Source organism: Bacillus aerius, from assembly GCF_029894105.1.
In the GTDB taxonomy this organism is placed as follows: Bacteria; Bacillota; Bacilli; order Bacillales; family Bacillaceae; genus Bacillus; species Bacillus altitudinis.
This window is the reverse complement of record NZ_JARYHO010000001.1, coordinates 2,873,336-3,334,708: the sequence shown is the minus strand read 5'-3', so window position 1 is coordinate 3,334,708 and position 461,373 is coordinate 2,873,336. Positions and strand designations below refer to the sequence as shown.

Sequence of the window (461,373 nt, the reverse complement as noted above, 5' to 3'; positions counted from 1 at the left end):
TTTCATAAGCGGCTCTGTTTCATCCGTTAACGTCACATGGCTGAAAGTATTGAATGAATTTTTCCCTAGCAATTCAACGGTCATCCAAGGACTTAACAGGAAGGCAGGTGTGCCAATAAAGCTCACATCTTCTAAGAATGTTCCGTAAAAAGATGATTCGTGCCATTGGAAAAGCTGCCTCTTCATTTCATTTAGCGGTACAGGCTGTCCGTCCTCTGCTTGCGCTGAAATGGTGAAAGAGAAATCTTCGGTTTGTTCTGCATGAATGACAATTTGTTTATGGCGTGTCATCAATTAATTTTCCTTTCTTCATTTCCTCTTGGAACGCACGCAGCCGTTTTGTTGAATCTTGCAGCTGCTGTACATATCTTTCCCACACCGCGTTTTTTTTCGTTTTATGATAAAGCGTACGCAGTTTTTTGAGCATTTTCACAGATTCCCGGTAAGCACTTCGATTCTTTTGATCGAGAAGCAGTGAGATTTCCCGGTGGTACGAAGGAATGAGTGCTTCAGGCTCTTCCTTTGCAATCTGTTTGATCAGTTCTTTCTCCAATTCACTGATGGAGAAACCAACGAGGCTGTGTATTTCAATCCATTCTGCATAGCGTTCTTGTGCATATAAGAGCTGACTATATTCAGTAAATGCATAAGGCATACAGATTTGGAGATAGCGTTCATACAAGAAATGATCTTTCGTCTGTTTAAAGTACGCGTCTAAATAAAAGAAGAAATCGCTGACGGCTCCACGCAGTTCTCTATAAGATAGGTCAAGCTGGCAATATTCTTCTAATACATATGTGATCTCTTGATACCAAAGTTTGAGACGCTTCCAGTCCTTGCGGTTTGTGAGATCCTTTAGCCAATTGAGCACATTCGGCAGCATATTTGCATTGAGCAATTTTAATTGCTGGAAGAGTCTTTCGTCTTCTTTTAGCAAATAATCCATATGCATCAGCCCAATGGTGCGCTCAACCGTTTGCTCCTGCTGTTGGGCGCTCTTGAGTAATTCTGTTTCTTTTTTGACCCATTTCCCTCTATTTAATATAGTTCCCCAAATCTCCATAAAGACCGCAACTCGTTCATGCTGGAAAGGTCCGCTGATTTGAAGAAGTGTCCGAACGGCAGTTGGTGTGTTTTCAAGAAACGGATCGAGGGAAAAGGAAAGGGCGTATGTCCTCAAATGATCCACTGAATCAAAAATGGTGTTCATGAGCTGTTCTACATATGGATTCATCGAATAAAAGTCTTTTTCGGCATCAAGACGGCCGAGATCGATTAGCTCATGGAGCCTTAACCACACATCGATGGACGTATGAATCGCATACAAACTCTTGAATTCAGGTGAAGTGGGTGCGTGTTTTTTCAGGATCGATAAATAGCCGTAATACAAATGCTGTGGCGTTTGCTGGTGCTTCGGTGTCCGTTTCAGCCAGAGGTGAAATTCCTCCTGGAAAAAATTCAGCCAGCTCTGAAGTGATTGTTCATCTGGGCGCTTCACTTGGAAGTGCTGACGAATGAGTTCTTTGCTGCGCTGTAATTCATCCTTCTCTGACCAATTTTCTGTAAAGCCGGTCACACTCTCTACTTGAGCGTATAGCGAAAAGAAGACAGCGAGGATGTGTTTACATAGTCCATCAGCTGGACATGAGCAGCTGCTTCTCACTGGAAACAGCACATGAAGGTGGACTCTTGCTGCCACGACATCATGTACATAAGCTGACCATTCGGTATCAGACTCTTGCTTGAGCCGATATACGCTGTCCTGTCTATAAGTAATCAATGCTTTTTTAATGAGTTGCTTGTTTTCATCTGTTGAAGGAAGAAGTTCTTTGATCTGTTCGGCTGTTTGTTTGATTTCTTCTTCGTTGATGTTGTGCTGAAGCATTTGACCCGCTCCTAACCAAGTAAAAGATTCCAATTCTTTTATTATAGCTCAATGATGATTTATAAAAAAGTTTTTCATGAAAATGGTCATAAATTTCAAAAGCTGTCGAATGATGTATTAGAGTATTGCATAAACCAACCATACAGCATATAATAATGAAATTAGTGGAATCGAAAGGATACAGACATGGATAATAAGGGTTTAAATCAAGAAGAGTTTTTAAAGATTTTGATGTACGCTCATGATATTGGTGAAAATTCCAATGATGTCACAACAAAAGAAATGCTTGAAAATCTGATTGCTCATATTCGAAATGGCCTTGTTTCATAAAAGTAGCCCCCTGCTCTCTCAGCAGGGGGTTTTTGTATGCTTTTATGAATGGAACGAAAATTCCCGGCATACGATGACATTACAAGCATAAGGAGTATGGGGAGCTGATGTGTCATGAAGATTGCGATTGCAGGCTGTGGGTATGTAGGGCTTGTCACAGGGGTGTGTTTAGCAGAGGCGGGACATGATGTGACATGTATGGATATTGACCGGCGGAAGGTCATGCAGCTGAAGCAAGGGAATCCTCCGATGTACGAGCCGGGATTAAAAGAACTGCTCAAACGGAATATGGAGCAAGGACGCATTCGTTTTCACATCAATGGAGCGTCAGCCTATTCGCAGGCTGACGTGTTAATGATTGCTGTCGGTACTCCGCAGCAGGCAGACGGTCAAGCTGATTTGCAGTATGTCTTTCAAGCGGCAAAGGAGATGGGCTTACAAGCAAAGCCAGGCGCAGTGCTTGTCGTGAAAAGTACAGTGCCTGTCGGAACGGGCGATCAAATTGATCATTTGATTCATCACGTGTTAGGTCGTAAGGAGCCATTATCTATCGCATCGAATCCAGAATTTTTACGAGAAGGGTCTGCCATCTCAGATACGCTGCGAGCGGATCGGCTGGTGATTGGAGCCGAAACAAAGAACGGATTAGATCAGCTAGAGTCTATGTATGCGGACTTCCACATTCCATTCGTGAGAACAGATCGGAAAAGCGCAGAGATGATCAAATACGCATCAAATGCATTTCTTGCCACAAAAATCAGCTTCATGAATGAAATTGCTTCGATTTGTGGAAAAACGGGAGCTGATGTTGAGAGAGTTGCAGAGGGGATGGGACTCGATCAGCGGATTGGTGCTTCGTTTCTTAGGGCAGGCATTGGTTACGGAGGTTCCTGTTTTCCGAAGGATACTAATGCCCTTGTCCAAATTGCAGGGCATGTGTCCCATGATTTTGAGCTATTGAAGGCTGTCATCAAAGTCAACAATGAGCAGCGAGCAAGTTTTATTCGAAGTGTGAAGGAGCGGATGGGAGAAAACTTGGAAGGGAAGAGAATGGCTCTTCTTGGCCTTTCCTTTAAGCCGAATACAGATGATATGAGAGAGGCGCCGTCAATCCCGATCGCTCATCAGCTCCATCAATTAGGAGCGGAGATCGTAGCCTATGATCCTGCTGCCGCTCGCAATGCAGCTCAAGAACTGCCTGATCAAGTCCTTTTTGCTCAAACGATTGAAGAGGCGATCAAGGATGCTGATGCTGTCTGTATATTAACTGAGTGGGCGGATATTCAGTCCTTTCCACTTTCAGCTTATAAAGATTTCATGAGGCAGCCGATCATTTTTGATGGTCGGAATTGTCATACGCTTGAAGCGGCAGAAGTAGCTGGTGTCGAGTATCATTCTATTGGGCGCAGGCCTGTCTCTCCTATTTATATGTAATGAGAAAAACCGATAACTTCATGTGTTATCGGTTTTTGCGTTAATGCGGAAGAATGAATCCGCCATATAAAAATGCAGCCACAATCAGAAAGGCAGGGTGCAATTTGAATTTGGTCATAAAGAAAAATGAAATGGCGGCAATGGCGAGTGATTGCGTCCAGCCAATGGCTTTCACGGCATCTCCGCCAATTTCCCATGTTAATAAAAGCATCATCATCGCAATGACAGGCTGTACAGATAAGGTCATGCCTTTGACGACAGAAGATTGGCGAAAACGGTCAATGAGTTTTAGCAGTAAGATCAATCCGATAGCAGACGGCAGGACCGTCGCAAGCAGTGCAACGATAAAGCCTGGCCATCCCATGACATCATAGCCTACATAAGCCGCAATTTTCGTAGCGATTGGACCTGGAAGTGCGTTGGCTAATGCGAGCATATTGGAGAACCCTTCGTTCGTCATCCAATGAAAATGATTGACGATTTCTTCATAATTGAGCGGAATGGAGGCAGGTCCTCCGCCATACCCTAACAGATTGGATAAGAAGAATGCCCAGAATAAAAAGAGAATCAGCATCACGAAGACACTCCTTTCTCTTTATTTGTTCGAGTCCAGCGATCTTTCAGTTTGAAATGAAAGGCACCATAACATAAAAAGATGATGACAATGATTCCTGGATGAATCGAGAGTACTTGAAGACCGACAAATGCCAATAGGAATAGGACGATTCCGAAGATCATGCCGAAGCCCTTCAACGCTTTTTGTCCAAATTCATATGCCATCATTCCTAACAGAACGGCAATTACTGGTGTCACAGCACCGATCATATTTTGAATGATGACTGAAGAGCTTAAGACGCTGACAAGTGTAACAAGTGCCACCATAGCGAGACATGTCGGTAAAATATGTGCAGCTGTTGCAACAATGGCGCCAGATACACCTTTTAATCGATAGCCGAGGTATGCCGACATTTTCGTAGCAATCGGTCCGGGCAATGCGTTGGCGATGGCGAGTGTTTCTCCAAATTCGTCATCATTGATCCATTTGTATTTGACGACCGCTTCATGGCGAATGAGCGGGATCACAGAAGGTCCTCCGCCAAATCCCAGAATACCGGTTCGCACCATGGCGATCATGAGTTCAAGATATGATTGCAAGTGGTTCAACTCCTATCTACAATTTCATGCCCATTCGGCTTTTGTATCGTTTAATGAGCATTTGACAGTCAACACTGACGACGCCTTCAAGCGGGTACAGCTTCTTTGTCAGGAACGTCTCCATTTCCTGTTCATTTTGAAAAATGCCATGCATATGCAGCTTGCTTGGTCCTGTCATATGATAAAGGCTTGTGACGGCTGTTTCCTGCTCAAGCTGAAGGGCGACTGTTTCTAAACATTTCGGCTCAACCTCTACGTTAAAAAAGACAGAGACATGAATGCCGATCTTTGCTGGATTAATGACAGCGGTGAATCGTTCAATGACACCTGCTTCAATGAGCTGTTGAATACGGGCTTGTACAGCAACACGGGAAAGGCCGACTTGTTTCCCTAGATCCGTGTAGGACATACGCCCGTCCTCGTGTAATAAGGAAAGAATTTGTTTATCTCTTTCATCTAATGTTAAGTTTGGAATGCGATATTCATGTGCCACCGTATAACCACCTTTCTTCTGTTGATATTCTATCATATTTTATTACGAATAGAATGTTTGATTTTTAAATGAGTAACGAAATGAAATAATAAAAGAAGATAATATATCTTTTTGCATAAAAAACACCCCAGCATCACCGGGGTGTGTTCATTTTATTTTTCTGGGCTGCTTTCCGCACTGGCAATTTGCTGTGCAAGGTCAGCACGATCAATGTCTGCTTGGAAGAACTCCTGCGTATTTGGAAGGTGTAAATTCATGTGACGTTTTTGGGAAATTCGGATGGTCACTTGATCCACAGTGTAATCAAATACATGCCCGCCTACGCTTCGATCATCATCAATAAAGTGGAGATGATATCCGCTTACCGCAATGCCATGTGCGTACTGTGGTGTACGGAAGCCTGCGATCGTCCCGCGAATATTTTCAAAATCGAAAATAGGCTGTGACTTGACTGCCTCTACCATCGGAACGTAAGGTTTTTCCTGTTTTTCAACCGTACGGGTTTGAACCTTTTTGAATGACCCATCGATGCGGATCGCATAAAAGACATTCTTGCTCGGTAAGATTCGGTCGATTTCTTCCTCTAGCTCTTTGGACGTCATCGGTGCATCAATTCGATGAACGATGTCCGTTTCAAAGAATGCTAGAGAGCAAAATGGTGAATAATCTTGATCGGTTACTGGTGTGGCTGTTCCATCAGAGCGCAGTCGATAAAAAGCGCCATCAAAGCCGATTAGTTCCCCATCTAATTGATTGAATGTGCCAATGCCAAAATCACCATGCTCGGGAATATGTGATAGGGAGAAATCTCCATCGTATACGGCTTCCAGCAAGGAGGTCATGGTTGATACTTGATAGACCTCTTGCTTTTTGTCCTGCGGTATTGTGTTGTTTTGTTGATTCATTGGGTGCATCATACCCATGTCCGCTCACTCCTTTAACGTAATGTATCGAAGTCTTATCTGACGTTCGTTGTGTGTTTTTCACGAAAGACTTCTGGCCATTTTTGACTGGCGAGGTCTGGGTTGTCTTGATAGTCTATCGGAATATCAATAATAACGGGTCCTTCTATGTTTATACCCTTTTGAAGGACAGTTGAAAGCTCTTCAGGTGAGTTGACACGTAATCCAGTTGCTCCAAAGCTTTCTGCATATTTCACTAAGTCGATCTGACCGAACTCAACACAAGACGTACGGTCATACTTCATTTCCTGCTGGAATGCCACCATATCGTATGTGCTGTCGTTCCACACGAGATGAACGAGATTTGTTTTCATGCGCACGGCTGTTTCTAATTCCATGGCGGAGAAGAGAAAACCGCCATCACCTGAGACTGAAATGATCTTTTCATCTGGATTCAATATGGAGGCTGCAATCGCCCATGGTAATGCCACGCCAAGTGTTTGCATTCCGTTACTTACTAGGAACGTGTTCGGTTCATAAACACGGAAGTGGCGAGACATCCAAATGGCGTGCGATCCGATATCACATGTCACTTTCGTGTCATCTGGGATGATACGTCTCAACGTATGAATGACATCCAGCGGGTGTGATAAATGACTTTCTCTTTCTGGTGTTTTTTCGATATCACTTAACAGCTCTTGTAATTCTGTGACGAGATCTACGTTCTTTTTGCATAATGAAAGTGGAACGCTGTCGTGGGCTAGATGTTGCACTGTTTCAGATATATTGCCCACAAGCTCAAGCATCGGTTCATAGAAATGGTCAATATCTGCCTGCATGTCATCCACATGGATGATTTGACGCTGCTGCGGTTTCAAATTCCAATGCTTCGGATCGTATTCGATTGGATCAAAGCCAATAGTTAAAATCACATCCGCTTTCTCAATGAGAAGGTCGCCTGGCTGATTACGGAATAAGCCGATTCTGCCCACATATTGAGGCTCAAGCTCTCTTGAGAGAACGCCGGCTCCTTGGTACGTTTCGACAAATGGGATACCAAGTGTTTTTAATAATGTTCTTGTCGCATTTGCCGCAGCTGGACGGCTAGCTTTCATTCCCACAATTGCAACAGGTAAGTGCGCATTTTGAATTTTGGCGATGGCCGAACTGATGAGAGCATCCGGTGCAGGACCTAGTTCTGGAGAAGGGTGAGCAGACACTGGTGTTTGTGTGGTGTGTTCGGTCACGACATCTTGTGGAAAGCTGATAAATGCTGCTCCAGCTTGACCTCTTTGTGCCGCGCGAAAAGCATTTGTTAAGGCTTCTGGTATATTGTTTACGTCTTGTACTTCAACGCTATATTTTGTCACTGGTTTGAATAATGCCGCATTGTCGAGTGATTGATGTGTTCGTTTGAGTCGATCCGCACGGATGACGTTTCCAGCGATTGCAACAACAGGGTCACCTTCTGTATTGGCTGTTAATAGACCTGTCGCTAAATTGGATGCGCCAGGACCTGATGTGACGAGACAAACGCCTGGTTTGCCAGTTAAACGACCGACAGCTGCTGCCATGAATGCCGCATTTTGTTCGTGTCTGCATAGCACAAGCTCTGGACCTCTGTCTTTTAATACATCAAATACTGCATCAATTTTTGCACCTGGAATCGCAAAAACATGGGTCACACCTTGGGCAATGAGCGTATCGACAATCAACTCTGCTCCTCGTTTTGTTAGGGGTTGTGTTTGAGAATTCATTTACCCCGCACTCCTTTCGGCAAGTAAAATTTTTTATGAAAATATATTTTCATGATATGATTTACTATACATTTCACAAAATAAATTTTCCAATATATGTTTAACGTAGTTTTAATATGTTTCACGAATAAGTGTTTGAGGAGTGAAAGGATGGAACTGAGACATTTGCAGTATTTTGTCACAGTCGCGGAGGAGCTGCATTTCGGCAGAGCGGCCGCACGATTGAACATGACACAGCCTCCACTTAGTCAGCAAATTAAGCAGTTTGAGGAAGAATTGGGATTTCCTTTGTTTCACCGGTCTAAACGGGTGGTGGAGTTAACAGCTGCTGGAAAGGTTTTTTTACATGAGGTCCGGGGGGTGCTGCATCAGCTTGATAAAGCCGTTGATCATGCCCGGCATACGGCAAGAGGGGAGCTTGGGAAGATTATCATCGGATTCGTTGGTACAGCGACATATGATATTCTGCCGCCAGTTGTCCGTGAATTCAGAGAGCGGTACCCCTCTGTCAGTATTGAGCTGCAACAGCTCTCTGTCCCGCAGCAGCTTGAGGCGCTTTTGAATGGTGAGATTGATATTGGTTTTTTGCATCCTACATCACCGCAAGAAGAATTGGTCAGTCGTTTAATGAAGCAAAGTGAATGTATTTTTGCGATTCCGAAAAACCATCCGCTGGCGGAAAAAGAAGCGGTCACGATTGAAGATATTCGTGATGAGCCGATTATTTCTTTATCAAAGGAATCATGGCCGTCCCTTTATCAGCATATTGTCCTACTTTGTGAAAAGTACGGATTTTCACCCAATATCGTGCAGGAAGCAGCAGAATATCAAATGGTCATTGGGCTTGTCACAGCGGGAATCGGAATTGCTATCATTCCAACATCGGCCCGGCGTTTATTTAATTTAGATGTGGTGTATCGGTCAATTGAAGGTGAGCAGCTACTCGCGGAATGGACCATTTCTTATAGGCGAGAAAATCATAATCCGGCATTGTTTCATCTTGTCCATCATATTCTCCATCGCGGTGAGCCGGAGTAAGGGAAGAGAGAACGGGGTATGGTATGATGTCGTTACATACAAGAGGAGGCATGTCTGAAGTGATTACATTACAAATGGATCAGTTGTCACGAAAAGAAGCATATAAAGTATTATCTGGTTCCGTCGTTCCAAGACCCATTGCATTTATTACAAGCCTTTCTAAAGAAGAAGTCGTCAATGCTGCACCATTTAGTTTCTTTAATGTCATCAGTGGCCATCCTCCGCTGATCGCTGTTTCTATTGGACGTCGTCAAGGAGAGATGAAAGATACAGCAAAACATATCATCGACAGGGAAGAATTTGTTGTCCATGTGAGTGATGAAGCGATGATTGAAGATATTAATGAAACAGCTGCTACTTTGCCAGAGGAAGAGAGTGAGCTGACTCGTACCGGTCTTCATCAAGTGAAGAGCAGCGTGGTGTCAGTGCCAGGAATCAAGGAAGCACGCATTCGCTTTGAATGTCAGCTGGAAAGACATCTGACCTTTCAAAATGATGAAGGGGAGGTCACAGTCGATCATATCATTGGCCGGGTGGTGTGTGCGCATTTAGATGAGTCTGTCTATGATGCGGAAAAAGGATATATTTTTACGAATGAATTAAAGCCAGTCGCACGCCTAGCAGGGAATGATTATGCCCATTTAGGTACGCCTTTTGTACTGAAGAGACCGGAATAACATCTAAAACCCCCGAGGCTATCGGGGGTTTAGTGTTTATTTTTTTTGTTCTAGTTTCAATGGTGCGGCGATATTTTTTTCTACCTTTTTGCCTTTTAATACATCGTCAGCAGCGCCGACTGCCAGTTGACCGATCAGCTCTGGCTGCTGCGCGACTGTTGCAGATAGTTTTCCTGCTTTGATCGAGTTGAGTGCATCTTCATTACCGTCGAAACCGACGACAAGAATGTCTTTTCCAGAGCTTTGGATGGCCTCTAGTGCGCCAAGTGCCATTTCATCATTGTGGGCAAAAACGGCTTTGATGTCAGGGTTTCCTTGAAGAAGGTTTTCCATCACGTTGAGCCCTTTTGTCCGGTCGAAGTCAGCGGCTTGTTTTGCTGTGACATCTAATTTTTTGTCTGCAATTTGATGGAAACCTTTTCCTCGTTCACGGGTCGCAGAAGCACCTGGTACACCTTCTAGTTCAGCCACTTTTGCTCCTTTACCAACTTTGTCGATAATAAAGTTAGCTGCCATTTCGCCGCCTTTGATGTTATCGGAAGCAACGAGCGCTTCAACCTTTCCGCTTTCTGCCGAACGGTCTAATGTGATGACCGGTATGTCTGAAGCATTCGCAGATTCGACAGCCGTTGATATGGCAGAGGAATCGGCTGGGTTAATGAGTAATGCATCAACCCCTTGTTGAATTAAATCTTCTACATCACTTGTTTGTTTGGCTGAATCATTTTGTGCATCGGCAATGACAACTTCAATGCCAAGCTTTTTCGCTTCTTTTGTCACACCGTTTTTAAGAGAAACGAAGAATGGGTTATTTAAAGTCGAGATCGACAGTCCGATTTTCATGTCTTTTTTCTTGCCATCCTTTGTTGATTTGGCCCACTCTGTCGGTTCGAGCGAGCAGGCAGAAAGCATGAATAATGAGAGAGTCATGATCAGGATTACATATTTTTTCATAGCAGCTGCCTCCTTAAGCAGATTTCTTTCTGTCGAGTAGGACTGCAATCAAGATGACAATCCCTTTCACAACAGACTGATAGAATGATGAAACACCAAGTAAGTTCATACCATTGTTCAAGACCCCGATAATGAGTACCCCGATGAGTGTGCCGACAATTCGCCCTCTTCCGCCGGATAGGCTTGTCCCGCCAAGTACAACGGCAGCAATTGCATCAAGTTCATACGACGTACCAGCTGTTGGTTGGGCTGAGTTGAGACGAGATGTTAAGATCGCACCGGCTAAAGCAGACATAAAGCCGGCTAAGGAATAAATCATGATTTTGACGCGTGGTACTTTAATACCTGAGATGAGGGCTGCTTTTTCATTTCCGCCAATGGCATACGTTCTTCTGCCAAAAGGTGTTTTATGAAGCAAGACCCAAAGAACGATAAAGGTGAGAAGCATGGTGATCGCTGGAACAGGAATCCCTAAGAAATATCCACGGCCAAATAGCTGAAATGCATAGTTAGAGCCAAGCCCTGTAATTGGGTTTCCGTCTGTATAAACAAGCGTCAATCCTCTGAAAATCGTCATCGTCGCAAGTGTTGCGATAAAAGGAGCCATTTTTCCTTTTGTGATTAAAAGACCGTTGATCATTCCAAGGATGGCACCGATGATACATCCAACGATGATGGCGAGAATCGGGTCCAAACCAGATACAATAAAGCCGGCAGTCAGAGCACTAGACAGCGCTAGAATGGCACCGACAGACAAATCAATTCCTCCGGTTAAAATAACAAACGTCATGCCAAAGGCAATGAGGGCGTTAATGGAGATTTGTCTGAGTAAGTTTAAAATGTTTAATGGTTCTAAAAAGGCCGGATTTAAAATAGAAACAATGGCAACAAGGATGATGAGTCCTAAGAATGGCCCAAGCTTTTGCATGATATTGTCAAATCGTCCATTTGAAGTAAGTGGTTTCATGTTACTTCCCTCCTGTAGCTAGTGTCATAATTCGTTCTTGTGTAGCTTCTGTTTTACTTAATTCACCGCTGATGGTTCCTTCATGAATGACAAGCACTCGATCGCTCATCCCAAGAACTTCTGGGAGCTCAGAGGAGACCATCAAAATCGCAACGCCTCGATCCGTCAGCTCGTTCATCAGCTGATAAATTTCTCGTTTCGCCCCGACGTCGACGCCTCTTGTCGGTTCATCTAAAATCAGCACCTTCGGCTGAATGCCGATCCATTTGGCGATGACGACCTTTTGCTGATTTCCACCGGACAGGCTGCGTGCAGAGATTTCAGATGAAGCGGTTTTGATCGTGAGTCGTTTGATGAGCAGGTCAACAAAGTCCTGCTCGTTTTTCTTATCGATCAGCCCCTTTGGAGAGAAGCTATCTAAGTTAGGTAACCCGATGTTTTCCCGAATGGATGCATCCAGCATCAGTCCTTCATCTTTACGATCCTCCGTGATAAAACCGATGCCAAGTTTGACTGCATCACTTGGTTTTTTAATGACAGCCTTTTTCCCATGAACCCAAATTTCTCCTTGATCCAGGGGATCGAGTCCAAAGAGCGACCGCATCATTTCCGTCCGGCCAGCACCCATTAAGCCTGCAACACCGACAATTTCTCCAGCTTTGACGGAAAAACTGACATCTTGAAAGCGGCCTTTCCTCGTTGCTTGCTTCACTTCTAGGACGGTATCACCAGTAGAAGGTGTGCGTTCAGGGTAACGATCGGTTAATTCGCGGCCGACCATTTTTTTGACGACTTCATGGAAATTCGTGTCCGGTATCGCTTTCGTATCGACCGTTTTTCCGTCACGCATGATCGTAATCCGGTCACAAATGGAGAAGATTTCTTCCATCCGGTGAGAAATGTAGACGATGGAAACGCCTTCTTTTTTGAGTGATTCAATGACCTGAAATAGCTTTTCAATCTCACGGTCTGTGAGAGCAGCTGTTGGTTCATCCATAATAATGACCTTTGCATCGGTCATTAACGCTTTCGCAATCTCAATCATCTGCTTTTGGCCGACAGAACAGCTTCCTGCCTCTTGATCGAGCGAGAGGTTGACAGACAATCGGTCGAGCTGCGCTTGGGCGAGGGCTTTCATTTTCTTGGTGTCTAGGAGACCAAGTGTTGTATAGATTTCTTTCCCGATAAATAAATTCTCGAGTACCGTCATATCAGGCCATATATTCAGCTCCTGATGAATGAAGGCAATCCCGTTCTGCTCGGCTTCTTTCGGATTCTTGAAAGCGGTTTCTTTTCCGTCGATTTGAATCGTTCCTTGATCCAGGGAATAGAGTCCTGTCAGCAGATTCATTAACGTTGATTTTCCTGCCCCGTTTTCACCCATAAGTGCATGGACTTCACCTGTGACGAGGTCAAAGGAGACCCCGGCGAGAACGGTGTTTTTTCCAAAGGCCTTATGGATGTTATGCATTTCAATGTTCATAAGTGGCTCCTCCTTTTAAAAGATGACACCGGCATGAAGAATGCAGTTTGCGTATGGGGTGGCTTCACCCGTTCGAATCACTGCTTTTGCCTGTTTGGTCATGTCTTTGAACGTCTCGTGATCGACTTCATCTAACGGATGTGAGAACGCTTTCTTTAGAAATAAATGATCTCTCTCATTGGCTTCTTTGATTTCACTGGCGATCGTGATGTGTTCAACGGCCATTTCCTCAAGAAGGAGGGAAGTAACCTCCTGAAAGGACGGTGTGCCGATGGATAATGCAAGGTCGATCTTGACCGGTCCTTCTGGAATGGGCAGGCCGCAGTCTGCGATGACAATTGTATCTGTATGACCGAGGTCAGCAAGCACCTTGGCGATATGACTATTTAAAATACCATTTTTCTTCATTTCTTATTCTCCAATTCTTCTCTTACTGGCATGCCGCCTTGGGCACCAAATTTTGTGACTGAGATAGATGCGGCTAAGTTAGCAAAGGCAAGTGCGTCGTATAGGGATTTTCCTTCTGTTAGTGCTACAGCTAGAGCGCCGTTAAAAGTATCGCCAGCGCCTGTAGTGTCGACGGCTTTCACAGGATAGCCCGGTACCAACACTTCTTTTGATCCATCAAAGTAACGAACCCCATTTTTTCCTTCTGTAATGAGTAATTTGTTTGGATATTGGCGCAAAGCCTCTGCTATGGTGAGTCCATCAAACATAAGAGCTGCTTCGTGTTCGTTTGGCGTAATATAGGCAGCTTGATCTAATATTTGCTGAGAGACTTTGCGAGCTGGTGCGGGATTTAAGATGACTGGAATCTCTTTTTCGCTGCAAATGGCGCAGACGGCTTCGACTGTTTCTTCAGGAATTTCCTGCTGGATAAGGACGATTCCGATATCTTCAATAGAAGAAAGAGCATCTTTTACATAGTGAGGTGTTACCTCATTGTTTGCTCCTTTGACGACAACAATGCTGTTATCTCCTTCAGCTAAAATGATATGAGCTGTTCCGCTTTCCATTTCGGTAACCGGTTTCATATAAGTGGTGCGAACACCTTGTGTTTGCAAATTGCGCATAATGTCCTGACCATACGCGTCATCCCCAACCCGGCCAATCATATATACATCCGCACCGAGCCTTGCGCTGGCCACTGCTTGATTGGCTCCTTTTCCTCCAGGAACCGTTTTAAATGATTCGCCTAGGACGGTTTCTCCTGCATTTGGACGCTTATTCGATGTGACAACTAGATCCATGGAACAACTTCCTACGACAACTATTTGACTCATTGTGAATCCACCTTTCTTGTGGTCTCTCGTTCAATAAAAGAGACGGGCATTTGAATAACTGCTTGATCTATTGGCTGTTTTTGAATGGCTTTAATGATCAGCTTTGCGGCTTCTTTCCCCATATCATAGGCAGGCTGCCGAATCGTTGATAAAGAAGGGAAGAGCAGTTCGCTTTGCGGAATATCATCAAATCCAATGATTTGGACGTCTTTTGGAATGGCTTTTCCAATTCGAAGCGCTTCGTGTACGACGGCTGCTGCGACGATGTCATTGCTGGCAATGATGCCATCTGTTTCAGGGTACAGCTTGAAAAGAGCCTTGGCGCTTTTTCGGGCTTCCTGAAAAGAAAAAGAAGCGTTAGACATCACATGAAAGTTAACACCTTCTTCAGTCAGAACATCAAGTGCGCCTTTGAATCTTTGCCGCGCCGTTTGAAGATGAGCGGGCCCTTTTAGCAATGTGATCTGCTGACTGCCGCGTTTGATTAATTCCATTGCAGCCATTTTCCCGCCTGCCGTAGCATCTGCAAACACAGAAGGCGCATTTGGAACGGTGCGATCTAAGAAGACAACAGGCAGTTCATCATCATTGTACAAATCCGATTCAGGTTCGTTTGTGACAGCGATGACACCGACCACCTGGTTTTGCTTAAAGGTTTGTAAATAGGCCATTTCCTTCTCCCGATCTTCATCACTGTTTCCGAATAATAACCGAAAGCCGTGTGCATGAATCTCATCCTCAACGCCTCTAGCCAGCTGAGGGAAGAAGGGGTTTGTGATATCAGGTAAGATGAGACCAACTAATCTTGATTCTCTTTTAAAAAGGGATCGTGCCACTTCATTGGGGAAGTAGTTCAGCTCTTGCATCGCTTGTGTCACACGGGTTTTCGTATCAATATGGACGTATCCAGTATCGTTGAGCACGCGTGAAACAGTCGCAACAGATACTTGAGCAGCTTTTGCAACATCTTTAATTGTAGCCAATGGAGTGCCTCCCTTCGTCGATGTGTAACCGTTTACACAGATAGATTATCACGAAAGCATTGAAAAGACAATCTTAAAAAAATAAAAAAAGAAAAGAAAGATGACTTCTTCCTTTTCTTAACTAATAATGCCTGTTTGTGTAATGTTTACTTTGATTTTTGGAATGATTTTCACTTTTGGATAATCGGTGACCCAATTCATTTTCATATACTCATCATAATGTCTGACCCGGTATTTTCTGCCGAGGCTTAAGACGTCAGAATTTGCTTCTTGTAATGTAGCAACAATTTTTTCTGCTTCTTTTGTCAAGATGGTTGAAAGTCTTTTATTGAGCATTTCAATTTTTTTGTCTGTATCTAGATTATCTTTTGGGTACTCAAGGACAGAAGTATTAAATTCAAATTTGAGTGAGTATGTTAAGTTTCGATGATCAGGATTCAGAATCTCGATGTCTCTCTTCACATCAGTGACTTGGATGGTGATGTAATTGTTTTCTTTTGAATTCATGTCGCTTCTCACTTTTTTTGTGAAGTTGGCATACTTGCCCATTTTTCCGTCCATGACGGTGAGCAAGATCGCGTCTTGACCGTACAACTCGCCTTTCTTCTTCTCATTATCAAATAGAGCAACCCCTTTTACACTAATTAATTTCTTCGATTGATCAAAATAGATTAACGGTAGTGTGAAGTCCTCTCCAGTTTGAAGCATTTTAGATCGAATACTTTGAATGTTTTTAGGTGCTACTTGGGAGGAGCGTGATGCGGTTGTGATCAAGTTATTTAAATAGTCACTCACGATGAGTTTTTCCTTCAGCAGCGAGTTAATCACTTCTTCACAGGTCCCCCCTTGAACAACGGCAAGATTTGCGAGGAGGGGACTTTTTGGATCACGATAAAACATATCTAAGTAGGGCAGAAGACGATTTTGGGCAAATTCATCACCGATCAGCATCACCCGCATTTTCGACATGTCTATTTTTTGATCCACTATCCGGCTGAAGTTGGTTCTCGCTTTTCTTAAAGTAGGGGCTTCAGTTGTGAGAAGAGTGGTTAAAAAGCTACCTGTATTTCCTTGTTCCATACTTTGAGACTGCTGCACCTTTCGATAAGTAATCGAGTATCTTGCATTTTCATCCTCTCCCTGATCAACAGCGGAGGTTAACACAAGAGAGATGTTCTTTAATAAATTTTGATCCCAGCAGCCAGGCATGAATATGAGAGAAACACACATGAGCAACGTCAGTATGTACTTATGACGCATGTGATTTCACCTTCCCTTTGCGATGTTTGATAAAGATGATAATGGCCATAAAGATTGGGAGTGTGTAAATAAATGAATATTGAGCGATGGTGGTAAAGTCATTAAAGCGCTGTATTCTAAAATTATCAGTTGCAAGATAACAGCTAGCCGCATAAATCAAAATGGCAAAATATAAGACATATTTTTTGTGTTCTTTTTTCTTAAGAATACTTGCCACGCCATTCGCGCAAAAGTAAAGGTAATTGCTGAGTGTGGCAAGAATGATAAATACCCAGAAACTGAGAAAGATCAAGTCTGTTCGCTCAATCACACCGAACGAAATGGTTTTTAACAGATAAAGAACAGGGTTGGGAATGATATTGAGCTCAATCGGACTGAAGAACATAAAACAAATCAATGTAATAAATAGGTAGTAAAGCGTCGTGCATATATTGGCAATGGTCATGACTTTATATCGTTCCTTAATGGTTCCTTTCATCAATGGAGAGATAATGAGGATCATCTCGAACCCATTCATAGATAGAACGACGTCCTTTAATCCGAGTGAAACTTGAGAAACGTCCACTTGGAAAAAGGGCATGAGGTAGTCGATATTGGTTCCTTTTAATGAATAGAGCATTAAGAGAGACAGCATGAGCAAAAAGGGCGTCAAAATGAAGTTAAACCTGACAATCGCCGTAATTTGCTCCTTTGCAATGTAAATGATGGAGATCATCAGTAATAGATTAATGACCCAATTTGGTGTGAGCGGCAGCACCCAAATGCCAAGAATTCTTGTGAAAATGGATAAGACAACAATACAGACGGAGGCGAAGTATAACGTATAAAGTGCCACCAATGTCCGGCCGATCCATTTTCCGAACACTTCAATTAAGGCTTGGAAAAATGATGTATCAGGATACTTCTGAATGATGTAAATAAAAATGGTGTTAATGATTTGAATGAAAAAACAGGCTAAGATAATCGCCATCCACCCATCGTGTCCCATGTCTTTCATCAGCAAATGGGGGAGAGCTAAAATACCGACACCAATTTGAGATTGAATGATAAAAAAGACAGCTTGAGGTGGAGATATTTTATTTTTCATCTTTATTTTTCCATCCTCTCAAATTTTCAATTTGCTCTTTCTTTTTTGGATTTAAGTAAACAGGGCGCTTTTTGTACATCCACATCGGTAATCGAATCACAGTATCTTTTAAGTCCTGCCAGTTAAATGGAGCCACTGGTGATAAGTACGGGACACCTAGTGATTCGAGGCGGCATAAATTCATCAATACGATCGACAGGCCGAATGAAATGCCAATAAACCCAAACATCGATGCCATAAACATGAGAGGGAAACGAAGCATACGAATGGTGGACGTCATTTCAAAGGATGGGAGGACAAAGGATGCAACAGCTGTCACGGCAACAACAATGACAAGGACATTCGAAATGAGTCCAGCTTTTACCACAGCGTCTCCAATCACCAAACCGCCTACAATCCCAATCGTCTGACCAATTGGCTTTGGCAGTCGCACCCCTGCTTCTCGTATGAGCTCAATCGTAATTTCCATCAGCATTGCTTCAATTAACGGCGGAAAAGGAATGCCGATGATGGAATTTTTCATCGTAATCGCTAATTCATCCGGGACCACCTCATAATGAAAACCAATGACCGCAATATAAAAAGAAGGCAAAATCACTGCGATGATACAGGCAACATAGCGAAGAATACGAATAAATGTAGCCGGAATCCAGCGGCTATTATAGTCATCTGGTGATTGAAAGAAACTAAAGAACGTAATAGGCAGAATGATAGCCATTGGGCTGCCGTCCATTAAGACGACAATTCTTCCTTCAAGAATGGCGGATCTCACTTTGTCAGGTCGTTCTGTGTCAATAAGCTGCGGGAAGATGGAATACGAATCATCCTCAATCGCCTCTACAATAGAACCGGGGCTAAGCAGCGTGTCTACTTTAATAGAAGAAATTCGTTTGTTAACCTCATCTATCTTTTCTTGATTGGCAATATCAGAAATATAAACCGTCGCAACCTTTGTTTCAGATTTTGTACCGACCTTATGATACTGGATTGCAAGTTTTCGATCATTTAAGTGTGAACGTAGCAAATATAAATTGGTATCTAAACTCTCAACAAACCCATCATGTGCGCCTGCAATAATACTTTCAGAAGAAGGTTCAGAAATGGAACGCAGAGGCGGCTGTCCAACAGCAAATATTTTGATCTGTGCAGATTTTTCATCAAGGAAGGCAATACTTCCGGCAATAATGCTGTCGACAATCAGCGTCAAGTCACCTGTTTCGAGTGAACTAAGAGATTTTGCATAGTCCTGCTTTCCAGGAGGGCCAAGCAAGTTGCCAATAATGAAGTTGTTTAATTTACTTTCATCCACTCTTGTTTTAATAAAAAACAACACTGATTTCGTTTCATTCACCATCAATTCCCGGTATTCAAAATCAGCGCTTTGTTGAAATGCTTTTTTCATAATCCGAATCTTTTCCTCAAAAACGCCTGATAAAAAGTGTAAGCGTGTTTGCTCATTCGTATTTGGCACCTTTAGCCTCCTCTCACAGATTTTTTAACCATAGTGTAAGCCGAGAAGATGATTTTATGCGTCATCTTTGGGGAAAGCATGACACGCACCGACAACTTTCAACTAAAATCACATTAAAAATGTTAAGAAATGATGAATCTTGATAAAAAGAAATGAATAATGTTTCATTGTTTAGGTCATAAGGAGCGAATATCGTAAAGAGAGCCTATAACAAAATGATTAATTTTTGACATCTTATCCCAATTTTTGTGACCTAAAAATAAGCAGATGACTTGATTTTTTGATAGGTGACCTTTGTCATAGGTCAACACATAGCGTTCTGACCAATGAGGATGACTTTCTAACCTGTTCATTTAAAAATATAAAATATTCTAAAACACGCACTATTCATTTAAAGCGCTGATATGACTGATTTCGTAGAGATGAGAGGGCTTTAAAACATTGATTCAAAATACATCTTAATAATTGTCGAAAAATTTAGGGAGAAAAGGACAAAAGATTTTTCACTGTTTGATGGTAACGCTTTCTCTTGTTCTGAGCAGAAAATCAGGCGTCATTTTGTCCGTCTTTTGGCCTTTTCATTTGAGAGTGAGATAGGCAATTACGCCTTCTGTTTAGAGGAATTTGGCATACGAGGAAGTGAAAGATTATGTTACATAATACCGATTGTGATTTTATGCTGAACCTATATACTGTTGATTGAATTTACATATCACACTCATAAAAAAAGGAGATGTAGATAAGCGATGTGGTTAATCGTTATAGCCTGTGTCATCATGTTAGGGATTGGCTTTATTGAAAAGAAGCGTCATCAGAAAAATATCGATGCCCTGCCGGTACGCGTCAATATTAATGGTATACGCGGAAAGTCTACCGTTACAAGATTGACAACCGGTATCTTAATGGAGGCAGGTTATAAAACTGTCGGCAAAACAACAGGAACGGATGCAAGAATGATTTATTGGGATACGCCAGAAGAGAAACCGATTAAAAGGAAACCGCAAGGACCAAATATCGGAGAGCAGAAAGAAGTTATGAGAGAAACCGTTGAAAGAGGAGCAAATGCCATCGTCAGTGAATGTATGGCGGTGAATCCAGATTACCAAATTATCTTTCAGGAAGAGCTGCTTCAAGCGAATATTGGCGTGATCGTAAACGTTCTTGAAGATCATATGGATGTGATGGGGCCAACTCTTGATGAAATAGCTGAAGCCTTTACAGCGACAATTCCTTACAATGGGCACTTGGTTATTACGGATAGTGAATATACAGATTTCTTTAAAGAGATTGCGAAAAAACGCAATACTGAAGTGATTGTTGCAGATAATTCCAAGATTACCGATGAGTATTTACGGAAATTTGAGTATATGGTGTTCCCGGATAATGCTTCACTTGCACTTGGTGTTGCACAAGCATTGGGAATTGATGAAGATACGGCATTCAGAGGAATGTTAAATGCGCCGCCTGATCCAGGAGCGATGAGAATTCTTCCATTAATGGATGCAAAAACACCTGGACATTTTGTAAATGGATTTGCGGCTAATGACGCAGCATCTACATTGAACATTTGGAAGCGTGTGAAGGAAATTGGGTATCCAACAGATGAACCGATTATTATCATGAACTGTCGTGCGGATCGCGTAGATAGAACGATCCAGTTTGCGGAGGATGTACTTCCTTATATTGAAGCAAGTGATCTTGTCTTAATTGGTGAAACGACAGATCCAATTGTGAAGGCATTTGAGGATGGAAAAATTCCGGCTGACCACTTACACAACCTTGAATATCAATCTACAGAACAAATTATGAACATGCTTGAGAAAAAGCTTCATAATCGAGTGGTTTATGGAGTCGGCAATATTCACGGCGCCGCTGAACCTTTAATCGAAAAAATTCAAGAATACAAAATTAAGCAGCTTGTCAGCTAGGAGGAAATATAGAAAATGTTCGGATCAGATCTTTATATCTCGTTAATTTTAGGTGTTCTACTCAGTTTAATCTTTGCAGAAAAAACAGGAATCGTACCAGCTGGGTTGGTTGTTCCAGGTTATCTGGCACTCGTCTTTAACCAGCCAGTCTTCATTTTAGTTGTTTTATCTGTCAGCTTGCTGACATATGTGATCGTTCGTTTTGGACTATCGAAATTTATGATTTTGTACGGACGTAGAAAGTTTGCGGCGATGCTGATTACAGGGATTGCCTTAAAGCTCATATTTGATTTCTTCTATCCAGTAGTTCCGTTTGAAATAGCAGAATTCCGTGGAATCGGAATCATCGTGCCTGGATTGATTGCGAATACGATTCAAAAGCAAGGTCTTACGATTACCCTTGGAAGCACATTACTTCTAAGTGGTGCAACATTTGCCATCATGTATGTTTACTATCTATTTTAAGATAAGGTGTGTCCAATGATGAATAAAAAATTGAGCTTTCAGGAAAAGCTGCTGAAAATCACAAAGAACCAAAAGAAAAAGACGAATAAACACGTACTGATTGCTTTACCGATTGTCATTGCTTGTACATTTCTATTTACATTTATCGGGAAAGCACAAGTGCCAACTGTAGAAAAGAATCCAGAAAACATCCTGACCGCTTCGTTTGTCGGAGATATTATGTTTGGAAGAAATGTAGAGAAAGTAACAGATCGCTATGGAAAGCAGCACCTGTTCCGCTATGCGAAGCCGTATTTTGATGTTTCAGATTATGTAACAGGGAATTTTGAGCATCCAGTGGCTTCAGATAAGGAACAGGCAGCACAAAAGAATATTCATTTGAAAACAGATGAAGATTCTGTACAAGCGTTAAAGGATTTGAATTTCTCTGTACTAAACTTTGCGAATAACCATGCAGCAGACTACGGTGAAAAAGGCTTAAATAACACGATTGATGCCTTTGAAAAAGCTGACATGGATTATACAGGGGCAGGGCGCAACGTCAAAGATGCGAAGCAGAACATTTCATACAAAGAAGTGAATGGCGTTAAAATCGCTACCCTTGGTTTTACAGATGTATATGGAAAAGATTTTAAAGCAACAAATCGCAAGGCAGGTATTCTGCCAGCTGATCCATCTATCTTTATTCCGATGATTTCACAAGCTGCTGAAAAGGCAGATATCGTTGTTGTTCATGCGCACTGGGGACAGGAATATAACAATGAAGTAAACGACAGACAAAGAGAGCTGGCAAGAGCGATGTCAAAGGCTGGTGCTGATATCATTATCGGTGCACACCCGCACGTTCTTGAGCCGATGGAAGTCTATAACGGAACAGCGATCTTCTATAGCTTGGGGAACTTTATTTTTGACCAAGGCTGGTCAAGAACACGTGATTCTGCCATTGTTCAGTATCATCTGAATGAAGATGGAAAAGCGACATTTGAAGTGGTTCCAATGTACATCAAAGAAGCGACACCTGCTCCAGTCAAAGCAGGATCTCTTGAATCAAAATCGATTATCCGTATGCTGACAAATGGCACGAATGCGGATTGGAAAGAAAAAGACGGACATATTTTCTTTGAAGTCGATCATTCTGATAAAGTCCAAACATTAAAAGAAAACGAGGAGAAGGATAAAAAATGAAATTCCTTAAAGCAAGCTGGCCGTTTGTTGCGTTAATTTTAGTCTTTGTCTTTATGTCTGCTTTTAAATTTAGTGACAGCCTCACCGATCATGAGAAACAAAAGATCTCGGTTGAAATGCAGAAAATCGAACAGCAAAAGCAGTCAAAAGCAGAAGCAAGTAAATAAAGAAATGATGATGAAAAGAGCACGCGAGGCGTGCTCTTTTTTGACGGAAAAAGGTGTAAAATGAAAGGGGTCATGTCGAAACTATAAAAGAAAGGAGGTAGAGAGGATGAAATGGAAAGGAATACTACTTGGAGGATGTGCCATTGTAGGACTCATGTTTATGTCCCAAACAGAGGTGTCTGCTCAAACAACAGCTCCTTTAAAACAAGCGGAAACGCTGATAGGCACGCCTTATCATAAAGGAGGAATCAATCCGAAAACGGGCTTTGATGCTTCTGGCTTTATACAATATGTATACAAAACAACAGGTGCATTTGATTTGCCGCGAAAGGTGATTGATCAATACCAAATCGGTGAAAGCGTATCATGGGGAAAAGCGAAGCCCGGAGACCTTGTCTATTTTCGCAGTCTTGAAGAAACAAAAGACATCCCAACACATGTTGCTTTGTACGCTGGAAATGATCAGGTGATCCACATCACACTCAGTCAAGGGGTGGTGAAAACAGATGTCAGCAAAAGTAAATATTGGACCGATCGGTTCTATGCGGTCAAACGGCTGCCTGTCTCCCAAGAGATGTCGGATGATCAACTGGTGAAAGATGCGATGAAATATTTAGGAATCCCTTATGTATTCGGGGCATCAGATCCAAAAGTAGGATTCGATTGTTCAGGTTTTTTACAATATTTATTTGAAAAATCACTTGGGATTTATTTGCCAAGAAGTGCTGAGCAGCAATGGATGGTTGGAGAGAAAGTGGCACGAGACGATATTCGTCCTGGAGATTTTGTTTTTTTTAGCAACACGTATAAAAAAGGAATTTCACATGTAGGAATGTACATCGGAGGAGACCGCTTTATTCATGCGAGCCGTTCGGAAAGTGTGACGATTTCTTATTTGTCTGAATCGTATTGGCGTGAGAAATGGACAGGTGCGAAACGATTAACTGAGCTGAAACTAGCGAAAGAAGACCCAGTCGTATCAAAAGCCGCTACGTATATTGGAGAAGTACCTTATGTAAAAGGTGGTGCGAGCCCAAAGCAAGGCTTTGATACAGCAGGATTCACGCAGTATATCTATCAAGCAGTGCTTGGAATTGAGATGCCTCGCTATGCGCCGGGTCAAGTTAAAGCAGGTACACCTGTGAAACGATCGGAACTAAAGCCGGGAGATCTTGTCTTTTTTAAAGGGACTTCGTTGATGCCAGCCATTTATGCTGGTTCAAATCAAGTCATTCATGTGACGGTTTCAAATGGCGTTGTCATTACCAATATGAAAACAAGTACGTATTGGAAGGATAAATATGAGACGGCTGTTAGAATCAAAAAATAAAGAAAAAGCCCGATCAATGCTCGGATCGGACTTCTCGACTTCTCACTAGGCGCTGATCAGACAAGCGTCTTTTTTTCTTGAAATTGATTCTGCAAAAGCAGATCAATAAAATAGGCGACGCCATCTTCATGGTTGCCTTTTGTGATATAGGTGCTTTTTTCTTTAATGACATCCACCGCATTCCCCATCGCTATCCTGTGTCCTGCTTCATCGAACATGGATAGATCATTAGGGCTGTCACCGATCGCATAAATATCGGATCGGTCTACGCCATAATGGGCTGCAAGTTTTTTGAGGGCATGTCCTTTACCTGACTCTTTTGGCAGTACCTCAATGATATGTTCTCCAGATGAGGTCAAGGAGAGCTCAGGCATCTTAGAAAGAAGATCTCGTGCTTCTTGCAGCTTATTCATATCAAAGGAGAAGCATAGTAATTTATAGGTTGGTTCATTCGACTCAAAAATTTGACGGATGTCATCGACAGGTTTGATGCCAAACTGTTTAAATTGAGTCATCGCCCCTTCCCATAAATCAGCTACATCCTCGTTAGGATTGGCGCTTTTGATCATATCAAATTCAGCTTTGAGCTTTTCTTTTCCATCAAATGGGGAAAGGAGGGCATCGTCTGTATAGACCTCGAAATAAATGTTCCGTTCCACCAATTCCTTTGCAGCACGTCTTCCAGCTTCTTGATCAAGGGTGATTCTACTGAAGAGCTTGTACCCTTCTGTATGGACAGTTCCTCCGTTTGCCGCAATAATGGGAATGTCCAAATCCCCAAGAAGCTCTTTTACATCAAAAGTTGCGCGCCCTGTACAAATGGTCACAATATATCCAGCTTCCTTCGCACGAATCAATGCTTGCCCGTTTTGAGCGGATATTTCACTTTTCGTATTTAAGAGTGTACCGTCTAAATCAATCGCAATCATTTTTTTCATTGCTGTTATATCCTCCTTCATTCATGCAATAGCCTCTTCAAAGTATGTACGATTTCCTTCATTCTCATGAAAGAGTCGGATCGTGGATTCCTCTCTTTAAGGCTAAACAAAAATGGTCAATTGATCAAGGATATAAGAAAAAGCGCCCAAAAGGACGCTTTCAGCGTGTAGACAAACCCTCGCATTCTTTGTCAGTCCTGCGTGCTGGTGCTCACGAATGACAAATTCGCTCCGCGCCAGTACTCGTTCTTCCTAGGGCTGCAAAGGTTTTCTATCACGCTGAAAAGAAGACAAAGGGCTAAAATCAAGTTCATTTTAGCCCTTTGTCAACAATCTGAAAGCGCCCAAAAGGACGCTTTCTGTTTTTATGATAATTCAAGCTGTTTCTTCAATTCCGTTTTAACTTCGTTCAGTTGGTTTTGATCCAATTGGTAATAATAAACGCCATTTGGCTGGTAATCAGATCCTTTTAGTTGAATCGTATCAACAGATTTCAGTGAAGTGAGTAGTGGGAAAAGACCGACTAGTTCTTTCATTGACAGGTTAGTTGAGACGTTATCACCTAGAGTATCTATGATATTGTCATAAGACGGAATAGACGTTACTGATTTTGATTTATCGAAAATGGCTTTTAAAACTTCCATTTGACGCTGTCCGCGCATGAGATCACTGTCTGCTTTTCTTGTTCTCACATAAGCGAGAGCTTGATCACCATCTAGTGTGTGAGTACCCGTTTGCAGCTGAACTTTGCCCTTTGTATCTTTAAGAATCTGTTTCACAACATATTCATCTTTAATGTTAACGGAAACACCGTTTAATTCGTTCACAATTTCCTTAAATGCTTTGAAATTACTTTCAATCACAAAGTCGACAGGGATATCTAGTAAATTTTCAACTGTACTCACCGTGAGGTCTGCATCACCAAATGCGTGTGCATGTGTGATTTTGTCATAACCATGACCTGGAATATTAACATATGAGTCCCTTGGAATACTTAATAATTTCACGGTTTTATTCGTACGATTTACTGTCGCTAAAACCATTGCATCGCTTCGTGCTTGTTTGACTGTTTCGCCGGGTCTGCTGTCAATGCCAAGCAGCAAGACAGAAAAGCTGTCTTTCCCAGGATCAAATGCTTCAATCCGTTTGACAGATTGTGCACCGCGGTCTAGAGAGACTTGTGCTTTTTTCGCAGCCGATGTCACTTTATAGTAGGCATAGCCGGTGACAGAAGCGGTTGTCAGTAAAAGAATACCAAAAATAAAAAGAGTGACTTTCACCCATGGTTTTAAACGCTTTTTGCCTTTGCGTTTACTTCTTGTTTGATCCATATATTTAAACCCTCGCTATGATTTTATAGTAAAGATGTCCTTCTTCCTGCTTACAAACTAAAACAAATATACCTTAAAACGGGATATAGTGCGACATTTTTTTCACTAACGCTTAATTGACGTTTCCTTATCTAAAAAAGTTTCAATGATACGCAAATGAAATATATTTGTCATAAAACATCGAAATGTTTGAAATGACAGGAAGTGAGGAAAATGATTTTTCATAGAGAAACATCCAGTCATTACATAGATAAAAGAGGGGTTATGATCATGAAAAATCGGAATGGGTGGCTTTATTTCTTCGGCGCACTTGGCGGCGCCTTATATGGTTACGATACAGGTGTCATTTCTGGCGCTATCTTATTTATGAAAGAGGATTTAGGTTTAAATGCATTTACAGAGGGACTTGTGGTCAGCTCGATTTTAATCGGGGCGATGCTCGGGTCTTCTCTTTCTGGAAAACTGACAGATCAATTCGGACGGAAAAAAGCGATAATCGCCGCAGCCATTTTATTTATTATCGGCGGATTTGGAACAGCCCTTGCACCGAATACAGAGGTCATGGTCTTATTCCGAATCGTGCTAGGACTTGCTGTCGGATGCTCGACGACGATTGTTCCATTATATTTATCTGAACTTGCGCCAAAGGAATCAAGAGGGGCACTTTCCTCATTAAACCAACTCATGATCACATTTGGTATTCTTCTTGCCTATATTGTGAACTACGTTTTAGCGGATGCAGAGGCATGGCGTCTGATGCTTGGAATTGCCGTTGTTCCTTCTGTTCTTTTGTTATGTGGTATTTTGTTTATGCCAGAAAGTCCTCGCTGGCTGTTTGTCCAAGGACAGGCGGACCGGGCGAAAGAAATATTGTCAAAACTTAGACAAAGTAAGCAAGAAGTTGAAGACGAGATTGCGGATATTCAAAAAGCAGAAAGTGAAGAAAAGGGCGGTCTTAAGGAATTACTCGAACCATGGGTGCGCCCCGCTTTAATTGCTGGTGTCGGTTTAGCCTTTTTACAGCAGTTTATTGGGACAAATACGATCATTTATTATGCACCAAAAACATTCACAAGTGTCGGCTTTGGCGATTCAGCAGCCATTTTAGGAACTGTAGGAATTGGTGCAGTCAATGTTGTCATGACGTTTGTTGCGATTAAAATCATTGATCGTGTCGGGCGGAAAGCGTTACTCCTATTTGGAAATGTAGGGATGGTTCTTAGTTTGATTGTTCTAGCAGTGGTCAATCGTTTTTTCGAGGGATCAACAGCTGCAGGGTGGACGACGATTATATGTTTAGGACTTTTCATCGTCATTTTTGCTGTCAGCTGGGGTCCGGTCGTATGGGTGATGCTGCCGGAGCTGTTCCCAGTACATGTCCGGGGAATCGGTACGGGGGTATCGACCTTCCTACTGCATACAGGGAATTTGATCATCTCGCTCACATTCCCAACCTTATTAAGTGCAATCGGCATCAGTAACCTTTTCCTTATTTATGCAGCCATCGGCATAGGTGCCTTCTTATTTGTGAAATATTTAGTCACAGAAACGAAAGGAAAAAGTCTTGAAGAGATTGAAGAAGATTTAAAAAAGAGAAACCGTGCCGTCGTCAATGATGAAGGGGAAACGGTATGAAAAAAGACCAGCTGCATGAGGCAGCTGGTCTCAGCGTGTAGACAAACCCTCGCATTCTTTGTCAGTCCTGCGTGCTGGTGCTCACGAATGTCAAATTCATTCCCCACCGATACTCGTCCTTCCTAGACTGCAAATGTTTCTATCACGCTGAAAAGAAGACAAAGGGCTAAAAAATTCATTTTAGCCCTTTGTTAAACAAACGTTTAATCAAGAAAGGACAATCACTCATCTTCTGAACGTGCAGCCTATGACATACATATGGAACAGGCGGGCGAAAGGTGGAAATGAGATGAAAGGAAAAACGAGCATTGTGATGCTGACGTACAATGAACTGCACCTAACGAAAAAATGTATCGACAGTATCAAGAAGCATACTCGGCGTGATGAATATGAACTCATTATCGTGGATAATGCTTCATCAGACGGAACAAAGGAATATGTGAGACAACTGGAAGATGTCGTGTTGATTGACAACGAGAAGAATCAAGGCTTTGCCAAGGGCTGTAACCAAGGGGCGAAAAAAGCAACAGGAGATAGTCTTCTTTTTTTAAATAACGACACGATTGTGACCGAAAACTGGCTTTTGCCTTTAAGAGAAGCCCTTTTTGCATCAGATCGTATTGGCATGGTAGGCCCTGTCTCCAATTATGTGAGTGGTCCTCAGCTCGTTCAGCCATCTTACACAGATGTGAAGGAGCTTCCTGCCTTTGCGAAGGCATATACGGCTTCGAAAAAAGGTCAAAGAACATATGTGCATAGACTTGTTGGTTTTTGTCTGCTGGTCAAAAGAGAGCTGATCGAGGATGTAGGGTTATTTGATGAGCGATTTGTATATGGATCATTTGAGGATGATGACCTTTGTCTGCGTTCGTTGCTGAAGGGATACCAGCTGCAAATCGTCCATGATTCATTTGTACATCATCACGGTCATGCCACATTCAATTCCAATGAAGAAACGAATATCTCTACATTGTTTGCGGAGAACAGGCTTCGATTTTTAGATAAATGGGGTATTGATTTAAACCTCATCTCCCCCCATCCATATTTTGCAGCACTGCTCCCTGAGGATGCCAGATGTGTGCTGGATGTTGGCTGCGGTGCTGGGGCGACAGGGCTTGAACTGATCAACCGGCAGTCCGTTGACATGTACGGAGTAGAGGTGGATGCATTAAAAGCAGAGATGGCAAAGGCGTATTACAAAGAAGTGATTGAGACAAAAGCGGATGAGTATCCTTGGTCAGAGAAAGAAGCTTTTTTTGATGCTGTGATCTTTTCTGATGTGTTAGAGCATGTGTCAGATCCATGGCAGATGATTGCTCTAGCGCATGCGTCTTTAAAACCAGGTGGCGTCATTATTTGCTGCTTACCTAATATGATGCATGCGGAAGTACTGCTGCCTTTAATGGCAGGTGATTTTACGTATCAAGATGTGGGGATTTTAGATCGAACACATATGAGATTTTTCACACCAAATACAATGCGGGCGCTCTTTCCAGACCATTTATTTCATCGCATGATTGAACAGCCGATCAATGTGCCAATTGATCAAAACGTTCAATTGTTTTTTGACGAAGTGGCGAGAGTAGGAGAGTCACTTGGCTTTCAAACAAAAGCATTATCTGATCAAGTGACGCTCTATCAGCTTTTGATCGTTGCACGTAAAAAAGGCGGTTCCCCCTCCGGGTAATCCGCCTGCAAGCCCTCGCATTCTTTGTCAGTCCTGCGCGCCGGTGCTCGCGAATCCTTCATTCGCTCTGCTCCGGTACTCGTCCTTCCTAGACTGCAAAGGTTTTCTATCACGCTGAAAAGAAGACAAAGGGCTAAAACAAAGTTCATTTTAGCCCTTTGTCAACCATCTAAGGCGGTCATTCGCCTTCTGCACTACCATTTAAAGCTTTTCGTTGCCCCTTCTGCACCAAAGTTCAAGATGTTGACTTTCACATCGTAATGAATTTCAGCTTCTTGAAATAGGGTGTCCCATTCGTCACGATGCTTCTCCCAAAAGTCAGGATATTTGATGCGCACCTGATGATTTAAAAAGATCGGATCAACGCCAACTTCTTTTTGCATGTGGCGGACAGCTTTGTGAATCTGCTCATTGATTTTTTTTGAAAAGATGCGCTCATAACGCTTGATGTACTGTTCATCGAATGAGTTCTCAGAAGGATATTGATCTTCAGATAGTTTACCATTTGTTTTTATACTGACTTTAAAGGAAATCTTTCCATCTTCTAGATAAGGTTCGACCTTGGAAGCGGCTTTCTTGATTTCATACGTAATAGGAAAGCCTTTGTACGTTGCAGGAACTACTCCGCCTGAGATACGATTCATCATCCAATTTAAAGCTTGAACGTCATTTGCTGAAATAAACCCTATGAGTTTTCGTGTTTTTCCATGAATGATACCTGCTCCATCATAGACGAGCCCGTCATTAATGGCATCCACACTTTGAACAAGAAAGCTTACGCCCATCTGAAAGTAATCGGACGCTCTCCCAATACGTACCGGCAGTAAAATTTTTCCGTTATAGTCTCGGTTTTTTGATGTTTCAAAGATATGCTCAACTGGAACCTTTTGCTGCGAATTTAATTTTTGATTGAGCACTTTTGATGCATTATCACGAGTCACTAGTAGATAGCTACTTCTTCGAACCTCATCATCTCGTATAAAGTGATTGAGTGTTCCTTGAATATCGTGATGCTCTGCCTGACTTTTGCCGAACAAAAAGATTTTAAGATGATCACTGTAGATCGGCTGATCCTTTAAGGCGACATGACTGACAGCCTCTAGCACATTTTTCCCCTTCGATACAACATTGACATAGCCTGTTGAAGCAGCTTCTTTTGTTCCACCCATATTTGGTATAAGGTTTTGGTAAGTGAGCTTTACGCCTTGATCATCTGTTTCATCGATGCCAACGCCACGCACAAACGTTAATGTCTCAATGTCTTTTATGTCCCAGCACCCTGCAGTTAGAAGAAAAAGAAGACTGGACAAGCAGAATAAAAGTAAACGCCTTCGTCTCATGCAGAACCACCTCCCCATTTTTTACGTATCGTGAGCAGCAAAAATGTGATGAAGGGAATGGCTAAAATAATGAACAGAGCGTAGCCGAGTAAAGTGGAAAAATAAAAGACTTCATTAATATTTTTTGGGAAAAGAGATAGGGCAGAGGTTAAGAAAAACAACAGCCATAGCAACCTTGTTACATTGGTCGTTTTAAAGACTGTGTGACACCCTTTAATGGCAAATTGGAAAAAGCCAAGCATGCAAATAAACTGCTGGCATGTCCAAATCGTCAGTAAGAAAATATCAAAGCGTTCAATGAACACCCCTTCAAGTTCTAGCGCTTGAATGAGTGAGACGGTGGGCCATGTAAGTGACATCGTTTCTCCAACCGTCATGGAGCCAATCACAATAAAAAGCGTGAGAGAATACACAAGTGATGTAATTATGACCCCGATGGATGCGGCCCATTTGGCTTTCGGCCATTTGTCTTTATAAATGAGCGGTACGACAAACAAAATGACTTCAAAGCCTGTAAATTGAATGAAGGTTTGAGAGAATAGCTTACCAAAATCTTTAAAGCCATGCGCCATCACAGGGCGCAAATAATCAAAATCAAATATTTTCAGGCTAAACAGCATTAGCCCAATATAAATAACCATCGTAATTGGGTAAACATACGTCACCATTTTCACCACTGGAAAGATACCGCTTTTTAAATGATAGATCGCTACAAGTATAAAAATCATCACAATCACGGTCATAGGGGTCGATTGAAGAAGGAAAAACTGAACCACCTCGCCGAGTACACGCGCCTCAAAACCAACAATGGCTAGTAAATAAGCAATCATGATTAAATTAAAGATCGTGCCCAAGAAGGCACCAGCGCCTTTTTTATTTGACTCAAAAATGGTATCCGGCGCATTCTTCTCAGCAATCCAACCTAGCAAAAAAGCGACGAAAGCAAAGATGACTCCCTGTATTAATACAATGATCCAGCCATCAGGGAACCCTGAATTGGCAGAACTGCGAGGAATGGTTAAAATTCCAGCGCCTATCATTGTAGAACTGCACAGAATGGTGACTTGTAACAATGATAGCTTCTCAGCTCTGTACATCGTTTACTCTCCTTGTCTTTTGAGATTTTTTGTCTTGGCTGTTTTCGGTCTCGATTTAAATAGCCCTATTGGTAAACGAACGTACGTATCTTTTAAATCTGAAAACGGTGAAGACAAAACAGGTGTGAAATAGTCAAAACCAAAGGTCTTTAGCTGCATCAAGTGACAAAGTACAAATAAATAACACATGATTAAGCCATATAATCCAAACATGGCTGAACTGAAGATGGCCATAAACCGCAGGATGCGTAAGGGAAAGCTGAAATCATATGATGGAGCAGTGAAATCGGCTAGTGCCGTCAGAGACACAATAATGACCATTAAGGCACTGACAATATTCGCTTGGACAGCCGCCTGCCCAATAATGACGCCGCCGATCAGTCCAATCGTCTGCCCAATCGCCCTAGGAAGACGAAGCCCAGCTTCCCTCAGCAGTTCAATCGTAAAAGACATGAGAATGGCTTCAACTACAGGAGGAAACGGAACATTCTGCCTACTGCCTGCGATGGTGAGTGCCATCTGAGTCGGTAATAAACCTGGGTGATAGGAGACAAGGGCGATGTAGAGACCAGGTAAAAAAATAGTCAAAAGCACAGCGATATAACGAAGCAGACGTAAAAGGGTCGCGCTTGTCCACCTTTGATAATAATCCTCAGGTGATTGCATCAAGGCAGTGAGAGTCATCGGCATGATGAGGGCAAAAGGTGTGCCGTCTAGCAAAATGGAGACTTTGCCTTCAAGCACAGCAGCGATGACCCGGTCAGGTCGTTCTGTATTTTGTATCTGTGGAAAAATAGTGAGGTGGCTGTCCTCAATTAGCTGTTCAATATAGCCGGTTTCAGGAATATCATCCATCTTGATCTCTTTCATTCGTGAAACAACATCTTCCACAAGTGCTGGATCTGCTATATCTCGAACGTACACGAGAGCGGCAGACTTTTTATTCCGAGTACCCACATTGACTTTTTGTATCACTAGGTTCGGATCGTTTGCTCTTTCACGAAGCAATGCCGTGTTTTTTTCAAGATTTTCAATGAATCCAATCCGGGGTCCTCTTACAAGGACTTCTGATTGCGGCTCCTCAACTTCTCTAAATTGAAAGAGATTCGTATGGAGCGCAAGCGCTTGAGTGGCTCGATCCACAAATAAAATAGCCCTGCCGCTGTATAACTGCTCGATGGCAAGGTTCATATCTTCCAGCACATCATTTTGAATGCCAAAGAACGTTTTAGAAAGGGAAGAAAGTGTGGTGTGGTCGACCTCGGTGATGGTCAGTTCCTTTTGCATAGGTGAAATGATTTGTTTGGAAAGCATCTCAAATTCTGTGAGTCCTTCAACGTACACGAGACATGCAGAGACAGCGGAAGGACCAAATGAAAAAGAGTGGAACACGATATCATCACTTTTACCTGCAAAGCTTTTGACACGCTGAATGACGGACTCTATATCTTGTTCAATACGACTTTTCATAATACCTCACCCTCATGTCTTTTTTTATAGAGTGACTCGGAAGGAGAAGAATTATGCAAATAGAAAAAAGAGAATCCCCTAAAATAGGAATTCTCTTCACATGTTTATCTCGCCAGCCAGCCGCCATCTACGGCTAAAATATGACCGTTCATATAATCGGAGGCAGGGGAGCTGAGAAAGACGGCGGCACCTGCTAGATCTTCAGGCCGTCCCCAGCGTCCAGCGGGGATTCGTTTCAGAATCTCTTCATTCCGGTTCGCATCGTCACGAATGGCTTGCGTGTTATTGGTTGCAATATAACCAGGCGCGATCGCATTGACCTGAATATGCTGACTTGCCCATTCATTTGCAAATGCTTTCGTCAAACCTGCGACAGCATGCTTACTTGCTGTATAAGCGGGAACAAAGACACCGCCTTGAAATGATAGAAGGGAAGCGATATTGACAATTTTCCCTTGCCCTTTTTTCAGCATCTGCTGTCCGACCTTTTGCGTGAGGAAAAAGAGACTGTTAATATTCACATCCATCACAGTATGCCAGTTTTCCTCTGAATATTGAGCGGCCTCTTCTCTTTTAATGGTCCCAGCATTATTGATCAAAATATCAATTGTATGCTGCTTTAAAAGGGCATCAACATCCCGCTTTGCGGACTTAGGATCTGAAAAGTCTACTTGAATCGCATGAAATGATCTACCGGTCTGTTCGACAAGTTCTTTTGTTTCATCAAGCGGCGTATGGTGGTAGGTGCCGATGATATCTGCACCTGAACGGGCAAGCGCTACGGCAATACCTTGCCCAATACCAGTTCCAGGACCTGTGACAAGAGCTGCTTTGCCTTCGAGAGAAAAGAGGGACGCTACATATGATGTCGTCGTCATTTCATTACCTCAGCTGGTCCATCGGGACAAAGTCCATATCTTTAAACGTATAGTTTTCTCCCGCCATTGCCCAAATAAATGAATAATTTGCTGTACCTGAGCCTGAATGAATGGACCAGGCAGGTGAGATGACGGCTTCTTCATTTGCCACAACGAGATGTCTCGTTTCAGATGGCTCCCCCATAAAATGAAAGACACGTGCGTCTTCCTCTATATCAAGATATAAGTACACTTCCATCCGCCGGTCATGTATATGAGCAGGCATCGTGTTCCATGTGTTATTGGTTTCCAGCTGAGTGATACCCATCATAAGCTGGCAGCTTTGGATGCCATCTGCATGAATGACTTGATACAGATTCCGTACGTTTGAGGCGGATGCTTCCCCTAAATGATTCGGTGTTAATTCAGCGATCGCAGCCTTTTGTGTCGGATACGCTCTATGAGCTGTGGCTGACACAAGATAAAATTTGGCCTGCTCACCTGATGAACTAGCAAACTGTACATGTTCGTGTCCAAGTCCAATATATAAGAAATCTTTATGCTCCAGCGCAAATGACTCACCATCGACTGTGACCGTACCTTGGCCGCCGACATTCACAATGCCAATTTCCCGTCTTTCAAGGAAATATTCTGTACGTAAAAAGTCGCCGGCATCTAGCTTGATCGGTTCTGATGTCGGCATAACGCCACCAATCACCACACGGTCCTCATGCGAATAATACAGCTTCAATTCACCACTGACAAAAAGTGTCGGAATATGAAAATGACGACGAAGTTCCTCTGTTGTAAAACGCTTGACCTGTTCAGGATGTACAGCATAACGATTTTCCATTTGAGATAAGCCTCCCTTTCCATCTGAAACATATGATTGTTTTATTTGGTATCGGTTTCAAGGAAAATTCTAGAGGAAAAAGAGAGCGGCGTCAACCGTAAATTTGAAATCGCTTTCTTTATTTGTATAAAAGCTTTTTTTCTTAATGTTCATGAAAAAAATCTTCTGATACAGCTTAACTTGTGGTATGCTTTTTTTAAGTTTATTTGAAATCGGTTTCGAAACAAATGAGAAGATCGATCTTGGGAGTTTTTTGTATGAAAGAGAAAAAGCAAACGAAAGTCACCATTAACGAAGTTGCAGCATATGCAGGTGTCTCAAAATCAACGGTATCCAGATACATCAATGGCAGAACAAATGAAATTTCTCCTGAAAAGGTAAAAAAGATTAAAAAAGCCATTGAGGAGCTCCATTATCGTCCGAGTCAGCTTGCCCAAGGATTGAAAGTAAGAAAGAGCAAGGTCATTGGTTTTATTGTGGCTGATATTACGAACCCATTCTCTGTTGCGACACTTCGTGGTGTGGAAGAGATTTGTGATGAATATGGATACAGCATCATGGTGTGCAACACAGATAATCGTCCAGAAAAAGAACGAGAAATGCTACTGAAGCTGCATGCGCATTATATTGAAGGGCTGATCATCAATACGACCGGTCAAAACAATGACATTTTGCAAGACTTTAAGCAAAACGGTGTACCGATTGTTCTTGTTGACCGTAAGTTACCTGAACTCAAGGTCGATACCGTCACAACGAATAACCGTGACATCACGGCTCGTCTACTTCATCAAATGTATGAAAAAGGCTACGAACATATCGCTTTCTTTACTGAGCCTGTCGATGGGATTAGTCCTCGTGAAGAACGAAAAGAAGCCTATGAACAGACGGCCATGAGTCAACATAAGAAACCTATGATTGCAGAAATCAATTTGAAGCAAAAGGAACAAATGCGAGATGAGATTTGTTGTTTTTTACAATCAAACCATCAGAAAAAAGCGATTTTAGCAGGCAATGGATTACTCATGCTGAAACTCATCAGTGAACTCGTCGATCTTGGGGTGAAGATACCTGAGGAGATAGGCATTGCCGGATTTGATGATACAGAATGGTATAAGCTCATCGGGCCAGGCATCACTACGGTGGCGCAGCCATCTCATGAGATGGGGAGAGCGGCGATGCAAAAAATCAAGACGCGTCTTGAAGGGGATAAGAGTGCACCCCAGACCATTCAACTTGATGGAGAAATCATTGTGAGAAAATCTTTATAAACGTCAGGCAGAGAAGAGTATACATACGTGCATGCTCTCTCTTTTTCAACTGTTTTGAAACCGGTACCAAGAAAGGGGAGAAATGAGTGAAAGCATTGGATGTGATCACATTTGGGGAATCAATGGCGATGTTTTATGCAAAAGAAATTGGCGAGCTTCACCAAGTGCATACGTTTCAAAAAGCACTTGCTGGTGCAGAGAGTAATGTTGCGGTCGGCTTGGCAAGATTAGGCTTTAGCGTAGGCTGGATGAGCAAGGTCGGGGCTGACTCACTTGGTACATTTATTTTAGAAGAGCTTCAAAAAGAAGGGGTCGATACTGAGGCAGTGCTCCGTTCAAATGATGGGGCCAAAACAGGGATATTGCTTAAATCAAAAGTCATCGATGGAGACCCTGATGTGACGTACTACCGAAAAGGCTCTGCTGCGAGCACATTGAACGCAAGCGATTTCCCGTCCACTTATTTTCAGCAGGCAGGACATCTTCATATGACCGGAATCCCGCCTGCTGTGTCTAGTGAAATGAGAGCGTTTTCTTTTCATGCCCTTAAAGAAATGAAGAAAGCAGGAAAAACCATTTCCTTTGATCCGAACCTTAGACTTCAACTATGGGAAGAGGAAGAAGACATGATTCATACGGTGAACCAGATGGCTGCTCAAGTAGATTGGTTTTTCCCAGGGCTTGCAGAAGGTCAAAGACTCACAGGATGTCATGAGCCGGAAGCGATTGCGGATGTTTATTTACAAAAAGGTGTCAAGCTTGTGGTCATTAAACTGGGAGCAGAAGGAGCCTATTTCAAAAGTGCATCCGGCCAAGGTGTAGTGGCTGGTTTTCATGTGTCTCATGTCGTGGATACAGTCGGAGCTGGTGATGGATTTGCAGTGGGAGTGATGAGCGGTCTGCTGGACGGATTATCATATGAAAAATCGGTAGCAAGAGGCAATGCCATTGGAGCACTTGCAGTCATGTCCCCAGGAGATCACGAGGGACTGCCGACTCGGGAAGAGCTTCAGGCATTTATAAAAGAAGCCAAACGATATCAAAGGCGACACGATATGAAGGGAGCTGAGAGGTATGGGAAAGTCAGCAAGTATGAGCGTTAAAGAGAAGCTCGCAGCTTGTAAACTCATTGCGGTGGTCAGAGCAGGTAGTGAAGCAGAGGGGATAGAGATGATTGGTCGTTTAAAGAAAAAAGGGGTGCGGGCCATCGAAGTGACATATACTACGCCCAAAGCAGAGCGGATCATTGCATTTTACCAGCATGACCACGACTTGATTGTCGGAGCCGGAACGATTACAACGCTTGAGCAGGCACAATCAGCCATTGAAGCCGGCTCTCAATTTATCGTCAGCCCGGGATATCTTCCTATTATCGGAGAGCACCTATCTTTTCACGATACACTTTACGTTCCAGGTGTTTTGACCCCGAGTGAAATTATGCAGGCAAAAGCAAATGGATACAGCGTGTTAAAGCTTTTTCCGAGCGGCTCCTTCGGTTTGTCCTATATGAAAAATTTGCAAGGCCCGTTTCCAGAGATTGAGTTCATCCCAACAGGAGGCATTCATCCAGTCGATGTGCCAAAGTGGCTTGAAGCAGGAGCCGTGGCAGTAGGTGTCGGCAGCCAGCTTGAAAGCAGTACAGCAGAAGAATTACAGGCCGTTCTTTCTTCCACAATCATGTAGTTCACATAAACAACCGGCGGATGACTGCCGGTTGTTTGTTCGTTTATCTGACATAAAAGATGGGAAGGCGCTTCTTTTCACGTAAAATGAGCATAAAGGAGAGGTCGATATGTACATTCAACAAGATGAACTAAAAGATGGTCAAATTGAGCAATTGATTCAAGCTCATGTAGAAGAGATGAAAAAACATTCACCGCCAGAAAGCATTCATGCCCTTCCGTTAGACGATCTGAAAAAACAAGACGTCACAGTATGGAGTGCAAGGGATGGAGAGGCGCTTCTTGGCTGCGGAGCCATCAAGGAGCTATCAAGTGAACATGGTGAACTCAAATCGATGAGGACGGCAGCAGCCCATATGCGAAAAGGCGTGGCGAAGCATCTGTTGACTCACCTTCTCCAAGAGGCGAAGCGGCGGGGGTATAAAAGAGTCAGCCTTGAAACAGGTGCGATTGCTTTCTTTGAACCGGCAAGAAAATTATATGAAAGCTTTGGATTTCAATATTGTCCGCCTTTTGGTTCATACCAAGAAGATCCAAACAGTTTATTTATGACAAAGGAATTATAGAGGTCGAGAGAGTATGCTTTTATAAGCAGCTCTTTTTTTATGAGGCAACAATGGAAGGAGGGGAATGTGAATGAAATGGTCGAAGTTGTTCGGAATGGGCGCATTTCTCACATTTTGTGTCGTATCTGTTCTTTTTTTATCTATATTAGGTCAAGATTTAGTTAAAATTGAAAGCGCTTCCGATGAGGCGGTATCAACTTATCAATATCACTTTGTTCTTGTACCAGAGGAACTTGATAATGAATATTGGCAATTGGTGCAAAAGGGAGCTGCTGATGCGGCGGAAGTTCATCGGGTGTATCTTGAATACCTAGGTCCAAAGCAGGCTGATTTGGATGATCACCTGAAAACCATTGATATGGCGATTGCTGGTCATGTGGATGGCATTATGACGCAAGGGCTTGATGCAAAGAGATACAAACCGCTCTTTCAAAAAGCAAGAGAGAAAGGTATAGATGTCGTCACAGTCGATACCGATGCAGAGGGGAGCAAGCGTCAAGTGTATGTCGGAACAGATAACTATTATTCCGGCTTTATCGCCGGACAGGCACTCATCGCCGATACAAAAGGCGAACAGTATGTGGGCATTGTGACGGGACGTCTTGATGCGATTCACCAGAAGCTTCGCGTGAAGGGGTTTCGAGATGCCGTTTCTGGTGAGAAACGCATTCATATTGCTGGAATAGAAGAGTCGGCGATTACGAAATCAGGTGCTTCCGGTGCTGCGTATAAATTGTTAAATGATCATACGCAGCTCACCGCATTTTATGGAACAAGCGCATTAGACGGTGTCGGCATTATTCAAGCAACAGAGCAATATCATTCGTCTAAAGATGTTTATGTGCTCGCATTTGATACTCTGCCTGATACGATTCAAGCGCTGGATGATGGGAAAATTGATGCAGTGGTTGTACAGCACCCTTATGAAATGGGCTATCAAGCGGTTGAATCTCTTGTTCGTTTGCAACAAGGGGATAAACAAGAACCGCTTCAGTACACAGGGACGAGTGTGATTCGGCGAGGAGACCTGCCCCTTCATCAAACGAAAAGACCACAGGGGGTTCAGCCATGAGAAAAATACGAAGTAAATTATTATTGGCATTTTTAATTCTTGTGCTCCTTGGTAATGTGGCCGCTTTTTTTGTGTATTGGAGCAGTTCAAAAATCACATCAGAATATAGCAAGAGCTTTCGTTCCTTTCTCCTGCTGAATGATATTTCGACAGAGGCAAAAACGATGTATGAAAAGGTCAACGCCTTTGCCATCGAAAAGGATCAGGCGTTTGCCAAGGGGTATGCTGAATCAAAACAGAAAATGACATCATATGATCAAGCATTGCTCAAAGATGCAGGGCTTCATGCCGCCACCCCCTCCATTGAAAAATATCAATATATGATGCGGACGCTCATAAACGAAAGTGATGCGACAATGAATCATGTCAAAGAAGGGAAAATCAAAGAATATGCTGCAAGTGTGAAGGAAGTAAGAACCGTGTCCTCTTATATCCAAGAGCAGACAATGACTCTTTTGGATGATGAATTATCTGAGTATCAAGTACTCTACCAATCCCTTCAAAAAAGACATCAAACGTATGCGCTTTTTACTCTATGTCTGTTTACATTATCGATAGGCATCGCTTTATGGATGGCCTATATCATAGCGGGTGGAATTTCAAGACCGATCGTTCATCTGTCTCGAAGTGCCAAAGAAGTATCAGAAGGAAATTTTGATGGTCCGAATTTGCATGTGTCATCGAAGGACGAAATCTCTGTGTTAAATCATGCCTTTGAGCGAATGCGGCGAGAGATGAAGGTCATGATTGAAGAGATGAAACAAAAGGCCGCTTTAGATCAGAAAATTAAAGACATGAAGCTGAAAACACTACAAAACCAAATGAATCCACATTTTTTATTTAATACATTAAACATCGTTTCACGTATGGCGTACTTAGAATCAGCTGATGCGACATCGAAATTGATACAATCCGTTTCTACGCTGATGCGGTATTCGCTATCTCCTCTCAGCGCATCTGTTACGTTAGAACAAGAAGTGAAAGTGGTAAAAGAATATTTTCATATACAAGAAACAAGATTTTCCGATCGTATTACATGCAAAACGACCATAGATGAGTCGTGTCTATCTGTTCACATTCCGAGCCTTACATTGCAGCCGCTTGTCGAAAATGCCTTTATTCATGGGGTAGAACCAAAAGAGGAGGGGGGGCTTGTAGAGCTCTCTATTGATCGAGATGATGGCTTTGTCATGATTCGGATTCGGGATAATGGACTTGGCATCAGTGATCAAGAGAAAAAGAGGTTGCTATCGCAAGAGGAAGAAGATCATCCAGACACACGTAGTAAAGGTCACTCGACAGGAATTGGTCTTCGAAATGTGATGTCGAGGCTGCGTTTGTTTTATGGAGTGCAGGATGCCCTTCAAATTGATTCAAAGCCAAACGAAGGGACCACCATTCAATTGACAATACCAATCAAGGAGGAACGAGCATGCTGAACGTGCTGATTGTGGATGATGAAAAAATTGAACGAATGGCGATGCGTAAATTCATGACCGAATGGCTGCCAGACTGTCATATTGCAGGGGAAGCTGCGAATGGAAAAAAGGCGGTGGAATTGGCGCGGTCTAAGCCAATTGACCTTGTGCTCATGGATATTCAGATGCCAGGCATGGATGGACTCACAGCGATCAAACAGATCAAAGCAAGCTGTCCTCATACTAAATTTATTATGCTGACAGCCTACGATACATTTGATTATGCCAAGCAAGCCATGCAGGAAGGGGTCAAACAATACCTTGTCAAACCAGCTGATAAAGACGAAACCATTACAGCGATCCGTTCTGTTGCGGCAGAAATACAGCAGGAGGTCTCCCTGCGGCAGGCGGAGAAAGTCAATCAGCAGTCAAAATGGCTGGAAGCTCATGTGTTGAACGGTCAATCTTATTCCTCCACAGTGTTTGAGCGGCTGTTTCAGGATTTTCAAGCAGGTCTAGTGATCGCTGTTCAGCGGACAGGCGGGGATCAACTCCTGAATCATTTGCAGGAGTCTGCTCTTTTTCAAGCAGTGCCTATCAAAGTGAGCGGTGAGCTGTTTACATGCTTGATTTACAGCTGTCAATCACCTGGTCATCTAAAGGCGAATGTACTGCAAGCGATTCGCGCTGGCATGACAAGCGAGCAGCATTCCCCTGTCATTGTTGGCATGGGTCATCCTGTCTCAAATCCACTTCATCTTCAGAAAAGTGCGGCAGAAGCGAAGCTTTCCTATTATCAGCGAAAAAAAGATGACGGTGCGGTTCGTTATGGCTTTTACTATACAGATAGACAACCTTACGTATTGATCAACTTGCCTGAGCTTGCCGATGACATGATGCTGGCACTAGAAGAAGGGAGAAGAGATGATGCTCTTGCTTACTATGATGCCTTCCAATTAGAAGGGGCAACCATTTCTCATGTGAAAGAGCTGCTCATTTTACTCAAATCACGACTTCATGCAGATGTGCCGATTCTAGCTATCACCACAGAAACAGAATGCCGCCAATGCTGTGAACATTTATTTGATCTGTATGAAGCAAGAACCCAGACGGTGAATGATATAGAACGGGCGAAACGATACATTCAAACACATTTTTGCGAACATATCACGCTGGAGCAAACGGCCGCCTATGTTGATTTAAGCCCGACTTATTTCACCAAACGCTTTAAGGATGAGACAGGTCTGACGTTTAAAGAATATGTGACGACCTGTAGGATGGATAAAATGAAGAAGCTACTGAAAGAGAGTTCGCTTAGTTTAAAAGAAATCACCTATCAAGCAGGATATACTGATCCGAATTACGTCAGTCGTGTGTTTAAAAAAATGGTTGGCTGTTCACCGAAGGAATATCGAAAACAGGTCGTAAAAAAATGAAGAATTTCATAAAAAAGTGAAGAAGTTTGCCTGAAAAAAGGCAAGGATCTGCCAGTATACTTATTTTGATAACGCTTACAAAATAGGGATGGGGGATCCATGATGAAGTTTAAATTAGGCTTTACTTTATTGGCACTCTGTATGCTGGTCGTCTCTGCTTGCAGTTCATCGACGAACTCAGATGCAAAAAAAGAGGGCGGAGCGGAGAAGTTAGAAATTTTCTCTTGGTGGACTGGTGCAGGTGAGGAAGACGGACTGAAGGCACTCATTCAATTGTTTGAAGAGAAAAATAAAGACATTCCCATTGAAAATGCAGCTGTCGCTGGTGGCGCTGGTACGAATGCAAAGGCTGTTCTAACAAGCCGGATGCAAGGAGATGATCCGCCAGCTACTTTCCAAGTACACGGGGGAGCAGAGCTGAATGAGAGCTGGGTAGCCGCAGGTAAAATGGAGCCGCTGGATGACCTTTATGAGAAAGAAGGCTGGAAGGATAAATTTCCAGAATCACTGATTGACCTTGTGAGCAAAGACGGGAAAATCTATTCCGTTCCAGTGAATATTCACAGAGGCAATGTGCTTTGGTATAACAAAAAAGTATTTGAAGATCAGGGCTTAGAACCACCAACGACGTTTGATGAATTTTTCAAAACAGCCGATGCCTTAAAGAAAAAAGGGATTACTCCACTTGCGCTTGGGGATAAAGAACCTTGGGCGGCGACTCATTTGTTTGAGAGCGTTCTTCTAGGTGTACTAGGTGCAGATGACTATCAAAAACTTTGGGCGGGCGACTTAAAAATGGATGATGCAAAAGTGAAGGAAGCGGCAGACATCTTTGGACGTATGCTCGAATACGTCAACGACGATCATAGCTCGCGTAACTGGCAGGATGCCTCACAGCTCGTGGCAAAAGGGGAAGCTGCAATGAATGTCATGGGCGATTGGGCAAAAGGATACTTTGTGAATGATCTAGATTTGAAGGTGAATAAAGACTTTGGATACGTGGCTACTCCTGGTACGGAGGGCAGCTTTATGGTCATCACGGATACATTCGGACTGCCGAAGGGTGTCAAACAGCCAGAAAACGTGAAAAAATTCTTATCTGTCTTAGGATCTGTGGAAGGACAGGATGCGTTTAATCCGTTGAAAGGGTCAATACCGGCACGTGTGGATGCAGACGTATCAAAATATGATGAATACGGAAAATCAGCAATGAAGGCGTTTAAAGAGTCAAAGCTGGCACCGTCTCTTGCGCATGGCTCAGCTGCTGAAGAAGGTTTTGTCACGAAGGCGAACCAAGCCGTCAATATTTTCGTGACACAAAAAGACAGCAGTCAGTTCGTTTCTTCTTTAAAAGATTCAATGAAATAAAGATGAAAGAGGCGGCCGTTAGGCACCGCCTCTTTTTTAAAAAAAGGAGTGTAGCTTCATGCGCATGGACACATCGCCGACCACAAAAACACCAGCAGCAAAAGTGAAACGTGTTCGGAAAAAATGGAATGGAGACCAGCTGCTTGCCCTGCTATTTTTAGCACCGTCAGCTGTTTTATTATTCATTTTTGTTTACGGATTTATTGGCTGGACAGGATATGTTTCATTATCGAACTGGACATCGCTTGTTCCTGATTTTTCTTTCGCAGGTATGAAAAATTATGTCATGCTGTTTCAAGATTTTCGCTTTCAGTCAGATCTTCGAAACACGGTCTTTTTTACATTATTCTTTATTGGAGCAGTCATTGCTTCTGGGCTTGTACTGGCCATTTTACTAGACCAGAAGATCAAGGGGGAATCACTTTTTCGGAATCTCTTTTTCTTTCCGATGGCCCTTTCCTTTGTTGTCACAGGTGTTGTGTGGCAATGGATCCTAAATCCATCAACTGGGGTGAATCTGTTTTTAAAAACACTCGGCATCCAGCCCAAGTGGTACACGGATACGAACATTTTAGCTGGATTTGTCTGGGGAAAAATTGAGTTTGGTGTACCGGCAGCAATGATTGCAGTTGTCATCGCTGCTGTGTGGCAGATGACAGGATTTTCACTTGCGATGTATTTGGCTGGTCTTAGAGGAATTCCAGAGGAAGTGAGAGAGGCTGCTAGAATGGATGGCGCAACCGAGTGGCAAATCTACTGGAAAATCATTTTCCCGCTGTTAAAACCAATCACAGCGAGCGTCGTCATTATCATGGCACATATTTCTTTAAAGATCTTTGATTTGATTTACTCGATGACAGGACCAGGTGCAAACTTTGTCACCGATGTGCCAGGTGTTTATATGTTTGAAATGACCTTTAGAGGAAACCATTATGCAGGTGGTGCCGCCATTGCGATCGTCATGTTGATTTCTGTTGCGGTCTTTATCGTGCCGTATCTCCTGTCTAGTCGGAAGGGGGCTTCATCATGACCGCAAGAGGGTTTGTCCGTCCAGTTCTTTATGCTTTATTAATACTGTGCAGTTTGTTTTTTCTCATGCCTGTTTATGTCATGCTCGTCACAAGCTTAAAGCCATTAGGTGAAGTTACCCTTGAGCGAATGTGGGCGCTTCCATCAACACTTGATTTCTCAAGCTACAAAATCGCTTTTGAAAAGTTATCACCCAATTTAATGAATTCTCTTTATCTAGTCATTCCTGCTACCTTATTGTCAGCTGTATTAGGTGCGATGAATGGCTATGTGCTGTCTAAATGGCGCTTTAAAGGATCAGAAGTGGTGTTTACCTTCATGTTGTTCGGTATGTTTATTCCATATCAAAGTATCCTCATTCCACTCATTCAATTTTTGCGTGAAATCGACTTGTATAACTCCATTCCGGGACTTGTACTTGTCCATGTCGTATATGGCCTGCCAATCACAACACTCATGTTCCGCAATTTTTATGTGAGCATTCCTGATGAAATGATTGAATCAGCGAAGATGGATGGAGCTGGGTTTATCGGGATCTTCAGACATATGATTCTGCCGCTTTCCATCACAGGGTTTGTCGTGGTTGCCATTTGGCAGTTCACAAATGTGTGGAATGAGTTTCTATTTGCGGTTACTATGACCACGGCAGAGAATCAGCCGGTCATGGTTGCGTTGCAAAATTTATCAGGCAGTCAAATTGTGCAATGGAATGTTCAAATGGCAGGTGCCATCTTGGCTGCGCTGCCGACACTTTTGGTCTATATTATACTCGGAAAATACTTTGTGAAAGGGCTTCTTGCAGGCTCTGTCAAAGGGTAAATTGATTTTCTTGTTATCGTTTTCATTCGGTGTACTGAAAGGATTGACTTCTCTTTAGATAGCGTCATAATAAAAGTTGAGACTTGCTAGTTTTCATCATGCTAGGCAAGGATTATCAAAGGGTAGCAAAGGGAGGAGTCATCCTGAATGAAGCAGTCACCAATTTTTTTACTGCCTGAATTGAAGGAGAGAATATGGGGAGGTACAGCCTTAAGGGATCAATTTGGCTATGATATTCCTTCTGATCAAACGGGAGAATGCTGGGCAATTTCTGCTCATCCAAACGGACCAAGTGTCGTGCAAGACGGTCCATATAAAGGGAAAACGCTGATCGAACTATGGAACAATCACAGAGAATTGTTTGGGGGAATAGAAGGCGATCGATTCCCGCTCTTAACCAAAATTTTAGATGCAAACCAAGACTTATCCGTTCAAGTTCATCCAGATGATGATTATGCGGAAAGACATGAAAATGGCGAGCTTGGGAAAACAGAGTGCTGGTATATCATTGACTGCAAAGAAGGCGCAGAAATGATCTACGGTCATAATGCACGGACGAGAACTGAGCTTGTGACCATGATGAACAGCGGAGATTGGGAAGGCCTTTTGCGGCGAGTGAAAATTAAGCCGGGCGATTTTTATTATGTGCCAAGCGGTACCATTCATGCGCTATGTGAAGGCACACTGGTTCTTGAAACGCAGCAAAGTTCAGATACGACCTATCGGGTGTATGATTATGAACGAAAAGACCAAAATGGCCATGAACGTGAACTTCACTTCACGCAGGCCATTGATGTTACCACGGTTCCTCATGTAGACGGTTATGCAGATGAATCAGTAGAAACTCGTCCAGGGGTGACCATTAGAACATTTGTAGAAGCAGAATACTTCTCTGTGTATAAATGGGAAATTGATCAAAAAGTAGAGCTATCGCAAGATTATCCGTTTTTGCTGTGCAGCGTTATTAATGGGGAAGGGTCCTTAGAGCATAATGGACATACATATCCGCTGCCAAAAGGAGCCCATTTTATCCTGCCTGCTGAAACAGGGAACTTCACCATTGAAGGATCTTGTGAACTGATTGTGTCACATATATAAAGGTAAAGAGGACTTCGAGGGAGTCCTCTCAGCGTGTAGACAAACCCTCGCATTCTTTGTCAGTCCTGCGTGCCGGTGCTCACGAATGTCAAATTCGCTCCGCGCCAGTACTCGTCCTTCCTAGGGCTGCAAAGGTTTTCTATCACGCTGAAAAGAAGACAAAGGGGTAAAATAAAGTCATTTTACCCCTTTGTCAATTTTGAGAGGACTTCGGGAGTCCTCTATTTTTCTATTGCATAAAGGACTTGAAAGAGACTTGTTTTTGTCGATAAAGAGATTAGTAGACTATTATGCAAAGTTAAGAGAGGGACAGGGACCGTGAAAAAAACCATCAAGATTATGTTACTCGCAGCTGCCTTTGGTATGACATTACACACGGGCAAAGAAGTGCAAGCAGCCTCCTATGTCGATCAATCCATTTATACGATTAGCACCTCAAAAGTATTTACAACAGAAGCAGAAGTCAAAAAAGCGGTTGACACGTTGAAAAAGGATAAGAAGTGGACAGCCACGTATCAAACCTCAGGAAATACATCGACTTATCAACTGACTGCCTCAGGATATGACTCACAAGTAGCAGCGAGTGCAAGTGCCGCTGCATTAAAAAAAGAGTTAGGCATGAGCGGTACGGTGTCTCCAGTAGGTGACCGCCTTCCTTTACAGAAAATCGTATCTGATCCAATCAACGATGAAAGTCAGGCGAAAAAACTGACGCTCGAGCTGACGAAAACATCAGGACTCAATAGCACGTATGAAGCTATCAATCAAAGTAGCCCATCTTACCAGGTCATTTCAGGAGCCATTGATTCTGAAACGAAAGTCAAAAATATTCAAACCGAACTACAAAAACAGGCCGGAGTCACTAGTACATATCAAACCGAAAACAAAGCTGGCACCGTGTATCAGCTGATCTCAGGCAATATTGTCGGACAGAGTAAGGCAAATACCATCCTGCAAGGTTTTCAAAAGGAATCTGGTTTAAAAGCAGTACTCCAAACGGTAGCAGCAGGCAAACCGTATTACATCGTCACATCTGCTGCACAAACGAATCAGTCTAAAGCGCAAACCCTTCTGACCCAGCTGCAAAAAGAAGCGAAAATCAGCGGAAAGATTCAGAAGGCTGGAGCTGTTAAAAATGTATATAGCATGGAATCAGGCTATTTCAAAGACAATAAGCAAGCAGCCTCAGCGGCGGCTCAGATCAAAAAACAAGCTGGTGTGTCAGGGACTGTGCAGCGAGTAGGAAAAACGAAAAATTATATCGTAAAGCTTAATCAATTAAATGACACAACTTACGCAAAAACAGTTGCCTTTTTCAAGAAAAAGAAATGGCGCTATACATCTAAAAAGATCTCCTCTACACAGCCATATCAAGTAGTGACTGGGAATCTTTTGGGCGATGATCAAGCGAAAAAAGCAACGGCATTTTTCCAAAAGAAAAAAGTATCCGCCACAACGAAAAAAACAGGCAAAGCGTCTGACAGCACGTATCGACTTGTTGTGAATCAAGCAACAGATCAAACAAAAGTAAATAAAGGTGCTGCATACTTAAAAGCACAAAAGGTGACAAGCAACATCACAACAGGCAAGGGACAAGCCGTCAGTAAAGCATACAGCCTAATGACAGCTCCTGTATATGATCAAAGCAAAGTGAAGCAGGCACAAGAGATCATGAAAAAAAATGGAGTTGCCAGCAGTACAAAAACATTAACAGAAGCTGTTAAGCAATACCGTATTACGACAGAGGCAACTGTGAATCAGACAAAGCTGAATCAAGCCTTAAGTTATTTAACCAAACAAAAAATGAAAGCAGCCGCTCAAAAAACGGGAGCAACTGATTATGGTCAATATCAGATCAAAACAGGGGTCATTTCGACTGCTGCCTTAAGAGACCAAGGCATGACATTCTTCAAAAAACGAAATGAACCAGCTGCTTATACAACAACGACAAAACCGACATATAAAATCAACATCACACAGCAGTTTACAGGGTTACCAAATGCGAATGAGGCCATTGCTTTTGTGAAAAGCCAATACGGCTGGACAGCCACAGCGACAAAAATCAAAAATGGCCCAATGGTGATGCAGACGAATTATAACCTCACAGTCAATGAGATGGTAAACAAACAAATGAAGGTGTCGCCGCAGACAGATGGTGCAGCCTACGTCTATGCGACATATGTAGACCCAGCGACGTCCACAGTGAATACAGACGGGCTAAATGTACGTTCTACACCTGATTCAAGTTCGGCTAGCAACATCGTCGCACAGCTGAACAAAGGGACAAAAGTGAAGCAGCTTGGAAAAGAAGGCAACTGGATCAAGATCAGCCTCGGCTGGAGAAATGCGAGTTCAGCAGAAGTATTAAAATATGTAGACCCAGCGAATATCGCGGAGGGCACTCAATCTTATTTTCAATTTCTCAAACTCTCTGAAGCTGCAAATCTCAATCCGACTGAAGTGAATACGAAGATTTTAGCAGGGAAAGGCATTCTTGCCGGAAAAGGACAAGCCTTTATCACAGCAGCGAAAACGTATCATATTAACGAAATCTATCTCATTTCACATGCATTGCTTGAAACAGGCAACGGCAGTTCCATTTTAGCGAACGGTACGAAGTTTAATGATAGAATCGTGTACAACATGTATGGCATTGGTGCATATGACAGTAACCCGAATTACCTCGGTGCAAAGTATGCGTATGAACAGCAATGGTTCACACCAGAGGCAGCCATTATTGGCGGGGCAAAATTCATTGGCAACAGCTACATCAATAATGCCACATACAAACAAGATACCATTTACAAAATGCGTTGGTCTGCGACAGCCACTCACCAATATGCAACAGATATTGGCTGGGCTTCTAAACAGGTCACTCGTATGTATAGTTTGTATAACTTACTTGATAACTATACGCTGTATTATGATATCCCCGTGTATAACAAATAAAAAAACGTCCGTGCTTCTTAATGAGAAGCCGGACGTTTTTTGTGTAAGAGCTGATGTTCAATAAAGGAAAGAAGCTGCTGACTTGATTTCCCTTTTGAATATTGATTCCATTCCTCAGCAAAGGTTTTCAATAAGTCTTGATTGGCTGATTCGTTTAGCTGCTTAAGCTCCGTTAAGAGCATATCTTGAGTGACGCAAGCCTTTCCTGGAATGATGTCTTCATAACGTTCGACTAAGCCGCGTTTTGTGCGATAAGTCTCTAGATCGTAAGTGAAGAACAAAACAGGCTTTCGGAGCAGCGCATATTCAAACACAATGGACGAATAATCTGTAATCAGGACATCGCATACAGAGAGCAATGGAAAGAGCGGCTGATCGGACACATCAAAGATCCACTCACCATCTGTTTCTGCTTTGGCTAAATGTTTCACCGCAGGATGAAGCTTGACGAGCAGAATATAGTCGCCATTCAGCTCACTCTGCAATTGTTCTTTAGAAAAAGGTAAGACAAGACCGTCCATTGCAAAGTCCCGGTAGGTCGGCGCATACAGCAGCACTTTTTTGCCTTTTGGAAAAATATCCGTCTGAAAGGAAATAGGGCGCTCATCATAGTACGCATCTGTGAAGGGGACACCTGTTGGCAAAAAACGATCGTCGTTGACGCCAAATGAAGTTTTGAAAATCTCGCGCATGTGATCTGAGCCAGTAACGATATAATCGAAAGACGCATAGACCCGCTTGAAACGCTGCAGATCACGAGAACTCCGGTGATGATTTGAAGCATCTTCAAGACCGAACTTTTTCAAAGCACCATTGGCGTGCCACACTTGAATACAAGTGGTAGAAGGTCTATTTCTTAGCACACTTGTCATCAGAAAATAATTATCTGTGACGACGACTTTGCTTTTCAGCATCGTATAGATACATTGAATGAGATGGATGGGATTTTTTTCATGAAAATAGCGAAATGACACATGAGGCACGTCCTTTTCTATCACGGAAGCATGCTTCGTATAGAGGACAGTGAGCCTCATTGTCATATTCGCCTGTTGTTGATAAGTATCAATGAGAGCAGCTGCATTCTCTTGGAATGAAACAAGCAGCGTCACCTGATTGTCACGAGGTTTCACGCCGCTCATGAGCCATCCAGCAAAAGAAACAAAAGCTGCATAGCATGAGATGATCATTGAGCGTATATTCATCATGTATCAGTCTCTCACAGCTGCTTCGTCTGATCTTTTACTTGCTCAGGATAGTAGCGCTTTTTCCCTTTGTTTTCTTTTAATACGGCAAAAGCGTACTTTGGGATATTCAGCATTCGTTTCCATCTCCACGGATTGACAATGAGTCTGTACAGCCATTCCGTATTTGTTTTAATCATCCAGCGTGGTGCACGCTTCACCGTTCCGCTAAATACATCAAAGCTTCCGCCTAAACCGATGCAAACAGCTTGCGGGAACAAATGACGGTATTCATAAATAAAGTTCTCTTGGTTTGGATAACCTAAAGCAACAAACACCATATCTGCTTTTGAACGAGCAATTTGTTTTGCCACAAACCGTTTATCCGCTTGATAACCATCACAGCTGCCTGCAATCACCACATTCGGATATTCCGTATCAATTCGCTGTTTGACAGCCTCAAGCACTTCTTTTTTCGCACCATATAAAAAGATACTTTTAGATTGCTTGTTTGCGAGATCAAGCATAGACATGAAGACCTCAAAGCCTGCAATTCTTGATTTCAACGGATGGTTTATAAGACGTGACATCAAGACAACACCTACACCATCAGGTAAGACATAGTCTGCAGAAGAGATGACTTTATGATATGCATGATCCTTCATAGTTGCATAACCTATTTCTGGATTCACCGTTGCAATCATTGCGCCTCTTCGCTGAGAAATGTGGTGTTGGTTCATATAACTAATAAATTCGTCTAAGTCGCCATTTACATAAGAAAGGTTAGAGACCACTTCTGTTTCCACTGTATAAACCCCCTTTTTCTTTTTGTTATCTATTGTACGATCATTGTAAATTCATTCTTAACCTACAGATCATTTTATCACAGTTGCTCCATGAAATATTAACAATAACTTTACAATCCTTTTAATTTCATGACATTTTAATAAACAACTAGTCTCTAAAAACGTTGAAATACTGTATTGGTGCAGTTCCACTATTTCATCCATTAAATTGGAAATAGTTTGTCTTTACATTTTCTTAACGTTTTTTAGGCATTATGATATAATGAGGTTCCGAAGAGCGAAAAAACATGACCGATGAGAATAGGATTACGGATAAACATTACTGCTTGAAGCAGTCGAATAAGGATGAAGAAAGGAGTTTATGTTTGCAATGAAGAAAGTTATTACTTACGGTACATTTGATTTATTACACTGGGGGCATATCAAGCTGCTAGAGCGTGCAAAACAGCTTGGAGATTACTTAGTAGTGGCCATCTCTACAGATGAGTTTAATTTACAAAAATCAAAAAAGGCTTATCATAGCTACGAGCATCGCAAGCTGATTTTAGAAACCATTCGTTATGTAGATGAAGTCATTCCAGAGAACAGCTGGGATCAAAAAGTCCGAGACGTACAAGAACATGACATTGATGTGTTTGTTATGGGGGATGACTGGGAAGGTAAATTTGATTTCTTGAAAGAGCATTGCGAAGTCGTTTACTTGAAAAGAACAGAAGGTATTTCGACAACACAAATTAAGGAAGAAATTGCTGGACTATAATAGATTGAAAAAAAGTACTTCTTATCTTTTGGTGAGAAGTGCTTTTTCATGTAAAATACAATGAGCAAGTTATCATGATTTTTAAGGAGAGCTTCCTTTGTTTCAAAATTGGATGAAGAAAAAAGTTGAAGATACATTGGATCAACCTGAACAAAATGAAACGATGACTTTAGTTGAAATTCCTGATATGGACTACTACTTTATTGTAGGTGACGTACCAAATGAGGAAGACGGCTTAACGAAGTCTTTAAAAGCAAGAATAGAGCCATTGGCTGGGAAACATAAACGTACTGCGATGTTAACTTTGAATTTCGATGTAAATGTGAAGGAACGTATTCGCCGCTTGGAGGAGACCTTTCATCCTCAAATTGACATCCTGAATGTATTTGAACATTACATTCTGCCAGAGAGCGGAAGTAAAAGGCATTATTCGGAGTTTATTGCGGGTGAAGTACCTCAATCAATCAATGAAGCAGTTATCCCGGCAGATACATCGACCATTCAGGTGACGAGATATGAACTGCCTTCTTCCCCAATCTGTATGATTGATCGATATAATGAAGAGCAGCAATTAGTGAAGAGAGAAGAATACAATTGGCAGGGAGCTTTACGCAGAGTTCAAAGCTTTGTTCCTCATACAGGTGCTCTCTATTTAGAAGAATTGATCAAGGACGATGGCAGCATTTTTATGGAGATCATCTATGCTGGTGATGCAAAAAAGAATCCAGTCCGTCACATTAATTGGTATAAAAAAACAGGAATTCAAACATTCACAAAGAAGACGGATATAAAACAACAATGGCTATCCAGCATTCAATTACAAAATGACCGGTTAAAACTGATGGTCACAGAGGACCGGGACCAGGACCGCCACTTGTTTAAAATAGATCAACCGGAATCAACTTATTATGCTGCTTTTGTGCATGAAGCCCATTATGAGGAAAATCCGCACCATATCTATTCTCAATATGGAGAATTATTTAAACAAATAAGAAAACAGCAAGTGGATGCCGTCTTCTTTGGCGATACTAAGCATAAAGAAGATGTTGAGAAGGTTTTAGGAGAACAAACTTATTTCTACCATGTGCCTTCTGATGAAATGTCAGCTTGGAAAACAGTACTTCATCAGATGCTGGAAAACCGTATACGTAAAGATGAGCTGAGAAAGATCGTGGATCGCACGAAATGGGTGCTGCATGGTCTTAGCTCTGAACACCATGTTCTTCATCTTCAGCTTAAGATGACAGACGAAATGAGCCAAGCGGATCATGTGGAAATTGATTTTGCAGGATATGATCGAGTGAATGGAGCTGAAATCATTTCTCAAACAATTGATGAGAATGATCAAGTCAGTTTCCCAATTGGTCATTTTCAAACAAAGAAAAACATCGAAACAAACCAAACAAAATTTGTGGATTTTTACATCCGCTTTAAAACAGAAGAACTTCAAGAAGTTTTGCAACGTCTAGAAGTAGAGGGAGAGCTCCTTACCAATAAACCATCTTCAATTGATGGTTGGTCGTATCAAACGAAACAGGGGAACTATTCTTGGAAAGTAAAATAATGATACAAATAACGGTAAGATTTTTGAACAGAGGAGATTAACGATTAATGATTGAAGAGGGAATCCATAAGAAGAGTGTCGTTGAAGGTTTAAAAAATCATCATGAAAAATTGGAAATGCTCGTTCGCATTTACGATGACATGCCATTAGCAGATAGAGAGTTTTATCTGTTTATGAGGGAAAGGGTCTCAAAACAAGAACTATTCCTCCCGCTTGTTCATCAAGAAGAGAATCTATTCAAATTGGTACTGAGTGAAGCATCGCTTCCGCTTGCGTTAGAGCAAGGCCAGACATACAACTTATATGTCACGGACTATGTGAGCGCAAACAAAGAAGAGGACGAAGATGAGCTTGAAGACTCAGCTTATGATTCTGATTCGGAAGAAGAGGATGAAGACGCAAAAGAAGCGGATACCAGCGCAACTTCCGAAATAGAAGAAAAAACACCCTATTATAAACGTCGTTTGAAAATGGAAATTGAAACGCCAGAACTGACATTTTTAGAAAATAAAGAAGCGCTGTTGTATGTTATTCCATATCGTACAGACAAAGGCAATGCTTCATTGAAAATCAAACGGGAGCTCAAAGTTGTGAAATTCCATCACATCGAGCTCAACAAAGAATGCACGCTATCCTTATCTGGGTATGCAGGCGTTCTAAGTGCAGAGCATCCTTATCAGATCAAAGAAGTAAAGCTTCTATTGAAGAAAAATGGTGAGGAACCAGTTGAGCATCGTTTTCCTGTCAAGATGACACATAAAAAAGATGAAGTCATTCAATATCGTGACGACCATAAAACACCACAACTGTATCAATTTTCAGCAGAAGTTCCTTTAGAGGAGTTAACTTATTCCTTAAACAAACGGTTTGTCTATCGCTTCTATTTTGAGTTTATTTGCGATGTTAACGGAGTGGAAGAAACGTTAACAACAACTTCTTTAGTGCTTGGAGATCGTTCAAACAAACTCAAGGGACTTGTTCAAATTCATAAAAGAAACGATGTACCGATTCGATATGAAGTGTACAGAAAGAAAAAAAGACAAACTTTAGGCATCCGAATTAATGATTACACCATGAAGACACGTGCTAAGTACTACGTAAAAAGCAAGTGGAAGAAATTCAAGAAGCAAGTGGGTAAGATTAAAAAAGTTCGCAATCGCCTTGTGACAAGTACTTTCCAAACGACCTTTACACTGGCGAGTAAACTGTCTGTCAAAAAGAAAACCGTTATTTTTGAGAGCTTTAATGGGAAACAATTCAGCTGTAACCCGCGTGCTATTTATGAATATATGAAAGAAAATCACCCTGAATATAAACTGATCTGGAGTGTTAAAAAAGGTCATGAAGCACCATTTAAAGAAAAGGGCATCTACTATATCAATCGTCTATCATTGAAATGGATTTTTGCAATGGCAAGAGCTGAGTATTGGATCGTAAACAGCCGTTTGCCGCTATGGGTTCCAAAACCAGAACACACCACATACTTGCAAACGTGGCACGGTACGCCATTAAAACGACTGGCAATGGACATGGACGAAGTGCATATGCCTGGAACAAACACGAAGAAGTACAAAAGGAATTTCACGAAAGAAGCATCGAATTGGGATTATCTCATTTCTCCTAATGCATACTCGACCGAAATCTTTACCCGTGCGTTCCAATTCCAAAAGACCATGATTGAGTCAGGATATCCGAGAAATGATTTCCTTCACAATCAAAACAATGAAGAAACAATGAGAGCGCTCAAACAAAAAATGAACCTGCCGCTTGATAAAAAATTGATTTTATATGCACCGACATGGAGAGACGATCAATTTTATAAAAAAGGGCAGTACAAATTTGATTTAGACCTTGATCTGCATGAGCTACGAGCATCTATCGGAGAAGAATATATCATCATCCTTCGTATGCACTATTTAGTAGCGGAAAACTTTGATCTCGGACCATATGAAGGCTTTGCCTATGACTTCTCTCATTACGAAGACATTCGAGACCTTTATATGATTTCTGACCTACTCATTACAGATTACTCTTCCGTATTCTTTGATTATGCAAACCTTAAACGTCCGATGCTGTTCTATGTACCAGACATCGAAACATATCGTGACAAACTGAGAGGCTTCTATTTTGACTTTGAACAAGAAGCACCAGGGCCACTTGTAAAAGAAACATCACGCGTGATTGAATGGGTAAGAGAAACAGAACAGCCGACATTTACATTACCACCTTCATTTACGCCGTTTTATGAAAAATTCTGCTACCTAGAGGCCGGAGAGTCATCGAAGCGTGTGGTGGAAGTAGTGTTTTCTGAAAAATAGTAAAAAAAGTACCGTTCCTCTCATGTAGAACGGTACTTTTTTGGTTTTTTTATTCCATTGTACACATATTTAAAAGTAATGGTAAAAATAAAAAAACATAGAAATTTAACAGTAAACATGCTAAATTTAGATAAGATTATCCGGTATTGTAAATATGCTGAAAATAATATAGAGGTGCTTCAATGTACAAACTTTATCATAATTTTATAGAAATTCTAAATTTAGATGAACATAAGCTAGTAATATATATTGACGAAATAGAGAAGTTGTCCACTTTTGAATTTAAAGAGTTAAATGTAAACGATTCAAAGTGGATTTGTAAAATTGATGTAAAGGATCAAATGATTTTTGAATCCACAATAGATCATTCTAATGAAATGATTTATCTCTATGCTAAGGATCAAAATTTGTATATTTTGAAAGAAAGCTCTGACATGATTCAGCCAAAACAAATACATTCAATTGAAATTAACAATCAATTTGAAAAAATCTATGTTAAACAATTAGGATTAGACCGCTATGGCTTGTACAGTGGAGAAAAGGAACTGTTGTTATTCTCAGGGCTGCTAAATGTAGATGAGATCAATCAAAATTACAAAATGGATTTAGCCATTGATGGAGAAAAAAAAAGATTTGTGGACATCTCCTTTATCATATATGGTCTTTTCCACTTTGTCATTACGTACGATTGTCAAAATAAAGAACTAAATGTTAGAAAAATCTTGTTTGATGTGATGCAGGAACATAAAGAAATTGAAGTGACTGTAAATAACCGTAATCAAATCAAAATCCTAAATAAGGTTACTGAGCAAAAGAAAATCGTCAACTTTAGACTCGTTCCTAGATATCAGCCGCTTAAGATTTTCGGTAAAGATACATTAGAGCAATTCAAAGAAGATAACATTCTTAATATTCTAGTGATAAATAAACAAAGATATTACATATATGTAAGAACAAATGGTGTTTATTTAGTAAGAGGAAATCCATATCTTGTCACAAAACACACTTCTAGATTGCGTATTTTTAGTTTGTTTAATAGCTTCTATGTTTATGGAAGACTGACTCATTACGCATATAATTCAGACCAGAAGTATGAATATCTTTACATTAGAAACTCTGAGCACCAATTGGCGAAATTTACAAGACCATTTAGAAAGATCAAGCTTCTGAAAAGATATGGCTTCTTTAAAATTTCGTTAAATGATCTTGATTTAGATAGCAGAATCCACAATAACTTGTTCGTAGGAAATGATCACCGGATTATCCATAGTTTAAGATTGAAAAAAAGAGATAAAAAGGTTAAGACATATATCACGAAAAAGAATGGGGACAAGCTACAAGTACTAAGAACAAATCTTTTTGGAAATGTCACGTCAACTATTATTCCTTATTCTGAGGAATATTCTTTATTTAGTAAGGTCAAAATAAAAGTAGCAAGCATTTTATCATCGTTTTATAAAGACAAAAAATATGGTGTCAATTTGTTTTTTGAGAAAAAAAGTGACAAAGCAGATGAATCAGCTATTAGGGTTTATGACTATGTTCAAGAGAATTGTCAAACAGACTCAAAGAATTACTTTATTCTCAATAAGAAATCCAGTGCCTATCCAGCATTGAAAGCGAAATATGGAAAAGGAATCATTCCGAAATATAGTCTGAGACACTATTTAAGTATTTTTAATGCCAGCTATTTTATTTCAAGTGAGCTATCTAACCATGTTCTGAATGATAGACTATATATTGATCATCTTAGAGAGAGAATCATGAGTGTTCCGCTCGTATTTTTACAGCATGGCATTATGTTTGCTAAGCCAGTTGATAATCCAATGGCTTTTGGATTCCATAAAGACAAGAACCAATACAATATTTATAAATCAGTCATCAGCTCTGAATTAGAAGCCGGTGAATTTTATAAAATGAACTATGACCGTGATGATTTAATTTTGACCGGGCTCGCGACCTTTGACCATGCAAAGTTAGTAGAGGGTGCAGATAAAATTGCCTTCATGCCAACTTATCGATATTGGGAAGAGGGGCTTATTTATACGAATAGAATTGAGGAAACCTCTTATTATAGAGTTCTAATTAAAATCATCAAAAGCTTTGAAGAAGCAGGCTTGCTTGATCGTCTTTTAATTGTACCGCATAATAAATTTTCACAATATGTGTATCAGAATTTACCGCAGTATAAACATATTATTTCTGATAACCCTTCAGAAGCGCTAAAAGTGTCGAAAGTATTTATTACAGATTATTCTTCTGCTATATATGATGCGCAATATAGAGGAGCCTACCCGATCTTTTATTGGGAAGAGAAAGATTACTTAATTAGACAGTACAAGGCCATTCCGCCTGTGAACGAAGAGAATGCACCAGGTCCAATTGCATATAACACTCAAGACCTGATTCGTATTGTCAAACATGCAATCGATCATCAGTATGTGGTAGAAGATGAGTATAAAGAAAAATATTTGAAGATCAATAGCTTTAACGATAATCAAAATACAAAAAGAATTACTGATTTCTTAAAAGAGCATCAAATCATCTAACATCTGAGGGGCCCCCTGAATCTACGATCGCAAGGATTCAGGGGGATTTTTAGTTTCTAGAATAAATGATACGACTTTTGTTATAAGATGAAATGTGAATCGTTATCTGTTACAATTATGAGCGGTGCTTTTTAAAAAAGTGATCCCAAAAACTTATATCTAAGGAAGATTAGAATGAACGCAATGTTGACGATACTGAAGGAGCAAATCAGCTCATTTTCGCTGATTATGCGACTTGCTGTTTATGAAACAAAATCAAAATATCAGATGAATTATTTAGGTGTTTTATGGCAGTTTTTAAATCCATTGATTCAAATGCTGGCTTACTGGTTTGTTTTTGGTTTAGGCATTCGCGGAGGACAGCCAATTGTCATTGGAGGCATGGAGATTCCATTTATCATCTGGATGCTTGCTGGATTAATACCGTGGTTCTTCATTAGTCCGACGATCCTTGATGGATCAAACAGTGTGTTTAAACGCATTAATATGGTATCAAAAATGAATTTTCCGATTAGTGCGCTGCCGTCTGTGGTCATTATGTCCAACTTATTCAGCTATTTTGTCATGATGGGTGTCTATCTCATTGTGCTTATTTCTTATGGCATATATCCTGACGCGCATTGGCTACAATATATTTACTACCTTATATGTATGATCGCATTTATGTTTTCGTTTAGTTTGTTTAACTCAACAATTAGTGTACTCGTAAGAGACTATCAATTTCTATTACAATCAGTGACACGTTTACTTTTCTTTTTGCTGCCGATTTTTTGGAATATCTCAGAGAAGCTCACTGGAGACAAAGCATGGATAGGAGATATTTTAAGATTAAATCCTCTTTTCTACATTATTGATGGTTTCAGAAATAGCTTGTTAAAGGGAGAATGGTTCTTCCATGATGTGAAATATACGCTTTATTTCTGGCTGATTACGCTTCTTTTTTTAACAGTCGGTTCATTGCTTCATATGAAATTTAGGGATAAATTTGTCGATTTTCTTTAAAAAGTAAGGAGATTATACGATGAAACTAAAGGTTTCGTTTCGAAACGTATCCAAGCAATACGTCTTATATAAAAAGCAGTCTGACAAGATCAAAGGGCTGTTTTTTCCTAATAAAAATGAAAAAGGTTTCTTTGCCGTTCGTGATGTGTCGTTTGATGTCTATGAAGGAGAGACGATTGGTTTTGTAGGGATCAACGGTTCTGGGAAATCCACGATGTCGAACCTTCTAGCGAAAATCATTCCACCGACAAGCGGTGAGATTGATATGGACGGCCAGCCATCGTTAATTGCCATTGCGGCAGGGCTGAACAATCAGTTAAGTGGTAAAGACAACATTCGTTTAAAATGCTTAATGATGGGCCTGACAAATAAAGAAATTGATGATCTTTATGAAAAAATCGTAGAGTTTGCGGATATTGGAGACTTTATTGATCAGCCTGTAAAGAGCTATTCAAGCGGAATGAAATCCCGTCTTGGCTTTGCCATATCAGCACATATTGATCCAGATATCCTCATTATTGATGAGGCACTGTCTGTAGGAGACCAAACCTTCTATCAAAAATGTGTGGATCGTATCACCGAATTCAAAGAACAAGGAAAGACGATCTTTTTTGTCAGTCACTCCATTAGTCAAATCCAAAAAATCTGTGATCGTGTTGCTTGGATGCATTATGGTGAACTTCGTATGTTTGATGATACGAAAAAGGTTGTGAAAGAGTATAAGGAGTTTGTTGATTGGTTTAACAAGCTTTCCAAGAAAGAAAAAAAGGAATACCAATTGAAGCACAAAGAAGGTCGAAAAGGCGTACAAAAGACAGAGAAGGTGTCTCGTTATCATGAGAACGAGAAACGACGTTCATTTTTTGGACCGGCATTTCAAGTGACCATGATAGCTGTTTTAACCATCTTACTTGCCCTTTCTATGTTTTCGGATCGTCCGCTGCGTACACTGGCAACATTTGGTGCAATTCCTTCAGGTAAAACAGAGGCGCCCCAGTCAACGAACCATGAGACGAAAGGTGCCCCTAATGATATGAAAAAGATTGATCAACAGGCCATAGTTAAGGCAGATCCAATGACGGTTTATACAGACAGAGCCATGAAAAAAAAGGCAGACGTCACATTATCGTTTGGACAAGAAGTAAAGGCTGTGGCTAAAAATAAAAAAGCCGTTCAAATCAAAACAGCATCAGAGACGTATTATGTGAAACCTGATGCGCTACAAAGCGCAGATGAATTAAAGCCGTTATCCATCGGACCAGCACAGTTCAATTCCTACGTATCACCCGCATCTGCGGGTTCGTATGAGTACTTACTTTCTTTTCTTGGAAAAGAAGAGTCTGTGCTGAAGCAAAGAATGCAGACACTTAGCTCGGTCAAAAGTGAACAAGGCGATACCATTGAGCGGCTGACCACTGAGAAAACCGATTATGTGATTGAAAATGGCCAGGCAAATAAGATGGTGTTCCACGAGATCATGCCCATCTCTCCTTCAACAATTGGGCTGACAGAACAAAATGTCTGGATGAATGAAAAACAAACGAAATTCGCAGTAAAAGGCGAAAATCATCTATTTGTTATCGATAATGAACAGCATACGCTGACTGTTTCAGCGAGCAAATAAAAAGCTGCCGATGCCGGCAGCTTTTTTTAATTCACTTCTTCTTTTTCAAGTAGCTGTTTCATAAATGGAATGAGTTTTTTCTTTAGCTCTTCATCTTGAAGGGCAAACTCTAGCGTCGTTTCAATGAAACCTTGCTTCTCTCCGACATCATATCGTTTTCCTTCAAAATCATAGGCAAATACACGCTGGATGTCATTGAGCTTTTGGATGGCATCTGTCAGCTGAATTTCTCCGCCTGCACCAATTTCTTGTTGATCAAGGTACATAAAGATCTCTGGCGTGAAAATGTAGCGCCCTAAAATAGCTAAATTGGATGGTGCGGTTCCTTGCGGCGGCTTTTCAACAAAGTTTTTCACTTGATAGCGGCGGCCTTCTTGGGTAAGAGGATCAATGATCCCGTAGCGATGCGTATCGCTGTCTGCGACTTGCTGAACGCCGATCACGGACGAAAGGGTTTTTTCATATTCATCCATTAGCTGGCGAAGTCCAGGTGTTTCGGCTTGGACAATATCATCACCTAATAAAACAGCAAAGGGTTCATCACCGATAAAGTTGCGTGCGCACCAAACGGCATGTCCGAGTCCTTTAGGTTCCTTTTGGCGGATGTAATGAATATCAGCAATATTAGAGGATTTTCTCACTTTTTCTAAAAGTTCACTTTTTCCTTTTTCTTCAAGGTTGCGCTCAAGCTCTGGCGCAAAATCAAAATGATCCTCAATGGCTCTTTTCCCTTTTCCAGTGACAATAATAATGTCTTCAATTCCTGACTCAACAGCTTCTTCAATAATATATTGAATGGTTGGTTTATCAACGATTGGTAGCATTTCTTTAGGCATAGCCTTTGTGGCAGGGAGGAAACGTGTCCCGAGACCTGCAGCTGGTATAATGGCTTTACGTACTTTTTTCAATGAACTTTGCACCTTCCTTACATAGATAACCGATTTAATAATCAATGTTAGTTCTTGGTCGTCTTTATAAAGTGTAACTTACAAATCATAGGAAAGACAAATGATTTCACTAAAAATGATTTTTAGATAGTTTACATTTTATATGTTAAATGTAAAGGAGGGTGAATGATAACGTTAATTCAATGTAAATTTCTTTTTTATATCATTAAATTTATCCTCCAAATTGTGTATAATTGAAAGTATTATACTAGGAAAGAGGCATAAACAAGTGAAAAAACTAAATGTAATGACTATTTTCGGTACTAGGCCTGAAGCAATCAAAATGGCTCCACTTGTCCTTGAACTTAACAAACATCCACAAATAAATTCAATTGTCACTGTCACAGCTCAGCATAGAGAAATGCTAGATCAAGTTCTTGAGGCATTTTCTATTACGCCAGACCATGATCTAAACATCATGAAGCAGCGCCAAACATTATCTGAAATTACATCAAATGCATTGTTGAAACTAGATCAATTATTCCAAGAAGAAAAACCTGATATTGTGCTTGTTCATGGCGACACAACGACAACCTTTGCAGGAAGTTTGGCTGCGTTCTATCACCAAATTTCTGTCGGCCACGTCGAAGCTGGCTTAAGAACTCACAATAAATACTCACCGTTCCCTGAGGAATTGAACCGCCAAATGACAGGCACTATTGCTGACATTCATTTTGCCCCTACGGCTGAGGCGAAGCAGAATCTTTTAGTAGAAAATAAAAAAGAAGAGACCATCTGTGTGACAGGGAATACGGCCATTGACGCCCTGCAAACAACAGTCACAGAACACTATCAACATCCAATTCTAGAGAAGATCGGTTCAGATAAAATGATCTTATTAACGGCTCATCGCAGAGAAAATCTCGGTCAGCCGATGAAGAACATGTTTAGAGCGATTCGCCGTGTTGTCGAAGAATTTGAAGATGTTCAAGTCGTATACCCTGTCCATCTAAATCCTGCTGTTCGTGATGCGGCTCAGACAGAATTCAGTGATCTTGATCGTGTGCACTTAATTGAGCCGCTTGAAGTAGTTGATTTCCATAACTTCGCTGCTGCGTCGCACTTTATTTTAACGGATTCAGGCGGTGTGCAAGAGGAAGCTCCCTCTTTAGGAAAGCCAGTATTAGTGCTGCGTGATACAACAGAACGTCCTGAAGGTGTGAAAGCTGGTACGCTTAAGCTTGCAGGAACCGATGAGGAAACCATTTATCAGATGGCAAAAGAGCTGTTAGAAGACAAGCAAGAGTATGATAACATGTCGAAGGCTTCTAACCCTTATGGTGATGGACAAGCGTCGAAACGAATTGTCCAAGAACTCCTTCATCGTTTTGGTTTAAGTGATGAAAAACCAGCCCCATTTCAATCATAAAAAAAGAAGACTACATTCCTGTAGTCTTCTCAGCGTGTAGACAAACCCTCGCATTCTTTGTCAGTCCTGCGTGCTGGTGCTCACGAATGTCAAATTCGCTCCGCTCCAGTTCTCGTCCTTCCTAGACTTCAAGGGCTTTCTATCACGCTGAAAAGAAGACAAAGGGCTAAAATCAAGTTCATTTTAGCCCTTTGTCAACAATCGGAGAAGACTACATTCCTGTAGTCCTTTTTTACTGCTCCAAACTATCCTTCAATTCCTTCTTCACTTTCGCTAAACTGCTGTCATCAAGCTGATAGTAATAAATATTATTGATTCGTGCGCCTGTACCTTTCAGCTCGTGCTGTTTCACATTTTGTCTTGCATCACGATAATCATTCATCATCGTCCACATGTCGTCAAAGGACATATTCGTTTTCATGTTGTTTTCAACGACTTTAAACATATCGCCGAATTTCGTAATAGATGAAATGTTAGCGCCTTTTGCAATGATGCCTTCAATGACTTGACGCTGTCTTTGCTGACGGCCGAAATCACCTTTAGGATCTTGCTTTCTCATTCTTGTATAGGCAAGGGCTTGATCGCCGTTCAGGTTAATTTCTCCTGTACCAAATGAATGGCCATCATAGCTGAAAGCAAACGTGCTGTTCACCGTAATGCCGCCAAGTGTATCGACAATGTCTTTAAAACTTTCCATATTCACTTTCACAAAGTAATCCACAGGTACATCAAGCAGTTCCTCTACTGTATCTGCAACCATTTGTGTACCACCGAAAGCATAAGAGTGGTTGATTTTATCCATTGTGCCTTTTCCGACAATTTTTGTATACGTATCACGGGGGATACTCACCATTTCAGTTGTTTTCGTTTTCGGATTCACTGTCATGTATATTAATGTATCTGCACGGCCTCGGTCATTCTTTCTTTCATCGACACCCATGACTAAAATGGAGATCGGGTCTTTTTTACTTAAATCGACATCTTTGTCACGCTTATCTGACTTCTTTAAGTTCTCTTGAATGCCTGCGACAGTGGATGCGGCTGTATTCCAAAGATGATACGCGTATCCGCCAGTGGCTAATACGAATAAGCCAATAATCGATAAAACAATCCAAAGAACCTTCTTTTTCTTTCTTTTTCTCTCAGCTCTCATAATGTCCCTCACCTTTTCTATCATTCTTCCATGATTATAGGTTTACGAATCTTGATAAACAAGTTATTTTTTTACTCTGAACCTAGATATAGACGTTGTAACAAAAAAAAGGTTTCAAAAAACCTTAAATTTACCTTAAAATATTAAGTTATAAGACGATACAAAGACATGAGGTGAAAAAAATGAAGAAAATCGTCGTTTTACCGTTCTTAATACTACTACTAGGTATCGTGCTCACAGCATGTGGAACGGCTGAGCAATCCTCAGGAGAAAACAAGACAAGCAGTTCAACTCCTCAGGTGCTGGAAGAAAAAGCTGAATTTATTGGAATGGCTGATGCACATACAGTCGAAGTGAAAAAAGTGAATACGACCTTAAGCTATGAATTTACGGATAATTTTAAAGATGTATTAAATGAATTTAAACCAGGTGACAAAGTAGAAATCTCTTACTTTATCAATGACAGTGGTCAAAAAGAAATTCAGAAGATTGAAAAACAGAAGTAAAAAAAGATGGGCGGGATGAACAAAATTGAAGAAAACAGGCATTACACTTATCGTTCTCATGACACTGACACTACTAATTGCACCTTTTCAGTCTGCCATGGCCAGCTCGACAATTTCAGTAAAACTGTCTAACTATATCGGAAACAAAAACAGCATGGATTTCTCAACAACGGGGGAATACAAACTATCAGGATCAAATGTCGCTGTGACGAAAAGATACGACGGCAAAAATCGTTACGAAGTAGCCAATAGTATTGCTTCTGCAGGATGGAAAAATCCTTCAACCGTTGTGATTGTGAGCCGAGATGCTTTTGATCATGCCATTTCTGTATCGCCGTTAGCATACAAATTAGGCGCCCCAATTTTGTACACGAACATTGAAAAGCTAACGAAGACAACCGAAAATCAGTTGAAAAAGATGAATCCTGATAACATCTTAATTGTCGGGAATACGAAAAGTATTTCAACAGCTGCTGAGAAATCAATCAAAAAGTATGGAAAAGTGAGACGCATTAGTGGGAAAGACAAATTTGAAATTTCCCAAAAAATCGCCAAAGAAATGGGTAACTATAAGCAAGCAATTGTTGTCGGCGGGAACTCATTCATGAATGGGATTGCAATTGCATCCTATGCATCGAGAAAAGGATACCCAATCCTATTAACAAAAAAAGATTCCATTCCGTCTTATAAAATGCCAAGTAAAGTCATTATCATCGGCAGTACAAAAAGTACGGGACAAAAAGTAGAAAATCAAATCAAGAAAACCTCACAGGTGACACGAATCAGCGGTGCCAATCGCTATGAATTATCTGTGAATATCATTAAAAAATTAAACATTAATGCAGATAAAGTGTACTTGGCAAAAGCCTCTAGCTATATTTATGCAATGCCTTTGTCGCAATTGGCTGCAAAATCTAACAGTACCGTTGTGTATGTGAAGCCGGATTCTGTCACAGCGTCATTAAAAGCATTGCTGAAAGAAAAAGGTACATATGCTTACCATCTTGCTGGTAGCACAAGTGCGATTACAGATAGTTTAAAAAATTCTTTAGCCAAACAAGTCTATCTGAAAAAAAATCAAAACTACCAATTGAATATTTCTAACGGAAAAATTTCATTAAAAGGCATTAAGACGTATAACACATTAAGAGTTGTTCCTGAGAAATATTCAACCAAAAATGTCCTTCAAATCGCAGGGAAGCCTTACTTAGGTAACGTCAACTTTGCCATTGAATCAGGATATATCAGGCCGACTAATGAAAATATTCCATTTGAAGACTATCTAAAAGGTGTTGTGCCAAACGAAATGCCTGCGAGCTGGCATGTTGAGGCATTAAAAGCACAAGCTGTTGCCGCTAGAACGTATTCAGTGAAAAGTATTGGAAAAGTCGTACCTGATACAACAGCCTTCCAAGTATATGGAGGATATAACTGGTACACAAATTCGACAAAAGCTGTAGATGCCACAAAAGGCAAGGTTCTGAAATACAACAATCAACTTATTTCAGCCACCTATTATTCTAGTAATGGCGGATACACTGAGGCGAGTGAAGAAGTATGGGGGAATGCACTGCCATACTTAGTCGCCAAAAAAGACACAAAAGATCCTGTCAATGCGTGGACACTGAAGTTGTCTAAAAAGCAATTAGGCACTACGTTGACTGCAAGTACAGCAGCTTCTGAGTGGTCTAAGGCAAAAGAAGCCAATGCTGCCGACCTTGCTGGTCTAAAATCATGGCTGTTGAAAAATAAAGAAACAGCTGCATCTGACATGAGAATTGCATCTATTTCAAGCCTGACATTCTCAGGAAAAACAAAAGGTCAGCGTGCGAAGACCGTTTCAATCAAGCTGAATTACCATCTGAAAAACAAAACAGGTACGTATACAGTGAACAAAAGTACAACGGCAAGTATGAAAATGACAGAGTTTAGAACAGTCATGGGCGCAACAAAGGTGAAAAGTACGTTTGCGTCAGTAAAGAATAATACAAATGATTTCACGATTTCAGGAAAAGGCTATGGTCACGGCATTGGTATGAGTCAATACGGCGCCAAAGCTAGAGCTGAATCTGGAAACTCGTATTCTTCCATACTTTCGTTCTACTATCCAGGTACAAAACTAACAAACTATTAAGAATAAAAGGAGGACTTAGAAGATGCGCTCAATGATCAAAACAGCCATCCTCAGCCTCATCGCCATTTTCGTTATTGTTCCAACAGCTTCAGCAGATAACTCGGTCTCCCGAATTGATGGTGGGAGCCGGTATGCTGTAGCAGCAAACGTAGCGAAAAAAGGATGGGGAACAGCAAGTACAGTTGTTTTAGTGGGGAAAACTGCATATGCAGATGCAACAGCAGGAATTCCACTGGCACATCAAAAAAATGGACCAGTTCTTTACACAAATAGTACAAGCCTTTCTGGAGATACAAAAAAAGCCTTAACGGCTTTAAAAACGAAGACAGTTATTGTTTTAGGCAGCACATCAAGTGTGTCAAACAACGTGGTCAATCAAGTAAAGAAAATGGGCATCTCTACACAACGTATTTCAGGAAAAAACCGATATGAGCTATCGGCAAATATCGCGAAAAAAATGAAAACGCCAGCTGGCGTCGTTGTGGTTGAAGGGTCATTCTATGCACATGGAATTGCCATTGCACCTGTAGCGGCACAAAAAGGGTTCCCAATTCTATATACAGATAAAAAGGGCCTTCGTTCTGAAATCGCTTCTGTTGCAAAAGCAAGCAATGTGAAACAAACCATTGTCGTAGGCGGAGAGAATTACGTCACAAAAGCAGCTTATAATCAATTAAAATCTCCAACGCGAATCAAAGGCTCTACTCGTTATGACGTGGCTGCGAATATTGTGAAAAAATACAATATGAGCACAAATAATACCTATGTAGGAAGAGGGTTTGGCTATGCCACTTCATCTTCCGCGGCAGGAATTGCAGCAAAGCAAAACAAAGCATTGCTCCTAACGAATGAAAAGACGCTGCCAAAGGTAACAAGAGCGACGATTAGCAGCAAAAAAATCACCAAATTTACTGTCGTTGGCAGTACAAATACAGTGACACCAACTGTCGTGAATCAATTGAAAAATCCTGTCGTTGGCAAAAAAGTATTCATTGACCCAGGTCATGGCGCTCATGATTCAGGAGCGGTAGGCTACGGATTATATGAGAAGAACTTAAACTTAGATGTAGCCAAACGTCTAAATACAAAGTTAAACAACGCAGGTGCACTTGTGACGATGTCAAGAACATCAGACACATTCGACAGTCTTCAAACACGGGTGAGCAAAGGTGCGTCAGCAAATGCAGATATCTTCATCAGTGTCCATGCGAACTCAAATGATAACAGCAGTGCAAATGGAACTGAAACGTATTATGACAAAACATATGCGGCAACAAACAGCTTGAAGCTTGCGCAAAATATTCAGCCTAAAATGGTCAGTGCATTAGGCACAAGAGACCGTGGTGTGAAGACAGCTGGTTTCTATGTGATTAAATATTCTAAGATGCCAAGTGTTCTCTTAGAAACTGGTTTTGTTTCCAGTCCAGTTGATTCAAATATTTTGAAATCTGCTACTTATAAAGATCGATTAGCGTCAGGTATTTCAAGCGGTGTTTCAGGCTATTTTAGATAAGAAAACATACAGATGAGGGGTGCCTAAGATACACCTCTTAGGCTGCTCGAGAAACGACTCTCGGCAGCCTTTTTTCAAAAGTACATGAAGTGTTTCCGGGGTGAAGGGTTCAAAACCAAGGAGGTTGACTTCATGCGTTCTTATATCAAATGTTTTGTTTTAATTGTGGTTTCACTATGTTTATATGCACCATCAGCATTTGCGCAGCACAATGTATCGAAGATTGAGGGAAGTAATCGATATGAGGTGGCAGTTAACGCTGCAAAACGAGGCTGGTCGACAGCACCTACAGTTGTTTTAGTAGGCGGTGAAGCTTATGCAGATGCGCTAAGTGCTGTGCCGTATGCCTTTCAGCAAGGAGCCCCAGTGCTGTTAACGAATACTAGCAGTCTTTCAGGTGCAACTAAGTCAGGTCTTCAGCAGTTGAAAACGAAGCGTGTTATCATTCTTGGCGGAACCGCAAGCATTTCTCAAAAAGTCGTAGCGCAGCTAAAAGCAATGAATCTCTCCGTATCGCGAATACAAGGAAAGAATCGATATGAATTGGCGGCAAACGTTGCTAAGCAAATGAAGAGTGTTGATACAGCTGTGATTGTGAATGGTTCTGCTTATGCAGATGCTGTGGCGATTGCTCCGTATGCTGCAAAACAGGGTTTTCCTATTTTATTAACCGATGCAAAAGGACTGCGGCAGGAAACAGCCAATCTATTAAAAAGCAAAGCGGTGAAACGGACGATTGTGATTGGCGGGGAAACAAGTGTCAATCAAGCAGCCTATCAAAAGCTGCCATCACCCGTGAGAATCAGCGGAGCCAATCGGTATGAAGTGGCAGCCCGAATTGCGAAAACATACCCGATGAAGACAACCCAAACGTATATGAGTAACGGCTATGCATATGCCGATGCGGCAGCTGCGGCAAGTACGGCAGCCAAGCAAGGGCAAACCCTTCTTCTTACAGACGCTCAATCAGTGCCAGATGCGATTCGTCGTGTCATTGGGACTAAAAAGATTTCAACATTTACAGTGGTGGGCGGAACATCAACCATACGAACCAGTGTGATCACACAGCTGAAAAATCATGTGTTAGGTGAAACCATCTTTATTGACCCAGGTCATGGTGCGCAGGATGCTGGAGCGGTAGGAAATGGGCTGTTTGAAAAAAATATCAATCTGGATGTCGCGTTAAAACTGCAAGCAAGGCTCAAACAAGCGGGTGCGCTGACGGTCATGTCTAGAACATCTGATACATTTGATTCCTTGCAAACACGTGTAAGCAAAGGATCACAGGCTAGTGCGGATGTGTTCATCAGCATCCATGCCAATGCAAATGATAATAGCGGTGCAAATGGAACAGAAACGTATTATGATGCGACGTATGCTTCGGCCAATAGTTTAAAGCTGGCACAAAAGGTACAGCCCCAGATGGTGAAAGCCCTTGGCACAAGAGATCGCGGTGTGAAGACAGCAGGGTTCTACGTGATCAAGTATTCAAAAATGCCCAGCATCTTGCTTGAAACGGGGTTCGTAACCAGTCCGATTGATGCCAGTATATTAAAATCATCGACTGCCAAGGAGCGGCTGGCTTCAGGAATCGCAGCAGGTGTATCTCAATATTTTGAATAAAATAGATCGGATGAATGATATGTCAAGTTAAAAATACATTTCATTTCAGGTTATTTTTGTTATAATCGAAACATAGAGGGTGGATTTTTCACGTATTTACCTTCCAATGACAGCAAATCGACAAATCATGAAGAGGTGACGATCTTGAAAAAATTAATCACAATGCCGTTTTTAGTTTTACTTCTAGGAGTAATGCTCACAGCATGCGGCACATCAAATCAGTCTAACGATAACAATACGGATAACAGCAAAAAAGAAACAACTGAAGCAGCAGATCAAAAGAAAGAAAATGCAACAGATGAAAAGACGGAAGACAAGTCTGCAAGTGAAAAAGCAGATGATGAAAGCAAAGAAACAGCTGCTCAAACAGAAGACCAAGCAGGTCAATCTGATGAAGATGCAAAAGAAAGCTCAAGTAAGGAAATCACAAAAGAAGAAACGACAAACGATCAGTCAAAAGCTGAATCTAAAACAAAAAAAGAATCTACAACGAAGAAAAATGAAGTCACCAAAGAAGGCACATATGTCGGTTTGGCTGATGGACATACAATTGCTGTCAACATTGATGGAAAAGAAGTAGCCATTCAATTCGGAAATACATTTTCTAAACAAGTGAACAGCCTAAAAGAAGAGTCAAAAGTGAAAGTAACTTATACAAAAGATGCAAACGGAACGCTTAGACTGAAGACGATCGAATCCGTAAAGGCAAAATAAAAAAAGACACGTAGACCCGCAGAAATGCGGGTCTTTTTTACGTTTAAAAGGGCATAACTTGATATAAGGGCACATTCTTAACACACTTTTACAAGACTTAACAGCCCATTTACATTTGCTTAATGTTGCTCTGCTAAACTGACTTTCATAGAACATCTCTTTACACAACAACTACTTTGAATGGTGAGGTGCAGGTCAGTGAGCGCAGAGAAAGCGATGAACCTTTACAGAGAATATGAAGTGAGACGAAACCACTCTTTTGCTTTAACAGAACATATGGTTCGATATTTATTTGCAAAACGTTTCATAGATGTCGTGTTCTCGTTCATCGGATTGATGTTGAGTACGCCAATCATTTTACTGTTTGCCCTTTTAATTAAGCTAGAAACACCAGGGCCAGCCTTTTATATGCAGGAAAGGGTCGGAAAAGACGGTGTCTACTTTAAATTATGGAAGCTCAGATCGATGAGAACCAACGCAGAAAGCGGAGGAGCGAAATGGGCGCAAAAAAATGACCCTCGTATCACCAAAGTGGGGGCATTCATCAGAAAAACAAGAATTGATGAACTGCCGCAATTTATCAACGTGTTAAAAGGAGAAATGAGTATTGTAGGTCCACGTCCTGAAAGACCAATGTTTACTGCCGAATTTAATCGGACGATTCCAGGCTTTACAAAAAGACTGACAGTGAAGCCAGGGCTGACAGGTCTTGCTCAAGTAAATGGGGGATATGAAATGAGTCCAAGTGAAAAATTATCACATGACTTACAGTATATTCAAAACTTGACATTTTCTCTCGACACGAAGATTATGGTAAAAACGTTAAAAGTCATCGTGACTGGTGACGGAGCCAGATAAGTAAAGTAGGGAAGAGAAATGGCAAGTATGAAAAATCGCCTGCTGGGCGGAGCAAAATGGACAAGCTTGTCCGCATTGATCATTACCATCATCCAAATTGCACAGTTCGCCTTTTTAGGAAACGTAATGTCACTGAAAGAATTTGGACTCGTTGGCATGATCACAACGGTCACAATATTTACACAGATTTTACTTGATCTAGGCATCGGTGCTGCGATCATTCAAAAGGAACAAACGACGGAACGTCAATTATCTACATTATATTGGATCAACTTGCTGACGGGAATTCTCTTGTTTTGTGTATTGATCCTCGCAAGTCCCTTGATTGCTACCTTTTATGCCAGACCTGAGCTGGAAGGCTTGCTCAAGTTATTATCAATCATGTTTCTCATTGCACCAATTGGTCAGCAATACCAATACATGATGCAGAAAGATTTAGCCTTTAAAACCTTAAGTACGATTGAGACGATAGCGACGATCATTTCGCTGATTGTTCTACTTATCCTAGCCTTTTTTATCAATCCAATTGTGGCCTATGTGATCTCTCAAGTGCTGCTTCAATCAGGAAAAGGTCTCATGTATGCAGCGGCTTATTGGAAGAAGTGGCGCCCAGCACCCGTTTTCGCATTAGGGGAAGTGAAAGAGTTTTTCTCCTTCGGGGCTTTCCAGCTTGCGTCAAGACTCGTCAATCGGGCAGGCTCAAACATCGACATGATTTTAATAGGACGATTTCTTGGAGCAGAGGCATTAGGGATTTATAGCCTGGCTTATCAAATCGTCACAATCCCGGTGCTGAAAATTAACCCGATTGTGACGAGAGTGGCTTTCCCAGTTTTCGCAAAAAGTCAGCGTGATCACTCTAGGCTGCGTGAGGGCTTCCTCAGCATGACGAATATGCTTGCACTCATTAGTTTTCCACTACTCATCGGTCTTGCTGCCGTATCAGATAGCTTTATAGAAGTGGTGTTTGGAGAGAAATGGCTAGTGGCGGTCCCGGTTTTGAATATTTTGTGCATTGTCGGTCTACTCCGTGTGCTGATGAATCCAAATGGTTCCATCCTTCTTGCAAAAGGGAGAGCTGACTTAGCATTTTATTGGGATACAGGCATGCTCATCGTATATGGATGCGCCTTATATGCAGGAGTCCATACTGGCAGTCTATTGACTGTAGCTTGGGTCTACTCAGGGGTCAGCCTGCTGAACTTCATTGTCGGCAGGTGGCTGATGGCTTATGTCATTCAGCTAGATATGAAGGTGTATGTAAAATCACTCGTAAAGCCTGCTGTCATGACGCTGTTAATGGCCGCCTGCGCAGTGACTGTTCATCAAGGGATGAAGCTGACATCAGCGGATATACTGCTTCAATTACTACTGACGATTGGTTTAAGTGCGGCTTTATATAGCTTGCTACTTGTCAAAATGTATCCGCAGATGGCAGGGGAATTATGGAGAAGAGGTCGTTCGTCATGAAGGTGCTATGGCTGACAAGTGTATATCCTAGTGAAAAACATCCAAGTGAAGGCGTCTTCCATGAAACGCAAGTGCAGGAGCTGGTCAAACAGGGCGTAGAAGTGAGCGTGATTTGTCCTACTCCTGTCAATCCGCCCATCTTACGGATGCTTAAAGCTTCCTATCGTCAGAGAAAGGATCTTCCCCAGCAGGAAGTGAGGTGCGGCGTGCCGGTTTACAGACCGCCCTATACAGCGCTGCCTGGACAGCTAAAATGGGCTCAGCCGAGTAAACGAATCGCAGCTTCTGTCCTGCGCACAATGGAGCGTTATGAACTGTCACCGGATTTCATCCATGCGCACTTTGCCATGCCGTCTGGCGGCGCAGCAGCTGTGATCAAAAAGGAAGCAAACATCCCTTATCTTCTGACCTTACACGGCAGTGATGTGAACGTCTATCCAACCTATAGCCAAGGGGCGCATGCCGCCTTTAAAGCAGCAGTAAAACAGGCGTCTGCTGTTCTCACAGTGAGTGAAGAGCTGGCAAAGAAAACACATGACATGACAGAGGTGGATGCGCAATGCCTCCCGCTTGGAATTCCGCTCAAGTCATTTTCTAGAACACTGGGGGATCAAACAGCCATCAGAAAGCAGATTGGTTTACCGCTTCACGACAAGCTCGTCGTTTTTGTCGGCCGTTTAGTCAAAGAGAAAGGTTTGCTTGAATTAGCGGAAGCTGTCAGCGGGATGGAGGGTGTAAAAGCCGTCTTTGTCGGAAAAGGGCCCCTCGCAAAGGAGCTGGCCGAACGGGCGGGAGAAACCATTATACTCCCGGGGCAGGTGCCGAATGAACAAGTCAAACATTATTTAATGGCAGCTGACCTGTTTGTCCTTCCATCCTACAGTGAAGGAATGCCGACTGTCGTCCTTGAGGCGCTCGCTTTAAAACTGCCTGTCATCGCAACACGGGTTGGTGGTCTCCCATCACTATTTTCTACCTATCAACATCTGCTCATTGAACCTCGTTCAACGAGTCAGCTAAAAGAAGCGATTCACGCTTATCTTTATGAAAACAGATGGAACGAGCAAGTGAAGAACGATCTTCACCACATCGTCCATACAGATTATTCATCATCACATAATGCTACGCTTCTGATTCAGCAGCAATATGAAAAGGTGCTGAATCAATCAACTTCCACCGTTTAAACAGGATGAAATGTGCAAAGACTGATAGATAAACAGTTTGGAACGACCAATATGCTTTTACTGAGAGGATGAAACATGTTGAAGAAAATTGCTGTGATTGGAACAGGATATGTCGGGTTAGTATCGGGTACTTGTTTTGCTGATATCGGAAATCGCGTCATTTGTTGTGACATCGACGAATCAAAAATCAACAGCTTAAAAAGCGGTCTCGTTCCAATTTATGAACCGGGCTTAAAGGAATTGATTGAGAAGAATACAGAAGAGGGAAGATTGTGTTTTACAACCAATATTCCCGCTGCAATTCGAGAATCAGAGATTATTTATATTGCGGTAGGAACACCAATGACACCTCAGGGGGAAGCGGATTTAACATTCGTGAAAGCTGTGGCTCAAACGGTTGGGGAGCACCTGAATGGCTACAAAATCATCGTGAATAAGAGCACAGTGCCAGTTGGAACAGGACGTCTTGTTCAAGCCATTGTTCAAAAGGCTTCACGCAGTAAATATCCATTTGACGTCGTCTCCAATCCAGAGTTTCTGCGGGAAGGTTCAGCTATTCAAGATACGATGAATATGGAGAGGGCGGTCATTGGCTCAACAAGCGCACATGCATCCACGATCATTAAAAAATTGCATGATCCGTTTCAAACAGAAGTGGTTGAGACCAATCTAGAAAGTGCAGAAATGATTAAGTATGCGGCAAATGCCATGCTCGCCACAAAAATCTCATTCATCAATGACATTGCGAACATTTGCGAGAGAGTTGGTGCTGATGTGGAAAAAGTCAGCGAAGGCGTTGGGTTAGACAGCCGGATCGGGCATAAATTTTTAAAAGCAGGCATTGGATTTGGTGGCTCTTGTTTCCCAAAAGATACGATGGCTCTTCTCAAAATTGCCGAAACAGCTGGCTACCGGTTCAAGCTGATCGAATCTGTCATTGAAACAAACAACCACCAAAGAGCCCATCTTGTCAGCAAACTGATGAGTGTGTTCGGTGATATTAAAGGAAAAACGATTTCCGTTTTAGGGCTCGCATTTAAACCAAATACAAACGATATGCGTTCAGCGCCAGCACTAGATATTATCCCAATGCTGAGAGAGCTCGGAGCTTTTGTCAAAGCCTATGATCCAATTGCTTATGTAGAAGCAGAAAGAGAGCTTGGCCCGCAGGCGGTCTTCAGCAATGATCTCTATGAAACAGTGAAAGATACAGATGCTTGTCTCATCTTAACGGAATGGGATGACGTACAGAAGATGGATAAGGATCAGATCAAGCAGCTACTTCGTTCTCCCATTTTAATTGATGGAAGGAATTTGTTTGATCCAGCAGAAATGAAAGAGAGAGGATTTATTTACCAGTCCATCGGCCGCCCAGGCGTATGGGAAACAGAATTGGTATCGAAGGCACAATAATAGGGGGAACTTGGATGAAGAAAGTATTGGTCACTGGGGGAAGTGGATTTATAGGATCTCATACGGTAGAGGCTTTATTAGAGAAAGGTTATGAGCCCATCGTTCTTGATAACTTTTCAACTGGATCGAAGGAAAATATCGCTCATCTTTCCGTACAATGCATTGAAGCAGATGTCACAAAATCAGAAACGGTCGATTTAATCAAACACATTGCACCAGATTATATCATTCATCTTGCAGCGCAAGTGAGTGTAGCCGTTTCGGTTCAACATTTCGTCTACGACGAAGAGGTCAATATTAAAGGTTCGCTGCATGTGATCAAAGCAGCAGCTGAAGCCGGGGTGGAGAAAGTGGTGTTTGCCTCATCGGCAGCAGTCTATGGAGACCCAGTCTATCTGCCGGTCGACACAGCTCATCCACTGCAGCCTGGTTCACCTTATGGCTTGTCGAAACTGACAGTTGAACGATACTTAGAGATGGCGAAATCACTCTATGATGTGGACTATTGTATTATGCGGTACAGCAATGTATATGGTCCGCGCCAAGACGCACTTGGTGAAGGCGGTGTTGTCTCAATTTTTTCTGATAAGTTTGCAAAACAGGAGGCACCTTTCATCTTCGGAAACGGGGAACAAACAAGAGATTTCATCTATGTAGGCGATCTAGCCGCAGCGAATGTTGCAGCTTTAACAGCTCAATCAAACGTTTGTTTAAATATTTCATGTGGTCATTCCATCACGGTGAATGAGCTGTTTCAAACGATGAAGCGAGTCACGAGATCAGATCTTGAACCGATTTATAAGCCTCAGCGTGCAGGAGATATTGTGCATAGTACATTGGAAAATGAGGAAACGAAACAAGTCTTAACATGGGAGCCTGTTGTGACTTTACAAGAAGGTTTGGCTCGCACCATTTCCTACTATGAACAGGAAGTAAAGGCTTAATCCCTCAAATCGGATGGGTTGCTTAGGAGGAACATGGGTATGAGTGTGAAACAAACAGCATGGCAAATCATAATCGGATGTATTTTATTAGCAGCAGGTATCGGGCTTGTACAAATGGCATCCACGCAGCCTATCGGGTTAAAGAAGATGGTGGTCATTCCGGTTTTGATTGTGGTGCTCATAGCGGCTGCTATATGTATGAAGCTCTATATGAATGGTGAGCACATATTCATGTCAGCCATTTACCTTTTGATTGCATTAACATTTCTCAATAACGCTTTTTTCTCTATCAGTGCCGGATTCTTTAGTCTCTTTCTCTACCGCATCATGCTCTTGGCTGTCTTTGCTTTATTCATATGGCGGATGAGAGACAAAGGAACGTACATATCCCAGTGGCAGCAAATTCGCGTTAAAGGCATTCTTGGTTTTTTCGCTGCATGGTTTCTTTACGGACTCATCTCACTGCTTTGGGCTCATTCGGTCACAGACGGCCTGAAATATATGTCTCTTCTTGCGATGGGAATGGGTTTTGTCTTTCTTGTGGTCATGTACATTCAGCGAATGGATCAGATCGTGACTTTTTATAGTATTTGGCTAGTCATGACCGTATTTGTGATGGGAATCGGGTTCTATAATCACTTGACCTTGAATCATTTACCGAATACTTCATTGTATCTTGGACCAGCGTACAAACAGCACTATCCTACAGCTGTCTTCTTTAATCAAAATGACTTTGCGACGTTTTTATCTATTAGCTTTTTCTTATATGTGGCGTGCATGCGCCAAATGAAAAATGGTTATATCAAAGCGTTCGGATTATTAGGAGCCATCTTAGCGCTGTATCTCATTTTGTTAACAGAATCGCGCGCCAGCTTGCTTGGCATATTAGCCGGAGCGGCAATCTATGTATGGCTGTTGATGCCTCTCTTTTTAAAAAAGTGGTCCATCATGGCAGCTGGCGGGCTTGTTATCATCTGTATCGCCATTTTTTCAGCCAAAATCTATTCTGTCTTTTATGACTTGTTTCTCGCTTCTCAGGTCGCTCATTCTTTCAGCGAACCACTTCCGTCCAACATTGCCAGGGCGAATTTAATCAAAAACGCTTGGTATTTCTTTACGAATTCATACGGTTTCGGAGTCGGAGCGGGCAATGTGTCTTATTACTTAGCTCACTTTTCTATCTTTGATACAGATCAGGTCGTCGAAGTTCACAATTGGCTGCTAGAGGTGATGACGAATTTTGGGTTTGCCGTCATGCTAGGTTATATCTCAGTGTACGCCTATCTCATGTTCTCACTGTACAAACAATACCAATTGGCTGACACGAGATCAGCCAAGATGATCATTGAAGGTCTATTTGCTGCCATGCTGAGCTTTCTCGTCTCAAGTATCAGTCCGAGTTCGGTCTCGAATTTATATTTCCACTGGGTGTTTCTAGGTCTAGTGATCGCAGCGGTCAATATCATGAAAAATAAACAGCGCTTCAAGCCGTGGGCAAACGTGTGATGCTGAGTTTGTATGGCTACACTAGTGAAAAAGCAAATACGTCAATGTTGGGAGAATGAGCATGTCTGGTTTTATGTTAAGAATAGGGAAGCGAATGAAAAAATATATCGTCTGGCTTGTGCTGCTGCCCGTTGTATTGGCTGCTTTTGGTTTCTTTTTTGCCAAGGGGACAGTAGAACAGTCTAGTTACACAGCTGCTGTGACCTTGACGCTTGGGAAATATGACGACGGTGTGTATAACAATATGGAAGAAGTGACATCTCTATTAAAAAGTGATGCATTTCTGAATCAAGCACTCCGTGATGTAAAGGAAGAAGAAAGGCAGGATGTGAAAAATCGTTTGATTCTCACGAACCAGTCCGATACACAATTGCAGTTGTCGTTTACAGATGCTGATCAAGCTCGAGCTTTGGCGGTAGTGAAACAAGTGTCAGATACATTTTTAAAGCAGGACAAAGCCTTATTTACGAAAAGACAGCAAGTCATTGAAAGGAGACTATCCGCTCTTGAAGATGAATCTGTCAGCAATGACTCCAAGGTCGATAAAGAACGATTTTTATATGAATTGGAATCGACAAAGCTCGGGATGAAGCAGGCAAAGATTGTCGATCCTGCCCAAGTGCTTGATGAAGCAGGCAAAGGCATGTCAGCGAAAAAACGAGCACTGCTTGGACTTGTCATTGGCCTTAGCATCTCGCTTATGTTTGTGGTGTTACCTGAAGTGTTCAAAGAATCTTAATGATGAACTGGAGATGAGTCTTAGGTGAACAATCAACCGTTAGTATCAATTATTACACCGGCGTATAATGCGGAACGTTATTTAACGGATACAGTTCATTCCGTCCTTGCCCAAACCTATTCCAACTGGGAGCTGATCATTGCAGATGATTGCTCAACAGATGGCACAAGGAAGTTGTTAGGGGAATTAAGTCAGACGGACGACAGAATCAACGTCATTTATTTAGAGGAAAACGGGGGAGCCGCTATTGCTAGAAACACCGCCATCAAACAGGCGAAAGGCCGCTTTATCGCTTTTTTAGATAGCGATGATATGTGGAAACAGACAAAGCTCGAAAAGCAGGTCAAGTTTATGTTAGAAAATGATCATGCCTTTACTTTCACGGCATATGACATCATTTCAGAAAATGGAGAGCCGTTACAAAAAACCGTCACAGCGCCGGCTCAGTTGAACTACAATGAAGCTTTAAAAAATACGATTATCGGCTGTTTGACGGTGATGCTCGATCTTCAACAAGTAGGACACGTGGAAATGCCAAACATTCGAACAAGGCAGGACTTAGCCACATGGCTCTCTATTTTAAAAAAAGGATTTACTGCCTATGGAATGAGTGAGCCGCTCAGTGAATATCGCATCGTGGGAAACTCGATTTCTAGTAACAAGTGGAAAGCAGCGAAAAAAACATGGTTTGTCTACAGAGAAATTGAGCAGCTTCATTTTGTGAAAGCATCTTGGTGTTTTATGCACTATGCCACAAATGCTGTCAAAAAGCGCTTATAAATAGAAGGGAAAAAAGGTGATAAAGGTGAAAGCAGAGTCGATCATACATGTGATTGTCGCAACGGGAGAATGGGGACACGATGGCCTAAGGTACAGACGGCATCGACTGGCGGAATTTCTTGCATCTGATCCAGAAACGAAAGAGGTCATCTGGGTATGCCCATCTGCCACTCGTCATTCAGCTCCCTTTCAGCCTATAACGGATCGAATGAAGCAAATGACCATTCCTGATGTGCTCAAGAGCAAGTTTTTTCGCTTTGGCCGTTATCAAGATATGTTTTATTTTCATAAATTATCTCCTCTTCTTGAGCATTTGCGTCAAGAAGAAAAGCAGGGCATAGCCGTCTGTTTATGGTATACGTTTCCGGGATTTCCGCTCTTATCTTCTTTATTTGAATGGAAACATATTGTGTATGATTGCAGTGACCTGTGGGGAGAGCCCATCAGCGGAAAAAACAACATTCTCTCTTATATGAGACAGCGAGTCATTGTAAAAGCAGAAAACCGCATTATTAAATATGCACACAGCATTACATGCTCTTCACAATACTTACATGATCAAATCAAAAAAAGGCTCATGGGTGAACCGAAAGATGTCTTTACAGTGGAAAATGGCGTCGAGTATGATGTGTTTGCAAAAAGCCACCTCCCTAGCAGGGAAGATGTGCTAGAGGGAAGAGAGGGAACGGTTCTTGGCTTTATAGGTGGGATCAAGCCGAAACTCGATTTTGACATGATTGCTCAAGCTGCTCGCATGCAGCCAGATTGGACATTTTTATTTGTCGGTCCGGATGGAACGAATGGAGATCCATCTTTTCAGCATGCACTCAAACTGCCCAATGTCCTATGGACAGGAGCAGTCGCACCAGAAGAAGTGCCTGCTTATATGAAATTAATTGATGTAGGGATGATGCCATACAAACAGTCTCCTTACAATCAAGCGGTTTTTCCGCTCAAGCTGTATGAATTTTTAGCTGCCGGAATCCCTGTTGTTGGTTTAAATCTTCCATCAACGGAAAGGCTAAAAGAGAATGATGTGTATGAATATGTAGAGGGCGAAGATCCAGCTCTCTTCGTAGAAGCCTGCCAGAAAGTGATCAGTAAAAAAGATGACATGAAATGCAGACATCTAAGACAAAGCCGGGCAAAGAAAAAAGATTGGCACGCACTGTTCACAAACATGGTGGAATTAACGAATATTAAAGAAAACGCATAATTCATTCAGGATTGTGCGTTTTTATTTGTTTCTTCTTCTTAGGGGGAGCTTGTGATCATCCTATATTCAATTGTATAATGGAAAGAGCGGCCAATATACAAAATACAGATTTCAATTTAGAAGGAGACTGACCTATGGATTACGAACGCGCCTTATTAGCGTTTTTTGTCTCTCTGGCTACAGTTTTAATTGTGACACCAATCGTCAAAAAGTTTGCAATTAAGATTGGTGCAGTGGACCAGCCGAATAAACGAAAAGTTCATGATAGAGTAATGCCTCGAATGGGCGGTTTGGCGATTTTTATTGGGGTAGCGGCTGGAGCACTAGCAGGCGGGCTGTTTCTACATAATAAAATTACAGCTATATCAGTTGGCGCTGTACTCATCGTCATTTTAGGTATATTTGATGATAAATATAATTTAAGTGCAAAATTTAAATTTCTTGTGCAAGTTCTCGTTGCTTGCTTAATCGTGAGCACGGGCTTAAAAATGGACTTTTTCTCTGTTCCTTTCTTAACAGATCGACTGGAGTTAGGATGGATGGCGTATCCCCTGACTGTACTATGGATTGTTGGGATTACAAATGCGATCAATTTAATTGATGGATTAGATGGACTGGCTGCCGGAATTTCGGTTATCGGTTTAACCACGATTGCCGTCATGGCATTTTCTGCGGACAAGATCCTGATTCTTTCGTTATCTCTTGTCGTCATTGGCAGTACCATCGGTTTTCTTTTTTATAACTTCCATCCAGCAAAAATATTTATGGGTGATACAGGTTCGTTATTTTTAGGCTATATAATCTCGGTCCTGTCACTTTTAGGATTGTACAAAAGTGTTACTTTGTTTAGTGTTGTTGTCCCTGTAATTATTTTAGGTGTGCCTATTTTTGATACGACCTTTGCGATCATCAGACGAATATTGAATAAACAGCCTATCTCATCACCTGACAAATCACACATCCATCATCGACTGATGGCCTTTGGCTTATCACATCGAATGGCAGTGATTGTGATTTACATGATTGGCTTAGTCTTCAGCTTAAGCGCGATTTTGCTGACAAGTGCCACCATTTGGCTGTCATTGATCATCATCTTTTTACTGGTCATGTTTATGCAAGTTATCGCTGAAGTCACTGGTTTGGTGAACGAAGAGTTTAAACCATTTACGAAATTCTACAAACGAATGGTCAAAAGACAATAAAAAAACAGCCCGCTTCCAAGGAACGGGCTGTTTTCCTATTATTGTCCTGATGTGCTGGTCGAAGGGGCCTCGGTATCGGCTGACCCTGTTGTACCAGAAGATGAATCGGTTTGTGTATTTGTTTCAGTTGAGGACGATGACTCAGCAGGAAGCTTTAAATGTGTCCTTAACTCATTTTGCACCTCAGCCAAGTTGGTTTGATCTGGCTCAAAGAAGTATGTTCGATTTGGTCCTAAATAAAGGTCTGATCCTTTAATAGATAGTGTTTCAGTATCGTCTCCTTTAAAACCACTGTAAATTTGCTGTAGAGCAAGTCCTTCTGTGATGCGGAAGTTGGTTGTTATATGATCACTTACTTCTTTTGCGATATTATCCACGTTTGCAATGTTATGAGGTTTCGCCATTTGATCAATCATGGCACGTAAGATTTGTTTCTGACGATCGTTACGCCCGAAATCACCACGTGGATCTTGTTTTCTCATTCGCGCGTAAGCAAGTGCCTCTTCCCCGTTTAAATGCATATTCCCTTTTTTAAAGTAAATCTTTTTCGATTTTTTGACATCACTTTTTTCATTGAAGTCAAATGGAACGTCTATATCGATTCCCCCAACTTCATCAATGACATCCTTAAAACCGTCAAAGTCCACTGTTGCATATTTGTCAATTGGGATATGCAAGAATTGTTCGACAGTTTCAATCGTTTCGTCTTTACCGCCTTTAGCAAATGCCGCATTGATCTTTACTTTATTTCCCGTTGTGTCACTAGCAAGCTGTACTCGTGTGTCACGGGGGATACTGACCATTTTCATCGTTTTATCCTGAGGATTAATCGTTGCGACGATGAGTGAATCTGAACGGCCGTGATCACCATTTGTGGCGTAATCCTCTATACCAACAAATAGGACAGAGAAAGGTTTTTTCTTTATATCAATAACAGCATCACGGAGTTTCGATTTCTCCCCACGCTCTAATTCATCATAAGTTTTGTCAGCAGCCTGGAGTGTATTCACAATCTTATAAACTGCAAATCCGCCCATGCAGATGAAGAGAAGCAAAAATAAGACCAGAATCCGTTTGAAAATCTTTTTCTTCCTACTCTTTTTCTTTCGTACACGCACTTTTACTCGTTGTGCCATTCATCTGTCTCCTTTATCGGACCAACGTCCTTTTCTAAATAAATCAATTCGCCTTCTTTAGTAACACTCTTTCCATTAGTCAACTCAGTCATCCATTCAATAAACTGCTCTGTTTGTGTTTCTTCTACATACGTTTCAAAAATCACATCTTCTGCATAATGGATGTCTTTTAGCTGAAAAGATGAGGCTCTAAGCTCATTCTCTACCTTTCCAAGCCATGTATAATCTATTGTTGTGTGCATCGTACGCATTAAACAGCGTTCTACCATACCAACATGATTAATTGCTTCAGACACAGATTTTCCGTACGCACGAATTAATCCACCGGCACCTAGCTTAATACCGCCGAAATAACGAGTGACGACAACTACTGTATCTTTCAGCTTGCGTTTTTTTAGCACTTCAAGCATGGGTACACCTGCCGTACCGCTTGGTTCACCATCATCATTTGCTTTTTGAATCAGATCATGTTCACCGATCAAATAGGCGGAACAATTATGAGTGGCGTTCCAATGTTGTTTTTTTATGGATTGTATAAAGGCTTGTGCTTCTTCTTCTGAGACAGCACGTTGTATATGACAAATAAAACGTGATTTTTCAATGACGATCTCATGCTCGCCACGGCTTTTTACTGTGAGATAGCGGTTCAGCAAAAGACATACCCTCCTGACAAGCAAATTGTAAGGCTAGAGAAAATTTGCATTGGTTTTAGAATTTTACAGCGTATTTTGTTATGATGATAGGAGCGGAAAAAGGGTCGTCATAAAAATTTCATGATTTATACGCATTCTTTCATTATAATTCGACATAAAATGCAGATCAATGACATTTATAATAAAAAAAGATGACATCACTGTTACGGGAGGGAAAAGCCATGACAACACCTAAAATGGATCCGAAGTTATTGGATTCAATCATCATGAAAATGCTAAGTACAGTTGATGGCAGTAAGGACGAAGTATTTAGAATCGGCGAACAGTCCCGTCAACAATATGAAAGCCTAGTAGAAGAGCTCAAGCAAATTAAACAGCAAGTCAACGAAGTAATTGATTTTGGGGATAAACTAGAAGTACATACGAGACATGCTAGAAATCGATTATCTGAGGTCAGCAGAAACTTCAACAAATTCAGCGAAGAAGAAATACGAGAAGCCTATGAAAAAGCACATAACCTGCAAGTAGAATTGACCATGATCCAGCAGCGCGAAAAACAGCTGAGGGAAAGAAGAGATGATCTCGAAAGACGATTGTTAAGCTTACAAGATGTCATTGAACGTTCAGAAACGCTTGTGAGCCAGATCACGGTCGTCCTCAACTACTTGAACCAAGATTTACGTCAGGTCGGTGTTTTACTTGAAGATGCTCAGGCAAAACAAGATTTTGGACTAAGAATTATTGAAGCCCAGGAAGAAGAGCGCAAAAGGGTATCACGAGAAATCCATGATGGACCTGCTCAGATGCTGGCAAACGTGATGATGCGTTCAGAACTAATTGAACGGATTTTTAGAGACCGTGGAACAGAAGAAGGTTTTAAAGAAATTAGAAGTCTAAGACAGAATGTGCGAAATGCACTGTACGAAGTGAGAAGAATCATTTATGATTTAAGACCGATGGCTTTAGATGATTTGGGTCTCATTCCGACACTGCGAAAATACTTAAACACAATTGAAGAATATGATGGAAAAACCAAAATTACGTTCCAATGCCTAGGGGATACAGAAAATGAAAGAATTGCTTCTCAGTTCGAAGTGGCACTGTTTAGACTAGCCCAAGAAGCTGTCACAAATTCATTGAAGCATTCCGAAGCTGAAGAAATCTCTGTAAAAGTAGAAGTGACAAAAGACTTTGTCACGTTAATTATCAAAGACGATGGAAAAGGCTTTGATATGAAAGATGTGAAAACAAATAAAAACAAATCCTTTGGGTTACTTGGTATGAAAGAGCGCGTAGACTTACTAGAAGGTAAAATGACCATAGACTCAAAAATAGGTCTAGGGACATTCATCATGATTAGAGTACCGTTAACATTACAAAATAAAATTGTAAAATAGAGACAAAAGACATATTGACCATAAAGTTCAGGTGTAGAACAATAAACATGGGGAGGCGTAGCTTGTGACTAAAGTAAATATTGTAATTATCGATGACCACCAATTATTCCGTGAAGGTGTCAAACGGATTTTAGATTTTGAACCTACTTTTGAAGTAGTTGCAGAAGGAGACGACGGTGACGAAGCTGCACGTATCGTAGAACACTATCATCCGGATGTTGTCATTATGGACATTAATATGCCGAATGTAAATGGTGTGGAGGCTACAAAACAGCTAGTAGAGCTTTATCCCGAATCAAAAGTCATTATCCTATCTATTCATGACGATGAAAACTATGTGACACATGCATTAAAAACAGGAGCAAGAGGCTACTTGTTAAAAGAAATGGATGCAGATACCCTCATTGAAGCAGTAAAAGTAGTAGCTGACGGAGGCTCTTATTTACATCCGAAAGTCACTCATAACTTAGTAAATGAATTCCGACGCTTAGCAACAAGCGGCGTTTCAGCACATCCACAGCACGAGGTATATCCTGAAATTCGCAGACCACTTCATATCTTAACAAGACGTGAATGTGAAGTTCTTCAAATGTTAGCTGACGGAAAGAGCAACAGAGGTATTGGTGAGTCGCTCTTTATTAGTGAGAAAACAGTCAAAAACCACGTGAGTAACATCTTGCAAAAAATGAATGTAAACGACCGTACTCAAGCTGTTGTTGTAGCAATTAAAAACGGCTGGGTAGAAATGAGATAATGTTCCGGACAAGTACTCCTTTTTCGCCTGTTTTTAGTTCTCTCACATTCAAGTTAGAGAGCAATGATAGGCAGGTAAGGAGTCTTTTTCGGATATAGCGGGCTTGCCTATTGATTAGGCAAGCTTTTTTGATTAGTATTATAAATCTAGTGAAAAACAATGATCATTCTTTTTTAAAAAGCAACTTAACGGATAAGGAAGGTATTTAAGAATGAAAATAGCCGTTGTAACAGACAGTACTGCTTATATACCACAAGAACTACGTGATAAACATCATATTCATATGATCCCTCTGAATGTCATCTTTGGTACTGAATCATACCGTGAAGAAGTAGAAATGGATTGGAAGACATATTATGAAGAAGTCAAGAAACATAAAGATCTTCCAACAACCTCTCAGCCTGCTTTCGGTGAACTTATAGAATTATATGAAAAACTTAGCGAAACATATGATGCTGTGATTAGTATACATCTGTCAAGCGGAATTAGTGGAACATACAATAGTGCGGCCTCAGCGAATGAACTAGTTGACGGAATCGACATTTATCCGTTTGATACAGAGACTAGCTGTATGGCGCAAGGTTTTTATGTGTTAGAAGCTGCTGAAAAAATCCAAGGTGGTGCTTCTCCAGAAGAAGTGATTTCCCATCTCAATTATCTGAAAGAAAATCAAAGAGCTTATTTTATGGTAGACGATTTAACTCATTTACAACGTGGCGGCAGATTAAATGGTGCTCAGGCTTTTATTGGAAGCCTCTTAAAGGTAAAGCCTATCTTGCATTTTGACAACAAGCTAATTGTCCCTTTTGAGAAGATTCGTACACGCAAAAAAGCCATTTCACGTATTTTTGAATTATTTGATGAAGATGCATCACGTGGTGTTCCAATGAGAGCAACTCTGATACATGGTAATAGAGAAGAAGAAGCAGATGAATTAGTTGCGCACTTATTAGAAAAGTATCCTCATGTTGAATTTTATAAAAGCTACTTTGGTGCCGTGATTGGCACTCATCTAGGAGAAGGCTCTTTAGCACTTGGCTGGATCATCAGGTAGATATCAAAATCCCCTTTTCTCATGGAAAAGGGGATTTGTTTTTCTATTTTTACAATTAGACGAAAGGCCTTCTCTTTGTACATAATGGGTCAACATGAATGGAAAGGTAGTGCGTGAAATTGAATCTGGAAAAAGCAATGGAACTCAGTCACAAGCTACAATCAAGGCACCTTCTTTCTATTGAATGTCAATGTACACAGTCCGAATTGGAGTGGCTGGAGAATCAAGGATTCATCCATAGAACACCTGCTGTCGATAGGGTGTCGAGTGGTTTGATCTGCTGCCGGTGCGGTGTATCAAACAAGCGCTACTTTGCCCTCTCTCCGTGTGAAACATGTCAAAAAGACTGTGTATACTGTAGATCCTGCATCATGCTGGGAAAAGTAAGCGAATGTGGCTTTCTCTACGAATGGACGGGTCCACAAAAGAAAGAAACAAGACGAGTTGAATTAACATGGCAGGGAGAGCTTTCTAAAGGGCAAAAGAGAGCGTCCGATAGGCTAGTAGAAGCAATCCAAAACAAATTTGATCTGCTCGTTTGGGCTGTTTGTGGTGCGGGGAAAACGGAGGTGCTTTTTCATGGTATAAAATATGCGCTAAATAACGGAATGAGTGTTTGTATTGCGACGCCTAGAACCGATGTTGTACTTGAGCTCGAACCTCGAATGAGAAAGGCATTTCAAGGACTGAATATAGCTGCACTTTATGGCGGGAGTTCTCAAAGGTTTCAAATGGCACCGCTTATGATCGCTACAACCCATCAGCTAATGAGATATAAAAACGCCTTTGATGTCCTCATTGTAGACGAAGTCGATGCTTTTCCTTATTCAATGGATGAACGGCTTCAGTTTGCTGTTTTAAAATCAATGAAAAAAACAGGAGTTAGAATTTACTTAAGTGCCACACCATCTAAAAAAATGCAAAAGGATGTTGCTCATAGACAATTAGAAGCGATCAAAATTCCTCTGCGCTTCCACCAAAAACCGTTGCCTGTCCCAACATTTCAATGGGTTGGAGATTGGAAAAAGAAATTAAAAAGAAATCGGCTTCCAGCATCTACAATGAACTGGCTGCATGAACATATCACAAAGAAAAAAAGAGTGTTACTCTTTGTTCCTTCTATTTCTACTATGAAGAAGGTAACTCATATTCTTCAAGGTCAAGATGTAAATGTACAGGGTGTTTCTGCGGATGATCAAGAAAGGAAGCAAAAAGTCCAGCATTTCAGAGATCATAGATTCGATGTATTGGTTACAACAACTATTCTAGAAAGAGGTGTTACCATTCAAGATGTTCAGGTGGGCGTATTAGGTGCGGAATCTCCTATTTTTTCAGAAAGTGCACTTGTCCAAATTTCTGGTAGAGCAGGGAGACATCCAGATTTTTTTAACGGAGACGTGTACTTTTTTCATTTTGGTTTAACGAGAAGTATGAAACAAGCAAAGAAACATATCGTAAAAATGAATAATACAGCTGAAAAAGAGTTTTCTGAAAAATAGTGTGGGTTCAACTAAATCATGGTACATTATATTCACAAAACACAAATGGCAGGAGAGACAAAATATGCTACTCAACGCAAAAGAAATACTACTTAAAGAAATTCTCTATCAATATCTCAACCAATTAAACATGATTTGTCATTGTGAAAAATGTATAGAAGATGTATTAGCCATTTCTCTAAATCAAGTGAAACCGCAATATATAACAGATATCGATAAAATATCCTATAGTAAATCCGAGATGGTGGATAAACAGAAAAATACGGCGATGTTCGTTATTCTGACAGAAGCTGCTTCAACGGTCACTACATATCCAAGGTGCGAAAATCATTTGCCGTTGAACAAAGAAAAGCGTTGATTTGTCCAATTTGTGAGAGCCATTTTGTGGCTGCTTTTACATGGAAATCATTCCTACTATTAAATGAAGATCGTTTATGTGTAGCATGTAAGAACCACCTGATGAAGATTCAAGGTCCTACTTGTCCCAAATGCGGAAGAGCGCAATCAAATGATCAATTGTGTCAGGATTGTTCAAGGTGGGATAAACGACGGGATTTTGCTGAGATTCTTGTAATGAATCGGTCTGTTTATGCTTACAACGACTTTATGAAAGATATTCTAGCTCGATTTAAATTTCGAGGTGATACGGCTTTAGCTGATCTATTTAAAAAAGATGTACAGTCAGCGTTTAAACGTTCTTTTTCAATCAAAGAACCGGTCCTTGTCCCAATTCCTTTGAGTAAAGAGAGATTAAAGGAAAGAGGATTCAATCAGTCAATGATGCTTGCTTCCATGATTGGCGGACCTATATTGGAGCCACTTATAAAAGTACATCAAAGTAAGCAGTCTAAGAAAAGAAAAAATGAACGTTTACATCAACAGAATTTGTTCCAATTAAGGCAGTCAAACCCTATCGTTCTAAAGGATATCATATTAATCGATGATATTTATACAACTGGGGCGACAGTCTATCATGCAGCAAAAATTTTAAAAGACGCAGGTGCCAAAAGTGTTTCCTCTTTTACGTTGATTCGTAGTTAAAAATCATGACAATCAACCGATATTAAGAAAAGAAAATAACGTAAGGGGTTTTGGTTATGAATCAATTGGCAAACTGTCCACAATGTAATCAGTTATTTTTAAAAACCACCATCCAAACGGTTTGTAACAAATGCTTTGAAGAAGAAGAACGTTCTTTTGATATCGTTTATAAATTCTTGCGTAAGCAAAGTAATAGACAATCAACCATTGCTGAAATAGTAGACGCAACAGAAGTTGATGAAGAATTAATCCTGAAATTTATCCGTTTAAAAAGACTTCAAATTAGTCAATTTCCGAATATCAATTATCCTTGTGAAAGATGCGGCCAACCGATCAGAAAAAACAAGCTGTGTAGCCATTGTGAAAAGGATATAAAGACGCAAATCAGCCAAATGGACCAAGAAGAAGAGCGTAAAAGGGAGATTGAATCTAGGAAAAAAGACACCTATTATGCCATTAATCCTAAAAACGACTGATTCCCTAAACTAAGTTGCAGTTTGGTCGATAAAATGGATAGAATCAAGACAGACTGTAACGGAAAGCGAGAGGAATCCCGTGAAAATTAATCGATATGGAACACAACCAGTAAATCCTTACAAGAAAACATATGAGAAACAAACGTTGCAATCGAATCAAGCAAAATCAACTGACAAAGTCGAAATTTCTAAAAAGGCAATCGAAATGCAAAAGGTGCCGAATATCATGAAAGAACGTCAAGATAAAATAGACCAAATTAAAAAAAGCATTGAAGCCGGAACATATCAAGTAGATACAAAAGGCATTGCAGATAAAATGTTGAATTTTTATAAACAACAATAACAAAAGGGAGTAGCGTGAATGTCAGTAAAAATAATGATTGAAGAACTGCACCGTCTCTACGGATTACATGAACAGCTTCTAAAGCTGTCTAAGAATAAAACAGAAATGCTGAAAAATAATGAGATCGATGCTCTTTCAGAGGTTCTGAACCTTGAGCAAAAATATATTCAGGCCATTTCGCAATTAGAAGAAAAGCGGATTGAAGCAGCAGTTCAATTTTTACAAAGTGATCAATCGCCGACAATCACCGCATGCATCGAAAAAGCTACAGGAACGGATCAAGAAGAGCTTATTTCGTTATATGAGAAGCTGAATGACATCATGGTGGAACTGAAAGATGTAAACGAACTGAACAAACAGCTTATTCAGCAGTCACTTCAATTTATTTCACTGACATTCGATCTTGTGAATCCTAACAAAGAAAATATGAATTACGGACAAAATGGTCTTGAGAGTTCAAAGCCTAAACAGCATAGGGCTTTGTTTGATTCAAAAGCGTAAAAAAGGAGGATATCTATGGGTTCTACATTCATGGGACTAGAAACGGCAAAAAGAGGAATCACAGCCCAGCGTGCAGGGCTTTATGTCACATCAAACAACGTATCCAATGCAAATACTGATGGCTACTCAAGACAGAGAGTTACCTTTAAAGCAGAGAATCCTTACCCAGTGATTTCTGTTTATGATGGCAAGACATACGGCCAAATGGGGACAGGTGTCCAAGTTGGAACTGTTGAAAGAATTCGAGACAGCTTTTTAGATCTTCAGTATAGAGATCATAACAATAACTTGTCTTATTATGCGACGAAGTCTGATGCTCTTTCACAAATGGAAGGAGTGATGAATGATTTGACAGATGAAGGCTTGAATAGAGCCTTTGATAATCTCTGGAAATCATTACAAGTCTTATCGGAATCGAAAAATGCTGATACTGCTTCAGCTCGTACAGTTGTTAAGACAAGTGCTCAAGCTTTAGTAGATCAATTCCGTCTGCTAAATTCTTCTTTAACAACGATACAAAAGAATTTAAAAACTGAACTCGATTCAACGGCAAAAAATGTGAACACCCTATTAACTCAAATTGATGAAGTGAATAAACAGATTGCAACAGTTGAGCCAAATGGTTATCTTCCCAATGATCTTTATGATACGCGAGACGCTCTTATAGATCAGCTTTCCTCACTTGTTGATATTAAAGTGAGCTACAACCCTTCTGGAGGAAATGCTCTGGAAATTGCTGAAGGAACCGTTAACATCGATATTATCGGTGCTAATGGACAATCTGCTGGAACAATTTTAAATGGCATTACCAATGAAAAATCTGAATTGCAACTTTCCTATGATAATACGACAGGACTTGTTAACTCACTCGAATTTGGAACGACAACCATCGCAGCTGATCAATTACAAGTGAATGGTAAAGTAAAAGCACTTGTTGAGGCGTATGGCTACATGTCTAATGGAGCTGAAAAAGGCATGTACCCGGATATGCTTGCTGAGCTGGATGAAGTAGCAAAAGTATTTATGGATGCTTTTAACGATGTCCATAAGCAAGGGTACACGTTAAATGGCACAAGTGGACAAGACTTTTTCGATATTGAGAATAACAATGATTTGAATAAAGGCTTGGCAGCCCGTATCAAAGTGAGTGACGTGATTTTAGCATCGACAGATAACATTGCTGCATCTCTTAATCAAACGCAAGGTGATGGTTCGAATGCTACGAAATTAGCTAATATTCAAAACTTAAAGCTACCAATCGGCGGAAATACCACAACAATTCAGGATTACTATCAGAATGTCATTGCCGAAATGGGGATACAAGCTAAAAAGAACATGACCCTTGAAAGCAGTTCAGCAGCTCTTGTGAATTCAGCCAATGAACGCAGGATGTCAACTAGTGCTGTATCTATAGATGAAGAAATGACGAACATGATCCAATTTCAGCATGCGTATAATGCAGCAGCAAGAATTATGACGATGCAAGACGAAGTATTAGATAAAATAATAAACGGCATGGGAGTCGTAGGAAGGTAGGCTAACTGATGCGAGTCACGCAAAGTATGATTTCTCAAAATTCACTTCGAAATATTAGTAAAAGTTATGAAAAACTCTCTAAAATTAATGAGCAGGCACAGTCTGGAAAACGTTTCACAAAAACGTCTGATGATCCTGTTGCAGCAGTGAAAAGTCTTCAATATAGTACAGCCATGTTTCGAAATGAGCAATACCAAACTAATTTAAATGAGGCACGAAACTGGATTGATACATCTGAAACAAGTGTCACTGAAATAATTGATATCATGTCAAATATACGAGATAAAGTACTCGATGCGGCCAATGGAACAAAACAGCCAGAAGATTTAGCTGCTATCGGAGTGGAAATTGGTCAGATGAAGAATCAAATCATTGATGCAATGAACACGCAGATGTTAGGTAAGTTTGTTTTTAATGGGACAAATACAAATGTTAAACCAGTTGTAGAGAATGCAGATGGTACGTTTACATTTAACTTTGAAAACTATACAGATGCAAACGTGGTTCAGTCGAACATTTCTGATGGAATCACATTAAATGTGAATTCAAATCCTCTTTCAGCTTTTGGTGGACAATCTGCCAGTGGTCAAAATGTCATTGAAATGCTGACTGATTTAGAAAACTCATTAAAAAATGGAACGTTTACAAATTCTGATGATGCATTAGGAAATATCGATCAGTTTAAAGAAGTGATGAGTGCTGAGCGTTCAGATCTTGGGGCTAGATCCAATCGTATCGACTTAGTCGGGAGCCGTTTGACTTCGCAATTTGAAGTGCTGAAAAAGGCTAAATCAGATGCCGAAGATGTAGAAAGTGAGAAAGCCATTCTTGATCTTCTTCAACAAGAGACTGTAAATAGAGCTGCTTTAGCGACGACAGCTAAAGTGATTCAGCCATCCCTTGTCGATTTCTTAAGATAAGAAAAAGCATCCGTTGGGTGCTTTTTTGCATCATGGAGGTGAACCTATGCAAATCCCTAGATTGTTAATGGAGCAAACTTATGCAAAGCTGCAAATGTCGACTACCCCTTCCAGGCAAGAAGTAGAGCAGCCAAGAGCGGATCTTGACATTCAGCAGCCAAGAGCTGTCATGAATATCACAAGGACACCGTCGAAATTAACCATAGATCAAACCGAGGCATTTGCCGATATGGATATTAAGTCGATTTTTAGACGTTCAGAGGAATGGGCGGCTGAGGGGAAACGTGCGATTGGAGAAGGAATGGGACGTAGAGCGGAAGAAGGAAGTGAACTCATCAAGATCGAGAATGGTGGGAATGCGATTGCTGAGTTTGCGAAAATCAACGGCAGTCCTCCAGCAAAACAATTCAACATCGGTGTGATTCCTTCATTTTTTAGTGTGAAAATTCACTATCAGCCATCTGAACTTAAAATTGATGTGGAGCCGCAAAAAGCTATTATAGAGGCAACACCTCATAAACCAATTGTTAACTACCAGCCAGGTAAAGTTCATATTGATATGTTACAATACCCAGAATTAAAAATAGAAGTTGACGAAACAGGTCAAAATGGTGATAAGGTATAGTTAAGAAAAATGAAAAAGGTCGTGAATTATGATCATTCAAACAAAATACCATGGCAAAGTGACGATTAAAGAGGAGCAAATCATTCACTTCTCTAATGGGATACCAGGATTTCTGGATCAAAAACAATTTGTCATTTTACCTTTATCAGAAGAATCCCCATTTTTAGTTCTTCAATCTTTGAAAAATGCAGAACTAGGCTTTATTGTCAGCAGCCCATTTTTGTTCTTCAATCAATATGAATTTGACTTAGAAGAATCGGTTGTAGACATTCTTGGGGTAGAAGATGCCAATGATGTGGAAGTCATGGTTATTTTAACAATGGGATCTTCTATTGAAAAAACGACAGCCAATTTAAGAGCGCCTATTATTGTGAATCGGAAAAACATGAAAGCCAAGCAGGTCATTTTGCATGATTCAGTCTATCATACAAAACATTTGTTAGAGGTGGCTTCCTCATGTTAGTTCTATCTCGTAAATTAAATCAATCGATTCAAATAGGCGACGATATTGAAGTTAAAATTATTGCGATTGAAGGCGACCAAGTAAAAGTCGGAATTGAGGCTCCTAAGCATATTGATATTCACAGGAAGGAAGTATACCTATCTATTCAAGAAGAAAACAGCCGTGCTGCTAGCTTGTCCTTCGATCTACTTTCTCAATTATCCTCACAAAAAAAGTGAGGATTTTTTTATCCTATTTGTCTATCCTCCTCCGTGTGAAACCGTAGAAGTACACCATCTATATGAAACTTTAACAAATCGGTCCATCTATATTTAATTTAAAAATTCAAAGCCGATATAAAAGATAGATTAAAGCACAGGAGCTGAATAACTATGTCTGTTGGTAAGTTGACTTCGCTAGAGCCACTGATTGATGCATTTCAAACCCGTGTTACGAATCATCAAAATGACAATGCAAACACTGATTTACAAGCAAATGGAAAAGTCGTTTCAAAAGAAGAAATTGAGAAAACGCTTCAAGGAGCAAATAAGCTGATTGAACCTACTCAATTTCATCTTCAATTTGAATTACATGAAAAACTCAATGAATATTATGTCAAAGTCGTAGATAACCAAACCGAAGAAGTCATTAGAGAGATTCCTTCCAAAGAATGGCTTGATTTCTATGCGGCAATGACAGAGATTGTCGGTTTATTTGTCGATAAAAGAACGTAATTGAAGGGAGAACATAAACAATGGTTAATCGAATTACTGGATTTTCAAATGTATTTGATATTGACGAAATCGTCTCAAAGCTAATGAAAACTGAGCAAGCACCACTTGATAAAATGACACGTCAGAAACAAACACTTGAATGGCAAAGAGACAGCTACCGCGAGGTCAATTCAAAGGTCAAAGAATTAGATGATCTCATTGCCAAACTAAATTTAACATATCCGAGTACTTATGGCGCAAAAAAGGTTACAAGCTCCAATGAATCTGCTGTCACAGCAACTGGATCAACAAATGCTACCTCTGGCTCGATTAATGTGACCCAACTAGCGACAGCTTCCGTATTCAAATCTTCTGGTACATCTGGATTTACTGCTGCAAACGGTACGTTCACATTTGAGGTGACGACACCAGATTCTACGACACCCAAAACAGTGACCATTAATACGACTGATAAAGATACCCTTGATTCAATCGTGTCAAAATTGAACAACGCTCAACTAGGTGTCACGGCTTATAAAGGCCAAATCTTTGATGGGACCAACTACGTGGATACAATCGCTCTGACTTCCCGTACGACTGGAGAAGGTGTCAGTATTAAGGCAGCGGATGGTAATTCTGCTTCATTTTTAACGCAATTAGGATTCCAAGTGGATGGAGATAATAAATTAGTTGCGACTACTCAAGGGCAGAAAGCGCAATACGAAATTAATGGTCTCAAAATGGAAAATAACAATAATACCTTCACGCAGGCTGGTATCACATATGAACTTAAAGGAACAACAGATAAGCCTGTCAGTTTGAACGTTTCAACAGATGTCGATGCCATCTTTGATAAAATCAAACAATTCGTTGATAAATACAATGAACTTGTTGAAGAGATCAATGGTAAAGTCAATGAAAAAAGAAATAGAGACTATTATCCATTAACAGCAGAAGAGAAAAAAGCCATGTCTGACAAAGAAGTCGAGCTATGGGAAACGACTGCGAAGTCAGGCTTGCTGAGAAGTGATTCAATTTTACGATCTGGTGCATCTAAAATAAGAAGTGATTTTTATGTTGATATTACGACAAGTGATGGGAATAAAATTCACATGACACAAATCGGAATTGCCACTTCAGATAAATATAAAGATGGCGGAAAGCTTGTCATTGATGAACCGAAACTAAGAAAAGCCATTCAAGAAGACCCACAGAAGATTAGTCAAATATTTATGTCAGGTTCGCTAAATGTAGATTCAAAAGATAAAGATAAAGCGCAGCAGCAATATAAAGAACAAGGAATTATTCATCGTATCAAAAATTCCTTATCAGCCTTCTCAAAGAGCATTCAAACAAAGGCTGGTAGCACAACGATGGCATCAAAGGAATACGGACTTGGTAAGGACCTTGATTCTTTGACTCAACGAATGAGCACATTCCAAGATCGTTTAAAAATGGTGGAAGCTCGTTACTACAAAAAGTTTAACGCCATGGATAGTGCGATTCAAAAGCTAAACAACCAATCTGGCTATCTTTCTCAACTGCTTGGACAATAATTGGAGGTTTATAACATATGGCAATTCAGAACCCTTATGCCGCCTATCAGAAAAATTCTATTGAGACCGCAACACCGGCCGAGTTAACGCTTATGCTTTATGAAGGATGCTTAAAGTTTATTAGACTAGCAAAGCATGGCATTCAAAAAGAAGATGCTGAAATGAGAAACTTGAACCTGAAAAAGGCTCAAAACATCATCCAAGAATTAAATGTCACCTTAAATCGTACGTATGATGTATCAAAGAGCATGGCAAGTATGTATGACTACATCTATCGAAGACTGATTGAAGCCAATCTGCAAAATGATGAAGAGATCTTGAATGAAGTAGAGCAATATGTGACTGATTTCCGAGATGCTTGGAAGGAAGTCATTCAAACCGATCGAAAAGGGCGTCACCACTCTATTGGGGGATCTCTATGAGTATTGTGGACCAACTGCACGACCAAACGTTAAAAATGGCAGCGGAAATAGAGGCCAACCCGCAAAGCGAAACACTCGTTGAAGACTTTGATGCTTTTTTAGTTGAGAGAGACGAACTAATGAGAGATATTCAACATGAGCTTTCCGTTCAAGAAAAAGAGAAAATCAAAGAAATCATTCAAACAGATCAATTGATGGCCAAGCAATTAACGGAGATTCAAAATGGGATCAAGGCAGATATTCAAGCCATTCAACGTAAGAAAACAAAACAGCTGAATTATCAAAATCCGTATCAGCCCATGACAAGTGACGGCGTATACTACGATAAACGGAAATAAATAGGTGAGACCTGTGGCGTATCGTTCAGATGACTATATTTTATTAACCACATATTATGACCTTCTATATACGATAGAAGAGAGTCTAAAATATTTAGATGAAATTGAGAAGGATTTCGCTAAAACAGAAGGGGATCGGATCTTTAATGATCTGATCCATGCCTTCTTTCATCTAGAGACAACACACCCGCTTCTGCTTTCAATTATTGAAAATGAGCACTTTGCCAAGACGATTCGATCGTTTGACCAAATTTTTTTAAGTTTCGATATACTAGCTTTCTATACATTCCCTTCAAATCACTTCCAGTCATTCCTTACATCATATTTTATACCTGAATATAGAAAGTGGATGGATGAAATACATGCCTGTATGAGGCCGTATGTCATTCATTAATTTTTGTTCAATTCAGACCATTCGGAGGAATTTATGAGACTAAAAAATCAATTTTTATTTGGGCTTATTGTCATATGTGTATTGTTTGTCAGTATTTTGGGGTTTTCTAGTTTTATTTATTACAAAACAGATCAATCGTATAAAGCACTCCTCACCAAAGAAGTAAAGCTGTACCAAACCTCACTGGAATTAGAGGCACTGCTACAAAAGCAGGAAGCACAAATTAAAACGTATGTAGTTGTTCAAGATGCTGAAAATTTACAGAAGATTGAGCAAACATATGAAGAAATCAATAAGAAAACAGCTGAAGCATCAAAAATGAGCACCGTTAAACAAGCAAAAAATCTGTTAGATCAAATTTCGGAAAAAAATTATCTTTACTACACCTCAACAAATCGATTATTTAATTCATTGAATATGCAAAATCAAAAAGAATTCAACACCCGCCTCAGTCAAGAATTACAACCTATCGAACAAGAAATACATACCTTTACAAAAGAATTTGCTCAAACACAATTGAAACAGCGTGATCAAAAAATCAGTCAGCTCAATGAAGAAAGTAACCAATTATTGCTGACGCTTATTCTCGTTAGCGCGGCGATTATAGTCGGCTTTTTAGTCATTGGCACAAGGTTTGTTCATCGTATGACAAAACCGATTGTCTCTGTCACACATGCAGCAAGAAGAATGGCAGATGGTGACCTCACACTTGAAGAGATTGAAGTAACCTCTAAAAATGAAATTGGCCAGCTCGGTACGGCTTTTAACCAAATGACAGCTCATTTGCGTCAGCTCATCTTACAGGTGCAAAACGGGTCAAGGCAATTAGCTGATTCTGCTGCTCAATTTGAAGAAACCATCAGTCAAACCATTTCGGCTAGTGAACAGACGTCTAGCTCGATTGAACAGGTCAGTGAAGCTTCACGTGAACAATCGGATGCAGTAGGAAAAGTAGCTTCGGCGATTCAAGAAGTCTCGACTGGTATGCATAATGCCGCTGAACATACGTCTGATGTTTCGGGTCACTCAATTTCAGTGACTGAAAAGGCTGAAGAGGGCGCATCCCTCATTCAACAATTTGTGAAACAAATGAGTTCTATTAAGGAATCTGTGAATGAACATCATTCTACAATGGCCAATGTACAAGTACAGTTTACCGGCATTCAAGACCTGCTGGGGAATATTCATGCCATTGCAGATCAGACAAATTTACTTGCTTTAAACGCAGCCATTGAAGCAGCAAGGGCTGGGGAACATGGACGAGGTTTTGCGGTTGTTGCAGATGAAGTCAGAAAGCTGGCAGAAGAATCAAGTCAGCTGACTGATCAAATTAGTCAGCTACTCGCCAACGTGAACAAAGATACTGAAAGGTCGTCTCAATCTATGACGAAAGTGGAACGAGATGTAGCAGAAGGTGTGAAAGTATCGCAATTGTCTGAACAGAGCTTTCAAGAAATTCTGGAATCCATCCGTGATATTTCGATGAAAGCAAAGGAGCTTTCTGCCACGACAGAGCAAATCTCAGCTAGTACAGAAGAAATTTCTCAAACAGTTGGTGTGATAGAAGAAGGAGCCAAGCGAAATTCTGAGGAGACAGAGTACATGTCGGCGGCTGTTGAAGAATCACTAGCGGCGAATGAGGAAATGAAAGCAGCTGCGGAAGATTTAAAATCTTTGTCTCAATCACTGAAAACATCTATTTCATCTTTCAAGATTTAACAGTGCGATGGTCTTTTTCAAGAATCAAGCGAATATATATTCATCACCTATCAAGTAAAAGCTGAAGCACCGCAGGATTCGACAAATTTCAATAAAAATTCACATTTTTTTTACGTTTGAGCAGGAGAAAAGGAGGGGAAAGTAGAAATAAGTTTACATATCCTTAATTTTAAAGGAGGCGTTCTTTACATGAATTACAATGTCCGAGGAGAAAACATCGAAGTAACACCTGCACTAAGAGATCATGTCGAGAAAAAAATTGGAAAGCTGGAGCGTTATTTTGAGTCAGATGTTGATGCTTCAGTCAACGTGAACTTGAAATTTTACAACGATCAAGAATCTAAAGTTGAGGTTACCATTCCAATGACTGATCTTGCACTTCGAGCAGAGGTGCATAATGAGGATATGTACAATGCAGTAGACCTAGCAACCAGTAAATTAGAACGTCAAATTAGAAAACATAAAACGAAAGTGAACCGTAAATTCCGTGAGCAAGGTGCGAAAAAGCATTTATTTGCTGGAGGAAACGGTGCGTCCGAAGTAGCAGTTCAAGATGACGAAGAGATTGATGAAACAGAAATCGTCAGACAAAAACGCTTCAATTTAAAACCAATGGATAGCGAAGAGGCCATTCTCCAAATGAACATGTTAGGTCACAGTTTCTTTGTCTTCACAAATGCTGAGACAAATTTGACCAATGTGGTATACCGCCGAAATGACGGTAAATATGGACTCATTGAGCCGAACGCTTAATCATTCGTTCCTTTTGATCCAAAAATGACCTAAAAAAAGTAAACCCGCTCCCTTCATTAGGGGCGGGTTTTTTGTGCTAAATCATTGCAAATTCTTTGGAAATCAAGGAAGGTATGGTATGATAAATGCAGGTAAATATGGACCTGTCAAACTTTTGGACATGCCGAAAAATTGCATGAAATAGAGGAGCGTTATTATATGCTTGGAATCTTAAACAAAGTGTTTGATCCTACGAAACGTACGATCAGCCGATATGAAAAAAAGGCAAATGAAATCGAAGCTCTCGCTCAAGATTTTGAGAAATTATCTGACGAGGCTTTACGAAATAAAACGATCGAATTTAAAGAAAAACTTGAAAAAGGACAATCTGTAGACGACCTTTTGGTTGAAGCATTTGCAACGGTTCGCGAGGCATCACGCCGCGTGACAGGAATGTTCCCATTTAAGGTGCAGCTCATGGGGGGGATTGCCCTACATGAAGGGAATATCTCTGAGATGAAAACAGGTGAAGGTAAAACGTTGACATCAACGATGCCTGTTTATTTGAATGCTCTTTCTGGAAAAGGCGTCCACATTGTAACAGTCAACGAATATTTGGCAAGCCGTGATGCACAGGAAATGGGCAAGATTTTTGAATTTCTTGGATTAACGGTTGGCTTGAACTTAAACAGTTTAGACAAAGATGAAAAAAGAGAAGCGTATGCTGCTGATATCACGTATTCAACAAACAATGAGCTTGGCTTTGATTATTTACGAGATAACATGGTGCTGTATAAAGAGCAAATGGTTCAAAGACCACTTCATTATGCCGTCATCGATGAAGTTGACTCCATCTTAATTGATGAAGCGAGAACACCTCTTATTATTTCTGGACAAGCTGCAAAATCGACGAAACTTTACGTACAAGCAAATGCCTTTGTTCGTACGTTAAAAATAGAAGACGATTTCACTTATGATATTAAAACAAAAAGTGTACAGCTGACTGAAAGCGGAATGACGAAGGCGGAAAAAGCATTTGGTATCGAGAACTTGTTTGATGTCAAACATGTCGCTCTTAACCACCATATCGCGCAGGCTCTTAAGGCGCATGTTGCGATGCAAAAAGACGTTGATTATGTTGTGGAAGATGGTCAAGTCGTCATCGTTGACTCCTTCACAGGACGTTTAATGAAAGGACGTCGCTATAGTGAAGGTCTGCACCAAGCCATTGAAGCAAAAGAAGGTCTTGAAGTGCAGAATGAAAGCATGACACTTGCAACCATTACGTTCCAGAACTATTTCCGTATGTATGAAAAGCTATCTGGTATGACAGGTACAGCGAAAACGGAAGAAGAGGAATTCCGTAACATTTACAATATGCAAGTTGTCACAATCCCAACCAATAAACCGGTTGTGCGTGATGACAGACCAGATTTAATCTACCGTACAATGGATGGCAAATTTAAAGCAGTAGCTGAAGACGTCGCACAGCGTTATATGACAGGACAGCCGGTCCTTGTCGGAACTGTTGCGGTTGAGACATCTGAATTGATTTCAAAACTGCTTAAAAATAAAGGCATCCCTCATCAAGTGTTAAACGCGAAAAACCATGAGCGTGAAGCACAAATTATTGAGGAAGCTGGACAAAAAGGTGCCGTCACAATTGCGACAAACATGGCGGGACGTGGAACAGACATCAAGCTTGGCGAAGGTGTGAAAGAACTAGGCGGTCTTGCTGTTATTGGGACAGAGCGTCATGAATCACGCCGTATCGATAACCAGCTCCGTGGTCGTTCTGGTCGTCAAGGAGACCCAGGGATTACTCAATTCTATCTCTCAATGGAAGATGAATTGATGCGCCGATTTGGTGCAGAGCGGACAATGGCGATGCTTGATCGCTTCGGTATGGATGACTCTACTCCAATTCAAAGTAAAATGGTCTCAAAAGCTGTTGAATCTTCTCAAAAACGTGTTGAGGGGAATAACTTTGATTCCCGTAAGCAGCTTCTGCAATATGATGATGTTCTTCGTCAACAGCGTGAAGTCATTTACAAACAGCGTTTTGAAGTCATCGATTCTGATAACTTGAAATCGATTGTGATCAATATGATTCAATCGTCTATTGAGCGGGCTGTTGGCTCTTATACGCCGAAAGATGAGCTTCCAGAAGAATGGAAACTAGATGGTCTTGTTGAATTAATCAACACGAACTATTTAGATGAAGGTGCTATTTCGGTCAAAGATATCTTCGGTAAAGAAGCAGATGAGATCACGGAATTCATCATGGAGCGGATTAAAGAGAAATACGATGCAAAAGAAGAGACATTTGGCGATGAACAAATGCGTGAATTTGAAAAAGTCATCGTTCTTCGTGCAGTAGATTCGAAGTGGATGGATCATATCGATGCAATGGATCAGCTGCGTCAAGGAATCCATTTACGTGCATATGCACAAACCAATCCACTTCGTGAGTATCAAATGGAAGGATTTGCGATGTTTGAGCATATGGTCGCTTCAATTGAAGATGACGTCGCTAAATATGTGCTAAAATCAGAAATCCAAAACAACCTAGAACGTGAAGAAGTCGTTCAAGGACAAACAACTGCTCATCAGCCTCAAGAAGGCGATGAGGAGAAAACAGTGAAGAAAAAGCCGGTGCGTAAAGTGGTGGATATCGGAAGAAACTCGCCATGTCACTGCGGAAGCGGCAAGAAATATAAAAATTGTCATGGGAAGACAGAATAAGTAATGGAAAGAGGTGAAAACCTCTTTCTATTCATGTCAGCCCCCATACATCTATGAGGTGAAGGATATGGAATTAGTAGAAATTAGACAAGAGCTTGAAAATATGGCTAGCAGGCTAGCTGATTTTAGGGGGTCTCTTTGACCTAGAAACAAAAGAAGTCAAAATCGCAGAGCTTGAAGCGACGATGTCAGAGGCTGATTTTTGGAACGATCAGCAAAAGGCTCAAGGGGTAATCAATGAAGCCAATGCACTAAAGGATTCTGTGAACTCCTATCATGAACTCAGTGAATCGCATGAAGAACTACAAATGACACATGACTTATTAAAGGAAGATTATGACGAGGAGCTTCATGCAGAGCTTGAAAAAGAGCTGAAGAACTTAACGAAGCAGTTTAATGAATTTGAGCTACAGCTTCTTTTAAGCGAACCTTATGATAAAAACAATGCCATTCTTGAGCTTCACCCAGGTGCAGGTGGAACGGAATCACAGGACTGGGGATCGATGCTCCTCAGAATGTATACCCGCTGGGCAGAGCGCAGAGGCTTTAAGGTCGAAACACTTGATTACCTTCCTGGTGATGAAGCGGGAATTAAGTCTGTGACATTGCTGATTAAAGGACATAACGCTTACGGTTACTTAAAAGCAGAAAAAGGTGTCCATCGTTTAGTCCGTATTTCTCCATTTGATTCATCTGGCCGTAGACACACCTCTTTCGTTTCCTGTGATGTCATGCCAGAATTTAATGAAGAAATTGATATCGATATTCGTACAGAGGATATTAAGGTGGATACGTATCGTGCAAGTGGTGCAGGGGGTCAGCACGTCAATACGACGGACTCTGCGGTTCGTATCACACACATCCCAACAAATGTCGTCGTGACGTGCCAAACGGAAAGATCCCAAATCAAAAACAGAGAACGTGCAATGAAAATGCTGAAATCTAAGCTTTATCAAAAACGGATCGAAGAACAGCAGGCGGAATTGGATGAAATTAGAGGAGAACAGAAAGAAATTGGCTGGGGAAGCCAAATTCGCTCGTATGTTTTCCACCCATATTCTCTTGTGAAAGACCATCGTACCAACACGGAGATGGGAAATGTTCAAGCGGTGATGGATGGAGATTTAGATTCCTTTATCGATGCGTATTTACGTTCAAAATTATCATAAAAACTCGGCTTCTGGGACTGACCCCCGTTTTTGAGACAGGGATCAAAACACCTTTATACAGCCAATTGCCGATAGTTTATCGGTGATTGGTTGTTTAGTTTCGTTTGAATACGAATGTTGTTATAATAATAAATGTATTCTTTGACAGTGCGTTCTACGATGGTGGTCGTAGTGCGATCAATCCTGTTAAGATAGAACGTTTCAGACTTTAGTGAGGAATGAAACGATTCGATGGAGGCATTATCAGCGGGTGTCCCTTTACGGGACATGCTCATGGTAATGCCTTTTATATGAACAGCTTTCTGATACTCGTAAGATGTATACACAGAACCTTGATCGCTATGTAACACGCAATTCTCAGGCAGTGCTGGGAGCTGATTAAGTGTGTTTAAGATAAAGTCTGTGTCCTGCTTATCACCAATCGTAAAAGCAATCACTTCTCCATTATATAAATCCAATATACTGGAAAGGTACAATTGTTTCTGTCCATAAGGCAAATACGTGATGTCCGTGACTAGTTTTTCAAGAGGGCGATCAGACTGAAAATTCCGATCCAGTATATTACCGGCTACGGCATAAGGCTGCCCACTCTTCTTACGCTTTTTCATTTTAACCCGGCATTGCCACTGGTTTTTCTGCATGATACGTTGAACAGTTTTATGGTTAATACGCATTCTCATTTTTAGTATGGCTGTGATTTTCCGATAACCATATCGATATTTGTGCTTTCGGCACAACGTGCCGACCTGTTTCTCTAGTTGTCTTTTAGAATGAGTCTGAGTCAAATCCTTTTTCCATCTATAATACGAAGTACGTAAGATGCCTAAATGGACACAGATGTCCTGTACCGTCATCGTTTTGCACAATTCTTCTACCAGTTTGATTGACGTTTCCTTATCAACTTCCTTTCCAATTCGTTGTACTTTTTTAAAACTTCATTCTGTTGACTCAAATAGCGATTTTCTGCCCGCAGTCTCTCTAATTCGGAAGAGTACTCGGGGCCCTTTCCATAGGAATATTGTTTTCCAACAGGTTGTTCGAACCGGTGTGTATCCCCAGCTTTATGCCATCTCACCCATGTCTGAACCTGCGTCTTATTCTTGATATTCAATTCCTGCATGATCTCTTTCATAGGTACGCCTGCCAATCTCATTTCCACAGCCTTCTGTTTGACTTCAACCGGATAACTCACTCTTGTCCCCATAGAAAAAACACCTCCATGTTTTATTTCGGATCACAACGATCTGTTTTCAAACTTGAAGGTGTTTTTTATTTGTCTCATCTTAGGGGGTCAGTCCCTCTTGCCGGGTTTTTTTAATTGTGAGAAAATATAATGAATATAAAGGAATACATATGCCATACTGACTCTATATCCTTTGTATGATGAAATTAGCAATTAAAGGGGGAAATAATTTGGGATTAAAACCATTACAAGAGACGTGGGATTTAGATGCCTTTTTTAAAGGAGGCAGTTCTTCATCAGAATTTATCACATACTTAGAGCATATACAGCAGCTATTAGATGAGTTACGACAAAAGGTAGATGCCTTTTCAAAAGAAGATACACAAATTGAAAAAAAGTTAACAGCTGTCCTTGAAACGTATGAAATCACATATAAAAAACTAGCGCAAGCAGGTTCATTTGTATCCTGTCTACAATCTCAAAATACAAAGGATATGAAGGCGGGCAGTCTCCGAGGGTCTATTGCCAAGCTGGAAGCTGAATTAGGAACCATTCTAGCAGGGTTTGATCAATCACTTGCTGAGATTCCTACTAGCCAGTGGGAAGAATTAATGGATTCAGCCGCTTTTTCAGATGTTCGTTACATATTAAATGAACGAAGAGAACATGTGAAAGATCAGCTGCCTGTTGAACAGGAAACACTCATTCAAAAACTAGCAGTAGATGGGTATCATGCGTGGGATGAACTTTATTCTAGCTTGGTGAACAAAATTACCATTCCATTTGAGCAAAATGGTGAAACACAAATGATCTCTGTAGGCCAAGCAGAAAATGCGATGGATGATTCAGACCGTGAAGTGAGAAAAGCCGTGTATCATAATTTAGAACATGCATGGACACAGGATGAACATTTGTTTGCAAGCACACTCAATCACCTCGCTGGTTTTCGTTTACAAGTATATGAAGCAAGGGGATGGGATCATATATTAAAAGAGCCCCTTGATATTTGCCGGATGAAACAAGAGACGCTCGATACAATGTGGTCTGTCATTGATGAACATAAACAGCCATTCATTGATTATTTACAACGTAAAGCTGACATGCTTGGGGTTGATAAACTAAGCTGGTTTGATGTGGGAGCGCCTATTGGAAGTGAGACAAAAACCTATTCTTATCAAGATGCAGCCGCTTTTATTATCAAGCATTTCGCAGGGTTTGGAAAAGAGCTTGCTGCTTTTACTGAAAAAGCTTTTACTGAACGCTGGGTAGAAGCTGAGAATCGCCCAAACAAACGAGTGGGCGGTTTCTGTACGAATTTCCCTGATAGCGGAGAATCACGTATTTTTATGACCTTCTCAGGGACTCCATCCAATGTAGCGACACTAGCACATGAGCTTGGTCATTCGTTCCATCAGGAAGTCATGCAGGATGTTCGGATGTTGAATCGTAAATATGCGATGAATGTAGCTGAAACTGCGTCTACATTCGCAGAAATGATTGTGGCAGATGCTTCGTTAAAAGAGGCGGCCAATGAAGAAGAGCGTCTCAGTTTGTTAGAGGATAAGCTGCAGCGCAGTGTGGCATTCTTTATGAATATTCAATCACGCTTCTTATTTGAACAACGCTTTTATGAAGAGCGCAAACAAGGAGAAGTGCCAGCTGACCGCTTGAATGAGTTGATGGTAGAAGCACAGAAGGAAGCCTTTGGCGACTCTTTAGATGAATACCATCCGCATTTCTGGGCGTCTAAACTGCATTTCCATATTACAGGTGTCCCGTTTTATAACTTCCCTTACACCTTCGGATACATGTTCTCTCTAGGTATTTATGCAAAAGCATTGCAGGCTGGGGCATCATTTGAAGAGAAATATATTGCGCTATTAAAAGATACAGCGTCAATGACTGTAGAAGATTTGGCATATAAGCACCTAGGTGTCGACCTGACTCAAAAAGCATTTTGGGAAGAGGCCATTTCACTGGCTGTGGCAGATGCTGAAGAGTTTTTAGAAGCGACGAAGGCATAAAAAATGAAAAGCTCCCATTACGGGAGCTTCAGCGTGTAGACAAACCCTCGCATTCTGTGTCAGTCCTGTGCGCTGGTACTCACGAATGTCAAATTCGCTCCGTAAAAGAGCTGTCCTTCCTAGACTTCAAAGGTTTTCTATCACGCTGAAAAGAAGACAAAGGGCTAAAATCAAGTTCATTTTAGCCCTTTGTCATCAATCTTGCAGCTCCCATTACGGGAGCTTTTTTGCTGGTTTTAACCATTCCAGCATCGTCTGAACGATGTCTTTTTGTTGCGTGAGGACTAGAATGTCTGCAGGCTGATCCCCTTTTTGTTTGCCATACATGCCAAATTGAGCATGATTACCGCCTTTTATCTCATGGTACACCGTTTGAGAAGGTAGCTGCTTTTTCGATTTTTTGATTTTTTCTTGTGTCGCTAGCCCATCTTTTTCTCCTGAAATAGATAATACTTGCAAGGAAGCCTGTTTCAAATCATCTGATGCAGGATAGGAGGCAAGGAAAAAGAGGCCGTCCAGCTTGCTTTGATTTTTCTCTGCATACATAGCGGCAGCTGTCCCGCCTAGCGAATGTCCGCCAATGTACCAATGCTTGATGGCTTTATGACTTTTGAGGATATCCTCTGCCTTCTTCGTATTAAAAATCGCGAAGGAAAATGGCATGGCTGGGATAAAGACCGAATAGCCTTTCTTCATCAGCGCATTCCCTAGATAGGCATAAGCAAGAGGTTCAACTTTTGCCCCAGGATAGAGAATGATGCCAGTATCGCTTTTTGATGCTTCAAATGAATATACCCCATTTTTATGATCGACCTGCTCAATCTTCATCTGCTTTTTTAACGCTTCCGATGGTCCATATGTAAAGCGGCTCCATGTATAGAAAGCACCAAAAGCTAAGATGATGAGTGCAAGTAATGTAATACCGGTGATCTTCAGTATTTTCTTCATCGTATGTCCCTTCTTTCTCATGTACATATTAAATATACCATCATTTACTCTTCTGCCAAACGGCAAGTACGCTGATCCGGCTGTGTGATAAAGTATTAATCCATTAGCACTGCATTTGACTGTTATTTACAATCTGAATGAGAGGGCTTAAAATAGGTGTGCATTCAGAAGTAACGGAGGAAGAAAGACATGAAGCAGGAACATTCTCAACTTTGGATTGAAGTGAAAAATTATGTACTTATTTTAATAGGATCAGCCATCGTGGCGGTTGGCTTTAATACGTTATTATTACCAAATCAGATTGCTGCTGGCGGTGTGAGTGGAATCAGTACCATTATGCAGTCATTCGGTTTTGAAGCTGCATATGTACAATGGGGTCTCAATATTCCGCTCTTTATCGCAGGCTTTTATTTATTAGGTGGAACATTTGGGGTAAAAACGCTCGTTGGTTCTGTCTTTTTACCTTTAATGGTGTTCTTAACAAGACACATTGCTCCTGTCACCCATGAAGCACTGCTCGCCGCAATATTTGGCGGTGTAGTGATTGGGCTCGGAATTGGGCTCGTTTTCCTCGGCAATGGTTCAACGGGAGGAACGGCACTTGCGGCCAAAATCATCAATAAATATACAGGGCTGACGTTAGGTACTTGTTTAGCGATGATGGACGGTTTGATTGTTTTGGCGGCCATGACTGTTTTTGGGATTGAAGAAGGACTGTACGCTGTGATCGGAGTGTTCATTTCTAGTAAGACGATTGATGTGGTGCAGGCTGGCTTTAGTCACTCGAAGATGGCCATGATTATTACGGACCATGAGGATGAGGTCAGACAGGCGGTGTTTGATCAAATTGATCGTGGTGTAACGAAGATTTCAGCAGTAGGTGGGTACACCGACCATGACCGGCCTATTTTAATGTGTGTTGTAGGGCAGTCACAATTCACAAAGTTGAAACAAGTGGTAAAAGCGATCGATGCATCAGCGTTTGTCATCGTCATGGATGCAAAAGAGGTGCTTGGTGAGGGTTTTAAAAGGGCGTAAACAAGGATATAATAACGTTGACCAAATGATTGTAGGGGAGGGAAATACATGAAAAAGAGCGGATTAACGCTTCTTTTTGTCGCTATGCTTTTTGTACTTGCGGCCTGTGGAGGAAATTCAAGTAGCAGTGACAAAGAAGGCAGTAAAAGTGCTTCAAGTGTGAGCAGTGGTGAAGAGATTTATCAGCAAAACTGTATTGGCTGTCATGGAAAAGACTTATCTGGCGGAGGCGGCCCAAGCCTGAAAGAAGTCGGGAAAAAATATAATGAAAGCCAAATTGCAGATATTGCCCAGAACGGTAAAGGATCTATGCCAAGCGGAATGGTAGATGAAAAACAAGCAAAAGAAGTCGCCAAATGGCTTGCAGAGAAAAAATAAAACCTTTGTCTAATCGACAAGGTTTTTTTATTTTCTATTTGTAGAAAAAGACTTTTGGATAGTATGAAAACGTATTATATTAAATTTTATTTAAAAAATAAGGGTAAAAAGACATGTTTTTCGGTTTTGGTTGCTCTATTTACCTTTTATTTATAAGTTTTGAAATATAAATGTAATACCATTGCGTCGATTCATGACGTATAATTGGAGTTGTTGAAATTTAGACGATTCAATTTTTTCATCTTTTTGGATGAAAAGGACATAAATTGCTTGTGCGTATCGAAGGGTATGTGCGTGACCATACATAACGTTTTTTGACGAGAAGTGTCAGAACATCATGATAAGCTGTTTGACAGCGAATAAGAAAAGATTAGGTGATTACATGATTGAAATGAAGGAAGTCTATAAGATCTATCCTAATGGTGTAAAGGCGATCAATGGAATCAATGTCTCTATCCATCCAGGAGAGTTTGTGTATGTTGTTGGTCCCAGTGGCGCTGGTAAATCCACGTTCATTAAAATGATGTATCGTGAAGAGAAGCCAACAAAAGGGAAAATCTTAATTAATAACAAAGATTTAGGCTCGATGAAGGAAAAAGAAATTCCTTATGTGAGAAGAGAAATTGGCGTAGTATTCCAAGATTTCAAACTGCTTCCAAGTCTCACGGTCTTTGAGAACGTGGCATTTGCTCTTGAAGTCATTGGTGAACAGCCAAGTATTATTAAGAAAAAAGTGCTTGAGGTACTTGATTTGGTGCAATTAAAGCACAAAGCTCGTCAATTTCCAGATCAGCTTTCCGGCGGTGAACAGCAGCGTGTATCGATCGCTCGTTCGATCGTCAATCATCCTGAGGTTGTCATTGCAGACGAACCGACAGGAAACCTTGATCCAGATACTTCATGGGAAATCATGAAGACACTCGAAGAGATTAATAACCGCGGAACAACAGTCGTCATGGCGACACACAACAAAGAGATTGTAAACAGCATGAAGAAACGCGTCATCGCAATCGAAGATGGAATGATTGTGCGTGACGAAGCAAGAGGGGAGTACGGAATTTATGATTAAAACTCTCTCGCGGCATTTACGTGAGAGCTTCCGTTCACTTGGAAGAAACACGTGGATGACATTTGCATCAATTAGTGCGGTCACTGTCACATTGATTTTAGTTGGGGTTTTTCTTGTTATTATGCTCAACTTGAATAACATGGCATCGAACGCTGAGAAAGAAGTAGAAGTAAAAGTTCTCATCGATTTAACTGCGAATCAAAAGCAGCAGGATGAATTAAAAGCAGAAATTGAGAAGATTCCTGAAATCAGTGATGTGAAATACTCATCCAAGGATGATGAACTAAAAGCACTGATTAAAAGCTTTGGTGAAAATGGACAATCTATGGGACTGGTTGATCAAGAAAATCCATTAAATGATGCGTTTATTGTGAAAACAACAGATCCTCACGATACACCAAAAGTAGCGAAGAAATTAGAAAACCTAAAAGGGACGTATAAAGTCACTTATGGAAAAGAAGAGGTCAGCCGACTCTTTAATGTTGTCGGAGTGGCGCGTAATGTCGGCATCGCACTTATTATTGGGCTTTTATTTACAGCGATGTTCTTGATTTCCAATACGATCAAAATTACGATTTTTGCTAGACGTAAAGAAATTGAGATTATGAAACTAGTAGGTGCAACGAACTGGTTTATCCGCTGGCCGTTCTTCATCGAAGGATTACTACTTGGTGTATTTGGCTCGATTATACCAATCGCTGTATTGCTTGGCACGTATCAATATGCTGTCGGCTGGGTGGCGCCAAGGGTACAAGGTTCATTTATTTCAATGCTTCCATACAATCCGTTTGTCTATCAAGTATCACTGATCCTTCTATTGATCGGTGCCATTATCGGTGTGTGGGGAAGTTTAACGTCCATCCGTAAATTCTTGAAAGTATAAATCTATTTATATTGATGGCAGCACTCGAAGATTCTATAGAAGGTGTGACCGGTTGATCCAATTCATCCGGTCGACTCTTCATGCAGGCAGTTGTCATGGGAGGGGAATATCGTTTTGAAAAGAAAGCTGATAATGGCTGGAATGGCAGCGTTTATTGGAACAACGTGGCTATACATTCCAGGGAACGAAAATCGTGCATTCGCATACGAAGACCTAGATCAAAAACGTCAACAAATTGAAGAGAAAACATCGAAGACTGAATCAACCTTGAAGAAAAAGAAATCAGAACTGGCAAAGCTTGAAAAGAAAGAATCAAAGCTAAAGCAAGAAATTGAAAAAATTGACCAAAAAGTAAGTGCCGCAACTGAAAAAGTCGCAGAAAAAGAAAAAGAGGTCAAACAGACGAAACAAGAGATCAAAAAACTAAAAAAAGAGATTGAAGTCATCAACGAGCGAATTGAAAAGAGAAAAGCGATTTTCAAAGATCGAATTCGTTCTATGCAAAAAAGTGGCGGTACAATCAACTATTTAGATGTGCTGCTAGGTGCTCGTAGCTTTAGTGATTTTGTCAGTCGTGTGGGAGCTGTTACAACCATCGTCGAAGCAGATAAAGACATGATTACAGAACACGAAAATGATTTGGAGCTAGTAGAGCAAAAAGAAGCAGAGCTAAATAAACAGCTAAGTGGACTTGAAACATCTTTGAAAGAGCTTGAAACGTTGAAAAAGGACCTATCTAAACAGCAAAAAGAAAAAGGAAAAGTCCTTGGTCATGTAACGGAAGAAAAAGAACATGCACATGATGAACTAGGAAAGCTTGAAAATGAACAAGAAATTTTAGCGAATCAAAAAGCGGCGGTAAAGTCTGAAGAGGCACGTCGTCAAAAAGAAGAAGCGAAGAAAGCAGAACAAGCAGCTGCTGAAAAAAGTGCACCTGCACCAAGTGGAGGATCTGATCAAGTGTCAGATACACCAGCAAGTAGCTCAGGTTTCATTAAACCAGCTGCAGGCCGTTTCTCATCAGGCTTTGGCGGACGTTCTGGCGGACAGCATTACGGATTAGATATCGCTGCAAAAGGCACTGTATCTGTCGTTGCAGCCGCATCTGGAACAGTCACGAACTCAAGCTACTCGTCGAGTTATGGGAACGTGGTGTTCATTACACATAACATCAATGGCCAAACGTATCAAACGGTATACGCTCATCTTTCAACAAGAAGTGTGTCAACAGGTCAAAGAGTCGAGCAAGGTCAATTCCTTGGATATATGGGCAACACAGGTCAGTCTTATGGCCAGCATCTTCATTTTGAAATTCATAAAGGATTATGGAATGGCGCGAAATCAAATGCAGTCAATCCAGCGCAATATATCCGCTGACAAAAAGCCGATAACAGCATGTTATCGGCTTTTTTCAAGTAGATGAAGTTAAAATAACAGCAGTAATCCGGCAATAATAGGTGTTAAAAGCACAGCGGATTTTAAGAGAGGTTTCGGCGCAAGGCGTGTAAATTTTGCCCCAATAAAAGCTCCTAATACGGTACCGATTAAGATCTGAACGAGCAGGATAAAGTCAACATAGCCTTCTGAAATATAACCAATTCCACCGCCAATAGAGATTGGAATAATCACTAGCATCGTTGTGCCAACAGCTTGTCTAATAGACAGCTTCAGCAAAATCAAAAGCCCCACTTGAATAAATGGTGCTGATCCGATACCGAACATCCCTGAAAGCATCCCTGATACAAGGCCTAATATAATGCCCCTGATCAGCAATTGGCGTGAAGAAAGCGGCTGCTGCTCAGCATCTTCTTTTAGGACAAACAATTTGATCATCATAAAAGCAGCAGATAAAAAGAGCATACCAGCTGTTAAATAGTGCAAGCTATCCTCTGGAATAAAAGGAGCCACTTTTGCTCCGGCAAATGAAGCAATACAAGCTAGTGCACCGACAATCAAACCTGATTTGAGCTGGATATTTCCTTCCCGGTAGTGGCTGTATGCACCAGATAAAGTCGTAAATGCCATAGCAGCTAAAGATGTCCCAAGTGCAGTATGGATTGGTACATCAAAGATTAACGTCAGCAATGCGATGACAAAACCAGCCCCGCCAGCTCCTACAAACCCTAGTAAAATTCCTAATAAAAGCATCGTCAATATAATATACATAGCGAAGACTCCTTCTCGATCGTAACAAAATAAAAATTACACCTATTGAAATGATTAGTCAAGCCTCCTTAGGAGAATGTCTTTACATGAAATCCCTTCTTCTGGCATATAATAACTCAGGTCATCAGGAAGAGTTGAAGAAGGAGGCCAAATATGAAAAAACAAATCGCATCCATCATGGCAAGTGTCATTCTCATCATCAGTGCAGGGGTTATGACGCATAAAGAGGCGACTCAAGCGGAGTCACCGAAAGCGGCTGCTGCAGTGGCTGGACAAGCTCAATCAAGTGATCGAGCGAAGGAAAACGGAATGGAGAAAATTGAGAAAGCCTATGACCTCATTTCGAATGAATATGTAGAGGAAGTGGATCGTCAAAAGCTGCTTGAAGGTGCCATACAAGGAATGCTTTCAACCTTAAATGATCCGTATTCAGTATACATGGACAAGCAAACCGCAAAGCAATTTTCGGATTCACTTGATTCCTCATTTGAAGGAATTGGGACAGAAGTTGGAATGGATGAAGGAAAGATTATCATTGTCTCTGCCTTTAAAAAATCCCCTGCGGCTAAGGCGGGTCTGAAACCGAAAGATGAAATCATCAGCATTGACGGTGAGTCGATGAAAGAAAAAAGCCTAAACGATGCTGTACTGAAAATAAGAGGAAAAAAAGGAACGTCTGTCGCCTTGAAAATCAGACGAAATGGAATTGAAAAAGAGCTAACATTCCATATCAAACGAGAAGAAATCCCGCTTGAAACCGTAACGGCTTCAATGAAAGAGGTCAATGGTCATAAAACAGGCTATATTGCGATCTCTAGCTTCTCTGAAGATACGGCGAAGGATTTCACGGCAAGCTTGAATAAGCTCGAGAAAAAGGGCATGGAAGGCCTTGTGCTGGACGTGAGAGGAAATCCTGGCGGCTATCTACAAAGTGTGGAAGACATTTTGAAACATTTTATCACAAAGGATCAGCCATATATTCAAATTGCAGAACGGAATGGCGATCGAAAACGATATTTTTCAAAACGAAAAGAACAAAAACCATACCCGGTCAATGTCTTAATTGATAAAGGAAGTGCATCCGCTTCTGAAATTCTGGCTGGTGCCATGAAAGAAGCAGGGAAGTATGAAGTGGTAGGTGACGTTTCCTTTGGTAAAGGGACTGTGCAGCAGGCGGTACCAATGGGAGATGGGAGTAACATTAAATTAACGTTGTATAAGTGGCTGACACCGAAAGGGAATTGGATTCACAAAAAAGGTGTTGTGCCGACCATTGCGATTCATCAACCAGATTACTTCACCGTCGGCCCGCTCCAGCTGAAAGAACCGCTTCAGCTTGATATGAACAACGAAGAAGTCAGACAAGCACAGACATTGTTAAAAGGGTTATCATTTGACCCTGGCAGAGTAGATGGATATTTTGACGAAGAAACGAAAAAGGCTGTACTCGCATTTCAAAGCACATACAATCTCGAAAAATCAGGTGTGATTGATTTAAAGACAGCGAAAATGATGAACAAGATGGTAGATGAAGTGAAATCTTATGAAAAGAATGATCTTCAGCTACAAACTGCACTAAAAGCACTATATCTCAAAAAATAAAGAGGCGAATAAATGCCTCTTTTTTTTGGTTCATAAGTGTTACGAACATGTAATAATTTATTCTTAAAAATATATTATATCGAGAAATATATTCATTTATTTTACAAAAAACATAACATTCCTTCGAATTTACCCGATAACATATTTATATAAGAGACTTTCTGTTGATTTAAACATGTCATGAAAATGAAACTTTTGAAAGTTGTATGTTACATAAATAATTCTTACAATAAAAAGTAGCACTCATTTTAAATATTTTATTTTTTGCGGATATTCAGCTTAAGCATTAAGCTGTACCGAGGTTTGCGCTTTTCTTAAAAGAACTAGTAAATGGGGGTACACAATTGAAAAGGGCAAGTATTGTGAGAGAGAAAAAATATTACGAGTTGGTAGAGGAGCTTAAGAGTCGTACGAAAGATGTGACGTTTTCGGCTACAAAGGCATTAAGTCTACTCATGCTGTTAAGCAGGTACTTGGTCAATTACACAACGGTAGAATCAGTCGACGAGATCGATGAAGACTGTGCTGAGATATACTTCAATTATTTAATGGATAATCATAAGAGACTTGGTATAAACTTAACCGACATCAAGAGGTCCATGCAGCTTCTCGGCGGCATACTAGATGTAGATGTAAATCACTATTTAAAAGATTTTTCACTGTCGAATGTCACACTTTGGATGAATCAGGAGAAATAAACCTGATGTCAAGCATCGATTTATTTGATAGAATAAGAGAAAATGCTTGACTTGGGCGGTGAACGATAATGAGCTCGGAGTGGATGGGAGCCGGATTAAAAGCGGTCGGTCTGTTTTTAATCCATCCTCTTTTTTATTTTATGATATTAATCAGCCTATTATATGGCTACATCCGCGTAAAGCGGGAGAGAAAAGCGTTTCAAACAAGAATAGAAGATGTTTACGATGAACTGAAATTTACATATTCAAAGGGATGGGTTCCAGGAATTTGTCTATCGATCATATCTGTAGGCTTAGGGATTTCCCTTCCGCCTGGATTCATCGTGCTGATTGCAGCGATGACCATCGTTTTCTCTTTATTCTTTAAGGCGAGTGCGCTTTCGTCTGCATACACACTCGGTTTCAGTTTTATTGCGGCATTTGGACTGATGTCTGTTCAAGTGAGCCATTCTTGGCTGCCGCAGCTTTCAATGATGAATGCATCAGCCGTTGTGATCCTGTTAGGGCTACTGTTAATGACCGAAGGCATCTTAGCCTATCGAACGGCGCATTTACGTACATCGCCTGCAATGGTGATGAGTGCGAGAGGACTTTTGATCGGCCAGCAGCGAGCAAACCGTCTGTGGCTTCTACCACTTGTTTTGCTGATGCCGGCAGGTGAATGGACTTCTTCTCTGCCATGGTGGCCTGTGCTTCAAGTGCACGATCAAAGCTTTTCATTTATTGTGATCCCGTACATCATCGGCTTTGGCCAGCGTATTCAAGGATCGCTGCCAATTGTGAGTATTCAAATTACGTCACGCCGAATAATGATGCTCGGTCTAGTTGTTGCTGTAGTAGGTGCGGCCAGTATTTGGTTTGAGCCGATTGCGTGGGGAGCTGTTGTTCTAGCGATTGCAGGAAGAGCCTTTTTATCATGGAAGCAGAGGGCGAATGACAATGCTGCACCATTCTTTTTCTCTAAGCGGAATCAAGGGCTTATGGTGCTTGGTATCATTCCGAATACCCCTGCGGCTGATTTAAAGCTTGAGATCGGAGAAATTATTACAAAGGTCAATGGAATCGAGATCAAAACCGTTTCAGAATTTTATGAAGCACTACAAACCAATCGTGCTCTGACAAAGCTTGAGATCATTGGTCTCAATGGTCAGACAAGGTTTGAGAAACGCGCCTCTTACGAAGGGGAGCATCACCAGCTTGGTATCCTGTTTGTGAAGGACGATCCTCAGCAAGAGCCAACGGCGATTTCATCTTAAAAAAGCTGCTAGAGATGGCAGCTTTTTTCTTTTGGGCGCATTTCTCTCCCATAGGATTCGCCCCATTCACGCATGGCAAAGATAATGGGCTTTAACGTATTTCCAAGAGAAGTCAGTGAATACTCGACACGAGGAGGAACTTCCTCATAAACTTCACGGTGAACAATCCCGTCTTGTTCAAGTTCTCGTAATTGCAACGTCAGGACACGCTGCGAAATTCTTGGCAGAAGCCGGCGTATTTCGTTGTAACGCTTTGGACCGCAAGTCAAATGATAAAGGATGACGCCTTTCCATTTCCCTCCGATGACATTTGTAGTGATAGACACGGGACAGCCATGATTCACAATACTGACTGGATTGGATGGTGCACTCATCTCAACATTCCTTTCTTAAACGAAAATGGTCATAAACGAACATGTTTGTACCTAACGAACAAAAATGTGCGTACTTGAATCAATGAAAGCTTTTCTTTTACCATAGAGATAGACATCACACATTCGGGTTGTTTGTTTTCCTATCATAACAATTTCTATTAGGGAATGGAAAGAAATTGGATTGTGGGAACACACCTGTTCATTAGAAAGGATGAATAATATGCGAGACAAAGAGCTATTAAAAAAAGAAATCATTGAGGCGTATGAATTCCGTCATGCGACAAAAGAGTTTGACCCAGCGAAAAAGATTCCAGAGGATGATTTTGCATTTATTTTAGAAACAGGAAGACTTTCTCCAAGCTCTGTAGGGTTTGAGCCTTGGAAGTTCCTCGTTATTCAAAATGAAGCATTCAGAGAAAAATTAAAAGAGTATACATGGGGGGCGCAAAAGCAGCTTCCAACTGCCAGCCATTTTGTGATCATCTTGGCAAGAACAGATGCCCGCTATGATTCAGCATATGCAGAATACATCAACAAGCAAATCAAAGGAATGACAGACGAAACGTTTGAAATGGTCAAGGGGCGCTACAGAGAATTCCAAGAGAACGATCTTCATCTACTAGAAAATGACCGTACATTATTTGATTGGGCTTCAAAACAAACGTATATTGCCTTAGGTAACATGATGACAGCTGCGGCACAGATCGGCATTGATTCATGCCCAGTTGAAGGATTTAGCTACGATCACATCCATCGTATCTTAGAAGAAGAAGGGTTACTGGAGGATGGTCAATACGACATCTCTGTCATGGCAGCCTTCGGTTATCGTGTCACTGAGCCAAAACGCGGCAAAACACGTCGCCCGATGGATGAAGTAGCTGTTTGGATTCGTTAATCGCTGTTTGTCTGAAAAAGGCTGTTGACAATTGCGTGGTTAGTCAGTATATTTAAAAAATAAAATCTTTGACGAGTATACAAATTTGACTATAAACGCTTTGACTTGAGAATAGTAAATGAACATCCGTTTTTTAAGAGAGCTGCGGGTCGGTGCAACGCAGTAAAACGAATCATTGAACTCGCTCAAAGAGCGGTAAGACTGAATGAATAGTAAGTCTTTACGTGTGACCTCCGTTATCGGGTTTTAAGTTGGATTCAGCCATGGCTGAATCAATAAGAGTGGTAACGCGGTTGCAAGGTCAGTCGTCTCTTCCAGGAGATGGCTGGCCTTTTTATATGCTTTTATCTCATATTTGTCTGAAGATTCAAATTTAAAGGAGCTATAGAAAATGGAAAAGGAACATGTGCAGTTAAAACGAACAATGACATCAAGGCATATTATGATGCTTGCGCTTGGCGGTGCCATCGGTGCTGGTCTGTTTAAAGGAAGCAGTTCTGCCATTGATATTGCGGGTCCTGCTGTCATTTTGGCATACATGATTGGTGGTCTTATTTTATTATTTATTATGCAAGGACTTGCCGAAATGACCGTTGCACGACCTGGAGCAAGAACATTCCGTGACTTGATTGAACCTGTGTTAGGAAAGTATCCGGCCTATTTCTTAGACTGGATCTATTGGAAGATGTGGGTGCTGAACATTGCAGCAGAAGCGATTGTGTCGGCCATCTTTATTCAGTACTGGTTCCCACAAGTGCCAATCTGGATGCTTGTGTTAATCATTTCACTTGTAGTCACAATCATTAATGTTTGCTCAGTCAAAATGTTTGCTGAGACAGAGTATTGGTTGGCTTCTATTAAAATTGCTGTCATCATCTTATTTATTATCATTGGATTTACCATGCTATTTGTCTCATTCGGACAGCATGCAGCACCTGGATTGTCTAACTTAACGGATCACGGTGGATTTTTCCCAAATGGTACTGGCGGATTAATTGCAGCAATGCTGGTTGTCGTGTATTCATATGGTGGGACGGAGATGATTGGGGTCACTTTAGCAGAAACAAAAAACCCTGAAAAAGTCATCCCAAAGGCCATTCAAAGTACGTTTGTACGCATCATCGGTTTTTATGTACTACCGTTCTTTATCATTGTCAGCTTAATCCCTTGGAATCAAGTAAACAATGAGCAAGTAAGTCCATTTGTGACAGTGTTTGCAACAATCGGAGTACCGTATGCTAGTGACATCATGAATGGTATTATCTTACTAGCGATTTTGTCTTCTATGAACTCTGGCTTGTATGCTTCATCACGGGTGCTTTATACACAGGCAATGGATGGCCGTGTATGGAAAGGATTCTCCAAGCTGTCAAAACAGCAGGTGCCTGTTCGAGCCATCCTTGTATGTACATCTACCTTGTATGCAGCTGTATTGATTTCTCTTTTTGTAGGAAGTCAAACGTTTAATTACTTGATGGGCTCTTTAAGTTACACAGTTCTATTCATCTGGTTTATCATTGCCGTCGGTCATTTGAAATCTCGAAGCGTCGCACAGCCAGGCGGATATCGCGTGAAGCTGTATCCTTTCACAACGTGGTTTTCCGTTATTGCGATCATGGCCATTTTTGTCGGCGTTGTATTCAATACACCAATTGTTCAAACGCTGGTCACAATGGGCATTTATTTAATCATTACACTTTCTTTTTTTATTAACAGAAAACGGTTTGAAACAGCCGTCTAATTTATTAAAAAGCGTGCAGGACCTTCTGAAGGGTCTCGCACGCTTTTTTTAATGCTGTTTATATTGCTTAAAATGAACAGGGGATTGAACGGGATGTGGCTTTGCCTGAAGGCCATAGCTCTCCCTGACGATATAAAGCGGCCGGTCCTTGGCTTCATCGTAGATTCGGCCGATATACTCTCCGATCATGCCTAACATAAAGAGGATGATCCCGCTAAAGAATAGCTGAATGACAATTAATGAACTCCAGCCGGTGATGGTGCTGTTTGTAAAAAGCTTTAAATATAAAACTAGAAACATCGAAATGAAGCCAATAGCTGAAAGGGTAATACCTGCCACGCTGGCTAGCTTTAAAGGTTTGTAAGAAAAAGATGTGATCCCATCCATCGAGAGCTTGAGCATCTTTTTGAGAGGGTACTTTGTTTCTCCTGCCAACCGCTCATCCCGAACATATTCTACCGCAATCTGTTTGAAGCCAACCCAGCTCACTAATCCGCGGACAAATGGGTTTTTCTCGCGTATTTTTCTCATTTCATGACACACTTTACGATCCATCAATCTAAAGTCGCCGGTGTCGATAGGAATATCTACTTCGGTGATTTGACGTAGCACTCGGTAGAAAAGGGAAGCGGTGTACTTTTTGAAAGCTGTTTCGCCTTTTCGTTGCGTGCGGACCGCATATACGACCTCATAGCCTTCCTTCCATTTTTCAATCATGTCTAAAATCAATTCAGGTGGATCTTGTAAATCCGCATCAATCACTACGACAGCTTCTCCCTTTGCATAATCCATTCCCGCTGTAATGGCAATTTGATGCCCAAAGTTACGAGAAAAATCAATAAGTCTCACATGCGGATCGGTCTGGCAGTACCCTTTAATCAGTTCAGCTGTTCGATCCATACTGCCGTCATTGACGAAGAGAAGCTCATATGCTTCTCCCGTCGAATCCATGACGGTCTTGAGGCGCTGATACGATTCATGGATCACAAGTTCTTCATTATACACTGGGACTACAACAGAGTATTGTATGTTCTTTTCCATCAGTCATCGTTCCTCCCTTTTAATAGATGAATTAATCAACGGATAGTTCATAAAGAGTACCGCTCTCCATTCCGCCCATTCGTCCATTTGACTGATCATTTTGTTTTGATGGTTGGCTGTCTGTTTGCTGATTCGTTTTGGATGTAGAGCTGTTCTGCCATTTAGAAGCAGATACTTCTTTGCCATTTTTTTGAATCCAAGTGAGAATGTCAGAGCTGCCGCCTCTCATACCAGAAAGATAGAAGTATTTGATTTTGCCGTCTTTAACGAGCTGTTTGAATTCATTAAGCGTGAGAATGTTATCAGATCCACTAAATCCACCTAATGCCATAACAGCTTTTCCTGTTTTAATAATGTAAGGTGAAGCAGTGGTTGCATCTGTTGTCCCGAATAGGAATTCTTCTCCCGTATTGTTTTTCTCAAGATAGCTGATCAGCTTTTCATTGACTTGTGAACTCATGCTGCCACTTGAAGTTGCAAGCTGAGGACCAGCCTCTGGCAGCATACTGTTTCCTCCGTAAAGAAGAGGTGTGCTTGCCCAGTATAGGGGTGCGATCAGCATCCCAAGGATGGCAATGAGAGACATGAATTGTTTTAGTTTTTCTTTCCCTTTTATCAAAAGAAGAGAAAGGATCGTTCCAATACCAATGATACCGACTGCAATGCTTAATCCAAGACCGATTGTGCTTGTAAATGTGGATAGGATAAAGATTTCAAATGCGGTTGTGACGAATATCGCAATTGGCAGTAGCCATTTTTTAAAGCCAGTTCCCGTTTGAAACAATTGAGTCATAGACACCCATCCGGCTCCTGCTAATACAGCAATTGGCGGTGCCAGCATGATTAAATAATAGTGATGGAAAAATCCTGCTACACTGAAAAATGCAGCAACAGGTATAAGCCAAGCTAACCAAAATAGTGTTTCTTTTTGTTTTGTATTGAGACGTCTTCTTTCAAAGGCTGTCGAGAAGAAGAGACCAATCGCACCAAAGAGCGCAAATGGAAGCAGCCAGCTGATTTGATCGGACAGTTCAGATTGGAACAGACGTAATGGCCCTTTTGTTCCTGTTCCAAACATGCCAGAACCACTTCCCATTTTTCCGCCCCCACCATTTGGCGGTCCATCACCATTACCGCCTGAAGGCATATCAGGTGGTGTTGTGCCGTTTGCACTGCTTGGTGGTCCTTGCATTGAAGGCTGTTCCTGACTGGATGATTGGTTTGAACTGTCTGAGTTGTTTTGAGTTCCATTTGATGGCGGCTGAGGCATGGTGGATGAATTATTGTCATTTTGCTGATCACCCTGCTGTGAAGGTGGCTGTCCCTCACCCTGATTTGTGCCGCCTCCTCCGCCAGACTGTTGACCAGTCAACCGCTGCAGACCATTGTAACCAAAGGCTAATTCTAGTGCTGAGTTCGATTGACTTGATCCCATATAAGGACGATTGTCTTTGGAAGTGAGATCAACCGCTATAGACCATGAAGCAGATACACCTAAAAGAACAATCATTGAAATCATCAGCGATAACAACTTTTTCTTCCATGTCGTTCGATAGGCAATGATGTAAAACAGGACGAGAGCCGGTACAATCATATACGCTTGTAGCATTTTTGTATTAAAACCGACACCGATCATTGCAAAAGAAGCAATCGCCCAAAGCACTTTCTGCTGTTTCACAGCCTTGAACATCATGGCTGTTGCGAGTAAAAGAATAAAGACGAGTAAGCTGTCAATGTTATTTGTACGAGATACAGCAACTGCGATTGGTGTACACGCCATAATGAGCGCTGACAGTCTTGCAGCAGCCTGGCCAAATGTAGGTTTGACTAGGCGGTAGATTAAATAAACAGATCCAATGCCAGCTAAAGCTTGGGGTAAGATCACACTCCAGCCATGCAGGCCGAAAATTTTGGCACTGATCGTTTGCAGCCAGAAGGCGAGCGGTGGTTTATCCACCGTGACATAACCTGAGGGATCGAACGAAGCAAAGAAGAAATTATGCCAGCTTTGCATCATACTTGTGACCGCCGCTGTATAATAAGCGTTCACCGTATCGTCGTTCCAAATGTTATAAATGTTTAAAATGGCAGATAAAATCAATATGAAAAATAAATAAAGATCAAATTTCTGAAAGCGTCTAATCAAAAGCTTGTCACTCCTTTTTCTTAACTTGAAAAAAGTGTAACAAGCAAATATGAATAAATTGTTAATAAAAAAAGGCCAATTCTTTATTTTTCTGTTGAATAAAAACAGCTCTAGAAAAAAGCTGTTTTGTTTAAGATGTCATCTTATTTTATGAGGAGACAGGCGGAGTTTCAGTGGTCTCTGCACTTGGTAATTGTATAATAGCGGTCGTACCTAGGCCTTGTTCAGATTGAAGAACGAACGTGCCACGATGTTTTTTTATAATTTGATAAACAATGGCTAGTCCAAGACCAGAGCCGCCATCTTTTCTTGTGCGGGCTTTATTCACTCGATAAAAACGCTCAGAAACATGAGGGAGATCTCCTTTTGGAATTCCGCTGCCTTCATCTGTAATTCTCAATTCAGCAGTTTGTTGGTGAACGAATAATTCAATCGAAATCGATTTTCCTGAAGGCGTGTAATGGATGGCATTGTCCAATAAATTACGAACGACTTGCTCAAGTCGATCGCTATCACCATAAATAATACAATCCTCTTCGAGTTCGCGGTTGAACGAGATTCTCTTTTGACTAGCAATGAATGTCATTTGATCAAGAACATCATGAATAAGCTGCGCAAAGACGATCGGCTCCATCGTTAGTGGGTAAGATTCCCCCTCTAACTGTGCGAGATCAAGAAGGTCATGGACGAGCCGGCTTAATCGTGTGGATTCGTCTTGAATAATCTGCATGCCTTTCTTTTGATCAATAATGCCTTCTTCAATTCCTTCAGCATAGCCTCTCATATAACTTAAAGGCGTTCTCAGTTCGTGGGAGACATTGGCAAGGAACTCTCTGCGATGTTGTTCAACTTTTTCTAAGGTAGAGGACAGTTTATTAAAGGAACGGCTCAGCTGATTTAACTCATCCCCTTTTTTGGTCACAGCCATGCGTTTTGAAAAATCACCAGATTCCATTTCCATTGCAATTTCTTTCATTTGATTGATCGTCCTTACGACTTTATTAGAACTTTTATATCCAATAAAGAAAATCAAAAGCAGGATAATTAAAATAGAGATGCCAAGCGTTAATCGAATTTGAACAAACGGTTCATACACATCAGATAAAGGCATAGAGAGGAAAATGGTTCCTGATAAATCATTTTTGTTTGAGAACACAGGGATGGCAATCCCGAGAATATCTTGATGAAACTGGGGGTGTTCTCTAATTAACACAACTGTTTTCCCCTGAAGAAGCTTTTGGCGTTCTTTAAACGTAATGAGGTTATCGTTTGTATTCGTATCAAAAGGAATACCGCTTGAAAGCTCCATAGGATCATCAGTAAAAATAACACTTGCCTGACTTGAGTCATTTGCCCACTTCATTCTGTCAGTAAAATATGTGTCTTTCCCGTGTTTGTGATAGATTTCTGCCAGTTTCTTTCCTTGTAAACTTAAAGAGTCAATCTGTTTATCTATATATAAGTGCTGGTATAAGTAATAAGTCAGGGCAAGAGCTGAGGCAGCAACGATGCCTATAACTGAAAGGATTAAGAAAAGCACTTTCCTTTTAATAGATAATGGCTTCATTTGTCCTCCTCAAACTTATAGCCGACACCCCAAACGGTCTTAATATACCGTTCCGCTTCCTTTAATTTCAGTCTTAGTGTTTTAATATGTGTATCGACTGTTCTTAAAGAGCCACTAGGTGAGTGTGATTCCCACAATTTTTGATAGAGCTGTTCACGGGAAAAGACTTGGCCTTGATTGAGCAGAAGAAACATAAGTAAATCAAATTCTCTTCTTGTTAAATTGATGGGCTCTTGCTTGAGATAGACTTGTCTGCCATCTTGATCGATCTCCAAGTCACCAATCATGATTCGACTGCGCTTTAAAGAAAGACCTCTAATTCGTCTTAATGTCGTTTCAATTCTAGCTGCAAGCTCACGTAGACTAAAAGGCTTCATGATGTAGTCGTCTGCTCCAATTTCCAGCCCCTTAATGCGATCCTCTTCATAACTTCTAGCTGTTAAAAATAAAATGGGGATTTGGGAGGTTTGCCTGATGCGCTGGCAGACTTCGAACCCATCCATATCTGGCATCATAATATCCAATACAACAAGGTCAATGGCCTCTTTTTCAAGCTGATGTAAGGCGCCCGTGCCATTATTTGCAGTTATCACGTGAAAGCCTTGTCTCTGCAAAAAGGATCCGATTAACTCAAGCATATCTAATTCATCATCTACTATTAAAATATTCATCTGTTCTTTCATTTCTTTTCCTCCAACATGATAGCATAAGGTCCTGCTGGGATGTTCAGTCGGTTCTTCAACATAAATGTATGTTTGTCGATGACGGATACTGAATTGTCATCTAAGTTACTGACATATATAGATGAGGAATCAGCAGTGATATAATTCGGATTTTGACCGGTCTCAACAGAGGAAAGTAGTTTGTTTTTCTCGGTATTTACTTTATATAGTGTATGGTCTCCATGACATAATACATATAAAGTAGAAGAGTTTTTTTCTGAAAAAAATGCGACTGGCATAACACCTAGTTTGATTTCTCGCTGTTTCTTACCTGTTTTAGGGTCGTAAGCAAAAATGCTCTTATTTAATGTGCCCGGTTTACCGTGTCCTCCAACCCAAATGGAATGCCCATCAAAATGAATGCCAGATGGCCGTTCTAGAACGGAAATCGTTCGTATCTTTTTTTTCTTTTCAATATCAATGACTGAAACAGAATGACTTTTTGCATTTAAAACAAACAACGTTCCAGAAGAAGACAACGCCATAGAAGAGGGTAATGTCCCGGTCTTCACAGTTGCTTTTATTTTCTTGTGCACTGTATCGATAAAATAAACGACATTTTTCTCTGAATCGGTCACAAGTAAAGTGTTGGTATCCGCATCATACGCAAGTGAAGTCAGACCTTTATTCACATTCATATAGTCCGCTGCTGTTCCTTTTTTTAAATTGATTTCTATAAGAGATTGTCCTTCCTTACTTGATGCAATGATCACGTCTTTGTTGATGTGAACAAGATCAGTGAGAGGATGCTTTAAATCAACGGAAGAGACAATTTTATTTTTTTGTAAATCAACGATTGAAAAGGAGGCTTTTTTTAGTTGAGAAATGACAGCAATTGATTGAGAGCTGCCAGGGGGCGTAAATTGCTGGTCTTTTCCGCAGCCTGCTAGGAAAAATAGTAGAGCTGACAAGCATATTAAAAAATATTTCACTCGTTTCATCCTTCTGCTCCTTTGGTGCTCTATTTTCAAAAAGCATAACACAAAAATTGTGAAAAAAAATCGAAGTTATGAATGCTGGAAGATATGAAAAGAAGTTTTTAGGTGGGGAAGTAGAGGTAAATGAAAGCTGAAATTTCTTTTTCGTCTATTTAGATGACATTTTTTCATGAGTAAAAGATCATTTTCACAGTTTGATCATTGTATCCATAATCGGTTACAGTAACAAATAATCGTAGCTCCCCCGCCCTAAATAGAGCGAAGGGAGTCATTAAGCAGAGTGTTCAGATGAATGAGAAGTGGGTTTCGTTTTTAGACGATGAGAGAGGAGGAAACCAAGAATACCTGCGCCCATTAATATGATAAATAAAGATTGAAAACCACTTAATATACCAATTAAAGTAGATGAAATGATACTTCCGAAATATCTAAAGGTAGAAAAAATCCCAGATGCAGAGCCGGATAAACTCTGATCAACAGATGTTAAAGAAGCCATCTGCATGCTAGTCATGCCAATACCTGATGAGATCCCCCCAGCGACTAATGTGATGATAAGGAGTGGTAAATTTGGGTAGCTACTTAGTGTGATCAGCATAACACCTGATAAAGTAAGACAGAGAAATGAAAATCGAATCATTTTTTTGGCGCCTTTTATTGGATGGAGCTTTGCCCCGAGTAATCCACTAATAGACATACAGAGTGAAAAGATCGAAAGGAAAATCCCGCTTTGTGTATGAGAAAGCGCGAGTTTTTGCTCCATAAACAGCGGCATAATGAGAAGAATCGCGTACATCACAAAATTACTAAGCATGATAGAAAGGTTAGCGTTCGTAAAGGTACTGTTTTTAAATAATGTCAAATCAATGATGGGATTTGTAACTTTCCGTACGTGTTTGAAAAATAAAGGAATGGAAATGACCGCTAGAACGCCATAGATCATGTATTCGTTTAATAATTGGCTTTTAGTAAACAAAATGAGTGTGGCGATCCCGATTGTTAAGTATAACGAACCGATGATATCTACATTGGCTTGTAAACGCGTATGTTTCATCTTCGGAATCATAAAAACGCCTGTCACAAGTGTGAGAATCAAAAATGGTATATTCACTAGGAAAATGGAATGCCAGTCAAAGCTCTGAATGAGAATAGAGCCGATAAAAGGTCCAAGTGCGGCACCAATTCCCGCTCCAAAACCGAAAAAACCCATAGTTTTAGAAAGCTTTTCATGTGATACTGTTGCTCGAATTAAAGCAATGCTGTTCGGTGTTAATATAGCTCCGCCTGCCGCTTGAATTGATCGGAAGCTAATAAGAAAAGCAAGATTAGGTGCGAAAGCACATCCAATGGAGCCAACCAAAAAGAGTATCACACCAGCTAAATACATGCTGCGGTGGCCGTATATATCTCCGAGCTTACCCGCAATAGGTTGAGTGACTGCCATGACAATTAGATAAATTGTGACCACCCAAGTAATGTTTGATATGGATTGCTCGTAATAAGTTGATATGGATGATAGAGCGACTGCGATCATGGTTGAATTGACTGGAACTAAAATAGCTCCAAGCAGCAAAGAATAAATGATCAAGTTCTCTTTTTTAAGATTCAATGTGTTTACCACCTTTGTAAAAAAGAAGAATTTCACCCAATTAAGTGGGGGAAATTCCTCTCATGAAAATGTGTGTGCATGTCTCAATAAAGTCTTCTTTTTGTGTTAAAACAAGCTGAATGTCTTGCTCTAGCTGTTGAATGAAAAAGCCAAAATACGTGCTAATAAATATATCTGCATAGATGTCTTCTTTTCCTTCTAATACACGATGCTGAGCACTCATTTTTTTGAAATAATGAATCAGCATATCTCTCAATTCTTGAGGATAAATTTTTTCATGGTCTGTTAAATCTTTAAACATAGCGGGTTCTCTCATGCTGATATAGATAAATTCTTTTTTTGAAGTCAAATCTTCAAGGAAATAGCTACCGAGAAATTTTAAATCGGTGTATAAATCGTCTTTAAATTCTGCTTCAAGGGTTTTGGTCGGTGTTGATTTCATTTTCATAATGGCAGCAATCACGCCGCGTTTGTTTTTAAAGTTACGAAAAATTGTCGCTTCACTTACATTCGCTTTTGTCGCAATTTCTTTTGTCGTTGTTTTTTGATAGCCCTTTTCAGACAATAATTCCATTGTTGCGCGAATGATCCGCTGATTTGTTGATTTTAACAAGCATACTCACCTCAGGTTATGAATGTGTTTGCAACAAAGTAAGTATACCGATAAAATCTGTGACCGCCAATATGATCCAAACAGTGACGACTATGCCCGTGAATGCTGATTTAATAACTGGATACGCCCATTGGCTCCATCTACTGTCACGAGGTCACCAGATTTTAGTTTTTCAGTTGCGATCCGTGTACCTAAGACAGCAGGTATCATATATTCTCTAGCGATAATAGCGGAATGGGACAAAATGCCGCCAGAATCGGTGATGACTGCTTTTGCGTCTCTAAATAAGCTGGTCCATAAAGGTGTCGTTGTTTTACAAACTAAAATGTCATCTTTTTCAAATTGTGAAAATTCATCAGCAGATGTAATGACTCTGACTCTTCCAGAAGTAATGCCGCTAGATGCACCAATTCCATAGATTGCATCGTCTGTGTTGTTTTCATTTTCCCTTAGCGAACCGAGCATTCTTTCTACTTGCTGTAATTCAGCTTCAGAAGGCGTTCCTGTATAAGCTGGTGGTTGGATGGATTCATTTTCCTTCATTTCAATTTTTCTTTGCTGAATGATCGAATCGTATGTGGTCGAAGTTGTGAGCGCATTGAGTACTTCATCATCGTAAAGATACCAAAGGTCTTCTTGATGAGGGATCGCTCCTTTTTGAACAAGAAGTTCACCAATTTTTAAGAGATAGAGTCTCGCTTTTGCATCTAACATGGCATCAATGTAAAAGTGATGATCATCTCGAATATTGGCTGCATGGAGTGCAAAATGATAAAGTTCCTCAAATTTTGTTTTAAACGCTTCATCTGTCACTTGACTGATAAACTGTTCATACGTTTCTTGCCTTTTGATCACGGCTTGTGCAAATTCTTCATCAAAATCAGATTGATACCGAATGTTGTTTCTAATGATGTCCAAGACAAATTCAGGATTTTCCACCCATGTTTCCTCTGTGAAATCATGGCTTTTAACAGACCGCCAACCATAGACTTGGAGAAAAGCTTCTACGTCGGAAATGAAGTTTTTTCCTTTATCTGTGTGATTGAGGGCAAATAATAGTTCAGCATTCGTTGAATGATCTTTAAATGCCTGAAGAAGCTCGGAATCTTGAAGAACGTCTTTTGCCAAGTGAGATAGCTTTTGATCTGTTTCAAGAGACTTGTTCATCACACCTATCATCATTTCATGCAGAAGAACGACTTGTGTTTGATCCCCAGTATATGTGACAAGCATGTCTTCAATGATCGCTGATAGAATGACTTGAGGTATGACAATATCAAAATGGTCGTCATACGCTCTTAGATAAATCTCCTTTAATTCTTGAAAGCCATTAATGGCTTCCTCAATTGTTAGCGGTTGAGTGATTTGCTGATCAAGTTTTTCGTATAATGGGAACAAGTTTTGCTTTAAAATGCGATACATTCTTTCGCTTAAACGAGGAAACATTTCGAATAGGCTCTCGTCAAAAACTGGTTCCGCTGACGCTTCTGGCATAGACGGTGAAGAATACAAATGGCCTCTATAAAGCTTGATATCTTTAATATTAAGGTCTGGTACTTGATACTTCTCTCCGTTTTTCTTCATCCCGTTTTTTAAAGCAGGTATGATCAAACTTGAAAAAAGAGGACTTGTTGGTCCAGGCATATGATCGTCCATTGAGATCCAGAAGTCTTGCAGCTCTTCAGGTTTCATTTGAAAGGCTGCACCTGAGGAGCCATTTGCTGTATTGGAAAAAGAAGCAGTAATCGGTCTTGCTTGAAGTAAATAAAAAGTACCATCTGACATGCCGAATTCGATATCTACTCCATGTCCATAAAGTTCTTCTACTTGTTTTGTCATTTTCGTGATTTGGATCAATTGATCATCTCGAAGACAAAATTGGCCAGCCATCTCCTCACCTACGGGTTGTTCAACGACGCCCTCTTGACAGGGGACAATTTGCACTTCTTTTGTTCCTAGTGATTTTTTAATTGAGTACGTTTCTTTGTTTACAATAAATGTATCTGGCGTCACAAGGCCGGAGACGATGGCTTCTCCTAGTCCATAGCTTGCAGTCATCATGACTTCGTTTGTTTTTCCTGATACAGGATTCTCACTAAAGATGACACCAGAGATTTCAGAATGGATCAATCCTTGTACAACAACAGCCATGAGCGGCATCTCTTCCTCATTCTCAATCATTTCTTCCTTATATTCTGCGACTCTTGCTGCGAAGTAAGACGACCAACATTCTTTGACGGCTTGCAAGAATTCTTCATTTGTTTTGATATTTAAATAGGTCTCGTATTGACCTGCAAAGGAGGCGCCTTCGAGATCTTCCGCAACAGAAGAGGATCGCACTGCAACGGATGGATATGTTTTCAACAATGATTGAAAGGATGAAAGTAATTCTGTCTCCATTTGTGAAGGAAACGAAGCTTCTGTGATTTTTCGGGCAAGATTTTGATCAGTTGGATGGAGATTGTGATATGAAAGAAAGCTTGCAAAGCTGTTCGTTTTAATAATAAATCCATCTGGAACTGGCAGTCCGTGATTGTTTAATTTAATTAAATTCACGCCTTTTGCCCCTGCGAGTGATGCGGATTCTTCAGCCGCATGAAATAATACTGAATACATGGGAATGCCCCCTTATCCAAATAGCCAATGGTTTCATTTGTCTCTTTTTGTTTTTTAAAATGATAGTGCGCACTATCATTTTCATCATAGAATTTATTGGATGTAACTGTCAAAGACGTAAAGACCTATCTTTAGAAAGGGGACGTTTTCACTAATTTTCCTCCTCATCTATATCAAAAGTCTTCAACCGAGAAGAAAAAAGCTGAAATTGAAAACTGTGAATTGTTCATTATGCCAATCTTTACTATAATCAAGGGAGTAGACCATGTAGAGGGAGGGTTTTTGTGATTACAAAAGCCATATTTGCACTTGTTTTTCCTTTCTTGCTCGTTATTTTATTTTCAAAGGTTACTTATAATCATTACGTTGGCATTGCATTAACAGCAGCGCTTTTATTTGCTTCGTATATGAAAGGCTATACAGAAACCTACTTTATCGTAGGATTAGATATTATTTCTTTAGTGGCCGGGGCATTGTTTATGGCCAAGAAAGAAGTCGAAAAAAGAGAGAAGGCTGAAAAACATCATTGATGTGATCCCTCTTGATGAATAGAAAATGTTTTTGATTGCAGGAGCTGTGCTTACGATTCTAGTGAGTGCAGCTTTCTTTTTTATGGTTTTTCTGCTGATCGAATATCTCGCTCCAAAATGTTCCATACTGAAAGGAAGGTTTCTTTAGAGGGTTATGAGCCACGGCAGAGAGGGTATGGTTGTATTGGAAATAAAAATCAAGTCAGACACGAACTTTAGTTCGTATTTTTGTGTTCTTTTATGATAATATATTCATTAGATAGATTTCGTAACGAAACGGAGGCTTTGATGTGAGTGACCGCTTTGAATTAGTTTCTAACTATCAGCCCCAAGGGGATCAGCCAAAAGCCATTGAAAAGCTTGTGGAGGGCATCCATCAGGGGAAACAGCATCAAACGCTGTTAGGTGCTACAGGTACGGGAAAGACCTTTACTGTATCCAACCTGATCAAAGAAGTGAACAAACCAACACTTGTCATTGCGCATAACAAGACACTTGCCGGACAATTATACAGCGAGTTTAAGGAATTCTTTCCGAATAATGCTGTCGAATATTTTGTGAGTTATTATGATTATTACCAGCCTGAGGCGTATGTGCCTCAAACTGATACATTTATTGAAAAGGATGCCAGCATTAATGATGAGATCGATAAGCTAAGGCACTCCGCCACATCCTCATTATTTGAGCGGAGAGATGTCATCATCATTGCCAGTGTGTCCTGTATTTATGGCTTAGGTTCTCCTGAAGAATACAGAGAGCTTGTGCTGTCTTTACGAACTGAAATGGAAATTGAACGAAATCAACTGCTGCGTAAGCTTGTGGATATTCAGTATTCTCGTAATGATATAGATTTTCAGCGCGGAACCTTCAGAGTTCGAGGAGACGTCGTTGAAATTTTTCCTGCTTCACGAGATGAGCATTGTATCAGAGTGGAGTTTTTCGGTGATGAAATTGAACGTATTCGTGAAGTAGATGCTCTCACTGGAGAAATTCTCGGTGATCGTGACCACGTTGCTATTTTCCCAGCATCTCACTTCGTCACAAGAGAAGAAAAGATGGAAAAAGCGATTATTAATATTGAAAAAGAGCTTGAGGAACAGTTGGAAAAGCTTCGTGAAAACGGAAAACTGCTTGAAGCACAGCGTCTTGAGCAGCGGACAAGGTATGACCTTGAGATGATGAGAGAGATGGGCTTTTGTTCAGGGATTGAGAACTACTCAAGACATCTCACCTTACGTCCGCCTGGTTCAACACCTTACACATTGCTTGATTATTTTCCGGATGATTTTATGATTGTTGTCGATGAGTCACACGTGACCATCCCGCAAATTCGCGCCATGTACAATGGGGACCAGGCAAGAAAACAAGTGCTTGTTGATCACGGATTCCGTCTGCCGTCAGCACTTGATAATAGACCACTCACATTTGCTGAGTTTGAAAAACACATTAATCATATTGTGCATGTATCCGCAACACCTGGCCCATACGAGCTTGAGAAAACGCCAGAGGTTGTGGAACAAATTATTCGTCCAACCGGTTTGCTTGATCCAATCATTGAAGTCCGTCCAATTGAAGGACAAATCGATGACTTAATTGGGGAAATTCATGCAAGGGTTGAGAAAAATGAGCGTGTGCTTGTGACGACTTTAACTAAGAAAATGTCTGAGGATCTGACAGATTATCTGAAAGAAATCGGAATCAAGGTCAATTATCTGCACTCAGAAATTAAGACACTAGAGCGGATTGAGATTATTCGTGATTTACGTCTCGGAAAATATGATGTGCTTGTTGGGATCAACCTTCTTCGAGAAGGTTTGGATATTCCAGAGGTGTCGCTCGTGGCGATTTTAGATGCGGATAAAGAAGGCTTTTTACGTTCAGAAAGATCCCTCATCCAGACGATTGGCCGTGCTGCAAGAAATGCAGAAGGCCGGGTTATTATGTATGCAGACAATATGACGAAATCAATGGACATTGCCATACAAGAAACAAAGCGGAGACGTGAGCAGCAAGAAGCGTATAATGAGAAATTTGGTATCACTCCGCAAACGATCCATAAGAAGATTCGAGATGTGATCAAGGCAACAAAAGTACATGAGGATTCAGAAGAATACGAAACAAAAGCAGCACCAAAGTTGTCAAAAATGAGCAAAAAAGAACGAGAAAAAGTGATCGAAAACATCGAGATGGAAATGAAAGATGCAGCAAAAGCGCTTGATTTTGAAAAAGCAGCAGAATTAAGAGATCTATTGCTAGAGCTAAAAGCGGAAGGATGAATGCCAGATGGCTATGGAACGAATAGAGGTGAAAGGGGCAAGAGCCCACAACCTTAAAAATATTGATGTCAATATCCCGCGCGATCAGCTAGTGGTCATTACAGGTTTATCTGGTTCGGGAAAATCGTCGCTTGCCTTCGATACCATTTATGCAGAAGGTCAGCGCAGGTATGTTGAATCACTGTCAGCCTATGCACGTCAATTTCTCGGTCAAATGGACAAACCAGATGTAGATGCGATTGAAGGGCTTTCTCCAGCGATTAGTATTGACCAGAAAACGACAAGCAGGAACCCTCGATCAACCGTTGGGACTGTTACAGAAATTTATGATTACTTGCGTCTATTATATGCTCGAGTCGGAAAACCGATTTGTCCTATTCATGGGATCGAAATTACATCACAGACGATTGAGCAAATGACAGACCGTATTTTAGAGTATCCAGAACGAACGAAACTACAAGTGCTTGCGCCGATCGTATCTGGACGTAAGGGAACACACGTGAAAGTACTTGATCAAATTCGGAAGCAGGGCTACGTTCGAGTCAGAGTTGATGGCGAGATGGAGGACCTGTCAGAAGAGATTGAGCTTGAAAAGAATAAAAAGCATTCCATTGAAGTGGTGATTGATCGAATTGTCGTGAAAGAAGGTGTGGCTGCACGGTTGTCTGATTCTCTTGAAACGGCACTCCGACTTGGTGAAGGTCGTGTGATGATTGATGTGATTGGACAAGAGGAGCTGTTATTTAGTGAGCATCATGCTTGTCCGCACTGTGGATTCTCTATTGGGGAACTTGAGCCAAGAATGTTCTCGTTTAATAGCCCTTTCGGTGCCTGCTCAAGCTGTGATGGGCTTGGTTCTAAACTAGAAGTAGATCCAGAGCTTGTGATTCCGAATAAGGATTTGACTTTACGTCAGCATGCCATTGCCCCATGGGAGCCTCAAAGCTCACAATATTACCCGCAGCTTCTTGAGGCCGTATGTACACACTATGGAATTGACATGGATATTCCAGTAAAAGATATTCCGGCGCATTTATTTGATAAAATTTTATATGGTAGCGGCTCTGAGCTGATTTATTTTAAATATGAAAATGATTTTGGCCAGGTCCGTGAAAATGAAATCGAGTTTGAAGGTGTGCTTCGTAACATTGAACGGCGCTACAAGGAAACGAGCTCCGATTATATTCGGGAGCAGATGGAAAAATATATGGCCAATCAGCCATGTCCGACCTGTAAAGGATATCGCCTGAAAAAAGAAACACTTGCGGTTCTCATCAATGGCAAACATATCGGAGAAATGACCGATTTGTCTGTATCTGATGCCCTTGATTTCTATGAGAAAATTGAGTTGTCTGAGAAAGATTTGCAGATTGCCCAGCTCATTTTACGTGAAATCAAAGAGCGCTTATCCTTCTTAAATAATGTCGGATTAGATTATCTGACATTAAGCCGGTCTGCTGGCACATTATCAGGCGGGGAGGCGCAGCGGATTCGTTTGGCGACACAAATCGGATCAAGACTGACAGGCGTTCTTTATATTTTAGATGAACCATCGATTGGTCTGCATCAACGGGATAATGACCGATTGATTGGAACATTGAAAAACATGCGTGATATCGGAAACACACTGATTGTCGTAGAACATGATGAAGATACGATGCTTGCCGCTGATTATCTCATTGATATTGGACCAGGTGCAGGGGTTCATGGAGGAGAAGTGATTTCAGCTGGAACGCCAGAAGAAGTCATGAAGGACGCAAAATCGTTGACTGGACAATATTTATCTGGTGAGAAATTCATCCCGCTTCCGATTGAGAGACGAAAGCCTGACGGCCGCTTCATTGAGATTAAAGGGGCAAAAGAAAACAACCTTAAAAACGTGAATGCGAAGTTTCCTTTAGGTGTCTTTACCGCTGTGACGGGTGTGTCAGGATCAGGGAAAAGTACACTTGTGAATGAAATTTTATTGAAATCCCTTGCCCAAAAACTGCACAGAGCAAAAGCGAAGCCAGGACAGCACAAAGAAATCAAAGGAATGGATCACTTAGACAAAGTCATTGATATTGATCAATCTCCAATTGGCCGTACACCAAGATCCAATCCTGCTACGTATACAGGTGTATTTGATGACGTGCGGGATGTGTTTGCGCAAACCAATGAAGCGAAGGTGCGAGGCTATAAAAAAGGGCGATTCAGCTTTAACGTGAAAGGTGGACGCTGCGAAGCATGTCGTGGAGATGGCATTATTAAAATTGAAATGCACTTTTTACCTGATGTATATGTGCCTTGTGAAGTGTGTCACGGGAAACGTTATAACCGCGAGACGTTAGAGGTCACGTATAAAGGGAAAAATATTTCCGATGTGCTTGAAATGACGGTAGAGGACGCACTTCAATTTTTCGAGAATATCCCGAAAATTAAGCGGAAGCTGCAAACGATCTTTGATGTTGGATTAGGATACATTACACTTGGGCAGCCTGCCACGACATTGTCTGGTGGAGAGGCGCAGCGCGTGAAATTGGCATCCGAGCTTCACCGCCGTTCAAACGGAAGATCCTTGTATATTTTAGACGAACCGACAACCGGTCTTCATGTGGATGATATTGCTAGGTTGTTAAAAGTGCTCCAACGCTTGGTCGAAAACGGGGATACGGTATTGGTCATTGAGCACAACCTTGATATTATTAAGGCAGCCGATTACCTTGTTGATCTAGGACCAGAAGGCGGTGCTGGTGGAGGAACGATTATTGCTTCAGGAACACCTGAACACATTGCTAAAGAAGAAGCTTCTTACACCGGTCGATACTTAAAACCGATTTTAGAGCGTGACCGTGAGCGAATGAAACAGTTAGTCAAAGAAACAGAAAGTGTGACATCCTCATAAAGGAAAACCCCTCCGAAAGAGGGGTTTCAGCGTGTAGACAAACCCTCGCATTCTTTGTCAGTCCTGCGTGCCGGTGCTCACGAATGTCAAATTCGCTCCGCGCCAGTACTCGTCCTTCCTAGGGCTGCAAAGGTTTTCTATCACGCTGAAAAGAAGACAAAGGGCTAAAATCAAGTTCATTTTAGCCCTTTGTCAACAATCTGAACCCCCTCCGAAAGAGGGGTTTTCCTTTTATTGCACATCTTCCTTTGGCATTAAGTTACTGAGGTGCGTTAAATCCTTTAAAATATGAGTGCTGCTACTATCGAGCAGTACTTTTAAATAACGGATATCACCATACTTCGGATGAGACGGATGAATGGCCTCTAGCTCCTTGATCATATCGCTGTTCATGCTTTTCTGTTTCTGTATAAGGTCTAAAAGCGTTTGCGCCGTGTGGTTAGCATTATGATGATCTGTCAAAATAATTACCCCCTATAATGATAATCACCATCTTTTCAACATATTTTAAAGGGTAATCCATGAAGAATCTACACTTAGGTGCAAAAAGAAAGAATTTGTGTCTAAGGTCATATGTAAATCGAATGAGTTTGAAACTTTTTATACGCCATAAACGTATGAGTTAGAAAGGAATTTTCATCATGAAGGAGCGAATATATATGAACAGAGATCAGTCGATCATTGCATCTATTTGTTATTTTAGTGTATTTTTCATGCCGTTTATTGTACCGATCGTGGCATATTTTGTAGTGGATCAAAAGGAAACGAAACGGCATTCGCTGCGTGCATTGTGGTCACATGTTTTGCCAGTCGCAGCGTGTGTGCTGCTGGTTTTTGGAGCTATCCCCTTTTTATTGACGACACAGGCAAGCGACTCACTCGTTCCAGTGTTCACCGTACTTATCTTGTCCTTTTTAGTCGCCATTGGCTTTTTGATCTCTGTCATTTGGAATATCATTCAAGGTATTAAAGTGCTTCAATCCATCAAATCGTAGGAGGGCTTTGTATGAATGAAAAAGAACGCATTTTAAAATTAGTAGAAGACGGGACATTATCTGCAAAAGAAGCGATTACGCTGCTTGAAAAACTAGAAGAAAATCAGTCCATTTCACTAGAAAAATCAACGGCTGATCATACCTTTCATGAAGAAAAAGCTGGCACAGAGAATAAAGGAACTGGTACTGAAAACCTCGGTGCAAAGCTGTTTGGATGGTTAGATTCGGCGGTGAAAAAGGTCAAAGATGTAGATCTTGATTTGAACTTTGGACAGTCCGTCGACGTTGAACACATTTTTCAATTCAAAGACGCGGCACTGTCTCATTTAGATATTCAATTGGCAAACGGCAGTCTCAATTTGATGCCTTGGGATGATGGGGATGTTCGGGCAGAGTGTCATGCGAAAATTTACCGTGCAGAGGATGGAGAGCAGGCAAGACAGCAATTTCTTCAACATTTGGATTGCGGGCTTGAAGGGGACAAATTTTTTATCCGAACTGAAAAGAAGACCATGAAGGTCAATGTCACCCTGTATGTACCACGTATCCAATACGATAAAATCAAAGTCAAACTGTTTAATGGACCGATTCGCGGGGAAAAGCTAAAGACAAAAGAACTGGCTGCAAAAACAACAAATGGCGTCGTCTCTTTTGCCTCTTTACAAGCAGAAAAAGTCGGAATTGAAACAGCAAATGGACAAATCAAACTGGCTGATCACGAGTGTGGTATGATTGAAGTAGAAACCATTAATGGGCTCATTGACCTGCGCGGGAAAAGTGAATCAATTGATGCACAGAGCTTCAATGGGAACATTGCTGTTCAGCTGTCAGATGAGAAATGCCGTTCGATCTATGCAAAAACGACAACAGGCAGTGTGGACGTTCAGATTCCGCGTGCTTGTGCAGTGACTGCGGAGCTGAAAAGCAATCTCGGATCGATCTCTCATGAGCTGCTTGATGCAAATATGATTAAAGAGAAAAATGAAACGCTGCAAAAAGAGAAAATGATCAAAGCCAATCAACAGGCGGAGCACAATATATCCATTTTTGCAGAAACAAAAACAGGCTCAATCCAAGTAAAGCACCAATCAGACAAGGAGTGATTCTACATGAAGAAGCTTTATCGTTCAGCGACAGATAAAAAAATAGCGGGTGTTGTCGGTGGACTTGCTGAATACTTAAGTGTCGATGCATCCCTGCTTCGTATTTTAACGGTGATCATCGGATTTATGACAGCATTTATGCCGATCTTCTTGATCTACTTCATCTGGTATTTTGTTGTTCCGGAAGAAGGCACTAACTAAATGCTTAGATGGATCGTTAGTATTTTCGTCAATGCATTACTTTTAATCGTCATTGCTGGATATTTTGATTCAGGCATTCTGCCAGGCCTTGGTAGTGTGTATATTGAAGGCTTTGGCGCAGCGATTGTAGCAAGTATTATTTTGTCCTTGCTCAATATTTTAGTGAAGCCGTTTTTGATCATTTTAACGCTGCCAGTGACAGTACTTTCACTAGGATTGTTCCTCTTTGTCATTAATGCCATCACACTGATGATGACCTCAAGCTTTATGGGAGATAGTTTTAACATTGATGGGTTTGGAACGGCCATTTGGATGGCTGTCATTTTATCCATTTTCCATCTGCTCATACAGAAAGGAATCGTGGAACCGTTAGCGAAAAAAAGCTAACGGTTTTTTTGTGTGAATTTATATCGTTTCCCCGTTCCATCTGTCATAAAAACCGTCTTCAGGAGACACAATATCCGAAGGGAGGCGGTGCACGATGGTGAATGTGAGCAGACAAATCATTCTTTTGTTTTTTTTGAGCATTCTTTTTTGTTTCAGTCAGCCTGCTTCAGCAGGATCTTTGACACAAACACAAGTGAACATACGAAATAAGCCCTTTTCACCTTTTATCTTTGATCAATTTCAAGTAGATGTCCGTCCGGTTCAAGGAAAAAAACGTGATCTTCAATTTAGGGCATCTATTAGTCAGTCAGAGCAAATTTTGTCTGCAAACTTGTACTATAAACAGAGTGATGAGCTAGGATATCGATTGATCCCAATGGAACGATTGCCGGGGATGAAACCAGAATTCACAGCGAAAATCCCGACAGATCAATTGTGGAATCCAACAGTTCATTACTATACAGAATTCCTGACGCAGAAGTCTGTCATCAAAACAACCGAACAAGCAGTTCACTTAAACGGATTTGAAGAGGATCTCTCACAAATTCCTGAGCTATTGATGACAGAAATCGTCGTGAATTCAAAAAACCGCAAAGGCAAGGATGCTTTTGAATTCATCGAGGTGTATAACACAACACATGCACCCATTTCACTTCGACATTACCAGCTTCGCTATCGCAATCCAGCGCAAGGCGTGGAGATGGATGATATATATTCATTTCACACAAGTCCTATCACCATTTCTCCTGGAAAGCCGTACGTATTTTGGCTTAGAAAAAAAGGGCAGGAGCATTTAACGGTAGCGGACTTTAATGCGATGTACAAAAGCCATTTAAAAGAGGGCGAGCAACTATCGGTCATTGAGAGTAAAGGATTGTCCAATTCTAAATCCCGCCTTGTTTCTATCACAACAAATATAGGAGAAGAGGTATCGTCGGCATCCTATCGTTTAAAGCCTTCATTGTTTAGCGAGCACAGATCGTTACTGTTCAAGTATCCAATGGATGGTACGACACAAATGAAGCTGATCTCGAAAGTGGAGGAAGAGCCAACACCCGGAAAAGTGTTAAAAGCACAAATTCCAACTGAAAAAAAAGAAATATCACAAGATGTTCATAAACCTGTGATCGAAGATATGACAGACAATCAACCGATAAAACCAACTGAAGGCATTGAAATGAAAGCAGATGTGCAGGATGATCAGTCCGTCAAAACGGTCAAATTGCGATATCGAACCAATCGTCATGAAGATTTTAAAGAGGTGCTGCTTCAAAAGGATCATAATGATCGGCTGTTTCACTATATTATTTATTCACCTGAGCTCATCGGTAAAGATCGATTGGAATATCAGATTGAAGCGTCTGACGGCGAAAATCAAGCAATGACAATGAAAAAAACAATTGATGTGGAACAAGTAAGCAAAGCTCACGGCCTTCGATTGAATGTAGAAGAAGGAGATACGGTTTCTGGCGTATTTCACTTAAAAGCAACAGCAGATCAGAAAAAAAGCATAAAATTAATGATAGATGGAAAACCAATTCGACAAGTATTCCCTGCACTTGAAGCAGATCCATATCTTGCATTTGATGTCAAAGGGACAAATTTATATTTTAAGAATGGTGTGTCTATAGGTAAGCACTTACTTTCCATTTTTGATGATTCGACAAAAGTGTATCGCACCTATACGATACCAATACCAGAAAAACATTTAGAAAAGGCAGGTCCACAAACGATATCATTCCATGCTGGGACGAAGTCATCGCCGTTTGACCGATTTCCTGGAGAAAATCACGATGATTTTGAATTGAAAAATGTCCAGATGATTTTATCGAATGGAACTCAAATTCTGCCTCTAAATGCGAGCCAGCATGAGGAATGGAAAATGGGCGATGGTGGCAGCGCTAAGAAGGTAAGAGCATTTCAGTTTCTAATCCCGAAGCAAGCATATGCTTCAAGCTATATTCAGTGGGATACAAGAAGGCTGAAAGAAGGAGTACATGTTGTTCAGGCTAAAACCGCAGACGAATCTCAATCTGTACGTGTGAAAGTCGATAACACGGGTCCGAAAATCAAGAGTAATATACAGGCAAATGACCAATATAAAGGCGTCTTTACGTTAAAGGCAAAGGTGACGGATCGTTGGAGTGACATAGCGGAGATGAAGGCATATTTAGATGGAAAACCGATCTCTTTGCCTTATCAAACGTCCTCTAGCGAATTAGAACCTGGAGAACACACATTGAAGATAAAAGCAAAAGATGCCGCTGGAAACAAATCAACTTTGAAAAAGGTTTTTAAGACGGTACATGAACACCCTGAAACGCCAGAGAGAGTGTCAGATAGGACAAAAAAGGAATCATCTAAGCAAACAGTGCTAACCAATGATCCTACTAATGATCAGTTAGATTACTCCTTTTACCGTGCCTATCAATATACATCGCTGCATCCGTCCATGAAGATTTTCAAATATGCAGCGGAAACAGAGCCGCCAAAACATTTAAATGAAACAGGGGAAATGATTTTTTCTGATCGAGAAAGAAATCGCATTGCATTTGCTGATGGTAAATCAGTGGAAACGAAAGATCTACAGCATTTTCCTTATCATCGCTTTCAAATCAAGGTTCATCACGATGTACGTGAAAAGGATGTTGTCGAGGCTGTATGGAAAGGAAGCTCATTATCAGGGAGAAAGGTAACGATGTACGCTTGGAATCATCAGCAAGAAAAGTGGGATAAAATCACTCATCACTTTGCCAAGGATGAAAAGGAATTTTACCTAAAAGGGCTGCTGTCAGTCAGACAGTATATGAAAAATCAAACGTTTGATTTGCTTGTACAAGATGAGATCAGTCAGACGTTAAAACCTTATAAGATGGTGTGGATGTCTGATACTCAATATTATGCCAGAAGTTATCCTCATATCTTCAAAAAAATGGTCGAGTGGATCAGAGATCAAAGGGACCCATTAAATATTCAATATGTGTTCCATACAGGTGATATTGTGGATGATTCAAAGGATAAGCAATGGAATCGTGCCGATACATTTATGCGTGTGTTAGATCAGCATCAGATTCCTTACGGTGTATTAGCTGGTAATCATGATGTCAGACACAAAGACGGCCATTATAGGGAATATGGGAGATACTTTGGAGCGAAACGCTTTGAAGACAAGCCATATTACGGTGAATCCTATCAAAACAATCGAGGTCATTATGATCTTATCTCTGCTGGTGGCAATGATTATATGATGGTGTATATGGGCTGGGGGATCAAGCAAAATGAGATTGACTGGTTAAATCGAGTCATTTCTGAACATCCAGATCGAATTGTCATTTTAAATTTCCATGAGTATTTGTTAGTGAGCGGCAATCGAAGCCCAATTGGAGGTTTGATCTTCCATCAAGTGGTAAAGCGTCACCCGAATATTGTCGCAGTATTTAGTGGCCACTACCACGGAGCCAGTCGAAAAGTAGATGAGATTGACGATGATCATGATGGAAAAGTGGACAGAAAAGTATATCAAATCCTTGCAGATTACCAGTCAGGTCCTGAAGGCGGTCAAGGTTTTATGCGGCTGATCACTGCGGATCAAGAAAAAAATAAGCTTCATTTCACCACATACTCACCCTACTTGAATCAAGAACATTTTTATGATCCAAAAACGTATGGAGATCAAGATGAATTTTCAATTGATGTCGATTTAACACCAAAAATGAAATCCGTTAAAACCAATTATTTTGAATTGAATGTCTACACAAACGTTCTTCTTGGAGAAGTCAAAGGTGTGAAAAGTGGTAAAAAAGCAACCTTTGAATGGAAAGGGTTAAAGCCAAATCAAGAATATTATTGGTACACTGTCGCAAAAGACCGTTTCGAAGGGAAAGCGATTTCGCCTATATGGAAAATTCATACAAAAAATGATGATCAATCAACATTTCTTAGGAAATAAAAAACTGTGCTTTCAGGAGCACAGTTTTATCTTTCCATTGTGTGAGTGAGCTTGTATCGATCCCCTCTATAAACGGACATGACATACTCGAATGGAAGGTCATTTTGAAAATAAGTTGTTCTTGCAATGGAGAGAACAGGGTCCCCTAATGAAATAGACAGCACGTTAGCTTCTTCCTTTGAAGCAACATTGGCTTCAAGCTCCTGCTTGGCATGGGCAATGGTTAGACCTGTGTTCGCTTCTATATATTCATATAAAGATCCAGTTAAATGGTCCTTTGTGAGCTCGCCAGCAAATTTTTCAGGAATATAACTCGTTTCAATAGCCATTGGTTCATCGTTTGCAAGGCGGATTCGTTTTAATTCATAGACATCTTCACTGTTCGACAGCTGTAATGATTGCAGCAAGTGCTCTGGGCATGCGACTTTTTTGAAATCAATCAACTGACTTGAAGCTTTGAGCCCACGTTGACGCATATCTTCTGTAAAGCTTGTTAAGCCTTGAAGCGGTTGTTCAAACTTCTTTCGGCTAACAAATGTTCCTTTTCCTTTTTGCCGGTATAAATATCCTTCGTTCACAAGGTTCGATAAGGCTTGTCTGACAGTCATTCGGCTAATACCAAAGCGTTCGGCATATTCTCTTTCAGAAGGAATGAGTGTATCAGGTGCTAACGTTCCATCCTCAATCTGCTTTTTCAAGTTCTCCATAATCTGATGGTACATGGGGATAGGTGACTGCTTATCAATAAACATGTGAAAATCCTCTCGTGTTTAGCGTAGTGAACCAGCTTCTCGATCAATAAAAATCGTCACATCTTCATGAAGTTTCAGAGCAGATGCAGGGAAGTCTGGGTGAATCTCTGTTCGTTCTAAATATTGTATCACGTCCGCTTTTGATTTTCCTGATGCGAGAAGGAGAATTTTTTTACTTGAAAGAATGCTTGCAATTCCCATTGTAATGGCATGTGTAGGCACCTCATCAATAGAAGAAAAGTATCTTGCATTGGCTTGGCGAGTGTGTTCATCTAATTGGACGACATGCGTCTTTGAGTCAAAGGGAGTACCAGGTTCATTAAACCCGATATGTCCATTTTGTCCGATACCAAGTAGCTGAAGGTCAATGCCCCCTAAATCTTCAATGAGCTGATCATATCTTAAGCACTCTTCTTCCAAGTGAGAAGCAGCACCATTGGGGAGGAAATATTGATCTGATGGGACATCAATATGGTCAAATAAATGACGCTTCATGTAAGTCATATAACTATTTTCATGATTTTGATCAATTCCCACGTACTCATCCAGATTCACTGTTCTTGCTTGTTTGAAAGATAATTGTTCTGTTTGATGCAACTGAATTAACTCTTTATAAGTGTCAATTGGTGTACCGCCAGTTGCCAGACCGAGAACCGCATCTGTTTTTGATTTAATGGTACGTGCAATGAAAGCAGCAGCTGCTTTTCCTAATTGATCTTTATCTGCAAATTCGATGATGTTCATCAGTGTGTGGCCTCCTTTTTTTCATAAACGATTTGTCCATGGCAGATCGTCATCATGAGTTCGCCAGCTTCATTCCAAATGACCAAGTCTGCCAGTTTTCCAACTTCGATCGAACCGAGCTGATGATCGATCCCGAGCTGAGTGGCTGCATTTGTTGAGGTCATTTGAGCAATTTCTGTCCATCCACATTGTGTGATCTGTCTCATACGTTTGACCCCATCTTTCATTTGTAAAATCGATCCTGCAAGTGTTCCATCTGCCAGCAATGCTTTTTCACCGCTGACTGTCACAGTCTGCCCACCAAATTCGTAGGTTCCCTCTCCAAGTCCTTTTGCACGCATTGAGTCTGTAATCATGATCAAACGTTCACTACCCTTTGCCAAATACGCAAGCTTTACGGAAAGAGGATGTGAATGAATGCCATCTGTAATCAGCTCAGTCAAAAGCTTTTCGTTTGTAAGCGCAGCCCCTGCAACATTTGGCTCACGATGCTGAAATGAACTCATCGCATTATAAAGATGCGTGACATGACGCGCGCCGTGCTTTGCTGCTAGTTCAATCATGTCATGAGGAGCATTTGTATGTCCAATAGAAGGAATGATATTTTTTTCTTTTAGCAGGGAAAGAAATGCAAAATCAGTATCTTCCTCAGGTGCAAAAGTGACAATTCGAATCAGCTGATCTGATGCACTCAGCCATTTCTCAAAAAGAGGAAGGTTAGCCTGTGTAATCCATTGAGCAGGCTGCGCTCCAGCTTTATCTTTAGAAATAAAAGGACCTTCTAGATGAATGCCTAAACATTGTGCCTGACTTCCAGCTTGCTTTTTATTATAGGGTCTCCACTGTGCGACATTTTTAAGTGCTTGCTCAATCTCTTGATGATTTTGTGTAATGGTTGTTGCTAAAAAGCTTGTCGTTCCTTCTGCGGGTAAGTGATCAGCAAGTGTATTCATGGCTTCTGGTGTCGCATCCATCATATCTGCACCATATCCCCCATGGATGTGAATATCAATCATTCCGGGGAGTAAATAAAAGTTTTCCCGGGAAATATATACTTTTTCATAATTTCCTGTCGGCGGTGATGTTGAAATATAGTCGATCTTGCCATCGCGTAAACCGACAAAACCGTTTTCAATGATTTCTGTCTTTGTCACAATATGAATATTGGAGAGCAATAAAGAACTGCTCATGATTGTGCCCCCTTATTCTCGTCGTTAGATTCAGTTTACCTTTTTTAAGTATAGTTGTCTATACCAGTAAATGTGATGAAACAGGATCAGGATAAAATACTATTTTGGGTTCATCATTGAAAGTGATAAAATAGAGCTGTATTTCTGAAACGCCTGCGATAAAAGGAGGAAGAAGCGTGCCGAAAGTTCGTACGAAGGACATAATGGAACAATTTCATCTTGAACTGGTAAGTGGGGAAGAAGGGATTAATCGTCCCATTACAATCAGTGATCTTTCCAGACCAGGTATTGAAATGGCTGGATATTTTACATATTACCCAAAAGAAAGAGTTCAACTTTTAGGGAAGACAGAGCTTTCTTTTTTTGAACAGCTCCCAGAACGCGAACGAAAGCAGAGAATGATGTCTCTTTGTACAGATATTACCCCTGCCATCATTTTGTCACGAGATCGTGAAGTACCAAAGGAATTGATCGAAGCATCAAACGAAAATGGAGTGCCGGTTTTACGCTCAAGCTTAAAAACGACAAGACTTTCGAGTCGATTAACGAACTTCTTAGAAAGCAAGCTTGCACCAACGACTGCGATTCATGGCGTACTCGTAGATGTATATGGTGTAGGTGTGCTGTTAATTGGAAAAAGTGGCGTAGGTAAAAGTGAAACGGCTTTAGAATTAGTGAAGAGAGGACACAGGCTGGTTGCAGACGATTGCGTGGAAATTAGGCAAGAGGATCAGGATACGTTAGTTGGAAGCGCACCAGAGCTGATTGAGCACCTTCTAGAAATCCGTGGATTAGGCATTATTAATGTGATGACCTTATTTGGAGCGGGCGCTGTCAGAAGCTATAAGAGAATTACGATTGTTATGAACCTTGAGCTTTGGGAACAAGGCAAACAGTATGACCGTTTAGGACTTGAGGAAGAAAAAATGCGGATCATCGATACAGATGTACCAAAGCTGACCATCCCTGTACGTCCGGGACGAAATTTAGCGGTCATCATCGAGGTAGCTGCAATGAACTTCAGATTGAAACGAATGGGACATAATGCAGCGGAACAATTTACAAGTAAACTTGCCGATGTCATTGAAGACAATGGCCAGGATGAATAGGAGCTGTCTATATGAATGAAGCAATTCAACCAATTGATCCGATTGCTTTTCAGCTCGGACCTATTTCGGTTCATTGGTATGGTGTGATTATTGGGGTCGGAGCGCTGCTTGGACTCTGGCTCGCATTAAGGGAGTGTGAAAAAAGAGGCATCAATAAAGATATGTTTATTGATCTCATCTTATTTGCCATTCCTATCGCTATTATTTGTGCACGAATTTATTATGTATCCTTTGAATGGGATTATTATCAGCAGCACCCAAGTGAAATCATCAAGATTTGGAATGGCGGAATTGCCATACATGGTGGACTGATAGGAGCAGTGCTGACAGCGATTGTCTTTACTAAAGTGAGAAAGGTGTCCTTTTGGAAAATCGCCGATGTCGCAGCGCCTAGTATTTTACTAGGGCAAGCCATCGGGCGCTGGGGGAACTTTATTAATCAGGAAGCGCATGGTGAGGCTGTTTCAAGAGCCTTTTTAGAAAATTTGCACCTGCCTGAGTTTATTATTAATCAGATGTACATTGACGGGACCTACTATCACCCTACGTTCTTATATGAATCATTATGGAATATCGCAGGCGTTTTGATATTAATCTTATTACGTAGAACATCATTGCGTCGAGGCGAAATGTTCTTGTCTTATTTAATCTGGTATTCAATCGGTCGTTTCTTCATTGAAGGAATGAGAACAGACAGCTTAATGCTGACTGAGCACCTTCGAATTGCACAGATGATTTCAATTGCCATATTTGCAGTGGCTGTTTTGCTGATTGTGTTTAGAAGAATCAAGGGATATGCATCTATACCGTATAAAGAGAACAACTCATCAAATTAAGCAAGGGGGATAAGAGATGGGGGAGACATGGAAAAACGGCTTGAAAGCAGGGTTATCGACAACTTGGACACTTGGAAAAGTCATTTTTCCGGTTACCATTCTCGTTAGTATCTTGCAGCATACACCTGTGATGGATTGGATTATACAATTCATCCGTCCATTTATGGGTCTGTTTGGTCTTTCAGGGGAAGCGGCCATTCCGCTTGTTTTAGGAAATATGCTGAACTTGTATGCGGGTATTGCAGGCATCTTGACATTAGAGCTGCCTGTGAAGGAAGTGTTCATTTTAGCGGTCATGCTCTCTTTTTGTCACAACTTGATCATCGAATCAACAGTGGCGGCGAAGGTTGGGCTGCGGGTGTCTGTCATTTTGCTAGTCAGAATCAGTCTTGCCGTCGTGTCAGCAATTGTCATTCACCTCGTTTGGCAGGGAGGCGAGGAGCCGGCGCAATATGGTTTGCTGACAGCTGCTCAGTCGGCTGATGTGCCTTCTAGCTGGTATATGATCGTACTTCTTGCTTTACAGAAAGCTGTTCTTGGTGTGCTGCAGCTGGCTTGTATTGTCATTCCTCTCATGATCATCATTCAATTCATGAGAGACTTAGGGTGGCTCCATACGCTGTCTAAGTGGCTGTCTCCTTTTACGAGAATGCTTGGAATGAAAGAAAATACGTCTATGACGATGGTGGCTGGTTTGACCATTGGTCTTGCCTACGGGGCAGGCGTCATGATGAAAGCAGTGGAAGAGGACGGTGTCAGCAAAAAGGATTTAACGCTTGCTTTCATTTTCCTTGTGGCGTGTCATGCGGTGGTCGAAGATACACTGATTTTCATTCCTTTAGGTATTCCAGTCTGGCCGCTTCTTCTTATTCGCCTTATTTCTGCTATTTTATTGACAGCTGCCATCAGCTATATTTGGCGGAGGCGGGAACATGCAGCTGTTAGAAAGGAAGCTATATGAACCAATCAACTATTAACACAGTGCTATTTGATTTAGATGGCACATTAATCAATACAAATGAATTAATTATTGCTTCATTTCAGCATACGCTTGATCATTATTACCCTGGTCAATACAGCCGTGAGGATATCCTTCATTTCATTGGTCCATCATTATTTGATACATTCTCTGCAATGGATCCGAATCTGACAGATGACATGATCCAGATGTATCGAACGTTTAATCATGAACAGCATGACCTGCTTGTGACGGAGTACGAGACGGTGTTAGACACGTTGAAAATCCTCCAGGATCGAGGGTTTAAGCTTGGTATTGTTACAACAAAAATCCGTGATACGGTCTTAATGGGATTAAAGCTGACTGGATTGGAGCCATTTTTTGAGGTCATTGTCACACTTGATGATGTACAAAATGAAAAGCCGCATCCAGAACCAGTTCAACTGGCATTATCCAAGCTCGGCAGTGATCCGCATGAGGCGATCATGGTTGGTGATAATTATCACGACATTTTATCTGGTCAAGCGGCAGGGACGAAAACAGCAGGTGTTGCTTGGTCTATTAAGGGAGAAGAAGCCCTGTTAAAGCATCGCCCAGATTATATGCTGCAGAAAATGAGTGATCTCTTGGCGATTGTTGGAGCTGATTAAGTTGAGAAAAACAGATCGTTATCCTGTCAAAGGGGTCAATTCGCTTAGACAAGTCTATCGGACGGTCCCCTTTCTCAAGGTTGTGAAAAACTTTATCTTTATTCAAATGGCAAGGTATACGCCTTTTATGGGAATGAAAAATTGGATTTATCGCACCTTCCTTCGGATGAAAGTCGGGGAGGATACGGCGTTTGCTTTAATGGTGATGGTCGATCTCATGTTTCCTGAGAAAATCACTGTCGGCCGAAATAGTGTGATTGGTTATAACACAACCATTCTGTCCCATGAGTATTTGATTAAAGAGTATAGGCTTGGGGAAGTCTATATTGGTGATGAAGTGTTAATTGGGGCAAATTCAACGATTCTACCTGGAGTGACAATTGGTGATGGTGCGATTGTATCGGCAGGAACTCTTGTGAACAAAGATGTTCCGGCAGGCTCCTTTGTTGGAGGAAATCCAATGCGGATGATTTATACGAAAGAGGAAATGGAAGCACGTCAATCTACGTCTGCTGAGTAGCTCGGCAGACTTTTTTGTTGAAATTCTAATATGGTGTAACTATAATGATTACAACAGAGGTGAGAAAACATGAAAATCAGCAGCAGATTTACTGTCGCTGTCCATATTCTGGCCTTGCTATCACTTGAAAAAGGTTCTTTACAGACATCGGAGGATATCGCAGGAAGTGTCAATACAAATCCAGTGGTGATTCGCCGTATCATGAGTAAGCTCAAAAAAGCAGGCCTAATCTCAACGAGTCTTGGCAAAGGCGGTTCTCAATTGAATCGCAGTGAAGATGACATGACACTGCTCGATGTGTATAAAGCGGTTGAAGTTGTGGATGAGGGAGAGTTGTTTCAAATTCATGAAAGCCCAAACCCTGACTGTCCGATCGGTGCAAATATTCAAGCTGTACTAGAATTAATTTTGTGCCGTGCTCAAAGTGCGATGGAGCAAGTGCTTGCTGAGATCAAATTAAGTGAACTAACGCAGGTTTTAATCAAAAAAATTGGATGATCTATTCAATTTTTTTTACCTCTGTTGTAACTGTCGCGGTTACATCTTAAGTGATCAAAATAACAATATATTGTAGGAGGAATTTACATGAACATTGGAATCATTGGCGCAACAGGTAAAGCAGGACAACACATTTTAAAAGAAGCTCAATCGAGAGGGCACGAAGTAACGGCAATCGTTCGAGATGCACAAAAAGTGACCAATTCATCAGCAGCTGTTTTAGAAAAGGATGTTTTTCACTTAGAGGCAGGAGACGTCAAAGGTTTTGATGTGATCGTAAACGCATTTGGTGCGCCAGCAGGACAAGAGCACCTTCATGTAGAAGCAGGGAAAAAACTCATTCATCTCTTGAAAGAGACACCAGAAACGCGTTTAATCGTTGTGGGAGGTGCTGGAAGTTTATTTGTAGATGAGGCCAAAACAACTAGACTGATGGACACACCGGAGTTTCCAAAGGAATACTTTGCTACTGCTTCACACCAAGGAGAAAATTTAATAGATCTTCAAAAGACCGAAGGATTAAAATGGACATTTTTAAGTCCAGCAGCCTTCTTTAATCCAGCAGGCAAACGGACAGGTGCTTATGTGAAAGGCAAAGACCATCTTATCGTCAATTCAAAGGGTGACAGCTATGTGAGTTATGCTGACTACGCCGTTGCACTTGTCGATGAGATAGAAAAAGCTGCTCATGTTGGAGAACGATTTACTGTGGTTTCTGAAGCAGAATAAGTAGAATAACATGCGTTTCATTGTCGCTAAAAAACGATGAGTGAGGAGTCTGTCTTATGAATGATCAAGAAAAATCTTTCATCTATGTATGGGATGCGTATTGTGGCTGGTGTTATGGATTTTCCAACAGCATCCGTGCTTTACACGAAAATCACCCTGAGATACCACTGACACTTGTATCGGGCGGTTTATTTGTAGGAGAGCGTCGTCTACCGATAAAGAATTATCCACACATTTCAGAAGCAAATGAGCGTATCAGTCAGCTGAAAGGTGTCGAATTTGGAGACCGTTACGAAGAGTTGCTAGAAAACGGAACATTCATTTTAGACTCTGAGGCTGCTGCAATTGGATTTTCTGCATTAAGATCCATCGCACCAGAGCGTGCATTGTATTTGGCTTCATCTATGCAAAAGGCCTTTTATCAAGACGGAAAAAGCCTAAATGATGAAGAAACTTATAGAGATATCGCTATGAAACACCAACTTGACCCTGATGTATTAGTTGAACGAATGAAGGAGACAGAAACGATCAATGATGCGTATGCCGATTTTGCAAAGGTTCAGCAATTGAACGTGAATGGCTATCCTACACTTTTACTAAAAAAAGGGGATGAATACATCAGCCTTGGTGGAGGTGCGATGACGGCTGAAAAGCTTGAAGACCGTCTGAAGGAAATACTAACAAAATAAATCATTCAAAAACATCCTCCATTCGTATGGAGGATGTTTTTGATGCATGTGTGAATTCTCTTCAATGGGAGAAGTGGTTTATGCTTTAATGATAATCGCCTGGCTGCCCATCTGTTTCCAAGAATCCTCAAACTGTTCACGATCGACTTTTTGATTCTTCTCTCCGTAGGGGTTATTTAAGTAGACGTGATCTTTGTCGTAGCCAGTGATGACCACGCTGTGCATATTAAAGCTGATATCTATTTTCCCATTTGGTGTATTCCATGTTTCAATGTTATCTGTTTTGGCAAAGGTCGAAGTGGTAATGACCCAGACAGGATAACCTTTTTCAAGTGATTGATAGATGGCCTTTTTGACTGGCTTGCCGGTTAAGTCAACGGCTTGATTACCTACATATTTTTTCGCAAGCTGATAAATGGGTTCGTGGTACACACCAAGACCTGGCCCATTCTCCATATCGCCTACAAACCCGTCATGAGGGTCTCCTTTTAAGCCATTCTCATAATTGAGCGGGACACGCTTAATCTCGTTTGCCAATGCGTTTTTCGTTATATGCTCATAGCCGCTGTAATGAAGAAGCATGGCTAAGCTCGTGACTTCGCATCCGTTATAAAGCTTTGGTGCATCCATTTGATTAAAGAGGATGACGTCCATGGCTTTTTTATTTCCTTTTAAACTAGAATGTGTTGTTTCTGTTTTTTTCGTAGAACGTGTTTCTTCTGCTGCTAGTGCGGTATCATTTTCTTTTTCTTTGGCTTCTTGCGGTGACGTTGTTTTTTTGACTTGGTCGAATTGTGAAATGAAAATAAAGCCGAAATAAACAAGACATGCGCACAACAAAGTTAAGATTAATGTCTGGATGAATTTCACTGTAATCTCCTGTGTTATTCAATATTTTTAAGTATTATAGCATGTTCCTTAAGTAAAGAGATCAAAAAGGATTAGGTGTCATTTTAATGTAATATATGAACAAATGATTAAGGAAAAAAAGGGGAAAATAAAAATGATTGATTTAATCACTTTATTTTGTTAGCATATTATCATATTAGCGAACTAAAGGATTCGGAATTTTTTGTTTTAATGTGTTGGAGGTGCGGAAGAACATGTTCATGTTTGAAAAACCATATGGTATGCGAGATTCATTACCAGGATTGTATGAGACGAAGAAAAGAGTTAGGCATTCTTTAACAGAGGTCATGAATGGTTGGGGTTATCGTTTAATGGAAACGCCAACGCTTGAATTTTACGATACAGTCGGTGTTCAATCGGCGATTACAGATACGCAGCTGTTTAAGCTTCTTGATCAAAATGGTCAAACCCTTGTGCTTAGACCTGATATGACGGGACCAATTGCGAGAGTGGCGGCTTCAAAGCTTCACGAACAGGCGTATCCGCTTCGAGTCGGTTATGCAGCCAACGTGTTTCGGGCACAGGAAAGAGAAGGCGGAAGACCTTCTGAATTTGAGCAGGTCGGTATTGAATTGATCGGTGATGGTTCGATTAGTGCAGATGCTGAAGTCATAGCGCTTGTCGTGTTTGCATTAAAAAATGCTGGACTTCAATCCTTCAAAATTGCGATCGGGCATGTGGCTTTGGCAGAGACCTTGTTTTTAGATGTACTAGGGAATACAGAGCGGGCGAACGTATTGCGCCGATTTTTATATGAAAAGAATTATGTGGGATATAGGCAGCATGTTAAACAATTGCCGCTCTCATCCATCGACAAAACAAGGCTGCTCCAGCTTTTAGAGCTGCGCGGCGGTCAAGAAGTGACCCAGCAGGCTGAAGAAATTGTGGTGTCACAAGAGGGCAAAGAAGTGCTTGCGGAGTTAAAGGCGCTGTGGGAGACACTTGAAGATTACGGCTGTACAGAATATATCCGTTTGGATTTAAGCATGGTCAGTCATATGAGCTACTATACGGGGATTTTGTTTGAAGTATTTGCAGATCATGTTGGGTCTGTGATCGGAAGTGGAGGAAGGTATGATCAATTGCTTGCTCACTTTGATGCACCCGCACCCGCTACAGGCTTCGGACTTCGATTAGACCGTCTTCTTGAGGCGCTCGACGCAAAAGAAATAAATGAGCCCCAAGAGGCTGTGATTTTTAGTAAAGAACAGCGGCTTGAAGCATTTGATTTTGCAGAAAAAGAGCGGACAAAGGGCAAAAGGATTGTTCTCCAAGACTTAGCAGGTATTGAAAATATCGATGCCATGACCAAGGCATTTGAGCAAGTGACTTATTTTATCGGCGCTAGAAAGGAAGAGCAAAATGGGTAAAGTGTTGACAATGGCAATGCCAAAGGGGCGGATATTTGAAGAAGCAGCAGGGCTATTAAGACAGGCTGGATATCAACTGCCGGAGGAATTCGAAGATTCAAGAAAATTAATCATTGATGTACCGGAAGAAAATCTCCGCTTTATTTTAGCGAAGCCAATGGATGTGACGACATATGTAGAGCACGGTGTAGCAGATGTGGGCATTGCAGGGAAAGACGTCATGCTTGAAGAAGCACGGGATGTGTACGAAGTGCTCGATTTAAACATTAGCAAATGTCATTTAGCTGTAGCGGGGTTGCCGGGAGCCAGCTGGGGCGGTGTCGCACCGCGTGTGGCTACAAAGTACCCAAATGTCGCTTCTTCTTATTTTAGAGAACAAGGTGAGCAGGTGGAGATCATTAAGCTAAATGGTTCCATTGAATTAGCACCGCTCATCGGACTTGCCGATCGAATTGTTGACATTGTCTCCACCGGTCAAACACTTAAGGAAAATGGACTTGTCGAAACGGAACATATTTGTGACATTACGTCACGTTTTATTGTCAATCCTGTGAGCTATCGAATGAAGGATGCGGTAATCGATGAAATGGCGCAGCGTCTGGCAAGAATCATCGAAGGAGAAGGGGAGGAAACATCATGAACATCACCTACATACAAGAAGGTGAGACAGACACTCTCTCACTCAAGCGTTCTCTAGATACAGGAACGGAAGAGCAGCGATTGGCTGTTCAGCGAATAATCGAAGAAGTGAGAAAAAATGGTGACGAAGCGGTACGGTCTTTCACGAAGCAATTTGACGGTGTCTCTATTGAACAACCACTTGTGACGGAGGATGAAAAGACAAAAGCCTACGAACGTTTGGACCCGGAGATGATCCAAATCATCCAAACGGCGATCCGGAATATTCGAACATACCACGAGCGTCAGCTAACCTCCTCTTGGTTTTATCACCAAAAGGACGGCTCAATGCTAGGTCAGAAAGTAACACCGCTCGATGCGGTCGGTGTATATGTCCCAGGCGGAACGGCCGCCTATCCATCATCTGTTTTAATGAATGTGATCCCGGCACTTGTTGCCGGCGTTGAGCGAATTGTCCTTGTGACACCGCCAGGAAAAGACGGTCGTCTGTCTGACGCTGTACTAGTAGCAGCGAAGGAGCTGGGCATTTCAGAAATGTACAAAATGGGTGGTGCTCAGGCGATAGCTGCTCTTGCATATGGAACGGACAGTATCCAGCCTGTTGATAAAATCACCGGTCCAGGAAACATTTATGTAGCACTTGCCAAACGGGAAGTATTTGGTCAAGTAGACATTGATATGATTGCGGGCCCAAGTGAAATTGCTGTCTTAGCAGATGAAACGGCAACTGCACATGAGGTGGCAGCTGATTTGCTTTCACAGGCAGAGCATGATGCGTTGGCATCTAGTATTTTGGTGACACCATCTAAAGGATTGGCTGAAGCAGTGCAAGCAGAGGTGCAAGCGCAGCTGGATACTTTGCCAAGGAAATCAATTGCAGCACAATCCATTCAAGACCATGGCCATATTTACGTGACAGAATCCTTGGATCGTGCAGTTGATATCGTGAACCAGTTAGCCCCAGAGCATTTAGAAGTGCTGACGGCGTATCCAGCATCACTACTTGGTCAAATCAAGCATGCTGGAGCGATTTTCTTAGGGCGTTACAGCCCAGAGCCGGTAGGGGATTACTTCGCAGGACCGAACCATGTGCTGCCAACAAACGGGACAGCAAGATTCTCCAGTCCGCTTGGCGTCACGGATTTCCAAAAGAAAACGAGCATCATTTCATATAGCAAAGAAGCTTTTGAAACACATAGCGAAAGCATTGCAGCTTTTGCAAGATTAGAAGGGCTTGAAGCACATGCAAGATCGATTGAAGCGAGAAAGCGGGAGGAATCAAAATGAGACAGGCGGAAACAGCGAGACAGACAAATGAAACGAACATTTCGTTAGCGCTAGAGATTGATGGTGAAGGAAAAGCAGATATTCAAACAGATGTCCCTTTTATGACGCATATGCTCGACTTATTCACGAAGCACGGGCACTTTAACTTAACTGTAGATGCAAAAGGAGACACAGATGTCGATGATCACCACACAACAGAAGATATTGGCATCGTGCTTGGGCAGATGTTTAAAGAAGCGCTCGGTGATAAGAAAGGAATTAAGCGCTACGGCTCTAGTTTTGTTCCAATGGATGAAACACTCGCCCAAGTCGTCGTGGATTTAAGCAATCGTCCTCATTTGGAAATGAGAGCCGATTTCCCTAGTCAGAAGGTCGGCACCTTTGATACGGAGCTGGTTCATGAGTTTCTTTGGAAATTTGCCCTTGAAGCACGAATCAATCTTCATGTGATCGTTCACTATGGAACCAATACCCACCATATGATTGAAGCCATTTTTAAAGCGATGGCACGCGCCTTAGATGAAGCAACAACCATTGATCCGCGTGTGAAAGGGATTCCGTCGACAAAGGGGATGCTCTAATGATTGGCGTCATTGACTATGGAATGGGAAATTTGTTTAGCGTATCAAAAGCACTGGAACGAGCAGGGGCTTCTTATATCGTGTCTTCTGAAGTAGAGGAGCTGAAAAAGGCAGATGCGTACATTTTGCCAGGCGTCGGTTCGTTTCGTGATGCGATGCAGCTGTTAAGACAGACAGGACTTGAGGCGTTTATCCACCAAGTCGTGCAGGAAGGAAAGCTGTTATTTGGCATTTGCCTTGGCATGCAGTTGTTGTTTGAAGAAAGTGAAGAAGCAGGAAAAACAAAAGGGTTAGGCCTTTTAAAAGGACGTGTCGTTCTTTTGAAGGATCGTGATCAGGATGGACAAAGGCTGAAGGTGCCTCATATGGGCTGGAATGAGCTCACATTTCATCAGCCGTCACCATTATTTGACGGTGTGCCGGAAGGATTTGCATACTTTGTTCACTCTTATTATGTGAGCGGCATGAATCCAGAAGATCTATTGGCAAGTGCGCCCTATGGCGTTCAAGTACCTGCCATTGTTGGAAAGGGGAATGTGTTTGGCACGCAGTTTCACCCTGAAAAAAGCAGTACAACAGGAATGGCACTGCTGAAACAGTTTATTCAATTAGCAAACGAACAGAGGGTGAGCAAATGAGTGATTTTACATTATATCCAGCAATTGATATGAGAAATGGCAAATGTGTACGACTTGTGCAAGGAGACTATGACCAAGAAACCATTTATGGAGATTCACCGTTAGACATGGCGAGACGGTTTGCAAATGAAGGAGCGAAATGGATACATCTCGTTGATTTAGATGGCGCAAAAGCAGGAAAACGCGTGAATCACGAGCATGTGCTGGCGATTGCTTCCTCATTAGATGTGAATGTCCAAATTGGCGGCGGCATTCGGACAGATGAAGATGTTGCATTTTATTTAAACAATGGCGTATCGAGAGTCATTCTTGGCAGTTCAGCGGTGTCAAACCCGGTTTTTGTGAAAAAAATGCTGGCGCAATATGGAGAGAAAATTGCCATTGGCATTGATGCACGAAACGGTTTTGTATCGACTGAAGGGTGGCTTGAAACGTCGGAAGTGAAGGCGGAGGAACTCGGTAAGGAACTGGCAAAGGAAGGCGCAGAGGTCTTTATTTTCACTGATATTCAAATGGATGGCATGCTGTCTGGTCCAAATGTGGAAAGTACGGTTCGATTAGCAGAAGCAACTGGCAAACAAGTCATTGCCTCAGGTGGTGTCAGTGCAGTGAGTGATCTGCAAAAGCTGTCAGCACAAAAGCAGACAGGTGTGTCTGGTGCAATCATTGGCAAGGCGCTGTACACAAAGCAATTTACTTTAGCTGAAGCGTTTGAAGGGCTTGACAGCATATGATGACAAAACGAATCATTCCATGTCTTGATGTAAAGGAAGGGCGTGTGGTCAAAGGGATCCAATTTCTAGGGTTGAAGGATGCTGGTGATCCGGTCGAATTAGCGCAGATCTATGACGAGGAAGGTGCGGATGAACTCGTCTTTCTTGATATATCTGCCTCTCATGAAGGCCGAAAAACAATGGTGGATGTGGTCAAACAAGTGGCATCCACTCTCGCTATCCCATTCACGGTGGGCGGCGGGATTAACCACCTTGATGATATGAAGCGTATATTAAGAGCGGGGGCAGACAAGGTATCTGTGAACACAGCGGCTGTTTTAAGACCGGAGCTAATAACAGAAGGAGCCGACTTTTTTGGTTCACAGTGCATAGTTGTTGCGATTGACGCGAAATACGATGAAGAGAAACAAGCATACATGGTCTATACGCACGGAGGACGCCGTCAAACGGATTTAGAAGTGAGTGACTGGGCGAAAGAAGCCGTGCGAAGAGGAGCAGGCGAGATCTTGCTGACTAGCATGGATGCCGATGGTGAGAAAACGGGCTTTGAGCATCGTTTGACGAGGCTTGTATCAGAAGCAGTCACAGTGCCAGTTATTGCTTCAGGAGGTGCTGGCAATGCGCAGCATATGCTGGAGGCTTTTACAAAAGGTGAAGCTGATGCCGCACTCGCAGCCTCTATTTTCCATTATAAAGAAACCTCCATTCAAGAAGTGAAGACATATTTGAGAGAACACGGGGTGAAGGTAAGATGAAACAGGCAAACGAATTAACCTTTAATGATGCAGGTCTCATTCCTGCCATTGTACAGGATGCTCAAAGCAAGGAAGTTCTTACTTTGGCGTATATGAATCAAGAATCCTATGAAAAAACATTAGAGACAGGGGAAACATGGTTTTTTAGCCGGTCGAGAAATGAGCTTTGGCACAAAGGAGCCACATCTGGACACACCCAGCGTGTTACATCTATTCACTATGACTGTGATCAAGATGCCCTGCTTGTTCTAGTGACACCAAGCGGCCCAGCCTGCCATACAGGCAGCTATAGCTGTTTTTCAGAAGATTGCGTGAAACAGCAAAGGGGAGAACAAGACCGCTTTGCCATTTTAAATGAACTGGAACAGGTCATTGCGAAACGGCAGATGGAAATGCCAGAAGGAGCTTATACGACCTATCTTTTTGAAAAAGGAGTCGACAAAATCCTGAAAAAGGTAGGGGAAGAAGCTTCTGAAGTGATCATTGCGGCGAAGAACCGTGATCAAGAAGAATTGAAATGGGAAACAGCAGATCTCCTGTATCACCTTCTTGTGTTATTACGTGAACAGCAGCTGCCTCTTGATGATGTATTAAAGGTATTGAAAAAGCGCCATCAAGGGGAATGAAAAGCTGGGGGTATCCCCGGCTTTTTGCTTTTAAATGAAAAACAAATCCTTCCTTTCCTTTTGTTCTATGTGACGACTCATGAAGTATGTTATACTACACACGGTACACTGTTCGAAATGGAGGGTATCGGTGAGTAAATACACTTCTCAAAATAATCACACACAAGTCGTCCAGCTATTCCAAGATGGGCATTACTTTTTTCATAAAGGTCTAAAAGCATATAGAGAAAGAAATCTGTCTAGGGCAAGTAAGCTGATACAGCGGGCCATCGTACTTGAGCCTGAAAATGTAGAAATGCTGTCGCAGCTTGCCATTATTTATACTGAAATGGGTCATTACCAACAATCAAATGAACTGCTTGATTTTATCCTTGAACACTTGGATGAGAATATGTCAGAGTGTCACTACTTTAAAGCCAATAATTATGCGAATCTCGGTTTGTTTCAAGAGGCATATAGATGCGCCACTGCTTATGCTGCGCTGGAAGAAGACGGGGAATTTGCAGATGAAAATGACGATCTCCTCGATCTGCTTGATATGAGTGACGATGTTGATGAAGATTTCCCTTATGATCAGGATGATCTGATTGTAAAGCAGGATCAAGCCAACCATTTGCTAGAAAGCGGCAGGCTGGATGAAGCAATCGAGATGCTGGAACAGATGATTGTTGAGTATCCAGAGTTTTGGTCAGCGTATAATAATCTCGCTTTGGCCTATTTTTATTCTGGCCAAATCGATCAGGCAAAAGAAATGTTGAACCGGGTCCTTCATGAAAATCCCGGTAATCTGCATGCCCTTTGTAATCAGCTTGTTTTCTATCATTATGAAAAAGAAGAAGAAAAGGTCAATCTGTTAGCGAAGCAATTAACGCACGTGTATCCAATATTAAGTGAACAGCGTTATAAGCTTGGCGCGACATTTGCCCTTGTTGGAGAATTTGAATGGGCATTTAAATGGCTTTATTCTTTGTATAAAACAGGTTTCCAAGGTGATAGTACGTTTTTATACTGGCTGGCAAGTGCAGCCTATTATACGGGCCACAAAACGCTGGCGCAAACCGTCTGGGATAAGATGGTGGAAGAAGATATTGATGCAGATGAAATCAAGCCGTGGCAAGATAAACCAGAGGAGTCTGAGCCAATGGTTTCAATTGAGGAACGACTCACTGCCTACTATGTCAGCAAACAAAAAGGTGAACGTGACGTCTTGCAATCTGTTCTTGATTCCCGCGCTGCGAAAACGGCCTTTGAACAGCAGTTTATTGAGTTACTTTTATATGAAGATCAAATGGAAGAACGATCGTTTTCAGAAGATGCGGTCTTCGCAAAACAGGCGGCATCTGCTTTGGAAGAAGCGGTGCAGCCTGATAGCCACATGCCATATTTTTGGTTATTCCATATTATTCAGCAAGCACGCGCTTCAGGCGTAGAGAAGAAAAATGCCATTGCATGGGCAGCAGCTTCTTATTATCTATGGATGAATGAACAAGAAGAATCAGCTGTCAGCAAAAAAGAGATCGCAGCTTCTTTTCAGATCAGCGTTCAAACGCTGTCAAAATATGAGAATATTATTTGTGCGTTCATGGTTTGAATAGGTAAATAGATTCAGATAACAGCAGCATGGCCGAAAAGGTCATGCTTTTTTCTTGGATAAAAAGGTGGGATTTGCTAGGATTTGGCGAAGTATGACAATCTCGACATCTATTTGAAACATAAATGTAATAAAAATATTAGCTCATTTTGTCGATGTGTCATGTATAATGAAACTCGTGGATTAAAACAAAGACATATATTTAAATATTTTACTATACATAATGCAACACCTAGTGATAGAAACAATCTGGTCAACATCTGACTGAATCATCAGAGAGAAAGACACAGGAAGCACAGATTGGTCGCAGAGAATTTGCTGCTTTCTCATGTCGCTTGGGAAATTGTCAAAGGAGGAACTATACGTGAAAAAGTTTATTACTTTCGGTTTAGCTTCGGTGATTGGAGCGAGCGGTTTATTTATTCCATTTACTCATGAAGCAAATGCACAGAACTTTGAACAAAAGAAACAAGAACTAGACAGCAAGCAGTCAGAGGTAAACAAGAATCTTCAAAAGAAAAAAGAAGAGCTTTCAAAGCTTGAGGCAAAACAAGAGGCACTTGCGCTAAAGCTAAAAGAAATTGACGAAAAAGCTTTAAAAACAAGTGATCAAATCGAAGAAAAACAAAAAGAAAACGAAAAAACAAAAAAAGAAATCAAAGCACTGAAAAAAGAAATTGCTGATACAGAAAAACGTATCGAAGAAAGAAACGAATTCTTGAAAAAGCGTGTACGTGCGCTTCAAGAAAGCGGTGGTTCTACGAAATACATAGATGTATTACTAGGAGCAAAAAGCTTTAGCGATTTCATCAGCCGTGCAGGTGCTGTATCTACATTAATCAACGCAGACAGCGAAATCATTAAAGAACAAGAAAGAGACAAAGCAGAATTACAAAAGTCTGAAAACGAATTAAATACAAAGCTTGAAGATGTTCAAAAGACGCTTGCAAAGCTTGAAACACTTCAAACAGACTTAAATAAACAGCTTGATGAGAAAGACAAGCTATTCAAGCAAGTGAAAAAGCAAAAAGGAAGTGCTTCTTCTCAAATCAGCGAGTTAAACACTGAGGCAAACAGCATTGCATCTGAAAAAGACGCAACAATCGCTGCTCAAAAACAAGCTGAAAAAGAAGCAAGAGAAGCTGCTCAAAAAGCAAAAGAAGAAAAAGCACAAAAACAACAGCAGCGTCAAGCTAGTGTTCAAGCAGAAGACAACAGCTCTAATAACGACAGCGGTTCTTCTTCAAATAACAGTGGATCTTCAAATAACAATAGCAGCAGTTCACCAAGCAAAAAGCCATCTTCTGGCGGTGGATCACCTGTCAGCAATAACGTAGGCGGAATCGAAGGTGCGATCAGCACAGGTTCTACCATTGTAGGACAATCTCCATATAAATGGGGCGGCGGCAGATCACAAGCCGATATTGACGCACGTCGTTTTGACTGTTCTTCATTCGTTCGCTGGGCATTTGCATCAGCAGGCATCAACCTTGGACCAGTTGGCGGTACAACAACAGATACGCTTGTAGGTAAAGGAAGAGCTGTAAGTGCATCTGACATGAAACGTGGAGACCTTGTGTTCTTTGATACGTATAAAGTAAATGGACACGTTGGTATTTACTTAGGAAACGGTACATTCTTGAACGATAACAGCTCTCGCGGTGTTTCAGTTGACTCTATGAGCAACGTTTACTGGAAAAAAGCATTCAAAGGCGTTGTAAGAAGAGTCGTTGAATAAATCATTACTCACTATATAACCGTAAACAGGCTTCCTTAAACAGCAGTTTAAGGAAGCTTTTTCTTTTTTTGAAGATATGAGCAAATGATTCGCTTATTATCCGCAGATTTAATAGGATATGGGTAAGGAATAAAAGCTAAGAGTGGAAATGATGCTCTCTGTCATGAATGGAAGCATCACCCAAGGGCATTCTAATAAGAAATGCTAGCAGCAATTGAAGAGGGAGTGACAGTTGTGTCAGAAGAAAAAATCTACGATACGATCATCATTGGAGCGGGTCCTGCCGGAATGACAGCCGCTGTTTATACATCACGGGGAAATCTTTCAACACTGATGATTGAAAGAGGAATTCCAGGCGGCCAAATGGCGAATACGGAAGATGTCGAGAACTATCCGGGCTTTGAAAGCATCTTAGGACCGGAACTTTCAAATAAAATGTTTGAGCATGCAAAGAAATTCGGTGCCGAGTATGCGTATGGCGATATTAAAGAAATTGTAGATGGTGAAGAGTACAAAATCGTCAAAGCTGGTTCCAAAGAATACAAAGGACGCTCTGTCATTATTGCGGCAGGTGCTGAATACAAAAAAATCGGTGCACCAGGCGAAAAAGAACTTGGCGGCCGCGGCGTATCATACTGCGCGGTATGTGACGGTGCCTTCTTTAAAAACAAAGAGCTTGTCGTGATTGGCGGAGGAGATTCAGCAGTAGAAGAGGGTGTTTACCTCACTCGCTTTGCGTCTAAAGTCACTATTGTCCATAGACGCGACAAACTGCGTGCCCAAAGCATCTTACAAGCACGTGCATTTGATAATGAAAAAATCGACTTTATGTGGAACAAAACCGTCAAAGAAATCAATGAAGAGAACGGGAAAGTCGGCAGTGTGACATTAATTGATACCGTGACAGGTGAGGAAGAAGACTTCAAAACAGATGGCGTCTTTATCTACATCGGTATGCTGCCGCTGTCTAAACCATTTGAAAATCTAGGGATTACAAATGCAGAGGGCTACATTGAGACGAACGAAAGAATGGAAACAAAAGTTGAAGGAATCTTCGCCGCTGGTGACATTCGTGAGAAAACCCTTCGTCAAATCGTCACAGCAACAGGTGATGGAAGTATTGCAGCACAGAGTGCACAGCATTATGTAGAAGAGCTTGCTGAAAAGCTAAAAGCAATGAAATAAACAGCTGTCGTAAATCCTTAATATTGCGTCACGGGCTTTTAACTGGAATGTAACACGGGTGAAACAATTATCCGTTATGATGAAACTAGTAATTGACCCCCTTTTATAAGGAATACATGTTTGGCACGGATGTGAATCCGTGTCCTTTTTTTTGCTTAAAATCAGAAATTCACGAGATGTTCACAAATGACGCATGGAGAACCGTTAGATGTTGTAAAATAAAGAATAGAGAAAGTGCCCGTCACCATATTCATACGAAAACCTGTCTGTTTTCAGTGAAGAACGGGCATGTTCATTGTGGGAGTCATGATGAACCTGTATAATAAGAAAAAGACATAAAAGAGTAGGTGACAGCTGATGCAACGAGTAACCAATTGTGTGCTGCATCACGATGATCAAGTTCTCTTGCTGCAAAAGCCAAGACGAGGCTGGTGGGTAGCACCTGGCGGCAAAATGGAGAGCGGAGAATCGGTCAAGGATTCAGTCGTTCGAGAATTTAGAGAAGAAACAGGCATTTATATTTTAAATCCGCAGCTAAAAGGCGTGTTTACCTTTATCATAAAAGAAGGCGATCAAATCGTTCAAGAGTGGATGATGTTCACCTTTATGGCAGATTCCTTTACAGGAAAAAACGTATCAGAGTCGGAGGAAGGCATTTTAAAATGGCATGATGTAAAAGATGTGCCTAGCTTGCCGATGGCTCCAGGAGATTCCCATATTCTTGACTTCATGTTGAAAGGGAAAGGACTTCTCCACGGCACTTTTACGTATACACCAGATTTTGAGCTGATTGCTTATCGATTAGATCCTCAAGGAGACTAATAAATGAACCGTTTTCATAAAGAAGGAGAGGGAGCAGGCATGAATACGCACAAACAAGATGATATTCAGCTTGTGATTATTACAGGGATGTCAGGTGCGGGGAAAACCGTTGCCATCCAAAGCTTTGAAGACTTAGGTTACTTTTGTGTGGATAACTTACCGCCATCACTTTTACCGAAGTTTCTAGAGCTCATGAAGGAATCCAATTCAAAGATGAGCAAGGTGGCCCTTGTGATGGATTTGCGCGGACGCGAATTCTTTGATAGCTTAATTGCTGCCTTAGATGAGATGAGTGATATCGGCTGGATCACACCAAGGATTCTATTTTTAGATGCAAACGATAAGGTGCTAGTCTCAAGATATAAAGAAACGAGACGTTCTCATCCCCTTGCGACAACAGGTTTGCCGCTCGAAGGAATTGAGATGGAACGCGATCTGTTAGAAGAGTTAAAAGGCCGGGCTCAAATGATTTTTGATACATCGGATTTAAAACCCAAACAGCTTCGAGAAAAAATTGTTGCACACTTTGCCACGAGCCAAGGGCAGGTGTTTACAGTGAATGTGATGTCCTTCGGTTTTAAATACGGTCTGCCGATTGATGCTGATCTTGTATTTGATGTGAGATTTCTGCCGAATCCTTACTATATTGAGAGCATGCGTCCACAGACTGGAAACGATGAAGAAGTACGCTCCTATGTCATGAAGTGGAGTGAAACGCAAAAGTTCACAGAGAAATTAATCGACCTTCTCAGCTTTATGCTACCGTCCTATAAACGAGAAGGGAAAAGTCAGCTGGTGATCGCCATTGGCTGTACAGGCGGACAGCACCGATCAGTGACGCTAGCGAACTACTTATCGGAGTATTTTAAAAATGACTACTATACTCATGTCACTCACCGGGACATTGAAAAGAGAAGCAGAAAATAGATGACGACACTACCAAAGGTTGTCATTCTTGGCGGAGGCACTGGCTTATCTGTTTTACTTAGAGGATTAAAGACAAAGCCAGTGGACATTACCGCCATTGTGACGGTAGCTGATGATGGAGGCAGCTCAGGCAGACTGCGACATGATTTGAATATTCCGCCTCCAGGCGATATTCGAAATGTACTTGCGGCACTCTCTGATGTCGAACCGCTTGTAGAAGATTTATTTCAGCACCGTTTTAATAAAGGGAATGACTTAACAGGCCACTCTCTCGGCAACCTCATTCTTGCGGCTATGACGAATATAACCGGTGATTTTTTTCATGCCGTCACAGAAATGAGCAAGGTCTTAAATGTGAGAGGAAAAGTATTGCCAGCAGCGAATTCAAGTGTTGTTCTTCATGCTGAATTAGAAAATGGGCAAGTGGTAACAGGAGAATCAAAAATCCCAACCTATGGTGAGCGAATTAAACGAGTGTTCCTCACACCCGATACGATTGAGCCGCTCCCAGAATCGATTCAAGTCATTCGTGAAGCCGACTTGATCGTCCTTGGACCTGGCAGCTTGTATACAAGTATCTTGCCAAACTTGCTTGTACCGCATATTGGCGAAGAAGTGATTCGTTCTAAGGCGAAAAAAGTCTATATTTGCAATGTCATGACACAGCCGGGGGAAACGCTTTCCTACAGTGCAGCTGATCATGTGCAGGCATTAAACGATCATATGGACCGACCATTTATCGATACGATATTTGTGAACAATAAAGAAATTCCAGAAGAAATCAAAGCAAAATATGCAGAAGAACAGGCGCAGCCTGTACAGTTCGACACAGATGTACTCAAAGCCATGGGACTAGAAGTCATCCCTGGGGAAATCATTACATATGACCAGCATGTGATTCGTCATGATACGCTGAAAGTAGCCGCGCTGCTTGTCGATCTGCTGCATCAGAAAAAATAGGAATGGGGGTGGCAAGGATGTCATTTGCATCCGAAACAAAAAAAGAGCTGACTAATCTGGAAGTGAAGGACTGCTGCACAAAAGCAGAGCTTTCTGCCCTCATCCGTATGAACGGTTCATTATCTTTTTCTAATCGAAAATTGATTTTAGATATACAGACAGAGAACGCAGCCATTGCAAGACGTATTTATACCCTTTTGAAAAAGAAATACGATGTGACTGTCGAGCTGCTCGTTCGTAAAAAAATGAGATTAAAAAAGAATAATGTGTATATTGTCAGACTGGTAGAACGAGCGAAAACCATTTTAGAGGACCTAAAGATATTAGGTGAACAATTTGTATTTGAACGCAACATTTCAGAAGAACTTGTGAAGAAAAGATGCTGCAAGCGTTCCTATATGAGAGGTGCTTTTTTAGCAGGAGGTTCTGTGAATAATCCAGAAACCTCTTCGTATCACCTTGAGATTTTTTCACTATACAAAGAACATAATGATGCCCTTTGTGAGCTCATGAATCAATTCCATCTTAACAGTAAAACACTTGAACGCAAAAAAGGCTTTATCACATACATGAAGGAAGCGGAGAAAATTACGGAATTCTTAAGTGTTGTGGGTGCTCATAACTCATTGCTTCGTTTTGAAGACGTGCGTATCGTCCGAGATATGAGGAATTCAGTGAACCGGCTCGTCAATTGTGAAACAGCAAACTTGAATAAAACGATCGGTGCCTCACTGCGCCAGGTTGAAAATATTCAATTCATTGACGAAAAGATTGGACTAGACGCCCTGCCAGATAAGCTGCGTGAAATTGCGCAACTGCGTATTGACTACCAAGAAGTCACACTAAAGGAACTTGGCGAAATGGTGGAAAGCGGCAAGATCAGCAAATCAGGCATTAATCACCGTTTAAGAAAGCTAGATCAAATTGCAGAACAATTAAGAAACGGACAAGCTGTTACACTCAAATAGGGAAATAAAAAAGGGAGGCAGATCATATGGTGGAAAAAACGGTCACAATTCAGCTGAAAACGGGTTTGCAGGCACGTCCGGCTGCTTTGTTCGTTCAAGAAGCCAATCGTTTTGGTGCTGATATTTTTCTAGAGAAAGATGGGAAAAAGGTCAATGCGAAGAGTATTATGGGACTAATGAGTCTTGCGATCAGCTCTGGGGTCACCGTCAAACTAATAGCTGATGGAGCAGATGAACAAGAAGCCATCGATGCGTTAACGGATTTTATCAATCAAGAAAACTGAGTCTCTTTCAAGGGCTCAGTTTTTTTAGGAGGGAAAGTTGTGATTCAATCAGCTTTTTTACAGAAAATTGGATACGAAGCCGCGTCCATTACGTTTGATCAATTGCCGGATTTACTAAGGAAGATGGCTTATACCTTTCCTTTTGAAAATAGATCTGTGGTGGGTAAACACGCCTATGCTTTGGATCAAGAAGGTTTGAAGCATCATCTTCTGGAAGGCAGCAGAGGTGGGCTTTGCTATGACCTCAATCCGCTCTTATATTATGTCTTAAAAGAGGCAGGTCTCGCTGTACAGCTCGTTCAAGGGACCGTATATAACAAAGAAGCAGAGAAGTGGGCACTGGATGGGACGCATGTAGCCATCGTCCTTCAACATCACCATGAGCGCTACCTCATTGATGCAGGATTTGGTGTGAATTTACCCCTTCAGCCCGTCCCTTTTACAGGTGAATGGGTGGAAGCACCGTCCCTTCGTTTTCGCGTGAACGCAGAGGAAACAGAAAAAGGAACCCATCTACTCCAATTGGATAGGGGAGCAGGTGCTGAAACAGGTTATGCTTTCACATTAAAAGAAGTCGGTGAAGATACACTTGTGCAATTGCGGCATGAGATTTATGAAAATGAAGCCTCTCCTTTTAACAAAAGGCTGCTTGCATCCAAACTGACACCAACAGGTCGTGTGATCGTGACAGAGGATCATGTCACGATACATGAACAGGAAGAAGTATCGAAGAAACCACTCTCACAACCGTTTGAAGAGTACGTACAAAAACTGCTTCCGTAAACAGTATGAAAAAAGACAGCCCTTTTGACTGTGAAGTGACCCCCTAAATTTAGACGCGTTTTTTTATGAGACAGCTTTCGAGGCATGAGTTCGATATTGTATCGGACTCATGCCTTTTAGTTTTGTCTTTATACGTGTGTGATTGTAGTAATCAATATATTGTTCAAGTTCTTGCTTGAAGTGTTCGATGTTCTCAAATTTTTTTAGGTATAGAAATTCAGACTTTAAGATACCAAAAAAGTTCTCGATAACTGCGTTATCGTAACAGTTACCTTTTCGGGACATACTCTGTGTAATCCCACGCTTTTTTAAGTCGTGTCTATATTGCTTCATTTGGTAATGCCATCCTTGATCAGAATGTATCATTGGTTTCTCATCTTCATCTAAACGGTTGAACGCCTGATGAAGCATCGTTGAGACGAGTGAATAAACAGGTCTTGAACCGACTGTATAGGTAATGATTTCACCATTAAATAGATCTAATATGGGCGAAAGATAGAGCTTCTGACCAAATAACTTGAACTCCGTTATATCTGTGACCCATTTCTCATTTGGCCTATCAGCTTGAAAATGACGAGCCAAAATATTAGGCGCTATTTTGTTCACTGTGCCTCTGTATGAACGATATTTCTTCACTCGGACCATGCATTTTAGCCCTAGAACTTTCATGATGCGCTGGACTTTTTTGTGATTCACCTTTTGTCCCCGATTAATTAGTTCATCACGAATCCGGCGATATCCATAACGTCCTTGATGTTCCTGATAAATAGTTTGAATCATCTTTTTCAGTTCGACATCCTGATCAGGACGATCTAAATGCTTGATCAAGTAATAGTAGGTACTGCGTGGAATACATGCGAGCTTAAGAAGTGATTTCACCGGATATTGATGCCTTAAATCATAGACTACTTGCGCTTTGTCTTGTTTGGTGATTGTTCCTTGTTTTGAACTAAGGCATTCAACTTTTTTAAATACTCATTTTCCATGCGCAAATGTTCTACTTCTGCCTGTAACGCTTCCATTGATCCTTTCGTTATTTCTTGTTTTCCAGTTTTCCTTTTCATAGACGGACGCCCCTTTTTCTTAGATTGAAGGGCGTCTACTCCTTGTGTTTCCAAGATGCGCTTCCAGTTCCAAAGCGTGGTATCAGAAGGCAGGTTAAAGAGTGCAGCTGTTTCCAAGATAGACGTCCCATGTTCATTCATATAATCAAGTATGTCTAGTTTATATTGGACTGGATAATTTGTATATGACTTTGAAAAAGCTTTTTCGCCATGATATTGATACTTTCTGACCCAATATTGAAGTATGCTTTTGTGCACGCCAATCTGTTTTGCAATTCCAAGCAGGGGTTCGCGGTCAATGAGGTATCGTTTTACAGCTTTGATTTTATCTTCAATTGTAAATTTAGCCAAAAGAAAAGCACCTCCAAATGTTAGACTGTGTCTAATATTTGGGGTGCACTTCACTTAGGGCTGTCTTTTTACAATGATTAACGAATCCTTGTAAATGTAGCATAGTGATCGGTTGTTTTATAAATGAGCCAGTCACTTGAGTATACTAGGCGGTCAGCATTACGGAAACCGGAGACGTAGTTGATGTCGGCTTCACGCCATGTACGGCCACTAGCGGATGGAAGGCGTCCCTCCCGATTAGAGAATACGTCTCCACCGATGCTTTTGCCCGGCGCGACTTCAGCTAAATTTCCTTTTGATGCCACCCATCCGAGGGCGCTCGCTTGTGATTTGGTGATGTAATTATCAGGTAGTCGTTTATAGCGGATTAAGTAATCTGCTACACCATCAAAGGTATTAATGACGGCAAGGGTACGAAGGTCTGGTGCAAGCTGTACGGAAGCAGTCTCATTTGTGGCTGTGGGTGTAAGTGGTGTTTCTGCATGGACTTGCTGCGGGATAAATCCAGAAAACAGAATGGCAGCAATCAGAGCGAACAGAGTAAAAATCGAACTTATTTTTTTCATCTTGATCCTCCTCAAAAGGAAATGGGATGCCGTCCTCTTGATGCTTGTCTACCTCATATTATAGCACCGGCATATGAAGAGAATGTAAAGAATCAGGAGATTGGAAAAAATGAGGCTTTTTGACCTACTGTCTCTAGATGACGTAAACAAAAAGACGCAGTTCCCTGCGCCTTTTTTCAATTAAGATGAGGCAAGCTCCTTCACAATATCAACAGGGGCTTTGCCATCAATTCCATGAAGTACATTATGAATGGCTCGTTTCAGCATAAGGTCTCTTGTCGTTTCAGTAGCGGAACCGATATGCGGGGCAAGCGTGACATTGTCCATCTCCTTGAAAGGATGATCTTCCTGAAGCGGTTCTTGCTCATACACATCCAGACCAGCTCCTTTAATCCACCCTTCCTGCAGTGCTTGAATGAGACTTTTCTCATCGACGGTTTTTCCGCGGGAGATGTTCACGAATAAAGCTGTCGGCTTCATTAATTTCAATTCCCGCTCTCCTATCATATGGTACGTCTCATCCGTCAGTGGTGTGATTAACACAATGATATCAGCTTGCTTCAGCAAGTCATCCAGTGCGCAATATACAGCGCCATATGCCGATTCGGCTTTCTCGTTCCGGCTCCGGTTGTGATAGAGGACGTTCATATCAAAACCATGAGCGGCTCGTTTGGCTACTTGCTCACCGATTCGTCCCATCCCAATGATCCCAAGCGTTTGATGATGGACATCAATGCCGAATATATCTTCCTCTTGAACAAATTTTGTCCATTTTCCCTCGCGGATAAAACGATCAAGCTCGGCAATTCTCCTCGCAGAAGAGAGAATGAGAGAAAAGGCAAGATCAGCAACGGTATGATCGAGTGTATAAGGCGTGTGCGTACCAATCACGCCTCTTTGTCTCATGGCTTCTAGATCAAAATTGTCATAGCCGACTGAATTATTGCTCACCACCTTGAGTTGGGGTGCATGATCTAATAAATCTTGATCAATTTTCGTACCAGATGTTAAAAGGCCATCAGCCTTCTGCAGCTTCTCAAATAACAGATCTCTTGGGATCGGGTCCTTTGACTGCCATACCTCATATGTACAATGTTCTTTTAACATGTCTTCAAAAGCGGTAGGTAAGGGTTTGGCGACAAAAATATGTGGTTTCATCATCAACTCGCTCCTTTCACATGGTCATCTTTCTCTTTTTATTATAAAGCAACCATTTTGGCAGTACACGTTTGAATATGAGTTGCTCAATATTTAATATACTGAAATAACGGAAAAGGAGAGATTTTTATAGTGAAAGAGTAAATGCTGATGTCTTTTTATGATGTAGAAAAACGAGTGATTAGTAGATGAGTCATAGAAAAATGCTAGATGTTTCGAGAGATAATCTGACAAACCGGAAAAAAGATCGAGACTTTTTGATAGAAAATTTATTATATTTGCAGTGTATTAAACGGGATGGTCATTTTCTACTAAACCATTTCATCGTCTTTTGGTGAAATGAAAGCCATCGTTTGTAAGCAAAAGCCGCCTCTCCCCTGTGCTGAAGCGGAACAAAGAGCAAAATAGAGAAAATGATTACATATTCTCTCATCGTTTTCTCATTTTTTTCTTTTTTTTCTATCATTTTTCTTCTCTATGCTTGAGAACACACAAGGGAAAAGGAGGCCAGGTAAGGCGTTACAATCACTTAAAAAAGATAGGAGATGACAGGATGGGATCAACATTAGAACAGATTCTTCAGCACAATGAAGACTTTGTGAAAGAGAGACAGTATGAGCCTTTCAAGGCGGGAAAATTTCCTGAGAAGAAATTGGTTATATTAACTTGTATGGACACACGCCTGTTGGAATTATTACCCCAATCCATGGGGCTTCGTAACGGTGATGCGAAGATCATTAAAAATGCAGGAGCCATCGTCACACATCCATTTGGCAGTGTCATGCGGAGTATTTTACTAGCCATTTATGAGCTGAAAGCAGAGGAAGTATGCATTGTCGGACATCATGAATGCGGAATGGCAGGCCTTGCGGCAGACCCTTTACTTGAAAAGGCAAAAGCACGGGGAATTGAGGAAAAGTGTTTGAGCATTGTGAAAAGCGCAGGTGTCGATTTAAAGGGCTGGCTGACAGGCTTTGATTCAGTGGAAGAGAGCGTATCTCAAAGTGTGAAATTAGTCAAAGAGCACCCGCTCATGCCAAGTGATGTAGCTGTTCATGGACTAGTGATTCATCCGGCAACAGGAAAGCTGGATGTCGTTATAAAAGATAAACAGATCGACCCGCAATATACCTAAATCATCTACACATACTTGAAGGAGGCCAACACATACCATGCGTTTTTATGGAAGATTTGAAGGTTATGATTCATCAAAGTTTAGACGCGATTTAATCGCTGGGCTTGTCGTGGGCGTTGTGGCAATTCCTTTAGGCATGGCTTTTGCCATTGCATCTGGTGTCGGACCAGAATATGGATTATACACAGTCATCGTTGCCGGCATTTTGATTTCATTGTTTGGTGGTTCAAAGTATCAGATCGGCGGACCGACCGGGGCATTTGTTCCAATTTTATTCGGGATCGTCAGCCAGTACGGTATCGAAAACTTACTCATTGCTGGTTTTATGGCAGGCTGCATGCTTGTATTATTCGGAATATTCAAACTAGGAAAGCTCATGAAATTTATTCCTCGTCCGGTTATCATCGGCTTTACTGCTGGCATTGCTGTCATTATTTTTTCAGGACAGATTGCCAACTTCCTCGGATTAAAGGGTGTTGAAAAGCATGAAAGCTTTTTCCTCAATATGAGAGAAATCGTGGTCCATCTCGGTACCGCAAACAGTCTCGCCATTCTCACAGCGATTGTTGGGCTCATCGTGATTTTGGCGGCACAAAAATACATTCCCAAAATACCTGGTGCTCTATTAGGTCTACTCGTTTCAACATTTATAGCTGTTCTCTTTTTTCAAGGACAAGTTGAAACCATCGGCTCTGCATATGGCGAAATCCCTCGTCAACTGCCAACTTTCGCTTTTCCTGAATTGACAATTGAAAAAATGATTTATTTGCTACCGCCGGCTATTGTCATTGCGCTTTTGGGCGGCGTGGAGTCCATCTTGTCCGCGATGGTAGCTGATAATATGAAAGGTTCTAAACATGACAGCAATAAAGAACTCGTCGGGCAAGGAATTGCCAATATGGCGGCACCGCTTTTCGGAGGGATTCCAGCGACTGGAGCGATTGCTCGTACGGCAACAAACATTAAAAATGGCGGAGCAAGCCCCATTTCAGGAGTCGTGCATGGTGTCGTCGTCTTGCTCATCTTAATGTTATTTGCACCATATGCATCGATGATTCCGCTTGCTGCCATGGCACCGATTTTGATGTTTGTGGCGTGGAATATGAGTGAGAAAAAAGAGTTTATCAATATTGTCAAAGTCAAAAATGCGGATTCCCTTGTGCTTGTCGTGACCTTCCTGCTAACGGTCATCGGTGATTTGATTATTGGCGTGACTGCAGGTCTCATTTTAGCGTTTATCGCCTTTATCAAAAAAATGAGCCAGACAACGAATATCCACACAAATGTTGCTGTTCCTCAAATCGAAACGGCGGCTGCCTTAGAAAGGGAGACTGATCAGAAAGGGATTAGTATGTATTCGATTGAAGGGCCACTCTTTTTCGGTACAACCGATTCATTGGAAAATTCGATTTTGGATCATGTTCAGACAAAGCCGAAAACACTCATTTTGCTTATGAACAAAGTGAATTATATGGACACCTCAGCAGAAGCGGTTCTGATGAACATTTCCAATCGATTAAAGCATCACAATGGAAAATTGATGATTGTAGGGCTTCAATCACAGCCAAAAGAGCTTTTGCATCGTACCGGTCTTTTCCATCACATTGGAAAGCAGCATTTCTTTGAACGAACGGATGATATTTCACCACAGCAGCTATAAAAGGCTAAAAAAAGCACGTGACATGTCGGTCACGTGCTTTTTACCTGCTCTTTTTCACTAGAAAACCGTTGTGTGAGTTTCTGTTGATGGGAAGAGAAGACCTCTTCTACTGTTACATCATAGAGATCAGCTAGAACAAGTAGATTTCCTAAGACATCCCCCATTTCTTCAATAAGGTCCTTTCTTAACGCGGCGTCCTCCTGTGTTTTCTCATCAGGTCGATCGCGTCCAATTTCGACCGCCCTGACTGCACGAGCGAGTTCACCTGTTTCTTCCATCAGGAAACCTAACCTGATAAACGGCCCGTATTCTGTCCAACTTCTCATTTTGTAGAAATCTTTGATCCATTTTTCCATTTCAGTTGTTTGCATTCTCTTTATACAGCTCCTTATATGGTGTTCACCTTCTAATTTTACACTATATATAGATGGAGCGGCTGTTTCTTTATAATGAATTATAGTAGAATGAGTGGGTGAAGAAATCATAGAGAGAGATGGAGCTGTTTTGATGAAAACGATTTGTGTGTTTGCTGGTTCGAATCCAGGTGTGAATGACATCTACAAACAAAAAGCTGTCGAGCTAGGGGCTTATATGGCAGAGCAAGGAATCCGTCTTGTATACGGTGGCTCACGAATTGGCTTAATGGGCGCTATAGCGGATGAGGTATTAAAAAACGGCGGGCAAGTGATCGGAGTCATGCCAAAAGGGCTTTTTAGAGGAGAGGTTGTGCATCAAGAGCTCACTGAACTCATTGAAGTCAAAGGAATGCATGAACGAAAAGCAAAAATGAGCGAGCTGGCCGATGGGTTTATTGCCATGCCAGGTGGTTTTGGTACATATGAAGAATTATTTGAGGTGCTATGCTGGGCGCAAATTGGCATCCATCAAAAGCCAATCGGATTGTATCAAGTGAATCAGTATTTCAAACCGCTCCTCGACATGGTGACGTTCAGTGTACAGGAAGGTTTTTCGAATGAATCACACCTTCAATTGTTGCATGCCTCTGGAGAACCGGAAGAATTGATTTCACAGATGGCTTCCTATCAAACACCGTCTCTTCAGCAGAAATGGACGGAGCTGTCTTAAAACAGATGCATAACAAAAAACCGCCTGTTCAAAGAGCAGACGGTTTGTTTTGTGATTATTTTTGTTCTTCTGAATTACGGGTCAAGACTTTGTCAATGAGTCCGTATTGAAGTGCTTCTTCCGCTGTTTTGAAGTTGTCACGATCTGTATCGCGCTCAATGACTTCAATTGGCTGACCAGTACGTTCAGCAAGTACTTGGTTCAGTTTATCGCGTAAAGAAAGGATTCGTTTTGCCGCAATTTCAATTTCTGTTGCTTGACCTTGCGCACCACCTAGTGGTTGGTGAATCATCACTTCACTATTTGGAAGGGCATAACGCTTACCTTTTTCACCAGCAGCAAGCAGGAACGCACCCATAGATGCAGCCATACCAATACAAATAGTTGATACCTTTGGTTTAATAAATTGCATCGTATCGTAAATGGCCATACCAGCTGTAATCGAACCGCCAGGGCTGTTAATGTAGATAGAGATATCTTTTTCTGGATCCTCGGCTTCTAAGAAGAGAAGCTGTGATACGATGGAGTTGGCAACATTGTCATCGATCGCAGAACCAAGCATGATAATACGGTCTTTTAAAAGACGAGAATAAATGTCGTAAGCTCTTTCCCCACGATTTGTTTGCTCAATGACTGTAGGTATTAAATTCATAATGTTCCTCCTTCACCTTTTAGGTAAGTATGTAATTCAATGATACATTTTTGGTCAATAAAGGTCAAACAAAATGCTGACCTAAAATCAAATACCCCTATCCATTTTCCCCAAAACTCTTCCACTTCAAACCACCATATGAGTATATGTATGGGAATGAAGAAAATGCATCGACAGGGATAGCGATTAATCATTGCTTTCTTGCAGCATTTCCCTTATAATTTGATATGCTGACGTTCAAAAAACATATCGTGCGCTCGTAGCTCAGTTGGATAGAGCGGTGGTTTCCGGTACCACGTCTGCCGGGGGTTCGAATCCCTCCGAGCGCGTCTTGAGTATCCGATGGATCATTTATGAAAGAACTTGAAAACTGGTCTTACCCCTGTCAAGTAGACAATTATAAAAAGCCTAAGCTGCCAGTGTGTGACGGTATTCTACCGGAGCACACTGGTTTAATTTTTTCTGGAATCGATCGTGATTATAGAATTGAATGTAATCTTCTATGCTTTTATGAAGCTCTTCTTCCGTTTGACACGAAGAAAAGTAAGTGTTCTCTGTTTTGAGATGGGAGAAAAATGATTCGATACAGGCATTATCCAGGCAGTTTCCCCTTCGGGAATGACTGCCCTTCAAACCAACGTTTTCTAGTCGCTTTTGATATGCTTTTGTTGTGTATTGAAATCCTTGATCTGAATGAAGTTGGGCTCCTTTGACATCCCGCAGGGATGTCAAGTTCTCTAATGTCTCCATGACCAGTTCAAGATCATTTCGTTTTGACAATTTCCATGCGACGATTTCATTGTTATATAGATCTTGTATAGCTGAAAGATAATAAAAGTGATGCTGGCAAGCGATATAGGTAATATCAGTCACATATAGCTGATTGTATTGATTGGCTTTAAATTTTCGGTTTAATCTGTTTGGATGGACAACTGAAGCTTGTCTTCCGAAATACCGCCGTTTTTTTCGAATGATTGATTGGATGTTCATCTCTTTCATCAACCTGTAGACACGCTTATGGTTGATGCGAAATCCTTCTTTCTTTAAAGCGATTGTCACCCGAGGATAGCCATAGAAGGGTCTTGAATGATGAATGGCCATGATGTGTTCTTTGAGGATTTGTTCTTTCAGTTGTCGCTCCATTCGAATCTTTTGATTCTTACGCCATTTATAGTACCCAGATCGTGATACTTTGGCGATGCAGACGAGCCATGTCAACGGATAAAAACTCTTTAATTCGTGAATAACTTCAAACCTCACATTCTTTAAAATCCATCCTCTCCGTGTAGATTTGGATAACGCTTTTTTAAGTATTCTACCTGTGCCTTTAAATAATCTCTTTCTTCTTCCACACTTTTAAACATGAACTTGGGACGTCCGTTAAAAGGATTTTCTGACTTTGTATGTTTTCCTCTTTGATCTTCAAAAGATTGCCCCTCACGAAATTTTCTGACCCAACTTTTTAACTGAGTGGAGCTTTTGATACCTAATTCTTCAGACAATGACTGATAACTTCTGTTTCCTTCTTCGTACATTTTGACAGCTTTCATCTTAAATTCTTTAGAATAGTGTTGAAATTGTTGTCCCTTTCTAGCCATAAAAAATCCCCTCCAAGTATAGTGTAACAGCCAAGATATGTTCTTGGGCTTTTTACACTGTCTACTTAGAGGGGATAATATCAAACCCTTTGAAATAAAGGGTTTTTTTGTTTTTTTATGAGTGGTATTGTGTGAGTGAATTGAGAGGAACTTCACTATTTATTAGAGAGTTCATTTTGTATCGAAAAACAAAGATTATTATTGTTAAAAAGACAAATTTTCTTGATGATAGGTAATCAAGTAAACTTAATCTATTATTGGAGTATAAAGTCAGTTCATCAATATTCTAAAAGCTTGTTCAACGAAAAGGGCAAAATTCATTCATAAGGAGGCACTAATGAATTGTGAAAGTGTTTTACATCAAATTGAAGTAGCTGTTAAAACATTGATAAAAATAGTAAGTCAATTAGAAGAAGCTGATTTATAAAAAAGACCAACACCTCATAAGCAGTCTATCGGAGAGTTGCTGGAACACATTGCGATCATTTGTGAAGCTGACTGGCGTATTGCAAATGAGGCGACCCAAGAAGAGATGGAAACATTTTATGCTAATGTATCATATAAAACTGTAAAGTCGATAGAAAAAGGCTTAATGACTAATTTCCATTCATTAAAAAATAATTATATGAAATTATCGGACACAGAACTACTGTCTCGTACCACTTCTTATTGGGGTGTGACATATACAAGGTATGAATGGTTGTTAGAGATATTAGCACATGTTTATCATCATAGAGGACAATTACATGCTATGCTTGTTCACTGTTACAATCAAGACCCCAAAATTTTAATGTTTGAATGATGTTTTTCGACTAAAGGGTGTTTTGCTTTCATAATATCCTGTAATAACATCTATCGTGTCGGGGTTTTATAGATTCTCAGCGTGTGCATTCAACCTAGTTCACAATAGAAAAAGGTTTCTCGAACCCTCTCCATCAGAAGAGGGTTTTTTGTATGTGGCGTTCACTGCTAAAATTTCACATCTAAACCACACTGCTTATGTTATAATTAATAATCATTCTCAATTAAAGGTGGTTTTCGTAAGTGAAAAAAATGATTTGGCTTATGAGTCTGCTGGCAGTATTGTTGGTGGCTTGCGGGCAGAAAGACAATAAAGAACAAGAATCAAATACTCGTACATATACAACTGAAACGGGTGAAAAGATCACCATTCCAGACAAACCGAAACGAATTGTTGTGTTAACAGCACAGCTTGGAAATTTTAAAAAGTTAGGTGTGACACCTGTTGGCATGACAGATGTTTATCCTAAATCATCCTTTTTAGATGAAACAGGTGTGAAGAGGGTGCCGATAGAAAATGTGGAGGCAATCGCCAAACTGAAACCTGATCTCATTATTGCGTATTCACAAAATGATCAAGTTGAAAAATATAAAAAGATCGCAAAAACAATCACTTTCACAACAAGTGAGCATAGCTTTAAAGAGATGCATATTGAAATCGGAAAGATTCTTGGAAAAGAATCGTTAGCCAAAAAACAAATACAAGAAATGGACGAGCAGCTGAAAAAAGACGGCAAAGAGGTCAAAGCAAAAATTGGTGAAGACAAGACGTTCTCCATTATGGATGTGCAGCCTAAGCAGGTGTACTTATTTGGTACAGACTTTGGTCGTGGAGGAGAGGTTATCTATCAAGGGTATGGATTCAGTTTGCCTGAAAAAGCAGAGAAAGCTCTACCAAAAGAAGGGTATCTCGGTATTTCATTAGAAGAGATGAATGAGTATACAGGTGACTATTTACTTGTACCAACAAAGGATGGAAAAGCACCGAATTCTGATATCACAGGTAGCGGTGTATGGAAGAAGAATAAAGCAGTGAAACAAGGACATGTTTTATCCTATTCAATCAAAGAATTTATCTATGCTGATCCAATCTCAATTGAAAAACAGTCTGCTGCGTTTAAACAAATGCTGCTCAAAAATTAATAGAAAAAAGACAAAGCACTTAAAAAGGAGGCTTTGTCTTTTTTCTGCTATCCTCTTAAAATACTAGCCATAAGACTCATTTATCCCCTTTTCAGGCGTATTTGTTGAGCCTGATCACTGTATAAGATTAACATGGAAGGGAATTGACAATAAGGAGAGGATTCTTGTGGCGAAGGTTTTAATGATTACGTTCCCAGCTGAAGGACATGTGAACCCAATGTTAGGGATGATAAGAGCATTTGTTGATCGAGGTGATGAAGTGCATGTGGTCACAACTGAACATTATCAAAAACGGATCAAACGCTTAGGCGCTCACATACATATACATCCAGATTATATTCGGACATTAAGCGTGGAAGAAGACGATTTGGAGTCCATGCAGCCATTTTTTCATGCCATGCTACAAACGTCATTAGACATTTTAGAAGTGGTGGAAACTCTTTCTCAACAGCATTCATTTGATTTGGTCTATTTTGATATGTTTGGAGCAGGTGAGCTTGTGCGGGATTACTTACAGATTCCAGGTATCGGTTCGAATCCTTCTTTTGTGCTGCAGGAGGCGCATTTTGATACACCTCTATACAGAAAAGATGAGAAGGCGGCTCATCTGTTAGAAGAAATACATGAACGTTTTGGCGTTCAGCCAAAGCATTTGATGCAATTCATGAAAAACCGCGGAGAACTGAATATGGTGTATACAAGTGAATATTTTCAGCCGTCTGTTGATGCATTGGATGATTCGTTTGTTTTCATTGGACCGAGTTTTCTAAAACGTGCTGACCAGCACGATTTCCCATTAGAAGCGCTTGAGCGGGAGAAGGTTGTCTTTATTTCAATGGGAACGGTTCTTGGAGATACTGAAGCATTCTTTAATATGTGTATTGATGCCTTTGCCGACTTTGATGGAAAAGTGATTCTCGCAACTGGTGAAAAAATCGACATGTCTCTCCTAAAAGAAGCGCCATCTCATTTTCTCATCGAGCCTTATGTGCCGCAGCTTGAAGTCCTTGAACTGACAGATGTGTTTGTAACCCACGGCGGGATGAACAGTGTCAATGAAGGTATTCATTATCATGTTCCAATGGTTGTCATCCCGGTTGACAAAGATCAGCCGATGGTGGCAAAAAGACTGACGGATCTCTCTGCTGCTCGTGCACTCGATAAAGACCAGCTGACAGCAAGGCAGTTGAGAGATACTGTAGAGAGTGTACTCGGAAGTGACACATACCGTGCTGGGATTGAAAAGATTGAAGAAAGTTTCCAAACAGCAGGTGGAACAGAAAAAGCATTACGTGTCATTGATCAGTTTATGCAAGCGAAACAGATGCAATAGGTAAGGTGTTTACTCAAGTTGGCCAGCCTGTCTTAATAGGAAACCCACTTGACAAAAAATAACCAATCTTTTATCGTATACGTAATAAACGACGGAAGGGTGACCCAATGCAATGAAGTACTAATCCTATGACCTGTAAGCAAAATGAAAGAACGAAGGCAGTGAGCAAACGATATGTGTTGCTATGTTTGCTGCGTTTTCATTTTTTAGCTTCGGAATAGGATGGTACAGCTTGGGAATCAAAGATTGAAGTGATGGATACGGGGGATATGTGTGCTCATTTGTTGAACCGCATGTCATTCTGTATCGATCCGCTTATTTTTGTACACCATTTTGCCTCCTATTCTGAGAATGGGAGGCTTTTTCATGTCTCCTGATACGAAAGGAGAGGGTTGGATGTTACTGAGAGCCCACCAATTAAAAGTATTTCGAAAGGATCGTTTGTTATTTGATATAGAGGAGCTTGCCATTCATCAAGGGGACCGAATCGGCCTTGTAGGGACAAATGGCAGTGGGAAAACGACATTGCTCCATGTACTGGCGGGTAGGGAAAAACCAGACAGCGGCACATTTGCACACACTACAACTTGTACGCTGCTTCCTCAACTAAAGACAGGAGATGGCAGACAAAGTGGTGGAGAGATGACTCAAGCTTATATTGAGAGAGCTTTAAGCCGGCCTTCTGCCCTTTTATTAGCCGATGAACCCACGACTCATTTAGATACGGAGCATATTGAGTGGCTAGAAGAACAGCTTCGTCATCATCAAGGTGCTCTGATTGTCGTCTCGCATGACCGTGCTTTTTTAGATGCGTTATGTACAGACATTTGGGAATTGGAAGATGGGAAGCTCAAACTATACAAAGGCAACTACAGCGATTTCGTCCGACAAAAAGAACTCGAACATCGCCAGCATGTGGAGGCGTACGAGGTGTATACCCAAAAGAAAAAACAGTTAGAACATGCACTGCAAAAGAAAATGAAAAAAGCCGACAAAGCGACAAAGCCATCTCCAAAGCTGAAATCCTCTGGGCCTAAAATTGCGAAGCCTTATTATGCAAACAAGCAAAAAAAGCTTCAAAAAACAGCCAAATCTATTGAAACAAGAATGGAGAAATTAGAAAAGGTGGAGAAGGTAAAGGAAGTCCAGCCTCTTCAAATGACGCAGCACACCATGAAGGAAGTGGCAAGCCGCTCCATTTTTCGTGTCGAACATGTAGATGGCATGGCAGGAGATAAAGTCCTTTGGAAAAAGGCGAATGTTGAAGTGAGAGGCGGAGACAAAGTCGCGATCATTGGGAAGAATGGGAGCGGTAAAACGACATTTCTCCGAATGCTTGTAAACGGACATCCCGGGATTTTTTGTTCAGAAGCCGTGAAGATTGGTTATTTCAGCCAAGATCTTTCAGGACTGAATCTAGATGAATCGATCTTACAAAATGCACTGGAACAGGCGATTCAAGATGAGACGATCGTTCGCACCGTTTTAGCGAGACTTGGGTTTCGGGGAGACGATGTGTATAAGCTGACGAACGTATTAAGCGGCGGGGAACGAGTGAAGACGATGCTTGCAAAGTTGCTCGTCAGTGATTCCAATGTTCTGATGCTTGATGAACCGACGAACTTTTTAGACCTTGCGGCAGTAGAAGCGCTTGAAGGACTTTTAAAAGATTACCCGGGCACAGTTGTGTTTGTCTCCCACGACAGGCGGCTCATTGAGCAGGTGGCTACTCGTATTCTTCATGTGCACGAGGGTACCATTGAACGCTTTGATGGCACCTATGAAGAATATAAACAAAAGGAAGAAAAGCCAACTGCTACAAAGAAAGAAGAAGAGCTCTTGCTGATTGATATGCAGCTGTCTGAAGTGCTCAGTCGTTTAAGCATCGAGCCTTCTCGTGAGCTTGAAGAGACGTTTCAAGCATTGTTAAAAAGAAAGAAGTTGTTAGAGTCATAAAAAAAAGCCCCTGTGTTTACTGCACAGGGGTCTGTTCGTTTCGTTCTTTTTTCAATTGTTCAAGTTCGCTGACTGTGACAAGCTGGTAGCCTTGTTTGGTGAGTTCATGTATGATCTTCACTGCTGCTCGAGCAGAGCTGTCATAAATATCGTGCATGAGTACGGTTTTGCCATCTGCTGCATGTGAGAGAACATGGTTTATGATCTGCTGGCTGTTGCGAATTTTCCAGTCTTCAGGATCGACATCCCACAATGAAACGTTCATGCCAACCGCTTGATTGATGTCAGGATTTGTTCCTCCATATGGCGGTCTAAAGTGCGTAGGAGTATAACCGCTGGCCTTTTCAATCAGCTTCTGCGTGTCTTTTACTTGTTTGACCGCTTCTTTTAGAGGGAGTCTCGTTAATAAAGGATGGTTATATGAATGGTTTCCGATCTCATTTCCGCCCTTTAAAATGTCGGCAAGCATTCCAGGATAATACTGAACCCTGCTTCCTAATACGAAAAAGGTGGCGTGTCCTTTATTTTCCTTCAGCGCTGCTAAAATGGTTGAAGTTGTGGCTGGGTTTGGACCATCATCAAATGTGAGTGCGATGGCTTTTTTATTCGGATCAAGCTTTGGCTTTTGCGGCAGCTTGACCGCTTTTCTTTTTGGATTCGGTTCTTTGATTTCATTCTGATTTTTGGTCTTATTCATATATTCCGGCTTCAAGATATCTTTTAGCAACGTCTTTTTGATCGCCAGCGTTTGCGGACCTAAGTCCTTTGCGGCTACTTGAGAAGCTGGGAAATAGAACTCTATATATTTCTCTTTTAAGGCGAATTGACTGAAGTTTTGATCAGTAGGGGCTGTTCCTTTTTGAAGGAGTGATAGATCCTTAGACAAGGTTTTATCTTTTTTAAGCTCCGTGTATGTAATATAGGATAATTTTTTCAAATAGTCCTTTTTTGGTTGAAATAAATCTTTTGTGTCAAGAAAGTCTTTTTTCTGAAAATCGAAATTGATTGTGACGTGATGAGTGGTCCCATTTTGCTGACCTGTATATGTGTAGGTCGTAAAATAAATGGCAGCAGATTGTTTTGCATAGTGCACCATGTCATAGTCAATATTCAGTTCAAACCGTTTGTTTTCATCAATGTCCTTTGCTTCACTAAATGTCTTTTTGAAATGCTCTAATGCTGAATTCGCATAGCTTTGAATCTTGTCATCTAGCTTTTTTTGATGAAAAAGTGGATAGTTCACCGCATATCTCATAAACTTCCCGTCATTTACAAGAGTGACAATTTCAACATTTTTATAATTCGTATCCTGCTTCACATTTTTCTTCTCTGTACCGCTTGCTTGCTGATTTTGAAAGAATGCAACTGCTCCAATGACGATGGCAAGCGCAAATAGGATGATACTCCATTTTCCCTTTACTGACACAACTTTCAATTCTCCTCTCATGACGGGTCATTCTTTATTCTTTTGACATCTGTTTGTAATATTTTTATAACAATTGACTTACTTTTGTAATTTTAGGGGATTTTCATGCGGAATGTCAACTATTTTCCTATTAAAATACTGTAAAAATTGATAGGTCTTTCAGAACGAGAAAAAGCAGAAGAAAAGAATTCTCTTATTTGCCGTCTACACATACCTTCAATAATTAAAAAAATGAGCCGTACATTGATTTTTCAGAGGCTGACGGCTATAATTTTGATGATTATGATTCTCATTTTCAAACTGACTTTTAATGAAGAAAAGGATGACACCGATTTTGCCGGATAAGCGAACATCTCAACAAAAACGATCATCACCTATTTTGTTCTTTTTATTGTTTTTTCTCGCTGTCATTGGTTTATTGGCGGCTATGTTTTTGGCTGTTTCCTACGGTGCAAAGTCATTGTCTTTGCAAACGGTCTGGACAGCTGTGTTTGACTATCAGTCGCATGTGACAGAGCAACAGATCATTCATGAATTAAGGCTTCCTCGTGTGCTAGGAGCGGCGCTTGTTGGAGCGGCGTTTGCTGTGGCAGGTGCGCTCATGCAAGGCATTACAAGAAATCCGCTGGCAGATGCGGGGATATTAGGCATTAACGGCGGTGCGATGTTTGTAGTCGCTCTCTGTTTTGCTTTTTTTCCAGGAATGCCTTATTCGGCATTGATGTTATTTTCTTTTTTTGGTGCCGTTCTCAGTACACTGCTGATCTTTGCCATTGGGGCGGCTGGCGGCGTGCTGACCCCACTTCGGCTCACGGTAGCTGGAGCTGTTGTTGCCGCATTGCTGCATGCGCTAAGTTCAGGTATCGCCATTTACTTTGATCTCAGTCAGGATCTGGCTTTTTGGTATGCAGGGGGTGTGGCAGGTGTCAAATGGCCGCAGCTGATGATCCTTGCTCCAGTCATTCTCATTGTCATCGTTTGGGCGATGTTATTAGGACGATCCCTCTCGTTATTATCACTTGGTGAAGATGTAGCTGCGAATTTAGGGGTGAAAACCCGGCAAGTGCGAATACTAGGTATGGCAGCTGCGGTTCTGCTGGCAGGCGTTTCTGTATCGGCAGTTGGGTCTATTGGGTTTGTCGGGCTTGTCATTCCGCATATTGCACGAAAGCTGGTTGGGGTCAATTATCGTTTCGTCATTCCTATGTCAGCGATTTTAGGCGCAATGCTTCTCGTCTTCGCTGATCTTGCCAGCCGGACAGTAAATCCGCCAAGAGAGCTTGCCATTGGCGTCATGGTGGCACTTGTTGGTGTTCCTTTTTTCTTATATATTGCCAGAAAAGAAGGGAGGAACCTGTCATGAAAGAGAAACGGCGTGCTCTTGTCGTGACAGCCGTTTTGCTTTGTCTGAGTGCGGCTGTCGTGCTGTATAGTTTAAATACCGGCACGCTGAAACTCAGTCCTCTCGTTGTCGTCAAAACGTTATTTGGCTTTGGAGATTTCCAAAGTGAGACGGTGCTGTTTGATTATCGTCTGCCTCGAATCGTCGTGACGATACTAGCTGGAATAGGTCTAGGCATCGCAGGTGGCATTTTGCAGAGTTTATCCCGCAATCCACTGGCCGATCCTGGGATTATCGGTCTGAATGCAGGAGCCGCATTCGGCTTAATCATCTTTGTGACGTATTTTCACGTACTAGAAGGAAATCCATCTTTACTCATTCCGCTCTTTACATTTGGTGGAGGCCTACTTGCGGCGGCAGTCATCGTTCTTCTTGCTTACGACAGGCATGAAGGGCTTGTGCCTATCCGGCTGATCCTTGTTGGAATTGCCGTAGCTGCGGGGTTTAGTGCATTGACGTTATATTTGTCATTGAAACTGGATGAAGATACATACACCTTCGCTTCAAGGTGGCTTGTGGGAAATGTATGGGGAAGAGACTGGATTCATGTACTTGCGCTCCTACCTTGGATCGTATGTCTTGTCCCGCTTACGCTCATGCAGTCCAGCACACTCAATGCGTTAACATTAGGTGATGCCGTCGCCTCAAGTGTCGGAGTACGTGTAGAGCGCAAACGACTTTTTCTTCTCACCTTAGCTGTTGGTCTAGCAAGTGCAAGTGTATCGATGACAGGCGGAATTGGTTTTATTGGCCTTGTTGCACCTCATTTGGCGAGGCGTCTTGTCGGCTCACTGCACCAATATTTTTTACCAGTGAGTGCCTTGCTTGGATTGTTGATTTTGGTCAGTGCTGATACACTGGGACGTTCCATATTTGCCCCAAATGCCATCCCAGCGGGTGTGGTTGTGGCTTTTATCGGAGCACCTTATTTTCTCTATTTACTAACAAAAACAAAATAAGAAAGAGGAACTCATCATGAAAAAAGTACTTGTGTTTGGTTTAACGCTCTGTTTCTTGATTCTGGCCGCTTGTGGTCAACAGGAAACAAAGAAGACAACAAATCAAGATGAAAACGGAACACCTAAGATTGCGTCCTTGTCGATTCATTTAACAAATGACTTATTAGCACTCGGGATAAAACCTGCTGGCTCTGTTGTAGGGGGAGACTTAAAAGATTTCCTTCCACATGCGAAAAAGCAGCTTAGCCAAACGAAAAAGCTGGGCATCGCAGCAGATCCTGATATGGAGTCATTGCTTGCTTTAAAACCAGATGTCATTTACGTCGATGAAGAACTGGCTGGACAAGACTTATCAAAATACAAGAAAATCGCCAAAACCGAAGTGTTTAATTTAAATGATGGCACATGGCGTGATCATTTGAAAAAAATCGGCAAGCTCGTCAATAAAGAAAAAGAAGCCGATCAATATATTAAGGACTACAATCAAGAAGCAAAAGAAGTCAAATCACTCATCCAGAAAAAGATTGGAAATGGAAAAGTGATGGCGATTCGTGTAACAGCAAAAGAGCTTCGAGTATTTAGTATGAAACGTCCGATGGGGCCAATTTTATACGATGATTTAGGACTGACACCTGTAGATGGTGTGAAAAAACTGGACAGCAAACGTCCATTTGAAGTCATTTCTCAAGAAGTGCTTCCTGACTTTGATGCAGATGCTATTTTTGTCGTCGTGAACCGTGATGATAAGGCGCAACAGGCATTCAAACAGTTAGAGCAGACGCCGATTTGGAAAGGCCTAAAAGCCGTGAAGAAAAACCAAGTGTATCCGATTGCCGATCAGCCATGGTTAGATTATTCAGCTCTAGGCAACAAAATGGCAATGGATGAAGCAAAAAAGATGTTCTCTAAATAAACAGCACATAAATCAAGGCATCATTCCGCATCTAGGAATGATGTCTCTTTTTTTGATTCGTTCTTCTATTCATTCGCTTTTTGCATACATATGAGAGGGAACGAGCAGTATCGCCCGTATGAAAGGATAAGGGGAGGGGTTACAGTTGAAGGTTCAAAAAATTAGTGCAGGCACTATTGCGAGGCTTGTGCTGCTTTTATTGGCACTTGTGAACAGCGCTCTCACTGCTGCAGGAAAAAGCCCAATTCCAATTGATGAAGAAGGTGTGCAGCAATTCATTACGTTAGCCTTTCTTGGCATCACATCACTATGGGCCTATTGGAAGAACAATGATATTACGAAAAAAGCTCGAACCAAAAAAGAAGAATAATAGAAAACAGAGCCTTTTCATGCAAAAAGGCTCTCAGCATGTAGAAAAACCCTCGCATTCGGTGTCAGTCCTGCGCGCTGGGGCTCGTCCTTCCTAGACTGCAAAGGGTTTCTATCACGCTGAAAAGAAGACAAAGGGCTAAAATAAGTTCATTTTAGCCCTTTGTCCATAAACTGAAAAGAGCCTTTTCATATAAAAAGGCTCTATTTCATCGAAGCGACAAGCGCCTCTCCCCGCAAATTGGTTTGATCTCAGTGGCTTACGCCCGGTGTTCTCCCATATTGGTAAGAAACGCTTTCACTTCCTCGATGGTTAAGCCAATGGCCTTTGCTTCACTCATGAGACGCTTCCATTCTGACATATTTGAGTCGGTCAGCTTTCTATGATGGACATGTAACGTCTTTCCTTCCTGCTCCTTTCTGTAGGTTTGGAGCAGCTGATACAGTTCTTCTTTAGGCATGCCAGATTGGACGGCATGAACGATATGATCCCGCCACTCCTGTTCACCGCCCTCAGCGTAATGAAACATCATCGTTTCTGCATCAAACAGCTCTTGTAAATCAATGTCTAGTGATGAGGATACCTTTTTTAAAAACTGGACAGATGGATTACGATGGACACCACGCTCAATTTTACTCAAATACGATTTAGAGACATGGGCATCTTCAGCCAGCTGCTGGATTGAGTATCCTTTCCTCTTTCGGTAAATGCGTATCACCTTTCCTATCATTCGATATATGATCTCCCTTCTCCCCGGCGAATCGTTCTGCGACCTTTTCGTTCATTATAAGAAATGAATTGTTCTTTATAAAATTTAAAAACGTAAGAAACAGGAAGTAAACAAAAGAAAACGAACGATTTCGTTCTTTAAAAAGAACTATAAGACCTATTATGACATTTTTCTTTGCGGGTATTATCTTTTATAATCCAATCATTAACAAAAAGAAACCATATATAACCTTTTTGTGATGAAATCGGGAGGTATCTATGAATGAGAATATAGGTTTTAAGCAGCTGTTTTCTGTCATAAAAGAGAAAATGGCCCTTCTGATCCTGATTGTCCTGATCGTAACGGGCATTTCAGCCTACTATCAGTTCTATGTCTCGACTCCTGTATATCAGGCAACCACTCAAATTCTTGTTCATAAACGAAGCAGTGATGCACAAGCGAATTTAAACGATATTCAGATGAACCTTCAATATACACGTACCTTTCAAGTCCTATTAAAAAGTCCAATCGTTATTGAAAAAGTAAAAGAAACACTCAATCTTACAGAATCGGCGGAAGGATTAAAACATAAAATTGCCACAAGTACAGAAAATGAGTCAGAGGTCATAAATATTTCTGTACAAGATGAGGACCGAGCGAAGGCAGTAGCCATTGCGAATACAGCCACAGAGGTGCTGCAAGAAGAAATCAAAAAAACCATGAATATGGATCGCATTAATGTTTTGTCTGAAGCCAAGCTGTCCAACACGATACTGATGAACTCACGTAAATTCGTTCACATCGTTCTGGCACTAGGCGCCTCTGTATTAGGGGGAATGACACTCATTTTCTTAATGAATTTACTCGATGATACGGTGAAACGAACACATCAAATAAGAGAAGAGATCGGATTGCCGTCGCTCGGCAGTGTCTATCAGATGCAGGCAGACAGGAGGGCAAAAAAAGACAAGCAGTCCGTCATAACGGGAGGACAGAACATTGATTTTTAAGAGGAAAAAACGAGAAAAAAGAGATTTATCCTGTATTTCTGTATTAAATCCTCACTCTGTCATTGCGGAACAATTCCGAACGATCCGAACGAACATCGAATTCACGTCGATTCAAACGAGGTTGAAGTCGATATTGGTCACATCCTCCTTGCCGAAGGAAGGAAAATCATTTACGGCTGCAAACTTGGCAGCTGTTTTTGCACAGCAGAAAAAACGGGTTTTGCTCATGGATGCTGATTTACGTAAACCAGCCATTCATGAATATTTTGATCTGAGTCCGCACACCGGATTGACCAATGTGCTATTAAATAATTGCAGTTTGGAAGAAGCCATTTTGCCTACACCGATTGAGCATTTAGAGCTGCTTCCGAGTGGGACCATTCCGCCAAATCCCGCTGAGCTGCTTTCCTCCTCTGTGATGAAGCAGCTATTTTACGAGATTGAGCAGCAGTATGACATGGTGATTGTTGATTCCACACCGCTTCTGCCTGTAGCCGATGCCAAAATATTAGCGAACCGGACGGATGGAAGCATTCTTGTGGTTTTAAGCGGTAAAACGAAGATTGCCGCTGTGAAGAAATCAAAAGAAGTATTAGAGGGTACGACAGGGAAACTGCTTGGGGCGATGCTAAATGGCAAGAAAGTGAAAAAGGGAAGGCACTATATGTATTAAAGAGATTGATAGGTGATGTCTCCTAATCTTTAACAACGGAGGCACTCGATCCTGCTGTGGGCATGACATATGCCTTAGATGCTCGTCATCGGTAGTGGGATGTGAGGACGGGTTTGATGCCCATTTTACGTAAGAATAGTGATGTTTTAAAAAGGGGGAGGAGCGTTGACTTACGCCCAAAGATTATCAATCATCGTGGCACTAGATTCATATCTCATCTTAGTTGCCGTCTTTTTTGGCTTTCAATTTGTCCAAGAGGCAGCGTTAACCGTATATACATTTGAAATGCTCGTCATTTCTTCGCTCAGTCTACTGATCGGGCACCATTTGTTTTCGTATATTTTTCACGTGTACAAGCAAGTATGGGCTTATACAGGGGTTAGAGAGCTATTTTCTTTAATGAAGACCTTTGCGTGTTCATTTTTATTTTCTATGACGATGCTGTACATTTTTGTGCAGACATGGCCATTTCGCTTTTTATTTATTGTCTGGCTTTTCCATGTGTTATTCATCGGTGCATCACGAATGGCATCCAGGCTGTTTCATGATGGTGCCAAGCGGTTTCAAGTTGAAAAGGAGCGGGCACTAATCATTGGCGCTGGATCAGCCGGGACCATTATTGTTCGTCAGCTTCAGCAGTCGAGTGATGTACATATTGAGCCGGTCGCTTTCATTGATGATGACAAAACAAAGCATAAGCTTGAAATTATGGGGCTGCCTGTTCTTGGGGGAAAAGAACATATTCAAACGGCTGTTGCGATGATGGATATTCAAAAAATCATTATCGCCATTCCATCCAAAAGCAGTCACACATTAAAAGGACTGTATAAGGAATGTGTAGCGACTGGAATCAAAACACAGATTATGCCGGAAATGGAACAGATTTTAAAAGGAACCCACGCGCTGAATCAATTGCGGGATGTACAGCCAGAGGATTTGCTTGGAAGAGAGCCAATTCAATTAGATACAAGCCGTCTATCCGTTCACCTAAAAGGAAAAACGATTATGGTGACAGGAGCTGGCGGGTCTATCGGGTCAGAAATCTGTCGTCAAATTTGTGTATTTTCCCCTCGGGCGATTGTGCTTGTGGGACATGGAGAATTTAGCATTCATTCTATTTTACTAGAGCTGAAAGAATTGTATGGAGACAGCATTAGCCTATATCCACAAATTGCGGATATTCAAGATAAACAAAAAATGAGTGAAATCGTTGGTCATTTTCAGCCGGATATGATTTATCATGCCGCTGCGCATAAACATGTCCCGCTCATGGAAATCAGCCCGAAAGAAGCGGTGAAAAACAATATTATCGGGACAAAAAATGTGGCAGAAGCTGCACATGAGCACGGAGTTGAAACATTTGTCCTCATCTCATCTGACAAAGCGGTCAACCCTGCCAATGTGATGGGAGCGACAAAGCGGTTTGCTGAAATGGTGATTATGCAAATGGGGGCAAGCAGTGAAACGAAATTTGTCGCCGTCCGGTTTGGGAATGTACTCGGAAGCAGGGGGAGCGTCATTCCGATCTTTAAAAAACAAATTGAAAAAGGCGGGCCAGTGACCGTCACGCACCCAGCCATGACAAGATATTTTATGACGATACCAGAAGCATCAAGGCTTGTTATTCAAGCTGGTGCACTAGCAGAAGGAAGGCAGATTTTTGTTTTAGACATGGGGGAGCCAGTCAAAATTGTCGACCTCGCAGAAAACCTCATTCACCTCTCAGGCTACACCACAGACCAGATTCCAATCACATTTACGGGGATTCGTCCCGGAGAGAAAATGTACGAGGAGTTACTCAACCAGCATGAAAAAGCACAGGAGCAAATTTTCCCGAAAATCCATATCGGGCATGCCTTGGATGGTGATCCGTATGTGCTGAACCGCTTTATTCACGAATTTAATATGATGAGTGACGATCAATTAAGACAGGCCTTGTTTGCCGCCATTGAGTCGCATGATGTATTGCCTGAACCGATGCAACGAGAGGAGGAGCCACTTGCTAATGAAGAAAAAAGTCTTGTTTTGCGCAACGGTTGATTATCATTTTAAGGCGTTCCATCTCCCGTATTTCAGATGGTTTCAGGAACAAGGATGGGAAGTGCATACAGCGGCAAATGGCCAGCTGGAGCTACCGTATGTGGATCAAGCGCATTCCATTCCGATTCAGCGTTCCCCTTTTCATTTGCACAACCGGCTTGCTTATGTGGAGCTGAAAAAGCTGTTAGAAAAAGAGCATTATCAGTTCATCCATTGTCACACACCGATGGGGAGTGTCATTGGCAGGCTAGCGGCCAAAGGGACGCGCAAAAAAGGGACGAAAGTTCTTTACACAGCGCATGGGTTTCACTTTTGGAAGGGGGCACCGCTTCAAAATTGGCTGCTTTATTATCCAGTTGAGAGATGGCTCGTTCAATATACGGATGCACTCATCACCATTAATGGAGAAGACTATGAAAGAGCCGATCGTCTGTCAAAAGAGAAGGCGGCTGTGCATTATGTTCCCGGTATGGGTGTCGATATGAAGCGATTTGCACCAGTTGATGACAAAGAAAAAGACCGCCTTCGTAAAGCATATGGTTTTACCACGCAAGATTTTATCGTGCTGTGTGCTGGTGAATTAAATGACAATAAAAATCAAGGAATGCTCATCAAAGCTTGCGCGCAGGTGTATCGGAATATACCACATGTGAAAATTGTATTTGCTGGAGAAGGGACAAGTCGGTCGTCCTATGAAAAGCTGGTCTGTCAGCTGAATCTTGAGGAACATGTACAGTTTGCGGGATTTTGCAAACACATCGAAGATTGGATGCATCTGAGCGATGTCTGTGTATCAACCAGCTTGAGAGAAGGACTTGGGATGAATCTTCTTGAAGCAATGTCTGCTGAAAAGCCGGTGATTGCAACAGAAAATAGAGGGCATTGTGAGCTCGTCAAACATGGAGTGAACGGCTTTTTAGTCAAACCGCATGATGTGAATGGTTTAGCCGTTTATTTACAACAGCTCTACCATAAAAAGGACCAGCTTCACCTAATGGGGAAAGCGGGACGTTCTATGGCTCACGCATTTGCACAGGAGCAGACGGTAAGTGCAATGGAGGAAATTTACACAACGTATATGGACCAAAAAGAGAAGGTGATGTGAGCATGCGTCAGCCGAAAGTATCGATTATCATGGGTGTTTACAATTGCCAAGAGACAGTAGAAGAAAGCATTGAATCGATTCTCCGTCAAACCTATGAAAACTGGGAGCTCATCATATGTGATGATGCATCAACAGATGGCACCTATGAAAAAGTGCTGAACTATACCATGCGTGATCCCGATAGAATTCGCCTCATTCAAAACGAACACAATCAAAGACTTGCCGCCAGTTTAAATCGTTGTCTCACTGAAGCGAATGGAGAACTGATTGCAAGACAGGATGGCGACGATATATCAGTGTCTACACGATTAGAAAAACAGGTTCATTTCCTTGAAGCACATCCAGAATATGATGTGGTTGGTACGGCGATGACGGTGTTTGATGAGTCAGGGGCGAAGGGCGTTCGAGCCCTTGTCTCAGAGCCTGATCGAAGGGTGCTAGCAAGAGGAACGCCTTTTTGTCATGGGACGATTATGATGAGAGCGTCTGCCTACAAGGCTTTAAATGGCTATCGTTCTGTAAAAACAACTAGACGGATGGAAGATATCGATCTTTGGATTCGTTTTTTTGCTGCGGGGAGAAAAGGCTTTAATCTGCAAGAGCCCTTATACCTTGTAAGGGAGGATGAAGCGGCCTTTCAGCGCCGGAAATTCCGATATTCAATGGACAATGCCTGGCTTGTGTTACAAGCATGCAAGCAATTAAAATTGTCGCCGTTTGATTATCTCTTTGCGCTTAAACCGGTCATCCGTGCCTGTATGTCACCAAAGATCATGAGGTTTTATCATCAGCGGAAACTTGGAGGATCTATGGTGAAAAGGAGGACGATTCGGGATGAGTGAGCCAAAGCGTGTACTTCATGTTGTGGGCGGAATGAACAGAGGCGGAGCAGAAACGATGATCATGAATATCTATCGTGCAATCGACCGGAATGTTCTTCAATTTGATTTCATTACCCACCGGGAGGATGTCTGTAATTACGATGAGGAAATTCGTCAGCTTGGCGGGCGGATTTTTTATGTCCCAAGTATTGGAGCGTCCTCTCCATGGACGTTTGTCAAAACGTTGACGAAGACGATCAAGCAAACGGGACCTTATCAGGCGGTGCATGCACATACAGATTTTCAAACGGGCTTTTCTGCCCTTGCTGCGAAACTGGCAGGTGTGAAGATACGCATTTGCCATTCACATAATACGGCTTGGAAACAGTCTCCTAGCCGGGTTGATCATTTGTTGCTCAAAGGATTCCGTCAATTGATCTTTGCCTTTTCTACGCAGCTCGTTGCATGCGGTGAAGATGCCGGTGCCTTTTTATTTGGACAAAAAAGAATGCACGATGGACGAGTGGACATTTTGCCAAATGGGATTGATTTGGACCTTTTTTTTCAGTTGGAGCCAGAAGCGAAGGTGAAGATGAAAAAAGACCTCCATCTTCACGAGAGAAAACTGATCATTGGACATATTGGCCGATTTCATGAGCAGAAAAACCATGTTTTTTTCATCGAATTAGCGCAGACACTGAAAAAACAAGGGGTCTCCTTTCAGCTAGTTCTCATAGGAGATGGGCCGCTCCGGCCAGTGGTTGAATCGTATGCAGTGAAAGCAGGATTAATGGAAGACATTGTGTTTACGGGCGTTGTCTCAGAGGTTCCGCAGTATATGAAAGCATTTGATGTGTTTGTGATGCCGTCTTTGTTTGAAGGTCTTCCTCTCGTATTAGTGGAAGCGCAGGCATCTGGACTCCCATGTGTGATTTCAGATCATATCACAAAGGAAGTCGATTTAGGTTGTGGGCTTGTGAAACGGAAATCCTTGCAAGATTCAGCTCATGAGTGGATGAAAGCCATACTAGAAGCCTACCATGCAGACCCTCCTCTTCAGGAGACCATTATTTCTCAGCTTGGCCTTAGAGGATTTGATGTGAAACAGAACATCACCCGTGTGATGAATGTGTATGGATTGTAAGGAAGGATTGGCAGATGGCGGTTTATTTGGTGAACATGATCATGGTCTATTTATGGTCGAGCTTTGCTGCATTTTATGGCAGACGTGATGATACCATACAAAGCGGCTGGCGGCCGAACAAGCTTCTGGTGTTTTTTCCATTTTTATTTCTTTGTATTGTGGCGGGCATACGCTACAAAGTAGGAACTGATTTTGTAACCTATGGACAAATGTATGAGTTCTCCGTCAACTATGACAAGCCTTGGCATATTTTCGGATTCGGTGTAGACAAGGCCGCCACTGATCCGGGCTTTACATTGATCTTATGGATGCTCAATCAACTATCACATGAGCCGCAAATCATGTATATCACAGTTGGGATCATCACCTATTTTTTTATTATCAAAACACTTGTGCGATATGGACGGCCATTTGAGCTTAGTATGCTGCTATTTCTCGGTACATTTCATTATTACGCTTCGTTTAATGGCATGCGGCAGTATATGGTGGCAGCGATTCTTTTTTATGCCATCCAGTTTGTCATCAAAGGTCAGTGGAAATGGTATTTTCCGCTCGTACTTGTATGCGCGCTATTTCATTCCTCGGCACTCATTATGATTCCAGTCTATTTCATCGTCAGAACAAAGGCATGGTCTTGGATGATGCTTGTGTTATGTATGATTTTTCTAGGCTTAACTGCTCTGTATGACCGCTTTGTCTCCGTGTTTGTGGTGATGCTGCAAGGGAGTTCTTATGGTCATTACGAGGAGTGGCTGACAACGAATACGAATGGAATGAATGTGACGAAAATTGGTGTCTTGATTTTGCCGTTATTGCTTGCGTTCTTTTGTCGAAAACGACTTCGTGAGCTGACCCCAGAGAGTGATTATATTGTGAATTTTTGCTTGCTTGGATTTTTGTTTGGCATCCTTGCAACGAAGGATGTCATTTATGCAAGATTTCATATTTACTTTGGTCTGTATCAGCTCATTTTACTACCTTATTTCACACGGATTTTTGATCAGCGAACCAATTTCTTTATGTATATCGGAATTGCGGTTTGCTATATTTTGTACAGCATTATGCTGATGCCGTTTGATTCTTCTGTTTTACCGTACCGAACGATTTTTACAAAGTAGATTTGAAGAAAGGTGGGGCTTGCTGTCATGCCAGCTATCAGTCTATTGGTCGCAGTCTATAACACTAGTCAATATGTGGAGCAGTGTCTTCAATCGATTGCAGACCAAAGCTTTTCAGATATAGAGGTCATCCTCATTAACGATGGATCTACCGATCACAGTGGAGACATCCTTGAAGCGTTTGCTGCGCGTGATGAGCGATTTCGGGTGATTCACCAAACCAATCAAGGGCTGGGAGCGGTGAGGAACAGGGGCATAGAAGAAGCAACAGGAACGTATCTTGCCTTTGTTGATTCAGACGATGTTCTCGCTCCTCAATACTGTGAGGCTTTATATCAAAAAGCCGAAAACACCGGTGCTGATCTTGTTGTCAGTGAATATTGGATTCAATTTGAACAGTCAAAACGGATCATACCGACGACGCTGTTAGCTCAACAGGAAGCCGATAAGACAAGTTTAATAGAATCGTTATTACATGGTGAGATCACGGGATTCTCATGGAATAAGCTCTATCGGCGGGCGTTTATCGAAAAGCATCATATCCGTTTTCCGTTGAGAGGTGAGCTTGAGAATATTGAAGATCAATATGTCACGCTGCGCTGTTTTTCTTTATCACGTGTCATTGCCTTTGTTCATGAGCCGCTTTATTATTACCGGGTTCATTTGTCATCCATTGTCCAGCGATATCAAAAGCAGTATTTTCAGCATGGACTGGCGTTTTATGACGCGCAGCGTTTGTTTTTAAAAGAGCATGGTGAGCTGACACCATATGAGAAGGCTTTTTATTTTTTTATCGTGAATCATACGCTGCATTGTATGCTCAATGAATGGAAGAGCCAAAATTCCCTTTCCTTTCAAAAAAAGCTTGGTCATATGCGTGAAATGGTGACACATGAAGCTTTTCAGAAGGCTGTGAAACAAGTGGAACCATCGAAGCTGACTGTGCGAAAGCGAATGATCTTATTCCTTGCTAGAATGCAGTGGGTGTATCCGCTCTCTGCCGCAGCATCAAGCTATCAAAAATGGATTGAATATCAAACGAGAAAATCGGGGTGATGAGTGTGACATTGCAGCAATTAAAAGCACATGCCGCAGAGTGGCTGCTCTTAAAGATCAAGTATCCACTTCAATATAGGTTGAGCCGCCAAAGACTGCCAGAGCTGCGTCATCAGAAGAAAATCATTCTCACGCTGCTGCCGGCACATGACAACTTAGGTGATCACGCGATTGCCTATGCCAGCTGCTGTTTTCTACAAAAGCACTTTCCAGACTATCAAATCATAGAAGTAGACATGCAGGAGATGTATCGTCTAGCACGTCCGCTGAAGCACGCGCGGCACCCAGAGGACATTGTCTGTATCATCGGCGGGGGCAACATGGGCGATTTATATCGATATGAAGAATGGACAAGACAATTTATCATGAACGCCTTTAAGTCCTATCCTGTTATTCAGCTGCCCGCTACTGCTCATTTTACAGAAACAAAGAGAGGGAAAAGAGAAGAACGCCGCGCTATTCAAGCATATCAGCAACACCCGAGGCTTCTCTTGATGGCAAGAGATCAAACCACCTATCAATGGATGAAGAAGCATTTTCCTAATAAAGAGGTGTGGAAACAGCCTGATATGGTCCTGACATTAGACGAAACATCAAAGAGTCAAACCCGTAAAGGAGTGCTGCTTTGTCTGCGTGAGGATAAGGAGGCGTATCTCACGAAAGAGAAACGAGAACAACTGCAGGAGCATATCAAAGAAACGTATGATCAAGTTGGTTTTATCACAACGACCATTGGTAAGCGAGTGAATCGAACGACTCGTTTAGAGGAATTATCCACGTTATGGACGCAGTTGAGTCAGGCACAAGTCGTCGTGACAGATCGACTGCATGGCATGATCTTTTGTGCGATCACACATACACCGTGTGTTGTCATCAGGTCGTTTGATCATAAAGTCATGGAAGGATATGAATGGGTAGCGCACTTGCCGTTTATGACCCTTTTGAAGGAACCAACGGAGGAAGCGGTGAAAAAGGCCATTCATCAGCATATGAAAACAAGCAGACAAAAGGGAGAGGAAGTTGGATGAAGGCCCTTAAACACTGCGTGAAATCACCATGAACCGTGCGTTTCTTTACAATGTCAGTGCAAATGTGATGACGTTTTTCTTGATGATGCTGATGTCTGTTTGTTTAACGCCTTACATTGTTCATACACTTGGAGTGGAAGCGTTTGGTCTGATTCATCTGACTCAAAATATGATCAATTATTTATCGGTCATTACGGCTTCATTAAGTGCTGTGGTGGTGCGTTTTTTTTCTGTTGCGGCTCATAAAGGAGAGATGGAACAAGCGCAGCGCTATCTCGCTTCCTATTTTGTCAGTTCTCTTTTTTTATCCATCTGTCTTTTTTTACTTTGTCTATTCATGTCTCAGCAGCTGGTTGACTGGCTCCATGTGCCTGCTCATCTTGCAAAAGATACACAGATCGCCTTTGTGTTAGGGGGTCTTTTATTTATGCTCAATTTCGTCATGTCTGGTATTGGGGCGGCACCGTTTTATGCGAACAAATTATATGTATCGAGTGTTGGACAGGCCATTCAGATGTTTGGCAGAGCGCTTGTGATTGTGCTGTTATTTACCGTGACGACACCAGCCATTTGGCATATTCCGCTTGCAGCCGTTATGGGAAGTTTCGCCGCTTTGGGAATGGGTCTCTATTATTTTAAGAAACTCATTCCTTGGTTTTCGTTTAAGTGGCGGTACGTTTCTTTATCTTCAAGTCTCACGCTAGTTCGATCAGGGGTGTGGCATTCATTTGAGCAAATGGGCATTTTGTTGTTTTTACAAATCGATTTATTGATGACCAACTTACTGATTGGGGCAGAAGCGACTGGACAGTATGCCGCCATTTTACAATTTCCATTATTATTGCGCACCCTTGCAGGGACACTTGCGGTTGTGTTTGCGCCAACGATCACAAAATTATATTCAAATCAAGACGAGCAGGGGCTCATTCAATACGCCGCCAATGCCATGAAATGGAGTGGTTTATTTGTGGCATTCCCCGCGGCTCTGTTAGGAGGTCTTGCCGGTCCGCTCATGATGTTATGGCTTGGACCAGCCTTTGAGGAGCTAAAATGGCTGCTGATGATTCATGCGGCTTATTTGTGTTTCACGTTGATGTTTTTACCGCTGACCTATGTACCGACTGCCTTTAACCGATTTAAAGTGCCGGCGGTTGTGACACTCATATTAGGCGGTTCCAATGTCCTGTTCGCCTATGGACTGACTCACCTACTTCAGCTTGGGTTATATGGCATTGCATCAGCAGGGGCCGTTGTTTTATTGATGAAAAATATCGTCTTTCTCCCATTGTATACAGCCAAGATCACGAAACAGAAAAGTACCATCTTTTACAAACATACAGTCGTTCCGCTGTTTGGGGCTCTATTCATATGGGGGATCTGTGCCGGTATTCAGACTGTGTATGATGTGACGAGATGGTGGGAGCTATTTTGTATTGGCGGAATATGTTTCGTTCTCTACTTAGGCTATTTGTATCAATTTGTAGGAACAAAACAAGAGCGGATACAGCTCATGCGTAAGGTGAAACAAGCTGCTATTGAACGCTCTGTCTCTCGCTAGTGTGGAAAGGAGAAGCAATGATGAAAAGAATAATAGATGTGGTCGTGGCTTTGACCCTGCTCATCGCAGGCAGCCCCCTTTTCCTTCTCATCTATGGACTCATTCGGTGGAAAATCGGAGCTCCTGTGGTGTTTCGACAAGAACGGCCTGGTCTGTACGGACAGCCGTTTATGCTTTATAAATTTCGGACGATGACCGAGGAACGCGATGAACATGGCGTACTGCTTCCAGACCATCTTCGATTAACAAAAACCGGCGCCTTTATTCGTAAGCTCAGTCTTGATGAATTGCCGCAGCTTGTCAATGTACTCAAAGGGGAAATCAGTCTCGTTGGACCAAGACCGCTTTTAATGGAGTATTTACAAATGTACACAGAGGAGCAAGCGAAGCGTCATCTTGTGAAGCCTGGTATCACTGGATGGGCCCAGGTGAATGGGAGAAATACTCTCTCTTGGGAGGAGAAATTCACCTATGACCTCTGGTATGTAGAGCATCAATCGTTTTGGCTCGATATGAAAATCTTATGGATGACCTTGCTGAAAGTCATCAAAACAGAAGGGGTGCAGCAGCCAAATCATGCAACAGCTGAAAAATTCAAAGGAACCGATACGTAAAGAGCAGCCCATTGGCTTAATCGGGGCTGGCGGACACAGCAAGGTCATTCAGGAGTTGATTTTTTTGCATCCTGATTACTCATTGTGTGCTGTATTAGACGATCGATTTGAGGAGGCTGACACTCGAACCGGCATTCTGTATGGTCCGGTTTCTATGAGTCAAAAGGTAAGAGATGAAATACCTGATATGCAATGGCTGATTGCCATTGGGCAAAACGAAATCAGACAGAGGATCAAAGAACGTCTCGCATTTGAAGAGAGGGCATTTGCCACACTGATTCATCCAGAGGCAGTTGTGAGCTCGTCAACGAAGGTTGGCCGAGGAACGGTTGTGATGGCAAGGGCTGTTGTGCAAGCAGATGCAGTAATTGGTGAGCATGCCATTATCAACACCGGTTCTATCGTGGAGCATGACTGCTTTCTCGAATCCTTTACGCACCTTTCTCCGGGAGCCGTGCTCACCGGCTGTGTCTCTGTGCGAGAGGGTGCTCATATTGGAGCTGGGGCTGCTGTCATACCTGGCAGAACCATTGGAAGCTGGGCAGTGATCGGCGCAGGAGCGGCAGTGACCCGAGATATACATGATCAGAAAGTCGCCGTAGGCGTTCCTGCAATTGAGATCAAAGATCGAAGAGAAGGTGGGAAATCATGAGAGACAGGAAACGAATCTACTTATCTCCTCCTCATATGAGTGGAAAAGAACAGAAGAAAATAGAGGAGGCATTTAAAAGCAATTGGATTGCACCATTAGGACCGCTTGTAAATGAATTTGAGCAAGTGGTCGCGGATTATGCAGGCGTGAAGAGTGGAGCGGCATTGTCTTCAGGAACAGCAGCCATTCACCTTGCCTTAAAACTCATTGGCGTTCAAAAGGGAGATATGGTCTTTTGTTCCACTCTCACATTTGTTGCCAGTGCAAATCCTATTTTATATGAACAAGCGACGCCTGTTTTTATTGATTCAGAAAAAGAGACATGGAATATGTGTCCGTTGGCGTTAGAGAAAGCCTTCGCTGAAACAAAACGACTTGGGAAAAGACCCCGTGCGGTTATTGTCGTTCATTTATACGGACAAAGTGCGAAAATGGATGAAATCATAGCGGTGTGTGAGGCATATGATGTGCCAATCATTGAAGATGCGGCTGAATCGTTAGGCAGTATATATAAAGGAAGAAAAAGCGGTTCAATGGGCAGGTTCGGTGTGTACTCTTTTAACGGAAATAAAATCATTACAACATCAGGAGGCGGAATGCTTGTCAGTGATGATGAAGCAGCCATCGACCGCTGCCGATTTCTCGCGTCACAGGCAAGAGAACATGCCCTACACTATGAACATCAAGAGGAGGGATATAACTATCGGATGAGCAACCTACTCGCAGGTGTAGGAATTGCACAAATGGAAGTGTTAGAGGAGCGTGTTCAGCAAAAACGCCGCATTTTCGAGCGTTATCAAGATGCTTTAGCCGATATTGAAGGCCTTCAATTTATGCCAGAATATCAAGAAACCACATCAAACCGCTGGCTGACCACATTCACCATTGATCATCATGTACAGATGTCTCCAGTAGAGATGATAGATGCTTTAGAACAAAAGCAGATCGAAGCAAGGCGTGTATGGAAGCCACTGCATCAGCAGCCGCTCTTTCATGGTTGTCCTTTTTATACAACAGCCGATGAAGTCCCTGCATCTGAGTTGTTATTTGAGACAGGTCTTTGCCTGCCATCTGGTACAAGCATGACAGACGCGGAACAGGAGCTTGTCATTGATACATTGCACAGCGCCCTGCAAAAGAAAGCATTATCCTCCACATAGGCTGCTCGTTCATCAGCAGCCTGCCTCTCTTTTTATCAATCCCTTATTTTATGGAATCATCATGACCTATGGCTTACTGTAGGGCGGTCCGGCTTTTTGATGATGTACAAATCGAAGCTGGATCAAAAGCTTTTCCTGCATGAAAAACACCCTTTGCAATCATGAGAAAGGGTGTTGTTTTTCGTCCATTTATTCGCTTTCTTTTTTCACCTTTTGGTACGCTTCATCGAGATGTTGAATTCGCTTCAAGACAACAGCATTTTTCGTCAATTGGTCCTGCACAAGTGTAGAAACCACCGACCGATAATAAGCGTTCATGGCATGAATCTTGTCTTCATGTTGATTCATGGCAATGTGCTGTTTTAAATTGTCGATAAAGTATGGAACGGAAAAAAGTTCAGACATGGAAATCACTCCTATTTCGTATATACGGTCCGTCAATCTTCATGTAAAATGATGAGAGGGAGGGGAGACAATGAGCCTTAAACTGCAACAAGAACTAGTATTAAAGCAGGTACTCACGCAAGAACTCAGGCAGGCGATTACGCTGCTGCAATTGAATTGTGCAGAGCTGGGTGAGTATCTTGATCAGTTAGCGCTTGAGAACCCTCTGATTGAGCGGAAAGACACGGACAGCTATCAACCAGTTTATCATAAAAGAACGCAAGATCGAATGACAGAGCCGTATCGTACGCATCAAAAAGAAAGCCTGCAAATGTATTTAAAGAGACAGGCCATTGATTTGAATTTAAGTGAAAAGAATCAAAGGATTTTTCAATTCATGATTGAGTCCATTGATTCCAATGGCTATTTAAATGAACCGGTTGACCAAATGGCCGCTGTGTTACAGGCTTCGGCAGAAGAAGTAGAGGCCGTTCTTCATCAGCTTCAATCATTAGAGCCTGCCGGTATTGGCGCTAGATCATTGCAAGAATGCATCCTGCTCCAGCTTAGACGAAAAAAAGATCGCTGGTATGAAGCAGAGCTGATCATCGAAGGGCATTTCTTTCTTTTCGCAAGGAAGGCTTGGAAGGAAATCGCAGCTAAAACAGGTATGCCGTTGAAAACCCTGCAAGCCATACAAGATGAGGTGTCGCTTCTCGAACCAAGACCAGGCCTTCATTTCTCTTATGAAGACCAGGATGTGTATATAGAACCAGATGTGTTGATTACAGCTGCGGGAGGTCACATCACATTCGAGTTGAACCAGCGTGCTTTTCCGGACATTGAAATGAATGAAGGGTATTTCGCCATGATTCAAGATCAACAGCGGCATGAAGCATATGCATATTTAAAGGAAAAGCATCAGCAGTACAATTGGCTTGTTCAAGCGCTGAAGCAGAGAAAACAAACGATGACAAATGTCGTTCGTGAGATTATCTTACAACAGACTGATTTTTTCCTGACAGGGAAGCATAAAATGAAACCGCTTACGATGAAGCGGATTGCAGATATATTACAAGTGCATGAGTCGACAGTGAGTCGAACAGTCAAAGGGAAAATGGTGCAGACTCCTTATGGGTTAATGGAAATGAAACAGTTTTTCCAAGCGAAACTAGAAGGGCATTCGCTTGAAGAAGCATCCAGCTACACAGTGAAGACCCACATTGCAGAGCTGATTCAATCAGAAAATAAGAAAAAACCGTATTCGGATCAGCAAATCATGACGCAGCTTCAGCAAACCTTTGGTATCCGCGTCTCTCGCAGAACCATTGCCAAATATCGTGAACAAATGAACCTTCCGTCTTCCACGCTGCGGAAGCGATATGATTAAAAAGAAGCACATGCCAGAAACAATGGCACGTGCTTCTTTTTTGATGAGTGGAAGAGTGAGAGAAGATTTCTTGAGAATTGAAAAAAGGGAAGACGTGTGATCTGAATTTTGGGGTAAAGTATAAGATAGGGCATGAGCCGATAGGATAGACAACAGTGATGAGGTGAGACCAATTGAAATATAAACAAATCAAAACGAAAAAAATATATGAAGAAATTGCGGACGCATTAGTCGAATCCATTCGAACGGGGGAGCTTCTTCCGGGCGAAAAATTAGACTCGGTTCAAGCACTTTCTGAAAACTTTCAAGTCAGCCGTTCCGCTGTGAGAGAGGCGCTGTCCGCTTTGAAAGCGATCGGATTAATAGAGATGAAGCAAGGAGAAGGCACATATGTGAAGCAGTTCGATCCTGAGCAGCTCACATTTTGTTTATCTCCTGCTTTTTTGATGAAGCAGCAGGATATCGTGCAGCTTCTTGAAGTGAGATCAATCATTGAATCAGGTGCTGTCAAAAAGGCAGCATTGCTGCGGACAGACGAGGACCTCGATCGACTGCATGAGGCACTAGAACAAATGAAGCGTGCAGAAGCGCATAAAGAAATTGGTGAAGAGGCAGACCTTACATTTCATCTTGCCATTGCTAAAGCCTCAAAGAATCATTTACTGGCGGCGTTAATGAATCAGGTCTCATCCTTATTAATTGAAACGATGCGGGAAACGAGAAAAATCGTGTTATTTTCAAGAAAAGCGTCCATACGTCAGCTTTACAAAGACCATGAACGTATTTATCAAGCTGTCATGGACAAGCAGCCAGAAGAAGCGGAGAGGGCGATGCTTACACATTTGGAAAAAGTAGAACAACTTCTTGGTGATGTACTGCAAGAACAGGAAGGAAAGCCAGATATTCAATAAGCTGTGCCACATAAGGGCACAGCTCTATTATTGAAGAGAAATATGCAATTTTTTCATTCGATATTGCAGACTTTGCCTGCTCATGCCCAATATCTTTGCAGTCTGTGAAATATTGTCGTCCATTTTATTTAAGTAATGGACGATGTATTGTTTTTCAAATCGTTCCATTTGGGTTTGGAAATCAGTTGTATGATCTGAGCTCGTGTAGACAAACGTATCAGCTGCAGCTGCTAGATTAAGCGGACTCTTCTGCATGTGTTCACTAGGACGTCCTTCTCTTTGCTTGAAACGGAAATGGTAAGGAAGGTGATGCATGCTTAAGTATGTTTCGTCCATCATCATATTCATCCCAGCTTCAATCACATGCTCCAGTTCTCTTACATTGCCCGGCCAATGATACGTTTGGAACAGGGCAAGTACCTCTTCATCAGCCGCCTTCACATTCATTTGAAACAGTTCATTATATTTTTGAATAAAATGCATGACAAATGTGGGGATGTCTTCTTTTCGCTCAGAGAGTGGCGGGATAAACAAGGTGACAATGCCAAGCCGGTAAAATAAATCCTTTCGCATCCGTCCACCTGCGATCGCATCCACAGGGTCCTCATTCATATTAGCAATTACTCTCACATCAATGGCGATTTCCTTTGTACTGCCTAACCTTCTTACACGTTTCTCTTGCAAGACGCGCAATAGTTTTGCTTGAAGAGCTGGGTGTAATGAGTTGATCTCATCTAAAAGCAGTGTACCTCCTTGTGCTTGTTCGAATAGACCGGGCTGATCTGTTGCCCCTGTAAAAGCCCCTTTTTGTGTTCCAAAAAGCAGACTTTCAATCAGGTTATCAGGCAGTGCTGCACAATTCTGCGTAATAAATGGTCCAGATGAACGGCTGCTGCCATTATGAATGCTTTGTGCAAATAGCTCTTTCCCCGTCCCTGTCTCACCAACAATCAGCACATAAGAAGAGGTACGTGTGGCTCGTTTCGCATGTTCAATCACTTCTAAAAAGGCAGGACTCTCCCCAATGATTGAATCAAATGTAAAGCGTGTGTTTCCTTTTTTCTTCATATTGTGATGAATGAGCCGTTCCAGTTTCGTGACATCATTCGAAATTTCAACCGCTCCTTGAATCAAACCGTCTCGAACGAGCGGGTATGTATGGTTAATCGTTGTGATTTCTTTTCCATTGTAGTTGTGATACGTCTGCTTTGCATGAACCGTCTGTTTTCCGGTTCGCAGCGCTTGGACAAGTGTACTGTGCATCTCATCCTGAAACACAAAGAGGTCTAAGACATTTTTATAAAGGACATCAGAACGTTTTAAAGATTCGATCTCCATCATTTTTTTGTTATAAACAATGGTATTACCATTTTCATCAATGGCGTGAACCCCAACATCAATTAAATCGAGCATTTGTTTATATAGATCAATCTCATTTTCGAGCTTTGCGGTATGCTGATCTTTTTTCACTTGCGCCACCTCCAGACATTACCTCTATTTTACATGAAAAATTTTGCGGTTTCCTCTAAAAAAATTTGCATATGCAAAATTATTTTGCGTTAAAGATGAGAACAATCCTAGACACAGAGCAATCACTAAGTTGGCATGATCCTTGCATAATATAAGAGTGGAGATGAACCCAATCAAAAGAGGCAAGCTTATAGAAGGAGGAATACACGATGACACAGACAAAAGCATTGATTCATCAAACAGAACAATACGGTGCGGCGAACTATCATCCGTTGCCAATTGTGATTTCAGAGGCTGAGGGAGTGTGGGTGACTGATCCTGAGGGCAACCGCTACATGGATATGCTCAGTGCATATTCTGCAGTGAACCAAGGACATCGCCATCCCCGCATTATTGAAGCGCTTAAAACACAAGCTGACCGCGTGACACTCACATCAAGGGCCTTCCATAATGATCAGCTTGGCCCATGGTATGAGAAGATTTGCAAATTAACGAATAAAGAGATGGCATTGCCAATGAATACGGGTGCTGAGGCTGTGGAAACGGCTGTAAAGGCAGCGAGACGATGGGGCTATGATGTCAAGGGGATCAAAGAGAATCGCGCAGAAATCATTGCATGTACCGGGAATTTTCATGGTCGTACAATGACGGCTGTGTCACTTTCTTCGGAAGCAGAATATCAAAGAGGTTTCGGTCCGATGCTTCCAGGCATAAAGCTCATCCCTTATGGAGATATTGAGGCGTTACGCGAAGCGATCACTCCGCAAACAGCGGCTTTTCTCTTTGAACCGATTCAAGGAGAAGCGGGCATTGTCATGCCGCCTGAGGGCTTTATAAAAGAGGCAAAAGCGATCTGTGAGAAGGAACATGTGTTATTGATCGCAGATGAAATTCAAGTCGGATTAGCGCGGACCGGCAAGATGTTTGCATGCGACTGGGAAGACATTGAGCCGGATATGCTGATTCTTGGTAAAGCACTTGGCGGAGGGGTATTCCCGATCTCATGTGTTGTCGCAAACCGTGATATTTTAGGTGTATTTAATCCAGGGTCTCACGGGTCTACCTTCGGCGGGAATCCTCTTGCGTGCGCAGTATCACTTGCTGCACTAGATGTTTTAATCGACGAGAAGCTTGCCGAGCGCTCATTGGAGCTTGGGCAATATTTCAAAGACAAACTATCACGCATTCAAAGTCCTGTGATTAAGGAAGTACGCGGTCGTGGACTATTTATTGGGATGGAACTGACTGAGGCAGCTAGACCTTATTGTGAGAAGCTCAAGCAAGCAGGGCTGTTATGCAAAGAAACCCATGAGACAGTGATTCGATTTGCACCGCCGCTTACTATTTCAAAAGAAGACTTGGATTGGGCAATTGCTCATATCCAAGCGTTATTTCAAGCATAAATGATCAAGGGAGAAGCCTTCAAATTCTCCCTTTCTCTTTCAATGAACGGCGAATTTTGTCAAAGGTTGATGAATAGAAGAGTGAAAGTGGGGAAGCGGATTTGAAGCCAGAACAGCATAATGAACTAGAGCGTTCCATGAAAAGCAGACATCTTTTTATGATTGCCTTAGGTGGGGTCATCGGAACAGGCCTTTTCCTTGGATCAGGACTCATTATTCATCAGGCAGGCCCAGGGGGAGCCATTCTTTCGTTTATCATTGGCGGGTTACTCATGTATTTGGTGATGCTCTGTCTTGGTGAATTAGCAGTGGCGATGCCGACAGCTGGTTCCTTTCAGGAGTATGCAACCAAATATATTGGTCCGTCCACAGGCTTTATGATCGGCTGGCTCTATTGGTTTAGCTGGGCATGTACGATCGGACTTGAATTTACATCAGCAGGGATTCTACTCCAAAGGTGGTTTCCTGATATCCCAGTTTGGCTTTGGTGTCTTGCCTTTAGCGTCATCTTATTTGCCATCAATGCCATCTCAGCTCGCAGCTTTGCTGAAACCGAGTTTTGGTTTTCAGCCATCAAGGTTGCTGCGATCTTATTGTTTATTATCATTGGAATTGGCGCAATTTTCGGAATGATTCATTTGAAAGGTGGGGAACCTGCCCCTCTATTTCGCCATTTGACGGATCATGGCGGACTTTTTCCTAATGGTGTTTTTGCGATTTTATTAACCATGGTCACAGTCAATTTCTCCTTTCAAGGAACAGAGCTTGTAGGGATTGCAGCAGGGGAGAGTGAAAATCCAGAAAAAACACTCCCACGCTCTATTCGCAATATTATTTGGCGGACGATGGTCTTTTTTGTTTTATCGATTGCGGTTCTTGCAGCGCTTCTGCCATGGCAGACCGCCGGCGCGGTGGATAGTCCGTTTGTTGTGGTGTTGGACAAGGTCGGCATACCATACGCTGCAGATATCATGAATTTTATTATCATTACAGCCGTCTTATCTGTAGCGAACTCTGGATTATATGCATCATCACGTATGCTTTGGGCGCTTTCAAAAGACGGGAAAGGACCTGTTTTCACGAAAAAATTATCCAAACGTAAAATCCCGATCAATGCCTTATTGGTGACAATGGGTGTATCCGCTCTATCACTGCTCACGAGTGTTGTAGCACCAAAAACGGTATATGTCTGGCTCATATCCATTTCGGGTATGGTGCTTGTCGTGGTTTGGATGTCTATTTGTTTATCCCAATACTTCTTTAGGAGACAATTCATAAAAGAGGGCGGAGATGTAAAGGATCTTGTCTTCCGAACGCCTTTTTATCCATTTGTGCCATTAGCAGGCTTTATCGCATTTGGCATTGTTCTTATCAGTTTATTCTTTATTGAGGATCAGCGGATTGGTCTTTATTGCGGAGTTCCATTTATGGCCGCCTGCTACATCATTTACTACCTCAAGATTAAACCGAAGGAAGATGCGAAACGGTTTAATGAAGAGAAAGAAACGATACCGAAAACATAAGCAGGCGGCTTTTGACCGCCTGCACCTTTTCAAAGACAAATGCATTCAATATAGAAGAAAATAAATAGTTTGAAAAAAATAAAATAGCGGAAAGCTAGATGACAAGCAGGTTATCGGTCAAAATGTGTCTATTTTTTGTCTAAATGTGTTTGTAAGAGTTGAAAATGCAAGATTATCCTGTTAAAATAATTAAAGAAAGCAGGGATTGATTTTTTTTGGCTGTGGCGGGACGTTTTTTGTCACAGTGGGACGTTTTTAGTCCAACGTGAAAAGAAAGGGTCGTTAGCCATGAATCGTTTATTGGAAGCTCAAAAAAAATTATTACCAGATCTTCTCACAGTTATGCAAAAGCGCTACGACATTTTGCAGTACATCAGATTAGCTGAACCAATTGGTCGCAGAAGTCTTGCGACAAGTCTTGGTCTCAGTGAACGTATCTTAAGAGCTGAAGTTCAGTTCTTAAAGGAACAAAATCTGCTGGATGTCAAAACGAGCGGTATGATGCTGACGACTGAAGGTCATGCTTTGCTTGAAATGCTTGAAGGAATGATGAAGGACGTTTTAGGTTTAACCTTTTTGGAAAATACATTAAAGAGGAAATTAGGCCTGGAAGAAGTCATCATTGTTTCTGGTGACAGCGATGAATCCCCGTGGGTGAAGCAAGAAATGGGAAGAGCTGCTGTCCAATGTATGAAAAAAAGGTTTACTGGAAATAATATCGTCGCCGTCACTGGCGGAACGACGATGGAAGCTGTTGCCGAAATGATGACCCCTGATGCCAAAAATCGCGACATGATGTTTGTCCCTGCGAGAGGCGGTCTTGGGGAGAATGTAAAAAATCAGGCAAACACCATTTGTGCCCACATGGCTGAAAAAGCTTCCGGTACTTACAAACTGCTGTTTGTTCCAGGACAGCTGTCAGAAGGTGCTTACTCTTCCATTATTGAAGAGCCGTCCGTCAAAGAAGTGCTTCAAACAATTAAATCATCCACGATGCTTATTCATGGAATCGGTGAAGCAAAAACAATGGCGATGAGACGAAACACACCTGCTGAAGATTTAAAAAAGATTGATGAGCATGACGCAGTGACAGAGGCTTTTGGCTATTACTTTAATCGTGATGGCGAGGTCGTCCACAAAGTGCACTCCGTCGGCATGCAGCTAGATGATTTAGAAAGCATTCCACACATCATTGCTGTTGCTGGTGGATCATCAAAGGCTGGGGCCATTGAAGCTTATTTCAAAAAACCCCGCCGAACGGTTCTCGTCACAGACGAAGGAGCCGCAAAAGAGTTATTAAGGGAGTCAATAGATCCCTCAATATAAAACATTGTGACCTATAAAAGGAGGAAACATCATGGCAGTAAAAGTCGGTATTAACGGATTTGGACGTATTGGACGTAACGTATTTCGTGCAGCATTAAACAATCCTGAAGTTGAGGTAGTAGCGGTTAACGATCTAACAGACGCTAACATGCTTGCACACCTTTTACAATATGACTCTGTTCACGGAAAACTAGATGCAGAGGTTTCTGTAGACGGTACGAACTTAGTAGTGAACGGTAAAACAATCGAAGTATCAGCTGAGCGTGACCCTGCGAAATTAAGCTGGGGTAAACAAGGCGTAGAAATCGTTGTTGAATCTACTGGATTCTTCACAAAACGTGCAGACGCTGCTAAACACTTAGAAGCTGGCGCTAAAAAAGTCATCATCTCTGCTCCTGCTAACGAAGAAGATATCACAATCGTTATGGGTGTAAACGAAGACAAATACGATGCAGCTAGCCACGATGTCATCTCTAATGCATCTTGTACAACAAACTGCTTAGCTCCATTTGCAAAAGTACTTAACGATAAATTTGGTATCAAACGCGGTATGATGACAACTGTTCACTCATACACAAATGACCAACAAATTCTTGATCTTCCGCACAAAGACTACCGTCGTGCTCGTGCAGCTGCGGAAAACATCATCCCAACTTCTACAGGTGCTGCGAAAGCTGTTTCACTTGTATTGCCTGAACTTAAAGGTAAATTAAACGGTGGCGCTATGCGTGTTCCAACACCTAACGTTTCTTTAGTTGATCTTGTTGCTGAATTAAATCAAGATGTGACAGCTGAAGACGTAAATGCAGCACTTAAAGAAGCGGCTGAAGGAGAACTTAAAGGAATCCTTGGCTACAGCGAAGAGCCATTAGTATCTGGTGACTACAATGGTAATGCAAACTCTTCAACAATCGATGCTCTTTCTACAATGGTAATGGAAGGCAGCATGGTGAAAGTCATTTCTTGGTACGATAACGAGAGTGGATATTCTCACCGCGTTGTTGACCTTGCAGCTTACATTGCAAAACAAGGTCTTTAATTTCTCACACTGAAGGAACTCACTTGGTTCTTTCCTAGAGACACGATATAATGAAGACGGACAAGGGAAGGGGAAGCATCCCTTTCCCTTTTTCTCTGTATTTATCCGTTCTGCACGATTTCTCGTTTTGATGAGGGCAAAATGGGAAAAGGATAAAGAGAGACTTGTCCAATGCGTAAGGAAACCAGAATAAAGGAGGATCTCCTGACGAGCATGAATAAGAAATCAGTAAAAGACATTGACGTAAAAGGTAAAGTTGTGTTCTGCCGCGTAGATTTTAACGTTCCAATGAAGGACGGAAAAGTGACGGATGATACTCGTATTCGCGCAGCATTACCAACGATTGAGTATTTAACAGGACAAGGCGCAAAGGTACTACTAGCTAGTCATTTGGGTCGTCCTAAAGGTCAAGTTACTGAAGAACTGCGTCTGACACCTGTAGCAAAACGTCTGCAAGAGCTTCTTGGGCAAGAAGTGAAAAAAGCAGATGAAGCTTACGGCGACAACGTGAAAAAGCAAATCTCTGACTTAAAAGAAGGAGATGTGCTAGTGCTTGAAAACGTTCGTTTCTATCCTGGTGAAGAAAAGAACGATCCTGAATTATCAAAAGCGTTTGCTGATTTAGCCGATGTGTATGTCAATGATGCGTTTGGTGCTGCACACCGTGCACATGCATCCACAGCTGGTATTGCAGCGTATCTTCCGGCTGTTTCAGGATTCCTCATGCAAAAAGAGCTTGAGGTTCTAGGAAAAGCCATTTCAAACCCTGATCGCCCATTTACAGCGATTATCGGTGGCGCAAAAGTAAAGGATAAAATCGGTGTAATTGAAAGTCTTCTTGATAAAGTGGACAACCTGATCATCGGCGGCGGACTTGCTTATACATTTGTCAAAGCACTTGGCCACGAAGTAGGGAAATCTCTATTAGAAGAAGACAAAGTAGATTTAGCGAAATCCTTTATGGACCGTGCAAAAGAAAAAGGCGTGAACTTCCTGATTCCAACAGATGTTCTGGTAGCCGACGACTTTTCAAATGATGCGAATACAAGCATTGTGCCAATCTCTGAAATTCCAAGTGATCTAGAAGCACTTGATATTGGAATAGAGACAAGAGAGAAGTATGCTGATGTTATTAAAAACAGCAAACTTGTTGTTTGGAACGGACCAATGGGTGTATTTGAAATCGATGCATTCGCTAAAGGAACAAAAGCAATCGCAGAAGCACTGGCAGAAGCAAAAGATACATATTCTGTCATTGGCGGTGGAGATTCAGCAGCAGCTGTTGAGAAATTTGGTCTTGCCGATCAGATGAGCCATATTTCTACAGGTGGCGGCGCTTCACTTGAATTTATGGAAGGCAAAGAACTTCCAGGTGTGACTGCATTAAACGATAAATAAGACCAAAACTGCTATAAGGAAGTGTCAATCATGAGAAAACCAATTATAGCTGGGAACTGGAAGATGAACAAAACACTTGGTGAAGCTGTAAGCTTCGTTGAAGAAGTCAAGTCATCTATTCCATCTCCTGACAAAGTGGAATCTATTGTCTGTGCACCAGCCCTTTTCCTTGAAAAGCTGAACAGCCTTTCTAACGGAACAGACCTTAAAATTGGTGCGCAAAACATGCACTTTGAAGAAAACGGTGCATTCACTGGTGAAATCAGCCCTGCTGCGCTTAAAGATCTTGGCATCGGCTACTCAGTGATCGGTCATTCAGAGCGCCGCGAATTCTTCGCTGAAACAGATGAAACAGTGAACAAAAAAGCACATGCTGCATTCAAGCATGGCATCGTTCCAATCATCTGTGTAGGTGAAACGCTTGAAGAGCGTGAAGCAGGCAAAACAAACGAACTTGTCGCTGATCAAGTGAAGAAAGCACTAGCTGGTTTAACGAAGCAGCAAGTCGCTGAATCTGTGATTGCCTATGAGCCAATCTGGGCGATCGGTACAGGTAAATCTTCTACAGCAAAAGATGCAAACGATGTTTGTGCGCACATTCGCCAAACGGTTGCAAGCGAATTTGGTCAAGAAGCGGCAGACAGCCTTCGCATTCAATATGGCGGAAGCGTGAAACCTGCGAATATTAAAGAATATATGGCAGAATCCGATATTGACGGTGCTTTGGTAGGCGGCGCAAGCTTAGAACCTCAGTCTTTCGTTCAATTATTGGAGGAAGGTCAATATGAGTAAGAAACCAGCTGCATTAATCATCTTAGATGGATTCGGTTTAAGAGGCGAAACAGTCGGTAACGCTGTTGCCCAAGCAAAGAAACCGAACTTCGACCGCTACTGGAACGAATTCCCGCATCAAACCTTAACGGCTTCAGGTGAGGCAGTAGGTCTCCCAGAAGGTCAAATGGGGAACTCTGAAGTTGGGCATTTGAACATCGGTGCAGGACGCATCGTGTACCAAAGCTTAACAAGAGTGAATGTGGCCATTCGTGATGGGGAATTTGAGAAAAACGAAACGTTCCTAGATGCAATGACTTATGCAAAAGAAAATGACAAGGCCCTTCATCTATTCGGTCTCTTGTCAGACGGCGGTGTGCATAGCCACATCCAGCATCTTTTTGCCTTGCTGAAACTAGCGAAAAAAGAAGGCTTAACAAAAGTATACATTCACGGTTTCTTAGACGGACGTGATGTTGGTCAGAAGACAGCGAAAGTGTACTTAAAACAGCTTGAAGAACAAATCAAAGAAATTGGTGTCGGAGAAGTCGCAACACTTTCTGGACGCTATTACTCAATGGACCGTGACAAACGCTGGGATCGTGTGGAGAAAGCATATCGCGCGATGGCGTATGGTGAAGGCCCAAGTTATCAAAATATCTATGATGTCGTTGATGACTCCTATGAAAATGGAATCTACGATGAGTTCGTTATTCCATCTGTCATTACGAGAGAAAATGGTGAGCCGGTAGCAAAAGTAAACGACGGCGACTCTGTGATTTTCTATAACTTCCGTCCAGACCGTGCGATTCAAATTTCAAACACATTCACAAATGAAGATTTCCGCTCGTTTGACCGCGGGGAAGCACATCCGAAGGATTTACACTTCGTCTGCTTCACACACTTCAGTGAAACGGTAGATGGCTATGTGGCTTTCAAACCAGTGAATTTGGATAACACAGTAGGAGAAGTACTTTCTCAAAATGGATTGAAGCAGCTGCGGATTGCTGAAACAGAGAAATATCCTCACGTGACGTTCTTTATGAGCGGTGGGCGTGAAGAAGAATTTCCTGGAGAAGACCGCATCTTAATCAATTCACCAGATGTCGCAACCTATGACCTCAAGCCAGAAATGAGCGCTTATGAGGTAAAGGATGCACTTGTTGCAGACATCAATGCGGACAAGCATGATGCGATCATTCTGAACTTTGCTAACCCAGATATGGTGGGTCATTCAGGTATGCTTGAGCCAACAATCAAAGCCATTGAAGCAGTAGATGAGTGCTTAGGAGCTGTAGTCGACGCAATCCTAGCAAAAGGCGGACATGCCATCATCACGGCAGACCACGGTAACGCAGACGTGCTCATTACCGAAGAAGGAAAGCCGCATACTGCACATACGACAAACCCTGTTCCAGTCATCGTAACGAAAAAAGGGGCGACGCTTAGAGAAGGCGGCATTTTAGCCGATCTATCTCCAACGCTTTTAGACTTACTTGGTCTTGAAAAACCAAAAGAGATGACAGGAACATCATTGATTCAAAAATAACAAATTGATTCAAAAGGAGAGAAATAACGATGCCATACATTGTTGACGTATATGCACGCGAAGTATTAGACTCTCGCGGTAACCCAACAGTTGAAGTAGAAGTTTACACAGAATCTGGCGGCTTTGGCCGTGCACTAGTACCAAGTGGTGCGTCTACTGGTGAATATGAAGCAGTAGAACTACGTGACGGAGACAAAGACCGTTACCTTGGAAAAGGTGTTCTGACAGCTGTAAACAACGTAAATGAAATCATTGCACCAGAGCTTTTAGGCTTTGATGTCACTGAACAAGTAGCGATTGACAAAATGTTAATCGAACTTGACGGAACTGAAAACAAAGGGAAATTAGGCGCAAACGCAATCCTTGGCGTATCTATCGCTGTAGCACGTGCGGCTGCTGATTTCTTACAAATTCCACTTTACCAATACCTTGGTGGATTCAACTCCAAAACGCTTCCAGTACCAATGATGAACATCGTCAACGGCGGAGAGCATGCGGATAACAACGTAGACATTCAAGAATTCATGATTATGCCTGTAGGTGCACCGAACTTCCGTGAAGCACTTCGCATGGGCGCTCAAATCTTCCATAGCCTGAAATCTGTATTAAGCGCGAAAGGCTTAAACACAGCTGTAGGTGACGAAGGTGGATTTGCTCCAAACCTTGGATCTAACGAAGAAGCACTTCAAACAATCGTAGAAGCGATTGAAAAAGCTGGTTTCAAACCAGGTGAAGAAGTCAAACTTGCGATGGATGCTGCATCTTCTGAGTTCTATAACAAAGAAGACGGTAAATATCATTTATCAGGCGAAGGTGTTGTGAAAACATCTGCTGAAATGGTTGACTGGTATGAAGATATGGTATCGAAATACCCAATCATCTCGATCGAAGACGGCCTTGATGAAAACGACTGGGAAGGTCACAAACTATTAACTGAGCGTCTTGGCAGCAAGGTTCAGCTAGTAGGAGACGACTTGTTCGTAACAAATACGAAGAAGCTTTCTGAAGGAATCAAAAACGGCGTTGGTAACTCAATCCTCATCAAAGTAAACCAAATCGGTACATTAACTGAAACATTTGATGCAATCGAAATGGCGAAACGTGCAGGCTATACAGCTGTTATCTCCCACCGTTCTGGTGAAACAGAAGACAGCACAATTGCAGACATTGCAGTTGCAACAAACGCTGGACAAATCAAAACAGGTGCTCCGTCTCGTACGGACCGTGTGGCGAAATACAACCAATTACTTCGCATCGAAGATCAATTGGCTGAAACAGCTCAATACCACGGCATTGCTACATTCTACAACTTGAATAAGTAATGTAAAGCAACGCGCTGCGTGCGCTCTTTTGAAAAGAGCGTATCGCAGCGCTTTTTTTATGTTGAAATAAAGATGCAAAGCTGGCTCAAGCGAATTAGCTCTGCTTCCTTTGTCATATCCTATTTTTGTAAAAAATCATCCTTCAGTCAGAGGAGAAACGATGAGCTTGACGATTTATAAGCAATAAATCATGAAAACTCTACTAAAAATATGATCTGAATTGAACTTCTGCTATTTGCATGGGGGTGGTATCATTTTACATATATTAGGGGGTGATGAGATGCTGAATCCTTTTAGCCTTCGTTTTCCAGTAGGCGTGTACATGTATGTCCTTCACCTACTGGCGGCATATGATGAAAGGAAGCAACGAATTCTAACTTCTAAGAACGTACAGAAAAATGCATTTTGGATTTATGTCCTTGCCGCTATCTTAGGCATTGTGACAGTTGCCGCTTTGATTTGGGCATGCAAAACATTTGGAAAAGGCTCGAAATTTTTAGGAGAGTTCAAGTTTTTAGGCCTGTATATTAAAATCAAATGCGGCTTCTAACAAATGGTGAGAACAGATGCGGGGTCATCTGTTCTATCTGAAATAAATGGAGGGACATGATGCTGACATTACACTTAACAGAAAAAACGTATAGCCGCACCTTTTCTCTCCGCGATATTCAGTTAAATGTGGAGAAAGGACGTATGCTTCTGCTTTTGGGGCATAATGGTGCAGGAAAGACCACGATGATTCAGTCTATGTTTGGCCTGACACCATTTACGGGTTTTGTCTCTTTGCATGGTAAACAGCTGAATTTTCAATCCTCAGCACATATCTCCTTTTTGAAAGAACATGTTTCCTATATTCCTGATGATCATGCTTTGTTTGATTATTTAACGCCGAGAGAATATTTTCATTTACTCCAGCTTCCAGACAAACGAAATGGACCTCGAGAAGAGGCTTTCGTCGATCTTTTTGAGCTGAAACCTTATATGGATCAGCCAATTGCCCAGTTGTCTCATGGCAATCAAAAGAAAACCCAAATCATTTCACAGCTCCTTAGGCCTTGTGATTATTATGTATTCGACGAGCCTACAAATGGACTTGATCCAGATATGATGATCATCTTAAAAAAGGTGCTCATGAAGCTGAGAGATCAAGGTGCAGGCATTCTCATTTCTACCCATCATTTGGGCTTTGGTGAGACATTGTATGATCACCTCATGATCTTAAGAAACGGTGATATCAAGCTGGATATGTCACGTCAAGAAACAAACAAAACATTCCCTCATCAAGCACTTGAGGATATTTATAAAGAAGTGAATCAAGATTACTATATGCAGGTGGAGAGGTTGCTCAATGACTTGGACACGACACGTTCTTCATAAAATAGAATGGGGCATGCTCACAACGAAAATCAAGCAGCTCGGCAAAAAATATCCTTTGCAGCTTCTCGCCGCAGCCGTTTTTATGTTGTTGATTTACTCCATATACGTTGTCATGAGCCTGCGTTTTTTTATGCAAGTAGGGGAGAACGAACCAGTTGCTTTATACCTTCAATTTGTGAAAATGACCCTGCTGCTTTTGGGAGCAGGTATTGTCTTTTCCCGTCATAAAATGAAGCGTCAAGAGTATCAGTTCTTCTTTTTGAATAGTGCGATGCAAAGTGTCTCATTTGTCCTTTGTGTGTATTTCTTTCCGGTGCTGTTTTGTTTCATCATGCTTGGTCTGCTTTTTTTACCCATCCTATTAGGGCTGATCATTAGCGGCGTTACACTATCTTTGTATTGGATCATTGTGGTAGGGATCACTTGCTGTGGATTGGCGCTCTACACGCTTGCTTCTTGGATGCTGATACGCATTGGTGTGAGCCATTTTATATCAAAAACAAAGGAGCATTTACTGCTGCAAACGCTCGGATTTGTGACGCTTGGTGCTTTCGTGTTTCTCCTTTTTCAAAAAACGGTTGAGATGATTCACGTATGGCCGTCTATCTATCTTGTATTTCTGATGATCTTTCTATGTGCAGGGTGGTTTTGGCTGAAGGGCTTGGCGGCTTGTTATGTCAATAGGATGTTTTTGCAGCTAAAGGTAGAGGTGAAGTCGTTTTCTTACCAAAAAATCAGATCGGATTCTTCATTTTTCACACATCTGCGGCAGGAGCTTGTTTATTTTAGCCGATCAGCTGTGTTTAAAGAACAAGGTATTTTGTTCCTGTTTCTTGTCTGTTTCACGATAGGTCTCCCATTGATCTTTACTCCGGCAGAGACTGGCTGGTTGTTTGCTTTTATTGTGCAGTTTGCCTTAAAGGAGATCCTTATTATGCTTCCTATGATGATTGGCAGGGAATATCATCTCCATCAGCGAGCCATTTTTATGTTAAATACATCAAAGGGTGCCTATTTATTATCAAGAATTTTATTTTATTACACAATGAATGTATTGATTTATTTTGTCTATATCGGGCTTGCTTATTTCATGATAGGGGTCGAAAGTGAAGGGCACGGTTTGGCGAGTTTGTCCATTTTATTGATCACTGTCATGGCGGCATGTGTCGGGTTTGTCGTGAAGATTAGTGAATTTAATAAACTGTTTGTGATCGTGATGATGATTGCTGTGTTCAGTATGTTGGATATGCTTTTAGTCCAGTGGCTTTCAGCAAATATCCAGCTGCTCTCAACTGCCTATATGGCTTGTTCAGCCGCATTCTTCATCTTCATATATGCTGCCATGCTAAAGAGGCCGATTGTGCGATGATGACGCTTTTATTTTGCTTAATAGCAGTTGTGCTCATTCATGAACTCGGTCATATCCTGATGGTGATGGTGTGCAACAAAATCGAAAAAAAACCCATCTTTGATTATGTGGTGATGATCGATTGGAAGCACGTGTCGATTGTCCATGAGAAATTTTCACGGCCGGGTTTTAATGTGATGGTGGCACTTGCAGGTCCTCTGTTTCCAGTGATCTGCTCGGGTGTGCTTTTCTTCATGTGGGGGCATCCATTGACGCATCCATTGCTGCTTTTTTCTTTATTAAATACAGTGATGCTGCATCCAGCTTGCCCAGACGGGAAAAATGTCATCGCCAGTTTAAAAGAGATGAAAGGAGAGAACTAAATGGTTAAAGTATTTCATTCGTTTTCTAGCGGCTTAACGCTTGCGATGCTTTATGTGTTTGCTGTGTTTATGACGCCAGTATTTTTAATGCTGCTAGAGGTTCATCATGTTGAATCAAGTCCAACTCTCTTTGGTATGCCATTTTATATCATGAAAATTGAACAGTATCAATTCAGCTCAGAGGCAACGCTCTTTGGGTGCGTGGTCTGTTTTTTAGCGGGTGCCGCTCTCTACTTCTTGATTCAATATGTGATTCATGCAGTGAAAAAAAGCAGAACATAAAAAAAGCAGGCTGAATGAAGTCAGTCTGCTTGAAGAACGAGTGACAACCGCACCATATCCATACACTGAATACCGTTCTCATAAATCGGTTCATCATAGTGCTTCAGAAAGAAATCGTGATCGATAGACGCCATGCGAAAACCGCATTTTTGATAAAGGGCGAGCTGCTGAATACTAGAGTTGCCTGTGCCAATTTCAATTGTATGAAAGCCAGCTGCCTTGGCTTCTGAAATAGCATGGCGGATCAGCTGCTTCCCAATTCCTCTACCTTGCCATGACTCCTTCACGGCGACATTCATGATTTCCACTGTCTGCTGAGACAGTGGCGTCAGCACATACACACCAATCATGTCCTGTTTATGAAAAGCAACATAACAAGAACCAGATTGTACATAGGCAAGGACTTTTTCAGTTGAAGGGTCAGCTAATAGTAAAAGATCCATAGGAACAGATTGATCATGAGACAATGGCCGAATCTGTATCAAATCATTTCATCCTCTCTATTCTTTGATATACCCTTGTTTAACACCCCAATCATATTGATCCTGCACCCATTGAGAAGGAGGATGATGGGTGACACTTGGGTCCTTTTTGACAGTTGCTTTCCTAGTCGTTTGTGCTGCCTGCTTATTCGCTTGAGCCGTTGCTTTCGCTGATGCCAGTTCTTTTTGAAGCTGGTCTATTTTCAATTCAAGTGCTTTACGCTGTTTGATTTCTTTTTGATGCGCCTTCTTTTCTTTCTTCAGCTTGTTTGTGACGGTGGACAATTCCTTTTTTTGACCATCCATTTCATCTTTCATATCCGTTCCTTCTGACTTTAATTGTGTCAGCTGCTCATCATTCTTTCTCATTTCTTGTTGGTGTTTATTCTCTGATGCGGTGAGCGACTGCTGCTGCCACACAATCCAGCCAGTTGCACCTAGGATGATCACAGACAAGACAATGATCGTGATGTTTTTTTTCATGTTCTATTCCCCTTTCGTTAAACCTCTATTATCATCGGTTAAAACAAACCAGGTTTTAACAGAACAAGGGAATATTCGCATCAGATTAGCAGACACTATGAAAAAAGGAGGGTGTCTGTTGATTTCCTTTATGATTCATGTCATTGTGTCACTATTTGCTGTCTCAAACCCCATTGGAAACGTGCCTCTTTTCATCACTTTAACAGAAGGCTACTCAGAAAAAGAACGATCCCAGACGGCCAAAAAAGCGATTGTTGTGTCTTTTATGATTTTGATTGCCTTTCTTTTGGCAGGCAGGCTCATTTTCAAATTGTTTGGCATTGATATCCATGCACTCCGTATCGCCGGAGGTATTTTTATTTTTGGTATCGCTTACAATTTGCTAAATGCAAAAGAATCACATGTTCAAAACCCTCATTCGGATGAAAAGGCAGAGAGCAAAGAGAAGGCTGATGTTTCGGTGACCCCACTCGCCATTCCGATCATTGCCGGACCTGGTACAATTGCGACCGTCATGAGCTTAACCCCAGGAAGCCACCAAGTAACGCTTCATCTGCTTGCGATTCTTATTGGCATTGTGGTCGTACTTGCCATGACCTATTATGCATTTCATTATTCAAGTTTCATTATGCGAAAAATGGGGAAAACAGAGATGAATGTCGTGACACGATTAATGGGATTGATTCTAGCTGTTGTGGCAGTTGAGATGATAGGCGCAGGCATCAAAGGGATGTTCCCAATGCTGATGTCATAAGTGTATATAAAAAAGCTGTTTTTTTCTACAAAATTGTAAAATAAAACAGCTTTTTTTAAGGTTTTGGCACATGTTGAAATACTTCTTCACTTTCAAAGAACTCAATTAAACGGCTAATCCAGTCATAATAATCGAGACTTTCCTTGATTTCTGAAAGAAGAAGATTGATTTTATCTACTGTTTCTTCTGGCAGGTCATCTTGTTCAAGCAGCTCCAGCAATTCCTTGCATGTCTTCTTATGTGCCTTGCGATTTTTGCTGACAACACGTGACCAATTGGCTGCAAACAATGAAATAAAGGTTTGATATTGATCTTGCTCAACGTCATATAAATCTTTGCGTATTCCTTTTTCATAAACCTTTTCAGCAATATTCAAATCAAGCATTTCTCGAACGACTTGACTCATTCTTGTTTTGCTCATGCCGGTCGCCTCTGAGAGCTCACCGAGCGTCATTGGTTTACGGTTCATATGAATGATACCAAGCACTCTACCCACTGTGGCAGAAAGACCAAAGGCATTCATGTTCTCGGCAGCTTTTTCAATATAATGATCCTGTGCTTTTTGAATGGCGCCTAACGCTTGCTTGTCCATTCCCCGCTTCATCCCTTCACGACTGACAATTTGTAACACAATATATCATATACCTGTTTGTTGATGAAAACAATAAATATTGAGTATTTGCTCGTAATTTGGAGGAAAAAGGAGGGATCGCTACATATCAGGCCGTTAACTGAAAATTTTAAATAAATCTTATGCAATACAAACACATCGTAAACTTTTTATTTTATAAAGTTTGCACTATAATAAATAAGGTGTAAATTTTCTGAAAATATATATCCGACTAATTGGAGGTGTCTCATTTGCTGAAACTAGAGAATGTATCTAAGACGTATAAAGGCGGAAAAAAAGCTGTCAAAAATATTGATTTAGAAATAGCAAAAGGAGAATTTTTTTGTTTTATTGGACCGAGTGGCTGTGGTAAAACGACAACAATGAAGATGATTAACCGACTGATTGAACCTTCCTCAGGAAACATATTCATCGAGGGAGAAAACATTATGAAAAAAGATCCAGTCCAATTAAGAAGAGAAATTGGTTATGTGATTCAGCAAATTGGACTTTTCCCTCATATGACCATCGCACAAAACATTTCCCTTGTGCCGAAGCTGCTGAAGTGGCCGGAAGAAAAACGAAAAGAACGAGCGCGTGAATTGCTCAAACTCGTCGACATGGGGCCGGAATACTTAGAGCGTTACCCTCATGAACTCAGTGGAGGACAGCAGCAGCGTATCGGCGTTCTTCGCGCACTCGCAGCAGAACCCCCTTTAATCCTGATGGATGAACCATTTGGAGCACTTGACCCAATTACAAGAGATTCATTGCAGGAAGAATTTAAGAAACTGCAAAAAACGTTAAATAAAACAATCGTATTCGTCACACATGACATGGATGAAGCGATTAAACTTGCAGACCGCATTGTCATTTTAAAAGATGGAGAGATTGTCCAAGTGGGCACGCCTGATGATATTTTACGTAATCCTGCGAACGAATTCGTAGAAGAATTCATCGGGAAAGAACGTCTGCTTCAGTCAAATCCGAATATGGAACGTGTGGAACAAATGATGAACACGTCCCCAGTCACAATTACCGTCGAAAAAACATTGACAGATGCCATCTTTATTATGAGAGAAAAGCGGGTTGATTCCCTGCTTGTCGTTGATGAAAATCATGTGCTGAAAGGCTATATCGACATTGAAACCATCGATGCAAACCGCAGAAAAGCAGCCTTTGTTGGCGATATTTTAAATACAGAATTTTATACAGTACAAGAAGGAGCGCTTCTTAGAGATACTGTCCGAAAGATCTTAATACGTGGCATTAAATATGTACCGGTTGTCGATGCAAAAGGGCACTTAAAAGGCATCGTCACACGTGCAAGTCTTGTAGATGTCGTATATGACTCTATTTGGGGAGAAGATACCCCGGAGGCTGTCACTGAAATGAACTAAGGGAGGTGTACACATGGATCAAATCATCGATTTTCTTGAGAAAAATGGTGGGGAACTCCTCACAAAAATGTGGGAGCATTTATACATTTCTTTAATTGCCGTTGTGTTAGGCATTATCGTGGCCGTTCCTTTAGGCGTCATTCTTACACGAATGAAAAGAGGCGCCGGTTTTGTCATCGGCATCGTGAATATCTTTCAAACACTCCCTAGTTTAGCGATTCTTGCATTTTTTATTCCTATTTTGGGAGTTGGAAAAATACCTGCGATCGTTGCGCTATTTTTCTATTCCGTTTTGCCTATTTTAAGAAATACGTATGCCGGTGTTCAAGGTGTGAACAAAAACTTGCTTGAATCTGGAAAAGGAATTGGCATGACGACATGGGAACAAATTCGTCTTGTGGAACTGCCGCTTGCTGTTCCGGTCATTATGGCAGGTGTCAGAACCTCAACGATTTATTTAATTGGGTGGACAACACTTGCTGCTTTTATCGGTGGAGGCGGTCTTGGTGACTACATTTTAATTGGGCTTCAGCTTTACCAGCCGGAATACATTATTGCGGGTGCAATCCCTGTCACTATTTTAGCGGTCATCATTGACCTTACATTGATGAAGCTTGAGAAAAAAGTAACACCAGAAGGCTTAAAAGGACTGAAGGAAGTTTCATAAGGAGTTGGCTCATGTGAAGAATCGAAAAACAAAATGGATCAGTGCACTGCTTGCCGGATGCTTGCTATTCATAAGTGGCTGTTCACTTCCTGGACTAGCCGGCTCTTCAGGGAGCACGCTGCGAATCGGTGCGCAAAACTTTACAGAATCAGAAATTATGGCCTATATGGTGGGAGACATCATTGAGCATTACACAGATAAAAAGACAACCATTGTGAAGAATTTAGGCTCAAATACGGTGCAGCAAAAAGCAATGGAAAACGGGGATGTCGACATTTCAGCAACACGATATACAGGCACGGATTTAACAAGTACGCTAGGAATGGATGCAGAAAAAGATCCAAAGCGTGCAATGGAAATCGTCCAGAAAGAATTCAAAAAACGCTATGATTACAAATGGTTTGATTCCTATGGGTTTGATAATACGTATGCCTTTGCTGTGACGCAGAAGATGGCGAAGGAAAACAACCTAGAAACAGTCTCTGATTTAAAAAAGAATGCCAAAAATTATCGCTTCGGTGTGGATAATATTTGGCTGAAAAAGAAAGGTGACGGTTACGAAGGGTTTGTGAAAACATACGGAATTGAATTTGGAAGCACTTTTCCGATGCAGATCGGGCTAGTCTATGACGCATTGAAAAATGAAAAAATGGATATTGTGCTTGCCTATTCAACAGATGGCCGGATCAAAGCGTATAATCTCAAAATCTTAAAAGATGATAAACGATTCTTCCCACCATACGATGCATCACCAGTTGTCCCTGAGAAAGTATTAAAAGAAAATCCAGGACTGGACAAGGTGATCAACAGGTTGATTGGAAAAATCGATACCGAACAAATGCAAGAGCTCAATTATCAAGTCGATGGAGAACTAAAAGAACCAGCGACTGTTGCGAGAGATTTTCTAAAGAAACACAATTACTTTGAGTAAGATTGGGAGGTGTCAGAGCTGATGGACACACTACAGCAATTATGGGCGTATTATCAACAGAACGGTTCATATGTGTTAGAAGAATTTTACCGGCATTTCCTCATGTCAGCGTATGGGGTATTGTTTGCGGCAATTGTCGGAATACCAGTCGGCATCTTTGTGGCGCATTACCGCAAATTGAGCAATTGGGTGTTCGCAATAACCAATGTCATTCAAACCATTCCAGCGTTAGCGATGCTTTCTGTGTTGATGCTTGTATTAGGACTTGGTGCAAATACAGTCATCTTATCACTCTTTTTATATTCGCTTCTGCCGATTATCCGTAACACGTACACAGGTATTGTCAGCATTGAGCATGCCTATTTAGAATCGGGGAAAGCGATGGGCATGACGAAATGGCAAGTGCTGAGAATGGTTGAATTACCGCTTGCTTTATCTGTCATTATGGCTGGTTTAAGAACCGCACTTGTGATCGCAATCGGTATTACAGCGATTGGGACATTTGTTGGTGCTGGAGGACTTGGTGATATTATCATCAGAGGATCAAACGCGACAAACGGAACAGCCATTATTTTAGCAGGTGCTATTCCAACTGCGCTCATGGCCATTATTGCTGACCTTGTCATGGGCTGGCTTGAACGCTATTTAAGCCCAACCAACAAGAAAAAAGAAAGCAAGGCGTTAGCTGAAAAAAACATGACGTCCGCATAATTGCTTGAAAAGACAAAACCTCCTCTACATCTGTAGGGGAGGTTTTCAGCTTGTAGACAAAGTCTACAAGCTTTTTTGTATAATAAGGGTAATAACACATTTCTGTGGGGGATGAACATGTTATCGAAACGTGAAGAAGAAAGAAGAAATCAATTAGAAGTAGTGGCCTTAGATGAATTAGTGCCTGAAGATCATCTTGTACGAAAAATTGATCAAGCGATCGATTTTGATTTCGTGTATGATCTTGTCAAAGATCATTATAGTTCTGATAACGGCAGACCAAGTGTGGATCCCGTTGTTCTTATTAAAATGGTTTTGATCCAATACCTATTTGGCATTCGCTCTATGCGTCAAACCATTAAAGAAATTGAAACTAATGTGGCTTATCGTTGGTTTATTGGATATGGATTTTCGGAGAAAATTCCGCACTTTTCTACCTTCGGTAAGAACTACGTGAGACGCTTTCATGATACAGATTTATTCGAACAAATTTTTTATCGAATCTTAAGAGAAGCGATGAAAAAAGGTCTAGTTGATCCATCTATCGCTTTCATTGATTCAACTCATGTAAAAGCAAACGCCAATAAGAAAAAACTTGAAAAGAAAATTGTTCGAGTAGAAACGAGAAGTTATCAAAATCAGCTTCATGAGGAGATCAATGTTGATCGTGAGGAACATGGAAAAAAGCCGTTACCCCTACAGAATAAGAAAGAGAAAAAAGAAATCAAGGTCAGTACAACTGACCCAGAGAGTGGCTACTATGTAAAGGATGAACGTGAAAAATTATTTGCTTATTCATTTCATACGGCTTGTGATTCAAAAGGATTTATTTTAGGATCACTGGTCACTGGTGGAAATGTTCATGATAGTCGTATGTTAGATTCACTCGTATCAAAGGTGACAAAGAAAGTCGGAAAACCCAATGTAGTCGCAGTTGATGCTGGATATAAAACACCATATATCGCCAAGTTTTTAATGGATCAAGAGATAAGACCTGTCATGCCTTACACCCGCCCGAGAACAAAAGCTGGTTACTTGAAAAAGAATGAATACGTATATGACGCACATTTTGATTGTTACATTTGCCCAAACGGGCAAATTCTTTCTTATCGTACAACGACTAGAGAGGGATATAAGCAATATGCGTCCGATTCAGAGGTATGTAAATCCTGCTCGTTTTTAGATAACTGTACACAAAGTCAAAATCACACCAAACAGATTCACCGACATATTTGGCAGGACTACCTAGACGAAGCAGACCATCTGAGACTCACTGAAATGAATAAGAACATCTATGCAAAACGGAAAGAAACGATTGAACGCGTTTTTGCGGATGCAAAAGAAAAGCATGGAATGCGATGGACGAAACTTCGAGGATTGAAAAAAGTTTCGATGCAGGCGATGCTTACTTTTGCTGCCATGAATCTTAAGAAATTAGCAAACTGGACATGGAAAGAGCCATGTCCAGCGTAAAGCAACTGATCAATTTTATCAAAATAAGTGAAAACCCCACTTTTACTTGAAGTAAAGGTGGGGTTTGTCTACGGTCTGAGACGCTATTCATAGCGTCTTTTTTTGAGTAATTAGATTTTCATGATACCAGACCCGCATCAAGGGCTTTCAAACCCTTGATACGACTGTATTCTAAAAGTTTTGATGGAGACGGTGGGAGTCGAACCCACGTCCAGAGACATCGATTACTTAAGCGTCTACGAGCGTAGTCAACATATTTCGTGTTCACTCATCCTTATGCCTGCTGACGGGCGCTTGGAGAGCTAGTCTGATGGATCTCTTCTTACGTCCTCAGACGAAAACGTAAGCGTAGCCTACTTCATTGGGCTCCTCACAGACACATAGGCGATGTCAGGAAGAGCTCGCTGCGCTTATTAGGCAGCTAGTGCTAAGTTTTGGTTAAAACTTTTAGTTTTGCCAGTTACATTTAGGTGCGTGTTAACGAGATCGCCTCTCGGCTCGCAGCCTAAGCTCGAACCATCCCTGTCGAATCCGTAACGTCCCCTTGTAAAAGGGATATACGGGATGGAAACGTTCTTTAGCTTAACTGCTTCCGTATATGACTATTATAACAATCTCATCGCTCGAAACAACTGGTGGTTTCTGTAAAAAGACGACAATGATTGTTTACTGCATAACATATTGTAGCATAATGCTTCCGCTCTCAGCAAGCCATCTGCATGCGTCTAGAATTGCTTTTGCCGGTCACGGAAAGCACGCTCGATTTCACGTTTCGCATCTTTTTTCTTCAGATCTTCACGTTTATCATATTTCTTCTTCCCTTTACCGACTCCAATTAGCACTTTGGCAAAGCCATTTTTCAAATAGAGTTTAATGGGAACAAGTGAGTAGCCCTCTTCCTTTGTCGCACCAATCAATTTACTGATTTGTTTGCGGTGAAGTAGCAACTTTCTCGTTCTGAGCGGATCATGGTTATAACGGTTCCCCTGCTCGTATGGGCTTACGTGCATATTGTGAAGAAACACTTCTCCCCGTTCGATTTTGGCAAAGGAATCTTTTAAATTCACTTTTCCTGCACGAATGGATTTGATTTCAGTTCCTTGTAATACAAGGCCGGCTTCGTATGTTTCTTCTATAAAATAATCATGATTGGCTTTTTTGTTTTGGGAAACAACCTTTCCCTCTCCCTTTGGCATTGGCGTACACCCTCCTTTTGACACAGACACGGTCCAAATCGTACGGATTATTTTATCAAACAATCCAGCTTTCGACAATGCTGATGCCACGTGGTCAAAAAGCAAATAGAGCATGGTGCCCTATTTGCTTTTTGTCACGTTACTTTTTCTTTTTGCGCTTTTGTTTCGGTGCGTTATCAAAAACGCGTTTTTTCTTTTTCTTCTTTTTACGACCTGTAAACCAGTCGCCGCCTTTATCCTCTTTGCCTTTTTCCCCAGAGGCCTTTTGACCTCCGCGTCCTTTTTTGGCTGGTGGATCTGTCCGTTTTTTGAACTTGAAGTCTTTTGGTGATTTACGGCGAGTGCCTTTCATCCCGACGATTTCAAAATCAATGGAATGCTCATCTTTATTCACACTCACCACTTTGACAGTAATTTCGTCACCAATGCGATATACATTCCCTGTACGTTCACCGATCATAGCAAAGTGCTGTTCATCAAAACGATAGTAGTCGTCAGTCATGTAGCTCACATGGACAAGGCCTTCTATCGTATTCGGCAGTTCAACGAATAGTCCGAAATTCGTGACGGAACTAATCATACCATCAAACTCTTCACCGATTTTATCAAGCATATACTCTGCCTTTTTCAGGTCATCTGTTTCGCGCTCAGCATCAACAGAGCGGCGCTCCATTGTAGATGCATGATCTGCGATTTCTGGCAGCAATTGACCCCATTTTTCAAGGGTCGCTTCGTCTGTCTTTTTCTCTATTAAATAGGTTCTGATCAGCCTATGCACGATTAAATCCGGGTAACGGCGGATCGGCGATGTGAAGTGTGTATAGAATTCCGTTGATAATCCAAAATGGCCAATGCTTTCTGGATCATACTTCGCCTGTTTCATTGAGCGAAGCATCACAGTTTGAATCACGACTTCTTCCGGCTGATCACGGACGGCATCAAGTACACTTTGAAGAGCACGCGGGTGAATATTCGTTGACGTCCCTTTCACAATGTAACCAAACGTCGTCACGAACTCTAAAAAGCGCTGAAGCTTCTCAGGATTTGGTTCTTCGTGAATTCGGTAAATGAACGGAACATTCATCCAGTGGAAATGCTCGGCAACTGTTTCGTTTGCCACCAGCATGAATTCTTCAATTAATTTCTCTGCAACTGAACGCTCACGAATGACTACGTCTTTCGCTGCGCCTTCATCATCTACAAGCACCTTTGCTTCCTTGAAATCAAAGTCGACTGCTCCGCGCTCCATTCGCTTGTCACGCAGAATTTCTGCAAGCTTCTCCATCTCTTGGAACATTGGTACTAACGGCTCGTATTTGTCTAAAAGCTCTTCATCTTGGCCAACTAAAATCTTATTCACATCGGAATAGGTCATTCTTTCCGTCGTTTTGATCACACTTTGGAAAATTTCGTGTTTGACGACTTTCCCACTTCGATCAATGATCATTTCACAAGAGAGTGTGAGACGATCAACCTTCGGATTCAATGAGCAAATGCCATTTGACAGGCGATGAGGAATCATTGGAATAACGCGGTCGACAAGATACACACTCGTTCCGCGCTCATAGGCTTCCTGATCAATTGGAGAGTTTTCCGTTACATAATGAGAGACATCCGCAATATGCACACCTAGTTTATATTTACCATCATCCAGCTTTTGCACAGTAACCGCATCGTCCAAGTCCTTTGCATCTGCACCATCAATGGTCACAATCGTTTCGTTGCGCAGATCACGCCTGCCCTCTAAGTCTTTTTCATCGATCGTTTCAGGTGTGTCTACTGCCTGCTGGAGCGCTTCTTCCGGAAACTCACCTGGTAGCCCGTGTTTATGAATAATCGACAAAATATCGATGCCAGGGTCATTTTTGTGACCAAGGATTTCAGTCACTTCACCTTCTGCGCTCATTCTACCTTCTGGATAGCTTGTCAGCGTGACAACGACTTTATGACCTTCAACCGCTCCGTTTTTAGCGGATTTCGGAATGAAGATATCGTTTGTGATTTTTTTATCATCAGGAATGACAAAACCAAAGCTTTTCGTTTCTGTATAGGTACCGACAACCGTCTGAGTATTACGCTCTAGTATACGGATGACCGTTCCTTCTTTTTTGGTGCCATTTGATTTGTGGCTGACACGAACCATGACGGTGTCACCATTCATTGCTGTGCCTAGCTCATTTGGCGGAATGAAAATATCATCCTGTCCAAACTCTTCTGGTGTCACAAATGCAAATCCTTTTGCATGCGCAGACAGCTTTCCTTTTACCAAGTTCATTTTTTCCGGTACACCATAGCGGTCGCTGCGGGTACGGACGATAAGCCCCTGATCCTCTAATATCACAAGTGCTTTGACGAGCTCTTTATAATCATCTGGATTGGTAATTTCCATCATGACTTCTAATTCCTGTACCGTTAATGGTTTGTACGCCTCTTCTTGCATAAACGCAAGTAATTCATCCATAAATTCTTCTTTTTGCACACTCTAACCCCCTATATATTTAAATTGACCAATCGAGTGATTCTAAGAATGCATATACATCCTGATGAACCTTCTCCCGCTCTTTATCAAGCGTGATAACATGGCCCGATTCTTCATACCACTTTAAATGTTTTTCATCTGTCTCTACTTCGTTATAAATAATGTTTGCACTGTCTGTATTAATCATATGATCATGACGTGCCTGAACAACAAAAGTAGGTGAATAAATCATGTCAACATTGTTTCTGACATCTGCAATGAGTTCTTGAAGAGCCTTGAGTGTACCCATTGGTGTTTTCTTGAACTCTTCCATCTCTTGCTCAATTTGATCCTCTGACTTACCCTCGAATTTTTTATAGTTACGGGCATAATCTAGTACACCCTGGTACATGACTTCTTCACTTTTTATGTACATAGGTGCACACATAGGTACAATTCCCTTTACAGGTACAGTGTAACCTAATTTCAATGAAAAAACTCCTCCGAGGGATAGTCCGCAGACCGCAATTTCCTCATAACCTTCGTCTTTTAAAAATTGATAGCCTTCTTCTACATCTTTCCACCAATCTGTAGGACCTGTATGAACAAGCTCCTCTGGCGGCACACCGTGTCCTTTGTATTGAGGTGCATGGCATGTATAGCCTCTTTCATTTAAATAGCGTCCAAGCATACGAACATCGGCTGTATTCCCAGTAAAACCGTGAAGAAGAAGCACCGCCTTTTCTCCACCTTTAAACGTAAATGGTTTTGGTGTAACAACTTTCATGATGTGACTTCCTTTCCTTCTGATATGGTTTATATTTTCCACTTGTATGTATGAAACAAACACAAAAGAGTGCTGATAATAAAAAAAGGTCTGAAAAAAGATCAGACCTTCTGTTACTCGCGCCTACACGCCTAAATATGCCAATGCAAGTGTTAAGATGAAGAAAAGCACTGACAAAATGACAGTTAATCGGTGAAGAATCAAGTCAAGACCTCTCGCTTTTTGCTTACCGAAAAGCTGCTCGGCTCCACCTGAAATAGCGCCTGACAGTCCTGCACTTTTACTTGATTGTAATAATACAACGATGATAAGTGCGATACTGACAATTACGAGTAATGTGATAACAAATGCGTGCATGAAAACACCTCCAGACAAACTGGTACACATAACTTTATTTTACATGAAAACAAGGTGCATGTCACGAAACATCAAAATAAAGATTTCCTATATATTGTTGACTTTATATGTCATTTTGATTCAATTTCGCTCCAATGGATTGTATGCAGCTTTTTTTATATGCAATTTTTGAGGTTAAAAAGCGTTTTTAGCGAGTTGCTTCTTCTTTTAAGAGCTGTTTTAATTCTACTAACAACCGTTCAGCTCCTTCAGGACTCAGCACGACGTTACCATTTCCATAGCTTTTGTTGTATTTCGTTATTTGGCCAGTTAATAAGCAGCTCTTATCTGCATCATATTTTTTCAGCATAATGGTTTGATCTTCGATGAAAATTTCTAACAGCTGCTCTTCTTTTATATTGAGTACCTTCCGCATTTCTGAAGGCAGAACAATTCTGCCAAGCGAATCGATGTGTCTTACCATTCCAGTTCTTTTCAATGAAGCCGCCTCCTTAATGATCATACAATGATTTCATTCATTGACTTTTGTCAACATCTTCATAGTAAAATAAATCTTCAAATTTTTTATCAAAGTAATGAATCATTTTACCAATGACAAGCTGTCCTGGCTTCCGGTGACCATTCAATACCCTGCTGAGTGTGGCAGGAGAGATGCCAATTTCATCTGCGAGCTGATTTAAAGACATATCGTTTTCGATCATATACTGCATCACAAAAGCCCGCCTGATCTGAATCTTTTCGACCATCATTACAACCTCCTATAGGATCAATATGTACAACATGTAGGATTCTCACATCTCCCGGATTCATTAACTTATGTCAACACTTTTACGCCCTTTCTATTTCCTTTGGTCAATGATCATACTAAAATAAGTCATATACTGAAATGTGAGGTTCGATGACATGAATCACTTTGGTGAACAATTACGCATTTTAAGAGAGAATAGAAAGATGTCTGTCAATCAACTCGCCATGTATTCAGGCGTAAGCGCTGCCGGTATTTCTCGGATTGAGAATGGAAAGCGTGGTGTGCCAAAGCCTTTAACCATAAAAAAATTAGCACGCGCTTTGAAGGTGCCTTATGAGGATTTAATGCTGCTTGCCGGTTATATTGAACAGGAAAAAGTGCATGAAATGAAACCGAAATATGAATCCATATTAAAAATCTATCAAACGGCGCTTCAAAAGGACGTAGAACATCTCCCTATTTTCGATGGAGACCAATGGGAAACACTCACCGCACAAGACATCAGCCAGCTGAATCAATACTTTCTCACGCTCATTAACCAAAAAAAGGCGAACAAATAGCGGGGCATAAACATAAGATACATCCACCATTAACTAATGTCAATATTTTCATGGTACACTTATTGCCAATAGTCAACAAATCGAGTACACTAGAGATAACTAATCTTTAACCATGTGAGGTTTTGAGTTGATGAACTTCGGTGCATATTTAAGAGCATTACGTGAGAAAAGGAAACTATCGGTGAACCAATTAGCGATGTATTCAGAGGTCAGCGCTGCTGGTATTTCTCGGATTGAAAACGGGAAACGCGGCATTCCGAAACCTCCTACAATTAAAAAACTAGCAGGTGCATTAAAGGTACCTTATGAGGACATGATGCAGGCTGCAGGGTATATTGAAGAAGCATCTTCTGCCTATGTCATAAAGGAAGAAGAAACGGCTTTTACCCAAATAAAAGAAGCAGCAGAGCAATATGAACTTGATGATCTTGAAATATTTAATGGGGACATATGGTCCACCCTTTCTAAACATGAAATAGAGGATTTAAATCGCTATTTGTTATTTCTACTAAACAGCCGTTCGTCATCGTAAAATGTTTTGATCATTGACAAGCTTTTTGCGCCGATTTTTGACAGAATTACGGTATAATGGGTTCAGATTGGAGTGAAGAAAGATGAATCAATCTGATATGTGCCCACGGTTTGAAAAAGCAGTTGAGTTATTAAGTAAACGCTGGGTGGCACTGATTGTTTTTCAGCTTCTCTCAGGTTCACAGCGTTTTAGTGAAATCGAAGCAGCTCTGACCAATTTAAGCGGAAGGGTTTTATCTGAGAGATTAAAAGAGCTGGAAGCAGCAGGCATTGTAAAACGGGAGGTTTTTGCTGAAACACCCGTGCGTATTGAGTATTCATTAACTGATATGGGGCGCTCACTTGCACCCGTTTTTGAGGAAATTGCGAAGTGGTCCTCTGAATGGATCACACTTGAATCATAAATGTCTCCTGATGTGAGCCGCCTAATCATGATAAAAAAAACCTCCCCTACAGATGTAGAGGAGGTTTTCACTTAATTTAATAAAATTGATCAGTTACCTTACGTTGGACTAGGTCCTTTCCATGTCCAGTTTGCTAATTTCTTAAGATTCATGGCAGCGAAAGTAAGCATCGCCTGCATCGAAACTTTTTTCAATCCTCGAAGTTTCGTCCATCGCATTCCATGCTTTTCTTTTGCATCCGCAAAAACGCGTTCAATCGTTTCTTTCCGTTTTGCATAGATGTTCTTATTCATTTCAGTGAGTCTCAGATGGTCTGCTTCGTCTAGGTAGTCCTGCCAAATATGTCGGTGAATCTGTTTGGTGTGATTTTGACTTTGTGTACAGTTATCTAGAAACGAGCAGGATTTACATACCTCTGAATCGGACGCATATTGCTTATATCCCTCTCTAGTCGTTGTACGATAAGAAAGAATTTGCCCGTTTGGGCAAATGTAACAATCAAAATGTGCGTCATATACGTATTCATTCTTTTTCAAGTAACCAGCTTTTGTTCTCGGGCGGGTGTAAGGCATGACAGGTCTTATCTCTTGATCCATTAAAAACTTGGCGATATATGGTGTTTTATATCCAGCATCAACTGCGACTACATTGGGTTTTCCGACTTTCTTTGTCACCTTTGATACGAGTGAATCTAACATACGACTATCATGAACATTTCCACCAGTGACCAGTGATCCTAAAATAAATCCTTTTGAATCACAAGCCGTATGAAATGAATAAGCAAATAATTTTTCACGTTCATCCTTTACATAGTAGCCACTCTCTGGGTCAGTTGTACTGACCTTGATTTCTTTTTTCTCTTTCTTATTCTGTAGGGGTAACGGCTTTTTTCCATGTTCCTCACGATCAACATTGATCTCCTCATGAAGCTGATTTTGATAACTTCTCGTTTCTACTCGAACAATTTTCTTTTCAAGTTTTTTCTTATTGGCGTTTGCTTTTACATGAGTTGAGTCAATGAAAGCGATAGATGGATCAACGAGACCTTTTTTCATCGCTTCTCTTAAGATTCGATAAAAAATTTGTTCGAATAAATCTGTATCATGAAAGCGTCTCACGTAGTTCTTACCGAAGGTAGAAAAGTGCGGAATTTTCTCCGAAAATCCATATCCAATAAACCAACGATAAGCCACATTAGTTTCAATTTCTTTAATGGTTTGACGCATAGAGCGAATGCCAAATAGGTATTGGATCAAAACCATTTTAATAAGAACAACGGGATCCACACTTGGTCTGCCGTTATCAGAACTATAATGATCTTTGACAAGATCATAAATGAAATCAAAATCGATCGCTTGATCAATTTTTCGTACAAGATGATCTTCAGGCACTAATTCATCTAAGGCCACTACTTCTAATTGATTTCTTCTTTCTTCTTCACGTTTCGATAACATGTTCATCCCCCACAGAAATGTGTTATTGCCCTTATTATACAAAAAAGCGTGTAGACTTTGTCTACACGCTGAGACGCTATGAATAGCGTCTTTTTTTTATGTTTTTATTTAATAATAGTTGTTTGTTTAAAAAACATAGGATATCTTCCAATATAGTATTTTTATGTTATAAAAATTGAATTAATTTCTAAACAAACATCTTCATTTAGCCGATGATGAAATGTAGGGATATTTAACCATTACTATATTCTTATGAAAATTTATTTAATTAAATGAAGAAGATAGAACAAATTGTTCAATGTAAAAGCAGAAAATTGCGAACAAACTCGGTATTTGGAAAAATCTCAACAAAAATGATGAAAGTAAACTAGGAGGATAAGTACTTATGAAATCAGGAAATAAAAAATCGATATTGGCAGTAATTATGATGTCAGTCATGCTTTTAGCATTTGGTGCAGCATGCGGTGACACAAAAGCCTCAGAAAAAGAATACGCTGATTGGTACGAATCAAATCGAAGCGATCTTGAAGATGCTATGCTTACATACGCAAAGCGTATGATGGAGGCTGACCCTACCGACGACCAATGGGCTAAAAACGTTAAAAAATCACTAGATGATCTGCAAAAAGTTGTCGATGACGTAAAAGCGAAAAAGAACGCACCTGCTGCTTACAAAAAAGCACATGAGCATTTGGTCAAAGCAAGCGAAGGGTATCAATACTTAATTGATGAAACACCTAAAACGATTAAGACAATCGATGAAAATACGGTAGATGGACTCAATGTGATTGAGCACAGACTTGATAAAGCCCTTGAAGAAACGAAGAAAGCAGACGACGAAGTTGAAAAAGTAGCAAGCGATTCAAAAAACGATAAGAAATGAGGAAACAGACCTTGAAAACAAACAAAAAGTCGATCATTGCAACAATCCTTTTAGTATTCGTATTAGCGCTAACAGCAGCGTGTGGTAAAACAGAAACAACATCAGAATTAAGTCGTAAAGAAGCGAATGCTGCGTCAAAACCAAAAGAAACAAAAGCCGAGCAAGAAGCCTATGTTGATTGGTATGACGCACATATGGATGCCCTTGAAGATGAAATCATCGTTTATGAAGACCTTTTAAGAAATTCCGTGGCGGGGGATAAAGTATGGATGTCAAAAGTTGATAAATCTATTGCAAGAGCGCAAAAAATAATCAATAAAGCACAGAAAAAAGAAGCCGTTCCAGCAACATTTAAGACGGCTCATAAGCACACACTCCGTGCCGGAAAGGAATATCAATTCATTGTTGATAATACAGATGAAATGCTGTCTGAATATGATCCCGAACTCAAACTCATGCAAGAGGTAGTGAACACGATTGATGAAGTACATGCTGAAATTGAAAATGCAGACAACGAAGTCGATCGTCTTGTAGATGAAAAACAACTAAAACAATAAAAATGAGTTACTAGCATGAATGCAATCAACCCAATAGCTATTGATGCAGAACACAGCGGTTATGCTGCTGTGTTTTTTTAGTGAAGATACCTTTAATCTAGAATCTATTGAGAAAGCGCTGTAAATCGATTTGTCCTAATAGATGAAACTTATGAAAACGATTAGACATTGATATTTCTCCTATCACAATATGCTTCTCCAAGTGAAGCATAAAAAATAGTGAAAAGGATAAGGCCTCGTAAACAGAAAACATTCGAAACTTTCCAAAAAACCGCCAACCAATTCAAAATCACATCTTCCCATTTGAGACGTCCTCATATATAGTAAGATTAGACTAGTTCTAAATAACTGAAATTGGGGCGTTTACATGGATTCGATTGTTTTACATTTTATTGTGATCATGAGTGTTTCTGGCATTCTGTCCGTAATATTATCAATCATTGCTCATGCAAATCGCCATCGGTATATTGGCTGTCAATTGTTTATGTATATGTCTGGAGCAACTGCGATTTATATTTTTGGACATACATTTGAATTATTGGCGCGCACCCCTCAAGAAATTACATTCTGGGTTAGTTTTCAATACATAGGTCTTCCGTTTATTGCACCGTTCAGCCTAATGATTGTGCTGCAGTTTACTGGTTTCCATCAATATGTAACAAAGCGCCGCGTGCTTCTCTTCTTGTTGATTCCAATTTTAACCACCATTCTGGTGTTCACCAACTCTTTTCATTCACTCTTTTACCGAAGCATCACGATGAATACAGTAGACGGGTTTTTATTAGCTGATTTTACCATTGGTTATTGGTATATCATTCATGGGGTCTATACATTTGGCTGTTCTATGCTCGCTATTTTTATGCTGCTTTGGTTTTTACGTGTGAAGAAAGAATATTTGAAACAGGTGCTGATCTTGCTCGTTGGAATATTATTACCGATCACGACCTCTTTTATCTATTTATTAGGTGTCACGCCTTTTCACATTGACCCAGTACCAGTGGTGATGTTTTTAACCAACGCACTCTACTTATGGGCGATTATGTCTTTTCATCTCTTTAAGCTCTCTCCCATTGCGATGGAGCGTGTGTTTGAACATATGTCAGAAGGTGTTCTTCTATTGGATCGATACCGAACACTGATTGATTATAACCCTGCGGCTGCATTGATCATTCCTGTGCTCGCTAAAAAGGGAATCGGCTATAAAATCGATGATATATTCTCAGGGATCATCAAAGAACCAGCGTTTATACAGTGGCTGCGTTCTCCGCAGGATCATTCACAGTATGATTTAATGTGGGAAAAAGAGCAGCCCTTCTATTATCATCTCACTGCTTCTTCTCTTTTTAATAGAAGAGGCGAAGTCGAGGGCAGGCAAATTGTGATCAGCGATGTTACGGAGCAGCGACTGTTGCAGGAAGAGCTGGAGCGCCGAGCATATATTGATGGTTTGACGAATATCTTCAATCGGTCTTCCTTTATTGAACGAACGCAGATGTTATTGGAAGAGGATGCGCAGGATACTGCGATATTGCTATTTGATATTGATTTCTTTAAACAAATCAATGATACGCATGGACATCATATTGGAGACGAGGCATTGCGTCATGTTGTGTCCATTTGTCAGCAGCATTTGAAGATGGATGATTTATTTGGCCGATATGGTGGAGAAGAGTTCGCCATTTGTCTGCCGCATCATTCATTTGAAGAGGCATGTCATATTGCGGAACAGATGAGACATTCATTTGAAGTGAGTTTCTTTCAGACAGATGAGAAAAAAGTAAGAGTGACAGCAAGCTTTGGCGTCGCCCATACAGCGAATGATCCCTCTATATTAGAAACGCTTCTATTTGAGGCAGATCAAGCCTTGTATATGTCAAAACGCCAAGGACGTAATCGGATTTATGCATCAACTGGTTCGGACTATGTGCTATACCAAAAGCAGGATCTTCCGCCTGCTTCTCATTGACTGTTGTCCTTCATTTAGATATGATAAACATAACATTTGAACGGTTTCCTAAAGGGGAGTAGCTTTTACGGTTTGGTCGTCATTACAGAAACATCCGTTGTTTCTCGGCCATTCCGGCATGAACATGTTAGCCAGACCTTTGCCTATCACACATGAGGCAAAGGTCTGGCTTTTTTTAAGGTCTTTTTGCATCTGTGTGGTTGGGAGCTGGACAAATGAGGGTTTTCAACATACAGATGAAAGGATGATGGATCTTGAAACAATATGTGATGGCGTTTCTATTTACTGGTACGTTTTTGTTAAGTGGATGTTCAGGGCTGCTAGACCAAGTGAACGATACAACGACATATGTCACAGAGGCAAATGAGTATGTGACAGATATTCAGCAATTCACAGAGGATTTTCCACAGCTTGCGGAAGAAGCTGTACAAGATGCTGCCAAAAGAACAGATTTGACGCAGCAACTGGAATCATTGAAAGCAGACATTCAAGAATTTAATGAACTCACAGCCCCATCAATAGCAGAAGACCTGCATGCACAAATCATGGAGAAAAATAAAGTGCTGTCAGAGGAGATTCAAACCTATTTACAGCAATTGAAAATGGACAACTTCGATGCTGCAGCTATTTTAGAGGATCAGCAAGGCCTCATGAAGCAGCTTCAGCAATCGGTCAGCCTTTTGCAAGATATTGAACAACTAACAAACTAGGATAAGCAAACGGTGATCACAGCATATCTTTGCCTTTTCAGGTGAAGATATGCTTTAATTGAATGTAACACAAGTATGATAGAAAAAAGGTGATCAGATGACAGAACAAGAAGAAAGACATATCGCTTCGCCTAGAGCTGAGAAGGAAAAAGAGCAATTAATCAATCGCTTAAAACGAGTGGAAGGTCAAGTGCGAGGGATTCAGCAAATGATTGAAAACGATCGTTACTGCATAGATGTCGTGAATCAAATTTCTGCTGTCAATGCAGCTTTAAAAAAAGTGAGTCTTCAATTAATGGAAAAGCATACACATCACTGCGTAGCGGATGCCATTAAGAGCGGTAATGGGGATGAAGCCATTGAGGAGTTAATGAATGTCTTCACGAAGCTGACAAAATCGTAGCAAAAAGCGGATCATTTATGTTTACAATGATACCCTACTAGGGTATAGTAAAATTAGAAAATGATTGATGGAGGCGATGAGAAGTGGAACAAGCAACACTACAAGTGCAAGGCATGTCTTGCGGACATTGTGTGAAAGCAGTCGAAGGAAATGTAGGAGAATTAGCAGGTGTTGAATCTGTGAAAGTCCATTTAGATAAGGGTCAGGTGGAGGTTTCCTTTCACCCAGATCAAATCACGTTACACCAGATCTCTGATGTCATTGAAGAACAGGGATATGATGTCGTATAAAATGATCATACGTGCTGCATAAGACAGCACGTATTTTTTTAAAAATAACAATACCCCCATGGAGTATGTGGAGAGGTGAGATAAATGAAAAAAGAAATTGATTTTCAAATTACGGGAATGACTTGCGCCGCCTGTGCAGGCCGCATTGAAAAGGGCTTGAACAGGTTGGAAGGTGTGGACGACGCCAGTGTGAATTTTGCGCTTGAAACATCCCACATTGTGTATGAAACAGAACAACTCACAGCAGAGGATCTAAAACAAAAAATTCAATCTCTTGGCTATGATGTGGTGATGGAGCAAGCCGAATTTGATATAGAGGGAATGACATGTGCGGCTTGTGCAAACCGAATTGAGAAAAAAGTCAACCGGATGGATGGTATTGATCAAGGATCAGTGAACTTTGCGCTTGAGTCACTTCAGGTGACATATCATCCAGGGAAAATATCTCCAAGTGACATAAAAGAGGCTGTGAAATCCATTGGGTATTCATTAATCGAACCAGCCGAAGAGCATGCAGGGGAAGGGAAAAAAGACCATCGCCAAGTAGCGATTGAGAAACAAACGGCACGCTTTTTGTTCTCGATGATTTTGTCATTGCCTCTTCTTTGGGCAATGGTCAGTCATTTTTCTTTCACATCGTTTATTTGGTTGCCAGAAGCGTTTATGAATCCATGGGTTCAGCTCGCATTAGCAGCGCCCGTCCAGTTCATTGTCGGCTGGCCTTTTTATGTAGGTGCTTATAAAGCGTTGAAAAATAAAAGTGCCAATATGGATGTCCTTGTGGCACTAGGGACATCGGCTGCTTTTTTCTATAGTTTATATGAAAGTATTCAGTCAGCGGTTCAAGGCACACATGAAGCGGCCCTTTATTATGAAACGAGTGCTGTGCTGATTACGTTGATTGTGCTCGGAAAGTTAATGGAAGCAAGAGCGAAAGGGAGATCATCAGAAGCGATTCAAAAACTGATGGGCTTACAAGCGAAAGAAGCTGTGATAGAGCGAGATGGGAAAGAAATGACCGTTCCTATTTCTGAAGTGAAAGTGAATGATCTTGTGTTCGTCAAGCCAGGTGAAAAAGTCCCGGTAGACGGAGAAATCATCGAAGGAACAACAGCGATCGACGAATCGATGATTACAGGAGAAAGTCTGCCGGTTGATAAAACCACAGGAGATACAGTCATCGGGGCAACCATCAATAAAAATGGATTTGTGAAAGTGAAAGCAACAAAAGTAGGAAAAGAAACGGCTCTTTCACAAATTATTCGAGTCGTCGAACAAGCGCAAGGCTCAAAAGCACCAATTCAAAGAATGGCAGATCAAATTTCAGGGATATTTGTCCCCATTGTTGTAGGAGTGGCTGTGCTCACTTTTCTGATTTGGTATATCTTTGTTGATCCAGGAAATGTGACATCTGCACTTGAAACCTTTATAGCGGTCATCGTCATCGCATGTCCTTGTGCTCTTGGCCTTGCTACACCGACCTCTATTATGGCAGGCAGCGGCCGGGCAGCTGAATCAGGGATTCTGTTTAAAGGCGGAGAGCATTTAGAGATAACGCAATCACTAGATACAGTAGTGCTAGATAAAACAGGGACTGTGACAAAAGGGGAGCCGAGTCTTACAGATGTGATCGCGTCTGCCAATTGGACAGAAGATACGCTGCTTCAGTTAGCAGGATCGGCAGAACAGCAGTCAGAGCATCCACTTGCCAGAGCGATTACAGAAGGCATGAAGAACCGGGGTCTCCAAGCGGTCGAGGTAGAAGCCTTTCAAGCAGATCCTGGTCATGGAATTGAAGCAAGAGCTGCAGGACATGAGCTTTTGATTGGCACACGGAAACTCCTAAAGAAACATCATATCAGCTGCGAAGCACTAGATGCAGTTGTGACTGAGCTTGAAGAACAAGGAAAAACGGCGATACTCATTGCCATTGACGGCGAGCCAGCAGGTATTGTTGCCGTTGCTGATACAATCAAATCGTCTTCTTCTCAAGCAGTCGCTCGTCTCAAAGAGCAAGGGATTCACGTCGTGATGATGACAGGAGATAACAAACGCACAGCAGAAGCGATTGCGAGTGAGGCAGGCATAGATCATGTCATTGCTGAAGTTCTCCCAGAGGAAAAAGCGGCTCATATTGCAGCGCTTCAGAAACAAGGGAAAAAAGTGGCGATGGTTGGAGACGGTATTAATGATGCCCCTGCCCTTGCAACAGCAAATATCGGGATGGCTGTCGGAACAGGTACAGATGTTGCCATGGAAGCGGCAGATATTACGCTCATGACTGGAGATCTCCATGCCATTGCAGATGCACTTGAATTTAGCAGAAAAACGATGAGAAACATTAAACAGAATCTATTTTGGGCACTTGCTTACAATTGTATTGGCATACCAGTCGCCGCATTTGGGTTCCTGGCACCATGGCTTGCAGGAGCGGCAATGGCCTTTAGTTCTGTATCGGTTGTGCTGAACGCACTAAGATTACAGCGATTGAAACCTGTCAGAGAGGGTGTGGCAAAATGAAGCTGAATGTCAAATGGGTGTGGACGTTGAGTGCTGTGATTTATGTAGCCATTGTACTGATAGGCTATGCGGTTTATGTCGAACTTTCTCCTCTTCAAGAGCCGCCAGCTGATCATATGCAACATGAGACTTCATCAGAAGCGAAGTCCTCGCATTCGGTGTCAGTCCTGCGCTTCGGTACTCGTCCTTTCTAGACTTCAATGGATTTCTATCACAAAGAGCTAACATAAAGTTCATTTTAGCTCTTCTCAACAACCTGAGACTTCGCCAAAAGCGAAGTCTTTTTTTAACAATTTTGTGGAAAAACCCACCTTTTAAAAGATTTTTCATAAAAAATTCACTTCTTTTTGTTCCTTTTTGTCGTTTTTTGTAGGTTCATCGTTAAGATGCGATTAGGCAACAAAGAAAGCGTTATCAAAAAAAGGGGGTCCACGTATGAAAAAGTTAGGGTTAGCTTCTCAAATACTCATCGCACTTGTTTTGGGTGTTGTCGTAGGAGCACTATTTTATCAAAATGAAACCGTTATTAATGTGTTAACGCCGATTGGCGATATATTCATCCACTTAATTAAAATGATCGTTCTTCCAATTGTTATTGCTGCATTGATTGTAGCCGTTGCAGGTGTAGGCGATATGAAAACCATCGGAAGACTCGGTGGGAAAACGATTCTTTACTTCGAAATTGTGACAACGATTGCATTAGCAGTTGGACTGCTTGCGGCAAACGTTTTCCATCCTGGTACAGGAATTGATATGAGCAACATGGAGAAAGGCGATATCTCTAAATATGAAGAGACATCTAAGTCTTCTGCCGAAAAAGCTAGTTTCTCTGAAACGATTGTGCATCTTGTGCCAACAAACGTGTTCCAATCCATTGCAGAAGGTGATCTATTACCAACAATCTTCTTTACAGTGTTATTCGGATTAGGAATTGCAGCAGTTGGAGACAAAGGAAAACCAGTGTTAGGATTTTTTGAGGGCATCCTCGAAGCGATGTTCTGGGTGACCAATAAAGTGATGAAGTTTGCACCATTTGGTGTATTCGCGCTCATCAGTGTGACGGTGATCAAATTCGGGGTCGGAGCGCTTCTCCCGCTAGGTAAACTGGTACTTGTCGTTTACGGCACAATGGCATTCTTCGTTATTGTCGTACTTGGCATTATCGCAAAATTAGCTGGAACAAGCGTCTTTACACTATTTAGAGTGTTAAAAGAAGAAATCATTCTTGCCTTCTCAACAGCAAGTTCAGAAGCTGTACTGCCTAGACTAATGGATAAAATGGAGAAGTTCGGCTGCCCGAAAGCGATCACGTCGTTCGTTATCCCAACAGGCTATACCTTTAACTTAGATGGAAGTGCTATCTATCAATCCATTGCCGCCATATTTGTTGCACAAATGTACGGCATGCCTCTTTCCATCTATGAGCAAATTACGTTACTATTAATCTTAATGCTCACATCAAAAGGAATGGCTGGTGTACCAGGTGCATCGATCGTTGTTGTGATCACAACACTTGGAGCAATGGGACTTCCACTTGAAGGACTTGCCTTCATCGTTGGGATCGACCGTATCCTTGACATGGTTCGTACAACTGTTAACGTATTTGGTAACTCACTTGCAGCCATTGTCATGTCTAAGTGGGAAAAAGTGTTTGATCAAGAGAAATCGAAGAAGTATATTGAGGAATTAAAACAACAAACAAAAGCAGCGTAAAAGGAGATCTTTTCAAATGACGAAGCTACAGGACAAGCAAGTTCGTATCGAACGAGACTTTCTAGGTGAAAAGGAAGTAGACACTCAAGCGTATTATGGAATTCAAACATTACGTGCAGTAGAGAACTTTCCAATTACTGGCTACCATGTTCATGAGGAACTCATCAAAGCATTAGGGATTGTCAAAAAGGCAGCCGCACTTGCAAATATGGATACAAAGCGACTATATGCTGGTCTTGGAGAAAAAATTGTTCAAGCCGCAGATGAGGTTATTGAAGGAAAATGGAACAATCAATTTATTGTCGATCCAATTCAAGGCGGGGCTGGCACTTCAATGAATATGAATGCCAATGAAGTCATTGCAAACAGAGCGCTTGAACTACTAGGAAAGGAAAAAGGCGCTTATACTGAGCTAAGTCCAAACACGCATGTGAACATGTCGCAGTCAACAAACGACGTTTTCCCAACAGCGATTCATATTTCAACATTGAATATGATTGAAAAACTACTTTATACGATGGAAAACATGCATCAAGTCATGACAGAAAAAGCGCAAGAATTCGATCATGTCATCAAAATGGGACGTACGCATCTTCAGGACGCTGTTCCAATCAGACTTGGTCAAGAGTTTAGTGCATATGCAAAGGTTCTTGCTCGTGATATTAAGCGAATCAAGCAGTCTAGACAGCATTTATATGAAGTCAATATGGGCGCAACAGCAGTTGGAACAGGACTGAATGCTGATCCTAAATATATTCGCCAGGTAGTTGGTTATCTAGCTGACATTAGCGGATTGCCGTTAGTTGGAGCAGAAGATTTGGTCGATGCTACGCAAAATACAGATGCTTATACAGAAGTATCAGCTGCACTGAAAGTATGTATGATGAATATGTCCAAAATGGCAAACGATATTCGTTTGATGGCTTCAGGTCCTAGAGCAGGCTTTGGTGAGCTGCACTTGCCGCCGAGACAGCCAGGTTCATCTATCATGCCAGGGAAAGTCAACCCAGTGATGCCTGAGGTCATGAACCAAGTGGCATTCCAAGTCATTGGAAATGACCACACGATCTGCCTTGCATCAGAGGCTGGTCAGCTTGAACTGAACGTCATGGAGCCAGTTTTAATATTCAACTTACTACAGTCTCTCAGCATGATGAAAAATGTATTTGAATCCTTTGTCGATAACTGCTTGCGTGACCTAAAAGCAGATGAATCTAGATTAAAAGAATATGTAGAAAAGAGTGCTGGTGTCATGACGGCGGTCAATCCGCATATTGGTTATGAAGCTGCTGCACGAATTGCGAGAGAAGCGATTCTTACAGGCGTATCTGTACGTGAGCTTTGTCTGCAAAATGATGTGTTATCAGAGGAAGAGCTTGATGTCATCTTAAATCCTTTTGAAATGACGAAACCAGGTATTGCTGGTGCATCACTTTTAGAAAAGGATCGTTTAGAAGATTAAGCGGCATCATGAGAAGCGCACACCGACAAATGTCCGGTGTGCGTTTTTTCATGGACTGTTTGTTTTTCTGAAGCTCACATAGTATACTATCGTCAATTATTAGGGATGTGACTGCGTTTGAATCTACTGAAAAAATGGTTGAATACAGAGCCTTATTTAATTATCATGCTCATTGTTCTGACTCCGATTGGGGGAGAGCTGAAATTTTATCCATTTGAGGATAGCTTTCGGGTGAGCTTTGGAACCGTTGTCTTTTTCTTTATCCTGCTTCAAATGAAAAAATTCCCGGCATGGGCAAGCGGCATCATTGCGGGGGGATCAGTGTTTGCATTCCGGGTGCTTCTTGATACTGCTGTGTCAGGCCACTTAGCGCTGGAAGAGGCCGTTTCTTTAAGATTTCCTTCCCTACTGTATTACGTCGTCTATGGTACGCTTTTTTATGTATTACAGGTCAGACGTTTCCGTGATAAGCCTTGGCTCATTGGGGCAACAGGGATCATCATGGAACTATGTGCAAGTGTAGTCGAAATGATTGCACTCAGGGGAGCCGTTGATGAAATTTTAACAGTGAGAACGCTGTTTCAACTATTTGTATTGGCGATTTTCAGAAGCTTTTTCGTATTGGCTTGTTATACGATGATTCGATTATACGAAGAACAGGCGAGAGAGCGCCAAATGAAGAAGGAAAAGGAACACCTGTTGATGCTGCTGTCAAATCTTTATACGGAATCTACATATTTTTATAAAACTCTTGCACATGCTGAGCACATTACAGCTACTTCATATCAATTGTATCAATCTCTGCATCATGCAAAGGATACGGAATCATTAGATTTGAAGAAACTCGGAAAAACAGCCCTGCAAATTGCAGGTGAGGTACACGAAATCAAAAAGGATAATCAGCGGATTTTTTCTGCCTTATCAAAACTGATTCATGAGGAAAACTTTCAGGAGTATGCAAGTCCTGCTCATATCGCTGGACTTGTGATCCGCATCCATGAAAATTACGCGGAATCTCTTAAAAAACAAATCGTTTTTCATTATGATGAAGATGGGCAGCATCCCGCTTATCACGTGTATACCATTCTATCTTTATTAAATAACATTGTATCCAATGCCGTTGAAGCCATTCCGGTGAATGGAGAGGTATCACTATCCATTTTGCGGAAAGAAAATGATGTGATTTTTCAAATCAGTGACAACGGGCCAGGCATTAAAGAGCGTAACCATCATGTGATCTTTAAACCGGGCTTCACTTTAAAATACGATCAAGCCGGGAACCCATCAAGCGGCATCGGTCTTTCCTATGTGAAAGACACAGCCGAGAAGCTTGGCGGAAGTGTTGAAATGAAAAGTGTCCCAAATCAACAAACGATGTTCACTTTAACGATACCAATTGATCAAGTCAGCAGAAAAGAGGGGAATGGGAGATGAGATTTTTTATTGTTGATGATGATGAAGCTGTTCGTTCTTCACTGGCACAGCTCATTGAAGATGAAGAGCTTGGCATTGTGGCAGGGGAAGCAGAGGATGGTGCTGAAGTAACAGCGAGCTACTTAAATGATTTGCATATTGATATCTTGTGTATTGATCTTCTGATGCCGGAAAGGGACGGTCTTGAGACGATTCGAGCGATCAAGGATGAATTTCATGGGAAATATTTAATGCTGTCACAAGTAGAAACAAAGGAACTCATCGGCCAGGCATATACACTCGGTGTCGAGTATTATGTGACAAAGCCGATCAATCGGGTAGAGGTCTTAAGTGTGCTCCATCTCATGATTGAACGACTGCATTTAGAGCACTCAATTGAAAATATTCAGCATTCGCTCAAATCGGTCATGCAGTTCCAGCAGCGCGGACAGACGAAAACAAAGCAGCGCGGGAAAAGTCTTGCAGAGGCAGGTCAGTTTTTGCTCGCGGAACTTGGGATTGTCGGTGAAAAGGGGTCTAAGGATTTACTAGATATGATTCTTTTCACAGATCAGTATTTAGCGTTACATGCCGATCAGCACGACTCTTTTCCTTCATTAAAAGTGATTTTTACTGGCATCACAGAGGATAAATTAAACGAACCTTTTACATCAGCAGACATCGCAAGAGAAGCAAAAGCAGCGGAACAGCGGGTAAGACGTGCGATCAACCAATCATTGAAACACATCGCCTCGCTCGGGTTAACCGATTTTTCTCACCCAACCTTTGAAAACTATGCATCAAAATTTTTCGATTTTACCATTGTGCGTAAGAAAATGAGTGAACTCACAAAAGAGACAAGTGGAAGAGAAGAGCACACACGTATCAATGTGAAGAAATTTGTACAGGTGCTTTATTACGAGGCGAAACGTATTTTTATGGAAGATTAAAAAGACATGCTCTCTATAAGGAGGGCATGTCTTTTTTTGTGATGGATTGAAGATGCATCTGCAGCACGGAGCGCATAAGCTGAGGCGGTAAACGATGGGGCTGTACGATTCCATTCAACGCAAGCCCATTGATGACCGCATAAAGCCGCTCAGTTTCTAAAAAAAGATCGATATGATCTAGCAGTAGCTCATCCTCTTTCAATTTCATTAAGCAAAATTGAACGGTTTGAAAAAGCTCGTCATACATCTTTGCATTGAGCGGCTGTAAATCTGGTTCAGTCAGTGCCTTGACTGTAAAAGCTTGCCACACCTCCATTTCAAATATTCGTTCTTCGTCTATTGGAAGAACCTGCTCCAATAAAGTGAATACATTTTCCTCTGTTGAACCGTTTAATGGAAGCTTAGCAATTCGCTCCTTCACTCTTTCCTGAATTAAATTCATGGAGAATAGAAATAATTCTTGCTGTGTGGAAAAATAATGACGCATAGAGCCGGCTGAAATGCCAGCTTCTACGGCTATTTTTCGTACAGAAGCGCTTTCCAATCCCTCTTGTTTAATCACTCTCATAGCAGCTTGAGCGACCTTTTGTTTTTGTTTATGGTGATCGACGATTTTTGGCATACCTTGATTTTAGCACAGCTATTGTTTTTTTAACACAGTTGTGTTATTTTTTATTTAATACAATCGTGTTAAAAAGGATTTGGGGAAATTGGTCGGTTTATTGATTGTGGCATGTGAAATTGGTTTTTGGCTGTTTATTCTTATGGGCTTAACACTGCGTTATGTGTTTAAACAGAAAAAATGGGGTGCTTTCTTTCTTGTCTGTACGCCGGTTTTAGATCTCATCCTTCTTGCGGCTACTTATATAGATTTAAAGCAAGGGGCTGTGGCGAGCGTCATTCACGGGCTTGCGGCTGTTTATATTGGTGTGAGTCTGGCCTTTGGACATCAAATGGTGAAATGGGCGGATGCTAAGTTTGCTTATCGTTTTGCAGGAGGCCCTAAGCCAAAGGGGAAACCAAAGTACGGGAAGGAGCGGTCTTTGTATGAAATGGTGGGCTGGACGCGTCATTTCATCTCTTATGTCATCGGAGCGGGGCTGTTATATGGATTGACCTATCTCATCCAAGCACCAGAACGAACGGAATCTCTGATGCAGCTTGTCAGTGTGTGGGGGATGGTCTTAACCATTGATTTCATCATTAGCATCAGCTACGTCATTTGGCCGAAAAAACACCCGGAAAATATAGCAGGATGACAAAAAAGACAGGCGGATTTACTCCACCTGTCTTTTCTTATGATGACAGTCCTTTATAAATGGTGTCAATATTCCATTTCATCATCTTATAGTAGCTGTCCCCATCTTCACCTTCTTTGCCAATAGAATCCGTAAATACTTTCCCCTTAATCGGAACTCCGGTTTCCTCAGATAGGCTTTCAAGGCTGCGCTTATCTACACTTGTTTCAAGAAAAAGGGCAGGAACTTGATGGTCTTTGACAAAATGAATGATGCGCTTCATTTGTCCAGGTGTTCCTTCACTTTCTGTGTTGATCTCCCAAATGTAGCCGGCTTTCAGTCCATACGCATCCGCAAAATATTTGAATGCCCCTTCGCTTGTGACAAGGAGTTTTTTGTCTTTTGGGAGTTGATCAAACTTGTCTTTTGCTTCATCGTGAAGCGTTTGAAGCTTTTTGATATAGGTTTCAGCATTTTTCTCGTAATCCTCTTTATGCTCAGGATCTGCTTGAATGAGCGCATCTCTGGCATTTTGCGCATAAAGAATCCCATTCTCTACATTCAGCCATGCGTGTGGGTCCTGCTGGCTTTCAAGCCCTTTTGAAGACAAATGCTTCACTTTGACGCCTTTACTCAGCTCAGCTACAGGTGCATCATCCCCGTCCTTGCCGCTCGATTCAAGCAGTTTTTGAAACCAGCCATTCCCTGTTTCAAGGTTCAAGCCATTAGATAGAACAAGGTCTGCATCCGTCGTATACTGAACATCCTTTGGCAGTGGGTCAAATTCATGTGGGTCTGTACCAATGGGAACAATGCTGTGAATAGAGACATGCTGTCCTCCTACTTCCTTCACAATGTCATAAAGAATGGAGTAGGTCGTGACAACTTTTAATTTACCGTCATCTTTTCCGGAACTTTTTTGCTGAGTAGAACAGCCTGCGATGACCAAAAGGGCAATACATACTGCAATCAAACGGATTGCTAATACCTTCTTCATATATGTCCTCCTTTTACATAGACGCTTCCTTTTTTAACTGTGTTCGTTTTCGCTTCGATTTTAAGGATCTCCACAATATCCCTTGTTTCGGTGAAAAGATAAAGGCACTGCCGAATAATATGGTCGCGACCAGCACAATGGAAGCACCAGACGACAAGTTATACGTAAAGCTGAGTCCAAGTCCTACGACGGCTGAAACTGCTCCAAAAAAAGCAGATAAATAAATCATGATCCATAGCCGGTCTGTCAATAAATAAGCGGTGGCAGCTGGTGTAATAAGCATTGCAACAACAAGAATAATACCTACAGTTTGCAGGGATGCCACGGTCACTAAGGTCAATAAGGTCATGAGGAAATAATGGATCATGCGATTTGGTAAACCGTAAACGGAAGAAATCACTGGGTCAAATGAACTAATGAGCAGTTCTTTGTAGAAAACAATGACAGCCAGTAAAATGAAAATGCCGATGCCAAGCGTGATCCACATATCAGATGAACGAACGGCTAGTACGTTTCCAAACAAGATATGATATAAATCGCTGGAACTTTTTAAAAATGTAATCAAAATGATCCCAATGGAAAAAAAAGCAGTGAATACGATCCCGATGGCAGAATCATTTTTAATGCGGCTGTTTTGACTGACATATCCGATGCCGATGGCTGTCAGTACACCAGTTAGAACCGCACCAAAGAAAAAGTTAATGCCGAGCATATAAGAGATGGCGACACCTGGAAGTACAGCGTGTGAAATCGCATCTCCCATCAAAGCCATTCCCCGTAATATGATAAAGCAGCCAATGACGCCGCAGATGATCCCTACCATCACGGATGTAAATAACGCTTTTTGTAAAAACGCATATTCAAAAAGTCCGGTTAAGAATTCCATTACGCGTCTCCTCCTGCTGATTTTAAAAATGGCAGCTGTGTTTCGTATGCTTGGAGCATGACCTCAGGACGAAGAATATCATGGACAGGCCCTGCTTTGACCAGCTTCTTATTTAGAAGAACGAGATGGCTGAAGTAATCATCGGCTTTACTTAAATCATGGTGGACGACCAGAATGGTTTTTCCTTCATCTCGTAATTCCTTCAAAATGCGGATCATCGTTTCTTCACTTGCCATATCAATTCCGACAAATGGTTCATCTAAACAAAAGAGCTGTGCGTTTTGAGCGAGTGCTCGCGCAAGGAAGACACGCTGCTGCTGACCGCCGGATAATTCCCCAATCTGTCTTTTGGCAAAGTCCTGCATCCCGACCTTTTCTAAGCAATGGTACGCATAGGCACGGTCTTCTTTTTTCGGTCGTTTGATTAGTCCGAGCTTTGGGTATGTGCCAAGCAGTACGGTATCCAGCACATGGATAGGAAACGTCCAGTCTAAATCATTTCTTTGCGGTACATAGGCGATCTGTTTTCTCACTTGTTTAAAGGGTTGTTCAAAAAAACGAATGTCGCCTTGATCCTTTTCAATTAAATCCAAACATGCTTTCAATAAAGTCGATTTACCAGCACCATTTGGACCAATGATTCCAGTCATCGTTCCTTCCTGTATGGAAAGAGAGACGTTTTCTAGTGCATCCTGTCCGTGGTATGAGACATACAGGCGGTCGATTGTTAAAGTATATGACATCTCTTAAGGCCCCTTTCGATCATCAATTGCGTTTCCTAAAAATATATGCATACATTTAATAATTTTGACTAAAGGATGAAATGATTCTCTAACGCTAATTTGTTTCCTTGAGGAAACTTTTATCTTATTCTAATCGTATGTCCTTCTTTTGTAAAGAGAAATGCTGAATATTCCCATCAAGCGATCGTTTTTATGTTATGCAACGAAGAGGGGACATGAGCATGGATTATTGAAAAATTCACGTGACATCCTTGAATACGAAAAATCTCAAACATTTGCTTATAAATGATTGACAGTTTGTAAGAACTCCTCATATAATAAGGGTAATTCAATATATGAATATGTGCTCATATATAATATCTACAGAAGCTGATAGGTTTGATTGAATCAGGGAAGGCTACTTATATAGAAAAAGGTGAGAACATGAAAAAGATGAAGGATGAATACGTATTAAGCGGTCTCGATTGTGGAAACTGTGCACGTAAAATTGAAACAGGTGTCAGCAAACTCGAAGGAGTGGAAGCCTGCTCAATTAATTTTGCGACGGGTACATTAACTGTGACACATGCTGATGCACAAGAAACGATGTCAAAGCGTATTGAAAAAACCGTTCAGTCCATTGAACCTCATGTGAGTGTATCACCAAAAGAAGAAGGACATCACCACGATCACGATCATGGAACAAAGAATTTAAAAACGATTGTACTGAAATTAATTGGTGGTGCAGTCATTGGAACGGCGGCTTATTTTATACCTGACAATGGCTTACTGAAGTTCATCATGTTTTTCGCCGCGTATTTACTAGTTGGCGGAGATGTTGTCTTGAAAGCACTGAAAAATATTGTGCGTGGTCAAGTATTTGATGAGAACTTCTTAATGACCATAGCTACAGTTGGTGCTTTTGTGATTCAGCAGTATCCTGAGGCACTGGCAGTCATGCTGTTTTACCAAATTGGTGAACTGTTCCAAGGGGCAGCTGTGAACCGCTCTAGAAAATCAATTAGCGAATTAATGAATATCCGTCCAGAATACGCAAACCTCAAAGTGGGTCAAGAAACAAAAAAGGTAAAGCCGGAAGAAGTCAAAGCTGGTGACCGTATTGTCGTTAAACCAGGTGAAAAAATTCCTTTGGATGGACGTGTGATAGACGGTTATTCTCTTGTGGATACCTCTGCACTAACTGGGGAGTCTGTTCCAAGAGATGTGGAAGCAGGAAAAGAAGTGCTTGCTGGATTTGTGAACCAAAACGGCATTCTTGAAATTGAAGTGCAAAAAGAGCTCAGTGAGTCAGCGGTTACGAAGATTTTGGATTTAGTCGAAAATGCAAGCAGCCGTAAAGCGCAGACAGAAAACTTTATCACAAAGTTCGCTAAATATTATACACCTGCTGTGGTCGTGCTAGCTTTATTGCTTGCCTTTGTACCACCGCTTCTCATCCCATCAGCTCAATTGTCTGATTGGGTGTACCGGGCACTTGTCTTTCTTGTCATTTCGTGTCCATGTGCTCTCGTTGTATCCATTCCATTAGGTTTCTTTGGCGGGATTGGTGCCGCATCAAAACGAGGCATTTTAGTGAAAGGCAGTAACTACTTAGAAGCCTTGAACTCTGTCCGCTATGCGGTGTTTGATAAAACAGGTACTTTGACAAAAGGGAACTTTACAGTCACTCATATCGAAGCAGCGAATGAGAAATGGTCAGAAGAGGAATTGCTTTCTTTTGCAGCGCTGGCAGAAGCGCATTCTTCGCATCCGATTGCAGAATCGATTAAGGCGGCTTACGGAGCGTCTCTTGATGAGAGCCAGATCGAATCTTACGAGGATATTGCCGGTCATGGGATCAAAGCGACAATTCGCGGAGCTCATGTATTGGCAGGTAATCATCGCCTTATGGAACGAGAGGGCATTGCTTTTGAAAAAGAAAAACGAAGCGGAACGGTTGTGTATTTAGCAATAGACGGTGAGTTTGCGGGATCGATCTTGATTGCAGATGAAGTAAAGGACGATGCAGTTGAAGCGATATCTTCTCTAAAAGCTGCGGGCATTCAAACCGTGATGCTTACAGGGGATGCTTCGCAAGTAGGAAATGCAGTCGCACAGCAGATCGGCATTGACGAAGTTCACACTGAATTATTGCCACAGGATAAAGTCGCCAAAATCGAAGACCTGTATGAGAAAAAAGCATCTCAAGACAAATTATTGTTTGTTGGTGATGGCATAAACGATACGCCGGTTTTGGCAAGAGCGGATATAGGTATTGCCATGGGTGGACTTGGTTCAGATGCAGCAGTTGAAGCGGCTGATATTGTGATTATGACAGATCAGCCATCGAAGGTAGCGGAAGCTATTGCTGTCGCTAAAAGAACGAGAGCCATCGTATGGCAGAATATTGCGTTTGCTCTTGGGGTGAAAGCCGTCTTTCTCATTCTTGGTGCATTCGGTATTGCAACGATGTGGGAAGCCGTCTTCTCGGATGTTGGTGTCACTGTACTGGCTGTTTTAAATGCGATGAGGGTCATGAAATAAAATTGTAAGGAAAAATTCATGAATAGCGTCTTTCATAATAGACCCCCTCTTGTTAAAATAGAAGAAGTTGGATAATGGCATTTTCCTGAGCTGTTATCCTTTTTCTTTGTGAAGGAATGAATGAAAAAGATAAGGTAGGTGCTTTTGTGAGTAAAAAAAATAATCAATCTTCATCCATCAAGTTTGCAGTTATATTAACCATCATTGCAGCTCTTCTCATCGGTATTTTCGTTGTAATCGGTAACAACAACAGCCAAGAAGCACAAACAGTCGACAGTAAGCCGTCTATTAAAGGACAGCCTGTCATGGGAGATCAAAAGGCAAAAGTGCAAGTTGTCGAGTTTGGGGACTACAAATGTCCATCATGTAAATCATTTGAGACAGACATTTTCCCAAAATTGAAAGCAGACTACATAGATAATGGCGATGTATCCTTCTCATTTATTAACTTACCACTGCCTGTTCATGGGGACGGTGCGGTATTAGCAGCACTGGCTTCTGAAGAAGTGTGGAAAGAAGATCCGAAAAACTTCTGGGCATTTCATGAAGCGGTCTACAACGCACAACCAGATAGTGAAGCAGAATGGGTAACGCCAGCAAAGCTCACCGAATTGGCGAAGAAGACAACGAAAATTGATACGGACAAGCTGAAAGATAACCTATCAAAGAAAACATATCAGCCACAGCTAAACACAGATGATCAGCTGGTGAATCAATACAAAGTAAATGCAACACCAACTATTTTCATTAACAATAAACAAGTCCAAAACTTTTATGACTATGATGAAATCAAAGAATTAATTGATCAAGAGCTGAAAGGGAAAAAATCATGAAAAATAAACTGATTTACTTATACAGTGCTTGGATCGTCTCAATTGTGGCGACGATGAGCAGCCTGTATTTAAGTGAAGTAAAGAAGTTTATTCCATGTGATATGTGCTGGTTTCAGCGCATTTTCATGTATCCGCTTGTGCTTTTACTTGGAATTGCTACATTCCGTGGCGATGTCAAAGTGAAGTACTACGTTCTCCCTTTGGCCGGGATTGGTGCTTGCTTTTCCATCTATCATTATATGGAACAAAAGATTCCAGGCTTTGCATCGATTCGTCCTTGTCTAAGCGGTATTCCTTGTTCCGTTGATTATCTGAACTGGTTTGGTTTTATCACCATTCCACTCTTAGCTCTCATTGCATTTATTCTGATCATCATTAGTATGCTGCTTTTAAATGCAAAAGAAGATTGAGGAGATAGCCTGCTTAAAAGCAGGCTATCAGCGTGTAGACAAACCCTCGCATTCGGTGTCATTCCTGTGCGCTGGTGCTCACGAATGTCAAATTCTCTCCGCTCCAGTGCTCGTCTTTCCTAGACTGCAAAGGTTTTCTATCACGCTGAAAGTAGACAAAGGGCTAAAATCAAGATCATTTTATCCCTTTGTCAACAATCTGAGCCTGCTTAAAAGCAGGCTATTTTTTATTTTTGCAAAAAGATAAAATTTAAAGAAAATTTGTATTGCTTTTCATTTGTGTCAGATATACATTAAGGGGAGAGTGTTAGATGATCAGACAATGGTAAGGAGATAAGCGGAAAATGGCATGGGAAGTGTTAAGTATTATTGGCATTGTGGCATTCGCCATTAGTGGTGCGATTGTCGCAATGGAAGAAGAGTACGATATTCTTGGTGTGTACATTTTAGGGATTGTCACAGCATTTGGCGGGGGAGCGATTCGGAATCTATTAATTGGTCTTCCAGTGTCTGCTTTATGGTCGCAGGGCAAAATGTTTACCATTGCCCTTGTATCCATTACGATCGTGTTCCTATTTCCAAAGCTTTTGCTCAAGCACTGGAGCACGTGGGGGAATTTCTCGGATGCGATCGGTTTAGCAGCCTTTGCGATTCAAGGTGCATTATTTGCTGTACAAAGAGAGCTCCCGCTCAGTGCGGTCATTGTGGCAGCCATTTTGACTGGAAGCGGCGGCGGCATTGTGCGTGATTTATTAGCAGGACGAAAGCCACTTGTGCTAAAAGCAGAGATTTACGCAGTATGGGCAGCCCTTGGCGGCTTACTCGTGGGACTCGGCTTAGCGCAAGGAGAGCTTGCTTTATATCTGCTGTTTGTCATCCTCGTCATATGCAGGGTTTGTTCCTACTTATTCAAATGGCGGCTTCCCGCTAGGTCTTATTTTTTAAATAAAGGGTAAAGAAAAGGGCGATGTCGCTCTTTTTTTTTTATGTGTTATTCGAGCTCGATGTCAGCAGGTCAAGCTGTTTTCGTGTAAAATAAAAGTAGGTTCTTTATTCATCATTGGAACAATACATGAGATGAAAATGTTGTCATTTGACTGAATATGTAGATTCAGTCTTTTTTTGCCTAGATGGATTGTTATGTGTTGGTTTCGCTTTTTGCGGGATACTAAAGAAACGCTCATGACCGAACGGATGGATCAGAAAGAAATGAACACATCTTTGCATGTAAGCAAAACATGACGGAAAAAATGAAATGGGAGGGACATGTACTAGTGGAGATTTTTTTGGCAGTGCTCGTACTACTAGCACTCATTGCATCATCTAATATTATCAATCGTTTTCTGCCCTTTATTCCAGTACCATTAATCCAAGTGGGTTTAGGGATATTGGTCGCAGCTTTTCCTTCAGGTTTACATATTTCTTTAAATCCTGAGCTATTCTTCGTTTTATTCATTGCACCGCTGTTATTTAATGATGGGAAGCGTACCCCAAGGGACGAGCTGTGGAAATTAAGAGCGCCCATTCTTCTATTAGCTTTAGGGCTCGTATTTGCGACAGTCATTGTCGCAGGATATACCATCCATTGGATGATTCCAAGCATACCACTTCCAGCTGCATTTGCGCTTGCAGCGATTTTATCACCGACAGATGTAGTGGCTGTAAGTGCCCTTTCCAGCCGTGTGAATATGCCGAAGGGGATCATGAGACTGCTGGAAGGCGAAGGGCTGATGAACGATGCGTCAGGACTTGTTGCCTTTAAATTTGCTATTGCAGCAACGGTTACAGGGGCATTTTCCATTGCAGAGGCATCCTTTAGCTTTGTTCTGATTGCTGCTGGCGGATTATTGACCGGATTTATTCTGTCGTTTTTTATCATTCGTTTCCGCTATTTTCTCCGCCGTTTAGGCATGGACGATGTCACAATGCACATCATCCTGCAAATCCTCACGCCGTTTGTGATTTATTTAGCAGCGGAAGAAATTGGCGTATCTGGCATTTTAGCCGTTGTTGCCGGTGGTGTGACACATGCCATCGAGCAAGACCGAATGGAAGCGAATTTAGCAAAACTGCAAATTGCTTCTTCAAACACGTGGAATATTATTTTATTTATTTTAAATGGCCTTGTTTTCGTTTTACTTGGGTTACAAATTCCTGATGTATCGACCGTCATTTTCCAAGATGAAGCCTTTAATAATATGCAGGTCATCAGTTACATTTTAATCATTACATTCTGTCTAATGATTCTCAGATTCCTATGGGTATGGCTGTTCTGGGCAGGGAACTGGAGTGTATCGAAAAAGAAGAACACGAAAAAACCGAAGCTGCGTGCTTCCATGCTGATGACATTCTCTGGTGTTCGTGGTGCTGTTACATTAGCGGGTGCTTTCTCCATCCCGTTTACGCTTGCAGACGGCTCACCATTCCCTGAGCGTCATTTAATTATTTTCCTCGCAGCAGGCGTCATTTTATGTACACTCATTTTAGCGAGTGTGCTACTGCCTATTTTATCGGAGAAAAAAGATAAGCAAGTGGATGTGGACTTAGATACAAAGATTCAGCACGCAAAACGGAAGCTGCTGAGAAGTGCCATTAAAACGTTAAAAGAAGGAATGAATGAGGACAATCGAGAAGTCTCCCTTGCACTCATCAATGATTTCCGAATGAAGCTACGAAATATTCAGCGGGAACCGTACCAGTTTGGTATGAGAAAACAAGAGAGAAAAATCAGACTGCATGGTATTAAAGCAGAACAGATGAAACTTCAGCAGTTGATTGAGGAAGAGAAAATCGACAAAGAAGAAGCATATGAGCTGCAAGAGAGATTTCATGAGCTGGAAATGCTCTATTCCAACTCCTTTAAAATTCGTTTCTCAAAAGTGAAATTTCTGCGCTTACTACAATGGCTTCAATTGTGGCGTCCCCATCAGCGTATTTCGAGCGGCATATTAGAAAACGAGGAATCGTATAAACAAATCCGTAAGAAAACGGCTGAAGCTGCGGTGGATTCTATTAAGCACCATATGACCGAAGACAATCAACAAACGTGTCATCAAGTCATTGGGTTTTACAATCAAGTGATTTTCCGCTGTGAACATGGTCCTTCTTTCTTCCAGCAAAAGGATCGTACGTTTGACCGGAAGAAGAAAGAGCTTAACTTCCAAGCCGTACAGACGATTCGTAATGAAATCCAAACTTTATATGAAAATGGCGAAATCAATCGTGATATTGCCCATCATTTAAGGGAATATATCAATGACATGGAAGCAGTCTTACTGACCAATACATGATGTTGTCATCTTCTCCCCTTTGTTTTATGATGAAAAAAAGAGACGAGCAGGGGGAGAGGCAGGATGACATATTACGGAGCGATTGAAGCTGGGGGGACAAAGTTCTGCTGTGCCATTGGCAATGAGCATGGGGATATCATAGAGGAATTAACCATTCCAACAGAGCACCCGGAAAAAACCATCCAATCACTTATTCCATTTTTTCAGCAACATGAAATTGCAGCATTAGGGGTCGGTTCCTTTGGACCGATTTGTGTCCAGAAAGACGATCCTTCTTACGGTTATATCATGAATACGCCGAAAGTTGAATGGAAGCATTATCCGTTGATACCTGAGCTGGAGAAACAATTAGGCGTACCGGTGTCCTTTACGACAGATGTCAATGCCGCAGCATTAGGTGAACTGACAAAAGGGGCCGCCAAAGGGCTAAGCAGCTGTCTGTATATCACGGTCGGTACGGGGATTGGTGCCGGGGCTGTTGTGAAAAATGAGCTTCTCCACGGTCACTCACATCCAGAAATGGGACACATCCTGGTCAGGCAGCATGAATCAGATCAGTTTGCAGGTGTCTGCCCGGCGCATGGTACTTGCTTAGAAGGACTTGCGGCAGGACCATCTATTGAGGCAAGGTGGGGAAAGCCGGCTAAAGAGCTTACCGAAGAAGATGAAGTTTGGTCTCTTGAAGCAGATTATTTAGCACAGGCATTAATGCAATACACGCTGATATTAAGCCCAGAACGCATCATCATGGGTGGAGGCGTCATGAAGCAAAAACAGCTATTTCCGCTCATTCGAGAGAAGCTGGCTGCGTATGTCAATGATTATGTCGACATGCCGCCGCTTGATACATACATTGTCTCTCCTGGACTTGAGGACAAGGCAGGTATGACAGGTGCTTTGCTACTAGCGATTGAAGCGAAGAGAAACGCCTGATAATAGAGTTTTCAAACGCAACATGAGATAATGAAAAAGATGGAATCTATGAAAAGGTGGTTGTTAACATGGTCAAAAGCTTGAATGATACCGTAACACTAAATAACGGAGTAGAAATGCCATGGTTTGGTTTAGGTGTATTCAAAGTGGAGGACGGCAACCAAGTGGTTGATGCCGTCAAAGCAGCCATACGAAACGGTTATCGCAGCATTGATACGGCTGCCGTTTATAAAAACGAGACAGGCGTAGGGAAAGCCATTAAAGAATCTGGCGTAAAAAGAGAAGAATTGTTCATTACGTCAAAAGTATGGAACACAGATCAAGGATATGACAAAGCACTCGCTGCATGCGACGCAAGCTTAAACCGGCTCGGTCTTGATTACTTAGACCTCTATTTGATTCATTGGCCTGGACCAAATGCAGATACATTTAAAGAGACATGGCGTGCGCTTGAGAAGCTTTATAAAGATGGAAAAGTAAGAGCGATTGGTGTCAGCAACTTCTACGTGCAGCATTTAGAAGAGCTGTTAAAAGATGCGGAGGTTGTTCCAGCGGTGAACCAAGTGGAGTTTCATCCAAAACTGACACTTGTAGAATTACGACAATATGCGAAAGAAAAAGGCATTCAAATTGAAGCATGGTCTCCGCTGATGCAAGGAAAGCTTTTGGATCATGACGTATTAAAGGAAATTGCAGCACAATACAACAAATCTGTGGCTCAAGTGATCTTGCGTTGGGATCTGCAAAGCGGCGTTGTCACCATTCCAAAATCAATCAATGAAGATCGCATTAAACAAAATGCCGACATTTTTGACTTCGAGCTTTCACAAGAAGACATGGAAAAAATCAATGCACTTAATAATAACGAACGTGTCGGGTCTAATCCAGAAACGATGACGGTTGGGTTTGAATAAATAAAAAATCCCCTCAGCGTGTAGACAAACCCTCGCATATTTTGTCAGGGCGTGCTGGTGCTCACGAATGTCAAATTCGCTACGCACCAGTACTCGTCCTTCCTAGACTAGCAAAGGTTTTCTATCACGCTGAAAAGAAGACAAAGGGCTAAAATCAAGTTCATTTTAGCCCTTTGTCAACAATCTGAATCCCTTTCTCTTTTTGAGAAGGGGATTTTTTAATTCCTGCTTCGGCGCACAGCCAACAGCATGAGGAAAGACAGGATCACAATACAAATGGTCCAAGCCCATGCAAGTTCCATTCGTCCAGAATCAATCGCCACATAGATGGCTGTTGGGAGGGTTTGCGTTTTCCCAGGAATGTTGCCAGCGAACATTAAAGTCGCTCCAAATTCTCCTAACGCCCTTGCAAAACTTAGAACCGCACCAGAGAGAAGAGATGGCAGTGCGAGTGGGACGGTAATATAGGCAAAGACCTGGAAAGAATGCGCACCATCAACTTTTGCAGCACCTTCAATGTCTGACTCAATCGTAGAAAAACCAGCTTTCGCTGATTGATACATGAGCGGGAATGCGACAACTGTCGATGCAATGACTGCTGCCCAATAAGTGAAGATGACAGGCTGATGGAAGATCCATTCAATCGCTTGTCCAATCACACTGTTCTTCCCGAACGCAACGAGCAGCAGAAATCCTACGACCGTTGGCGGAAGGACAAGCGGCATCATGAGGAGCGTTTCCACGATCATTTTCCCTTTGAAAGATGTACGCGCCATCCAAAAACCAATGGACGTTCCTAAAACAACAGCCAATAATCCACTGAAAGCAGCCACTTGTACGGACAGCCAGATAGGTGAAAGAAAATCTTCGGTCAGCATCGGCATTATTTCACTTGAAAGCCGTACTTTTTAAAAATCGCTGCGGCTGGATCTGATTGGAGATATTGAAAAAAAGCTTTCGCCTCTTTCATGTGATCGGTCTGTTTTACAATGCCAACAGGATAAATGATGGGGGAATGCATGTCTTGATTTGCCTCATCTACTATCTTTACTTTGCGAGAAACGAGCGCATCCGTCTTATACACGACACCAGCTTCCACATTTCCTGTTTCGACATAGTTTAATACTTGACGAACATCCTTGCCATAGACAGCGTTCTGTTTCACTTGGTCCCATATATTCAGTTTTGTGAAAATCTCTTTTGCATATGTACCAGCAGGAACAGATTCAGGTGTGCCAAGCGCTATCTTTCCTTTTATGTGATCAACATCGCGAAAGGTTTTGATAGAAGAGGAACTTTCTTTTGGCACGATGAGGACAAGCTCATTTTGTATGACATCCTTTGTATGATCCTGATCAATGTCGCCAGATTGAACAAGGTCATCAAAAGGCTCTTCAGCTGCTGAGAAGAAGAGATCCGCTTTTGCTCCTTGAGCGATTTGCTGTTTCAATGCGCCGGATGATCCGAAATTATTCGTGAGTGTCACGTTTGGATGATCATCTTCATAGGCAGATTCAATCTCTTTCAAAGCATCCTGCAGGCTTGCCGCCGCTGAAATCACAAGTTCTGTTTTTTTGCTTTGATCTGATGACGTCGACTCCGTTTGACACCCAGTCAGGAGCAAACAGATGGTGACGTAGGTTAAGAATAAATATTTCATGATCACACCTCTTTATCATTCAACATCATGTGTATCCTTTATTATAATCAAACTTATTTGACCATTCATAGGCTTTCAGGAAAAGAGAAAAGAAAAAGCCGCCAGAGGGCAGCTTTTAATGCTGATAAAAACGTAGTAAGTTCCCGTTGATCACTTTATCTGATAGAGACAGCTCTTTATTGGCTTTTTCTATATAAGGCTGGCATACTTCATCTTCTTCAACAGGTTGTTTTGTTTTTTGATCATAGCACGTGTTCTTTGTATAAAGATAATCATCCGTAATAAAGTTTCCATTTCTCAGCACAGCGAACGGTGTCCGTTCATTGGAGAAAAGATCATTCCCAAATTGAATAGAATCTTTTGATTCAATGCCGAGTAAATGAAGAAGTGTCGGTTTGACATCCATTTGACCGGCTGTTTCAGAAATGGTTTGAGGGGCCTCGTCTGTCACCCCAGGAATGTAAATCAAAAAAGGGACCCGCTGCAGTTTAACCGCATCAAACGGTGTGATTTCATCCTGCTTCAGCAGCTCTGCCATTGCCTCATGATGTGCTTCTGAAATGCCATAGTGGTCTCCCATCAGGACAAACATTGTATTTTCATATAGTCCTTCTTCTTTCATTCGTTCAAAGAACCTTTTGATGGCTTCATCTTGATAGCGGACGGTGGTCACATAGCGGTTTAAAATGGTGCTAGTCGAATCGTATTCATCAATGAACTGATCCTTTGGATCAATTTCAAATGGGAAGTGATTGGTTAAGGTAATAAACGTGCTGTAATAAGGCGTCTTCAGCTTTTTTAAATAATCGATGGATTGGTCAAAAAAGTCGATATCCTTTAAGCCCCAGCCAGTCGAATTCTGTTCATTGACATCAAATGAATCGACATCATAAAAGCGGTCAATCCCAAGAGATTCATACATCACATCACGATTCCAGAACGTTTTATTATTCGCATGAAATTGGACGGATTGATAATTCTCTTTTTTCAATTGCTTGTACAGTGTGTCATATTCGTTGTCACTCGCTGTGAAAAAGACAGCGCCACTGCTAGATGGATAGAGGGAGTTTGCGACGATAAACTCTGAGTCCGACGTTTTGCCTTGCTCTGTCTGCTGATAAAATTCATCAAAATAGAAGCTTTTTTTGGCAAGTTGATTTAAAAATGGTGTGATGTATTGTCCATTCACCTTTTGATTCATGACAAATTGCTGCGTTGATTCAAGTGAAATGAACACGACATTTTTGCCTTTAGCAAGTCCAAAGTAGTCTTCATTCGGTGCACTGTAATCAGCTTTTGTGTAGTTTGCCACTGTTGAAAGTGTATCTTCGTCAGCAAAGGCTTTTTGTCCAATTCGTGCTGTTTGAGCGGCACCGTCATACAAATGGAATTGAAACAGCCCAAGGTTTCGTACAATGACTTCTCGATCATATGAGCTTGTCAAAAATCGAGGGTGGTCCATCAAAGCTGAGCTGACATGGAACAATAGTAAGCTGCAGCAAACCACATAGTATGTTTTGATCGTCTTAAAAGACGCTTTTGGTGATAACGGTTTCCGTTTTAAGAGCCATGCCAGCACAACAAAATCAATCAGCATGAGTATAAATAGCGGATGAAACAATTCAGTCATACTGCTGCCCATATCCCCCATGTTCTTTGCTTGAAATAAGACAGGAATGGTAATGAAATCAATATAAAAACCGTAAAAGATCGTATTCGATATCAAAATGGCTGTCAAAATAAAATTTGTGGTCAATAAAAAGACCTTTTGTTTCGTTTCATTTAAGAAAAGAGCAATCCCAAACAAAGGGAGCAAAAAGCTAAGTGGATTGATCAAAAGCAGCCATTCGTGAAACAGATTGGCCGTTCGTATATGAAATCCGAATTGATAAATGATGTATGTTTTCATCCACATAAAGAGGATGGAGTACACTAAAAACCAGTGATTTTTGAAAAACGCTTTCATTTATGTAACTCCTCACCATTCTGTATTCAGCTGCAAGGCAAAAACACTTATCTTAAAACTACTAAAAAAATGAGGAATGATCAATTCATATCCTGCTTTTTTGCAAAACTCTTTTTTCTTTTTCTAAAACGGCAATGGGATGGATATTCCGCAAATGACAGCCATGTAATAGCAGGTGACAATGGTCAGAGCAGCTAGTACGACTTGTTCTCCTGTGCTGCCTGTTTTGACATAAAAGGGGAGACGTACTTTCATGGATGCAGGGAACAAAAATTTAATACCGTTCACTGTGCCTGCATCAAGGATGAGGTGGCTTGCCATCCCAACTAGTAACCCGGTACTGAGGCTGTCATTTGGAATGTATGTTGTCGCAATAAAATAAATGATCAGCAGAAATAATAAACTATGTGTAAAGGTGCGGTGACCGAACACACTACTGATCAGTGTGGAAAGGAGCGGGAATTTCCTGCCGATTTTGCTTTTCGTATGACATAGATCTGGGATGAGGGCACCTACTGATCCAGCAGCAGCCATCGTCACTGGTTCGAATCCGTAATAATAGGCGACGGCTGTGGAGGCGGCAATTCCGCCCATAATATGTGTTTTTCCTGTCATGATGCGTACTCCTGTTCTGTTTTTTGTTCAAGTACTCACTATATCAAGGGTGAATCCATTCAGCAAGGCTTATTTCAAAAGAAAATGGGATAAAATAGTTGGCTGTTTGGAAAAACATTCTATAATAAGAAGGAAGTCATGTTGACACTAACGATAAGGATGCGATTCGGATGAGTAATGCAGACATTTTAAAAGAAATTGTTCTTGTACATTATGAAGTCAGCCGTAAATTAAACCGCAAGTTACTTGAGTTAGAAAAAGACATCACGCCTCCACAGATATATGCTCTTTCTATATTGATACAAGGAAAAGTATCACATGCTGAAGAGCTCAAACAAAGACTCTCTCTCAACCCAGGTGCCGCTTCCATTGCCCTCAATAAATTATGTGAGCAAGGCTACATTCAGAGAGAACGGGACAAGGACGATCATTCCCTTGTCCGGCTAGAAGCCACGGAAAAAGGGCTGGCTATTTACGAAAAGCATACACGTCTTTTTGGAAAGGTGATTCAGCATATGATGTCAGACTTCACAGAGGAAGACTTAAAGACCTTTCTAACGTATTTGCAAAAAATGAGACAGACCTTTCACGATGAATGAACCGCTCCTCTTTGTATAATGCTGAGCGCTGTAGCACAAATTAAACAGGCAAAGGCATTTTATGAAAAGGGGGGAAATAGCGATGTCATTTTTCCAAAAGGATAAAAAGGCGAAAAGCGAGAAAGACCATCAGCAGGTAGATCAGCTGTTAGAAGAAGCAAGTAAAGAACTAGCAGGCGATCCGCTTCAGGAAGCTGTCCAAAAGAAGAAAAACAACCATCAATAAGCTGACAAAAAGGCGGAGAATCATTTCTCTGCCTTTTTTCTATGTTTTTCCCTTTGACAGATATGAGAATGTTTGATAACCTTCGTGTAGTAAAAATGAATAGAAATCCTCACGCTATGTCTCAGTGAGGTAGAGGTTGCGCGGATGATGAGTCACTCATGGGAGAGATGGAATCGTTGATCATGAGAAAAAAGGCATCAGCGCCGAAGTGTAGAGAGAGCTCCAACTTTCTTTATGCTGGGTCTGCATTGAACAAATGCAGGACTGCCACGTCTTTGAAGCGTGGAGGGCTATCCGGAGATCAAGGTGTATGTTTTGAAAAGCATGGACTTTTGTTCAGGCTTTTTTTTATGTTCTGATTGCCTAAGAAAAGGGTATGCTGGTAAGAAAGTGACCCAACATGAACATAAAGAATGCAAGTCATTGCTTCACAAATATATCAATGAAGATACTGCCGGGTCTGGTCCAAAGTGAATATAACGGAGGTACGAAAATGGAACAGACAAAAAAATGGGGTTTTTGGTTATTGACGGCTTTTGTCGTCGGAAATATGGTAGGTTCAGGCATCTTTATGCTGCCTAGTACCCTTGCCCAGCATGCAAGTCCTTTAGGTGTGACGATGGCATGGCTTGTCACAGGTGGCGGCGTACTGATGATTGCCTTTGTGTTTGGACATTTGTCCATTCATAAACCGCAGCTGACAGCTGGACCACAAAGCTATGCAAGAGCGCTTTTTAAAGATCCGAAAAAAGGAAAAGCAGCCGGTTTTACAATGGTTTGGGGATATTGGGTGGCAAGCTGGATTAGTAATGTCGCCATTATCACAAGCCTAGCTGGTTATTTAACAACCTTTTTCCCAATTTTAACCGTGAAAACGGAGATCTTTACTTTTGGAAAAGAAGCGATCACACTTGGTCAGCTCACAACGTTTATCGTATGTACAATCCTTCTATGGGGGACTCATACGATTTTAATTACAAGCTTAAGCGCAGCAAGTAAGCTGAACTTTATTACGACCTTTTCAAAGGTGCTTGGATTCGTCCTTTTTATTGTCGCAGGCTTATTTGCATTCCAAACCGCATTATTTGAACATTATTACTTTCCTGTTGAAGCAGCAAGTGGTGAAGGAGTGCTCGGACTTGGAGGCCAAATTCATCATGCGGCCATTTCCACACTATGGGCATTTATCGGCATCGAATCTGCTGTCATTTTATCAGGAAGAGCTTCCTCGCAGCGTGATGTCAAACGTGCGACGATTACAGGACTTTTAATTGCACTGTCTATTTATATGATTATTACCTTGATTACAATGGGCGTTCTGCCGCATGATCAATTGCAAGGTTCTGATAAACCATTCGTAGACGTGCTTCAGCTCATTATCGGACCGGCTGGCGGAATTGTCATGGCACTTCTTGCGATCATTTGTTTATTTGGTTCGATGCTTGGCTGGATTTTGCTTGGTTCTGAAGTCCCTTATCAAGCAGCAAAAGCTGGCGATTTCCCAGCAGTGTTTGCAAAAACAAACAAAAAAGGTAGTCCTGTTTTTGCTTTGACTGTCACAAATATCATGTCACAGCTGTTTATTTTCTCAGTCATGTCACGTACGATTAATGAAGCCTTTACTTTCTTAACAACATCAGCGACACTTGCGTATCTCATTCCGTATATCGTGTCGTCGATCTACAGCTTTAAGGTCATCATGCAAGGTGACACATATGAGCTCCAAAAAGGAAACCGGACAAGAGACGGGATCATTGCGCTTGTGGCCATGGGGTATTCCGCTTGGGTCATTATTTCAGGCACAGCTGATTTCAAAACATTTGGTCTTGGGATTGGATTGTTCTTAGTTGGCATTTTACTCTACCCATTCATGTCCAAAAAATTTGCCAAAGGTACAGTTTAAAAAATACGTTTCTCCAGCATTGGAGAAACGTATTTTTTTATGAGGCAGATGTTAATCGATCCACAATAAATTCGAGCTGACCTTCTAGTGACACAGGGTCATTAAAGAAGTAACCGACTGTATCTGTTTCAAATACACGTTTGTTTTGGACAGCAGGAAGTGATGCCCAGATGCTGCTTTTATACACTTGATCGCCATTACTTTTTGAACCGCTCCATGGGCTTGTGAAAATATAATCACCTGCAAATTCTGGAAGCTTTTCAAGAGAAATGTTTGCATAACCGACACCACTGTCGATGGCTTCTTTTTGGACGGCCTTCGGAGCTTTTAATTTCAGCTCGTCATAAATGATTTCACCACCGCGTGCAAAAGTGTTACCGAAAATGTAAATGCCCTTATCGAATGGTGATACGATCGAAACGGTTTTGTTTCCTACAGCTTTTGTTACTTTTGGTTTCACTTCAGCAATTTTGGCATCCCATTTTGTGATCCAATCCGTTGCTTTTTTTGATGTGCCTGTCATTTTACCGAATTCTTTTAGCTGGTCTTTAAACGAATATTGATTGTATTGAATGGCAACTGTAGGTGCAATTTTTTTGTATTGATCAAATTTCTCATCTTCTCCCCAAGCAATGATCATATCCGGCTTCAAAGAGGCTACTTTCTCAACAGAGGGAGATTTTCCAATATTTTTCACTCCATCTGTTTTTCCTTTATAGAAAGGGTTTTTAAAGATGGGCGCAGTGGCAGCAATGGGGGTTTTGCCGAGTGTGACGAGATCCCCGTAATAGCTTTCCGCCAGAAGCACAATACGTTTTGGGTTTTGAGGCAGTTTCACTTCACCCTTTACATCTTGATAGGTGATCGTGTCATTTTTTTTGGCTCCCGATTCTTTATTGGAAGTGCTGCCGCAAGCAGCAGTAAAAATCATAAGGGTCATGAAGGAAATCAAAAGAAGTCCAGTTCGTTTTTTCACAAAAGTTCGCTCCTATTCAATTGTTTATGATAATGATTCTCATTCGCGATTATATCTTAACATGATAGAAGAAAAAATGCATCGGCTATTTTATGACCAAAATGAAAATGGTGAAATTCTCCCGGTTTTTTGATGAAAATAAAGAAATTTATTAGAACAAGGATTTCAAAACGTGAAGAAAGTGATATACTAGACTCCGAGATTGATAATCATTATCACTAATAACGAATAGATATGAACGGAAAGGAAGAGACTGGTTTTGGGCTCACAATCAAATAAACAGCTGTCAGCTAAAGATGATGCGATAGATATTGTGACAAAGCCTTTTGGTACAGCAGCTGTTGTCATCATAGGAATCATTGCTTTAGCATTTGGTCTTTTTTTATCAGTATCGCTAGGAGCGGCAAACATTCATTTACACACGGTATGGGAAGCCGTCTTTCATTTTGACTCACAACAAACCTCACATCAAATCATTAGGGAACTAAGGCTGCCGCGTACAGTTGGTGCCGCACTTGTCGGTGCCTTTTTAGCAGTATCGGGTGCCATCATGCAAGGCATGACAAGAAATGCGCTTGCGTCTCCTGAAATCATGGGTGTGACAAATGGCTCTGCATTTGCGATTGCCATTGCGTTTGCTTTTTTTCCAGGCCAATCTTCTTTTACATTAATTCTTTGGTCATTTTTGGGTGCAGCACTTGGCGCCTCTATTGTATTTGGGGTTGGAACCCTTTCAAAAGGGGGACTTACTCCTGTGAAGCTCGCATTAGCCGGTACGGCTGTTGGCGCACTTCTAAGCTCAATTTCCTCAGCGATTGCCATTCGATTTGACGTCGCGCAAGATATGAGTTTTTGGTACGCAGGCGGTGTGGCTGGTGTGAATTGGAGCAATATTAAGATCATCATTCCAGTTGCGGCTGTAGGACTGATCATCGCAATGATTCTTGCCCGCTCCATCACGGTTTTAAGCTTAGGTGATGAATTAGCAAAAGGGCTTGGACAATATACACGAACAGTCAAGGTACTTGGCATATTGGTCGTGATCCTTTTAACAGGTGCAGCCGTGTCAGTTGCAGGTTCTATTGGCTTTATCGGGCTTGTGATTCCTCATGTTACGCGTTTCTTGGTCGGCGTTGACTATCGCTGGATTATCCCTTGCTCAGCTATTTTAGGGGCTATTTTGCTCATTTATGCAGACATTGCGGCAAGGCTTGTCAATGCGCCGTTTGAAACGCCAGTTGGTGCCATTACAGCCATTATAGGCGTTCCTTTCTTCTTATATTTAGCGAGACGTGAAAGGAGCGGAATTTAAATGGAAATGGTGCAGCAGGCAAAGAAAAAGAAATACAAACGAACGATGGTCATGATCTTTTTAGCGATCGTGGCTGTGTTCCTAATAAGTTTAAATACCGGAGAGATAAGGATTTCTCCGATGGATACATTCAAAACATTTTTTGGACTCGGAAGTGAAATGGATGAGCTTGTATTATTCGAGTTCAGACTTCCGAGGATGGTCATCGCTTTACTTGTTGGCGCTTCTATCGCTGTATCAGGAGCCATTTGGCAAGGTGTTTCTCAAAATGGTTTAGCTGATCCCGGCATATTAGGTGTAAATGCGGGTGCAGGTTTTGCGGTTGTTTTGTTTATCTTTGCCTTTCAGGGCTCGATGTCGAACTTAGGTGATTTTACGATATTTGTACTGCCGCTTTTCGCTTTCGCAGGGGCAGCCTTTGCTGCATTTCTCATTTATGTGCTAGCGTGGAAAAAGGGCATTACGCCTGTTCGATTGATTTTAACTGGTATTGGGATCAATGCTGCATTTTCGGCAGCAATTGTGGTTATTCAATTAAAGATGAGCCCAAATGATTTTAACCAAGCCATTGTGTGGCTGTCAGGAAGTATTTGGGGCTCAAGCTGGACATATGTCTTATCAGTCGTGCCGTGGATGCTGATTTTTCTTGTATTAGCGATGGTGAGGGCACGCTACTTAAATATCATGAATTTGGGTGATCAGATATCTTATGGCTTAGGGATTTCAGTTCATAAAGAAAGAAGTTTTCTCATGCTGATTGCAGTTGCATTAGCCGGTGCAAGTGTCGCTGTTGCAGGGAGTATATCGTTCCTAGGGTTAGCGGCACCACACCTCGCAAGAAAGCTAGTTGGACCGAAACATCAAGGAATGATACCGGCGTCCGCTATGATTGGTGCACTGCTGTTATTACTTGCAGATACACTTGGGCGTGTCATACTTGCTCCATCAGAGGTGCCCGTTGGACTTGTCGTTTCTGCCTTAGGTGCACCTTACTTCATTTACTTATTGATGAAAACGAACTAATGAGGAAGGAGAGTACAACAGATGAAATCACTTGAAACAGAAAAGCTTTGTATTGGCTATCATGACCGTTTGATTGTAGACGATTTAAATATCAGCATCCCAAAAGGCAAGGTGACGACATTAATTGGGCCGAATGGGTGCGGGAAGTCAACGATTTTAAAAACAATGTCTCGTATTATGAAGTCCCATCAAGGTGCTGTTTATTTAAATGGCCAGGCTATCCATCAAACACCAACAAAAGAAATTTCAAAACAAATGGCCATCTTACCGCAGACGCCTGAAGCACCAAGTGGTCTGACCGTTTATGAGCTTGTGTCATATGGACGTTTCCCGCATCAAAATGGATTTGGCCGTTTATCAAATGAGGACAAACGAATCATCAGGTGGGCACTTGAGGAGACGGGAATGATTGCATTTCATGACCGGCCAATTGAAGCACTCTCCGGTGGACAGCGTCAGCGTGTATGGATTGCGATGGCACTCGCTCAGGAAACAGAGCTGCTTTTATTAGACGAACCAACGACGTATTTAGATCTTGCTCATCAGCTGGAGATCCTTCAGCTATTAGAACGCTTAAACAGAGAGCAGGGCAGAACGGTGCTGATGGTGATTCATGATCTGAATCATGCTGCACGTTTTTCACATTACATGATTGCCCTCAATCAAGGGAAAGTCATTAAAGATGGTACGCCTCATGAGGTCATGACAAAAGAGGTGCTCAGTCAGGTGTTCCACATCGATGCAGAAATTGTTCTTGATCCGAGAACGAATAAGCCGATCTGTTTAACATATGACTTAATGAATCATGAAAGAAAGCTTGAAGCTGTGAACGGATAATAGATGGACAAAAAACTCGGTATGTATGACCGGGTTTTTTTGCATTTTTTGATATTACCTTGTTATGCCATTTTCTCCAGTTGATCTTTTTTCGCTTTTATGCAGAAAAGAGGTACTTTTTTACTTTGGACAATGGTAATATACGGTTAGAGATCATAGCTAGAAAGGAAAGAGATGCGTGGAAACAGCAAAAATATTGATTGCAGATGACGAAGAAGCAATTGTAAAAATGGTTGAACGCGTATTAAAAAAAGAAGGGTTTCAACATATTTATAAAGCCTATCATGCAGATGAAGCATTAGATATTGTCAAAAACGAGGACATCCACCTCTTACTTCTAGATGTGATGATGCCCGGTAAGTCTGGCTTTGATGTTCTGCCTGACATCAGGAAAATGACGAAGGCACCGATTTTCTATTTAACAGCAAGAACGTCTGATGTAGACAAATTGACTGGATTTGCACAAGGTGCAGACGATTACATCACAAAGCCATTTAATCCGTTAGAGCTAGTAGCTAGAATTAAGGCGCACTTAAACCGAACTTATATCTCCTTACAGGAGGAGCAGGAAGAAGCGCACAGTCAATATGAATATGCTCATTTCTCGTACCATCCTCATGCAGCCGAGTTAAAAGTAAGGGGAAAGGTGACGGCTTGCTCAGCTCAGCTTTTGTCCTTGCTGAAGTATTTTTGTGACCATCCGAATGTGGTACTTTCAAAAGATCAAATCTATGAGAAAGTATGGGGTGTTCCGTCATATGGTGACAACAACACCGTCATGGTTCATATCCGAAAGCTGAGAGAAAAAATAGAGTTAGATCCAAGTCAGCCTGAATATATTGTGACGATCCGTGGTATGGGCTATAAGTTCATTCCCCAACCTGTGAAGGTTCTTCAATAGTTTATGAATTTACGAACAAAACTTTTCTTTCACTTTGTCGGACAAATGTTTATTGTCATCGTCATTCTAACGATCGGGCAAACATTCTCTGAAAATCTTTATTTTCAAAAGCGCTATGAGAATATGACTGAAACTGGTTTAACGAAGGCAGATGGAGATACACTCATGAGCTGGCTTTATTTTAACGAGGATGGAAAAATGGAAGCCGATGATCAGCTCAAACAAGCAGTGGAAAAACGTGATGGCTGGCTGCAAGTGATTGATTCCAAAAAACGCAATGTCTATAGCTATCAACTCCCTAAAAACATTCCAACATCCTATCAAAAGGATGAAATGATCAAGATCTTTGAAAAAAGACAATTTAAAGATTACAAGATGTACTTCTGGCCAATTGAGATTGATCAAGAAAGCTTTATCGTCTTATATGGATTTAAAACGAACAGCACAAAGGTAGCCAATTATCTCAAGCAGCATGAAAAAAACCTGGCTGCATTGTCTCAATATTCAGTTGAAACAAAAGAATTTTTGAAAAGAATGAATGGATCGGTGCATCTGTTTAATGAAGAAGGAAAATACTTAAAAGGTATCCGAGCCAAAAATAATTTGAAAAATAACGTAACGGATGTTGAACTGCTCAAGTATCAATCAAAGCCTTGGGAGTTTAGAAGTGACTTGTCTTATATCAGAGTGAATAAAGATCTGTATATGATTGTTTCGGTGCCAAACAAAGTATACAGCCCAGACGAGCTTTATGATAAAGAGACAGAGGCTTTAAACCAATATACAACGCTCTTGATTGCAGGTCTTGCGCTCACGATTATTATCGTTATGACATTATGGTACTCATATCGCTATGGTCTACCGATCTATCACATTATCCGCTGGCTGATTTTCTTATCAAGAAATAAATTGCAGGAGCCAACAAATAGAAAAGGTATTCCAGTAAGTAAAAATAAAAAGGGCCGTATTAAGCGGGAGTACCGGCTGTTTGAGGATATCCTCAAAACAATGGATCAGCTCACCAATACGTTAAAAGAGAATGAAGCAAACCGAAGAAAAATTCAAACCACAAGGGAAGAATGGATCGCAGGGCTGTCTCATGATCTAAAAACGCCTCTTAGCACGATTTACGGCTATGGATTAATGCTAGAATCAGATCAATACCAATGGTCCAAGGAAGAAGTCATGGAAATGGGACAAGTCATTCGTGAGAAATCAGAATACATGTCGACCTTGATTGAGGATTTAAATCTCACGTATCGATTGAAAAATGGTGCATTGCCTATTAATCGAAAACCTGTTGAGCTTGGTGAATTTTTAGCCTCCATTATGGACGAGTTTTCAAGAAGCACGCTTTCTGAAGATTATATGTCATCCTTTGAAGATCAAACAGAGGGTGTCATATTTGAGATTGATAAAGCCTGGTTTAGACGAGTCATTGAGAACCTGCTGGCAAATGCAGTGAAGCATAACCAGAAAGGTACTCTTATTCAAGCTGTTCTATCTGAAACAAATGATGAAGTTCGGATCGAAATGAAAGATAACGGACGCGGAATGGCGCAAGAAACGGTGGATCATTTATTTAATCGTTACTATAGAGGGACAAATACGAATGATCCAACAAATGGAACAGGATTAGGACTGGCGATTGCAAAAGAGCTTGTCTTGCTGCACGATGGCGATATTCAAGTAGAAAGTGAATTAGGTCAAGGAACAACTATTGCGATTATCCTAAAGAAAACACCATCTGTAAAATAGCCAAAAAACGATTTTCTTTTCTAAAGGAGATCGTTTTTTCTTGTTTTAGGATTGAAATCGATTTTGTAAACGATTACAATAAAATTGTTAACGTGAACAAATTGATTTTCATCATTATAAGAGATGGGGGAGTTTGATGAAAGCCTTTTTAGATGAGCAGTTTTTATTAAACAGTCAAACGGCGGAAAAGCTATACCATGAGTTTGCAAAGAACCTTCCGATTATTGATTACCATTGTCATTTAAGTCCAAAAGAAATCTATGAAAATAAAACGTTCCAAAATATAACCGAAGCATGGCTTTACGGAGATCATTACAAATGGCGCGCCATGAGAGCAAATGGGATACCTGAAACACATATCACAGGAGATGCCTCAGATTATGAGAAATTTTTAGCATGGGCGAAAACCGTTCCGATGACGATTGGAAATCCTCTCTATCACTGGACCCATCTAGAGCTAAGACGATATTTTGATGTCGAAGAACTGTTGAATGAAGAAAGCGCAGACATCATCTGGAAAAAAGTAAATGAAAGGTTGCAAGGAGACGGATTTGGTGCGAGAGATTTCATTGTGAAATCAAATGTTGAAACGGTTGTGACGACAGACGATCCGGTTGATTCGTTGATTTATCACCAACAACTGCGGGAAGAAGGCTTTTCTGTGCAAGTACTGCCAGGGTTTCGGCCAGATAAGGCATTAGCTATCACAAATGACTTGTTTATCGAGTATGTTCATCAGCTGGCGGAGGTTTCATCTATCCAGATCGAATCCTATCAAGACTTCATAAAAGCACTTCATATGCGAATCGATTTCTTTCATGAACAGGGCTGTTTGATTTCAGATCATGCCATCAATGAAATGACGTACGAAGAAACGACGGAAGAAGAAGCTGCGATCATTTTTCATAAAAGAATGTCTGGACATCCATTGACGGAAAAGGAGAAGGTTCAATTTAAAACGCACACATTCATTGAACTAGGTCAGGCATATGCTCAGCGGGGATGGGCGATGCAGCTTCATATCAATGCGCTCAGAAACAACAATTCAAAAATGTTTGAGCGGCTTGGACCAGATACCGGATATGATGCAATGAATGATGAAGACATTGCAAAACCCCTTTGCCGCGTATTAGATCGGTTAGAACAAGCACATGCATTGCCTAAAACCATCCTCTATTCCTTGAATCCAAGGGACAATGTGGTGATTTCAACGATAGCTGGAAGTTTTCAAGATGGAAAGACTCCTGGGAAAATGCAGCATGGAACAGCCTGGTGGTTTAATGATACAAAGCAGGGAATGACAGAGCAGATGATGGCACTTTCCAGTATCGGACTGATCAGCCGATTTATTGGGATGCTGACAGATTCACGAAGCTTCCTGTCGTACACAAGACATGAATATTTCCGTAGACTGTTATGTGACATCATTGGAGATTGGGTGGAAAAAGGTGAAGCGCCTAATGATCTCAATTTGCTAGGGGGAATGGTAAAAGGAATCAGCTATGAAAATGCAAAGCAGTATTTTCAATTTGAACGGGCAAATGAGCTTCCGCATAAAAGCAAGATGATATGAACAAAAAGCAGGAATATGAAAGCGTTTTTATGATAAGATGATAAAAAATCATAAAAGGCGGAATAGCATGACAGTCACAATCAAAGATATAGCAAAATTGGCAAACGTTTCTCATACCACAGTATCAAGGGCTTTGAATAATAGTCCTTTTATTAAAGAGAAAACAAAACAAAACATCTTGTCGATTGCAAAACAGCTGAATTACTCACCGAATGTCCATGCCAGAGGCCTTGTCTCGCAAAAATCATTTACAATTGGTCTGTTTTTTACGAGTTTAACAGAAGGCACATCCTCAAGTTTCTTTGTTGATGCATTAAAAGGCGTCAACAGTGTGATAACAGAAAACTATCATTTGGTTGTAAGAGGAATTGACGATTTTCACGATTACACAACCATTCATAAACAGCGGTATGATGGTATTTTGCTCATGAGCCAAAGCGAGCATGATGAAGCGTTTATCCATCATGTGAAAAAGCAGGGCATTCCCATTATTGTATTGAATCGCCGTGTAGAAAGTAATCAAGTGATGAATATATTAGCGGATGATGGTGAAGGGGCATACCAAGCTGCACACTATTTCATTCAGCAAGGGCATAAACAAATTGCCATTATTGAAGGGAAAGAAGGGTTTAAATCCACACAGGAAAGAAAAGCTGGTTTTCTGCAAGCACTCATTGACCATCATGTACCCATGAAGAAGGAATACATGATCACAGGCGACTATCATATGAAGAGCGGCTATGAATCAATGGAAGCCTTACTCACTCTTGATGATCCGCCAACTGCCCTTTTTTGCTCAAACGATGACATGGCGATTGGTGCGATGAATGCATTGTTTGCAAAAGGTAAAAGGTGTCCTGATGATCTCTCTATTATCGGTTTTGATGATATTTCATTTTCATCTTATACAACGCCTGCCCTCACAACAGTCAAAAAGCCAATTGAAAAAATGTGTGCGCTTGGAGCAGAAGCCATCCTTTCAGTCATCAACGGTGAAAAGCAAGAAGACGATCATCTGGAAAAAGTGTATGTCCACACAGAGCTGATGATTAGAGATTCAGTAAAAAAGGTGCAGTAATCAGCATCTTTTAAATGAAAATGTTCACGTGTGCAAAAAATGCGGGGAGGAAAAGCGTTTGAGACGATTATCCAAAGATGTGTACCCAGTGGCTGAATATCCTGAAACCATTCTACAAATTGGCGAAGGGAACTTTATGCGGGGATTTATGAATTGGCAGATCCAGAAGCTAAACGACTGTACAGATTTTAAAGGAAGAGCAGTGGTTGTTCCTCCTCGAAAAGGATCAGTGACCGCTCTAAATGAACAAGATGGTTTGTACACTTTATGTATTCAAGGGTTTCATGACCAAAAAGAAATGAACGAACGGATCGTCATTCAATCCATCAGCAGGGGAATCAGCACGTATACAGATTATGAAGCCTTTTTACATGTAGCGGAAAGTCCTGATGTGCGCTTTGTCTTTTCTAATACAACAGAGGCAGGACTTGTGTTAAGAAAAGAGGACCGATTAGAAGATCGGCCGCAAGCAAGTTTTCCAGGAAAGCTGACAGCCTTCTTGTATCACCGCTTCAAAGCTTTTTCTGGGGATGAGAAAAAGGGCTTGATCATTTTACCTTGTGAATTGATTGAACAAAACGGTGATCGATTAAAAGAATATGTGATCACAATGGCAACTGAGTGGAATCTTCCGCCTGATTTTGTGGCTTGGGTCAAGGAAGCCAACACGTTCTGTAATACGTTAGTTGATCGGATTGTCCCAGGCTTTTCTCAGAAAGCAGCGGAGACTGTTCGAAAAGAAGAGGGGTATATCGATGAATTGCTTGTCACGGCAGAATATTATCACCTGTTTGTCATTGAAGCACCTGCGTTTGTTCAAAAAGAGCTTCCTTTTCAAGAAGCAGGGTTAAACGTACTTTTTGTGGAAGATATCGCTCCCTATCGTATGAGCAAGGTTCGCATTTTAAACGGTGCACATACAGCGATGGTGCCGATTGCATATGCATGTGGCTTGGGTACTGTCAAAAAAGCGGTGGATGATGAGCATGTTGGTGTGTTCATTCGCCGCATGCTTGAGGAGGAAGTGTTGCCGAGTTTGCCACTTCCTGAAGAAGAGCTGCTTCTTTATACACAATCCGTTTGGGATCGATTCTGCAACCCTTTTGTCAAACATCAATTACTCGATATTGCCTTAAATGGTGTATCTAAATTTCGGGCGCGTATTCTCCCGTCTCTTCTAGATTATATAGAGCTAAAAAAACAGTTGCCTACGAAGCTTATGTTCTCACTGAGCAGTTTGATTTATTTTTATCAAGTCCATGCAGATCAAATAAAGGATGATGAGTCTGTGATGACATTCATGAAGGGAGCATGGGAGGAAGTGGACCATTCCTATGAATTAATGGTCGATCAACTTCTTTCAAACGAAGTTTTATGGGGGATGGATTTGACGAGGATCGCAGGGCTGAAGGATGCAGTAGCCGAGCAGCTCACCTGCATACATGAAAATGGCATGAGAGCTGCTGTTCACCAAATACTTCAATATGAAAGTCAGGGGGAGAAGGCATGAGAGACTTTGTTGTGATTCATCCTTCAGATAATGTTGGCATCGCTTTAAAAGTGCTTGAGCAAGGCGAAGAGCTTCAGCACCAAGGTCATACAATCATTTTAAAAGAAACCGTTGCTAAAGGTCATAAATTTGCATTGGCTGAGATCAAAGAAAAAGAGAATATCATCAAATATGGCTACCCCATTGGTCATGCATCCACTGCGATTTCGACTGGAGAATGGGTGCATACGCACAATATCAAAACGAATCTATCAGGTAAGCTCGATTACGAATACCGACCTTCTTTAACAGAAAACCCCTATGAAAAAACGAATCTGACATTCAAAGGGTATAAACGAAAAAATGGCGCAAGTGGTATACGAAATGAGCTTTGGATTGTCCCAACAGTTGGGTGTGTCAATGGCATTGCCGATCAAATCATTCAAATATTTACCGCTGAAATGGGGGGAAGCATCCATCCTTTTGAAACGGCGTTAGTATTAAAACACAATTATGGATGCTCACAACTTGGAGATGATCATGAAAACACAAAAACAATACTTCAAAATGCCGTAAAACACCCAAATGCTGGAGGGGTTCTCGTTCTAGGGCTTGGCTGTGAAAACAATGATATTGAGGATTTTAAAGCTACATTAGGGGAGTATGACCAGACGAGGGTGAAATTTTTAAGAAGCCAAGAAGTAGGGGATGAGATTGAGACAGGTGTCGCTTTACTCAAGGAAATTTATGACGCAGCGAAAGAAGATCAGCGTGAAGACATTCCGTTATCTGAGCTGAAAATTGGCTTGAAATGCGGAGGATCAGATGGGTTTTCAGGCATTACCGCAAATCCACTTTTAGGTAGACTGTCCGATTTCATTGTGGCTCAAGGAGGGACCACCGTCTTAACAGAAGTACCGGAAATGTTCGGGGCTGAAACGATCTTAATGGAGAGAGCGGAATCAAAAGCGACATTCGACAATATTGTGCAGATGATCAATGATTTTAAACAATACTTTATGGATCATCGACAGCCAGTATATGAAAATCCTTCCCCGGGAAATAAAGCAGGAGGAATTTCGACATTAGAAGATAAATCTCTCGGCTGCACACAAAAAGCGGGTACTTCCGGTATAAAGGATGTTTTAACATACGGGGAGCTGCTAAAACGAAAAGGATTGAATTTATTAAGTGCGCCTGGGAATGATTTGGTTGCTTCATCTGCTCTCGCAGCGTCTGGCTGTCAGCTCGTCCTCTTTACAACAGGCAGAGGCACACCGTTTGGCACATTTGTTCCAACGATGAAGGTATCGACCAATACCGCTTTATATGAAACAAAAAAACATTGGATCGACTTTAATGCGGGGGAATTGCTTGAAGATGTACCAGAAGATGTGGTGCTAGAGAAATTCATTGCCACGGTGATTGATGTGGCGAGTGGAAAGCTGTTAAATCATGAAAAAAACAATTTTAGAGAGCTGGCCATTTTTAAAACAGGTGTGACACTTTAAGACGTCTGGGGGATGAGGAAATGTCTAAAAAACGGAATTTGATGTATGTTACAGCAGGAACAGTACTAACAGGAATTGGACTCGCACGTTTAGCAAAGCAAGGGAAAAAAGACAAAGAAACAAATGGCATAGATCAGGTGTTAAAGCAGATAAAAGCACCAAAGTTCCCAGATCGTGAATTCAATGTCATTCATTATGGTGCAGATAACAAAGGGATAGAGCTTTCGACAAATGCTATTCAGTCTGCCATCGATGATGCACATCGTTTGAAAGGAGGGCGTGTGCTGATTCCTGAAGGGACATTTTTGACAGGCGCTCTAGAATTGAAAAGCAATGTAGAGCTTCATCTTCATGAAAACGCCTATGTGACCTTCAGCCAAGATACACGTGATTATCTCCCGCTTGTTCTAACAAGATATGAAGGAATTGAGCTTTATAATTATTCACCACTTATTTATGCCCATCATGCAGAAAACATCGCGATTACAGGAGCAGGCACGCTGGACGGGAGGGGGGATGAACACCACTGGTGGCCTTGGAAGTATGGAACAAATGGTCAACCCTCTCAAGATCGGGATCGTCAGCTTCTTTTTGAAATGGCTGAAAAAAGAATACCAGTGGAAGAAAGAGTGTTTGGCGAAGGACATTATTTAAGATCAAGCTTTATCCAGCCATACAATTGCCAAAACATTCTCATTGAAGGAGTAACAGTAAAGGATTCACCGATGTGGCAAGTCCATCCGGTGTTAAGTGAAAACGTCATCGTCCGTGGGGTGAATATCATCGGTCATGGCCCAAATACAGATGGTGTGAATCCAGAGTCGTGCCGACATGTGCTCATTGAAGATTGTTATTTTGATAATGGCGATGATTGTATTGCCATTAAATCGGGCAGAAATGAGGACGGCCGGAGAATCGGTGTTCCATCTGAAAACATCGTCATTCGTAGAAATACGATGCGTGATGGTCATGGCGGAGTAACGATCGGGAGTGAAATCTCTGGAGGCGTCAAGTATGTATATGCAGAGGATAATGTCATGGACAGTCCGAACCTCGACAGGGCATTGCGCATTAAGACCAACTCTGTCAGGGGCGGTACCATTGAACACATCTATTTTAAAAACAATCTAGTGAAAAGCTTAAAGCATGAGGTGGTCTGTATCGACATGATGTATGAGGAAGGGGATGCCGGTCCGCATAGGCCTGTAGTCCGTCATATTGAAGTAGAAGGGTTAAAAAGCAGCGGAGGACGATATGGTGTGAAGATCGCCGCATACTCACATTCCCCGGTCACACACTTTAAAATGAAAGACTGTGTCATTGACGATGTCACGTACCCTCTTTCATTGGAACATGCAGTATCTCCTTCATTTCAGAAAGTTGTCATTAATGGTGAACATATCAACCAATAGCGGAAGTGAAAACAGCCACGTCAAAGGCTGTTTTTCTTTTATAAGGACAGACAAGACGTATTCGGAATCACATATACAACCTATCTGCACTGTAGTATAATATTCCCGAAATTAGAAAAGAATTGACGAAAGAGATGACGTCAAGCAGTACATAAAGCAGGGGGTTTATTGATGAAGAAGTTAACTGGTATTTGGCTATCATTGTTACTTGTGATCGGTGTTTTAGCAGGGTGTGCAGGTGCGGAAACGGACCAAAAAACAAACAGTTCAAAGCCTAAAGAGACAGAGGCTGCGGCATTTCCTGTATCCATCAAAGATGCAGCTGGTAAAACCGTTGAAATCAAAGAACAGCCTAAACGAATTGTTTCGTTAATTCCAAGTAATACAGAGGTTGCCTATGCCCTTGGCCTTGGAAATAAAATCGTTGGTAGATCAGACTTTGACAACTATCCAAAGGAAGTAGAAAAGGTCGAGAAGATTGGCGGTCTTGATTTCAATGTAGAGAAGGTTATTTCCTTAAAACCTGATCTTGTCTTAGCACATGCATCACAAATGAGTTCAAAAGACGGATTTAAACAGCTTGAAGATGCAGGTATTCAAGTGCTGACTGTTAATGATGCAGCCTCCTTCAAAGATGTGTATAAGTCTATCCATATGATTGGTGAAGCAGCTGGCGTAAAAGAGGCATCAACGAAGCTTGTAGATGAGATGAAATCAAAACTGAATGACATCAAAAAACAAGCAGAATCCATCTCCAAAGACAAACAAAAAACAGTTTTTGTCGAAGTATCAGGTGCGCCTGAAATTTATACAACAGGTAAACAAACGTTTATGGACGAAATGTTGTCTGTCATTCATGCAAAAAATGCTGCTGGCGACCAAACAGGCTGGGTGCAAATGACGGAAGAATCAATTATTAAACGAAATCCTGATGCCATCGTTACGATTGATGGTGCAAGCTTGGATGATCTGAAAAAAAGAGACGGCTGGAAGGCAATCAAAGCAGTCAAAGAAAAACAAGTCTTTCAATTGAATACGGATCTGGCATCACGACCGGGACCGCGATTGGTTGAAGGAGTGGAGGCTCTTGCGAAAAGCATCTATCCTGACACGTTCAAATAAAATCATCATCGCATACACAGCAAGTGCTTTACTTCTTGTCGTGAGCATTGGAATGGGAATCTCATTTGGCAGTTTAGGGATTCCCATTCCTTCTATACTTCGGATCTTTGTTCATGAAGTATTTGGAATTCAGGCCGGAACCATTGATGCAATTGACCGCAATATTATGATGAATATCCGGCTGCCGAGAGTGATATTAGCGGCGTTAGTCGGAGCAGCTCTGGCGTTATCTGGTGCAGCCTTTCAAGGTTTATTAAAAAATCCTCTCGCTGACCCTTATACACTTGGGGTATCTCAAGGGGCATCTGTGGGGGCTGTAGCCACATTGTTTTTCAGTTTGCAGTTTCCTTTGCTTGGCAGTTTTACACTGCCTTTTTTGAGTATGACAACAGCGCTTGTCACACTATGTCTCGTCCTCTTTTTTGCCCGTCTGGTTCACCGAGGAATGAGCATTTCTTCTTTAATTTTGACGGGGGTCATCTTTAGCTCTTTTTTAGGAGCCCTCATTTCATTAATGATTGCGTTAACAGGTGATGATTTAAAAGAGATTATTCATTGGCTTCTAGGCAGTGTGTCTATGAGAGGCTGGCGATACATTGCTCTTTTCCTTCCTTTTTTCCTCATTGGTACATTTGCACTGATCTTGATAGGAAGAGATTTAAATGTGATGACATATGGCGAAGAAAAGGCAAAACTGTTAGGGGTGCATGTGAAACGGAGCAAATATGTTGTGCTGCTTGCTGGTTCCATTCTGACTGGAAGTGCGGTGGCTGTGTCAGGAACGATCGGATTTGTAGGACTGGTGATTCCGCATTTTATCCGTCTTTTATCCATTACGGATCATCGTCATCTGCTGCCTTTGTCGATGCTGAATGGTGCTTCCTTTCTCGTTTTAGCAGATGTGCTCTCCCGTACGATCATTGAACCGACTGAATTGCCTATTGGCATCATTACGGCGTTAATTGGTGCTCCTGTCTTTGGTATCATCCTCATCCGCAGATATAGAGGAGGGACGCATCTATGATTCAAGTGAAGGAAGTTAGAGGAGGATATGGTGAAAAAGAGGTCATTCATGGCGTGAGTTTTGAAGTGGAGCGAGGGGAATTCCTCGGCATCCTTGGTCCGAATGGGAGCGGTAAGACGACGCTACTTAAAATGATCGCAGGTATTTTAGCACCTGAGAGCGGCCAAGTAACACTAAGTGGCCATCCAGTTCAATCCTACCGGCCAAAGGCACTTGCGCAAAAATTGGCGGTTCTTCCCCAGAAGACCGATCAAGCCTTTTCATTTACAGTGGAAGAAACGGTCCAGTTTGGGCGTTATCCTTATCAGAAAGGGTGGCTACAATCTGTTACAAAAGAAGATATCGAGATTGTCAGCATGGTGATGGACCAAACAGATATTGCTCAATTTAAGGATCAATCCATCCATGAGTTAAGCGGTGGAGAACAGCAGCGGGTTTACTTAGCTCAAGCGCTGGCTCAGTGCCCTGACTATTTATTGCTGGATGAACCAACCAGTTTTCTTGATTTAGCTTATCAAAAAGAGTTACTCGATTTGATTAAACAAGAGACGGTTTCCTCTAACTTAACGGTGATCGGTGTGTTTCATGATGTGAACATTGCCAGTTTGTATTGTGACCGCCTGCTTTTGCTGAATGAAGGAAAGACGGACATGCTGGGAGAACCGCATCATGTGTTGACCACCGAACGTGTGAACCGGGTGTATGAAACAGATGTAACACCTCTCCAACATCCACTGCGGGCAAACCCTCAGCTGGTAATTGAACCTGCGTCCATCTCTGAACATTCAAGGCTGAACTTAGCGAATGGGTGGAAAACATATGGCGCAAACGGAATGACATTTTCTACTCATCAGCCATTGCGCATCCTTTCATCACATGAGAAAAGCGGGGGGTTCTTTTGGACACGGTCCCTTGGAACGGGAACTGAAGCACTCCATGACATGCTGGATGATGAGGAAGGGTACTTATTTCTTGGTCAATCTGATGGGCCGAAGCAATACGCCGCTGAAGATGATGATGAAGATGTCCTTCTTTATGGGATGCATCAAGAAGGAGAGCTGTCCGTTTGGCTTGTGCTGAAAGGAACGATATCAGATGGTGCGTCTGTCCAGCTAATGGGCGAGCTGATGCACTTCATTAAACAAGAGACAAGTATCCAGGTACATCATCTTTGTATCGCTGCTGCCAATGCAGAAGAAAAGGAGCATACTGCTCATTTACATGAAAGAGTCAGACTGAAAGTGAAGCATCTTCTTCATACATTGAATGCCATGAAAAAGTGAACCGGTTGGTTCACTTTTTTGTTTAGGGATTCATGATTTTATATTTAAATCACAGTGACTTTAGTAAAACAAATACATCTTTTCCACTTCAGGGTATACTAAAAGGAACAAGCAATGGATAAGGGGGAACCTCAATGAAACTTTATACAAAAACCGGAGATCAAGGTCAAACAGGCTTGATTGGCGGGCGGGCTGATAAAGATGACGCAAGGGTAGAAGCGTACGGTACATTAGATGAGGCGAATAGTTTGATTGGACTAGCCCATGCAAACTTAAGGCAGCATGGCGAATTGTTTCAAGATATTCTGTCTGAGCTGATGGTCATTCAGCATGAACTGTTTGACTGCGGCGGTGATTTAGCAGCGGTGAAACCACCTAAAGAAGGCAAGTTAAAAGAAGAATCTGTCACAGTCCTTGAAGAGCGAATGGACGTGTATGTAGAAGAAGCCGCGCCGCTGACTAAATTTATTTTACCTGGGGGCCAAGAAGGTGCTGCCCTCTTACATGTAGCGCGAACAGTCGTCAGGAGAGCCGAGCGGCATATTGTGACACTCGCAAAGCAGGATGAGATTCCAGCAGTTACGCTCACATATGTGAACCGTCTATCCGACTATTTATTTGCTGCCGCCCGTATTGTGAATCATCGGCTTGGTGAAGCGGATGTTGAATATGAACGAAGTGCAGATGTGTTTCGTTCTAAATGAGGAAAAGCACTCTTCTAGTCGAAGAGTGTTCAGCGTGTAGACAAACCCTCGCATTCTTTGTCAGTTCTGCGTGCTGGTGCTCACGAATGTGAAATTCGCCCTGCGCCAGTACTCGTCCTTCCTAGGCTGCAAAGGTTTTCTATCACGCTGAAAAGAAGACAAAGGGCTAAAATCAAGTTCATTTTAGCCCTTTGTCAATAATCTGAGCACTCTTCTAGTCGAAGAGTGCTTTTTCTATGGATTCAACCGCTCAGTCTGAGCCATGTTACGACTCTGGTCGCAATCAAAGATCAATCTACGACACGTTTTGTCGGCTTCCTTTTTTGACTATAGTTAAAGCAAGGAGCAAGAAAGGAGGCATGAAGATGAAAATCACAAGTAAAACCATCATCGGTTCAATCCTGATGTTTATCGGTTTATCCATCTTCTTTGGTGGTTCATTGGGCGGGCTGATCCCGACTTTGATTGGGGCGTGGCTCATTTATGTAGGTGTCAAAAAATATGATAAGGGCAGTAAAACAACAGGGGTCATACTCTCTATTATCGGTGTATTGCTCGTCGCACAGTCGCTGCCATTTTTACTCGGAATCGCATTTGCTGGAGTACTTCTCTACTTTGGCTGGAAGATGATCAATGGTGAATCTGCAAAGGAATCATCCGGCAGAACAATATATATGGAGCCAAACACGGCACCGAACATGAAAGAATCTATGCACACGTCATTTGATCAAGAATGGGAAGACTTTTTAAAGAAAAAATAAAGGGAGGAATATGAAATGGTATTAAGAAGAGTACGTGATATGTTTGTTGCAACAGTCAATGAAGGCTTAGATAAATTGGAGAATCCGCGTGTCATGCTGAATCAATATGTTCGTGATATGGAGGACGATATTGCCAAAGCGAAGCATGCGATCATTAAACAGCAAACCATTCAGCAAGGTTTCTTGAGAAAAGCAGAAGAGACAGAAGCATTTGCTGATAAGCGAAAGAAACAGGCGGAGCTGGCGTTTCAGGCAGGAGAAGAAGAACTTGCACGGAAAGCACTGACTGAAATGAAGTATTTTGAAGAAAAGCACAACGAATATCAAGATGCCTATCAGCAATCTGTTAAACAGCTGAAAGAGCTGAAAGAACAGTTGCAGCATCTAGAAACAAAACTGCGTGATGTTAAAGACAAGAAGCAAGCGCTGATTGCAAGAGCCAATGCCGCACAGGCAAAGCAGCATATGAATGAATCTATGAATAAGGTTGATAGTGAAAGTGCTTATAAAGAATTTCTACGCATGGAGAACCGTATAGAGGAAATGGAGACAAAAGCGGGTAGCTATGCACAATTTGCCGATCAGGGTGCTTATGCTCATCTTGATTACGCTGATGAGGTTGAAAAGGAATGGCAAAAGCTTAAGCGATCAAAGCAGCTTGAGAAACAGCCGGCAAACTAATGGAAATGTGTCAAAACGGAAGAAAAACAGGATTTTTCTTCCGTTATTTGATTTCTTTCTGTTTCGCTTTTCCTTATAATAAAAAGGTCAAAGGATAAAGGGATGATATAAATGAAACGGTTCATTGGTCTAATTTGTATACTTGTTGGTGTTTTTTTGATGATTGGGATGCTTTTCAAAAATGGAGATCTCTTTCATTTGAGCTTTTCTCGTGATAAAGCGGTCACAACAGCTTCAGCGAAAAAGGATGAGGTTGAACAATTAGATATCTCTCTTTCTGGATTTCGCATCAAGGTGAAGCCGGAAGATCGTTCGGATATTTCTGTAATGGTTGTGAATGGAAAAGGGAAAATGTATGCGGAACAAACAGGCGGAACATTCAAAGTCCGTGCTGAAAATAAAGGATTTTTGTTTTTCTCTGCATTTGAAAAAGGAGAACTCTTAGTCAAAATTCCAACAGATTATCATAAAGATGTGAAAATAACAGGTGGAATCGGTGTGAGCGAAGTAAATGGCGAAGGAAAGCTGTCTCTTCAAGATGTGACGCTCAAATCAACGAGCGGAAACCTCACAGCTGAGAACTTCTCAGCAAATCGTGTGGAAATCAAAGCGACTTCTGGCAGACTTTCAGTGTCTCATATTGATGCGAAGGAAAGTGATATTGGTGCCACTTCTGGTCGTGCTGATATTCAAGATGTAAAAGGAAAGCTGCAATTAGGCATGACAAGCGGCAGGCTGACAGCAAGCTTTGATACAATTGATTCACCAGTCGACTTTCACATGACATCAGGCAGTGCGAAATTTAACTTGCCAGATGAGGGAGATTTCAAAGTCCAAGTGAAAAAAACGAGTGGACGTATTGATCATTCGTATGATTTTGACCAAGCGGATAGTGAAGGCCGAGGTTTTACAGGCACGCATGGGAAAGGGACACACTTAGTCGATATTGAGATGACAAGCGGAAACTTAAAATTGCGGTAAACAAACGTAAAAAGGAAGGAGGCGAGTCAACTGCGTTTTTCTAGAAATCAAATTTTAGGCATCATTGTGGTGATTTTCGGTATAAATCTTTTTCTCAAAATTATTGGGATTGGGGCAGACTTATTTTGGCCAGTGTTTTTTGCTCTAGCTGGTTATTGGCTGCACTCTCGATCTAAACGTTGGCTCGGTTCGGTTTCCTATATTTTTGCAGGCTTTCTCTTCTTGAAGTTTCTACTAAATATCACGTTTAGTTTGACTGGGTATTTATTTGCTGCCTTTTTGATCTATGCGGGCTATCGTTTATTGAAAAACAAACCTGTTTTTGATGTCGATAAAAAGGAATCATCAGACGATGGAAAGCCTTCACTGAAAGTCAATCTTGAAAAAGAGGGCGATCAGAAGAAAACAAAAAGCCAGACAAAGCCGCGCAAAGAACATGATTTCTTCATCGGTGAAGTCAGGCTGATGAAAAAACCATTTCAATTAAGCGATTTGACCATTTCAGGTTTTATTGGCGATGTCAAAATCGACTTATCAAAGGCGATTATTGCTGAGGAAGAGAGCACGATCGTCATTAGTGGGCTCATCGGAGATGTCGATATTTATGTACCTCAGGATATTGAAGTATGTGTGAGTGCTTCGGCTGCGATTGGTGATATGAAAATCATTGATGAAAAAAGAAGCGGGTTCGGCAGTAAAGTGTATGTCATGACAAATGATTATGATGAGAGCAAGCGAAAAGTGAAAATCTCCATTTCTCTCCTGATTGGGGATGTGGATGTGAGGTACTTATGAGGAAACTGCATTTAGGCATCCAGTGGCAATCTGTTCGTCTTGCAGTCGGTATCTCGCTTGGTGTTGTCATCATGACGACACTCCCGATGTTTTTTTATTACCAGCTTGATCCTATGATTTTGCTGTCTACGCGGTGGTTCGGCATCCCGTTTTTTTGTATTTTACTCATTATTAGTCTCGCCATTGGTGTATCAGCGGGGCATGTGTTTGGCTATCAGCATAAGAAGCGACTGGATCAGCTTGTAGAGTCGATTTTGAAGTTTGAAAATGGGAATTTTGCCTATAGACTGCCTTCTCTAGGTGATGATGAAATTGGTTTGGCGGCAGATCAATTAAATGAAATGGCGAAACGAGTGGAAGGGCAAGTAGCCTCCTTACAAAAGCTCTCAAATGAGCGAGCTGAATGGCAGGTTCAAATGAAAAAATCGGTTGTCTCTGAAGAGCGTCAGCGTCTAGCGCGTGAGCTGCATGATGCAGTCAGCCAGCAGCTATTCGCCATTTCGATGATGACGTCTGCGATTCTTGAGGGGATGAAGGAAAAGGATGAAAAGATTTTAAAGCAAATGCGTCTTGTGGAACGAATGGCTGGCGATGCACAAAATGAGATGCGTGCACTCCTTCTGCATTTAAGACCGATCACCCTTGAAGGAAAAGACTTGAAAAAAGGCTTGATTGAGCTACTCAATGAATTTCAGGCAAAGCAGCCAATTGATATTGATTGGGAAATAGAAGATGATGCTCCGCTGTCTAAAGGGGTGGAGGACCATCTGTTCCGAATTGTGCAAGAAGCCCTTTCCAATGTGTTTAGGCATGCAAAGGCGACAAAGGTGACAGTACGTCTGCTTATTCGGAACCGTCAAGTTCAGTTGAAAATTATCGACAACGGGATTGGTTTTCAAACAGATCATGTGAAGACTGCTTCCTACGGACTTGAATCGATACGAGAAAGAACAAGTGAAGTAGGCGGTGTCGCAGAGATTATGTCATTTGAGGGAAAAGGCACACAAATTGATGTGAAGGTTCCCATTTTTGATGAAGGAAAAGGAGAGAACGTTCGATGATTCGAGTGCTTTTAATTGACGATCACGAAATGGTGAGAATGGGTCTTGCTGCTTTTTTAGAGGCACAGGCGGATATTGAAGTCATCGGTGAAGCGTCAGATGGACAAAAAGGTGTAGAACTAGCGGTTGAATTAAAGCCAGACGTGATTTTAATGGACCTTGTTATGGAAGGCATGGATGGCATCGAAGCAACGAAAAGAATTTGTCAAGAAATAGAGGATGCCCGGATTATTGTACTGACGAGCTTTATTGATGATGATAAAGTGTATCCAGTTATTGAGGCTGGTGCCTTAAGCTATCTTTTAAAAACATCGAAAGCAGGAGAAATTGCTGATGCCATCAGGTCTGCGAGTATCGGCGAACCAAGACTTGAATCAAAAGTAGCTGGAAAGGTCATGAACAAACTCCGCCATTCATCAAATGGGTCCATTCTGCACGATTCGTTAACCGCAAGAGAAATGGAAATATTAAAGCTGATTGCCGATGGGAAATCGAATAAGGTCATTGCTGAGGAATTGTTTATTACCATCAAAACAGTCAAGACGCATATTACCAACATTCTTTCCAAGCTTGATGTAGAAGACCGCACACAAGCAGCCGTGTATGCACATCGCCATAAGCTGATTCAATAAAAAAACAGCTTTCAAATGAAAGCTGCTGGAACATGCGCAAAATTAGTCCTTCTGTCCTGTGATTGGACGTTCGGATAGTTGATGGAGCTCAGGAACTGGAAAAGCCTCCTGCTCCTCGGCCGATTTGTCTTCTAGGGTTTTCTTCATCTCGGAAAGCAGTTTGACGCTTTCCTTTGCCACTGCCGCTTTTTTCTCTTGCAAATCAATGATCTGTGAAAGTCCAACAAATAAACCGCCTCCAATCAGAAGGAGCGCAGGGGTTTGTCCATAATAAATCACGATCAAAAATGTGCTTGAAAAGCTGTCGGCTTCAATGAAGAAATCTTCTTTTGATTGCATGAATACCACGACTAACAGAAGTATTCCTAGAATCAAAAATAGAATGCCGGCCGAAAGTAAAGCTCGTTTCATGATTGACACCCTTTTTTTCTTACCATTTTAACATACTCTATAAGGATTGTGTTGCGCCCTTAGTCCCGAAGTCACGGATTTTCACATTTACCTTGTAACGAATATCGGATTCACTAAAAATGTCATCCCAATGTTTTGCTTCTTTTCGGAATTCCTTCGGATAGGCAATACTCGCTTTTTGATAAAATCCACAAATATCTGCTTTGATCTCATGCTGTAATTCCCCGATAAAATCTTTTACATTTTCCTCAAGTCGATGTGCCACGACTTTCTCAATTTCTTGGAGATATTTTTCATTAAATGCGTTTTCTCGTTCATTCCAATCCTCAGACAATCTTCCATCGAGTTCAACTGACACATCAAATTCATATTTGCCACTGGCTGCTTTATGGGTGTCAATGTTGTGTTTGATTTTAAAGATCTCAAAAGAATAAATGCTATGTTCATATTGGAATTCAATCACTCCGCCTTTAGCGTCTCCAGTCAGCAGGTTGTAGAACTGCACCGCTAAAGGAGAGATGTTGGTGAGAAATCGTTTGTTCTGAATAATCGAGGCACCATCCAGCATTAATTTGCCCTGACTGACACTGACTTTCGGAATGGCAAAGGATACGTTGTTTTGCATAGCAGAAGAAATATCTCCTAAGGAAACGGGCTTGAGCATACGAATGGTCGTTTTTGTATTCGAAGAAATATCGTATAAGGTGGAAGATGCAGGCTGCCCGTCGTCATTGATTTTCAGCATATCCCCAGGCTTCTCAGAAGCCATAAAGACAAGACTTCCTCTTCGTGTTTCATTGTCCCGAATGAATTGATTGATGACCAAATCGAAATTATTTTCATTGATAAGGTCTTGAGAAAACAAATAAACCCTCAGCTGCTGAGCAAAAATGCGGTGCGTTTTTAGGGCCGTCGTACGAAAAATTTGGTGTATGGAATCACCGCTTGTCTCAATAATCTTCGTCGGATCTTTCACGCTTGATTCTTGCTCAATTTTTTGCGGAACGAGCACCTGCATAGACAGCTTCAATTTATGTCCGTCATCTCCTTTATCTACAGCAAATCCAATTGCCATGTTGAGCTCCTCAATATTGGTACTATCCCAGCACCCGCATAATAGAATCAGTGAGAAGAGCGCAAGAACCGCTTTCTTTTTCATGCTGTTTTCCGCCTCCTTTTGAAAAATACGATGATAAATAAAAGAAACGGGAGTATACCAAATAGAAGAAAGAACAAGTTGTTTACGTAGGTTAAATAGTCTCGGACCGTATCAACATCTTTTGGGAAAAGAGCGGCAAAGAAGATCACAATGCCCATCAAGGCGAGCGCGATTTTTTTAGGGAATTTAGTCAATTTGATGACTCCTATCGTAGCAAAAAACGTATATCCTACAAAGCTCGTATAAAGCTGGACAAGCCAAACAATCAGCAAAAAGGATTCAATCCGTTCAATAAAAATCCCCTGAATATCAAATGATTGAAATAAGGCAATGGTCGGCCACGTCAGAGTCGCCGTTTCTTTCACCGTGAGCGCACCAACCACAAGAATATAGGTGAAAATATAGATGATCGCAGGAATCAAAAAGCCGATGGAGCCATATGCAAAAGTGTGTTTTTGCGTATTCATATAGGCAGGCATGAAAAGCATCATTTCAATGCCGACAAACGAAATGGCCGAAGCATTCAAGGAATTGAAAACAGGGGAAATGCCCTCTCCTAAAACTGGCCGTAGGTTATCGAGCTTAAACTCTTGTACACTAAGTCCGTAGGCTACAAATAAGATGATGAGTGTGACAATCAGAAAAAAAGGGCACAGCCGGGCAAAATCACCAATCCCCCCAATCACAAGGTAAAATCCAACCAAAATAAAGCTGATCATCGTCACGGCTACCGGTGTGTTTTGAAGTAGAAAGAATTTCACCATCTCAGACATAGCTCGTACTTCATAGCTGGCAACGCCGAGAAAGTAAATAATAATCAACAGGTTGGCAAGTGAGCCAATCCATTTCCCAAGTCCTTCTTTTGTATAGTCATAGTAGGAAGAAAAGGAGATCTTTTTCATCATGAGCACATTGACAAAAATGAACACAATGTATATCACACTCATGAGTAAGAGTGCAATCCAGCCGTCAGGTGTAGGCGCAGCTTGAGCCATTGATCTTGGCAGAATCATCATACTTGCGCCTAGCGTGGTATTGGCGATAATGGCACTTGCCTGATAGCTTGTGATCGACTCTTTATGATTGACCATGTCGTTCCCCTTTCTTTTGATTTTTCAAAGGCAATCTGATGATGGAATTGTCCTCATTTTTATAACTGAACACAAAATCTGGTGAAAAATATGGGGTGCCAAAGCTTTTTTGTCTTGTCAAATGAGTGAGTAAGACGAGCATAAACAGGACAAGTCCATATAAACCGAATGCAGCTGCAGTAAACATGGATACAAAGCGAAGGACACGAAATGATATCCCCATTCCATATTGAGGAAAGGTAAAGGATGCAAGTGCAATGACGCTGACAATAATGACCATAATGGAGCTGACGATATGGGCTTGTACGGCTGCCTGCCCAATGACAACACCGCCCACAAGTCCGATTGTTTGTCCAAGTGGATTAGGAAGCCTTAACCCAGCCTCTCGCAGCAGCTCAATGGTCATTTCCATGATGAGTGCTTCCACAATAGGAGGAAAGGGGACATTCTCTCGCGTGCTTGAGATGGAAATAGCTAAAGTTGTGGGCAAAAGACCTTGATGGAAGGACACAAGGGCAATATAAATGGCTGATAAAAACAATGTGAGAAAGATGGACGTAAAACGTAGCAAACGAATAAGAGAGGCGGCGATCCATCTTTCATAATAATCATCAGGTGACTGCATAATCGTCGCGAGGGAAGCAGGCACAATTAAGATAAAAGGCGAATGATCGACAAAGATGGCGACGCGCCCATTGTTTAAAGCAGATGCGACTTTATCAGGCCGTTCTGTGTTTTGAATTTGCGGAAAAGGAGAATACACATTGTCTTCAATGAGCTCCTCAAGAACGCCTGAGTCTTGAATATCATCAATGGTGACTTGTTTGAGACGCTTTTTTACCTCTTTTAAAACAGAGGGCTCAACGATACCGTCAATGTACATGATCGATACTTGGGTGTATTTCTTTTCGCCGATCTTCATGTCAACTGTTTTGAGATCAGGGTTTTTCAAACGTTGTCTGACGAGAGCTAAGTTCGTGTTTAAATCTTCAATGAAGCCAATTTTTGGCCCCCTTGCGACGGTTTCAGACGTAGCATCTCCTAAACTGCGTTTCTTCGTTCCGTGCGTTTCTAAAATATAAGCGTGCTGAAATCCATTAATCAGTACGACACAATGTCCTTGAAAAATAGCATCTACTAGTTCTTCAGAGGTTTTTACCGTACGGGTAGTCATCATCGATAAATTGGATTCTAGCTTCTCTTTTGTTAGCGAGGCATGATCTTGCAATAGCAGCTTTAAGAAGGTTTGAATCTGCATCGCTTCGTTCATTTCTTTAATGTATAAATAGTAGACAACCTGTCCATGAGGCAATGTTTTTTTCTCATGGATCAAATCATCCATGTCCTTTAACTGAGGGAGAATGACAGAGAGATTATCGTATAAGTGCTCTTTCAATGGAGTTTGATTCAAATGGATCACCCACCTCAATTTCTTTTTCTTAGCATTACCTGCTTGAAAAAACAATATTCTGTGTTACATTATTTTGTGGTATATGAAAGAATCACGGTGTTGGAGGAAAGAAGATGGCGCAAATTCGTTTAGCAGGAACAAAAGAGGAGATCGACCTTATTCTACAGTCGTTTGACAAGCATTATGAGGTGACTTATACGTCAAAAGATTACGGAAAAACAAATCCAAAATACAAATATTCCAAAGATGTTCGTGTTTATATTGAACTAAAATTAAAATAAAGATAAAATTTTAATTGAAAACGCTTAAAGGATTTTCGTTTTTTGTATAGAATAGAGTTGAGTGATGAAGCTATGGAGGGATACATAATGACAGAATTTAGAATCGAAAAAGATACAATGGGCGAAATCAAGGTGCCACAGGACAAGTTCTGGGGTGCACAAACACAACGAAGCAAAGAAAATTTCAAAATCGGTTCTGAGAAAATGCCAAAGGAAGTTGTGAATGCGTTTGCAATTTTGAAACGTAGCACAGCGATTGCGAACGAACGTCTAGGCAACTTAGAAAGTGAAAAAGCAGAAGCGATTGCTGCTGTATGTGATGACATCATCAGTGGAAAATATGACGAGCATTTCCCGCTTGTTGTATGGCAAACAGGAAGTGGAACACAAAGTAACATGAACATGAACGAAGTCGTTGCAAATAGAGCAACTGCTTACTTGAAAGATAAAAATAGTGAATTCAGCATTCACCCGAATGACGATGTTAACCGTAGCCAAAGCTCAAATGATACATTCCCAACGGCTATGCACGTGGCAGCTGTTTTAGCTGTGTACAAAAAGCTATTGCCTGCGATTGACCAGTTAAGAGCGACTCTTGATGAGAAAGCAAAAGCATACCAAGAGATCGTGAAAATTGGCCGTACGCATTTGCAAGATGCAACACCTCTTACAGTGGGCCAAGAGATTAGCGGCTGGGTGTACATGCTTGATCGTTCAAAAGAAATGATTTTAGAATCTACTGAAAAAATGAGAGAACTTGCCATTGGCGGCACAGCTGTTGGTACGGGAATTAACGCACATCCTGAGTTTGGTAAATACGTGGCAGAAGAAATCAGCCAGTTAACAGGTCAAACGTTCAATTCTTCAACAAACAAATTCCATGCGCTGACAAGTCATGATGAAATCACATATGCACACGGTGCGCTTAAAGCACTTGCAGCTGACTTAATGAAAATTGCCAATGATGTGAGATGGCTTGCAAGTGGTCCTCGCTGCGGAATTGGTGAATTGATCATTCCTGAAAATGAGCCAGGCAGCTCCATTATGCCAGGAAAAGTCAACCCAACTCAAAGTGAAGCTTTAACAATGATTGCCGCACAAATCATGGGGAATGATGCAACAATCGGTTTTGCCGCAAGCCAAGGAAACTTCGAGCTGAACGTATTTAAGCCGGTCATCATCTATAACTTCCTGCAGTCAGTTGAATTGCTTGCTGACGGTATGAACTCATTCCATGACAAGTGTGCTATTGGAATTGAACCAAACCTAGAAACGATCGAGAAAAACCTAAACAATTCATTGATGCTTGTGACGGCACTCAACCCGCACATCGGATATGAAAATGCAGCGAAAATTGCGAAGCTTGCGCACAAAGAAGGATTAACACTAAAAGAAGCTGCCCTTCAATTAGAACTATTAACAGAAGAGCAGTTTGAAGAGTTTGTGAAACCAGAAGAAATGGTGACACCGAAAGCAAAATAAGACACCAGAGGCCTCTGTGCCTCTGGTTTTTTATGGAAACTCCCTGAAATCACAGAAAAGAAGTTTGATTGTTTGTCACAATCATAAACCCAGGGCAACCAAGCCCTGGGTTTTATAAATGATCTTCTTTTAGAATGCGTAATAAGGAGCCTGAGACCGGCTGAAGTGGTGTGTATAATTTCAATTGGTAAAGCATGCCTTTGACGATGACTTGTCTTGGTTTTTGTTTGTTTAACTCGTTTTCTAAAATGCCAAGCGCTTCAAATAAATCTGGCTCGTCTTTTACTTCAAAATGTGCTTCTGCCAGTTCTCTTAATTCTTTTAATAGAGATTCTGTGAGCGGGTCAAATGATCGTTCATAAATCGGGCCGAACCAGTCGCTTGCTTGGTCCACAGAAATGAGTGGATGGTCATTGCGCTTCATCATACCGCCCATTAGATCATCAATACGGTGAATCATTGTTGCGGCAAGCTCCTCTGCTTCGAGCTGAAAATCATATAAAATGGCAAGCTCAAAGTAAACGTGACTCATGCCCTCAATCGTTAAACATAGATCAGCCATATAAGGAATGGCTGCATCTCCATACACTTGCTTAATGTTATCAATGTGCAACTGAATCGTCGCAAGTCGAATTTGCTTTGCGAGCTGCTGCGTTTCTTCGTTCAATGGGAGCGCCCTGTCGCTTAGCTGCATTTTAATAAAATCTTTTTGCTGCAAAATATTATCGTAATAGACAGTGAGCTGTTTCCGGTAGGCCTCTTTTGGTGTGCCGCCCTCTGTTTGAACCTCGTGAATCCGGGTAAATACCTTATCGTAATAGTAATGCAAGATCGAAATAAGCAGTGCTTCCTTCGATTTGAAATAAAGGTAAAACGCACCCTTTGACATGTGGCATTCATCTGCAATTTCCTGAACAGCCGTTGTATTATAGCCTTTGCTGGCAAATAACTTCATACCAGCCTCAATAATCATTTTTTCTTTCTTTTTCAATATGAATGTCATCCTTTCTTACCGAGAGACAAATGTCTTAGGAAACGTGCGCAAAGAGATGTGACTTATCGGTCATAAACGACAAAACTTTTCAAAAATTAATCAGATTGTAACTTGTTTTTTACAGTGTAATTCTTTATATTATAAAGTAAGGTGACCAACCGGTCAAAAAATGTGAAAGGATGATGTTCCATGAGAGAAATTGATGATATGATTAGACGCTTGAAAACAAAAGGAATTCAAGTAGAAAAAGTCAAAATGCCGAAAGAGACAACCATTGAAAAGAAATGGATGTATCAAGCTGGCAAGAAAATCAAAGCCACATACCGTGATTTCAATGGGTATTCATTCATCTAAAAAAGACTGCGGTGTAAAACCTACAGCCTCTTCTTTGGAACAGTGATCGTATAGCGTACACCCAGTTCATCATTTTCAATTGATATGGACGCTTGATGCATTGAAAGAATTCGTTTGACAATGCTTAATCCAATGCCGAATTCGCCCTTTTTTCCCTTACTAAAAGGTTCGTATAGGCTGGATAGCATGTGTTCTTCAATTGGAGGGCCATCATTACGAATGACGATGCGAATTTGATCCTCTTCCTGCTTCATATGAATATCAATTTTATTTTTTGCGTAGCGAAGTTGATTTTCTAATACATTTTCAAATAATTTGCTCCATTGTTCTGGATCGCCTTCAAGTGCAGCCTCATCATCTAAGTCCACGTTCCACTGCAATTCATTTTTGGACCAGCGTAAACGGTCAACCACTTCCAGCATTGTATTACTCACAAGGAAGGGAGAATGCGCCGGATGTTGTTTTGATAAATAATCAAGCTTTGTTAAATACAGCAAATCTTTGATTTTCTTCTCAAGCTTTTCCGCTTCGCCTTCAATCACTTCCACCGTTTGTTCAAGATCTCCTTTAGGGAAAATTCCATCTTTAATAGACTGCGTATAACCGCGGATGACCATCACAGGTGTCTTTAAGTCGTGTGATATATTTTGCAAAAGCGTTCGTTCTGTTTCATCTTTTTGAATGAGCTTTTGTCTCATTTCTTCAATCGTATGCCCCAGTTTGCCAATTTCATCTTGCCGGTCAACAATCACAGGATCGTCCCAGTCTTCTTGTGCAATGCGCTTGACGTGCTTTTCAAACGCGACGATTGGACGTGATAAGTAGCGGGCGAGCCAAATCGATGGAATCCAGCTTAGTAAAATAACCGTTCCTAAGATGAAAATCAGCTGTTTAAACAGTGTAAAGGACAAGTCATCTCGATAAGAATCGGGTGCATATGACAAGAGAATATATTGTGTATTGCCTGTTGAGACTTTTTTGATCACAAAAAAGATATGCTGACCATTCACTTCTTCAGAATAGCGTTTTGTTGCGCTTTTTTGTTTTTTAACAAAGGACTGCACTTTTTCAATAAAGGCATGCGGGAAAAACTGAGCCATTTGATTTAATTCATCTGACGGAATCAGAATGTGCTGAACCGAGCGGTTTTCTGGTGTCGACTTTGGTGAGCCGTCTCGATTCAGAGGGTATTCTGTTAACACTTGCTGCTCGTTTTCGATGTTTTTATAAATTTCATTCGTAAAGAAGCTGCGTAATGTATTTGAAAATAAAATGATCAGGACAATCGAGATGGTGAGTAAAATGCCAGAGATGACAACCCAAATTTGAAAAGCGAGTGGTTTGTTCTTCATCCTTTTAGCATCCTATAGCCAAATCCATAAATGGTCTCGACTTTTAAGTCAGGCATTTTTTTGCGCAGCCGTCTGACAAGATCATCGACCACACGATCTGTCCCGAAGTAATCGTGCCCCCAAATCTTGACGAGGATATCTTCCCGGGAAAAGGCATGTCCTTGATGATGGGTAAATAAGAGCAGCAAATCAAATTCCTTAGACGTTAAGTTAATTAGCTGATCTCCTTCATACACCTCTCTTACGTCCTCATGAATGATATAGGAAGAAACGGGTGTGACGCTTTGCTGCGGTGTGTCACTGTTTTTATATACAAGCTCCAGCAGCTTTTGCACGCGGATGATCAGCTCGCGCGGAAGAAAGGGTTTCGCAATATAATCACTGCTCCCGAGTTCTAAGCCAAGCACACGATCAATATCTGCATCACGTGCCGAAATAAAAATGACTGGTACGTCAGGTGAGGCTGCTTTGATTTCTTTAATGAGTGTGTAGCCGTCTGTATCAGGCAGCATAATATCTAAAATCCATAGATGCGGGGGCTTGTTCATTGCTTCGCGTGCCGCTTCTCCGGTTAAAAAAGAGGACACATTCCAATTTTCACTCTCTAAATATTTGGTTAACAGTTCATTTAAATTCTGCTCATCTTCAACTAAATAAATGGTGTACGACAAAGTCTTCCACATCCTCTCAACGTCATTATAACGGGATACAAAGGCGGCATGTCAACAATCACACGCTTTTTTCACAATTTCACATATTCTTCTCATCATTATCCCATAATGTTTGTTTATGATAAGCTCAAGGGAAAAAAGGGCATAGACAAAAGGCTAATGAATAGGTGCTTTTCACCAATGTGCACACCTTGCTTTTTTTCTATGAATAAGTATTATATAATTTGACATATTGTCATAAAGAATTTTTCAATGATATTGCCATTAAGAGGACATGAGTCCTGTCTAGACATATGAATGAAGCATTTCATGAAAATGATGCAAAGGAGTGCAAGCGATGGATTTCCGAAGAGAAGATGAAGAGAAAAAGATGAATGATCAAGAACACGCACATCAAGAGAATGAGAAACAAATAGAAGAACCAGAAAAAGAGAAAGAACTCGTTTTTCACCACCATGAAAACGAAGCATCTGCCTCTCAGGAGAGGGTGACAAACGGATCTCCTCAAGTGATTGATGACCGTTCGTCTAAAAAGGAGAAAAAACGGAAGGCTGCATGGCTGAGTCCTATTCTTGGAGGGATTATTGGTGGCGGTCTTGTGCTTGGCATTACACCGCTTTTACCGCAGTCACAAGATACAGCGGCAAACACTCAAACCCAAACAGCATCAAGCGAACCGGCTTCATCTGAAAATTTCTCAACAAAACAAATCACCAATGCGACGAATGTTGCTGATATGGTAGAAGATTTAGAGCCGACGATTGTAGGGGTTTCAAACTATCAATCTACACAAAACTCGTTCGGTCTTAGCGGTGATTCAACTGAAGCAGAAGCTGGAACGGGTTCTGGTGTCATCTTCAAAAAAGATGGCAAAAAAGCATACATTATCACAAATAACCATGTAGTCGAGGGTGCCAATAAATTAAAGGTCACACTATACGAGGGAAAAACAAAAGATGCGAAGCTTGTCGGTAGTGACGTAATGACAGATTTAGCTGTCGTGGAAATAAATGCTGACGGCATTGATAAAGTTGCAAGTTTTGGAGATTCTTCTAAGCTTCGTGCTGGAGACAAAGTCATCGCAATCGGGAACCCGCTTGGTGCGCAGTTCTCTGGTACAGTAACAGAAGGGATTATTAGTGGTCTCGATCGTACCGTTGAAGCCAATACATCATCTGGAACTGTTGAGATGAATGTGCTTCAAACAGATGCAGCCATTAACCCTGGAAACAGTGGCGGTCCGCTGATCAATACAGACGGTCAAGTCATCGGCATCAACAGTTTGAAAATTAGCGAAAGCGGAGTAGAATCACTCGGATTTGCGATCCCAAGTAACGATGTAAAACCGATCGTAGATCAGCTGTTGAAAAATGGAAAAGTCGAACGTCCTTACCTTGGCGTACAAATGATTGACCTTGAGCAAGTGCCTGAAACGTATCAGGAAAATACACTTGGCCTATTTGATAAACAAATCGGTAAAGGCATCTATGTAAAAGATGTTTCAAAAGGATCTCCTGCACAAAAAGCAGGCTTGAAGTCTGGAGATGTCATCATCAAGTTCAAAGGAAAAGATGTAGCGAACAGCTCACAGCTGAAAGAAATCCTTTATAAAGAAACAAAAATTGGCGATAAAACGACAATGACTGTCATCCGTGATGGAAAGAATAAAAATCTTGATATTACCCTTGGGCAGTCTGATAACGAATAAAAGAAAACAGGTGGATAAACGATCCACCTGTTAGATTGTTGACAAAGGGCTAAAATGAACTTTATTTTAGCCCTTTGTCTTCTTTTTTCAGCGTGATAGAAAGCCTTTGCAGTCTAGGAAGGACGAGTACTGGCGCGGAGCGAATTTGACATTCGTGAGCACCAGCGCGCAGGACTGACAACGAATGCGAGGGTTTGTCTACACGCTGACAGGTGGATAAAAGATCCACCTGTTTTTTTGTGTCTATTTTTTTGAAGATAGTGTCCGTAAAATAATGTTTTCCCATACATTCCAAGGCAGGAGCTGCTTTGCTATGAATGAAAGCCGAACACCTTTCCCGACAAGATACCTTAGCTTCTTTAGCCGCTTCTTCTCTGCAAGCGAAACCACAAGCTCTGCAACTTCGCCGGGATCTCCATAGTTGTTTTTTTGCGCCTCTATATAGGACATCATGTTTTCATAAATAGCTGTGTACTTAGAACCTGCTGCGGGTGGTGTCATTTGCTCATTCATGGAGGTGTTCCAAATGTTCGTTTGGAAAGAACCCGGCTCAATCAAAGCGGCCTGAATGCCAAACGCAGCCAGCTCAATTCGCAAACTCTCTGTATAGCCCTCTAGCGCAAACTTTGACGATACATATGGAGAGAGTGCGGGCATTCCCATGAGTCCGCTGATACTGCTCATATTGAATATTTTTGCACCGCTCGTCATCAACGGAAGGACTGCTTGTGTCATTTCCATCACACCAAAGACATTCACTTCAAATTGCTCACGGTACTGATCAACAGGCACTTCTTCAGCAAAACCAGCATAGGCCGTTCCCGCATTGTTCACAAGCAGGTGAATGGGAGCATAGGCATTAAGCCTTTTCTGAAATGCTTGAATGGACTGTGTATCTGTCACATCTAATGCTTCAATATGTATCGATTCGGATAAAGCGGCGTTCTTTACTTCTTCGGCAAGCTTTTTCGCATTGGTCTCCTGTCTTACGCCAGCAATCACAGTGTACCCTTGCTGAGCAAGACGCAGTGTGATGAGCTTTCCGAAACCGCTGTTGGCACCAGTCACAATGGCTGTTTTATTCATCATCCGGTTCTCCTTTTTGTTTTAATCTACCATAGTCTGCTGTTTTATTGAATAACGAAAAGGGGCTTGGAGAAGAATAAAAAACGATGCTATAAAATAGGAGGAAATACATGATGTGCTGGAAGAAGGCGGGACTGCTAGGAGTGCTGTTCTTTATGCTGTCTGGCTGTCGTTCAATCGAACCAATACAACATCCACATGAAGCAGAAGCTGAAAGTCTGTCAGCTGTTCAAATGAAGGAACTGCCATTTCAGCATTTGCAATTGCATGTACAATATGGACAAAAAAGCGAATTATATGAAGCTACCTATCGTCAAGCTGGTGGAAAAGAAGAAGCACTGATTCGAGATCATATGAATGGTGTCCGCTATGAAGGAGAAGAAGCTTTACGTGAAATGAAGATGAAGCTCAATGATATGTCGATTCCTAGTGCAAAGCTGAATGAAACATATGTCAATGAATTATTATCTGCTTTTAATTTAGATGATGATTATCAGCGGATACGAGTCGATATCAAGCTCGAAGATGGGACAAAACGTGCATTCGAAAAGAAAAAGTAAACGAGACTTTCTCATTTTTTAATTGAAAATGATTTTCAAGATCACTTAAATCTGATACACTAAATTGAGATAAGTGATCTTTGACGTCTACATAGACGATATTCAATATAAAAAATTTGGATGAGAAAAGGAGCGTTTGAGCGGAATGAGTGCCATTTCTACTGAAGGTTTAAGCTTAGGCTACGGAGAAACAATGATCATAGACGAACTAAATGTATCGATCCCTAAGGGTGAAATCACAGTATTTATTGGCAGTAATGGATGCGGTAAATCCACGCTACTTCGCTCTTTGGCCCGTCTCATGAAGCCAATGGGTGGTTCTGTCCTGCTTGAAGGTCATTCCATTGCCAAATTACCAACAAAGGAAGTGGCGAAACAGCTCGCCATTCTTCCGCAAGGGCCAGAAGCGCCAGAAGGATTAACGGTACATCAACTCGTCAAGCAAGGGCGATATCCTTATCAAAATTGGCTGAAGCAATGGTCAAAGCAAGATGAAGAAGCGGTAAATCGCGCACTGAAATCAACGAAGATGGAAGACCTTGCTGATCGAACGGTTGATTCATTATCAGGTGGACAAAGGCAGCGTGCATGGATTGCGATGACATTGGCACAGGAGACGGATATTATTCTATTAGATGAGCCAACAACGTATTTAGACATGACGCACCAAATTGAAATCCTTGATCTTCTTTTTGATTTAAATGAAAAAGAGCAGCGCACGATTGTCATGGTTCTGCATGACCTCAATCTCGCTTGCAGATATGCGCATCACCTTGTGGCCATTAAAGACAAGTCGATTTATGCAGAAGGAAGACCGGAAACTGTCATTAACTGTGATCTTGTGAAAAATGTCTTTGATATGAACTGCCAAGTAACAACAGATCCTTTATTCGGAACACCGTTATGTATTCCGCACGGCAGAGGACGCTGTATTGTCCAACAGGCACAAGCTGAGACATTTCTTGCTGCAAGATAATCGTATGTGAAAAGCCTGACATCTGTTACACGCAGAGTCAGGTTTTTTTCTGAAAAAAGGAGCGGAATACAAATGGGAAATGAATTAGATGAAAAGCTCGAAGGCCTGCTTGATAAATATACAGAGCTGCTGCTTGGTGAAACGAATGAGGAATTGAAAAGAGATGTCTCGCAGTGGATCATCTATTCTCATATTGCCAAAAGCATGCCGCCTTTAGCCAAGCATTTTAATGACACGTATCCAGAGGCAAAAGAAGACATCAAAGAAACGATTCAGCGGATCAAGCAATTAAATGAAGCTCATCGTGCCAATAAAGACCGTTAAAAAACTGCCAGTACGAGCTGGCAGTTTTTCTTTATGATCCGTACGGTGATTGATCTGTCAGTGTTTGCTGGAACTTCTGATGTGCCTGCTGGAGCTTTTGCTGGTCAGCGGCTTCGACAGAGTACCAACCATATTTGAACATGACATCATATAAATGTCTTTGCGTTTTTTGTGTTTCTAGCGCAATTCGCTGAATATCTTGGTAAAGAGATTCATGGCTGAATTCATTGAGCGCTGTGTTATATCCGCTTGTCATATATTTTTCAGTCGACAAAAGGTCTGTGACAAAGTCGCGATCGTTCATGTTTGTCGTTGTTGGAACCGGCGTTTGTGGATTCCCGATTTTTTGTTGGTTTTGCTGTTCCATGTCTGTTACCTCCTATTGCATAAAGCCAGAAGACTGGCCTTGCCCTGAGCTGCCTAAATGTTGAAGTATTTGTGTGTAATGCTGATGGTGCATTTGACCAACTTGATTGAGTTCTTGTTTCAATGTTTGATCCTGACAATGCTCGGCCATAAAGTGGGCCTTTTTCATCGCGATCAAATTCCAGTTCAGCATATCCTCTAGGTACAAGGAATCTTTTACTGAAATCACCTGTGGGGGCATATTCATTTGCTGGTTGTTCAAGATGTGTTCCTCCTTACGATTTCTTTTTATATTGCTGATTTTGACTGGTCTTTTTACCACCTAGGTCTGCTTCTTGTGATGGACCTGCGTTTCCTTTCACACTTGCAGCACTTACGCCTGCTTTTGATGGGTTCTTTTGCAAACGAGACATGTGGACATCACCTCCATTCTTACAATTCCCCCTCGTCTTTAATTCATACGCTGTAAAGAAAGACGCATGAGAATGTGTAAATTTTTGAAATCTGCTATTGAACTGTTTCGGAAAATCTTTTAAGATAAAGAAAGAGGCATTGCTTTTTTTTGGACAAAAAATGAATGACTGTTCATTCAAAATGTTTAGGGGGATATTTATGGGCAAACATATTCGCAAGGCGGCTGTCATTGGTTCAGGTGTCATGGGCTCAGGCATTGCTGCACATCTAGCCAATATCGGGATACCAGTAACATTGCTAGATATTGTGCCACATGAACTGACAAAGGAAGAAACGGCAAAAAAGCTAACGCTTGATCACCCTAGTGTTCGGAATAGATTAAGCCAAGACGCAATGAAAAAATTGTTAAAGCAAAAGCCAGCACCTCTTACTTCAGCCAAAAACCTATCATACATCACACCCGGAAATCTCACAGATCACCTTTCCTTATTACACGATGCTGACTGGATCATTGAAGTCGTCACTGAAAAGCTCAGCATTAAACAACACGTATTCTCTCTCATCGACGAACACCGCAAAGAAGGCAGCATCGTATCCAGCAATACATCCGGTATTTCTGTTGAAAAAATGGCAGAAGGCCGATCAGCTGATTTTAAACGCCACTTTTTAGGCACTCACTTTTTTAACCCAGCTCGTTATTTAAAGCTGTTAGAAGTAATTCCTATTCAAGAAACAGATCCAGAAGTACTCTCATATATGAAAACATTTGGTGAAGATGTACTTGGCAAGGGTGTGGTCGAAGCAAAAGATACACCGAACTTTATTGCCAACCGAATTGGCACTTATGGGCTTCTTGTCACAGTGCGTGAAATGCTTGAGAACAAATACACGATCGGAGAGGTCGATTCTGTCACAGGTCCTCTTATTGGCAGACCGAAAAGTGCGACCTTCCGCACACTTGATGTGGTGGGGCTCGACACATTTTCTCATGTAGCCCGCAATGTGTATGAACAGGTAGAAGGAAAGGAAAAAGATATTTTTCAGCTGCCTGAGTTTATGGAAAGAATGCTCGAAAAAGGGTGGATCGGCAGCAAAGCAGGGCAAGGATTTTATCAAAAAAACGGAAAGACCATTTTAGAGCTTGATCCTGTCACACTCACATACGGAGAACGGACAAAGCTGAAGGATCCGGGCATTGACATTGCCAAGCAGCAAAAGGGGACAAAAGCGAAATTGAAAGCGCTTATTTATCAAGATGGCCGTGCTGGGCAATTGCTTTGGAATATGACCGCACCTGTTCTTCTTTATTCAGCTCATCTAAAAGGCGACATTGCGGATGATATTCAGTCCATCGATAACGCCATGAAATGGGGATTTGGCTGGCAGCATGGCCCGTTCGAGCTGTGGGATGCGATTGGCGTGAAAAAAGCCGTCAGTCGAATGGAAGCGGAAGGGCACAGCATCCCGACCTGGGTGCGAGATATGCTTTCACAAGGACATGACACGTTCTATCAAGAAAATGCCGAAGGAGACCGTGCATTTTATCAGAATGGTGCTTATGAACAGGAAAAGGGAAACGACAAGAATATTTCGTTAGCTAGATTGAAAAAGAAACACGATGTCATTTTTAAAAATACGGGTGCAAGCTTGATCGATATCGGGGATGATGTTGCCTTGCTTGAATTTCATTCGAAAAGTAATGCCATTGGGCTTGATGTCATTGATATGATCAATCGTGCTGTAGATGAAACGGAAAAGAATTATAAAGGGCTGGTCATCGGTAACCAAGGAAAGAACTTCTGTGTTGGTGCGAATCTCGCCTTAATTTTAATGGAAGCACAGGACGACAACTTCTTTGAAATTGATTTTGTCATTCGCAGGTTCCAGCAGGCGATGATGAAGGTGAAGTATAGTGACCGTCCAGTTGTGGCTGCACCATTTGGTATGACACTTGGCGGAGGGACGGAGCTTTGTCTACCAGCAGCCGCTATCCAAGCGTCCAGTGAAACGTATATGGGGCTTGTCGAAGCGGGGGTCGGACTCATACCGGGCGGAGGCGGAAACAAAGAACTCTATATTCGCCATCTGCAAGGAGCGGAAAAGCCATCAGCAACTGTGATCCAAGATGCTACGCTACAAACCTTTGAAGCCATTGCGATGGCAAAGGTATCTACATCAGCAGAGGAAGCGCGTGATATGAAGATGCTCCGAGTGAATGACCGGATCAGCATGAATGGTGATCATTTAATCCATGATGCGAAACAACTCGTTCTTTCTCTTGATGAAGCGGGTTATCGTGCACCGCTGAAGCGAAAGGTGCCCGTGATGGGGGAAACAGGCTACGCAGCAATGGTGCTGGCTGCTGAAAACATGAGATTGTCTGGATACATTTCAGACCATGACATGACCATTGCGAAAAAACTAGCGCATGTCATTTCTGGCGGCAAATTGCCATTTGGTACAGAGGTGGATGAACAATACTTATTAGAGCTTGAAAGAGAAGCCTTTTTAAGTCTTGTAGGGGAAGTCAAATCTCAGGCACGCATGCAGCACATGCTCGTTAAAGGAAAACCTTTACGTAACTAGGGGGGAGTCAAAATGAGAGAAGCAGTGATTGTAGCTGGCGCAAGAACACCAGTAGGGAAAGCCAAAAAAGGATCATTAAAACATGTCAGACCTGATGATATGGGCGCATTGTGTGTAAAAGAAACGCTAAAGCGTGCCGGTGATTATGATGGAACAATCGATGATTTAATCATCGGATGTGCGACACCAGAAGCAGAGCAAGGGCTGAATGTGGCCCGGAATATTGGGGCATTAGCAGGTTTGCCATATACAGTACCTGCTATCACCATTAACCGCTATTGCTCTTCAGGTCTGCAGTCAATTGCTTATGCAGGTGAACGAATTATGCTTGGGCAGGCAGAAACCATTTTGGCCGGAGGCGTCGAATCGATGTCGCAAGTCCCAATGATGGGTCACTCCATTCGTCCAAACGCTCTTTTGGCAGAGCAAGCGCCTGAATACTATATGAGCATGGGCCACACAGCGGAGCAAGTGGCGCAAAAGTATCAGGTCACAAGGCAAGATCAAGATGCTTTTGCGGTGAGGAGCCATCAAAAGGCAGCAAAGGCACTTCAAGAAGGGAAATTTTCAGATGAAATTGTTCCCGTTGATGTGACAGAAAGACGGGTAGGAGAGCAGCATCAACTAGAAGAACGCCAATTTACGTTCTCACAAGATGAAGGTGTAAGAGCCGGCACAACAGAGGAGGTTCTCTCAACGTTACGACCTGCCTTCTCAACAAAAGGCACAGTGACTGCAGGAAACTCTTCGCAGACGAGTGATGGAGCGGCATGTGTCATGATGATGGATCGCGAAAAAGCATCTTCTCTTTCTCTTCAGCCGCTCGCCAAGTTCAGGGCGTTTGCAGTTGGTGGTGTACCACCTGAAGTCATGGGAATTGGGCCGGTTGAAGCCATTCCGCGTGCGCTGAAAATCGCTGGTCTAGAGCTGAAGGACATCGGGCTGTTTGAATTAAATGAAGCATTTGCTTCTCAGGCGATTCAAGTCATTCGTCATTTAGGGATCGATGAAGAGAAGGTAAATGTCAACGGCGGCGCCATTGCATTAGGACATCCGCTAGGCTGTACAGGAACGAAACTCACGCTGTCCCTCATTCATGAAATGAAACGGCGAAATGAACAATTTGGTATTGTGACGATGTGTATCGGCGGGGGCATGGGAGCGGCAGGCATTTTTGAATTGATCTAAAGGGGGAAAACAGGATGAAAGCAATGGAAGATGTAAAAAAGGGTGGCAGTTTCTTAATAGATGAGACGAATTATGAGCATATCTTTACACCAGAGGATTTCTCTGATGAACATCAAATGATCGGGAAAACAACGGAAGATTACATTTTACAAGATGTCGTTCCGCACATCGATCAAATTGAAAATCATGAATTCGAGCATTCTGTTCGTCTCTTGAAAAAGGCTGGAGAGCTTGGCCTGCTTGGTGCGGATGTTCCTGAGGAATTTGGCGGGCTTGGTCTAGATAAAATCAGCTCAGCCATCATTACTGAAAAATTTGCAAGAGCAGGCAGCTTCTCTCTTTCATACGGCGCCCATGTCGGGATCGGTTCTTTGCCGATCGTGCTGTTCGGTAATCAAGCGCAAAAGGAAAAGTACCTGCCAGGACTCGCCTCTGGAGAAACAATTGCGGCCTATGCCCTAACAGAGCCAGGGTCAGGTTCTGATGCGCTAGGTGCGAAAACAACGGCAGTCCTGAATGAAGCTGGAACACATTATGTCCTCAATGGGGAAAAACAATGGATCACAAACTCCGCATTTGCCGATGTGTTTGTCGTGTATGCGAAGATTGATGGTGAACACTTCTCTGCTTTCATCGTAGAAAAGGATTTTCCTGGAGTCAAAACAGGACCTGAAGAGAAAAAGATGGGCATTAAAGGGTCATCGACGAGAACGTTAATCCTTGAAGATGCCGAAGTGCCAAAGGAGAATTTGCTTGGTGAAGCAGGCAGAGGTCATGTCATTGCCTTTAACATTTTGAACATTGGACGCTATAAGCTGGCTGTAGGGACAATCGGAGCATCAAAACGAGTCATTCAATTATCGGCAGAGTATGCCAATCAGCGTAAGCAGTTTAAAACACCAATTTCTCAATTTAGCTTAATTGGCGAAAAAGCAGCCAACATGTCGGCAAAACTTTATGCCATGGAAAGTGCTGTATACCGCACAGTCGGGTTATTTGAACAAAGAATGGGTCTGTTAAGTGACGAGGAGCAAAAGGATGGGAAACAAATTGCGCAATCCATTGCAGAATATGCGATTGAATGCTCTCTTTGTAAAGTGCTTGGCTCTGAAACGCTCGATTATATTGTGGATGAAGGTGTGCAGATTCACGGCGGATATGGTTTCATGCAAGAATACGAAGTCGAAAGAGCCTATCGCGACTCACGAATTAACCGTATTTTTGAAGGAACGAACGAAATTAACCGATTGCTTGTGCCAGGCACCTTCTTGAAGAAAGCGATGAAAGGAGAGCTTCCGCTTCTTCAAAAAGCGCAAACCCTACAGGAAGAGCTGATGATGATGATGCCGGAAGAGCCGGGTGATCAGCCGCTTGATCAAGAGAAATACTTACTTGCCCATGCGAAAAAGATCGCCTTGATGGTGGCAGGTATGGCGGCGATGAAATATGGGAAAGCATTAGACAAAGAGCAAGAAATCCTTGTGAATATAGCAGATATCGTCAATGAACTCTTTGCTGCTGAGTCGGCGGTCTTGCGTACGGAAAAAGCAATCGCCGCATCAGGCACAGAAAAAAATGCACAAAAGCTTGCGTATACACAAATTTTCACGCAGGAAGCCTTTTTAAAAATTGAAGCTCATGCGAAAGAATCATTGATTGCCATGGAAGAAGGAGATTCACTCCGTATGAGTCTGTCAGCCCTTCGCAAGCTGACAAGATTCACGCCAATGAATGTCATCGCCAAAAAGCGCGAAGTAGCGAAACGAATCTTTGAAGCAGAGAAATATATCGTATAAGACGGCTTAAAAGGTGCGGATATCATGTCGCACCTTTTTGTAAGCATACATTTAGGTTTTTCATATGTTTTGTGATAAAATGTTGTCACTATTTGCAGGAGGTGAAAATGGTGGCTTTAGATTTTTACGAATACCCATCTTGCGGTACATGCCGAAAAGCAAAAAAATGGCTGGAAGAACACAATAAAGACATCAACAGCATACATATCGTCGAAGAGACGCCTGATAAAGAAACATTAAAAGCCCTTTACGAAAAAAGCGGTTTAGAGCTGAAGAAATTTTTTAATACGAGCGGTCAGAAATACAGAGAGCTGCAGCTGAAAGATAAACTTCCTGCAATGTCAGAGGACGAGCAGCTTGAATTACTTGCGTCTAACGGAATGCTAATCAAGCGTCCAATTACAACAGACGGCAAACGAGTGACAGTTGGATTTAATGAAGATACATTTAAAAGCGTCTGGAAATGATGTAACTTTCATTCAGATTGTGGTATCTTCAATATAGATTGTAAGAAAAGACTGGAGGGGTATGAAATGAGCACACCAAAAGATTTACGTTATTCAGAAGAACACGAATGGGTCAAAGTAGAAGGAGATAAGGTGCGTATCGGTATTACACATTTTGCTCAATCTGAGCTAGGCGATATCGTGTTCGTTGAGCTTCCTGAAGTAGGAGACAAAATTACAGCGGACGAGCCTTTCGGAAGTGTAGAATCAGTCAAAACAGTTTCTGAACTATACGCACCGATTAACGGCACAATCGTTGAAGTAAACGATGAGCTTGATGACAGCCCAGAGTTCGTCAACGACTCTCCATACGAAAAAGCTTGGATGATCGTAGTAGAGCCAGCGGATGCATCTGAAATCGAGAACTTAATGACTGCTGAGCAATATGAAGAAATGACAAAAGAAGACTAATTCATGTGAAATTGGACACTCTACCTTTATGGGGGGTGTCCAATTTGTCTTTTCAAAAAGAACAGGTGGATATAACAGAGCATGTCACTGGACGATTCAAAGAGAGTGGCATGGTGCTTTACCATCAAAACGAAGAGATTGGTACGATGATTAGTGAAAATCAATATGAATTAAAATCAGGTTATTCCTATGATCAAAACCGTTTTTATCGTCTGTCAGATACATTGACCCATGGGACTGAAAAATATGTAGACTGTGACGATGAAAATGGCTGGTGCTGATCACAGATAAGGCTGCAGTAAGTGCTGCAGTCTTTTTGTTGATCAATTGCCCAATCTTTACAACCTGAATGAAAGATTGTAATCTAAGGAAGAAGTGAATCAACGTCAAAAGGGCCGGGTGATCGTGATGAATGTCGAGATAGAAAAGGTCATCATTGTAGAAGGTAAATCAGATAAACAGAAGCTAAAAGAAGTCATAAGTGAACCTGTTACCATCATTTGCACCAATGGCACGATCAGTACATCGAAGCTGGATCAGCTTGTGGACGATTTATTCGGGAAAGACGTTTACATATTAGCAGACAGTGACGATGCTGGCGATAAACTGCGGAAGCAATTTCGAAAAGAATTCCCTGAAGCACTGCATCTTTTTGTCGACAGAACGTACCGCGAAGTGGCCGCTTCACCGTCAGCCCATATTGCATCTATTCTATTAGCTGCAAACATTGATGTTCATTCGAAATATTTATAAGGGTGACGTATATGAAAGAGATTGAAGAGCATGAATTCAAGGAGATAGAGGACGATTTATTTCTTTTGTACTTATATACACCATTTTGCGGAACATGCCAGCTGGCAAAGAAGATGCTGGCAGTGGTTGATGCCATGCAGCCGGAAGTTCCTTTTTATGAGAATAACTTAAATTACTCGCCAAGTTTTGCGAAAGCATTTGAGATCGAAAGTGTCCCTTGCTTTCTCCTGTTTAAAAAGGGTGAAATCGTGCAAAAAGGCTATGCCTTTCACTCCGTTCCATATCTTCATGAAATGATTGAAACCGCTAAATAAAGCGGTTTTTTGTCATATTTCAAGCAATTCATTTGAAAATTTGTCGAGCTATTTATAAAGGACAAGCCGATGTTTGTAGAGAAATGTTATGTATAACCAAATGACAGGGAGGTTATACATGTGGAAAATGTGAAAGCCCATGGAAGTGCAGGGCAGCGATTATTGTTAAAGCCGTTGCTCTCATCATCATCCTTGAAGATTACATTTGAGGCGGAAACGGACTCTTGTACATTGATTGTGGATGAACGTGGTGAAGTGAAGAAACTACCTGCAATTGAGTTATCGGATCTCATCTTTTATGGTGAGCGAAAAGAGATTTTGCAATTATTAGATGGAGACATGTCCTTACAGCAGCTGATCAGCAGAGGACAAGTGAAAGTGAAAGGCTCATTTCGAGCACTTCTTCGACTAGAAGCAGTACTTTGGCTGACGAACGGTTTTTTTCGAAAAATGATAACGTAGTCGTTTACTTGGAAATTAGCGATTTACAGCGTTGACATATCTCAGATAGCATGATATTCTACGTTAGTAAAAACATGAACATCACATAAAACAACATATTTTCTCTTATTAAGAGAGGTGGAGGGACGTGCCCTATGAAACCCGGCAACCGTCAGCATAGCTGAAATTGGTGCCAATTCACTCAAAGCCGCAATGCTTTGAAAGATGAGAGAAAGGCGTATTTGATATAAAAGGCCTTTCTGCTTGCGTTGCAGTTAGGTCTTTTTTACTGACCTGGCGTCAGGCTAGCGTCATAACAGTCGGAAGAATAATTGAACGTATGTGATGGCAACCTATAGATTCAGCAAGAAAGCAGGTGAACAGACTGTGATCCATTTACAGAATGTATCAAAAACGTATCATTCAAAAAGCGGAAATGTTGATGCCGTGAAAGACGTCAACTTGGATATCGATAAAGGTGAAATATTCGGAATTATCGGGTATAGCGGCGCAGGGAAAAGCTCCCTGATTCGCCTATTAAACGGTCTGGAGCTGCCAACAGAAGGAATCGTTGAAGTGGCAGGCAACCGAATCAATGAAGTATCGAATGCGAAACTTCGGAAAGCAAGACAAGAAATCAGCATGATTTTCCAGCACTTTAACTTGCTCTGGTCAAGAACAGTGAGACAAAATATTATGTTCCCGCTCGAGATCGCAGGTGTACCAACATCAAAACGGAGAGCTCGTGCAAACGAACTGATTAAATTGGTCGGTTTAGAAGGAAAAGAAAATGCATATCCTTCTCAGCTAAGCGGCGGACAAAAGCAGCGTGTAGGGATTGCGAGAGCATTAGCGAATGACCCAAAAGTTCTGCTATGTGACGAAGCGACATCTGCGCTTGATCCACAAACAACAGATTCCATCCTTGAGCTTTTAGCCGATATTAATAAACGACTAGGACTCACCATTGTATTGATCACACACGAAATGCACGTCATTCGTAAAATTTGTCATCGTGTGGCGGTGATGGAGAATGGCCGTATTGTCGAAGAAGGCGAAGTATTACGTGTCTTCAGACAGCCGAAAGAAGAAATGACGAAACGATTCGTGAAACAGCTTGCTGAACCAGAAGAAGCAAAAGAAACGATCGAGCACGTCCTAGAGAGAGTAAAAGAAGGTCAGGTCGTCCGGTTGTCCTTTATCGGAGATTCTGCCGAACAGCCACTGATCACGGAAATCATTCGATCCTTCAAGGTCGATGTGAACATCCTGCAAGGAAAGATTTCTCAAACGCAGGAAGGCGCGTTTGGAACACTCTTTATCCATATTAATGGAGACGAGAACGAAGTTGAAAAAGCCATCGCCTATATCCAAAGCAAACAGGTTGAAATCGAGGTGATGACACATGTTTGAGAAATGGTTTCCGAACGTTGATCTAGATGTCATTTGGGACGCGACGGGTGAAACAGTGTATATGACACTCATTTCATTGGCATTTGCCTTTGTGATCGGTATTATTCTTGGCCTACTGCTCTTCCTTACAGGAAAAGGCGGTCTTTGGGAAAATAAACCGATCAATGCTGTCATCGGCGCAGTCGTCAACATTTTCAGATCGATTCCTTTTATCATTTTAATTATTCTTTTACTAGGGTTTACGAAATTTTTAATGCATACAATTTTAGGCCCAAATGCAGCATTACCAGCCCTTGTCATTGGCTCAGCTCCTTTCTACGCACGTCTTGTTGAAATTGCACTGCGTGAAGTAGACAAAGGAGTCATTGAAGCAGCACGATCTATGGGAGCAAAAACGTCGACCATTATTTTCAAAGTATTGCTTCCAGAATCACTGCCAGCGCTTATTTCAGGAATTACTGTGACAGCGATTGCTCTGATTGGCTCTACTGCGATTGCAGGTGCAATTGGAGCAGGCGGACTTGGTGACCTTGCTTATGTGGAAGGATACCAATCTGGTAATACAGATGTCACACTTGTAGCCACAGTGTTTATTCTGATCATCGTCTTTATCATTCAAATAATCGGTGATTTGATTACAAATAAAATTGATAAACGTTAAGGGAGGAATTATTCATGAAGAAATTGATTTTAAGTGCACTATTTCTAGCATTTGCAGGCATTTTAGCTGCTTGCGGTTCATCAAATAACGCAAGCGATAACAAAACTATCACGGTTGCCGCTTCTAAAACACCACATGCCGAGATTCTTGAAGAAGCAAAACCAATTCTAAAAGAAAAAGGCTACGATCTAAAAGTGAAAGTACTGAGCGATTATAAAATGTACAACAAAGCATTAGCTGAAAAAGAAGTGGATGCGAACTTTTTCCAACATATCCCTTACTTAAACGAAGAAAATAAATCAAACAAAGATTACAACTTAGTGAGTGCTGGTGCCGTTCACCTTGAGCCTTTCGGTATCTACTCTAAGAAATACAAATCAGTAAAAGATATTCCAAACGGCGGCACGATCATCATGACAAACAACGTAGCTGAGCAAGGACGTATGCTTGCCCTATTACAAAATGCTGGTGTGATCAAGCTTGATCCAAAAGTAGATACAATCAACGCAACAGTCAAAAACATCAAAGAAAACCCGAAGAACCTAAAATTCAAAAAAATCGCTCCTGAACTAACAGCGAAAGCTTATGAAAACAGTGAAGGCGATGCAGTATTTATTAACGTTAACTATGCGATCCAAAATAAATTGAATCCGAAAAAAGATTCAATTGAACTTGAGCAAACGAAAAACAACCCGTATGCAAACATCGTCGCTGTTCGCAAAGGTGACGAAAAATCAGAGAAGATCAAGGTATTAATGGAAGTTCTTCACTCTGATAAAATCAAAGAATTCATCGACAAAAAGTATGATGGTGCAGTATTGCCTGTATCTGAATAACAAAAAGAAGACAAAGGGGTAAAATAAAGATCATTTTAGCCCTTTGTCAATCATCTGCAACCTCGCTTTCATGAAAGCGAGGTTTTTTTGTGTATTTTTTCAAATCTCGCTCATAATAAAAACGAACAAATGACCTGAAGGGATGGAATGAAGATGAATGAACAACATATGAGCGGATCGATGCAGCAATCACTGACGGATTATAAAACGGCAATGGGTGAATTTCAGAAGAAAATGCCGGTGTTTGGCAAGAAATTCAATGAATTTACGGAGCAGTGCTTCCAGAGCGATTCATTAACACAAAAAGAAAAACAAATGATTGCCCTCGGCATCAGCATTCATGCACAGGATGAATATTGCATGATCTATCATACAAAGGGAGCGCTCGATCAAGGCGCAACAGAAGAGAATTTGCTAGAGGTCGTCAGTGTGGCGGCAGCGTTTGGCGGCGGTGCTGCGCTAAGTCAAGGCATCACAGTTGTTCAGCAATGTATCGATGAATTTGGAGGACAGACGCATTAAGGGAAGGATAAGATGGTATTTTTCCATATCAGGGAGTTGAGTCGTTCTCAGCCGGTTGTGTGAGAAAATATGCCAGCATAGCGTGTTATATCCCTTTTGAGTGAAGCCGCATGTCTTTGATACAATAAAGCTACACTCAAAGAAGGGAATGGTTTATTATTTGTTCGGACCATAGTACACTGGGATTGGATTATACCGCCGAGATGGAAAAGGCCATGCATAAGGCTCATGGCATGAGCTATGCAGAGTACGAAAGAGACCATGACTTAAGGATGAAAGTGGAATATAAACGAGAGCAGTCCTATCGAGATGAGAAAAGGCAGCTCGCAAAAATGAATATACAAGGCTATTAAATAGCTAAGGGACGGGGAGAATAGTTTCCCGTCCTTTCTTTATGAAAACTGTCTTTTCGACATAAATCCTTTTATCTACCTGTATTTTTTGTTAGAATTTTGAGAGCATCCTCTCACGCTTGTCGTGAATGTGTTGTATTCACTTTTAATTTGTTATAAAATTAGAATGAGAATAAATTGAGAATAATGATTATTTTGGAGGTATCGATATATGACTGCTTCGACATTAACAATTAAGGACTTGCACGTTGAGATTGAAGGGAAAGAAATCTTAAAAGGTGTAAACCTAGAAATAAAAGGTGGAGAATTCCACGCAGTAATGGGACCAAACGGAACAGGTAAATCTACTTTATCTGCTGCTATCATGGGCCACCCTAAGTATGAAGTGACAAAAGGCAGCATTTTGCTTGATGGCGAAGATGTTCTTGAAATGGAAGTAGATGAGCGCGCTCAAGCGGGTCTTTTCCTTGCAATGCAATATCCATCTGAAATTAGTGGTGTAACAAATGCAGACTTCCTTCGTTCGGCTATTAACGCACGCAGAGAAGAAGGCGATGAAATCTCTCTCATGAAATTCATCCGCAAAATGGACGAAAACATGGAATTCCTTGAAATGGACCCAGATATGGCACAGCGCTACCTAAACGAAGGTTTCTCAGGTGGGGAGAAAAAACGTAACGAAATTCTTCAATTAATGATGATTGAACCAAAAATCGCCATCCTTGACGAAATCGACTCTGGTCTTGATATCGATGCACTGAAAGTTGTTTCTAAAGGGATTAATAAAATGCGCGGCGAAAGCTTCGGCTGCTTAATGATCACTCACTATCAGCGCCTATTGAACTACATCACACCAGATAACGTTCATGTTATGATGCAAGGACGTATTGTGAAATCTGGCGGACCAGAACTCGCGCAGCGTCTAGAAGCAGAAGGTTATGACTGGATTAAAAAAGAGTTAGGAATTGAAGACGAAACTGTTGGTCAAGAAGCGTAAGCGTTAGGAGGATTATTGATGACATTAGAAACGAAATTATCAGTAGATCAAGATTATGTCAAAAGCTTCTCCGAGAAGCATCAGGAACCGGCATGGATGAGTTCCCTTCGCTTACAGGCTCTTGAAAAAGCAGAAGACCTTCCAATGCCAAAGCCTGACAAAACGAATATTTCAAAATGGAATTTAACCAATTTCAAACAGCATACAGTTGAAAGTGCGCCATTTGGATCTTTAGAAGAGCTTCCTGAAGAAGTGAAATCTCTTATTGATTTAGAGGACACAGATAAGACAGTCTATATTCAGCGTGATCAAACGCCAGCATACTTGTCTCTTTCTACTGAAGCAAAAGATAAAGGCGTGATCTTCACTGATATCCATACAGCGATTCGCGAACATGGAGAGCTAGTGAAGAAATATTTCATGACTGATGCAGTGAAAGTGGATGAGCACAAACTAACAGCTTTACATGCTGCTTTAGTGAATGGCGGAGCTTTCCTCTATGTACCGAAAAACGTAGAGCTTGAAGCACCAATTCAAGCCGTTTATCTTCATGAAAATGACGAAACAACGTTGTTTAACCATGTCATCGTTGTAGCAGACGATCATAGTGCTGTGACATATGTAGAAAACTACATCAGTACGGCAACACCAGAAGAAGCGATCTTCAATATCGTGTCTGAAGTCTTCACGGGTGCAAATGCCCGCGTCACTTACGGTGCAGTGGATAACCTTGCAGAAGGTGTGACAGTCTATGTGAATAGACGTGGTATGGCAAATGGTCGTGACAGTAAAATCGAATGGGCGCTTGGCCTGATGAATGATGGAGATGTCGTGTCTGAAAACATCACGAAGCTTATGGGCGACGGTACATTCGGAGATACGAAATCAGTTGTTGTTGGCCGCGGGAATCAAACGGAAAACTTCACAACAAGCATCATCCACTTCGGTAAAAACTCTGAAGGGTATATCTTGAAGCATGGTGTCATGAAGGATCAAGCATCCTCTATCTTTAACGGAATTGGTAAAATCGAGCATGGTGCAACGAAGTCAAATGCAGAGCAAGAATCTCGTGTTCTCATGCTGAGTGAGAAAGCACGCGGTGACGCTAACCCAATTCTTTTAATCGATGAAGATGATGTAACAGCAGGGCACGCTGCTTCTGTTGGGCGTGTTGATCCAATTCAACTCTATTACCTCATGAGCCGTGGGATTTCCAAAGAAGATGCAGAAAGACTTGTCATTTATGGCTTCTTAAATCCAGTCGTCAAAGAACTGCCGATTGAAGGAGTTAAAAAGCAGCTCGTTTCTGTGATTGAAAGGAAAGTAAAATAATGAATATCAAAGACGTTCGTGAGCAGTTTCCAATCCTTCATCAGCAAGTGAACGGACATGATTTGGTGTATTTGGACAGTGCAGCGACATCTCAAAAACCACGAGTTGTCATTGATGCAATGAATGAGTATTACCGGTCTTACAACTCGAACGTCCACCGGGGTGTTCATACCCTTGGCACAAAAGCAACGGACGCATACGAGGGTGCAAGAGAGAAAGTTCGAGCATTCATTGGCGCTTCTTCTGTCCAGGAGATTATTTTTACTAGAGGTACAACAACAGCACTGAACACAGTTGCAATCAGCTATGCTAGAGCAAACCTTAAAGAAGGCGATGAGATCGTCATTACGCATATGGAACATCATGCGAATATCATCCCTTGGCAGCAGGCAGCAAAATCAACTGGCGCCACATTGAAATATATTCCGTTACAGGAAGACGGCACGCTGTCGCTTGAAGATGTGAAGCAAACCATCACACATCAAACGAAAATCGTTGCTGTCACACATGTCTCAAACGTATTAGGAACCATCAACCCAATTAAAGACATCGCAAAGATTGCTCACGATCACGGTGCAATTATCGTCGTCGATGGTGCCCAGAGCACCCCTCACATGCAAATTGATGTTCAGGACTTGGATTGCGACTTTTTCGCCTTCTCTGGGCATAAAATGTGTGGACCGACTGGCATTGGTGTTCTTTACGGGAAGAAGGACCTTTTGAATAATATGGAGCCTGCTGAGTTTGGCGGTGAAATGATCGACTTTGTGGATCTATATGATTCTACATGGAAAGAGCTGCCGTGGAAATTTGAAGCGGGAACACCGATTATTGCAGGAGCAATTGGGCTCGGAAAAGCGATTGATTTCTTAAATGACATCGGAATGGAGGAAGTCAGCCGTTACGAGCATCAGCTTGCGACTTATGCACTTGAGCGCTTTAAGGAGCTTGAAGGTGCCACGGTTTACGGACCGCAGCACCGAGCTGGACTTGTGACGTTTAACTTAGACGACGTCCATCCTCATGATGCCTCAACTGTTCTAGATACGGAAGGTGTCGCCATTCGTGCTGGACATCACTGTGCACAGCCGCTCATGAAATGGCTTGGTGTATCAGCGACTGCAAGAGCAAGCTTCTATCTGTACAATACAGAAGAGGAGATTGACGAGCTCATGGCAGCGCTCTGTAAGACAAAGGAGTATTTTACGAATGTCTTTTAATGTAAACTTAGACACACTGTACAGACAAGTGATTATGGATCATTATAAAAATCCGAGAAACAAAGGTGTGTTAAACGACAGCATTGTCGTCGATATGAACAACCCTACGTGTGGTGACCGCATTCGTCTCACGATGAAAATCGAAGACGAAAAAGTCATCGATGCGAAATTTGAAGGAGAAGGATGCTCGATTTCGATGGCATCTGCCTCTATGATGACGCAGGCGATTAAAGGGAAAGGTATTGAAACAGCTTTGAAAATGTCTCAGATTTTCTCCGATATGATGCTAGGAAAAGAATACGACGATTCCATTGATCTTGGTGACATTGAGGCGCTGCAGGGAGTGGCAAAATTCCCAGCGCGCATCAAATGTGCAACATTATCCTGGAAGGCGCTTGAAAAAGGCGCATCTGCCGAAGATAACGGCAAATCATAAGATTGGAGTGAAAATGGATGGCTAAAAAAATGCCAGATGTTGGTGAATATAAATACGGCTTTTCTGATAAAGACGTTTCCATTTTCCGTTCAGAGCGCGGACTGACAAAAGAGATCGTTGAAGAAATTTCTCGTATGAAAGAAGAGCCTCAGTGGATGCTCGACTTCCGTTTGAAATCTCTTGAGCACTTTTACAACATGCCGATGCCACAATGGGGCGGAGATTTAAATGCATTAAACTTTGATGAAATTACGTACTACGTAAAACCATCAGAACGCTCTGAGCGTTCTTGGGATGAAGTACCAGAAGAAATCAAACAAACCTTTGATAAGCTTGGAATCCCTGAAGCAGAGCAAAAGTACTTAGCAGGTGTATCTGCTCAGTATGAATCTGAAGTTGTGTATCACAACATGAAGCAAGATCTTGAAGATCTAGGCATTGTGTTTAAAGATACAGACAGTGCATTAAAAGAGAACGAAGACATCTTCCGTGAGCACTGGGCAAAAGTCATTCCTCCGACTGACAACAAATTTGCTGCGCTTAACTCGGCTGTATGGTCTGGTGGTTCATTCATCTACGTACCAAAAGGCGTAAAAGTAGATACACCACTTCAAGCATACTTCCGAATCAACTCTGAGAACATGGGTCAGTTCGAACGTACACTGATCATCGTTGATGAAGGCGCACATGTGCATTACGTAGAAGGTTGTACAGCTCCAGTTTACACAACAAACTCACTTCATAGTGCGGTTGTTGAAATTATCGTGAAAAAAGGCGGCTACTGCCGTTATACGACGATTCAAAACTGGGCAAACAACGTCTTCAACCTTGTGACAAAACGTACAGTATGTGAAGAGAATGCAACAATGGAATGGATTGATGGAAACATCGGTTCTAAGCTGACAATGAAATACCCAGCGGTTATCCTAAAAGGTGAAGGCGCTCGTGGTATGACATTAAGTATTGCCTTAGCAGGTAAAGGTCAGCACCAAGATGCAGGTGCAAAAATGATTCACCTTGCACCAAACACATCTTCAACGATCGTATCGAAATCGATTTCCAAACAAGGCGGTAAAGTCACATACCGCGGAATCGTTCACTTCGGACGCAAAGCAGAGGGTGCACGCTCAAACATCGAGTGTGACACACTCATCATGGATAACAAATCAACATCTGATACGATTCCTTATAATGAAATCTTAAACGACAACATTTCATTAGAGCACGAAGCGAAGGTATCAAAAGTATCAGAAGAGCAGCTATTCTACTTGATGAGCCGCGGAATTTCTGAAGAAGAAGCAACAGAAATGATCGTCATGGGCTTCATCGAACCATTCACAAAAGAACTGCCAATGGAATACGCCGTTGAAATGAACCGTTTGATTAAGTTTGAGATGGAAGGTAGTATAGGTTAACCGTTGATATACCGGGGATTAAAGGTGTTTAGGTATTGTATTTATATTAAGCACCCACAAAACACCCACAAAATTTAATTAATGAACATACCGCAGATACATTTCCATTGCCTGGTCTTCAATTTTTTTGGTGACATGGAGATACGTATCTGCGGTTGTTTTTATGCTAGAATGTCCTAACCGTTCCGATACATATTTAATATTCACGCCTGCTTCTAAAAGGTGTACAGCGTGGCTATGTCTCAAGGCGTGTGGAGACAGAACGGGAAGATTAGCTCTTTTACAGACTTCTTTGAAATACTCCCTCACAACATTTGTTTTTAACCATTTACCCTCATGCTGAAAGAATATAGTGTTATCATCGGGTTGAACGTAATTAGTGTACATTAAAACGACTTCATTTCTGTTTACTTTGTGTTTTTTTAGCAATGTTACTGTGTGATCATCCAGTTTTATTGTTCTGTAACTAGATTGTGTTTTAGGTGTTGAAATGTAAGGTTGAGTGTTCAAGGGATATACTAGAGTTTTATCGACTGTTAACTCTCCGTTTTTTAAATTTATATCATCCCATGTTAATGAAAGAGCTTCTCCGATCCGTAAACCTGTTCTTGCAATTAAAGTGAAAAGGACGTAATACTGAATTGAATGTGAATATTTTGCATTCTTAACAGGTGTTTTTACTTGATTTAAAAATCTTTCAGTTTGTGAAAGAGTGAAGAATTTTAATGCTTTTTTCTCCTCCTTCTTTTTAGGTATTTTTATGTTTATCAACGGGTTTTCTCGAAGGATTCTAAAATCATGTACAGCTTCATTTAAAGCTGAATTCATTATACTGTGAATTCTTCTTATAGTCCCTTCGCTATATTTTTCAATCAATTCATTTAACCATTTTTGATATTCATTCCGTTCAATATCTCTTAAACGATAATGTTCCCATCTAGGTAAAATATTGATTCTAATAGTTCTTTCTTGTAAAGAGTAGGTTGTTTTTTTACAGATGGCTTTTTATATATTTCTAACCAATCGGGAAAGTACCCCCCGACTGTTTCGTTTGTTGAATCAAAACCAACATATTCAAGGTCATGCGCCGTTTTTTCCGCAGCGATCCTAGCCTCTTTTTTTGTTTTAAAGCCTCTTTTTGATTTCTCTTTATACTTTTCCGTTCTTTTATCTTTATATCTAATTCTATATTCCCAAGTACCGTTTTCATGTTGTCTGAAACTAGCCAAGATAGTTCACTCCCTGCTTTTATTTTCAGATTCATTCAAGAACATTTGTTCGGTTTTTGTTTAAAAAAATACTGCGGTAATTTTGTACAAGTTCTTTCGGAATGCCATATTCCTTGAATTCACAATAAGTAATACCCCTTTGAACGGAAGAAAACAATAAATGCATTGCAAAAAAGTTTGCTTCCAGTTCAATTTTTTCAGTTGAAAAGAAGGTGTTTCTTTTCAAGAATGGAGTATTAGAGTCGCTATGAAGCAAAGCGTGTCCTAGCTCGTGAGCGCAAACAAAGAAACTAGATTTTTCACTCACCTTTTCATTAATGTGAATGAATTTAGTACGGAAATGTTTGCTGTAATATCCCAGGGTATTCCCTAAATCTTCATGAATTGTAATGATGTTAAGTTTGTTTGCAATGAAAAAAGGATCAGATGACTTAAATTTACTTTGTAATTTTGAAACAATTTCAGTAATATCGCCCATGATTTAAAATATCATCCCTTATCTATATTTATTAGGAGTGTATTTTTGTTTTGCTATTTTCTTTGCTATTCTCAAAGTGTTTTCAAGACTAGCGATTAAAAGTTCCTTATCTTCTTCTTCCATATCATCAAGAATTTGACCATCAAACGCTGCATAACTATTTCCTTCAAGTCCGTTTATAATGTTTTGCAATTCCTTTTGTATGTCTTTCTCATCCTTTTCCGTTAATTCAATACTTCTTTTAACTTCTGTGCGCCCTAAAAGATAATCAGTTGATACATCGAAATAATCAGCTACTTTTTGTAAAGTCTCACTTTTAGGAGAAACATTGTCCCACCTTCTAATTTGTCCGTTTGAAATACCTATTTGTCTTTCAACTTCCGCAAAAGTGACTTTCTTTTCATCACAAAGCCCTTTTATTCTTTTAACCAAACTCATTCTGACCAACCTTTCTCAAGGCTTAACGAATACAAAACGACTAAAAAGTTATTATGATGTGTTGATATATGACTTTAAAGTCATTACACTGTGTTCATAAGCTAATTAATTAGCAAAAAAGACAACAAAAAATGAACCCGATAAAATACAATTTCGGCGCTGGGGAGCATATGAAATGTATGATTATAGGCTTTTTTAAGTCTTGTTTCGCTATGGATTCATAATAGCAAAAAAGTCATTTTGGGTCAATAAGAATTAGCTAATTAATTAGCTTTTTGTATTTTTTGGAAGGAGGCAAGACTTTAAATGCAATTTCTCACAGCCGCTAGAGTTAAGTCAGAAATGTATGTGCAAGGTATGACGCAAAAGCAGTTAGCAGAAATGTTGGGTGTGTCTGCCCCTTATATCAGCGACATCATCAACGGTAAAAAAACGGGAAGAAAAGCACAAGAACACGCTAAACACATTTGCAAAATATTAGGGATATCCGAGAGGGGTGGATGGGATTAATGATCACTTTTGAAATTGATCAAAATCTCTTAGAAGAACAGGTTTCAAAAGAACTTTCAAAAAGACTTGAAGCGATTGAACACAGAGTTACATTTTGGGACACAAAAGAATTGTGTAAGCAAACAAATATGAGCCTCAACTTCATAAAGGAAACATTTTTTTATGATCCGAGATTTCCAAAATATCGAGTCGGCACAAAATGGCTTTTCCCTGCAAAAGAATGTGAACAGTTTTTAATAACTTGGTTGAAAGAACAATCCAGGGGATAGAGTGTTCTCCAAAAACGGGGAAAGGCACAAATTAAAGAATTTTAAAATTCGCTGCAACTCGTTTTGTTGAATGGTCACTCTTTCTTATGTACGGGTAATTTTTGAATCAAATGAATTAAGACATTATTTCGATAGGAGGAACAACATGAATAACAATTTACAAGTAATTGAGCAGAATGGACAATATCTAGTCGATAGTCGGGAAGTAGCTGAAATGACTGGAAAGCGTCACTCGGATTTAATTAGAACAATTAAAGGTTATATTGACACGATTTTAACCGACGCAAAATTGCGTTCGTTAGATTTCTTCGTTTCTTCAACTTATGAGGATAACAAAGGCGAAGTAAGACCTCATTACCTTCTAACTAAAAAAGGTTGTGAAATGGTCGCCAACAAAATGACAGGCGAGAAAGGTGTATTGTTCACCGCTGCTTACGTGACCCAATTTAATCAGATGGAACAAAACTTACAAAGCTTTTCTAATCTTAGCCCGCAGCTTCAACAGATGATACGTCTTGAGCAAAAACAGAACGAAGCAGATGAACGGATTGGCAAACTAGAAAACAATTTATCTATCAATGCGTATCAACAAACGGTCATTCAAAAGCGAATCAACAAACGTGTGTACGAGCTTGTAGAGCGCTATGGAGAAGATGCAGAAGGTAAACGCCGTATGTTCTCGAGCATCCACCGCAATTTTAGGGACGCTTTTGCAGTACCGACATACAAGGATTTAAGAAAGCTAGATTTTGAGGAAGCTATTTCATGGATTGGCACGTGGAGACCGTTGATTTAAACGAAAATCTCACTCCTCAAAGTTGTGGAGTCAAAACAAACAGAAAGAAGGTAAATCAAATGGAATTGTTGATAGAAAACATTTGTCCCGAGCCAGTAGATCGTGAGAGCTTTATCCGAAATACTCGATCTGTTGTCGAACGCAAAGGTCTTGTTATGTACAACAGGAAAGAAGGCTATTACAACGGCATTATCTTTGAAGTTGTTGAACAGGTTCATCATGAGCGTGGCGTTGTTATCAATAGCTTTGATATGAACGGCGTTCCCTGTGTCCTCCGATTGAGAGAAGCGACAGTGGAAGAAATACTAAACGTCAAGGCAAAATTGAAAGCACAGGGTGAAGGGGCGTATGTTCCGATAGAACCTGCAATTTCATTGGACAATATCGAATCACAGGAGGTAACGCGACAAGAGCGACAAACAAAATAAAACAACCCCTGCGATAACAGAGGTTGGAATTGAAAAACATTATAAAAGTTCCCTGAATCTGTACAAAAATCTAACTTAGCAAATGTTGAAAAAGCGGAAAAAAAGAATTTACTGTTGATACAAAGTTGTTTAGTTAAAGAAATCCTTTGGCAATCCAGAAAATGATAAAAATTCAGCAAAAATTAGAACAACTGGATATAGTAAGCAACCATTTGCGAAATCAATTAATCAACATAAAATGGTTTGAGATCAAAAATTTCAGGAAGCTTATTATAATGATTGACTAGTTTTCTGAATTCAAAGTCTGTCCACTGCTCAGACTGACCTGGTGAAATACTATTTATAAACTCATCATTAAATACGTTGAATAGGTGGAAAAAGCGTTCTATTTCTGGATTTTTTCTGGTAATCCCTAAATGATAAATGGTTTGAGCTGTTGTAATGAAAATATTCGCTTGGTTAAGGTGAGCTAGTGCGATTGTGATTCGGCGATCATCAGAGATTTTTCCTGGAGTTTTGAGAGTTTTGTAACTCTTTTCAGCGGCGTACATTCCATTAATTAAATGAATACGCATTGGCTTTATCATGTATGGAGAAATTTCATTCATATATTTCACCCCCTTGTCTTATAGGGACATTATAACAGTGTAAAAGATTAGCAACAAGATCATTGAAATATATTCTATTTCGCAGGTACACATCTTTTTATTGGGTTCCTGACAAAAATACATTTTAGGAGGACGAAACAAATGACAACAATCACAACATGGAATAAGAGACTAAAGAAGGTTTACACCGAGGTAAAGGAGATTGAACCGCTCTTAACCGCTGCTATCAAACAGTATGAAAGTATGTATTCACGTGGGGTTAAAACGATCATGCAGGCCAATTTGAAAGAGATTATGGTAGGAGTGCCAAAGGAAGAAGCCATTGAATTATTGGGTCCAAAGTTACTAGATGTGTTTGAGTGGGACGATATTCTACCAGTGGAGAAATACAGCAAATTCAACGCTTTGGTTTGGGCTAAACGTATTCAAAGAGGACTGAATCAGCAGGATGAAGTCATTAGGTATTATCGAAATCGTCTATGGAGAATTCATTCTTTACTTGAAAAGTTAGAGGAAGTGTATATAAAGAGTAACGAAAAGAAAAAGGTGAGAAAAGTCTTTGAGTTGATGCACCAAGTGACATACCTCATTTTCTTGCGTCCTTACCGTGCTTCGGACATTGCTAACCTTATCGAAATGTGTTTCTTCACAATGACCAAAAACGATTTCTTGTCATTGTTAACAATTGACCGTAGCAAAGAAAGAGCGGAAGAAGTGAAAAGTCACATTGATTCCATTCCGGCAAAAGTTGATTTTAATACGTTTTGTCACTTTGTTCATGATTGGGTGTTAGAGGATGAAAACAGTGATGTGTTTTTCTCAATCCTTTCACACACTAATGTTGAGGCAGCAGTTCAAAGATATGACAAATATAAGTTAGATGAAGCTAATTGAATAAAAAAAGCGCTGATCCATAATGGAATCAGCCAATAATGTGTTCGTAGTGATTAAAGGGTTGTAATAATGAAAAGCGAGAAAGTCAAGCGCTTTTCACAGAATTAATTTATCACAAATAACAATAATTTTCAAATATGTAAACTGTTCTAATTTTGATAGGGCGGCAGATACTGACTCTGTAAGAGATAGGTTAGAAATATATTTACAGAGTCATATCAGCCTAAATTTCTACTAGAAGGAGTGTCCGAAGACAATAAGGAAGTGGGAGTACTTCCTGAAAATAAAATACCATTTAAAGGAATAAATAACAATAATATTCAAATAGAAAAGGAGTTATGTACTATGAAACTAATGTGTACACCTTCAAAGATATCCAAAGCGAGAGCGAAGTTAGAGCATATCGACAACCAAGACAGGAAAGAGGCTTACATGTATGATGCGGGCATGGTCGCCGTTCTCAAGTTTGTTGCGGTCAAAGAGTTTTATGAAACAATTGAAACGTCAGAAATTGAGTGGTCTGAATCGTCTAAAGAAACGCAGAATACCGTAAACGAATTATACAAAAATTGGAAGGGTTTCTCTCTAATTCAAATGATCTTTTAAAGCTATTAGAAGAACTGGATTCAGCCCACGCAGCTAAGGCAAGTTTTGAGATTGAAGATGCTTTCGCAACTGGATTTGTAGTCGGTTTCCGTTATTTGATGGGTGAAGCAGCATACAGCAAGAACGTAAATTTTCTAAAGTAAGGCAAGGGTGATTATTATGACTGGTTGGATCAAATTATATAGGGAATTGCTTCATAAGCCAATTTGGATGACTTCCACGCCCGAGCAAAAGGTTGTCCTCACAACGTTATTAATGATGGTGAACCATAGTGAGAACGAATGGGAATTCAAAGGCGAAAAGTACACAGTGAAGCCCGGTCAAATGATCACTAGCTTGGAATCTATAGTAGCAAATTGTGGAAAAGGTGTGACGATTCAGAACGTCAGAACCGCTTTAAAACGTTTTGAGAATTACGGATTTTTGACCAATGAATCAACAAACAGAAACAGACTCATAACCATTGTTAATTGGGAGGTCTACCAACCAGCAGAGCATGAACCTAACAAGCAATTAACAAGCAATCAACAAGCTACTAACAAGCAACTAACAACTAACAAGAATGTAAAGAATGATAAGAATGAAAAGAAGATAAATAATTCTCGTCACAAGTACGAACCTTGTGACATGGAGAATGCCAATTTGCTTTATCAAAAAATACTTGAAAATAATCCGCAAGCGAAGAAACCAAACCTTGAAAAATGGGCGAGTGATTTTAGGTTGATTAGACAGATCGACAAGCGCACGGATGAACAAGTCAAATATCTGATTGACTGGACACAACAAGATACGTTTTGGAAAGCAAATATATTGAGTCCTGCACGTCTTAGAAAACAGTTTGATCATTTGGTCGTGAAAATAAAATCGATCCATGAAGCGGCAAAGAGAAAAGTGGCTGTGAATGAAAAGGAGTTTGATTTGACGGATGACTAAAAAAGAGACACTTGAATTGCTAAAGATAATCAAGACATACTTCGAACATTTTGAAATAGATCAAGAGAGAATAGACGCATGGGCGAGAGTCTTAAAGCCCGAGGATTATGAGAAAATCGAAGCTAATTTGATAGTTTACGTTAAATACAATCAGTTCCCGCCAAAAGTTGCTGATCTCCTTAACCAAAAAGAAAGACATTCCCGCTCCGCAGCCATCCCGAACGTTGAGGAAACTCATAGTTACCTTTCTGAAATGGACAAGGCTGAACCAACCGAGGAAGAACAAGAGCAGATCGAGCGGCACAAAGCAGAGATACGAAAGGTACTTGGAATAGGTGATCCATCATGACAGGAGCGGTATTTTATTACAACGATGAAGCGGAGCAGCAATATCTTGGCGCAATCTTACAAGAGCCGGATTTGATTAAATATTCGCAGCTCAAGCCGCTGCATTTCTACCGCCAACATAATCAATCCATTTTCAAAGCCTTTCAAGAGCTTGATAAAAAGGGCGAACCTATTGACCTAGTCGCAATTATTGAACATGTGGGACGAGAAAATATAAAAAGTATAGGCGGTAGAGAATACTTATCCGGGTTGATGAACACGGCAGCCACCACCGCAAAACAGTCCTACTTTGAAAATGTGATCATTGAATACTGGCAAAAGCGAGAGATTGCAAAAATAGCCGCTGACCTTAAAGAATCATCCAAAAGTGAGGACACAAGTCAAGTCATTCAAGAAGGTATTAGCTCTCTCATGAGTTTAGAGGATGCAACAGGCACAGACGACGGGTCTATCAAAAACGATCTTGTTGAAATCTATCAGGAGTTAGAAACACCTAAAGGTGATGTAACTGGTATGCCTAGCGGTTTTACTGAATTGGATCGAATGACGTCGGGTTTTCAGAAGCAAGAATTTATCATCGTCGCCGCTCGTCCATCCGTAGGAAAAACCGCCTTTTGTTTGAATGTCGCAAGTAACTTCATGGAAAACCCGCTCAACTTAAATAAAGGCGGAGCGGTTGGCATCTTTTCGCTTGAAATGTCACGTAAGCAATTAATAAAACGGATGCAATCAAGCATAGGAAACATTAATGCTCAATCCATTCGCACGAGTAATTTAAACGCTGATGAGTGGGGCAGATTAAGCAAAGTGAACGGGGTTTTAGATAGTGCCGCTCTTAGAATATTTGATCAACCGGGTATGACGATTAATGACATTTGGGCAAAGGCTCGCAAGATGAGAAGGGAATTTGAAGGCAAGGACATGATGATCATTATTGACTATCTGCAATTGATCGTCGGAAATCCAGTCCACAGAGGAAATAGAACAGCAGAAATCGGAGAAATTAGCCGTATGCTCAAGCAGATGGCAAGGGAATTGGACATTGCTGTCATAGCATTGAGTCAGCTTTCACGTGGAGTTGAACAACGCCAGGATAAGCGCCCTATGATGTCAGATATTCGAGAATCAGGGCAGATCGAGCAAGACGCTGATGTGATCGCCTTCCTTTATCGTGATGATTATTACGATAAAGAAACAGAGAATAAGAACATTATTGAAATCATTATTGCTAAACAGCGTAACGGTCCAGTCGGAACTGTGTCACTAGCGTTCGTCAAAGAATATAACCAATTCGTCAATTTGGAATATAGGCAATCGTCATGACGGTCAAAGATTGGTATAACGAGGCGATGACATTCAATTATTACGCCTTGATATTGCTGATCGAATTTCTTGTTTACGAAAAGGCAGTATTAAAATGGACGGACCAAGAAGAAAAACTATTCTTTTACTTACAACCAAAATTTAAAGAAAAGATGAATGAGCATTTAAAGAACTATCATACAAAAATTCAATTGGAGGAATCGGGCATATGAATCAAAAGAAGGTGCATCAATGACAAAGCGACTACTCATCTTTTATATCGTGTTCGGATCGGTTTCTGTTTTGGCTGTTATGAATATGAATTAAGGAGGCAATGAAAGACTTGAGATTACAAGACATTCCAAGTAAAATTATAGATATTAAGGCATTGCATTCAGGAAAAGAGTCAATTGTTTTAGTTTTATCTGATGGCGTAGCGAGATATGCGAGATTACCATCTCATGGTGAAACAAAAATCGTTACACATGACAATAAAGTAACTCGTGTAAACTTCAACGAAGGCGAGTTATTCAAATAAACCGTTCTACCGGAAAGCCGGGGGACACTGATCATGACAGCATAAGAGCTGTTTGGTTGGTGTCCTTTTTTTATTTTCAGAAAGGAGAAAACAAAATGAAAACGATGAGAGCTGCTTTTATCAAAGCGGGTTATAAATCTATGCCAACTAAAAGAACTGACGTTCTTAAGAACAAATGTACCCGAAATCGCGCGCAGGAGCTTTCAGAAGAAGAAATAAAAGCACTCATGGGTGTTTACCGCCCAACATATAAAAGAGGGCGTGGCGGGGCATTTAAAAGCAAATAAAAGGGGGTGGTATTTTGAAGGATTTAATCAAGGAATATAAAGTAGCGTTAGAAGAGACTAAAAGAAGTTTGGTAGCATCTACAGACGAAGGAGAAATGAAAACGTACCGCTCAATGATTTCCGACTTAGAGTATGCGATTGAGTGGATGGAAACAGAAAGGCAACCCAGCTCAAGACGTGGCATGTATCGCCGTTCCTATTATCAACGTACAATACTTGCAGATAATGGGTTTCTTGATGCTTTATCTAAAAAATACCACGTTCCCGAATCTGACCCGCATTCAGTATGCGAAAATGAACTAGATTTAATCGAGTATGCCATGTCAACACTGACGCAGAAGGAGAAAGAGATATTCATAACCGTTGTTGGTCATAATGTATCTTTTAGTAAATGCGCTGCACTTCACGGAGTAGCGAAAGGGACGATTCAAAAGAATATAGAGAGGGCAAGAAAAAAGATCGCTCTAAAGGTAGAGGAATTGAGATCGGGAGAAAGGAGATATGCTAATGTTGGGTGAACCGCCTGTAATTGATAAAAAAGAAACGAGAAAAAGAGTTGAAAGGATTCTCGACAATTATCGTTTGTATCTTCTTCAGGTTCCCGATGATATGCTGCCTAAAATAACGGCCGGATTTAGTATCGTCCCTCCAGCTGTGACGAACGCTTTTCATTCATCTACAGAGAGTACGGCCATAAAACGTATTGAGTGGGAGCAAAAACGAAATGCATATCTTGAGAGAGTGCAAAAGGCTGTCAATCGTCTTCCGTATAATGAGAGACAGATCATTATAAAACGTTACATGCAGCAAGAACCTGTTTTCGATTACCAGGTTTACAACGAGATCGGCATGAGTGAAAGATCATATACACGCTTGAAAGGAAAGACGTTCCTAGACTTGGCGTATGCGCTCAATGAAGTTGTATTTAAAGCACCTGTTTAGAGGTGTTTTTATTTTGGCGTTTTATTGGCGGAAAACTGGCGTGTTTTTGGCGTAATGTTGGCGGAGCATGACAGAAAAAAAGGTTGTAATATTGTATTATGCGATAAATTGATAGAGAGACATATATAAATGACGCACATAACTGAAAAGTGAACATAAACTGATAAAAAAATGGAATGTTCATTTATGGATAATAAATCTAAAAAAATACTAGGGTCATTTCTTTCTATGATAGGTACAATACAATCTGCTCTAGGTAGCACGCCTGATTTTCCATTAGATGAGGAACAAAGATATCAATTTGATATTATAGGTAATACTTTACAGGCTGTAGGGAGTGGTTTATCTGCGGACGGGCAAGAATCTGATTTTATGGGAGCTGTTGGGGATCAAATTCAGGCAACAGGAAACTCAACTGTTTTAGTTGGTTTGTTAATTTATAAGAAAGATAATCCTGATCTTGCAGAAAGGGTAGTAATTTCGGGGAATTGGCTGCAAGCGTTAGGGAGTTTTGTAGGTCTTGAGTTTAATGAAAATGAAAATATCAGTGTCTTAGAAAGTAATATAGGAGGAATCCTTCAAGGGATCGGAAACTCATTACAAGCTATCGGAGGAATTGAGACGTTACGCCCGAACGTCACCTCTTTTAAGGATGTTGGCACTCTTGGAAGTTGGATACAAGCAATTGGCAGTGTTATATCTTTTCTTGTGGAAGTAAGTGATGAATGAACTGAGAGCGGTTTTCGTGGTGGTTGCATAGAAAAGGGATGTAACAAGCGGTTAAGAGGGTGAAATGGTCAAGGGCCGCATTAGCTCATCTGCCAAGTGTAGAATGAGAATCCGGTTTTCGCACTGCGATTATCGTTTTTTAAGGGTTCGGGGTTAGCCCGGACGGTCACGTTGCTGATAAGGCCTTGCTACTAATTACTATGTAGGGTGAGTCCATCACAGCCTTATCATGGATAGCAAAGTGATTTGAAGCGTCTTCCTTTCAGGGGGGCGCTTTTTTATATGGAGGTGTTAGCAGTGGTAGAACTAACCGTGACATCTATGGAGCAACGTGTGCAAGAAATTCAAGAACCTTTCGAAGAGTCGTATTTTATTAAAACGATTAAACGCGTTCCTTATGTCGTTGTGAATGCTGAAATCAAACACAAGGACAACGTGATTAAATCAGAGTATACATTCTATGATGCCGAGGATATGTCTTTCAAGGAAGCACAAGAGCGCATAAAGGACATGCTGGTGAGTGGACTCACTGATTGATTTTGTGGAATAGATTACGGGAGGTAACAAGAATGGGAAAAGAGAAAAAACATACTGTCGAAGTCACAGTTGGTGAAAATCAACAGATCGAGAACTTATCTAAAGAAATTGAATGGCAGTCTAAAAAGATCATCAAGCGTGAACAAAAATTAACTGATGCGGTAGTAGCAATTACTCATTTGAAGTATTTGATTGAAAAGGTGCTCCCTTCTGATATAGAGACAAAAGGTGTCAAAAAGCCAACGATAAGTAAGAAATATGTTCCATACGAAGAACGCAGAATTATTGAACACGGTATCGAATATGCACCAATGGTTAAAGGATTAGGGAAGCCTATTTTAATGACAAAAGAAGAAGAGGAGAGCCTTGAACCTCAGACATTTGAAGAACCACCATTATTACAAATCACATTGAAAGATATGGATTCTATTCCCGAGGTAATCCATAAAGGTGAATCATTGGAATGGCTAATCAATATAGGTTTCAATTGGGAAACTTCTGGACCCGATGAATTTGGTTCTGCTTATATCAATCTACAAAATGCGGATGTGGGATGTAAGCATCCTGTTGAAAATCGAACGGAGTATAAACGAGGAAAAGCAATGAATGAGCTTCCAACTAAAGATGATTTAGTTTGGGATAAAGAACGAGGCGTTTATATTCTTCCGAAGAAAAAATAAGACTGACAGCACTGTTCAATAGGATGGTGCTTTTACTATTTGCTGTAAAACGTCCCTGTCTGTTTTCAATATCAAATGGCGGCTAACAAACAGGGGCGGCTTAGATCAAATAATAAAGGAGAGATTGGCGATGTCATTTACAAAACCAACAAGTTTGAGTCTTGGAAAGTCATCTGATGATGATGTGAAAGATAAAGAAGAGCGAGACTTTCAAAGAAACCTTCGTTTAGGGATATTAACACTAAATGAAGTGCGGGCTCATTATGGACTAAAGCCCATTGGAGAGATTGGCAATGTCATTTATAAAAGGAGGTAAGAGCAATGAAGCCTATTAAAGAAACGTCAGAAGGTCAGATCATGTGGGATAAAAAGAATCATAAAGTAGTGTTTATCCCGAGACATCAAATGAATGGATCAACACAAGAAGATGAAACACCTGTGATTGAAGAAACAGTACAGCGACATGAAGATGATCCGGCGCTTGATGAGCTTACGAAAGAGGAACTAATGAAGCTTGCTGCAGATCGAGGCATTGAAGTAAAGCCAGCAATGAACAAACCAACGATCATTGAATTGTTAAGCGCAGCTGATGAAGAGTGAGATACTGCATTCATGATGGATGCCGTAATCTCTTAGAGCCTGGCAGATATTATTGTGACGAGCACCGCAAGAAGAGGAAGCCGAAAGGAAAGAAACGTAATGCCTTTCAATCAGTCAACAAGTCTTTTTATAGATCGGATGCCTGGCAGTCTATGAGGCAGTTCATTTATGAGAGAGATAAAGGCAAATGTACAAAGTGTCATAAATTTGTCTTTGGAAAGTCTGCTCACGTTCACCATATTGAACCAATTTCAAAAAGTCCTGAATTGAAACTTGAGGAAACAAACCTCACTCTTCTTTGCAACAAGTGCCACGCAGAGGAAGAGAACAAAATGAGCAAAGCCCCCCCTTCAATCTTTGAAAAATACTTTGGCTAGGGGACAGGGTAGGGGGAGGCTTGCGTGTAAAAAGACAAAATTTTCGAGGGGGGGTAAGGGCTAAAAAATGGAAAAGGATGATAAAAAAGCACGGGCAGCGCAAACAAGAAAATTGAACAAAATTCGTAAAGATGAACATGAAAAAATCGTCGGTCTTTTAAAAGCAATTGGAACTTATTCAACATCCCTTACGCCTCTAATCGAAACTTATTTAGATGCTTATGTTGTTTATACAGTGATGTATGAAGAATGGCGTAATGACGGGTTTCAGGCCACAATCATGTATATAAATAAAGCTGGCCACGAAAACGAAATGAAGCACCCTTTAGCTCAACAGGTTGCCGACTGGAATAGTAAGATAAGTAAGCTCTTAGAGTTGCTAGGATTGACACCGAAGTTGCAAAAAATGGTCAACGGTTCTACACCAAAAAGCACTGACAAAATACAAGCATTTGCGCAGAAATGGGCTAAAAAATAGTGATTGAACCGGGCGTAAACTACGCTGATATATATGCAAAACAGGTGTTAAGCAACAAAAAAGAACATTGTAAGGCGGTCATCAAAGCCGTTGAGCGTTATTTGCGATGGAAAAAACGAAAAGATATTTGGCTAGATGTGGACGCTGCTAATAGAGCAATGGATTTCATTGAAACCTTCTGTAAACATTCAAAAGGTGAACTAGCTGGGAAGCCGTTAACATTGGAATTGTGGCAAAAATTTATATATACGAACATCTATGGATTTTATAAGAAAGATGAAAAAGGCCGTGAAGTCAGAGCGGTTAGAACTGCATATGTTCAAGTGCCGAGGAAAAACGGGAAAACGGTTTTAGCGAGTGGGTCGGGCACTTATGCATTATATGGTGATGGTGAACTTGGTGCCGAATGTTATACAGCTGCAACGGATTCAGATCAAGCCAATATCGCTGCGCAGCAAATAGCATCTACAATCATAAATAGCCCAGACCTAGATGAGGTCACTCAAATTTATAAAGGGCAAAAAGGAAAGATAAATGCGATTTGGTACCGTTTTTCAATTGATGGTGTGGAATATGCGAACTGCCTTGTTCCCTTATCCAAAAATACTAAAGGTCTTGATGGAAAGGGCCCTCATTTTGTTCTTTTAGACGAAGTACACGCCCAGGACAATGCGGACATGTATGACATTCTTAAATCAGGAATGGGATCACGCTTGCAACCACTCATGTTCATTATTTCTACAGCTGGAAAAGGGACAACGTCTGTAGGTTTGCAAATATATGAGTATGCTAAAAGTCTATTGAATTTAAGAAAAGATGAAGAAGATGACACTTCTTATTTCACTTTCATAACGGAACCCGACAAGGGTGATAAATGGGATGATCGCAAGGTTTGGAAGAAAGTAAATCCGAACTGGGGAGTAAGTGTCCAGCCTTCTTTCTTGGAGAGTGAATTTAAAAATGCTCAACAAAGTGCCGAGCGTAAAGATGAATTTTTAGCTAAATACTTAAACATTTTTGTGAGAAGCACAGGCGCTTATTTTGATAAAGATATTGTCGGAAAAATGATACTCGATGATAACGGGGAAATCATACGTGACATAGGGGATTATTCCGGGTCCGAGGTTGTCTTGGGTCTCGACTTGTCAAAAACAACTGATTTGACTTGTGTGTCAATTAATATACCAACACACGATGATTCCGGCCGTTCAAGACTTGTGGTCAAACAAATGTATTTTATTCCTGACCATAACATTGAAGGGCGTGAAAAGACTGAAAACATACCTTATCGGCAAATGGCCGAAAAAGGTTTTTTGACGTTTTGTCCTGGAAGGTCCATTGATTATGACATGGTCATTCGTTACATGATTGAATGTGCGCAAATGTATGATGTCATTCAAGTGAACTATGATCCGGCGCTATCTGAAAAAATCATTGAGTCGTTAGAGGCAGAGGGTTTTACATGTGTAGAAGTTAAACAATATGGAGCCGTTTTAAATAGCCCGCGGGATGATGCAGAAGTATTGATGTATGAAGAGAGAATTAAAACAGACAATCCACTATTTATTTATTGTATTGAGAACGTGGTGGCCGAAAAGAATTACCAGGGCTTAAAAAGGCCATCGAAGAAACAGAGCAAGAATAAGATTGACGGCTTTTCGGCTTTCCTTACAGCGCACAAAGAAACAATGATGATGATGGAAGATTACAGCAGCGATGAATATGAATCGATGCTAGATGAATTATACCGTTAGGGGGTGAATGCGTGGGAATTGTTCAACGAATTAAACAGCTTTTTTCATCAAAAAGGAGTGTTGATCTATTCAACAATTCTTTTTTTAATTTTGGGACATACGTGAATGATGACAACATCCTAAGTTCAAGTGATACTTATTATCTTTTGAAATTAATAAGCGATCAAGTTGCACTTGCAAATTTCATTGTAGAAGATGAGACAGGCAAAGACATATACACGGGACAGGCTGCAAAAGTTTTGAAACAGCTAAACAACCCGAATGACTATTTAACTTCTTATGAATTTAAAAAGCTGCTGGTTAATGTATATCTTCTTAGAGGTGAAGTGTTTCTTTTTCAAGAAGGATCGCAGCTGCACATCTTAGACAATGTTTATGCTGAAATGACGAATTACGGATATGAAAAATATTCGCTAGGTGGTCAAGGCATTCCAAGATACATGATTAGACATATAAAAAATATCGGTGTGAACCATTTGAAAGGTGTCGGCTTGCTTGATTTAGCACGAGAAACGCTAGAAGGAGTTATGAATGCTGAAAAGGCACTGACCGACAAATATAAAAAAGGTGGATTAATGACGTTTTTGCTCAAACTTGAGGCGCACTTATCACCTACGAATGGGAATCAAAATAAAACAGTCAAAAAGATTCTTGATCAACTCGAAGACATTAAGGATTCAGGAAAAACAAAACTCATTCCATTAGGTAAAGGTTATGAAATAGAAGCTCTTGAGTCTCCTGTGGATGATGAAAAAATCCTGAAATATCTTAGTATCTACAAAAAAGATTTGGGGAAATATTTTGGCCTTGATAAAGAGCTGCTAGATAAATTGGAAGAGAAAGATATGGAACAAGCTATGATGAAATTATTCACCAGCTGCTTGAAGCCAATTTTTAAAAACATTGAAGAGCATTTGACGGCTTTACTACTTGGAGAAGATAGCGGCTTGAAAATTAAATTCCGTCACGATTTACTGGATTTTGTAGGCATTAAAACAAAAACAGAGATCGCATACAACCTAGTTCGAACGATGATCGCCACGCCTGACGACGCCCGCAAAATGCTTGGATGGGACCCACTCAACACAGAAGAGTCCTCAAAACTTTATGTAAGTAAAGATTTGGTCGGTATTGATCGTCTTCATGAGGAAGCGGCAAACGCTTTGAAAGGTGGTGAGGATGATGGGTAAAGAAAAACGCACATTTTCAATAAAAGGGCTTGAGGTTCGAGAGTCCGGCGAAGAAGCAGCACCGTCCAAAATTGTTGGATATGGTGCTGTTTTTGATAGTCCGGCAGATATTGCAGGATGCTTCACGGAAATTATTTCACCAGGAGCATTTAAAAAGGCGCTTGATTCAAATTCAGACGTACGGGCCTTATTTAATCATAATTGGGATTGTGTTCTAGGCCGAGTGAAGAGCGGCACCCTGATGCTTGAGGAAGATGAGCGGGGCCTTAGATTTGAAGTGACACCACCTGAAACAACCTGGGTGGAAGACCTTAAAAAAAGCATGAAGCGTGGCGACATTGATCAATGCAGTTTTGGTTTTATAGTCACAAAAGACGAATGGAATTACGAAGTAGAGCCAGCAGTGAGAACAATCAAAGAAGTCGAGCTTTACGAAATTAGTGTTGTGTCTCTTCCTGCTTATGAAGATACAGAAGCCGCAGTAAGATCGGGAGACATTCTAAAGAAAGCAAAAGAAGAGCGTGAACATTCAAAAAAGAAACAAGCAATCATAAATAAAATACAGGAGGTTTTACTATAATGAACATCAAAAAAATCCTTGAAAATCGCAAAAAGCAAATTGAAAACAGAATGACGGAAATTCGTGAAACAATCGAAGGGGAAGGCGCTACGGATACTACTCTTGAAGAATTACAAAAAGAAGTTGATGAACTGGCTGAGGAGCTTGCTGAAATCAAAAAAGAGCTTGATAAGTCAGATGACAATAAAGATGGCGGGGCAGGCGACACCACCCAAACAAATGAAGAAGACCGCAGCGCAACACTTAAAGACAAAGAGCAGGAAAAACGTAATGCCCTTGCTGATTCTATTCTGTCTTCTCTTTCTTCAAGATCACGTGAACAAGCAAAAGAAGGAGAAGTAAGAAAGGGGTTTGCACAATTTGTAGCGGGTCAAATTTCTACTTCTGAAGCTAGAGCGATGGGTCTGAAAACAAACGGTAATGATATTTTTGTACCTGATGTCTTGGCATCTGAAATCTTAACGTATGCACAAGAAGAAAACCCATTAAGAAAACACGGTACAGTGTATAGAACAACAGGTACACAAGGTTTCCCAATCCTAGTTAAAAAGTCGAAAGTTAATCGACATAAGGACGAACGAGGAAAGAATGAGCCTATCCCTGAAACAGATATTTCTTTCGAAGAGTATGCACTTAATCCATCTGAAACGGATGCGCTAGTTCTTGTCACGAAAAAATTACTAGCACGCACTGATCTTCCTATTGAACAAGTTATCATCGACGACCTCAAAAAAGCCTATGTGGAGGAAGAGGCAAGTTTCTTCTTCAATGGTGCTGATAACCCAGGTTCATTGTTTGAAAAAGCGGTGAAATTCACAACTACAGAAACTGATCCTTATAATCGTTTTGTCAGATTAAAGAATACATTGCCGACAGCTATTTTAAAGCAGGCTAGATGGATGACAAACAGAGCGGGCTTAACCCTAATCGAAACATTAAAAGACAAAGAAGGCCGCCCGTTGCTGCGTGAAACAGGCATTGAAGGTAAATTTGGTGAAGCGGTTCTTAATTTCCCTGTGGAAGTTTCTGATTATGTCGATGGTGACAATCCTGAAATCCCACGTTTCTTCTTCGGTGACTTCTCAAAATTCCGTGTGCAAGATGTTATCGGATCAATGGAAGTGACAAAGTTGAATGAAAGATATTCAGATACAAACCATGTCGGTCTTAAAATTTGGAATCTGAATGACGGTCAATTGGTTCAGTCACCTCTTGAGCCTGCCATTTTCCACATGGAGTTGAACCCGGATGGCTCAACACCGACTGAATGATCAATTAAAAGAGCATTTACGGCTTGATGACGGGGAAGAAGATACTTCCCTGTCTTTTTATTTAACAGCTGCGACAAATTACGTCAGGAACGCCACAGGCGGCGAAGATGACTATTTGATTGTTCTTCTTGCTGGCATTCTGTTTGAGTATCGTGTTGAAAAGAACATTGATCAAGCATTAAATGCATTAACACCATTTATTATCCAAGCGGATATGACAAGGGGTGTAGAAGATGGCACATAATCCAGGAAAACGCCGCCATAAAATTCATATTCAACACAGCGTGCCTGGGCGGAATCCTGAAACAATGAAACCTGTTCAAGAATGGGTGACGCACCGGATGGCTTGGGCTGAAATTCTACAGCCGAAAGGAAATTGGGTCATCCAAGCAGCAGCACAAGGACAACAAAACACGGTCTTTTTCCGCATAAGACACAAAGAAACAACAGATAAAACGGGAACTATGCGTGTTCTTTTTGCGGGGAAAGCGTACAGAATTAAATCAATCATGCCTGATCTCCAATATAAGGAGTTAATGGTGATTGAATGTGTGGGGTGGGATCATGAGGATCACAGCACAAGCGGAGGGAATTGACGAGGCCATTCAACGGCTTCAAGAGGTTGGGGCGAATTTGAAAAAAGCACAACCGAAAGCCTTGAGAGCTGGCGCAAAAATTCTAGCAGAACAAATGAAAAAAGAAGTGAACGTTTCTGATATTGACCATGTTCATATTAGGGACGACATCAAGGTAAGGCAAACACCGAAAAAAGAACGTGTTTATGCTGATGCGGTTTCATATGATGTGGGACCTGGGAAAGAAACCGCCTGGCGTGCAAGATTCCACCATGAGGGCTATGTCGCAAAGAACGGGCGTTTTGTAAAGGGGAATCCCTTTGGAACACGGGCCTATAGAGTTAAAAAAGATGCGATCAATCAAGCCGTATTAAAGGAACTGCAAAAAGGAGCAACATAATCATGATTGATTTTGAGCCAATTGTGACGAAACATTTGCTAGATGATCCGGTCATTCAATCAATGACCGAAGGGAGAGTTTTCGCAGGAGACTTCCCACTTGAATTTAAAGCGGAATTCCCGCATATCTTGGTTGCTGAAATGGACAATGTAGATGTCGAATACACCGACAACAAGGCAACACATTCAGAGATAGACATACAAGTTAATATATGGATTCATGCGGAAGATAGCATAGCTGCTATACAGCAAGCCGTAGATCAAAAAATGAAAGCCCTGGGATGCAAAAGAATCACGGTTTCTTCTTTCAACGAAATAGAAAGAAGTGCTTTTAGAAGAGCTTTTTTATATAGAACAATTGTGAAACATTAAAGGAGGAAAAAGCATGTCAGTCATTGTAGGTTTAGAAAACCTTGTTTATGCCGATTTAACTGAAAACGGAAAGTCTTTTGAATATGGAGAGGTAAAACCCTTTGCGCCACTATGCGCAGCAAAAGTAGACACTAGCACAGACTCATCAACGGTTTATGCTGATAATGGTCCTATCATTGTGCTTTCATCTACAGGTGAAACAAAAGTGACAATTGAGACAACTGAAATCCCGCAGGATGTATTGGCCCACATTACCGGCCAAAAGATTGTAGATGGTGTAATTGCATGGAAACAAGACGCTATCCCGCCATATATTGCATTGGGCTTCACGGGAACGAAGGAAGACGGCAATGTTCGTCATGTGTGGTTAGTAAAAGGCCGTTTCTCGATCCCATCCACTGATTGGAAAACAAAAGAGGACAAGCCGGAAGCGCAAAAAGAAAGTATCGAAGGAACCTTTGTTCAGCGGAGTGATAAAGTCTTCAAAATCACAGGAGACAGCAGCGTAAAAGGTTATGAAAAATATCGTGAAAAATTCTTTGATGAGGTATTTGATATTACGCAGCTGGAAGAAACGAGCGGTGCTACTTCTTCTAAAGTAGATACAACTAAATCTAGTGGGGGTGCTGCTTAATGTCGAAGCCGTTAGAAATCACGCTGCGTATTGATCAAAATGATCAAACATTTTATCAAGAATTTGTGTCTTTAAAATATAAACGAAAGGCTCTTGAAATTGAACTGGATGCCAAAAAAGAAGATATTGACCCAGGGGATATTGAAGCACGCCAACTCAATTTAATTTGGGAAGTGTTCGGAAAACAGTTCACGAAAAAGCAGCTTGATGAAGGTTTAAACGCCATCGGTTTCCGTGATGTCCTATATGATATTATCGGGGTTGGCCTTTTAGGCTATCCATCCAGGGAAGAAATTGAGGCGAGAGAGTCGGAAAATGATTTGGGAAAGCTAGTGGAAAAGCTGATGAAAGAGCAAATGGAACAAAACTGATCACGCTTGAAAAAGCGTACGAGAATATTAAAACGCAATATTTGCAGCTAATGCGTCAAGGGTGGGTCCGTCCCTCAAATTGATGAGATGGATTACCCTTTTTATATTGAGCTTCTTGAGCACTTGCCAAAAATGGAAAGTGAAATCAAGGAAGAAGAAAGCAAACCGAAAGTCGTGCCTATAGATAAAGTGTTTTAAGGAGGGAGAGCATGGCAGCCAGTGAAGTGACAAATATGATTATGCGTTTAGGCTTTGACGATGGCGGGACATCTGCGGGCATTGAAAATATAGCAGAAAAAATGGCCCTTGTTAGAAGTAGCATGAAGGCTACTGCTTCCCAATTTGGACACTTTGGGGACGAGTCGGAAAAACTTAGACGCAAACAAGAAGACCTTTCACAGCTTTATGAATTACAAGGAAGCAAGATCGAGCAGTTAAAGAAAAAGTATGAAGTGTTAGCCAGGGAAAAAGGTGAAAATTCAAAAGAAGCCTTGCAGCTGGCGACTGTAATTAATAGAGAAGTGACCAACCATAATCAGCTTGAGCGTGCTCTTCGATCAACTACCTTACAAATAAATACACAAAATTCAGCTTGGACAAGAGCCGGAAACAGCTTGCAAGAATATGGTGAACGTCTTCAATCAACTGGAAACAAGATGTCAACAATCGGAAAAGTGGGTTTTGCCGCAATTACGGCACCTGTTAGCGCACTTGGCGTGATGGCTGTTAAATCTGCGGCCGATGTTGAAAAGGCACAAGGGAAGATTGCTGCTTCCCTCAACTTAACCAAGAAAGAAGCAGCCGAGGTGAACAAAGTCACAAGAGAAATGTGGCTATCTGGCTTCGGTGAGTCGATGGAGGAAGTAAATCAAGGTGTCATCGATACACGTAAAAACCTTCAAAACCTCAAAGGGGATCAGCTTGAATTAGCAACTAAAAGAGCTAATATTTTAAAAGATGTGTTTGAGTACGAGATCCCGGAAAGCACGAGAGCGGCCAAAGCACTCATGGATAATTACGGTGTGGACGTGGCGAAATCATTTGATTTTATCACGGTAGCCGCACAAAAAGGCGGGGACTATTCCAACGAGCTTCTTGATACGGTGAGCGAGTATTCATCTCAATTTAGTTCAGCGGGTATATCCATTGAAGGCATGTTTAACATCATGTTGCAAGGTGCTAAAAATGGCGCTTGGAACATGGATAAAGTTGGTGACGCAGTAAAAGAGTTTAATATTCGTGCGCAGGACGGTTCAAAAAGTACCGTTAACGCATTTAAAGATATTGGCCTTGATGCTGAAAAGATGGGTACGGCCATTGCAGAAGGTGGAGAAAAAGGACAAAAGGCATTCATGGCAACTGTTTCAGCGATTGCGGCCGTAAAAGACCCACTTGACAGGGATGCGGCTGGTGTCGCTCTTTTTGGTACCATGTGGGAGGATTTACGGGGGAAAGTCGTGACATCCTTAGACCCAACAAAAGACATGCTCGGGCAGGTGGAAGGCGCAACAGAAAAAGCAGGAAAAGCGATAAAGGATAATTTCAATGATCGTGCTGTTATGGCCTTCCGCAAATTGATGTCAAACCTTTTGCCGATTGGTGAAATTTTGCTAGAAAAAATCGAGCCGGCACTTGATAAGGCTGGCGATGCGGTTGATCGTTTCACAAAATGGTTTCTAGGCTTAACACCTTCAATGCAAAATACTATTGTAATTGCTGGTTTATTGGCTGCTGCTTTTCCTCCTGTTATCATTGCCCTGGGTTTGGTTGTTTCCAGCATAGGGACCGTTACGGGAGCATTAGGCAGGGGGGCGGTTGCGTTTGGTCGTTATCGGGCAGAGGCAGCACTTGCAAGAACTTCCACGTCACAACTTGCCGCCGCAAATACTGCCGCAGCTGCACAAATGAATATCAGTAATGCAGCAGTGACAAGGAACACAAGGGGCCTTCGTGGTTTACGTGGAGCTTCAGGCCTTGCAGGTACAGCGATGATGTCCTTTGGAGGTAAATGGGGCTCATTGTTAGGCGTTGCAACGATGTTCGCACCGGAGATCGCAAAAGGCGCACAATCTTTATTTAATTTCAGAGGAGGCGCACGAGTCGCTACGACTGCTACATCTAGTCTAGGTGCCGGCACAGCTCAAACAGCAGGAAGGTTTGCCGGATTTGGCGTAAAGGCGCTAGGTGTGGTTAAAAGTCTTGGGAATGTTGCCCGAGTTGCAAGGGTAGGTATGGCAGCATTCGGCGGCCCGGTCGGTTTAGCTGTGACGGGTGTGTCTTTATTAGCTGAAGGCGGTTATAAACTATATAAGCATTTAAAAGAAGAGCAAATACCCGCCCTTGAGGACTTCGGGGAAAAGGTATCTGAAAGTACCACGAAATCGGTCCTTGGTTATAAAAAATTAAATGATCAAGCAACCGCACAACTAAACCAACTGAACTGGTCAGGGCAAAAGGTGTCTAAAGAGACAGCCGATAACATCGTAAAAAATTTCAATACGATGGGTGATCAGATAAAACAAAGCATTGAAACGAAAGGGAATCAAAGTTTTGAATCACTTAGAAAATTCATGGCCAGCAGCAAAAGCCTTTCTCAAAAAGAACAGGAAGCCATTTTAAACAATGTTAAAAAGAAACAGAATGAGCAAGTAAAATCCGTGAGTGATGGCGAAGCGAAAATAAAAGCGATCTTAACCCAAGCGAGTTCAGAGAAAAGAAACCTTACTCAAAAAGAAAAAACAACGATCAATAATATTCAAAAGAGTATGATGACAACGGCCGTTAAAACAATGAGTAAAAGTGAAGTTGAACAAAAGGCCATAATGAGTAAATTACAAACCGAATCTAAAAGTATCACGGCGAGACAAGCAGCGGACACCATTAAAAACAGCATCAAAGCAAAAGAAGGCGCAGTGAAAGAGGCTGATGATAAATATAATAAAACGGTTGCTGCCGTTATCCGTGAACGTGATGAAACGGGTTCGATTTCTACGAAACAGGCAAACAAACTTATTAAAGAGGCGAAAAGACAGCGTGACGATTCTGTTTCAACAGCGAAGGACATGCATAAAAAAGTGGTCAAAGAAGCGAAAAAACAAGCAGGCGACCACGCTGATGAAATCAATACCGAAACCGGAGAAGTAAAAACCGGTTGGGAAAAAATGATGGATATTGTTAATAGTGCTTGGAACTGGATTCAAGGTCTCTTCGGTGGAGGAGATAAGAAAAAGAAAAAATCTAACCCACCAAAGTTAGGCACGGACGGCAAGGGAAAGTATTTAGAAAACCGAGCTTATGCAAAAGGCACGCCAGCAACAGGGCATCCAGGCGGGCTTGCTGTTACGAGTGAAAAGGGTCGCGAATTAATTCATGAGCCAGGAGTCGGAACCTATGTGTCAGGAAATTCCGGCCCAGAGCTGCGCTATTTAAGAAAAGGGTCATCCGTTCTTCCAAACAGAGAAACCGAACGTGTTTTAAAACGTCATGGGATGCCTGGATATGAAAATGGTGTAGGAGACTATTTTGATTGGATCATGAAAGGACCGAAATTCCTTTGGAATAAGGCTACTGAAAAATTCGGTTTGAATGATGGTTTACTTCCTTCGTGGTTCACGAATGTGAGCGGCAGCCCAGTAGAAGCCATTGCAAAACTTGCATTCAGTGGTGTTGATTCTCTCATAGGTTCCATTGGTTCTTTCTTTGGTGGCGGTAACGCTACTGAAAACGTGAAAAGATGGGTGGCTCAAGCCATTTCAATTGCGGGTATTTCTCCTTCTTTCGCAGGAGCTTTACAGACAATTGCGATGAAGGAATCAGGAGGAAACCCGACCGTCGTTAACAATTGGGATAGCAACGCAAAAGCGGGGCACCCGTCACAAGGGCTAATGCAGTTTATCCCTTCTACATTTGCAGCGCACGCAAAAAAGGGGTTCACAGATATAAGAAATCCTGTTCATCAAATACTAGCTGCGATAAATTATCTCAACAGTCGATACGGGGGGATCAACAGACACCCTGGTCTTGTGAATATGAGTAAAGGCGGGAAATATATTGGCTACGCAGCGGGCGGCGTTTCCCCAGGAGCAGGAGGCACCAAACTAGCTGCACTGAACGAAAGAGGATATGACGAACATATCATTACAACAGACCCGTCATATCGTGAAAGAAGCCTAGCAATTTGGGCCCGTGCTGGCGCTGAATTAGGTGTCAATCCACAGTCTGCACCAAGCGGGATGAATTTGGAGCCGATGACATCAAGACAAGATACAACAAACGCATTATTACAAGAACAAAACGAGCTTTTACGTGAAATTGTCAGCACTGGCGGTGTCATCAAGGTTGGCGAAAAAACATTTGCGAAAGTCATGAATAAAATCGGTATGAAGCAGCTTCAAGATAAAGCGGTATTGATGGGGGGATGGTGATGATTGAATTTGATCTTATTATTGACGGGGAGCGTTTAAATGATGTCTTCCCCAATGTCTTTCTAACGTCATTTGAACCCGAGGCACCATCATTCGATAGAAAAAACTTTACAAATTCGAGCCGCCACGGTATTCAGACACAAAGAAAGAGTCGTTTTACACGTTTGAAAGAAAGAAAAATACTTGTTGATCTTACAATAGACGCAGCAAACGCAGAGCATTTTTATTTAGTAAGATCAGAAGTATATGAATATCTTGGCAGGCCCGATCCATACGAAATCATATGCACGTTTCGACCTGAAAGGAAATGGCTTGTTGTGTGTGATGACGCATATACCATTGGTCAGGAGCAGGGGAAAACGGGTGGAACTTTTACAATCACGCTTACGGCCATTGAAGGGTGTTCACAGTCGGTGCATGATAGCCGATCACCACAGGAATTGCAAAGTGAGAGATTCATGGGAAGAAATTTTGAACGTTATAGAGAGCAGCCTTTTCGATTTAAAGAAAGGGCTTTTTCTGTTTATAACTATGGTGATGTGAGACTGTCACCTATTGATCATGAGTATACAGTCAATATGTTTTTGGCTGGAACAGACATAAAAATTGAGAACAAAACAACAGGCGAATTTATTACATTAGTAGGCACTCAATCAAAAAACAATTTGTTGAACGTGATAAAGCAGTATGTTTTTAAAGGTTCGCAAGCTGTGGAAAGAAGAGGTCGCTTTCCTGAACTCATGCCAGGTAAGAATGACTTTGTGATTACGGGTGCAACGTATATCGACATTGAATTTATTACTCATTTTTACTACAAAGGAGGGTAAGCATGAACCAACTATTTGTCCAGGATAAAGGAACAAAACAAGAATATGAAATAGTCGGCAGCAGCCCCCGCCTAACGGATGGAATTGATGGTAAAAAGACAATGGAATTACAGATTGAAGCGGGCTTTACTGATCCTATATCTTTTGAGGCATTGGTCGGGAGAAACCTTCTAATTGTAGATGAAAGGGTACACAAGCGGCAAAAATACGTTATCCGAAATTTTTCAAAAACTCAAGATGGTGATGTACTGTCTAAAAGTGTTTCAGCTACTCATATTTATGCTTTTTTGCTATCAAAAAACAGAGTAGATGAGGTTATTCAAGGTGAATTAACACTTGAAAAGGCGTTTGCTCATGCCTTGAAAGGGAGTAAATTCACGTTCAAAATTATGGATGATGCGAAAGATATCAAACCTGTCAAAAATGAAGGGTTTGGCGATGCATTTTCTATTGAACTGATAGACACGATTATTTCAAATTATAAAATTGAACTTGATGTCAATAATTACGAGATTTATATACACAAGAAAATAGGAAAGAAAATCAATAAAACGCTTGATACTAGAGCGAATATAAACGGTCTTACTGTCACTATTTCGGAAGACAATACGGCCACACGGGGCAGAGGCTTCGGCAAGCAAAAAGAAGAAAAAGACACGATAAGTGAAAGTGCTATGGGTTATGAGAGCAAAACAGGTACGTGGTCTTATGACGATGCTTTGAAAGCTGATTTTACGAATAAGCCTGGCGCCACTTTTACTTTTTCTTTCACTGGGACCGGATTCCGATTTGTTACCTTAACTTCAAAATTAGGTGGCAAATGGGAATTTAAGATTGATGACGATAAGACGAAAATGATCAGCGTTTATAAAGATCAATCACCTAAAAAAGAAACGATAGAAGTCATTAGAGGTCTTGAGCATAAAAAACATAAAGTCATTGCTACATTCAAAGGAAAAGACAGCAAAAACCCCAATACAAAAGGGAAGAAGACAGCGGCACCGATCATGTATTTATTGAGAGACAACGTCATTGAAACCTATCGTGAATATAAAAATGAAAATGAAAAATATGTATTTGAGCCGGTCCTTTTCGTTCATCCAAACGAGAAGGATTTTTTAATTGACGGACAGCCTACATGGGCCGAACCAATTAAAGATGATGCCGTTACAAAGGCAGAAGATATGAACACTCTTTTGAAAGAAAAAATCAATCCATTCCCGGAAGTGACCGTGGCAATTGATTTTGAGGAATTTGAAATTGAAGAGCTAAAAGGGTTAGAGGATGAACTCAACAAGGGTGACACGCTGCATGTTATAGCTGATACACCTGAACATGGTATCACGTTTGAAGATGATGTAAGAGCCGTCAGCATGACTTATAACCCGTTAGACTCGACCGAGAAACCCGATGTGACTTTTACCAATGTTCAGAAGGATATGTTTGATTTGCAGCTTGAAGACAGGCGAAGAATCAGAAACCAAGAGCGCTATATCAAGGAACAAAAAAATAGTTTATTGGCTCAAATTCAAGCAGCAAAAAGCGAATTGTCCGATCTAATTGAAAAAGGAAAAACAGGTAGACCGCAAAATGCGGGTTTTAGTTTGACCTTTAAAGGTGGATCGTGGGGTTCTTCTGCTGGTGATGTGTATATAGACGGTAACGATTTAATCTTTGAAACACCTGAAAATTATGAAATGGTCTATTCAACTGTGGACGGCTCGGCACTGCTTAAACAAAATGGTATCACGCCTTCAATAGACTATGAAGACAATGAAACCGATACATTTATCATTTCCTTTTTTCAGAGTGGAAAAAAAATAAAGCCGGATCAAGTCCCCGATACTTCTAAAATATCGGTTGGTATTGTCGGCTATTCATAAGAAGGTGATCACATGTTTAATTTGAAGAAACAGCACACGCCTAGCCCGCATTCAAAATTAATACAAGAGCTGAATGACAATGCCCGCACCACTGAAAATGCTTTGAATGAATTGAATAGAGCAGATGAGAGGCACCAACAAAGCGAGACGGCCCACAAAGCCGAGCATATTACCCATCGTGGGAAAAGCGTTGGTCACTGGCTTAATAGTTTATGGGCTAGATTGATTAACTTAATTGTGAATCACGACGGTAACGACGTGAAAGAGGTCGTGGATGGTCGGGTTGCAATAGATGCCACCATTCATCCAACCTTAAACGACCGACTTGAATATGACTTTGATAGGTTGGAGCAGAAAGTGAATGACATGCTTTCTATTGTGTCTTTGCAGCCGTTTTTAAACAAATACGGCAACTTCACAAAGGCATTACAAGCAGCACTAGAATTATCAAAGGATCGTCCCATTTGGCTTTATATTCCCCCTGGAGGCTATACCCTGCGGGAACGGGTGAGGATTTATAAAAACACTCATATCACTTTACAGGCAGGGGCAACAATCAAGCGTGGCTTTGTAGGATCAATGTTTGTAAATGGTGATTCAAATGAGAGTTTCACCGGATATAACGGACATGGAAACTTGATCATTGACGGTCAAGGCGCTATCGACAGCATGGGGCATGAAATCAAAGAGCAGTGTTCTATTTTCGGCTTTGCTCACGCATCCGGCATTATCATGCGAGATATTACCTTGAGAAATGTTTGTGGCGGACACGCCCTTGACTGTGCCGGAAATGAAAACGTGCTGATTGACAATGTAACATTCGAAGGGTTTGCGGACTATGTAGGAGACAGATGGTTTTCCGCAGCGGTTCAAGTTGATTTGATGCGTTCAGCTAGCAATTTTGGCGCTTTTGGTTCCTATGATCATACTCCAACACGTAATCTTACTATGCAGAATTGCACGGTTAGAAAATCAGCAGAGCTTGGGGGCTATCCTAGAGCGATTGATTCACATACAAGCACTGACGGCGTCCTATACTCGGGCATAAGGTTTATTAACAATAAGGTCTATGACTGTACAGAATGGGCGGTGTCGGGAAACAAATGGCAGGACGTGTTCATTGATGGAAATACATTCGAAAATTGTTCCGGCGGCGTTAGAACGTTATTGCCGAGCGTCAGCACTGTCTATACGCTAGACAAAAACGGCAATCCCACTGGGAGAGTAAACAAGACAAAGCGTCACACAATCACAAACAACAAATTTAAAAACATGTCGGTCGATCATGCGATTCAGGTTTATGGCCGCAAAGGGTATCAAACCATTGACGAAGTGGTTATTAAGACCAATCAAATTGACGGTACAACAAGGCACGGTATTCATGTATCAGATGTGAAACATTTTGTTATTGATGATAACAACCTAGAAAATGTCGGGCATCATGGAATTTTAGTCACACGCAGCACCCGGGGAAAAGTTCACCACAACACAGGACGAGAAATTCAAGGAAACGGCGTCCGGATCGAGGAAGGAAGTTGCGATTTTGTTTCCGTGGATGATAACACGCTAGAAGAGATCGGTTTCTCGGGTATATCTGTCTCGGGGGAATCGGAATATGTACAGGTGGATAAAAACTTCATCTTGAACGCTGGCAAGCGGGGGGATGAATACGACTTTATTTTATTTATGGATGGTGTGAAAAATAGCGCCGTTCGTAATAACACAGCAACAGGGAAAACAGGTCGACACGGTTTGTATTTAACAAGCAAATGTTCATCCATTCAACACTATGGAAACCGACTAAAAGGCGCCGGAAAAGTATCAGCATTAAACGATAATAGCGTTGATCCAATTCGGACAGTTGAAAATATTACTTGATTTGAGGGGGGATATCATGACGAATCAACTTTTTAAAACTGGCGTGCTGCCTTTCGTGGTTGACGCTTATGATCAAAGCGTGTACGATTCAAAAATTGTTTTCTCAACCCAGGACATAGGCACAGCAAAACTGGTCTTTCAATTGCGTAAAGATGGCGTGCCTTTGCCTCTTTCAGCGGTTGACGGAAAACTCGTACTTTTATTTAGTAATGGATCCAAGAATGTTCGGAATATCACTCTTATAGATAAAGTAGAGGGAATAGCCGAATACGTCTTAGACAATAACGAAATCAAGCTATACGGCAAGGTCCAAGCGACATTAAATTTGTATTACCGTAACGGACAAGCCTTGTCCATTCACGAATTTACATTTGATATTCAACGCAATTTAATTGACCAGGACATTGCCCCGGCAGCGGAATTTTATATTGATGATTTTCAATCGCTAAAAAAGCAAATTGAGCGCTTGGCGGCAGAGCTTGAAGCGGATATAAAAAAGCGAACTGACGATATGCAAGGAAACATTGATAAGATCACTAAAGAGCTTCAAGAGCAGCTTGAACACTTGAAAGAAAAACTAGGTGATCTCGAAGCACTTGAAACAAAAGAAGGCGCAAAAACTAAAGTAGCCGAAGCGCTTGCAGCTGCTAAAAAATATACGGAGGATTATGCGGAGACGCCCGCAGGGGCTCAAGAGAAAGCTGATGCAGCTGTGCAAAAGTCAAAGGAATTTGTATCAGGTTTCCAGCAGAAAAAAATCACGGCTGATACAGGAACGCCGTTGATTCTTAATAAAGACACGTCCGTCAGTATTTTGGATGCCGTGATTGATAACGGTCTAGGGATGGGCTCTTTTTACGCAATAGCAAAATCAAAAGATTTACCTAACAACCGTTCTTTCAGAGGTTTTTTCCATATGACAGATGTATCATTCGACGGGAAAGCTACATTCGGTTGGGTATACGCTACAGATTACCACAACAATGTTTATACTAACTATCTCAACAATAGCGTATGGAGTGGGTGGAAACGTGTAATGATGGAAGCCGAGGCACAAGAATCGAAGGTACAAATAGCCGAGTTGTATTATCTAAACGCAGTAGGAGGTGACACATGATGATTGACTGGTTTAGACGAATCAAGGATTTTTATGACGAAGAGCTGTGGACAAAGGAAATGGTATATAACACAGTTGCAGCGGGGAGAATCACACCCGAACAATATGAGGAAATCACAGGTGAGCCATACGAGGTATAGGCTTATTTTTTATGCTTATGGCGGAAGTAGGTGAGATTGTTGGAAATGGATATGACACAGTATTTAATGACACAGGGACCGTTTGCGGTTCTTTTTTGTTGGGTGCTGTTTTATGTATTGAACACGACAAAAGAGCGTGAGAACAAGCTCAACGAGCAAATAGACGCACAAAACGACGTACTGGCAAAGTTTAGCGAGAAGTATGACGTCGTCATTGAAAAACTCGACAGGATTGAAAGAAACCAAAAATAACTGAAATGGGGAATTGAATATGACAAATTTCGACAAAGGCACAGTGATCCGCACGGTGCTTCTTTTTATGGCATTAATCAACCAAGGACTTATCATGTTTGGCAAGCCAATCTTGCCGATCAGCGAGGATCAAGTCACTTCGTTGGCTGAGACATTGTACCTTGTTAGCTCAATGATCTTCACAACCGTAACAACCCTTGTCGCATGGTTCAAAAACAACTATGTGACTGACAAAGGCAAGTTGCAAAAAGAAGTTTTAAAACAAAAAGGATTAACGAAGTAGAGTGGTGCACTAGTGAAGTGAACCACTAAAATTAGATACGGGTTTTCATATCGACAATTACGGTTTATTCATGGTTCAAATTTCAACTTTTAATACAGAGAGGCTTCATGTAATTGAGTCAGAAAGTCAGTAAGCTCTATAGTTAATATAAAGTAAATATATGGTGATTAATTCTCTTTTTCCACAACTTATTCATTTGTAAAATTAAGGATGAATGATATAAACAGGAGGGAATTAATTTGAAAAGAGTAAAAGTTCTATTATTTATGGTTTTGTTTGCAGCTTCAATTACACAACCTAATTTAGTTAAGGCAGAAGCACACAATCCGGTAGTCATGGTACACGGGATTGGAGGATCACCTGCCAGCTTTTTTTCAATAAAAAATTACTTAATCAATCAAGGTTGGGATGAAAATGCTCTATTTGCTATAGACTTTTCTGATAAACTTGGAAGAAATTCAAATAACGGACCACAGTTATCAAGGTTTGTTCAATCAGTGCTTTCAAAAACAAGAACCAAAAAAATAGACATCGTAGCGCATAGTATGGGCGGTGCGAACACGCTTTATTATATTAAAAAATTAGATGGTGGAAATAAAATTTCAAATGTAATTACAGTAGGTGGCGCAAATAGGCTAGTTTCATCTAAAGCACTACCTGGAACGGATCGTAGCCAAAAAATATTATATACTTCTATATATAGTAAATCTGATCGTATCGTATTCAACAGTTTATCTAGATTAATAGGTGCAAAAAATATAGAGGTTCAAGGAATTGGACATCTTGGTTTATTAAGAAATAATTTAATCAATGAATATATAAAAGAAGGGTTAGAAGGGAAAGGACAAAACACTAACGATTGGTAAAAATAACATTTGAGATTTTTAGAGAAGAGCTACCATTTTGGGGCTCTTTTTTTGTTGGGAAATTTAATTAAGGAGTAGATGAACATGGTGAAAATCATTAAGAGTTTTATTCCAAAGAGTAACCGCAACAGACCAGGCAACTATATGAAACCTTTATATATTACGGTTCATAACACAGCCAACACAGCAAAAGGAGCAGATGCAGCGAGTCACGCAGCTTTCGTAAAACGATCTAGTACAGGTGTAAGCTGGCACTACACGGTGGATGAAAATTGTATCTATCAGCATTTGCCTTTGAACGAAAACGGCTGGCATGCAGGAGATGGCCGGGGAACCGGCAATATGAAATCAATTGGAATTGAAATTTGTGAAAATGCAGACGGCAATTTTGAGAAGGCGGTCGAAAATGCTCAATGGTTGATTCGCCAATTGATGACGGATCAAGACATTCCATTGTCAAACGTTGTACCGCATAAGCATTGGAGCGGGAAAGAATGTCCCCGCAAGCTGCTTAATCGCTGGGACAGCTTCAAAGCCGGGATCGCAGTTGCAAACACAAATAAAAAGCCGTCTGCAAAACCAACAAAAGCAACACCATCCAAAACAGCAGCTTCCAAGCCTGCTAAAAAGTCATATAACTTGCCTAATGGCATTTTAAAAGTTACAAAGCCTCTTACAAAGGGGGCAGGCGTAAAAGCTGTACAACAAGCTCTAGCGGCACTCTATTTCTATCCTGACAAAGGTGCAAAAAACAATGGTATTGACGGCTACTATGGTGCGAAAACAGCGGATGCGGTCAAACGGTTCCAATTGATGCATGGCCTTGTGGCTGATGGCATTTATGGTCCAAAGACTAAAGCTGCGTTAGAAAAGCTATTAAAATAAAAATCTGTAGACTTATGTCTATAAAAAATGAAAGTGCATAAAACAAACCCCTGTCCTTAATGGATAGGGGTTTTTTATTGTTTATTTTGAATCAAATTGAACCTTTAAACCATTCATCATGTCGGATTCATAAAACGATTGTAAAAGTTCATCTACATTTATACTTTTATCTTTCTTGCCTAGATATTGTTTGATGATATTTTCATATTCTTCTTTAGTGTTTCCTTCAATATCTGAAAGGTTTAATTCCTCACCGAAGTGATTGATGAAGGTAGTCTTTCCAATTTCACTGGCTTGTTTATTTCCGAAATCACAGAAAGCGCCACTAAGCGTAATCAGAAATAATTCATCTTCACTATCTAAATTATTTTTCTTCTGAAATTCAACGAATTTATTATCTGCCATAGTATACGTCCTTTCACAATTATAATATTAAAGCGTCACCAACAATAATGATATATTCTACAACATGCCCTACACCTTGTGCTACCCCAGCGTCTATATGTTTTTTCAATTCCGCATAAACAAGTTCATTAGCTCTTTTAGCTGCTCTTTTAGGCGTATCCACAATATGTTCTATTTGTTTGATAATCTTGTTTACATTTTGTACTGTAGCTTTCACTGCCTTCTTACCAAACATACTAGAAAGCATCCATTGAGCAAAATCATTGTTTGCAAGCCCTCTAAGGACTTTGATTGCTGTTTTAATTCCAGCACTTTTAGGACCATTTGTGGAAGCTAGTGGTTCGTCATTTCGATTAATAGTGTCAATTGCTTGAAGTAAAATCTTTTGTTGCTTCAACGGCACATTTCTAATAGCAAGTTCCTTTTGTAGCTCTGTAGGATTGTAAGTTACAACTAACTCATCCTTCTTTGAGGTGGATTCTGCCGCATATGTAGCTGTTGTTGGGATGAATACAACAGAAGCTAACAGGACTAGCATAATTCTAACGAGAAAATTTTTCATAGGTATACGCCCTCTCTAATTCATTTTTCAATAGCGAGAATATCATAAAAGAGAGTATATTTTACATAAAATTCAAAAAAAGTTATAAATCCTTACATAAACTGTTCTAATTAAATTGTTTTGTGACTAATTGCATGTTTGTATATTTAAAAGATTTGCGGTTTCTTTTCGGTGTGGAATTATTCAGAAAATGATAATATATGTCATTGTAGGGAATAGCAAGAAAGGGGATGGTAGGAGTGGAGAAAATTCTTTCTTCTCAAGTTGGTATATTGATAAATGATTGGTATAGATTTATCAGGACATTCAGCGTGCCAGATGCAGAGATTTTAAAAGAACAGGTTGAAAGAGAAATAGAGAACATGGAAGAAGATCAAGATTTACTGCTATATTATCAATTAATGGAGTTTAGACACCGACTCATGCTTGAGAGTCTTGAGCCTATCGAAATGAATCAACAACGCCCCACTTTATCCAATTTACTCAAAGAAATAGAGAACAAACAACCCCATGTCAAAGGAACGCTTGACTACTATTCAAACTTCTTTAGAGGTATGCACGAATTCCATCAAAAAAATTATGTCGCTGCTATAAATTTTTACAAGGCTGCTGAAGAACATTTAAAGAATGTTCCCGATGATATAGAAAGAGCCGAATTTCATTATAAACTGGCTGATGCTTATTATCGCATTGATCAACATTTCGTATCATTAAACCATTTGGAAAAAGCAAAAGAAATGTATTCAACAAGCGAGTTTTACAAAGCGAAAGTAGTCGGTTGTAATATCAAATTTGGAGCGAATATGTATGACTTATACCGTTTAGATGAGGCAGAATCTTATTATCGGGAAGCCTTGAGCTTGGCTCAAGAGCTTAATGAGGAAACAGCCCAACGGATTATAGGTGTAATACATCATAATTTAGGTTTAGTGAAAAAAAGAGCCGGAGAAATTGAAACCGCAGAAAATGAATTTCTAAATTCAATTCAAATAAAAGACCACGCTGATACCATTGCAGGAATTAGAACACTTTATATGTTGTCCTGGGTATTCTACGAACAAGATAAAAAAGATAGAGGAAACCAATATTTTACCATCGGCTTAAATAGGGCAAACTTTGCAGACGATCAAGAATATATAGCTAAATTAAAAATCATTTATGCGCTTTTTGAAGAATATAATGAATCAGAGGTAAATGAAAGCCTCAGTTATTTAGAAAGCAAAAGTTTGTGGCAAGATTTAGCGGAGTTATCAGAAAAACTTGCAGATTATCATTATCAAAAAGGGAATTTTGAATTGAATAGAGAATATCTAAAAAAGACCATTAAAGCTCAAAAACAAATACTAAAAATGGTGGAGGCGTTATGATGAAAAAGTTATTTATCAGTTTAACAATTTTTTCTGTGTTATTCGCTGCCGGTTGGTCACTTGATAAAATCATTACTTCTAACACTTATCATGTAACAGAAAAGGCAATTACAATTTAAAAAGCCCTTTTAAGGGGGCTTTTTTTATTTGAATATCTTTTTCATTAGCTTGCCGGTTGTTTTCCCCGCAGCACGTCGCATGATTCGTTTTCCGATAGTTCCCTTTTGAACGGCATTGACGTCACCCAGGTATTTTGATGTTTTATAAAGGATCGATCTTATTTTATTTATGTTCATGTATTTCACTTCCTTCATTAGTTTATATTTATGTGGGCGCACCCACAAAACACCCACAAACATATGACGGCTTATTATTTTATATGACATAAACCAAATATAAACCGCAGGAATCACGCTAACAAGGGAACGTATGTTTTCGTGTGATTCCCAAAAATAATTAAGTTTGAGATGGAAGGTTCAATCGGTTAATATAAAATCCCCTTGTCACAATTATGACAAGGGGATTTTATATTTAAATTATATGCACATATAAAGAACGTAATTGTATAGCTTAAAGATTCGATAATTTAATATATCTCTCAATATATGAGATGAAATTATTGTAAGTAAACTAAAAAAATAGTAAAATTATAGTGCCTACTATGAAAGATAGTAGAAATCAATGTTTAATACAGTCAAGAAGTAGATTGTTCTGCCATGCAGACAAATTCTTCTCTGGTTTCAATTTATGGAATATCAACGTTGATAATCCATAAATCAACCAGTCTGTTAATAGGTGTATCAAGAATAAAGTTCTCATCAATGGATGATTACCTCCTAGCATGCACTCAATAACATTGTAACATAATTGTTCATTTTCCCCTGGTGAGCTACAAATAACAATGGCCAATAATTGTAGTTGTCTATGGCCGATGTGCAGGAAGAACTAATACAGAGACCAGGTCTGCAGTTCTTCCCGCTCTGATATGAGGTGTAAGAATGTGTGATGAAAAAAAATATAGAGTTAAAAATTATATTCATTTCGACAATAGAAAAAAGTTCCGAAGTGTAAAAGACTATGTGACAAACCCTAACAAGGTGGCCTTACATAGTTTTTTACCGTTTATTCAGTTTACTGTAAGATCTGAAAAATATATTGATATAAAAATAGACAAAAAGAATGGAAGACCTATTAAAGAGAAATTGAGAAATATCATGTATGCAGGCCACTTGGATAATTTTATTTATAAGTATTATGCAGATGAATTTTTAAATAAGAAATATAATGCATGGTGTGAGCATTATGAAATAGATGATTGTTCTATTGCATATCGTAACAATAAAAAGGGTAAATCTAATATTGATTCAGCAGCTGAAGTTATTAATGATATTGTTTGTTTTCAAGAAGCATATATATTTGTAAGGGACTTCAAGGAATTTTTTGATAGAATAGACCACAGGTTGTTAAAAGAACATCTCAAAACAGTTTTAAATGTTGAATCTCTTTCAAAAGATTGGTTTAACATTTATAAATCAGTTACTAAGTATGGGTATTATTATAAAGCACAATTAAAAGAGCAATTTGGTACCGATAAACAATTACGTCAAGAGAAGAGATTTAGTTATTTTAATCAGTTGAAAGACTTTAGAGAATTTCAGCGTGAAACCCCTTGCCATAAAAATGAACAAACCTTTGGCATTCCTCAAGGAACAGCAATCAGTGCAGTATTTGCCAATGTATATGCTATTGAATTTGATTCAGGAATGAAGGTTATAGCTAATAAGTTTGAAGGCAGATATAGGAGATATTCAGATGATTTTATCTTAATTATTCCGAAAAAAAGTATAAATCTATTCGTTAAAGATTCTCAAGTTCAGCAAATAGAATCTGAAGTGAAAAAACTAGCTCAAGAAAATAAAATAATTATTCAAAATGATAAAACTAAACTCTTAGAATTTAAAAATGGAGTGATTAGAAATGTGGATTCGGGAAAAATCGATAGTTTGGATTATTTAGGATTTATTTTTGATGGGAAAACCGTAACAATGAGAGGGAAAAGTCCTTATAAATTTTATAGAAAAGCTTATAAATTAATAGGAAGAGCTGTAAAAATTAAAGAGAAAAAGAAATTAAAGAAGTACCCTTATAGAAAAAGAATATATGGTTTATATACAGATCTGGGAATATCAAGTGGGGACTTTGGGAATTTTATTACATATGGAATAAGAGCTCAACAAAAATTTGATCTAATTAGTCCTCTTACAGATAATAGAATATTAAAGCAAATTAAACATCGCAAAAAGAACATTGAAAAAAAACTTGGATACCGGCTTCATACACGATTCAATAGCAATTGAATTTTAAATTTTATATAGATGTAATCAATTTTTGTATTTGAGCAGGAATTAATGTATGGAAAAATATTATTTTTTAATTGTAGATGAGAAACGCTTTAACAAGTTTGCTATGTATATTTAAATATTAAGCGGTAAAATTTCATTAGAGTACGCAGATAAGTTCGTGGAAAGTTCACTCGATAAAATCAATATTGAAAAAGGCGAACCACTAAAGTTCGCCTTTTGCTTACTCTCTTTAACTAATCAGTTATTTCACTGCAGTGAATGTATTTGTTTTCGATTGGTCATTGACCTTCCCATACGTCAGCTGACGCCAGATAAATTCCATCGGTCCAGACTTAAACCGCTTTAACCATAACGTACTGAAAAGGATAAGGAAGGCATACATGCCAATAGCCATGAAGAACGTGCCAGCCGGTGAAAGATGATCGGCAAGTCCAGCTCCGTACTTGAGAAATAGCATTGTGCCAATAATGGAGTGAAGCAAATAACAGGACAGGGACATTCGTCCGACTTTGGTGAACACCATTAAAGCACCTCGCAGCTGAGGAATGTGCAGAAACAGCATCGCAAGTGAACTCATATAAAACATACTGCCAGTCAATCCCCCATTTTGCTCAAGTGCAGAGACAATGTTCATCCATGGCGTATGTTCAAAAGGGGTGACCGCTGTCATAATCGTACTGGCTAGTGTGATAAGAAAAACAATTGTACAAATCATCCAAATACGATTCCAAATCGCTTTTTTCGTCTCCATGTTTTTGAAAAACGACATTTTCACAAAATACACACCAAGTAAAAACATGAAGAACATGGAATAGACGGTGGAAAATGAGCTCGAAGCCATCGTGAACATATCCGTCCACCGGTCACCTATCGATGCTAAATAAGTCAGACTGTTGTGACTGGTCAATTCAAAATCGGCAAAATCCGGCTTGCCTGATGATCCTGTACTGATGGTGGTGAGCAGCATGGTGAAAAGAGGCGTGAGCAATTGAATCACAAAGAGCGTGATGAGCCAGTACTGGATGGTTTTGGCTGTGCGTTTGTAAAAGAAAAGCAGTAAAAAGCCCGCGATAGCATAATAGGTTAAAATATCTCCAATCCATACAAACGTGACATGCAGAAGACCGATCCCTAAGAGAATGGTTAATCTGCGAGCAAACAACTTGTTCGGGCTGTCCACCTTTTGAGCGGCTCGATCCATAAATATCATAAAACCAACCCCGAATAGAAAAGAAAATAACGTAATGAATTTCCCCGAGGCAAACCAATTCACAATGTGGTGAAAACCATCATTAGACTCCATCTCAAATCCCTTGACCGAATCCACAATCAAAAAATAGTTGACCAAAATAATCCCCATTAAGGCGAATCCTCGTACGATGTCCAAGAAATGTACCCGTTCTTTGAGACTCATTGGTTGTCCGTGTTCTACCTTGTTTACATTCATATCTATGCTCCTTTTCGTGTATTGGATCTAAAGATAAATCCTTCAATGAATCAATATAAAGGTCAATTCTTAATCATTTATGAAGATCCAATTTTTTGAAAATAAATGTGACAACTTGATGGCAATTGATCATATTCATAAACACTTAAGATTTATGGTGTATCTTTTCACAGAGCTAGATGATATATAGTAATAACATATAAGAATGAACATCATGAAGGATGAGGTGATTGAGACATGACCCATCGAATATTAGTTGTAGAGGATGATCAGGAGATCGGTGATCTTTTGCAGGAATCTCTGACACGTGCAGGGTATGAGGTGCTGAGAGCCATGAATGGCAAGCAGGCATTGTATGTTGTAGATGATTCGCTTGATTTGGTGATTTTGGATGTTATGATGCCAGGTATCTCTGGGATCGAAACGTGCCAGCAAATAAGAGCCACCTCAAATGTGCCAATTTTATTTTTGACCGCCAGATCTAGTACATGGGATAAAACCGAAGGATTACTCGCTGGCGGAGATGATTATATGACAAAACCTTTTTCAGAAGAGGAGCTTCACGCTAGGGTCATGGCACAATTGCGCAGATATACCATCTATCAGGAAAAAAAGGAACAGGAAGAAACCTATTTAGTTGGCGGTAGCCTGAAGGTGAGTGAAGAATTTAATGAAGTGTGGAAAAGTGGGCAGCAAATCAAGTTATCTGATTTAGAATATCGGATATTAAAACTGCTCATGAACAAACGAAACAAAATATTTTCTGCTCAAAATATTTATGAAAGCGTGTGGGGCCAGCCTTATTTTTATTGTTCAAACAATACGGTCATGGTGCATATCCGAAAGCTGCGTGCCAAAATTGAAGATGACCCGGCTCGTCCCGTGTATATCAAAACAGAATGGGGGAGAGGATACCGGTTTGGCACATCGTAAATATACGCTGACCAAAAAGCTGTCACTGCTCATTTTGGTCGCTGCTATCGTAAGTGGTGTTGTCTTTTTGACACTGCAAAAGATCACCGATCACCTGATCGAAGGATATTTGAGTTCAGATGAGTATGATCAGGCAGAGTCAGCCAGATACATTCAAACCTTCAGCCGCTACGTTTCAGAACATGAGCTGACTTCAACGGATCGAAAAGCATTCGGTGAGTGGGTGAAAAAAGAAGATTATATTAATCTCACTGTTTACAAGGATGAAGTGCTTCAATATGACTCGATTTACTCTGCCGCTGACGAATCGGCCTATGGGAAAGAAAAGGTGACCGACTACGCAAAGCGTCATTCTTACCCGGTTCAATTTAGCGATGGAGAAGGTAGGGTTATGGTAGACGGGTTTTACTCCTCTCGATATCACGATCTCGCCTTTACACTAGAACTGCTTGGTGCAACACTCATTTTTCTCCTGATTGTGCTTGTTGGCATTCGCCGAAGCCTACGTTACTTGCAAACGATCCGTGAAGAGATTCATATTCTTGAAGGCGGTGAGCTCGATTATGAGATGACAGTGAAAGGGCATGATGAGTTGGCCATGATTGCAAAGAGCATTGAGGATTTAAGAACAGCCTTTTTGGACAAGCTTCAGGCCATTGATGAGCTGCAGGAAGAGAGCCGCAGTTTAGTGACCGAAATGTCGCATGATATGAGGACCCCGCTGACATCACTCATCATGAATTTGGAATTTGCGAAAAAAGAGGGGGCTCTAGCGGATAACCGCAAGGAGCAATATATAGCGAGTGCGTATGGAAGAGCCCTGCAATTAAAGAATCTGTCTGACAATCTATTTGCCTATTTCCTGCTAGATAAAGAGCACGAGTCAGAGCTTGAAACCGTTGCAGTGAAAGAAGTGATTTATGATCTTCTATCAGATCAGGTCGCCCTGCTGCATCAGGAGAATTTCACGGTCCATATTGTAGGCGAAATGCTGGATAGCTATATGAACGTAAACGTCGAGGAACTTGGCAGAGTGTTTGATAATGTGATGTCAAATTTACGTAAATACGCAGATCCTGAAAAGGACATTCAGATCACTTTTTTATCCGACCTAGATGTCTTTGAAATCCATGTGAGCAATGCGATAAAAAAGACAGACATCATCCCGGAAAGCAATGGACTCGGGGGACGAAGCATCAAGCGGATGATGTCCCGAATGCATGGACAGTTTGAAAGTGTAGAAAAACGCGATACCTACTACATCGTGCTGCGATTTTGGAATACCAAAATGTAGAGAGCAAAAACAACATCATGGAATGGGGAAACAATCTGATGAAACGATTCAACAATTTCCAAAAGGTACCTGATCTTCTGCAAGCCCTTCTGAATATCTGCCTGTTCTTTCTAGCGATTGCGCTAAGCGTACTCTTAATTAGTGAAACATGGTACATCGTGCAATTCGTCTATAAAACATTGTTTAACAAAGGAGAAAGCTATTATGGAATGCTTGGCGAGCTGCTGATCTTCTTTATGTATTTTGAGTTTATTGCCTTAATTATTAAATACTTTAAATCCAACTTTCATTTTCCGCTACGTTATTTTATTTATATTGGCATCACAGCTGTCATCCGTTTGATTATCATTGATCATGAACAGGCCGTATCGACATTCTGGTGGGCACTGGCCATTCTTGCGATGACTTGTGCACTCTTTATCGCGAGCAAAAGAGATACTGCTCATGAGCATGAGGAAGTGAAGTGAGGAAGAAGAAGGACGAGTGGTCAACACCCGTCTTTTTTGTGTTTAAATGAACAGTTTTTGAATATGTGTTGATTAATGAACAATGATTGAAAGATTGACAATTGATGATGATGGATCTAGAAAATATAATGTAAATAGACAGGTGTTCATAAATGAATAGATGTATAGAGAAAGTATTCTGTCCAAAGCAGTTAACGGATTCACAAGTTCTTATGTTATGCTCTAGAAAAAGAGAAACCATTCTTTTCCTAGACATTGATTGTCATCATTCTATCTATAGGGGTCGATCGTATGCGAAGTATTCAAAGTTTGTTTGTTGAATGGTTACTTGTACTTACAAAGAAGAAACTAAATGTTGAGGGGTATTTAGAAGAACGAAGAATGGCGAATCAATTACCTTATGTGCTGCCTGAGAAGTTGAAAAAGAAATATCACATCACCAAAAGCAGCATGTTTTCAGTCGATACGTACATGTTGAAATCAGATGTGCAGCCAGATGATCATCAGGTGCTATTTTTACATGGAGGAGGCTATATTGAGCAGCCGCTCGTATGGCATTGGCGTTTCTTGGATCGATTGACGAAGCAATTAAATAGTACGGTGTATGTGCCAGTTTATCCTAAAGCACCGAATCATCAGTATATGGATGCAATCGAGAGTGTTCTCCCAGTTTACCAAGCTCTTTTAGAAAAAGGAACACCAGAAAAAATCGTCATCATGGGTGATTCTGCTGGCGGCGGTTTATCGTTGGCCTTTGCTCAATACTTAGCAAAAAAAGGTCTTCCGCAGCCTGGAAACTTGATTCTATTATCACCATGGCTTGATGTGACATTAAGTAATCCTGATATCGCTAAAATGGTTCCAAAAGAGCCAATGCTCAACCTAGATTTACTAATTGAATCGGGCAAAGCCTATGCAGGTGATACAGATGAAACACATCATTTGATCAGTCCAATCTATGGAGAAATCAAATCGTTAGGACGAATTTCTGTTTTTATTGGCACTCATGAATTCTTTCTCCCAGAGCCCGGAAATTCAAAGAGATGGCAGACAAGCAGGGTGTTCCCATCAACTATATCGAATACCCAAAAATGAATCACGTCTTTCCTGTCTTCCCTATTCCCGAAGCGAACCAAGCGTTAAAACAAATTGTCGCTATTATTGAGAGTAAGACGTTCCCTTTGAGGGATATGACAAAATAGGATGCGAACATGAGGATGGCCAGCAATGCTCTAGCCATTCTCGTGTCTAATTGGAGGATCAAAAGTTAATTATGAACGAAACAGAACCGTTCTCATTTACAAGTATGCAGGAAGTAGCTCCTGTAGCTATTCCAGAAAGACAGTTCATTCAATCACATGACGGCATACGTCTTGCTTATTATCCGTTTTTATCAGAAACAAACACGCAGACCAATGTGATCATCATTCATGGTGGAGGCGCTCACAGCTTGGCTGGTTATGAGCATATCGCCTATACATTGCAACATGATTTTCACGTGAATGTGTTTTTGCTGGATTTGAGAGGCCACGGATATTCTGAAGGAAAGAAGGGGGATACACCCAAAGTCACTGACGTGTGGCAAGATATTTCGCAAGTTGTGGATGTCATCAAACAGCAGCACGAAGGAGCACTTTATCTTTGTGGTCATTCCTCTGGAGCTGGATTGCTGCTTCAATATCTATCTTGGGATGAAAAAAGAAAAGTAGACGGTTACTTTTTTATTGCTCCTGAATTTGGCTACAAATCTGACACAGCGAAGTCTAATCAAGTCCCTTTTGCCACAGTTCAAGTTTGGAAATTCGTGCTATCTGCGATGACAAAAGGAAGGCTGATGGGGCATTCAGAAGCTGTACGATTTCACTACCCAGCATGGGTGATTGCACAAGATCCACTTCTTTTAACAGGCATCACCATCAATATGTCTCTTGCCTTAACGCCATCTGCACCTCAAAAACAATTTGCAAGGCTGGACCAGCCTTATGGCATGTTTGTTGGAAGCGAGGATGAGTTATACGACGTAGACAAATTTCATCCATATCTGGCGCTTCCAAATCAGCAGGTGAAAAATCAATCTGTTTACCAAGTGATAGAAAACCATACTCATTTGTCCATTTTACTAGAATCGGGAAAAAAGATTGGGCGTACCATCCAAATGTGGAAAAGTTCCAATTAACCTGAACAACTAGTCAACACTCTACCTTTTTCTTAAAAATTTACATTGACACCATCCTTTTCTATGATAAAATCATAGTGTGATAATGAGAATCGTTATCAAATGATATGACTACATATAGAATGGATAGGTGAGGTACATGTTCAAAAAATCTTTTTGGTCGCTATTAGTTGTGCTCTCCATCGTATTACTTGCGGCTTGTGGCAGTAATAGCAGTGAAGGCAAGTCAGATAGTAATGAGAAAACAAGAACCGTTGAAAGCGCTATCGGTTCAACTGAAATTAAAGGATCGCCTAAACGTGTGGTGACGTTGTATCAAGGAGCAACAGATGCAGCCGTCGCTATGGGCATTAAACCAGTGGGTGTTGTAGAATCTTGGCTTGAAGCACCTACGTATAAATATTTAAGAGATGATTTAAAGGGTGTCAAAATTGTTGGGCAGGAAACACAACCAAACTTAGAAGAAATTGAAAAGCTGAAGCCAGATTTGATCATTGCATCAAAAATCCGTCACGAGCAAATTTTTGATCAGCTGAAAGAAATCGCTCCAACTGTTGCAACAGAAACAGTGTTCACTTTTAAAGACACAGTGAATTTAATGGGTGAAGCGTTAAACAAGCAAGACAAATCAAAAGAATTGCTGACGAAGTGGGATGACCGTGTCGCTGACTTCAAAGAAAAAGCAAAGAAAGACATTAAAAACTGGCCAATGAGTGTGTCTGTGGTGAACTTCCGTGCAGATCATGCAAGAATCTATCAAACTGGGTTTGCAGGTTCAATTTTAACAGAGCTAGGCTTTGAAGGTCCTAAAAATGTCAAAGATAAAAAGCAAGATATCATTACACTTACAGACAAAGAGAGCATTCCACAAATGGATGCAGATGTGATCTATTACTTCATGGATGATCAGGATAAAGCAGTTGAAAAAGCATATAAAGAGTGGACAAGTCATCCTTTATGGAAGCAGCTTGATGCAGTGAAAGCGAAACAAGTGCATAAAGTTGATGAAATCACTTGGAACATGGCTGGCGGTATCACCGCTGCAAACATGATGCTTGATGATATTTATGATCGTCTAGGGCTTGATAAATAAGTGTAGCAGAGGAGAAAATGTGAAAAACCATTTTCTCCTTTTTCCATAACAGATTGAAAGCGGGAATCAGATGAGAAGTTTATTAAAAAAGGATTCGAGCAAGGCACTGCTATTTGCTGGATTCATCGTGTTGATGTTGGTCTTTTTTATGCTCAGTATTTCTCTTGGGCAAACCTCAATTTCCCTCAAAGCCACCATCCATGCGTTTCTTCAGTTTGATGAGTCAGATCCAAACAGTGTGATTGTCATGACATCCAGATTATCAAGAGCTTTAATTGCGACGGTTGTTGGATCAAGTCTAGCGATTTCAGGTGCACTCATGCAGGCATTGACGAGAAATCCGCTGGCTGCACCAGATCTTTTAGGTATTAATGCAGGTGGACTCTTTTTTATTGTGATTTCGATTGTTTTCTTTTCTACCGAGTCGTTAACAGGTTATATGTGGACGGCCTTTTTAGGCGCTGCCATTGCAGGTATGCTCGTCTTTCTTCTAGGCTCCATTGGAAGAGACGGACTGACACCGGTCAAAATTGTACTCGCAGGTGCTGCGATATCTGCTCTGTTTGCGTCCTTTACTCAAGGACTTTTAATCGTGAATGAACAGTCCATTCAAAGCATCCTGTTCTGGATGGCTGGTTCAGTGTCAGGAAGAAGTATAGATATGCTTCTGCCTGTGCTGCCTTATATTCTTGGGGCGACTGTGGTGGCGCTGCTTCTTGGCCGCTCGATCAATGTCCTTTTATCGGGTGATGATATTGCGAAAGGGCTTGGTCAGCGTACGTTGCTTTTGAAGATGACGATGGGGGTACTTGTCGTCTTTTTAGCAGGAGGTTCAGTCGCTGTCGCAGGATCCATTGGATTTGTTGGTTTTCTTGTGCCGCATATTGTGAAAAAGCTTGTTGGACCTGACCACCGCTGGGTACTGCCGTATTGTGCCGTTGTAGGGGCGTCGCTTTTACTTGTCGCAGATCTTGCCGCTCGTTTTCTGATCATGCCGCAGGAAGTACCGATTGGTGTCATGACGGCAATTGCAGGAGCGCCTCTATTTGTTTATCTCGTGCGCAAGGGGTTGAAGACAGGTGGCTAAAACATATACAGTGCGTTCAAAGGGCGGGCGCATTTCATTTCAATTTTCAAAGCGGACGTTTTTGATTTTACTATTATTGACAGGCGTTGCCTTTGGTTTATTTATTCTGAGCCTTTGTATGGGCAGCCGCTTTATTCCGCCTGCTGATGTGCTGCTGCATATCTTCGGACAAGGCGAGGGAAATACGTTTGTATTAAATACGTTGAGGATTCCAAGGACCCTGCTTGCGGTTTTAGTGGGAGCGGCACTTGCGGTATCGGGGCTTATTTTACAAGGTCTCATTCGAAATCCGCTTGCATCGCCTGACATCATAGGAATTACGAGCGGTGCGTCGTTTGGCGCCATTATGTTCATCGTCTTTTGGATGGGTACTGTGCCTATTGCTTATCAGTCGTTGTGGGCCATTGCAGGCGCTTTTGCGGTATCATGCCTGATTTATTTGCTTTCATGGAAAAAAGGCGTCAAGCCAATCACGCTCGTCTTGATGGGGATTGGGATTTCCGCCATTATGAAGGCGTGTGTGACGTTTACTCTTGTGCTCAGCGATACGATGACCACGACCAAGTCATACATCTGGCTGACGGGCAGTTTATATGGTTCTACAATGAAGGACGTCATCGCAATGCTTCCTTGGGTATTGATTATTTTACCGATTGTCATGGTGCTGGCAAGAACGATGAATGTGAAGGAGCTTGGAGATGATCTTGCAACAGGTCTCGGTGTCAAGGTTCAGGCGAAGCGGTTATTCTTTCTACTGATGAGTGTGACATTAGCCGGTATTGCCGTTGCATTCGCAGGTGGTATTGAATTTGTTGGACTGATGGCGCCACATGTAGCAAGGATGATCATCGGTCGTTCCTTTATTGCGCTTGTTCCAGCATCTGCGCTTGTTGGAAGTATTCTCGTGATGCTGGCAGACTTAGTTGCGAGAACGGCTTTTCTCCCGTTAGATGTCCCGGCAGGTGTTTTTACGGCGGCAATTGGTGCACCGTTCTTTATTTATTTGTTATATCAACAACGAAATCGTTAAACGAAAGATGGGGGTTTTGATATGAAGCCAGAGTGGGTTGAGAGAGAATTACTTGATTTCGGGGTACACATCACAAATGGACCAATGACATCTGATCGCACACTTGCTGCGCTTTTTTCAGAAGCATCTATCAGACGTTTATTAGAAGCTGAAAAGGAAGCGATGCATGCACCGAATATAGCAGTGGCGGCGTCCATGTTTTCAAAACGCTATGCCTATTTAGCTGTTAGTTCTACTTTGTACTTGATGACAATGTATGATGCTGTCTACCGGTTTTCACCAGAGGCGTGTGTCTTTAGAGAAGATCGTAAAATTGAGCTAGATGAAACGCTCTGTTCATTTGTTCAGTTAGAAGGAGATCGTCATGAGTGGAGAGAACAGGTCGTCCGCACGCTATTTACGCAGTGTGTCACACCTCTTTTAGATGTATTGAAACGTACTTCAAGACTTCCGTATTCGATTTTATGGGAAAATGTAGCGGTACGTATCAATTCTCTTTACCGTAGCATGATGCGAGAAACGGAAGAGCCTAAAATGAAAGAGCGCGTACGGGAGGATTATTTGTTTCTGAAGAAGGCGTCGGGTGATCTTTTCGGAGTGAATCAAAATCCTTTTCAGCACAGCTTAAATTTAGATGAAAGTTTGCTAGACACATCAAATCGAAAGACTTGCTGTATGTATTATAAGCTTGAGAAAAAATCAGAGAGCCTTGATTATTGTCTCGTCTGTCCGCTTGAAAAAAAGAGAGGCACTGCTTGTTCATAGCAGTGCCTCTCTTTTTTATTCCCAAATATCGCTTACCCATTCAGGGTGATCAATAAAAGGATTGCGATTGTGCTGGTACGTTTGATAGATGATTTCGTTACGATTCCGTTCGATTTGATCGACTGGATCTTGCTTGTGCCATTTCAATAGGACAGACATTTTGCCGTGAAGAGGGGCGCTTCCATTATTCACTTTGTTGTTCAATTCTAAATCTGGGAAACGATCATCGCCTTCATATCGGACAGCCATATAAAAGAGCATTCTTGCTACATCTCCTTTCACCCGGCTATGAGGTTCAAATGAGTCGCTGTCGTAGAAGTTGCCCGGCGCTCCCTTGTATTCATTTCCGCCTATATCAAAATCTAAATTTCCTCGTGTGCTATTCGTTTGTACGTCTGTTGCCCGAAGGTGATGGAGATCTGTACCAGGTCCCTGGCTCGTCCCAAAATTGCCGTGAGATTTAGCCCACACATGCTCCCGGTTCCACTGTCCCACGTTTCCTCCATTTGCTTGCTTTGACCTGGAGATACCGCTATAGAGCAAAAGCACATTGTTTGGATTTTTTGGATCTTCATCCGTTTTCTTTAATGCATCCCAAACCTGGCTGTAGGATAGCTGCGTATGATCATCAATAATATCGTGTAATGCTTTCTTAAGAGCAGGCCCAGATTTGCCAGCAGCAGATTGGTAATAGGAATCCATTTGACTTGAAGCGGTTGTTTTCGCATGTTGAGCAGATGTTTCGGTTTGTAGCTGTAACGGGGAAAAGGTGATGGTTTGACTCGGTTCATTCAGAGTAAAGCCTTGAGCATTTGCAGCGGGAGGCAGCGGAGCGGCAAATGTACCGAAAATCATGATTCCGGCGGCCACAGTTCCAAATAAAGATCTTTTCATTCTATTTCCTCCTTCATAGGGAATGTATACTCTTTAGTTCTATCATATTGCCATAAAGAAATAAATGGATTTATCGTAAATTTTATGTAACCAATTCGTAAGAAAAGAGATTGCTATTTTATCAGCATTGCTGTATAAGTGGGCATATAAGGATGGACACAGCAAGGGAGAGGATGGATAACGTGAAAGAACTGCATACACCTTCTAGAACCATTATGACACCAGGACCTGTCGAAGTAGATCCGAGAGTCCTTCGGGTGATGAGTACACCAATTCTTGGTCAATTTGACCCTGCATTTACAGAGATCATGAATGAAACGATGACCTTATTACGATCACTTTTTCAAACAGAAAATGAATGGGCTTATCCAATTGATGGGACGTCCCGCTCAGGACTTGAAGCTGTGCTTGCCAGTGTGATCGAGCCCGGAGATGTGATGCTCGTTCCGGTCTTTGGACGCTTCGGTCATTTGCTGATTGAAATTGGACAGCGCTATGGTGCTGAGGTACATATAATGGAATGTGAATGGGGAACGGTTTTTAAGCAAGACGACATCATCGCAGAGATGCATCAAGTCAAGCCGAAAATTGTTGCGATGGTTCATGGTGAAACATCTACCGGAAGAATACAGCCGCTTGAGAAAATTGGTGAAGCATGTCGAGCGCTTGATGCGCTTTTTATTGTAGACGCTGTGGCGACAATTGGTGGTGTCGAGGTCAAGGTAGACGAATGGAAAATCGATGCGGCAATTGGGGGCTCGCAGAAATGCTTGTCTGTTCCATCAGGGATGTCACCGATCACATATAATGAACGAGTGGCAGACGTCGTACAATCGAGAAAGAAAGTAGAAAAAGGGATTGCAACACAGGACGAACTGCAAAAACAGGTAGACATTTCTCCAATCAAAAGCAATTACTTTGATCTAAGCCAGCTGCAAGATTATTGGAGCCCGAGGCGCTTAAATCATCATACAGAAGCGACAACGATGCTTTATGCACTGAGAGAAGGGGTTCGACTTGTGCTAGAAGAAGGTCTGGAGGAACGTTTTCAACGCCACTTGTTTCATGAAAAGGCTTTAATGGCAGGACTTGAAGCGATGGGGCTTGAATTATTTGGTGATCCAGACTGCAAAATGCCGGTCGTGACGTGTATCGTCATTCCAAATGATATCGACGGAGAAGCGGTCCGGGCTGATCTTCTTCATCATTTTGGAATTGAAATTGCGAGTTCATTTGGGCCTCTTGCAGGACGGATATGGAGAATTGGCTCAATGGGCTATAGCTGCCGAAAGGAAAATATTCTATTTGTTTTAGCAGGCCTTGAAGCCATCTTGATGAAGTATGGAGCAGCTATCAATTGTGGCGCTGGGTTACAGGCGGCTCTTTCCATCTATGAACAAGCTGAATAAAAAAGGGATTCTCAAAATACTCGCCACCAGCGGGTATTTTTTATTTGGGAAAAAACGCTGTTTTTTGAAAAACTAGACTTATAGAGAGCGATATCGCTATACTGAAGAAGTTCTTATCATTTTTGTCATCATTTTCATTTATTTTGAAGAAAGAGGTTTTAATATGAAAAAAATGGGCAGATTGTACATTTTGATGCTCAATATTTTTATTGCCATGCTTGGATTTGGTCTGATCGTTCCTGTCATGCCAAGTTATATTGAAGCCTTTGGCGCAACTGGGAAAACACTTGGTTTCCTCGTTGCTGCAACTGGCCTCACACAATTTGCTTTATCACCCGTCGCTGGAGCGCTGACTGATCGATTTGGACGCAGAAAATTGATTATTGCCGGGATTGCTGGCTTTACGATTGCCCAGTTTATTTTTGCATTTGCGGATCAGCTTTGGATGCTGTTTGTGTCTCGGTTTTTTGGTGGTGCTGCCGGAGCTTTACTCATGCCCGCCATGTTTGCATACATCGCTGATATCACAAGTGAGAAGGATCGAGGGAAAGGAATGGGGCTATTTAGTGCAGCAATGACGTTAGGCTTTGTCATTGGACCAGGCGTAGGCGGCTATTTGGTTGAGTTTGGGATTGCTTTTCCTTTCCTCATCGCTGGTTCCTTTGCAGCCCTGTCGACGCTGTTGTCTTTCTTGTTCTTACCTGAAACTTTAACAAAGGAAAAGCAGGAAGAAGCACGATTGAATAAAGAGCTTCATTTCAATCCTTTTACGCAGATGATTCAGGCTTTAAAAACACCATACGGTTTTTTGTTTATCTTGGCCTTTGTTTTGAATTTCGGAATCATTCATTTTGAATCGATCTTTGGCTTATATGTGGACCAAAAACATGGCTTTACACCGAAGGATATTGCATTTGTCATTACGGTAGCTGGACTTGCGGGTGTCATCGTTCAAGGTGCTTTAGTGAATACCTTTGTGAAACGATTTGGCGAAATGCGTGTCGTCCGTTATGCCCTTTTAGCTGCGGCGTTTATGCTGATCGCCTGCCGCTTTGCCCCTTCCTTTTGGCTAATTTTTACGGGTTCCATTTTATTTTTATCAGCCACCTCGTTTGTTCGTCCAGCTCTCAATACATTACTATCTAAAATGGCAGGGAATCAGCAGGGGGTAGCAGGCGGCCTCAATACCTCCTTTATGAGCCTTGCGAATATCGTCGGGCCAAGTCTTGCGGGTATTTTATTTGATGTGAATATTGAGCTGCCATTTATGTTTGGAACGCTGGTGCTTTGTATGAGTTTCATTGCTTCTATTTTATGGGCGAAAAAAGCGCAGCAACATTCCCCTGCCGTATTGTAAAGGCAGCATAGAAAAAACCGATCAGCACAAATGGATCGGTTTTTTTCGTCATCGCTCATACTTCACGACTGGTGATTTTTCTTTATGCAACGCATGAATCAATGCATCGTCCACATGCAAATGCTCCTTCACTAATTGAGGAGGGGTTAAGGCCATCCATTGGTTCAATGAAATATCAGCAAATCGATCGCTTTTAAACATTTCTAGAAACCAAAGGCTCATTTGCCCAATATTTTGTATGTAATGCCCCATTCCGAAAGGAACATAACCAACATCACCTGCTCTGTAATTAAAGGTGCGAGCTGTCCCGCCTGCTCCAAAAACCGTCATTTTGGCTGTACCGGTTAAATAGTATTGCCACTCATCATTATTCGGGTGCCAGTGCATTTCTCTCATCCCGCCAGGTTTTACCTCCACAAGTGCAGCAGCAATGGTTTTAGATACTGGAAAATTGCGTGAGTCGACGATTCGCACGGTTCCCCCAGAGGTCACGATTGGTTTTTGACGAAGGAGCTGGTGGGTAAATGGCGGTTTGATGCCGCCGTATGGATCAGAGACGGTTTGGCTTTCAATGGATGCCGGTGAAGAGCCTTGAAACATATAGCGCTGTTTATGTGGAATGCGGTCAAACAGCTTGATTGGCACGCCGAAATTAGCAGAAAGAATGTCTTTTGGTGTATGAGCAAACCAGTCTGTGATGGTGAACGTATCAAATTCAGAAAAAGCACCATCATCAAACACAAGGAGAAACTCACAGCCATCCTCAAGACCTTGAATGGAGTGCGGAATACCGGGCGGGAAATACCACAAGTCTCCTTCTTCTACATCAGCGATCATATTCCGTCCTTCTGCATCTACAGATGTGATCCGGGCTTTGCCTAAAATCATATATGCCCATTCCGCCTGCTTATGCCAATGAAGCTCACGAACACCTCCGCGCGTAAGCCGCATGTTCACACCAGCAATCGTTGTTGAAACAGGCAGCTCTCGCTCGGTAATTTCCCTCGACCAGCCGCCATGATTCAAGTGCATATGTGTATCAGAATATGAAAATTTTAAATTAGGAATCGTCCCCGCATCCGTTTTAGGGGGAACGAACATATCTGGGTTCTCCATATCGCGCAGAACGTCTCGCGGGCCTAAATCGGTTGCGCCGGCCCCATCGTCTCGAATCGGTTGCGGGATGTGACGAATCTCATCATCCATTTGACACCACTCCTTGTCATTCACATTTCTCCTCCAAAATATATGAGGCGTAAGAAAAAAAGATTCAATTGGAATCGGATGAAAGGTGCTTTTGAATACGCAAAGCTAATCGCAAGCGCAATGTTGCGTCAGGATCTTTTAGGCTGATCTGGAGCAGTTCTTCACATTTCTCCAGTCGATATATCACGGTGTTGCGATGAACAGATAAACGTTTGGCTGTTTCTGAAATATGGCAATGTGTTTCGACATAAACAGATAAGGTGTGGAGAAGATTTGGATCGACTTGTGATTGTTCATATAATGGGTGGAGGTATCGCTCATAGAATGTTGTTAAATCTTTTGGTGGGATGAGCTTCAGTAAATCTGACACATCTTTTGCTTGATAGAACTGAATATATTCAGCTCGTAATGAGAGCTGGCCTGATTGCAGAGCATGGGCAGCTTCACTGAATCCTTTTGGCAGATCGGTGATGAGATAACCGCTTAAGCTTACACCAAAGGAAATGGTGGCATTCACATGCTGTTTAATAAGGATCTGCATTTGTTTTAAAAAAGAGCAGATCGATTTGTTCATTGCCTGCCACCCGCCAGTCTCTTCTATAAGGAAGATGCCGATATCTCCTTTGACAAAAAGAAAGGCGGGAAATGGACAGTGCGAAAGGGTGCTTTCAAGTAAAGCAAACACATCATCTACAAGGGTTTGCTGCTTAAGGAAACAACAGAAATGACTGCTCTGATCAAGTTGACAGACGATACATAGATAGGGAATCGTTGTGTTTAATCCAAACATGCGTGCCAGACAGGCAACATCTTGCTCTGAGGAAATCGTCCCCTCCATCCATTTGCGAAACCATTCATTTTTGGCTCGCTCTGTCGATTGCTTGATGGCATGTTGTTTGATGCGTGAAATGGACATGGCATTTACAGCTTGTTCAATTATCAAATGCAACCCCATGTCGTCTTGGGGATGAATGAAGGCGGGAACGACTAAATAATCATAAGCTTGTTCGTTTATATAGATAGGAAAAACAGAAACGCTTTCTTTTGAATGAACCATAGAAAAATAATGCTGCTGCGTACTGTGAAACAAGCGGAGCATTTGTATCCAATCTGGATTTGTCATACCTTGGGGTGAGGTGAAAAGAATACGTCCATACTGATTGATCAAATAGACAGGCTGATGAATTCTTTGGGCCACTTTTTGCAATGCTTCAACATAATGATCGACAATGTTCATATCCACTCATTCTCCTTTTTTTAGAGCTGAAGCCTTTGGTGAAGATGAATAAAAAAATGGACAATCGCTGTCAAAGTCTCTGATATCAATTTTATGTTATCAGCTCCATTCAATTTAGATAGAAAGTTGTGATGTAATATCACAAAAAAGATGGCAGGGCAAAATCACGTCACATCAGTCATCTTCATTCAGAAAAATGGGTAAATATGATATGTTGTAGACAGAAGAATTTCTTTCAGAAAGATGGGTATCCCAAGAACAAAGACTTTCAATGGGAAAATCCGTTTAGACAAGCAAGTGGCAAGAGGTGAGATAGATGATTTATATCGGATTAACTGGCTGGGGAGATCATGACAGTCTGTACCCGCCGAGAATCGGCAGCTCTCAAAAGCTGTTTCACTACGCATCAACGTTTCCGATTGTGGAACTGGATGCAAGCTTTTATGCTGTTCAGCCTGAGCGGAACCATGAAAAATGGATAAAAGATACGCCAGACGCCTTTCAATTTGTTGTGAAAGCATATCAAGGAATGACCGGGCATCAAAGAGGCGAGATCCCGTTTGCTTCAAAGGAAGAAATGTTTGACGCCTTTATTCTTTCACTGACTCCTCTCATTCGAGCAGGGAAACTGGCGATGGTTCTGTTTCAATTTCCACCATGGTTTGATTGCAAAAAGGAGCACGTCCACTATTTAAGATGGTGTAAGGAGAAGATGGGGGACATTCCTTGTGCACTCGAATTCCGAAACCGAACTTGGTTTTCAGACGAGTTTTATGAACAAACCTTATCCTTTATGGAGAAAGAAGGGTGGATTCATTCCGTCTGTGATGAACCGCAAGTCGGAGAAGGGTCTATACCGCCAGTCATAAAAGCCACACACCGTGACAAAACATTGGTCCGTTTCCACGGAAGAAATAAACAAGGCTGGCTTCACCCGGCAGATCATGAGAACTGGCGTGAAGTTCGTTACTTATATTTATATAATGAAGCTGAACTAAAGGAATGGAAAAAGAACCTCGACATCCTGCATCAACAATCGAAAGATGTATATGTCGTATTTAATAATAACTCAGGCGGAGATGCGGCAGCGAATGGCCAGCAAATGATTGATTTGCTGGATTTGACGTATTCAAGCTTATCGCCGAAGCAGTTAGATTTATTTAGTTAAACGAGAGCTGGGGCTTTCAATTTGAACGAGACGGTTCAGTGACAACTTGAGGGAGAGATCAACATGCTGCAGAAGCTATGGTTATATCATACAAACGACTTGCACAGCCACTTTGAAAACTGGCCAAAAATCGCAGCTTATATTGAAGAAAAGCGTCAAGTTCACGATCAGATGCTCTTATTTGATATTGGCGATCATATGGATCGAGTAAACCTTGTATCAGAAGCGGATTATGGAAAAGTGAATGTCAAACTTCTCAATCAGCTTGGCTATGATGGAGTCACAATTGGTAATAATGAAGGCATTACGTTGCCTCATGAGCAGCTCGACCAATTGTACAAAGACGCGCAATTCCCGGTGATTTTATCTAATTTATTTGAAAAAGGCAAAAGACCATCGTGGGCACAGCCTTATGAAGTGATCACGTTGAACAATGGACTGAAGATCGCCGTCTTAGGTGTGACCATTGCGTATACACCTGTCTATGAAAAGCTGGGCTGGGACATTACAGACCCATTTGAGAGCATACGGGAGATGCTACAAGAAGTGAAAGGACAAGCCGATGTCATTGTTCTTCTTTCCCATCTAGGCATCATCCATGATCGAGAGGTAGCCCATGACTTCCCGGAAATCGACATCATCTTAGGCTCACATACGCATCATCTTTTAGAACAGGGCGAGATGGATAATGGCGTTCTTCTTGCATGTGCTGAAAAGTATGGGCATTATATTGGCTGTGTCGAGCTGACCATTGACACAGCGAGTAGCGAGCTCATCGAGAAAAAAGCGACGGTGCAATCAGTGGATCAGCTGATCAGTGAATCCGATGAAGCGATCACGACTTTACAGAAAGCTGAAAGAAGAGCGAAGTCACTCATGCAGGAAAAAGTGACATCCATTAAATCAAAGCTCGAAACAAAGTGGTTTGATGACTCCCAGCTTCCGCAACTTTTAACAGATGCCATTAAAGAATGGTGCGAGGCAGATATCGGCATGATGAATGCTGGGATGGTGCTTGATTCATTAGAGGCTGGCATCGTCACAAGAGAAGACATTCACCGGATATGCCCGCATCCCATTAATCCAATCAGGGTGACACTTACTGGGAAGCAATTGATCGAAACAGTGTCTCGTGGCTGTGAAGAAAAAATGGAACAGCTACGCATCAAAGGCTTTGGGTTTAGAGGCGAACTGATGGGGAAAATGCTATACAGCGGTTTGACTTATTCATTAGAAGAGGGCGAAGCCAAACGAGTAAAAGAGGTCTATGTAAACGGCGAGCTGATCCAAGAGGACGTGTCCTATACAGTTGGCACAGTGGATATGTATACACTTGGCTCTCTTTTTCCTCATATACGTGACCATGAACACATTGAATATTTCATGCCGGAATTTTTACGTGATGTCCTGAGCTGGCGATTGAAGGACGCAAAGTGAAATCCGCTCCAGCCTAACAACACTTGCCATCCCTTCACATAGATTGTGTTGAAGGGAGTGAAGGGATATGGTGAATTTAACACCTATTACAATTGATGGCCATTCCTTTACAGCCGTCACCGTCAAACTGCCAAAGACCAATTTCATGGCAGTGACAAATGAGCATGGTTATATTATGTGCGGTGCACTTGATGTCGGGCTCCTAAATGAAAAGCTTGCAGATAGAGGAATCATCGCAGGAAGAGCAGTCGGTGTAAGAACCATCGAGCAATTGCTGGATGCACCTTTAGAATCTGTGACATATGCCGCTGAGTCGCTCGGCATTCATGCTGGCACAATTGGAAGAGATGCATTATTAAAAATGGTGAAATAAAATGAACAGATGATTCCTATCCCCCCGCCTGTCTGCATACACTTGTAATGGAGAAGGGGGGATTTTTTATTGAGATTGAACCGCCGTTATCGCCCCTATAAAAAGGGCCCTCTGCCATTTCGTTATGTCATGCTGCTTGCCATATTATTTTTTGTGCTCTCAACTGTCATTAGCCTATTCTTCATCAATCGTTCCATTAAACCAACTTTGATTCACATTGCTGAACTAGAAACAGAACGAATCGCCAATCATCTCATCCAATATTCTGTTCAGGATTTTGCAGATGATCAGGAGAATATGAAAGATATGGTTGTGATGAATACCAGTGAGAACGGCAAAGTAACAACCATCGACTTCAATGCGCAAGCAACATCGAAAGCAATGGCTGACCTGTCACGTCACCTTCAAAAAAATCTAGAGGACATTGAAAAGGGGAATTTTCAAAAAGAGGCAAAAGAAGCATTAAAGGATCAAACAGATGGACATGACGGCATTATATATAACATTCCGCTTGGGCAAGCGTCCGGAAATGCACTTATCGCCAACCTAGGACCAAAAGTGCCTGTACGATTCAGTGTCATTGGTGACCCGCATACGGACGTTGAAAAAAACATTAAGCCTTATGGCATCAACAATGCCTTGATTGATATTAGTGTGCTCATTGAGGTGAAGGTGAGAGTCATCATCCCATTCGCCTCAGAAACCATCGTCGTCAAAAACTCTGTGCCTGTCTCCATTCAAGCCGTTCAAGGAGATGTCCCAGATTATTATAATGGCAGCGGAACAAATTCAGGCGCTCCATCGATTGTTCTGCCAGAAAAAAAGAAGAAGAAAGAATAACAGCCCAATGGACGAATTGGGCTGTTTTTTTCATACGCTGTGATTGCATATAGTGTTTTTGTGATGAACGTTTTGTTGTTACGAAACAGACAGTCTTGTCCTTGCATCATTTTCATCGGTGATATAGGTCACGTCTTCAAATCCACATTCAACTGCATTCTTGTATAGCCATTCGAGTGTTCCCTTATTTTTGCAATAGATCGTGACATAGGAGCAATCGGCCACTAAAAGAACAAGCTCGCATTGGCTTTCAATAAATTCTTCATAGGTCTTAATATGAGACAATGTCCCTTTTGGATATGCATGTAAATCGGCGAAAATCATATAATACGTCTTGTTTTCAATGAGGTGTTTGAGTTCTATACCGTCCATTTCTGTTTTCCCTTCAGGAAAAAGTTCTTCATCTTTTTCGCCATCCACTAGTATATTCGAGTCTTCGGTATCGATTCGCCAGCTGAATTTGGTGATGTCGATCGGTTTTAGTACTTCTCCAAGGAAGACTCCGTATTCATTTGGCATGGTAAAGGTCATTCCTCTTTTCAAAAAACAACCCCCTAACTCTTTGTGAAGTAATCTTTCATTGGTTGTGATGCTTAGACTTTTTTTCATGTGATCTGTTCATCTTATCCTAATTAACCACTTGATTCCATACGGATCACGTGCCATGATAAATGTTCATTGTTTTCCTTTTCTGAATAGTGGAAGCTATCCTGAAGACTGATTTTTCACGATCGTCTGTTGTGAAAGTGAGAGGAGGATTTGATTGATATGAAGAAAATTCATGTAAGCGGGTTTTGTTTTTTGGTATTTGCCATTGTATTTAGTGCTAAATATATGTCAGCATCGATATTATTAGCTGGGAGTGACAGTTTGAGTGTCGACTTATTTAGAGAGATGTTTGACATGATTCCACTAGAAGTAACAGTTGTGTATCTCCTTTTTTTCATCATGGGTATTCTTTTTTTAGTTTTAGGATTGAAAGAGAAGCATAAGCAGTAACAGTAGACAAGTGATGACCGGGGAAATGTTGATACATATCAAAAGGAGAAGCAAGCGGTATCGCTAAACTTCTCCTTTTATTTATCGACGTTTCCGCTCGGCTCTTTCCCATGCCCTTAAATGAGGGTAAGGATCAAACGACCATTCAGTTCGTCCATTGTCTTTATACATGCCATAATGAAGGTGTGGCGGGAATTTTCCTGCTGTGCCAGGTGGACCGTAACCGGAGCTTCCGACTGATCCGATGACTTGACCAGGTTCTACAATCTGCCCAGCTTTGAGTCCTTTTGCAAAGCCATTTAAGTGGGCAAAATAATGATAATGATTGTGAATATCTCGAATGCCGATCCGCCAGCCGCCAAAGCGGTTCCAGCCTTTCATTTCAATCACGCCGTACGATGTCGCACGAACAGGAAGACCGTAATGAGCAAACAGATCAGTGCCCTCATGAATTCTTCTGCCTCCAAAGCCTCTCGCATCACCCCATGTACTCCTGTAGCTGTAGTCAGCGCCAACCGGAAGAGGAAACGCATGCTTTCCAAGGTCAAGATGGCCGTAATGCTTATAGAGCTTCATAAAAGATGAAATGATTCCAACGGTTTGATCACGTCCGTAATAATCCCACAGCGCGATTTTTAATTGGTCGATGCTGCTGCCGTAATGGAGCAAGTATTGAGCAAACGTGAACAGGACATCTTCATCGTTATCGATTTCCGCTTTTCCATCCCCATTACCATCAAGCCCAATACCGTCAAAAACTTTAATGCTTAATGGAGAGGTATCCTGCTTATTGGGATTTTCTGGTCCTATCCACATTTCCCGGGGAATGTAGATACCAATCACACCTGTTTGTTTTGGTAAATCTCTTCTGCTTTTGCGTATATTGTGTTCATACTGATCAACCGCAGCAAGTACATACCACGGGACCTGTGTGGTGATGGCGATCTTTTCATACAGTGCCATTCGCTGTTTTAATTCATCGGGCTGTTTGTTTGCCCCTTGTGCATGGACTGATGCGGGAATCATTGAAAGAGCGATGATGATCGCTAAAACCACTTTCACAAACGTCCATCTCCTTTCTTCGAACATACCTTCTACCGTTTAGTGTGGTTTGATCACGTTATTTCATAAGAAGAAAATGTTAGTAATTTTCTTCTGTTATTTTAGGAGTCTTTTGGGTATTTTTGCAGCTCATTCCCTTGTTGTTCAATCTGTACTATGTTAAAGTGTCTAAAGAAAAGGCCTTAGGCCGAAGATTCAATTTTTTGCGGCAACAGCTGCATCCATCGTATATAGCAGGAAGATGATTGTATATGCACCTTTAACGAATTCATATGGAGATGATGGAATTGGCAAAGAAGGAAGAGCACGTAAGAAAACCGGACTGGCTTAAAATTAAGCTGAATACGAATGAAAACTATACCGGTTTGAAAAAAATGATGCGGGAAAACAACCTGCATACCGTTTGTGAGGAAGCGAAATGTCCGAATATTCACGAATGCTGGGCAGTGAGAAGAACTGCTACATTTATGATCCTCGGATCTGTTTGTACGCGCGCATGCCGTTTCTGTGCGGTGAAAACCGGACTTCCTACTGAGTTAGACTTGCAAGAGCCAGAACGCGTGGCAGATTCAGTGGCTTTGATGAATTTAAAGCACGCTGTTATAACAGCGGTTGCAAGGGATGACCAAAAAGATGGCGGAGCAGGCGTATTTGCTGAAACTGTTCGTGCCATTAGAAGAAAAAGTCCATTCACAACAATTGAAGTTCTCCCTTCAGACATGGGTGGCAATTATGATAATTTGAAAACGTTAATGGATACACGCCCTGATATTTTAAATCACAATATTGAAACAGTACGCAGGTTAACACCAAGAGTTCGTGCACGAGCTACATACGATCGTTCATTGGAATTCTTGCGTCGTGCAAAAGAAATGCAGCCTGACATTCCAACGAAATCAAGCATTATGATTGGACTTGGTGAAACGAAGGAAGAAATCATTGAAGTCATGGATGATCTTCTTGCCAATAACGTTGACATCATGGCAATTGGTCAGTATTTACAACCTTCGAAAAAGCATTTGAAAGTGCAAAAATACTACCATCCAGATGAGTTTGCAGAGCTGAAGGAAATTGCCATGTCAAAAGGCTTTAGCCACTGTGAAGCTGGACCGCTTGTCCGTTCTTCTTATCATGCAGACGAACAAGTAAACGAAGCGTCTAAGAAGCGTCAGGCGCAAGCATAACAAAGAAAACGCCAGAGCTCTCTGGCGTTTTTTCTCGTATTAATTTTGGCCGTAAGGTGCGTTTCGTCTCATGGTCCGATCGGAATTCGTCATGCCATTGGCATCTTCTTTCGTTGAAATATCGCCGCCTTGAGGAGAGTATTTCATTTGTTGAATCGTTTTCGTTAAAATTTGATCAAAATCACGTGAATTGGTTTGAAGACGTGAAAAATTGGCAATGGATTGAAAGTGCTCTGGGTTATCAGAGACGTACACATGATAATAACGAGGGAGAACAGAAACCGCTGTTTTTTTCACTTGATCGGCTGATTCATCTCGGTTTTTGTTGCCTGTTCGATACACAATGAGGGCATCCTCGTCTGTGACAAGTGTTGCTGCATCCTTTATATTTGGCAGCTGAATGGCTAAACTTGTAATCACGTGGGCAAGATGCTCACGATTTAAAGCAGGGGTTCTTTCCTTCTGATCGGTTACTTGCTGGCGCTGATAACGAACATAGCCTGCTCGATTCGTATCTGCTTCTGGCATGTTGGAATTATTTCCTTCATGACGATCAGACAGGCGAATTGTCTTACTGGAAGAATCTTCATCCACTTGCCGGTTCATGCCTGATTGAAAGCCGCACCCGCCTAAAAGCATGCATAGGAGAATAGTGGCTGTCAGTTGTTTCATCATAAATGTGACCTCCTTTTTTCTTTAGCTTCGGCTAAATCGGAAAAAACATGCTTTAGCAATTGATGGAGTTGTTCCAATGAATTATCATTAAAGGTGGATCGTTTAAAAAGAGGTGAGAAGATGATCGTCATTCAGAATGCTACCTTTGATCTTGTCAGAGAAATCAAAGACGGCTTTGATGAGGAAGCGTTTAAAGCAAGGTACTCAGATATTTTAAATAAGTATGATTATATTGTGGGGGATTGGGGCTATAACCAGCTTAGGCTGAAGGGGTTCTTTGATGACCAAAACCAAAAGGCCACATTCGATACAAAAATCAGTACACTCGATGAATACATTTATGAATACTGTAATTTTGGCTGTGCCTATTTTGTCTTAAAGCGGATTAGAAAATAACGCAAAGGGGAGCGTCATGATGTATTTCGTAGACAGAAAGAAGATTGAAGAGACATTACGTTTTTTTGAGGAGCAATATAATTTGATGCGCAGCCATCAAACATGGTCAAGCCCTTTAGAAAAAAAAGCGCTGGAACGAATTGTTCATTTGCTCGTCGAATGTATTCTTGATACAGGAAATGATATGATTGACGGCTTTATCATGCGGGACCCAGGAAGCTATGACGACATCATGGATATTCTTGTGGACGAAAAAGTTGTACCAACAGAAGAAGGCACTCACCTGAAAAAACTGGTCTCGTGCCGTAAAACACTTGTTCAGCAATACCAAGAAGTGGTTCATCACGATTTGTTGCAGGTCATTAGTGAGGTAGAACAGGCGCTGCAAGTCTTCCCGAATCGAATTCGCACTTACTTGGAGCAGGAACTTGGACCAGTATCAGCGTTTAAATAAACCATTGGAGTTGTAAGCAGCATGAAATACAAAGGCTATTTAATTGATTTAGACGGGACGATGTATAAAGGAACAGAAAAGATCGAAGAGGCGGGGCAATTTGTTCACAAGTTAAATGAGTTGAACATCCCTTATTTGTTTGTCACGAATAACTCTTCGCGCACGCCGAAGCAAGTAGCAGAGAAACTGGTTTCATTCGATATTCCAGCAACGGAAGAACAAGTCTTTACAACAAGTATGGCAACGGCAAACTATATCGCAGAACAAAAGAAAGATGCCTCGGTGTATGTGATCGGAGAAGAAGGCATTCAGCAGGCCATCGAAGAAAAAGGCTTGTCGTTTGGTCAAGAAGACGCTGATTTCGTTGTCGTTGGAATAGACCGCGGTATTACATATGAAAAACTAGCGGTAGGAGCCATTGCGATCCGTCAAGGTGCACAATTTGTTTCAACAAATGGAGATATTGCCATTCCGACAGAAAGAGGGCTGTTACCTGGAAATGGATCGTTAACATCTGTGCTGACGGTTACGACAACAGTGCAGCCAACATTTATCGGGAAGCCAGAGTCTATCATTATGGAACAGGCCATGCGGGTGCTCGGGACAGATGTGTCAGAGACGCTCATGGTGGGCGATAACTATGATACGGATATTATGGCAGGGATGAATGCAGGGATGGATACACTGCTTGTCCATACAGGCGTCACGACAAAAGAGCTGCTTCAGAAATATGACAAACAGCCAACCTATGTCATTGATTCATTATCTGAGTGGATTGAACGATTATCTTAATGAAAAGAGGACAAGCGTCAGACGCACGTCCTCTTTTGTGTTTTATTCTGCATTTCTCGCACTATGTGCCAGTCTGCTTGATGCTGCCGCAGCAATAGCACCGACAATGTCATCTAAAAAGGTGTGGCATTCGCCTGAGGATTTATCGTTGAGTTTCCCAAGAATCCCTGGTTTTTCTTTATCGATATATCCGTAATTCGTAAAGCCGATGGAGCCATAAATATTAACGATGGCAAAGGATAAAATTTCATCCACACCATATAGACTTTCATCTGTTTCAAGAATAGATTGCAGCGGTTCTGTCAGCTTTTTTTGCTCAGCGAGAACATCTAGTTCAACGCCTGTTAAGATGGCATTTTGGACTTCACGTTTTGCGATGACACGTTCCACATTGTGGATGCACTCTGTCATGTCTAAGCCAGGATGATATTTTTCCTGTAAAAAGAAGACAAGGTCTGCTATATCTTGAATGGTTACGCCTCGTTCTTGTAAACGGCGTCTTGCTGTTTTTTCTACTTCGTTCATCTCATGATGATGCGGCATGTTCCTCACCCAATCCTCGTAATTTGTCCACAACGTGTGAAATAGCTTCGGATAGTAAATAGTATTCATAAATCCCTCAACCTGCGACTACGATATGATAAGAGACTGATTTTATGAACGCAGGTGAAATCATGAAAGAAACCATTTATCACACATTTGGTATTGATGTGCGTCAATTTATGCCATATGGCAGTTATCAGAGCTTTCAAACGGCGAAAGCTCTCTTCATCATTGTTCCCGTGTCTCATTTGCGAGAAGAAGAACTCACAGAGCTTTATCATATCAGTCAGTATTTACTGAATGACGGTGACCCATACGTTGCCGTGTTTGAATTAACAAACGAAGAGAAACCGACTTTTACCCATGGAAAAGAACTGTACGCTCTATTAAAGGCAGCACCGCGGGTTACAAGCCGCTCATTTCAGCACGCATCAGAGCTGGCGGCCTTTCATGTCAGGGGGAGAGGATTTCCTTATGAGGTGTCTGAAACAAAACGTGTCGGAGCTTGGAAGGAATTATGGGCAAAACGGTTAGACCAGCTGGAAGGCTTTTGGATGCAGCAAATGCATCAAAAACCACTTGAACGATTTGAAAAGAAATTTATTGAATCCTTTCCGTATTATCTCGGATTAACGGAAAATGCCATTCAATATTTAGTGGATACAGAGCTTGATGATGAACCAAAAGAATGTGATTCAGGAACTGTTTGTCATCAGCGCTTTTCACGTATGACCTGGCCACATGAGCAGCCGCTTCGTTTACCTGTTGACTGGGTATTTGACCATCCAACAAGAGATATCGCAGAATATTTAAGAGAAACCTTTGTCCAGCATAAGGAGGATTTAATTGAAGAGGGATTTTCCTTTTTGCAGCAATATGAGCAGGTTACGCCTCTTTCATCATTTTCAAAGCGTCTGCTGTACAGCCGTCTTCTGTTTCCGCTTCATTATTTTGAAATTGTCGAAGGTTATTATATGTCAGGAGAAAATGAAAAATCTTATTATGAAGAACGATTAGATTACGTTTTAAATGATGCGAACCGCTACGAATATTTTCTCAAGGTGTTTCAAGAATTGAGTGCTATGCGCAGCGGTGGGCATCTCATTCCTCCTGTTGGATGGATTCATCAATCCGCTGATTTGAAGTTTCAGTGAACAGACGAAACGTCTCTTTTCTCTTGAGGCGTTTTTCGTTATGCTTAAAGAAATCAACCAAAGGAGTGTTCTTCTTGACGAAACCTTATGTCTATATCACAAGAAAGCTTGATGAAACAACACTTACACCATTAAAAGAAGTCGCTCATATTGACATGTGGACGAGCGAGGATGAGCCGTGTCCAAGAGAAGAGTTAGAAAAACAAGCGGCTCAAGCAGATGGGCTGCTCACGATGCTGTCAGATCAAGTAGATGAGGTACTTTTATCAAATGCTCCAAATCTAAAAGTGGTCGCGAATCTCGCGGTCGGCTATGACAATATTGATCTAAAGGCAGCTAAAAAGCACGGGATCACGGTATGTCATACACCGGACGTCTTAACAGAATCGACGGCTGATTTAGCCTTTGCGCTTTTGATGGCGTCAGCAAGACGAATTGTCGAAGCGAGTGATTGGATTAAGGATGGGAACTGGACAGGCTGGGGGCCGCTTCTTCTAGCCGGTGCTGATGTGCATCATAAAACGTTAGGGATTGTCGGAATGGGCAGTATTGGAACCGCACTGGCCAAGCGGGCAAAAGGTTTTGATATGAATGTTCTGTATCATAATCGTTCAAGAAAGCCAGAAGCAGAAGCGCAACTAGGTGTGACCTATGCCGCATTTGATGAGCTGCTTACGCAGTCTGATTTCATCGTTTGTTTGACGCCTTTAACGCCTGAAACGAAAGAAATGTTTAATAAGAAAGCATTTGAGCAGATGAAGAACACGGCTTACTTCATCAACGTTTCCAGAGGGCAGACGGTAGACGAAGATGCTTTATATGATGCTGTCACGACAGGAAAAATTGCAGGAGCAGGTCTGGATGTATTTAGCAAGGAGCCAGTCAGCCCAGATCACCCGTTAACGACATTACCAAATGTGACAGTGCTTCCTCATATCGGAAGTGCAAGTGTTGAAACGAGAAAAAACATGATGCAATTATGTGCTGAAAATATTGCGCTTGTCCTGCAAAATCAGCAAGCCAAAACGCCAGTTCAGGCGTAATCTCAAGCTTCCCGGCTTCGGGAGCTTTTCTCACAAAAATATTTTGAAAATATAGAATCTTGATATAAATAGCTGTTAAGCGGTTTCATTCTCATATTCTCTTATTTTATTACCTTGTCAAAATGAGGATACCCCTTTATAATGTGTGTACATTGAATGTCTGTGTTAGGTTAACAAATGTCTTTTTAGAGAGGACATTTACGGAGAAAGGTGGAATTTCAGGTGAAGGCAATTCGAGTTGGACTACTAGGATTAGGAACAGTGGGGAGCGGTGTCGTTAAGATTATTCAAGATCATCAGGATAAATTAATGCACCAGATCGGCTGTCCGGTATTAATACAAAAAGTGCTTGTGAGCAATCCCGATAAAAAAAGAGATGTGGATGTGGCAAGAGAGGTCTTCACAACTGAAGTATACGATGTGATTCGAGATCCAGAGATCGACGTCATTATTGAAGTGATGGGCGGCATTGAAGAGACAAAACAATATTTAATAGATGCACTAAATGAGAAGAAGCATGTCATTACAGCCAACAAGGATTTAATGGCGCTATATGGCACAGAGCTTTTACATGTAGCAAAAGAAAACGGCTGTGACCTTTACTATGAAGCAAGTGTCGCAGGTGGGATTCCGATTTTGCGTACACTAGAGGAAGGTTTAGCCTCTGACCGCATCACAAAAATGATGGGAATCGTGAACGGGACAACGAACTTTATTTTAACAAAAATGAATGTCGATAAAAGCGCGTATGAAGATGTATTAAAAGAAGCACAGGATCTTGGCTTTGCAGAAGCAGATCCGACGGCGGATGTAGAAGGACTGGATGCGGCAAGAAAGATGGCCATTCTGGCAAGACTCGGCTTTTCTATGAATGTAGACTTAGAGGATGTGAAAGTGAAAGGCATCTCTGACATCTCGGACGAGGACATTAATTTCAGTAAACGTTTTGGCTATACAATGAAGTTGATTGGAATTGCCCAAAGAGACGGAGAGAAAGTGGAGGTCAGCGTACAGCCAACTTTACTTCCTGATCATCACCCGTTATCTTCCGTCAACAATGAATTTAATGCTGTCTATGTTTACGGAAGTGCTGTCGGAGAAACGATGTTTTACGGACCTGGAGCAGGCAGCCTGCCAACGGCAACAGCTGTTGTCTCAGATTTAGTCGCTGTTATGAAAAACATGCGTCTTGGTGTGAATGGCAGTGGATTTATTGCACCGCAATTTGAGAAGAAAATCAAATCATCATCCGAAGTATTTGCTCAGCAATTTTTAAGAATACATGTGAGAGATCAAGTCGGGGCTTTCTCCCGCATTACATCGATTTTTTCTGAAAGAGGCATCAGCTTTGAAAAGATCCTTCAGCTTCCTGTCAAAGGGCATGATGAGCTTGCTGAAATTGTGATTATTACACATCAGACATCAGAAGAAGATTTCTCAAATATCCTGCAAACATTAAACGATCTCGACGTGGTGGTTCAAGTGAAGAGCACGTACCGAGTAGAAGGGAACGGTTTAAGCTGATGAAGTGGAATGGACTCATTGAAGAATTTCAAGAATTCTTACCAGTAAACGAACACACACCTAAACTAACATTAAATGAAGGAAACACACCGCTGATTCATCTCGCAAAGCTATCTGAAAAGCTTGGGATTGAACTTCATGTGAAAACAGAAGGCGTCAACCCTACAGGTTCTTTTAAGGATCGCGGGATGGTCATGGCCGTCGCAAAGGCAAAAGAAGAAGGCAATGATACGATCATGTGTGCATCGACAGGGAATACGTCTGCAGCAGCAGCAGCTTATGCGGCGCGCGCTGATATGAAATGTATTGTCATCATTCCAGATGGAAAAATTGCCTTCGGTAAGCTGGCGCAGGCTGTCATGTACGGAGCAGAGATTATTGCCATTGACGGCAACTTTGATGATGCGCTGAAAATTGTCCGCAGCATCTGTGAAAAAGCACCGATTGCACTTGTTAACTCCGTCAATCCATACCGAATTGAAGGACAAAAAACAGCGGCATTTGAAATCTGTGAGCAGCTAGGCTCCGCACCGGACGTACTGGCGATTCCTGTTGGAAATGCGGGGAATATTACAGCGTACTGGAAAGGCTTCAAAGAATATCATGAGAAAAAAGGCACGGGACTGCCAGTCATGCGTGGTTTTGAAGCAGAAGGAGCTGCAGCCATCGTTCGAAATGAAGTCATTGAGCAGCCAGAAACAGTCGCAACAGCCATTCGCATCGGAAACCCTGCAAGCTGGAAGCAAGCTGTAGCGGCGGCAGATGAATCAAACGGGAAAATTGATGAAGTGACAGATGAAGAAATTCTTCATGCCTATCAATTGATCGCACGTGAAGAAGGTGTGTTTGCAGAGCCAGGCTCTTGTGCATCAATTGCAGGTGTACTCAAACAAGTGAAATCTGGAGAAATTAAGCCAGGCAGTAAAGTCGTCGCTGTACTAACAGGAAACGGATTAAAAGATCCGAATACGGCGATTGATATTTCACATATCAAACCGGTCACACTGGATGCAGATGAAGATCAAATTCTGGAACATTTAGAAAAGGCCGCACGCGTATGAGTAACGCCTCCATGCTTTTTTCAATCACAGTACCGGGAAGCACTGCCAACTTAGGACCAGGCTTTGACTCAGTCGGAATGGCGCTCAGCCGCTATTTAAAGCTATCGGTCTATGACCATGATAGCTGGCTGTTTGAAGCAGAAACAGATGTCGTGTCTGGTATTCCATCAGGCACCGATAACCTGATCTACCAAACAGCTAAAAAGGTCGCAGATGACTTTGGAAAAACACTCCCGCCTGTTCATGTCAAAGTGTGGAGTGATATTCCATTAGCAAGGGGGCTGGGCAGCAGCGCTGCTGCTATTGTCGCCGCTATTGAGCTCGCCAATCAGTTGCTTGAATTAAAGATGACCGATGATCAGAAGCTCTTTTTTGCAAGTGAGGTAGAAGGTCATCCAGATAATGCGGGTGCCTCTTTATTCGGTGGTTTACTCATCGGTCTTCATGAAGAAGACAAGACACATGCCGTTAAAGTACAGCATGTGGATGTAGATGTCGTCGTCGTGATTCCTTTTTATGAAGTGCTCACAAAGGATGCCCGTGATGTCCTGCCAGAGGATTTTTCCTATAAACAGGCCGTGAGTGCGAGTGCTGTGAGTAACGTCCTTGTCGCCGCCTTAATGACGCAGAACTGGCCGCTTGTAGGGGAAATGATGAATAAAGATTTATTTCATCAGCCATACCGCACGATGCTTGTCCCAGAGCTGTCCAAGGTGGAGCACGTTGCTTCATTAAAAGGCGCGTATGGAACGGCATTAAGCGGTGCTGGGCCGACTATTTTGACCTTAGTGGAAAAAGGGAAGGGAGAAGCGCTGAAAAAGCAGCTTGCCCAAAATTTCCCGCATTGTGAAGTGGATGTACTGACGGTGCCGGTAGAAGGTGTCGTCGTCGAGCATCATTCTGTGAATCAAATGAAGAACGTGCTGTGAAGACGCACGTTCTTTTTTTATCCTTGTTTTTCATAACAAAAGCAGGGATTATTATTTAGAGAAGCGAACTATTTTTTGATACATAAAAGGGGGCGATCTATTGATGAAGAAATTGATAACAGCAGAGGATTTAACACAAATCGTGTCTGTTTCTCATCCAGTTTATTCACCAGATGGAAAAAAGGCTGTTTTTACAAAAGTAACGGTGAATGAAAAAAAGGATGATTACAATATTCATTTATGGGTTCGAGATGAAGAGACAGGGGAGCTGTCTCAATGGACATTTGATGATGGGAAGCATCATCAGCCAGCATGGTCAAAAGACGGAAAGCAGCTTGCGTTTATTTTGCAGAAGCCAAAGGAAGTCCCCCAGCTCGCACTCATTCAGAGCGATGGCGGCGGCATTCGTACCTTAACGAATATTCCTTACGGCGTCTCTCAACCTGTATTTTCACCGGATGGAGCGTTCATTTATGCAGCGGTCTCATTAAAACAAGAAGAATCTGTTCATGATGAAAAAAAAGAAGAGCGTGATGACTTTGCTCCGGCCGTATATGATGATTTGACTTATAAAGCAGATGGCAGAGGCTTTTTAGACGGGCGTCTGACGCAAATTGTAAAAATCGATGTCCGTTCCGGCGAGGTAGAGATGCTTACGAGTGAGCCGCATCATCATGTGAATCATGTCATCTCTCCTTGCGGGAAGTGGCTTGCGTATATTCAGTCAAATCCTCAGACGTTTTACATAAGTGATATCTGTCTCCTTTCCTTAGAGGACGGTACATCCAAGAAAATCACCCAATCAACAGGCGCTTACACGACTGTATCATTTTCTCCAAATGGAGAAAGCCTTTTGTACATTGGACACGAACGTGAATTTGAAAATGCGACCATCCTGTCATTGTGGCTGCATGACCTGAAGGAGAAAAAGACCGTTCAATTGTCAGAAATGCTCGATATGTATGTAGGAAACTGTATGGCAGGGGATAGTGTTATGGGTGAGGCCAATCAGCTTCCACAATGGACAAAGGATAGTCAGGGGTTTTATGCGCTTGTTTCTGATCAAGGGAGTACCGGAATTTATTATTTCTCTATTGAAGGCTTAGCCTATCCCGTTCGTTTAGAGGCAGAACATGTGACGAATTTCAGTCTTCATCCAGACGAATCAAAAATACTGATCAGCCGTCTTTCACCTGTCTCGCCTAGTGAGCTGTATGAGCTGACTTTAGGGGAATCCTCACTCAAGCAAATCACGTTTGAGCATGATGACTTTCTAAAGGAACATGTCATATCCGAACCTGAACCAATTTCTTTCCAGTCAAAAGAAGGAGACGTTGTACATGGCTGGTTGATGAAGCCTGCTCAGATGGAAGAGGGGAAGACATATCCACTAATCTTAGAAATTCATGGCGGGCCGCATGCGATGTACGGTCATACGTATTTTCATGAATTTCAAATGCTTGCCGCTGAAGGGTATGCGATTGTGTACATCAATCCTCATGGCAGTCATGGGTACGGACAGATGTTTACAAACCGTGTAAGAGGCAGCTATGGTGATGTTGATTATGAGGATGTCATGCTGGCTGTTGATCATGTGCTCGAAGCCTATGATTTTATTGATGAAACAAGGCTTGGCGTAACGGGCGGAAGCTATGGCGGTTTTATGACCAACTGGATTGTCGGACAGACAGACCGTTTCCGTGCAGCTGTTACACAGCGTTCCATCTCGAACTGGATTAGCTTTTATGGCATCAGTGATATCGGTTATTTCTTTACAAAATGGCAGATTGATGGGGATATTTATGATTCTGTTGATAAGCTATGGGATCGTTCGCCGCTAAAGTATGTAAAACAGGTGAATACACCGCTTCTCATCCTGCACAGTGATGAAGACTACCGCTGCCCAGTCGATCAAGGAGAACAGCTTTTTGTGGCATTAAAGGAGCTTGGAAAAGACACGAGATTAGTCAAATTCCCGAAGGCCTCTCATGATTTATCGAGAAGCGGCCACCCTGGGCAGCGTATTCAAAGACTGACCTTTATTCAAGAATGGTTTAGAGAGAAGTTATCCTAATTAAAAAACGACCCAGTAAGGGTCGTTTTCATGTCATATATGAATTAGAAAACCTGTTCAACTTCTACAACGCCAGGTACTTCTTCTAATAATGCGCGCTCAATACCGGCTTTCAATGTAATGGTTGAACTTGGGCAGCTGCCGCATGCACCAAGAAGGCGTAATTTCACAATGCCATCTTCAATGTCTACAAGCTCACAGTCTCCACCATCACGTAATAGAAATGGACGAAGTTTGTCCAGTACTTCCTGTACTTGGTCTTTCATTTCGACTTCAGTCATTAGATATAATCGCTCCTTTCACAACATATCACCATTATATTCATCTGGACGATAAAAATCTATTGATTGGTTTCAAAGTTTCCTTCTCATTATAGCACAATCTCATCTTGAAACAAAAAGTGATTTTGACTTTTTTCATACAGAAAATTCAGCTAAAATAAAGAAAGAATGGGGGGCTTGTCAAATGAACAAAACCGTTGACCTTTATGTATATGGAAGAGATGTCCTGTGCGCTAGTTGCGTGAATCTGCCTTCTTCAAAAGATACATTTGAGTGGCTAGATGCAGCATTAAAACGAAAATATCCAAATCAGCCGTTTCGCATCACATATATCGATATTGAGCACCCGCCTGAAAACGAACGCCAAAAAGAATTATCTGAACGAATTCTTGATGATGAATTCTTTTATCCGCTTGTCCTTGTTGAGGATCAAATTGTAGGAGAGGGCAATCCGAAATTAAAAGATATTTATCAAGAAATGGAGAAATACGGGTACGAAGAGAGCAGTGAATGAGCTGTTCTTTTTTTAGAAAAATAAATCGAACAAACGTTCCTTTTTAGGTTGATTTAGAACGTTTGTTCGTATATAATGAGATGAAAGGAGCGTGAGCATCATGAATTATTTACTAAAACAATCTCTTCATCAACAAATACCGATTGATATGATTTATATGAAGAAAAATGGAGAGTGCTCGAAACGAAAAATCATTGTACATCGTCAAACTGAACAGTTCATACAAGCGTATTGTTTATCGAAGAAGACGATCAGAACGTTTCGTAAAGACTGCATCCTTGCGCTTGCTCCTATCAAAGTGAACCATCCATCGGCACATGCCGTTTCATAATAAAAGCTCCTTCATTAGAAGGAGCTCAGGCTGTCGAGAAAATCTCGACAGCTTTATTTTTTCCCTTAAATTTTCCACTACCCCATTTTATAATAGAGAAAAGCATACTAAAGGAAGGTGTTTTTCTCATGTTCCACACTAGAAATTCTTCTCAGCACGAAGCCGAATTTGTATTACTAGATCAACTGGTCGAAGAGGATCACCTGCTTCGTAAAATTGATCAGTACATTGATTTTTCATTTATCGTAGATAAAGTAAGACCGTATTATAGCGAGAATAAAGGTCGTCCTTCTCTTGATCCACTTATTTTGTTCAAAATGATGTTTATCGGATACCTGTACGGTATCCGTTCTGAAAGACAACTTGAAAAAGAAATTTACTATAACATGGCGTATAGATGGTTTTTAGGTTTGAACATCAATGACCCCGTTCCTCATCACTCGACCATTAGCTGGAATCGTCGTACTCGATTCAAAGATACAACGATTTTTCAAGACATTTTCGACGAGATTGTGCTTCAAGCTATCAATCATGATATGGTAGGAGGCCGCGTTCTTTTTACTGATTCAACTTATCTTAAAGCCAATGCCAATAAACATAAATATATGAGAAAAACGATTGAACAAGATACCCAGAACTATATAAATGATTTAGAAGAAGCGATCCAAGAAGATCGGGTGGCACACGGAAAAAAGCCCTTAAAGGTAAAAGAGGGGGTGAAAACGGAAAAAGACATTCGTCAAAGTACGACTGATCCTGAAAGTGGCTATCTTTATCGTGAAAACAAACCGGAAGGCTTTTTCTACCTAGACCACCGTACAACGGATATGAAGTACAATATCATCACGGATGCCCACATCACGCCCGGTAATGTCCATGATTCTGTTCCGTATCTTGATCGGTTGGATCACCAAATCGCACGATTTGGTTTTCAAGTAGAAGCTGTTGCCCTTGATTCTGGTTATTTGACGACCCCAATCTGTAAAGGTTTATCTGATCGCCGTATTTTTGGTGTCATCGCACATAGACGTTTTCATCCAACAAGAGGACTATTCGAGAAGTGGAAATTCAAGTATGACTCTGAACACGATCAATACATATGCCCGAATGGTGAAAAGCTTTTATATACCACGACTGATCGAAAAGGTTATAGGTTCTACAAATCAGATCCTAAAAAATGCACATCGTGTCCTTTCCTTGAAAACTGCACAAGATCTAAAAATCATCAAAAAGTCATCTCAAGACATGTGTGGGAGGAACATAAAGAAAAGATCAGGCAAAATCGTCTGTCTGCCGCTGGAAAAGAGCTATATAAAAAAAGAAAAGAAAAAATAGAGCGAAGCTTTGCAGATTCAAAACAACTGCATGGGCTTCGCTACTGCCGGTTGAGGGGAAAACAAAATGTGAGTGAGCAAGTTCTTCTCACAGCTGCCTGTCAGAACATGAAGAAGATTGCCACACATCTAGCGAAGCTAGGTTAGGTGTGTGGGAGGCCTTTTTCATTCAATCTCATCCATCATCATTACGATGAAAATAAAAAAGATTGTAGAAAAACATGAGTTTCTCTACAATCTGAGCTCCTTCATTAGAAGGAGCTTTGAGAAAAAATTCACATCATTTTATCCATTGTGATGCTTGTACATCCAAAGAAGTCCAGATTTTAAGAGTCTTGGAACACGACCAACAAGCGGGCGATCCGCTACTAAGCCAAAGCCGGCTTTTTTCCCTAAAGAGCCGAGTACGCCTTTTAACTTAAACTGCGGGTAAGCCTCAGGAAGCGGCTCGTTCTTCCAGCGTTTCTGTAGAGATTGCACAATTTGCTCTGCCTGTGCCTCGGCAAGCTGTGCACTTGGTGCGTGCGGCAAGCTTGCGCAGTCACCTACGACATAGACATGCTCATCTCCAGGGAGATTGTGATGAGGAGTTAAGACGACACGGCCTTGGGCGTCTTTTTCAACATCCATATCTCGCACGACTTTACTTGGCTGAATTCCTGCTGTCCACACGATGACATCTGCTTCAATGGCATCGTCATGGTTGTACACAACTCCTTCTTCAACCTTCGTAATATTGGCGCAATTAATGATCTTTACATCATTTTCTTCAAACCATTTTTGTACATATAAACTTAATCTTTTTGGGAAACTGGAAAGAATCAGTTCTCCGCGGTCAAAAAGAATGATGTTTAAATCAGAACGGCTTTCACGCAGTTCACTGGCCAGCTCTACCCCGCTAAGTCCAGCACCGACGATACCAACCGTTGCACCTGCACTCAAATTGTTTAATTTGTTATACGTATGTCTTGACTGATCAATGGTTTGAATGCTGTATGTATGTTCTTTCGCACCAGGGACATTGTGATACTTGTCCTCACAGCCGAGTCCGATTACCGTATCATCATATGGAATCGGTTCACGGTCGCTAAATAAGATCTGTTTGTTTTCAATATCAATTTTTTCTACTTCCCCGTATTGAATATCCAGCTTTGGATGCTCTGGAAAAGATACTCGAATGTGATGATCAGAGATCGTTCCAGCAGCAAGTGCATAATATTCTGTTTTTAAACAGTGGTAAGGATTTCGATCAATTAATGTGATAGTAACATCATCAGGTAATTGATTTGGCAATAAGCGGTGGAGAACCCGCATATTCCCGTAACCTCCGCCGATCAAGACTAAATTTTTCATGACGATTCTCCTTTTCCCCCTAGACATTGAAAAACACTTATACTAAAAAACTTTAAGTTAAAATACCAAATAAAATTATATCGAATTTACTGTGAAACCACAATAATTGTTTCAAAATAACCTACATATTCATTACTTAGTCCTAAATAGTAAAACATTTTACGAGGAATAGGCGTAACGATTTATTGAAGCTCATGTTTTGACTAATAGAAGGAATTTCGGTAGGATAGTAAGGCAAATGTGAGGTGAAGCACAGTGTTTCCACTGATCGAATTTTGTGTAAGTAATCTTGCACAAGGGTCTCAAGAAGCAAAAGAGAAACTTGAAAAAGACCCAAACTTAGATGTAATGGAATACGGTTGTTTAAGCTACTGCGGCAAATGTATGGACTCCCCATTTGCCCTTGTGAATGGAGAATTTGTTTCTGGAGAAAATGCAGAGCAGCTAGTTGAGCGTATTTATGCTTTTATAGAGGAAAACGACATGTTTTAAATGCATCGCATGGGTCATGAGGTGCATTTTTTTCATATATTCAGTTTCCGTTTTTTAGGGGAAAATGTAGAAAGCGCATCCAATATGTTATGCTAATAAAATATCATCAAAATGAAGCATCACACGAGAGAAAAAGAGGCATATGCATAATAAAAGCCCTTTGCCATGGCAGCAAAGAGCTTCTATGTATGAAAAACGGGGGATGATAAGATTGTCTCCTGAATCGACTCCTTTTATACTATAAAGAAACAACATTTTTGGAGGACGCTCATGACATCATTTCAATTCACGAAAATGCACGGACTAGGAAACAATTATATATACGTCAATCAGATGAAGGAACAGCTTCCAGAAGAGCAGTTATCAGAGATAGCAATTCAGGTTTCTTCTGTTTACACAGGAATCGGTTCTGACGGAATGATCCTCATTTGTCCATCAGATGTTGCACCTGTGAAGATGCGCATTTTCAACAATGATGGATCAGAGGGCAAAAACTGCGGTAACGGTCTGCGTTGCGTTGCAAAATATGTGTATGAGCATCAAATCGTAACAGACACAACGTTTAAGATTGAGACATTGTCAGGACTCGTTGAGGCGACCGTTCATGTGCAGGATGGTCACGTTCAGTTAGTGACAGTAGATATGGGTAAACCTCGTTTTGAAAAAGAAGCGATGCCGATGCTTGGTGAACCGGCCAGTACAACGATTAATGAACCGCTTGATTTTGGCACGACGACCTTAAATGGAACAGCTGTTTCAATGGGGAATCCCCATATCGTTTTCTATTTAGAAGACATTGAACAGGCGCCCCTCGATTCGCTTGGGCCAATCATTGAAAAGCATGACATGTTTCCAGAAGGCGTCAATGTAGAATTTGTTGAACGCGTCAGTGAAACGGAACTGCATTTCCGCGTGTGGGAAAGAGGATCAGGGATTACGCAAGCGTGCGGAACAGGAGCATGTGCTGCGGCTGTATCAACGATTGTGAATGGACATGCGAAAAAAGAAACGGATATGACCGTTCATCTAGCTGGCGGAGACCTCATCATTCGCTGGAAAGACAATGACCACGTGCTGATGACAGGACCTGCTGAAACAATTTGTGACGGCACATTCTATCTCTAAACCATTTATTTGAGAAAAGGCAACATCACGTTTATAATTGAAAAGAAACATCCAGTCAAAAGGAGGGATGATCGTGAGTACACCAGTAACGATTACAGAAGCTGCTGCATTGCAGATTAAAGATATGATGAAAGAACATGAAGAAGAAAATGCGTTCCTACGAGTGGGCGTAAAAGGCGGCGGCTGCAGCGGTCTTTCATACGGAATGGGCTTTGACCATGAAGTTTCTGAGAAAGACACGCAGTTCGAACAGCAGGGCATCAAGGTCCTTGTCGACTCCGAAAGCCTTGATATCATGAACGGCACCATCATTGATTTCAAACAATCACTAATGGGCGGCGGTTTCACGATTGACAATCCGAACGCGATTGCGTCATGCGGATGCGGTTCTTCGTTTAGAACAGCTACGAATACCGGTACGCCGGAAGAGTGTTAACAACTGATCATGGATAATCATAAGCCTCCTTGTTCGTTTGTTCTTGTAAACAACACGAATGAGGAGGCTTTTTGTTTGAAGAGGAAAGGTGACCAAAAAAGACACTCATTCCGCATCTCTTTTTATATAGCTTCTTCTATTTTCAATAGTTCTTTATCCAAGACATCCACCAACTCTTGGGTGCTAAACATATAGATCACCACTTCTTTATTGCCATCTTCCACATGGACTTCAATTTCAATTTTAATCTTTGCTGGTTTTTCATGGTACACCACTTCAAAGATGCCCATTCTTTTTGTTTCATTGTTTTTATTCATTTTTTGAACGTTGGTGAGTATCTGTTTGATTTCTTGATCACTCAAACCAGCATCTAAAATCGAAGTAGACACATGTGTTAAAAAAGGTTCTAGCTGATCAACATCCATATTCAATCCGGCAGCGAATTGAGCATAATGTTTGTTATAGTCTTTTGCAAACACTTCTACTGAGCCGCCAATCATCAGTAACAAGCTTAAACTAATCATGAAACGCTTTATCATCTTTCCACCTATCCTTCATGACGATCTTCTACTTCCTATATCGGCTGAACCAATCAAACCTTCATTGATTCCATTCCTTCTTAATTTGTAAATCGCTCAATTTTGTTACAGCTTGTCCTCACAACTGGCTATTTCCACTCGAAAAGAGTATCATGAGAACCAAACATAAACTGTCATCAGAAAAGAGGTTGCTGAGGTTTGAGTGAACAAATCAATTGCAGGAACTGTCATGAACTGATTCCGTATCGTTCAAAAACATGTCCATCTTGCGGGATAGACAAGCCGCTTCCGAAAAAGGAACGTGTGAAGGATCGGGTGATTTTGGTTGTGGCAGGAATTGTTGTGGTGTTACTCGCTGCAATGGTACTTGGAATGGCGAATGCCTATATTGGGATTTTTAAATAAACAAAAAAGGAGTTCCGCAGATGGAACTCCTTTTTTTGATCCGTTCTTATTTATTTTCAAATAAGCTTGTGGAATGAAGCGGCTGTACACGAGCTTTCGGGTCCATGTAAGCTTTCGCGTTGTTCACAGCAGTTGGTGCTTCACCAAATCCGCTTGCGATTAATTTGACTTTTCCTTCATACGTACAGATGTCTCCTGCCGCATAGAAGCCTTCGATATTGGTTTCCATTGTGGATTTGACCACGATAGAGTTCTTTTCGATTTCAAGGCCCCATTGTTTGATTGGTCCAAGGGAGGAAACAAAACCGAAGTTGACGATCACATCGTCCACATCTAGTACTTGCTTTTTATCGCCTTTCACTTCTTCAAGCACAATTTGTTCAATGCGGTCTTCTCCAATGAGCTCAGTTGGCACAAATGGTGTCAGCACATTGACTTTCGAGTTGTGCAAGTTTTCTACACTGTGCTCATGTGCACGGAATTTATCACGACGGTGAATAATCGATACTTCTTTTGCGATTGGCTCAAGCATCAGTGCCCAGTCAACCGCAGAGTCTCCGCCGCCAAGAACAGCAACACGTCTGCCAGCGAATTGGTTCAAGTCATTGATGAAGTAATGCAGGTTGCTTCCTTCAAATGATTCTGCTGCACTTAGCTCAAGCTTTCTCGGTTGGAATGCACCGTTACCAGCTGTAATGATGATCGTTTTCGAATAATGAACCTCTTGATTCGTAACGAGTTTGAAGATACCGTCTGCTTGTTTTTCAACCGTTTCCACAGCTTGCTCTAAGCAAATGGTTTGATCAAATTTATCCATTTGTTCCTTTAAATTATCAACTAATTCTTGTGCGCGGATTTTTGGGAAACCAGCCACATCATAAATGTATTTTTCAGGGTAAAGAGCGGATAGTTGACCGCCGAGCTGAGGAAGGCTTTCAATGATTTTCACACTTGCCTGTCTCATGCCTCCGTAAAACGCAGTAAACAATCCGACTGGGCCGCCCCCGATAACGGTAATGTCATATACCTTAGAATCTTCTTGCATTCCTTAATCCTCCCAAATGAAAATTGTTATCACTATATCATATCATACCACATATCGTCGTTTGACTTGTTTTGAAAAACTTGTCGTTTTTTGATGCCGATGCTGTGAAAAGGGGAAAAAAGAGAGAAAGACCGTTTATCCTAAGGATTTTCAGTTTAAAGCCTTGAAAAAAGGAGCAGAACTCGCTATTATTGTTAAGGGAACTAAATATTAATTTTTTATGAATTTTTGTCGGATACGGTCAAATGCTTTCGTTTTTTGTAGGTGAAAGTTCAGATTTTCACATACTTATTTTTTTGTTTAAATTTCATAAAATGCCGCAAAGCGGTTGAGAATAACGATATGTAATTCTTTATCCGTTTTACAGCAAATTTAAAAAAGGTGGATGTGATTCCAGTGAATAAACCGAAAATCGTTGTACTAGGTGCAGGTTATGGCGGATTAATGACTGTAACAAGATTAACAAAACAGCTTGGCACAAATGATGCGGACATTACTCTTGTGAACAAGCATAATTATCATTACGAAACAACATGGTTACATGAAGCAAGTGCAGGTACTCTTCATCATGACCGTTGTCGTTATCAAATCAAAGATGTGATTAACAGTTCCCGTGTCAACTTTGTACAAGCAACAGTTGAAAGCATTAATAAGGAAGAGAAGAAAGTTGTGACATCAGATGGCGAACTTTCTTATGACTACCTTGTTGTTGCGCTTGGTGCTGTTCCTGAAACATTTGGTATTGCAGGACTGAAAGAATATGCATTCTCAATCTCTAACATCAACTCTGCTCGTCAGCTTCGTGAGCACATTGAACTTCAATTTGCGACATATAATACGGAAGCTGAAAAGCGTCCAGAGCGTCTGACAATCGTTGTCGGCGGTGCAGGCTTCACAGGTATTGAGTTCCTTGGTGAGCTTGGAAACCGTGTACCTGAGCTTTGCAAAGAGTATGATATTGATCAAAAAGACGTGCGTATTATCTGTGTAGAAGCTGCACCAACAGCTCTTCCAGGATTTGATCCTGAATTGATCGACTATGCGATGAACTACCTTCAAGGTAAAGGTGTTGAGTTCAAAATCGGTACAGCGATCAAAGAATGTACGCCTGAAGGCATCATTGTTGGAAAAGACGATGATACAGAAGAAATCAAAGCTGAAACTGTTGTATGGGCTGCTGGTGTACGTGGTAACCCAATCGTTGAAGAAGCTGGATTTGAAAACATGCGCGGCCGCGTAAAAGTGTCTCCAGATCTTCGTGTACCAGAAAATGAAGATGTATTCATCATCGGTGACTGCTCATTAATCATCAATGAAGAAATTAATCGTCCATACCCACCTACTGCACAAATTGCGATGCAGCAAGGTGAAACAGTAGCGAAAAACCTTGCAGCACTAGTAAAAGGTGGCACGCTTGAAAGCTTTAAGCCAGACATCAAAGGAACAGTTGCTTCTCTTGGTGAACACGACGCTGTAGGTGTTGCGTTTGGTAAAAAACTTCAAGGAACAAAAGCTTCTGCTATGAAAAAAATCATCGACAACCGTTCATTATTCATGGTTGGCGGACCAGGACTTGTTCTGAAAAAAGGAAAATTCAAGTTCTTCTAAACTGATATAGACAAAAACGTGTATCCCTGTGGTACACGTTTTTTAATGTTTGACGGAATATTTTCTCACTTGGTACTGGACAGAAAAATATGTTATGATGAATTATCAGAAAATTTAGATTAAGGAGTGAGCAATATGAATGCACAAACGAAAGAAAAAAAGTCAACTTGTCAGTATTGTTCAGGAAAAGGATATTTTCAGTTATTGCTCGGCGGATCAGAAACATGTGAGGAATGTAAAGGGACAGGAAAGAAGCATTAATCTTACGGCTTTTTCCATTGATTGACTTCATCTCTATTTCCAAGTTAAACTAATGATGGGATATTTGGGGGTGGAGATGAAGTGATCAGTTTACCAGTCGTTATCATTTCAGTTATTTTATTTTTCGTGTTATTCTTCGGCATTGGCTTTTTGCTGAATATGCTGCTGAGAATGTCATGGATTATGGCAATTTTATATCCAATTGTATGCCTTTTCATTATCAATAATCAAAAGATGATCGCTTATGTAAGAGAACCAGGCATTGCTTTTTCCGGGATAGGAGACCGCATCGTTTCTCTTGCTGCGGCAGATATCATTATTTTATTAAGTGGTCTAATTGGTGCCATTGCCTCAGGTTTTGTCATCAATGCTCTTCGTAAAAGAGGCTATCAAATGTTTTAACTCACTTGTCTACACGCAAGTGGGTTTTTTTGTTTCTCCTTTGCATAGTTTCCATTTTGTTTGGAAACAAATAGATGGGTAGAGGAGTGACAAATAGAAATGAAAACATGGATGAAACGATTGTTCATGACAGTTCTGTTTATGCTTGCCTTGATGACAAGCTTTACGGGCATATCTGGCGTAGAACCAAGTGATTTAGCTGCATGGGTGAAAGAGACCGATGCCGGTAAGCACGTATCTTCTTTTTTAAAGCATCCAAAAAGGCAGACGATGGCGGTGAAAAGTGACGATTTGCGTGCTGTTTCTCTCGAAGAAGCATTTAATTGGAACGATTATCCGAAGCAAAAGGTTGTCGCCACAGGTTATACAGCAGGTGTAGAATCAACAGGTAAGACGAAAGAACATCATGCATATGGCATTACATATTCAGGCGTCAAAGTAAAACGTGATTTATATTCAACCGTGGCAGCGGACCCATCTGTCTTTCCGATAGGAACTGTCCTGTTTATCCCCAATTATGGTTATGGTGTGGTCGCAGATACTGGGAAAGCGATTAAAGGTCATAAGCTTGATTTATATTATGAAACGGTTGATGATGTGTATAGAGAATGGGGTAAAAAAGTGCTGGACGTTTATGTGATTAAAAAGGGTGAAGGAACGCTGACAGAAAAAGACTTAAATCAGTTGAATGAAGCAGAATCGATGCAAGTGTTCCGGCAGCAGTTTCAAGCCAATAAAGAATAAAAAAGCTTTGGATCTCAAAAGGTCCAAAGCTTTTTCGTTTCTACATGAAGTAATAATCTAAGATGAGTGTGAGCAAAATTCCTGTTAAGCCGCCGAAGAAGACTTCAATCGGCTTATGCCCAAGAAGCTCTTTCAATTTCTTTTGCTTCTCTTTTTCTTCCGCACTTGGGAAGTTCTTTGCCTCGGCAACAAACCGGTTAAAATCTGTGACCAGTTTGTTCAGGACAGTTGCCTGTTCTCCTGCCTGTCTGCGAACACCTGTCGCATCAAACATCGTAATAATGGCAAAGATGGCGGAAATGGCAAAAATAGATGTTCCTAGCCCGTGCTCTAAAGCAACTGCTGTTGAGAGTGCTGTTACTGCTGCGGAGTGTGAACTTGGCATTCCGCCTGTGCTTGTAATGAGCGACCAATCTAGTCGTCTAGAAATGATAAATTGAATCGGTACTTTTACAAATTGTGCAAAAAAGATGGCTGCAAGGCTGGCAAGCAGCGGAAAATTCGTCAGTACGCTCATGAACAAGAAACATCCTCTCTTTAAGAAAAAATAACGTGCGAAATGATAAAGTATTTACCCTAGTAAGATAAAAAAATGATGGCAGTAAGAACTGTTGCCAAGTCCATGTTCATTATAACATTAAAGAAAGTAGATGTGGAACGAGGAGACCATGGACAGGCTGCTATTGATCGCTGCCGCTTTTTCATGATGCCCTTCCGCGTGCCAAAATATAAATGTTCTTCAAGGGAAGACAGGCTGGCAATGATCGTATCAGCACATAAATTTTGATATAATAGAAGTTCCAATGTGAAATATGGAGTTCATTGAAGGAGCGTGTGATAAATATGTTTTTCTCGACAAATGAGTTGCAACATAAAGATACACTGGCCATCGGACTTTTTCAAAAGAGCCAATTATCAGGAAAAGCAAAAGAAATGGATGAGTTACATGGAGGAAGAATCACTGAATTATTAAAAGAAGGCGATATTTCGTCCAAGCGAAATCAGCTTTCGAAATTTTTCCCATCTCCTGAAACCGGCATTAAACGTATTTATTTTGTCGGGCTTGGGAAGGAGTCAGATTACACGTTTGAAGAGGCAAAGGAAGTGTTTGCGCATTTATTTAAAAAGCTTCATCAAGATAAAAAGCAAGCAGTTTCGGTTTTGCTTGATACATTCACAGGAAAGGATCTGCCTGTTCAAGATGCAGCCCATGCCCTTTCTGAAAGCTGCCTTTTAGCTACATATGAATTACAAGATTTTAAACATAAAACGAATGAACCGGATCGCTTTATCGAATTTGTTTATGCAACGACGGATCATGATGCTGCCGAAATTCAGGCAAGTTTGAAAGTGGGCGAAGTCTACGGACAATCGGTCAATTCGGCTCGTACACTTGTGAATATGCCGCCGAACATGCTCACGTCCTCTGATCTTGCATCCTATGCGGCAGAGCTTGCTTATAAATATGAATTCGAGATTGAAATTTTAGATAAAGAACAAATGGAAGAGCTCGGAATGGGCGGTATTCTAGCCGTTAATAGAGGCTCAACAGAACCACCGAAGCTGATTGTATTGAAATATCAAGGCAAGGAAGAATGGACAGACGTCATCGGCCTTGTCGGTAAAGGGATTACGTATGATACAGGTGGGTATTCCTTAAAGCCAAGAGCAAGTATGGTGGGGATGAAAACTGATATGGGCGGCTCAGCCTCTGTTTTAGGCGCAATGGAAATCATCGGTGAACTTCGTCCAGAGCAGAATGTCATTGCGGTCATCGCCTCAACAGATAATATGGTCTCAGCAGATGCGATGAAGCCAGATGACGTCATTGTCTCACTAAGCGGCAAAACAATTGAAGTGCTTAACACGGATGCAGAAGGTCGTCTTGTTTTAGCAGATGGTGTGACCTATGCGAAGCAGCATGGTGCCTCTGTGCTTGTGGATGTTGCGACACTAACAGGCGGTGTCATTGTAGCACTTGGGAATGAGACAACAGGCGTGATGACCAATAACGATGAACTGTATGCCCAGTTTAAAGAGGCATCAGAAGAATGTGGGGAAATGATTTGGCAGCTACCAATCACCGAAAAAGATAAAAAACGAGTAAGAAACAGCAAAATGGCTGATCTGAATAACTCACCAGGTCGTGATGGTCATGCGATCATGGCAGGTGCATTTATCGGAGAATTCGCTGAAGACACCCCTTGGGTACACTTAGATATTGCAGGAACTGCCACGACAGAAAAGCCTTCATGCTTTGGTCCAACAGGAGCAACAGGTGTGATGGTCAGATCATTAGCAACATTTGTGGAACGATTTGAACCGAAGAAATAAAGACAGAAGCTCTGCCAGTTGGCAGAGCTTTTTATGTAGGACATACGCCATTTGACGAAGTAAATTTTCTATGGTAACATACGTTGGTACTTTAATTATCTACTACATTAGTAAACTAAAGGGTTTCGGAGGTTTCACCATGAATGCAGTTGTTTTAGCGGTTGTTTTAATGTTGATATTAAGCTTGCTGCGGGTCAATGTCGTGATTGCGTTGGCACTTGGCGCTTTAGCGGGCGGACTTGCAGGTGGATTAGGTCTAGGGGGAACAGTTCAAGCGTTCACTGACGGTCTTGGCGGAAATGCGACAGTGGCGATTAGTTACGCACTATTAGGTGCATTCGCAGCCGCACTGACGAAAACGGGTCTTCCTGATGCCATGGTCGAAGGAGCTGTGAAGCTTCTTGGAAAAGAAGGCGATTCAAGAAGAAAAACATTATCAAAAGTGCTCATTATTCTGGTCATTTTGATTGTATCTTGTTTTTCTCAAAACGTTGTTCCTGTTCATATTGCCTTTATTCCGGTCTTAATCCCGCCATTATTAAAGGTGTTTAACGAGCTTCAAATTGACCGCAGACTGCTAGCATGTGTGATGACTTTCGGACTTACTGCACCATATATTTTACTTCCGGTCGGTTTTGGACAGATTTTTCACGGAATGCTTCGTGACAACATGAAAGATGCAGGTTTAACAGTGAATTTAGCAGACATTCCGTATGCGATGCTGATTCCTGTAGGCGGCATGGTTGTTGGCTTGATCGTTTCACTCTTTGTCTATCGTAAGCCAAAAACATATGAGAATCGTGACATTACGGATGTAGAAAAATCAGCATATACAAAAAAGAGCTTATTCTTTGCTGGACTTGCGATCCTTGTATCACTTATTGTTCAGTTATATCTCTCTCAAAGCCTTGGAGTCGAAGGGATGATCTTCGGTGCGCTTGCAGGCTTGCTTGTCTTGTTTGTAACTGGAATGATGAAACGTGATGAAGCAGATGCGCTGATTACATCTGGCATGAACATGATGGCATTTATCGGATTTGTCATGCTTGTTGCAGCTGGATTTGCCAATGTTTTAACGAAAACAGGAGATATTGAATCTCTCGTCAAGGCGTCTTCTCAATTTATCGGAAACAGCCAAAGCTTAGCGGCTATTTTAATGCTATTGGTGGGTCTGCTAGTGACAATGGGCATTGGCTCATCATTTGCAACGATTCCGATTATTACGACGATCTTTGTCCCGCTTTGTTTACACTTAGGATTCAGCCCGATGGCGACTATTGCGATTATTGGTTCAGCTGCGGCGGTAGGAGATGCAGGTTCACCTGCAAGCGACAGTACACTTGGACCAACATCTGGACTGAATATGGATGGACAGCATCACCACATTTGGGGTACATGTGTCCCAACATTCGCCTTTTATAATATCCCGCTCGTCTTGTTCGGCTGGCTTGCGGCAATTATGCTATAAATGAAAAAAGGTTCCTTACTCATAGAGTAAAGGAACCTTTTCTGATATTAGGAAGCTGTTTGTTCTTTTCGAAAGGATGTGGCTTTTGAAACTGATCGATAAATTTTAGGTGCCAGCATCGCAAGGAGGATGGTCAGCGCGTAGTCTTTTACCATAAACCACATCATGAAGAACCATGTGGTTTGATAAGAGATTGGTGCGTTCAGCCATACATTTAATGCGATGTATGTATAAGTTGTCCCGATCACATACATCACGGTCGTTCCTGCAATGGCTGCAAATAAAAAGCGGCCAAAACCAGGGTTTTGTCTTTTTTCAAGAATGAATCCGGCAAGCCATGCAGCAGGAATGTATGATAACACAAAGCCACCGCTTTTTCCTAAAATAACGCCGAGACCCGCCGAGAACTGTGCGAATACAGGTGCACCAGCGATCCCAACAAGAGCATAGACAATCATGGCCAATGCGCCAAGTCGTCTGCCCAGCAAAAGACCAGCAAGCACACAAAAAAACGGCTGCATCGTAAGTGGGATTCCACCGACCTGTAAAAATGGCACAATGGATGTGATATTGGCTCCGATAGCCATGAGCGCAGCAAACATCCCGACGAGCACAAAGTCAGCTGTTCTTGTCTTCTTTTGCATGATATTTCCCCCTGTCTTATCTGTACAAATAGATTAAGGGGAAGAGGTTCTTTTGTCAACTCATTTTTATTTTAGGTTAACAATAAAACCCGACCCTGAAAAGGGCGGGCTAGATATTAAGCTTCGGTCATGGAAGAGGTTTCAAGGGCTTTACTAACAGGCACATAATCATAGCCGAGATCACGAGCGACAGCTTCATAGGTGATATGTCCGTTCATCACATTGACGCCTTCAGCAATCGCCTTGTTTTCTTTGATCGCTTTTGCAGCACCTTTATTTGCAATCTGCAGTGCGTATGGGACCGTGACATTTGTTAAAGCAACTGTCGATGTTCTCGGAACCGCTCCTGGCATATTGGCAACAGCATAATGTAAAATGCCGTGCTTTTCATAAGTAGGCTGATCATGTGTTGTGATATGATCGATTGTTTCCACAATCCCGCCTTGGTCAATGGCTACATCGACAATGACAGAACCAGGCTTCATTTGTTTCACCATTTCTTCTGTGACAAGGGTTGGAGCTTTAGCACCTGGGATGAGAACCGCACAAATGAGCAGGTCTGCCTCGCTCACTGAATCTGCAATGTTAACAGGATTAGACATTAACGTTTTCATTTGATGACCAAACTGATCGTCCAGCTGACGTAATCGTTCCGCATTTACATCAATAAGGGTGACATCTGCGCCAAGTCCGATCGCCATTTTCGCTGCATTTGTTCCAACTACGCCGCCGCCAATAATGGTGACTTTCCCTCTTGATACTCCTGGCACGCCGGCGAGCAAAATGCCTTTTCCGCCTTTTGGCTTTTCTAAAAATTGAGCACCAATCTGAGCAGCCATTCTACCTGCTACTTCAGACATTGGCGTTAATAGAGGGAGTGATTTTCCGTCCGTTACCGTTTCATAAGCAATGGCTGTTACACCTTTTTGTTTTAATGCTTCAGCCAAGGAGGGCTCTGCTGCAAGGTGCAAGTACGTAAATAAGATCAGACCTTCTCTGAAATAAGCATATTCTTCAGGTAATGGTTCTTTTACCTTCATAATCATATCAGAAGATGCCCACACATCTTTCGCTTGATCAAGAATCTCTGCACCAACAGATACATAATCGTCATCAGTGAATCCGCTTCCAAAACCAGCGTTCGTTTCAATTAAAATCTGGTGTCCAGCTGAAAGCAATTGAGATGCTGCTCCTGGTGTTAATGCGACCCGGTTTTCATTGTTCTTAATCTCTTTCGGAATGCCGATGATCATATCAATTCCTCCTATGCTTATCTATTGATATTGTATGTCTAGTGTATCCTGAAAGTTTAGAAAATTCTTCGGTTGAATGAAAAAATTAAAAAACGCCTCTTTGTGAAATTTCACAAAGGGACGTTTTTTAGCTTCATATCAAGATAAATGGTCATTTTCTCATTCATGTTTTTTAAATCAATTTCTGCAATGTCCGTAATCCGCTTCAGTCTGTAATTCAGTGTGTTGATATGAATATTTAACTGCTTTGCGGCGATATTGGCGTTGCTGTCACAATCAATAAATCGTTCAAGGGTCTCGACGAGGTTGGAATGATGCCTGAGATCGTAATCCTCAAGCTTTGATAAAGAGTAACTGGAATAAGACGATCCCTTTCGTTTTTCAGCAAGCACATCTAAGTATTGATAAATACCCAGTTCAGAAAAGCTGTTTAATTGTTCTGTTTCCACAGGAAAGCGTTCTTTTGTTTTTAAGACGGCCAGTGCTTCTTTATAGGATGGCTGAATATGAGTAATGTGATCGTAAATTCCACCAATGGCCGCTTGAACGTCATGGAGCTGATACCGATCAGACAACTGCTTTAGCATGCCGCTTGTGAATTGTTTAATATCTTGAAGCGGATGTTCTGTTTTTGGCGAGACAAGAATAATGAATTCGTTAAAATCAACAGTCGTTAACAGCACCTGCACTTGCTGGGTTGTTTCAAGCAGATAGGAGAGCTTCTTTTCCGTATCTTCTGTGAGTTCATCACGAAGGCGAAAAATAATAATCGCATACGTGTCTGGACACCTCATCCCAAGTCTCAAGAAGAGATCAAGCATCTCATCCTTTTCATGAATATGTCCTGTGAGCATCTTCCAAAATAGCTCCTGATTGCGTTCTTCTGTTTTCGTTTTTCGAATTTGTAAATTGAGTAATTTGTTTTTCACGGCATGTGCTGCCATCTTGAGAAGGTCCATTTCTTCATCTGAAAAAGGCTGCGTGGATTCAATTGCCCAGATAAAGCCGAGCACCTCTTTGTCTTTCCATATGGAAATGGCAACCCTGCTGGATAGACCGACTTCTGCAATTTGAGGTACGCGAAGCGGTTCATCTGTTTTAAGGAGTGTAGGAATAATACCGTCTTTCCAAAGCCGATTAATGACTTTTTCCGGTACACGGCGGGAGATAATGGTTGAAGTTCTGGCGGGATCAGTGAAATCATTATGTGTGCTATAGGCTAATAATCGATGATGAGTATCTTCTATAGTAATAGGGCAATTGAGCACATCACTAATTTGGTCTGCCACATCCTCTAAACGATCAAGGCTATACTTAAATGGATCTGTCTTTTTTGTCATAAAAAACCCCTGCTTTTTCGAATATTTCACGTACTTACATTATGAAGAGAATCAGGTACGTAAATCAACAAAAAAATGCCATAATCATTAAAAAAACAAAAAGCTTGAAAAATGAGCACATTGGTCATGCGTTGATCACAAAAAGAAATAGTACAATAATAATGTAGTGAAAAATCAATAGGCGGAAAGATTCATGGAAGTGCACGCCCTTTTATTAAGAATATATGACCAAAAAACTGTTAAATACTAGATAAAGAGCGAAAAAACAGTAATTCCATAGACTCATTTTGTAAAATAAAAACAGATTTGTTTGACTGTGTATCATTTCTGTTTTTATAATAATAACGTCAAAAAATAAGTGGATTAGCCCATTATATGGCGGCTATGCACGGGAGGTAATGAGGAATATGTCAGGAATTATTCGCGTAACCCCAGAAGAACTAAGAGCGACCGCTAAGCAATATGGTGTTGAAAGTCAAGAAGTGTTAAACCAAGTTGATCGTCTAAATAGAATGATCTCTGACCTAAAAGGAATGTGGGAAGGTGCTTCTAGTGAAGCATTCGCTGATCAATACGAACAGCTTAAACCTTCATTCATCAAAATGTCTGATCTATTAACAGATGTCAGCAATCAGCTTGATCAAACTGCAAATACACTTGAAAGCACTGACCAAGACATCGCTAGCCAAATCCGCGGCTAATCAAAGGGATTTCCTTTCTAAGTGTGAAAAGCAGAAAAAGCGCCGAGTCTGTCAGTTGATGCCGGCGCTCTTTCTATTTTGTGAGGTGGAAATTTGTGTATATCGATATTACCATCGACTTAAAAAACTATGATGGCAGTGTGTTTGATTTGAGACTATCAAATTATTTACATATTAAACAAGTCATCCATATCGCCTGGCAGGCAAAACAAATCTCACTACCTAAACGAGATGGCGGATGGGTGCGTGTAGTCAATAAGAAAGCTGTGTTTTCAGGCGAATATAAGCTGTCAGACTGTGGAATCACCACAGGAGACAGGCTGGAAATACTATGAAAGGACTTTTGTAAATGGCAGATAAAAAGAGTTCCTATTTAGAAGAACAATTAGAAGCAGTCATGAAAAAAGAGGAAGGCACTTACACCTTCATTTTTCAAAGAGAGACAATTAAACTCTTAGACGGTTTAGAAGCGGCACCGATTAAAGACATCAATCCTTCATTTAAAAAAGAGATCCAATTAACCGAAGGTGAGGTCATCATTTCGATTCAACCGCCTCCTGCCTATCAGGAATTTCGTTTCATCCATGCAAAGGATGAAAAAAGCAAATGGATTTTTTCATACCAGCTTGTCGATGCAGTGTGCAAACACGACGTGAAGCGGCTGCATCCTATTGTTTCTCCTGAAAACATTGTTTTTCATCAAGGCTTAGCGCCTGCATTTTTGCATTACGGGGTTAAAGAAAGCATCCCGCCATATGAAACCGACCAACATCGTCTGTTAAAAGAGGTCAAAGCCGTCATTCTTCGAGTGGTGGACCATGAATATCAGTTTCAAGAATATTTGGCTTATCATGATACGTTGAAATTATCTGAGCTGGCAAAGGAAATAAGTGATACACAGTCACTGGAAGAATTGTCTGCTTTGATTCAACAAAAAATAGAAGCCATCGAAGCAAAAGAAAAGACGCTCTTAACCATTCCAAAAAAGAAATGGAAGATCGAACGATACATTGGACTTGGTCTCCTTGTTCTTTTGATTCCTGCATTGGTGTATACCATTTACACGTTCTTTTTCGCCATGCCGAAACAAGAAGCGTATGTGGAAGCGAACAAGTATTATCTCAACAAACAGTATAGCCAAGTGGTGGATACGCTCGAAAAATACAAAGCCGATCAAATGCCAGTCTCTCTTCAATATGAACTGGCCATTTCGTATGTGCAAACGAATCAAGGGAATCTATTGCTTGACCAGCACAAAAAAGAAATCACGGATACGTACACATTGCAGACAGACCCGCAATACTTCCTGTTCTGGATTCATATTGGACAAGGCAATAGCAAGGAAGCTCTGGATATTGCAAGGGTGCTCGGGGACGACCGATACATATTCACAGCACTCGTCGCCTACCGCAATGAAATTCAAAATGACGACAGCCTATCTGCTGAAGAAAAACAAAAACAGCTAGATCCAATCATTAAGGAAATGGCGAAGTATGAAGAAAAAGAAACAACGGAGACGAGCACCAATGACTCCTCAGATGCAAGCCAAACAGATGAAACAGCTGAACAAAAAGAGCAGTCAAAAGCCGATCAGGAGAAAAAAGAGAAAGAATCTGATGCAAAAAAGAAAACCTCTCAGACGAAAAAAGATGAGAAAAAATAATTCTTTCGATACAACTGACAGTTGGTGCTGTCCGATGAGGAGGTGGAGCGTTTGAGTCTTCTATGGGTTTTTTATGAGGAAGATTATCAAACCGTCCGTTTAGATGAGCAGTTCAACCGGGAAGCTGTGATTGGACCTGAAATAGAGCATACAGTAACGATTCCTTCCCTTTCGTTTGATGAAGGATTGATTCGTTTATCTCCAGATGAAACGAATGGCGGTTTTTCTCTTTATCAGGGCGAAAAAAAGAAAGGTCACTTACTTCCACATGAACCATATCAGGTTGGTTCACTCACACTCATGTTGATGGATTCACATCATGATCAAATCATTTATTACCTAGGAAATAGAGTCGAAGTGACTATTTCAAGTGAAGAAATAGATGAAGCGGATGTGTGGAAAGAACAAGCCCATTCAATGTTTCAAGATGCCAAATCCTTCACGTTGGAAAAAATAGAAGGCACTTGGTATGTCATTCCACAAGATGAAACGATCTATGTGAACGGGAAACAGCTGCACGGTCCACAGCAGCTTCTTGCTGGGGATGAGCTGTTTTGGAACTTTTTGACGCTGTCATTGAAAGATGATGATTTATTGCAAGTAACAGCATTTGAACCATTTCAAACACGTTTAGAAAAAACAAGGCCGCCGAGTACCGAAACGAAACAAAAATATCCTTTATATAGACGAACACCACGTTTGATTTACGATCTGCCAGATGACCGGGTGTCTTTCAGTTTTCCTTCACAGGAGAGTGAAAATAATGGCAGAGGACTTTGGCTCGTAGTTCTTCCGCCGCTTGTCATGCTGATTGTCATGGGGATCGTGGCCCTTGTACAGCCGCGAGGTATCTTTATTGTCGTGTCGATGGCGATGTTTATTATGACGTTAATTACTTCGTCCGTTCAATATTTTAAAGAGAAATCACAGCGCAAAAGACGAGAAGAGAAGCGGCAACGCGTTTACTCTCTTTACTTAGAAAATAAGCGGAAAGAGCTGCAAGAGCTGTATGACCGTCAACAATTTATTTTAACGTATCATTATCCGTCTTTTGAACAAATGAAATATTTGACGTCCGAAATCAGCGGGCGTATTTGGGAAAAGACGCTTGTCAGTGATGATTTTTTACAGCTGCGTCTAGGGACAGGTGCAGTTCCTTCAAGTTATGAATTATCGACGAGCGGCGGCGATATGGCCAATCGTGACATCGATGACTTAATGGAACAAACACAGCATATGCAAAACGTCTATCGCGAGGTAAAAGATGTACCGATTACGTTCGGTCTTGCGGACGGTCCAACCGGATTAATAGGAAAACCGGCAATTGTCAAAAATGAGCTTCACCAGCTTGTCGGCCAGCTTGCTTTCTCGCACAGCTATCATGATTTGAGATTTGTTTTTATCTTTAATGAACAGGAGTATGAGAACTGGGAATGGATGAAATGGCTGCCGCACTTCCAACTTCCTCATACATACGGGAAAGGGTTTATATATAACGAACAAACACGTGATCAGCTCTTGTCTTCTATTTATGAAATTTTACGAGAGCGTGATCTGGAAGAGGAAAAAGAGAAAAAAATCTTTACGCCTCACTTTGTGTTTATCGTGACAAACCATGAACTCATTGCTGAACATGTGATTTTAGAATACCTAGAAGGCAGCCGGACGGATTTAGGCATCTCAATTATCTTTGCGGCAGAAACAAAGGAAAGCTTGGCTGAAAATATTTCAACGCTTGTTCGTTACATTAACGAAGAAGAAGGAGATATTCTCATTCAGCATAAGAAGGCCGTACGAATTCCATTTCAGCTGGATGCACATGAGCGAGCGGACAATGAGCTGTTTGCCAGAACCTTAAGAACATTAGATCATCAAGTCGGGATGACCAACTCGATTCCAGAAACGGTCTCCTTCCTTGACCTGTTTCATGCCAAACAGGTAGATGACATTGGCATTCGTGAAAAATGGCTGACATCTGAAACAGCAAAGTCATTATCTGTGCCTATCGGTTATAAAGGAAAAAACGATATTGTCGATCTGAATCTGCATGAAAAAGCACATGGCCCACATGGTCTATTAGCAGGAACAACGGGATCAGGAAAAAGTGAGTTTTTACAGACGTATATTTTATCCTTGGCTGTACACTTTCACCCGCATGAAGTGGCGTTCCTGCTCATTGATTACAAAGGAGGCGGAATGGCGCAGCCGTTCCGAAATATTCCGCACTTACTTGGTACGATCACAAACATTGAAGGCAGCAAAAACTTTAGTGAAAGAGCGCTTGCCTCTATTAAAAGTGAACTGAAGAAAAGACAGCGCTTGTTTGATCAGTATCATGTGAATCATATCAATGACTATACGAAACTCTATAAAGAGAAGAAGGCGGAACAGGCGATGCCTCATTTGTTCTTAATCTCTGATGAGTTTGCTGAATTAAAAAGTGAAGAGCCAGATTTTATTAGAGAGCTTGTCAGTGCCGCGCGGATTGGACGAAGTCTCGGTGTCCATCTCATTTTGGCGACACAAAAGCCCGGCGGGGTCATTGATGATCAAATTTGGAGTAACTCCCGCTTTAAAGTCGCATTAAAGGTACAAGATGCATCAGACAGTAAGGAAATTTTGAAAAATAGTGATGCAGCGTCGATTACCGTGACAGGTCGTGGATATTTACAAGTGGGGAACAATGAAATCTATGAATTATTCCAGTCGGCTTGGAGCGGTGCACCGTATATGGAAGATGGCTACGGATCAGAAGATGACATCGCCATTGTAACAGACACTGGACTGATCCCATTATCAGGGGTAAGTACAGAGCCGGCTGTGAAAAAAGAGACAGTGACGGAAATTTCCGCTGTTGTGGATGAAATTGAACGTATGCAGCAGGAGCTTGGAATTGAAAAGCTTCCGAGTCCATGGCTTCCACCGCTTGAAGAACGGATTCCAAAAACACGTTATGCATCAAGTGAAGAGCACGTCTTCCATTTCGCTCTTGTCGATGAGCCAGATCAGCAAAGCCAGCATCCACTTTCTTATCAAATGATGGAGGATGGAAATATTGGCATCTTCGGTTCATCCGGCTACGGCAAATCACTTGCTGCAACCACACTGCTTATGAGCTTCGCAGAAAGATATTCACCTGAAGAATGGCATGCATATATTTATGACTTCGGTAACGGCACCTTGCTACCGCTTGCCAAACTTCCGCATACGGCTGATTATTTCTTAATGGATCAAATGAGAAAGATTCAAAAGTCGATGAAGCGTCTTCGTGAAGAGGTTGAATATCGCAAGCGTTTATTTAGACAGCAGGAAATGAGTCATATCAAAATGTACAATGCGCTGAATGAGAAAAAGCTTCCATTCATATTTATCGTGATTGACAACTTTGACATTGTGAAAGACGAAATGCATGAACTCGAATCTGAATTTATTCAGTTAAGCCGTGATGGACAATCGTTAGGCATTTATTTCTTAATCACAGCGACTCGTGTCAACGCAGTCCGTCAATCTCTTATGAACAATTTGAAAACAAAGATTGTCCATTACTTAATGGATCAAGGAGAAGCATACTCCATTATTGGCAGACCGAAATTCAGCTTAGAGCCGATTCCAGGACGAGTCATTATCAACAAAGAAGAGCTTTACTTTGCCCAAATGTTCCTGCCAGTTGAAGGAGAGAACGATCTCGAATTGTTTGAGCATTTAAAACAAGAGATCCAGCTTCTAGATGCTCGCTTTGAATCAGCTGAAAAACCAAAACCTGTGCCGATGCTTCCTGATAAACTGACCATTTGGGAGCTAGAGAGTCGCTTAGAAGAACAAAAACAGCCGTATGACATTCCAGTCGGACTAGATGAGGAATCTGTTGCACCTGTTTACTTTGACTTGAAGAAGAATAAACACTGCCTCATCATCGGTCAAACGCAGCGAGGGAAAACAAATGTGACCAAACTGATGCTTGATCAGCTATTAGTAGCAAAACCTGAGAAGCTGGCCGTCTTTGATTCGATTGATCGGGGGCTCTCTCATTATGCAAAAGAAGAGAACATTGATTACCTTGAAACAAAGGATGATATCACAGAATGGGCAGAGGAAATAGATCGTTTATTCAAGGTGCGTGAAGAGATGTACGTCGAAGCTGTGCGCCGGGGAGAGACTGATCAGTTGTCGTTCTCTCAAATTGTGCTTGTGATTGATGGCATTACGCGTTTTCAGCAGACAATCGACCCGCGTCTTCAAGATCAATTGGCTGATTTCATGAAGTCATATGCTCACTTAGGCTTCAGCCTGATCGCATCAGGAAATCATACCGAATTCAGTAAAGGCTATGATGCACTCACAAACGAAATCAAACAGGTTCGTCATGCCATGTTACTGATGAAAAAATCAGAGCAAAACATCATACCGCTTCCGTATGCAAGACAAGAACCAGAAATTCAGCCAGGATTTGGATATTTGGTTGAAAATGGGAAAGAGAAGAAAATCCAGGTTCCTTTATGTGCGGTAGAAAGGAAGAGTGTTCAATGACAGAGCAGCAAAAAAGCTCCATCAAAATCGTGTCGACCATGATACTGATTCTGGTCTTGCCGGTTCTATTTTTCCATCTCATTGGGGATGATCCGGCAAAACAGAAAAAGAATGCCACACGTAACATTGCCGTGGTCAATGAGGATATGGGGGCGAGCGAAAGTGAAAATACCGCTCGTTTCGGACAGGATGTGGTGGCGGCATTATCAGAACGTCCAGATTACACATGGACAGTCGTCAATCGAAGTGCGGCAGAAAATGGCCTGAAAAATAGAAAGTACGATGCAGTTCTCTATATTCCATCTGACTTCTCTAAAAATGTGCTGAGCTATGATAAGGATCATCCTGAGAAGGCATCTATCCAATTCTCGATCCAAGATCAGCTGAATGCAGTAAATAAAGAAAAAGTACAAAGAGAGCTAGAAAATGCTCAAAAGAAAATGAATGAACAAATGTCGACTTTATATTGGAGTTTTGTATCACAGGAAATCGGCAATGTCAGAGAAGAGTTTGAGCATATTGTTGGCAAAGAGGTCGAATTCCAAAACACGATGTACAACTTCTATAAGCCAAATTCAAACAAACTATCTGATGCCGTCCAGCAGCAGAAGAAACAAATAGAAGAACTGAAAAATGCGATGGCCGATTCACAAAAACAGTATAAAGACGGTTTAAGTACAACAGAAGAAGCGAAAAGCCAGCTGAAGGATTTCGTAAAAGTAGTCGATCAATATCAGCAGTATCAAGACAAACAAAAGGATCTCTTGATCAAAGCGCAATCGACAAGCAAAAAACAAATCCAGCAAGGACTCAAACAGCTTGCGGAGATTCAAAACCAAAATGCCCGCAGCTTTAGCGATCAAATGGGCGGACTCAAAACCGATATCAATGGGGTCCAAAGTCAGCTTAAAACAACGGACAGCGCAATTCAATCTGTTCAAAAGTCGAGGGAAGAAGCTATTCCTAAGCAATCGACGGGATTAAAGGAACTTGTGAAGGCGTCTCAGGAAGAACTGATTAGTAATTATGAAGCTCAATATCTTGCATATATAGGGGATAAAATTACTCTGTTGCAAGAGCAATTGAAAGCTTCAAGAAAGGCATTGCTTGAAGCAGAGAAACCGAAAGAGGATCCGAAAGAGGATTCGAATAATCAAGATGAAGACCAAAAAGATTCGTCAGACGATTTGAAAATCGATCTTGAAGAAGAGACGAAGAAATTAACTGAAATCTCAACAGAAATAAATCAAGTGGCAGATGAGTTGTCAGGAAATGAAGAAACGACACCTACTCCAGAAAATCCAGACCAAACTGGGGAAACCAAATCAAAGTCAGTTCAATCAAAAGAGCAACTAAAAGCACTGTCTCTAAAATTAGAAGAAGTGAAAAAGAATATCGAGGAAAAAACCAAAGCTCATAATGATCAATTACAAGGAAAAGTCGATCTTTTGAGTAAAGAACTAAAATCTTTAACAGATAAAATAGACAAACTAGAAGAAAAAATAATAAGAATAGAAACTAGTAACAATAAAAACATAAGTGATATAAAGAAATCCATTATCAAACAAGAATCTTCTATTACAAGAAAATTAGAACGAATAGAAACAACTCAATCTCCATTAAATCAATATACATCAAAAATGGATAAAATTGGTGGTTTCGATACAAATTCAGAAAATGCATCAGAATTATTAAAGTATTCAAATGAATTAGCACAGTATGAAGCATTACTTAACAGCTTCTATCCAAAGAAGGATCCTTCTTCTTTGGTCGACACAAAAGGAGATGAAATCCAGTCCATCCTTTCCATCAAAAAAGAAGAAACGGAAAACTGGGATACACTCAAAAATCAGATGCTGACGTCAAATGATGATGTGTCTACCTTTATTGATGAGATGCAAAAATTCTCAGATGGCTATGCAGAATACATTTCGACTCAGCAGGCAAGCATGGAACAGGAGTTAAATGCCATTTCTGAAAGTGCGGACACAGTAGCTGAACAAATGGCTGATCAAGGAGATGCGGTGTATACGGCAGACCTTGCGGGCAGTTCGATTGTTGTGAGTGCACAGGATTCAATTGGTCAGGAAGTGCTTCGTCTTTCTGAAAATATGAGTTCGTTAACTGACCGCCAAAAAGGGGTGGCCGATTATACGAATAATATTGAAGAAAGTGTCACAACCGTTCAAGAAAAAGCAGATACGCTGAACGAAAACTGGAGCAAGAATGTCAATTCTACGAAGCTTGTTCAACAAGATTTAAAGGGTATTTTAGGTAACACTTTAGATGATCAAGGCAACAGCAACTATGTGTATAACCATTTAGCCAATCCGCTGAAAATTAGCGGCGATGTGCCAGAAGAAAAAACGCAGACTGTACCGCCAGTAGTCATTTTGGTTATTGTGATGATCAGCAGTTTGTTGATTGGCTTTTTTAGCTCGTACTATGCGTCAGCGCCAATGCTGGTCAAAGGTGCACTGTTTGGTATTTTAAATCTGCTAGTCGGGCTCATGATCAGCCTGTTTGGACTCAACATTTACAAACTAGCTGATGACCAAGCCATTCAATGGTCGATCTTTACGATTTTGCTGCTAGTGGCATGCTCTGCCTTTATTCGCACAGCTTTCCTTTTCGGTTCAATTGCCGGATGGATGGCAGCAACGGCGCTTATTTTCTTCTTTGTTGCACCGTTAATTGATTTGGTCATGCCAAACTTCCATTTTACAAATCCAGTGACAGACGTGTATCTGTCCATCCAATATGGAAATGGAGACAACTTCGGTATGGGCATCACAGGGCTACTGATTTTAACGATATTGTTCATGGTCATTCCACTAGTGAAGAAGCTGTGGAAAGACAAAACAGAGGAACGTGATGTCACTCATGAGGCTTAATCTATTCGTCAAAGGGATGGCACTTGGTGTCATATCCCTTTTTCTCCTCAGTCCTGCTGCTTTTGCTGCTACAGGTGAAGATACGGATACGAATGTCAAGCCGAATGAATATCAAGAAAAGAACCTCAATATTAATTCGAGTATATTGAGGGATCAAACGAAATACGAACAAAGCAAAACAACATCTAAAGTCAAAACGGACATTCACTTTGCTGACCCGCCTAAGACCTCTGGTGGTCAACTTTCGCCGCAAATTTTTAGTGATCTGAAAGAAAATCCGCCTAAAACGCCAGCTCGTATGATGAAAGAGATGGATATCTCTTTCAGCGATTCGGCTGTATCAACGCCTTCTGGCGATGATCATGAAAAGCAGAGATCGGCGCTTCTACCAATCATTTTTGGCATCTTGATCGCCTTTGGCATCATTGTCATGATCATTCTGATTCCAAAGGTGAATGTGAAGACGGAAAAGAAATAGTCTGCCTTTTGAAAAGGGGAGGCTTTTCTTTATGCAGATTGCTTGATGTGAGACCGATTCACTATTTAAAATAGTGTTATCAAGGGAGGAGATTGTCATTCGAATTTCAATCGTCACAGGCGGATCAAAAGGATTTGGTTTAGCACTTGTCAAACAGCTACTTTCACGCGGGGATAACGTGTATACCGCTGCAAGAAGTGAGTCGCCACTATCCCATCCACACCTCACGCATTCACAGGTCAATCTCACTGATGAGGAATCGGCTGCAAAGTGGCTTCAGGGCATCTTGTCCTCGCAAACTCTCGCAGACGCTGATGACGTCTTGCTTGTCAATAATGCAGGAATGGTCACTCCTATCAAGCGTGCAGGGCAAGGCGGAGAAGATACGCTTCATCAGCATTATACGCTGAACCTTGTCATCCCTGTTTTGCTCAGTCATGTGTTTGTGAGAGAGACACAATCTCTTGAAGGGAAGAAAACCATCGTGCATCTTTCTTCTGGAGCAGCTAAAAATCCGTACAAAGGATGGAGTGCCTATTGTAGCTCAAAAGCAGGGCTTGATATGTTTATGAGGACTTTACATGAGGAACAACAGGACGAAGCATATCCTGTCACCACGTTTTCCTTTTCACCCGGTACGATTGATACGGATATGCAGGGAGAGATTCGGAAATCCTCCAAACAGGACTTTGAACAAATTGAGCGGTTTCAGCAATTATATGAAACAGGTACGCTAAAGAGCCCAGATGAAGTGGCCGGTATTTTACTCGACCTTCTGGCAGATGACCCAGCTGGCGGTTGTGTATACGATGCCCGTGAGTATGGAAAAAAGCAGTCATAACGGCTGCTTTTTTCGTATTGTACAAGCAAAGACAGCTTATTGAGCATAAGCTAATCTTGAGACTCATCGGAAATATGACAGAACATTTGAGTTTCTTTTCAGAATATGTTAGGATGCTAAAAATATAGATAAGGAGGGGTTTCCATGAGAAAGGTTACATTAATGGATGTTTACACCCATCCAGTCGCTCAAAAATATTTAAATCGTTCAGGAAAAGCCCACGCCATTGCTTGTGCTTATCACGCATTCAAACTGGCGATGCAGGCGGGGATTAACCCGGATCTTGCTGTGAAAGCAGCACTCTTGCATGACATAGGCCACTATGAATGGTATACAGCAGGCGGAGAATGGGATTACGAGACATATAGACGGAATGATATTCATGCCATTAAAGGTGCAGAGCGGGCACATAAACTGCTCATACGGCTCGGCGAGGAACCAAAAGCAGCCAAAGAGATTGCCCTTGCGATTTTGCTTCACACAGATTCATATTTGCCAGAGGGCGACCTGGATAAGGACACACTCCAGCAAATTGTGAAGAAAGCAGATGAAATGGACGAAGAGCCTGGTGGACACCATCATTACAGACAAATAGATGAATCACTTGCGCTCAAAAAAATTGCTGATTTGGATGAGAAGGTGCAGCAGGCGCTTCAGCCCATGAAACGCTCTGTTTAATATGGAATATCTCCATGAATCGTTCCGTGCTGATCCACATACAATGTGCGAATCACAGTACGGTTAAATGCCGATGTCCCTGACGCAGTGAGACCTGTGTAATGAACCGTGACGGAATAAGCACCTTCTTTTTTCAATTGAACGGCTGATGAAGAGCTCGTTTTCAGTGGATGATCCTTCTCGGCATCTTTAAAATAAATGGTCTCTACAGTTTTGCTTAATCGTTTAATCAGCTTGCTTGAATGTGTCGATGCATCTCCTGATTTCGCTGCAGCGATTTTGATTTCTTCATTCAATGGTGAATCAAAGGATACAAGTAGCAAATAAGGATCCTTTTTTCCTGAATTTGATCGAATCGTCCATTTTCCTGGAACGGGTTTATTGATTTGCACATGGTGTGAATAGGCGCCTTCATATGGGAATGATGCTTCCGATGTCGTCAAATTGGTTAAGACATCGCCATTTGGCGCAACGATTTCCGGATTGGCTTCCTGTCTTTCATTTAACCACTGAATCGATAGGCCATTCGTTCCTTCCTCTACATAGAACGCTTCTGTTTTATCCTTTTCACTTTCTCCACCTTTCACATAAACGTTTGTATTTAGCTCCGAAGAGACTGGTTCTTGCTCTTGTTCGTCTTCGCTTTCAGCGCTTGCGGTACTTGCACGCAGCTGTGCCTGAAATACGGGGAACATGCTTGTGCCGTTTTTGATCGAAAAGTGATCCCACTTTCCTGTTAAAATATTGTTTGCATATGCTAGCTTTGTGCTGCTGACTGTCACAGCGCCATCGTTTGCACCAAAGCTTTTTAAATACATGCCGCCTAAATAAAGTACTCCGCCAAAGGTTCCCCATTCTGAACCAGAATAGGTCACATATTTATGAGGAAACGTCTCCAGCCGGTCGGTTTCACTTCGAAAAGCTGCCATCATCCCGGTTTGCAGAGAATAGAGCGCGTCGCTCTTTTGTCCAAGGATTTGCGCAAGCCAGCTTCCGCCTTTGCTATAGGCTAAATCCGCAAGCGGCGTCCCATAATGTGGAGAGCCAAGTGTGATGACTTTCTCTACATATGGATGAGCGTTGTAATACACGAGTGCAGCCTGCGTATCCACTCCGCCTTTACTATGACCGATTATGATCAGTTTTCTGCCGAAAAATTCATAGATTTCTTTTAACTTTTCTGCTAATAGTTTCCCATTCTTTTTCATGTCCTGATCTGGATATAAATCTATGAACGCGCTTTCGTATCCGTTCAGAACAGCTTGTTTTGCCATATCGTTTCGATCAGACCATGTGGAGGAAGAACTGTTTATGCCATGTACAAAAACAAGTGGGGGTTTTGACAGGTCTTTTTGTACCGGTTCTTCTCCTTTAAACCACTTCCCTGGTGTACCAGGTGCATCTCCAATTGTGCCTGCGTGCGCATAACTTGCAGAGGATAGTAAGAGCATGACAGCAACGATACAGATTAATTTTTTCAAGATCATTCACCTCTTCAAATAATTTAAGATGTTGGCAGCACCAATCTATTATACTTCTAAAAATTGCAAAAAAATACGGAATGTAAAAATACGGTAATAATGTTGTAGGTTTGCTGAGTGACACTCACATGGGTCATTGCATACGCTGTGGGTAAATACACAAGTAAAGGGGCAGGTAGCATGGCACAACAAGGAAGTCCACAGCTTGTTTCATTAGTTGATCCATATGTTTATCAAACATTGCAGAAAGTAGTCGGTATGAGATTGATTGTTCAAACAGTGAAAGATACAGTACGTGGAAAGTTGAAGGAAGTGATGCCGGATCATATTGTGATTGAGGCGGGGGCAAAATCAGTGTTTTATGTGCGGATCCAGCAAATCGTGTCGGTGATGCCTGATCACAGTGAAAGAGTGTAACAAGCAGACGCACAGGTGTCTGCTTTTTTCAATGCTTACAGAATGTATATCTGGAAAAAGTGCATGATATACCAATTGTTCTTTTTTTTTCAAAAAATATGGTTCTAAAACAAGAAGCAGTTGACAGAAGGTGGGTTGAATAGTAGTTTTTTAATAAGGTCAATACGTAACAGGAGGAGCATCTTTGTTAAAATCTAAAGTTCATTTTTGGACATTCCAAATATTACTGGTTTTACTGATTGTGTACGTATCAACAAAAGTTTCGTTTTTATTTCAGCCGATCATTTTATTTGCTTCAACGTTGTTTGTTCCTATTTTACTGGCAGGTATTCTCTTTTTCATCTTTAATCCGATTGTTCGATTTTTGTCGAAGAAGATACCTAGGACGCTCGCCATTCTGATTATTTATCTTCTATTCATCGGGCTTATCACGTTTGTTGTCAATGCTGCTGGACCTGTCATTGTCACGCAGGTGGGTGGACTTGTCAAAAGCTTCCCGGGGTATGTCACGGACATGCAGAAATTTATCAACGACTTCTCGCATTCTAAAACATTTACGTGGATGATGAACCAAGATTATGTGTCTGTTTCAAAGTTTGAACAGTCGATCGTTTCGACATTAAAAGATTTACCGGAAAATATTGCTTCAAGTATGTCGGCGGTGTTTGGCGTGATTGCGAATATTGCCCTCGCTGTCATTACCGTTCCATTCATTTTATTTTACATGCTAAAAGACGGGCATAAGTTTCCGGACAAGCTCGTTCAATTTTTGCCAATGCCTTACCGTAAGGAAGGATTGAAGATTTTTAAAGAATTAAACGATACGCTTGCTGCTTACATACAAGGGCAAATCGTTGTTTGTTTATTTGTCGGAGTTGCTTGTTTTATCGGATACTTATTAATTGGTGTGAAATATGCGCTCATTCTCGGCATCATTATTGCGGTGACAAACGTCATTCCATATCTTGGGCCATATCTTGGTGCGGCACCAGCTGTGCTCATTGCTTTTCTTGATTCGCCTGGAAAAGCGGTTGTGACTGTTATTGTCATTCTTGTTGTTCAGCAGATCGATGGAAACGTCATTTCTCCATTGATCATTGGAAAACGTCTCAACACACATCCGTTAACAATTATCTTGCTATTAATTGGGGCAGGAAGTTTTGGCGGAATCCTTGGCATGATTTTTGCCGTCCCTGTCTATGCGCTGCTGAAAGCCATCACACTCAATATTGTCAGATTGGTTCAGCTGCGTCAGCGCTCTCGAAAAGAACAGCATTTAAACGTTTAGGGCAGATGCACAACTTTTCCCTTTTTGCATAACATAACTCACATAAGCGAATAGGGAGGAGAAGGAAGATGCCTGCGATTGTTGGACCCATCCATATTGAGTCTTTAGGCGGAAACGGCTCGGCTACTTTTGGTGACGTTCTCGCCATTGCCCCTTTGGCTGTAGATCACTCGACCGGTGGAGCGGGAGCTTTTAATTCAGGTGATTATATGTCCCTGACAAGCGATCCGAATGCCACCATGCTTTGGGACTTTACACTGTTTGGCCAGCCTCAATCATTTAATGCATAAAAGACAGCTGATCATAGGACATATCAGCTGTCTTTTTTATGTTGGATAGACACGTATTGTTCCGCTAGGCATATGATGAGGGTAGTAAAGGTGGTGGAAAGATGCCAGCAATTGTTGGACCCATTCATATTGACCGTGTCATAGGAAACGGTTCTGCACATTTCGGCGATGTGTTTGCCATTTCGCCAAAAAGTGTGGATCATTCCGCTGGTGGTTCAGGCACCTATAATGCAGGAGATTTTGTTCAATTCTTCAACAATCCGAACGTCACATTTGTTTGGGATTCAAACCTGATCAGCCAGCAAAAGAGCTTTAACGCATAGCCAGCTTTGAAAGGGTCTCCTTTTCAGAAGCTGTCTTTTTTTATGGTACAATGGATAGAAGAAGGAAGAAGAAAAAGGGGGGTAAAACACATCAAATGAAAATAAGAAAAGCGCATCTGACAAGCGGGCAACCAACAACCTACAATGTATATTTACATGAAAATAAAAAAGAATATAAAACGCTTGTCGCTGTACCTGACATAGAATGGAGTATTTCTATTGCGTATGAAGACGAAAAAACGCAGCTTGAGCAAGCACTAGAACAATCTTTAAACAAAAGAGTAGAAATAGACGAAGCCCGTGAACTTGCACAAAAAATTGTGCACTGGGTCACAGAAATGTAAATTCAGAAACCAGGAGTGAACACAGCAATGAAAGAAGAATCCGTAGACTTTTATTTGCAGCAAGGGATATTTGGACATGCTGAAACAAAACCAGATGAACGAAGAATGTTTCTCGGCTCATTAAGAGAACGTGCTCTTCTCGCTCTGACAAAAGGGCAAGTATCGAGACATAAATCGTATCAAGAGGTAGAGCAAGTATTGAAGGCAAACCGAGAGGCCACTGTTCTTTTAAATGGTGAATTGTCATATGCTTCTTATTCTCCATATGTCAAAATGGCAAATGCTGCTAGTTGTTCTTTTAAAGTGGTCAACCATCACGAGTCACATTCACCTTTTGGGCTTGTGATAGAGGTGCCGCATGCGATCAATCAAGAGCATATCTATATAGAAGATGAGCTTTTTCAAAAAGCTTTTTCTCGTGAATCTGTTGAATAGGTTTCCCTAGTGAAATGAATAAGCTATAATGATTCAAAAGAGCATATGGGAGAGATGCGGATGGGCAAAGCATTGATTTGTATTGATTATACAGTTGATTTTGTTGCAGACGATGGAAAACTGACGTGCGGAAAGCCTGGACAGGCGATTGAGTCGAAGATCACAGAGATCACTTCTTCATTTATTGATGAAGGACACTTTGTTGTTTTTGCCGTCGATCATCATGAAGAGCAAGATCCATATCATCCAGAGACAAAGTTATTTCCGCCCCATAATATTCGCGGGACAGAAGGAATTGAACTTTACGGAAAACTAAGTTCACTATTTCACACGTCAACACATTTAAATCATGTCTATTATATGGAAAAAACAAGATACTCTGCTTTTGCAGGCACTCAATTAGAAATGAAACTGCGCGAGCGTGGCATCACTGAACTTCACCTAGCCGGAGTGTGTACCGATATTTGTGTACTTCATACAGCTGTTGATGCGTACAATAAAGGCTTTGAACTTGTGATTCATGAGAATGCCGTAGCGAGTTTTAATGAAGCGGGGCACGAGTGGGCACTTTCTCACTTTGAGCATACGCTTGGTGCGAAAGTGGTTAAGTAAGGGAAGGAGAATGGAAGTTGGAGCATCGGTTTATTGACGACAGTTTATCACTACATACAGATCTTTATCAAATTAACATGGCAGAAACGTATTGGAGAGACGGCATTCATGAGAAGAAGGCAGTCTTCGAACTCTTCTTTAGAAAGCTTCCATTTGACAACGGCTTCGCTGTATTTGCTGGTTTAGAGAAAGCGATTGAATATTTATCGGACTTCTCCTTCACCGAGAGCGACCTTGCATATTTAAAAGATGAACTCGGTTATAAAAGCGATTTCATTGAATACTTAAGCGGATTGTCTTTTACAGGGACACTTCATTCAATGCGAGAAGGAGAAATTGTCTTTGCGAATGAACCTATTATGCGCATCGAGGCAACACTTGTTGAAGCGCAGCTAATTGAAACGGCACTTCTCAACATCGTGAACTTCCAGACGCTAATTGCAACAAAGGCGGCTCGTATTAAAGGAATCATTGAAGATGAGACAGCATTAGAATTCGGAACAAGACGTGCGCATGAAATGGATGCAGCCATGTGGGGAGCAAGAGCAGCACTGATCGGCGGATTTCAGGCGACAAGTAATGTCCGTGCAGGGAAACGCTTCAATATTCCCGTATCAGGCACACATGCCCATGCCCTTGTACAAGCATATCGCGACGAATATACTGCATTTAGAAAATATGCCGAAACACATACAGACTGTGTCTTTTTAGTGGATACATATGATACGGTCAGATCAGGCATTCCAAATGCGATTAAGGTAGCGAAAGAATTCGGTGATAAAATCAACTTTATTGGGGTCAGACTTGATAGTGGAGACCTTGCCTACTTGTCTAAAAAGGCGAGAACGATGCTGGATGAAGCTGGATTCCATGACGCCAAAGTCATTGCATCAAGCGATCTTGATGAACACACCATTATGAACTTAAAAGCACAAGGTGCAAAAATTGATGTATGGGGTGTTGGAACGAAACTGATTACCGCATTCGATCAGCCAGCTCTTGGTGCTGTATATAAGCTTGTATCGATTGAAGAAAACGGTCAGATGAATGACACGATCAAAATTTCTTCTAACCCAGAGAAAGTGACAACACCAGGCCGTAAACGAGTGTATCGCATTATCAATCAATTGAATCATCACTCTGAGGGAGACTACATTGCCCTTGAAGAAGAAGATGTTCAAAGTGAAGATAAGCTGAAAATGTTCCATCCAGTTCATACATTTATCAGCAAATTTGTGACAAATTTTGTGGCAAAGGACCTTCATGTCCCAATTTTTGAACAAGGGAAGCTGGTGTATGATAATCCAGATATCAAAACGATTCAAGCATATGTGCAGGACAGTCTCGGACTCTTCTGGGAGGAATACAAACGAATCAGCAAACCAGAAGAATACCCAGTCGATTTGAGTCAAAAATGCTGGGATAATAAGATGCAGTTTATCCATGATGTGAAAAATAAAATCAAAAAAGAGCTTTATGAAAGCTGATTACCCCGGGAAAGGAGATCATCAAGCCAGATGGTCTCTTTTTTTTCATGTTGGACGATTCAAAATGAACCTTATGGGCAATCATTTGGTATACTGAAAGCACATCTTGTTTGTCATTGCATAAAGGAGGAATGGAGCAGTTGAGGGTGTTTGTTGCAAGGCAGCCTATTTTTAACAGAAAAGAACAAGTCGTATCATACGAGCTGCTTTATAGAGATAGTGAAACCAATACATATAGCGCTGAGGATGGTGATCAAGCGACAACGGACCTCATTATCAATAGTTTTTTAAACATTGGCATCGAAACACTGACAGAAGGAAAACGATGCTACATCAATTTCACCGAAAGCTTGCTTTCGTCTGATCTGCTCACTTATTTTGATCCACATCAGCTTGTGATCGAAATATTAGAAAATGTACCGATTACCCCGGCACTTATTATGAGATGTAAGCAATTAAAAAAGTGGGGATACACGATTGCGCTCGATGATTTCTTTCTGAGCGGAACACATTTTCATGACAAGTTACTCGATGAACTCCTCTATTGCATTGATATTTTAAAAATTGATTTTCTGAAAACAACATGTGAAGAACGAAGAGACATTTTACATACATATAAAAAGTATCGACTTCGATTCCTTGCTGAAAAGGTAGAAACGCGAAAAGAATATGAAGAAGCGTTAGAAGCTGGCTTCCATTTGTTTCAAGGATATTTCTTTAGTGAGCCGCACGTCATTTCGGGACGAGCCTTATCGACTAGCTTCCACGCATACCATCAGCTATTGAATGAGCTAAGCAAGGAGCAGCCGAATATTCAGACCGTGACGCACTTTATAGAAAGTGATCTTTCCCTTTCATATCAATTATTAAAAATGCTGAATTCTGGAGGCATGAGACGTCTTTATCAAATCAAGAGCATTCGTCAGGCGATTATCCTGCTTGGGTTTAATGAAATACGGCGATGGATCTTTATCCTTTCATTTAAAGAACTGAATGTCCAAGCCAACTCAAGCCAAAAGGAAATCATCAAAATGTCGTTCATTCGTGCCAAAACGTGTGAACTCATTGCTAGTCGGACTGAACGAGAGCATCCCGCTTCTTATATGCTGACAGGTATGTTTTCACTCATTGATACGCTTGTCAGGGCGGACATTACTGAACTTGTGAAAGAACTGCCTCTTTCGGATGAAGTAGGTGAGGCACTGCTTGGCTATGAAAATGACTATTTCCTTGTGTTAGACGTTGCCAAACGTATTGAACGAAATGAATGGGATGATGAAATGTTAGGTGGAAGTCTCCCTAAACAGGAAGCCTACGGCTGTTATATAGAAGCCATTGAATGGTGTCATAAAATGTTTGAATCTTAAGAAAAGCCGCTCACACTAGAGCGGCTTCTTTCTTTGTTATCCCCACTGTAAAAGTAGAAAAAGCCTGCTGGAAGAGAGGGATAAGTAGATGCGGATGCCTTCTGGACTAAAGCGGATATCGATATTGCTTTTCACCCCAATCTGCTTCAGCATTCGAATCACACTTGCGGTGTCAGCACGTTCAGCAGCTTCCATGATTCGCTGTCCAAACGAAAGCGAACCGGAAATCTGCTGTGTAATGAGGGATGCATCAGCCACGAGACGGGTTGATTCCTTTGCAGCCTTTTGAAACGCATGAGCATCTACTGGAGGAAAAGTCATGGGTGTTCGCGGGTATGCGTTCCCTATTGCGGGAACCTGCAAAGGCGGATAAGGAACATAGTAAAACACATGGTCACCTCTTCTCTCATTGAAGTGAATTTGGACGGATATCTGTTCTAAATGTATGAAGAAAATCCGAATAAAGAATCAAAATGATCTTTCTACCTTTGCATATTCATCATAAAAATAGGTACTTTTGCGGTCAATTTCGGTGAATGTCGCCAAAAAATTGCGGTGTCTACAGTAGAGCCTGTCGTCTGACCTATAACATGAAAAACCGAGGAAACAGAGGGGATCGTACGTTCTGTATCACGAGAATTGTGACGAATGATGCCTGTTCATGTCGCAAAAATGACGTATTTCCTTTGAAATTGAGATAAAAGTATCATTTGAAAAGTCTGAAAATGATGAAAAAAGACCTATTGAATTTTGCGGTATCACGCACACATTTTGTGCATACTTTTCGGTGAAAAAATACTCAATAGCATTTACACTGTTAGTAACAGATCAAATACTTATGACCCAATCAACATACACAAATACATTGATCTTCCAAAAAAGGAGAGTGGAATCGATGGAAAAGTATGAAATCGAAGAACTTAAACAACTATTATGGAAACTTGAAAACGAAATTAGAGAAACAACGGCTTCTCTTCATAACATTAACAAAAGCATTGATCAATACGACAAATATGAATATGTGAAAATTTCTTAAAGACTTGATAACCATCAAGTCTTCAGGCTGTCGAGAAAATCTCGACAGCTTTATTTTTTTCCTTAAAATTTACATCTCCTCATTTTATAATAGAGAAAAGCCCACTAAAGGAAGGTGTTTTTCTCATGTTCCACACTAGAAATTCTTCTCAGCACGAAGCTGAATTTGTATTGCTAGATCAACTGGTCGAAGAGGATCACCTGCTTCGTAAAATTGATCAGTACATTGATTTTTCATTTATCGTAGATAAAGTAAGACCGTATTATAGCGAGAATAAAGGTCGTCCTTCTCTTGATCCACTTATTTTGTTCAAAATGATGTTTATCGGATACCTGTACGGTATCCGTTCTGAAAGACAACTTGAAAAAGAAATTTACTATAACATGGCGTATAGATGGTTTTTAGGTTTGAACATCAATGACCCCGTTCCTCATCACTCGACCATTAGCTGGAATCGTCGTACTCGATTCAAAGATACAACGATTTTTCAAGACATTTTCGACGAGATTGTGCTTCAAGCTATCAATCATGATATGGTAGGAGGCCGCGTTCTTTTTACTGATTCAACTCATCTTAAAGCCAATGCCAATAAACATAAATATATGAGAAAAACGATTGAACAAGATACCCAGAACTATATAAATGATTTAGAAGAAGCGATCCAAGAAGATCGGGTGGCACACGGAAAAAAGCCCTTAAAGGTAAAAGAGGAGGTGAAAACGGAAAAAGACATTCGTCAAAGTACGACTGATCCTGAAAGTGGCTATCTTTATCGTGAAAACAAACCGGAAGGCTTTTTCTACCTAGACCACCGTACAACGGATATGAAGTACAATATCATCACGGATGCCCACATCACGCCCGGTAATGTCCATGATTCTGTTCCGTATCTTGATCGGTTGGATCACCAAATCGCACGATTTGGTTTTCAAGTAGAAGCTGTTGCCCTTGATTCTGGTTATTTGACGACCCCAATCTGTAAAGGTTTATCAGATCGCCGTATTTTTGGTGTCATCGCACATAGACGCTTTCATCCAACAAGAGGTTTATTTGAGAAGTGGAAATTCAAGTATGACTCTGAACATGATCATTACATATGCCCAAATGGTGAGAAGCTATTATATACAACAACTGATCGAAAGGGTTATCGATTCTACAAATCAGATCCTAAAAAATGTGCATCGTGTTCTTTTCTTGAAAGATGCACAAGGTCGAAAAATCATCAAAAAGTCATCTCAAGACACATATGGGAAGAACATAAAGAAAAGATCAGACAAAATCGTCTATCTGTCTCTGGAAAAGAGCTATATAAAAAAAGAAAAGAAAAAATAGAGCGAAGCTTTGCAGATTCAAAACAACTGCACGGGCTTCGCTACTGCCGGTTGAGGGGAAAACAAAATGTGAGTGAGCAAGTTCTTCTCACAGCTGCCTGTCAGAACATGAAGAAGATTGCCACACATCTAGCGAAGCTAGGTTAGGTGTGTGGGAGGCCTTTTTCATTCAATCTCATCCATCATCATTACGATGAAAATAAAAAAGATTGTAGAAAAACATGAGTTTCTCTACAATCTGAAGACTTGATAACCATCAAGTCTTTTTTTTATCCAAATACATACAAAAAAAGGATATATTATTATATAATTGTTAAATAGTGATGTCAGTGGACATTTGCTTATTTCTTTTTAGTAAAATAAGAGGCGAGAGGGTGAGGATCAAGATCGAGTATGCTAAACTATCTAGAGAATACAAAAATCAAGCAGAAAATGTCTGATTTTATTCAACATGCAGTCAGGCAAAATGATTTACAAAAGCTGCTTCTCGAATTTACAGATATAAAGAATGAATTTCCTTTTGGGCAATTGGCTTACCAACATTATGAGGCATTTGGCGGACAAGACAAGCAAGCGATTACAAAACTGGCAGCAGGGATTGAACTTCTCATCTTATCTGCCGATATATTAGATGATATTGAAGATCAGGATAATGATTCGTATCCTTGGATGAAATGTCAGAGCGGAATTGCGATTAATGCGGCGAATGTTCTCTTTGCATTGAGTTTTGATGTGTTTTCAAAGCTTGATCATGGAGCGAAGCTTTTAAACAATGTATATTCTTATTCCATTCAGTCAATGCAAGGGCAGCATATAGATATGACACTGGAGCCAGAGAATGAGCAGGATTGTTTAAATATCATGAAGTTAAAAGCAGGGTCACTGTTTGTATTACCTTGTGTGTTAGGTGTTGTTTTGGCAACAGGTTCTTTTGAAAAGAAGGTAGAAGAATATGCTTATTACCTAGGAATGGCGGAACAGCTTGAAAATGACTATCTAGGTCTTTTTAATAAAGATAATATTGACTTTAAAAGAATGCAAACATTACCGCTAGTTTACTTGAAAAATGAGTTTAATCCATCTAGTTCAGACTTGCTCAGTTATTTTCAATCAAAGGATAAGAGTGCCGGCTCTGAAGAATTAAAGGATAAATTAAAAAAATCTGGTGCTCAACAATATGTATTTATTATGAGAAACCTTCTCAGAAATAAGTTTAAAGAAGCATTCAAGAAACTACATTTAGAGGCTTCAAAAAAGAAAAAACTGATACTTTTTTTAATTGGAGATGGAGAAGATGAAAATTCAGGAATTGGTTAGTTATTTAGTGGAGAATCCTTCAACATTAAATCAAATCGCTAATGGGAACGCATCATTGCTTCACGTTGATCAAGAAACTGCAAGTATTATTGTTGACGGATTCCAGAAAGAAGACGTTATTAAAGCAATCATATGGGCAACTGCTTGAGTAGATAAATATTATGAGAAAGTTTTACTCTAAGTTAACAGTTATATTAGTTATCCTTAGCTTCATCTATGTGATTTACATCTCTTATATCAACGTATTTAATATTTTTGTTGGAGCAGCTGTTAAGGAAAATAGTCACGGTCAACTTGAGGTAGTGGATGTCGATAATTTTACAGATAGCTATCTAGCTGGAGTTAGGAAAGGCGATATCATACTTGAAGTGAATGGGAATAAAAAGCCAGTTGAAGAAGTTAAAAGAGGTTTTTTAGCTAATGTTAAAAGTTTAGTCGTTGATAGACATGGTGATAAAATTGATTTAGAGAATGTAAGGTTATTGAGTCAAGCGAATCTGTTTATTTATCTAATACCAGTCATTCTTTATTCCATCTGTCTATTTTGTATATTTATGATTTTAAAAATGAATAAAGCAAACCAAAAAGAGTCAGCTTATATTTTAGCTTTATTTCTTTTGGCTGTGTCTATAGGTTATGTAAGTTCTGGTGGTTCTGGAAAAGGAGAGGCTATCAGTCGTATTCTTGTAATCGTTACAATGAATATTGTACCTCCACTATATATGCACTTTATGTATCAATATTTAAAAGAATTAGGAACAGAGATTATTCGTCGTCGAGTTCTTTTTTATTTGTATCTAGTTCCAGTTACTAACGTTTTATTAGTTTTATTCTATAAAAATAAAGCAGGACCAGTAGATCTATTAGCATATGTCAATTTACTTTCATTTTTTGTTCTGGCTTTCCTTTCGATTATTATCACTATAAGGGCTGCTAAAAAATTGAAAGACAATGAAGTCAGCAATGTACTTCGAGCATTTGCACTCATTTTAATCTCAGCATTCAGTCCATTCATGCTATTTTTTATCATTCCTTATTTTTTTGGTATATATTTTATTTCACCTTATGTTGTTGCATCGTTTGTTCTTTTAATTCCTTTTTTCTTAGTCTATCAATTTATGTCAAATAAACTGTATAATGTTGATTTCTTTATGGGGAGGATTAAATACTACGGTTTTTTAGCGATTACACCAACAATACTAGTGGTTGTTATTTTTGATTTTATTCAAAAGCCAAATGCAAATTTCTATACAGTGAAATTTACGATTATCACGTACATTCTTATGCTCACCGTCTTCTACTTTAAAGAAATTATCGATTTCCGTTTTCGCCTGAAGCGTTTTTCGGAAAAGCATAATTATCAGGACAGCGTTTTTAAATTTACACAGCTTATTCGTGAGGCGTCATCACTTCATCAAGTATTGTATCATTTAAAATACACCATCTTAGAAGTACTTGTTGTGAACAAAGCCTTTGTGCTTGAAGTGAAGGCAGATGGACAAATTGTTGAAATTGATGAATCAATAGAAGAAAGCCAGCTATGGAAAGAGTATGTGGATCAATTTCAAGATATTTTAGGTGAAGTTGGTAAAATCATCGGGTTGGATAAAGGATTCATGATGAAAATTGGTGAGCGGGGCGGTCACTCGTTTGTGATTTGCTGTTTATCAAATTTACGGACACCTAAGCTGACCCGCGATGAAATCTCATGGCTGAAAACATTGGCATTTTACACAAGTGTCAGTTTAGAAAATGTCGTCAAGATTGAAGAATTGATGGAGCATCTTGAGGATTTGAAACAGCGGGAAGCCAATCCCGCCTGGCTGAAGAAAGTCATGTTCGCCATGGAAGAGAAGCAGCGCTCAGATTTAGCGAGGGATCTTCATGATTCTGTGCTGCAGGATTTGATTTCACTGAAGAGACAGTCCGAGATGTTCTTAACCAATTTCCAAAACAACCAATGCCCAACATCTATTGAAAATTCATTGATCTCATGGAATGAACAAATGTCTAAGGTGATTCAAACCACGAGAGAAACATGTCATGAACTTCGGCCGCAGCTCCTCTATGATTTGGGGTTAGTGAAGGCAATTTCGAAGCTGACTTCGCAAATTCAAGAGGAAGCGCCATTTCATATTAGACTGAATACAACCCGCTTTGATAAAGAACTGGACATTGATATTGACTCACAGCTGAATATTTACCGGATTGTGCAGGAGCTGTTATCCAATGCGTTGAAGCATTCTAAGGCCAGCCAAGTCTTAGTGATGCTCATTTGTATTAAAGATCAAGTTGTTCTCCATTATGAGGACGATGGAGTCGGATTTGATGCAAGCCAGCTTGATCAGCACACGATGAGCATGGGTCTTTCTGGCATAAGGGAACGAGTCAAAGCTCTAAATGGAAAGCTTCAAATTCACACAGCACCTGAAAAAGGGCTCAAGGTGAAAATTGAAATGGAATTGTAACGATTTCTTAAGGAATAAGACTTGGCATCTGCCAAGTCTTTTATATAAAATGGAAGTGAGTGATTTAAAGGGAGGAAGACATGAAGAAGATATTGGTCATTGATGATCATCCGGCTGTCATGGAAGGGACAAAAAGCATATTAGAATCAGATCAGCAGCTATCAGTCGATTGTTTAAGTCCTGATGCAGAAGGCGCCTTTTTAAAGACGCATGACTTTTCCATCTATGATGTGATCTTGATGGATTTAAATCTCGGGGATATCAATGGAATGGACATTGCCAAACAAATTCTAGAAACGAATCAACAAGTGAAAATTATCATTTATACAGGATATGAAGTAGATGATTATTTTGAAGAGGCCATTCGAGCTGGATTGCATGGTGCAATAAGTAAAACAGAGACAAAAGACAAAATCATTGAATACATACACCGCACATTGCAAGGAGAAGTTGTCATTCAGCTATCCTATTTAAAGAAATTAATTTCACAGCAGCAAGAGAAGCCAGAACAGGCGCAGCAGACGGATCATGAGCTGTTAACAGAGCGTGAATGTTTAATCTTAAGAGAAGTGGAAAAAGGGTACACAAACCAAGAGATCGCCGATGTGCTTCATTTGAGCAAACGCTCGATTGAATACAGTTTGACCTCCATCTTTAATAAGCTGAATGTTGGATCTCGAACAGAAGCGGTGTTAATTGCAAAATCGGAAAGTGTCCTGTAAACGTGTGAAGGGAGAGGGCCTTGATGGATGTGAGTGGTTCAAATACACTGCTTGAGGCACTGGGGATTGAGATTGTGGAATGCAATACGTCACGATGCGTGGCGACAATGCCAGTCGATCACCGAACAAAACAGCCATTTGGATTACTGCACGGAGGAGCATCAGCTGCTCTAGCAGAAACAGTGGCAAGCATGGGTGCTGCTGCTCATTTGGATTTAACGAAGCAGGTTTGTTCAGGTATTGAAATCAATGCCAATCATTTAAAATCTGTACGTGATGGAGTGGTGACAGCTACAGCTGTTCCTGTACATGTTGGACGGCGTACAATGGTATTCCAAATCGATATAAAAGATGATCGAGACCGTCATATCTGTACGTCAAGATGTACACTCGCTGTTATTGATCGCATATAAAAAAGCTCCCGGTGCAGCGGAAGCTTTTTTTAATACCCTTTTATGAACATGCAGGTAAAGTGAACAAGACCTGAATGGCATATTCTTCATTTATAAATAAGAGTCTTCTTTTCGTTTAATGACAAAGTTACGGAAACCGCCATAATCATCTTGGACACTTCGTTTGTCCATTTTCACACCAGTGTTGTAAGCGGCTCTTCCGATCAAATGAGCGCCGACTGGTGCGGTCAGAAAGATAAAGACAATCCCAAGCAGGATTTTCGCAGAGATGATCCCTGCAAGAAACCATTCATGAAAGAACACACCAACTAAAATGAGAACAACACCAAGTGTCGATGCTTTTGATGCAGCATGCATACGTGTGTAAACATCCGGCAGGCGAAGGACACCAATGGCTGAAATCAAACAGAGGATGGCGCCAAGCAGAATAAAGAAAATCACGATCGCTTTAGCGATGACGATCATTTTCAATCACTTCCCCTTTCTCAAGGAATTTGGAAAAAGCGACAGTGCCGATAAAGGCAAGAATACCGAGCAGTAAAATAATTTCAAAGAACGTAGTGGTTTTCAGTAAGATAGACACGATGGCTGTCATCCCAATTAAATTGATTCCTATCGCATCAAGCGCACTAACGCGATCAGGGATAGAAGGTCCTTTGATGACCCGTATGACAAAAAACAAAGTAGACAGCGCAAGAATTCCAAGTGACATTTGCAAGATCAGTTCCATTACTTACCGCTCACCTCCTGAATCGCTTTTTCAAATGATACCCGAATATCGTGGATGGCTTTTTCAGCATCTTCAATATCCATCGCATGAATGTATAAAATCGAACGATCATCGGAAATATCGATGACCAGTGTACCAGGTGTTAATGTAATCATATTGGCCAGTATGGTGATTTCCCAATCTGTTTTTAAATCTGTACGAAAGGCGAAAATACCAGGCTTGATCTTAAGCTTTGGAGATAACACCGTCTTGAGTACACTCAAATTGGCAAGAAGCAGCTCTCTGATAAAAATGATGACGAGCTTGAAAATCGCATAAAGGGCATAGCCGTAAAAACGTTGCGGGAAGAATCGCCGTAGCATAAAAATGGCGATCATCCCTAGTGCAAAGCCTGATACAAAGTCTGCAGCTCTGTATGTATCATTCATAAACATCCATGTAAAGGCGAGGAGAGCGTTTAATAATATTTGAAAGGCCATGTTCATCTACTCCTTCAGCACAGCTTGAATATATTTTTCTGGTGTTGAAAGCATTTCCGCAGCTTGATTGATATAAGGTGCAATGAATTCTGTGCCTAATCCAATCGCAAGCGATAAGATAACAAGCAGTACCCCAGGATACACCATTCCTCTAATGGATGGCTTTCTTCTTCGCATATCCTGATCCTCTCCCCAAAACCCGAGCATGAAAATCCTCATAACAGAATAAAGGACAAGAAGACTGGACAGTAAAACAAGGATAGAGAACGTCATGTACCCAGCAGAAAACCCACCTTCAACAATTTTCAGCTTGCCAACAAATCCACTTAGCGGAGGAATACCCGCAAGTGATAAAGCCGATATGAAGAACATCCAGCCGAGTAGAGGCTGGGATTGAATCAGCCCACCCATTTTTTTCAGATGATTGGTTCCAGCATACACAAACAGTGCCCCTGCGAGCATAAATAGAGCTCCTTTGATCACCATATCGTGAATGAGGTAATAAATGGCGCCTTGAAGTGATGCCGGTGTATTGGCCGCAATCCCAAACAAAATGACACCAACAGCTGTGACAATGTTATAAATCACAATTTTTTGCACATCAGAATAGGCGATAGAGCCAATGACACCGAATATAACCGTTAGAGCGGCTAGCCAGGCCATAATTGTATGTGTAAAACCTGTATCATGTATAAAGATGAGCGTAAAGACCCTGGCAATCGCATATAGCCCGACCTTTGTCAGCAGTGCGCCAAACAAAGCTGAAATCGCTGCCGGCGGTGCATGATAAGACCCTGGCAACCAGAAATAAAGCGGGAAGACCCCAGCTTTTAAGCCAAATACAATCAGGAACAGAATGGCAATCACGGTGATTAACCCTGTTTGCCCAGATTCAGCAATTTTCACACTTAAATCAGCCATGTTCAGTGTGCCTGTGACTGCATATAAACACGCTACGCCCACAATAAATAATGCCGATGAGATAATATTAAACACAATGTATTTCAGTGATTCACGAAGCTGAGGCTTTGAACCACCCAGAACAATGAGCATATAAGACGCCATTAGCAACAATTCAAAGAAGACAAACAGGTTGAAAATATCTCCCGTTAAAAAGGCACCACTGACGCCAGCTAACAAGAATTGGACACCAGAATAATAGAACAGCCGCTCTCTTTCTTTCCCAATCGTTTGAAAAGAAAAAAGAACTGTGACAAGTCCAACAATGGAAGCGGTCAGCACAAGAAGTGCAGCAAACTGATCGGCCACAAGGGCAATGCCAAACGGTGCTTTCCAGCCACCCAAATAAAGGGTTTGTATGCCGTTTGTGAAAATCGTTTGGACCAAATAGACATTACAGATAATGGCTAAAAGAGATGCAAATACACTAAAGCCTCTCGACAGCATGGTGTTTTTATTCATAAAAATCAATAATGTAGCAGCTAGTAATGGTATTAATATAGGCAGGATCACGAGATTATTCATGCTGATCATTTCCTCTCATTTGATCCATGTCATCTGTTCTCAGCTCTTGGAAGGCACGGAAGGCCATCACGAGCAAAAAGGATGTTACACCAAAAGCAATGACAATGGCTGTTAAAATTAATGCTTGTGGCAATGGATCTACATAGGATGTGAGTCCCTCTTTCAAAATAGGAGGTGCTCCCTTTTTTAAGCCGCCCATTGTTAATAGAAGCAAATGGACGCCGTGACTTAAAACGGCAGTACCGACGATGACCCGCAGAAGGCTTTTTGAAAGCATTAAATAGGTCGCTGCCATAAAAATGATTCCGACGATAATAGACATTAGAAATTCCATTATTCCTTCTCTCCAATCGTTTGAATAATGGTCATGGTGACACCAACAACAACTAAATACACACCGATATCAAACAGGACTGCTGTCGCCAGTTCTGTTTTCCCTAGAAACGGCAGTTGGAAATAATCAAATGCATGGGATAGGAAAGGTGCTCCGAACAGAAAAGATCCCATGCCTGTTAGGATGGCAACGAGCAAACCGACACCAGCCACATAAATAAAGTCAAATGGTAAAATGCGTCTGACTGTTTTAAGGTCATAGGCTAAAAGCAGAAGGACGACAGCACCAGCACTCATCAAACCGCCAATGAATCCTCCGCCAGGATTGTTATGTCCTGCAAGAAATAGGTGAAGTGAGAAAAGCAAGATGATGAATGCTGTAATTTTAGTAGTGACTTGTAAGAGCATATCATTCGTATCAATCTTTCTCATCGCCGTACGCCTCTCTTCCGTTTTCCTTGTGCTTTTACCTTCAATAATCCATAAATACCGAGTGCCGCAATGGCCAGCACTGTAATCTCAAAGAGTGTATCAAAGCCCCTGAAATCGACAAGAATGACATTGACAATATTGTCTCCGCCAGCCAGTTTGTAGCTGTTTTCAATGAAGTACGTTGAAATCGTGTCAAGAGACTGCTGGCTTGTTGAAGCGAAAGCAAGACAGGTGACAACGACTCCAACACCTAATGAGATGATCAAATTTGTTAATTTAAATCTTCGTGTTTTTTGCTTCAGACTCAGCTTTGGCAAATGATAGAAGCAAAGTAAAAACAGCGCGACAGAAATGGTTTCAATAATGAGCTGTGTCAGCGCAAGGTCAGGTGCTCTGAAAATCACGAAGAATAGTGACAGCGTGTAGCCCATAACACCTAGTGCAATAATAGCTGTTAAGCGTGAACGAGCAAAGACAGTCGTGACTGTCGCTGCGACCATCACAAGTGAAAGGATGACTTCGTACGTGCCGATTGATGCAGCGTGCTCAGTTTGAAATGAGAAGGCTTGCTTGTAGAACATCACGCTGCCAAGCACGATAATCATAAACCCAAATACATAGACAAGATAGTCACGAAGGAATCCTGTCATATAGCTGTTTGTTAGGCGGTAAGCCCCTTTTTCTACACCTATAAGCGAACGATCATACAAAGCGTTAAATGACCATTTTTCCTTAAATATGTTGTACATTGGGCGCCATTTTGACAGCGTTAAATAGCCAATGGTACCGAGCGCAACTACACCAATTGTCATGTAAAGCTCTGGCTGGAATCCATGCCACGCTTCAATTTTTACGGCAAAGCGGCTTCCTGTTTGAATGGCTTCTGGAATGATCGCTTGAATGGCAGGTTCAATGACAGAATAGGCAAGAATATTAGGGAAAAAGAAAAACGTGACCACAAGTGCAGCTAAAATAATTGGCGGGATCAGCATACCAATCGGTGCTTCATGCGGTTTTTTCTCCAATTGATCGACATTCAGACGGCCTCTAAATGTTTTGAAGACGATCATCATACTGTAGATGAACGTAAACACACTAGCGAGCCAAGCGATAGCAGGGAAGACAGCCCCCCATGTTGAAACATCCGTAAAGCTGATGTCAGAAATCCGAATCATACTTGTGAAAAATAGCTCTTTACTTAAAAATCCATTAAAAGGCGGTAGTCCAGCCATCGAGAATGTACCAATTAACGTAATTGTAAAGGTAATTGGCATGATGGTCATTAATCCACCTAATTTGCGAATATCACGTGTACCTGTTTCGTGATCGATAATCCCTGCTGCCATAAAGAGACTTCCTTTAAAGGTCGCGTGGTTAATGAGATGAAAAATAGCAGCAAGAACGGCTGCGCCAAAAAAGGCAGGGTTGTTTTCATGAATGGCAGCTGCGCCTACTCCTAGCATGAGCATAATCATACCGAGTTGACTCACTGTCGAGAAGGCCAGAATGGCTTTCAAATCATTTTGCCGAACGGCGTGGAAAGATCCCCAGAATAGTGTGATAAGTCCGACAATCGAAATGGTCCAAAACCACACCTCTGATATAGCAAAAATCGGACTAAAGCGGGCAACCAGATAAATACCGGCTTTGACCATAGTAGCAGAATGCAGATAACTGCTTACAGGGGTTGGTGCTTCCATAGCATCAGGCAGCCAAATATAAAATGGGAACTGCGCTGATTTCGTGAAGGCCCCTAGTAAAATGAGAACCATCGCAGGGATGAAATAAGGTGATGCCATAATGAGCTGAAGCTGATTGACTGCTTCGCGAATACTGAATGAATCAGTGATCAGGTAAATGAGGATGAAGCCGCCAAGCATAGCTAATCCGCCAAACACAGTAATAAGCAGTGATTTGGTTGCTCCGTAACGAGAACGCTCACGCTTATACCAATACCCAATTAAGAGGAAGGAAGAGATACTTGTTAGCTCCCAGAACAAATAAAGTACGACCATGTTATCAGAGAGGACAACACCGAGCATAGCGGTCATAAACATTAATAAATACGTATAGAAAGAGCCAAGCTGTTCTTTTTCCTTTGATAAGTAGAAAATACTGTACAGTACCACAAGTGCACCAATACCTGTGATGAGTAAAGCAAATAACAGGCTGAGACCATCTACATACACAGTGAAATTCATCCCTAGAGAGGGAATCCATTCAGCTTGTGAGAACAACGTTCGTCCATTCGAGGTGATCTGGAGCATTTGGATGAAATAGGTAAATAAAAGAATAGGCAAGATGAGAACAAACCATCCTGTATGTATACGCCTTACGTATTTAAAGAGAAAAGGGACGACAAAGGCAAGTAAAAAAGGTGATAGGATGGCGAAGTGAATAAGCTGCAAGAAAATGAACCTCCTTTGATCAATATAAATTCACGTTCTAAAGAACTGGTAATTAAAATTATAGCGTAAATACAGACATAGTGCATTGGTTTGAACTGATTTACGACAAATTGAATTTGTTTTGAGTTCTTTTGACCACAAAAAATATTTTATCAAAAATGAAACTCGTTGTATATTGTTTTGTATTTCGTACATGCTTTTCTTAAAGGAGCTGATCAAATGAAACGAAAGATCGCCATCAGCTTAAGCATATTCTGCACGATTTTAGGAGGAGCATTCTTGATTGAACGAAATGATCAAAAAAGGTGGCAGGCCGGGAGTGAATGGCCGCTATTTTCTGAGCAACTCCTCCATATGACCTATCCGCAGGCGAAACAGTATCCTTTTCAGCCTCGGGAGTATATACGAATTGTATTAGCTGATGAATGAGGATGTATGGGAGAAAAGAAATATAAAAAAAGCATGTCCCTTACGAAAAGGACATGCTTTTTGTTTCTTTTTTAAGTAAACATTCTGAGTAAGATTGTTGCGCAAATAACGGTTGCTGCTCCGCCAAGACGTGTAGAGACTTGAGCGAAAGGCATAAGGCCCATTCTTCCAGAAGCTGAAAGAATCGCAACATCACCAGTACCGCCTAATCCACTGTGACAGCCAGTCACAATGGCAGATTCAACTGGATACATGTTCATGAATTTACCAACAAAGTAACCAGAACCAACCATGCCTAGAACAACAGCAATACATACACATACGAAAGGAATCGAAATGACAGTAGCCACATCATCAAGTGGAATGTATAGAATTCCTAAACCAACCATTAGAGGCCATGTAAAGCTTTTCGATACAAATTTGTAGAACTGCTGTGAGCCGTTTTGCAAATGCTGAGGCATCACGTTTAAGTATTTGATTAATGCAGCAAGAACAATCATTAAGATTGGACCTGGAATATGAACAAAACTTTCTAATAAGCCGCCAAAGATAAAGGTTGTACAAGCAACAAGTACACCTGCACCCATTAAGCTGAAGTCAACTTTAGTATCCATGTCAGGCTGTTCAAAGATTTCATTTGCTTCTTTTGATTTAACAAGTCGTCCATTCCCGTTTAGTTCAGGACGTTTTTCACCAAGCTTTTTCATTGCGCCAGCACAAATGATGGCAATGACGTTCCCAATGACAGCAGCCGGAATTAATTGAGAAATTAATGACTCTGCTGATACACCAAGAATTTGTGAATAAGCAATTGATAATGGCAATATTCCTTCACCGACACCACCGGCAATAATCGGTACTATGATAAAGAAGAACGAATGATGCGGTGTGTAACCAACTAGAAGACCCACTAGAATTCCAGCAGCTACAGCTGTAATTGTACCTGCAACAAGAGGAACAAACATACGAATAAGGCCTTGCACTAAAACAGTTCGTTGCATTCCAAGAATACTACCTACTACAAGAGCAGATATATAGAAGTATAGGAAGTTCGACGTTTTCATCAGAGACGTAACCGCTTCCAACGAGTTTGGATTCAGAACATGAAAAAAGACCAGGAACGATGGTACGAATAAAGAAAGAATCGCCGGTCCACCAATATCTTTTAAGATTGGAATACGTTGTCCTACATCTCCTAGGAAAATCCCCAAAATCATAATAACAGCGAAACCACCAAGCATATTTGCTGGAATTTTATTAAAATAAGCGGCAGTTAAAATAATCGCTGCAAGTACTATATACACAGGTAGATCAATAACACCAATTTTCCAAGAAAGAATTTTTCGGAAAACGCTTTTATTATTGGCAGAATCGTTTGTAATCGATTTCAATTGTTGTGTATTAGCCACATAAACACCCCCAAATGCTATTTGTCTCAATTGTAGAAGATTCTGTGACACTCATCTATTTATTAAACTAAATTAAGTGTAATAAAAGTAAAATAAACGGGGGTTTTGTCGTTTTTATCATACAAAAAACCCCTGAAGATAGTTTGTCCTTCAGGGGATTGATCATACATGGTATTTATTTATCGTTTTCCTTTTAAATAAGGGGTACCAAGTGCTTTTGGTGCGTCTGCTCGTCCAATGAAGCCAGTAAGAGCTAGGATCGTCAGCACATATGGTGCAATGAGCATGTACACGTTCGGGATATCTTGAAACAGCGGAAGCAGAGAGCCAATGATGCTTAAGCTTTGTGCAAATCCAAAGAATAAAGCAGCGCCCATAGCGCCAAATGGGTGCCATTTCCCGAAAACAAGGGCGGCTAACGCAATGAAGCCTTGTCCTGTAATGGTGGCGTGTGAGAAGTCAAGAGCGATTGTCGATGCATACACGGCTCCGCCAAGACCGCCAAATAGACCACTAATGAAGACGCCGATATAGCGCATCCGATATACCTTGATTCCCATTGTATCAGCTGCCATTGGATGCTCTCCGACTGCACGAAGTCGTAAGCCAAACGGCATTTTAAATAAAACAAACCAAGCGACAACCGCAAGAACTAATGCGAGAATGGACGTATAATACACATCTTTAAAGAAAATATCACCAATGATCGGAATGTCACTTAAAAGGGGAATATCTCCTTTATAGAAAGGTTCTGTAATTTTATCCGTTTGTGCTTTGCCATAAATCAGTTTGACAACAAACAGCGTAGCACCAAGGGCAAGCATGTTAATCGCAACACCACTGACCGTTTGATCTGCTCTGAACGTAATAGTGGCAACAGCGTGAATGAGTGAGAACACGCCGCCAATGGCCATACCAACAAGTAGACCGAGCCATGGGGTCAAGGCACCAAACGTATCAGCAAACATTAAGTTAAAGATAATACTAGAAAATGCTCCGACGACCATCAAACCTTCAAGACCGATATTGACGACACCTGATCTTTCTGAAAAGACGCCTCCAAGAGCGGTTAAAATAAGTGGTGCAGCATATACAAGTGTAGCCGGGACGATGATTTCAAGAATTTGCAGAAATCCCACTTATTTCCCCCCCTTTTTCTTCAATTGTTGAATGACAAGACGGATGATATAGCTTGAGGCAACGAAAAGAATAATGATCGCAATCACAATATCAACGACCTCAGTCGGTACGCCAGATTCAAGCGGCATGTTTAAAGCACCGACTTTTAATCCACCAAGCAATAATGCAGCTAAGACGACACCAATAGCTGTATTTCCGCCTAATAAGGCAACAGCGATTCCGTCAAAACCAACGCCAGTGAATGATCCTTTAATCGAAGCATATTCAAATGTTCCGAGTCCTTCCATCGCACCTGCAAGACCCGCAAAGGCACCAGAAATGAGCATTGCATAAATGATGTTGCGTCGAACGTTCATTCCAGCATAATGAGAGGCCTGCTGGTTCATCCCAACTGCGCGTAATTCAAACCCTTTAGAGGTTTTCTGGATAATAATCCACATGACAACAGCCGCAATAATGGCAACAAAAATCCCATTATGCATTCTAGAGAAATCAGTGATCTGCTCAAAAAAACCAGATCGAAGGGAAGCTGTTGCATCAATTTTTTCTGTTTTATCTTTATTGTTTGTTAAGACATTTGAAATCAAATAATTTGTGACATGAAGGGCAATGTAGTTCATCATGATGGTGACAATGACTTCATGTACGTAAAAACGAGCTTTTAAAAATCCGGGAATAAAGCCCCATAATGCACCAGCAACTGCTGCTGTGATCAGTGCAAGAGGCAGATGGATATACATAGGTGCATGGACAGTTGTGCCGATCCATACAGCAGCTACCCAGCCAATCAGCATTTGACCTTCTACCCCGATATTAAAGAGGCCTGTCCGAAATGCAAAGGCAACAGCAAGTCCTGATAAAATATAAGGCGTGACTTGTCGGATGGTTTCTCCCATATAATAGGTTTCACCGAAGACGCCATTCCAAAGGGCGCTATAACCTTCGATGACACTATAACCGCTTGCCAGCATAATGATGGCCCCAACGAAAAGACCAAGTACAATGGCGATAAGCGGAATCAGCAGATTTGTTAAGCGATTAGACATTTGCTTCTTTCCCCACTTCCTGTTGCGTACTTCCAGCCATTAACAGACCAAGTTCTTGCTCTGTTGTTTCTTTTGGATCGACAATGGCAATAATGCTGCCTTCGAAAATAACAGCAATCTTATCACTGACATTGATAATTTCATCAAGCTCAAAGGAGATGAGCAGAACAGCTTTGCCTGAATCCCTTTGTTCAATCAGACGTTTATGAACAAACTCAATGGCTCCGACATCAAGTCCACGTGTCGGCTGTGCGGCAATTAATAAATCAGGATTTCGGTCCACTTCACGGCCAATAATGGCTTTTTGCTGGTTACCGCCTGAGAGCGCACGTGCTTCTGTATATTCACTAGGCGTCCGTACGTCGTATTCAGCAATGATTTGTTTTGCTTTTTGATAAATATTTTTCATATTCATCAAGCCAAACTTCGAATATGGACGCTGATAATACGTTTGTAAGGAAATATTTTCTCCAATTGAAAAATCAAGGACAAGTCCGTGCTTATGACGGTCTTGAGGAATGTGTCCGATACCAGATTCTGTGACCTTACGAGGCGGGAGATTTTGAATGGCTTTCCCGTTTAGCATGATCGTGCCAGATTCGGATTTTTTCAGACCTGTAATGGCTTCAATTAATTCAGATTGACCATTTCCGTCTACACCCGCAATTCCGACAATCTCACCAGCTTTCACTGATAAATTGAGTTGTTTCACGGCTTCAATTCCTCGCGTATCTTTGACAGTGAGATCTTGAATTTGCAAGACTTCTTCAGCAGGGGAGGCTGCTTTTTTGTCTGTTTTAAATGAGACTTCGCGGCCGACCATTAAGCTGGCAAGCTCGTCTTTGTTTGTGTGTTCCACATCAAGTGTACGAATACCTTGCCCTTTTCGGATAATGGTCACACGATGACAGGCATCCATAATTTCTTTTAGCTTGTGGGTAATTAAAATAATGGATTTGCCTTCATTGATTAAGTTTTTCATAATTTGTATGAGTTCTTTTATTTCTTGAGGTGTTAAGACGGCTGTTGGTTCGTCGAAGATCAAGATGTCAGCGCCGCGGTATAGTGTTTTTAAGATTTCTGCTCGCTGCTGCATACCGACTGAGATGTCAGATACTTTAGCGGCAGGGTCTATTTTCAGTCCATAACGGTCAGAAAGTTCCTGCACTTGCTGAATGGCTTGTTCTTTGTCAATCTTTCCAAATTTCTTTGGCTCTTTTCCTAAAATGATGTTTTCAGCCACAGTAAATGTATCAACTAGCATAAAATGCTGATGGACCATTCCAATGCCTAAATCACTTGCATCATTTGGACTTGAGATTGTAACCGGTTTTCCGTGTACCTTGATTTCACCTTTTTCAGGCTGATACAGTCCGAAAAGCACGTTCATAAGCGTTGATTTTCCAGCGCCGTTTTCACCAAGCAGCGCATGAATTTCGCCCTTTTTTAGCTGTAGCGTAATGTTATCATTTGCTACAATGCCAGGGAATTCTTTGCGTATATTCAACATTTCAATGACATAATCCACAGGTTTAACCGCTCCTTTTTTAGGGTGCTGATGAAGATAAAAACTAGCAAAAGAAAAGCTGCAAAACAAGGCTGCAGCTTTTCTTTTACCACCTTTTACGAATAAAGAGGAGGTAAAGGAGAGGCAAGGGGATAAGACGCGCTTATCCCGATGCACAAATTAAGCTTTAAAATCTTTTAGTTCATCACGTGTTGCAGGGATTTTCACTTCACCCTTGATGATTTTTTGTTTCCATTCTTCGACTTTCTTCAATACATCTTTATCAAGATTCTCTTGAGATGGAGAGATGTCAACGCCGCCTTCTTTCAGACCGTACGTGATGACTTCGCCACCAGGGAATTTACCTTCTTTTGCTTTTGTTGTTAAGTCTTGTACCGCTGTGTCTACTTTCTTAATCATAGAAGTAAGAGTGACACTTTGTTTTGTTCCAGGTACTTTACCTTCGTCATACTGGTCTTTATCAACACCAATGACCCACACTTTGCGGTCAGGATCAGCTTTTTTCAGGTTTTTCGCTTCTGTGAAGACACCAGTTCCAGTTCCGCCTGCTGCGTGGTAAATGACGTCAACGCCAGATTTGTACATACTTTCAGCTGTTGCTTTACCGATGTCTGCTTTATCGAATGCACCAGCATATTTCACTTCAACTTTTGCTTTTGGATTAGCTGCTTCAACGCCTGCACGGAAACCAACTTCGAATTTTCTGATTAATTCAGAATCAACGCCGCCAACAAAACCAATTTTGTTTGATTTTGTAGAAAGAGCCGCTGCAACACCTACAAGGAATGACCCTTCATTTTCGTTAAATGTAATGCTTGCTACGTTGTCTTTTTTTACAACTGCATCAACGATGGCAAAGTGGTTTTTCTTACGTTGATCAGCAATTTCAGTAATAGAATCTTGCATTAAGAAACCAATTCCGTAAATCAAATCAAATTTCTCACGAGCAAGTGTGTTTAAGTTTGTTGTATAGTCAGCGTCTGATTTAGATTGTAAGTAATCAAAGCCGTTTTTACCTTTTGTTAAATTGTTGTCTTTCCCAAATGCTTGTAAACCTTCCCAAGCAGATTGGTTAAACGATTTGTCATCGACACCACCGACATCAGTTACCATTGCAACAGTGAATTGATCTTTATCTTTTTTGTTTTCACCGCTGTTTGAGCCAGAGTTGCCGCATGCTCCAAGGATGGTTCCTGCTGCTACGACTAAGGACAATGCAAGTCCAATTTTGCGCTTCTTCAAAACATAACCCCCTATAAAATTTAAAAGTTTCAGAAAAGTCTCGCGAAAAAAGACCGACTCTTGCCTCCTCCTATCCTTGTGAAAAGGGTATTTTATCCTGCATTCTTTTAAAATTGATGGAAACAGGAGAGAAGATGTAAGACATCAGACTTATATCTCGTTGAACTAATCAATCATAATTTATCATTTCCCATCGAATAAATAAATAGAAATTTGTTTTATTTTTAAAAAAATGTTAAAAGGCTAAATTCGATGTCTTTTTATGTGCTGAAATATGATATAATGCCGCTTTTATGATGTGCTCTACTACAGTGGAACCACTGATATCAAGGGGTTTGTGACATCGTATGCCATAAAAAAACATCTGGCCTTTGTGAAAGGTCAGATGTGTCCAATTAAAGATATTGCTGAATCAAATTCATGTTGCTTGTATTCAGTTTATATTGGAAAACAGGGCGGCCGATTGTCCCGTATGCCATCTCCACATCAACCACTTCGATATCCTCAAGAAATTTCAAGTATTTTCTAATTGAAACTTGGGAGATTTCAGTATGATTGGCTAGGTCTTCGGTCGTGAAAGCCTGCTGACCGAATGATTGAATGCTTGTCCAGATGAGTTTGAGTGTGCTCTTCGTCAGGCCTTTTGGCAGCAGGACTTTTTCCGCCTCTGCTTTTTTATGAAAAAGCTTCGCGTCTAAATCATTTTGAGAGATGCTGTTCATCGTTTGGTATAGGGCATGTTTTCTTTTATATTCTGCCAGTGCTGATTGGAAGCGTTCAAACTCAAAAGGTTTGATTAAATAGTCGACAGCTCCGTTTCGCATCGTTTGCTGTACGACATCCACTTCATTTGCAGCTGAAATGACGATGACGTCAACGGAATGATTTTTCTCACGAATTTCTGATAATAGGGCGAGCCCATTTTGTCCAGGCATATAAATATCAAGCAATACAAGGTGAATGATTTCTGATTTTAAGATGTCTAGTGCCTTCTGAAATGAGGTGGCAATCCCTTTTAATTCAAATCCTTCTATTTGGGTCAAGTAGCGTTTATTCAGCTCCCCGACCATTGGGTCATCTTCTACGATCAACACATTAATCATGTGAATCCTCCTTTTGTTTATATGGAATACGGAGACTAAAGGTCGTTCCTTCTCCTTTTTCGCTTGTGACGATCATATGTCCGTTCAGTTTTTTGATGCTTTGGTCAACAAAGTAAAGGCCAAATCCTCTGTCTTCTCCTTTTGTTGAAAAGCCTTGATCAAACATAATGTCCTGTTCTTCTTTTGTCAGACCGACCCCTGTGTCTGTAATTTCAATATGAAGCTGCTCTTGGACATATCTGAATGAGATGGAGATATTTTTGATCTCTGTATGGGAAACGGCATCGAGTGCGTTATTTAACAGATTACCGATGACCGTAATAAGGTCATGTGTGACTGCTGGGTCCTCCGAGTTTGGTACCTGTGTACTGCAATTGACTTCTAAAGCTGCGCCTTGTTCTCTGATGTAGCTTTGTTTTCCTAGTAAAAACCCGGCTAAGACTGAGTTTTTCACATGGTTGATGATTTCATTTGTTTCTGTCTGCTGATAAATTGCAATATCTTTAATATAGGTGCCAAGGTCATCATAGTTCTTTAGCTGGACCAATCCTAAAATGACATGGAGCTTGTTCATAAATTCGTGTGACTGGGCACGAAGTGCATTGGCATACATCTTCACCCCGCTCAGCTGCTCAGCCAGGTGTTTGACTTCTGTTTTGTCACGGAAGGTTGCGATTGCTCCGACAATTTCCCCTTTTACCGTAATCGGCACCTCATTAAAGACCAGCTCCAGTCCGTTCATTCTGACATCGCGATCAAGCAGCGGTTTCCGTGTTTCGATTACTTGCTTTAAGCCGCTTGAAGGAAGAAGGGCCTGTACATCTTGTTCTCTAGGGTCAACCATAATGCCCATATTATGAAAAAGACGTTTAGCTTCTGCATTTGCCAGCTTGATTTTACCGTGCTGATCGACGGCAAGAATGCCTTCTTTTGTTGATTCTAGCATAGCGCTTCGTTCTTTTAATAATGTGGCAATTTCATCTGGCTCTAGTCCAAACATAATCTTCTTTACTTTACGTGCCACAATGAGTGCGCCGATAATGCCAGATAAAAGGCTAAGCGATGTGACAAAATAGAGCGGGAGCAGGCTTTGATGAATAATTAAATCAATTTCCTTTAATGTAATCCCAACTGCCACAGCCCCGAGCTGCTTGCCATCTTGGTTGTAAACAGGAACAAAGGCACGCATGGACTTGCCAAGTGTTCCAGATGCGGTACTAATATGTTCTTTACCCTGTAATGCCGGTTTTTCATCACCGCCAGCAAACCGCTTCCCAATCTTTTGTGGATTCGGATGTGTTTTGCGGATACCGTTCATATCCATGACGACAACGAATTCGGTTTTGGTAATACGCTGAACACTTGTTGTATATTTTCGCAGTGCTGTATATGATTGATCTTTTTCCAATGATTTTGCTGTGATCGGAGCCTCTGCGACCATTTTGGCAGTGGAGAGGGCGATATCACGTTCCTGCTGATGAATATTTTTGGCTGTTTCTGACCAGATCGTAAAGAATGTGATACAGAGGGAGATCAGGACAACAATACAGACAAAGATCGTCAGCCGTGTTTGCAGTCTTAAAGTTTTTTTCACGAGTATACCCCTAACGCGCAATTTTTTCGTAATAGTAATACTTTAACGGGAAAATGTAAGTTTGTGAAGGAATGTACGTGCAAAATCACAAATTTGATTTAGATTCCAGTTTACTTGGAAAGCATCTTGTCAATCCGTTTTAAGTGAGCCATAATAAAAATGAGCTTATGAGAAAGGATCTATTTATGAAAAATACATATTTGACTGGATATTTTCCGCTGATTTCGATTTTGCTATTCAGCTCTGCCTTTTCTATTTTTACAGTAGGTATCACGACTGACTTCTTGACCCAAGCAGGAATTTTAAAAGGAATGCTGGAATTTTTCTCTGAACAGGGCATTCGTCTTGCTTTATTTGCCGCATTTGCACTTGTTTATTTTATGATTTTATCTGCTTTAAAACTCATTGCAGATACGGTGTTAGAGTTGGCGCTGCTCTTTTTTGCAAAGGACCCTGAAGGGGAGAACTTAAAGAAAATTCGGATTGCATCGGTTGTCTATTTGTTTGCCAGCTTACTTGCATTTCTATTGACGCAGCAGCTCATTTTGCTTGTTGGGCTTTTTGTTTTAGCAAGTCTCGTCTATTTTATCTGGGTTGTGGTACGCATTTATCAATCACTTTCCATGCTGAATTTAATTGGGTTTATGATGTTTAATCTGCTGTTTTGGGCCACGTTTTTGATCGGCATTTTGTACTTATTTATTAAGCTTTATAACAGTGTGATGGCGAGTCTGCCAGCTTAATCAGACGAAAGAAAGCATCCTCCGATGATGGAGGATGCTTTTTTTATGGAAGAAACCGCTTCTGAATTTCTGGTGTAGGCATCATGCAGGATGTTTTTTGACCAAACCATTTGTAGCGATTCTTTGCAATGAGTTGATAAAACCAGTCACGGATTGGACGAGGGATCGCGAGGAGTAAATAGCTCCATCTGTATATCCCTTTTAAATGGCGCGCCGCTTTTAAGATGCCTGTTGACTTCATATAAAGGGTCCCATTTTCAATATAAATGAATGAATTGAACTCATCTAAAGGCAAGCCGTTTTCTTTTAAAATACGCTGCCCTGTATCTGATTGTAAAGAAGCAAACATCATCCGCTCATTCGGGTCGCGCTTGATGATAAACTGAACAGCACCACTGCACACGTTGCAGACACCGTCAAATAAAATGAAGTGAGAGGGTTGTGTCGAATGCATCGCAATCAAACCTCCTGTTTATCTAGCGTATTGCATAGTTTGTTTCCAAATACGTAAGTGCGGACTTGAACTATAAATAGATTCAACGGTTCCTCTATCTCTTCCTACCCATACACCCATTGTGTATTGATCTGTCAGGCCAACAAACCAAATGTCTTTGTAGTCATTGGATGTCCCTGTTTTTCCCCCAATGTAAGGAGAATTGAAATTCGCCTTTTTCCCTGTTCCACTTTTCACAACAGAGGCAAGCAGCTTGCGCATTGTTTCATTTGTACGCTGAGAATAGATTTGCTTCGGCGACTCTTTCCACTTGTAAAGGGTTTTGCCGTTTAAGTCTGTGACCTTTGTAATGGAGTGGTTTCGCGTATAGGCACCTTGATTGCCAAACACGGTATATGCATCGGTTATTTCTAGCGGCGAGAAGCCTTTTGTAAATCCTCCAAGTGCAGAAGGGAGGCGGTAATCATCTGCGACAATATGTTCGAATGAAAACTTTTCTAAATAGCTGAAGCCTTTTTTGACACCGACTGTATCAAGCATACGAATCGCTGGTGTATTGTAAGAGTTCTTAAAGGCTGTTTCAAGTGTTACAGTTCCATACGTTTTATGATTATAGTTTTGCGGGCAATATCCGCTACTGCAAAACTTGCCGGCACTGATTTTGCTTGATGCCGTGGCACCGGTTTGATCAATATAAGGGCCATAATCTAACAGCGGTTTAATGGCGGAACCTGGTTGTCTTTGCGCTTGATAGGCGTAGTTGAAATCAAACTTTTTATAATTCTTCCCGCCAGCAAGTGCGACGATTTGATGGGTTTGGTGGTTAATGACTGCTGAACCGCCTTCCACACCTTGATAAGGCAATTGTGCATTGAGCTGATAGACCGCTCTTTGTTGTAAGGAAGGGTCTAGTGCTGTATAAATCTTCACACCATCTTGAAGCAATGCACTGACCTTTTCTGATAATTCTTTTTGAATTGCCTTTTTTGCGCCAGCTGTTTTGGCTTTTTTCAATCGTTTTGTAAAGCCTTCCTGATCAGACACCAGATCGGTAAATTCTTCATTGGCGTATGTCACATAGTCAGGGTAAAGATTTTTCTTTTCACTTAAGGACAAGCTG

General features: G+C 41.3%; 462 protein-coding genes, 1 tRNA gene, 1 other RNA gene, 3 pseudogenes, 2 riboswitches and 1 other annotated feature (2 of these 470 only partly in view). Of the genes and pseudogenes, 339 read left to right on the top strand and 128 right to left on the bottom strand.

Going from position 1 to position 461,373, the window contains the following annotated elements:
• On the bottom strand, positions 1 to 291 hold the beginning of the coding sequence (locus tag M2353_RS17285; protein ID WP_017360014.1) for a DEAD/DEAH box helicase. It extends 2,487 nt beyond the left edge of the window; the window shows 291 of its 2,778 coding nt (coding positions 1–291); its start codon is at positions 289 to 291; its stop codon lies off the left edge, out of view.
• Complete coding sequence (locus M2353_RS17280; protein WP_284725796.1) at positions 278 to 1,885, bottom strand: SWIM zinc finger family protein; 1,608 nt, start codon at positions 1,883 to 1,885, stop codon at positions 278 to 280. Before M2353_RS17280 ends, M2353_RS17285 begins: the two co-directional genes overlap by 14 nt.
• Before the next feature lie 186 nt (positions 1,886 to 2,071).
• On the opposite strand from M2353_RS17280, the gene M2353_RS17275 reads away from it, so the two are divergent.
• Both M2353_RS17275 and M2353_RS17270 read left to right on the top strand, forming a co-directional pair.
• A complete protein-coding gene (locus M2353_RS17275) occupies positions 2,072 to 2,215 on the top strand; it encodes a YwzD family small protein (RefSeq protein ID WP_003214884.1) in 144 nt (47 codons plus the stop codon).
• 114 nt (positions 2,216 to 2,329) lie between these two features.
• Positions 2,330 to 3,649: a UDP-glucose dehydrogenase family protein gene (locus M2353_RS17270; RefSeq protein ID WP_024718724.1), complete on the top strand. Its 1,320-nt coding sequence runs from the start codon at positions 2,330 to 2,332 to the stop codon at positions 3,647 to 3,649.
• A 40-nt stretch (positions 3,650 to 3,689) separates the two neighbouring features.
• Here the strand turns inward: M2353_RS17270 and chrA are convergent, their stop codons facing one another.
• The 5 genes from chrA to alsS form a co-directional block, all read right to left on the bottom strand.
• Positions 3,690 to 4,223 (bottom strand): chromate efflux transporter ChrA, encoded by a 534-nt coding sequence (gene chrA, locus M2353_RS17265; protein WP_007497548.1) that lies wholly within the window; start codon positions 4,221 to 4,223, stop codon positions 3,690 to 3,692.
• Entirely contained in the window at positions 4,223 to 4,783 is a 561-nt protein-coding gene (chrB, locus tag M2353_RS17260; protein WP_034647433.1) for a chromate efflux transporter ChrB, read from the bottom strand. The genes chrA and chrB overlap by 1 nt, the downstream gene beginning before the upstream one ends.
• A gap of 37 nt (positions 4,784 to 4,820) precedes the next feature.
• The gene (chrS, locus tag M2353_RS17255; RefSeq protein WP_017360010.1) at positions 4,821 to 5,297 is read right to left on the bottom strand and encodes a chromate efflux transcriptional regulator ChrS; all 477 of its coding nucleotides are present in this window, start codon (positions 5,295 to 5,297) and stop codon (positions 4,821 to 4,823) included.
• A 152-nt stretch (positions 5,298 to 5,449) separates the two neighbouring features.
• Positions 5,450 to 6,211 (bottom strand): acetolactate decarboxylase, encoded by a 762-nt coding sequence (gene budA, locus M2353_RS17250; protein ID WP_370529243.1) that lies wholly within the window; start codon positions 6,209 to 6,211, stop codon positions 5,450 to 5,452.
• 44 nt (positions 6,212 to 6,255) lie between these two features.
• Positions 6,256 to 7,956 (bottom strand): acetolactate synthase AlsS, encoded by a 1,701-nt coding sequence (gene alsS, locus M2353_RS17245; RefSeq protein ID WP_284725795.1) that lies wholly within the window; start codon positions 7,954 to 7,956, stop codon positions 6,256 to 6,258.
• A gap of 150 nt (positions 7,957 to 8,106) precedes the next feature.
• Here alsS and alsR point away from each other — a divergent pair, with 150 nt between their 5' ends.
• Both alsR and M2353_RS17235 read left to right on the top strand, forming a co-directional pair.
• Positions 8,107 to 8,994, top strand: a complete 888-nt coding sequence (gene alsR, locus M2353_RS17240) for an acetoin biosynthesis transcriptional regulator AlsR (protein ID WP_284725794.1) — start codon at positions 8,107 to 8,109, stop codon at positions 8,992 to 8,994.
• A gap of 59 nt (positions 8,995 to 9,053) precedes the next feature.
• A complete protein-coding gene (locus tag M2353_RS17235) occupies positions 9,054 to 9,671 on the top strand; it encodes a flavin reductase family protein (RefSeq protein ID WP_211251391.1) in 618 nt (205 codons plus the stop codon).
• 36 nt (positions 9,672 to 9,707) lie between these two features.
• Here M2353_RS17235 and rbsB read toward each other — a convergent pair whose 3' ends face one another.
• From rbsB to M2353_RS17190, 9 genes are all read right to left on the bottom strand, one after another.
• The gene (gene rbsB / locus M2353_RS17230; protein ID WP_284725793.1) at positions 9,708 to 10,625 is read right to left on the bottom strand and encodes a ribose ABC transporter substrate-binding protein RbsB; all 918 of its coding nucleotides are present in this window, start codon (positions 10,623 to 10,625) and stop codon (positions 9,708 to 9,710) included.
• A 13-nt stretch (positions 10,626 to 10,638) separates the two neighbouring features.
• A complete protein-coding gene (gene rbsC / locus M2353_RS17225; protein WP_007497532.1) occupies positions 10,639 to 11,592 on the bottom strand; it encodes a ribose ABC transporter permease RbsC in 954 nt (317 codons plus the stop codon).
• A gap of 1 nt (position 11,593) precedes the next feature.
• Entirely contained in the window at positions 11,594 to 13,075 is a 1,482-nt protein-coding gene (locus M2353_RS17220; protein ID WP_284725792.1) for a sugar ABC transporter ATP-binding protein, read from the bottom strand.
• A gap of 15 nt (positions 13,076 to 13,090) precedes the next feature.
• Positions 13,091 to 13,483, bottom strand: coding sequence for a D-ribose pyranase (gene rbsD / locus M2353_RS17215; protein ID WP_017360008.1), 393 nt, complete (start codon positions 13,481 to 13,483; stop codon positions 13,091 to 13,093).
• Positions 13,480 to 14,358, bottom strand: a complete 879-nt coding sequence (gene rbsK / locus M2353_RS17210) for a ribokinase (RefSeq protein WP_284725791.1) — start codon at positions 14,356 to 14,358, stop codon at positions 13,480 to 13,482. Before rbsK ends, rbsD begins: the two co-directional genes overlap by 4 nt.
• Positions 14,355 to 15,341 (bottom strand): LacI family DNA-binding transcriptional regulator, encoded by a 987-nt coding sequence (locus M2353_RS17205; protein ID WP_058213525.1) that lies wholly within the window; start codon positions 15,339 to 15,341, stop codon positions 14,355 to 14,357. Before M2353_RS17205 ends, rbsK begins: the two co-directional genes overlap by 4 nt.
• Positions 15,342 to 15,458: 117 nt before the next feature.
• Positions 15,459 to 16,601, bottom strand: a complete 1,143-nt coding sequence (locus M2353_RS17200) for a Ger(x)C family spore germination protein (protein ID WP_058213526.1) — start codon at positions 16,599 to 16,601, stop codon at positions 15,459 to 15,461.
• The gene (locus tag M2353_RS17195; RefSeq protein ID WP_284725790.1) at positions 16,591 to 17,688 is read right to left on the bottom strand and encodes a GerAB/ArcD/ProY family transporter; all 1,098 of its coding nucleotides are present in this window, start codon (positions 17,686 to 17,688) and stop codon (positions 16,591 to 16,593) included. Before M2353_RS17195 ends, M2353_RS17200 begins: the two co-directional genes overlap by 11 nt.
• Complete coding sequence (locus tag M2353_RS17190) at positions 17,678 to 19,159, bottom strand: spore germination protein (protein ID WP_284725789.1); 1,482 nt, start codon at positions 19,157 to 19,159, stop codon at positions 17,678 to 17,680. The genes M2353_RS17195 and M2353_RS17190 overlap by 11 nt, the downstream gene beginning before the upstream one ends.
• Before the next feature lie 746 nt (positions 19,160 to 19,905).
• Here M2353_RS17190 and pgsB point away from each other — a divergent pair.
• From pgsB to M2353_RS17165, 5 genes are all read left to right on the top strand, one after another.
• Positions 19,906 to 21,087 carry a poly-gamma-glutamate synthase PgsB gene (pgsB, locus tag M2353_RS17185; RefSeq protein ID WP_007497522.1) on the top strand — a complete coding sequence of 394 codons (1,182 nt, stop codon included), beginning with the start codon at positions 19,906 to 19,908 and terminating at the stop codon, positions 21,085 to 21,087.
• A 15-nt stretch (positions 21,088 to 21,102) separates the two neighbouring features.
• The gene (gene pgsC, locus M2353_RS17180; RefSeq protein WP_007497520.1) at positions 21,103 to 21,552 is read left to right on the top strand and encodes a poly-gamma-glutamate biosynthesis protein PgsC; all 450 of its coding nucleotides are present in this window, start codon (positions 21,103 to 21,105) and stop codon (positions 21,550 to 21,552) included.
• 18 nt (positions 21,553 to 21,570) lie between these two features.
• The gene (locus M2353_RS17175) at positions 21,571 to 22,737 is read left to right on the top strand and encodes a CapA family protein (protein WP_255234208.1); all 1,167 of its coding nucleotides are present in this window, start codon (positions 21,571 to 21,573) and stop codon (positions 22,735 to 22,737) included.
• Complete coding sequence (edmS, locus tag M2353_RS17170; protein WP_008343253.1) at positions 22,734 to 22,904, top strand: extrachromosomal elements maintenance protein EdmS; 171 nt, start codon at positions 22,734 to 22,736, stop codon at positions 22,902 to 22,904. Before M2353_RS17175 ends, edmS begins: the two co-directional genes overlap by 4 nt.
• A 106-nt stretch (positions 22,905 to 23,010) precedes the next feature.
• Positions 23,011 to 24,234: a C40 family peptidase gene (locus M2353_RS17165; RefSeq protein ID WP_284725788.1), complete on the top strand. Its 1,224-nt coding sequence runs from the start codon at positions 23,011 to 23,013 to the stop codon at positions 24,232 to 24,234.
• 56 nt (positions 24,235 to 24,290) lie between these two features.
• Here the strand turns inward: M2353_RS17165 and M2353_RS17160 are convergent, their stop codons facing one another.
• Both M2353_RS17160 and M2353_RS17155 read right to left on the bottom strand, forming a co-directional pair.
• On the bottom strand, positions 24,291 to 25,172 hold the full coding sequence (locus M2353_RS17160) for a Cof-type HAD-IIB family hydrolase (RefSeq protein ID WP_284725787.1): 882 nt from the start codon (positions 25,170 to 25,172) through the stop codon (positions 24,291 to 24,293).
• 365 nt (positions 25,173 to 25,537) lie between these two features.
• Entirely contained in the window at positions 25,538 to 26,503 is a 966-nt protein-coding gene (locus M2353_RS17155) for an LCP family protein (protein WP_008343248.1), read from the bottom strand.
• Positions 26,504 to 26,773: 270 nt separating this feature from the next.
• On the opposite strand from M2353_RS17155, the gene M2353_RS17150 reads away from it, so the two are divergent.
• A complete protein-coding gene (locus M2353_RS17150) occupies positions 26,774 to 28,138 on the top strand; it encodes a sugar porter family MFS transporter (RefSeq protein ID WP_089374136.1) in 1,365 nt (454 codons plus the stop codon).
• Positions 28,139 to 28,427: 289 nt separating this feature from the next.
• Positions 28,428 to 29,825: a glycosyltransferase gene (locus M2353_RS17145; protein WP_284725786.1), complete on the top strand. Its 1,398-nt coding sequence runs from the start codon at positions 28,428 to 28,430 to the stop codon at positions 29,823 to 29,825.
• Between the two features lie 194 nt (positions 29,826 to 30,019).
• Here the strand turns inward: M2353_RS17145 and M2353_RS17140 are convergent, their stop codons facing one another.
• The 5 genes from M2353_RS17140 to kduI form a co-directional block, all read right to left on the bottom strand.
• Positions 30,020 to 31,165, bottom strand: a complete 1,146-nt coding sequence (locus M2353_RS17140; RefSeq protein WP_100324702.1) for a Ger(x)C family spore germination protein — start codon at positions 31,163 to 31,165, stop codon at positions 30,020 to 30,022.
• A complete protein-coding gene (locus tag M2353_RS17135) occupies positions 31,162 to 32,262 on the bottom strand; it encodes a GerAB/ArcD/ProY family transporter (RefSeq protein WP_100324703.1) in 1,101 nt (366 codons plus the stop codon). The genes M2353_RS17140 and M2353_RS17135 overlap by 4 nt, the downstream gene beginning before the upstream one ends.
• 3 nt (positions 32,263 to 32,265) lie before the next feature.
• Complete coding sequence (locus M2353_RS17130; RefSeq protein WP_041507873.1) at positions 32,266 to 33,732, bottom strand: spore germination protein; 1,467 nt, start codon at positions 33,730 to 33,732, stop codon at positions 32,266 to 32,268.
• A 104-nt stretch (positions 33,733 to 33,836) separates the two neighbouring features.
• Positions 33,837 to 34,610, bottom strand: a complete 774-nt coding sequence (gene kduD / locus M2353_RS17125; protein ID WP_284725785.1) for a 2-dehydro-3-deoxy-D-gluconate 5-dehydrogenase KduD — start codon at positions 34,608 to 34,610, stop codon at positions 33,837 to 33,839.
• A gap of 4 nt (positions 34,611 to 34,614) precedes the next feature.
• Positions 34,615 to 35,442 (bottom strand): 5-dehydro-4-deoxy-D-glucuronate isomerase, encoded by an 828-nt coding sequence (gene kduI / locus M2353_RS17120; RefSeq protein WP_072367377.1) that lies wholly within the window; start codon positions 35,440 to 35,442, stop codon positions 34,615 to 34,617.
• 257 nt (positions 35,443 to 35,699) lie between these two features.
• Here kduI and M2353_RS17115 point away from each other — a divergent pair, with 257 nt between their 5' ends.
• The 12 genes from M2353_RS17115 to M2353_RS17060 all read left to right on the top strand — a co-directional run bounded on the left by M2353_RS17115 (position 35,700) and on the right by M2353_RS17060 (position 50,147).
• A complete protein-coding gene (locus tag M2353_RS17115; protein ID WP_284725784.1) occupies positions 35,700 to 36,710 on the top strand; it encodes a LacI family DNA-binding transcriptional regulator in 1,011 nt (336 codons plus the stop codon).
• A gap of 86 nt (positions 36,711 to 36,796) precedes the next feature.
• Positions 36,797 to 37,813 carry a sugar kinase gene (locus tag M2353_RS17110; RefSeq protein WP_284725783.1) on the top strand — a complete coding sequence of 339 codons (1,017 nt, stop codon included), beginning with the start codon at positions 36,797 to 36,799 and terminating at the stop codon, positions 37,811 to 37,813.
• Positions 37,785 to 38,393: a bifunctional 4-hydroxy-2-oxoglutarate aldolase/2-dehydro-3-deoxy-phosphogluconate aldolase gene (locus M2353_RS17105; protein WP_284725782.1), complete on the top strand. Its 609-nt coding sequence runs from the start codon at positions 37,785 to 37,787 to the stop codon at positions 38,391 to 38,393. Before M2353_RS17110 ends, M2353_RS17105 begins: the two co-directional genes overlap by 29 nt.
• A gap of 109 nt (positions 38,394 to 38,502) precedes the next feature.
• Positions 38,503 to 38,958 (top strand): GNAT family N-acetyltransferase, encoded by a 456-nt coding sequence (locus M2353_RS17100; protein ID WP_008343228.1) that lies wholly within the window; start codon positions 38,503 to 38,505, stop codon positions 38,956 to 38,958.
• Positions 38,959 to 39,028: 70 nt separating this feature from the next.
• Positions 39,029 to 40,030, top strand: a complete 1,002-nt coding sequence (locus M2353_RS17095) for a sugar-binding protein (RefSeq protein WP_024719271.1) — start codon at positions 39,029 to 39,031, stop codon at positions 40,028 to 40,030.
• Positions 40,027 to 41,469, top strand: a complete 1,443-nt coding sequence (locus M2353_RS17090; protein ID WP_284725781.1) for a sensor histidine kinase — start codon at positions 40,027 to 40,029, stop codon at positions 41,467 to 41,469. Before M2353_RS17095 ends, M2353_RS17090 begins: the two co-directional genes overlap by 4 nt.
• Positions 41,463 to 42,884 carry a response regulator transcription factor gene (locus M2353_RS17085; RefSeq protein ID WP_284725780.1) on the top strand — a complete coding sequence of 474 codons (1,422 nt, stop codon included), beginning with the start codon at positions 41,463 to 41,465 and terminating at the stop codon, positions 42,882 to 42,884. Before M2353_RS17090 ends, M2353_RS17085 begins: the two co-directional genes overlap by 7 nt.
• A gap of 99 nt (positions 42,885 to 42,983) precedes the next feature.
• Complete coding sequence (locus M2353_RS17080; protein WP_035389707.1) at positions 42,984 to 44,252, top strand: ABC transporter substrate-binding protein; 1,269 nt, start codon at positions 42,984 to 42,986, stop codon at positions 44,250 to 44,252.
• A 58-nt stretch (positions 44,253 to 44,310) separates the two neighbouring features.
• Complete coding sequence (locus M2353_RS17075; protein WP_017359986.1) at positions 44,311 to 45,282, top strand: carbohydrate ABC transporter permease; 972 nt, start codon at positions 44,311 to 44,313, stop codon at positions 45,280 to 45,282.
• Positions 45,279 to 46,100, top strand: coding sequence for a carbohydrate ABC transporter permease (locus tag M2353_RS17070; RefSeq protein WP_284725779.1), 822 nt, complete (start codon positions 45,279 to 45,281; stop codon positions 46,098 to 46,100). Before M2353_RS17075 ends, M2353_RS17070 begins: the two co-directional genes overlap by 4 nt.
• A 147-nt stretch (positions 46,101 to 46,247) precedes the next feature.
• The gene (gene manA / locus M2353_RS17065; RefSeq protein ID WP_041507862.1) at positions 46,248 to 47,198 is read left to right on the top strand and encodes a mannose-6-phosphate isomerase, class I; all 951 of its coding nucleotides are present in this window, start codon (positions 46,248 to 46,250) and stop codon (positions 47,196 to 47,198) included.
• Positions 47,199 to 47,516: 318 nt separating this feature from the next.
• The gene (locus M2353_RS17060) at positions 47,517 to 50,147 is read left to right on the top strand and encodes a glucosaminidase domain-containing protein (RefSeq protein ID WP_284725778.1); all 2,631 of its coding nucleotides are present in this window, start codon (positions 47,517 to 47,519) and stop codon (positions 50,145 to 50,147) included.
• Between the two features lie 17 nt (positions 50,148 to 50,164).
• Here the strand turns inward: M2353_RS17060 and M2353_RS17055 are convergent, their stop codons facing one another.
• Positions 50,165 to 51,352 (bottom strand): CDP-glycerol glycerophosphotransferase family protein, encoded by a 1,188-nt coding sequence (locus M2353_RS17055; protein ID WP_284725777.1) that lies wholly within the window; start codon positions 51,350 to 51,352, stop codon positions 50,165 to 50,167.
• An 11-nt stretch (positions 51,353 to 51,363) separates the two neighbouring features.
• Complete coding sequence (locus M2353_RS17050; RefSeq protein WP_058337001.1) at positions 51,364 to 52,134, bottom strand: WecB/TagA/CpsF family glycosyltransferase; 771 nt, start codon at positions 52,132 to 52,134, stop codon at positions 51,364 to 51,366.
• 370 nt (positions 52,135 to 52,504) lie between these two features.
• Between M2353_RS17050 and tagD the strand changes: the two genes are divergently transcribed.
• From tagD to tagH, 6 genes are all read left to right on the top strand, one after another.
• Positions 52,505 to 52,894, top strand: coding sequence for a glycerol-3-phosphate cytidylyltransferase (tagD, locus tag M2353_RS17045; protein ID WP_008343212.1), 390 nt, complete (start codon positions 52,505 to 52,507; stop codon positions 52,892 to 52,894).
• Between the two features lie 97 nt (positions 52,895 to 52,991).
• Positions 52,992 to 54,458, top strand: a complete 1,467-nt coding sequence (locus M2353_RS17040) for an alpha-glucosyltransferase N-terminal domain-containing protein (protein WP_284725776.1) — start codon at positions 52,992 to 52,994, stop codon at positions 54,456 to 54,458.
• Between the two features lie 47 nt (positions 54,459 to 54,505).
• Positions 54,506 to 56,776: a CDP-glycerol glycerophosphotransferase family protein gene (locus M2353_RS17035; protein WP_284725775.1), complete on the top strand. Its 2,271-nt coding sequence runs from the start codon at positions 54,506 to 54,508 to the stop codon at positions 56,774 to 56,776.
• 182 nt (positions 56,777 to 56,958) lie between these two features.
• Positions 56,959 to 59,325 (top strand): CDP-glycerol glycerophosphotransferase family protein, encoded by a 2,367-nt coding sequence (locus M2353_RS17030; protein ID WP_096881933.1) that lies wholly within the window; start codon positions 56,959 to 56,961, stop codon positions 59,323 to 59,325.
• Positions 59,326 to 59,499: 174 nt separating this feature from the next.
• Complete coding sequence (locus M2353_RS17025; protein WP_060832700.1) at positions 59,500 to 60,327, top strand: ABC transporter permease; 828 nt, start codon at positions 59,500 to 59,502, stop codon at positions 60,325 to 60,327.
• A 19-nt stretch (positions 60,328 to 60,346) separates the two neighbouring features.
• Complete coding sequence (gene tagH / locus M2353_RS17020) at positions 60,347 to 61,951, top strand: teichoic acids export ABC transporter ATP-binding subunit TagH (protein WP_284725774.1); 1,605 nt, start codon at positions 60,347 to 60,349, stop codon at positions 61,949 to 61,951.
• Positions 61,952 to 61,977: 26 nt separating this feature from the next.
• Here tagH and galU read toward each other — a convergent pair whose 3' ends face one another.
• Positions 61,978 to 62,859: a UTP--glucose-1-phosphate uridylyltransferase GalU gene (galU, locus tag M2353_RS17015; RefSeq protein ID WP_008343198.1), complete on the bottom strand. Its 882-nt coding sequence runs from the start codon at positions 62,857 to 62,859 to the stop codon at positions 61,978 to 61,980.
• A 268-nt stretch (positions 62,860 to 63,127) separates the two neighbouring features.
• Here galU and wecB point away from each other — a divergent pair, with 268 nt between their 5' ends.
• Positions 63,128 to 64,267, top strand: a complete 1,140-nt coding sequence (wecB, locus tag M2353_RS17010) for a non-hydrolyzing UDP-N-acetylglucosamine 2-epimerase (RefSeq protein ID WP_041507851.1) — start codon at positions 63,128 to 63,130, stop codon at positions 64,265 to 64,267.
• A gap of 232 nt (positions 64,268 to 64,499) precedes the next feature.
• Here the strand turns inward: wecB and tagU are convergent, their stop codons facing one another.
• Entirely contained in the window at positions 64,500 to 65,420 is a 921-nt protein-coding gene (tagU, locus tag M2353_RS17005; RefSeq protein ID WP_284725773.1) for a polyisoprenyl-teichoic acid--peptidoglycan teichoic acid transferase TagU, read from the bottom strand.
• A 182-nt stretch (positions 65,421 to 65,602) separates the two neighbouring features.
• Between tagU and M2353_RS17000 the strand changes: the two genes are divergently transcribed.
• The 15 genes from M2353_RS17000 to M2353_RS16930 all read left to right on the top strand — a co-directional run bounded on the left by M2353_RS17000 (position 65,603) and on the right by M2353_RS16930 (position 83,222).
• The gene (locus M2353_RS17000) at positions 65,603 to 65,926 is read left to right on the top strand and encodes a hypothetical protein (RefSeq protein ID WP_035701604.1); all 324 of its coding nucleotides are present in this window, start codon (positions 65,603 to 65,605) and stop codon (positions 65,924 to 65,926) included.
• 25 nt (positions 65,927 to 65,951) lie between these two features.
• Positions 65,952 to 68,060, top strand: a complete 2,109-nt coding sequence (locus tag M2353_RS16995; protein ID WP_008348301.1) for a SpoIID/LytB domain-containing protein — start codon at positions 65,952 to 65,954, stop codon at positions 68,058 to 68,060.
• A 22-nt stretch (positions 68,061 to 68,082) separates the two neighbouring features.
• The gene (locus tag M2353_RS16990) at positions 68,083 to 69,573 is read left to right on the top strand and encodes an N-acetylmuramoyl-L-alanine amidase (protein ID WP_008348299.1); all 1,491 of its coding nucleotides are present in this window, start codon (positions 68,083 to 68,085) and stop codon (positions 69,571 to 69,573) included.
• A gap of 132 nt (positions 69,574 to 69,705) precedes the next feature.
• Complete coding sequence (locus M2353_RS16985) at positions 69,706 to 71,196, top strand: N-acetylmuramoyl-L-alanine amidase (RefSeq protein WP_284725772.1); 1,491 nt, start codon at positions 69,706 to 69,708, stop codon at positions 71,194 to 71,196.
• Positions 71,197 to 71,340: 144 nt separating this feature from the next.
• Complete coding sequence (locus M2353_RS16980; RefSeq protein ID WP_019743577.1) at positions 71,341 to 71,910, top strand: hypothetical protein; 570 nt, start codon at positions 71,341 to 71,343, stop codon at positions 71,908 to 71,910.
• Between the two features lie 198 nt (positions 71,911 to 72,108).
• Entirely contained in the window at positions 72,109 to 72,768 is a 660-nt protein-coding gene (locus tag M2353_RS16975; protein ID WP_008348294.1) for a sugar transferase, read from the top strand.
• An 18-nt stretch (positions 72,769 to 72,786) separates the two neighbouring features.
• The gene (tuaB, locus tag M2353_RS16970) at positions 72,787 to 74,238 is read left to right on the top strand and encodes a teichuronic acid biosynthesis protein TuaB (protein WP_284725771.1); all 1,452 of its coding nucleotides are present in this window, start codon (positions 72,787 to 72,789) and stop codon (positions 74,236 to 74,238) included.
• A complete protein-coding gene (tuaC, locus tag M2353_RS16965; RefSeq protein WP_284725770.1) occupies positions 74,235 to 75,422 on the top strand; it encodes a teichuronic acid biosynthesis protein TuaC in 1,188 nt (395 codons plus the stop codon). Before tuaB ends, tuaC begins: the two co-directional genes overlap by 4 nt.
• Before the next feature lie 75 nt (positions 75,423 to 75,497).
• Entirely contained in the window at positions 75,498 to 76,835 is a 1,338-nt protein-coding gene (gene tuaD, locus M2353_RS16960) for a UDP-glucose 6-dehydrogenase TuaD (RefSeq protein WP_017368147.1), read from the top strand.
• Positions 76,836 to 76,849: 14 nt separating this feature from the next.
• A complete protein-coding gene (locus tag M2353_RS16955; protein WP_065461165.1) occupies positions 76,850 to 77,779 on the top strand; it encodes an NAD-dependent epimerase/dehydratase family protein in 930 nt (309 codons plus the stop codon).
• A gap of 39 nt (positions 77,780 to 77,818) precedes the next feature.
• Entirely contained in the window at positions 77,819 to 79,285 is a 1,467-nt protein-coding gene (tuaE, locus tag M2353_RS16950; RefSeq protein ID WP_284725769.1) for a teichuronic acid biosynthesis protein TuaE, read from the top strand.
• 61 nt (positions 79,286 to 79,346) lie between these two features.
• Positions 79,347 to 80,024, top strand: a complete 678-nt coding sequence (gene tuaF, locus M2353_RS16945) for a teichuronic acid biosynthesis protein TuaF (protein WP_024719248.1) — start codon at positions 79,347 to 79,349, stop codon at positions 80,022 to 80,024.
• 24 nt (positions 80,025 to 80,048) lie between these two features.
• Positions 80,049 to 80,804, top strand: coding sequence for a teichuronic acid biosynthesis protein TuaG (gene tuaG, locus M2353_RS16940; protein ID WP_008348281.1), 756 nt, complete (start codon positions 80,049 to 80,051; stop codon positions 80,802 to 80,804).
• Between the two features lie 19 nt (positions 80,805 to 80,823).
• The gene (gene tuaH / locus M2353_RS16935; RefSeq protein WP_284726013.1) at positions 80,824 to 82,020 is read left to right on the top strand and encodes a teichuronic acid biosynthesis protein TuaH; all 1,197 of its coding nucleotides are present in this window, start codon (positions 80,824 to 80,826) and stop codon (positions 82,018 to 82,020) included.
• A gap of 134 nt (positions 82,021 to 82,154) precedes the next feature.
• Positions 82,155 to 83,222: a glycosyltransferase family 4 protein gene (locus M2353_RS16930; RefSeq protein ID WP_284725768.1), complete on the top strand. Its 1,068-nt coding sequence runs from the start codon at positions 82,155 to 82,157 to the stop codon at positions 83,220 to 83,222.
• 38 nt (positions 83,223 to 83,260) lie between these two features.
• Here M2353_RS16930 and M2353_RS16925 read toward each other — a convergent pair whose 3' ends face one another.
• Positions 83,261 to 84,358 carry an LCP family protein gene (locus M2353_RS16925; protein WP_284725767.1) on the bottom strand — a complete coding sequence of 366 codons (1,098 nt, stop codon included), beginning with the start codon at positions 84,356 to 84,358 and terminating at the stop codon, positions 83,261 to 83,263.
• The gene (locus M2353_RS16920) at positions 84,343 to 85,011 is read right to left on the bottom strand and encodes a YigZ family protein (protein ID WP_017357860.1); all 669 of its coding nucleotides are present in this window, start codon (positions 85,009 to 85,011) and stop codon (positions 84,343 to 84,345) included. Before M2353_RS16920 ends, M2353_RS16925 begins: the two co-directional genes overlap by 16 nt.
• A 221-nt stretch (positions 85,012 to 85,232) precedes the next feature.
• On the opposite strand from M2353_RS16920, the gene degS reads away from it, so the two are divergent.
• From degS to prfB, 23 genes are all read left to right on the top strand, one after another.
• A complete protein-coding gene (gene degS / locus M2353_RS16915; protein ID WP_024719243.1) occupies positions 85,233 to 86,408 on the top strand; it encodes a two-component sensor histidine kinase DegS in 1,176 nt (391 codons plus the stop codon).
• Between the two features lie 64 nt (positions 86,409 to 86,472).
• The gene (gene degU / locus M2353_RS16910) at positions 86,473 to 87,162 is read left to right on the top strand and encodes a two-component system response regulator DegU (RefSeq protein WP_008348273.1); all 690 of its coding nucleotides are present in this window, start codon (positions 86,473 to 86,475) and stop codon (positions 87,160 to 87,162) included.
• A 211-nt stretch (positions 87,163 to 87,373) separates the two neighbouring features.
• Entirely contained in the window at positions 87,374 to 88,216 is an 843-nt protein-coding gene (locus M2353_RS16905) for a DegV family protein (RefSeq protein WP_046526683.1), read from the top strand.
• Between the two features lie 119 nt (positions 88,217 to 88,335).
• Entirely contained in the window at positions 88,336 to 89,715 is a 1,380-nt protein-coding gene (locus tag M2353_RS16900; RefSeq protein ID WP_425332886.1) for an ATP-dependent helicase ComFA, read from the top strand.
• Positions 89,716 to 89,779: 64 nt separating this feature from the next.
• Complete coding sequence (gene comFB, locus M2353_RS16895) at positions 89,780 to 90,073, top strand: late competence protein ComFB (RefSeq protein ID WP_284725765.1); 294 nt, start codon at positions 89,780 to 89,782, stop codon at positions 90,071 to 90,073.
• A 215-nt stretch (positions 90,074 to 90,288) separates the two neighbouring features.
• On the top strand, positions 90,289 to 90,756 hold the full coding sequence (locus tag M2353_RS16890; RefSeq protein ID WP_038475569.1) for a ComF family protein: 468 nt from the start codon (positions 90,289 to 90,291) through the stop codon (positions 90,754 to 90,756).
• A gap of 56 nt (positions 90,757 to 90,812) precedes the next feature.
• Positions 90,813 to 91,232 carry a TIGR03826 family flagellar region protein gene (locus M2353_RS16885; RefSeq protein WP_017357864.1) on the top strand — a complete coding sequence of 140 codons (420 nt, stop codon included), beginning with the start codon at positions 90,813 to 90,815 and terminating at the stop codon, positions 91,230 to 91,232.
• A 79-nt stretch (positions 91,233 to 91,311) separates the two neighbouring features.
• Positions 91,312 to 91,575 (top strand): flagellar biosynthesis anti-sigma factor FlgM, encoded by a 264-nt coding sequence (flgM, locus tag M2353_RS16880; RefSeq protein WP_003213252.1) that lies wholly within the window; start codon positions 91,312 to 91,314, stop codon positions 91,573 to 91,575.
• An 18-nt stretch (positions 91,576 to 91,593) separates the two neighbouring features.
• The gene (locus M2353_RS16875) at positions 91,594 to 92,076 is read left to right on the top strand and encodes a flagellar protein FlgN (protein WP_007499977.1); all 483 of its coding nucleotides are present in this window, start codon (positions 91,594 to 91,596) and stop codon (positions 92,074 to 92,076) included.
• A 15-nt stretch (positions 92,077 to 92,091) separates the two neighbouring features.
• On the top strand, positions 92,092 to 93,612 hold the full coding sequence (gene flgK, locus M2353_RS16870; RefSeq protein WP_284725764.1) for a flagellar hook-associated protein FlgK: 1,521 nt from the start codon (positions 92,092 to 92,094) through the stop codon (positions 93,610 to 93,612).
• Between the two features lie 8 nt (positions 93,613 to 93,620).
• Positions 93,621 to 94,532, top strand: a complete 912-nt coding sequence (gene flgL / locus M2353_RS16865; RefSeq protein ID WP_008348257.1) for a flagellar hook-associated protein FlgL — start codon at positions 93,621 to 93,623, stop codon at positions 94,530 to 94,532.
• Positions 94,533 to 94,578: 46 nt separating this feature from the next.
• Positions 94,579 to 95,157 carry a DUF6470 family protein gene (locus M2353_RS16860; protein ID WP_039963694.1) on the top strand — a complete coding sequence of 193 codons (579 nt, stop codon included), beginning with the start codon at positions 94,579 to 94,581 and terminating at the stop codon, positions 95,155 to 95,157.
• A 28-nt stretch (positions 95,158 to 95,185) separates the two neighbouring features.
• Positions 95,186 to 95,620, top strand: coding sequence for a flagellar assembly protein FliW (fliW, locus tag M2353_RS16855; protein ID WP_284725763.1), 435 nt, complete (start codon positions 95,186 to 95,188; stop codon positions 95,618 to 95,620).
• The gene (gene csrA, locus M2353_RS16850; RefSeq protein ID WP_008348252.1) at positions 95,614 to 95,838 is read left to right on the top strand and encodes a carbon storage regulator CsrA; all 225 of its coding nucleotides are present in this window, start codon (positions 95,614 to 95,616) and stop codon (positions 95,836 to 95,838) included. Before fliW ends, csrA begins: the two co-directional genes overlap by 7 nt.
• A gap of 153 nt (positions 95,839 to 95,991) precedes the next feature.
• On the top strand, positions 95,992 to 96,333 hold the full coding sequence (flaG, locus tag M2353_RS16845; RefSeq protein ID WP_047945623.1) for a flagellar protein FlaG: 342 nt from the start codon (positions 95,992 to 95,994) through the stop codon (positions 96,331 to 96,333).
• 20 nt (positions 96,334 to 96,353) lie between these two features.
• Positions 96,354 to 97,868, top strand: a complete 1,515-nt coding sequence (locus M2353_RS16840) for a flagellar hook-associated protein 2 (RefSeq protein WP_284725762.1) — start codon at positions 96,354 to 96,356, stop codon at positions 97,866 to 97,868.
• Between the two features lie 17 nt (positions 97,869 to 97,885).
• The gene (gene fliS / locus M2353_RS16835; RefSeq protein ID WP_008348247.1) at positions 97,886 to 98,290 is read left to right on the top strand and encodes a flagellar export chaperone FliS; all 405 of its coding nucleotides are present in this window, start codon (positions 97,886 to 97,888) and stop codon (positions 98,288 to 98,290) included.
• Positions 98,287 to 98,628 carry a flagellar protein FliT gene (gene fliT / locus M2353_RS16830; protein ID WP_008348246.1) on the top strand — a complete coding sequence of 114 codons (342 nt, stop codon included), beginning with the start codon at positions 98,287 to 98,289 and terminating at the stop codon, positions 98,626 to 98,628. Before fliS ends, fliT begins: the two co-directional genes overlap by 4 nt.
• A 13-nt stretch (positions 98,629 to 98,641) precedes the next feature.
• Entirely contained in the window at positions 98,642 to 99,022 is a 381-nt protein-coding gene (locus M2353_RS16825) for a DUF8042 domain-containing protein (RefSeq protein ID WP_008348244.1), read from the top strand.
• 33 nt (positions 99,023 to 99,055) lie between these two features.
• Positions 99,056 to 100,741, top strand: coding sequence for a methyl-accepting chemotaxis protein (locus M2353_RS16820; protein ID WP_284725761.1), 1,686 nt, complete (start codon positions 99,056 to 99,058; stop codon positions 100,739 to 100,741).
• A gap of 189 nt (positions 100,742 to 100,930) precedes the next feature.
• Entirely contained in the window at positions 100,931 to 101,494 is a 564-nt protein-coding gene (gene hpf, locus M2353_RS16815) for a ribosome hibernation-promoting factor, HPF/YfiA family (RefSeq protein WP_007499992.1), read from the top strand.
• Positions 101,495 to 101,692: 198 nt separating this feature from the next.
• Entirely contained in the window at positions 101,693 to 104,218 is a 2,526-nt protein-coding gene (gene secA / locus M2353_RS16810) for a preprotein translocase subunit SecA (protein ID WP_216895226.1), read from the top strand.
• A gap of 67 nt (positions 104,219 to 104,285) precedes the next feature.
• Positions 104,286 to 105,387 (top strand): peptide chain release factor 2 gene (prfB, locus tag M2353_RS16805; protein WP_096881918.1). Its coding sequence is split into 2 segments (ribosomal slippage): positions 104,286 to 104,357 and positions 104,359 to 105,387, totalling 1,101 coding nucleotides; the frame shifts between segments, so codons are not numbered across the junction.
• Positions 105,388 to 105,440: 53 nt separating this feature from the next.
• On the opposite strand, the gene M2353_RS16800 is transcribed toward prfB, so the two are convergent.
• Positions 105,441 to 106,591 (bottom strand): IS3 family transposase gene (locus tag M2353_RS16800; protein ID WP_178896435.1). Its coding sequence is split into 2 segments (ribosomal slippage): positions 105,441 to 106,318 and positions 106,318 to 106,591, totalling 1,152 coding nucleotides; the frame shifts between segments, so codons are not numbered across the junction.
• A gap of 209 nt (positions 106,592 to 106,800) precedes the next feature.
• Here M2353_RS16800 and M2353_RS16795 point away from each other — a divergent pair.
• Complete coding sequence (locus M2353_RS16795; RefSeq protein WP_284725760.1) at positions 106,801 to 108,594, top strand: M3 family oligoendopeptidase; 1,794 nt, start codon at positions 106,801 to 106,803, stop codon at positions 108,592 to 108,594.
• A 213-nt stretch (positions 108,595 to 108,807) separates the two neighbouring features.
• Here the strand turns inward: M2353_RS16795 and M2353_RS16790 are convergent, their stop codons facing one another.
• Entirely contained in the window at positions 108,808 to 109,542 is a 735-nt protein-coding gene (locus M2353_RS16790) for an alpha/beta fold hydrolase (protein ID WP_284725759.1), read from the bottom strand.
• 189 nt (positions 109,543 to 109,731) lie between these two features.
• Here M2353_RS16790 and M2353_RS16785 point away from each other — a divergent pair, with 189 nt between their 5' ends.
• The 5 genes from M2353_RS16785 (at position 109,732) to M2353_RS16765 (ending at position 114,287) form a co-directional block, all read left to right on the top strand.
• Positions 109,732 to 110,580 (top strand): YitT family protein, encoded by an 849-nt coding sequence (locus M2353_RS16785; protein WP_284725758.1) that lies wholly within the window; start codon positions 109,732 to 109,734, stop codon positions 110,578 to 110,580.
• Positions 110,581 to 110,628: 48 nt separating this feature from the next.
• Positions 110,629 to 110,958: a cytochrome c551 gene (gene cccB, locus M2353_RS16780; RefSeq protein WP_008348231.1), complete on the top strand. Its 330-nt coding sequence runs from the start codon at positions 110,629 to 110,631 to the stop codon at positions 110,956 to 110,958.
• 382 nt (positions 110,959 to 111,340) lie between these two features.
• Complete coding sequence (gene ftsE / locus M2353_RS16775; protein ID WP_008348229.1) at positions 111,341 to 112,027, top strand: cell division ATP-binding protein FtsE; 687 nt, start codon at positions 111,341 to 111,343, stop codon at positions 112,025 to 112,027.
• Complete coding sequence (gene ftsX, locus M2353_RS16770) at positions 112,020 to 112,910, top strand: permease-like cell division protein FtsX (RefSeq protein WP_024719915.1); 891 nt, start codon at positions 112,020 to 112,022, stop codon at positions 112,908 to 112,910. Before ftsE ends, ftsX begins: the two co-directional genes overlap by 8 nt.
• A gap of 114 nt (positions 112,911 to 113,024) precedes the next feature.
• The gene (locus M2353_RS16765; RefSeq protein ID WP_039169766.1) at positions 113,025 to 114,287 is read left to right on the top strand and encodes a murein hydrolase activator EnvC family protein; all 1,263 of its coding nucleotides are present in this window, start codon (positions 113,025 to 113,027) and stop codon (positions 114,285 to 114,287) included.
• A gap of 48 nt (positions 114,288 to 114,335) precedes the next feature.
• Here the strand turns inward: M2353_RS16765 and M2353_RS16760 are convergent, their stop codons facing one another.
• On the bottom strand, positions 114,336 to 115,076 hold the full coding sequence (locus tag M2353_RS16760) for a sulfite exporter TauE/SafE family protein (RefSeq protein WP_284725757.1): 741 nt from the start codon (positions 115,074 to 115,076) through the stop codon (positions 114,336 to 114,338).
• A 153-nt stretch (positions 115,077 to 115,229) separates the two neighbouring features.
• On the opposite strand from M2353_RS16760, the gene ctpB reads away from it, so the two are divergent.
• The 3 genes from ctpB to M2353_RS16745 all read left to right on the top strand — a co-directional run bounded on the left by ctpB (position 115,230) and on the right by M2353_RS16745 (position 118,632).
• Positions 115,230 to 116,678, top strand: coding sequence for a carboxy-terminal processing protease CtpB (gene ctpB / locus M2353_RS16755; protein WP_284725756.1), 1,449 nt, complete (start codon positions 115,230 to 115,232; stop codon positions 116,676 to 116,678).
• A 344-nt stretch (positions 116,679 to 117,022) separates the two neighbouring features.
• Positions 117,023 to 117,376, top strand: coding sequence for a swarming motility protein SwrAA (locus M2353_RS16750; protein ID WP_007500014.1), 354 nt, complete (start codon positions 117,023 to 117,025; stop codon positions 117,374 to 117,376).
• Between the two features lie 68 nt (positions 117,377 to 117,444).
• Positions 117,445 to 118,632, top strand: coding sequence for a PDZ domain-containing protein (locus M2353_RS16745; protein ID WP_024719912.1), 1,188 nt, complete (start codon positions 117,445 to 117,447; stop codon positions 118,630 to 118,632).
• A gap of 8 nt (positions 118,633 to 118,640) precedes the next feature.
• On the opposite strand, the gene M2353_RS16740 is transcribed toward M2353_RS16745, so the two are convergent.
• A complete protein-coding gene (locus M2353_RS16740) occupies positions 118,641 to 119,006 on the bottom strand; it encodes a winged helix-turn-helix transcriptional regulator (RefSeq protein ID WP_268417767.1) in 366 nt (121 codons plus the stop codon).
• A gap of 220 nt (positions 119,007 to 119,226) precedes the next feature.
• Here M2353_RS16740 and M2353_RS16735 point away from each other — a divergent pair, with 220 nt between their 5' ends.
• Positions 119,227 to 119,901 carry an NAD(P)H-dependent oxidoreductase gene (locus M2353_RS16735; protein WP_035701558.1) on the top strand — a complete coding sequence of 225 codons (675 nt, stop codon included), beginning with the start codon at positions 119,227 to 119,229 and terminating at the stop codon, positions 119,899 to 119,901.
• 91 nt (positions 119,902 to 119,992) lie between these two features.
• Positions 119,993 to 120,217: a binding site (T-box leader), on the top strand.
• A gap of 75 nt (positions 120,218 to 120,292) precedes the next feature.
• Positions 120,293 to 121,642 (top strand): amino acid permease, encoded by a 1,350-nt coding sequence (locus tag M2353_RS16730; protein ID WP_008348215.1) that lies wholly within the window; start codon positions 120,293 to 120,295, stop codon positions 121,640 to 121,642.
• Between the two features lie 48 nt (positions 121,643 to 121,690).
• Here M2353_RS16730 and M2353_RS16725 read toward each other — a convergent pair whose 3' ends face one another.
• The 8 genes from M2353_RS16725 to M2353_RS16690 all read right to left on the bottom strand — a co-directional run bounded on the left by M2353_RS16725 (position 121,691) and on the right by M2353_RS16690 (position 132,891).
• Entirely contained in the window at positions 121,691 to 122,683 is a 993-nt protein-coding gene (locus M2353_RS16725) for a glycosyltransferase family 2 protein (RefSeq protein WP_284725755.1), read from the bottom strand.
• A gap of 31 nt (positions 122,684 to 122,714) precedes the next feature.
• Entirely contained in the window at positions 122,715 to 124,829 is a 2,115-nt protein-coding gene (locus tag M2353_RS16720) for an ArnT family glycosyltransferase (protein ID WP_284725754.1), read from the bottom strand.
• Between the two features lie 148 nt (positions 124,830 to 124,977).
• Complete coding sequence (locus M2353_RS16715) at positions 124,978 to 126,396, bottom strand: HAMP domain-containing sensor histidine kinase (RefSeq protein WP_284725753.1); 1,419 nt, start codon at positions 126,394 to 126,396, stop codon at positions 124,978 to 124,980.
• Positions 126,393 to 127,079 (bottom strand): response regulator transcription factor, encoded by a 687-nt coding sequence (locus tag M2353_RS16710; protein ID WP_025208049.1) that lies wholly within the window; start codon positions 127,077 to 127,079, stop codon positions 126,393 to 126,395. Before M2353_RS16710 ends, M2353_RS16715 begins: the two co-directional genes overlap by 4 nt.
• On the bottom strand, positions 127,076 to 128,059 hold the full coding sequence (locus M2353_RS16705) for a YncE family protein (RefSeq protein WP_284725752.1): 984 nt from the start codon (positions 128,057 to 128,059) through the stop codon (positions 127,076 to 127,078). The genes M2353_RS16710 and M2353_RS16705 overlap by 4 nt, the downstream gene beginning before the upstream one ends.
• A gap of 268 nt (positions 128,060 to 128,327) precedes the next feature.
• Entirely contained in the window at positions 128,328 to 129,662 is a 1,335-nt protein-coding gene (locus M2353_RS16700) for an MFS transporter (RefSeq protein WP_212359823.1), read from the bottom strand.
• Between the two features lie 40 nt (positions 129,663 to 129,702).
• Complete coding sequence (locus M2353_RS16695; protein ID WP_008348201.1) at positions 129,703 to 130,275, bottom strand: TetR/AcrR family transcriptional regulator; 573 nt, start codon at positions 130,273 to 130,275, stop codon at positions 129,703 to 129,705.
• Positions 130,276 to 130,365: 90 nt separating this feature from the next.
• Positions 130,366 to 132,891, bottom strand: coding sequence for a PEP/pyruvate-binding domain-containing protein (locus M2353_RS16690; protein WP_284725751.1), 2,526 nt, complete (start codon positions 132,889 to 132,891; stop codon positions 130,366 to 130,368).
• Between the two features lie 284 nt (positions 132,892 to 133,175).
• Between M2353_RS16690 and M2353_RS16685 the strand changes: the two genes are divergently transcribed.
• The 3 genes from M2353_RS16685 to uvrA all read left to right on the top strand — a co-directional run bounded on the left by M2353_RS16685 (position 133,176) and on the right by uvrA (position 138,581).
• Positions 133,176 to 133,421: a CsbA family protein gene (locus M2353_RS16685; RefSeq protein ID WP_008348197.1), complete on the top strand. Its 246-nt coding sequence runs from the start codon at positions 133,176 to 133,178 to the stop codon at positions 133,419 to 133,421.
• Positions 133,422 to 133,711: 290 nt separating this feature from the next.
• On the top strand, positions 133,712 to 135,697 hold the full coding sequence (uvrB, locus tag M2353_RS16680; protein WP_058336968.1) for an excinuclease ABC subunit UvrB: 1,986 nt from the start codon (positions 133,712 to 133,714) through the stop codon (positions 135,695 to 135,697).
• A 7-nt stretch (positions 135,698 to 135,704) separates the two neighbouring features.
• A complete protein-coding gene (uvrA, locus tag M2353_RS16675; protein ID WP_284725750.1) occupies positions 135,705 to 138,581 on the top strand; it encodes an excinuclease ABC subunit UvrA in 2,877 nt (958 codons plus the stop codon).
• A 231-nt stretch (positions 138,582 to 138,812) separates the two neighbouring features.
• Here the strand turns inward: uvrA and M2353_RS16670 are convergent, their stop codons facing one another.
• Positions 138,813 to 139,043, bottom strand: coding sequence for a hypothetical protein (locus M2353_RS16670; RefSeq protein WP_008348188.1), 231 nt, complete (start codon positions 139,041 to 139,043; stop codon positions 138,813 to 138,815).
• Positions 139,044 to 139,240: 197 nt separating this feature from the next.
• Here M2353_RS16670 and M2353_RS16665 point away from each other — a divergent pair, with 197 nt between their 5' ends.
• The 5 genes from M2353_RS16665 (at position 139,241) to M2353_RS16645 (ending at position 145,216) form a co-directional block, all read left to right on the top strand.
• Entirely contained in the window at positions 139,241 to 139,576 is a 336-nt protein-coding gene (locus M2353_RS16665; RefSeq protein WP_008348186.1) for a hypothetical protein, read from the top strand.
• Positions 139,577 to 139,587: 11 nt separating this feature from the next.
• Positions 139,588 to 140,679 carry a DUF4097 family beta strand repeat-containing protein gene (locus M2353_RS16660; protein WP_007500040.1) on the top strand — a complete coding sequence of 364 codons (1,092 nt, stop codon included), beginning with the start codon at positions 139,588 to 139,590 and terminating at the stop codon, positions 140,677 to 140,679.
• A gap of 6 nt (positions 140,680 to 140,685) precedes the next feature.
• A complete protein-coding gene (locus tag M2353_RS16655) occupies positions 140,686 to 140,880 on the top strand; it encodes a PspC domain-containing protein (protein ID WP_008348183.1) in 195 nt (64 codons plus the stop codon).
• Positions 140,881 to 141,267, top strand: a complete 387-nt coding sequence (locus M2353_RS16650) for a phage holin family protein (protein ID WP_007500042.1) — start codon at positions 140,881 to 140,883, stop codon at positions 141,265 to 141,267.
• Between the two features lie 94 nt (positions 141,268 to 141,361).
• On the top strand, positions 141,362 to 145,216 hold the full coding sequence (locus tag M2353_RS16645; protein ID WP_284725749.1) for a lamin tail domain-containing metallophosphoesterase family protein: 3,855 nt from the start codon (positions 141,362 to 141,364) through the stop codon (positions 145,214 to 145,216).
• 26 nt (positions 145,217 to 145,242) lie between these two features.
• On the opposite strand, the gene M2353_RS16640 is transcribed toward M2353_RS16645, so the two are convergent.
• From M2353_RS16640 to nagA, 3 genes are read right to left on the bottom strand one after another with little or no spacing between them, the layout of a single operon-like run.
• Positions 145,243 to 145,968 (bottom strand): GntR family transcriptional regulator, encoded by a 726-nt coding sequence (locus tag M2353_RS16640; protein ID WP_041507821.1) that lies wholly within the window; start codon positions 145,966 to 145,968, stop codon positions 145,243 to 145,245.
• Positions 145,969 to 145,986: 18 nt separating this feature from the next.
• The gene (gene nagB, locus M2353_RS16635; RefSeq protein WP_284725748.1) at positions 145,987 to 146,712 is read right to left on the bottom strand and encodes a glucosamine-6-phosphate deaminase; all 726 of its coding nucleotides are present in this window, start codon (positions 146,710 to 146,712) and stop codon (positions 145,987 to 145,989) included.
• Entirely contained in the window at positions 146,712 to 147,902 is a 1,191-nt protein-coding gene (gene nagA, locus M2353_RS16630; protein WP_203143705.1) for an N-acetylglucosamine-6-phosphate deacetylase, read from the bottom strand. Before nagA ends, nagB begins: the two co-directional genes overlap by 1 nt.
• Positions 147,903 to 148,078: 176 nt before the next feature.
• On the opposite strand from nagA, the gene hprK reads away from it, so the two are divergent.
• The 8 genes from hprK to M2353_RS16590 all read left to right on the top strand — a co-directional run bounded on the left by hprK (position 148,079) and on the right by M2353_RS16590 (position 153,891).
• Positions 148,079 to 149,011, top strand: a complete 933-nt coding sequence (hprK, locus tag M2353_RS16625) for an HPr(Ser) kinase/phosphatase (RefSeq protein WP_003212943.1) — start codon at positions 148,079 to 148,081, stop codon at positions 149,009 to 149,011.
• Between the two features lie 11 nt (positions 149,012 to 149,022).
• Entirely contained in the window at positions 149,023 to 149,847 is an 825-nt protein-coding gene (gene lgt, locus M2353_RS16620; protein WP_041091637.1) for a prolipoprotein diacylglyceryl transferase, read from the top strand.
• 16 nt (positions 149,848 to 149,863) lie between these two features.
• A complete protein-coding gene (locus M2353_RS16615) occupies positions 149,864 to 150,808 on the top strand; it encodes a nucleoside recognition domain-containing protein (protein WP_041091638.1) in 945 nt (314 codons plus the stop codon).
• Entirely contained in the window at positions 150,805 to 151,455 is a 651-nt protein-coding gene (ppaX, locus tag M2353_RS16610) for a pyrophosphatase PpaX (protein WP_017357895.1), read from the top strand. The genes M2353_RS16615 and ppaX overlap by 4 nt, the downstream gene beginning before the upstream one ends.
• A gap of 1 nt (position 151,456) precedes the next feature.
• Positions 151,457 to 151,975 (top strand): acyltransferase, encoded by a 519-nt coding sequence (locus tag M2353_RS16605; protein ID WP_017368116.1) that lies wholly within the window; start codon positions 151,457 to 151,459, stop codon positions 151,973 to 151,975.
• A 69-nt stretch (positions 151,976 to 152,044) separates the two neighbouring features.
• Entirely contained in the window at positions 152,045 to 152,473 is a 429-nt protein-coding gene (locus M2353_RS16600; protein WP_024719891.1) for an Rrf2 family transcriptional regulator, read from the top strand.
• Positions 152,474 to 152,560: 87 nt separating this feature from the next.
• A complete protein-coding gene (locus M2353_RS16595) occupies positions 152,561 to 153,202 on the top strand; it encodes an NAD(P)-dependent oxidoreductase (protein WP_284725747.1) in 642 nt (213 codons plus the stop codon).
• 56 nt (positions 153,203 to 153,258) lie between these two features.
• Positions 153,259 to 153,891, top strand: a complete 633-nt coding sequence (locus M2353_RS16590; RefSeq protein WP_284725746.1) for a DsbA family protein — start codon at positions 153,259 to 153,261, stop codon at positions 153,889 to 153,891.
• Positions 153,892 to 153,969: 78 nt separating this feature from the next.
• On the opposite strand, the gene M2353_RS16585 is transcribed toward M2353_RS16590, so the two are convergent.
• The gene (locus M2353_RS16585; RefSeq protein WP_017368114.1) at positions 153,970 to 154,761 is read right to left on the bottom strand and encodes a C39 family peptidase; all 792 of its coding nucleotides are present in this window, start codon (positions 154,759 to 154,761) and stop codon (positions 153,970 to 153,972) included.
• Positions 154,762 to 154,994: 233 nt separating this feature from the next.
• Between M2353_RS16585 and M2353_RS16580 the strand changes: the two genes are divergently transcribed.
• The 17 genes from M2353_RS16580 to M2353_RS16500 all read left to right on the top strand — a co-directional run bounded on the left by M2353_RS16580 (position 154,995) and on the right by M2353_RS16500 (position 170,688).
• Positions 154,995 to 156,170 (top strand): ATP phosphoribosyltransferase regulatory subunit, encoded by a 1,176-nt coding sequence (locus M2353_RS16580; protein WP_017368113.1) that lies wholly within the window; start codon positions 154,995 to 154,997, stop codon positions 156,168 to 156,170.
• On the top strand, positions 156,163 to 156,810 hold the full coding sequence (gene hisG, locus M2353_RS16575; protein ID WP_007500071.1) for an ATP phosphoribosyltransferase: 648 nt from the start codon (positions 156,163 to 156,165) through the stop codon (positions 156,808 to 156,810). Before M2353_RS16580 ends, hisG begins: the two co-directional genes overlap by 8 nt.
• The gene (gene hisD, locus M2353_RS16570; protein ID WP_056702874.1) at positions 156,807 to 158,096 is read left to right on the top strand and encodes a histidinol dehydrogenase; all 1,290 of its coding nucleotides are present in this window, start codon (positions 156,807 to 156,809) and stop codon (positions 158,094 to 158,096) included. Before hisG ends, hisD begins: the two co-directional genes overlap by 4 nt.
• The gene (hisB, locus tag M2353_RS16565) at positions 158,093 to 158,677 is read left to right on the top strand and encodes an imidazoleglycerol-phosphate dehydratase HisB (RefSeq protein WP_017368110.1); all 585 of its coding nucleotides are present in this window, start codon (positions 158,093 to 158,095) and stop codon (positions 158,675 to 158,677) included. Before hisD ends, hisB begins: the two co-directional genes overlap by 4 nt.
• Positions 158,677 to 159,315, top strand: a complete 639-nt coding sequence (hisH, locus tag M2353_RS16560; protein ID WP_041091643.1) for an imidazole glycerol phosphate synthase subunit HisH — start codon at positions 158,677 to 158,679, stop codon at positions 159,313 to 159,315. Before hisB ends, hisH begins: the two co-directional genes overlap by 1 nt.
• Positions 159,312 to 160,049, top strand: coding sequence for a 1-(5-phosphoribosyl)-5-[(5-phosphoribosylamino)methylideneamino]imidazole-4-carboxamide isomerase (hisA, locus tag M2353_RS16555; protein WP_284725745.1), 738 nt, complete (start codon positions 159,312 to 159,314; stop codon positions 160,047 to 160,049). Before hisH ends, hisA begins: the two co-directional genes overlap by 4 nt.
• Positions 160,046 to 160,804 carry an imidazole glycerol phosphate synthase subunit HisF gene (gene hisF, locus M2353_RS16550; RefSeq protein WP_035389615.1) on the top strand — a complete coding sequence of 253 codons (759 nt, stop codon included), beginning with the start codon at positions 160,046 to 160,048 and terminating at the stop codon, positions 160,802 to 160,804. The genes hisA and hisF overlap by 4 nt, the downstream gene beginning before the upstream one ends.
• The gene (gene hisIE / locus M2353_RS16545) at positions 160,801 to 161,430 is read left to right on the top strand and encodes a bifunctional phosphoribosyl-AMP cyclohydrolase/phosphoribosyl-ATP diphosphatase HisIE (RefSeq protein WP_284725744.1); all 630 of its coding nucleotides are present in this window, start codon (positions 160,801 to 160,803) and stop codon (positions 161,428 to 161,430) included. The genes hisF and hisIE overlap by 4 nt, the downstream gene beginning before the upstream one ends.
• A gap of 130 nt (positions 161,431 to 161,560) precedes the next feature.
• Positions 161,561 to 163,021: a tetratricopeptide repeat protein gene (locus tag M2353_RS16540; protein WP_041507811.1), complete on the top strand. Its 1,461-nt coding sequence runs from the start codon at positions 161,561 to 161,563 to the stop codon at positions 163,019 to 163,021.
• Between the two features lie 364 nt (positions 163,022 to 163,385).
• The gene (locus M2353_RS16535) at positions 163,386 to 164,759 is read left to right on the top strand and encodes a C40 family peptidase (protein WP_284725743.1); all 1,374 of its coding nucleotides are present in this window, start codon (positions 163,386 to 163,388) and stop codon (positions 164,757 to 164,759) included.
• A 234-nt stretch (positions 164,760 to 164,993) separates the two neighbouring features.
• On the top strand, positions 164,994 to 165,944 hold the full coding sequence (trxB, locus tag M2353_RS16530; protein WP_024719880.1) for a thioredoxin-disulfide reductase: 951 nt from the start codon (positions 164,994 to 164,996) through the stop codon (positions 165,942 to 165,944).
• A gap of 357 nt (positions 165,945 to 166,301) precedes the next feature.
• The gene (locus M2353_RS16525) at positions 166,302 to 166,766 is read left to right on the top strand and encodes an 8-oxo-dGTP diphosphatase (protein ID WP_058336954.1); all 465 of its coding nucleotides are present in this window, start codon (positions 166,302 to 166,304) and stop codon (positions 166,764 to 166,766) included.
• 39 nt (positions 166,767 to 166,805) lie between these two features.
• Entirely contained in the window at positions 166,806 to 167,693 is an 888-nt protein-coding gene (rapZ, locus tag M2353_RS16520; protein WP_024719879.1) for an RNase adapter RapZ, read from the top strand.
• Entirely contained in the window at positions 167,694 to 168,653 is a 960-nt protein-coding gene (locus tag M2353_RS16515) for a gluconeogenesis factor YvcK family protein (protein ID WP_008348128.1), read from the top strand. It abuts the gene before it with no gap.
• Positions 168,654 to 168,670: 17 nt separating this feature from the next.
• Complete coding sequence (gene whiA / locus M2353_RS16510) at positions 168,671 to 169,621, top strand: DNA-binding protein WhiA (protein WP_008348125.1); 951 nt, start codon at positions 168,671 to 168,673, stop codon at positions 169,619 to 169,621.
• 26 nt (positions 169,622 to 169,647) lie between these two features.
• Entirely contained in the window at positions 169,648 to 169,905 is a 258-nt protein-coding gene (locus M2353_RS16505; RefSeq protein ID WP_008348124.1) for an HPr family phosphocarrier protein, read from the top strand.
• A 39-nt stretch (positions 169,906 to 169,944) separates the two neighbouring features.
• Complete coding sequence (locus M2353_RS16500; protein WP_058336953.1) at positions 169,945 to 170,688, top strand: arylamine N-acetyltransferase family protein; 744 nt, start codon at positions 169,945 to 169,947, stop codon at positions 170,686 to 170,688.
• A 63-nt stretch (positions 170,689 to 170,751) separates the two neighbouring features.
• On the opposite strand, the gene M2353_RS16495 is transcribed toward M2353_RS16500, so the two are convergent.
• From M2353_RS16495 to M2353_RS16485, 3 genes and pseudogenes are all read right to left on the bottom strand, one after another.
• A protein-coding gene (locus M2353_RS16495; protein ID WP_284725742.1) for an IS3 family transposase occupies positions 170,752 to 172,103 on the bottom strand; the annotation gives its coding sequence in 2 pieces (ribosomal slippage) (positions 170,752 to 171,659 and positions 171,659 to 172,103; 1,353 coding nt in all).
• Positions 172,104 to 172,180: 77 nt separating this feature from the next.
• Positions 172,181 to 172,507: pseudogene (locus M2353_RS16490) on the bottom strand (ribonuclease); the annotation flags it as partial.
• A gap of 342 nt (positions 172,508 to 172,849) precedes the next feature.
• Positions 172,850 to 173,827 carry a 2-hydroxyacid dehydrogenase gene (locus tag M2353_RS16485; RefSeq protein ID WP_047945698.1) on the bottom strand — a complete coding sequence of 326 codons (978 nt, stop codon included), beginning with the start codon at positions 173,825 to 173,827 and terminating at the stop codon, positions 172,850 to 172,852.
• Between the two features lie 553 nt (positions 173,828 to 174,380).
• Between M2353_RS16485 and M2353_RS16480 the strand changes: the two genes are divergently transcribed.
• Positions 174,381 to 174,962, top strand: coding sequence for a beta-class carbonic anhydrase (locus M2353_RS16480; protein ID WP_039169096.1), 582 nt, complete (start codon positions 174,381 to 174,383; stop codon positions 174,960 to 174,962).
• Positions 174,963 to 174,999: 37 nt separating this feature from the next.
• Positions 175,000 to 176,622, top strand: a complete 1,623-nt coding sequence (locus tag M2353_RS16475; protein WP_025208022.1) for a SulP family inorganic anion transporter — start codon at positions 175,000 to 175,002, stop codon at positions 176,620 to 176,622.
• Positions 176,623 to 176,651: 29 nt separating this feature from the next.
• On the opposite strand, the gene M2353_RS16470 is transcribed toward M2353_RS16475, so the two are convergent.
• Positions 176,652 to 176,993, bottom strand: coding sequence for a MazG-like family protein (locus tag M2353_RS16470; protein WP_284725741.1), 342 nt, complete (start codon positions 176,991 to 176,993; stop codon positions 176,652 to 176,654).
• A 136-nt stretch (positions 176,994 to 177,129) separates the two neighbouring features.
• Here M2353_RS16470 and M2353_RS16465 point away from each other — a divergent pair, with 136 nt between their 5' ends.
• Positions 177,130 to 177,708 (top strand): LOG family protein, encoded by a 579-nt coding sequence (locus M2353_RS16465; protein ID WP_024719873.1) that lies wholly within the window; start codon positions 177,130 to 177,132, stop codon positions 177,706 to 177,708.
• Between the two features lie 55 nt (positions 177,709 to 177,763).
• On the opposite strand, the gene clpP is transcribed toward M2353_RS16465, so the two are convergent.
• Complete coding sequence (gene clpP / locus M2353_RS16460) at positions 177,764 to 178,360, bottom strand: ATP-dependent Clp endopeptidase proteolytic subunit ClpP (RefSeq protein WP_024719872.1); 597 nt, start codon at positions 178,358 to 178,360, stop codon at positions 177,764 to 177,766.
• 253 nt (positions 178,361 to 178,613) lie between these two features.
• Here clpP and M2353_RS16455 point away from each other — a divergent pair.
• Positions 178,614 to 178,689: transfer RNA gene (locus M2353_RS16455), tRNA-Arg, on the top strand.
• A gap of 79 nt (positions 178,690 to 178,768) precedes the next feature.
• Here M2353_RS16455 and M2353_RS16450 read toward each other — a convergent pair.
• A protein-coding gene (locus M2353_RS16450; protein ID WP_284725740.1) for an IS3 family transposase occupies positions 178,769 to 179,958 on the bottom strand; the annotation gives its coding sequence in 2 pieces (ribosomal slippage) (positions 178,769 to 179,658 and positions 179,658 to 179,958; 1,191 coding nt in all).
• Between the two features lie 337 nt (positions 179,959 to 180,295).
• On the opposite strand from M2353_RS16450, the pseudogene M2353_RS16445 reads away from it, so the two are divergent.
• The 4 genes and pseudogenes from M2353_RS16445 (at position 180,296) to abc-f (ending at position 185,191) form a co-directional block, all read left to right on the top strand.
• Positions 180,296 to 180,760 (top strand): annotated as a pseudogene (locus M2353_RS16445) (DinB family protein).
• 251 nt (positions 180,761 to 181,011) lie between these two features.
• Complete coding sequence (locus M2353_RS16440; RefSeq protein WP_038475563.1) at positions 181,012 to 181,902, top strand: ABC transporter substrate-binding protein; 891 nt, start codon at positions 181,012 to 181,014, stop codon at positions 181,900 to 181,902.
• Positions 181,903 to 182,068: 166 nt separating this feature from the next.
• Positions 182,069 to 183,235, top strand: a complete 1,167-nt coding sequence (locus tag M2353_RS16435; RefSeq protein ID WP_160757986.1) for a macrolide family glycosyltransferase — start codon at positions 182,069 to 182,071, stop codon at positions 183,233 to 183,235.
• Positions 183,236 to 183,631: 396 nt separating this feature from the next.
• Positions 183,632 to 185,191 (top strand): ribosomal protection-like ABC-F family protein, encoded by a 1,560-nt coding sequence (gene abc-f / locus M2353_RS16430; RefSeq protein ID WP_284725739.1) that lies wholly within the window; start codon positions 183,632 to 183,634, stop codon positions 185,189 to 185,191.
• Between the two features lie 16 nt (positions 185,192 to 185,207).
• Here the strand turns inward: abc-f and M2353_RS16425 are convergent, their stop codons facing one another.
• Positions 185,208 to 186,617: a polysaccharide deacetylase family protein gene (locus M2353_RS16425; protein WP_284725738.1), complete on the bottom strand. Its 1,410-nt coding sequence runs from the start codon at positions 186,615 to 186,617 to the stop codon at positions 185,208 to 185,210.
• Between the two features lie 310 nt (positions 186,618 to 186,927).
• Between M2353_RS16425 and M2353_RS16420 the strand changes: the two genes are divergently transcribed.
• The 4 genes from M2353_RS16420 to M2353_RS16405 all read left to right on the top strand — a co-directional run bounded on the left by M2353_RS16420 (position 186,928) and on the right by M2353_RS16405 (position 190,261).
• Positions 186,928 to 187,980 (top strand): FecCD family ABC transporter permease, encoded by a 1,053-nt coding sequence (locus tag M2353_RS16420; RefSeq protein WP_038475387.1) that lies wholly within the window; start codon positions 186,928 to 186,930, stop codon positions 187,978 to 187,980.
• Positions 187,977 to 188,978, top strand: coding sequence for a FecCD family ABC transporter permease (locus tag M2353_RS16415; RefSeq protein ID WP_025208010.1), 1,002 nt, complete (start codon positions 187,977 to 187,979; stop codon positions 188,976 to 188,978). The genes M2353_RS16420 and M2353_RS16415 overlap by 4 nt, the downstream gene beginning before the upstream one ends.
• A 16-nt stretch (positions 188,979 to 188,994) precedes the next feature.
• On the top strand, positions 188,995 to 189,891 hold the full coding sequence (locus tag M2353_RS16410; protein ID WP_007500130.1) for an iron-hydroxamate ABC transporter substrate-binding protein: 897 nt from the start codon (positions 188,995 to 188,997) through the stop codon (positions 189,889 to 189,891).
• Positions 189,892 to 190,036: 145 nt separating this feature from the next.
• Complete coding sequence (locus M2353_RS16405; RefSeq protein WP_008347764.1) at positions 190,037 to 190,261, top strand: phage holin; 225 nt, start codon at positions 190,037 to 190,039, stop codon at positions 190,259 to 190,261.
• 259 nt (positions 190,262 to 190,520) lie between these two features.
• On the opposite strand, the gene slrR is transcribed toward M2353_RS16405, so the two are convergent.
• Positions 190,521 to 190,991: an HTH-type transcriptional regulator SlrR gene (slrR, locus tag M2353_RS16400; RefSeq protein WP_007500131.1), complete on the bottom strand. Its 471-nt coding sequence runs from the start codon at positions 190,989 to 190,991 to the stop codon at positions 190,521 to 190,523.
• Between the two features lie 257 nt (positions 190,992 to 191,248).
• On the opposite strand from slrR, the gene M2353_RS16395 reads away from it, so the two are divergent.
• From M2353_RS16395 to M2353_RS16335, 13 genes are all read left to right on the top strand, one after another.
• Entirely contained in the window at positions 191,249 to 191,980 is a 732-nt protein-coding gene (locus tag M2353_RS16395) for a YveK family protein (protein WP_024719858.1), read from the top strand.
• Positions 191,970 to 192,653, top strand: coding sequence for a CpsD/CapB family tyrosine-protein kinase (locus M2353_RS16390; RefSeq protein ID WP_008347761.1), 684 nt, complete (start codon positions 191,970 to 191,972; stop codon positions 192,651 to 192,653). The genes M2353_RS16395 and M2353_RS16390 overlap by 11 nt, the downstream gene beginning before the upstream one ends.
• A gap of 165 nt (positions 192,654 to 192,818) precedes the next feature.
• Positions 192,819 to 194,693, top strand: coding sequence for a polysaccharide biosynthesis protein (locus M2353_RS16385; protein ID WP_024719856.1), 1,875 nt, complete (start codon positions 192,819 to 192,821; stop codon positions 194,691 to 194,693).
• On the top strand, positions 194,659 to 195,798 hold the full coding sequence (locus M2353_RS16380) for a glycosyltransferase family 4 protein (protein ID WP_047945663.1): 1,140 nt from the start codon (positions 194,659 to 194,661) through the stop codon (positions 195,796 to 195,798). The genes M2353_RS16385 and M2353_RS16380 overlap by 35 nt, the downstream gene beginning before the upstream one ends.
• Positions 195,799 to 195,800: 2 nt before the next feature.
• Positions 195,801 to 196,640: a glycosyltransferase EpsE gene (gene epsE / locus M2353_RS16375; RefSeq protein ID WP_178897340.1), complete on the top strand. Its 840-nt coding sequence runs from the start codon at positions 195,801 to 195,803 to the stop codon at positions 196,638 to 196,640.
• Positions 196,633 to 197,763: a glycosyltransferase family 1 protein gene (locus tag M2353_RS16370; RefSeq protein ID WP_284725737.1), complete on the top strand. Its 1,131-nt coding sequence runs from the start codon at positions 196,633 to 196,635 to the stop codon at positions 197,761 to 197,763. The genes epsE and M2353_RS16370 overlap by 8 nt, the downstream gene beginning before the upstream one ends.
• A 14-nt stretch (positions 197,764 to 197,777) precedes the next feature.
• Complete coding sequence (locus M2353_RS16365) at positions 197,778 to 198,881, top strand: EpsG family protein (RefSeq protein WP_024719852.1); 1,104 nt, start codon at positions 197,778 to 197,780, stop codon at positions 198,879 to 198,881.
• Positions 198,882 to 198,908: 27 nt separating this feature from the next.
• A complete protein-coding gene (locus M2353_RS16360; protein ID WP_284725736.1) occupies positions 198,909 to 199,937 on the top strand; it encodes a glycosyltransferase family 2 protein in 1,029 nt (342 codons plus the stop codon).
• Complete coding sequence (locus M2353_RS16355) at positions 199,937 to 200,965, top strand: polysaccharide pyruvyl transferase family protein (protein ID WP_284725735.1); 1,029 nt, start codon at positions 199,937 to 199,939, stop codon at positions 200,963 to 200,965. Before M2353_RS16360 ends, M2353_RS16355 begins: the two co-directional genes overlap by 1 nt.
• A 28-nt stretch (positions 200,966 to 200,993) precedes the next feature.
• Positions 200,994 to 202,523 carry an MATE family efflux transporter gene (locus M2353_RS16350; RefSeq protein WP_284725734.1) on the top strand — a complete coding sequence of 510 codons (1,530 nt, stop codon included), beginning with the start codon at positions 200,994 to 200,996 and terminating at the stop codon, positions 202,521 to 202,523.
• Positions 202,524 to 202,543: 20 nt separating this feature from the next.
• On the top strand, positions 202,544 to 203,137 hold the full coding sequence (locus M2353_RS16345; RefSeq protein WP_017359198.1) for a sugar transferase: 594 nt from the start codon (positions 202,544 to 202,546) through the stop codon (positions 203,135 to 203,137).
• Entirely contained in the window at positions 203,100 to 203,789 is a 690-nt protein-coding gene (locus M2353_RS16340) for an acetyltransferase (protein ID WP_268430575.1), read from the top strand. The genes M2353_RS16345 and M2353_RS16340 overlap by 38 nt, the downstream gene beginning before the upstream one ends.
• Positions 203,786 to 204,949, top strand: a complete 1,164-nt coding sequence (locus M2353_RS16335) for a DegT/DnrJ/EryC1/StrS family aminotransferase (RefSeq protein ID WP_284725733.1) — start codon at positions 203,786 to 203,788, stop codon at positions 204,947 to 204,949. Before M2353_RS16340 ends, M2353_RS16335 begins: the two co-directional genes overlap by 4 nt.
• 189 nt (positions 204,950 to 205,138) lie before the next feature.
• On the opposite strand, the gene yvfG is transcribed toward M2353_RS16335, so the two are convergent.
• A complete protein-coding gene (gene yvfG, locus M2353_RS16330; RefSeq protein ID WP_017359206.1) occupies positions 205,139 to 205,354 on the bottom strand; it encodes a protein YvfG in 216 nt (71 codons plus the stop codon).
• A gap of 70 nt (positions 205,355 to 205,424) precedes the next feature.
• Between yvfG and rpoN the strand changes: the two genes are divergently transcribed.
• Both rpoN and M2353_RS16320 read left to right on the top strand, forming a co-directional pair.
• Positions 205,425 to 206,723, top strand: a complete 1,299-nt coding sequence (rpoN, locus tag M2353_RS16325) for an RNA polymerase factor sigma-54 (RefSeq protein WP_284725732.1) — start codon at positions 205,425 to 205,427, stop codon at positions 206,721 to 206,723.
• 173 nt (positions 206,724 to 206,896) lie between these two features.
• Positions 206,897 to 207,634 (top strand): FadR/GntR family transcriptional regulator, encoded by a 738-nt coding sequence (locus M2353_RS16320; RefSeq protein ID WP_024719844.1) that lies wholly within the window; start codon positions 206,897 to 206,899, stop codon positions 207,632 to 207,634.
• Between the two features lie 27 nt (positions 207,635 to 207,661).
• On the opposite strand, the gene M2353_RS16315 is transcribed toward M2353_RS16320, so the two are convergent.
• Positions 207,662 to 209,104 carry a sigma-54 interaction domain-containing protein gene (locus M2353_RS16315; RefSeq protein ID WP_284725731.1) on the bottom strand — a complete coding sequence of 481 codons (1,443 nt, stop codon included), beginning with the start codon at positions 209,102 to 209,104 and terminating at the stop codon, positions 207,662 to 207,664.
• Positions 209,105 to 209,313: 209 nt separating this feature from the next.
• Here M2353_RS16315 and M2353_RS16310 point away from each other — a divergent pair, with 209 nt between their 5' ends.
• From M2353_RS16310 to M2353_RS16250, 13 genes are all read left to right on the top strand, one after another.
• Positions 209,314 to 210,507 carry an ornithine--oxo-acid transaminase gene (locus M2353_RS16310; protein ID WP_073412743.1) on the top strand — a complete coding sequence of 398 codons (1,194 nt, stop codon included), beginning with the start codon at positions 209,314 to 209,316 and terminating at the stop codon, positions 210,505 to 210,507.
• A gap of 137 nt (positions 210,508 to 210,644) precedes the next feature.
• Positions 210,645 to 212,030 carry an amino acid permease gene (locus M2353_RS16305; RefSeq protein WP_047945706.1) on the top strand — a complete coding sequence of 462 codons (1,386 nt, stop codon included), beginning with the start codon at positions 210,645 to 210,647 and terminating at the stop codon, positions 212,028 to 212,030.
• A gap of 288 nt (positions 212,031 to 212,318) precedes the next feature.
• Positions 212,319 to 213,356 carry a sugar-binding transcriptional regulator gene (locus M2353_RS16300; protein ID WP_008347711.1) on the top strand — a complete coding sequence of 346 codons (1,038 nt, stop codon included), beginning with the start codon at positions 212,319 to 212,321 and terminating at the stop codon, positions 213,354 to 213,356.
• A gap of 31 nt (positions 213,357 to 213,387) precedes the next feature.
• Positions 213,388 to 214,395 (top strand): type I glyceraldehyde-3-phosphate dehydrogenase, encoded by a 1,008-nt coding sequence (gap, locus tag M2353_RS16295; RefSeq protein ID WP_007500174.1) that lies wholly within the window; start codon positions 213,388 to 213,390, stop codon positions 214,393 to 214,395.
• 213 nt (positions 214,396 to 214,608) lie between these two features.
• A complete protein-coding gene (locus M2353_RS16290) occupies positions 214,609 to 215,793 on the top strand; it encodes a phosphoglycerate kinase (protein ID WP_024719840.1) in 1,185 nt (394 codons plus the stop codon).
• A gap of 30 nt (positions 215,794 to 215,823) precedes the next feature.
• Positions 215,824 to 216,585 (top strand): triose-phosphate isomerase, encoded by a 762-nt coding sequence (gene tpiA, locus M2353_RS16285; RefSeq protein ID WP_017359213.1) that lies wholly within the window; start codon positions 215,824 to 215,826, stop codon positions 216,583 to 216,585.
• Entirely contained in the window at positions 216,578 to 218,113 is a 1,536-nt protein-coding gene (gene gpmI / locus M2353_RS16280) for a 2,3-bisphosphoglycerate-independent phosphoglycerate mutase (protein ID WP_017359214.1), read from the top strand. The genes tpiA and gpmI overlap by 8 nt, the downstream gene beginning before the upstream one ends.
• A 29-nt stretch (positions 218,114 to 218,142) precedes the next feature.
• The gene (gene eno / locus M2353_RS16275) at positions 218,143 to 219,435 is read left to right on the top strand and encodes a phosphopyruvate hydratase (RefSeq protein WP_003212752.1); all 1,293 of its coding nucleotides are present in this window, start codon (positions 218,143 to 218,145) and stop codon (positions 219,433 to 219,435) included.
• Positions 219,436 to 219,715: 280 nt separating this feature from the next.
• Complete coding sequence (locus M2353_RS16270) at positions 219,716 to 219,985, top strand: hypothetical protein (protein WP_039169204.1); 270 nt, start codon at positions 219,716 to 219,718, stop codon at positions 219,983 to 219,985.
• Positions 219,986 to 220,044: 59 nt separating this feature from the next.
• A complete protein-coding gene (locus M2353_RS16265) occupies positions 220,045 to 220,812 on the top strand; it encodes an ATP-binding cassette domain-containing protein (protein ID WP_024719839.1) in 768 nt (255 codons plus the stop codon).
• Complete coding sequence (locus tag M2353_RS16260; protein ID WP_284725730.1) at positions 220,784 to 222,181, top strand: hypothetical protein; 1,398 nt, start codon at positions 220,784 to 220,786, stop codon at positions 222,179 to 222,181. The genes M2353_RS16265 and M2353_RS16260 overlap by 29 nt, the downstream gene beginning before the upstream one ends.
• On the top strand, positions 222,178 to 222,543 hold the full coding sequence (locus M2353_RS16255; RefSeq protein WP_061420175.1) for a zinc metalloprotease: 366 nt from the start codon (positions 222,178 to 222,180) through the stop codon (positions 222,541 to 222,543). The genes M2353_RS16260 and M2353_RS16255 overlap by 4 nt, the downstream gene beginning before the upstream one ends.
• Positions 222,544 to 222,825 carry a hypothetical protein gene (locus tag M2353_RS16250; protein WP_008347692.1) on the top strand — a complete coding sequence of 94 codons (282 nt, stop codon included), beginning with the start codon at positions 222,544 to 222,546 and terminating at the stop codon, positions 222,823 to 222,825.
• 20 nt (positions 222,826 to 222,845) lie between these two features.
• Here the strand turns inward: M2353_RS16250 and M2353_RS16245 are convergent, their stop codons facing one another.
• Both M2353_RS16245 and M2353_RS16240 read right to left on the bottom strand, forming a co-directional pair.
• Positions 222,846 to 223,310 (bottom strand): GNAT family N-acetyltransferase, encoded by a 465-nt coding sequence (locus M2353_RS16245; RefSeq protein WP_017359218.1) that lies wholly within the window; start codon positions 223,308 to 223,310, stop codon positions 222,846 to 222,848.
• A gap of 15 nt (positions 223,311 to 223,325) precedes the next feature.
• A complete protein-coding gene (locus M2353_RS16240; protein WP_284725729.1) occupies positions 223,326 to 223,790 on the bottom strand; it encodes a hypothetical protein in 465 nt (154 codons plus the stop codon).
• Positions 223,791 to 223,908: 118 nt separating this feature from the next.
• On the opposite strand from M2353_RS16240, the gene M2353_RS16235 reads away from it, so the two are divergent.
• Positions 223,909 to 224,544 (top strand): MarC family protein, encoded by a 636-nt coding sequence (locus M2353_RS16235; protein WP_024719834.1) that lies wholly within the window; start codon positions 223,909 to 223,911, stop codon positions 224,542 to 224,544.
• Positions 224,545 to 224,599: 55 nt separating this feature from the next.
• Here M2353_RS16235 and M2353_RS16230 read toward each other — a convergent pair whose 3' ends face one another.
• The gene (locus tag M2353_RS16230) at positions 224,600 to 225,136 is read right to left on the bottom strand and encodes a GbsR/MarR family transcriptional regulator (protein WP_017359221.1); all 537 of its coding nucleotides are present in this window, start codon (positions 225,134 to 225,136) and stop codon (positions 224,600 to 224,602) included.
• 269 nt (positions 225,137 to 225,405) lie between these two features.
• On the opposite strand from M2353_RS16230, the gene M2353_RS16225 reads away from it, so the two are divergent.
• From M2353_RS16225 to M2353_RS16205, 5 genes are all read left to right on the top strand, one after another.
• Entirely contained in the window at positions 225,406 to 226,554 is a 1,149-nt protein-coding gene (locus tag M2353_RS16225) for a betaine/proline/choline family ABC transporter ATP-binding protein (protein WP_284725728.1), read from the top strand.
• 13 nt (positions 226,555 to 226,567) lie between these two features.
• Positions 226,568 to 227,221 carry an ABC transporter permease gene (locus M2353_RS16220; protein ID WP_024719832.1) on the top strand — a complete coding sequence of 218 codons (654 nt, stop codon included), beginning with the start codon at positions 226,568 to 226,570 and terminating at the stop codon, positions 227,219 to 227,221.
• Between the two features lie 13 nt (positions 227,222 to 227,234).
• Positions 227,235 to 228,152, top strand: coding sequence for an osmoprotectant ABC transporter substrate-binding protein (locus tag M2353_RS16215; RefSeq protein WP_008347678.1), 918 nt, complete (start codon positions 227,235 to 227,237; stop codon positions 228,150 to 228,152).
• A 21-nt stretch (positions 228,153 to 228,173) separates the two neighbouring features.
• Positions 228,174 to 228,863, top strand: coding sequence for an ABC transporter permease (locus M2353_RS16210; RefSeq protein WP_008347676.1), 690 nt, complete (start codon positions 228,174 to 228,176; stop codon positions 228,861 to 228,863).
• A gap of 117 nt (positions 228,864 to 228,980) precedes the next feature.
• Positions 228,981 to 230,336 carry an IS1182 family transposase gene (locus M2353_RS16205; protein ID WP_284724961.1) on the top strand — a complete coding sequence of 452 codons (1,356 nt, stop codon included), beginning with the start codon at positions 228,981 to 228,983 and terminating at the stop codon, positions 230,334 to 230,336.
• 181 nt (positions 230,337 to 230,517) lie between these two features.
• Here M2353_RS16205 and ssrA read toward each other — a convergent pair.
• From ssrA to M2353_RS16170, 7 genes are all read right to left on the bottom strand, one after another.
• Positions 230,518 to 230,880, bottom strand: a transfer-messenger RNA (tmRNA) gene (gene ssrA, locus M2353_RS16200).
• 181 nt (positions 230,881 to 231,061) lie between these two features.
• On the bottom strand, positions 231,062 to 231,532 hold the full coding sequence (smpB, locus tag M2353_RS16195) for an SsrA-binding protein SmpB (RefSeq protein ID WP_008347658.1): 471 nt from the start codon (positions 231,530 to 231,532) through the stop codon (positions 231,062 to 231,064).
• A gap of 139 nt (positions 231,533 to 231,671) precedes the next feature.
• Positions 231,672 to 234,011 carry a ribonuclease R gene (rnr, locus tag M2353_RS16190; RefSeq protein WP_284725727.1) on the bottom strand — a complete coding sequence of 780 codons (2,340 nt, stop codon included), beginning with the start codon at positions 234,009 to 234,011 and terminating at the stop codon, positions 231,672 to 231,674.
• A gap of 19 nt (positions 234,012 to 234,030) precedes the next feature.
• Entirely contained in the window at positions 234,031 to 234,777 is a 747-nt protein-coding gene (locus M2353_RS16185) for an alpha/beta hydrolase (RefSeq protein WP_008347663.1), read from the bottom strand.
• A gap of 123 nt (positions 234,778 to 234,900) precedes the next feature.
• On the bottom strand, positions 234,901 to 235,134 hold the full coding sequence (gene secG / locus M2353_RS16180) for a preprotein translocase subunit SecG (RefSeq protein WP_003212746.1): 234 nt from the start codon (positions 235,132 to 235,134) through the stop codon (positions 234,901 to 234,903).
• A gap of 187 nt (positions 235,135 to 235,321) precedes the next feature.
• Entirely contained in the window at positions 235,322 to 235,612 is a 291-nt protein-coding gene (locus tag M2353_RS16175) for an AbrB/MazE/SpoVT family DNA-binding domain-containing protein (protein ID WP_008347666.1), read from the bottom strand.
• Between the two features lie 37 nt (positions 235,613 to 235,649).
• Positions 235,650 to 235,883: a helix-turn-helix domain-containing protein gene (locus tag M2353_RS16170; protein ID WP_008347669.1), complete on the bottom strand. Its 234-nt coding sequence runs from the start codon at positions 235,881 to 235,883 to the stop codon at positions 235,650 to 235,652.
• Between the two features lie 154 nt (positions 235,884 to 236,037).
• Here M2353_RS16170 and M2353_RS16165 point away from each other — a divergent pair, with 154 nt between their 5' ends.
• The 3 genes from M2353_RS16165 (at position 236,038) to catR (ending at position 237,377) form a co-directional block, all read left to right on the top strand.
• Positions 236,038 to 236,442 carry a helix-turn-helix domain-containing protein gene (locus M2353_RS16165; protein WP_007500204.1) on the top strand — a complete coding sequence of 135 codons (405 nt, stop codon included), beginning with the start codon at positions 236,038 to 236,040 and terminating at the stop codon, positions 236,440 to 236,442.
• Between the two features lie 130 nt (positions 236,443 to 236,572).
• Positions 236,573 to 236,974: a helix-turn-helix domain-containing protein gene (locus M2353_RS16160; RefSeq protein WP_008347673.1), complete on the top strand. Its 402-nt coding sequence runs from the start codon at positions 236,573 to 236,575 to the stop codon at positions 236,972 to 236,974.
• Between the two features lie 82 nt (positions 236,975 to 237,056).
• Complete coding sequence (catR, locus tag M2353_RS16155) at positions 237,057 to 237,377, top strand: catDE operon transcriptional regulator CatR (protein WP_007500199.1); 321 nt, start codon at positions 237,057 to 237,059, stop codon at positions 237,375 to 237,377.
• Positions 237,378 to 237,475: 98 nt separating this feature from the next.
• Here the strand turns inward: catR and M2353_RS16150 are convergent, their stop codons facing one another.
• Positions 237,476 to 238,831, bottom strand: a complete 1,356-nt coding sequence (locus M2353_RS16150; protein WP_284725726.1) for an IS1182 family transposase — start codon at positions 238,829 to 238,831, stop codon at positions 237,476 to 237,478.
• A 385-nt stretch (positions 238,832 to 239,216) separates the two neighbouring features.
• On the opposite strand from M2353_RS16150, the gene M2353_RS16145 reads away from it, so the two are divergent.
• The 12 genes from M2353_RS16145 to M2353_RS16090 all read left to right on the top strand — a co-directional run bounded on the left by M2353_RS16145 (position 239,217) and on the right by M2353_RS16090 (position 251,698).
• On the top strand, positions 239,217 to 239,714 hold the full coding sequence (locus tag M2353_RS16145; RefSeq protein WP_008347656.1) for a hypothetical protein: 498 nt from the start codon (positions 239,217 to 239,219) through the stop codon (positions 239,712 to 239,714).
• Between the two features lie 11 nt (positions 239,715 to 239,725).
• Entirely contained in the window at positions 239,726 to 240,271 is a 546-nt protein-coding gene (locus tag M2353_RS16140) for a hypothetical protein (RefSeq protein ID WP_024719826.1), read from the top strand.
• A gap of 367 nt (positions 240,272 to 240,638) precedes the next feature.
• The gene (locus M2353_RS16135) at positions 240,639 to 242,237 is read left to right on the top strand and encodes a histidine kinase N-terminal 7TM domain-containing diguanylate cyclase (RefSeq protein WP_284725725.1); all 1,599 of its coding nucleotides are present in this window, start codon (positions 240,639 to 240,641) and stop codon (positions 242,235 to 242,237) included.
• 254 nt (positions 242,238 to 242,491) lie between these two features.
• The gene (locus M2353_RS16130) at positions 242,492 to 242,947 is read left to right on the top strand and encodes a DUF6376 family protein (protein WP_284725724.1); all 456 of its coding nucleotides are present in this window, start codon (positions 242,492 to 242,494) and stop codon (positions 242,945 to 242,947) included.
• A gap of 97 nt (positions 242,948 to 243,044) precedes the next feature.
• Positions 243,045 to 243,350, top strand: a complete 306-nt coding sequence (locus tag M2353_RS16125) for a metal-sensing transcriptional repressor (protein ID WP_008347647.1) — start codon at positions 243,045 to 243,047, stop codon at positions 243,348 to 243,350.
• Positions 243,351 to 243,433: 83 nt separating this feature from the next.
• Positions 243,434 to 243,640, top strand: a complete 207-nt coding sequence (copZ, locus tag M2353_RS16120; RefSeq protein WP_017368060.1) for a copper chaperone CopZ — start codon at positions 243,434 to 243,436, stop codon at positions 243,638 to 243,640.
• Positions 243,641 to 243,724: 84 nt separating this feature from the next.
• Positions 243,725 to 246,160, top strand: coding sequence for a heavy metal translocating P-type ATPase (locus tag M2353_RS16115; RefSeq protein WP_284725723.1), 2,436 nt, complete (start codon positions 243,725 to 243,727; stop codon positions 246,158 to 246,160).
• Positions 246,157 to 246,354, top strand: coding sequence for a hypothetical protein (locus tag M2353_RS16110; protein WP_024719822.1), 198 nt, complete (start codon positions 246,157 to 246,159; stop codon positions 246,352 to 246,354). The genes M2353_RS16115 and M2353_RS16110 overlap by 4 nt, the downstream gene beginning before the upstream one ends.
• Positions 246,355 to 246,595: 241 nt before the next feature.
• A complete protein-coding gene (locus M2353_RS16105; RefSeq protein WP_007500222.1) occupies positions 246,596 to 247,873 on the top strand; it encodes a cation:dicarboxylate symporter family transporter in 1,278 nt (425 codons plus the stop codon).
• A 16-nt stretch (positions 247,874 to 247,889) separates the two neighbouring features.
• Positions 247,890 to 249,335, top strand: a complete 1,446-nt coding sequence (aspA, locus tag M2353_RS16100; protein WP_035701391.1) for an aspartate ammonia-lyase — start codon at positions 247,890 to 247,892, stop codon at positions 249,333 to 249,335.
• A 117-nt stretch (positions 249,336 to 249,452) separates the two neighbouring features.
• Positions 249,453 to 250,769 (top strand): ATP-binding protein, encoded by a 1,317-nt coding sequence (locus tag M2353_RS16095; RefSeq protein WP_284725722.1) that lies wholly within the window; start codon positions 249,453 to 249,455, stop codon positions 250,767 to 250,769.
• Positions 250,766 to 251,698, top strand: a complete 933-nt coding sequence (locus tag M2353_RS16090) for a response regulator (RefSeq protein ID WP_039168273.1) — start codon at positions 250,766 to 250,768, stop codon at positions 251,696 to 251,698. The genes M2353_RS16095 and M2353_RS16090 overlap by 4 nt, the downstream gene beginning before the upstream one ends.
• Positions 251,699 to 251,711: 13 nt before the next feature.
• On the opposite strand, the gene M2353_RS16085 is transcribed toward M2353_RS16090, so the two are convergent.
• Positions 251,712 to 252,320, bottom strand: a complete 609-nt coding sequence (locus M2353_RS16085) for a TetR/AcrR family transcriptional regulator (protein ID WP_284725721.1) — start codon at positions 252,318 to 252,320, stop codon at positions 251,712 to 251,714.
• 88 nt (positions 252,321 to 252,408) lie between these two features.
• Here M2353_RS16085 and M2353_RS16080 point away from each other — a divergent pair, with 88 nt between their 5' ends.
• The gene (locus M2353_RS16080) at positions 252,409 to 252,957 is read left to right on the top strand and encodes a hypothetical protein (RefSeq protein ID WP_047945414.1); all 549 of its coding nucleotides are present in this window, start codon (positions 252,409 to 252,411) and stop codon (positions 252,955 to 252,957) included.
• A gap of 37 nt (positions 252,958 to 252,994) precedes the next feature.
• On the opposite strand, the gene M2353_RS16075 is transcribed toward M2353_RS16080, so the two are convergent.
• Genes M2353_RS16075 through M2353_RS16065 form a run of 3 tightly spaced genes read right to left on the bottom strand, consistent with a single transcriptional unit; the run spans position 252,995 to position 255,562 of the window.
• Positions 252,995 to 253,933, bottom strand: coding sequence for a metal ABC transporter solute-binding protein, Zn/Mn family (locus M2353_RS16075; RefSeq protein WP_284725720.1), 939 nt, complete (start codon positions 253,931 to 253,933; stop codon positions 252,995 to 252,997).
• Between the two features lie 13 nt (positions 253,934 to 253,946).
• Entirely contained in the window at positions 253,947 to 254,819 is an 873-nt protein-coding gene (locus M2353_RS16070; protein WP_007500236.1) for a metal ABC transporter permease, read from the bottom strand.
• Entirely contained in the window at positions 254,819 to 255,562 is a 744-nt protein-coding gene (locus tag M2353_RS16065; protein ID WP_284725719.1) for a metal ABC transporter ATP-binding protein, read from the bottom strand. Before M2353_RS16065 ends, M2353_RS16070 begins: the two co-directional genes overlap by 1 nt.
• Positions 255,563 to 255,985: 423 nt before the next feature.
• Here M2353_RS16065 and M2353_RS16060 point away from each other — a divergent pair, with 423 nt between their 5' ends.
• The 7 genes from M2353_RS16060 to M2353_RS16030 all read left to right on the top strand — a co-directional run bounded on the left by M2353_RS16060 (position 255,986) and on the right by M2353_RS16030 (position 264,465).
• A complete protein-coding gene (locus M2353_RS16060; protein WP_284725718.1) occupies positions 255,986 to 258,085 on the top strand; it encodes a heavy metal translocating P-type ATPase in 2,100 nt (699 codons plus the stop codon).
• 146 nt (positions 258,086 to 258,231) lie between these two features.
• Positions 258,232 to 258,918 carry a DsbA family protein gene (locus M2353_RS16055; RefSeq protein WP_017359241.1) on the top strand — a complete coding sequence of 229 codons (687 nt, stop codon included), beginning with the start codon at positions 258,232 to 258,234 and terminating at the stop codon, positions 258,916 to 258,918.
• Positions 258,915 to 259,328 (top strand): disulfide oxidoreductase, encoded by a 414-nt coding sequence (locus M2353_RS16050; protein WP_007500241.1) that lies wholly within the window; start codon positions 258,915 to 258,917, stop codon positions 259,326 to 259,328. The genes M2353_RS16055 and M2353_RS16050 overlap by 4 nt, the downstream gene beginning before the upstream one ends.
• A gap of 344 nt (positions 259,329 to 259,672) precedes the next feature.
• Positions 259,673 to 260,284, top strand: coding sequence for a trimeric intracellular cation channel family protein (locus M2353_RS16045; RefSeq protein ID WP_007500242.1), 612 nt, complete (start codon positions 259,673 to 259,675; stop codon positions 260,282 to 260,284).
• A gap of 318 nt (positions 260,285 to 260,602) precedes the next feature.
• On the top strand, positions 260,603 to 262,618 hold the full coding sequence (locus tag M2353_RS16040; protein WP_047945413.1) for a Na+/H+ antiporter: 2,016 nt from the start codon (positions 260,603 to 260,605) through the stop codon (positions 262,616 to 262,618).
• A gap of 63 nt (positions 262,619 to 262,681) precedes the next feature.
• Positions 262,682 to 263,551, top strand: coding sequence for an ROK family protein (locus M2353_RS16035; RefSeq protein ID WP_045034590.1), 870 nt, complete (start codon positions 262,682 to 262,684; stop codon positions 263,549 to 263,551).
• A gap of 68 nt (positions 263,552 to 263,619) precedes the next feature.
• The gene (locus M2353_RS16030) at positions 263,620 to 264,465 is read left to right on the top strand and encodes an aldo/keto reductase (RefSeq protein WP_041507765.1); all 846 of its coding nucleotides are present in this window, start codon (positions 263,620 to 263,622) and stop codon (positions 264,463 to 264,465) included.
• Positions 264,466 to 264,683: 218 nt separating this feature from the next.
• Here the strand turns inward: M2353_RS16030 and modB are convergent, their stop codons facing one another.
• The 4 genes from modB to M2353_RS16010 form a co-directional block, all read right to left on the bottom strand.
• Complete coding sequence (gene modB, locus M2353_RS16025; protein WP_041507764.1) at positions 264,684 to 265,349, bottom strand: molybdate ABC transporter permease subunit; 666 nt, start codon at positions 265,347 to 265,349, stop codon at positions 264,684 to 264,686.
• Complete coding sequence (gene modA, locus M2353_RS16020; RefSeq protein ID WP_284725717.1) at positions 265,349 to 266,125, bottom strand: molybdate ABC transporter substrate-binding protein; 777 nt, start codon at positions 266,123 to 266,125, stop codon at positions 265,349 to 265,351. The genes modB and modA overlap by 1 nt, the downstream gene beginning before the upstream one ends.
• Positions 266,126 to 266,240: 115 nt before the next feature.
• Positions 266,241 to 268,091, bottom strand: coding sequence for an LTA synthase family protein (locus M2353_RS16015; RefSeq protein ID WP_041091902.1), 1,851 nt, complete (start codon positions 268,089 to 268,091; stop codon positions 266,241 to 266,243).
• Between the two features lie 123 nt (positions 268,092 to 268,214).
• Positions 268,215 to 268,706: a metal-dependent hydrolase gene (locus M2353_RS16010; protein ID WP_039168236.1), complete on the bottom strand. Its 492-nt coding sequence runs from the start codon at positions 268,704 to 268,706 to the stop codon at positions 268,215 to 268,217.
• 170 nt (positions 268,707 to 268,876) lie between these two features.
• Here M2353_RS16010 and M2353_RS16005 point away from each other — a divergent pair, with 170 nt between their 5' ends.
• The 3 genes from M2353_RS16005 (at position 268,877) to M2353_RS15995 (ending at position 271,434) form a co-directional block, all read left to right on the top strand.
• Positions 268,877 to 269,305: a MarR family winged helix-turn-helix transcriptional regulator gene (locus M2353_RS16005; RefSeq protein WP_007500254.1), complete on the top strand. Its 429-nt coding sequence runs from the start codon at positions 268,877 to 268,879 to the stop codon at positions 269,303 to 269,305.
• 82 nt (positions 269,306 to 269,387) lie between these two features.
• Positions 269,388 to 269,531, top strand: a complete 144-nt coding sequence (sspJ, locus tag M2353_RS16000) for a small acid-soluble spore protein SspJ (protein WP_008347117.1) — start codon at positions 269,388 to 269,390, stop codon at positions 269,529 to 269,531.
• A gap of 122 nt (positions 269,532 to 269,653) precedes the next feature.
• A riboswitch (Lysine riboswitch) is annotated at positions 269,654 to 269,832 on the top strand.
• 192 nt (positions 269,833 to 270,024) lie between these two features.
• A complete protein-coding gene (locus M2353_RS15995; protein ID WP_024719806.1) occupies positions 270,025 to 271,434 on the top strand; it encodes an amino acid permease in 1,410 nt (469 codons plus the stop codon).
• 37 nt (positions 271,435 to 271,471) lie between these two features.
• Here the strand turns inward: M2353_RS15995 and M2353_RS15990 are convergent, their stop codons facing one another.
• Positions 271,472 to 272,410, bottom strand: a complete 939-nt coding sequence (locus tag M2353_RS15990) for an iron-hydroxamate ABC transporter substrate-binding protein (protein ID WP_047945408.1) — start codon at positions 272,408 to 272,410, stop codon at positions 271,472 to 271,474.
• A 259-nt stretch (positions 272,411 to 272,669) separates the two neighbouring features.
• Between M2353_RS15990 and M2353_RS15985 the strand changes: the two genes are divergently transcribed.
• The 20 genes from M2353_RS15985 to liaR all read left to right on the top strand — a co-directional run bounded on the left by M2353_RS15985 (position 272,670) and on the right by liaR (position 294,348).
• Positions 272,670 to 273,722 carry a FecCD family ABC transporter permease gene (locus M2353_RS15985; protein WP_008347113.1) on the top strand — a complete coding sequence of 351 codons (1,053 nt, stop codon included), beginning with the start codon at positions 272,670 to 272,672 and terminating at the stop codon, positions 273,720 to 273,722.
• Positions 273,723 to 274,745: a FecCD family ABC transporter permease gene (locus M2353_RS15980; RefSeq protein ID WP_007500263.1), complete on the top strand. Its 1,023-nt coding sequence runs from the start codon at positions 273,723 to 273,725 to the stop codon at positions 274,743 to 274,745.
• A gap of 21 nt (positions 274,746 to 274,766) precedes the next feature.
• Positions 274,767 to 275,582, top strand: a complete 816-nt coding sequence (locus tag M2353_RS15975; RefSeq protein ID WP_017368048.1) for an ABC transporter ATP-binding protein — start codon at positions 274,767 to 274,769, stop codon at positions 275,580 to 275,582.
• A gap of 178 nt (positions 275,583 to 275,760) precedes the next feature.
• Positions 275,761 to 276,483 (top strand): response regulator transcription factor, encoded by a 723-nt coding sequence (locus M2353_RS15970; protein ID WP_017359250.1) that lies wholly within the window; start codon positions 275,761 to 275,763, stop codon positions 276,481 to 276,483.
• A 3-nt stretch (positions 276,484 to 276,486) separates the two neighbouring features.
• On the top strand, positions 276,487 to 278,241 hold the full coding sequence (locus M2353_RS15965; protein WP_045034584.1) for a HAMP domain-containing sensor histidine kinase: 1,755 nt from the start codon (positions 276,487 to 276,489) through the stop codon (positions 278,239 to 278,241).
• 136 nt (positions 278,242 to 278,377) lie between these two features.
• Positions 278,378 to 279,814 (top strand): glucuronate isomerase, encoded by a 1,437-nt coding sequence (uxaC, locus tag M2353_RS15960; protein WP_284725716.1) that lies wholly within the window; start codon positions 278,378 to 278,380, stop codon positions 279,812 to 279,814.
• A 67-nt stretch (positions 279,815 to 279,881) separates the two neighbouring features.
• The gene (locus M2353_RS15955; RefSeq protein ID WP_017359253.1) at positions 279,882 to 280,892 is read left to right on the top strand and encodes a LacI family DNA-binding transcriptional regulator; all 1,011 of its coding nucleotides are present in this window, start codon (positions 279,882 to 279,884) and stop codon (positions 280,890 to 280,892) included.
• 58 nt (positions 280,893 to 280,950) lie between these two features.
• Positions 280,951 to 282,402: a tagaturonate reductase gene (locus M2353_RS15950; RefSeq protein WP_284725715.1), complete on the top strand. Its 1,452-nt coding sequence runs from the start codon at positions 280,951 to 280,953 to the stop codon at positions 282,400 to 282,402.
• Positions 282,399 to 283,892 (top strand): UxaA family hydrolase, encoded by a 1,494-nt coding sequence (locus M2353_RS15945; RefSeq protein WP_284725714.1) that lies wholly within the window; start codon positions 282,399 to 282,401, stop codon positions 283,890 to 283,892. The genes M2353_RS15950 and M2353_RS15945 overlap by 4 nt, the downstream gene beginning before the upstream one ends.
• 20 nt (positions 283,893 to 283,912) lie before the next feature.
• Positions 283,913 to 285,304: a glycoside hydrolase family 28 protein gene (locus M2353_RS15940; RefSeq protein WP_058336917.1), complete on the top strand. Its 1,392-nt coding sequence runs from the start codon at positions 283,913 to 283,915 to the stop codon at positions 285,302 to 285,304.
• A 171-nt stretch (positions 285,305 to 285,475) separates the two neighbouring features.
• Complete coding sequence (locus M2353_RS15935) at positions 285,476 to 286,426, top strand: ABC transporter substrate-binding protein (protein WP_284725713.1); 951 nt, start codon at positions 285,476 to 285,478, stop codon at positions 286,424 to 286,426.
• Positions 286,392 to 287,450, top strand: a complete 1,059-nt coding sequence (locus M2353_RS15930; protein ID WP_138278995.1) for a FecCD family ABC transporter permease — start codon at positions 286,392 to 286,394, stop codon at positions 287,448 to 287,450. Before M2353_RS15935 ends, M2353_RS15930 begins: the two co-directional genes overlap by 35 nt.
• Positions 287,447 to 288,733, top strand: a complete 1,287-nt coding sequence (locus tag M2353_RS15925) for a heme ABC transporter ATP-binding protein (RefSeq protein ID WP_284725712.1) — start codon at positions 287,447 to 287,449, stop codon at positions 288,731 to 288,733. Before M2353_RS15930 ends, M2353_RS15925 begins: the two co-directional genes overlap by 4 nt.
• A gap of 134 nt (positions 288,734 to 288,867) precedes the next feature.
• Positions 288,868 to 289,437 carry a cob(I)yrinic acid a,c-diamide adenosyltransferase gene (locus M2353_RS15920; RefSeq protein ID WP_135009694.1) on the top strand — a complete coding sequence of 190 codons (570 nt, stop codon included), beginning with the start codon at positions 288,868 to 288,870 and terminating at the stop codon, positions 289,435 to 289,437.
• Between the two features lie 365 nt (positions 289,438 to 289,802).
• Positions 289,803 to 290,198, top strand: a complete 396-nt coding sequence (locus M2353_RS15915; RefSeq protein WP_284725711.1) for a hypothetical protein — start codon at positions 289,803 to 289,805, stop codon at positions 290,196 to 290,198.
• Between the two features lie 15 nt (positions 290,199 to 290,213).
• The gene (liaH, locus tag M2353_RS15910; RefSeq protein ID WP_025207951.1) at positions 290,214 to 290,879 is read left to right on the top strand and encodes a stress responsive protein LiaH; all 666 of its coding nucleotides are present in this window, start codon (positions 290,214 to 290,216) and stop codon (positions 290,877 to 290,879) included.
• Between the two features lie 111 nt (positions 290,880 to 290,990).
• Positions 290,991 to 291,860, top strand: a complete 870-nt coding sequence (liaG, locus tag M2353_RS15905) for a LiaG family protein (RefSeq protein WP_045034575.1) — start codon at positions 290,991 to 290,993, stop codon at positions 291,858 to 291,860.
• A gap of 30 nt (positions 291,861 to 291,890) precedes the next feature.
• Positions 291,891 to 292,655, top strand: a complete 765-nt coding sequence (gene liaF / locus M2353_RS15900; protein ID WP_007500301.1) for a cell wall-active antibiotics response protein LiaF — start codon at positions 291,891 to 291,893, stop codon at positions 292,653 to 292,655.
• Positions 292,652 to 293,716 (top strand): two-component system sensor histidine kinase LiaS, encoded by a 1,065-nt coding sequence (gene liaS, locus M2353_RS15895; protein WP_007500303.1) that lies wholly within the window; start codon positions 292,652 to 292,654, stop codon positions 293,714 to 293,716. The genes liaF and liaS overlap by 4 nt, the downstream gene beginning before the upstream one ends.
• Positions 293,713 to 294,348, top strand: coding sequence for a two-component system response regulator LiaR (liaR, locus tag M2353_RS15890; protein WP_007500305.1), 636 nt, complete (start codon positions 293,713 to 293,715; stop codon positions 294,346 to 294,348). Before liaS ends, liaR begins: the two co-directional genes overlap by 4 nt.
• 42 nt (positions 294,349 to 294,390) lie before the next feature.
• Here the strand turns inward: liaR and M2353_RS15885 are convergent, their stop codons facing one another.
• Genes M2353_RS15885 through M2353_RS15870 form a run of 4 tightly spaced genes read right to left on the bottom strand, consistent with a single transcriptional unit; the run spans position 294,391 to position 298,420 of the window.
• Positions 294,391 to 294,759: a hypothetical protein gene (locus M2353_RS15885; protein ID WP_007500307.1), complete on the bottom strand. Its 369-nt coding sequence runs from the start codon at positions 294,757 to 294,759 to the stop codon at positions 294,391 to 294,393.
• 37 nt (positions 294,760 to 294,796) lie between these two features.
• Complete coding sequence (locus M2353_RS15880; protein ID WP_284725710.1) at positions 294,797 to 295,918, bottom strand: Ger(x)C family spore germination protein; 1,122 nt, start codon at positions 295,916 to 295,918, stop codon at positions 294,797 to 294,799.
• The gene (locus M2353_RS15875; RefSeq protein WP_284725709.1) at positions 295,915 to 297,009 is read right to left on the bottom strand and encodes a GerAB/ArcD/ProY family transporter; all 1,095 of its coding nucleotides are present in this window, start codon (positions 297,007 to 297,009) and stop codon (positions 295,915 to 295,917) included. The genes M2353_RS15880 and M2353_RS15875 overlap by 4 nt, the downstream gene beginning before the upstream one ends.
• Positions 296,996 to 298,420, bottom strand: a complete 1,425-nt coding sequence (locus tag M2353_RS15870; RefSeq protein ID WP_284725708.1) for a spore germination protein — start codon at positions 298,418 to 298,420, stop codon at positions 296,996 to 296,998. Before M2353_RS15870 ends, M2353_RS15875 begins: the two co-directional genes overlap by 14 nt.
• A 113-nt stretch (positions 298,421 to 298,533) precedes the next feature.
• Here M2353_RS15870 and M2353_RS15865 point away from each other — a divergent pair, with 113 nt between their 5' ends.
• A complete protein-coding gene (locus M2353_RS15865) occupies positions 298,534 to 298,701 on the top strand; it encodes a YvzF family protein (protein WP_017359274.1) in 168 nt (55 codons plus the stop codon).
• An 87-nt stretch (positions 298,702 to 298,788) separates the two neighbouring features.
• The gene (gene fumC / locus M2353_RS15860) at positions 298,789 to 300,183 is read left to right on the top strand and encodes a class II fumarate hydratase (protein WP_284725707.1); all 1,395 of its coding nucleotides are present in this window, start codon (positions 298,789 to 298,791) and stop codon (positions 300,181 to 300,183) included.
• A 112-nt stretch (positions 300,184 to 300,295) separates the two neighbouring features.
• On the opposite strand, the gene M2353_RS15855 is transcribed toward fumC, so the two are convergent.
• Positions 300,296 to 301,174 (bottom strand): TetR/AcrR family transcriptional regulator, encoded by an 879-nt coding sequence (locus M2353_RS15855; RefSeq protein ID WP_284725706.1) that lies wholly within the window; start codon positions 301,172 to 301,174, stop codon positions 300,296 to 300,298.
• Positions 301,175 to 301,366: 192 nt separating this feature from the next.
• Between M2353_RS15855 and spxO the strand changes: the two genes are divergently transcribed.
• Entirely contained in the window at positions 301,367 to 301,531 is a 165-nt protein-coding gene (gene spxO / locus M2353_RS15850; protein WP_096881830.1) for an anti-adapter protein SpxO, read from the top strand.
• Positions 301,532 to 301,551: 20 nt separating this feature from the next.
• On the opposite strand, the gene M2353_RS15845 is transcribed toward spxO, so the two are convergent.
• Positions 301,552 to 302,883 carry a HAMP domain-containing sensor histidine kinase gene (locus tag M2353_RS15845; RefSeq protein WP_065461027.1) on the bottom strand — a complete coding sequence of 444 codons (1,332 nt, stop codon included), beginning with the start codon at positions 302,881 to 302,883 and terminating at the stop codon, positions 301,552 to 301,554.
• Positions 302,880 to 303,554, bottom strand: a complete 675-nt coding sequence (locus M2353_RS15840) for a response regulator transcription factor (protein WP_017359278.1) — start codon at positions 303,552 to 303,554, stop codon at positions 302,880 to 302,882. The genes M2353_RS15845 and M2353_RS15840 overlap by 4 nt, the downstream gene beginning before the upstream one ends.
• Positions 303,555 to 303,891: 337 nt before the next feature.
• Here M2353_RS15840 and M2353_RS15835 point away from each other — a divergent pair, with 337 nt between their 5' ends.
• On the top strand, positions 303,892 to 305,262 hold the full coding sequence (locus tag M2353_RS15835; protein ID WP_284725705.1) for a S1C family serine protease: 1,371 nt from the start codon (positions 303,892 to 303,894) through the stop codon (positions 305,260 to 305,262).
• A gap of 243 nt (positions 305,263 to 305,505) precedes the next feature.
• Here the strand turns inward: M2353_RS15835 and M2353_RS15830 are convergent, their stop codons facing one another.
• Positions 305,506 to 306,348, bottom strand: a complete 843-nt coding sequence (locus tag M2353_RS15830; protein ID WP_284725704.1) for an oxidoreductase — start codon at positions 306,346 to 306,348, stop codon at positions 305,506 to 305,508.
• Positions 306,349 to 306,461: 113 nt separating this feature from the next.
• Between M2353_RS15830 and M2353_RS15825 the strand changes: the two genes are divergently transcribed.
• The 3 genes from M2353_RS15825 to M2353_RS15815 all read left to right on the top strand — a co-directional run bounded on the left by M2353_RS15825 (position 306,462) and on the right by M2353_RS15815 (position 308,208).
• Positions 306,462 to 306,908, top strand: a complete 447-nt coding sequence (locus tag M2353_RS15825) for a YusW family protein (RefSeq protein WP_284725703.1) — start codon at positions 306,462 to 306,464, stop codon at positions 306,906 to 306,908.
• Between the two features lie 145 nt (positions 306,909 to 307,053).
• Positions 307,054 to 307,884, top strand: coding sequence for an ABC transporter ATP-binding protein (locus M2353_RS15820; RefSeq protein ID WP_008347057.1), 831 nt, complete (start codon positions 307,054 to 307,056; stop codon positions 307,882 to 307,884).
• Positions 307,885 to 307,956: 72 nt separating this feature from the next.
• A complete protein-coding gene (locus M2353_RS15815) occupies positions 307,957 to 308,208 on the top strand; it encodes a YusU family protein (protein ID WP_017359282.1) in 252 nt (83 codons plus the stop codon).
• A gap of 31 nt (positions 308,209 to 308,239) precedes the next feature.
• Here the strand turns inward: M2353_RS15815 and M2353_RS15810 are convergent, their stop codons facing one another.
• The 3 genes from M2353_RS15810 to M2353_RS15800 are packed head-to-tail and all read right to left on the bottom strand — an operon-like array spanning position 308,240 to position 308,987.
• Positions 308,240 to 308,575, bottom strand: coding sequence for a spore coat protein (locus M2353_RS15810; protein WP_047945381.1), 336 nt, complete (start codon positions 308,573 to 308,575; stop codon positions 308,240 to 308,242).
• A 12-nt stretch (positions 308,576 to 308,587) separates the two neighbouring features.
• Positions 308,588 to 308,839, bottom strand: a complete 252-nt coding sequence (locus M2353_RS15805) for a hypothetical protein (protein ID WP_060698253.1) — start codon at positions 308,837 to 308,839, stop codon at positions 308,588 to 308,590.
• Positions 308,840 to 308,849: 10 nt separating this feature from the next.
• The gene (locus tag M2353_RS15800) at positions 308,850 to 308,987 is read right to left on the bottom strand and encodes a YuzL family protein (RefSeq protein ID WP_008347049.1); all 138 of its coding nucleotides are present in this window, start codon (positions 308,985 to 308,987) and stop codon (positions 308,850 to 308,852) included.
• A 199-nt stretch (positions 308,988 to 309,186) separates the two neighbouring features.
• Here M2353_RS15800 and M2353_RS15795 point away from each other — a divergent pair, with 199 nt between their 5' ends.
• The 19 genes from M2353_RS15795 to sufB all read left to right on the top strand — a co-directional run bounded on the left by M2353_RS15795 (position 309,187) and on the right by sufB (position 326,168).
• Positions 309,187 to 311,574, top strand: coding sequence for a 3-hydroxyacyl-CoA dehydrogenase/enoyl-CoA hydratase family protein (locus tag M2353_RS15795; protein WP_284725702.1), 2,388 nt, complete (start codon positions 309,187 to 309,189; stop codon positions 311,572 to 311,574).
• Between the two features lie 12 nt (positions 311,575 to 311,586).
• Complete coding sequence (locus tag M2353_RS15790) at positions 311,587 to 312,762, top strand: acetyl-CoA C-acetyltransferase (RefSeq protein WP_098680603.1); 1,176 nt, start codon at positions 311,587 to 311,589, stop codon at positions 312,760 to 312,762.
• Between the two features lie 14 nt (positions 312,763 to 312,776).
• Positions 312,777 to 314,558, top strand: coding sequence for an acyl-CoA dehydrogenase family protein (locus tag M2353_RS15785; protein WP_046344434.1), 1,782 nt, complete (start codon positions 312,777 to 312,779; stop codon positions 314,556 to 314,558).
• Positions 314,559 to 314,668: 110 nt separating this feature from the next.
• Positions 314,669 to 315,025: an arsenate reductase family protein gene (locus tag M2353_RS15780; protein WP_008356673.1), complete on the top strand. Its 357-nt coding sequence runs from the start codon at positions 314,669 to 314,671 to the stop codon at positions 315,023 to 315,025.
• A gap of 66 nt (positions 315,026 to 315,091) precedes the next feature.
• A complete protein-coding gene (gene gcvH / locus M2353_RS15775; RefSeq protein WP_008347039.1) occupies positions 315,092 to 315,475 on the top strand; it encodes a glycine cleavage system protein GcvH in 384 nt (127 codons plus the stop codon).
• A 44-nt stretch (positions 315,476 to 315,519) separates the two neighbouring features.
• Entirely contained in the window at positions 315,520 to 315,756 is a 237-nt protein-coding gene (locus M2353_RS15770; protein WP_008347037.1) for a YusG family protein, read from the top strand.
• A 127-nt stretch (positions 315,757 to 315,883) separates the two neighbouring features.
• Positions 315,884 to 316,228, top strand: a complete 345-nt coding sequence (locus M2353_RS15765) for a toprim domain-containing protein (RefSeq protein ID WP_008347035.1) — start codon at positions 315,884 to 315,886, stop codon at positions 316,226 to 316,228.
• 11 nt (positions 316,229 to 316,239) lie between these two features.
• Entirely contained in the window at positions 316,240 to 316,542 is a 303-nt protein-coding gene (locus M2353_RS15760) for a thioredoxin family protein (protein ID WP_007500346.1), read from the top strand.
• A gap of 120 nt (positions 316,543 to 316,662) precedes the next feature.
• The gene (locus M2353_RS15755; protein ID WP_008347033.1) at positions 316,663 to 317,004 is read left to right on the top strand and encodes an SCP2 sterol-binding domain-containing protein; all 342 of its coding nucleotides are present in this window, start codon (positions 316,663 to 316,665) and stop codon (positions 317,002 to 317,004) included.
• A gap of 102 nt (positions 317,005 to 317,106) precedes the next feature.
• Positions 317,107 to 317,215, top strand: a riboswitch (SAM riboswitch).
• A gap of 155 nt (positions 317,216 to 317,370) precedes the next feature.
• The gene (locus tag M2353_RS15750) at positions 317,371 to 318,396 is read left to right on the top strand and encodes a methionine ABC transporter ATP-binding protein (RefSeq protein ID WP_024719778.1); all 1,026 of its coding nucleotides are present in this window, start codon (positions 317,371 to 317,373) and stop codon (positions 318,394 to 318,396) included.
• A complete protein-coding gene (locus M2353_RS15745) occupies positions 318,389 to 319,057 on the top strand; it encodes a methionine ABC transporter permease (protein ID WP_017368014.1) in 669 nt (222 codons plus the stop codon). The genes M2353_RS15750 and M2353_RS15745 overlap by 8 nt, the downstream gene beginning before the upstream one ends.
• Positions 319,058 to 319,071: 14 nt before the next feature.
• Complete coding sequence (metQ, locus tag M2353_RS15740) at positions 319,072 to 319,893, top strand: methionine ABC transporter substrate-binding lipoprotein MetQ (RefSeq protein WP_284725701.1); 822 nt, start codon at positions 319,072 to 319,074, stop codon at positions 319,891 to 319,893.
• Positions 319,894 to 320,046: 153 nt separating this feature from the next.
• On the top strand, positions 320,047 to 320,415 hold the full coding sequence (locus M2353_RS15735; RefSeq protein ID WP_003212803.1) for a carboxymuconolactone decarboxylase family protein: 369 nt from the start codon (positions 320,047 to 320,049) through the stop codon (positions 320,413 to 320,415).
• Between the two features lie 215 nt (positions 320,416 to 320,630).
• A complete protein-coding gene (locus tag M2353_RS15730; protein WP_162835676.1) occupies positions 320,631 to 320,768 on the top strand; it encodes a YuzK family famiily protein in 138 nt (45 codons plus the stop codon).
• Positions 320,769 to 320,979: 211 nt separating this feature from the next.
• Complete coding sequence (sufC, locus tag M2353_RS15725) at positions 320,980 to 321,765, top strand: Fe-S cluster assembly ATPase SufC (protein WP_268448437.1); 786 nt, start codon at positions 320,980 to 320,982, stop codon at positions 321,763 to 321,765.
• 18 nt (positions 321,766 to 321,783) lie between these two features.
• Complete coding sequence (sufD, locus tag M2353_RS15720; protein WP_046526628.1) at positions 321,784 to 323,097, top strand: Fe-S cluster assembly protein SufD; 1,314 nt, start codon at positions 321,784 to 321,786, stop codon at positions 323,095 to 323,097.
• Positions 323,097 to 324,317 carry a cysteine desulfurase gene (locus M2353_RS15715; protein ID WP_284725700.1) on the top strand — a complete coding sequence of 407 codons (1,221 nt, stop codon included), beginning with the start codon at positions 323,097 to 323,099 and terminating at the stop codon, positions 324,315 to 324,317. The genes sufD and M2353_RS15715 overlap by 1 nt, the downstream gene beginning before the upstream one ends.
• Positions 324,307 to 324,753 carry a Fe-S cluster assembly sulfur transfer protein SufU gene (sufU, locus tag M2353_RS15710; RefSeq protein WP_284725699.1) on the top strand — a complete coding sequence of 149 codons (447 nt, stop codon included), beginning with the start codon at positions 324,307 to 324,309 and terminating at the stop codon, positions 324,751 to 324,753. Before M2353_RS15715 ends, sufU begins: the two co-directional genes overlap by 11 nt.
• Before the next feature lie 17 nt (positions 324,754 to 324,770).
• The gene (gene sufB, locus M2353_RS15705) at positions 324,771 to 326,168 is read left to right on the top strand and encodes a Fe-S cluster assembly protein SufB (protein WP_007500362.1); all 1,398 of its coding nucleotides are present in this window, start codon (positions 324,771 to 324,773) and stop codon (positions 326,166 to 326,168) included.
• A gap of 78 nt (positions 326,169 to 326,246) precedes the next feature.
• Here the strand turns inward: sufB and M2353_RS15700 are convergent, their stop codons facing one another.
• The 4 genes from M2353_RS15700 to M2353_RS15685 are packed head-to-tail and all read right to left on the bottom strand — an operon-like array spanning position 326,247 to position 328,313.
• Positions 326,247 to 327,116 (bottom strand): site-specific integrase, encoded by an 870-nt coding sequence (locus tag M2353_RS15700; RefSeq protein WP_284726012.1) that lies wholly within the window; start codon positions 327,114 to 327,116, stop codon positions 326,247 to 326,249.
• Complete coding sequence (locus M2353_RS15695) at positions 327,086 to 327,397, bottom strand: Arm DNA-binding domain-containing protein (RefSeq protein ID WP_284725698.1); 312 nt, start codon at positions 327,395 to 327,397, stop codon at positions 327,086 to 327,088. Before M2353_RS15695 ends, M2353_RS15700 begins: the two co-directional genes overlap by 31 nt.
• A 31-nt stretch (positions 327,398 to 327,428) precedes the next feature.
• Complete coding sequence (locus M2353_RS15690; RefSeq protein ID WP_135031159.1) at positions 327,429 to 327,875, bottom strand: ImmA/IrrE family metallo-endopeptidase; 447 nt, start codon at positions 327,873 to 327,875, stop codon at positions 327,429 to 327,431.
• An 18-nt stretch (positions 327,876 to 327,893) separates the two neighbouring features.
• The gene (locus M2353_RS15685) at positions 327,894 to 328,313 is read right to left on the bottom strand and encodes a helix-turn-helix domain-containing protein (RefSeq protein ID WP_135031157.1); all 420 of its coding nucleotides are present in this window, start codon (positions 328,311 to 328,313) and stop codon (positions 327,894 to 327,896) included.
• 306 nt (positions 328,314 to 328,619) lie between these two features.
• On the opposite strand from M2353_RS15685, the gene M2353_RS15680 reads away from it, so the two are divergent.
• From M2353_RS15680 to M2353_RS15665, 4 genes are all read left to right on the top strand, one after another.
• Positions 328,620 to 328,823, top strand: a complete 204-nt coding sequence (locus tag M2353_RS15680; RefSeq protein WP_034317533.1) for a helix-turn-helix domain-containing protein — start codon at positions 328,620 to 328,622, stop codon at positions 328,821 to 328,823.
• On the top strand, positions 328,823 to 329,092 hold the full coding sequence (locus M2353_RS15675; protein WP_034317531.1) for a group-specific protein: 270 nt from the start codon (positions 328,823 to 328,825) through the stop codon (positions 329,090 to 329,092). Before M2353_RS15680 ends, M2353_RS15675 begins: the two co-directional genes overlap by 1 nt.
• Positions 329,093 to 329,237: 145 nt before the next feature.
• Positions 329,238 to 329,888 (top strand): Rha family transcriptional regulator, encoded by a 651-nt coding sequence (locus M2353_RS15670; protein ID WP_135031155.1) that lies wholly within the window; start codon positions 329,238 to 329,240, stop codon positions 329,886 to 329,888.
• Entirely contained in the window at positions 329,858 to 330,316 is a 459-nt protein-coding gene (locus tag M2353_RS15665; RefSeq protein WP_135031153.1) for a hypothetical protein, read from the top strand. The genes M2353_RS15670 and M2353_RS15665 overlap by 31 nt, the downstream gene beginning before the upstream one ends.
• A gap of 224 nt (positions 330,317 to 330,540) precedes the next feature.
• On the opposite strand, the gene M2353_RS15660 is transcribed toward M2353_RS15665, so the two are convergent.
• Complete coding sequence (locus M2353_RS15660) at positions 330,541 to 330,924, bottom strand: hypothetical protein (protein ID WP_135031151.1); 384 nt, start codon at positions 330,922 to 330,924, stop codon at positions 330,541 to 330,543.
• Positions 330,925 to 331,065: 141 nt separating this feature from the next.
• On the opposite strand from M2353_RS15660, the gene M2353_RS15655 reads away from it, so the two are divergent.
• The 37 genes from M2353_RS15655 to M2353_RS15475 all read left to right on the top strand — a co-directional run bounded on the left by M2353_RS15655 (position 331,066) and on the right by M2353_RS15475 (position 359,876).
• Positions 331,066 to 331,818 (top strand): hypothetical protein, encoded by a 753-nt coding sequence (locus tag M2353_RS15655; RefSeq protein WP_284725697.1) that lies wholly within the window; start codon positions 331,066 to 331,068, stop codon positions 331,816 to 331,818.
• A 345-nt stretch (positions 331,819 to 332,163) separates the two neighbouring features.
• A complete protein-coding gene (locus M2353_RS15650) occupies positions 332,164 to 332,424 on the top strand; it encodes a hypothetical protein (protein ID WP_284725696.1) in 261 nt (86 codons plus the stop codon).
• 159 nt (positions 332,425 to 332,583) lie between these two features.
• On the top strand, positions 332,584 to 333,357 hold the full coding sequence (locus M2353_RS15645) for a Replication protein O (RefSeq protein ID WP_425332878.1): 774 nt from the start codon (positions 332,584 to 332,586) through the stop codon (positions 333,355 to 333,357).
• Positions 333,350 to 333,706 (top strand): replicative helicase loader/inhibitor, encoded by a 357-nt coding sequence (locus tag M2353_RS15640; protein ID WP_135031145.1) that lies wholly within the window; start codon positions 333,350 to 333,352, stop codon positions 333,704 to 333,706. Before M2353_RS15645 ends, M2353_RS15640 begins: the two co-directional genes overlap by 8 nt.
• On the top strand, positions 333,703 to 335,028 hold the full coding sequence (gene dnaB / locus M2353_RS15635; protein WP_284725695.1) for a replicative DNA helicase: 1,326 nt from the start codon (positions 333,703 to 333,705) through the stop codon (positions 335,026 to 335,028). The genes M2353_RS15640 and dnaB overlap by 4 nt, the downstream gene beginning before the upstream one ends.
• Positions 335,025 to 335,240, top strand: coding sequence for a hypothetical protein (locus M2353_RS15630; RefSeq protein ID WP_216942367.1), 216 nt, complete (start codon positions 335,025 to 335,027; stop codon positions 335,238 to 335,240). Before dnaB ends, M2353_RS15630 begins: the two co-directional genes overlap by 4 nt.
• A 110-nt stretch (positions 335,241 to 335,350) precedes the next feature.
• Positions 335,351 to 335,545 (top strand): XtrA/YqaO family protein, encoded by a 195-nt coding sequence (locus M2353_RS15625; protein WP_284725694.1) that lies wholly within the window; start codon positions 335,351 to 335,353, stop codon positions 335,543 to 335,545.
• A 95-nt stretch (positions 335,546 to 335,640) separates the two neighbouring features.
• On the top strand, positions 335,641 to 335,832 hold the full coding sequence (locus tag M2353_RS15620; RefSeq protein ID WP_284725693.1) for a hypothetical protein: 192 nt from the start codon (positions 335,641 to 335,643) through the stop codon (positions 335,830 to 335,832).
• Positions 335,833 to 335,846: 14 nt separating this feature from the next.
• Positions 335,847 to 336,350, top strand: a complete 504-nt coding sequence (locus M2353_RS15615) for a sigma factor-like helix-turn-helix DNA-binding protein (protein WP_284725692.1) — start codon at positions 335,847 to 335,849, stop codon at positions 336,348 to 336,350.
• Positions 336,340 to 336,774, top strand: a complete 435-nt coding sequence (locus tag M2353_RS15610) for an ArpU family phage packaging/lysis transcriptional regulator (protein WP_284725691.1) — start codon at positions 336,340 to 336,342, stop codon at positions 336,772 to 336,774. The genes M2353_RS15615 and M2353_RS15610 overlap by 11 nt, the downstream gene beginning before the upstream one ends.
• A gap of 186 nt (positions 336,775 to 336,960) precedes the next feature.
• Positions 336,961 to 337,503, top strand: a complete 543-nt coding sequence (locus M2353_RS15605; RefSeq protein WP_135031133.1) for a DUF6944 family repetitive protein — start codon at positions 336,961 to 336,963, stop codon at positions 337,501 to 337,503.
• 282 nt (positions 337,504 to 337,785) lie between these two features.
• Positions 337,786 to 338,040 (top strand): hypothetical protein, encoded by a 255-nt coding sequence (locus tag M2353_RS15600; protein WP_245207117.1) that lies wholly within the window; start codon positions 337,786 to 337,788, stop codon positions 338,038 to 338,040.
• A gap of 32 nt (positions 338,041 to 338,072) precedes the next feature.
• Positions 338,073 to 338,720: a hypothetical protein gene (locus tag M2353_RS15595; protein ID WP_284725690.1), complete on the top strand. Its 648-nt coding sequence runs from the start codon at positions 338,073 to 338,075 to the stop codon at positions 338,718 to 338,720.
• A 130-nt stretch (positions 338,721 to 338,850) separates the two neighbouring features.
• Positions 338,851 to 339,036, top strand: coding sequence for a hypothetical protein (locus M2353_RS15590; RefSeq protein ID WP_135031129.1), 186 nt, complete (start codon positions 338,851 to 338,853; stop codon positions 339,034 to 339,036).
• Between the two features lie 5 nt (positions 339,037 to 339,041).
• Positions 339,042 to 339,320 (top strand): hypothetical protein, encoded by a 279-nt coding sequence (locus tag M2353_RS15585; RefSeq protein WP_135031127.1) that lies wholly within the window; start codon positions 339,042 to 339,044, stop codon positions 339,318 to 339,320.
• A 152-nt stretch (positions 339,321 to 339,472) separates the two neighbouring features.
• Positions 339,473 to 339,697, top strand: coding sequence for an HNH endonuclease (locus tag M2353_RS20300; RefSeq protein ID WP_425332877.1), 225 nt, complete (start codon positions 339,473 to 339,475; stop codon positions 339,695 to 339,697).
• A 67-nt stretch (positions 339,698 to 339,764) separates the two neighbouring features.
• Positions 339,765 to 340,175 carry a P27 family phage terminase small subunit gene (locus M2353_RS15575; protein WP_284725689.1) on the top strand — a complete coding sequence of 137 codons (411 nt, stop codon included), beginning with the start codon at positions 339,765 to 339,767 and terminating at the stop codon, positions 340,173 to 340,175.
• A complete protein-coding gene (locus M2353_RS15570) occupies positions 340,175 to 341,929 on the top strand; it encodes a terminase large subunit (protein WP_284725688.1) in 1,755 nt (584 codons plus the stop codon). The genes M2353_RS15575 and M2353_RS15570 overlap by 1 nt, the downstream gene beginning before the upstream one ends.
• A gap of 11 nt (positions 341,930 to 341,940) precedes the next feature.
• On the top strand, positions 341,941 to 343,119 hold the full coding sequence (locus M2353_RS15565; protein ID WP_284725687.1) for a phage portal protein: 1,179 nt from the start codon (positions 341,941 to 341,943) through the stop codon (positions 343,117 to 343,119).
• On the top strand, positions 343,112 to 343,699 hold the full coding sequence (locus M2353_RS15560; protein WP_342394151.1) for an HK97 family phage prohead protease: 588 nt from the start codon (positions 343,112 to 343,114) through the stop codon (positions 343,697 to 343,699). The genes M2353_RS15565 and M2353_RS15560 overlap by 8 nt, the downstream gene beginning before the upstream one ends.
• A complete protein-coding gene (locus tag M2353_RS15555; RefSeq protein WP_284725685.1) occupies positions 343,699 to 344,970 on the top strand; it encodes a phage major capsid protein in 1,272 nt (423 codons plus the stop codon). Before M2353_RS15560 ends, M2353_RS15555 begins: the two co-directional genes overlap by 1 nt.
• Complete coding sequence (locus M2353_RS15550; protein WP_284725684.1) at positions 344,948 to 345,214, top strand: head-tail connector protein; 267 nt, start codon at positions 344,948 to 344,950, stop codon at positions 345,212 to 345,214. Before M2353_RS15555 ends, M2353_RS15550 begins: the two co-directional genes overlap by 23 nt.
• Positions 345,204 to 345,566, top strand: coding sequence for a phage head closure protein (locus M2353_RS15545; protein WP_284725683.1), 363 nt, complete (start codon positions 345,204 to 345,206; stop codon positions 345,564 to 345,566). Before M2353_RS15550 ends, M2353_RS15545 begins: the two co-directional genes overlap by 11 nt.
• Positions 345,535 to 345,945 (top strand): HK97-gp10 family putative phage morphogenesis protein, encoded by a 411-nt coding sequence (locus tag M2353_RS15540; protein WP_284725682.1) that lies wholly within the window; start codon positions 345,535 to 345,537, stop codon positions 345,943 to 345,945. Before M2353_RS15545 ends, M2353_RS15540 begins: the two co-directional genes overlap by 32 nt.
• A 2-nt stretch (positions 345,946 to 345,947) precedes the next feature.
• A complete protein-coding gene (gp17, locus tag M2353_RS15535; RefSeq protein ID WP_284725681.1) occupies positions 345,948 to 346,316 on the top strand; it encodes a tail completion protein gp17 in 369 nt (122 codons plus the stop codon).
• 13 nt (positions 346,317 to 346,329) lie between these two features.
• Positions 346,330 to 346,950, top strand: a complete 621-nt coding sequence (locus M2353_RS15530) for a major tail protein (protein ID WP_106035569.1) — start codon at positions 346,330 to 346,332, stop codon at positions 346,948 to 346,950.
• Entirely contained in the window at positions 346,950 to 347,321 is a 372-nt protein-coding gene (gpG, locus tag M2353_RS15525) for a phage tail assembly chaperone G (RefSeq protein ID WP_075621672.1), read from the top strand. Before M2353_RS15530 ends, gpG begins: the two co-directional genes overlap by 1 nt.
• Positions 347,322 to 347,530: 209 nt before the next feature.
• On the top strand, positions 347,531 to 351,745 hold the full coding sequence (locus M2353_RS15520) for a phage tail tape measure protein (RefSeq protein ID WP_284725680.1): 4,215 nt from the start codon (positions 347,531 to 347,533) through the stop codon (positions 351,743 to 351,745).
• Positions 351,745 to 352,572 carry a phage tail domain-containing protein gene (locus tag M2353_RS15515; RefSeq protein ID WP_284725679.1) on the top strand — a complete coding sequence of 276 codons (828 nt, stop codon included), beginning with the start codon at positions 351,745 to 351,747 and terminating at the stop codon, positions 352,570 to 352,572. The genes M2353_RS15520 and M2353_RS15515 overlap by 1 nt, the downstream gene beginning before the upstream one ends.
• Before the next feature lie 2 nt (positions 352,573 to 352,574).
• Positions 352,575 to 354,455: a phage tail spike protein gene (locus M2353_RS15510; protein WP_284725678.1), complete on the top strand. Its 1,881-nt coding sequence runs from the start codon at positions 352,575 to 352,577 to the stop codon at positions 354,453 to 354,455.
• Between the two features lie 12 nt (positions 354,456 to 354,467).
• Complete coding sequence (locus M2353_RS15505; protein ID WP_284725677.1) at positions 354,468 to 356,333, top strand: right-handed parallel beta-helix repeat-containing protein; 1,866 nt, start codon at positions 354,468 to 354,470, stop codon at positions 356,331 to 356,333.
• A gap of 16 nt (positions 356,334 to 356,349) precedes the next feature.
• Positions 356,350 to 357,450, top strand: coding sequence for a BppU family phage baseplate upper protein (locus tag M2353_RS15500; protein WP_135032673.1), 1,101 nt, complete (start codon positions 356,350 to 356,352; stop codon positions 357,448 to 357,450).
• Positions 357,450 to 357,590, top strand: a complete 141-nt coding sequence (locus M2353_RS15495) for an XkdX family protein (protein WP_209304729.1) — start codon at positions 357,450 to 357,452, stop codon at positions 357,588 to 357,590. The genes M2353_RS15500 and M2353_RS15495 overlap by 1 nt, the downstream gene beginning before the upstream one ends.
• Positions 357,591 to 357,629: 39 nt before the next feature.
• Positions 357,630 to 357,842 (top strand): BhlA/UviB family holin-like peptide, encoded by a 213-nt coding sequence (locus M2353_RS15490; protein WP_135032793.1) that lies wholly within the window; start codon positions 357,630 to 357,632, stop codon positions 357,840 to 357,842.
• A gap of 19 nt (positions 357,843 to 357,861) precedes the next feature.
• Positions 357,862 to 358,125, top strand: coding sequence for a phage holin (locus M2353_RS15485; protein WP_135032677.1), 264 nt, complete (start codon positions 357,862 to 357,864; stop codon positions 358,123 to 358,125).
• A 266-nt stretch (positions 358,126 to 358,391) separates the two neighbouring features.
• A complete protein-coding gene (locus tag M2353_RS15480; protein WP_135032795.1) occupies positions 358,392 to 358,991 on the top strand; it encodes an esterase/lipase family protein in 600 nt (199 codons plus the stop codon).
• An 84-nt stretch (positions 358,992 to 359,075) separates the two neighbouring features.
• On the top strand, positions 359,076 to 359,876 hold the full coding sequence (locus tag M2353_RS15475; protein ID WP_284725676.1) for a peptidoglycan recognition protein family protein: 801 nt from the start codon (positions 359,076 to 359,078) through the stop codon (positions 359,874 to 359,876).
• Positions 359,877 to 359,957: 81 nt separating this feature from the next.
• Here the strand turns inward: M2353_RS15475 and M2353_RS15470 are convergent, their stop codons facing one another.
• Both M2353_RS15470 and M2353_RS15465 read right to left on the bottom strand, forming a co-directional pair.
• The gene (locus M2353_RS15470; protein ID WP_135032681.1) at positions 359,958 to 360,281 is read right to left on the bottom strand and encodes a hypothetical protein; all 324 of its coding nucleotides are present in this window, start codon (positions 360,279 to 360,281) and stop codon (positions 359,958 to 359,960) included.
• A 19-nt stretch (positions 360,282 to 360,300) separates the two neighbouring features.
• Positions 360,301 to 360,843, bottom strand: coding sequence for a hypothetical protein (locus M2353_RS15465; protein ID WP_135032683.1), 543 nt, complete (start codon positions 360,841 to 360,843; stop codon positions 360,301 to 360,303).
• Positions 360,844 to 361,073: 230 nt separating this feature from the next.
• On the opposite strand from M2353_RS15465, the gene M2353_RS15460 reads away from it, so the two are divergent.
• Both M2353_RS15460 and M2353_RS15455 read left to right on the top strand, forming a co-directional pair.
• The gene (locus tag M2353_RS15460) at positions 361,074 to 362,210 is read left to right on the top strand and encodes a response regulator aspartate phosphatase (RefSeq protein ID WP_245207165.1); all 1,137 of its coding nucleotides are present in this window, start codon (positions 361,074 to 361,076) and stop codon (positions 362,208 to 362,210) included.
• 998 nt (positions 362,211 to 363,208) lie between these two features.
• On the top strand, positions 363,209 to 364,567 hold the full coding sequence (locus tag M2353_RS15455; RefSeq protein ID WP_284725675.1) for a reverse transcriptase domain-containing protein: 1,359 nt from the start codon (positions 363,209 to 363,211) through the stop codon (positions 364,565 to 364,567).
• Positions 364,568 to 364,814: 247 nt separating this feature from the next.
• Here the strand turns inward: M2353_RS15455 and M2353_RS15450 are convergent, their stop codons facing one another.
• Positions 364,815 to 366,020 carry a DUF418 domain-containing protein gene (locus M2353_RS15450; RefSeq protein ID WP_284725674.1) on the bottom strand — a complete coding sequence of 402 codons (1,206 nt, stop codon included), beginning with the start codon at positions 366,018 to 366,020 and terminating at the stop codon, positions 364,815 to 364,817.
• Between the two features lie 237 nt (positions 366,021 to 366,257).
• On the opposite strand from M2353_RS15450, the gene M2353_RS15445 reads away from it, so the two are divergent.
• The 9 genes from M2353_RS15445 (at position 366,258) to M2353_RS15405 (ending at position 374,865) form a co-directional block, all read left to right on the top strand.
• Complete coding sequence (locus M2353_RS15445) at positions 366,258 to 366,953, top strand: response regulator transcription factor (RefSeq protein ID WP_046344423.1); 696 nt, start codon at positions 366,258 to 366,260, stop codon at positions 366,951 to 366,953.
• Positions 366,940 to 368,247 (top strand): HAMP domain-containing sensor histidine kinase, encoded by a 1,308-nt coding sequence (locus M2353_RS15440; protein ID WP_284725673.1) that lies wholly within the window; start codon positions 366,940 to 366,942, stop codon positions 368,245 to 368,247. The genes M2353_RS15445 and M2353_RS15440 overlap by 14 nt, the downstream gene beginning before the upstream one ends.
• A gap of 38 nt (positions 368,248 to 368,285) precedes the next feature.
• Positions 368,286 to 368,714 (top strand): phosphate-starvation-inducible protein PsiE, encoded by a 429-nt coding sequence (psiE, locus tag M2353_RS15435; RefSeq protein ID WP_008346998.1) that lies wholly within the window; start codon positions 368,286 to 368,288, stop codon positions 368,712 to 368,714.
• A gap of 291 nt (positions 368,715 to 369,005) precedes the next feature.
• A complete protein-coding gene (locus M2353_RS15430; RefSeq protein ID WP_284725672.1) occupies positions 369,006 to 369,809 on the top strand; it encodes an alpha/beta hydrolase fold domain-containing protein in 804 nt (267 codons plus the stop codon).
• A 178-nt stretch (positions 369,810 to 369,987) separates the two neighbouring features.
• Positions 369,988 to 370,890: an alpha/beta hydrolase gene (locus M2353_RS15425; protein ID WP_008346992.1), complete on the top strand. Its 903-nt coding sequence runs from the start codon at positions 369,988 to 369,990 to the stop codon at positions 370,888 to 370,890.
• Positions 370,891 to 371,029: 139 nt separating this feature from the next.
• Positions 371,030 to 371,983, top strand: coding sequence for an ABC transporter substrate-binding protein (locus tag M2353_RS15420; RefSeq protein WP_007500381.1), 954 nt, complete (start codon positions 371,030 to 371,032; stop codon positions 371,981 to 371,983).
• 70 nt (positions 371,984 to 372,053) lie between these two features.
• Positions 372,054 to 373,070, top strand: a complete 1,017-nt coding sequence (locus tag M2353_RS15415) for a FecCD family ABC transporter permease (RefSeq protein ID WP_008346988.1) — start codon at positions 372,054 to 372,056, stop codon at positions 373,068 to 373,070.
• Entirely contained in the window at positions 373,063 to 374,100 is a 1,038-nt protein-coding gene (locus M2353_RS15410) for a FecCD family ABC transporter permease (RefSeq protein WP_047945372.1), read from the top strand. Before M2353_RS15415 ends, M2353_RS15410 begins: the two co-directional genes overlap by 8 nt.
• A gap of 21 nt (positions 374,101 to 374,121) precedes the next feature.
• On the top strand, positions 374,122 to 374,865 hold the full coding sequence (locus M2353_RS15405) for an IucA/IucC family C-terminal-domain containing protein (RefSeq protein ID WP_284725671.1): 744 nt from the start codon (positions 374,122 to 374,124) through the stop codon (positions 374,863 to 374,865).
• A gap of 15 nt (positions 374,866 to 374,880) precedes the next feature.
• Here the strand turns inward: M2353_RS15405 and M2353_RS15400 are convergent, their stop codons facing one another.
• The gene (locus tag M2353_RS15400) at positions 374,881 to 375,759 is read right to left on the bottom strand and encodes an endonuclease I family protein (protein ID WP_284725670.1); all 879 of its coding nucleotides are present in this window, start codon (positions 375,757 to 375,759) and stop codon (positions 374,881 to 374,883) included.
• A 173-nt stretch (positions 375,760 to 375,932) separates the two neighbouring features.
• Between M2353_RS15400 and M2353_RS15395 the strand changes: the two genes are divergently transcribed.
• Both M2353_RS15395 and M2353_RS15390 read left to right on the top strand, forming a co-directional pair.
• Complete coding sequence (locus tag M2353_RS15395; protein WP_284725669.1) at positions 375,933 to 377,168, top strand: pyridoxal-phosphate-dependent aminotransferase family protein; 1,236 nt, start codon at positions 375,933 to 375,935, stop codon at positions 377,166 to 377,168.
• 163 nt (positions 377,169 to 377,331) lie between these two features.
• The gene (locus M2353_RS15390) at positions 377,332 to 378,525 is read left to right on the top strand and encodes an MFS transporter (protein WP_284725668.1); all 1,194 of its coding nucleotides are present in this window, start codon (positions 377,332 to 377,334) and stop codon (positions 378,523 to 378,525) included.
• A gap of 48 nt (positions 378,526 to 378,573) precedes the next feature.
• On the opposite strand, the gene M2353_RS15385 is transcribed toward M2353_RS15390, so the two are convergent.
• Positions 378,574 to 379,731 (bottom strand): oxalate decarboxylase family bicupin, encoded by a 1,158-nt coding sequence (locus M2353_RS15385; protein ID WP_284725667.1) that lies wholly within the window; start codon positions 379,729 to 379,731, stop codon positions 378,574 to 378,576.
• 64 nt (positions 379,732 to 379,795) lie between these two features.
• The gene (locus M2353_RS15380) at positions 379,796 to 380,968 is read right to left on the bottom strand and encodes a PucR family transcriptional regulator (protein WP_284725666.1); all 1,173 of its coding nucleotides are present in this window, start codon (positions 380,966 to 380,968) and stop codon (positions 379,796 to 379,798) included.
• A gap of 316 nt (positions 380,969 to 381,284) precedes the next feature.
• On the opposite strand from M2353_RS15380, the gene M2353_RS15375 reads away from it, so the two are divergent.
• From M2353_RS15375 to yunB, 4 genes are all read left to right on the top strand, one after another.
• The gene (locus M2353_RS15375; protein ID WP_008346854.1) at positions 381,285 to 382,136 is read left to right on the top strand and encodes a DUF72 domain-containing protein; all 852 of its coding nucleotides are present in this window, start codon (positions 381,285 to 381,287) and stop codon (positions 382,134 to 382,136) included.
• Positions 382,137 to 382,199: 63 nt separating this feature from the next.
• Positions 382,200 to 383,573, top strand: a complete 1,374-nt coding sequence (locus tag M2353_RS15370) for a bifunctional metallophosphatase/5'-nucleotidase (protein ID WP_284725665.1) — start codon at positions 382,200 to 382,202, stop codon at positions 383,571 to 383,573.
• Positions 383,574 to 383,640: 67 nt separating this feature from the next.
• Complete coding sequence (locus M2353_RS15365) at positions 383,641 to 383,946, top strand: YunC family protein (protein WP_007500404.1); 306 nt, start codon at positions 383,641 to 383,643, stop codon at positions 383,944 to 383,946.
• 69 nt (positions 383,947 to 384,015) lie between these two features.
• The gene (yunB, locus tag M2353_RS15360) at positions 384,016 to 384,786 is read left to right on the top strand and encodes a sporulation protein YunB (protein WP_284725664.1); all 771 of its coding nucleotides are present in this window, start codon (positions 384,016 to 384,018) and stop codon (positions 384,784 to 384,786) included.
• A 78-nt stretch (positions 384,787 to 384,864) separates the two neighbouring features.
• On the opposite strand, the gene M2353_RS15355 is transcribed toward yunB, so the two are convergent.
• A complete protein-coding gene (locus M2353_RS15355; protein ID WP_284725663.1) occupies positions 384,865 to 385,329 on the bottom strand; it encodes a DUF2691 family protein in 465 nt (154 codons plus the stop codon).
• 225 nt (positions 385,330 to 385,554) lie between these two features.
• Between M2353_RS15355 and M2353_RS15350 the strand changes: the two genes are divergently transcribed.
• Positions 385,555 to 385,785, top strand: coding sequence for a hypothetical protein (locus M2353_RS15350; RefSeq protein ID WP_284725662.1), 231 nt, complete (start codon positions 385,555 to 385,557; stop codon positions 385,783 to 385,785).
• Between the two features lie 81 nt (positions 385,786 to 385,866).
• Here the strand turns inward: M2353_RS15350 and M2353_RS15345 are convergent, their stop codons facing one another.
• Positions 385,867 to 386,811 (bottom strand): M23 family metallopeptidase, encoded by a 945-nt coding sequence (locus M2353_RS15345; RefSeq protein ID WP_234710308.1) that lies wholly within the window; start codon positions 386,809 to 386,811, stop codon positions 385,867 to 385,869.
• A gap of 323 nt (positions 386,812 to 387,134) precedes the next feature.
• Here M2353_RS15345 and lipA point away from each other — a divergent pair, with 323 nt between their 5' ends.
• Positions 387,135 to 388,031: a lipoyl synthase gene (gene lipA, locus M2353_RS15340; RefSeq protein ID WP_008360456.1), complete on the top strand. Its 897-nt coding sequence runs from the start codon at positions 387,135 to 387,137 to the stop codon at positions 388,029 to 388,031.
• A 39-nt stretch (positions 388,032 to 388,070) separates the two neighbouring features.
• On the opposite strand, the gene M2353_RS15335 is transcribed toward lipA, so the two are convergent.
• Positions 388,071 to 388,706: a YhcN/YlaJ family sporulation lipoprotein gene (locus M2353_RS15335; RefSeq protein WP_007500413.1), complete on the bottom strand. Its 636-nt coding sequence runs from the start codon at positions 388,704 to 388,706 to the stop codon at positions 388,071 to 388,073.
• Between the two features lie 120 nt (positions 388,707 to 388,826).
• Between M2353_RS15335 and M2353_RS15330 the strand changes: the two genes are divergently transcribed.
• The 3 genes from M2353_RS15330 to M2353_RS15320 are packed head-to-tail and all read left to right on the top strand — an operon-like array spanning position 388,827 to position 390,348.
• Positions 388,827 to 389,102: a YutD family protein gene (locus tag M2353_RS15330; protein ID WP_008346837.1), complete on the top strand. Its 276-nt coding sequence runs from the start codon at positions 388,827 to 388,829 to the stop codon at positions 389,100 to 389,102.
• A gap of 19 nt (positions 389,103 to 389,121) precedes the next feature.
• Positions 389,122 to 389,556: a DUF86 domain-containing protein gene (locus tag M2353_RS15325; protein ID WP_017367989.1), complete on the top strand. Its 435-nt coding sequence runs from the start codon at positions 389,122 to 389,124 to the stop codon at positions 389,554 to 389,556.
• Between the two features lie 21 nt (positions 389,557 to 389,577).
• Positions 389,578 to 390,348: a TIGR01457 family HAD-type hydrolase gene (locus M2353_RS15320; protein ID WP_008346835.1), complete on the top strand. Its 771-nt coding sequence runs from the start codon at positions 389,578 to 389,580 to the stop codon at positions 390,346 to 390,348.
• Between the two features lie 42 nt (positions 390,349 to 390,390).
• On the opposite strand, the gene M2353_RS15315 is transcribed toward M2353_RS15320, so the two are convergent.
• Positions 390,391 to 390,891 carry a phosphatidylglycerophosphatase A family protein gene (locus M2353_RS15315; RefSeq protein ID WP_024719755.1) on the bottom strand — a complete coding sequence of 167 codons (501 nt, stop codon included), beginning with the start codon at positions 390,889 to 390,891 and terminating at the stop codon, positions 390,391 to 390,393.
• Between the two features lie 113 nt (positions 390,892 to 391,004).
• Here M2353_RS15315 and yutH point away from each other — a divergent pair, with 113 nt between their 5' ends.
• The 6 genes from yutH (at position 391,005) to M2353_RS15285 (ending at position 398,676) form a co-directional block, all read left to right on the top strand.
• Positions 391,005 to 392,045 carry a spore coat putative kinase YutH gene (gene yutH / locus M2353_RS15310; protein ID WP_035389301.1) on the top strand — a complete coding sequence of 347 codons (1,041 nt, stop codon included), beginning with the start codon at positions 391,005 to 391,007 and terminating at the stop codon, positions 392,043 to 392,045.
• A 74-nt stretch (positions 392,046 to 392,119) separates the two neighbouring features.
• A complete protein-coding gene (locus M2353_RS15305) occupies positions 392,120 to 393,088 on the top strand; it encodes a 2-hydroxyacid dehydrogenase (protein ID WP_284725661.1) in 969 nt (322 codons plus the stop codon).
• 222 nt (positions 393,089 to 393,310) lie between these two features.
• Positions 393,311 to 394,612: a homoserine dehydrogenase gene (locus tag M2353_RS15300; protein ID WP_024719752.1), complete on the top strand. Its 1,302-nt coding sequence runs from the start codon at positions 393,311 to 393,313 to the stop codon at positions 394,610 to 394,612.
• The gene (thrC, locus tag M2353_RS15295) at positions 394,612 to 395,673 is read left to right on the top strand and encodes a threonine synthase (RefSeq protein WP_048002236.1); all 1,062 of its coding nucleotides are present in this window, start codon (positions 394,612 to 394,614) and stop codon (positions 395,671 to 395,673) included. The genes M2353_RS15300 and thrC overlap by 1 nt, the downstream gene beginning before the upstream one ends.
• Complete coding sequence (gene thrB, locus M2353_RS15290) at positions 395,670 to 396,602, top strand: homoserine kinase (protein ID WP_007500423.1); 933 nt, start codon at positions 395,670 to 395,672, stop codon at positions 396,600 to 396,602. Before thrC ends, thrB begins: the two co-directional genes overlap by 4 nt.
• A gap of 103 nt (positions 396,603 to 396,705) precedes the next feature.
• Entirely contained in the window at positions 396,706 to 398,676 is a 1,971-nt protein-coding gene (locus M2353_RS15285; protein ID WP_284725660.1) for a S9 family peptidase, read from the top strand.
• Positions 398,677 to 398,720: 44 nt separating this feature from the next.
• Here M2353_RS15285 and M2353_RS15280 read toward each other — a convergent pair.
• A pseudogene (locus M2353_RS15280) lies at positions 398,721 to 399,020 on the bottom strand (NifU family protein).
• Positions 399,021 to 399,141: 121 nt separating this feature from the next.
• Between M2353_RS15280 and M2353_RS15275 the strand changes: the two are divergent.
• From M2353_RS15275 to M2353_RS15265, 3 genes are all read left to right on the top strand, one after another.
• Complete coding sequence (locus M2353_RS15275; protein ID WP_008346819.1) at positions 399,142 to 399,471, top strand: YuzD family protein; 330 nt, start codon at positions 399,142 to 399,144, stop codon at positions 399,469 to 399,471.
• A 100-nt stretch (positions 399,472 to 399,571) separates the two neighbouring features.
• A complete protein-coding gene (locus M2353_RS15270) occupies positions 399,572 to 399,802 on the top strand; it encodes a WYL domain-containing protein (protein WP_008346816.1) in 231 nt (76 codons plus the stop codon).
• A 128-nt stretch (positions 399,803 to 399,930) separates the two neighbouring features.
• Positions 399,931 to 401,283, top strand: a complete 1,353-nt coding sequence (locus M2353_RS15265; protein ID WP_284725659.1) for an IS1182 family transposase — start codon at positions 399,931 to 399,933, stop codon at positions 401,281 to 401,283.
• A 138-nt stretch (positions 401,284 to 401,421) separates the two neighbouring features.
• Here the strand turns inward: M2353_RS15265 and M2353_RS15260 are convergent, their stop codons facing one another.
• Positions 401,422 to 402,489 carry an NAD(P)/FAD-dependent oxidoreductase gene (locus M2353_RS15260; protein WP_039168948.1) on the bottom strand — a complete coding sequence of 356 codons (1,068 nt, stop codon included), beginning with the start codon at positions 402,487 to 402,489 and terminating at the stop codon, positions 401,422 to 401,424.
• Between the two features lie 255 nt (positions 402,490 to 402,744).
• Between M2353_RS15260 and M2353_RS15255 the strand changes: the two genes are divergently transcribed.
• The 3 genes from M2353_RS15255 (at position 402,745) to erpA (ending at position 404,542) form a co-directional block, all read left to right on the top strand.
• On the top strand, positions 402,745 to 402,981 hold the full coding sequence (locus M2353_RS15255; protein ID WP_008346813.1) for a YuzB family protein: 237 nt from the start codon (positions 402,745 to 402,747) through the stop codon (positions 402,979 to 402,981).
• A gap of 270 nt (positions 402,982 to 403,251) precedes the next feature.
• Complete coding sequence (gene dapF, locus M2353_RS15250; protein ID WP_160758029.1) at positions 403,252 to 404,106, top strand: diaminopimelate epimerase; 855 nt, start codon at positions 403,252 to 403,254, stop codon at positions 404,104 to 404,106.
• 73 nt (positions 404,107 to 404,179) lie between these two features.
• Positions 404,180 to 404,542, top strand: coding sequence for an iron-sulfur cluster insertion protein ErpA (erpA, locus tag M2353_RS15245; RefSeq protein WP_017358921.1), 363 nt, complete (start codon positions 404,180 to 404,182; stop codon positions 404,540 to 404,542).
• Between the two features lie 122 nt (positions 404,543 to 404,664).
• Here erpA and M2353_RS15240 read toward each other — a convergent pair whose 3' ends face one another.
• A complete protein-coding gene (locus M2353_RS15240) occupies positions 404,665 to 405,081 on the bottom strand; it encodes a hypothetical protein (protein WP_024719747.1) in 417 nt (138 codons plus the stop codon).
• 198 nt (positions 405,082 to 405,279) lie between these two features.
• Here M2353_RS15240 and M2353_RS15235 point away from each other — a divergent pair, with 198 nt between their 5' ends.
• Entirely contained in the window at positions 405,280 to 405,486 is a 207-nt protein-coding gene (locus M2353_RS15235; RefSeq protein WP_008346803.1) for a hypothetical protein, read from the top strand.
• A gap of 46 nt (positions 405,487 to 405,532) precedes the next feature.
• Here M2353_RS15235 and yumC read toward each other — a convergent pair whose 3' ends face one another.
• Positions 405,533 to 406,531 (bottom strand): ferredoxin--NADP reductase 2, encoded by a 999-nt coding sequence (gene yumC / locus M2353_RS15230; protein ID WP_079920600.1) that lies wholly within the window; start codon positions 406,529 to 406,531, stop codon positions 405,533 to 405,535.
• Between the two features lie 390 nt (positions 406,532 to 406,921).
• On the opposite strand from yumC, the gene M2353_RS15225 reads away from it, so the two are divergent.
• The 4 genes from M2353_RS15225 to M2353_RS15210 all read left to right on the top strand — a co-directional run bounded on the left by M2353_RS15225 (position 406,922) and on the right by M2353_RS15210 (position 409,546).
• On the top strand, positions 406,922 to 408,139 hold the full coding sequence (locus M2353_RS15225; protein WP_160758061.1) for an NAD(P)/FAD-dependent oxidoreductase: 1,218 nt from the start codon (positions 406,922 to 406,924) through the stop codon (positions 408,137 to 408,139).
• 135 nt (positions 408,140 to 408,274) lie between these two features.
• A complete protein-coding gene (locus M2353_RS15220; RefSeq protein WP_008346797.1) occupies positions 408,275 to 408,400 on the top strand; it encodes a YuiA family protein in 126 nt (41 codons plus the stop codon).
• Between the two features lie 81 nt (positions 408,401 to 408,481).
• The gene (locus M2353_RS15215) at positions 408,482 to 408,802 is read left to right on the top strand and encodes a YuiB family protein (protein WP_003212933.1); all 321 of its coding nucleotides are present in this window, start codon (positions 408,482 to 408,484) and stop codon (positions 408,800 to 408,802) included.
• Positions 408,803 to 408,901: 99 nt separating this feature from the next.
• The gene (locus M2353_RS15210) at positions 408,902 to 409,546 is read left to right on the top strand and encodes a 3D domain-containing protein (protein ID WP_024719745.1); all 645 of its coding nucleotides are present in this window, start codon (positions 408,902 to 408,904) and stop codon (positions 409,544 to 409,546) included.
• Positions 409,547 to 409,586: 40 nt separating this feature from the next.
• On the opposite strand, the gene M2353_RS15205 is transcribed toward M2353_RS15210, so the two are convergent.
• Positions 409,587 to 410,063 (bottom strand): divergent PAP2 family protein, encoded by a 477-nt coding sequence (locus M2353_RS15205; protein WP_024719744.1) that lies wholly within the window; start codon positions 410,061 to 410,063, stop codon positions 409,587 to 409,589.
• A gap of 78 nt (positions 410,064 to 410,141) precedes the next feature.
• On the opposite strand from M2353_RS15205, the gene M2353_RS15200 reads away from it, so the two are divergent.
• The 3 genes from M2353_RS15200 (at position 410,142) to M2353_RS15190 (ending at position 413,348) form a co-directional block, all read left to right on the top strand.
• Entirely contained in the window at positions 410,142 to 410,333 is a 192-nt protein-coding gene (locus M2353_RS15200; RefSeq protein WP_126268982.1) for a hypothetical protein, read from the top strand.
• A gap of 56 nt (positions 410,334 to 410,389) precedes the next feature.
• The gene (locus M2353_RS15195; protein WP_008346787.1) at positions 410,390 to 411,880 is read left to right on the top strand and encodes a leucyl aminopeptidase; all 1,491 of its coding nucleotides are present in this window, start codon (positions 410,390 to 410,392) and stop codon (positions 411,878 to 411,880) included.
• A gap of 139 nt (positions 411,881 to 412,019) precedes the next feature.
• Positions 412,020 to 413,348: a Na+/H+ antiporter family protein gene (locus M2353_RS15190; RefSeq protein ID WP_024719743.1), complete on the top strand. Its 1,329-nt coding sequence runs from the start codon at positions 412,020 to 412,022 to the stop codon at positions 413,346 to 413,348.
• A gap of 47 nt (positions 413,349 to 413,395) precedes the next feature.
• On the opposite strand, the gene M2353_RS15185 is transcribed toward M2353_RS15190, so the two are convergent.
• From M2353_RS15185 to M2353_RS15175, 3 genes are all read right to left on the bottom strand, one after another.
• Positions 413,396 to 413,992, bottom strand: coding sequence for a biotin transporter BioY (locus M2353_RS15185; protein ID WP_041091835.1), 597 nt, complete (start codon positions 413,990 to 413,992; stop codon positions 413,396 to 413,398).
• 116 nt (positions 413,993 to 414,108) lie between these two features.
• On the bottom strand, positions 414,109 to 415,245 hold the full coding sequence (gene ald / locus M2353_RS15180; RefSeq protein ID WP_017358929.1) for an alanine dehydrogenase: 1,137 nt from the start codon (positions 415,243 to 415,245) through the stop codon (positions 414,109 to 414,111).
• Positions 415,246 to 415,355: 110 nt separating this feature from the next.
• Positions 415,356 to 416,585: a sporulation transcriptional activator AdeR gene (locus tag M2353_RS15175; protein ID WP_008345900.1), complete on the bottom strand. Its 1,230-nt coding sequence runs from the start codon at positions 416,583 to 416,585 to the stop codon at positions 415,356 to 415,358.
• A gap of 407 nt (positions 416,586 to 416,992) precedes the next feature.
• Here M2353_RS15175 and M2353_RS15170 point away from each other — a divergent pair, with 407 nt between their 5' ends.
• From M2353_RS15170 to M2353_RS15135, 8 genes are all read left to right on the top strand, one after another.
• Positions 416,993 to 417,286 (top strand): WXG100 family type VII secretion target, encoded by a 294-nt coding sequence (locus M2353_RS15170; RefSeq protein WP_003213769.1) that lies wholly within the window; start codon positions 416,993 to 416,995, stop codon positions 417,284 to 417,286.
• 95 nt (positions 417,287 to 417,381) lie between these two features.
• Positions 417,382 to 417,621 (top strand): ESX secretion system protein YukD, encoded by a 240-nt coding sequence (gene yukD, locus M2353_RS15165; protein WP_008345897.1) that lies wholly within the window; start codon positions 417,382 to 417,384, stop codon positions 417,619 to 417,621.
• A 14-nt stretch (positions 417,622 to 417,635) separates the two neighbouring features.
• Positions 417,636 to 418,949: a type VII secretion protein EssB gene (gene essB, locus M2353_RS15160; RefSeq protein WP_008345895.1), complete on the top strand. Its 1,314-nt coding sequence runs from the start codon at positions 417,636 to 417,638 to the stop codon at positions 418,947 to 418,949.
• A 51-nt stretch (positions 418,950 to 419,000) separates the two neighbouring features.
• Positions 419,001 to 423,476 carry a type VII secretion protein EssC gene (essC, locus tag M2353_RS15155; protein ID WP_284725658.1) on the top strand — a complete coding sequence of 1,492 codons (4,476 nt, stop codon included), beginning with the start codon at positions 419,001 to 419,003 and terminating at the stop codon, positions 423,474 to 423,476.
• Positions 423,473 to 426,370 (top strand): type VII secretion protein EsaA, encoded by a 2,898-nt coding sequence (gene esaA, locus M2353_RS15150; protein ID WP_284725657.1) that lies wholly within the window; start codon positions 423,473 to 423,475, stop codon positions 426,368 to 426,370. The genes essC and esaA overlap by 4 nt, the downstream gene beginning before the upstream one ends.
• Complete coding sequence (gene essA, locus M2353_RS15145; RefSeq protein ID WP_274660903.1) at positions 426,351 to 426,848, top strand: type VII secretion protein EssA; 498 nt, start codon at positions 426,351 to 426,353, stop codon at positions 426,846 to 426,848. The genes esaA and essA overlap by 20 nt, the downstream gene beginning before the upstream one ends.
• 97 nt (positions 426,849 to 426,945) lie before the next feature.
• Entirely contained in the window at positions 426,946 to 427,689 is a 744-nt protein-coding gene (locus M2353_RS15140) for a (S)-benzoin forming benzil reductase (RefSeq protein WP_284726010.1), read from the top strand.
• Between the two features lie 144 nt (positions 427,690 to 427,833).
• Positions 427,834 to 428,367 (top strand): HD domain-containing protein, encoded by a 534-nt coding sequence (locus M2353_RS15135; protein ID WP_024719736.1) that lies wholly within the window; start codon positions 427,834 to 427,836, stop codon positions 428,365 to 428,367.
• On the opposite strand, the gene M2353_RS15130 is transcribed toward M2353_RS15135, so the two are convergent.
• On the bottom strand, positions 428,364 to 429,848 hold the full coding sequence (locus M2353_RS15130; protein WP_045034544.1) for an esterase/lipase family protein: 1,485 nt from the start codon (positions 429,846 to 429,848) through the stop codon (positions 428,364 to 428,366). The genes M2353_RS15135 and M2353_RS15130 overlap by 4 nt on opposite strands.
• 180 nt (positions 429,849 to 430,028) lie before the next feature.
• Here M2353_RS15130 and M2353_RS15125 point away from each other — a divergent pair, with 180 nt between their 5' ends.
• The 9 genes from M2353_RS15125 to M2353_RS15085 all read left to right on the top strand — a co-directional run bounded on the left by M2353_RS15125 (position 430,029) and on the right by M2353_RS15085 (position 436,411).
• A complete protein-coding gene (locus M2353_RS15125; RefSeq protein WP_003213721.1) occupies positions 430,029 to 430,265 on the top strand; it encodes a YuzF family protein in 237 nt (78 codons plus the stop codon).
• Positions 430,266 to 430,449: 184 nt separating this feature from the next.
• The gene (locus M2353_RS15120) at positions 430,450 to 431,553 is read left to right on the top strand and encodes an AI-2E family transporter (protein WP_008345881.1); all 1,104 of its coding nucleotides are present in this window, start codon (positions 430,450 to 430,452) and stop codon (positions 431,551 to 431,553) included.
• Positions 431,554 to 431,621: 68 nt separating this feature from the next.
• Positions 431,622 to 431,843, top strand: coding sequence for a spore germination protein (locus M2353_RS15115; RefSeq protein WP_008345880.1), 222 nt, complete (start codon positions 431,622 to 431,624; stop codon positions 431,841 to 431,843).
• Positions 431,844 to 431,944: 101 nt separating this feature from the next.
• Positions 431,945 to 432,166, top strand: coding sequence for a spore germination protein (locus M2353_RS15110; protein ID WP_008345878.1), 222 nt, complete (start codon positions 431,945 to 431,947; stop codon positions 432,164 to 432,166).
• A 95-nt stretch (positions 432,167 to 432,261) separates the two neighbouring features.
• Positions 432,262 to 432,510: a YueH family protein gene (locus M2353_RS15105; protein ID WP_024719734.1), complete on the top strand. Its 249-nt coding sequence runs from the start codon at positions 432,262 to 432,264 to the stop codon at positions 432,508 to 432,510.
• A gap of 27 nt (positions 432,511 to 432,537) precedes the next feature.
• Entirely contained in the window at positions 432,538 to 432,945 is a 408-nt protein-coding gene (locus M2353_RS15100) for a YueI family protein (RefSeq protein ID WP_284725656.1), read from the top strand.
• Positions 432,946 to 433,005: 60 nt separating this feature from the next.
• Positions 433,006 to 433,557: a cysteine hydrolase family protein gene (locus M2353_RS15095; RefSeq protein ID WP_008345872.1), complete on the top strand. Its 552-nt coding sequence runs from the start codon at positions 433,006 to 433,008 to the stop codon at positions 433,555 to 433,557.
• Between the two features lie 17 nt (positions 433,558 to 433,574).
• Positions 433,575 to 435,044: a nicotinate phosphoribosyltransferase gene (locus M2353_RS15090; protein WP_284725655.1), complete on the top strand. Its 1,470-nt coding sequence runs from the start codon at positions 433,575 to 433,577 to the stop codon at positions 435,042 to 435,044.
• A gap of 140 nt (positions 435,045 to 435,184) precedes the next feature.
• Positions 435,185 to 436,411, top strand: coding sequence for an EAL and HDOD domain-containing protein (locus M2353_RS15085; RefSeq protein WP_035701209.1), 1,227 nt, complete (start codon positions 435,185 to 435,187; stop codon positions 436,409 to 436,411).
• A 36-nt stretch (positions 436,412 to 436,447) separates the two neighbouring features.
• Here the strand turns inward: M2353_RS15085 and M2353_RS15080 are convergent, their stop codons facing one another.
• Positions 436,448 to 436,801, bottom strand: a complete 354-nt coding sequence (locus M2353_RS15080) for a YuzC family spore coat inner layer protein (protein WP_017367963.1) — start codon at positions 436,799 to 436,801, stop codon at positions 436,448 to 436,450.
• Positions 436,802 to 437,306: 505 nt separating this feature from the next.
• Here M2353_RS15080 and degQ point away from each other — a divergent pair.
• From degQ to M2353_RS15045, 7 genes are all read left to right on the top strand, one after another.
• Positions 437,307 to 437,447, top strand: a complete 141-nt coding sequence (degQ, locus tag M2353_RS15075; protein WP_003213123.1) for a degradation enzyme regulation protein DegQ — start codon at positions 437,307 to 437,309, stop codon at positions 437,445 to 437,447.
• A 125-nt stretch (positions 437,448 to 437,572) separates the two neighbouring features.
• Entirely contained in the window at positions 437,573 to 438,925 is a 1,353-nt protein-coding gene (locus M2353_RS15070) for an IS1182 family transposase (RefSeq protein ID WP_096880954.1), read from the top strand.
• A gap of 246 nt (positions 438,926 to 439,171) precedes the next feature.
• A complete protein-coding gene (locus M2353_RS15065) occupies positions 439,172 to 440,095 on the top strand; it encodes a polyprenyl synthetase family protein (RefSeq protein WP_342394149.1) in 924 nt (307 codons plus the stop codon).
• Positions 440,073 to 440,243, top strand: a complete 171-nt coding sequence (gene comX / locus M2353_RS15060) for a competence pheromone ComX (RefSeq protein WP_017358941.1) — start codon at positions 440,073 to 440,075, stop codon at positions 440,241 to 440,243. The genes M2353_RS15065 and comX overlap by 23 nt, the downstream gene beginning before the upstream one ends.
• A 13-nt stretch (positions 440,244 to 440,256) precedes the next feature.
• Positions 440,257 to 442,563 carry a sensor histidine kinase gene (locus M2353_RS15055; RefSeq protein ID WP_073412603.1) on the top strand — a complete coding sequence of 769 codons (2,307 nt, stop codon included), beginning with the start codon at positions 440,257 to 440,259 and terminating at the stop codon, positions 442,561 to 442,563.
• Positions 442,564 to 442,643: 80 nt separating this feature from the next.
• Complete coding sequence (comA, locus tag M2353_RS15050) at positions 442,644 to 443,285, top strand: two-component system response regulator ComA (RefSeq protein WP_007500477.1); 642 nt, start codon at positions 442,644 to 442,646, stop codon at positions 443,283 to 443,285.
• A 23-nt stretch (positions 443,286 to 443,308) separates the two neighbouring features.
• Complete coding sequence (locus M2353_RS15045) at positions 443,309 to 443,698, top strand: hotdog fold thioesterase (protein WP_017358943.1); 390 nt, start codon at positions 443,309 to 443,311, stop codon at positions 443,696 to 443,698.
• Positions 443,699 to 443,788: 90 nt separating this feature from the next.
• Here M2353_RS15045 and mnhG read toward each other — a convergent pair whose 3' ends face one another.
• Genes mnhG through M2353_RS15010 form a run of 7 tightly spaced genes read right to left on the bottom strand, consistent with a single transcriptional unit; the run spans position 443,789 to position 449,565 of the window.
• On the bottom strand, positions 443,789 to 444,163 hold the full coding sequence (gene mnhG, locus M2353_RS15040; protein WP_003213369.1) for a monovalent cation/H(+) antiporter subunit G: 375 nt from the start codon (positions 444,161 to 444,163) through the stop codon (positions 443,789 to 443,791).
• On the bottom strand, positions 444,147 to 444,428 hold the full coding sequence (locus tag M2353_RS15035) for a Na(+)/H(+) antiporter subunit F1 (RefSeq protein WP_178897278.1): 282 nt from the start codon (positions 444,426 to 444,428) through the stop codon (positions 444,147 to 444,149). Before M2353_RS15035 ends, mnhG begins: the two co-directional genes overlap by 17 nt.
• Positions 444,428 to 444,907, bottom strand: a complete 480-nt coding sequence (locus M2353_RS15030; RefSeq protein ID WP_008345848.1) for a Na+/H+ antiporter subunit E — start codon at positions 444,905 to 444,907, stop codon at positions 444,428 to 444,430. The genes M2353_RS15035 and M2353_RS15030 overlap by 1 nt, the downstream gene beginning before the upstream one ends.
• A gap of 6 nt (positions 444,908 to 444,913) precedes the next feature.
• Positions 444,914 to 446,392: a Na+/H+ antiporter subunit D gene (locus tag M2353_RS15025; protein ID WP_284725654.1), complete on the bottom strand. Its 1,479-nt coding sequence runs from the start codon at positions 446,390 to 446,392 to the stop codon at positions 444,914 to 444,916.
• Positions 446,385 to 446,726 carry a Na(+)/H(+) antiporter subunit C gene (locus tag M2353_RS15020; protein ID WP_003213576.1) on the bottom strand — a complete coding sequence of 114 codons (342 nt, stop codon included), beginning with the start codon at positions 446,724 to 446,726 and terminating at the stop codon, positions 446,385 to 446,387. Before M2353_RS15020 ends, M2353_RS15025 begins: the two co-directional genes overlap by 8 nt.
• Positions 446,726 to 447,157 carry a Na(+)/H(+) antiporter subunit B gene (locus M2353_RS15015; protein ID WP_008345843.1) on the bottom strand — a complete coding sequence of 144 codons (432 nt, stop codon included), beginning with the start codon at positions 447,155 to 447,157 and terminating at the stop codon, positions 446,726 to 446,728. The genes M2353_RS15020 and M2353_RS15015 overlap by 1 nt, the downstream gene beginning before the upstream one ends.
• Complete coding sequence (locus M2353_RS15010) at positions 447,154 to 449,565, bottom strand: Na+/H+ antiporter subunit A (protein ID WP_035389255.1); 2,412 nt, start codon at positions 449,563 to 449,565, stop codon at positions 447,154 to 447,156. Before M2353_RS15010 ends, M2353_RS15015 begins: the two co-directional genes overlap by 4 nt.
• 219 nt (positions 449,566 to 449,784) lie before the next feature.
• Between M2353_RS15010 and M2353_RS15005 the strand changes: the two genes are divergently transcribed.
• A complete protein-coding gene (locus tag M2353_RS15005) occupies positions 449,785 to 449,994 on the top strand; it encodes a hypothetical protein (protein ID WP_019744044.1) in 210 nt (69 codons plus the stop codon).
• A 71-nt stretch (positions 449,995 to 450,065) separates the two neighbouring features.
• Here the strand turns inward: M2353_RS15005 and M2353_RS15000 are convergent, their stop codons facing one another.
• The 7 genes from M2353_RS15000 to malK form a co-directional block, all read right to left on the bottom strand.
• A complete protein-coding gene (locus M2353_RS15000; RefSeq protein ID WP_284725653.1) occupies positions 450,066 to 451,403 on the bottom strand; it encodes a 2-hydroxycarboxylate transporter family protein in 1,338 nt (445 codons plus the stop codon).
• Between the two features lie 179 nt (positions 451,404 to 451,582).
• Positions 451,583 to 452,542: an ABC transporter permease gene (locus M2353_RS14995; protein WP_008345835.1), complete on the bottom strand. Its 960-nt coding sequence runs from the start codon at positions 452,540 to 452,542 to the stop codon at positions 451,583 to 451,585.
• The gene (locus M2353_RS14990) at positions 452,543 to 453,589 is read right to left on the bottom strand and encodes an ABC transporter permease (protein WP_047945345.1); all 1,047 of its coding nucleotides are present in this window, start codon (positions 453,587 to 453,589) and stop codon (positions 452,543 to 452,545) included.
• Positions 453,582 to 455,117: an ABC transporter ATP-binding protein gene (locus M2353_RS14985; protein WP_050826563.1), complete on the bottom strand. Its 1,536-nt coding sequence runs from the start codon at positions 455,115 to 455,117 to the stop codon at positions 453,582 to 453,584. The genes M2353_RS14990 and M2353_RS14985 overlap by 8 nt, the downstream gene beginning before the upstream one ends.
• A 159-nt stretch (positions 455,118 to 455,276) precedes the next feature.
• Positions 455,277 to 456,359 carry a BMP family lipoprotein gene (locus M2353_RS14980; RefSeq protein WP_035701194.1) on the bottom strand — a complete coding sequence of 361 codons (1,083 nt, stop codon included), beginning with the start codon at positions 456,357 to 456,359 and terminating at the stop codon, positions 455,277 to 455,279.
• 395 nt (positions 456,360 to 456,754) lie between these two features.
• Positions 456,755 to 457,462 carry a response regulator gene (locus tag M2353_RS14975; RefSeq protein WP_024719723.1) on the bottom strand — a complete coding sequence of 236 codons (708 nt, stop codon included), beginning with the start codon at positions 457,460 to 457,462 and terminating at the stop codon, positions 456,755 to 456,757.
• Positions 457,455 to 459,056, bottom strand: a complete 1,602-nt coding sequence (malK, locus tag M2353_RS14970) for a malate sensor histidine kinase MalK (RefSeq protein ID WP_178897274.1) — start codon at positions 459,054 to 459,056, stop codon at positions 457,455 to 457,457. The genes M2353_RS14975 and malK overlap by 8 nt, the downstream gene beginning before the upstream one ends.
• A 185-nt stretch (positions 459,057 to 459,241) precedes the next feature.
• Between malK and M2353_RS14965 the strand changes: the two genes are divergently transcribed.
• Positions 459,242 to 459,799: a YufK family protein gene (locus tag M2353_RS14965; RefSeq protein WP_017367952.1), complete on the top strand. Its 558-nt coding sequence runs from the start codon at positions 459,242 to 459,244 to the stop codon at positions 459,797 to 459,799.
• Positions 459,800 to 459,842: 43 nt separating this feature from the next.
• Here M2353_RS14965 and M2353_RS14960 read toward each other — a convergent pair whose 3' ends face one another.
• Together M2353_RS14960 and M2353_RS14955 are read right to left on the bottom strand one after the other, a co-directional pair.
• Positions 459,843 to 460,253: a thiol-disulfide oxidoreductase DCC family protein gene (locus M2353_RS14960; protein WP_035701187.1), complete on the bottom strand. Its 411-nt coding sequence runs from the start codon at positions 460,251 to 460,253 to the stop codon at positions 459,843 to 459,845.
• Between the two features lie 18 nt (positions 460,254 to 460,271).
• On the bottom strand, positions 460,272 to 461,373 hold the 3' portion of the coding sequence (locus M2353_RS14955) for a transglycosylase domain-containing protein (protein WP_017358954.1). 800 nt of this gene lie beyond the right edge of the window; only the last 1,102 of its 1,902 coding nucleotides appear in the window; its start codon lies beyond the right edge, outside the window — the gene reads right to left on this strand; the stop codon is at positions 460,272 to 460,274.

Excerpts from the sequence above, each read along its gene's own strand:
- M2353_RS17280 (WP_284725796.1), bottom strand. The coding sequence starts at position 1,885 with ATGCTTCAGCACAACATCAACGAAGAAGAAATCAAACAAACAGCCGAA.
- M2353_RS17275 (WP_003214884.1), top strand. The coding sequence starts at position 2,072 with ATGGATAATAAGGGTTTAAATCAAGAAGAGTTTTTAAAGATTTTGATG.
- M2353_RS17270 (WP_024718724.1), top strand. The coding sequence starts at position 2,330 with ATGAAGATTGCGATTGCAGGCTGTGGGTATGTAGGGCTTGTCACAGGG.
- chrA (WP_007497548.1), bottom strand. The coding sequence starts at position 4,223 with ATGCTGATTCTCTTTTTATTCTGGGCATTCTTCTTATCCAATCTGTTA.
- chrB (WP_034647433.1), bottom strand. The coding sequence starts at position 4,783 with ATGATCGCCATGGTGCGAACCGGTATTCTGGGATTTGGCGGAGGACCT.
- budA (WP_370529243.1), bottom strand. The coding sequence starts at position 6,211 with ATGCACCCAATGAATCAACAAAACAACACAATACCGCAGGACAAAAAG.
- alsS (WP_284725795.1), bottom strand. The coding sequence starts at position 7,956 with ATGAATTCTCAAACACAACCCCTAACAAAACGAGGAGCAGAGTTGATT.
- alsR (WP_284725794.1), top strand. The coding sequence starts at position 8,107 with ATGGAACTGAGACATTTGCAGTATTTTGTCACAGTCGCGGAGGAGCTG.
- rbsB (WP_284725793.1), bottom strand. The coding sequence starts at position 10,625 with ATGAAAAAATATGTAATCCTGATCATGACTCTCTCATTATTCATGCTT.
- rbsC (WP_007497532.1), bottom strand. The coding sequence starts at position 11,592 with ATGAAACCACTTACTTCAAATGGACGATTTGACAATATCATGCAAAAG.
- M2353_RS17220 (WP_284725792.1), bottom strand. The coding sequence starts at position 13,075 with ATGAACATTGAAATGCATAACATCCATAAGGCCTTTGGAAAAAACACC.
- rbsD (WP_017360008.1), bottom strand. The coding sequence starts at position 13,483 with ATGAAGAAAAATGGTATTTTAAATAGTCATATCGCCAAGGTGCTTGCT.
- rbsK (WP_284725791.1), bottom strand. The coding sequence starts at position 14,358 with ATGAGTCAAATAGTTGTCGTAGGAAGTTGTTCCATGGATCTAGTTGTC.
- M2353_RS17200 (WP_058213526.1), bottom strand. The coding sequence starts at position 16,601 with ATGCGTCATAAGTACATACTGACGTTGCTCATGTGTGTTTCTCTCATA.
- M2353_RS17195 (WP_284725790.1), bottom strand. The coding sequence starts at position 17,688 with ATGAAAAATAAAATATCTCCACCTCAAGCTGTCTTTTTTATCATTCAA.
- pgsB (WP_007497522.1), top strand. The coding sequence starts at position 19,906 with ATGTGGTTAATCGTTATAGCCTGTGTCATCATGTTAGGGATTGGCTTT.
- pgsC (WP_007497520.1), top strand. The coding sequence starts at position 21,103 with ATGTTCGGATCAGATCTTTATATCTCGTTAATTTTAGGTGTTCTACTC.
- M2353_RS17175 (WP_255234208.1), top strand. The coding sequence starts at position 21,571 with ATGAATAAAAAATTGAGCTTTCAGGAAAAGCTGCTGAAAATCACAAAG.
- edmS (WP_008343253.1), top strand. The coding sequence starts at position 22,734 with ATGAAATTCCTTAAAGCAAGCTGGCCGTTTGTTGCGTTAATTTTAGTC.
- M2353_RS17165 (WP_284725788.1), top strand. The coding sequence starts at position 23,011 with ATGAAATGGAAAGGAATACTACTTGGAGGATGTGCCATTGTAGGACTC.
- M2353_RS17160 (WP_284725787.1), bottom strand. The coding sequence starts at position 25,172 with ATGAAAAAAATGATTGCGATTGATTTAGACGGTACACTCTTAAATACG.
- M2353_RS17155 (WP_008343248.1), bottom strand. The coding sequence starts at position 26,503 with ATGGATCAAACAAGAAGTAAACGCAAAGGCAAAAAGCGTTTAAAACCA.
- M2353_RS17150 (WP_089374136.1), top strand. The coding sequence starts at position 26,774 with ATGAAAAATCGGAATGGGTGGCTTTATTTCTTCGGCGCACTTGGCGGC.
- M2353_RS17145 (WP_284725786.1), top strand. The coding sequence starts at position 28,428 with ATGAAAGGAAAAACGAGCATTGTGATGCTGACGTACAATGAACTGCAC.
- M2353_RS17140 (WP_100324702.1), bottom strand. The coding sequence starts at position 31,165 with ATGAGACGAAGGCGTTTACTTTTATTCTGCTTGTCCAGTCTTCTTTTT.
- M2353_RS17135 (WP_100324703.1), bottom strand. The coding sequence starts at position 32,262 with ATGTACAGAGCTGAGAAGCTATCATTGTTACAAGTCACCATTCTGTGC.
- M2353_RS17130 (WP_041507873.1), bottom strand. The coding sequence starts at position 33,732 with ATGAAAAGTCGTATTGAACAAGATATAGAGTCCGTCATTCAGCGTGTC.
- kduD (WP_284725785.1), bottom strand. The coding sequence starts at position 34,610 with ATGACGACGACATCATATGTAGCGTCCCTCTTTTCTCTCGAAGGCAAA.
- kduI (WP_072367377.1), bottom strand. The coding sequence starts at position 35,442 with ATGGAAAATCGTTATGCTGTACATCCTGAACAGGTCAAGCGTTTTACA.
- M2353_RS17115 (WP_284725784.1), top strand. The coding sequence starts at position 35,700 with ATGAAAGAGAAAAAGCAAACGAAAGTCACCATTAACGAAGTTGCAGCA.
- M2353_RS17105 (WP_284725782.1), top strand. The coding sequence starts at position 37,785 with ATGGGAAAGTCAGCAAGTATGAGCGTTAAAGAGAAGCTCGCAGCTTGT.
- M2353_RS17100 (WP_008343228.1), top strand. The coding sequence starts at position 38,503 with ATGTACATTCAACAAGATGAACTAAAAGATGGTCAAATTGAGCAATTG.
- M2353_RS17095 (WP_024719271.1), top strand. The coding sequence starts at position 39,029 with ATGAAATGGTCGAAGTTGTTCGGAATGGGCGCATTTCTCACATTTTGT.
- M2353_RS17090 (WP_284725781.1), top strand. The coding sequence starts at position 40,027 with ATGAGAAAAATACGAAGTAAATTATTATTGGCATTTTTAATTCTTGTG.
- M2353_RS17085 (WP_284725780.1), top strand. The coding sequence starts at position 41,463 with ATGCTGAACGTGCTGATTGTGGATGATGAAAAAATTGAACGAATGGCG.
- M2353_RS17080 (WP_035389707.1), top strand. The coding sequence starts at position 42,984 with ATGATGAAGTTTAAATTAGGCTTTACTTTATTGGCACTCTGTATGCTG.
- M2353_RS17075 (WP_017359986.1), top strand. The coding sequence starts at position 44,311 with ATGCGCATGGACACATCGCCGACCACAAAAACACCAGCAGCAAAAGTG.
- M2353_RS17070 (WP_284725779.1), top strand. The coding sequence starts at position 45,279 with ATGACCGCAAGAGGGTTTGTCCGTCCAGTTCTTTATGCTTTATTAATA.
- manA (WP_041507862.1), top strand. The coding sequence starts at position 46,248 with ATGAAGCAGTCACCAATTTTTTTACTGCCTGAATTGAAGGAGAGAATA.
- M2353_RS17055 (WP_284725777.1), bottom strand. The coding sequence starts at position 51,352 with ATGATGAATATACGCTCAATGATCATCTCATGCTATGCAGCTTTTGTT.
- tagD (WP_008343212.1), top strand. The coding sequence starts at position 52,505 with ATGAAGAAAGTTATTACTTACGGTACATTTGATTTATTACACTGGGGG.
- M2353_RS17035 (WP_284725775.1), top strand. The coding sequence starts at position 54,506 with ATGATTGAAGAGGGAATCCATAAGAAGAGTGTCGTTGAAGGTTTAAAA.
- M2353_RS17030 (WP_096881933.1), top strand. The coding sequence starts at position 56,959 with ATGTACAAACTTTATCATAATTTTATAGAAATTCTAAATTTAGATGAA.
- M2353_RS17025 (WP_060832700.1), top strand. The coding sequence starts at position 59,500 with ATGAACGCAATGTTGACGATACTGAAGGAGCAAATCAGCTCATTTTCG.
- tagH (WP_284725774.1), top strand. The coding sequence starts at position 60,347 with ATGAAACTAAAGGTTTCGTTTCGAAACGTATCCAAGCAATACGTCTTA.
- tagU (WP_284725773.1), bottom strand. The coding sequence starts at position 65,420 with ATGAGAGCTGAGAGAAAAAGAAAGAAAAAGAAGGTTCTTTGGATTGTT.
- M2353_RS17000 (WP_035701604.1), top strand. The coding sequence starts at position 65,603 with ATGAAGAAAATCGTCGTTTTACCGTTCTTAATACTACTACTAGGTATC.
- M2353_RS16990 (WP_008348299.1), top strand. The coding sequence starts at position 68,083 with ATGCGCTCAATGATCAAAACAGCCATCCTCAGCCTCATCGCCATTTTC.
- M2353_RS16985 (WP_284725772.1), top strand. The coding sequence starts at position 69,706 with ATGCGTTCTTATATCAAATGTTTTGTTTTAATTGTGGTTTCACTATGT.
- tuaB (WP_284725771.1), top strand. The coding sequence starts at position 72,787 with ATGGCAAGTATGAAAAATCGCCTGCTGGGCGGAGCAAAATGGACAAGC.
- tuaC (WP_284725770.1), top strand. The coding sequence starts at position 74,235 with ATGAAGGTGCTATGGCTGACAAGTGTATATCCTAGTGAAAAACATCCA.
- tuaD (WP_017368147.1), top strand. The coding sequence starts at position 75,498 with ATGTTGAAGAAAATTGCTGTGATTGGAACAGGATATGTCGGGTTAGTA.
- M2353_RS16955 (WP_065461165.1), top strand. The coding sequence starts at position 76,850 with ATGAAGAAAGTATTGGTCACTGGGGGAAGTGGATTTATAGGATCTCAT.
- tuaE (WP_284725769.1), top strand. The coding sequence starts at position 77,819 with ATGAGTGTGAAACAAACAGCATGGCAAATCATAATCGGATGTATTTTA.
- tuaF (WP_024719248.1), top strand. The coding sequence starts at position 79,347 with ATGTCTGGTTTTATGTTAAGAATAGGGAAGCGAATGAAAAAATATATC.
- M2353_RS16930 (WP_284725768.1), top strand. The coding sequence starts at position 82,155 with ATGGATTACGAACGCGCCTTATTAGCGTTTTTTGTCTCTCTGGCTACA.
- M2353_RS16925 (WP_284725767.1), bottom strand. The coding sequence starts at position 84,358 with ATGGCACAACGAGTAAAAGTGCGTGTACGAAAGAAAAAGAGTAGGAAG.
- degS (WP_024719243.1), top strand. The coding sequence starts at position 85,233 with ATGACAACACCTAAAATGGATCCGAAGTTATTGGATTCAATCATCATG.
- M2353_RS16905 (WP_046526683.1), top strand. The coding sequence starts at position 87,374 with ATGAAAATAGCCGTTGTAACAGACAGTACTGCTTATATACCACAAGAA.
- comFB (WP_284725765.1), top strand. The coding sequence starts at position 89,780 with ATGCTACTCAACGCAAAAGAAATACTACTTAAAGAAATTCTCTATCAA.
- M2353_RS16890 (WP_038475569.1), top strand. The coding sequence starts at position 90,289 with ATGAATCGGTCTGTTTATGCTTACAACGACTTTATGAAAGATATTCTA.
- M2353_RS16885 (WP_017357864.1), top strand. The coding sequence starts at position 90,813 with ATGAATCAATTGGCAAACTGTCCACAATGTAATCAGTTATTTTTAAAA.
- M2353_RS16875 (WP_007499977.1), top strand. The coding sequence starts at position 91,594 with ATGTCAGTAAAAATAATGATTGAAGAACTGCACCGTCTCTACGGATTA.
- flgK (WP_284725764.1), top strand. The coding sequence starts at position 92,092 with ATGGGTTCTACATTCATGGGACTAGAAACGGCAAAAAGAGGAATCACA.
- flgL (WP_008348257.1), top strand. The coding sequence starts at position 93,621 with ATGCGAGTCACGCAAAGTATGATTTCTCAAAATTCACTTCGAAATATT.
- M2353_RS16860 (WP_039963694.1), top strand. The coding sequence starts at position 94,579 with ATGCAAATCCCTAGATTGTTAATGGAGCAAACTTATGCAAAGCTGCAA.
- fliW (WP_284725763.1), top strand. The coding sequence starts at position 95,186 with ATGATCATTCAAACAAAATACCATGGCAAAGTGACGATTAAAGAGGAG.
- csrA (WP_008348252.1), top strand. The coding sequence starts at position 95,614 with ATGTTAGTTCTATCTCGTAAATTAAATCAATCGATTCAAATAGGCGAC.
- flaG (WP_047945623.1), top strand. The coding sequence starts at position 95,992 with ATGTCTGTTGGTAAGTTGACTTCGCTAGAGCCACTGATTGATGCATTT.
- M2353_RS16840 (WP_284725762.1), top strand. The coding sequence starts at position 96,354 with ATGGTTAATCGAATTACTGGATTTTCAAATGTATTTGATATTGACGAA.
- fliS (WP_008348247.1), top strand. The coding sequence starts at position 97,886 with ATGGCAATTCAGAACCCTTATGCCGCCTATCAGAAAAATTCTATTGAG.
- fliT (WP_008348246.1), top strand. The coding sequence starts at position 98,287 with ATGAGTATTGTGGACCAACTGCACGACCAAACGTTAAAAATGGCAGCG.
- M2353_RS16820 (WP_284725761.1), top strand. The coding sequence starts at position 99,056 with ATGAGACTAAAAAATCAATTTTTATTTGGGCTTATTGTCATATGTGTA.
- hpf (WP_007499992.1), top strand. The coding sequence starts at position 100,931 with ATGAATTACAATGTCCGAGGAGAAAACATCGAAGTAACACCTGCACTA.
- secA (WP_216895226.1), top strand. The coding sequence starts at position 101,693 with ATGCTTGGAATCTTAAACAAAGTGTTTGATCCTACGAAACGTACGATC.
- M2353_RS16790 (WP_284725759.1), bottom strand. The coding sequence starts at position 109,542 with ATGAAGAAAATACTGAAGATCACCGGTATTACATTACTTGCACTCATC.
- M2353_RS16785 (WP_284725758.1), top strand. The coding sequence starts at position 109,732 with ATGAAGCAGGAACATTCTCAACTTTGGATTGAAGTGAAAAATTATGTA.
- cccB (WP_008348231.1), top strand. The coding sequence starts at position 110,629 with ATGAAAAAGAGCGGATTAACGCTTCTTTTTGTCGCTATGCTTTTTGTA.
- ftsE (WP_008348229.1), top strand. The coding sequence starts at position 111,341 with ATGATTGAAATGAAGGAAGTCTATAAGATCTATCCTAATGGTGTAAAG.
- ftsX (WP_024719915.1), top strand. The coding sequence starts at position 112,020 with ATGATTAAAACTCTCTCGCGGCATTTACGTGAGAGCTTCCGTTCACTT.
- M2353_RS16760 (WP_284725757.1), bottom strand. The coding sequence starts at position 115,076 with ATGTATATTATATTGACGATGCTTTTATTAGGAATTTTACTAGGGTTT.
- ctpB (WP_284725756.1), top strand. The coding sequence starts at position 115,230 with ATGAAAAAACAAATCGCATCCATCATGGCAAGTGTCATTCTCATCATC.
- M2353_RS16745 (WP_024719912.1), top strand. The coding sequence starts at position 117,445 with ATGAGCTCGGAGTGGATGGGAGCCGGATTAAAAGCGGTCGGTCTGTTT.
- M2353_RS16740 (WP_268417767.1), bottom strand. The coding sequence starts at position 119,006 with ATGAGTGCACCATCCAATCCAGTCAGTATTGTGAATCATGGCTGTCCC.
- M2353_RS16735 (WP_035701558.1), top strand. The coding sequence starts at position 119,227 with ATGCGAGACAAAGAGCTATTAAAAAAAGAAATCATTGAGGCGTATGAA.
- M2353_RS16730 (WP_008348215.1), top strand. The coding sequence starts at position 120,293 with ATGGAAAAGGAACATGTGCAGTTAAAACGAACAATGACATCAAGGCAT.
- M2353_RS16725 (WP_284725755.1), bottom strand. The coding sequence starts at position 122,683 with ATGGAAAAGAACATACAATACTCTGTTGTAGTCCCAGTGTATAATGAA.
- M2353_RS16715 (WP_284725753.1), bottom strand. The coding sequence starts at position 126,396 with ATGAAGCCATTATCTATTAAAAGGAAAGTGCTTTTCTTAATCCTTTCA.
- M2353_RS16710 (WP_025208049.1), bottom strand. The coding sequence starts at position 127,079 with ATGAAAGAACAGATGAATATTTTAATAGTAGATGATGAATTAGATATG.
- M2353_RS16705 (WP_284725752.1), bottom strand. The coding sequence starts at position 128,059 with ATGAAACGAGTGAAATATTTTTTAATATGCTTGTCAGCTCTACTATTT.
- M2353_RS16690 (WP_284725751.1), bottom strand. The coding sequence starts at position 132,891 with ATGTATTCAGTATTATTTCATGCGGCTGAAGAATCCGCATCACTCGCA.
- uvrA (WP_284725750.1), top strand. The coding sequence starts at position 135,705 with ATGGCTATGGAACGAATAGAGGTGAAAGGGGCAAGAGCCCACAACCTT.
- M2353_RS16665 (WP_008348186.1), top strand. The coding sequence starts at position 139,241 with ATGAACAGAGATCAGTCGATCATTGCATCTATTTGTTATTTTAGTGTA.
- M2353_RS16660 (WP_007500040.1), top strand. The coding sequence starts at position 139,588 with ATGAATGAAAAAGAACGCATTTTAAAATTAGTAGAAGACGGGACATTA.
- M2353_RS16655 (WP_008348183.1), top strand. The coding sequence starts at position 140,686 with ATGAAGAAGCTTTATCGTTCAGCGACAGATAAAAAAATAGCGGGTGTT.
- M2353_RS16650 (WP_007500042.1), top strand. The coding sequence starts at position 140,881 with ATGCTTAGATGGATCGTTAGTATTTTCGTCAATGCATTACTTTTAATC.
- M2353_RS16645 (WP_284725749.1), top strand. The coding sequence starts at position 141,362 with ATGGTGAATGTGAGCAGACAAATCATTCTTTTGTTTTTTTTGAGCATT.
- M2353_RS16640 (WP_041507821.1), bottom strand. The coding sequence starts at position 145,968 with ATGTTTATTGATAAGCAGTCACCTATCCCCATGTACCATCAGATTATG.
- nagB (WP_284725748.1), bottom strand. The coding sequence starts at position 146,712 with ATGAACATCATCGAATTTGCAGATAAAGATCAATTAGGAAAAGCAGCT.
- nagA (WP_203143705.1), bottom strand. The coding sequence starts at position 147,902 with ATGAGCAGTTCTTTATTGCTCTCCAATATTCATATTGTGACAAAGACA.
- lgt (WP_041091637.1), top strand. The coding sequence starts at position 149,023 with ATGAATGAAGCAATTCAACCAATTGATCCGATTGCTTTTCAGCTCGGA.
- M2353_RS16615 (WP_041091638.1), top strand. The coding sequence starts at position 149,864 with ATGGGGGAGACATGGAAAAACGGCTTGAAAGCAGGGTTATCGACAACT.
- ppaX (WP_017357895.1), top strand. The coding sequence starts at position 150,805 with ATGAACCAATCAACTATTAACACAGTGCTATTTGATTTAGATGGCACA.
- M2353_RS16600 (WP_024719891.1), top strand. The coding sequence starts at position 152,045 with ATGAAAATCAGCAGCAGATTTACTGTCGCTGTCCATATTCTGGCCTTG.
- M2353_RS16595 (WP_284725747.1), top strand. The coding sequence starts at position 152,561 with ATGAACATTGGAATCATTGGCGCAACAGGTAAAGCAGGACAACACATT.
- M2353_RS16590 (WP_284725746.1), top strand. The coding sequence starts at position 153,259 with ATGAATGATCAAGAAAAATCTTTCATCTATGTATGGGATGCGTATTGT.
- M2353_RS16580 (WP_017368113.1), top strand. The coding sequence starts at position 154,995 with ATGTTCATGTTTGAAAAACCATATGGTATGCGAGATTCATTACCAGGA.
- hisG (WP_007500071.1), top strand. The coding sequence starts at position 156,163 with ATGGGTAAAGTGTTGACAATGGCAATGCCAAAGGGGCGGATATTTGAA.
- hisD (WP_056702874.1), top strand. The coding sequence starts at position 156,807 with ATGAACATCACCTACATACAAGAAGGTGAGACAGACACTCTCTCACTC.
- hisB (WP_017368110.1), top strand. The coding sequence starts at position 158,093 with ATGAGACAGGCGGAAACAGCGAGACAGACAAATGAAACGAACATTTCG.
- hisH (WP_041091643.1), top strand. The coding sequence starts at position 158,677 with ATGATTGGCGTCATTGACTATGGAATGGGAAATTTGTTTAGCGTATCA.
- hisA (WP_284725745.1), top strand. The coding sequence starts at position 159,312 with ATGAGTGATTTTACATTATATCCAGCAATTGATATGAGAAATGGCAAA.
- hisF (WP_035389615.1), top strand. The coding sequence starts at position 160,046 with ATGATGACAAAACGAATCATTCCATGTCTTGATGTAAAGGAAGGGCGT.
- hisIE (WP_284725744.1), top strand. The coding sequence starts at position 160,801 with ATGAAACAGGCAAACGAATTAACCTTTAATGATGCAGGTCTCATTCCT.
- M2353_RS16525 (WP_058336954.1), top strand. The coding sequence starts at position 166,302 with ATGCAACGAGTAACCAATTGTGTGCTGCATCACGATGATCAAGTTCTC.
- rapZ (WP_024719879.1), top strand. The coding sequence starts at position 166,806 with ATGAATACGCACAAACAAGATGATATTCAGCTTGTGATTATTACAGGG.
- M2353_RS16515 (WP_008348128.1), top strand. The coding sequence starts at position 167,694 with ATGACGACACTACCAAAGGTTGTCATTCTTGGCGGAGGCACTGGCTTA.
- whiA (WP_008348125.1), top strand. The coding sequence starts at position 168,671 with ATGTCATTTGCATCCGAAACAAAAAAAGAGCTGACTAATCTGGAAGTG.
- M2353_RS16505 (WP_008348124.1), top strand. The coding sequence starts at position 169,648 with ATGGTGGAAAAAACGGTCACAATTCAGCTGAAAACGGGTTTGCAGGCA.
- M2353_RS16485 (WP_047945698.1), bottom strand. The coding sequence starts at position 173,827 with ATGAAACCACATATTTTTGTCGCCAAACCCTTACCTACCGCTTTTGAA.
- M2353_RS16480 (WP_039169096.1), top strand. The coding sequence starts at position 174,381 with ATGGGATCAACATTAGAACAGATTCTTCAGCACAATGAAGACTTTGTG.
- M2353_RS16475 (WP_025208022.1), top strand. The coding sequence starts at position 175,000 with ATGCGTTTTTATGGAAGATTTGAAGGTTATGATTCATCAAAGTTTAGA.
- M2353_RS16470 (WP_284725741.1), bottom strand. The coding sequence starts at position 176,993 with ATGCAAACAACTGAAATGGAAAAATGGATCAAAGATTTCTACAAAATG.
- M2353_RS16465 (WP_024719873.1), top strand. The coding sequence starts at position 177,130 with ATGAAAACGATTTGTGTGTTTGCTGGTTCGAATCCAGGTGTGAATGAC.
- clpP (WP_024719872.1), bottom strand. The coding sequence starts at position 178,360 with ATGAATTTAATACCTACAGTCATTGAGCAAACAAATCGTGGGGAAAGA.
- M2353_RS16440 (WP_038475563.1), top strand. The coding sequence starts at position 181,012 with ATGATTTGGCTTATGAGTCTGCTGGCAGTATTGTTGGTGGCTTGCGGG.
- abc-f (WP_284725739.1), top strand. The coding sequence starts at position 183,632 with ATGTTACTGAGAGCCCACCAATTAAAAGTATTTCGAAAGGATCGTTTG.
- M2353_RS16420 (WP_038475387.1), top strand. The coding sequence starts at position 186,928 with ATGAAGAAAAGGATGACACCGATTTTGCCGGATAAGCGAACATCTCAA.
- M2353_RS16415 (WP_025208010.1), top strand. The coding sequence starts at position 187,977 with ATGAAAGAGAAACGGCGTGCTCTTGTCGTGACAGCCGTTTTGCTTTGT.
- M2353_RS16410 (WP_007500130.1), top strand. The coding sequence starts at position 188,995 with ATGAAAAAAGTACTTGTGTTTGGTTTAACGCTCTGTTTCTTGATTCTG.
- slrR (WP_007500131.1), bottom strand. The coding sequence starts at position 190,991 with ATGATAGGAAAGGTGATACGCATTTACCGAAAGAGGAAAGGATACTCA.
- M2353_RS16395 (WP_024719858.1), top strand. The coding sequence starts at position 191,249 with ATGAATGAGAATATAGGTTTTAAGCAGCTGTTTTCTGTCATAAAAGAG.
- M2353_RS16380 (WP_047945663.1), top strand. The coding sequence starts at position 194,659 with ATGAAGAAAAAAGTCTTGTTTTGCGCAACGGTTGATTATCATTTTAAG.
- epsE (WP_178897340.1), top strand. The coding sequence starts at position 195,801 with ATGCGTCAGCCGAAAGTATCGATTATCATGGGTGTTTACAATTGCCAA.
- M2353_RS16370 (WP_284725737.1), top strand. The coding sequence starts at position 196,633 with ATGAGTGAGCCAAAGCGTGTACTTCATGTTGTGGGCGGAATGAACAGA.
- M2353_RS16365 (WP_024719852.1), top strand. The coding sequence starts at position 197,778 with ATGGCGGTTTATTTGGTGAACATGATCATGGTCTATTTATGGTCGAGC.
- M2353_RS16360 (WP_284725736.1), top strand. The coding sequence starts at position 198,909 with ATGCCAGCTATCAGTCTATTGGTCGCAGTCTATAACACTAGTCAATAT.
- M2353_RS16355 (WP_284725735.1), top strand. The coding sequence starts at position 199,937 with ATGAGTGTGACATTGCAGCAATTAAAAGCACATGCCGCAGAGTGGCTG.
- M2353_RS16350 (WP_284725734.1), top strand. The coding sequence starts at position 200,994 with ATGAACCGTGCGTTTCTTTACAATGTCAGTGCAAATGTGATGACGTTT.
- M2353_RS16345 (WP_017359198.1), top strand. The coding sequence starts at position 202,544 with ATGAAAAGAATAATAGATGTGGTCGTGGCTTTGACCCTGCTCATCGCA.
- M2353_RS16340 (WP_268430575.1), top strand. The coding sequence starts at position 203,100 with ATGCAACAGCTGAAAAATTCAAAGGAACCGATACGTAAAGAGCAGCCC.
- M2353_RS16335 (WP_284725733.1), top strand. The coding sequence starts at position 203,786 with ATGAGAGACAGGAAACGAATCTACTTATCTCCTCCTCATATGAGTGGA.
- yvfG (WP_017359206.1), bottom strand. The coding sequence starts at position 205,354 with ATGTCTGAACTTTTTTCCGTTCCATACTTTATCGACAATTTAAAACAG.
- rpoN (WP_284725732.1), top strand. The coding sequence starts at position 205,425 with ATGAGCCTTAAACTGCAACAAGAACTAGTATTAAAGCAGGTACTCACG.
- M2353_RS16310 (WP_073412743.1), top strand. The coding sequence starts at position 209,314 with ATGACACAGACAAAAGCATTGATTCATCAAACAGAACAATACGGTGCG.
- M2353_RS16305 (WP_047945706.1), top strand. The coding sequence starts at position 210,645 with ATGAAAAGCAGACATCTTTTTATGATTGCCTTAGGTGGGGTCATCGGA.
- M2353_RS16300 (WP_008347711.1), top strand. The coding sequence starts at position 212,319 with ATGAATCGTTTATTGGAAGCTCAAAAAAAATTATTACCAGATCTTCTC.
- gap (WP_007500174.1), top strand. The coding sequence starts at position 213,388 with ATGGCAGTAAAAGTCGGTATTAACGGATTTGGACGTATTGGACGTAAC.
- M2353_RS16290 (WP_024719840.1), top strand. The coding sequence starts at position 214,609 with ATGAATAAGAAATCAGTAAAAGACATTGACGTAAAAGGTAAAGTTGTG.
- tpiA (WP_017359213.1), top strand. The coding sequence starts at position 215,824 with ATGAGAAAACCAATTATAGCTGGGAACTGGAAGATGAACAAAACACTT.
- gpmI (WP_017359214.1), top strand. The coding sequence starts at position 216,578 with ATGAGTAAGAAACCAGCTGCATTAATCATCTTAGATGGATTCGGTTTA.
- eno (WP_003212752.1), top strand. The coding sequence starts at position 218,143 with ATGCCATACATTGTTGACGTATATGCACGCGAAGTATTAGACTCTCGC.
- M2353_RS16270 (WP_039169204.1), top strand. The coding sequence starts at position 219,716 with ATGCTGAATCCTTTTAGCCTTCGTTTTCCAGTAGGCGTGTACATGTAT.
- M2353_RS16265 (WP_024719839.1), top strand. The coding sequence starts at position 220,045 with ATGCTGACATTACACTTAACAGAAAAAACGTATAGCCGCACCTTTTCT.
- M2353_RS16260 (WP_284725730.1), top strand. The coding sequence starts at position 220,784 with ATGACTTGGACACGACACGTTCTTCATAAAATAGAATGGGGCATGCTC.
- M2353_RS16255 (WP_061420175.1), top strand. The coding sequence starts at position 222,178 with ATGATGACGCTTTTATTTTGCTTAATAGCAGTTGTGCTCATTCATGAA.
- M2353_RS16250 (WP_008347692.1), top strand. The coding sequence starts at position 222,544 with ATGGTTAAAGTATTTCATTCGTTTTCTAGCGGCTTAACGCTTGCGATG.
- M2353_RS16240 (WP_284725729.1), bottom strand. The coding sequence starts at position 223,790 with ATGAAAAAAAACATCACGATCATTGTCTTGTCTGTGATCATCCTAGGT.
- M2353_RS16230 (WP_017359221.1), bottom strand. The coding sequence starts at position 225,136 with ATGGACAAGCAAGCGTTAGGCGCCATTCAAAAAGCACAGGATCATTAT.
- M2353_RS16220 (WP_024719832.1), top strand. The coding sequence starts at position 226,568 with ATGGATCAAATCATCGATTTTCTTGAGAAAAATGGTGGGGAACTCCTC.
- M2353_RS16210 (WP_008347676.1), top strand. The coding sequence starts at position 228,174 with ATGGACACACTACAGCAATTATGGGCGTATTATCAACAGAACGGTTCA.
- M2353_RS16205 (WP_284724961.1), top strand. The coding sequence starts at position 228,981 with ATGTTATCGAAACGTGAAGAAGAAAGAAGAAATCAATTAGAAGTAGTG.
- smpB (WP_008347658.1), bottom strand. The coding sequence starts at position 231,532 with ATGCCAAAGGGAGAGGGAAAGGTTGTTTCCCAAAACAAAAAAGCCAAT.
- M2353_RS16185 (WP_008347663.1), bottom strand. The coding sequence starts at position 234,777 with ATGAAAGTTGTTACACCAAAACCATTTACGTTTAAAGGTGGAGAAAAG.
- secG (WP_003212746.1), bottom strand. The coding sequence starts at position 235,134 with ATGCACGCATTTGTTATCACATTACTCGTAATTGTCAGTATCGCACTT.
- M2353_RS16170 (WP_008347669.1), bottom strand. The coding sequence starts at position 235,883 with ATGATGGTCGAAAAGATTCAGATCAGGCGGGCTTTTGTGATGCAGTAT.
- M2353_RS16165 (WP_007500204.1), top strand. The coding sequence starts at position 236,038 with ATGAATCACTTTGGTGAACAATTACGCATTTTAAGAGAGAATAGAAAG.
- M2353_RS16160 (WP_008347673.1), top strand. The coding sequence starts at position 236,573 with ATGAACTTCGGTGCATATTTAAGAGCATTACGTGAGAAAAGGAAACTA.
- catR (WP_007500199.1), top strand. The coding sequence starts at position 237,057 with ATGAATCAATCTGATATGTGCCCACGGTTTGAAAAAGCAGTTGAGTTA.
- M2353_RS16150 (WP_284725726.1), bottom strand. The coding sequence starts at position 238,831 with ATGTTATCGAAACGTGAAGAAGAAAGAAGAAATCAATTAGAAGTAGTG.
- M2353_RS16145 (WP_008347656.1), top strand. The coding sequence starts at position 239,217 with ATGAAATCAGGAAATAAAAAATCGATATTGGCAGTAATTATGATGTCA.
- M2353_RS16135 (WP_284725725.1), top strand. The coding sequence starts at position 240,639 with ATGGATTCGATTGTTTTACATTTTATTGTGATCATGAGTGTTTCTGGC.
- M2353_RS16125 (WP_008347647.1), top strand. The coding sequence starts at position 243,045 with ATGACAGAACAAGAAGAAAGACATATCGCTTCGCCTAGAGCTGAGAAG.
- M2353_RS16115 (WP_284725723.1), top strand. The coding sequence starts at position 243,725 with ATGAAAAAAGAAATTGATTTTCAAATTACGGGAATGACTTGCGCCGCC.
- M2353_RS16110 (WP_024719822.1), top strand. The coding sequence starts at position 246,157 with ATGAAGCTGAATGTCAAATGGGTGTGGACGTTGAGTGCTGTGATTTAT.
- M2353_RS16105 (WP_007500222.1), top strand. The coding sequence starts at position 246,596 with ATGAAAAAGTTAGGGTTAGCTTCTCAAATACTCATCGCACTTGTTTTG.
- aspA (WP_035701391.1), top strand. The coding sequence starts at position 247,890 with ATGACGAAGCTACAGGACAAGCAAGTTCGTATCGAACGAGACTTTCTA.
- M2353_RS16090 (WP_039168273.1), top strand. The coding sequence starts at position 250,766 with ATGAGATTTTTTATTGTTGATGATGATGAAGCTGTTCGTTCTTCACTG.
- M2353_RS16085 (WP_284725721.1), bottom strand. The coding sequence starts at position 252,320 with ATGCCAAAAATCGTCGATCACCATAAACAAAAACAAAAGGTCGCTCAA.
- M2353_RS16075 (WP_284725720.1), bottom strand. The coding sequence starts at position 253,933 with ATGAAGAAGGTATTAGCAATCCGTTTGATTGCAGTATGTATTGCCCTT.
- M2353_RS16070 (WP_007500236.1), bottom strand. The coding sequence starts at position 254,819 with ATGGAATTCTTAACCGGACTTTTTGAATATGCGTTTTTACAAAAAGCG.
- M2353_RS16065 (WP_284725719.1), bottom strand. The coding sequence starts at position 255,562 with ATGTCATATACTTTAACAATCGACCGCCTGTATGTCTCATACCACGGA.
- M2353_RS16060 (WP_284725718.1), top strand. The coding sequence starts at position 255,986 with ATGAAAAAGATGAAGGATGAATACGTATTAAGCGGTCTCGATTGTGGA.
- M2353_RS16050 (WP_007500241.1), top strand. The coding sequence starts at position 258,915 with ATGAAAAATAAACTGATTTACTTATACAGTGCTTGGATCGTCTCAATT.
- M2353_RS16045 (WP_007500242.1), top strand. The coding sequence starts at position 259,673 with ATGGCATGGGAAGTGTTAAGTATTATTGGCATTGTGGCATTCGCCATT.
- M2353_RS16035 (WP_045034590.1), top strand. The coding sequence starts at position 262,682 with ATGACATATTACGGAGCGATTGAAGCTGGGGGGACAAAGTTCTGCTGT.
- M2353_RS16030 (WP_041507765.1), top strand. The coding sequence starts at position 263,620 with ATGGTCAAAAGCTTGAATGATACCGTAACACTAAATAACGGAGTAGAA.
- modB (WP_041507764.1), bottom strand. The coding sequence starts at position 265,349 with ATGCCGATGCTGACCGAAGATTTTCTTTCACCTATCTGGCTGTCCGTA.
- modA (WP_284725717.1), bottom strand. The coding sequence starts at position 266,125 with ATGAAATATTTATTCTTAACCTACGTCACCATCTGTTTGCTCCTGACT.
- M2353_RS16015 (WP_041091902.1), bottom strand. The coding sequence starts at position 268,091 with ATGAAAGCGTTTTTCAAAAATCACTGGTTTTTAGTGTACTCCATCCTC.
- M2353_RS16010 (WP_039168236.1), bottom strand. The coding sequence starts at position 268,706 with ATGACAGGAAAAACACATATTATGGGCGGAATTGCCGCCTCCACAGCC.
- M2353_RS16005 (WP_007500254.1), top strand. The coding sequence starts at position 268,877 with ATGAGTAATGCAGACATTTTAAAAGAAATTGTTCTTGTACATTATGAA.
- sspJ (WP_008347117.1), top strand. The coding sequence starts at position 269,388 with ATGTCATTTTTCCAAAAGGATAAAAAGGCGAAAAGCGAGAAAGACCAT.
- M2353_RS15995 (WP_024719806.1), top strand. The coding sequence starts at position 270,025 with ATGGAACAGACAAAAAAATGGGGTTTTTGGTTATTGACGGCTTTTGTC.
- M2353_RS15980 (WP_007500263.1), top strand. The coding sequence starts at position 273,723 with ATGGAAATGGTGCAGCAGGCAAAGAAAAAGAAATACAAACGAACGATG.
- M2353_RS15975 (WP_017368048.1), top strand. The coding sequence starts at position 274,767 with ATGAAATCACTTGAAACAGAAAAGCTTTGTATTGGCTATCATGACCGT.
- M2353_RS15965 (WP_045034584.1), top strand. The coding sequence starts at position 276,487 with ATGAATTTACGAACAAAACTTTTCTTTCACTTTGTCGGACAAATGTTT.
- uxaC (WP_284725716.1), top strand. The coding sequence starts at position 278,378 with ATGAAAGCCTTTTTAGATGAGCAGTTTTTATTAAACAGTCAAACGGCG.
- M2353_RS15955 (WP_017359253.1), top strand. The coding sequence starts at position 279,882 with ATGACAGTCACAATCAAAGATATAGCAAAATTGGCAAACGTTTCTCAT.
- M2353_RS15945 (WP_284725714.1), top strand. The coding sequence starts at position 282,399 with ATGAGAGACTTTGTTGTGATTCATCCTTCAGATAATGTTGGCATCGCT.
- M2353_RS15940 (WP_058336917.1), top strand. The coding sequence starts at position 283,913 with ATGTCTAAAAAACGGAATTTGATGTATGTTACAGCAGGAACAGTACTA.
- M2353_RS15935 (WP_284725713.1), top strand. The coding sequence starts at position 285,476 with ATGAAGAAGTTAACTGGTATTTGGCTATCATTGTTACTTGTGATCGGT.
- M2353_RS15925 (WP_284725712.1), top strand. The coding sequence starts at position 287,447 with ATGATTCAAGTGAAGGAAGTTAGAGGAGGATATGGTGAAAAAGAGGTC.
- M2353_RS15920 (WP_135009694.1), top strand. The coding sequence starts at position 288,868 with ATGAAACTTTATACAAAAACCGGAGATCAAGGTCAAACAGGCTTGATT.
- M2353_RS15915 (WP_284725711.1), top strand. The coding sequence starts at position 289,803 with ATGAAAATCACAAGTAAAACCATCATCGGTTCAATCCTGATGTTTATC.
- liaH (WP_025207951.1), top strand. The coding sequence starts at position 290,214 with ATGGTATTAAGAAGAGTACGTGATATGTTTGTTGCAACAGTCAATGAA.
- liaG (WP_045034575.1), top strand. The coding sequence starts at position 290,991 with ATGAAACGGTTCATTGGTCTAATTTGTATACTTGTTGGTGTTTTTTTG.
- liaS (WP_007500303.1), top strand. The coding sequence starts at position 292,652 with ATGAGGAAACTGCATTTAGGCATCCAGTGGCAATCTGTTCGTCTTGCA.
- liaR (WP_007500305.1), top strand. The coding sequence starts at position 293,713 with ATGATTCGAGTGCTTTTAATTGACGATCACGAAATGGTGAGAATGGGT.
- M2353_RS15885 (WP_007500307.1), bottom strand. The coding sequence starts at position 294,759 with ATGAAACGAGCTTTACTTTCGGCCGGCATTCTATTTTTGATTCTAGGA.
- M2353_RS15880 (WP_284725710.1), bottom strand. The coding sequence starts at position 295,918 with ATGAAAAAGAAAGCGGTTCTTGCGCTCTTCTCACTGATTCTATTATGC.
- M2353_RS15875 (WP_284725709.1), bottom strand. The coding sequence starts at position 297,009 with ATGGTCAATCATAAAGAGTCGATCACAAGCTATCAGGCAAGTGCCATT.
- M2353_RS15865 (WP_017359274.1), top strand. The coding sequence starts at position 298,534 with ATGGCGCAAATTCGTTTAGCAGGAACAAAAGAGGAGATCGACCTTATT.
- fumC (WP_284725707.1), top strand. The coding sequence starts at position 298,789 with ATGACAGAATTTAGAATCGAAAAAGATACAATGGGCGAAATCAAGGTG.
- spxO (WP_096881830.1), top strand. The coding sequence starts at position 301,367 with ATGAGAGAAATTGATGATATGATTAGACGCTTGAAAACAAAAGGAATT.
- M2353_RS15845 (WP_065461027.1), bottom strand. The coding sequence starts at position 302,883 with ATGAAGAACAAACCACTCGCTTTTCAAATTTGGGTTGTCATCTCTGGC.
- M2353_RS15835 (WP_284725705.1), top strand. The coding sequence starts at position 303,892 with ATGGATTTCCGAAGAGAAGATGAAGAGAAAAAGATGAATGATCAAGAA.
- M2353_RS15830 (WP_284725704.1), bottom strand. The coding sequence starts at position 306,348 with ATGAATAAAACAGCCATTGTGACTGGTGCCAACAGCGGTTTCGGAAAG.
- M2353_RS15825 (WP_284725703.1), top strand. The coding sequence starts at position 306,462 with ATGTGCTGGAAGAAGGCGGGACTGCTAGGAGTGCTGTTCTTTATGCTG.
- M2353_RS15820 (WP_008347057.1), top strand. The coding sequence starts at position 307,054 with ATGAGTGCCATTTCTACTGAAGGTTTAAGCTTAGGCTACGGAGAAACA.
- M2353_RS15815 (WP_017359282.1), top strand. The coding sequence starts at position 307,957 with ATGGGAAATGAATTAGATGAAAAGCTCGAAGGCCTGCTTGATAAATAT.
- M2353_RS15810 (WP_047945381.1), bottom strand. The coding sequence starts at position 308,575 with ATGGAACAGCAAAACCAACAAAAAATCGGGAATCCACAAACGCCGGTT.
- M2353_RS15800 (WP_008347049.1), bottom strand. The coding sequence starts at position 308,987 with ATGTCTCGTTTGCAAAAGAACCCATCAAAAGCAGGCGTAAGTGCTGCA.
- M2353_RS15795 (WP_284725702.1), top strand. The coding sequence starts at position 309,187 with ATGGGCAAACATATTCGCAAGGCGGCTGTCATTGGTTCAGGTGTCATG.
- M2353_RS15790 (WP_098680603.1), top strand. The coding sequence starts at position 311,587 with ATGAGAGAAGCAGTGATTGTAGCTGGCGCAAGAACACCAGTAGGGAAA.
- M2353_RS15785 (WP_046344434.1), top strand. The coding sequence starts at position 312,777 with ATGAAAGCAATGGAAGATGTAAAAAAGGGTGGCAGTTTCTTAATAGAT.
- gcvH (WP_008347039.1), top strand. The coding sequence starts at position 315,092 with ATGAGCACACCAAAAGATTTACGTTATTCAGAAGAACACGAATGGGTC.
- M2353_RS15765 (WP_008347035.1), top strand. The coding sequence starts at position 315,884 with ATGAATGTCGAGATAGAAAAGGTCATCATTGTAGAAGGTAAATCAGAT.
- M2353_RS15760 (WP_007500346.1), top strand. The coding sequence starts at position 316,240 with ATGAAAGAGATTGAAGAGCATGAATTCAAGGAGATAGAGGACGATTTA.
- M2353_RS15745 (WP_017368014.1), top strand. The coding sequence starts at position 318,389 with ATGTTTGAGAAATGGTTTCCGAACGTTGATCTAGATGTCATTTGGGAC.
- metQ (WP_284725701.1), top strand. The coding sequence starts at position 319,072 with ATGAAGAAATTGATTTTAAGTGCACTATTTCTAGCATTTGCAGGCATT.
- M2353_RS15735 (WP_003212803.1), top strand. The coding sequence starts at position 320,047 with ATGAATGAACAACATATGAGCGGATCGATGCAGCAATCACTGACGGAT.
- M2353_RS15730 (WP_162835676.1), top strand. The coding sequence starts at position 320,631 with ATGCATAAGGCTCATGGCATGAGCTATGCAGAGTACGAAAGAGACCAT.
- sufC (WP_268448437.1), top strand. The coding sequence starts at position 320,980 with ATGACTGCTTCGACATTAACAATTAAGGACTTGCACGTTGAGATTGAA.
- sufD (WP_046526628.1), top strand. The coding sequence starts at position 321,784 with ATGACATTAGAAACGAAATTATCAGTAGATCAAGATTATGTCAAAAGC.
- M2353_RS15715 (WP_284725700.1), top strand. The coding sequence starts at position 323,097 with ATGAATATCAAAGACGTTCGTGAGCAGTTTCCAATCCTTCATCAGCAA.
- sufU (WP_284725699.1), top strand. The coding sequence starts at position 324,307 with ATGTCTTTTAATGTAAACTTAGACACACTGTACAGACAAGTGATTATG.
- sufB (WP_007500362.1), top strand. The coding sequence starts at position 324,771 with ATGGCTAAAAAAATGCCAGATGTTGGTGAATATAAATACGGCTTTTCT.
- M2353_RS15690 (WP_135031159.1), bottom strand. The coding sequence starts at position 327,875 with ATGGGCGATATTACTGAAATTGTTTCAAAATTACAAAGTAAATTTAAG.
- M2353_RS15685 (WP_135031157.1), bottom strand. The coding sequence starts at position 328,313 with ATGAGTTTGGTTAAAAGAATAAAAGGGCTTTGTGATGAAAAGAAAGTC.
- M2353_RS15680 (WP_034317533.1), top strand. The coding sequence starts at position 328,620 with ATGCAATTTCTCACAGCCGCTAGAGTTAAGTCAGAAATGTATGTGCAA.
- M2353_RS15675 (WP_034317531.1), top strand. The coding sequence starts at position 328,823 with ATGATCACTTTTGAAATTGATCAAAATCTCTTAGAAGAACAGGTTTCA.
- M2353_RS15670 (WP_135031155.1), top strand. The coding sequence starts at position 329,238 with ATGAATAACAATTTACAAGTAATTGAGCAGAATGGACAATATCTAGTC.
- M2353_RS15665 (WP_135031153.1), top strand. The coding sequence starts at position 329,858 with ATGGATTGGCACGTGGAGACCGTTGATTTAAACGAAAATCTCACTCCT.
- M2353_RS15660 (WP_135031151.1), bottom strand. The coding sequence starts at position 330,924 with ATGAATGAAATTTCTCCATACATGATAAAGCCAATGCGTATTCATTTA.
- M2353_RS15655 (WP_284725697.1), top strand. The coding sequence starts at position 331,066 with ATGACAACAATCACAACATGGAATAAGAGACTAAAGAAGGTTTACACC.
- M2353_RS15650 (WP_284725696.1), top strand. The coding sequence starts at position 332,164 with ATGAAACTAATGTGTACACCTTCAAAGATATCCAAAGCGAGAGCGAAG.
- M2353_RS15645 (WP_425332878.1), top strand. The coding sequence starts at position 332,584 with ATGACTGGTTGGATCAAATTATATAGGGAATTGCTTCATAAGCCAATT.
- M2353_RS15640 (WP_135031145.1), top strand. The coding sequence starts at position 333,350 with ATGACTAAAAAAGAGACACTTGAATTGCTAAAGATAATCAAGACATAC.
- dnaB (WP_284725695.1), top strand. The coding sequence starts at position 333,703 with ATGACAGGAGCGGTATTTTATTACAACGATGAAGCGGAGCAGCAATAT.
- M2353_RS15630 (WP_216942367.1), top strand. The coding sequence starts at position 335,025 with ATGACGGTCAAAGATTGGTATAACGAGGCGATGACATTCAATTATTAC.
- M2353_RS15620 (WP_284725693.1), top strand. The coding sequence starts at position 335,641 with ATGAAAACGATGAGAGCTGCTTTTATCAAAGCGGGTTATAAATCTATG.
- M2353_RS15610 (WP_284725691.1), top strand. The coding sequence starts at position 336,340 with ATGTTGGGTGAACCGCCTGTAATTGATAAAAAAGAAACGAGAAAAAGA.
- M2353_RS15605 (WP_135031133.1), top strand. The coding sequence starts at position 336,961 with ATGGATAATAAATCTAAAAAAATACTAGGGTCATTTCTTTCTATGATA.
- M2353_RS15600 (WP_245207117.1), top strand. The coding sequence starts at position 337,786 with ATGGAGGTGTTAGCAGTGGTAGAACTAACCGTGACATCTATGGAGCAA.
- M2353_RS15595 (WP_284725690.1), top strand. The coding sequence starts at position 338,073 with ATGGGAAAAGAGAAAAAACATACTGTCGAAGTCACAGTTGGTGAAAAT.
- M2353_RS15590 (WP_135031129.1), top strand. The coding sequence starts at position 338,851 with ATGTCATTTACAAAACCAACAAGTTTGAGTCTTGGAAAGTCATCTGAT.
- M2353_RS15585 (WP_135031127.1), top strand. The coding sequence starts at position 339,042 with ATGAAGCCTATTAAAGAAACGTCAGAAGGTCAGATCATGTGGGATAAA.
- M2353_RS20300 (WP_425332877.1), top strand. The coding sequence starts at position 339,473 with ATGAGGCAGTTCATTTATGAGAGAGATAAAGGCAAATGTACAAAGTGT.
- M2353_RS15575 (WP_284725689.1), top strand. The coding sequence starts at position 339,765 with ATGGAAAAGGATGATAAAAAAGCACGGGCAGCGCAAACAAGAAAATTG.
- M2353_RS15560 (WP_342394151.1), top strand. The coding sequence starts at position 343,112 with ATGGGTAAAGAAAAACGCACATTTTCAATAAAAGGGCTTGAGGTTCGA.
- M2353_RS15555 (WP_284725685.1), top strand. The coding sequence starts at position 343,699 with ATGAACATCAAAAAAATCCTTGAAAATCGCAAAAAGCAAATTGAAAAC.
- M2353_RS15550 (WP_284725684.1), top strand. The coding sequence starts at position 344,948 with ATGGCTCAACACCGACTGAATGATCAATTAAAAGAGCATTTACGGCTT.
- M2353_RS15545 (WP_284725683.1), top strand. The coding sequence starts at position 345,204 with ATGGCACATAATCCAGGAAAACGCCGCCATAAAATTCATATTCAACAC.
- M2353_RS15540 (WP_284725682.1), top strand. The coding sequence starts at position 345,535 with ATGAGGATCACAGCACAAGCGGAGGGAATTGACGAGGCCATTCAACGG.
- gp17 (WP_284725681.1), top strand. The coding sequence starts at position 345,948 with ATGATTGATTTTGAGCCAATTGTGACGAAACATTTGCTAGATGATCCG.
- M2353_RS15530 (WP_106035569.1), top strand. The coding sequence starts at position 346,330 with ATGTCAGTCATTGTAGGTTTAGAAAACCTTGTTTATGCCGATTTAACT.
- gpG (WP_075621672.1), top strand. The coding sequence starts at position 346,950 with ATGTCGAAGCCGTTAGAAATCACGCTGCGTATTGATCAAAATGATCAA.
- M2353_RS15520 (WP_284725680.1), top strand. The coding sequence starts at position 347,531 with ATGGCAGCCAGTGAAGTGACAAATATGATTATGCGTTTAGGCTTTGAC.
- M2353_RS15515 (WP_284725679.1), top strand. The coding sequence starts at position 351,745 with ATGATTGAATTTGATCTTATTATTGACGGGGAGCGTTTAAATGATGTC.
- M2353_RS15510 (WP_284725678.1), top strand. The coding sequence starts at position 352,575 with ATGAACCAACTATTTGTCCAGGATAAAGGAACAAAACAAGAATATGAA.
- M2353_RS15505 (WP_284725677.1), top strand. The coding sequence starts at position 354,468 with ATGTTTAATTTGAAGAAACAGCACACGCCTAGCCCGCATTCAAAATTA.
- M2353_RS15500 (WP_135032673.1), top strand. The coding sequence starts at position 356,350 with ATGACGAATCAACTTTTTAAAACTGGCGTGCTGCCTTTCGTGGTTGAC.
- M2353_RS15495 (WP_209304729.1), top strand. The coding sequence starts at position 357,450 with ATGATTGACTGGTTTAGACGAATCAAGGATTTTTATGACGAAGAGCTG.
- M2353_RS15485 (WP_135032677.1), top strand. The coding sequence starts at position 357,862 with ATGACAAATTTCGACAAAGGCACAGTGATCCGCACGGTGCTTCTTTTT.
- M2353_RS15480 (WP_135032795.1), top strand. The coding sequence starts at position 358,392 with ATGGTTTTGTTTGCAGCTTCAATTACACAACCTAATTTAGTTAAGGCA.
- M2353_RS15475 (WP_284725676.1), top strand. The coding sequence starts at position 359,076 with ATGGTGAAAATCATTAAGAGTTTTATTCCAAAGAGTAACCGCAACAGA.
- M2353_RS15470 (WP_135032681.1), bottom strand. The coding sequence starts at position 360,281 with ATGGCAGATAATAAATTCGTTGAATTTCAGAAGAAAAATAATTTAGAT.
- M2353_RS15465 (WP_135032683.1), bottom strand. The coding sequence starts at position 360,843 with ATGAAAAATTTTCTCGTTAGAATTATGCTAGTCCTGTTAGCTTCTGTT.
- M2353_RS15460 (WP_245207165.1), top strand. The coding sequence starts at position 361,074 with ATGGTAGGAGTGGAGAAAATTCTTTCTTCTCAAGTTGGTATATTGATA.
- M2353_RS15455 (WP_284725675.1), top strand. The coding sequence starts at position 363,209 with ATGTGTGATGAAAAAAAATATAGAGTTAAAAATTATATTCATTTCGAC.
- M2353_RS15450 (WP_284725674.1), bottom strand. The coding sequence starts at position 366,020 with ATGAATGTAAACAAGGTAGAACACGGACAACCAATGAGTCTCAAAGAA.
- M2353_RS15445 (WP_046344423.1), top strand. The coding sequence starts at position 366,258 with ATGACCCATCGAATATTAGTTGTAGAGGATGATCAGGAGATCGGTGAT.
- psiE (WP_008346998.1), top strand. The coding sequence starts at position 368,286 with ATGAAACGATTCAACAATTTCCAAAAGGTACCTGATCTTCTGCAAGCC.
- M2353_RS15430 (WP_284725672.1), top strand. The coding sequence starts at position 369,006 with ATGCGAAGTATTCAAAGTTTGTTTGTTGAATGGTTACTTGTACTTACA.
- M2353_RS15425 (WP_008346992.1), top strand. The coding sequence starts at position 369,988 with ATGAACGAAACAGAACCGTTCTCATTTACAAGTATGCAGGAAGTAGCT.
- M2353_RS15420 (WP_007500381.1), top strand. The coding sequence starts at position 371,030 with ATGTTCAAAAAATCTTTTTGGTCGCTATTAGTTGTGCTCTCCATCGTA.
- M2353_RS15415 (WP_008346988.1), top strand. The coding sequence starts at position 372,054 with ATGAGAAGTTTATTAAAAAAGGATTCGAGCAAGGCACTGCTATTTGCT.
- M2353_RS15405 (WP_284725671.1), top strand. The coding sequence starts at position 374,122 with ATGAAGCCAGAGTGGGTTGAGAGAGAATTACTTGATTTCGGGGTACAC.
- M2353_RS15400 (WP_284725670.1), bottom strand. The coding sequence starts at position 375,759 with ATGAAAAGATCTTTATTTGGAACTGTGGCCGCCGGAATCATGATTTTC.
- M2353_RS15395 (WP_284725669.1), top strand. The coding sequence starts at position 375,933 with ATGGATAACGTGAAAGAACTGCATACACCTTCTAGAACCATTATGACA.
- M2353_RS15390 (WP_284725668.1), top strand. The coding sequence starts at position 377,332 with ATGAAAAAAATGGGCAGATTGTACATTTTGATGCTCAATATTTTTATT.
- M2353_RS15385 (WP_284725667.1), bottom strand. The coding sequence starts at position 379,731 with ATGGATGATGAGATTCGTCACATCCCGCAACCGATTCGAGACGATGGG.
- M2353_RS15380 (WP_284725666.1), bottom strand. The coding sequence starts at position 380,968 with ATGAACATTGTCGATCATTATGTTGAAGCATTGCAAAAAGTGGCCCAA.
- M2353_RS15375 (WP_008346854.1), top strand. The coding sequence starts at position 381,285 with ATGATTTATATCGGATTAACTGGCTGGGGAGATCATGACAGTCTGTAC.
- M2353_RS15370 (WP_284725665.1), top strand. The coding sequence starts at position 382,200 with ATGCTGCAGAAGCTATGGTTATATCATACAAACGACTTGCACAGCCAC.
- M2353_RS15365 (WP_007500404.1), top strand. The coding sequence starts at position 383,641 with ATGGTGAATTTAACACCTATTACAATTGATGGCCATTCCTTTACAGCC.
- M2353_RS15350 (WP_284725662.1), top strand. The coding sequence starts at position 385,555 with ATGAAGAAAATTCATGTAAGCGGGTTTTGTTTTTTGGTATTTGCCATT.
- M2353_RS15345 (WP_234710308.1), bottom strand. The coding sequence starts at position 386,811 with ATGATTCCCGCATCAGTCCATGCACAAGGGGCAAACAAACAGCCCGAT.
- M2353_RS15335 (WP_007500413.1), bottom strand. The coding sequence starts at position 388,706 with ATGATGAAACAACTGACAGCCACTATTCTCCTATGCATGCTTTTAGGC.
- M2353_RS15330 (WP_008346837.1), top strand. The coding sequence starts at position 388,827 with ATGATCGTCATTCAGAATGCTACCTTTGATCTTGTCAGAGAAATCAAA.
- M2353_RS15325 (WP_017367989.1), top strand. The coding sequence starts at position 389,122 with ATGTATTTCGTAGACAGAAAGAAGATTGAAGAGACATTACGTTTTTTT.
- M2353_RS15320 (WP_008346835.1), top strand. The coding sequence starts at position 389,578 with ATGAAATACAAAGGCTATTTAATTGATTTAGACGGGACGATGTATAAA.
- M2353_RS15315 (WP_024719755.1), bottom strand. The coding sequence starts at position 390,891 with ATGCCGCATCATCATGAGATGAACGAAGTAGAAAAAACAGCAAGACGC.
- yutH (WP_035389301.1), top strand. The coding sequence starts at position 391,005 with ATGAACGCAGGTGAAATCATGAAAGAAACCATTTATCACACATTTGGT.
- thrC (WP_048002236.1), top strand. The coding sequence starts at position 394,612 with ATGAAGTGGAATGGACTCATTGAAGAATTTCAAGAATTCTTACCAGTA.
- thrB (WP_007500423.1), top strand. The coding sequence starts at position 395,670 with ATGAGTAACGCCTCCATGCTTTTTTCAATCACAGTACCGGGAAGCACT.
- M2353_RS15285 (WP_284725660.1), top strand. The coding sequence starts at position 396,706 with ATGAAGAAATTGATAACAGCAGAGGATTTAACACAAATCGTGTCTGTT.
- M2353_RS15275 (WP_008346819.1), top strand. The coding sequence starts at position 399,142 with ATGAACAAAACCGTTGACCTTTATGTATATGGAAGAGATGTCCTGTGC.
- M2353_RS15270 (WP_008346816.1), top strand. The coding sequence starts at position 399,572 with ATGAATTATTTACTAAAACAATCTCTTCATCAACAAATACCGATTGAT.
- M2353_RS15265 (WP_284725659.1), top strand. The coding sequence starts at position 399,931 with ATGTTCCACACTAGAAATTCTTCTCAGCACGAAGCCGAATTTGTATTA.
- M2353_RS15260 (WP_039168948.1), bottom strand. The coding sequence starts at position 402,489 with ATGAAAAATTTAGTCTTGATCGGCGGAGGTTACGGGAATATGCGGGTT.
- dapF (WP_160758029.1), top strand. The coding sequence starts at position 403,252 with ATGACATCATTTCAATTCACGAAAATGCACGGACTAGGAAACAATTAT.
- M2353_RS15240 (WP_024719747.1), bottom strand. The coding sequence starts at position 405,081 with ATGATAAAGCGTTTCATGATTAGTTTAAGCTTGTTACTGATGATTGGC.
- yumC (WP_079920600.1), bottom strand. The coding sequence starts at position 406,531 with ATGCAAGAAGATTCTAAGGTATATGACATTACCGTTATCGGGGGCGGC.
- M2353_RS15220 (WP_008346797.1), top strand. The coding sequence starts at position 408,275 with ATGAATGCACAAACGAAAGAAAAAAAGTCAACTTGTCAGTATTGTTCA.
- M2353_RS15210 (WP_024719745.1), top strand. The coding sequence starts at position 408,902 with ATGAAAACATGGATGAAACGATTGTTCATGACAGTTCTGTTTATGCTT.
- M2353_RS15205 (WP_024719744.1), bottom strand. The coding sequence starts at position 410,063 with ATGAGCGTACTGACGAATTTTCCGCTGCTTGCCAGCCTTGCAGCCATC.
- M2353_RS15200 (WP_126268982.1), top strand. The coding sequence starts at position 410,142 with ATGGCAGTAAGAACTGTTGCCAAGTCCATGTTCATTATAACATTAAAG.
- M2353_RS15195 (WP_008346787.1), top strand. The coding sequence starts at position 410,390 with ATGTTTTTCTCGACAAATGAGTTGCAACATAAAGATACACTGGCCATC.
- M2353_RS15190 (WP_024719743.1), top strand. The coding sequence starts at position 412,020 with ATGAATGCAGTTGTTTTAGCGGTTGTTTTAATGTTGATATTAAGCTTG.
- M2353_RS15185 (WP_041091835.1), bottom strand. The coding sequence starts at position 413,992 with ATGCAAAAGAAGACAAGAACAGCTGACTTTGTGCTCGTCGGGATGTTT.
- ald (WP_017358929.1), bottom strand. The coding sequence starts at position 415,245 with ATGATCATCGGCATTCCGAAAGAGATTAAGAACAATGAAAACCGGGTC.
- M2353_RS15175 (WP_008345900.1), bottom strand. The coding sequence starts at position 416,585 with ATGACAAAAAAGACAGATCCATTTAAGTATAGCCTTGATCGTTTAGAG.
- M2353_RS15170 (WP_003213769.1), top strand. The coding sequence starts at position 416,993 with ATGTCAGGAATTATTCGCGTAACCCCAGAAGAACTAAGAGCGACCGCT.
- essB (WP_008345895.1), top strand. The coding sequence starts at position 417,636 with ATGGCAGATAAAAAGAGTTCCTATTTAGAAGAACAATTAGAAGCAGTC.
- esaA (WP_284725657.1), top strand. The coding sequence starts at position 423,473 with ATGACAGAGCAGCAAAAAAGCTCCATCAAAATCGTGTCGACCATGATA.
- essA (WP_274660903.1), top strand. The coding sequence starts at position 426,351 with ATGTCACTCATGAGGCTTAATCTATTCGTCAAAGGGATGGCACTTGGT.
- M2353_RS15135 (WP_024719736.1), top strand. The coding sequence starts at position 427,834 with ATGAGAAAGGTTACATTAATGGATGTTTACACCCATCCAGTCGCTCAA.
- M2353_RS15125 (WP_003213721.1), top strand. The coding sequence starts at position 430,029 with ATGGCACAACAAGGAAGTCCACAGCTTGTTTCATTAGTTGATCCATAT.
- M2353_RS15115 (WP_008345880.1), top strand. The coding sequence starts at position 431,622 with ATGCCTGCGATTGTTGGACCCATCCATATTGAGTCTTTAGGCGGAAAC.
- M2353_RS15110 (WP_008345878.1), top strand. The coding sequence starts at position 431,945 with ATGCCAGCAATTGTTGGACCCATTCATATTGACCGTGTCATAGGAAAC.
- M2353_RS15105 (WP_024719734.1), top strand. The coding sequence starts at position 432,262 with ATGAAAATAAGAAAAGCGCATCTGACAAGCGGGCAACCAACAACCTAC.
- M2353_RS15100 (WP_284725656.1), top strand. The coding sequence starts at position 432,538 with ATGAAAGAAGAATCCGTAGACTTTTATTTGCAGCAAGGGATATTTGGA.
- M2353_RS15095 (WP_008345872.1), top strand. The coding sequence starts at position 433,006 with ATGGGCAAAGCATTGATTTGTATTGATTATACAGTTGATTTTGTTGCA.
- degQ (WP_003213123.1), top strand. The coding sequence starts at position 437,307 with ATGGAAAAGTATGAAATCGAAGAACTTAAACAACTATTATGGAAACTT.
- M2353_RS15070 (WP_096880954.1), top strand. The coding sequence starts at position 437,573 with ATGTTCCACACTAGAAATTCTTCTCAGCACGAAGCTGAATTTGTATTG.
- M2353_RS15065 (WP_342394149.1), top strand. The coding sequence starts at position 439,172 with ATGCTAAACTATCTAGAGAATACAAAAATCAAGCAGAAAATGTCTGAT.
- comX (WP_017358941.1), top strand. The coding sequence starts at position 440,073 with ATGAAAATTCAGGAATTGGTTAGTTATTTAGTGGAGAATCCTTCAACA.
- M2353_RS15055 (WP_073412603.1), top strand. The coding sequence starts at position 440,257 with ATGAGAAAGTTTTACTCTAAGTTAACAGTTATATTAGTTATCCTTAGC.
- comA (WP_007500477.1), top strand. The coding sequence starts at position 442,644 with ATGAAGAAGATATTGGTCATTGATGATCATCCGGCTGTCATGGAAGGG.
- M2353_RS15045 (WP_017358943.1), top strand. The coding sequence starts at position 443,309 with ATGGATGTGAGTGGTTCAAATACACTGCTTGAGGCACTGGGGATTGAG.
- mnhG (WP_003213369.1), bottom strand. The coding sequence starts at position 444,163 with ATGATCGTCATCGCTAAAGCGATCGTGATTTTCTTTATTCTGCTTGGC.
- M2353_RS15035 (WP_178897278.1), bottom strand. The coding sequence starts at position 444,428 with ATGGAACTGATCTTGCAAATGTCACTTGGAATTCTTGCGCTGTCTACT.
- M2353_RS15030 (WP_008345848.1), bottom strand. The coding sequence starts at position 444,907 with ATGGCCTTTCAAATATTATTAAACGCTCTCCTCGCCTTTACATGGATG.
- M2353_RS15025 (WP_284725654.1), bottom strand. The coding sequence starts at position 446,392 with ATGAATAATCTCGTGATCCTGCCTATATTAATACCATTACTAGCTGCT.
- M2353_RS15020 (WP_003213576.1), bottom strand. The coding sequence starts at position 446,726 with ATGGAATTTCTAATGTCTATTATCGTCGGAATCATTTTTATGGCAGCG.
- M2353_RS15015 (WP_008345843.1), bottom strand. The coding sequence starts at position 447,157 with ATGAGAAAGATTGATACGAATGATATGCTCTTACAAGTCACTACTAAA.
- M2353_RS15005 (WP_019744044.1), top strand. The coding sequence starts at position 449,785 with ATGAAACGAAAGATCGCCATCAGCTTAAGCATATTCTGCACGATTTTA.
- M2353_RS14990 (WP_047945345.1), bottom strand. The coding sequence starts at position 453,589 with ATGTCTAATCGCTTAACAAATCTGCTGATTCCGCTTATCGCCATTGTA.
- M2353_RS14975 (WP_024719723.1), bottom strand. The coding sequence starts at position 457,462 with ATGATTAATGTGTTGATCGTAGAAGATGACCCAATGGTCGGGGAGCTG.
- M2353_RS14965 (WP_017367952.1), top strand. The coding sequence starts at position 459,242 with ATGAAAAATACATATTTGACTGGATATTTTCCGCTGATTTCGATTTTG.
- M2353_RS14960 (WP_035701187.1), bottom strand. The coding sequence starts at position 460,253 with ATGCATTCGACACAACCCTCTCACTTCATTTTATTTGACGGTGTCTGC.